The organism is Amycolatopsis roodepoortensis (genome assembly GCF_014873915.1).
GTDB lineage: Bacteria > Actinomycetota > Actinomycetes > Mycobacteriales > Pseudonocardiaceae > Amycolatopsis > Amycolatopsis roodepoortensis.
Window position 1 is genome coordinate 283,272 of record NZ_JADBEJ010000008.1, and the last position, 450,103, is coordinate 733,374.

442 protein-coding genes, 16 tRNA genes and 3 pseudogenes (2 of these 461 only partly in view) are annotated in these 450,103 nt (G+C 68.6%); 269 read left to right on the forward strand and 192 right to left on the reverse strand.

Features of this window, described 5'->3' with window-relative positions; translation table 11 throughout:
• From recF to H4W30_RS38945, 6 genes are all read left to right on the forward strand, one after another.
• Positions 1-704: the 3' portion of a DNA replication/repair protein RecF gene (gene recF, locus H4W30_RS38920; protein ID WP_192747306.1), read on the forward strand. The gene continues 451 nt to the left of window position 1, outside the view; only the last 704 of its 1,155 coding nucleotides appear in the window; its start codon lies beyond the left edge, outside the window; the stop codon is at positions 702-704.
• Between the two features lie 275 nt (positions 705-979).
• Complete coding sequence (locus H4W30_RS38925; RefSeq protein ID WP_192747980.1) at positions 980-1,471, forward strand: DciA family protein; 492 nt, start codon at positions 980-982, stop codon at positions 1,469-1,471.
• 205 nt (positions 1,472-1,676) lie between these two features.
• Positions 1,677-3,644 (forward strand): DNA topoisomerase (ATP-hydrolyzing) subunit B, encoded by a 1,968-nt coding sequence (gene gyrB / locus H4W30_RS38930; RefSeq protein WP_125686353.1) that lies wholly within the window; start codon positions 1,677-1,679, stop codon positions 3,642-3,644.
• 51 nt (positions 3,645-3,695) lie between these two features.
• Positions 3,696-6,221, forward strand: coding sequence for a DNA gyrase subunit A (gene gyrA, locus H4W30_RS38935; RefSeq protein WP_192747307.1), 2,526 nt, complete (start codon positions 3,696-3,698; stop codon positions 6,219-6,221).
• 36 nt (positions 6,222-6,257) lie between these two features.
• Entirely contained in the window at positions 6,258-6,944 is a 687-nt protein-coding gene (locus H4W30_RS38940) for a DUF3566 domain-containing protein (protein WP_125679336.1), read from the forward strand.
• A 47-nt stretch (positions 6,945-6,991) separates the two neighbouring features.
• Positions 6,992-7,065, forward strand: a tRNA-Ile gene (locus H4W30_RS38945).
• Between the two features lie 42 nt (positions 7,066-7,107).
• On the opposite strand, the gene H4W30_RS38950 is transcribed toward H4W30_RS38945, so the two are convergent.
• A complete protein-coding gene (locus H4W30_RS38950; protein WP_192747308.1) occupies positions 7,108-7,452 on the reverse strand; it encodes a hypothetical protein in 345 nt (114 codons plus the stop codon).
• 214 nt (positions 7,453-7,666) lie between these two features.
• Here H4W30_RS38950 and H4W30_RS38955 point away from each other — a divergent pair, with 214 nt between their 5' ends.
• From H4W30_RS38955 to H4W30_RS38980, 6 genes are all read left to right on the forward strand, one after another.
• Positions 7,667-7,855: a DLW-39 family protein gene (locus H4W30_RS38955; protein ID WP_034321928.1), complete on the forward strand. Its 189-nt coding sequence runs from the start codon at positions 7,667-7,669 to the stop codon at positions 7,853-7,855.
• A 37-nt stretch (positions 7,856-7,892) separates the two neighbouring features.
• Positions 7,893-7,965, forward strand: a tRNA-Ala gene (locus H4W30_RS38960).
• Between the two features lie 59 nt (positions 7,966-8,024).
• The gene (locus H4W30_RS38965; RefSeq protein ID WP_192747309.1) at positions 8,025-8,465 is read left to right on the forward strand and encodes a hypothetical protein; all 441 of its coding nucleotides are present in this window, start codon (positions 8,025-8,027) and stop codon (positions 8,463-8,465) included.
• Between the two features lie 66 nt (positions 8,466-8,531).
• The gene (locus H4W30_RS38970) at positions 8,532-8,933 is read left to right on the forward strand and encodes a hypothetical protein (protein ID WP_225950794.1); all 402 of its coding nucleotides are present in this window, start codon (positions 8,532-8,534) and stop codon (positions 8,931-8,933) included.
• Positions 8,934-8,937: 4 nt separating this feature from the next.
• Entirely contained in the window at positions 8,938-9,978 is a 1,041-nt protein-coding gene (locus H4W30_RS38975; RefSeq protein ID WP_192747310.1) for a hypothetical protein, read from the forward strand.
• Positions 9,979-9,987: 9 nt separating this feature from the next.
• On the forward strand, positions 9,988-10,503 hold the full coding sequence (locus H4W30_RS38980; protein WP_318780755.1) for a YbaB/EbfC family nucleoid-associated protein: 516 nt from the start codon (positions 9,988-9,990) through the stop codon (positions 10,501-10,503).
• Between the two features lie 73 nt (positions 10,504-10,576).
• On the opposite strand, the gene H4W30_RS38985 is transcribed toward H4W30_RS38980, so the two are convergent.
• From H4W30_RS38985 to H4W30_RS39000, 4 genes are all read right to left on the reverse strand, one after another.
• Positions 10,577-11,509: an alpha/beta hydrolase gene (locus H4W30_RS38985; protein ID WP_192747311.1), complete on the reverse strand. Its 933-nt coding sequence runs from the start codon at positions 11,507-11,509 to the stop codon at positions 10,577-10,579.
• A 64-nt stretch (positions 11,510-11,573) separates the two neighbouring features.
• Entirely contained in the window at positions 11,574-12,233 is a 660-nt protein-coding gene (locus H4W30_RS38990; RefSeq protein ID WP_192747312.1) for a response regulator, read from the reverse strand.
• The gene (locus tag H4W30_RS38995) at positions 12,224-13,288 is read right to left on the reverse strand and encodes a sensor histidine kinase (protein ID WP_192747313.1); all 1,065 of its coding nucleotides are present in this window, start codon (positions 13,286-13,288) and stop codon (positions 12,224-12,226) included. Before H4W30_RS38995 ends, H4W30_RS38990 begins: the two co-directional genes overlap by 10 nt.
• A gap of 60 nt (positions 13,289-13,348) precedes the next feature.
• Complete coding sequence (locus H4W30_RS39000) at positions 13,349-14,191, reverse strand: ADP-ribosylglycohydrolase family protein (RefSeq protein ID WP_192747314.1); 843 nt, start codon at positions 14,189-14,191, stop codon at positions 13,349-13,351.
• A 44-nt stretch (positions 14,192-14,235) separates the two neighbouring features.
• Here H4W30_RS39000 and H4W30_RS39005 point away from each other — a divergent pair, with 44 nt between their 5' ends.
• Positions 14,236-15,423 carry a DNA glycosylase AlkZ-like family protein gene (locus H4W30_RS39005; protein WP_192747315.1) on the forward strand — a complete coding sequence of 396 codons (1,188 nt, stop codon included), beginning with the start codon at positions 14,236-14,238 and terminating at the stop codon, positions 15,421-15,423.
• Here the strand turns inward: H4W30_RS39005 and H4W30_RS39010 are convergent.
• From H4W30_RS39010 to H4W30_RS39020, 3 genes are all read right to left on the reverse strand, one after another.
• Positions 15,404-16,681 (reverse strand): M14 family metallopeptidase, encoded by a 1,278-nt coding sequence (locus H4W30_RS39010; protein WP_192747316.1) that lies wholly within the window; start codon positions 16,679-16,681, stop codon positions 15,404-15,406. The genes H4W30_RS39005 and H4W30_RS39010 overlap by 20 nt on opposite strands.
• A gap of 95 nt (positions 16,682-16,776) precedes the next feature.
• Positions 16,777-17,418 carry a pyridoxine/pyridoxamine 5'-phosphate oxidase gene (locus H4W30_RS39015; protein ID WP_192747317.1) on the reverse strand — a complete coding sequence of 214 codons (642 nt, stop codon included), beginning with the start codon at positions 17,416-17,418 and terminating at the stop codon, positions 16,777-16,779.
• Positions 17,418-18,137, reverse strand: coding sequence for a hypothetical protein (locus H4W30_RS39020; RefSeq protein WP_126734775.1), 720 nt, complete (start codon positions 18,135-18,137; stop codon positions 17,418-17,420). The genes H4W30_RS39015 and H4W30_RS39020 overlap by 1 nt, the downstream gene beginning before the upstream one ends.
• Before the next feature lie 74 nt (positions 18,138-18,211).
• On the opposite strand from H4W30_RS39020, the gene H4W30_RS39025 reads away from it, so the two are divergent.
• The 4 genes from H4W30_RS39025 (at position 18,212) to H4W30_RS39040 (ending at position 20,120) form a co-directional block, all read left to right on the forward strand.
• The gene (locus tag H4W30_RS39025; protein WP_192747318.1) at positions 18,212-18,736 is read left to right on the forward strand and encodes a DUF2020 domain-containing protein; all 525 of its coding nucleotides are present in this window, start codon (positions 18,212-18,214) and stop codon (positions 18,734-18,736) included.
• Between the two features lie 168 nt (positions 18,737-18,904).
• Positions 18,905-19,357 carry a DUF6918 family protein gene (locus H4W30_RS39030; RefSeq protein ID WP_192747319.1) on the forward strand — a complete coding sequence of 151 codons (453 nt, stop codon included), beginning with the start codon at positions 18,905-18,907 and terminating at the stop codon, positions 19,355-19,357.
• Between the two features lie 167 nt (positions 19,358-19,524).
• Positions 19,525-19,914 (forward strand): nuclear transport factor 2 family protein, encoded by a 390-nt coding sequence (locus tag H4W30_RS39035; RefSeq protein ID WP_192747320.1) that lies wholly within the window; start codon positions 19,525-19,527, stop codon positions 19,912-19,914.
• Positions 19,911-20,120, forward strand: coding sequence for a heavy-metal-associated domain-containing protein (locus tag H4W30_RS39040; protein WP_192747321.1), 210 nt, complete (start codon positions 19,911-19,913; stop codon positions 20,118-20,120). The genes H4W30_RS39035 and H4W30_RS39040 overlap by 4 nt, the downstream gene beginning before the upstream one ends.
• Positions 20,121-20,188: 68 nt before the next feature.
• Here H4W30_RS39040 and H4W30_RS39045 read toward each other — a convergent pair whose 3' ends face one another.
• Positions 20,189-20,917 carry a hypothetical protein gene (locus H4W30_RS39045; RefSeq protein ID WP_192747322.1) on the reverse strand — a complete coding sequence of 243 codons (729 nt, stop codon included), beginning with the start codon at positions 20,915-20,917 and terminating at the stop codon, positions 20,189-20,191.
• Between the two features lie 89 nt (positions 20,918-21,006).
• Here H4W30_RS39045 and H4W30_RS39050 point away from each other — a divergent pair, with 89 nt between their 5' ends.
• From H4W30_RS39050 to H4W30_RS39060, 3 genes are all read left to right on the forward strand, one after another.
• On the forward strand, positions 21,007-21,567 hold the full coding sequence (locus H4W30_RS39050; protein ID WP_192747323.1) for a peptidylprolyl isomerase: 561 nt from the start codon (positions 21,007-21,009) through the stop codon (positions 21,565-21,567).
• 43 nt (positions 21,568-21,610) lie between these two features.
• The gene (locus H4W30_RS39055; protein ID WP_192747324.1) at positions 21,611-22,573 is read left to right on the forward strand and encodes a rhomboid family intramembrane serine protease; all 963 of its coding nucleotides are present in this window, start codon (positions 21,611-21,613) and stop codon (positions 22,571-22,573) included.
• A 101-nt stretch (positions 22,574-22,674) separates the two neighbouring features.
• Positions 22,675-23,163 (forward strand): hypothetical protein, encoded by a 489-nt coding sequence (locus H4W30_RS39060; RefSeq protein ID WP_192747325.1) that lies wholly within the window; start codon positions 22,675-22,677, stop codon positions 23,161-23,163.
• On the opposite strand, the gene H4W30_RS39065 is transcribed toward H4W30_RS39060, so the two are convergent.
• On the reverse strand, positions 23,148-23,525 hold the full coding sequence (locus H4W30_RS39065; protein ID WP_192747326.1) for a PH domain-containing protein: 378 nt from the start codon (positions 23,523-23,525) through the stop codon (positions 23,148-23,150). The genes H4W30_RS39060 and H4W30_RS39065 overlap by 16 nt on opposite strands.
• A 118-nt stretch (positions 23,526-23,643) precedes the next feature.
• The gene (gene crgA, locus H4W30_RS39070) at positions 23,644-23,910 is read right to left on the reverse strand and encodes a cell division protein CrgA (RefSeq protein WP_126734831.1); all 267 of its coding nucleotides are present in this window, start codon (positions 23,908-23,910) and stop codon (positions 23,644-23,646) included.
• A gap of 342 nt (positions 23,911-24,252) precedes the next feature.
• Here crgA and H4W30_RS39075 point away from each other — a divergent pair, with 342 nt between their 5' ends.
• From H4W30_RS39075 to H4W30_RS39085, 3 genes are read left to right on the forward strand one after another with little or no spacing between them, the layout of a single operon-like run.
• Positions 24,253-25,239, forward strand: a complete 987-nt coding sequence (locus tag H4W30_RS39075) for a class E sortase (RefSeq protein WP_378234491.1) — start codon at positions 24,253-24,255, stop codon at positions 25,237-25,239.
• Positions 25,239-25,394, forward strand: coding sequence for a hypothetical protein (locus tag H4W30_RS39080; protein ID WP_192747328.1), 156 nt, complete (start codon positions 25,239-25,241; stop codon positions 25,392-25,394). Before H4W30_RS39075 ends, H4W30_RS39080 begins: the two co-directional genes overlap by 1 nt.
• A 2-nt stretch (positions 25,395-25,396) precedes the next feature.
• Positions 25,397-26,374, forward strand: a complete 978-nt coding sequence (locus H4W30_RS39085) for an LLM class flavin-dependent oxidoreductase (RefSeq protein WP_192747329.1) — start codon at positions 25,397-25,399, stop codon at positions 26,372-26,374.
• Here the strand turns inward: H4W30_RS39085 and H4W30_RS39090 are convergent.
• The 3 genes from H4W30_RS39090 to H4W30_RS39100 all read right to left on the reverse strand — a co-directional run bounded on the left by H4W30_RS39090 (position 26,371) and on the right by H4W30_RS39100 (position 28,334).
• The gene (locus tag H4W30_RS39090) at positions 26,371-26,763 is read right to left on the reverse strand and encodes an SCO5389 family protein (protein WP_034321968.1); all 393 of its coding nucleotides are present in this window, start codon (positions 26,761-26,763) and stop codon (positions 26,371-26,373) included. The genes H4W30_RS39085 and H4W30_RS39090 overlap by 4 nt on opposite strands.
• Positions 26,764-26,873: 110 nt before the next feature.
• Positions 26,874-27,608, reverse strand: a complete 735-nt coding sequence (locus H4W30_RS39095) for an ABC transporter permease (protein WP_192747330.1) — start codon at positions 27,606-27,608, stop codon at positions 26,874-26,876.
• A 15-nt stretch (positions 27,609-27,623) separates the two neighbouring features.
• On the reverse strand, positions 27,624-28,334 hold the full coding sequence (locus tag H4W30_RS39100) for an ABC transporter ATP-binding protein (RefSeq protein ID WP_192747331.1): 711 nt from the start codon (positions 28,332-28,334) through the stop codon (positions 27,624-27,626).
• A 133-nt stretch (positions 28,335-28,467) separates the two neighbouring features.
• Between H4W30_RS39100 and H4W30_RS39105 the strand changes: the two genes are divergently transcribed.
• Together H4W30_RS39105 and H4W30_RS39110 are read left to right on the forward strand one after the other, a co-directional pair.
• Positions 28,468-30,243, forward strand: coding sequence for a sensor histidine kinase (locus H4W30_RS39105; RefSeq protein WP_192747332.1), 1,776 nt, complete (start codon positions 28,468-28,470; stop codon positions 30,241-30,243).
• Complete coding sequence (locus H4W30_RS39110; RefSeq protein WP_192747333.1) at positions 30,183-30,839, forward strand: response regulator transcription factor; 657 nt, start codon at positions 30,183-30,185, stop codon at positions 30,837-30,839. The genes H4W30_RS39105 and H4W30_RS39110 overlap by 61 nt, the downstream gene beginning before the upstream one ends.
• 52 nt (positions 30,840-30,891) lie before the next feature.
• Here the strand turns inward: H4W30_RS39110 and H4W30_RS39115 are convergent, their stop codons facing one another.
• Positions 30,892-32,211: an FAD-dependent oxidoreductase gene (locus tag H4W30_RS39115; RefSeq protein ID WP_192747983.1), complete on the reverse strand. Its 1,320-nt coding sequence runs from the start codon at positions 32,209-32,211 to the stop codon at positions 30,892-30,894.
• 111 nt (positions 32,212-32,322) lie between these two features.
• Here H4W30_RS39115 and H4W30_RS39120 point away from each other — a divergent pair, with 111 nt between their 5' ends.
• Genes H4W30_RS39120 through H4W30_RS39135 form a run of 4 tightly spaced genes read left to right on the forward strand, consistent with a single transcriptional unit; the run spans position 32,323 to position 34,935 of the window.
• Positions 32,323-32,967: an aminodeoxychorismate/anthranilate synthase component II gene (locus tag H4W30_RS39120; protein ID WP_192747334.1), complete on the forward strand. Its 645-nt coding sequence runs from the start codon at positions 32,323-32,325 to the stop codon at positions 32,965-32,967.
• Entirely contained in the window at positions 32,964-33,761 is a 798-nt protein-coding gene (locus H4W30_RS39125) for an ATP-binding cassette domain-containing protein (protein WP_192747335.1), read from the forward strand. Before H4W30_RS39120 ends, H4W30_RS39125 begins: the two co-directional genes overlap by 4 nt.
• Positions 33,749-34,393, forward strand: coding sequence for a hypothetical protein (locus tag H4W30_RS39130; protein ID WP_192747336.1), 645 nt, complete (start codon positions 33,749-33,751; stop codon positions 34,391-34,393). Before H4W30_RS39125 ends, H4W30_RS39130 begins: the two co-directional genes overlap by 13 nt.
• Positions 34,393-34,935: an AAA family ATPase gene (locus H4W30_RS39135; protein ID WP_192747337.1), complete on the forward strand. Its 543-nt coding sequence runs from the start codon at positions 34,393-34,395 to the stop codon at positions 34,933-34,935. Before H4W30_RS39130 ends, H4W30_RS39135 begins: the two co-directional genes overlap by 1 nt.
• A 142-nt stretch (positions 34,936-35,077) precedes the next feature.
• Here the strand turns inward: H4W30_RS39135 and pknB are convergent, their stop codons facing one another.
• From pknB to H4W30_RS39170, 7 genes are all read right to left on the reverse strand, one after another.
• A complete protein-coding gene (gene pknB, locus H4W30_RS39140; RefSeq protein WP_192747984.1) occupies positions 35,078-37,039 on the reverse strand; it encodes a Stk1 family PASTA domain-containing Ser/Thr kinase in 1,962 nt (653 codons plus the stop codon).
• Positions 37,036-38,343: a protein kinase domain-containing protein gene (locus H4W30_RS39145; RefSeq protein WP_192747338.1), complete on the reverse strand. Its 1,308-nt coding sequence runs from the start codon at positions 38,341-38,343 to the stop codon at positions 37,036-37,038. Before H4W30_RS39145 ends, pknB begins: the two co-directional genes overlap by 4 nt.
• A gap of 3 nt (positions 38,344-38,346) precedes the next feature.
• Complete coding sequence (locus H4W30_RS39150) at positions 38,347-39,810, reverse strand: peptidoglycan D,D-transpeptidase FtsI family protein (protein ID WP_126734795.1); 1,464 nt, start codon at positions 39,808-39,810, stop codon at positions 38,347-38,349.
• The gene (locus tag H4W30_RS39155) at positions 39,807-41,285 is read right to left on the reverse strand and encodes an FtsW/RodA/SpoVE family cell cycle protein (RefSeq protein WP_192747339.1); all 1,479 of its coding nucleotides are present in this window, start codon (positions 41,283-41,285) and stop codon (positions 39,807-39,809) included. Before H4W30_RS39155 ends, H4W30_RS39150 begins: the two co-directional genes overlap by 4 nt.
• Positions 41,285-42,673, reverse strand: a complete 1,389-nt coding sequence (locus H4W30_RS39160; protein WP_126734797.1) for a PP2C family protein-serine/threonine phosphatase — start codon at positions 42,671-42,673, stop codon at positions 41,285-41,287. Before H4W30_RS39160 ends, H4W30_RS39155 begins: the two co-directional genes overlap by 1 nt.
• Positions 42,670-43,140, reverse strand: a complete 471-nt coding sequence (locus H4W30_RS39165) for an FHA domain-containing protein FhaB/FipA (protein WP_192747340.1) — start codon at positions 43,138-43,140, stop codon at positions 42,670-42,672. Before H4W30_RS39165 ends, H4W30_RS39160 begins: the two co-directional genes overlap by 4 nt.
• A gap of 160 nt (positions 43,141-43,300) precedes the next feature.
• Complete coding sequence (locus H4W30_RS39170) at positions 43,301-44,551, reverse strand: DUF3662 and FHA domain-containing protein (RefSeq protein WP_192747341.1); 1,251 nt, start codon at positions 44,549-44,551, stop codon at positions 43,301-43,303.
• Between the two features lie 129 nt (positions 44,552-44,680).
• On the opposite strand from H4W30_RS39170, the gene H4W30_RS39175 reads away from it, so the two are divergent.
• The 4 genes from H4W30_RS39175 (at position 44,681) to H4W30_RS39190 (ending at position 48,645) form a co-directional block, all read left to right on the forward strand.
• A tRNA-Leu gene (locus H4W30_RS39175) sits at positions 44,681-44,763 on the forward strand.
• Between the two features lie 210 nt (positions 44,764-44,973).
• Complete coding sequence (locus H4W30_RS39180; RefSeq protein WP_225950795.1) at positions 44,974-45,570, forward strand: hypothetical protein; 597 nt, start codon at positions 44,974-44,976, stop codon at positions 45,568-45,570.
• A 14-nt stretch (positions 45,571-45,584) separates the two neighbouring features.
• Positions 45,585-46,610, forward strand: coding sequence for a helix-turn-helix domain-containing protein (locus H4W30_RS39185; RefSeq protein WP_318780783.1), 1,026 nt, complete (start codon positions 45,585-45,587; stop codon positions 46,608-46,610).
• A gap of 82 nt (positions 46,611-46,692) precedes the next feature.
• On the forward strand, positions 46,693-48,645 hold the full coding sequence (locus tag H4W30_RS39190) for an ATP-binding protein (protein ID WP_192747344.1): 1,953 nt from the start codon (positions 46,693-46,695) through the stop codon (positions 48,643-48,645).
• Here H4W30_RS39190 and H4W30_RS39195 read toward each other — a convergent pair.
• Positions 48,623-49,999 (reverse strand): hypothetical protein, encoded by a 1,377-nt coding sequence (locus H4W30_RS39195; protein ID WP_192747345.1) that lies wholly within the window; start codon positions 49,997-49,999, stop codon positions 48,623-48,625. The two genes, H4W30_RS39190 and H4W30_RS39195, sit on opposite strands and share 23 nt — an antisense overlap.
• A 395-nt stretch (positions 50,000-50,394) precedes the next feature.
• Entirely contained in the window at positions 50,395-50,769 is a 375-nt protein-coding gene (locus tag H4W30_RS39200; RefSeq protein ID WP_192747346.1) for an FKBP-type peptidyl-prolyl cis-trans isomerase, read from the reverse strand.
• 141 nt (positions 50,770-50,910) lie between these two features.
• Between H4W30_RS39200 and H4W30_RS39205 the strand changes: the two genes are divergently transcribed.
• The 5 genes from H4W30_RS39205 to H4W30_RS39225 all read left to right on the forward strand — a co-directional run bounded on the left by H4W30_RS39205 (position 50,911) and on the right by H4W30_RS39225 (position 57,265).
• Positions 50,911-54,144, forward strand: coding sequence for a penicillin acylase family protein (locus H4W30_RS39205; protein ID WP_192747347.1), 3,234 nt, complete (start codon positions 50,911-50,913; stop codon positions 54,142-54,144).
• A gap of 24 nt (positions 54,145-54,168) precedes the next feature.
• Positions 54,169-55,209 carry a trans-sulfuration enzyme family protein gene (locus H4W30_RS39210; RefSeq protein WP_192747348.1) on the forward strand — a complete coding sequence of 347 codons (1,041 nt, stop codon included), beginning with the start codon at positions 54,169-54,171 and terminating at the stop codon, positions 55,207-55,209.
• A gap of 9 nt (positions 55,210-55,218) precedes the next feature.
• Positions 55,219-55,551 (forward strand): hypothetical protein, encoded by a 333-nt coding sequence (locus tag H4W30_RS39215; RefSeq protein ID WP_126734803.1) that lies wholly within the window; start codon positions 55,219-55,221, stop codon positions 55,549-55,551.
• Between the two features lie 448 nt (positions 55,552-55,999).
• Positions 56,000-56,665, forward strand: coding sequence for a hypothetical protein (locus H4W30_RS39220; RefSeq protein WP_192747349.1), 666 nt, complete (start codon positions 56,000-56,002; stop codon positions 56,663-56,665).
• A gap of 3 nt (positions 56,666-56,668) precedes the next feature.
• Positions 56,669-57,265 (forward strand): class F sortase, encoded by a 597-nt coding sequence (locus tag H4W30_RS39225; protein ID WP_192747350.1) that lies wholly within the window; start codon positions 56,669-56,671, stop codon positions 57,263-57,265.
• A gap of 71 nt (positions 57,266-57,336) precedes the next feature.
• On the opposite strand, the gene H4W30_RS39230 is transcribed toward H4W30_RS39225, so the two are convergent.
• Both H4W30_RS39230 and H4W30_RS39235 read right to left on the reverse strand, forming a co-directional pair.
• The gene (locus H4W30_RS39230; protein WP_318780756.1) at positions 57,337-58,392 is read right to left on the reverse strand and encodes a patatin-like phospholipase family protein; all 1,056 of its coding nucleotides are present in this window, start codon (positions 58,390-58,392) and stop codon (positions 57,337-57,339) included.
• 21 nt (positions 58,393-58,413) lie between these two features.
• Positions 58,414-59,157: a FadR/GntR family transcriptional regulator gene (locus tag H4W30_RS39235; protein ID WP_192747351.1), complete on the reverse strand. Its 744-nt coding sequence runs from the start codon at positions 59,155-59,157 to the stop codon at positions 58,414-58,416.
• Between the two features lie 60 nt (positions 59,158-59,217).
• Here H4W30_RS39235 and H4W30_RS39240 point away from each other — a divergent pair, with 60 nt between their 5' ends.
• From H4W30_RS39240 to H4W30_RS39275, 8 genes are read left to right on the forward strand one after another with little or no spacing between them, the layout of a single operon-like run.
• Complete coding sequence (locus H4W30_RS39240) at positions 59,218-60,714, forward strand: ABC transporter substrate-binding protein (protein WP_192747352.1); 1,497 nt, start codon at positions 59,218-59,220, stop codon at positions 60,712-60,714.
• Positions 60,711-61,655 (forward strand): ABC transporter permease, encoded by a 945-nt coding sequence (locus H4W30_RS39245; protein WP_192747353.1) that lies wholly within the window; start codon positions 60,711-60,713, stop codon positions 61,653-61,655. Before H4W30_RS39240 ends, H4W30_RS39245 begins: the two co-directional genes overlap by 4 nt.
• Entirely contained in the window at positions 61,655-62,467 is an 813-nt protein-coding gene (locus H4W30_RS39250; RefSeq protein WP_192747354.1) for an ABC transporter permease, read from the forward strand. Before H4W30_RS39245 ends, H4W30_RS39250 begins: the two co-directional genes overlap by 1 nt.
• On the forward strand, positions 62,464-63,201 hold the full coding sequence (locus tag H4W30_RS39255; RefSeq protein ID WP_192747355.1) for an ABC transporter ATP-binding protein: 738 nt from the start codon (positions 62,464-62,466) through the stop codon (positions 63,199-63,201). The genes H4W30_RS39250 and H4W30_RS39255 overlap by 4 nt, the downstream gene beginning before the upstream one ends.
• Entirely contained in the window at positions 63,198-63,968 is a 771-nt protein-coding gene (locus H4W30_RS39260; RefSeq protein ID WP_192747356.1) for an ABC transporter ATP-binding protein, read from the forward strand. The genes H4W30_RS39255 and H4W30_RS39260 overlap by 4 nt, the downstream gene beginning before the upstream one ends.
• The gene (locus tag H4W30_RS39265) at positions 63,961-65,382 is read left to right on the forward strand and encodes an aldehyde dehydrogenase family protein (RefSeq protein WP_192747357.1); all 1,422 of its coding nucleotides are present in this window, start codon (positions 63,961-63,963) and stop codon (positions 65,380-65,382) included. Before H4W30_RS39260 ends, H4W30_RS39265 begins: the two co-directional genes overlap by 8 nt.
• Positions 65,379-66,137, forward strand: a complete 759-nt coding sequence (locus tag H4W30_RS39270; protein WP_192747358.1) for an SDR family NAD(P)-dependent oxidoreductase — start codon at positions 65,379-65,381, stop codon at positions 66,135-66,137. Before H4W30_RS39265 ends, H4W30_RS39270 begins: the two co-directional genes overlap by 4 nt.
• An 11-nt stretch (positions 66,138-66,148) precedes the next feature.
• Positions 66,149-67,528, forward strand: coding sequence for an amidase (locus H4W30_RS39275; RefSeq protein ID WP_192747359.1), 1,380 nt, complete (start codon positions 66,149-66,151; stop codon positions 67,526-67,528).
• Positions 67,529-67,594: 66 nt separating this feature from the next.
• Here H4W30_RS39275 and H4W30_RS39280 read toward each other — a convergent pair whose 3' ends face one another.
• The 4 genes from H4W30_RS39280 to H4W30_RS39295 form a co-directional block, all read right to left on the reverse strand.
• Positions 67,595-68,257, reverse strand: coding sequence for a DUF4276 family protein (locus tag H4W30_RS39280; protein WP_192747360.1), 663 nt, complete (start codon positions 68,255-68,257; stop codon positions 67,595-67,597).
• Positions 68,250-69,377, reverse strand: a complete 1,128-nt coding sequence (locus H4W30_RS39285) for an AAA family ATPase (protein ID WP_192747361.1) — start codon at positions 69,375-69,377, stop codon at positions 68,250-68,252. Before H4W30_RS39285 ends, H4W30_RS39280 begins: the two co-directional genes overlap by 8 nt.
• Before the next feature lie 74 nt (positions 69,378-69,451).
• Positions 69,452-70,306 carry an HpcH/HpaI aldolase/citrate lyase family protein gene (locus tag H4W30_RS39290; protein ID WP_192747362.1) on the reverse strand — a complete coding sequence of 285 codons (855 nt, stop codon included), beginning with the start codon at positions 70,304-70,306 and terminating at the stop codon, positions 69,452-69,454.
• Positions 70,306-71,373, reverse strand: coding sequence for an HpcH/HpaI aldolase/citrate lyase family protein (locus H4W30_RS39295; RefSeq protein ID WP_192747363.1), 1,068 nt, complete (start codon positions 71,371-71,373; stop codon positions 70,306-70,308). Before H4W30_RS39295 ends, H4W30_RS39290 begins: the two co-directional genes overlap by 1 nt.
• A gap of 118 nt (positions 71,374-71,491) precedes the next feature.
• Between H4W30_RS39295 and H4W30_RS39300 the strand changes: the two genes are divergently transcribed.
• From H4W30_RS39300 to H4W30_RS39320, 5 genes are all read left to right on the forward strand, one after another.
• Entirely contained in the window at positions 71,492-73,702 is a 2,211-nt protein-coding gene (locus H4W30_RS39300) for a serine/threonine-protein kinase (RefSeq protein ID WP_192747364.1), read from the forward strand.
• Entirely contained in the window at positions 73,693-75,960 is a 2,268-nt protein-coding gene (locus tag H4W30_RS39305) for a serine/threonine-protein kinase (RefSeq protein ID WP_192747365.1), read from the forward strand. The genes H4W30_RS39300 and H4W30_RS39305 overlap by 10 nt, the downstream gene beginning before the upstream one ends.
• Before the next feature lie 317 nt (positions 75,961-76,277).
• Positions 76,278-76,928: a hypothetical protein gene (locus H4W30_RS39310; RefSeq protein ID WP_192747366.1), complete on the forward strand. Its 651-nt coding sequence runs from the start codon at positions 76,278-76,280 to the stop codon at positions 76,926-76,928.
• 19 nt (positions 76,929-76,947) lie between these two features.
• Complete coding sequence (locus tag H4W30_RS39315; RefSeq protein ID WP_192747367.1) at positions 76,948-77,598, forward strand: NAD(P)H-binding protein; 651 nt, start codon at positions 76,948-76,950, stop codon at positions 77,596-77,598.
• 50 nt (positions 77,599-77,648) lie between these two features.
• Entirely contained in the window at positions 77,649-78,596 is a 948-nt protein-coding gene (locus tag H4W30_RS39320) for a ribose-phosphate diphosphokinase (RefSeq protein ID WP_192747368.1), read from the forward strand.
• On the opposite strand, the gene H4W30_RS39325 is transcribed toward H4W30_RS39320, so the two are convergent.
• On the reverse strand, positions 78,593-79,897 hold the full coding sequence (locus H4W30_RS39325; RefSeq protein ID WP_192747369.1) for a D-arabinono-1,4-lactone oxidase: 1,305 nt from the start codon (positions 79,895-79,897) through the stop codon (positions 78,593-78,595). The two genes, H4W30_RS39320 and H4W30_RS39325, sit on opposite strands and share 4 nt — an antisense overlap.
• Before the next feature lie 89 nt (positions 79,898-79,986).
• Here H4W30_RS39325 and H4W30_RS39330 point away from each other — a divergent pair, with 89 nt between their 5' ends.
• The gene (locus H4W30_RS39330; protein ID WP_192747370.1) at positions 79,987-81,171 is read left to right on the forward strand and encodes an amino acid deaminase/aldolase; all 1,185 of its coding nucleotides are present in this window, start codon (positions 79,987-79,989) and stop codon (positions 81,169-81,171) included.
• A 504-nt stretch (positions 81,172-81,675) separates the two neighbouring features.
• Here the strand turns inward: H4W30_RS39330 and H4W30_RS39335 are convergent.
• The gene (locus tag H4W30_RS39335) at positions 81,676-82,320 is read right to left on the reverse strand and encodes a TetR/AcrR family transcriptional regulator (RefSeq protein ID WP_063276750.1); all 645 of its coding nucleotides are present in this window, start codon (positions 82,318-82,320) and stop codon (positions 81,676-81,678) included.
• A gap of 126 nt (positions 82,321-82,446) precedes the next feature.
• On the opposite strand from H4W30_RS39335, the gene H4W30_RS39340 reads away from it, so the two are divergent.
• Positions 82,447-83,769: a GH1 family beta-glucosidase gene (locus tag H4W30_RS39340; RefSeq protein WP_192747371.1), complete on the forward strand. Its 1,323-nt coding sequence runs from the start codon at positions 82,447-82,449 to the stop codon at positions 83,767-83,769.
• On the forward strand, positions 83,762-85,018 hold the full coding sequence (locus H4W30_RS39345) for an MFS transporter (protein WP_192747372.1): 1,257 nt from the start codon (positions 83,762-83,764) through the stop codon (positions 85,016-85,018). The genes H4W30_RS39340 and H4W30_RS39345 overlap by 8 nt, the downstream gene beginning before the upstream one ends.
• A gap of 311 nt (positions 85,019-85,329) precedes the next feature.
• Here H4W30_RS39345 and H4W30_RS39350 read toward each other — a convergent pair whose 3' ends face one another.
• Positions 85,330-85,728, reverse strand: a complete 399-nt coding sequence (locus tag H4W30_RS39350) for a hypothetical protein (RefSeq protein WP_192747373.1) — start codon at positions 85,726-85,728, stop codon at positions 85,330-85,332.
• A gap of 13 nt (positions 85,729-85,741) precedes the next feature.
• Positions 85,742-86,116 carry a hypothetical protein gene (locus tag H4W30_RS39355; RefSeq protein ID WP_126732592.1) on the reverse strand — a complete coding sequence of 125 codons (375 nt, stop codon included), beginning with the start codon at positions 86,114-86,116 and terminating at the stop codon, positions 85,742-85,744.
• Positions 86,117-86,539: 423 nt separating this feature from the next.
• On the opposite strand from H4W30_RS39355, the gene H4W30_RS39360 reads away from it, so the two are divergent.
• Both H4W30_RS39360 and H4W30_RS39365 read left to right on the forward strand, forming a co-directional pair.
• The gene (locus tag H4W30_RS39360) at positions 86,540-87,847 is read left to right on the forward strand and encodes a helix-turn-helix domain-containing protein (protein WP_225950931.1); all 1,308 of its coding nucleotides are present in this window, start codon (positions 86,540-86,542) and stop codon (positions 87,845-87,847) included.
• Entirely contained in the window at positions 87,807-88,745 is a 939-nt protein-coding gene (locus H4W30_RS39365) for a phosphotransferase family protein (protein ID WP_378234474.1), read from the forward strand. The genes H4W30_RS39360 and H4W30_RS39365 overlap by 41 nt, the downstream gene beginning before the upstream one ends.
• A gap of 212 nt (positions 88,746-88,957) precedes the next feature.
• Here the strand turns inward: H4W30_RS39365 and H4W30_RS39370 are convergent, their stop codons facing one another.
• Positions 88,958-90,967 carry a tetratricopeptide repeat protein gene (locus H4W30_RS39370; protein ID WP_318780757.1) on the reverse strand — a complete coding sequence of 670 codons (2,010 nt, stop codon included), beginning with the start codon at positions 90,965-90,967 and terminating at the stop codon, positions 88,958-88,960.
• Positions 90,968-91,245: 278 nt separating this feature from the next.
• On the opposite strand from H4W30_RS39370, the gene H4W30_RS39375 reads away from it, so the two are divergent.
• Positions 91,246-91,812, forward strand: coding sequence for a dihydrofolate reductase family protein (locus H4W30_RS39375; protein ID WP_192747376.1), 567 nt, complete (start codon positions 91,246-91,248; stop codon positions 91,810-91,812).
• Between the two features lie 105 nt (positions 91,813-91,917).
• Here H4W30_RS39375 and H4W30_RS39380 read toward each other — a convergent pair whose 3' ends face one another.
• The 4 genes from H4W30_RS39380 to H4W30_RS39395 all read right to left on the reverse strand — a co-directional run bounded on the left by H4W30_RS39380 (position 91,918) and on the right by H4W30_RS39395 (position 94,831).
• Positions 91,918-92,949, reverse strand: a complete 1,032-nt coding sequence (locus tag H4W30_RS39380; protein ID WP_192747377.1) for a copper resistance D family protein — start codon at positions 92,947-92,949, stop codon at positions 91,918-91,920.
• Positions 92,946-93,509 (reverse strand): copper resistance CopC family protein, encoded by a 564-nt coding sequence (locus H4W30_RS39385; protein ID WP_192747378.1) that lies wholly within the window; start codon positions 93,507-93,509, stop codon positions 92,946-92,948. The genes H4W30_RS39380 and H4W30_RS39385 overlap by 4 nt, the downstream gene beginning before the upstream one ends.
• Positions 93,510-94,271, reverse strand: coding sequence for a YcnI family copper-binding membrane protein (locus H4W30_RS39390; RefSeq protein ID WP_192747379.1), 762 nt, complete (start codon positions 94,269-94,271; stop codon positions 93,510-93,512). It abuts the gene before it with no gap.
• 68 nt (positions 94,272-94,339) lie between these two features.
• Positions 94,340-94,831: a hypothetical protein gene (locus H4W30_RS39395; protein WP_192747380.1), complete on the reverse strand. Its 492-nt coding sequence runs from the start codon at positions 94,829-94,831 to the stop codon at positions 94,340-94,342.
• A gap of 291 nt (positions 94,832-95,122) precedes the next feature.
• Here H4W30_RS39395 and H4W30_RS39400 point away from each other — a divergent pair, with 291 nt between their 5' ends.
• Genes H4W30_RS39400 through H4W30_RS39415 form a run of 4 tightly spaced genes read left to right on the forward strand, consistent with a single transcriptional unit; the run spans position 95,123 to position 98,681 of the window.
• Positions 95,123-95,770 (forward strand): ABC transporter permease, encoded by a 648-nt coding sequence (locus tag H4W30_RS39400; RefSeq protein WP_192747987.1) that lies wholly within the window; start codon positions 95,123-95,125, stop codon positions 95,768-95,770.
• Positions 95,757-96,941, forward strand: a complete 1,185-nt coding sequence (locus H4W30_RS39405) for an ABC transporter ATP-binding protein (protein WP_192747381.1) — start codon at positions 95,757-95,759, stop codon at positions 96,939-96,941. The genes H4W30_RS39400 and H4W30_RS39405 overlap by 14 nt, the downstream gene beginning before the upstream one ends.
• Positions 96,938-97,717 (forward strand): ABC transporter permease, encoded by a 780-nt coding sequence (locus H4W30_RS39410; protein ID WP_192747382.1) that lies wholly within the window; start codon positions 96,938-96,940, stop codon positions 97,715-97,717. The genes H4W30_RS39405 and H4W30_RS39410 overlap by 4 nt, the downstream gene beginning before the upstream one ends.
• A gap of 1 nt (position 97,718) precedes the next feature.
• Positions 97,719-98,681, forward strand: a complete 963-nt coding sequence (locus tag H4W30_RS39415; RefSeq protein WP_192747383.1) for a glycine betaine ABC transporter substrate-binding protein — start codon at positions 97,719-97,721, stop codon at positions 98,679-98,681.
• A 53-nt stretch (positions 98,682-98,734) separates the two neighbouring features.
• On the opposite strand, the gene H4W30_RS39420 is transcribed toward H4W30_RS39415, so the two are convergent.
• A complete protein-coding gene (locus tag H4W30_RS39420; RefSeq protein WP_192747384.1) occupies positions 98,735-99,199 on the reverse strand; it encodes a DUF6474 family protein in 465 nt (154 codons plus the stop codon).
• A 90-nt stretch (positions 99,200-99,289) separates the two neighbouring features.
• Between H4W30_RS39420 and H4W30_RS39425 the strand changes: the two genes are divergently transcribed.
• The 3 genes from H4W30_RS39425 (at position 99,290) to H4W30_RS39435 (ending at position 102,420) form a co-directional block, all read left to right on the forward strand.
• Entirely contained in the window at positions 99,290-100,936 is a 1,647-nt protein-coding gene (locus tag H4W30_RS39425) for a TM0106 family RecB-like putative nuclease (RefSeq protein ID WP_318780758.1), read from the forward strand.
• An 81-nt stretch (positions 100,937-101,017) separates the two neighbouring features.
• Complete coding sequence (locus tag H4W30_RS39430) at positions 101,018-101,623, forward strand: PadR family transcriptional regulator (RefSeq protein WP_192747385.1); 606 nt, start codon at positions 101,018-101,020, stop codon at positions 101,621-101,623.
• 122 nt (positions 101,624-101,745) lie between these two features.
• A complete protein-coding gene (locus tag H4W30_RS39435; protein WP_192747386.1) occupies positions 101,746-102,420 on the forward strand; it encodes a class I SAM-dependent methyltransferase in 675 nt (224 codons plus the stop codon).
• Between the two features lie 58 nt (positions 102,421-102,478).
• On the opposite strand, the gene H4W30_RS39440 is transcribed toward H4W30_RS39435, so the two are convergent.
• Positions 102,479-103,237: an SDR family NAD(P)-dependent oxidoreductase gene (locus H4W30_RS39440; protein ID WP_126732550.1), complete on the reverse strand. Its 759-nt coding sequence runs from the start codon at positions 103,235-103,237 to the stop codon at positions 102,479-102,481.
• A gap of 158 nt (positions 103,238-103,395) precedes the next feature.
• On the opposite strand from H4W30_RS39440, the gene H4W30_RS39445 reads away from it, so the two are divergent.
• Positions 103,396-104,706 (forward strand): UDP-glucose dehydrogenase family protein, encoded by a 1,311-nt coding sequence (locus tag H4W30_RS39445; RefSeq protein WP_192747387.1) that lies wholly within the window; start codon positions 103,396-103,398, stop codon positions 104,704-104,706.
• 66 nt (positions 104,707-104,772) lie between these two features.
• Here the strand turns inward: H4W30_RS39445 and H4W30_RS39450 are convergent, their stop codons facing one another.
• Complete coding sequence (locus tag H4W30_RS39450; protein ID WP_126732548.1) at positions 104,773-105,351, reverse strand: TetR/AcrR family transcriptional regulator; 579 nt, start codon at positions 105,349-105,351, stop codon at positions 104,773-104,775.
• 114 nt (positions 105,352-105,465) lie between these two features.
• Between H4W30_RS39450 and H4W30_RS39455 the strand changes: the two genes are divergently transcribed.
• Genes H4W30_RS39455 through H4W30_RS39465 form a run of 3 tightly spaced genes read left to right on the forward strand, consistent with a single transcriptional unit; the run spans position 105,466 to position 108,875 of the window.
• On the forward strand, positions 105,466-106,659 hold the full coding sequence (locus H4W30_RS39455; protein WP_192747388.1) for an FAD-dependent monooxygenase: 1,194 nt from the start codon (positions 105,466-105,468) through the stop codon (positions 106,657-106,659).
• Between the two features lie 9 nt (positions 106,660-106,668).
• Positions 106,669-107,079, forward strand: coding sequence for a hypothetical protein (locus H4W30_RS39460; protein WP_192747389.1), 411 nt, complete (start codon positions 106,669-106,671; stop codon positions 107,077-107,079).
• Between the two features lie 32 nt (positions 107,080-107,111).
• Complete coding sequence (locus H4W30_RS39465) at positions 107,112-108,875, forward strand: gamma-glutamyltransferase family protein (protein WP_192747390.1); 1,764 nt, start codon at positions 107,112-107,114, stop codon at positions 108,873-108,875.
• 131 nt (positions 108,876-109,006) lie between these two features.
• On the opposite strand, the gene H4W30_RS39470 is transcribed toward H4W30_RS39465, so the two are convergent.
• Genes H4W30_RS39470 through H4W30_RS39480 form a run of 3 tightly spaced genes read right to left on the reverse strand, consistent with a single transcriptional unit; the run spans position 109,007 to position 111,874 of the window.
• On the reverse strand, positions 109,007-109,879 hold the full coding sequence (locus tag H4W30_RS39470; RefSeq protein WP_192747391.1) for a VOC family protein: 873 nt from the start codon (positions 109,877-109,879) through the stop codon (positions 109,007-109,009).
• A complete protein-coding gene (locus H4W30_RS39475; protein ID WP_192747392.1) occupies positions 109,872-110,390 on the reverse strand; it encodes an RNA polymerase sigma factor in 519 nt (172 codons plus the stop codon). Before H4W30_RS39475 ends, H4W30_RS39470 begins: the two co-directional genes overlap by 8 nt.
• A 53-nt stretch (positions 110,391-110,443) precedes the next feature.
• Positions 110,444-111,874: an MFS transporter gene (locus H4W30_RS39480; protein ID WP_192747393.1), complete on the reverse strand. Its 1,431-nt coding sequence runs from the start codon at positions 111,872-111,874 to the stop codon at positions 110,444-110,446.
• Positions 111,875-111,982: 108 nt separating this feature from the next.
• Here H4W30_RS39480 and H4W30_RS39485 point away from each other — a divergent pair, with 108 nt between their 5' ends.
• The 6 genes from H4W30_RS39485 to H4W30_RS39510 all read left to right on the forward strand — a co-directional run bounded on the left by H4W30_RS39485 (position 111,983) and on the right by H4W30_RS39510 (position 117,013).
• Positions 111,983-112,816 (forward strand): helix-turn-helix transcriptional regulator, encoded by an 834-nt coding sequence (locus H4W30_RS39485; protein ID WP_192747394.1) that lies wholly within the window; start codon positions 111,983-111,985, stop codon positions 112,814-112,816.
• 63 nt (positions 112,817-112,879) lie between these two features.
• Positions 112,880-113,728: a hypothetical protein gene (locus H4W30_RS39490; RefSeq protein ID WP_225950796.1), complete on the forward strand. Its 849-nt coding sequence runs from the start codon at positions 112,880-112,882 to the stop codon at positions 113,726-113,728.
• 58 nt (positions 113,729-113,786) lie between these two features.
• The gene (locus tag H4W30_RS39495) at positions 113,787-114,911 is read left to right on the forward strand and encodes a sensor histidine kinase (protein ID WP_192747395.1); all 1,125 of its coding nucleotides are present in this window, start codon (positions 113,787-113,789) and stop codon (positions 114,909-114,911) included.
• Positions 114,908-115,576 carry a response regulator gene (locus H4W30_RS39500; protein ID WP_192747396.1) on the forward strand — a complete coding sequence of 223 codons (669 nt, stop codon included), beginning with the start codon at positions 114,908-114,910 and terminating at the stop codon, positions 115,574-115,576. Before H4W30_RS39495 ends, H4W30_RS39500 begins: the two co-directional genes overlap by 4 nt.
• 526 nt (positions 115,577-116,102) lie before the next feature.
• The gene (locus H4W30_RS39505; protein ID WP_192747397.1) at positions 116,103-116,303 is read left to right on the forward strand and encodes a hypothetical protein; all 201 of its coding nucleotides are present in this window, start codon (positions 116,103-116,105) and stop codon (positions 116,301-116,303) included.
• The gene (locus H4W30_RS39510) at positions 116,303-117,013 is read left to right on the forward strand and encodes a Crp/Fnr family transcriptional regulator (RefSeq protein WP_192747398.1); all 711 of its coding nucleotides are present in this window, start codon (positions 116,303-116,305) and stop codon (positions 117,011-117,013) included. The genes H4W30_RS39505 and H4W30_RS39510 overlap by 1 nt, the downstream gene beginning before the upstream one ends.
• Before the next feature lie 280 nt (positions 117,014-117,293).
• On the opposite strand, the gene H4W30_RS39515 is transcribed toward H4W30_RS39510, so the two are convergent.
• Positions 117,294-118,499, reverse strand: a complete 1,206-nt coding sequence (locus H4W30_RS39515; protein ID WP_192747399.1) for a DUF1707 domain-containing protein — start codon at positions 118,497-118,499, stop codon at positions 117,294-117,296.
• 162 nt (positions 118,500-118,661) lie between these two features.
• Positions 118,662-119,960 (reverse strand): alginate O-acetyltransferase AlgX-related protein, encoded by a 1,299-nt coding sequence (locus H4W30_RS39520; RefSeq protein WP_318780759.1) that lies wholly within the window; start codon positions 119,958-119,960, stop codon positions 118,662-118,664.
• 79 nt (positions 119,961-120,039) lie between these two features.
• Here H4W30_RS39520 and H4W30_RS39525 point away from each other — a divergent pair, with 79 nt between their 5' ends.
• Positions 120,040-123,243 carry a glycosyltransferase gene (locus H4W30_RS39525; protein ID WP_192747401.1) on the forward strand — a complete coding sequence of 1,068 codons (3,204 nt, stop codon included), beginning with the start codon at positions 120,040-120,042 and terminating at the stop codon, positions 123,241-123,243.
• Here the strand turns inward: H4W30_RS39525 and H4W30_RS39530 are convergent, their stop codons facing one another.
• Positions 123,244-124,419: a hypothetical protein gene (locus H4W30_RS39530; protein WP_192747402.1), complete on the reverse strand. Its 1,176-nt coding sequence runs from the start codon at positions 124,417-124,419 to the stop codon at positions 123,244-123,246. It abuts the gene before it with no gap.
• 145 nt (positions 124,420-124,564) lie between these two features.
• On the opposite strand from H4W30_RS39530, the gene H4W30_RS39535 reads away from it, so the two are divergent.
• The 7 genes from H4W30_RS39535 (at position 124,565) to H4W30_RS39565 (ending at position 129,282) form a co-directional block, all read left to right on the forward strand.
• A complete protein-coding gene (locus H4W30_RS39535) occupies positions 124,565-125,071 on the forward strand; it encodes a hypothetical protein (RefSeq protein ID WP_126732531.1) in 507 nt (168 codons plus the stop codon).
• A 75-nt stretch (positions 125,072-125,146) separates the two neighbouring features.
• Positions 125,147-125,755, forward strand: a complete 609-nt coding sequence (locus H4W30_RS39540) for a class I SAM-dependent methyltransferase (RefSeq protein WP_192747403.1) — start codon at positions 125,147-125,149, stop codon at positions 125,753-125,755.
• 187 nt (positions 125,756-125,942) lie between these two features.
• Positions 125,943-126,491: a DUF2716 domain-containing protein gene (locus H4W30_RS39545; RefSeq protein ID WP_192747404.1), complete on the forward strand. Its 549-nt coding sequence runs from the start codon at positions 125,943-125,945 to the stop codon at positions 126,489-126,491.
• A gap of 10 nt (positions 126,492-126,501) precedes the next feature.
• Positions 126,502-126,903: an immunity 7 family protein gene (locus H4W30_RS39550; RefSeq protein ID WP_192747405.1), complete on the forward strand. Its 402-nt coding sequence runs from the start codon at positions 126,502-126,504 to the stop codon at positions 126,901-126,903.
• A gap of 25 nt (positions 126,904-126,928) precedes the next feature.
• Positions 126,929-128,263, forward strand: coding sequence for a polymorphic toxin-type HINT domain-containing protein (locus H4W30_RS44670; RefSeq protein ID WP_318780760.1), 1,335 nt, complete (start codon positions 126,929-126,931; stop codon positions 128,261-128,263).
• Positions 128,236-128,700: an Imm10 family immunity protein gene (locus H4W30_RS39560; RefSeq protein ID WP_225950797.1), complete on the forward strand. Its 465-nt coding sequence runs from the start codon at positions 128,236-128,238 to the stop codon at positions 128,698-128,700. The genes H4W30_RS44670 and H4W30_RS39560 overlap by 28 nt, the downstream gene beginning before the upstream one ends.
• A 288-nt stretch (positions 128,701-128,988) precedes the next feature.
• Positions 128,989-129,282, forward strand: a complete 294-nt coding sequence (locus H4W30_RS39565) for a YiaA/YiaB family inner membrane protein (protein WP_192747406.1) — start codon at positions 128,989-128,991, stop codon at positions 129,280-129,282.
• Here H4W30_RS39565 and H4W30_RS39570 read toward each other — a convergent pair.
• Positions 129,263-129,523, reverse strand: a complete 261-nt coding sequence (locus tag H4W30_RS39570) for a hypothetical protein (protein WP_192747407.1) — start codon at positions 129,521-129,523, stop codon at positions 129,263-129,265. The two genes, H4W30_RS39565 and H4W30_RS39570, sit on opposite strands and share 20 nt — an antisense overlap.
• A gap of 112 nt (positions 129,524-129,635) precedes the next feature.
• On the opposite strand from H4W30_RS39570, the gene H4W30_RS39575 reads away from it, so the two are divergent.
• A complete protein-coding gene (locus H4W30_RS39575) occupies positions 129,636-129,959 on the forward strand; it encodes a hypothetical protein (RefSeq protein WP_192747408.1) in 324 nt (107 codons plus the stop codon).
• A 248-nt stretch (positions 129,960-130,207) separates the two neighbouring features.
• On the opposite strand, the gene H4W30_RS39580 is transcribed toward H4W30_RS39575, so the two are convergent.
• A tRNA-Gly gene (locus H4W30_RS39580) sits at positions 130,208-130,280 on the reverse strand.
• 197 nt (positions 130,281-130,477) lie between these two features.
• Here H4W30_RS39580 and H4W30_RS39585 point away from each other — a divergent pair.
• The 3 genes from H4W30_RS39585 (at position 130,478) to H4W30_RS39595 (ending at position 133,467) form a co-directional block, all read left to right on the forward strand.
• Entirely contained in the window at positions 130,478-132,025 is a 1,548-nt protein-coding gene (locus tag H4W30_RS39585) for a sigma-70 family RNA polymerase sigma factor (protein WP_192747409.1), read from the forward strand.
• Positions 132,026-132,130: 105 nt separating this feature from the next.
• Positions 132,131-132,571 carry a DUF983 domain-containing protein gene (locus tag H4W30_RS39590; protein WP_126732525.1) on the forward strand — a complete coding sequence of 147 codons (441 nt, stop codon included), beginning with the start codon at positions 132,131-132,133 and terminating at the stop codon, positions 132,569-132,571.
• A gap of 32 nt (positions 132,572-132,603) precedes the next feature.
• Positions 132,604-133,467, forward strand: a complete 864-nt coding sequence (locus tag H4W30_RS39595) for an Fpg/Nei family DNA glycosylase (protein ID WP_192747410.1) — start codon at positions 132,604-132,606, stop codon at positions 133,465-133,467.
• Between the two features lie 13 nt (positions 133,468-133,480).
• Here H4W30_RS39595 and H4W30_RS39600 read toward each other — a convergent pair whose 3' ends face one another.
• Positions 133,481-134,596 (reverse strand): serine hydrolase domain-containing protein, encoded by a 1,116-nt coding sequence (locus tag H4W30_RS39600; RefSeq protein WP_192747411.1) that lies wholly within the window; start codon positions 134,594-134,596, stop codon positions 133,481-133,483.
• A gap of 169 nt (positions 134,597-134,765) precedes the next feature.
• Here H4W30_RS39600 and H4W30_RS39605 point away from each other — a divergent pair, with 169 nt between their 5' ends.
• The 11 genes from H4W30_RS39605 (at position 134,766) to H4W30_RS39655 (ending at position 145,870) form a co-directional block, all read left to right on the forward strand.
• Positions 134,766-136,061 (forward strand): histidine kinase, encoded by a 1,296-nt coding sequence (locus H4W30_RS39605; RefSeq protein WP_192747412.1) that lies wholly within the window; start codon positions 134,766-134,768, stop codon positions 136,059-136,061.
• A gap of 19 nt (positions 136,062-136,080) precedes the next feature.
• Positions 136,081-136,926: a S49 family peptidase gene (locus tag H4W30_RS39610; protein ID WP_192747413.1), complete on the forward strand. Its 846-nt coding sequence runs from the start codon at positions 136,081-136,083 to the stop codon at positions 136,924-136,926.
• A 174-nt stretch (positions 136,927-137,100) separates the two neighbouring features.
• Positions 137,101-138,492 (forward strand): glycoside hydrolase family 16 protein, encoded by a 1,392-nt coding sequence (locus tag H4W30_RS39615; protein WP_192747414.1) that lies wholly within the window; start codon positions 137,101-137,103, stop codon positions 138,490-138,492.
• A 145-nt stretch (positions 138,493-138,637) separates the two neighbouring features.
• Positions 138,638-139,474, forward strand: a complete 837-nt coding sequence (locus H4W30_RS39620) for a LytR/AlgR family response regulator transcription factor (protein WP_185927068.1) — start codon at positions 138,638-138,640, stop codon at positions 139,472-139,474.
• Positions 139,471-139,986 (forward strand): DUF485 domain-containing protein, encoded by a 516-nt coding sequence (locus H4W30_RS39625; RefSeq protein WP_192747415.1) that lies wholly within the window; start codon positions 139,471-139,473, stop codon positions 139,984-139,986. Before H4W30_RS39620 ends, H4W30_RS39625 begins: the two co-directional genes overlap by 4 nt.
• A 126-nt stretch (positions 139,987-140,112) precedes the next feature.
• Positions 140,113-141,930 (forward strand): sodium/solute symporter, encoded by a 1,818-nt coding sequence (locus H4W30_RS39630; RefSeq protein ID WP_225950798.1) that lies wholly within the window; start codon positions 140,113-140,115, stop codon positions 141,928-141,930.
• Between the two features lie 112 nt (positions 141,931-142,042).
• Positions 142,043-142,396: a DUF485 domain-containing protein gene (locus tag H4W30_RS39635; RefSeq protein WP_126732520.1), complete on the forward strand. Its 354-nt coding sequence runs from the start codon at positions 142,043-142,045 to the stop codon at positions 142,394-142,396.
• The gene (locus tag H4W30_RS39640) at positions 142,393-144,024 is read left to right on the forward strand and encodes a solute symporter family protein (RefSeq protein ID WP_192747416.1); all 1,632 of its coding nucleotides are present in this window, start codon (positions 142,393-142,395) and stop codon (positions 144,022-144,024) included. The genes H4W30_RS39635 and H4W30_RS39640 overlap by 4 nt, the downstream gene beginning before the upstream one ends.
• Before the next feature lie 47 nt (positions 144,025-144,071).
• The gene (locus tag H4W30_RS39645; protein ID WP_126732518.1) at positions 144,072-144,422 is read left to right on the forward strand and encodes a rhodanese-like domain-containing protein; all 351 of its coding nucleotides are present in this window, start codon (positions 144,072-144,074) and stop codon (positions 144,420-144,422) included.
• A 35-nt stretch (positions 144,423-144,457) separates the two neighbouring features.
• Positions 144,458-145,384 (forward strand): DUF4328 domain-containing protein, encoded by a 927-nt coding sequence (locus tag H4W30_RS39650; RefSeq protein ID WP_192747992.1) that lies wholly within the window; start codon positions 144,458-144,460, stop codon positions 145,382-145,384.
• A 177-nt stretch (positions 145,385-145,561) separates the two neighbouring features.
• Positions 145,562-145,870 carry an antibiotic biosynthesis monooxygenase family protein gene (locus H4W30_RS39655; RefSeq protein ID WP_192747417.1) on the forward strand — a complete coding sequence of 103 codons (309 nt, stop codon included), beginning with the start codon at positions 145,562-145,564 and terminating at the stop codon, positions 145,868-145,870.
• Here the strand turns inward: H4W30_RS39655 and H4W30_RS39660 are convergent.
• Positions 145,867-147,033, reverse strand: a complete 1,167-nt coding sequence (locus tag H4W30_RS39660) for a cytochrome P450 (protein ID WP_192747418.1) — start codon at positions 147,031-147,033, stop codon at positions 145,867-145,869. The genes H4W30_RS39655 and H4W30_RS39660 overlap by 4 nt on opposite strands.
• A gap of 49 nt (positions 147,034-147,082) precedes the next feature.
• Positions 147,083-147,295 (reverse strand): hypothetical protein, encoded by a 213-nt coding sequence (locus tag H4W30_RS39665; RefSeq protein WP_192747419.1) that lies wholly within the window; start codon positions 147,293-147,295, stop codon positions 147,083-147,085.
• Positions 147,296-147,585: 290 nt separating this feature from the next.
• Here H4W30_RS39665 and H4W30_RS39670 point away from each other — a divergent pair, with 290 nt between their 5' ends.
• From H4W30_RS39670 to H4W30_RS39685, 4 genes are all read left to right on the forward strand, one after another.
• Positions 147,586-148,467 (forward strand): DUF5926 family protein, encoded by an 882-nt coding sequence (locus tag H4W30_RS39670; RefSeq protein WP_126732512.1) that lies wholly within the window; start codon positions 147,586-147,588, stop codon positions 148,465-148,467.
• A 66-nt stretch (positions 148,468-148,533) separates the two neighbouring features.
• Positions 148,534-148,887, forward strand: coding sequence for a DUF952 domain-containing protein (locus H4W30_RS39675; RefSeq protein WP_192747420.1), 354 nt, complete (start codon positions 148,534-148,536; stop codon positions 148,885-148,887).
• A 184-nt stretch (positions 148,888-149,071) separates the two neighbouring features.
• On the forward strand, positions 149,072-149,584 hold the full coding sequence (locus H4W30_RS39680; RefSeq protein WP_192747993.1) for a SigE family RNA polymerase sigma factor: 513 nt from the start codon (positions 149,072-149,074) through the stop codon (positions 149,582-149,584).
• Entirely contained in the window at positions 149,581-150,423 is an 843-nt protein-coding gene (locus H4W30_RS39685; RefSeq protein WP_192747421.1) for a hypothetical protein, read from the forward strand. The genes H4W30_RS39680 and H4W30_RS39685 overlap by 4 nt, the downstream gene beginning before the upstream one ends.
• 75 nt (positions 150,424-150,498) lie before the next feature.
• Here H4W30_RS39685 and H4W30_RS39690 read toward each other — a convergent pair whose 3' ends face one another.
• From H4W30_RS39690 to H4W30_RS39700, 3 genes are all read right to left on the reverse strand, one after another.
• Positions 150,499-151,050 carry a ferritin gene (locus tag H4W30_RS39690; protein ID WP_034309611.1) on the reverse strand — a complete coding sequence of 184 codons (552 nt, stop codon included), beginning with the start codon at positions 151,048-151,050 and terminating at the stop codon, positions 150,499-150,501.
• A gap of 157 nt (positions 151,051-151,207) precedes the next feature.
• Positions 151,208-152,419: an arginine deiminase gene (locus H4W30_RS39695; RefSeq protein ID WP_192747422.1), complete on the reverse strand. Its 1,212-nt coding sequence runs from the start codon at positions 152,417-152,419 to the stop codon at positions 151,208-151,210.
• Positions 152,420-152,432: 13 nt separating this feature from the next.
• A complete protein-coding gene (locus H4W30_RS39700) occupies positions 152,433-153,230 on the reverse strand; it encodes a CPBP family intramembrane glutamic endopeptidase (protein WP_192747423.1) in 798 nt (265 codons plus the stop codon).
• Positions 153,231-153,253: 23 nt separating this feature from the next.
• Between H4W30_RS39700 and H4W30_RS39705 the strand changes: the two genes are divergently transcribed.
• Positions 153,254-153,715: a PPOX class F420-dependent oxidoreductase gene (locus H4W30_RS39705; protein ID WP_192747424.1), complete on the forward strand. Its 462-nt coding sequence runs from the start codon at positions 153,254-153,256 to the stop codon at positions 153,713-153,715.
• On the opposite strand, the gene H4W30_RS39710 is transcribed toward H4W30_RS39705, so the two are convergent.
• Positions 153,712-154,503, reverse strand: coding sequence for a DUF2470 domain-containing protein (locus H4W30_RS39710; RefSeq protein ID WP_192747425.1), 792 nt, complete (start codon positions 154,501-154,503; stop codon positions 153,712-153,714). The genes H4W30_RS39705 and H4W30_RS39710 overlap by 4 nt on opposite strands.
• A 94-nt stretch (positions 154,504-154,597) precedes the next feature.
• On the opposite strand from H4W30_RS39710, the gene H4W30_RS39715 reads away from it, so the two are divergent.
• A complete protein-coding gene (locus H4W30_RS39715; protein ID WP_192747426.1) occupies positions 154,598-155,605 on the forward strand; it encodes a hypothetical protein in 1,008 nt (335 codons plus the stop codon).
• Between the two features lie 3 nt (positions 155,606-155,608).
• On the opposite strand, the gene H4W30_RS39720 is transcribed toward H4W30_RS39715, so the two are convergent.
• The 3 genes from H4W30_RS39720 to H4W30_RS39730 all read right to left on the reverse strand — a co-directional run bounded on the left by H4W30_RS39720 (position 155,609) and on the right by H4W30_RS39730 (position 159,471).
• Positions 155,609-156,352, reverse strand: coding sequence for a hypothetical protein (locus tag H4W30_RS39720; protein ID WP_192747427.1), 744 nt, complete (start codon positions 156,350-156,352; stop codon positions 155,609-155,611).
• Between the two features lie 11 nt (positions 156,353-156,363).
• The gene (locus H4W30_RS39725) at positions 156,364-158,181 is read right to left on the reverse strand and encodes a substrate-binding and vWA domain-containing protein (protein ID WP_192747428.1); all 1,818 of its coding nucleotides are present in this window, start codon (positions 158,179-158,181) and stop codon (positions 156,364-156,366) included.
• 117 nt (positions 158,182-158,298) lie between these two features.
• Positions 158,299-159,471, reverse strand: coding sequence for a homogentisate 1,2-dioxygenase (locus H4W30_RS39730; RefSeq protein WP_192747429.1), 1,173 nt, complete (start codon positions 159,469-159,471; stop codon positions 158,299-158,301).
• A gap of 85 nt (positions 159,472-159,556) precedes the next feature.
• Here H4W30_RS39730 and H4W30_RS39735 point away from each other — a divergent pair, with 85 nt between their 5' ends.
• On the forward strand, positions 159,557-160,411 hold the full coding sequence (locus tag H4W30_RS39735) for a hypothetical protein (RefSeq protein ID WP_016330606.1): 855 nt from the start codon (positions 159,557-159,559) through the stop codon (positions 160,409-160,411).
• Positions 160,408-161,049: an IclR family transcriptional regulator gene (locus H4W30_RS39740; RefSeq protein WP_192747430.1), complete on the forward strand. Its 642-nt coding sequence runs from the start codon at positions 160,408-160,410 to the stop codon at positions 161,047-161,049. The genes H4W30_RS39735 and H4W30_RS39740 overlap by 4 nt, the downstream gene beginning before the upstream one ends.
• Before the next feature lie 4 nt (positions 161,050-161,053).
• On the opposite strand, the gene H4W30_RS39745 is transcribed toward H4W30_RS39740, so the two are convergent.
• Entirely contained in the window at positions 161,054-161,716 is a 663-nt protein-coding gene (locus H4W30_RS39745; RefSeq protein WP_192747431.1) for a DUF998 domain-containing protein, read from the reverse strand.
• A gap of 87 nt (positions 161,717-161,803) precedes the next feature.
• Entirely contained in the window at positions 161,804-162,391 is a 588-nt protein-coding gene (locus tag H4W30_RS39750; protein WP_192747994.1) for a TMEM165/GDT1 family protein, read from the reverse strand.
• 188 nt (positions 162,392-162,579) lie between these two features.
• Here H4W30_RS39750 and H4W30_RS39755 point away from each other — a divergent pair, with 188 nt between their 5' ends.
• The 9 genes from H4W30_RS39755 (at position 162,580) to H4W30_RS39795 (ending at position 175,010) form a co-directional block, all read left to right on the forward strand.
• A complete protein-coding gene (locus H4W30_RS39755) occupies positions 162,580-163,533 on the forward strand; it encodes a S41 family peptidase (RefSeq protein WP_192747432.1) in 954 nt (317 codons plus the stop codon).
• An 81-nt stretch (positions 163,534-163,614) separates the two neighbouring features.
• On the forward strand, positions 163,615-165,126 hold the full coding sequence (locus tag H4W30_RS39760; protein WP_192747433.1) for a cytochrome ubiquinol oxidase subunit I: 1,512 nt from the start codon (positions 163,615-163,617) through the stop codon (positions 165,124-165,126).
• Between the two features lie 336 nt (positions 165,127-165,462).
• Positions 165,463-166,470: a cytochrome d ubiquinol oxidase subunit II gene (gene cydB / locus H4W30_RS39765; protein WP_192747434.1), complete on the forward strand. Its 1,008-nt coding sequence runs from the start codon at positions 165,463-165,465 to the stop codon at positions 166,468-166,470.
• Positions 166,467-169,709 carry a thiol reductant ABC exporter subunit CydD gene (gene cydD, locus H4W30_RS39770; RefSeq protein WP_192747435.1) on the forward strand — a complete coding sequence of 1,081 codons (3,243 nt, stop codon included), beginning with the start codon at positions 166,467-166,469 and terminating at the stop codon, positions 169,707-169,709. The genes cydB and cydD overlap by 4 nt, the downstream gene beginning before the upstream one ends.
• Before the next feature lie 14 nt (positions 169,710-169,723).
• The gene (locus H4W30_RS39775; RefSeq protein WP_192747995.1) at positions 169,724-170,869 is read left to right on the forward strand and encodes a GAF domain-containing sensor histidine kinase; all 1,146 of its coding nucleotides are present in this window, start codon (positions 169,724-169,726) and stop codon (positions 170,867-170,869) included.
• 86 nt (positions 170,870-170,955) lie between these two features.
• Complete coding sequence (locus tag H4W30_RS39780; RefSeq protein WP_192747436.1) at positions 170,956-171,564, forward strand: excalibur calcium-binding domain-containing protein; 609 nt, start codon at positions 170,956-170,958, stop codon at positions 171,562-171,564.
• Positions 171,561-172,193 (forward strand): class F sortase, encoded by a 633-nt coding sequence (locus H4W30_RS39785; RefSeq protein WP_192747437.1) that lies wholly within the window; start codon positions 171,561-171,563, stop codon positions 172,191-172,193. The genes H4W30_RS39780 and H4W30_RS39785 overlap by 4 nt, the downstream gene beginning before the upstream one ends.
• Positions 172,194-172,202: 9 nt before the next feature.
• The gene (locus tag H4W30_RS39790; protein WP_192747438.1) at positions 172,203-172,829 is read left to right on the forward strand and encodes a histidine phosphatase family protein; all 627 of its coding nucleotides are present in this window, start codon (positions 172,203-172,205) and stop codon (positions 172,827-172,829) included.
• 63 nt (positions 172,830-172,892) lie between these two features.
• Positions 172,893-175,010: an ATP-binding protein gene (locus tag H4W30_RS39795; RefSeq protein WP_192747439.1), complete on the forward strand. Its 2,118-nt coding sequence runs from the start codon at positions 172,893-172,895 to the stop codon at positions 175,008-175,010.
• On the opposite strand, the gene H4W30_RS39800 is transcribed toward H4W30_RS39795, so the two are convergent.
• The 5 genes from H4W30_RS39800 to H4W30_RS39820 form a co-directional block, all read right to left on the reverse strand.
• The gene (locus H4W30_RS39800; protein WP_225950801.1) at positions 174,991-176,523 is read right to left on the reverse strand and encodes a hypothetical protein; all 1,533 of its coding nucleotides are present in this window, start codon (positions 176,521-176,523) and stop codon (positions 174,991-174,993) included. The genes H4W30_RS39795 and H4W30_RS39800 overlap by 20 nt on opposite strands.
• A 71-nt stretch (positions 176,524-176,594) precedes the next feature.
• Positions 176,595-177,221, reverse strand: a complete 627-nt coding sequence (locus H4W30_RS39805) for a response regulator (protein WP_016330621.1) — start codon at positions 177,219-177,221, stop codon at positions 176,595-176,597.
• Positions 177,222-177,230: 9 nt separating this feature from the next.
• Positions 177,231-178,373 carry a hypothetical protein gene (locus H4W30_RS39810; RefSeq protein WP_192747441.1) on the reverse strand — a complete coding sequence of 381 codons (1,143 nt, stop codon included), beginning with the start codon at positions 178,371-178,373 and terminating at the stop codon, positions 177,231-177,233.
• A gap of 9 nt (positions 178,374-178,382) precedes the next feature.
• On the reverse strand, positions 178,383-180,902 hold the full coding sequence (locus H4W30_RS39815) for a M14 family zinc carboxypeptidase (protein ID WP_192747442.1): 2,520 nt from the start codon (positions 180,900-180,902) through the stop codon (positions 178,383-178,385).
• Positions 180,903-180,970: 68 nt separating this feature from the next.
• Positions 180,971-181,288: a nucleotide pyrophosphohydrolase gene (locus H4W30_RS39820; protein WP_034309662.1), complete on the reverse strand. Its 318-nt coding sequence runs from the start codon at positions 181,286-181,288 to the stop codon at positions 180,971-180,973.
• Between the two features lie 121 nt (positions 181,289-181,409).
• Between H4W30_RS39820 and H4W30_RS39825 the strand changes: the two genes are divergently transcribed.
• From H4W30_RS39825 to H4W30_RS39845, 5 genes are all read left to right on the forward strand, one after another.
• Positions 181,410-182,300, forward strand: a complete 891-nt coding sequence (locus tag H4W30_RS39825; RefSeq protein ID WP_225950802.1) for a nitrate- and nitrite sensing domain-containing protein — start codon at positions 181,410-181,412, stop codon at positions 182,298-182,300.
• A complete protein-coding gene (locus tag H4W30_RS39830) occupies positions 182,297-183,604 on the forward strand; it encodes a hypothetical protein (protein ID WP_192747443.1) in 1,308 nt (435 codons plus the stop codon). The genes H4W30_RS39825 and H4W30_RS39830 overlap by 4 nt, the downstream gene beginning before the upstream one ends.
• Positions 183,605-183,780: 176 nt before the next feature.
• Positions 183,781-185,337 carry a DUF1841 family protein gene (locus H4W30_RS39835; RefSeq protein WP_192747444.1) on the forward strand — a complete coding sequence of 519 codons (1,557 nt, stop codon included), beginning with the start codon at positions 183,781-183,783 and terminating at the stop codon, positions 185,335-185,337.
• Between the two features lie 66 nt (positions 185,338-185,403).
• Positions 185,404-185,703, forward strand: a complete 300-nt coding sequence (locus tag H4W30_RS39840) for a type II toxin-antitoxin system Phd/YefM family antitoxin (protein WP_192747445.1) — start codon at positions 185,404-185,406, stop codon at positions 185,701-185,703.
• The gene (locus H4W30_RS39845; protein WP_192747446.1) at positions 185,700-186,116 is read left to right on the forward strand and encodes a type II toxin-antitoxin system VapC family toxin; all 417 of its coding nucleotides are present in this window, start codon (positions 185,700-185,702) and stop codon (positions 186,114-186,116) included. The genes H4W30_RS39840 and H4W30_RS39845 overlap by 4 nt, the downstream gene beginning before the upstream one ends.
• Before the next feature lie 95 nt (positions 186,117-186,211).
• Here the strand turns inward: H4W30_RS39845 and H4W30_RS39850 are convergent, their stop codons facing one another.
• The 3 genes from H4W30_RS39850 to H4W30_RS39860 all read right to left on the reverse strand — a co-directional run bounded on the left by H4W30_RS39850 (position 186,212) and on the right by H4W30_RS39860 (position 188,814).
• Positions 186,212-186,382 carry a hypothetical protein gene (locus H4W30_RS39850; protein WP_167551706.1) on the reverse strand — a complete coding sequence of 57 codons (171 nt, stop codon included), beginning with the start codon at positions 186,380-186,382 and terminating at the stop codon, positions 186,212-186,214.
• Between the two features lie 700 nt (positions 186,383-187,082).
• The gene (gene coaA, locus H4W30_RS39855; protein ID WP_126732485.1) at positions 187,083-188,015 is read right to left on the reverse strand and encodes a type I pantothenate kinase; all 933 of its coding nucleotides are present in this window, start codon (positions 188,013-188,015) and stop codon (positions 187,083-187,085) included.
• A 157-nt stretch (positions 188,016-188,172) separates the two neighbouring features.
• Positions 188,173-188,814, reverse strand: coding sequence for a macro domain-containing protein (locus H4W30_RS39860; protein ID WP_126732484.1), 642 nt, complete (start codon positions 188,812-188,814; stop codon positions 188,173-188,175).
• Between the two features lie 97 nt (positions 188,815-188,911).
• Between H4W30_RS39860 and pheA the strand changes: the two genes are divergently transcribed.
• The 3 genes from pheA (at position 188,912) to H4W30_RS39875 (ending at position 191,243) form a co-directional block, all read left to right on the forward strand.
• Entirely contained in the window at positions 188,912-189,820 is a 909-nt protein-coding gene (pheA, locus tag H4W30_RS39865) for a prephenate dehydratase (protein ID WP_192747447.1), read from the forward strand.
• A complete protein-coding gene (locus tag H4W30_RS39870; protein ID WP_192747448.1) occupies positions 189,817-190,437 on the forward strand; it encodes a histidine phosphatase family protein in 621 nt (206 codons plus the stop codon). The genes pheA and H4W30_RS39870 overlap by 4 nt, the downstream gene beginning before the upstream one ends.
• A gap of 155 nt (positions 190,438-190,592) precedes the next feature.
• Positions 190,593-191,243, forward strand: a complete 651-nt coding sequence (locus H4W30_RS39875; RefSeq protein ID WP_192747449.1) for a DUF4232 domain-containing protein — start codon at positions 190,593-190,595, stop codon at positions 191,241-191,243.
• Positions 191,244-191,255: 12 nt separating this feature from the next.
• Here H4W30_RS39875 and H4W30_RS39880 read toward each other — a convergent pair whose 3' ends face one another.
• The 4 genes from H4W30_RS39880 to H4W30_RS39895 form a co-directional block, all read right to left on the reverse strand.
• The gene (locus H4W30_RS39880) at positions 191,256-191,693 is read right to left on the reverse strand and encodes a hypothetical protein (RefSeq protein ID WP_192747450.1); all 438 of its coding nucleotides are present in this window, start codon (positions 191,691-191,693) and stop codon (positions 191,256-191,258) included.
• Positions 191,694-191,754: 61 nt separating this feature from the next.
• Positions 191,755-193,014: an MFS transporter gene (locus tag H4W30_RS39885; RefSeq protein ID WP_192747451.1), complete on the reverse strand. Its 1,260-nt coding sequence runs from the start codon at positions 193,012-193,014 to the stop codon at positions 191,755-191,757.
• Between the two features lie 212 nt (positions 193,015-193,226).
• Entirely contained in the window at positions 193,227-193,577 is a 351-nt protein-coding gene (locus H4W30_RS39890) for a metallopeptidase family protein (protein WP_034309691.1), read from the reverse strand.
• 4 nt (positions 193,578-193,581) lie between these two features.
• Positions 193,582-194,562, reverse strand: a complete 981-nt coding sequence (locus H4W30_RS39895) for a septum formation family protein (RefSeq protein ID WP_192747452.1) — start codon at positions 194,560-194,562, stop codon at positions 193,582-193,584.
• 95 nt (positions 194,563-194,657) lie between these two features.
• On the opposite strand from H4W30_RS39895, the gene H4W30_RS39900 reads away from it, so the two are divergent.
• From H4W30_RS39900 to H4W30_RS39915, 4 genes are read left to right on the forward strand one after another with little or no spacing between them, the layout of a single operon-like run.
• Positions 194,658-195,266 carry a hypothetical protein gene (locus H4W30_RS39900; RefSeq protein WP_225950803.1) on the forward strand — a complete coding sequence of 203 codons (609 nt, stop codon included), beginning with the start codon at positions 194,658-194,660 and terminating at the stop codon, positions 195,264-195,266.
• Complete coding sequence (locus H4W30_RS39905) at positions 195,267-196,433, forward strand: glutathionylspermidine synthase family protein (RefSeq protein ID WP_192747453.1); 1,167 nt, start codon at positions 195,267-195,269, stop codon at positions 196,431-196,433. It abuts the gene before it with no gap.
• 49 nt (positions 196,434-196,482) lie between these two features.
• The gene (locus H4W30_RS39910) at positions 196,483-196,935 is read left to right on the forward strand and encodes a DUF350 domain-containing protein (RefSeq protein ID WP_192747454.1); all 453 of its coding nucleotides are present in this window, start codon (positions 196,483-196,485) and stop codon (positions 196,933-196,935) included.
• Between the two features lie 55 nt (positions 196,936-196,990).
• Positions 196,991-197,896, forward strand: coding sequence for a haloalkane dehalogenase (locus tag H4W30_RS39915; protein ID WP_192747455.1), 906 nt, complete (start codon positions 196,991-196,993; stop codon positions 197,894-197,896).
• Between the two features lie 52 nt (positions 197,897-197,948).
• On the opposite strand, the gene H4W30_RS39920 is transcribed toward H4W30_RS39915, so the two are convergent.
• Positions 197,949-199,232: an aspartate aminotransferase family protein gene (locus H4W30_RS39920; RefSeq protein WP_192747456.1), complete on the reverse strand. Its 1,284-nt coding sequence runs from the start codon at positions 199,230-199,232 to the stop codon at positions 197,949-197,951.
• 133 nt (positions 199,233-199,365) lie between these two features.
• Between H4W30_RS39920 and serS the strand changes: the two genes are divergently transcribed.
• Both serS and H4W30_RS39930 read left to right on the forward strand, forming a co-directional pair.
• Positions 199,366-200,634: a serine--tRNA ligase gene (serS, locus tag H4W30_RS39925; protein WP_192747457.1), complete on the forward strand. Its 1,269-nt coding sequence runs from the start codon at positions 199,366-199,368 to the stop codon at positions 200,632-200,634.
• A 27-nt stretch (positions 200,635-200,661) separates the two neighbouring features.
• Entirely contained in the window at positions 200,662-201,654 is a 993-nt protein-coding gene (locus tag H4W30_RS39930) for a DUF3558 family protein (protein ID WP_192747458.1), read from the forward strand.
• Here the strand turns inward: H4W30_RS39930 and lhgO are convergent.
• Entirely contained in the window at positions 201,651-202,907 is a 1,257-nt protein-coding gene (gene lhgO, locus H4W30_RS39935; RefSeq protein WP_378234597.1) for an L-2-hydroxyglutarate oxidase, read from the reverse strand. The two genes, H4W30_RS39930 and lhgO, sit on opposite strands and share 4 nt — an antisense overlap.
• Before the next feature lie 8 nt (positions 202,908-202,915).
• Here lhgO and H4W30_RS39940 point away from each other — a divergent pair, with 8 nt between their 5' ends.
• Complete coding sequence (locus tag H4W30_RS39940) at positions 202,916-203,512, forward strand: TetR/AcrR family transcriptional regulator (RefSeq protein WP_192747460.1); 597 nt, start codon at positions 202,916-202,918, stop codon at positions 203,510-203,512.
• Positions 203,509-203,997 (forward strand): nuclear transport factor 2 family protein, encoded by a 489-nt coding sequence (locus H4W30_RS39945; RefSeq protein WP_192747461.1) that lies wholly within the window; start codon positions 203,509-203,511, stop codon positions 203,995-203,997. The genes H4W30_RS39940 and H4W30_RS39945 overlap by 4 nt, the downstream gene beginning before the upstream one ends.
• Before the next feature lie 62 nt (positions 203,998-204,059).
• On the opposite strand, the gene H4W30_RS39950 is transcribed toward H4W30_RS39945, so the two are convergent.
• Complete coding sequence (locus H4W30_RS39950; protein ID WP_192747462.1) at positions 204,060-205,610, reverse strand: MFS transporter; 1,551 nt, start codon at positions 205,608-205,610, stop codon at positions 204,060-204,062.
• On the reverse strand, positions 205,607-206,698 hold the full coding sequence (locus H4W30_RS39955; protein WP_192747463.1) for a C45 family peptidase: 1,092 nt from the start codon (positions 206,696-206,698) through the stop codon (positions 205,607-205,609). The genes H4W30_RS39950 and H4W30_RS39955 overlap by 4 nt, the downstream gene beginning before the upstream one ends.
• Positions 206,699-206,821: 123 nt before the next feature.
• On the opposite strand from H4W30_RS39955, the gene H4W30_RS39960 reads away from it, so the two are divergent.
• Positions 206,822-207,040, forward strand: a complete 219-nt coding sequence (locus H4W30_RS39960; RefSeq protein WP_192747464.1) for a hypothetical protein — start codon at positions 206,822-206,824, stop codon at positions 207,038-207,040.
• Positions 207,037-207,705: a hypothetical protein gene (locus H4W30_RS39965; protein ID WP_192747465.1), complete on the forward strand. Its 669-nt coding sequence runs from the start codon at positions 207,037-207,039 to the stop codon at positions 207,703-207,705. The genes H4W30_RS39960 and H4W30_RS39965 overlap by 4 nt, the downstream gene beginning before the upstream one ends.
• Here H4W30_RS39965 and H4W30_RS39970 read toward each other — a convergent pair.
• Positions 207,702-210,824, reverse strand: coding sequence for a BTAD domain-containing putative transcriptional regulator (locus H4W30_RS39970; protein ID WP_192747466.1), 3,123 nt, complete (start codon positions 210,822-210,824; stop codon positions 207,702-207,704). The two genes, H4W30_RS39965 and H4W30_RS39970, sit on opposite strands and share 4 nt — an antisense overlap.
• A gap of 158 nt (positions 210,825-210,982) precedes the next feature.
• Between H4W30_RS39970 and H4W30_RS39975 the strand changes: the two genes are divergently transcribed.
• From H4W30_RS39975 to H4W30_RS40010, 8 genes are all read left to right on the forward strand, one after another.
• Positions 210,983-212,113, forward strand: a complete 1,131-nt coding sequence (locus tag H4W30_RS39975) for a DegT/DnrJ/EryC1/StrS family aminotransferase (RefSeq protein WP_192747467.1) — start codon at positions 210,983-210,985, stop codon at positions 212,111-212,113.
• Positions 212,114-212,120: 7 nt separating this feature from the next.
• The gene (locus H4W30_RS39980; protein WP_192747468.1) at positions 212,121-213,050 is read left to right on the forward strand and encodes an NAD-dependent epimerase/dehydratase family protein; all 930 of its coding nucleotides are present in this window, start codon (positions 212,121-212,123) and stop codon (positions 213,048-213,050) included.
• 26 nt (positions 213,051-213,076) lie between these two features.
• Positions 213,077-214,273, forward strand: a complete 1,197-nt coding sequence (locus tag H4W30_RS39985) for a glycosyltransferase family 4 protein (protein WP_192747469.1) — start codon at positions 213,077-213,079, stop codon at positions 214,271-214,273.
• Positions 214,260-214,886 carry an acyltransferase gene (locus H4W30_RS39990; RefSeq protein WP_192747470.1) on the forward strand — a complete coding sequence of 209 codons (627 nt, stop codon included), beginning with the start codon at positions 214,260-214,262 and terminating at the stop codon, positions 214,884-214,886. Before H4W30_RS39985 ends, H4W30_RS39990 begins: the two co-directional genes overlap by 14 nt.
• A 165-nt stretch (positions 214,887-215,051) precedes the next feature.
• Positions 215,052-215,588: a Uma2 family endonuclease gene (locus tag H4W30_RS39995; RefSeq protein WP_192747471.1), complete on the forward strand. Its 537-nt coding sequence runs from the start codon at positions 215,052-215,054 to the stop codon at positions 215,586-215,588.
• Positions 215,589-215,794: 206 nt separating this feature from the next.
• Positions 215,795-216,367 (forward strand): copper resistance CopC family protein, encoded by a 573-nt coding sequence (locus H4W30_RS40000; protein ID WP_192747472.1) that lies wholly within the window; start codon positions 215,795-215,797, stop codon positions 216,365-216,367.
• Positions 216,368-216,429: 62 nt separating this feature from the next.
• A complete protein-coding gene (locus H4W30_RS40005) occupies positions 216,430-216,939 on the forward strand; it encodes a SigE family RNA polymerase sigma factor (protein ID WP_192747473.1) in 510 nt (169 codons plus the stop codon).
• Positions 216,936-217,697 carry a hypothetical protein gene (locus H4W30_RS40010; RefSeq protein ID WP_192747474.1) on the forward strand — a complete coding sequence of 254 codons (762 nt, stop codon included), beginning with the start codon at positions 216,936-216,938 and terminating at the stop codon, positions 217,695-217,697. Before H4W30_RS40005 ends, H4W30_RS40010 begins: the two co-directional genes overlap by 4 nt.
• Positions 217,698-217,713: 16 nt before the next feature.
• Here H4W30_RS40010 and H4W30_RS40015 read toward each other — a convergent pair whose 3' ends face one another.
• Both H4W30_RS40015 and H4W30_RS40020 read right to left on the reverse strand, forming a co-directional pair.
• Positions 217,714-218,673, reverse strand: a complete 960-nt coding sequence (locus H4W30_RS40015; protein ID WP_192747475.1) for a Gfo/Idh/MocA family protein — start codon at positions 218,671-218,673, stop codon at positions 217,714-217,716.
• Positions 218,670-219,776, reverse strand: coding sequence for a DegT/DnrJ/EryC1/StrS family aminotransferase (locus H4W30_RS40020; RefSeq protein ID WP_192747476.1), 1,107 nt, complete (start codon positions 219,774-219,776; stop codon positions 218,670-218,672). The genes H4W30_RS40015 and H4W30_RS40020 overlap by 4 nt, the downstream gene beginning before the upstream one ends.
• A 158-nt stretch (positions 219,777-219,934) precedes the next feature.
• On the opposite strand from H4W30_RS40020, the gene H4W30_RS40025 reads away from it, so the two are divergent.
• The 7 genes from H4W30_RS40025 to H4W30_RS40055 are packed head-to-tail and all read left to right on the forward strand — an operon-like array spanning position 219,935 to position 226,328.
• The gene (locus H4W30_RS40025) at positions 219,935-220,666 is read left to right on the forward strand and encodes a UDP-N-acetylglucosamine acyltransferase (RefSeq protein WP_192747477.1); all 732 of its coding nucleotides are present in this window, start codon (positions 219,935-219,937) and stop codon (positions 220,664-220,666) included.
• Between the two features lie 10 nt (positions 220,667-220,676).
• Positions 220,677-220,916 (forward strand): acyl carrier protein, encoded by a 240-nt coding sequence (locus H4W30_RS40030; protein WP_005149592.1) that lies wholly within the window; start codon positions 220,677-220,679, stop codon positions 220,914-220,916.
• Entirely contained in the window at positions 220,916-221,641 is a 726-nt protein-coding gene (locus tag H4W30_RS40035) for an SDR family NAD(P)-dependent oxidoreductase (protein WP_020632875.1), read from the forward strand. Before H4W30_RS40030 ends, H4W30_RS40035 begins: the two co-directional genes overlap by 1 nt.
• The gene (locus H4W30_RS40040; RefSeq protein ID WP_192747478.1) at positions 221,641-223,038 is read left to right on the forward strand and encodes an AMP-binding protein; all 1,398 of its coding nucleotides are present in this window, start codon (positions 221,641-221,643) and stop codon (positions 223,036-223,038) included. Before H4W30_RS40035 ends, H4W30_RS40040 begins: the two co-directional genes overlap by 1 nt.
• Positions 223,035-224,087, forward strand: a complete 1,053-nt coding sequence (locus tag H4W30_RS40045) for a LuxE/PaaK family acyltransferase (RefSeq protein WP_192747479.1) — start codon at positions 223,035-223,037, stop codon at positions 224,085-224,087. The genes H4W30_RS40040 and H4W30_RS40045 overlap by 4 nt, the downstream gene beginning before the upstream one ends.
• On the forward strand, positions 224,084-225,325 hold the full coding sequence (locus H4W30_RS40050) for an acyl-CoA reductase (RefSeq protein WP_192747480.1): 1,242 nt from the start codon (positions 224,084-224,086) through the stop codon (positions 225,323-225,325). The genes H4W30_RS40045 and H4W30_RS40050 overlap by 4 nt, the downstream gene beginning before the upstream one ends.
• A gap of 34 nt (positions 225,326-225,359) precedes the next feature.
• The gene (locus tag H4W30_RS40055) at positions 225,360-226,328 is read left to right on the forward strand and encodes a lysylphosphatidylglycerol synthase transmembrane domain-containing protein (RefSeq protein ID WP_192747481.1); all 969 of its coding nucleotides are present in this window, start codon (positions 225,360-225,362) and stop codon (positions 226,326-226,328) included.
• Between the two features lie 4 nt (positions 226,329-226,332).
• On the opposite strand, the gene H4W30_RS40060 is transcribed toward H4W30_RS40055, so the two are convergent.
• On the reverse strand, positions 226,333-228,276 hold the full coding sequence (locus H4W30_RS40060) for a DUF6541 family protein (RefSeq protein ID WP_192747482.1): 1,944 nt from the start codon (positions 228,274-228,276) through the stop codon (positions 226,333-226,335).
• A gap of 258 nt (positions 228,277-228,534) precedes the next feature.
• Between H4W30_RS40060 and H4W30_RS40065 the strand changes: the two genes are divergently transcribed.
• The 3 genes from H4W30_RS40065 to H4W30_RS40075 are packed head-to-tail and all read left to right on the forward strand — an operon-like array spanning position 228,535 to position 232,357.
• Positions 228,535-230,145, forward strand: a complete 1,611-nt coding sequence (locus H4W30_RS40065; RefSeq protein ID WP_192747483.1) for a hypothetical protein — start codon at positions 228,535-228,537, stop codon at positions 230,143-230,145.
• Entirely contained in the window at positions 230,142-231,569 is a 1,428-nt protein-coding gene (wsfD, locus tag H4W30_RS40070) for a glycan biosynthesis hexose transferase WsfD (protein ID WP_192747484.1), read from the forward strand. The genes H4W30_RS40065 and wsfD overlap by 4 nt, the downstream gene beginning before the upstream one ends.
• A 53-nt stretch (positions 231,570-231,622) precedes the next feature.
• Positions 231,623-232,357 (forward strand): lysophospholipid acyltransferase family protein, encoded by a 735-nt coding sequence (locus tag H4W30_RS40075; RefSeq protein WP_192747485.1) that lies wholly within the window; start codon positions 231,623-231,625, stop codon positions 232,355-232,357.
• 287 nt (positions 232,358-232,644) lie between these two features.
• Here H4W30_RS40075 and H4W30_RS40080 read toward each other — a convergent pair whose 3' ends face one another.
• The gene (locus H4W30_RS40080; RefSeq protein WP_192747998.1) at positions 232,645-233,445 is read right to left on the reverse strand and encodes an HAD family hydrolase; all 801 of its coding nucleotides are present in this window, start codon (positions 233,443-233,445) and stop codon (positions 232,645-232,647) included.
• Positions 233,446-233,527: 82 nt separating this feature from the next.
• Between H4W30_RS40080 and H4W30_RS40085 the strand changes: the two genes are divergently transcribed.
• Positions 233,528-234,421 carry an LLM class flavin-dependent oxidoreductase gene (locus H4W30_RS40085; RefSeq protein ID WP_192747486.1) on the forward strand — a complete coding sequence of 298 codons (894 nt, stop codon included), beginning with the start codon at positions 233,528-233,530 and terminating at the stop codon, positions 234,419-234,421.
• Between the two features lie 233 nt (positions 234,422-234,654).
• Here H4W30_RS40085 and H4W30_RS40090 read toward each other — a convergent pair whose 3' ends face one another.
• The gene (locus H4W30_RS40090; protein WP_192747487.1) at positions 234,655-236,664 is read right to left on the reverse strand and encodes a DUF6541 family protein; all 2,010 of its coding nucleotides are present in this window, start codon (positions 236,662-236,664) and stop codon (positions 234,655-234,657) included.
• Between the two features lie 81 nt (positions 236,665-236,745).
• Between H4W30_RS40090 and glf the strand changes: the two genes are divergently transcribed.
• The 5 genes from glf to H4W30_RS40115 all read left to right on the forward strand — a co-directional run bounded on the left by glf (position 236,746) and on the right by H4W30_RS40115 (position 241,435).
• On the forward strand, positions 236,746-237,972 hold the full coding sequence (glf, locus tag H4W30_RS40095; protein WP_192747488.1) for a UDP-galactopyranose mutase: 1,227 nt from the start codon (positions 236,746-236,748) through the stop codon (positions 237,970-237,972).
• Positions 237,965-238,480: a phosphatase PAP2 family protein gene (locus H4W30_RS40100; RefSeq protein WP_072029247.1), complete on the forward strand. Its 516-nt coding sequence runs from the start codon at positions 237,965-237,967 to the stop codon at positions 238,478-238,480. Before glf ends, H4W30_RS40100 begins: the two co-directional genes overlap by 8 nt.
• Positions 238,477-239,436, forward strand: coding sequence for a decaprenyl-phosphate phosphoribosyltransferase (locus tag H4W30_RS40105; RefSeq protein ID WP_192747489.1), 960 nt, complete (start codon positions 238,477-238,479; stop codon positions 239,434-239,436). Before H4W30_RS40100 ends, H4W30_RS40105 begins: the two co-directional genes overlap by 4 nt.
• Positions 239,437-239,534: 98 nt before the next feature.
• Positions 239,535-239,891: a hypothetical protein gene (locus H4W30_RS40110; RefSeq protein ID WP_192747490.1), complete on the forward strand. Its 357-nt coding sequence runs from the start codon at positions 239,535-239,537 to the stop codon at positions 239,889-239,891.
• Between the two features lie 38 nt (positions 239,892-239,929).
• Positions 239,930-241,435: a DUF2029 domain-containing protein gene (locus H4W30_RS40115; protein ID WP_192747491.1), complete on the forward strand. Its 1,506-nt coding sequence runs from the start codon at positions 239,930-239,932 to the stop codon at positions 241,433-241,435.
• Positions 241,436-241,618: 183 nt separating this feature from the next.
• On the opposite strand, the gene H4W30_RS40120 is transcribed toward H4W30_RS40115, so the two are convergent.
• From H4W30_RS40120 to H4W30_RS40145, 6 genes are all read right to left on the reverse strand, one after another.
• A complete protein-coding gene (locus H4W30_RS40120; RefSeq protein ID WP_192747492.1) occupies positions 241,619-242,212 on the reverse strand; it encodes a hypothetical protein in 594 nt (197 codons plus the stop codon).
• The gene (locus tag H4W30_RS40125; protein WP_192747493.1) at positions 242,212-242,898 is read right to left on the reverse strand and encodes a hypothetical protein; all 687 of its coding nucleotides are present in this window, start codon (positions 242,896-242,898) and stop codon (positions 242,212-242,214) included. Before H4W30_RS40125 ends, H4W30_RS40120 begins: the two co-directional genes overlap by 1 nt.
• Entirely contained in the window at positions 242,895-244,385 is a 1,491-nt protein-coding gene (locus H4W30_RS40130) for a WXG100 family type VII secretion target (RefSeq protein ID WP_192747494.1), read from the reverse strand. The genes H4W30_RS40125 and H4W30_RS40130 overlap by 4 nt, the downstream gene beginning before the upstream one ends.
• On the reverse strand, positions 244,382-244,867 hold the full coding sequence (locus tag H4W30_RS40135) for a YbaB/EbfC family nucleoid-associated protein (RefSeq protein ID WP_192747495.1): 486 nt from the start codon (positions 244,865-244,867) through the stop codon (positions 244,382-244,384). Before H4W30_RS40135 ends, H4W30_RS40130 begins: the two co-directional genes overlap by 4 nt.
• 71 nt (positions 244,868-244,938) lie before the next feature.
• Complete coding sequence (locus H4W30_RS40140; RefSeq protein ID WP_192747496.1) at positions 244,939-245,694, reverse strand: decaprenylphospho-beta-D-erythro-pentofuranosid-2-ulose 2-reductase; 756 nt, start codon at positions 245,692-245,694, stop codon at positions 244,939-244,941.
• A complete protein-coding gene (locus tag H4W30_RS40145) occupies positions 245,691-247,061 on the reverse strand; it encodes an FAD-binding oxidoreductase (protein ID WP_126732429.1) in 1,371 nt (456 codons plus the stop codon). The genes H4W30_RS40140 and H4W30_RS40145 overlap by 4 nt, the downstream gene beginning before the upstream one ends.
• Positions 247,062-247,162: 101 nt before the next feature.
• On the opposite strand from H4W30_RS40145, the gene H4W30_RS40150 reads away from it, so the two are divergent.
• From H4W30_RS40150 to H4W30_RS40160, 3 genes are all read left to right on the forward strand, one after another.
• Entirely contained in the window at positions 247,163-247,645 is a 483-nt protein-coding gene (locus tag H4W30_RS40150; protein WP_192747497.1) for a GtrA family protein, read from the forward strand.
• Positions 247,646-247,651: 6 nt separating this feature from the next.
• Positions 247,652-249,577, forward strand: coding sequence for a glycosyltransferase (locus H4W30_RS40155; protein ID WP_192747498.1), 1,926 nt, complete (start codon positions 247,652-247,654; stop codon positions 249,575-249,577).
• 263 nt (positions 249,578-249,840) lie between these two features.
• On the forward strand, positions 249,841-250,863 hold the full coding sequence (locus tag H4W30_RS40160; RefSeq protein WP_192747499.1) for an acyl-CoA dehydrogenase family protein: 1,023 nt from the start codon (positions 249,841-249,843) through the stop codon (positions 250,861-250,863).
• Here H4W30_RS40160 and H4W30_RS40165 read toward each other — a convergent pair.
• Entirely contained in the window at positions 250,860-251,102 is a 243-nt protein-coding gene (locus H4W30_RS40165) for a hypothetical protein (protein WP_192747500.1), read from the reverse strand. The genes H4W30_RS40160 and H4W30_RS40165 overlap by 4 nt on opposite strands.
• A 114-nt stretch (positions 251,103-251,216) precedes the next feature.
• Between H4W30_RS40165 and H4W30_RS40170 the strand changes: the two genes are divergently transcribed.
• From H4W30_RS40170 to H4W30_RS44025, 6 genes and pseudogenes are all read left to right on the forward strand, one after another.
• Positions 251,217-251,981 carry an ESX secretion-associated protein EspG gene (locus H4W30_RS40170; protein ID WP_192747501.1) on the forward strand — a complete coding sequence of 255 codons (765 nt, stop codon included), beginning with the start codon at positions 251,217-251,219 and terminating at the stop codon, positions 251,979-251,981.
• 145 nt (positions 251,982-252,126) lie between these two features.
• Positions 252,127-252,603, forward strand: coding sequence for a hypothetical protein (locus H4W30_RS40175; RefSeq protein WP_225950806.1), 477 nt, complete (start codon positions 252,127-252,129; stop codon positions 252,601-252,603).
• A gap of 6 nt (positions 252,604-252,609) precedes the next feature.
• The gene (locus tag H4W30_RS40180; RefSeq protein ID WP_192747503.1) at positions 252,610-253,158 is read left to right on the forward strand and encodes a DUF3558 family protein; all 549 of its coding nucleotides are present in this window, start codon (positions 252,610-252,612) and stop codon (positions 253,156-253,158) included.
• A 12-nt stretch (positions 253,159-253,170) separates the two neighbouring features.
• Positions 253,171-254,634: a hypothetical protein gene (locus H4W30_RS40185; protein WP_192747504.1), complete on the forward strand. Its 1,464-nt coding sequence runs from the start codon at positions 253,171-253,173 to the stop codon at positions 254,632-254,634.
• Positions 254,635-254,901: 267 nt separating this feature from the next.
• Positions 254,902-255,120: pseudogene (locus H4W30_RS44810) on the forward strand (SUKH-3 domain-containing protein); the annotation flags it as partial.
• 47 nt (positions 255,121-255,167) lie between these two features.
• Positions 255,168-255,338 carry an SUKH-3 domain-containing protein gene (locus H4W30_RS44025; protein WP_225951119.1) on the forward strand — a complete coding sequence of 57 codons (171 nt, stop codon included), beginning with the start codon at positions 255,168-255,170 and terminating at the stop codon, positions 255,336-255,338.
• 1,451 nt (positions 255,339-256,789) lie between these two features.
• On the opposite strand, the pseudogene H4W30_RS44030 reads toward H4W30_RS44025, so the two are convergent.
• Positions 256,790-256,906 (reverse strand): annotated as a pseudogene (locus H4W30_RS44030) (galactofuranosyl transferase); the annotation flags it as partial.
• An 81-nt stretch (positions 256,907-256,987) separates the two neighbouring features.
• On the opposite strand from H4W30_RS44030, the gene H4W30_RS40200 reads away from it, so the two are divergent.
• On the forward strand, positions 256,988-257,509 hold the full coding sequence (locus tag H4W30_RS40200; RefSeq protein ID WP_192747507.1) for a hypothetical protein: 522 nt from the start codon (positions 256,988-256,990) through the stop codon (positions 257,507-257,509).
• A gap of 443 nt (positions 257,510-257,952) precedes the next feature.
• On the opposite strand, the gene glfT1 is transcribed toward H4W30_RS40200, so the two are convergent.
• The 3 genes from glfT1 to wzm are packed head-to-tail and all read right to left on the reverse strand — an operon-like array spanning position 257,953 to position 260,639.
• Entirely contained in the window at positions 257,953-258,861 is a 909-nt protein-coding gene (glfT1, locus tag H4W30_RS40205) for a galactofuranosyltransferase GlfT1 (protein WP_192747508.1), read from the reverse strand.
• Complete coding sequence (gene wzt, locus H4W30_RS40210) at positions 258,858-259,682, reverse strand: galactan export ABC transporter ATP-binding subunit Wzt/RfbE (RefSeq protein WP_192747509.1); 825 nt, start codon at positions 259,680-259,682, stop codon at positions 258,858-258,860. The genes glfT1 and wzt overlap by 4 nt, the downstream gene beginning before the upstream one ends.
• A 3-nt stretch (positions 259,683-259,685) precedes the next feature.
• Entirely contained in the window at positions 259,686-260,639 is a 954-nt protein-coding gene (gene wzm / locus H4W30_RS40215) for a galactan export ABC transporter permease subunit Wzm/RfbD (RefSeq protein ID WP_192747510.1), read from the reverse strand.
• 144 nt (positions 260,640-260,783) lie between these two features.
• Between wzm and H4W30_RS40220 the strand changes: the two genes are divergently transcribed.
• From H4W30_RS40220 to pseI, 4 genes are read left to right on the forward strand one after another with little or no spacing between them, the layout of a single operon-like run.
• Positions 260,784-261,413: a hypothetical protein gene (locus H4W30_RS40220; protein ID WP_192747999.1), complete on the forward strand. Its 630-nt coding sequence runs from the start codon at positions 260,784-260,786 to the stop codon at positions 261,411-261,413.
• Positions 261,414-261,449: 36 nt separating this feature from the next.
• Positions 261,450-261,884 carry a hypothetical protein gene (locus H4W30_RS40225; protein ID WP_192747511.1) on the forward strand — a complete coding sequence of 145 codons (435 nt, stop codon included), beginning with the start codon at positions 261,450-261,452 and terminating at the stop codon, positions 261,882-261,884.
• Positions 261,881-262,399, forward strand: coding sequence for a GNAT family N-acetyltransferase (locus H4W30_RS40230; RefSeq protein ID WP_192747512.1), 519 nt, complete (start codon positions 261,881-261,883; stop codon positions 262,397-262,399). Before H4W30_RS40225 ends, H4W30_RS40230 begins: the two co-directional genes overlap by 4 nt.
• A gap of 10 nt (positions 262,400-262,409) precedes the next feature.
• On the forward strand, positions 262,410-263,465 hold the full coding sequence (gene pseI, locus H4W30_RS40235; RefSeq protein WP_192747513.1) for a pseudaminic acid synthase: 1,056 nt from the start codon (positions 262,410-262,412) through the stop codon (positions 263,463-263,465).
• Here pseI and H4W30_RS40240 read toward each other — a convergent pair.
• On the reverse strand, positions 263,462-264,595 hold the full coding sequence (locus tag H4W30_RS40240; RefSeq protein ID WP_192747514.1) for a DegT/DnrJ/EryC1/StrS family aminotransferase: 1,134 nt from the start codon (positions 264,593-264,595) through the stop codon (positions 263,462-263,464). The two genes, pseI and H4W30_RS40240, sit on opposite strands and share 4 nt — an antisense overlap.
• A complete protein-coding gene (gene pseB, locus H4W30_RS40245; RefSeq protein ID WP_192747515.1) occupies positions 264,588-265,571 on the reverse strand; it encodes a UDP-N-acetylglucosamine 4,6-dehydratase (inverting) in 984 nt (327 codons plus the stop codon). Before pseB ends, H4W30_RS40240 begins: the two co-directional genes overlap by 8 nt.
• Before the next feature lie 49 nt (positions 265,572-265,620).
• Here pseB and H4W30_RS40250 point away from each other — a divergent pair, with 49 nt between their 5' ends.
• The 5 genes from H4W30_RS40250 to H4W30_RS40270 are packed head-to-tail and all read left to right on the forward strand — an operon-like array spanning position 265,621 to position 269,074.
• Complete coding sequence (locus tag H4W30_RS40250; protein ID WP_192748000.1) at positions 265,621-266,367, forward strand: cytidylyltransferase domain-containing protein; 747 nt, start codon at positions 265,621-265,623, stop codon at positions 266,365-266,367.
• Complete coding sequence (locus tag H4W30_RS40255; protein ID WP_192747516.1) at positions 266,364-267,326, forward strand: spore coat protein; 963 nt, start codon at positions 266,364-266,366, stop codon at positions 267,324-267,326. The genes H4W30_RS40250 and H4W30_RS40255 overlap by 4 nt, the downstream gene beginning before the upstream one ends.
• On the forward strand, positions 267,319-267,576 hold the full coding sequence (locus H4W30_RS40260) for a hypothetical protein (protein WP_225950807.1): 258 nt from the start codon (positions 267,319-267,321) through the stop codon (positions 267,574-267,576). The genes H4W30_RS40255 and H4W30_RS40260 overlap by 8 nt, the downstream gene beginning before the upstream one ends.
• A gap of 45 nt (positions 267,577-267,621) precedes the next feature.
• Complete coding sequence (locus H4W30_RS40265) at positions 267,622-267,864, forward strand: hypothetical protein (RefSeq protein ID WP_192747518.1); 243 nt, start codon at positions 267,622-267,624, stop codon at positions 267,862-267,864.
• A 49-nt stretch (positions 267,865-267,913) separates the two neighbouring features.
• Positions 267,914-269,074, forward strand: a complete 1,161-nt coding sequence (locus H4W30_RS40270) for an epoxide hydrolase family protein (protein WP_192747519.1) — start codon at positions 267,914-267,916, stop codon at positions 269,072-269,074.
• A 7-nt stretch (positions 269,075-269,081) separates the two neighbouring features.
• Here H4W30_RS40270 and H4W30_RS40275 read toward each other — a convergent pair whose 3' ends face one another.
• Positions 269,082-269,690, reverse strand: coding sequence for a bacterial proteasome activator family protein (locus tag H4W30_RS40275; protein WP_192747520.1), 609 nt, complete (start codon positions 269,688-269,690; stop codon positions 269,082-269,084).
• 134 nt (positions 269,691-269,824) lie between these two features.
• Here H4W30_RS40275 and H4W30_RS40280 point away from each other — a divergent pair, with 134 nt between their 5' ends.
• Entirely contained in the window at positions 269,825-271,024 is a 1,200-nt protein-coding gene (locus H4W30_RS40280) for a cysteine desulfurase-like protein (protein WP_125679092.1), read from the forward strand.
• Here H4W30_RS40280 and H4W30_RS40285 read toward each other — a convergent pair.
• Entirely contained in the window at positions 271,021-271,998 is a 978-nt protein-coding gene (locus H4W30_RS40285; protein ID WP_192747521.1) for an NAD(P)H-quinone oxidoreductase, read from the reverse strand. The genes H4W30_RS40280 and H4W30_RS40285 overlap by 4 nt on opposite strands.
• A gap of 80 nt (positions 271,999-272,078) precedes the next feature.
• Between H4W30_RS40285 and H4W30_RS40290 the strand changes: the two genes are divergently transcribed.
• The 3 genes from H4W30_RS40290 to H4W30_RS40300 all read left to right on the forward strand — a co-directional run bounded on the left by H4W30_RS40290 (position 272,079) and on the right by H4W30_RS40300 (position 275,172).
• Entirely contained in the window at positions 272,079-273,620 is a 1,542-nt protein-coding gene (locus tag H4W30_RS40290; RefSeq protein ID WP_192747522.1) for a M28 family peptidase, read from the forward strand.
• Positions 273,621-273,704: 84 nt separating this feature from the next.
• Positions 273,705-274,526, forward strand: coding sequence for an AraC family transcriptional regulator (locus tag H4W30_RS40295; protein WP_192748001.1), 822 nt, complete (start codon positions 273,705-273,707; stop codon positions 274,524-274,526).
• Between the two features lie 64 nt (positions 274,527-274,590).
• Entirely contained in the window at positions 274,591-275,172 is a 582-nt protein-coding gene (locus tag H4W30_RS40300; RefSeq protein ID WP_192747523.1) for a dihydrofolate reductase family protein, read from the forward strand.
• Between the two features lie 4 nt (positions 275,173-275,176).
• Here the strand turns inward: H4W30_RS40300 and ypfJ are convergent, their stop codons facing one another.
• Complete coding sequence (ypfJ, locus tag H4W30_RS40305) at positions 275,177-276,088, reverse strand: KPN_02809 family neutral zinc metallopeptidase (RefSeq protein WP_192747524.1); 912 nt, start codon at positions 276,086-276,088, stop codon at positions 275,177-275,179.
• Between the two features lie 538 nt (positions 276,089-276,626).
• Between ypfJ and H4W30_RS40310 the strand changes: the two genes are divergently transcribed.
• Positions 276,627-277,130, forward strand: a complete 504-nt coding sequence (locus H4W30_RS40310; RefSeq protein ID WP_192747525.1) for a MarR family winged helix-turn-helix transcriptional regulator — start codon at positions 276,627-276,629, stop codon at positions 277,128-277,130.
• Here H4W30_RS40310 and H4W30_RS40315 read toward each other — a convergent pair.
• The 5 genes from H4W30_RS40315 to H4W30_RS40335 form a co-directional block, all read right to left on the reverse strand.
• Complete coding sequence (locus tag H4W30_RS40315) at positions 277,120-278,262, reverse strand: RNA polymerase sigma factor (RefSeq protein ID WP_225950970.1); 1,143 nt, start codon at positions 278,260-278,262, stop codon at positions 277,120-277,122. The genes H4W30_RS40310 and H4W30_RS40315 overlap by 11 nt on opposite strands.
• Before the next feature lie 8 nt (positions 278,263-278,270).
• On the reverse strand, positions 278,271-278,678 hold the full coding sequence (locus tag H4W30_RS40320; RefSeq protein ID WP_192747527.1) for a YciI family protein: 408 nt from the start codon (positions 278,676-278,678) through the stop codon (positions 278,271-278,273).
• Positions 278,679-278,733: 55 nt separating this feature from the next.
• A tRNA-Ser gene (locus H4W30_RS40325) sits at positions 278,734-278,822 on the reverse strand.
• A gap of 44 nt (positions 278,823-278,866) precedes the next feature.
• Entirely contained in the window at positions 278,867-279,211 is a 345-nt protein-coding gene (locus tag H4W30_RS40330) for a DUF4190 domain-containing protein (RefSeq protein WP_192747528.1), read from the reverse strand.
• Between the two features lie 23 nt (positions 279,212-279,234).
• The gene (locus H4W30_RS40335) at positions 279,235-279,522 is read right to left on the reverse strand and encodes a DUF2277 domain-containing protein (protein WP_034309927.1); all 288 of its coding nucleotides are present in this window, start codon (positions 279,520-279,522) and stop codon (positions 279,235-279,237) included.
• Positions 279,523-279,635: 113 nt separating this feature from the next.
• On the opposite strand from H4W30_RS40335, the gene H4W30_RS40340 reads away from it, so the two are divergent.
• Positions 279,636-280,580, forward strand: coding sequence for an Ldh family oxidoreductase (locus H4W30_RS40340; protein WP_318780761.1), 945 nt, complete (start codon positions 279,636-279,638; stop codon positions 280,578-280,580).
• On the opposite strand, the gene H4W30_RS40345 is transcribed toward H4W30_RS40340, so the two are convergent.
• Positions 280,577-280,795 (reverse strand): RNA-binding S4 domain-containing protein, encoded by a 219-nt coding sequence (locus H4W30_RS40345; protein ID WP_016330720.1) that lies wholly within the window; start codon positions 280,793-280,795, stop codon positions 280,577-280,579. The two genes, H4W30_RS40340 and H4W30_RS40345, sit on opposite strands and share 4 nt — an antisense overlap.
• Positions 280,796-280,802: 7 nt before the next feature.
• Complete coding sequence (locus H4W30_RS40350; protein WP_192747530.1) at positions 280,803-281,525, reverse strand: trypsin-like serine peptidase; 723 nt, start codon at positions 281,523-281,525, stop codon at positions 280,803-280,805.
• 145 nt (positions 281,526-281,670) lie between these two features.
• Here H4W30_RS40350 and H4W30_RS40355 point away from each other — a divergent pair, with 145 nt between their 5' ends.
• Positions 281,671-282,495 (forward strand): SDR family NAD(P)-dependent oxidoreductase, encoded by an 825-nt coding sequence (locus H4W30_RS40355; protein WP_192747531.1) that lies wholly within the window; start codon positions 281,671-281,673, stop codon positions 282,493-282,495.
• Positions 282,496-282,591: 96 nt separating this feature from the next.
• Positions 282,592-283,260 (forward strand): hypothetical protein, encoded by a 669-nt coding sequence (locus H4W30_RS40360; RefSeq protein ID WP_318780762.1) that lies wholly within the window; start codon positions 282,592-282,594, stop codon positions 283,258-283,260.
• Here H4W30_RS40360 and H4W30_RS40365 read toward each other — a convergent pair.
• Entirely contained in the window at positions 283,248-284,096 is an 849-nt protein-coding gene (locus tag H4W30_RS40365; RefSeq protein ID WP_225950808.1) for a LysR family transcriptional regulator, read from the reverse strand. The genes H4W30_RS40360 and H4W30_RS40365 overlap by 13 nt on opposite strands.
• A gap of 76 nt (positions 284,097-284,172) precedes the next feature.
• Here H4W30_RS40365 and H4W30_RS40370 point away from each other — a divergent pair, with 76 nt between their 5' ends.
• From H4W30_RS40370 to H4W30_RS40380, 3 genes are all read left to right on the forward strand, one after another.
• Positions 284,173-284,889: a CTP synthase C-terminal region-related (seleno)protein gene (locus H4W30_RS40370; RefSeq protein WP_192747534.1), complete on the forward strand. Its 717-nt coding sequence runs from the start codon at positions 284,173-284,175 to the stop codon at positions 284,887-284,889.
• Between the two features lie 72 nt (positions 284,890-284,961).
• Positions 284,962-286,224, forward strand: a complete 1,263-nt coding sequence (locus H4W30_RS40375) for an MFS transporter (RefSeq protein ID WP_192747535.1) — start codon at positions 284,962-284,964, stop codon at positions 286,222-286,224.
• A 253-nt stretch (positions 286,225-286,477) separates the two neighbouring features.
• Entirely contained in the window at positions 286,478-287,653 is a 1,176-nt protein-coding gene (locus H4W30_RS40380) for a GGDEF domain-containing protein (RefSeq protein WP_192747536.1), read from the forward strand.
• A gap of 378 nt (positions 287,654-288,031) precedes the next feature.
• On the opposite strand, the gene H4W30_RS40385 is transcribed toward H4W30_RS40380, so the two are convergent.
• The 7 genes from H4W30_RS40385 to H4W30_RS40415 form a co-directional block, all read right to left on the reverse strand.
• Entirely contained in the window at positions 288,032-292,984 is a 4,953-nt protein-coding gene (locus tag H4W30_RS40385; protein ID WP_192747537.1) for an RHS repeat-associated core domain-containing protein, read from the reverse strand.
• Between the two features lie 34 nt (positions 292,985-293,018).
• Positions 293,019-293,537 carry a YbaB/EbfC family nucleoid-associated protein gene (locus H4W30_RS40390; protein WP_192747538.1) on the reverse strand — a complete coding sequence of 173 codons (519 nt, stop codon included), beginning with the start codon at positions 293,535-293,537 and terminating at the stop codon, positions 293,019-293,021.
• Positions 293,534-293,863, reverse strand: a complete 330-nt coding sequence (locus tag H4W30_RS40395) for a type VII secretion target (protein ID WP_192747539.1) — start codon at positions 293,861-293,863, stop codon at positions 293,534-293,536. The genes H4W30_RS40390 and H4W30_RS40395 overlap by 4 nt, the downstream gene beginning before the upstream one ends.
• Positions 293,860-295,857, reverse strand: a complete 1,998-nt coding sequence (locus H4W30_RS40400) for a hypothetical protein (protein WP_192747540.1) — start codon at positions 295,855-295,857, stop codon at positions 293,860-293,862. The genes H4W30_RS40395 and H4W30_RS40400 overlap by 4 nt, the downstream gene beginning before the upstream one ends.
• Before the next feature lie 11 nt (positions 295,858-295,868).
• Positions 295,869-296,285 carry a hypothetical protein gene (locus H4W30_RS40405; protein ID WP_192747541.1) on the reverse strand — a complete coding sequence of 139 codons (417 nt, stop codon included), beginning with the start codon at positions 296,283-296,285 and terminating at the stop codon, positions 295,869-295,871.
• 30 nt (positions 296,286-296,315) lie between these two features.
• A complete protein-coding gene (locus H4W30_RS40410) occupies positions 296,316-297,167 on the reverse strand; it encodes an ESX secretion-associated protein EspG (RefSeq protein ID WP_192747542.1) in 852 nt (283 codons plus the stop codon).
• A gap of 530 nt (positions 297,168-297,697) precedes the next feature.
• Positions 297,698-300,625, reverse strand: coding sequence for a helix-turn-helix transcriptional regulator (locus H4W30_RS40415; RefSeq protein WP_192748002.1), 2,928 nt, complete (start codon positions 300,623-300,625; stop codon positions 297,698-297,700).
• A 473-nt stretch (positions 300,626-301,098) separates the two neighbouring features.
• Between H4W30_RS40415 and H4W30_RS40420 the strand changes: the two genes are divergently transcribed.
• Positions 301,099-302,193 carry a S1 family peptidase gene (locus tag H4W30_RS40420; RefSeq protein ID WP_192747543.1) on the forward strand — a complete coding sequence of 365 codons (1,095 nt, stop codon included), beginning with the start codon at positions 301,099-301,101 and terminating at the stop codon, positions 302,191-302,193.
• A gap of 101 nt (positions 302,194-302,294) precedes the next feature.
• Here the strand turns inward: H4W30_RS40420 and H4W30_RS40425 are convergent, their stop codons facing one another.
• Both H4W30_RS40425 and H4W30_RS40430 read right to left on the reverse strand, forming a co-directional pair.
• On the reverse strand, positions 302,295-302,699 hold the full coding sequence (locus tag H4W30_RS40425; protein ID WP_034319994.1) for an SsgA family sporulation/cell division regulator: 405 nt from the start codon (positions 302,697-302,699) through the stop codon (positions 302,295-302,297).
• Positions 302,700-302,904: 205 nt separating this feature from the next.
• Positions 302,905-303,378 carry an Lrp/AsnC family transcriptional regulator gene (locus tag H4W30_RS40430; protein ID WP_192747544.1) on the reverse strand — a complete coding sequence of 158 codons (474 nt, stop codon included), beginning with the start codon at positions 303,376-303,378 and terminating at the stop codon, positions 302,905-302,907.
• Between the two features lie 225 nt (positions 303,379-303,603).
• On the opposite strand from H4W30_RS40430, the gene H4W30_RS40435 reads away from it, so the two are divergent.
• The gene (locus tag H4W30_RS40435; RefSeq protein ID WP_192747545.1) at positions 303,604-304,602 is read left to right on the forward strand and encodes a beta-ketoacyl-ACP synthase III; all 999 of its coding nucleotides are present in this window, start codon (positions 303,604-303,606) and stop codon (positions 304,600-304,602) included.
• Here H4W30_RS40435 and H4W30_RS40440 read toward each other — a convergent pair.
• Positions 304,589-306,067 carry an adenylate/guanylate cyclase domain-containing protein gene (locus H4W30_RS40440; protein ID WP_225950978.1) on the reverse strand — a complete coding sequence of 493 codons (1,479 nt, stop codon included), beginning with the start codon at positions 306,065-306,067 and terminating at the stop codon, positions 304,589-304,591. The genes H4W30_RS40435 and H4W30_RS40440 overlap by 14 nt on opposite strands.
• Before the next feature lie 84 nt (positions 306,068-306,151).
• Here H4W30_RS40440 and H4W30_RS40445 point away from each other — a divergent pair, with 84 nt between their 5' ends.
• Positions 306,152-306,652 carry an FBP domain-containing protein gene (locus tag H4W30_RS40445; RefSeq protein ID WP_192747547.1) on the forward strand — a complete coding sequence of 167 codons (501 nt, stop codon included), beginning with the start codon at positions 306,152-306,154 and terminating at the stop codon, positions 306,650-306,652.
• A gap of 15 nt (positions 306,653-306,667) precedes the next feature.
• Here H4W30_RS40445 and H4W30_RS40450 read toward each other — a convergent pair whose 3' ends face one another.
• Both H4W30_RS40450 and H4W30_RS40455 read right to left on the reverse strand, forming a co-directional pair.
• A complete protein-coding gene (locus H4W30_RS40450; protein ID WP_192747548.1) occupies positions 306,668-307,483 on the reverse strand; it encodes a class I SAM-dependent methyltransferase in 816 nt (271 codons plus the stop codon).
• A gap of 77 nt (positions 307,484-307,560) precedes the next feature.
• The gene (locus H4W30_RS40455) at positions 307,561-308,253 is read right to left on the reverse strand and encodes a FadR/GntR family transcriptional regulator (RefSeq protein ID WP_192747549.1); all 693 of its coding nucleotides are present in this window, start codon (positions 308,251-308,253) and stop codon (positions 307,561-307,563) included.
• 74 nt (positions 308,254-308,327) lie between these two features.
• Here H4W30_RS40455 and H4W30_RS40460 point away from each other — a divergent pair, with 74 nt between their 5' ends.
• The 3 genes from H4W30_RS40460 (at position 308,328) to H4W30_RS40470 (ending at position 310,148) form a co-directional block, all read left to right on the forward strand.
• Positions 308,328-308,954: a GNAT family N-acetyltransferase gene (locus H4W30_RS40460; protein WP_192748003.1), complete on the forward strand. Its 627-nt coding sequence runs from the start codon at positions 308,328-308,330 to the stop codon at positions 308,952-308,954.
• Positions 308,955-309,305 (forward strand): VOC family protein, encoded by a 351-nt coding sequence (locus H4W30_RS40465; RefSeq protein WP_192747550.1) that lies wholly within the window; start codon positions 308,955-308,957, stop codon positions 309,303-309,305. It begins immediately after the preceding gene.
• 81 nt (positions 309,306-309,386) lie between these two features.
• Positions 309,387-310,148 (forward strand): sulfite exporter TauE/SafE family protein, encoded by a 762-nt coding sequence (locus H4W30_RS40470; protein WP_192747551.1) that lies wholly within the window; start codon positions 309,387-309,389, stop codon positions 310,146-310,148.
• 347 nt (positions 310,149-310,495) lie between these two features.
• On the opposite strand, the gene hisC is transcribed toward H4W30_RS40470, so the two are convergent.
• Entirely contained in the window at positions 310,496-311,551 is a 1,056-nt protein-coding gene (gene hisC / locus H4W30_RS40475; protein WP_192747552.1) for a histidinol-phosphate transaminase, read from the reverse strand.
• 97 nt (positions 311,552-311,648) lie between these two features.
• Between hisC and H4W30_RS40480 the strand changes: the two genes are divergently transcribed.
• The 8 genes from H4W30_RS40480 to H4W30_RS40515 all read left to right on the forward strand — a co-directional run bounded on the left by H4W30_RS40480 (position 311,649) and on the right by H4W30_RS40515 (position 318,657).
• Complete coding sequence (locus tag H4W30_RS40480; protein ID WP_192747553.1) at positions 311,649-312,281, forward strand: dienelactone hydrolase family protein; 633 nt, start codon at positions 311,649-311,651, stop codon at positions 312,279-312,281.
• Between the two features lie 49 nt (positions 312,282-312,330).
• Positions 312,331-312,810 (forward strand): hypothetical protein, encoded by a 480-nt coding sequence (locus H4W30_RS40485; RefSeq protein WP_225950811.1) that lies wholly within the window; start codon positions 312,331-312,333, stop codon positions 312,808-312,810.
• A 113-nt stretch (positions 312,811-312,923) separates the two neighbouring features.
• Positions 312,924-313,946, forward strand: a complete 1,023-nt coding sequence (locus H4W30_RS40490) for a PPE domain-containing protein (protein WP_378234593.1) — start codon at positions 312,924-312,926, stop codon at positions 313,944-313,946.
• Positions 313,946-314,707, forward strand: a complete 762-nt coding sequence (locus tag H4W30_RS40495) for an ESX secretion-associated protein EspG (RefSeq protein WP_192747555.1) — start codon at positions 313,946-313,948, stop codon at positions 314,705-314,707. Before H4W30_RS40490 ends, H4W30_RS40495 begins: the two co-directional genes overlap by 1 nt.
• 19 nt (positions 314,708-314,726) lie before the next feature.
• The gene (locus tag H4W30_RS40500; RefSeq protein WP_192747556.1) at positions 314,727-316,703 is read left to right on the forward strand and encodes an acetoacetate--CoA ligase; all 1,977 of its coding nucleotides are present in this window, start codon (positions 314,727-314,729) and stop codon (positions 316,701-316,703) included.
• Between the two features lie 33 nt (positions 316,704-316,736).
• Complete coding sequence (locus tag H4W30_RS40505; protein WP_192747557.1) at positions 316,737-318,386, forward strand: phosphatidylglycerol lysyltransferase domain-containing protein; 1,650 nt, start codon at positions 316,737-316,739, stop codon at positions 318,384-318,386.
• A 65-nt stretch (positions 318,387-318,451) separates the two neighbouring features.
• Positions 318,452-318,541 (forward strand) — tRNA-Ser (locus tag H4W30_RS40510).
• Positions 318,542-318,583: 42 nt separating this feature from the next.
• Positions 318,584-318,657, forward strand: a tRNA-Arg gene (locus H4W30_RS40515).
• A gap of 18 nt (positions 318,658-318,675) precedes the next feature.
• Here H4W30_RS40515 and H4W30_RS40520 read toward each other — a convergent pair.
• The 12 genes from H4W30_RS40520 to H4W30_RS40575 all read right to left on the reverse strand — a co-directional run bounded on the left by H4W30_RS40520 (position 318,676) and on the right by H4W30_RS40575 (position 329,073).
• Positions 318,676-318,858, reverse strand: a complete 183-nt coding sequence (locus H4W30_RS40520; protein WP_192747558.1) for a hypothetical protein — start codon at positions 318,856-318,858, stop codon at positions 318,676-318,678.
• 257 nt (positions 318,859-319,115) lie between these two features.
• Positions 319,116-319,187, reverse strand: a tRNA-Arg gene (locus tag H4W30_RS40525).
• Positions 319,188-319,190: 3 nt separating this feature from the next.
• Positions 319,191-319,279, reverse strand: a tRNA-Ser gene (locus H4W30_RS40530).
• A gap of 101 nt (positions 319,280-319,380) precedes the next feature.
• Positions 319,381-319,454: transfer RNA gene (locus tag H4W30_RS40535), tRNA-Arg, on the reverse strand.
• Between the two features lie 120 nt (positions 319,455-319,574).
• Positions 319,575-319,643: transfer RNA gene (locus tag H4W30_RS40540), tRNA-Trp, on the reverse strand.
• Positions 319,644-320,209: 566 nt separating this feature from the next.
• Positions 320,210-320,827 (reverse strand): hypothetical protein, encoded by a 618-nt coding sequence (locus tag H4W30_RS40545; RefSeq protein WP_225950813.1) that lies wholly within the window; start codon positions 320,825-320,827, stop codon positions 320,210-320,212.
• Positions 320,828-321,211: a very short patch repair endonuclease gene (locus H4W30_RS44035; RefSeq protein ID WP_225950814.1), complete on the reverse strand. Its 384-nt coding sequence runs from the start codon at positions 321,209-321,211 to the stop codon at positions 320,828-320,830. It lies immediately after the preceding gene.
• A 350-nt stretch (positions 321,212-321,561) separates the two neighbouring features.
• Positions 321,562-322,863, reverse strand: coding sequence for a DNA cytosine methyltransferase (locus H4W30_RS40555; RefSeq protein WP_192747560.1), 1,302 nt, complete (start codon positions 322,861-322,863; stop codon positions 321,562-321,564).
• 68 nt (positions 322,864-322,931) lie between these two features.
• The gene (locus H4W30_RS40560; protein WP_192747561.1) at positions 322,932-325,817 is read right to left on the reverse strand and encodes a Z1 domain-containing protein; all 2,886 of its coding nucleotides are present in this window, start codon (positions 325,815-325,817) and stop codon (positions 322,932-322,934) included.
• On the reverse strand, positions 325,814-326,812 hold the full coding sequence (locus H4W30_RS40565) for a PD-(D/E)XK motif protein (protein ID WP_192747562.1): 999 nt from the start codon (positions 326,810-326,812) through the stop codon (positions 325,814-325,816). Before H4W30_RS40565 ends, H4W30_RS40560 begins: the two co-directional genes overlap by 4 nt.
• Complete coding sequence (locus H4W30_RS40570) at positions 326,809-328,314, reverse strand: ATP-binding protein (protein ID WP_192747563.1); 1,506 nt, start codon at positions 328,312-328,314, stop codon at positions 326,809-326,811. Before H4W30_RS40570 ends, H4W30_RS40565 begins: the two co-directional genes overlap by 4 nt.
• A 120-nt stretch (positions 328,315-328,434) precedes the next feature.
• Positions 328,435-329,073, reverse strand: a complete 639-nt coding sequence (locus tag H4W30_RS40575) for a TetR/AcrR family transcriptional regulator (RefSeq protein ID WP_318780763.1) — start codon at positions 329,071-329,073, stop codon at positions 328,435-328,437.
• Between the two features lie 47 nt (positions 329,074-329,120).
• Between H4W30_RS40575 and H4W30_RS40580 the strand changes: the two genes are divergently transcribed.
• Both H4W30_RS40580 and H4W30_RS40585 read left to right on the forward strand, forming a co-directional pair.
• Positions 329,121-329,789: an SDR family oxidoreductase gene (locus H4W30_RS40580; protein WP_192747564.1), complete on the forward strand. Its 669-nt coding sequence runs from the start codon at positions 329,121-329,123 to the stop codon at positions 329,787-329,789.
• Between the two features lie 4 nt (positions 329,790-329,793).
• Positions 329,794-330,687 carry an SWIM zinc finger family protein gene (locus H4W30_RS40585; protein WP_192747565.1) on the forward strand — a complete coding sequence of 298 codons (894 nt, stop codon included), beginning with the start codon at positions 329,794-329,796 and terminating at the stop codon, positions 330,685-330,687.
• On the opposite strand, the gene H4W30_RS40590 is transcribed toward H4W30_RS40585, so the two are convergent.
• Entirely contained in the window at positions 330,684-331,676 is a 993-nt protein-coding gene (locus tag H4W30_RS40590) for an SEL1-like repeat protein (protein WP_126732369.1), read from the reverse strand. The genes H4W30_RS40585 and H4W30_RS40590 overlap by 4 nt on opposite strands.
• A gap of 180 nt (positions 331,677-331,856) precedes the next feature.
• Here H4W30_RS40590 and H4W30_RS40595 point away from each other — a divergent pair, with 180 nt between their 5' ends.
• The gene (locus H4W30_RS40595) at positions 331,857-332,504 is read left to right on the forward strand and encodes an HNH endonuclease family protein (protein ID WP_225950985.1); all 648 of its coding nucleotides are present in this window, start codon (positions 331,857-331,859) and stop codon (positions 332,502-332,504) included.
• Between the two features lie 28 nt (positions 332,505-332,532).
• Positions 332,533-333,189 carry an alpha/beta fold hydrolase gene (locus H4W30_RS40600; protein ID WP_192747567.1) on the forward strand — a complete coding sequence of 219 codons (657 nt, stop codon included), beginning with the start codon at positions 332,533-332,535 and terminating at the stop codon, positions 333,187-333,189.
• Here H4W30_RS40600 and H4W30_RS40605 read toward each other — a convergent pair.
• Positions 333,167-333,802 (reverse strand): nitroreductase family protein, encoded by a 636-nt coding sequence (locus H4W30_RS40605; RefSeq protein ID WP_192747568.1) that lies wholly within the window; start codon positions 333,800-333,802, stop codon positions 333,167-333,169. The two genes, H4W30_RS40600 and H4W30_RS40605, sit on opposite strands and share 23 nt — an antisense overlap.
• 230 nt (positions 333,803-334,032) lie before the next feature.
• Between H4W30_RS40605 and H4W30_RS40610 the strand changes: the two genes are divergently transcribed.
• Positions 334,033-334,509 carry a MarR family winged helix-turn-helix transcriptional regulator gene (locus tag H4W30_RS40610; RefSeq protein WP_192748006.1) on the forward strand — a complete coding sequence of 159 codons (477 nt, stop codon included), beginning with the start codon at positions 334,033-334,035 and terminating at the stop codon, positions 334,507-334,509.
• Here H4W30_RS40610 and H4W30_RS40615 read toward each other — a convergent pair.
• The 3 genes from H4W30_RS40615 to H4W30_RS40625 all read right to left on the reverse strand — a co-directional run bounded on the left by H4W30_RS40615 (position 334,478) and on the right by H4W30_RS40625 (position 336,166).
• Positions 334,478-334,903, reverse strand: a complete 426-nt coding sequence (locus H4W30_RS40615; RefSeq protein ID WP_192747569.1) for an ATP-binding protein — start codon at positions 334,901-334,903, stop codon at positions 334,478-334,480. The two genes, H4W30_RS40610 and H4W30_RS40615, sit on opposite strands and share 32 nt — an antisense overlap.
• A gap of 76 nt (positions 334,904-334,979) precedes the next feature.
• Positions 334,980-335,753, reverse strand: coding sequence for a SigB/SigF/SigG family RNA polymerase sigma factor (locus H4W30_RS40620; RefSeq protein WP_192747570.1), 774 nt, complete (start codon positions 335,751-335,753; stop codon positions 334,980-334,982).
• Entirely contained in the window at positions 335,750-336,166 is a 417-nt protein-coding gene (locus tag H4W30_RS40625; protein WP_016330768.1) for an ATP-binding protein, read from the reverse strand. The genes H4W30_RS40620 and H4W30_RS40625 overlap by 4 nt, the downstream gene beginning before the upstream one ends.
• Positions 336,167-336,302: 136 nt before the next feature.
• Here H4W30_RS40625 and H4W30_RS40630 point away from each other — a divergent pair, with 136 nt between their 5' ends.
• The 6 genes from H4W30_RS40630 (at position 336,303) to H4W30_RS40655 (ending at position 339,423) form a co-directional block, all read left to right on the forward strand.
• Complete coding sequence (locus H4W30_RS40630; protein WP_037315146.1) at positions 336,303-336,611, forward strand: WhiB family transcriptional regulator; 309 nt, start codon at positions 336,303-336,305, stop codon at positions 336,609-336,611.
• Positions 336,612-336,825: 214 nt separating this feature from the next.
• Entirely contained in the window at positions 336,826-337,179 is a 354-nt protein-coding gene (locus H4W30_RS40635; protein WP_126732363.1) for an STAS domain-containing protein, read from the forward strand.
• Positions 337,180-337,233: 54 nt separating this feature from the next.
• Positions 337,234-338,019, forward strand: coding sequence for a metal-dependent hydrolase (locus H4W30_RS40640; RefSeq protein ID WP_192747571.1), 786 nt, complete (start codon positions 337,234-337,236; stop codon positions 338,017-338,019).
• A gap of 63 nt (positions 338,020-338,082) precedes the next feature.
• Positions 338,083-338,640: a TetR/AcrR family transcriptional regulator gene (locus H4W30_RS40645; RefSeq protein WP_192747572.1), complete on the forward strand. Its 558-nt coding sequence runs from the start codon at positions 338,083-338,085 to the stop codon at positions 338,638-338,640.
• A gap of 53 nt (positions 338,641-338,693) precedes the next feature.
• Complete coding sequence (locus H4W30_RS40650) at positions 338,694-339,005, forward strand: hypothetical protein (protein ID WP_192747573.1); 312 nt, start codon at positions 338,694-338,696, stop codon at positions 339,003-339,005.
• Between the two features lie 37 nt (positions 339,006-339,042).
• Positions 339,043-339,423, forward strand: a complete 381-nt coding sequence (locus H4W30_RS40655; RefSeq protein WP_192747574.1) for a hypothetical protein — start codon at positions 339,043-339,045, stop codon at positions 339,421-339,423.
• 45 nt (positions 339,424-339,468) lie between these two features.
• Here the strand turns inward: H4W30_RS40655 and H4W30_RS40660 are convergent, their stop codons facing one another.
• Together H4W30_RS40660 and H4W30_RS40665 are read right to left on the reverse strand one after the other, a co-directional pair.
• Positions 339,469-341,103 carry an ABC transporter permease gene (locus H4W30_RS40660; RefSeq protein ID WP_192747575.1) on the reverse strand — a complete coding sequence of 545 codons (1,635 nt, stop codon included), beginning with the start codon at positions 341,101-341,103 and terminating at the stop codon, positions 339,469-339,471.
• Positions 341,100-341,996: an ABC transporter ATP-binding protein gene (locus tag H4W30_RS40665; protein WP_192747576.1), complete on the reverse strand. Its 897-nt coding sequence runs from the start codon at positions 341,994-341,996 to the stop codon at positions 341,100-341,102. The genes H4W30_RS40660 and H4W30_RS40665 overlap by 4 nt, the downstream gene beginning before the upstream one ends.
• A 94-nt stretch (positions 341,997-342,090) precedes the next feature.
• Here H4W30_RS40665 and H4W30_RS40670 point away from each other — a divergent pair, with 94 nt between their 5' ends.
• Positions 342,091-342,594 (forward strand): GbsR/MarR family transcriptional regulator, encoded by a 504-nt coding sequence (locus H4W30_RS40670; protein WP_192747577.1) that lies wholly within the window; start codon positions 342,091-342,093, stop codon positions 342,592-342,594.
• 402 nt (positions 342,595-342,996) lie between these two features.
• Here H4W30_RS40670 and H4W30_RS40675 read toward each other — a convergent pair whose 3' ends face one another.
• The gene (locus tag H4W30_RS40675) at positions 342,997-343,635 is read right to left on the reverse strand and encodes a TetR/AcrR family transcriptional regulator (RefSeq protein WP_192747578.1); all 639 of its coding nucleotides are present in this window, start codon (positions 343,633-343,635) and stop codon (positions 342,997-342,999) included.
• Between the two features lie 96 nt (positions 343,636-343,731).
• On the opposite strand from H4W30_RS40675, the gene H4W30_RS40680 reads away from it, so the two are divergent.
• From H4W30_RS40680 to H4W30_RS40705, 6 genes are all read left to right on the forward strand, one after another.
• Positions 343,732-344,364: an NAD(P)-dependent oxidoreductase gene (locus H4W30_RS40680; protein WP_192747579.1), complete on the forward strand. Its 633-nt coding sequence runs from the start codon at positions 343,732-343,734 to the stop codon at positions 344,362-344,364.
• An 87-nt stretch (positions 344,365-344,451) separates the two neighbouring features.
• The gene (locus H4W30_RS40685; protein ID WP_192747580.1) at positions 344,452-345,177 is read left to right on the forward strand and encodes an SGNH/GDSL hydrolase family protein; all 726 of its coding nucleotides are present in this window, start codon (positions 344,452-344,454) and stop codon (positions 345,175-345,177) included.
• 116 nt (positions 345,178-345,293) lie between these two features.
• Positions 345,294-345,461 (forward strand): hypothetical protein, encoded by a 168-nt coding sequence (locus tag H4W30_RS40690; RefSeq protein ID WP_167373514.1) that lies wholly within the window; start codon positions 345,294-345,296, stop codon positions 345,459-345,461.
• Between the two features lie 330 nt (positions 345,462-345,791).
• Positions 345,792-346,397: an RNA polymerase sigma factor gene (locus H4W30_RS40695; protein ID WP_007030724.1), complete on the forward strand. Its 606-nt coding sequence runs from the start codon at positions 345,792-345,794 to the stop codon at positions 346,395-346,397.
• Positions 346,394-346,873, forward strand: coding sequence for a hypothetical protein (locus tag H4W30_RS40700; protein WP_007030725.1), 480 nt, complete (start codon positions 346,394-346,396; stop codon positions 346,871-346,873). The genes H4W30_RS40695 and H4W30_RS40700 overlap by 4 nt, the downstream gene beginning before the upstream one ends.
• A 42-nt stretch (positions 346,874-346,915) precedes the next feature.
• A complete protein-coding gene (locus H4W30_RS40705) occupies positions 346,916-349,516 on the forward strand; it encodes a CHAT domain-containing protein (RefSeq protein WP_192747581.1) in 2,601 nt (866 codons plus the stop codon).
• Positions 349,517-349,673: 157 nt separating this feature from the next.
• On the opposite strand, the gene H4W30_RS40710 is transcribed toward H4W30_RS40705, so the two are convergent.
• Entirely contained in the window at positions 349,674-350,114 is a 441-nt protein-coding gene (locus H4W30_RS40710; protein WP_192747582.1) for an SRPBCC family protein, read from the reverse strand.
• A gap of 211 nt (positions 350,115-350,325) precedes the next feature.
• Here H4W30_RS40710 and H4W30_RS40715 point away from each other — a divergent pair, with 211 nt between their 5' ends.
• From H4W30_RS40715 to H4W30_RS40730, 4 genes are all read left to right on the forward strand, one after another.
• The gene (locus H4W30_RS40715) at positions 350,326-352,290 is read left to right on the forward strand and encodes an FUSC family protein (RefSeq protein WP_192747583.1); all 1,965 of its coding nucleotides are present in this window, start codon (positions 350,326-350,328) and stop codon (positions 352,288-352,290) included.
• Positions 352,291-352,366: 76 nt separating this feature from the next.
• Complete coding sequence (locus H4W30_RS40720; RefSeq protein WP_192747584.1) at positions 352,367-352,705, forward strand: hypothetical protein; 339 nt, start codon at positions 352,367-352,369, stop codon at positions 352,703-352,705.
• Between the two features lie 235 nt (positions 352,706-352,940).
• Positions 352,941-353,873 (forward strand): TauD/TfdA dioxygenase family protein, encoded by a 933-nt coding sequence (locus H4W30_RS40725; protein WP_192747585.1) that lies wholly within the window; start codon positions 352,941-352,943, stop codon positions 353,871-353,873.
• A 61-nt stretch (positions 353,874-353,934) separates the two neighbouring features.
• Complete coding sequence (locus tag H4W30_RS40730) at positions 353,935-354,174, forward strand: antitoxin (RefSeq protein ID WP_192747586.1); 240 nt, start codon at positions 353,935-353,937, stop codon at positions 354,172-354,174.
• Positions 354,175-354,243: 69 nt separating this feature from the next.
• On the opposite strand, the gene H4W30_RS40735 is transcribed toward H4W30_RS40730, so the two are convergent.
• The 5 genes from H4W30_RS40735 to H4W30_RS40755 form a co-directional block, all read right to left on the reverse strand.
• Positions 354,244-355,221 (reverse strand): prephenate dehydrogenase, encoded by a 978-nt coding sequence (locus H4W30_RS40735; protein WP_225950818.1) that lies wholly within the window; start codon positions 355,219-355,221, stop codon positions 354,244-354,246.
• A gap of 23 nt (positions 355,222-355,244) precedes the next feature.
• Complete coding sequence (locus H4W30_RS40740) at positions 355,245-357,263, reverse strand: NADPH-dependent 2,4-dienoyl-CoA reductase (protein ID WP_192747587.1); 2,019 nt, start codon at positions 357,261-357,263, stop codon at positions 355,245-355,247.
• 10 nt (positions 357,264-357,273) lie between these two features.
• Positions 357,274-357,810, reverse strand: a complete 537-nt coding sequence (locus tag H4W30_RS40745; RefSeq protein ID WP_192747588.1) for a PadR family transcriptional regulator — start codon at positions 357,808-357,810, stop codon at positions 357,274-357,276.
• A 111-nt stretch (positions 357,811-357,921) separates the two neighbouring features.
• Complete coding sequence (locus H4W30_RS40750) at positions 357,922-358,764, reverse strand: SAM-dependent methyltransferase (protein ID WP_192748008.1); 843 nt, start codon at positions 358,762-358,764, stop codon at positions 357,922-357,924.
• A 33-nt stretch (positions 358,765-358,797) separates the two neighbouring features.
• Positions 358,798-359,265, reverse strand: a complete 468-nt coding sequence (locus tag H4W30_RS40755; protein WP_125679026.1) for a MarR family winged helix-turn-helix transcriptional regulator — start codon at positions 359,263-359,265, stop codon at positions 358,798-358,800.
• A gap of 145 nt (positions 359,266-359,410) precedes the next feature.
• On the opposite strand from H4W30_RS40755, the gene H4W30_RS40760 reads away from it, so the two are divergent.
• Positions 359,411-360,358, forward strand: a complete 948-nt coding sequence (locus H4W30_RS40760; protein WP_192747589.1) for an alpha/beta hydrolase — start codon at positions 359,411-359,413, stop codon at positions 360,356-360,358.
• A gap of 119 nt (positions 360,359-360,477) precedes the next feature.
• Complete coding sequence (locus H4W30_RS40765) at positions 360,478-361,695, forward strand: alpha/beta hydrolase (protein WP_192747590.1); 1,218 nt, start codon at positions 360,478-360,480, stop codon at positions 361,693-361,695.
• On the opposite strand, the gene H4W30_RS40770 is transcribed toward H4W30_RS40765, so the two are convergent.
• Together H4W30_RS40770 and H4W30_RS40775 are read right to left on the reverse strand one after the other, a co-directional pair.
• A complete protein-coding gene (locus H4W30_RS40770; RefSeq protein WP_192747591.1) occupies positions 361,696-362,535 on the reverse strand; it encodes an oxygenase MpaB family protein in 840 nt (279 codons plus the stop codon). It lies immediately after the preceding gene.
• A 45-nt stretch (positions 362,536-362,580) separates the two neighbouring features.
• Positions 362,581-363,480, reverse strand: coding sequence for a serine hydrolase (locus tag H4W30_RS40775; RefSeq protein ID WP_192747592.1), 900 nt, complete (start codon positions 363,478-363,480; stop codon positions 362,581-362,583).
• A gap of 132 nt (positions 363,481-363,612) precedes the next feature.
• Here H4W30_RS40775 and H4W30_RS40780 point away from each other — a divergent pair, with 132 nt between their 5' ends.
• Positions 363,613-364,209, forward strand: coding sequence for a DUF4383 domain-containing protein (locus tag H4W30_RS40780; RefSeq protein WP_192747593.1), 597 nt, complete (start codon positions 363,613-363,615; stop codon positions 364,207-364,209).
• Between the two features lie 3 nt (positions 364,210-364,212).
• On the opposite strand, the gene H4W30_RS40785 is transcribed toward H4W30_RS40780, so the two are convergent.
• The 3 genes from H4W30_RS40785 to H4W30_RS40795 form a co-directional block, all read right to left on the reverse strand.
• Positions 364,213-365,196, reverse strand: coding sequence for a hypothetical protein (locus H4W30_RS40785; protein ID WP_192747594.1), 984 nt, complete (start codon positions 365,194-365,196; stop codon positions 364,213-364,215).
• 82 nt (positions 365,197-365,278) lie between these two features.
• Complete coding sequence (locus H4W30_RS40790) at positions 365,279-366,652, reverse strand: class-II fumarase/aspartase family protein (RefSeq protein WP_192747595.1); 1,374 nt, start codon at positions 366,650-366,652, stop codon at positions 365,279-365,281.
• Between the two features lie 24 nt (positions 366,653-366,676).
• Complete coding sequence (locus H4W30_RS40795) at positions 366,677-367,216, reverse strand: DinB family protein (RefSeq protein ID WP_192747596.1); 540 nt, start codon at positions 367,214-367,216, stop codon at positions 366,677-366,679.
• A 99-nt stretch (positions 367,217-367,315) separates the two neighbouring features.
• On the opposite strand from H4W30_RS40795, the gene H4W30_RS40800 reads away from it, so the two are divergent.
• Positions 367,316-367,388, forward strand: a tRNA-Lys gene (locus H4W30_RS40800).
• Between the two features lie 253 nt (positions 367,389-367,641).
• On the forward strand, positions 367,642-369,126 hold the full coding sequence (locus H4W30_RS40805; RefSeq protein ID WP_192747597.1) for a pentapeptide repeat-containing protein: 1,485 nt from the start codon (positions 367,642-367,644) through the stop codon (positions 369,124-369,126).
• 194 nt (positions 369,127-369,320) lie between these two features.
• Here H4W30_RS40805 and H4W30_RS40810 read toward each other — a convergent pair whose 3' ends face one another.
• The 3 genes from H4W30_RS40810 to H4W30_RS40820 form a co-directional block, all read right to left on the reverse strand.
• Entirely contained in the window at positions 369,321-370,091 is a 771-nt protein-coding gene (locus H4W30_RS40810) for an NYN domain-containing protein (RefSeq protein ID WP_192747598.1), read from the reverse strand.
• A 485-nt stretch (positions 370,092-370,576) separates the two neighbouring features.
• Positions 370,577-371,521, reverse strand: coding sequence for a hypothetical protein (locus H4W30_RS40815; RefSeq protein WP_192747599.1), 945 nt, complete (start codon positions 371,519-371,521; stop codon positions 370,577-370,579).
• 10 nt (positions 371,522-371,531) lie between these two features.
• Complete coding sequence (locus tag H4W30_RS40820; protein ID WP_192747600.1) at positions 371,532-371,864, reverse strand: hypothetical protein; 333 nt, start codon at positions 371,862-371,864, stop codon at positions 371,532-371,534.
• Positions 371,865-372,408: 544 nt separating this feature from the next.
• Here H4W30_RS40820 and H4W30_RS40825 point away from each other — a divergent pair.
• Positions 372,409-374,175, forward strand: coding sequence for a helicase C-terminal domain-containing protein (locus H4W30_RS40825; RefSeq protein ID WP_192747601.1), 1,767 nt, complete (start codon positions 372,409-372,411; stop codon positions 374,173-374,175).
• 381 nt (positions 374,176-374,556) lie between these two features.
• Positions 374,557-375,936 (forward strand): hypothetical protein, encoded by a 1,380-nt coding sequence (locus H4W30_RS40830; protein ID WP_192747602.1) that lies wholly within the window; start codon positions 374,557-374,559, stop codon positions 375,934-375,936.
• Positions 375,937-376,211: 275 nt separating this feature from the next.
• Here the strand turns inward: H4W30_RS40830 and H4W30_RS40835 are convergent, their stop codons facing one another.
• Entirely contained in the window at positions 376,212-376,631 is a 420-nt protein-coding gene (locus H4W30_RS40835; RefSeq protein ID WP_225950819.1) for a hypothetical protein, read from the reverse strand.
• 153 nt (positions 376,632-376,784) lie between these two features.
• Here H4W30_RS40835 and H4W30_RS40840 point away from each other — a divergent pair, with 153 nt between their 5' ends.
• Positions 376,785-377,087 (forward strand): hypothetical protein, encoded by a 303-nt coding sequence (locus H4W30_RS40840; RefSeq protein WP_192747603.1) that lies wholly within the window; start codon positions 376,785-376,787, stop codon positions 377,085-377,087.
• A 142-nt stretch (positions 377,088-377,229) separates the two neighbouring features.
• On the opposite strand, the gene H4W30_RS40845 is transcribed toward H4W30_RS40840, so the two are convergent.
• Positions 377,230-377,874 carry a hypothetical protein gene (locus H4W30_RS40845; RefSeq protein WP_192747604.1) on the reverse strand — a complete coding sequence of 215 codons (645 nt, stop codon included), beginning with the start codon at positions 377,872-377,874 and terminating at the stop codon, positions 377,230-377,232.
• 400 nt (positions 377,875-378,274) lie between these two features.
• On the opposite strand from H4W30_RS40845, the gene H4W30_RS40850 reads away from it, so the two are divergent.
• Positions 378,275-378,475, forward strand: a complete 201-nt coding sequence (locus H4W30_RS40850) for a hypothetical protein (protein WP_192747605.1) — start codon at positions 378,275-378,277, stop codon at positions 378,473-378,475.
• A gap of 277 nt (positions 378,476-378,752) precedes the next feature.
• Positions 378,753-379,169 (forward strand): hypothetical protein, encoded by a 417-nt coding sequence (locus H4W30_RS40855; protein WP_192747606.1) that lies wholly within the window; start codon positions 378,753-378,755, stop codon positions 379,167-379,169.
• Positions 379,170-379,881: 712 nt separating this feature from the next.
• On the opposite strand, the gene H4W30_RS40860 is transcribed toward H4W30_RS40855, so the two are convergent.
• From H4W30_RS40860 to H4W30_RS40880, 5 genes are all read right to left on the reverse strand, one after another.
• On the reverse strand, positions 379,882-380,271 hold the full coding sequence (locus tag H4W30_RS40860; RefSeq protein WP_192747607.1) for a hypothetical protein: 390 nt from the start codon (positions 380,269-380,271) through the stop codon (positions 379,882-379,884).
• Positions 380,268-381,428, reverse strand: coding sequence for a cytochrome P450 (locus H4W30_RS40865; protein WP_192747608.1), 1,161 nt, complete (start codon positions 381,426-381,428; stop codon positions 380,268-380,270). Before H4W30_RS40865 ends, H4W30_RS40860 begins: the two co-directional genes overlap by 4 nt.
• Before the next feature lie 2 nt (positions 381,429-381,430).
• The gene (locus H4W30_RS40870) at positions 381,431-382,180 is read right to left on the reverse strand and encodes an SDR family oxidoreductase (protein ID WP_192747609.1); all 750 of its coding nucleotides are present in this window, start codon (positions 382,178-382,180) and stop codon (positions 381,431-381,433) included.
• A 21-nt stretch (positions 382,181-382,201) separates the two neighbouring features.
• The gene (locus H4W30_RS40875; protein WP_192747610.1) at positions 382,202-382,693 is read right to left on the reverse strand and encodes a carboxymuconolactone decarboxylase family protein; all 492 of its coding nucleotides are present in this window, start codon (positions 382,691-382,693) and stop codon (positions 382,202-382,204) included.
• Between the two features lie 102 nt (positions 382,694-382,795).
• Positions 382,796-383,056, reverse strand: coding sequence for a hypothetical protein (locus tag H4W30_RS40880; protein ID WP_192747611.1), 261 nt, complete (start codon positions 383,054-383,056; stop codon positions 382,796-382,798).
• Positions 383,057-383,778: 722 nt separating this feature from the next.
• Here H4W30_RS40880 and H4W30_RS40885 point away from each other — a divergent pair.
• A complete protein-coding gene (locus H4W30_RS40885; RefSeq protein WP_192747612.1) occupies positions 383,779-384,105 on the forward strand; it encodes a MerR family transcriptional regulator in 327 nt (108 codons plus the stop codon).
• A gap of 120 nt (positions 384,106-384,225) precedes the next feature.
• Positions 384,226-384,792: a dihydrofolate reductase family protein gene (locus H4W30_RS40890; protein WP_192747613.1), complete on the forward strand. Its 567-nt coding sequence runs from the start codon at positions 384,226-384,228 to the stop codon at positions 384,790-384,792.
• On the opposite strand, the gene H4W30_RS40895 is transcribed toward H4W30_RS40890, so the two are convergent.
• The 4 genes from H4W30_RS40895 to H4W30_RS40910 all read right to left on the reverse strand — a co-directional run bounded on the left by H4W30_RS40895 (position 384,779) and on the right by H4W30_RS40910 (position 392,294).
• Entirely contained in the window at positions 384,779-385,612 is an 834-nt protein-coding gene (locus H4W30_RS40895) for an SCO6745 family protein (RefSeq protein ID WP_225950820.1), read from the reverse strand. The two genes, H4W30_RS40890 and H4W30_RS40895, sit on opposite strands and share 14 nt — an antisense overlap.
• A gap of 72 nt (positions 385,613-385,684) precedes the next feature.
• On the reverse strand, positions 385,685-386,413 hold the full coding sequence (locus H4W30_RS40900) for a dienelactone hydrolase family protein (RefSeq protein WP_192747614.1): 729 nt from the start codon (positions 386,411-386,413) through the stop codon (positions 385,685-385,687).
• Positions 386,414-386,582: 169 nt separating this feature from the next.
• The gene (locus tag H4W30_RS40905; protein ID WP_192747615.1) at positions 386,583-387,791 is read right to left on the reverse strand and encodes an amidohydrolase family protein; all 1,209 of its coding nucleotides are present in this window, start codon (positions 387,789-387,791) and stop codon (positions 386,583-386,585) included.
• A 60-nt stretch (positions 387,792-387,851) separates the two neighbouring features.
• On the reverse strand, positions 387,852-392,294 hold the full coding sequence (locus tag H4W30_RS40910) for a DUF6531 domain-containing protein (protein ID WP_192747616.1): 4,443 nt from the start codon (positions 392,292-392,294) through the stop codon (positions 387,852-387,854).
• A 213-nt stretch (positions 392,295-392,507) separates the two neighbouring features.
• Here H4W30_RS40910 and H4W30_RS40915 point away from each other — a divergent pair, with 213 nt between their 5' ends.
• From H4W30_RS40915 to H4W30_RS40925, 3 genes are all read left to right on the forward strand, one after another.
• Complete coding sequence (locus H4W30_RS40915) at positions 392,508-394,031, forward strand: nucleobase:cation symporter-2 family protein (RefSeq protein WP_192747617.1); 1,524 nt, start codon at positions 392,508-392,510, stop codon at positions 394,029-394,031.
• A 268-nt stretch (positions 394,032-394,299) separates the two neighbouring features.
• Positions 394,300-394,503 (forward strand): cold-shock protein, encoded by a 204-nt coding sequence (locus tag H4W30_RS40920; RefSeq protein WP_005149851.1) that lies wholly within the window; start codon positions 394,300-394,302, stop codon positions 394,501-394,503.
• Between the two features lie 102 nt (positions 394,504-394,605).
• Positions 394,606-395,250 (forward strand): GNAT family N-acetyltransferase, encoded by a 645-nt coding sequence (locus H4W30_RS40925; protein ID WP_192747618.1) that lies wholly within the window; start codon positions 394,606-394,608, stop codon positions 395,248-395,250.
• Here H4W30_RS40925 and H4W30_RS40930 read toward each other — a convergent pair.
• Complete coding sequence (locus H4W30_RS40930; protein ID WP_192747619.1) at positions 395,240-395,887, reverse strand: response regulator; 648 nt, start codon at positions 395,885-395,887, stop codon at positions 395,240-395,242. The genes H4W30_RS40925 and H4W30_RS40930 overlap by 11 nt on opposite strands.
• Complete coding sequence (locus H4W30_RS40935) at positions 395,884-397,086, reverse strand: sensor histidine kinase (protein ID WP_192747620.1); 1,203 nt, start codon at positions 397,084-397,086, stop codon at positions 395,884-395,886. Before H4W30_RS40935 ends, H4W30_RS40930 begins: the two co-directional genes overlap by 4 nt.
• A gap of 140 nt (positions 397,087-397,226) precedes the next feature.
• Between H4W30_RS40935 and H4W30_RS40940 the strand changes: the two genes are divergently transcribed.
• Positions 397,227-398,315: an alpha/beta hydrolase family protein gene (locus tag H4W30_RS40940; RefSeq protein ID WP_192747621.1), complete on the forward strand. Its 1,089-nt coding sequence runs from the start codon at positions 397,227-397,229 to the stop codon at positions 398,313-398,315.
• Here H4W30_RS40940 and H4W30_RS40945 read toward each other — a convergent pair.
• Entirely contained in the window at positions 398,312-399,268 is a 957-nt protein-coding gene (locus H4W30_RS40945; protein ID WP_192747622.1) for an SDR family NAD(P)-dependent oxidoreductase, read from the reverse strand. The two genes, H4W30_RS40940 and H4W30_RS40945, sit on opposite strands and share 4 nt — an antisense overlap.
• Positions 399,269-399,324: 56 nt before the next feature.
• Between H4W30_RS40945 and H4W30_RS40950 the strand changes: the two genes are divergently transcribed.
• The 3 genes from H4W30_RS40950 to H4W30_RS40960 all read left to right on the forward strand — a co-directional run bounded on the left by H4W30_RS40950 (position 399,325) and on the right by H4W30_RS40960 (position 401,224).
• A complete protein-coding gene (locus H4W30_RS40950; protein WP_126732320.1) occupies positions 399,325-399,717 on the forward strand; it encodes a MerR family transcriptional regulator in 393 nt (130 codons plus the stop codon).
• Between the two features lie 36 nt (positions 399,718-399,753).
• Positions 399,754-400,131, forward strand: coding sequence for a PPOX class F420-dependent oxidoreductase (locus H4W30_RS40955; RefSeq protein WP_192747623.1), 378 nt, complete (start codon positions 399,754-399,756; stop codon positions 400,129-400,131).
• Between the two features lie 106 nt (positions 400,132-400,237).
• On the forward strand, positions 400,238-401,224 hold the full coding sequence (locus H4W30_RS40960; protein ID WP_192747624.1) for an MCE family protein: 987 nt from the start codon (positions 400,238-400,240) through the stop codon (positions 401,222-401,224).
• Positions 401,225-401,335: 111 nt separating this feature from the next.
• On the opposite strand, the gene H4W30_RS40965 is transcribed toward H4W30_RS40960, so the two are convergent.
• Together H4W30_RS40965 and H4W30_RS40970 are read right to left on the reverse strand one after the other, a co-directional pair.
• Entirely contained in the window at positions 401,336-401,746 is a 411-nt protein-coding gene (locus H4W30_RS40965) for a hypothetical protein (protein WP_192747625.1), read from the reverse strand.
• A complete protein-coding gene (locus tag H4W30_RS40970) occupies positions 401,739-402,104 on the reverse strand; it encodes a hypothetical protein (protein ID WP_192747626.1) in 366 nt (121 codons plus the stop codon). Before H4W30_RS40970 ends, H4W30_RS40965 begins: the two co-directional genes overlap by 8 nt.
• Before the next feature lie 426 nt (positions 402,105-402,530).
• Between H4W30_RS40970 and lanKC the strand changes: the two genes are divergently transcribed.
• The 4 genes from lanKC to H4W30_RS40990 all read left to right on the forward strand — a co-directional run bounded on the left by lanKC (position 402,531) and on the right by H4W30_RS40990 (position 408,778).
• Positions 402,531-405,083: a class III lanthionine synthetase LanKC gene (gene lanKC, locus H4W30_RS40975; protein ID WP_192747627.1), complete on the forward strand. Its 2,553-nt coding sequence runs from the start codon at positions 402,531-402,533 to the stop codon at positions 405,081-405,083.
• Between the two features lie 39 nt (positions 405,084-405,122).
• Complete coding sequence (locus H4W30_RS40980; RefSeq protein WP_091598068.1) at positions 405,123-405,266, forward strand: SapB/AmfS family lanthipeptide; 144 nt, start codon at positions 405,123-405,125, stop codon at positions 405,264-405,266.
• Between the two features lie 111 nt (positions 405,267-405,377).
• A complete protein-coding gene (locus H4W30_RS40985; RefSeq protein WP_192747628.1) occupies positions 405,378-407,045 on the forward strand; it encodes an ABC transporter ATP-binding protein in 1,668 nt (555 codons plus the stop codon).
• Complete coding sequence (locus H4W30_RS40990) at positions 407,042-408,778, forward strand: ATP-binding cassette domain-containing protein (RefSeq protein WP_192747629.1); 1,737 nt, start codon at positions 407,042-407,044, stop codon at positions 408,776-408,778. Before H4W30_RS40985 ends, H4W30_RS40990 begins: the two co-directional genes overlap by 4 nt.
• Here H4W30_RS40990 and H4W30_RS40995 read toward each other — a convergent pair.
• Together H4W30_RS40995 and H4W30_RS41000 are read right to left on the reverse strand one after the other, a co-directional pair.
• Positions 408,734-409,153, reverse strand: coding sequence for an acyl-CoA thioesterase (locus tag H4W30_RS40995; protein WP_081975695.1), 420 nt, complete (start codon positions 409,151-409,153; stop codon positions 408,734-408,736). The genes H4W30_RS40990 and H4W30_RS40995 overlap by 45 nt on opposite strands.
• Positions 409,147-410,379, reverse strand: coding sequence for a hydroxyacid-oxoacid transhydrogenase (locus tag H4W30_RS41000; RefSeq protein WP_225950821.1), 1,233 nt, complete (start codon positions 410,377-410,379; stop codon positions 409,147-409,149). The genes H4W30_RS40995 and H4W30_RS41000 overlap by 7 nt, the downstream gene beginning before the upstream one ends.
• Positions 410,380-410,550: 171 nt before the next feature.
• Between H4W30_RS41000 and H4W30_RS41005 the strand changes: the two genes are divergently transcribed.
• The 4 genes from H4W30_RS41005 to H4W30_RS41020 all read left to right on the forward strand — a co-directional run bounded on the left by H4W30_RS41005 (position 410,551) and on the right by H4W30_RS41020 (position 414,161).
• Positions 410,551-412,212, forward strand: a complete 1,662-nt coding sequence (locus H4W30_RS41005; protein ID WP_267283988.1) for a thiamine pyrophosphate-binding protein — start codon at positions 410,551-410,553, stop codon at positions 412,210-412,212.
• 257 nt (positions 412,213-412,469) lie between these two features.
• A complete protein-coding gene (locus H4W30_RS41010; protein ID WP_192747631.1) occupies positions 412,470-412,640 on the forward strand; it encodes a hypothetical protein in 171 nt (56 codons plus the stop codon).
• Between the two features lie 248 nt (positions 412,641-412,888).
• A complete protein-coding gene (locus H4W30_RS41015; RefSeq protein ID WP_005163378.1) occupies positions 412,889-413,092 on the forward strand; it encodes a cold-shock protein in 204 nt (67 codons plus the stop codon).
• A 358-nt stretch (positions 413,093-413,450) separates the two neighbouring features.
• Positions 413,451-414,161: a hypothetical protein gene (locus H4W30_RS41020; protein WP_192747632.1), complete on the forward strand. Its 711-nt coding sequence runs from the start codon at positions 413,451-413,453 to the stop codon at positions 414,159-414,161.
• On the opposite strand, the gene H4W30_RS41025 is transcribed toward H4W30_RS41020, so the two are convergent.
• On the reverse strand, positions 414,131-414,793 hold the full coding sequence (locus H4W30_RS41025; protein WP_192747633.1) for a response regulator: 663 nt from the start codon (positions 414,791-414,793) through the stop codon (positions 414,131-414,133). The two genes, H4W30_RS41020 and H4W30_RS41025, sit on opposite strands and share 31 nt — an antisense overlap.
• Positions 414,790-416,049 carry a sensor histidine kinase gene (locus H4W30_RS44675; RefSeq protein WP_192747634.1) on the reverse strand — a complete coding sequence of 420 codons (1,260 nt, stop codon included), beginning with the start codon at positions 416,047-416,049 and terminating at the stop codon, positions 414,790-414,792. The genes H4W30_RS41025 and H4W30_RS44675 overlap by 4 nt, the downstream gene beginning before the upstream one ends.
• Before the next feature lie 132 nt (positions 416,050-416,181).
• Here H4W30_RS44675 and H4W30_RS41035 point away from each other — a divergent pair, with 132 nt between their 5' ends.
• From H4W30_RS41035 to H4W30_RS41065, 8 genes are all read left to right on the forward strand, one after another.
• A complete protein-coding gene (locus H4W30_RS41035; RefSeq protein WP_192747635.1) occupies positions 416,182-416,865 on the forward strand; it encodes a DUF998 domain-containing protein in 684 nt (227 codons plus the stop codon).
• On the forward strand, positions 416,816-417,688 hold the full coding sequence (locus H4W30_RS41040; protein WP_192747636.1) for an ATP-NAD kinase: 873 nt from the start codon (positions 416,816-416,818) through the stop codon (positions 417,686-417,688). The genes H4W30_RS41035 and H4W30_RS41040 overlap by 50 nt, the downstream gene beginning before the upstream one ends.
• Positions 417,689-417,760: 72 nt before the next feature.
• Complete coding sequence (locus H4W30_RS41045) at positions 417,761-419,020, forward strand: GAF domain-containing protein (protein ID WP_192747637.1); 1,260 nt, start codon at positions 417,761-417,763, stop codon at positions 419,018-419,020.
• Between the two features lie 67 nt (positions 419,021-419,087).
• The gene (locus H4W30_RS44420; RefSeq protein WP_255432088.1) at positions 419,088-419,210 is read left to right on the forward strand and encodes a hypothetical protein; all 123 of its coding nucleotides are present in this window, start codon (positions 419,088-419,090) and stop codon (positions 419,208-419,210) included.
• Between the two features lie 416 nt (positions 419,211-419,626).
• Complete coding sequence (locus H4W30_RS44045; protein ID WP_318780765.1) at positions 419,627-420,346, forward strand: sensor histidine kinase; 720 nt, start codon at positions 419,627-419,629, stop codon at positions 420,344-420,346.
• Positions 420,343-420,978 carry a response regulator gene (locus tag H4W30_RS41055; protein ID WP_192747638.1) on the forward strand — a complete coding sequence of 212 codons (636 nt, stop codon included), beginning with the start codon at positions 420,343-420,345 and terminating at the stop codon, positions 420,976-420,978. The genes H4W30_RS44045 and H4W30_RS41055 overlap by 4 nt, the downstream gene beginning before the upstream one ends.
• A gap of 106 nt (positions 420,979-421,084) precedes the next feature.
• Positions 421,085-422,479, forward strand: coding sequence for a hypothetical protein (locus H4W30_RS41060; RefSeq protein WP_192747639.1), 1,395 nt, complete (start codon positions 421,085-421,087; stop codon positions 422,477-422,479).
• A complete protein-coding gene (locus H4W30_RS41065) occupies positions 422,479-423,444 on the forward strand; it encodes a glutamate ABC transporter substrate-binding protein (RefSeq protein ID WP_192747640.1) in 966 nt (321 codons plus the stop codon). Before H4W30_RS41060 ends, H4W30_RS41065 begins: the two co-directional genes overlap by 1 nt.
• Before the next feature lie 43 nt (positions 423,445-423,487).
• On the opposite strand, the gene H4W30_RS41070 is transcribed toward H4W30_RS41065, so the two are convergent.
• The 4 genes from H4W30_RS41070 to H4W30_RS41085 all read right to left on the reverse strand — a co-directional run bounded on the left by H4W30_RS41070 (position 423,488) and on the right by H4W30_RS41085 (position 426,821).
• Positions 423,488-424,969, reverse strand: a complete 1,482-nt coding sequence (locus H4W30_RS41070) for a hypothetical protein (protein ID WP_192747641.1) — start codon at positions 424,967-424,969, stop codon at positions 423,488-423,490.
• A gap of 18 nt (positions 424,970-424,987) precedes the next feature.
• Positions 424,988-425,551: a DUF3558 family protein gene (locus tag H4W30_RS41075; protein ID WP_192747642.1), complete on the reverse strand. Its 564-nt coding sequence runs from the start codon at positions 425,549-425,551 to the stop codon at positions 424,988-424,990.
• The gene (locus tag H4W30_RS41080) at positions 425,552-425,974 is read right to left on the reverse strand and encodes a hypothetical protein (RefSeq protein ID WP_192747643.1); all 423 of its coding nucleotides are present in this window, start codon (positions 425,972-425,974) and stop codon (positions 425,552-425,554) included.
• 94 nt (positions 425,975-426,068) lie between these two features.
• Positions 426,069-426,821 carry an ESX secretion-associated protein EspG gene (locus H4W30_RS41085; protein ID WP_318780766.1) on the reverse strand — a complete coding sequence of 251 codons (753 nt, stop codon included), beginning with the start codon at positions 426,819-426,821 and terminating at the stop codon, positions 426,069-426,071.
• A 135-nt stretch (positions 426,822-426,956) separates the two neighbouring features.
• On the opposite strand from H4W30_RS41085, the gene H4W30_RS41090 reads away from it, so the two are divergent.
• Positions 426,957-429,632 (forward strand): serine/threonine-protein kinase, encoded by a 2,676-nt coding sequence (locus H4W30_RS41090; protein WP_192747644.1) that lies wholly within the window; start codon positions 426,957-426,959, stop codon positions 429,630-429,632.
• Position 429,633: 1 nt separating this feature from the next.
• Here the strand turns inward: H4W30_RS41090 and H4W30_RS41095 are convergent, their stop codons facing one another.
• The 6 genes from H4W30_RS41095 to H4W30_RS41120 all read right to left on the reverse strand — a co-directional run bounded on the left by H4W30_RS41095 (position 429,634) and on the right by H4W30_RS41120 (position 434,782).
• Positions 429,634-430,218, reverse strand: coding sequence for a PaaI family thioesterase (locus H4W30_RS41095; protein WP_192747645.1), 585 nt, complete (start codon positions 430,216-430,218; stop codon positions 429,634-429,636).
• A gap of 9 nt (positions 430,219-430,227) precedes the next feature.
• Positions 430,228-431,643: an MFS transporter gene (locus H4W30_RS41100; protein WP_192747646.1), complete on the reverse strand. Its 1,416-nt coding sequence runs from the start codon at positions 431,641-431,643 to the stop codon at positions 430,228-430,230.
• A 213-nt stretch (positions 431,644-431,856) separates the two neighbouring features.
• Complete coding sequence (locus tag H4W30_RS41105; RefSeq protein ID WP_225950822.1) at positions 431,857-432,315, reverse strand: hypothetical protein; 459 nt, start codon at positions 432,313-432,315, stop codon at positions 431,857-431,859.
• Positions 432,316-432,319: 4 nt separating this feature from the next.
• Positions 432,320-432,877, reverse strand: a complete 558-nt coding sequence (locus tag H4W30_RS41110; RefSeq protein ID WP_126732297.1) for a SigE family RNA polymerase sigma factor — start codon at positions 432,875-432,877, stop codon at positions 432,320-432,322.
• Positions 432,878-433,225 (reverse strand): hypothetical protein, encoded by a 348-nt coding sequence (locus tag H4W30_RS41115; RefSeq protein ID WP_192747648.1) that lies wholly within the window; start codon positions 433,223-433,225, stop codon positions 432,878-432,880.
• Between the two features lie 315 nt (positions 433,226-433,540).
• On the reverse strand, positions 433,541-434,782 hold the full coding sequence (locus H4W30_RS41120; RefSeq protein WP_192747649.1) for a L,D-transpeptidase: 1,242 nt from the start codon (positions 434,780-434,782) through the stop codon (positions 433,541-433,543).
• 421 nt (positions 434,783-435,203) lie between these two features.
• On the opposite strand from H4W30_RS41120, the gene H4W30_RS41125 reads away from it, so the two are divergent.
• Positions 435,204-435,407, forward strand: a complete 204-nt coding sequence (locus tag H4W30_RS41125; protein WP_003097368.1) for a cold-shock protein — start codon at positions 435,204-435,206, stop codon at positions 435,405-435,407.
• 118 nt (positions 435,408-435,525) lie between these two features.
• On the opposite strand, the gene H4W30_RS41130 is transcribed toward H4W30_RS41125, so the two are convergent.
• Entirely contained in the window at positions 435,526-435,945 is a 420-nt protein-coding gene (locus tag H4W30_RS41130) for a hypothetical protein (protein ID WP_126732294.1), read from the reverse strand.
• Positions 435,946-436,458: 513 nt separating this feature from the next.
• Between H4W30_RS41130 and H4W30_RS41135 the strand changes: the two genes are divergently transcribed.
• The 6 genes from H4W30_RS41135 (at position 436,459) to H4W30_RS41160 (ending at position 440,716) form a co-directional block, all read left to right on the forward strand.
• Positions 436,459-436,716: a hypothetical protein gene (locus tag H4W30_RS41135; RefSeq protein ID WP_020633070.1), complete on the forward strand. Its 258-nt coding sequence runs from the start codon at positions 436,459-436,461 to the stop codon at positions 436,714-436,716.
• A gap of 234 nt (positions 436,717-436,950) precedes the next feature.
• Positions 436,951-437,023, forward strand: a tRNA-Glu gene (locus tag H4W30_RS41140).
• Between the two features lie 28 nt (positions 437,024-437,051).
• Positions 437,052-437,125, forward strand: a tRNA-Asp gene (locus tag H4W30_RS41145).
• Positions 437,126-437,156: 31 nt separating this feature from the next.
• Positions 437,157-437,230 (forward strand) — tRNA-Phe (locus tag H4W30_RS41150).
• A 1,977-nt stretch (positions 437,231-439,207) separates the two neighbouring features.
• The gene (locus tag H4W30_RS41155) at positions 439,208-440,392 is read left to right on the forward strand and encodes a hypothetical protein (RefSeq protein WP_192747650.1); all 1,185 of its coding nucleotides are present in this window, start codon (positions 439,208-439,210) and stop codon (positions 440,390-440,392) included.
• Between the two features lie 211 nt (positions 440,393-440,603).
• Positions 440,604-440,716: transfer RNA gene (locus H4W30_RS41160), tRNA-OTHER, on the forward strand.
• Between the two features lie 130 nt (positions 440,717-440,846).
• Here H4W30_RS41160 and H4W30_RS44680 read toward each other — a convergent pair.
• Together H4W30_RS44680 and H4W30_RS41165 are read right to left on the reverse strand one after the other, a co-directional pair.
• Positions 440,847-440,984 (reverse strand): hypothetical protein, encoded by a 138-nt coding sequence (locus H4W30_RS44680; RefSeq protein ID WP_318780767.1) that lies wholly within the window; start codon positions 440,982-440,984, stop codon positions 440,847-440,849.
• Between the two features lie 64 nt (positions 440,985-441,048).
• A pseudogene (locus H4W30_RS41165) lies at positions 441,049-441,627 on the reverse strand (S1 family peptidase); the annotation flags it as partial.
• 157 nt (positions 441,628-441,784) lie between these two features.
• Between H4W30_RS41165 and H4W30_RS41170 the strand changes: the two are divergent.
• On the forward strand, positions 441,785-442,606 hold the full coding sequence (locus H4W30_RS41170; RefSeq protein ID WP_192747651.1) for an arylamine N-acetyltransferase family protein: 822 nt from the start codon (positions 441,785-441,787) through the stop codon (positions 442,604-442,606).
• A 4-nt stretch (positions 442,607-442,610) separates the two neighbouring features.
• On the opposite strand, the gene H4W30_RS41175 is transcribed toward H4W30_RS41170, so the two are convergent.
• Both H4W30_RS41175 and H4W30_RS41180 read right to left on the reverse strand, forming a co-directional pair.
• Entirely contained in the window at positions 442,611-442,910 is a 300-nt protein-coding gene (locus H4W30_RS41175) for a GNAT family N-acetyltransferase (RefSeq protein WP_192747652.1), read from the reverse strand.
• Positions 442,907-445,684 carry an EAL domain-containing protein gene (locus H4W30_RS41180; protein WP_192747653.1) on the reverse strand — a complete coding sequence of 926 codons (2,778 nt, stop codon included), beginning with the start codon at positions 445,682-445,684 and terminating at the stop codon, positions 442,907-442,909. Before H4W30_RS41180 ends, H4W30_RS41175 begins: the two co-directional genes overlap by 4 nt.
• Before the next feature lie 246 nt (positions 445,685-445,930).
• Between H4W30_RS41180 and H4W30_RS41185 the strand changes: the two genes are divergently transcribed.
• Positions 445,931-446,455 carry a serine/threonine protein kinase gene (locus tag H4W30_RS41185; protein ID WP_192747654.1) on the forward strand — a complete coding sequence of 175 codons (525 nt, stop codon included), beginning with the start codon at positions 445,931-445,933 and terminating at the stop codon, positions 446,453-446,455.
• Here H4W30_RS41185 and H4W30_RS41190 read toward each other — a convergent pair.
• A complete protein-coding gene (locus tag H4W30_RS41190; protein WP_192747655.1) occupies positions 446,452-447,801 on the reverse strand; it encodes a nucleobase:cation symporter-2 family protein in 1,350 nt (449 codons plus the stop codon). The genes H4W30_RS41185 and H4W30_RS41190 overlap by 4 nt on opposite strands.
• 88 nt (positions 447,802-447,889) lie before the next feature.
• Between H4W30_RS41190 and H4W30_RS41195 the strand changes: the two genes are divergently transcribed.
• Both H4W30_RS41195 and H4W30_RS41200 read left to right on the forward strand, forming a co-directional pair.
• The gene (locus tag H4W30_RS41195) at positions 447,890-449,104 is read left to right on the forward strand and encodes an NAD(P)/FAD-dependent oxidoreductase (RefSeq protein ID WP_192747656.1); all 1,215 of its coding nucleotides are present in this window, start codon (positions 447,890-447,892) and stop codon (positions 449,102-449,104) included.
• Between the two features lie 33 nt (positions 449,105-449,137).
• On the forward strand, positions 449,138-449,857 hold the full coding sequence (locus H4W30_RS41200) for a Clp protease N-terminal domain-containing protein (RefSeq protein ID WP_192747657.1): 720 nt from the start codon (positions 449,138-449,140) through the stop codon (positions 449,855-449,857).
• Between the two features lie 99 nt (positions 449,858-449,956).
• Here the strand turns inward: H4W30_RS41200 and gndA are convergent, their stop codons facing one another.
• Positions 449,957-450,103, reverse strand: partial view of an NADP-dependent phosphogluconate dehydrogenase gene (gndA, locus tag H4W30_RS41205; RefSeq protein WP_192747658.1) — the 3' end only. Its footprint extends 1,293 nt past the window's final position; 147 of the gene's 1,440 nt are visible here — the last part of the coding sequence; its start codon lies off the right edge, out of view; it ends in the stop codon at positions 449,957-449,959.

The window sequence follows — 450,103 nt, forward strand, 5'->3', positions numbered from 1 at the left end:
GCGCCGACTACGAGAAGGTGCTGAAGCAGCGGAACGCCCTGCTCAAGACGGCGGGCAAGCGGCGTACGGGACGCGAAGACCCGTACGCGTTATCGACGCTCGACGTGTGGGACGACCACCTGTCGGTGGCGGGCGCCGCGCTGCTGGCCGCCCGGCTCAACCTGATCGCGGATCTCGCGCCGTACGTGGCCGCCGCGTACATGGGGGTCGCGCCCGACTCCCGCCCGGCGAAGATCGCGTACAAGTCGAGCCTCGGCGAAGCGATGCCGGAGGGTTATGGGGATCCGGACGGCCCTCGCGCCGACCAGACTGTGCTCAAGGATGTGCTGGTCGAGGCACTGAAACGGTCGCGGAACCTGGAGCTCGAACGTGGCGTGAGCATGGTCGGCCCGCACCGGGACGAGCTGGATCTCATCCTCGGCGAAGCGCCGGCCAAGGGCTACGCGAGCCATGGGGAGTCCTGGTCGTTCGCCCTCGCGTTGCGTCTGGGAAGCTACGAGCTCCTGCGTGGCGAGGCCGGGGAACCGGTGCTTCTGCTGGATGATGTGTTCGCCGAGCTGGACCGGCGCCGCCGGGCCCGGCTGGCGGAGGTGGCGGCAGGCGCCGAGCAGGTGCTGGTGACCGCCGCCGTGGACGAGGACGTGCCCGCCGAACTGGCCGGACACCGGTTCCTCGTGGCGGATGGTGAGATCAACCGAGGGTGATCGGCGGGCAGCGGACACCCCGGGTGATCGGCGCCACAGCAGTTGCCCACCGATCTGGGGACAAACCTGTGGACAGTGTGGATAACACCAGGAAAGCGTTATCGCCCCGCGTGACCAAGGGGCCTGATGAGCGGCTTGACACCCCCCACTCGGGCGGTAACCCGGGTGAGGGAGCCCTGTTCGATACGCAGCGTGAACCCACCGCGGTATCGAACGGTGCAACCGATACCGAAAGCAAGGAACCGGCCACTGGGCGTGACCTCGCTCGGGCGGCGCTGGACGCCGCGAAGGCGAAAGCCAAGGCCCGTGGAGTTGAACCGGGCGTCCGCCGCGGCCGTATCACCGGAGGGGGAGCCGGTTCGGCCGGGCAAAGCCCGCGACGTCGTCGCTGGTCAGGGCCGGGTGCCGACGCCCGCGACCCGCAACCGCTCGGCAGGCTCGCCTCCCGGATCGCGGTCGACCGCGGCTGGAACACGCGGCTGGCCAACGGTCAGGTCTTCGGGAGCTGGACGCGGCTTGTGGGTGAAGAGGTCGCCGAACACGCCCAGCCGGTGGCCTTGAAGGACGGCGAGCTGACCGTGCGCGCGAGCTCGACGGCGTGGGCGACGCAGCTTCGCCTGCTCCAGGGGCAGCTGCTGGCGAAGATCGCGAAGGGTGTCGGGCACGGCGTAGTGAAGAAGATGCGGATCCAGGGGCCGACGGCGCCGAGCTGGCGGAAAGGGCCCCGGCACGTGCCGGGACGCGGCCCGCGTGACACGTACGGCTGATCCGAGTTGCGCTTCGGCGGGACTGTGCCACCAGCGCCCCGAGAACGCGCCCAGAGTGCTTCGGATGAGTCAAGACTCTTCTTCGAACGAATTAGCGCGCCTGTGAGCAAATCAGGGGTGTCCTTGCCGCATGTCTGCGAACGCGGCCAAGTACACTGGAGATGAGCGAGCGTCCGCTCGGGCGAGACGAGGAGAATCAACGCCTGTGACCGAGAACAAGAGCGAGTACAACGCGTCGTCGATCACGGTGCTCGAAGGCCTCGAAGCCGTCCGCAAGCGTCCCGGTATGTACATCGGTTCCACCGGTGAACGCGGCCTCCACCACCTCGTCCAGGAGGTGGTCGACAACTCCGTCGACGAGGCGATGGCCGGCTACGCGACCAAGGTCGAGGTTACCTTGCTGGCCGACGGCGGGGTGCGCGTCGTCGACGACGGCCGCGGCATCCCGGTCGACATCCACCCCAAGGAGCAGAAGCCGACCCTGGAGGTCGTGCTCACCGTGCTCCACGCGGGCGGCAAGTTCGACAGCGACTCCTACGCGGTCTCCGGTGGTCTGCACGGCGTCGGTGTCTCCGTGGTGAACGCGCTCTCGACCAAGCTGATCGCCGAAGTCAAACGCGGCGGGCACAGCTGGCGGCAGGTGTACACCGACCAGATCCCCGGCGAGCTGGAGGACCTCGGCCCCGCCGAGGACACCGGCACCACGATCACCTTCTGGGCCGACGGCGACATCTTCGAAACCACGACGTACAACTTCGAGACGATCTCCCGGCGTCTCCAGGAGATGGCCTTCCTCAACAAGGGCCTGACCCTTTCGCTGCGCGACGAGCGCGTCGCCGACGAAGAGACCGAAGCGGACGCTTCCGGCCAGGCGGCACGGGTCAAGGAGAAGACCTACTGCTACCCGGGCGGTCTCGAAGACTTCGTCAAGCACATCAACGGCAGCAAGGACCCGATCCACCAGTCCGTGATCTCCTTCGAGGCCAAGGGCACCGGCCTCGAGGTCGAGGTCGCCATGCAGTGGAACAACGGCTTCACGCCGTCGGTGTACACCTTCGCCAACACGATCAACACGCACGAGGGCGGCACGCACGAAGAGGGCTTCCGCGCCGCGCTCACCCGCGTCGTCAACGCGTACGCGCGCGAGAAGAAGCTGCTCAAGGAGAAGGACGCCAACCTCTCCGGTGACGACGTGCGCGAGGGCCTCGCCGCGATCGTCTCGATCAAGCTCTCCGAGCCGCAGTTCGAAGGCCAGACCAAGACCAAGCTGGGCAACAGCGAGGCCAAGACGTTCGTGCAGCAGACCTCGAACGAATGGCTGGCCGACTGGTTCGAGCGCAACCCCACCGAGGCGAAGACGATCATCAACAAGTCGATCTCCTCGGCGCAGGCGCGGATGGCCGCCCGCAAGGCGCGCGATCTGGTCCGCCGCAAGGGCGCGCTGGAGATCGGCGGGCTGCCCGGCAAGCTCAAGGACTGCCGCTCGACCAACCCGTCGGAATGCGAGCTCTACATCGTCGAGGGTGACTCGGCGGGCGGTTCGGCCAAGGAAGGCCGCGACTCGATGTACCAGGCGATCCTGCCGATTCGGGGCAAGATCATCAACGTCGAGAAGGCCCGGATCGACCGCGTCCTCAAGAACACCGAGGTCCAGTCGCTGATCACCGCGCTCGGCACCGGTATCCACGAAGAGTTCGACATCGAGAAGCTGCGCTACCACAAGATCGTGCTGATGGCCGACGCCGACGTGGACGGCCAGCACATCACCACGCTGCTGCTCACCTTCCTGTTCCGGTTCATGCCCCCGCTGATCGAGCACGGACACGTGTTCCTCTCGCGCCCGCCGCTGTACAAGATCAAGTGGCCGCGGCAGGACCCGGAATACGCGTACTCCGACAGGGAACGCGACGCCGTCATCCAGGCGGGTGTCGAGGCGGGCCGGAAGCTGCCGAAGGACGACGCGATCCAGCGCTACAAGGGTCTCGGCGAGATGAACGCCGAAGAGCTGTGGGAGACCACGATGGACCCGGCGAACCGGCTGCTCGGCCAGGTCACCCTGGACGACGCCGCGCAGGCCGACGACCTGTTCTCCGTCCTGATGGGCGAGGACGTCGAAGCGCGCCGCTCCTTCATCACGCGTAACGCCAAGGACGTGCGCTTCCTCGACGTCTAGCGACGTCCCGCTCTTTTGTCCCCTTAGGACTGCTCCCACGAGAAGGACCTCATGACGGAAACCTTGCCGCCGGCTCCGGACCACGACCGGATCGAGCCGGTCGACATCCAGCAGGAGATGCAGCGCTCCTACATCGACTACGCGATGAGCGTCATCGTGTCGCGGGCGCTGCCGGACGTGCGGGACGGCCTCAAGCCGGTGCACCGCCGCGTGCTGTACTCGATGTTCGACTCCGGCTTCCGCCCCGACCGCGGGTACAACAAGTGCTCCCGCGTCGTCGGCGACGTGATGGGCAACTACCACCCGCACGGTGACTCCGCGATCTACGACGCGCTCGTGCGGCTCGCGCAGCCGTGGTCGCTGCGGTACCCGCTGATCGACGGCCAGGGCAACTTCGGTTCGTCGGGCAACGACCCCGCCGCCGCCATGCGGTACACCGAGTCCCGGCTGGCGCATCTCGCGATGCACATGCTGCAGGACATCGAAGAAGAGACCGTCGACTTCTCCGACAACTACGACGGCCGCACCCAGGAGCCCGACGTCCTGCCGTCGCGGTTCCCGAACCTGCTGGTCAACGGCGGTTCCGGGATCGCGGTCGGGATGGCGACCAACATCCCGCCGCACAACCTGCGCGAGGTCGCCGACGGCGTCAAATGGGCGCTGGAGAACTTCGAGGCCAGCGACGACGAGCTGCTCGCCGCGCTGCTGGTCCGGATCAAGGGCCCGGACTTCCCGACCAAGGCGATGATCCTCGGCAACTCCGGGATCGAGGACGCGTACCGCACCGGCCGCGGCTCCGTGCGCATGCGCGCGGTCGTCGAGGTCGAAGAGGACGCCAAGGGCCGCACGATCCTGGTCGTGTCCGAGCTGCCGTACCAGGTCAACCCGGACAACCTGGTCGAGAACATCGCGAACCTGGTCCGCGACGGCAAGCTCACCGGCATCTCCGACATCGCCGACGAGTCCAACAGCCGCAGCGGGATGCGGATCGTCGTCACGATCAAACGCGACGCGGTCGCGAAGGTCGTGCTGAACAACCTGTTCAAGCACACCCAGCTGCAGCAGAACTTCGGTGTCAACATGCTGGCCCTTGTCGACGGCGTGCCCCGCACGCTGCGGCTGGACCAGATGATCCGGCACTACGTGAAGCATCAGATCGACGTCATCGTCCGCCGGACCCGCTTCCGGCTGCGCAAGGCCGAGGAACGCGCCCACATCCTGCGCGGTCTGGTCAAGGCGCTGGACATGCTCGACGAGGTCATCGCCCTCATCCGGCGCTCGCCCTCGGCCGAAGAGGCCCGGCCCGCCTTGATGAGCCTGCTGGACGTCGACGAGATCCAGGCCACCGCGATCCTCGACATGCAGCTCCGCCGCCTCGCGGCACTGGAGCGGCAGCGGATCATCGACACCCTCGCCGAGATCGAACTCGAGATCGCCGACCTCAAGGACATCCTCGAGAAGCCCGAGCGGCAGCGCGCGATCATCGCCGAGGAACTGCAGGAGATCGTCGACAAGTACGGCGACGACCGGCGCACCAAGATCATCCCGTTCGACGGCGAGGTCTCGGTCGAAGATCTCATCGCGGTCGAGGACGTCGTCGTCACGATCACCCGCACGGGTTACGCCAAGCGAACGAAAACCGATCTGTACCGCTCGCAGAAACGCGGCGGCAAGGGCGTCCAGGGCGCGACCCTCAAACAGGACGACATCGTCCAGCACTTCTTCGTCTGCTCGACGCACGACTGGATCCTGTTCTTCACGAACAAGGGCCGCGTGTACCGGGCCAAGGCCTACGACCTGCCCGAGGCCAACCGCAACGCGCGCGGCCAGCACGTCGCGAACCTGCTCGCCTTCCAGCCCGACGAGCAGATCGCCCAGGTCATCGAGATCCCGAACTACGAGGTCGCCCCGTACCTCGTGCTCGCGACCCGGCGCGGCCTGGTGAAGAAGACCAAGCTGACCGACTTCGACTCCAACCGCGCCGGCGGCCTCATCGCCGTCAACCTGCGCGAAGGCGACGAACTGGTCGGCGCGGTCCTCGCGGCCGCCGAGGACGACCTGCTCCTCGTCTCCGCCGAAGGCCAGTCGATCCGCTTCCACGCCACCGACGAGGCCCTGCGTCCCATGGGCCGCGCGACGTCCGGTGTGCTGGGCATGCGGTTCAACGACGGCGACGAACTGCTCGGCATCAACGTCGTCCAGCCGGACCGGTTCCTCCTCGTCGCCACCGCCGGCGGCTACGCCAAGCGCACGCCGACCGACGACTACCCGGTGCAAGGCCGCGGCGGCAAGGGTGTGCTCACCATTCAGTACGACCAGAAACGTGGCAGGCTGGTGGGCGCGGTCATCGTCGACGCCGAAGACGAGCTGTACGCGATCACCTCCAGCGGCGGGGTGATCCGGACTTCGGCCGGACAGGTGCGCAAGGCAGGCAGGCAGACGAAGGGAGTGCGGCTGATGAATCTCGACGAAGGAACAACTCTTCTCGCGGTCGCACGCAACGCGGACGAGCCCTCGGACGTCGCCACTGCAGGTAGTACTGAAGGAGAAGAAACCCCGGCGTCGGAGCAGGAGTAGACGACGCCCCACGTACTGGGTAAGGACTGACACCTCGTGACACCATCCGAGAAGCCCGAAGCAGGCGGCGCACAGGCGGGTTCGTCGAGCCCGCCCTGGCAGCGCGACAGCGGCGCCGGGGAACCCGAAGGCTCCAGCGAGCAGACGGTCTCGGTGTCTTCGGTCGCCACCGAAGACGTGGCCCACTCGGACCCGAAGCGGGACGCGACGACCGTGACCGACTATCACGGGGTCAGCGGCACAGCCGCGAAGAGGCTTTTCGGCGACAGCGGAGAGGGCGACCCCGCCCCCTCCGCCATCCCGTCGGCCTCCCGCACCCGTGCCGCGCCGACCGCCCTCCGCCGCCCCGGCCGCGGACCGCGTCGCGCCAGCCTGCAGATCAAACGCTTCGACCCCTGGTCGGTGCTGAAACTGTCCCTCGTCCTCGGCGTCGCGCTGTTCTTCGTGTGGCTCGTCGCCGTCGGCGTCCTCTACACCGTCCTCGACGGCATGGGCGTCTGGGACAAACTCAACGGGACCTACTCGTCGCTCGTCGGCGGCGAAGGGGCCGACGCGCCGGCCGACCCGTTGATCAGCGCCGGCCGCGTCTTCGGGATCGCGGCCATCCTCGGCGCCATCAACATCGTGCTGATCTCGGCGCTGGCCACCGTCAGCGCCTTCATCTACAACGTCTCCGCCGACCTCGCCGGAGGCCTGGAAGTGACCCTTTCCGAACGAGAGTGACCCGGTTGCAGGGCGCCGAAAGGCGTCCTGTAATCTTCTCCTCGTTCGGGCCCATAGCTCAGGCGGTTAGAGCGCTTCGCTGATAACGAAGAGGTCCCAGGTTCAAGTCCTGGTGGGCCCACTCCGAAAGCCGGTTCGCGATTCTCGCGGGTCGGCTTTTCTGCTACCCGGCTGCTTCTCGTTCGGCCAAGAACTCGTCGAGCAACTCGAAGAGCAGCTTGGAGACGCGTGCCTCCTGCTCGGGTGCGATATCCCAGCTGGTCCAGCCTTCCGGCAGCGCGAGGTGACGTACCTGCCCGGTCCAGCCGTGGTTGCAATCCTTCCCACGACGTGCGACCAACCAGTCCCTCCAGCCGTCGACCCCGGGGCCGCCGTGCCGAAGGGCGTGCTGGTCGTAGCCCGTCAGAAACGACTCCAAGTCGGAGAGAGATCTGAGGCCGAACATGAGCGGTCGTTCGGCGACGGAGGCGAAGTACTCGCGTTCGCTCCAGGTCTTCGGATCTCGCATGAGTACATCCTGGCGCCCAAGTGGCCGAGGTCATGCGTGCCACGGGAGTGTTCCGCGGCGTGGCCCGTGTTGACACCGGTGGGCCCTGCCGGTCTTCTCTTCCCGGCAGGGTCTTCTGTTCCACGTGGAACGTCGGGCAGCGGGCGTCCGGAGAACGGCGTGCAGTAGCATCGGTGGGTAAGCGGAGCAACTCGGCGGAAAGAGGGGGCTTCTGATGAAGAAGCTGTTGGCACTCGCGGTCATCGCGGGCGGCGTGCTGTTCGTGATCAAGCGCAACAAGGCAGCCAAGGCCGAGGCCGACCTCTGGCGTGAGGCCACCGCTCCCACCGAGCGCCCCCTGGGATCCGCTTCCACGAACGGAAGCGCCCCGGCCAAGGCCGCGGACGCGTCCCGCAACAACTGATTTCGGCGCGGGCGGTTATCATGATCGCCTGCGATCCGGGGCTGTAGCTCAATTGGTAGAGCACCGCCTTTGCAAGGCGGGGGTCAGGGGTTCGATTCCCCTCAGCTCCACAACTCGAAGGCCATCCGCACGGCGGGTGGCCTTTTTCGTTTCCGGGCAGAATGCGCGCATGGGTGTGCTCTTCGACTACTTCGCCGCGCCGGACGACGACGCCGCGGCCACCACGATCGACCTCGTCGGTGGCCCGGACGAGGCGTCCTTCCCGACCGTCGCGCTCAAAGGTGTGGACCCGTTCGTGCAATTGGGCACGCTGGAGTCCCTGCTCACCGGTGTCGACTACGAGACCGTCATCGGCCGCGCCATCGAACCTGTCGCCATGGCCGACGGTGGCGCGCGCCTGGTCGTCGCGCTGACCGGCGAGCTGACCGCCGCGTTGTCCGATGCCGACGAGGCGCGCCTGAACGAGGTGGCCGAGCCTTGGTCCCGAACGGAGGAGTTCGGTGGCCAGGCCGACCCCGCCGACCTGGCCACCATGCTGACCGGCCTCGCGGAGCTCGCCCGCACGGCCACGACCAGGGGGGATCGCCTCTACTGCTGGGTCTGCGTCTGAGTGGTGACGTTCGTCACCGTACGCGGATGACAAAGTCTCGCACCCAGCCAAGTCAACGCTGCTTACATGGGGTGGAATCCGGACAGCGAGGTGAACATGGTCAGTTTCGAAACCGACCTCGACGATCTCAGGTTGTCGAGCAAGGAACTGCAGAAGGCCGCGGACATAGTCACGACCGCCCATACCGGCGTGCGAGGGCAGGACGTGCCCGCTCCCGACCCGGTCACGGGAGCCCTTCTCCCCAGCCTTTTCGCGCCGGACACCGCGTTCGGGAAAAGCCTGGGCATGCGCGGGGTTTCGGCGGCGTACGAGGAACACCGCCAGGCCGTCGAGAAGATGCTCGCGAAACTGCACCGCAGCACGCAGGACGCTTCCCGGGCCTTGGAACGGGTCGCCGAACTGTACGAATCCGTGGACGAGGACAACAAGCAGCGAGTGAACCGCGCGGCATACGGGAACCAGGGGTAGCGGCGTGGACGGGTATTTCAACGCGCTGGACGCGGAAACCACCGCCGAAGGTGACGACAAGAACGCCGCGCTTCTCGAGGGGATCTCCCACGACCTCCAAGCGGGCGCCGAAAAGGCCTTCGCGGCGCTAGACCTCCTTTTCCTGGACTGGACGTTCGGCAGCGACATCGACATGACCGGCGGTCGCAAGGAACAGGTCCGCGACTTCTTCCTCGAATTCTCCGAGGCGGAGCTCGTCGGCGAGAACAGTCTGCAGACCATGATCGAGGCCTACGAAGGTCTCTGGAACGCTTTCCAGGACACGAAAGCGCCGCTCGACCGGTCTTTGGTCCTCCTGCTCAAGTGGCGTGGTGAAGGCGCCGAGACCGCCAAGAGCTACATCCAGGGTCTCGTGAACACCTACGCCCGGGTCGGCACCAAACTCACCGTGCTGGAAGCCGACATCGTGGCCGCGCGGGACGCCATCGCGACCGCGCGGGCGGACCTGAGCAATCTCGCCGCTTCGTTCCTGACCGCCGCGGAAAAGTACCGGGACGACAAGGAACGCCAGGACGAATCCGCCTTCCAGAAGGCGCTGGCCGCGACCTTCGCCGCCGCTGTCACCGCACTGCTCGTGGCGGCTGTGCCACCGGCGGGCGGTCTCACCGCGGCGGCGTTCTTCACCACCGCGAACGGGGTGCAGGTCGCCGGCGCCGCGGCCGGGGCCGGGCTCGCCACGGCGGCCACCGTGCAGGCCGACATCGTCGGGGACAGCCCCGAAATGATCTACAACAGCTTCCACGACGGTGTGGTCAACATCCGTGAAGCCATGTTCCGCGCGTCTGAATCCCTGATCTCGAAGATCCACACCGAGATCAACAACCTGCCGATCATCCCGGAGCCGCCGGACGTCAGCCCGGGTGAGACGTTCGACCCCGGCAACTTCGAAACGGAGAACACCGACAAGGGAACGGAAAAGCGGGTCCGGGACAAGAACGTCGACATCTCGAACGACGGCAAGTTCCAGGAACCGCCGATGGAACTTTCCCCGCTGCCGACCGAATGACGGAGGATCGTGGCTGACAAACCGGCGGCCAAGAAGCCACCAGCCGACCGGAAAGCGATGCTCGAGGCGCTGGCCGCCCTGTCGGTGGACGCGTCCTCGCCGGACGGTGCCGTTTCCGTTTCGGTCAACACCGACGGGGTGATGACGCGGCTCAGGGTGAGTGAAGCCGTTTCGCGGATGTCGCCCGCCGAGATCGCGGACACCGTCATGCGGACCTACCAGGAAGCGCAGCAAGGATCCGCGAAACGCAGTGCGGAACTGATGGCGCCGATCGGCAACGCCGGCTACATCACCGACAGGCTCCGCTGGCGGCTCGGCTTCACCCCTTCGCTCCAGCAGGAAGGGGAAACCGTCACGCCGTCGGCGGCGCCGGTGTCCCGCCGTCCGGCGGCGGGCGCCGACAACGTGGTGCTCAAGGACCGTTCGGAAGAACCCGCCGGGCCCGCCGAGGACGAGGCGCCCGAGCCGGCCGAATCCGACGATCAGTACTACGAGCAAGGCCTGCGATACCGGCCTTCCTGGTAGTACGGCCGGTGTTTCACGCCGGCCCGGCGACGGAGATCATCCGCCGCCGGGCCGGTGACGGCATCGTGCGCGTTCACCCTGTGTTTCGAGCCAGCCAGGTGAAGGTCCACCGGTAGAAGGCCTGCGCGGCGAGGCTGGTGTTGATCGAGTGACCGCTGCCCCGCACGATCTCGTCGGCGCCGCAGTCGCCGCTTCCGCAGACGAGGGTGTCGTGTTCGCCGAGTACGTACGCCGTCGGAACCTTCGGCGCCGATCGGTTCGCCGCGCCGGGTCCCACCGAGCGGAGTTCGGCCGACGCCAGCGTGTCCTTGAGGGCTTCTTCGACTGGAATGATCGCCGGATCGTACGTGCCCGGGTGGTGGAAGGTGCGTGCGCGAGTGCCGGGGACCGTCGTGAAATAGCCGCGGGCCCAAGGCTTTCCGGCGAATTTCGGGTCCAGTTCGGCCGGGTGGAACGGCGACGCGGCCTCGGCCCGTGCGCCCGGCCGGTCACGGGGGATACCGCTGACGATCACGGCGTCGACACCACCCCGCCCGGCGGCCCGTTCGGCGACGAGCCCACCCATCGAGTGTCCATTGAGGACGATCGTGCGGAATCGCGGGCGCAGCTGCCGGACGACCTGGTGGACGGCCTCGCCGCCGGCTTCGAAGTCGAGGGTTTCCGGATCCGGGCGGCTGCTGCGGCCGTATCCGAGCCGGTCGAGGTTGAGCGTCGCGTAGCCCGCGCGGGTCGCACTGTCCACATAGGAATAGCGACGTGGCTGGTAGGGCCAGTCCCAGTAGTCGCGGTCGTAGGTCCCGCCGTGCAGCAGGATCTGGAGCGGCGTGCGCGGGGTGAGTTTCCCCCGGACACAGAATTCGCCGGCGATCGTCTGGCGTTCGCCGTTCACCTGGACCGCGAAGCGTTGTTCGGCGCAGCGGGACGGTCTTTCCGCAGCGGTCGCCGTCGTGATCCCCGTCAGGGAAAGGAGCGTGGTGAGCAGAGCGGCTTTCGCGATGAATTTCATGGCGAAAGCGTCGCTCCCGGGCGGGGGTCGCGTCGTCGTGCCGGTGTGGGGATCGGCGGCTACGTCAGGCGCGCACCATCCCGCTCTGGTAGGCGAAGACCACCAGCTGGGCCCGGTCGCGGGCGTGGACCTTGGTCATCGCCCGGCTGACGTGGGTCCGCACGGTCGCCGCGCTGATCACGAACTCCCGCGCGATCTCCTCGTTCGACATCCCCTGTGCGACGCGAAGGACGACTTCGTGCTCTCGTTCGGTGAACGCCGAGCCGTCGGCGCGGGGCAGCGCCGGTGACGGCCGGGCGGTGAATTCCGCGATCAGGCGCCTGGTCACGCTCGGGGAGAGGAGCGCGTCTCCCGCCGCCACGACGCGGACCGCCTGGATCAGATCGGCGGGCCTGGTGTGCTTGAGCAGGAAACCACTCGCTCCGGCTCGCAGCGCGTCGAAGACGTATTCGTCGAGGTCGAACGTCGTCAGCATGAGGACGCGGACACCGGAAAGCCGTTCGTCCGCCATGATCCGGCGGGTGGCCTCCAGCCCGTCCGTCCCCGGCATCCGGATGTCCATCAGCACGACGTCGGGCACGGTCTCCGCGACGACGGCGACCGCGCTCTCACCGTCGTCCGCTTCCCCCACCACGGTGATCCCGGCTTCCGCCCGGAGCAGCGCCGCGAACCCGGAGCGCACGAGCAGCTGGTCGTCGGCGAGCACCACCCTGATCACGGCCATCGCGCGCTCACCCGGAACCTCCCGTCCTCACGGCCCGCGCTCAGTGTGCCGCCGGTCGCCCTGGCGCGTTCACCCATTCCGCTGATTCCGGCGCCGGGAACGTCCGGACCCGGCGCGCGGACGTCGTTGATCACGTCAAGCCGAACGCCGCTTTCGTCGGCTCGCACCGTCACTTCGGCGGGCGACCTGCCGTGTTTCGCGGCGTTCGTGAGGGATTCCTGGAGGATCCGGTACACCGCGCCGCCGATCGGCTGCCCGATCCCGGGAGCGTCGAGGTCCAGCGTGACGGCCAGGCCCGCCTGGTTCGCCGACACGACCAGCGCGGGAATGTCCGCCACCCCCGGCGCCGGCCGGAGCGGGGCCGAGTCCTCACGCAGCAACCGCACCATCGCGTTCAGCTCGTCCAGGATCGTGCCGCTGACCGTGCGGACGACACCGAGCGCTTCCTTCGCCACTTCGGGGTGATCGTCGATCACGTGCTCGGCCATCCCCGACTGGACGTTGATGACCGCCATCGCGTGGCCGACGCTGTCGTGCAGATCCTGGGCGATACGCAGCCGCTCGCCGAGGACGCGATCGCGTTCCGCCCGTTCGGCGGCCGCGGCCCGCTCGCGCCGTCCTCGGAGCGCGTCGGCCGCGAACACCGCGAAGCCCGCCCAGCCGACGAAGACCAGATCGAGGACGCCCGCCCCGCCGGTGGCCAAGTTCGCGCCGACGACTATCACCGCCATACCGCCCGCGACGGCGTACGCGAGCCACCGCGGACGAAGGGTTCCGAGCGCGAAAAGCGGCACGAGACCGGCGAACAACACCGGCCCGTCGGGATAGCCGAACCCCAGGTAGAGCATCAGCGCAAACGCTTCCGTCCCGGCTGCGGCCACCGGGAGCCGCCACGCGGCGGCGAGCGCGAGACAAGCGAGCACGACGACGGCGAAGCCGAACGCGTCGACCGGGCGTTCCCCGAGGCCGGGCTCCAGGTTCGCCGTGCCGACGACGAGCAGCGCGCTCACCGCGAGCCAAGCGGCGACGGCTCCGCCCCTGATCAGCCACTTCACCCGCTCAGTCTGCCGAAACCGGCCGACGCGCGCGTCCGCCTCGTGTGGAGCCCGCCTACGTCAGATGTGCAGCAGCCGCGCGTCGAGGCCGGCCAGATAGTCGCGGCCGAATTCGCCGTTCTCCAGGTCACGCCACAGCGCCGTCGGCAGATCCTGGGCGACCTCGGGCGAGCGTGACGCGGCGGCGAGCGCGATCGTCGCGACGGTGTCGACGTCGCCGGTGAGCGCGACGGCGGTGTGGAGCATCCGGGCCAGTCCTCCGCCGCCGGTCAACACGGTCAGCGCGGCACGCACGCTCATCCAGCCCTGCGGCCCGACCTTGCCCGACCACGGCAGCGCCCAGCCGCCGTGCCCGACGTCCTCCGGAAGGATCCCGTCGATCCACCTGGCTACCTCGGCGAGCGGACCCACCCGATGGTGGCAGTAGTGCACGGCCAGCGCGGCAGCCTGCGCCGCGGCGATCCCCGCGGGGGTGTCGTGGGTGATCCTGGCCTGCAGTTTCGCGTGGTAGAGGACGTCGTCGACGGTCGGCAGGAGCCCGATCGGCCCGGCGCGCATGGCCGCCCCGCTCTTGTCGCTCTGCGGCTGAAGCCGCCGTAGCAGCTCTTCGCCGTCGCGGACCTCGCTGAGCAGCTGATGGAAACGCGGCGCGTAGCCGTCGTGCGGATCGCGGTGGTACGCCCGCACGAACTGCTCGGCGAGCAGCAGCGGCGTCCATCGCCGTCCCGACACGAGGACTTCGGCGATCGCGATCGTCATCTGCGTGTCATCGGTGTAGCGACCCGCCTGGGCACCGGGCTGCGCCACGTAACCGGCCAGCTTGTTGTGCTCGGCCACGAAGCTCGGGTACGCGTGCTCGAAGGAGCCGCCGTACGCGTCGCCGATGGCCAGTTCGACCAGCATCCGGTCATCCTGCCAGGCCGAAGGGCGCCGCCTACCGTGGAGTCATGGCGACCGACAAGCTGCGCGCGTGGTGGGCACATCGGCAGGGGCTCGACGGAACGCTGCACGGATCGTCGGCGGCCGCGGTGCTGGAGCGGACCGGCTGGATGCGGTCGGTCGGCGGATCGGCGCCTTATCTCGGGCTGTTCGCCAGAGCCCGTCTCGATCGCGAGACGGTCGACGCGGACGTCGCGCGGCTCGCCATCCACGAACTGCCTTCGGCGCGCGGCTGCACTTACCTCCTGCCGTCGGCGGATTTCGAACTCGGCCTGACCGTCGGGGCCGCGGCGCCCGCCGGTGAACTCGCGGCCGCGGAGAAATACCTCGGCGTCACGCAGGCCGAGATCGAGCAACTGTGCATCGTCGTGGCAGATCTGCTCGACGGCGAACCGCTCGCTCCGACCGCGATCAAGGACGCCGCCGGATCGGCGGTGCGCAACCTCGGGGAAGCGGGCCGCAAACGCGGTACCACCACGACGTTGCCGCTCGCGCTCGGCCTGCTCCAAGCCCGCGGCGACATCCGACGGGTGCCGGTCAACGGACGGCTGGACCAGCAGCGCTACGGCTATGTCCGCTGGACGCCGTCCCCGCGCGGCGGACTGTCCGATATGGACACCGCGCGAACCGAACTCGCCAAGCGCTACTTCTCGTGGGCTGCTCCGGCGTCGCTCAAGCATTTCCGCTGGTTCTCCGGTTTCACCGCGGCCAGTGCGAAGAAGATCGCGGAACAGTTGACACTCGTCCCGCTCGACGGCACCGATCTCTTGATGCCCAAGGAGATCGCCGACGAGTTCGCCGCGTTCACCGTGCCGTCCCAGCCGTCGTACGCGCTGCTCGCCGGGATCGACGGCATCCACCTGCTGCACCGCGAGATGCGGCGGCTGCTCGCCGACGCCGACGTCGAACGGCCGGTACCCGGAGGCCGTGTGGGGGAGACGCTGGGCGGGCAAGCGGATCCGCCGAGTCACGTCATCGTGGACCGAGGCCGCATCGCCGGCCTTTGGGAGTTCGACACGGAGACGGGCAAGATCGTCCACAAGTTCTTCGGTGACGAGGACGCCGCGCTGCGCGAGACGATCGCGCGGACCGAGGAATTCGTCCGTGACCAACTGGGCGACGCCCGGAGTTTCAGCTTGGATTCGCCGAAGAGCCGGGCGTCGCGAGTGGCCGATCTCAGGCTTTCGCCTCGTTGATCAGGATGTCGACCGCCTTGTCGTTGCGGGCGGTCTGCTCCGGGATCACCGAAGCGGGCGGGTAGAAGCCGTCGATCCCGCCGTCCTTCGGATACATCTCGAAGGTGTAGCTGAGGATCTTGTGCTTGCCCCACAACCAGTCGTTGACGTCGCCGTCGGTGACGTACAGATCGCTGGACTGCTCCGGGGTGTAGCCGTTGGTGGCGGCCATCTGCTTGCCGACGTCGGCGAAGCGCTTCGCTTCCTCTTCACTCAGGCCGGTGTCGGTGTCGGCCTTCGTGTAGCCGTACGGCCAGAGCACCAGTTCCGAGAAGGTGTGGAAGTCGATGTGCGTCTTGATCTGCTGCGCGCCACCGACCACGCGGGAGTCGACGAAGTCCGCGACCGCCTTGGTCTCGGGCTCGGAGAACGCCGACGGGCCGTGGTAGTCCTCGGCGGACGGGCTGTTGCTCGAACCGCCGCAGCAGTTCCACTTGTAGTCCCAGTTGCGGTTCGGGTCGGTGCCGATCGCGCTGCTGCCCGGCACGGGCTTCCGCGTCTTGCGCCAGCCCTGGTACTCGCCGCCGGTGATGTCGTACTCGGAGCCGTCCGGGTTGACGTTGGGGATCACGTAGATCTCGTGCTCGTCGACCATCTTCTTGATGGCCGCGTCGGTCGCGTAGCCGCTGGTGAACCGCTGCACGATCCGCAGGCACATCTCGGTGGTGAGGTGTTCGCGTGCGTGCTGGTTGCAGGTGAACAAAACCTCGGGCTCGTTCTCGTCCGTGCCCGCGTTGTCGCTGATCTTCAGCAGGTTCAGCTCGCGGCCCTCATGGGACTTCCCGACGCTGGACAGCGTCGCGATGTCGCTGTGGTCCTTCGCGGCTTTCTGCAGCTCCGCGGTCGTTTCGGCGTAGGTGTGGTACGCCTCGTCGCCCGGCGGGAAGTCGCCGGCGACCGCCGCGGTGCCCGCACGGGCGCTCCGCTGTTTCAGCATGCTGTCGAAGTCGCCGAGCGACTTGAGGCCGAAGCCGTTGGCGCGCAGGGCCGCGGCCTGTCCCGGCGTGGCGACGACGGTGAGCGCGCCGCCGCGCGAGCCCGCGACGTCGACGCCGGTACGGGCGACCTCGGTGCGTTTGTCCGGCGTGGACGCGCCCTCCACCGAGTACAGCCCTCTCGCCGGGTCGCCGGTCTGGGCGCTCGCGACGGGCGTCGTGACGGCCAGCAGGGCGAGCCCTGTGGCGGCCAAGGCGCCCCCGATGCGACGGCGTGTGGACATTTCGCCTCCGAACGATCTGGGGACAAGGTGGGCGTTCACCGTCGCCGACGTGAATCATCCACGACAACCCGACGATCGTCGTTCCCAGTTACCGTTTACGGCCAGAGGCGTTCGGTGCGCCAGCTTCCGTTCTCGCGCCGGTAGCGGAGCCGCTTGTGCCGCCGGTCGTGGCTCGCCTGCCAGAACTCCACTTCGGACGGCGTCACCAGATAGCGGGTCCAGGTTTCCGGTGCCACGCCGGGATTCTCCTCGACCCATCGCTCCGCTTCCGCGGCCGCGCGGTCGAGATCGGCCGGGTCTTCGAGCACCTGGGACTGCCTGCCGATGAACGCCTCCACCTGGGAAGCCGGCGGCCGGGCGGTGAAATCGGCGGCGGACACCCCGGGATCGGCGGGCGAGACCGGGCCGCGCAGGCGCACCTGACGGCCTCGCCCCGGCCAGAAGAAGGTCAGCGCGGCGAACGGATTCTTCGCCAGCTGAACACCTTTCGGGCTCTCGGAACTCGTCGCGACCGCCCAGGTGTCCCCGTCGACGTCCTTGAGGATCACCACCCGTGCGTCCGGGATGCCCTCGGAGTCCACTGTGGACATAGTGACCGCGTGCGGCGCCAGGACGTGTTCGCCCGCTTCTTCGAGCCATTCCAGGAAAAGCTCACGCGGGGTCTCCGGTGCGGCCTCGGTGTCGAACTCCGGAAGCTCCTGGGGGAACGACGGCCAGCCGCGCAACGTGCGGTTCATCAGTACCCCGGCGGGCGCTGCGGCGGATAACCCGGCGCGGGCGGCGGATAGTGCGGCGGATGCTGACCCGGCGGCGGACCCTGCGCGGGCGGCGGCCCGACCGGGTACTGCGGCGGCGGTGGCTGCTGCGGCTGCCAGCCGGGAGGCGGCTGCTGACCGGGCGGCGGCTGAGGCGGACCGGGCGGCATGGGCGGCTGCTGGCCCTGCGACTGCGCCCACTGCACCTGCTGATAGACCTCGGCGGGCTGCGGGAAACAGAACGTCAGCTTCGCGTTCACCGAACCCTGCACCGCCGCGCCCCACAGCTTCCCGCCGACGAACGCGTACATCTGCGCCGCGGAAACGTCGACGGCCACCATGCGCGTCTCGCCGCCGAACTGGTTGCCGGACTTCGCCGACGCGGCCTGCGCGGCGTCCGGGTACACGCGGTCGCCGATCAGCCCGGCGATGACCACCGAAGCGGCCGTCCAGCCGACCGTGCCCATCACGTTCGCGCGCGCGTGCTGCGTCGCCAGCCTGGTGAAGTCGTACAACGCGGGCGCGGTGACCTCCGGGATCGCCGCGGCGACCACGCAGTAGTTCATCGTCGACATCATCACGGATTCGGTGAACAGGCCCACGACGGCCGCGCTCGGGCCGATCTGGACGGTGTTCAGCCTGCCCCCGCTGCGCTGGATACGCTCTGCCACCGCACCCAGGTACTGCTCCTTGCTGAGCACTGACCCTCCCGAAGACTTCCTCGCGCAGCGCCATCGTCGCACGAAAACGGCGATCTGCTTCACTGGACGCCACTATGCGACGTCTTCTGATCTTGCCGCTCGTCGTGCCGCTGCTGGCGGCCTGCGGGCCGACGGAACAGCCGCCGCCCGCGGCGAGTTCGCCGGCGCCGTCGAAGACCGCGGCGCCCAGCATCCCGCCGGCCCCGGAACCCACCGGCAAGGGCCCGTGCCCGTACCTCGGCAACGATTTCGTCTCGGACGCCAACGGGCAGAAGGTCTCCAAGGTCAAGACCTCGGCCGATCAGCCGCATCCGACGTGTTTCTTCTATGCGCTGAGCGGGAAACTGCAGCTCACCGTGCGCGTGTACGTCGGCGAACCCGCCGTGGCCAAGGCGCTGGTGGATCAGGCCGCGCCCATCGACACCTCGAACCCGGCCGACGAACCGGCTGGCTGGAAGGGCGGTTACCAGCCTTCCGGCGAAGGCGCCGTTTACGCCGTCGCGAAAGGTGGGAACGCGGTAGTCGTGACCACCAACCAGAAGCAGAGCATCAAAGCACGTACGGTGGCGAAGGAGGCTATCGGTGAGCTGAAGCTCTAGGTAGTGGTATCCACACGTCAGAGTGAAGTTGATCTTGTACTACCCTGTGCCGCACGCGCGAGGTTTCGCGGGACCAGCGCGGGCGCCAGATCCGGCGGAGGCCGCCTTGCGGTGTGGCTCGGCGGCACAAAAGATCATTTCTCCCCATAAGACAAAAGGACAGGTTTCGTGGCTGACACCCTCAAGGAAATCTTGCTCGACTCCAGCCGTCGCCCGGCGGTCGTGAGCGACTTCGAAGGTCTCGTCGACGCCGAGGTCTCGGACAAGGGCGGCGTTTCGGGTGCCGTCGTGAAGACCGGCTTCGCCGCCGTCAAGAAGATCAAGCCGGGCATCATCCCCGCCGCCGTCGACACCCTGCTCGACGACTTCACCGTGGCCCTCGAGCCGTTCTACGGCGACTACAAGGCCAAGGGCGGCAACGACTTCGGTGCCTACCTGGTCAGCCGCAGCGACGAGGCCTCGGACGCGCTCCTGTCGGTCACCGACTCGCGCGCCGAGAAGAGCAGCCGCGACAGCATCAAGAAGGTCTACTCGAAGCTGCGCCCGAACGGCAAGAAGAACGTCGAGGAGGCCCTTCCCCGCCTCGGCCAGCTGATCGACAAGCACGCCGCGACCGCGTGACCCGTTCAGCCACGCGCTGAGCCGAACACCCGAAGGGGCGCCGTCCGCTCTCGACATCACGTCGAGGGTGACGGCGCCCCTTCGTATTTCTTACGCCTTGTCAAACTTCGCGTCCAGCGGATATCTTACATCGTGTAAGAGATAGTTCATGCGGCTTGGGGAGCACCATGACGCCCTTCCACGGCACCGATCCGAAGAAGTTCATCGCGGATTTCCACGCGTCCTTCCACGACGAGCTCGTGAACAGCGACGAAGACGCGGGCGTGATCGTCGACCGCCATCACACGCCCGACATCGTGCAGATCGCCGACGGGCACCGGATGGACCGGGAGAAGCTCATCGCGCACACCCGCCCGGTCCGCAAGAACCGGCCCACGGGGCGGATGGAAGTGCACGAAGCAGTGGCTGACGGCGACCGGATCGCCGCGCGGAGCACCCTGTACGTGACGAACCGGGGCAAGGACCTCACGATGGAGGTCTATTTCTTCGGGGAGTTCACCCCGGACGGCCGGATGCGCCGGGGACACACGCTCACCCGCACCGTGCCGGCGAAATGAGCGCGCGCACCTACGCCGTGCGCGGAATGGCCTGCGGCCACTGCGCGGGTTTCGTCGCCGAGGAGATCGAGAGCATCGCGGGTGTCACCGCCGTGGCGGTGGACGTCGACGATGACACGGTCACCGTGTCCAGCGACCAGGACCTCGACATCGCCGACGTCCGCGCCGCCGTCGAAGAAGCGGGCTACGAACTCACCGGAACGTGAAAGGGCCGCCCAGGGCCGGACTGCGGTCCCGGGCGACCCGTTTCGCGATAGCAGATATGGGTGAAGCGTCAGTTCTTCTTGTCGGCGGAGGCGTTCGAAGCCTGGTGCCCGTTCTTCGGCGCCGCGGGCTTGGCCGCACCCGAACCCGCACCCGAACCACCGGCCGGGCCGGAAGCAGCGGGCTTCGCGGGAGCGGCAGGCTTCGCCGGAGCGGGTTTCGGAGCGGCCGCGGCCGGAGCCGCGGGCTTCGCCGGAGGAGCGGGCGGAGCCTTCGGCGGCGCGGGCGCGACCGGCGGCTCCTGCTTGGAACGCAGCGCGTAGGCGGCACCGGCACCGACGACGGCGATACCGATCACCCACGGCCAGCGGCGACGCTTGCGCGTCCCCTTGGCGGCGGACTTCGCCTCGACGAGCGCGGCCTTGAAGTCCTTCTTCGCCGCCTTGAAGTCCTTCTTGCCCCGGCGCTTGGACTCACCGGCGGACTTCGCGGCCAGGATGGCGGCCTTGCGGGCCTTGCGGCCCGGCTTCCGCATCTCGGAAATCCTCGCCAGCGCCTCCTTGCGAGCCGCCTTGGAGCTGCGCTTGAGCTCCTTGCGGGTCAGTTCCGTCTTCTTCGCGAGCTTCTTGCGCGCGCGACGGCTGGTCTTAGCGATCTCACCGGCGCTCTCGGAGAGCTTCTGCTCGGCTACCTCCACGGCGTGGGCGGTGGCTTCCTTACCCGCCTCGACGGCACGTTTGCGCAGGCCGAGCGCGCCGGCCTTCGCCGACTCGCTCACCGAATCTGCGGCCCGGGTCATGGCCTTCACCTCATCAATCGTTTTGATTCTGCTTCGTTGCTTGTAACCTATCGTGCCCCTTTTCCCCAGATCTTGCCGCAGATGGCACGATGAAGCTCGTGACTGAAAGCAAGGGATCCCTCGTTGGTGGCGCGCTGAAGGCCACTCTGCACACCAACCAGGGTGACATCAACCTGAACCTGTTCCCCGACCACGCGCCGAAGACGGTCGCGAACTTCGTCGGGCTCGCCGAGGGCAGCAAGGAGTACACCCAGCCCAACGCTCAGGGCACGAACTCGGGCCCGTTCTACAACGGGTCGATCTTCCACCGCGTCATCGACGGTTTCATGCTGCAGGGCGGCGACCCGACCGGCACCGGCCGCGGCGGCCCCGGCTACAAGTTCGGCGACGAGTTCCACCCGGAGCTCCAGTTCTCCAAGCCGTACCTGCTGGCCATGGCCAACGCCGGACCCGGCACCAACGGCTCGCAGTTCTTCATCACCGTCGCGCCGACGACGCACCTGAACTTCAAGCACACCATCTTCGGCGAGGTCGCGGACCAGGCTTCCCGCGACGTCGTCGACGCGATCGGCCGCACGGCGACCGGTCCGGCCGACCGTCCGCTGAACGACATCGTCATCGAGAAGGTCAGCATCAGCCGCGAGGGCTGATCAGAGAGCCTGTCACTGGGGATTTCGGTAGGTTGGTGGCATCGTGAGCCAACCACCGAATCCCCAGTACCAGCAGGCCGCCATGCCCGGCTGCTGGTGGCACCCGAACCGTCAGACCGGGCTGAGCTGTTCACGCTGCGGTCGTCCGGCCTGCCCGGATTGCCTGCGCGAAGCCGCCGTCGGCTTCCACTGCACGGACTGCATCCAGGCAGGACGGCAGCAGGACCGCGTCCAGCAGAAGCAGTACCGCGACGCCGGGTACGGCGCGCGCACGCTCGCGGGCGCACAGCCCGTTCAGACGGCTGTCGTGACGCCTGTCCTCCTGGCGCTCAACGTCATCATCTTCTTCGTGACGGTCGCGCAGGCCGGCAGTGTCACGAACAACAACTTCTCGGAGCTCTTCCAGCTCGGCCAGCTGTGGAATCCGGCGACCCTGGCCGCCGGTGAATGGTGGCGGGTATTCACCTCGGGCTTCCTCCAGTTCGGCCTGCTGCACATCGCGAGCAACGCGTTCTCGCTGTGGTTCGTCGGCCGCCCGCTGGAGACCGCGCTCGGCCGCGTGCCGTTCACGGTGCTCTACTTCGTCTCGATGCTCGGCGGTTCGGCCGCGAACCTGGTCTTCAGCGATCTCGACGCCGTCCCGGTGGTCGGCGCGTCCGGCGCCATCTTCGGGCTCATCGGCGCGTACACGGTCATCGTCATCAAGCTCAGGCTCAATCCGACCTGGCTGCTGGTGATCCTCGGCCTGAACGTCTTCATCACGTTCCAGGTGCCCGGTATCTCCATCCTCGGGCACGCCGGTGGTTTCGTCGCCGGGCTCCTGGTCACCTTCGCGCTGCTGTACGCCCCGGACAAGAACCGGCTGAAATGGCAGCTCGGCGGGATCGCGATCGTCGTGGTGGCGATGATCGGGCTCATCGCCTGGAAGGACGCGCAGACGATTTCCGCGTCCTGTGAGCTCACCACCAGCCGGGGGGCACCGACGTACATCTGTTACCCGGAGTAGCCCTCGGTTCCCCCGAGTGGGTCATCCGATTACCCGGTGGAGAAGCAACTTTTCCGGGTACCTTCGAGTTGATCATTCACATCATCAACTTGGGGGTTGAGATGAAGATCCGGAAAGCAGCAGCTCTCGCCGCCGTCGCCGCGCTGGCCACGGCTCTGGCACCTTCGGTCGCGCAGGCCGGGCAAGCCGCCGAGATCTGCCACACCTACACCAAACGCTATTTCCTCGGCTCCGGCAGCACGATCACCCTGCGTGTCGCCTACGTCGATTCGGCGTTGAAAATCTGCTTTGGCGACCCCGGCGTGACTTCGTCGGCGGCGACGCAGACCGTCGGCACGACGGGGCCGGGCGCGGCGACCGGCTGGGAGATCACCGCGGGTTCGGCCGTGGTCGAGGACCAGCGGCCCCGCCACGTCAAGGCGAAGTTCAGCGGGTCGCTGCGGAACTGCGTCGTCAAGATCAACCCGATCTGCTCGCCGGCCGCGCCGTACGAGATCTTCGGGGAGTACGCGCCGCCCGCGGTCGGCCCGGCCGTCCCGGGCTGGTCACACGGCCCGAACGGCGACGTCCACTACTACGACAACGCCTGACCCTTGAGGGCGGTGAGGACGTCCAGGACGTCCCTGGGGTCCTCACCGAGGTCGATCCGGCCGAACACCAGCAGGTGGTCGCCGGATTCGACCTCGAGGGTCAGGTTGTCCCGGCCGAGCCGTCGCGTCGTGCGCAACCGCAGCCGGGCTTCGGACCAGGAGTAGCGGTGCGCGCCGCCGACGGTCCTGGCCAGGATTCCGTCGGGTCCGGCGGCGAGCCGGGGACGGAGCAGAGTGCCGTGCAGCGCGAGAGCGCCCACGGACAGCATCGCCACCCCGGTCAGGACGGTGCCGCCGACGTCGCCGCCGAAGGCCAGCCACAGCACGCCTGCCAGCAACAACAGGGTGATCACCCAGGCCACTACCACAACGTTCTGCTGCGGCGCCCAAGAGGTGGGGTAGTTATCCACAGGGGTTATCCACACTGGGGATGAGTCACACCGGTGTAATTAGGCGTCAAGCCGCCAACCGGGGTAATGCTCACCGCCACCGCATCGTCATGAGCAACCCGGCGATCATCAGCGCGAAACCGATGGCGAAGTTCGTGTTGCCCAGATCCGCCATGAAGGGGATCTTGTCGCCCGCGATGTAGTTGACGACCAGCCACAACAGGCCGATCAACATGAGGCCGAACATCACGATCTTGTAGAACAGGTTCGACGGGCCCGCCGCCTTGACCTTCACCGGCGTGCGGCGGTCGGTCGGCGGGGTGTACGCCGTCTTCTTGCGGACCTTGGACTTCGGCATCGTGTTCCTCGCGTACTGTTCGGCTTCCCTGGTGGCGATGACCCGCTTTCGGGTGCGCAACCAGCGCCACGTGCACACGTTAACGTAAACGAGCGCCGCTGGGCACCGTCCGGGACCGGTCGATTTCCCGCACTGTGACACTGGTGTCACACACGGTTCGACATTGTGCTGGTTCGACACTGCGGCTTGGTTCGAGACTGAGGAGCTTGCGTGGCTGAGCGGGAAGAGCCGGGTGGGGACCGACGGCGCCACCCCGAACGACCCCCCGGCGGAGGCCGTCCGGCCCCCCGGCGTAGGCCGGAGGACGCGATTCCGCCCCGCCGTGCCCAGGGAGCGGCGCCGGTGCCTCGCCGGAGGCCGCCGGAGGGCAGGGCGTACGACGGACCGCCGCCGCCGCGCCGCCGGACGGACGCGCCGCCGCCTCGACGTCGTCCCGCGCCTCCGCCCGGGTCGACCGAGGAGACCGTCGTCTTCGAACCGGTCGGCGGCGGCACCGCGACCGAAGAACGTCCGCCGCGCGAACTGGGCAAGGGCGGCGCCGCCATCAGGACCGTCGGCGAGCTCCTCATCACCGCGGGCCTCGTGGTGCTGCTGTTCATGGTCTACGAGGTCTACGTGACCGACCTCTTCTCCGCGAACAAACAGTCCGAGGCCAGTTCGGAGCTGGACGGCGAGTGGGGCAAGGACCGGCAGCTGCATCCGGACCTGGTCGACGGGAAGGCGTTCGCCAGGATCCACATCCCGGTGTTCGGCGCCGACTTCAACTTCACCATCCAGGAAGGCACCACCGAGGCCGCGCTCGAAGTCGGTCCCGGCCACTACAAGGGCACGGCGCTGCCGGGCGAGCCGGGCAACTTCGCCATCGCCGGCCACCGGGTCGGCAAGGGTGCGCCGTTCAACGACCTGGACAACCTCAGCTCGTGCGACCAGATCATCATCGAGACGCAGACCGACTTCTACATCTACAAGGTGCTGCCGTACAAGGACGAGGTCGAAGGCTGGGCGGCGGGCAAGGGCGCGCAGCCGAAGTGCAAGAACGTCGGGACCCTGCGTGACCCGAACGCCGTCGACGGCGGCGCCTACGGCGAGACCAACGGCCGCCGCATCGTGTTCCCGACCAAGGGCGACACGGTGAACCCGGTGCCGTACAAGGACCCGGGGATCCTGCCGAAGGCCGACCAGGTCTCGCTGCTCACGCTGACGACGTGTCACCCGAAGTTCTCGGCGAAGGAACGGCTCATCATCCACGCGGTGCTGGCTCAGCAGGTGCCGAAGAACCAGGTCGGCACCTACGCCGAACTCCTGCCCAAGATCTCGGAGGCGCGCTGATGTACGGCTGGATCTGGCGCAAGCTGCCGGGGCCCTTCGCGGTGAAGCTCATGACGGCGGTCGTGCTGGCGCTCGGGGTCGTGGCGCTGCTGATGTTCGTCGTCTTCCCGTGGCTGGAACCGCGCCTGTGGTTCAACGAGGTTTCGGTCCAGTAGGTATGCGATTCGGAGTCTTTCTCGTCTCCGGCCGGTTTCCCGGCCAGGAGGACGCCGATGTCCTGCGCCGGTCGGTCGACGCCGCCATCGCCGCGGAACGGGCCGGGTTCGACGACGTGTGGTTCGCCGAGCACCACTTCATGCCGTACGGCGTCTGCCCGTCCGCGATCACCCTCGCCGCGCACGTGCTCGGCCGCACCGAGCGGATCGCCGTCGGCACCGCGGTGAGCGTGCTGTCGGTCGCGCATCCGGTGGCGCTCGCCGAACAGTGGTCGCTGCTCGACGCGGTTTCCGGCGGACGCCTGCGGATCGGCGTCGGCCGGGGCGGGCCGTGGCAGGACCTGGAGGTCTTCGGCACCGGCGCGGCCCGCTACGAAACCGGGTTCGAGGAGAGCCTCGACCTGCTGCTCACGGCGATGACGTCGAAGACCGTCTCGGCCAAGGGTGAGCATTTCGAGTTCCGCGAGGTGCCGATGGTGCCGCGGCCGGAGCGCGCGCCACGCATGGTCGTGGCCTGCGGCGATGCCGGCTCACGCGCGGTCCGGCTCGCCGCCGATCGCGGCCTGCCGATGCTGCTCGGGCTGCACACCGACGACGACGGCAAGATCGAAACCCTTGCCGCGTACGGGGATTCCGCCGCCGAACACGTCTCGACGGTGATGTGCCAGGTCGGGGACGACGCGCTGGACGTCGTGCGCTCCGCGTTGCCGGGTTCCCTGAAAGAGGGATTCGCCGGGCACGTGTACCTCGACGGCAAGCGGGGGCTGGACAAGGATCCGGTCTCCTACACCGACAAGCTGTGCGAGATGCACCCGATCGGCGGCGTGGAGTACTGCGTCGACCGGCTGGGAACGAGCATCCGGCGTACCGGGGTCTCCCACGTGATCATGATGGTGGAAGCGTCCGGTACGCCGGAGGGAACGCTCGAGAACATCGCGCGGATCGGGGAAGAAGTCCTCCCCGCGCTGCGAAGGGGCTAGCAGTCGCGCAGTTCCGGGCTCTGGTTCAGCAGCTGACCGCGCACCGAGATGAACGCGCGGTAGCGATCACTGTCCACTTGGGACGGTTTGAACGCGGCGACGCGGTGGCAGTTCTGGAACGCGAGCTTCACCCCGAAGTGCCGCTCCAGTCCGCCGCGGATGGAGTCCGAGGCCAGCGCCCGCAGCAACTGGCCGCGTTCGGCCTCGCTCGGCGGCGGCGTCTCGTTGTCGGCGAACCCGTCGGCCGCGCCTTCGGCCTCCGCGATGACACCGGTGATCACGGTCCAGGCGTAGGGCAGGGATTCCCGGACACAGGCGACGAATTCGGCGTCGGAGACCTCCCCGCGCTCGGCCTTCTCCAGCAGCGCGGGCGATACATCCAGAGACATCGGACCTCCGAGAGAGACACAGTGAACGTGGGCCGTCTTCCTGACTACTCACCCGCGGGCCAAGCCACAAGAGAAAACGATCATCATCACCACTTTGGCGGAAGCGGCCGTCACTCCCAGCGAAAGAGCTTCGCCGCCACGACACAACTGCCCACCGCGAAAGCCGCCAGAACGGCGAGTTGCAGCGGCTGCGCGCCGGTGCCGGTCCACGCGTCTTCGAGGGCCTTCACCCCTGGCGGGACGTACGCGCCGATGTCCCGGACGACCTCCGGCAGCAACGGGCGCGGCAGCCAGACGCCGCCGAGGAACATGATCGGGACGTAGGCGATCAACGCGATCCCGCCCGCGGCGCGGCTGGTCTTGGCGACCGCCGCGGCGATCAGGCCGAGGCCGAAGATCGCGGTCGTGCCGAGGACGAACGTCAGCAGGAAGCCGAGCGGGTGACGCGGGCTGGGGACGTCGAAGACCACGCCCGCCGTCACGAGGAGGATGCCGACGCCGCCGATCGTCACGGTGACGTTGATGATCAGCTGTGCCACCAGCAGCTGGGCCGGGTGCACCGGCGTGGTGGCGAAGCGGCGGAGGATGCCCTGTTCGCGGTACGACGCGATGATCCCGGGGATCGCCTGCAGGCCCATCATGGCCATGGTCAGCACGATCATCGACGGCACCCAGGCGTCGAGGAAGCGCATCCCGGTCGTCGTTCCGCTCTCCGCGCGAATGCCGGGAATCGCCCCGAGCACGGCCGTGATGGCCGTCGGCAGGAGCAGCCCGCCGAGGACGAAGCCGGGTGTGCGGAAAGCGAGTTTCGTTTCGGTGAGGGTGATCTTGGCGAGCGTGTTCATTTCCGTCTCCTCGGATCAGTCGCGGCCGGTCAGGGTCACGAAGGCTTCGTCCAAAGTGGATTTCCCGGCGCGGTCGCGGAGTTCGGCCGGGGTGCCGGTGGCGACCACGCGGCCGGCGTCGAAGATCGCGAGGCGGTCGCAGAGGCGTTCGGCCTCGTCCATGAAATGCGTGACGAGCAGGACGGTGACACCGGCGTCGCGCACGGTCTCGACGAGCTTCCAGGTGTCGCGGCGGGCGTGCGGGTCCAGTCCGGTGGTCAGCTCGTCGAGGACGGCGACCTCGGGGCGGCCGACCAACGCGAGCGCGATCGAGACGCGCTGCTTCTGGCCGCCGGAAAGCTTGCCGAAGTACTGGTCCCGCTGCCCGGTGAGGCCCAGCTTCGCGAGCAGGTCGCCGGTGTCGGCGGGATTCGCGTAGAAGGACGCGTAGAGGTCGAGCGCCTCGTGGACCTTGATCTTGTCCGGCAGGCGGCTCTCCTGGAGCTGCGAGCCGAGGCGCTGCCGCAGCGCGGTGTGGTCCTTGCCCGGGTCGAGACCGAGGACCGACATGGTGCCGGAGTCCGGAGTCCGCAGGCCCTGGAGGCATTCGACCGTGGTGGTCTTGCCCGCGCCGTTGGTCCCGAGGATCCCGAAGATCTCGCCCTGTTCCACGTGGAACGAAACGTCGTCGACCGCGACGCGCTCCCCGTACGTCTTGCGGAGGTTGCTGACTTCGATGAGTGGCATGCGAAAAACGTTATGGCGCAACGGACTTGGCCAGAATGGCGCTGAACCCACAACCGGGGTGGGGCTGGACCCACCCTGACCGGGGGCCTGCGGTCACTGTGCCGGGCCGGGCCGGTGGGGAAGACTTCGCCGCATGATCCGCACCTACCTCACCTCAGTGCGCCGGGGCTTCGCGCTCGCGGGCTTGGCGCTGGTGAGCTGGCTGGACCTGCTGCTCGAACTGGTGGGTTTCTGCCTGCTCTGTGTCGGCCTGGTCTTCGCCTACACGCTGGCACTCGAAGGGACGCGTCCGCGCGCCGCGCTCACGAGGCGGCTGGCCGGACGCTGGTGCGGTGTCGACGTCGAACCGCCTTACCGGCCGGCGCCGCCGGAACCGGAACGCGAGCGCGACGGCTGGTACCGCGACGGGAACAGCCTGTTCAAGCGGTCGTGGTTCATCAAGTGGACCAAACGGTTCGAGTGGATCTCCGACGATCCCGCGACCGGACGTGACCTCGGCTGGCAGCTGTGGAATCCGGTCGCGGGCCTGCTGCTGATGCCCGCGGTGCTGCTGTGCGGGCCGCGCGCACTCCGGCTGTACGGGAAGTGGACGCGCTGGTGGCTCGGACCCCGCCCGGCTCGCGCCGGGGACGGCCGGTTGAGGAGCGGGTCGAAGGCGCTGGGATTCCAGCTGGGCCTGTTCGCGCTTTCGGTCGCGCAACTGGGGATGGCGATCCCGACGCTGCTCAGCCTGATCTGGCCGTCTCCGCTGTTCCCGACGATGGTCGTCGCCGGTCGCACGGTGACCGACACCCTGCGCCGCGAGGCCAAGACCTGGACCGGGGTGCGGATCGACCGGCCGTATCTGCCGGAGCCGCCGTTCCCCGTCCCCCGGGCGGATGGGATGTACCAGTACGGACGGCAGCTGTACGACACACCGTGGTGGCCGGCGCGGCTGGCGCGTTTGCGCTGGGTCATACGAGACCGGGCGACGTGGCGCGACCTGGCAGCCGCGGTGGTCGACTCGGTGGTGTTACTGCTGATGGTGGTGCCGACCGCGGCACTCGTGTTCTCCGGCCTCTTGGCTGTGGTGGCGCTGTGGGTGTGGCGGCCTGTCGGGCAAGCGCTCGCGCTGACTCCCGTCGCGGTGGCTGCGATCATCGCCGGGCTACTCGCGGCGCCGTGGCTGGCCCGCTCGGGAGCGCGTTTCGCGAAGCTGCTTCTCGGGCCGACAGAGGCTTCGCGGCTGGCGCAGCGTGTCGAACGGCTGAAGCAGACACGGACCGACGCGTCGGTCGCGCAGGCCGCCGAGCTGCGGCGTATCGAGCGCGATCTGCATGACGGCGTCCAGTCGCGGCTCGTCGCGATGGGGATGAAGCTGGGCGCGGTCGAGGCTCTGATCGACAGCGACCCGGCCGCGGCGAAACGGCTGGCGGTCGAGCTGCGGCAGACGTCGTCCGAGACACTGACCGAGTTACGGCTGCTGGTGCGCGGGATTCACCCGCCGGTGTTGTCCGAGCGCGGGCTCGGTGACGCGGTGCGGGCGATGGCGCTGGACAGTCCGCTGCGGGCGTCGGTGAACGGGGTCCTGCCTCGGCTGGAGCAGCCCGCCGAGGCGTGCGCGTACTTCGCGGTCAGCGAGTTGCTGGGCAACGCCGCGAAGCACGGCGAGGCGCGGCGAGTGTCGATCGAACTGGGTTACGAGGACGGTCTGTTGCGGATCGAGGTGACCGACGACGGCAAGGGCGGCGCGAACGCGGCCCGGGGGAGCGGGATTCGCGGGATCGAACGCAGGCTGGGCGCCTTCGACGGTAGTTTTGCTCTGACCAGCCCGCCCGGCGGGCCGACGAAGGCGATCATGGAGATCCCGTGCCAGCTCGACCCCGATGCGTCGTCGCCGAGGACCAGTACCTCCTCCGAGACGGCTTGACGCATTTGCTGACCGCGCACGGTTTCGACGTCGTCGAGGCGGTGGGCACCGGGCCGGAGCTGGACCGGGCGCTGCGCACGCACCGGCCCGACGTTTCGGTCGTCGACGTCCGGATGCCGCCGACACTCACCGACGAAGGACTTCAGGTCGCGCTGGCCGTACGGCGAGACATCCCCGGGTTGCCGATTCTCGTTCTGTCACAACACGTCGAGCAGCTCTACGCGCGAGAACTGCTGGCCGACGGCGCCGGCGCGATCGGCTATCTGCTGAAGGACCGCGTGTTCAACGCGGACCAGTTCGTCGACGCGGTGCGACGGGTGGCCGGTGGCGGGACCGCGATGGATCCCGAAGTGATCGCGAAACTGGTGGCGGGCAACGCTTCCGACCCCCTTTCCGCGCTGACCTCGCGCGAACGCGAGGTGCTCGGGCTGATGGCAGAGGGCTGCTCCAACGCGGCCATCGCTTCGCGGCTGCACTTCAGCGAGGGCGCGGTGGGGAAGCACACCGCGAACATCTTCGCGAAGCTCGGCATCGTCGCTTCGGACGACACGAACCGCCGGGTCCTCGCGGTCCTGACTTACCTCGGCTCAGCGTGAAGGCCCCCTTCCCTCGACTCAGCCGAGGGAAGGGGGCCTTCACGCGCAGTTGTCAGGAGCGCGAGATGCGGGTCATCTCGTCGCGCTCGACGACCTTCACGCGTTCCCGGCCGTGCGGGACGCCGAGCGACTTCTCGTGGGCGTCGAGCTTGCCCCAGCCCTCCCAGGTGGTGAAGGGAACGCCGCGTTCGGTCAGGAAGCCGAGGATCGCGTCGGGGTCCTCGACGGCCGGAGCCGTGAGGTCGTCGGCGTCGGCCAGCAGGCTCGCGATGGTTTCGGCCGCGTCGCCCTTGGTGTGGCCGATGAGACCGACCGGGCCGCGTTTGATCCAGCCGGTCACGTAGACGCCCGGCACCTGCTCCTCGTCGATGTCCAGCACCCGGCCCGCCTGGTTCGGCACGGTGCCGGTGGTGTGGTCGAACGGGATCTCCGGCAGATGCGACGACAGGTAGCCCACCGCGCGGTAGACGGCCTGGACGTCCCAGTCGTGGAATTCGCCGGTGCCACGCACGTTGCCGTCACCGGTGAGTTCGGTGCGCTCGGTCCGCAGGCCGGTCACCTTGCCGTCTTCGCCGACGATCTCGCACGGCGAGTGCAGGAAGTGCAGGTGCAGCCGCTTCGGCCGGTCGCCCTGGTCGCGGATCGCCCACTCCTGCAGCGTCTTCACGACCATGTCGATCTGCTTCGACGCCCGCAGCGCGGCGATGCTGCCCTCGTCGAACTCGATGTCCTCGGGGTAGACGATGACCTCGACGTTCGGCGAGTGGTCCAGCTCGCGCAGCTCCAGGGGCGTGAACTTCGCCTGCGCCGGGCCGCGACGGCCGAACACGTGCACGTCGGTGACCGGGCTGGCCTTCAGCCCCTGGTAGACGTTGTCCGGGATGTCGGTGCTCAGCAGCTCGTCGGCGGTCTTCGCGAGGATCCGCGCCACGTCGAGCGCCACGTTCCCGACCCCGAGGACCGCGACCGAGGTCGCGTTCAGCGGCCAGGTGCGCGGCACGTCGGGGTGCCCGTCGTACCAGGAGACGAAGTCGGCGGCGCCGTAGCTGCCGTCGAGGTCGATCCCGGGGATGTCGAGCGCGCGGTCGGCCATGGCGCCGGTCGAGAAGATCACCGCGTCGTAGAACTGGCGCAGGTCGTCGAGCTTCAGGTCGGTCCCGTAGTCGACGTTGCCCAGCAGCCGGATGTTCGGCTTGTCGAGGACCTTGTGCAGGGCGGTGACGATGCCCTTGATCCGGGGGTGGTCGGGCGCGACGCCGTACCGGATCAGCCCGAACGGCGCCGGCATGCGCTCGAACAGGTCGATCGTCACGTCGGCGTCGGACTTGTCGAGGATGTCGGCGGCGTAGATGCCGGCCGGACCGGCACCCACGATGGCTACACGAAGAGAACGGCTCACTCCTACCACGGTAAGTTAGGTAGCCCTAACAATCATTGTGATCTGGCGTACGGTCCACCTGCTGGGAGCCGCTAAGCTGGCTTCATGCGCGTGCTCGTCGTCGACAACTACGACAGTTTTGTCTACAACCTGGTCCAGTACCTGGCCCAGCTCGGCGCCGGCTGCACCGTCTGGCGGAACGACGTGGTGGAGCTCGACAAGCTCGGCGAGTTCGACGCGGTGCTCGTCTCTCCCGGCCCCGGAACCCCGGAACGCGCTGGTCAGAGCATGGAGGTCATCCGTGAATGCGCCGAGAAGCGCATCCCGATGCTCGGCGTCTGCCTCGGCCACCAGGCCCTCGGCGTCGTCTTCGGCGCCACCGTCGACCGCGCCCCGGAACTGCTGCACGGCAAGACCAGTCAAGTCCACCATTCGGGCGACGGGGTGCTCGCCGGGCTCCCCTCGGAATTCACCGCCACGCGGTATCACTCGCTGACCGTTTTGCCCGAAACCATCGACGACGCCGTGTTCGAGATCACTGGGCGCACCGAGTCCGGTGTCGTGATGGGCATGCGTCACCGTGAGCTGCCGCTCGAAGGTGTCCAGTTCCACCCCGAATCCGTGCTCACCCAGGGTGGGCACCGGATGCTGGCGAACTGGATGGCTTCGGCCGGGCACCCGGTCCCCGACGCCAGGGTCAACGAGCTCGAACAGGAGACCCGCGCGCTGCAGAAGGCCGCTGCTGCGTGACCTCGCTGATCCGGCTCGAAGGAGTCGGTAAGCGCTACGGCCGCGGTGAACCCGTGCTCGCCGACGTCGACCTCGACATCCCGGCGGGTCGCGTGGTCGGTGTCCTGGGCTCGAACGGTTCGGGGAAGTCGACGCTGCTCAGGATCCTCGCGGCACTTTCCCGGGTGACTTCGGGAAACGTCGTGGGCAGTCCGCGGGTCGGCTACCTGCCGGACCGCTTCCCGGCGGGACAGCGGATGAGCGCGCGGGCGTACCTGCGGCATATGGCCCGCATCGACGGCCATGTCGACTTGTCGGCGATCGATCCGCTGCTGGACCGGCTGGCGCTGGTCGGCGGCCCGGACGCGCCCCTGCGGACCCTGTCGAAGGGCAACGCCCAGAAAGTCGGTCTCGCGCAGGCGGTCCTCGCCGAGCCGGAGCTGCTGATCCTCGACGAGCCCTGGTCCGGGCTCGACGTCGAGGCCCACACGGTGCTCGGTGAACTCGTCGCCGAGACCAAGGAACGGGGCGCGAGCGTGGTCTTCACCGACCACCGCGCGGCCGTCGTGCACGCCCATGCCGACGTCGTCTACCGGATGGACGACGGCCTGCTGACCCACGTCGAAGAAGGCGCGACGAGGATCGTCCTGCACGGGCCCGACGGCGACTGGTCCTCGGAACCGGGCGTCAGCCAAGCCGTGGCCGAAGGCGGGAAGGTCACCTTGACCGTCGAAGCCGGGCACACGGACGCGGTCCTGCTGCGCGCGCTCAACCGCGGCTTCTCGGTCCGGGAGGTGGCGCCGTGCTCGCCATGACCCGCTACTACCTCGCGCTGCTCGGGCATTCCCAGCGCTACCTTCCCGCGATCCTCGCCTACCTCGCGGTGAACACCGTGCTCTACACGGATCCGAAGTCGCCGCTACTGCCGCAGTACGGGATCAGCGCGGGTTCGCTCCTGGTGGTCTCGTGCTGGCTGACCATCGCGATGCTCGACGTCGAAGACCCGGTCCAGCGACTGGTGACCTTCAGCCACGCGCGACGCTGGCGATCGGTCCTCGGCGGTGCCACCCTGGCCGTGTTCGCCTGCGCCGCCGTGCTGACCGTCGTGACGCTGGCCTGGTCGGGCCTCCGGTCGGGCGGCTTCCCCATCGGCGCCCTCGCTCTCGGCGCCGCGGCACACACGCTGTGCGCGCTGTTCGGTATCGCGATCGGGCTGCCCTGTTCGCGGCTGCTGGTTCCGCGCATCGGTTGGTCGGTCTTGGCGGCGATCTTCGCGCTCGCGGCGGTCCTCTTGGTGAAATGGCTGCCGCTGGCCAACCCGTTGCTGCGCGCCCTGACCTCGCAAGAACCGCTGGCCGTCCCGTTCACGGTGGCCGCGGTGGCGTCGGTCGCCGTCCTGCTGCTGAGCGCGACGGCCGTCGGACATCTGTGGCGCCGCAACGCCTGATGCCGCGTCTCATCGTGCTCAACGGCCCGCCCGCCTGCGGGAAGTCGACGCTCGCCCGGCGGTACGCCGAAGATCATCTGTTGACGTTGAATCTCGACATCGACCGGATCCGAGGCCTGCTCGGCGCCTGGCGCGACGACCCCGCGAAAGCCGGAACGCTCGCCCGCCACCTCGCCGTGAGCGCCGCGCGGACCCATCTGCTCGCGGGCCACGACGTGATCGTCCCGCAGTTCCTCGGCCGCGCCGATTTCCTCGAACGGCTGGAAACGCTCGCCGGGGAGACGGCCGCAGGGTTTCACGAGATCGTCCTTCTCGACACCAAGGACAACGTGCTCCGGCGATTCGCCGAGCGCACCCGCGCCGCAGCCGAGCCCGAACACGTCGAGGCGCACGAGATGCTGGGCGGGCCCGGACAGCTCGCGGCGATGTACGACAGGCTCGTGGAACTCGTCGCGACGCGACCGAAGGCGGTCGTGGTGCACACCAGGGCCGGGCGGATTCAGGAGGCCTATCAAGGACTTCTGGACAGCTTGGCGCCCTGATGCGGCGATGGGAGCCTTCGACCACCTGCAACCGACCGCGCCACGCTTGTCTTATCTCTCAACAGGCCTCTTTTGACGAGATCAGCCGGCATGAGAAGGGCCCCGCACGGAACCGTGCGGGGCCCTCTTGCTCGACTATCGATCAGCCAGGCGGAAAGAGCCGCGAGCTCGACGTCGTCGTCGGCGTCTCATCGCCTTCGACGATGAACAGCGTGACCGGAGCGTTCTTCGCGATCTTCGCACCGGCCTGCGGGTTGGTCTTGCTGACCCTGCCCGCCTGATCCGGGTCACCGTTCTTGTCGGCCTGCGTGTCCAGCCGGCCGGACCAGCCCAGCTGCTGCAGCTGCCGCGTCGCCTCTTCCTCCGTCATGCCCTTCAGGTTCGGCATGTCGAAGGTCTCCTGGCTGCCGTTCGACACCGACAGCTTGACCACGCTGCCGACGGCCAGCTTGCCGCCGTTCGGGGTCTGCTCCAGCACCGTGCCCTTGGGCTGGTCGGAGTCCACGTTGGTGGTCTGCGGGGTGAACCCGGCCGCCTTCAACCCGGCTTCGGCCTCGGCCTGAGTCTTGCCCTTGTAGTTCGGGACCGTCTTCAGTTCCTTGGACTTGCCGACCGTGATGTCGACCTTCGAACCCTGGTCGACCTCGGCCTGCGAAGCCGGGTTCTGCGAGATGACCTTGCCGGCCTCGTTGGTGTCTTCGGTCTCTTCCTCGGTGGTCGCGCCGAGCTTCAGACCGGCCTCGGTCAGCGCGGCCGTGGCTTCGGCCACGCTCTTGCCCTTGAGGTCGGGGGTCTTGACCTTGCCCGGTTTCGCACCGACGGTCAGCGTGATCTTGTCCGTGGTCGGCGTCATCTGGCCCTCGGCGGGGTTGATCGCGATGACCTTGTCGATCTGGTTGTCGTCGCAGGCGGGCTGGCCGTTCACGGCCTCGCCGGTGCAAGTGACCTTCTTGGTGTCGAGCGAGTTGAAGCCGGCGCCGCGCAGCGTGTCCTTCGCCGAGACCTCGGACTGCCCGACCACCTTCGGGATCGCCTTGCTCTCCGCGCCGGTGCCCTGGAACGCGCCCATCAGCCACATGATCAGCAGCACCACGGCGGCCAGCGACACCACGAGACCGGCGATGAGCCAGGCACGCCGCTTCTTCTTCGCGGCCGGGTCCTCTTCGTCTTCCTCGTACTGGTCGTAGCGCGGCGGCACCCGGCGGTCGGAGTCCATGACCTGGGTGCGCTCGTCCTCCGACATCACCATCGGCGCGGCCGGACGCTGGCCGGACAGCGTGCGGACCAGGTCCGAACGCATCTCCGCCGACGACTGGTAGCGGTTCGCCGGGCCCTTCGCGAGCGCCTTGAGCACGACGGCGTCGAGCTCGGGCGCCACGGCGGGGTTCACCGACGACGGCGGGTTCGGGTCTTCCCGGACGTGCTGGTACGCCACCGCGACGGGCGAGTCGCCGGTGAAGGGCGGCTCGCCGGTGATGAGTTCGTACAGCACACAACCGGCGGCGTAGACGTCGGAACGCGCGTCGACGGACTCACCGCGCGCCTGCTCCGGCGAGAGGTACTGCGCCGTGCCGATCACCGCGGCGGTCTGCGTCATCGCGGACTGCCCGTCGTGCATGGCGCGCGCGATGCCGAAGTCCATCACCTTGACGGCGCCGTTCTTCGTGATCATCACGTTCGCCGGTTTGACGTCGCGGTGCACGATGCCGTGCCGGTGCGAGAAGTCCAGTGCCGCGCAGACGTCGGCCATGACCTCCATCGCCCGCTTCTGCGACATCGGCCCTTCGGTCTTCACGATGTCGCGCAGGGTCCGTCCTTCGACGTACTCCATGACGATGTAGGGCAGCGGGCCGAACTCGGTGTTCGTCTCGCCGGTGTCGTAGACGGCGACGATCGCCGGGTGGTTCAGTGCCGCCGCGTTCTGTGCCTCGCGACGGAAACGTTCTTGGAACTGGGGATCCCGCGCCAGGTCGGCACGCAGGATCTTGATCGCCACCTCCCGGCCCAGGCGCACGTCGTGGCCGTGGTGGACCTCCGACATGCCTCCGTAGCCGAGCGTTTCGCCCAGCTCGTAGCGGTTGCTGAGCAGTCTTGGTGTGCTCATCTCTGCGTGCCGTTCCATTCCGTCCAAGGTTTGCTGCTCATCATTCCCGGATTCGCCTGTCCGGCCGGCTCCTCGGTGCCGCCCTCCGTCGGCACCGCCGGGTAGGCGGATGTCGGCGGAGGACCTTCAGACTTCTTACCCGGAGCCGGCACCTGTTCACTCGTTTCCACGCCGCCCGACTGCGGTCCGTTGCCCGAACCGACCAGTCTCACGATGAGGAAGGCTCCTGCCACCAGTACTGCGATCAGGATCACCGCGAGCAGCACCCACCAGCCCCATTGTGGCCGTCTGCCCGGCAGGCGGCGGACCGCCATCGGCGGCGGGCCGCCGACCGGGTGCATCGCCGGATGCGACGCCGGCCCGACGGCCACCATCGGGTTCGGCGGCGAATGTGGGCCGGGCGGGACCTGCTGCGGCAGCACGGGCTGGCCTGCCGAATAGGCCACGTTGACCAGCCCCGACGGCGTCGGCAGCGGAAGCCCGGCGCGGACCGCGGCCACCGCGGCGGCGAACTCGCCACCGCTGTTGTACCGCTGTCGCGGATCCTTGATCAGGGTCGCCTCGATGACCGCGCGGGCGCCCGGCGGCACGTCCGGCGGCAGCGGCGGCGGGAGGTCGCGGATGTGCATCATCGCGACGGTCACCGCGTTCTCCGAAAGGAACGGCCGGTGCCCGGTGAGGCATTCGTAGCCGCAGACGGCCAGCGAGTAGACGTCGCTCGCCGGTTCGGCGTTGTGCCCGAGCGCCTGTTCGGGCGCGATGTAGTGGGCGGTGCCCATCACCATGCCGGATCTGGTCACGGGGGCGGCGTCGGCGGCTTTCGCGACACCGAAGTCGGTGATCTTCACCTGTCCGGCCGGGGTCACCATGATGTTGCCCGGTTTGACGTCCCGGTGCACGAGACCTGTTTCGTGCGCGGCCTGCAGCGCGTTACCGGCCTGCTCCAGGATGTCCAGGGTGCGCTCGGCGTTCAGCCGTCCTTCGCGGGTGATGATGGCGGCCAGCGGATCGCCCTCGACCAGCTCCATCACCAGATACGCGATCGACAGCTCGTCCGCGACCGTCTCGCCGTAGTCGTGCACCGCGGCGATGCCGGGGTGGTTCAGCGACGCCGTCATCCGCGCCTCGGTCCGGAACCGGTGCAGGAACTCCGCGTCGCCGGACAGCTCCGCCTTGAGGATCTTGACCGCGACCGTCCGGTCCAGCCGCGTGTCACTGGCCTGCCAGACCTCGCCCATCCCGCCGACGGCGATCCGGTTCGTCAGCTTGTACCGGTCGGCCAGCAGCTGACCCGAGGACAGCATCCGCTATCCACCCCCGAGCATGGCGTTGACGGCGGCGCGGCCGATCTCCGCGGCCACGGTGCCACCGGTCGCTTCGAGCCCGCGGTTACCCCCGGATTCGACGATCACCGCGACGGCGATCTTCGGGTCCATCGCCGGCGCGAACCCGGTGTACCAGGCGTGCGGCGGGGTGTTCTTCGGGTCGTTGCCGTGCTCGGCGGTGCCGGTCTTGGAGGCGATCTGGATGTCGCCGCGTTTGCCGGCGCCCTTCGTGTTCTCTTCCGACGCCAGCATCATGTCGCGCAGGACCGCGGCGTTCGCGCTGGACATCGCGGCGTCACCGGTCAGTTCGGTCGGGGTGTAGTCCTCGATGGTCGACAGGTTCGGCGCCAGCAGCGATTGCACGAGCTGCGGTTTCATCGCCATCCCGTTGTTCGCGATGGTCGCCGAAAGCAGGGCGTCCTGCAGGGGCGTCAGCCGCACGTCGCGCTGGCCGATGGCGCTCTGGTACAGCGCCGCTTTCGACTCCAGCGGGCCGAGGGAGGAGCCGGCGACCCGCATCGGCACGGTCAGGTCCTCGCCGACGCCGAAGTTCTTGGCCGTGGCGTTCAGCTTGTCCTTGCCGAGCTCGCCCGCGATCTCGGCGAAAGGCACGTTGCACGAGTACCGCAGCGCTTCCTTCAGCGTGCTGCCCTTGCAGGCCGCGCCGCCGTAGTTCTCCAGCGTCGTCTGCGTGCCGGGGAGCTTCACGTTGGGCGCGGTGTTGACCGGCATGTCCGCGGTCTTGCCGTCCTCGAGCGCGGCCGCGGTGACCAGCAGCTTGGCCGTCGAACCCGGCGGGTACGTCTCCGAGATCGCGCGGTTCAGCATCGGCTTCTTCGGATCGTCGCGCCACTGCGACCAGGCCGCGACCTGCTCCTTCGTGGTGTGCGAGGCCAGCTTGTTCGGGTCGAACGACGGCGTCGACACCATCGCGAGGATGCGTCCGGTCTTGGGCTCCAGCGCGACCACCGCGCCGGTGTAGCCCTTCTGCGTCATCAGGTCGTACGCGGCCTTCTGCACGGCCGGGTTGATCGTCAGCCGCACGTTCCCGCCGCGCGGGTCGCGGCCGGTGACCATGTCCGAAAGGCGCCGCACGAACAGCCGCGGGTCGGAGCCGTTGAGGACGTCGTCCTCGGACCGCTCCAGGCCACCGGAGCCGTAGTTGATCGAGTAGTAGCCGGTGACCGGCGCGTACATCGGGCCGTCGGCGTAGGTGCGGATGAACTTGTACTTGTCGTTCGACGGGTCGACCTTCGCGAGCGCGGCGCCGTCGGGCGTCACGATCAGGCCTCGCTGTCGGGAGTACTCGTCGTAGAGCACGCGCACGTTGCGCGAGTCGGTGCGGTAGTCGTCGGCCTTGACCACCTGGATGTAGGTGGCGTTGGCCATCAGGAGCACCACCATGACGAGCATGGCGACACCGACCTTGCGGAGCGGGGTGTTCACGAGGGGCTCCCCTCACCGGTCGCGGGCGGCCGCTGGACCATCACCGTGTGCGCTTCGGCGAGCGGCGCCTGCGGCTGCTGCGGCTTCGGCCGCACGGCGGGTTTGCGGGCGGCGTCGGAGATTCGGAGCAGGAGGGCCACCAGGATGTAGTTCGCGAGCAGTGAAGAACCACCGCGGGAGAGGAACGGGGCGGTGATCCCGGTGTTCGGGATCAGGTTCGTGACACCGCCGACGACCACGAAGATCTGCATGACCAGGGCGAACGACAGACCGCCGCCGAGGAGTTTGCCGAAGGTGTCGCGGACGGCGAGGGCGCTGCGCATGCCGCGCATCGCCAGGATCAGGTACAGCATCAGCATCGCCGTGAGCCCGATCAGGCCGAGTTCCTCGCCGATCGCGGTGGTGATGAAGTCCGTCTTGGCCTCGGGGACCATGTCCGGCCGTCCGGCGCCGAGGCCGGTCCCGCCGACCCCGCCGGTGCCGAGCCCGAACAGCCCCTGCGCGACCTGGTAGCCGCCGCCGGGGTCGTCGTAGGTGGCCAGCGGGTCGATCCAGTTCCGGACGCGCTGCTGGACGTGCGTGAACAGGTTGTAGGCGATGATCGCGCCGGCGGCGAAGAAGCCGACGCCCAGCACGACCCAGATGATCCGCTCGGTGGCGACGTACAACATCACCAGCGTGACCCCGAAGAACAGCAGCGACGTGCCGAGGTCCTTCTCGAACACCAGCACGCCGAGGCAGGCGGCCGCCGCGATGAGGATCGGGCCGAGGTCACGGGCGCGCGGCAGCTCGACGCCGACGATCCGCTTGCCCGCGACCATGAACAGGTCGCGTTTCGTCACCAGGAACGAGGCGAAGAAGATCATCAGCAGGATCTTCGCGAACTCACCGGGCTGGATCGAGAAGAACGGCAGCTTGATCCAGACCTTCGCGCCGTTGACCTCGGACAGGCTCGACGGCAGCACCGCGGGCAGCGCGAGCGCCACGATCCCGACCAGGCCGCAGGTGTAGCCGTAGCGGGTCAACGTGCGGTGATCGCTGATCACGACCAGCACCACCACGAACAGCACCAGCGAGATCGCCGTGAACAGCACCTGCTTGGTGACGTCCGGCGTGTACTCCCTGCCCTGCTGCAGCGCGCGTTCCGCGAGCGCCAGGTCGATCCGGTGGATCATCACCAGGCCGAGCCCGTTCAGCAGCGCGACGCACGGCAGGATCACCGGATCCGCGTACGGCGCCCAGCGGCGGACCGCCAGATGCGCCGCGGTCAGCACCGCGAGGTACGAAAGCCCCAGCCAGATGATCGAGCTGGTGAGCTCCTGCTCCTGGTTCGCCTCCACCAGCACGAGCGCGACGGTGACGATGAAGGTCGCGAACGCGAGGAGGACGAGTTCGGTGCCGCGCCGCTTGGGCAGCTCGCGCGGAGGGTTCGTGGCGTACTGGGCCGAAGCCGGATCGGCGAGCGGCGTGCTCATCAATTACCGCCCCCTGGTGCTGCCGGTGCCGGCGTCGAGCAGTCCCTCCCCGCAGGCTGATTCGCCGAACTCGGCGAGGCGGGGGTCGAAGGGGATGCCGACGACGCCGGGGGCGGCGACGACGCGGGAGGCGTGGAAGTCGAGCTGGCGGCCGGTTTGCAGTCGGCCAGCTGCTTGTGCGGCCGCAGGAAGTCGTCGATGTACTTGCGGGCGTCGTCGAGGTTGTCCTTCTTGACGCCGTTCTTCACCGCGATCCGCGCGTCCTCCTGCAGCGCGGGCACCAGGAGCTTGTCGGTGCACAGCCCGCCCGGCGGGCACGAGCCCTGCTCGTAGGCGTGCAGGTCGATGCCGAGGACGCTGCCGGGGACGCCGCGATAGATCACGACCTCCTCGCCGGGGCCCTCGCCGACGTAGTACTGGCTCAGCACGAAATACCGCGTGGCGATCGCCGCCGCGGCCAGCACGATCAGGACGACCACCGCTCCCGCCAGCCAGCGAAATCGCCTCCGGCGCTTGACCTTGGGGTCCTCCTGTTGGGGCTGGACCTCGGGCCGCGGCTGCGGCGCGGGCTGGGTCAGCGCGCGGGCGCGGGCGGCGGGGGAGTCGCCCTGGTGGAATTCGTCGCTGCCGTCCCCGGCGGCGCCGCCCACGATGGGCGCGTCCTCACCGAAGTCGACGTCGACGACGTCGGCGATGATCACCGTGACGTTGTCCGTGCCGCCGCCCTTGAGCGCCAGCTCGATCATCCGGTCGGCGCAGGCCTGCGGATCCGGGATCTGGATCGCCTCGGACAGCGTCTCGTCGCTGACCATGCCGGACAGCCCGTCCGAACAGATCAGGTACCGGTCGCCGGCGCGGGCCTCGCGCACGGTCAGGCTCGGCTCGACCTCGTGGCCGGTGAGCGCCTTCAGCAGCAGCGACCGCTGCGGGTGCACCGCGGCCTCTTCCGGCGTGATCCGGCCCTGTTCGAGAAGTTCGTTGACGAAGCTGTCGTCCCGCGTGATCTGCGAGAACTGACCGCCGCGCATCAGATACGCCCGCGAGTCGCCGACGTGCACGACACCCATCCGCGAACCGGCGAACAGCACGGCGGTCAGGGTCGTGCCCATCCCGTCGAGGTCCGGGTCCTGCTGGACCAGTTCGGCGATGGCCGCGTTGCCGTTCTGGACGGCCTCACGCAGCTGAGCGAGAAGGTCGTCGCTCGGATCGTCGTCGTCGAGTGGGGCGAGGGAGGCGATGACGACCTTGCTGGCCACCTCACCCGCGGCGTGGCCGCCCATGCCGTCGGCGAGGGCGAGCAGGCGGGGACCGGCGTACACGGAGTCCTGGTTGCTGGAACGCACCAGGCCCCGGTCGCTGCGAGCCGCGTAGCGGAGGACGAGAGTCATGGGCGAAGCTCGATCACCGTTTTGCCGATCCGGATGGGGACTCCGAGCGGGACCCGGAGGGGTGCCGTGACCTTAGCCCGGTCGAGGTACGTCCCGTTCGTCGAGCCCAGATCTTCCACGTACCAATCCTCCCCGCGCAGGGCGATCCGGGCGTGGCGGGTCGACGCGTAGTCGTCGTCCAGCACCAGGGTCGAGTCGTCGGCGCGGCCGATCAGGATCGGCCTGCCGTCCAAGGCGATCCTGGTTCCCGCCAGCGCACCATGGGTCACGAGCAGCTGCTGCGGCGACTTCCCGCCGCGCGGCTTCTTGGGTTCCTTCTTCTTCTTGCGACCGAACGTCGGCACGGCGACTCGCAGCCCGGAGGCCGCGTACAGATCCGACCGGACGACACGCAACGCGGCGAACACGAAGAGCCAGAGCAGCACGAGAAAGCCCACCCTGGTGAGTTGAACGACCAGCTCTGGCACTTGTTGTGTCCGCTCCCGTTTCTCCTGTACGCCGCGGAGAGCCCGTGCCGTCCGGGATGGTCGGCTCCGGACAGCGCTGCTCTCCGCGTACGACCCGAGGTGCCGATCCACCACAGGCCCCGCACCGCAATTCTGCGATACCCCCTCCGGACGCCGCCGGTCAGCCCTGCGTACGGAACACGAGAGACGAGTGGCCCACGCGGATCACGTCGCCGTCGGCCAGCTGCCAGGTCTGCACCGGGGTGCCGTTGACGGTCGTGCCGTTGGTCGAACCGATGTCCGCGAGCGTCGCGCTCTGGCCGTCCCAGGTGATCTCCAGATGACGGCGCGAGACGCCGGTGTCCGGGAGCCGGAAGTCGGCGTCCTGGCCGCGGCCGACGACGTTCCCGCCCTGCTTCAGCGAGTACGAACGGTTCGAGCCGTCGTCCAGCTGGAGGCTCGCGGTGAGCTGACGACCGGCCGCCGGCTGGCCGCCGTAGCCGCCGCCCTGCGCGTACGGGTCCGCGGCGGGCTGGCCGTACTGCTGCTGGCCACCGCCGTACTGGTCGTACCCGCCCTGCTGGGGCTGGCCGCCGTACTGGTCGTAGCCGGGCTGAGGCGCGGCTCCGCCGTAACCCTGGTCATACCCGGGCTGCTGCTGTGCGCCGCCGTACTGGTCGTAGCCGGGCTGCTGGGCGCCGCCATAGCCCTGGTCGTAGCCGCCCTGCTGCTGGCCGCCGTACTGGTCGTAGCCCGGCTGCTGCGCGCCGCCGTAACCCTGGTCGTAGCCACCTTGCTGCTGGCCGCCGTACTGGTCGTAGCCGGGCTGCTGGGCGCCGCCGTAACCCTGGTCGTAGCCGCCCTGCTGCTGGCCGCCGTAACCCTGGTCGTACCCGGGCTGCTGCTGGCCAGCCTGCTGTCCGTAGCCGTACTGGCCCTGCTGGCCGTACGGGTCACCCTGGTCGTATTGGCCGTAGCCGGGGGGCTGGCTCATTGCTGGGTCTCCTGCGTTGCTGGGTCGTGCCGACCGTGGCGAACCTTCGGCGCCGTGGGGCTTGACGTCGGGATCGACGGACGAACGGGTCTTGAACTGTCCAGTATGCAGCGCCTCGTTGCGCTCGAGCGAAACTACGACGTCACCATAGGTGTCCCATCCGTGCTCGGCGAGGTGTTCCTTGACCGCCTCCGCCAGCACCGTGGTGACCCGACGCTCGTCTCCGGCCATACGTTCGTGATCAGCCTGCCCCAACGACACGATGTAGTGGTTGGGAGCGAGCTGTCGACCACCGGCCAGCTCACGAACGTTCTCCTCGCTCTCGCGCTCAAGCGCCACCGCCACTTCCTGCGTGACGACGTTGCCACCGAACATGCGCGCGAAGGTATTGCCCACGAGGTTCTCGAGCCGTCTGTCAAAGCGTTCGACGCGGCCCACCGGGCAACCTCCTCACACGTGTGCTTCCCCGTCGATCCTATCCGGGTACGGCCAGTCGGACACGGCCCCCGGTGAAACCCGCGAAAACCGCCTGCTACGCTTTGCGAGCTGTCAGAGAACGAAGCACTCGGGCGAGTGGCGGAATGGCAGACGCGCACGGTTCAGGTCCGTGTGTCCGAAAGGACGTGAGGGTTCAACTCCCTCCTCGCCCACTTTTGTTCGAGGCCCCCTTCGCTCCGCGACGGGGGCCTCTTTCGTGAGGTCGTCGGTCGTCAGTACCCGGCGGCGAGCCCCCGGACCCCTACGGTGCGGTTGGTGGGTGGCCGGATCTCAAGCGTCCTCTCCACACTCTCTTTGAACACGTTTGTGCTGGTAGTTGCGTCTGCGCAGCCGGTATATTTTCTGGTATGTTTTCATACCCGATGGCCGAGGACGTGCTGCGTGACCTCGGTGACAAGGTCGTCGGTGCGCTGATCGGCGCCACGAGAGCCGCGAGGGCTGACTTGGCCGACTACCGTGACGCCTTTCCCGGCTGGGTCGCGGACAGCAGTGATCGCGGGCTTTCGAACTGGATCCACGATCGGCTGTGGGCGCACCTGCGCCGTGAACTCACCGACGTCGATTCGGTCGAGCTGCTGGATCAAGGAGTCACCCGTGAGATCACGGTCGGTCTGCGGTACCGCGCTCGTGTGAAGCGGCACACGGGCCGAGACCGTGTCAGGTCGTACGCGACGAAGTCGGCCCTGGCCTTCTGGGCGCAATCCGAGGCTCTGGAAGGATTGGATGAGGTTCGCCTGGGCTTCGGGTACCGCTGGGATCCCGAGGAGCGCGTGATCGGCAGCACGATCGTCTCCCTGCGCGACGGGCTGGACAAAGATGCGATCTGGGCCGTCGAGGTGGATGCTGGGGCGTCCGGGGCCGCCGGTACGCCGATCACCTGGACTCCCGTCGATCCGCCGCTGCCACAGATCGATCTGTACGAGGCCCTGGCCCGAGACGAGGAGGACGAGGCGACGTGAGTGGAATCGGCGATGTGCTCGAAACACTTCGCCGCGCCCGAGGATTGACGCAAGCGGATCTGTGCGCCGAGGCCGAGGTCACGCAGGCGGCGTTGTCCCGGTACGAGAACGATCAGCGCATGCCTGATGACGACGTGCTGGGCAGGCTCGCGCGGTCGTTGGGTGTATCGAAACGCTTTCTGACCCGGGACCACGCTGTCCGGGGGGCACTCGCCGTGGACGCGCACATGAGGCGCCAGCGAACGACCAAGGCGTCCGCGTGGCGGAAGCTCGAAGCACGATTGAACGCCTATCGGCTGCATGTCTCGGTGATGTTCGAGGACGTGTCGATGAGGGCGGAGCAGTCCGTACCCACGTTCGATCCCATCGATACGACTCCGGAGCAGGCGGCTCTGATGGTGCGCGCCCAATGGAGGCTGCCTGTCGGGCCGGTCCGGCACCTGGTCCGGTGGCTTGAGGCCGCCGGCTGCGTGATCCTGGAAGAAGACTTCGGCACCTCCCGTATCGATGGGCTTTCCCAGTGGATCGGCGATCACCCCGTGCTGCTGGTCAACTCGGCCGCTCCGGTCGATCGCAAACGACTGACCTTGGCTCACGAACTCGGTCATCTCGTTCTCCACAACGGAGTCGCGACCGAAGATCCCGAACGCGAAGCCAACGAGTTCGCGGCCGAGTTCCTGATGCCGGCGCATGTGATCAAGCCGGATCTTCGTCCCGTGACGCTCGGGCACTTGCGGGACCTGAAGCGAGTCTGGGGAGTCTCCATGCAAGCGCTCTTCGAGCGCGCGCACTCCCTCAAGCAGGTTTCGGCGGCAGATCGCACGAGCTTCTACAAGTCGATGAACGCTCGCGGATGGAAGACAACGGAGCCGGACGGCGATCTCTTGGCGCCGGAGATTCCGCAACTGATGACGGCCATCGGGGATACGTTGCGGGCCAAGGGCCTGTCCGACGGGGAGATCGCCGAGCTGGCGGGTTTCTCGGAGGACTCCCCGGACAACCCGTTCGCGCGACCGACACGACGGTTGCAAGCGGTCTGACTTCCGCTCGCGTGGGATGAATTCGCGTGGCGGGGCGGTCACTTCCGGTAAGGTCGGCGGCTCACCGTGGGGAGGGGTGAGCGTGAACGAGCCACATTTCGGTGGGCAAGGCCACAGCTCGGGGGATGTTCCACGCCAGGTCATGGTGGTGACCCCGCACTACACCAACTACAAGGATCAGCTCCGTCGGCTCGACGAGGTCTTCTGTCCGGAGAATCGAGCTGAGGGGCCGGTCCTCGCCTACGTGACCGGACCGCCCGGCAGTGGCCGTAGCACTCTCTGCCGCAAATGGGTGAACGACCAAGGGGAGGACACCTTCCCTGATGGCACCTTCTACGTCGCGCTCGCGCTGTCCGCCGAGCGGGCGCCGGACGCGCTCGAAGACCTGTTGCGCGCGGTCGGGTACCGGCCGGACGAAATCCCGTCCGGTCTGGAAGCCCGGTCGGCGATGTGGCGCAGCTGGAGTTACGGCAAGAAGATCGCGCTCATCATCGACAACGCCCTGCTGCCGGCCGAGATCGCGCCGCTGATCCCCGGTGTGGGGCCCGCCGCTGTTCTCGTCGTCGCTAGTGGCGAGACCCGCAGGCTCCGGACCGAGTACCCGGGCGAAAGTGTGCGGATCGACCCGCTGACCGGTGAAGCGCCGCGGCTGTTGCTCGGCCGGATGATCGGAATGGACCGGATCGAGGCCGAAGCAGCGCAGATCGACGAGCTGATCGGTCTCTGCGCCGGACTCGCGGGTGCGCTCACTGTGCTCGGAGGCATGCTCCAAGAGGAATCCGCGACACGGACGCTCAGTCGGATCAAGCGTAAGGGCGGTGTGCTCGACGCGCTCGGGATCACTCCGATCTTCGATGCCGCGTACGACCTGCTTTCTCCGCTCTGCCAGGCCTGTTACCAGGTGCTCGGGGTCCATCCTGGGGACGGCGCCGTCGCCGCGCGCACCGTCGCGGCCGTCCTCCTCAAGGACGAGTTCGACGTTTCGGACGCACTTCAGGAGCTGAAGAAGCGGCATCTCGTCCAGGAGGTGGCGGAAGACCGATACCTGATCGCGGGCAACATCGTCCGGGATCACGCCGCGACGAAGGCCGGCGACGAACTGCCCTTGCGGATCGTCTCCGCTTATCGCGGTGCGGGGCTCGCTGCCGAGGCCGCGTTGCCCAACCGTGGCTGGATGGCGGAGATATGGCCACAGCTCGCGGTCGAGCCATGGGACGACAAGGCCGCAAGGGAATGGCTGGACGTCGAGCGCGAGAACCTGGAAGCCGTGGTCGAACTGGCCTATCGGCTGGAAAAGCACCAGTGGGTCTGTCAGCTTTGCCTAGTGCTGTGGCCAGTGCATCTCAAGGGTGAGCACTCCGGTGAGATGGTCCGCGTGAACGATCGCGGGATCGAAGCCGCCCGCGCCTGGGGCAACGACCTCGCCGCCGCCGTGATGACGTTCCAGCTGGGCTTCGCCTATCGGCAGGCTCATCAAGCGGGCTTCGCGGCCATTCGGTTTCAGGAGTCGATCGACTTCGCGACCAAGGCCGGCTCGTCCAGCGCGCTGGCGACGGCCATCGAGTCACTGGGGTTGGCGAAACTCGACCTCGCGGAAGACGCGGAGGCCGAGGCGCTGTTCCGGCGGGCGCTCGAATTGGCGACGCAGCTGGGAGAGAAACGCCGGATCGCGCTCGCCCGTTTCCACCTGGCGAAGGTACGTCCGCCGTCGGAGGCGCTCGAACTGCTCGACGCCGCGGAGACGGTTTTGGGTGCCGAGCACCTCAACCAGGTCAAAATCGCCCTGTGGCGGGGCAAGAAGCTACTGGAGGGCGGGGCCGATGCGGACGCGGTGCTGACCGAGACGCTGGCTCTGGCGGCCGAACGGTCCTTCAACCGCGAACGGGCCGAAGCCAATGAGGCGTTGGGGGACTCGGCGTTCGCGACGGATCGCCTAGCCGACGCGCGTGCTTACTGGGAATCCGCGAAGGAGATCTACTACTTCTACGGCTTCACCCCGGACCGCGATCGGGTCAGCGCGAAGCTCGCACAGTGACCTTCGCCGAGTAAGTCGTCGAGCCACGACGCAAACGGAGTTCTGTCGGCGCGGCCCCGGCGTCGAGCAGGACATAGAGGACGGAGACGAACGCCGGGTCGGCGGTGTCGATTCCGAGCAGAAGACCGTCGCGGGTTTCGACCCGCCATTCGGTTTCGCTCGCCCGGATGGCTGCGGCCCGGCAGCCGGGTAGCGCTCGCAGTGTCGCGGCGGTCCAGGTGTCCGGGTCGTGGGCGATGTCGGGCCGCATCACGACTTCCGCCAGCCGCAGCAGCGCGATGTCCGGCTCGTCCGTGCCGACGACGAGATGGCTGTCCGCCCTGCCGAGCGTTCGTTTCGACCGCCCGTCGACCGGGAAACGCGACAAGGTGGCCGTCTCGTCGGCGGCGAACGACACTTCGGCCGCCCACGCCCTCGGATTCGGGGGAGCGAGGTCCGGGACTGGAAGGGCCTTCAGCGTCGGTGCGCTGGACGGCGGCGTCAGGCGGATCGCCGAGTACCAAAGGTCACGAAGCAGATCCGCGGCCTTACCGGGCACGGAGGTCGCGAGTTCGGTGATCTCCGCGTACTTCTCCGGTCGATGCGCGTCGATGACGTCGTCGAGCTGTGTTCGCGAATCCAGCCTCGGCGCCGTCCGCAGAAGGAGCGCGATCGGGGAATCGGGGTGGACGGTCTCTTCCGGAGCGGAACCCAGAATGATCGGCGTATCGAGGCAGGCGGAATAGAAGGTGACGGAACCATGGTCGCCGATCGTCAGATCGGCGGCGACGAGAGCCGGACGCCAGAGATCCTCGTCCTCGAGGATCAGGACACCTGCCCGTGCGCAGTCGTCGAGCCACATTTTCGTCTGCCATGGCGAATGGCCCCGGACGATATTGGGATGCAGGGCGACGGCAAGCCGGTACGAATCGTGCGCGAGCTCGTGAGCGAGTTTCAGAACCAAGGACGTGTTCGCGCCGAGCAGAGATGAAGCGCCCCATGTCGACGAAACGACCACTAACCGCTGGTGCTTTTCGAGCCCGAACGCCTGCCGGTAGGTCTCGCGAAGTGGTGTGCTCGCTCGCATTCTGTCGAAGCAAGGGTCGCCGGCGACGACAGCGCGTTCAGCGGCCTCGGGGCAGGCGGCGCGCAGTCGTTCCAGTTGTTCCTCGTGGGAAAGAACGATATGGGTGGCGACCACCTCGCCGTCGTGCATCAGCCAGGGGGCGGAAAGCCCGAATACGTTTCCGGTTTCCGGTTTCCGGTTTCCGGTTTCCGGTTTCCGGTTTCCGGTTTCCGGTTTCCAAGAATTTATTATAACCCATTCCGTGCGGAATGACGATGAGTGGTGCGTTGATTTCGTGCAGATCGCCACCGTAGCTCGCCGAAATCGCTGAGTCGAAACGGGTCCTGGTCGCGCGGTTCCATGGCAAGGTCGTCACGCCGCGCGCCGCCAGGTACTCGGCGGTGCCGTCGGTGAAGGCGCTGGAGCCCGGGCAGGTGAAGACGATCTGGACGCGCGGGTCGCCCGCGAAGAGTTCGAGGACGTCGAAAAGCCGGGTGGCGGCGGTGACGTTGTGCACGACAGCGAGGACTGTCCGTTCGGTGGCGACCGTCCTCCACTGTGGAGAGAGGGGGACAGTGGGCACGAAGGGTGATGCTACCCATTGGCGAACGTCGAGTTCAGAAGCTCGTGGTGCCGTGTAGGTCACCCCGGCTCCCCGGCGGAGCGGGCCCGCCGGGGCCGGGTCTCGATGGACGGAGTGCGGGTCAGTTCACGCCGACGAGGTCGACGACGAAGATCAGGGTCTCGTTCGGCTTGATGACGCCGCCCGCGCCGCGCTCGCCGTAAGCGAGGTGCGGCGGGATGACCAGCTTGCGACGGCCGCCGACCTTCATGCCGGCCACACCCTGGTCCCAGCCGGGGATGACCTGACCGGCGCCGAGGCCGAAGCGGAGCGGCTCACCGCGATCCCACGAGGCGTCGAACTGCTCGCCGGTCGAGTGCGAGACGCCGACGTAGTGCACCGTGACGGTGTTGCCGGACTTGGCCTCCTGGCCGTCGCCGACGGAGATGTCGGTCGTCTCCAGCTCGGTGGGCGCGGGCCCCTCGGGGCGGTCGATCTGGGGCTTCTCCAAAGACATGCCCACAAGCTACATCCGCTGGTCCCGGGTCCGCAGGTCGAGTGTTCCGCCGAACGGTGGCAAGAACGCGAATAGTCTTCACAAATTTGGATACCCGTGGGTAGTGTGCGCCTCGTCACTCTCCGACGACGGAGGTCTTTCATGCGACGAGGCATACGGGTCTTGACGACGCTGGCGGGGCTGACGCTGGTGGCGGGCACCGTCCCGGCACTCCAGGCGAACGCCGCGGAAGCACCACCCGGCTCGGTGGTGGCGGCCGCGCTCGACGACTACTGCGGCGGCCAGTGCGGTGACATCCTCCCGCCCGGCACCAAGGGGAACGCCACTCTCGCCGAGATCCTGGCGCACAAGGCGTTCGGCACCCGGCCCGCGCATTCGGCCGATCAGCTCGGCAAGTACGCCTCGCTCGCCGACGGCTACAAGACGCTGACCACGGACAAGATCAACCAGTTCTTCAACGACGCCTCGTTCGGGGTGCCGTCCGGGCAGGTCGAGAGCACGATCAAACCGCGTTCGGACGTGACGATCACCCGTGACAAGGCGATCGGCGTGCCCCGGATCGTCGGCACGACGCGGCCGGGCACGATGTACGGCGCCGGATACGCCGCCGCGCAGGACCGCCTGTGGCTGATGGACATCATGCGCCGCGTCGGCCGCGGCCAGCTGACCTCGTTCGCCGGTGGCGCCCAGGGCAACCGCGAACTCGAGCAGAGTTTCTTCGCCTCGGCGCCGTACACCGAACAGGAACTGCAGAAGCAGGTCGACAACGCCGCGGCCAGCGGTCCGCGCGGCGCGCAGGGCAAGGCCGACGCCGAGGCCTACGTCCAAGGTGTCAACAAGTACATCTCCGACGCGCACAGCGGCCGCTACTTCCCCGGCGAATACGTGCTCACCGGGCACGTCGACGCGATCACGAACGCCGGGACCATCGAGCCGTTCAAGCTCACCGACCTCGTCGTCCTCGCCGCCGTCGTCGGAGCGCAGTTCGGCGCAGGCGGTGGCGGCGAGGTGCAGAACGCCATCGCGAAGATGGCGATGCAGGAGAAGTACGGCCTCGAACAAGGCGACAAGGTCTGGCGGAGCCTCCGGTCCGAGGACGACCCCGAGACCGTCAAGACCCTCCACAATGGACAGACTTTCGACTACGGCAAGGCGCCGTCGAATCCGCAGGGCGCCGCGATGCCGGACAAGGGTTCGGTCACCGGGCAGCAGCTGGTCTTCGATCCGACCGGCTCCGCCGGGACGGCGACACCCGCCAAGGTCGACGTCCCCGCGCCCGAGGACCAGAAGGCCGTGCGCGGCATCTTCGACGACGGCGTCCTGCCGGGCAACCTGCTGTCGGAGAAGCACGGCATGTCCAACGCGCTGGTGGTCTCCGGCGCCAAGACCGCGAGCGGTCACCCGGTCGCCGTGTTCGGCCCGCAGGCCGGCTACTTCGCGCCGCAATTGCTGATGTTGCAGGAAATCCAGGGCCCCGGCATCAGCGCTCGCGGCGCCTCGTTCGCGGGGATCAGCATGTACGTGCTGCTCGGCCGCGGCAAGGACTACTCGTGGAGCGCGACGTCGGCGTCGCAGGACATCGTCGACACCTATGCCGTCGAACTGTGCGAGCAGAACGGTTCCGTACCGACCAAGAACTCCAACTTCTACCGGTTCCGCGGCCAGTGCCTGCCGTTCGAGATCGTCGAACGCAAGAACGCCTGGAAGCCCACCGTCGCCGACGGCACGGCGGCAGGTTCGTACACGCTGCGCAGCTTCCGCACCAAGTACGGACCGGTGACGAGCCGGGCGCTGGTCGGCGGCAAGCCGGTGGCGTACGCGTCGCTGCGGTCGACGTTCCTGCACGAGATCGACACGATCATCGGCTTCCAGAAGTTCAACGACCCGGACGCGATCAAATCCGCGCAGGACTTCCAGGCCGCGGCGGCCGACGTCAACCAGACCTACAACTGGTTCTACGCCGACTCCCTTGACGTCGCGTACTTCAACTCGGGCTCGAACCCGGTCCGCGATCCGAACGTCGACCCGGCCATGCCGGTGAAGGGCGACGCCGGATTCGACTGGCAGGGCTGGAACCCCGACGGCAACCTCGCGAACTACACGCCGTCGTCGCAGCATCCGCAGTCGGTCAACCAGGACTACTACATCAGCTGGAACAACGCGCAGGCCAACGGTTACGCGGCCAGCGGCGCGGACAAAAGCTCCGTGCATCGCGGCGATCTGATCGACGCGCGGGTCAAGAAGATGATCTCCAGCGGCACCAAGGTGACGCGGGTGAACCTCACGCAGGCCATGGAGGAGGCCGCGCTCGCCGACCTCCGCGCGGAGAAGGTGCTCCCGGAGCTGTTCAAGGTGATCGACAAGGCGCCGGTGACCGGTCCGGCCGCGGACGCGGTGGCGAAGCTGAAGACGTGGCTCGCCGCGGGCGGCCTGCGCTCGGAGACCTCGCCGGGGAGCAAGGCCTACGCCAACGCCGACGCGATCCGCATCATGGACGCCTGGTGGCCGCTGCTGGTGAACGCCCAGTTCAAACCGGGTATGGGCGATGCCTACGGTGCCATGGTCGGGGTGCTGAAGATCAACGAGTCGCCGTCGGGCTGGCAGAACGAGGTCCCCGGCAAGCACGTCGGACAGGGACACGCCGGTTCGTCGTACCAGTCCGGCTGGTGGGGCTATGTGCACAAGGACATCCGGTCGGTGCTCGGCCAGCCCGTCGCCGGTCCGCTCGCCGTGAAGTACTGCGGTGGCGGTGACGTCACTGCCTGCCGTCAGGTGCTGCTCGACTCGCTGACGCAGGCGGCCGCGCAGCCCGCGAACACCGTGTACCCCGGTGACGGCGACTGCGCCGCGGGCGACCAGTGGTGCGCCGACACGATCATCCACCGCGCGCTCGGCGGCATCACGCAGGACAAGATGAGCACCCAGAACCGGCCGACCTTCCAGCAGGTCGTGGAGTTCCCGGCGAAACGCGGTGACAACATCGCGAACCTCGCCACCGGCCGCTCGGTGAGCGCGACCAGCCACGAGACGGGCTGGTACAACTCGCCGCCGTCCAAGGCCATCGACGTCGACCTGTCGACACGCTGGGCGAGCGACTGGAGCGACAACCAGTCGATCACCGTCGACCTCGGCTCGGTGCAGCGCGTTTCCCGGGTCGTCCTGCACTGGGAGTCCGCGTACGGGAAGGCGTACAAGGTGCAGGTCTCGCCGGACGGGACGAACTGGCGGGAAGTGGCGTCCATAGTGGACGGAGACGGCGGGAAGGACAACGTCGCCTTCGAAACCGTGGACGCCCGTCATGTCCGGATGGCCGGAGTCCAGCGCGGCACGAAGTACGGCTACTCCCTCTACGAATTCGAGGTGTATGCCCACTAGCTGGGCACGGTTTACGGTGGCGGGGTGGACACGAACGACTGGTCACCCCGCACCCTCGCCGTCGCCGCCGGACGTCCGGAGGGCCCCGGCGAACCGCTGAACGTGCCGATCGTCGCGGCGAGCACCTTCGACGCCGGCGCCGACCGCGCGTATTCGCGGGAGGACGGCACCCCGACCTGGGAGGCACTCGAAGCCGCGATCGGCGCGCTGGAAGGCGGGCACGCCACCGCGTTCGCCTCGGGGATCGCGACGCTCAGCGCCGTCGTCGACACCCTGCCCGTCGGCGCGAAGGTCTGCGTCCCGACGTTCTCCTACGCGGGGTCGCGTGGCCTGCTCGCCCACGCGCAGCGCACCGGACGCCTGGTGGTGACCGAGATCGCGCCGGAGGACACGGCCGCTTGGGTCGCCGCCGCGGACGCCGACCTGCTCTGGCTCGAATCGCCGACCAACCCGACGCTCGACGTCATCGACATCGAGACGATCGCCGCCGCCGCGAACGGCCTGGTCGCTGTCGACAACACGTTCGCGACGCCGCTTGGGCAGCGGCCGCTGGACCTCGGCGCCGACATCGTCGTGCACAGCGCGACGAAACTCATCGGAGGGCACAGCGACCTGCTGCTCGGCCTGACCATCGCGGCCGACGAAGGCGTGGCGAAGAGCCTGCGCGACGCGCGCACCAGGCTTGGGTCCACGCCCGGAGCGCTCGAAGCGTGGCTGGCCCTGCGCGGGCTGCGGACGCTCCCGGTCCGCCTCGCCGAGCAGACGCGCACGGCCGCGCTGCTGGCCGCGCGGCTGGTCGACCACCCCGCCATCACGCGGGTGCGTTATCCCGGCTCCGGCACGATGATCGCGTTCGAACTCCCGGACGCCCAGACCGCGGACAAGGTCATCGGTTCGCTGCGGCTGATCCGCGCCGCCACCAGCCTCGGCGGGGTGGAGAGCCTGGTCGAGCGGCGGGCGTGGCTGGCAGGCGACGCCCACGTGCCCGCCGGGCTCGTCCGGTTCAGTGTCGGGCTCGAAGATCCGGAAGATCTCTGGACGGATCTGGCCTCGGCGCTCGGCTAGCTTGAGGACGTGGACGAGACGAAACCGCCCCGGCGGCTCGGTCAGTTGCTGTGGGGCCTGTTCTGGCTCCTGGTGCTCGGCTTCCTCGCGATCGTCGCGGCGGGCCTGCTGGCCGAGCTCGCGGCGTCGTCCTGCCCGGACGACGCGATCTGGGCCTGTACCGCCGAGAACCGGACCTTCGCCACCTTCCTGCCCGCGATCGGGTTCGGTCTCGGGCTCTTGCTGGCGCTGGTGGGCGGTGGCCGGGCGGTACGGAACCGGACGTCGCCGAAGCCCTGGCTATTCGTCGCCGGCCTCCTCGGCGCGGTCTCCCTCGCCGTGGCCCTGTTCCTGGTGTTCTGATCGTGATCTTCGGGTTGTCGGGCACCGGTGTCCGGTCGTAAATGGTCAGGGGTTCACCGAAACGTGGTCCGAAAGTGTGAACCGGTCGGTAGTGCGGGTGCGGAGAGTCTTCGTAAAAGGGAGATCTGGCCAGGGTGAGCGGCGAATCCGGTCGTTCGGCGGCCGGGGAAAAAATACTTCCGCAACGCAACCGTTCCGGCCCTCCGGGTGTTAACATTCGTTCGCCGCCGCGAGATTTTCCCTCTGTTGAGCGACTTTCGGGCCCATGTATCGGGCAAGGACAGTCCAGCGTTACCGGTTTTCCCGGTGGTTCTTGTCACGCCTTATCCGCTACGCCCCTCCGTACTTTTCCGGCAGGATCACGCTGTCACTCGAACGTGGGATTCCTTTCGGGTGGTGGCAGGGTGGGGGTCACCCTGTGTTGCGATTTTTCCACTGGGAGATCATTTTGAAGAAGACGTTGGGCCGCCTCGCGGGCGCGGTGCTGGCCGGCGCCGTCATCTCGCTGGCCGTGACGCCGGTCGCGATGGCGCAGACCGAGACGACCACCACGCCGCCGGCTCCGTCGAGCGAGACCGCGACCTCGACTCCGGCCCCGCCGTCCTACTCGGGCGGCAAGGCGACGACGGCCCCGCCGGACTCGAGCGCCCCGGCCTCGTCGTCCTCGTCGGAGCCGACGCCGACCAGCAGCGGCAAGCCGACTTCCGGCAAGCCGTCGCCGACCTCCACCTCGGAGAAGCCGACCACTTCCACCCCGCCGCTGCCGGAGCTGAACGTCGGCGCCGGATACGTCGAGGGCAAGGAAGGCGCGCTGGCCATCTTCTGCGGTTCGGAGCCCACCGACGTCACCGCGCCGGACTACATCATCACCGACTCGTTCCAGGACGGCGCCGACGCCTTCATCTGGGTCTACGCCATCGAGGCCAAGCCCGGCTTCAACGGCACCACGAGCACCTTCACCTGGACCTGCGACGGCAAGCCGGGCAAGGGTGACATCGAGATCGAGGAGATCGGCGGCGGCGCGACCGCACCGGGCGCCGACAAAAAGAAGAAGCAGGTCAAGCTGAAGCCCAAGGGCGGCATCGAGACCGGTTTCGGCGCCACCGCGGCCTGATCGATGAAGCTTCTGACGCAGGGCGGCCGCCTGGTCGCGGCCGCCCTTGTGCTTTCCCTCGCGCTGACGGGATGCGGCACCGACGAACCGGCCCCGCCCGCCGCGCAGCCGGCGGCGGAATCGGCACCGCCGGTGGTCAAACCGTTCAACGGGGCTCGCCCGACGAACGTGAAGATCCCCAAGATCGGCGCGGAATCGAGCCTGGTCACGGTCGCGATCGGCAAGGACGGCAAGATGTCCGTCCCGTCGGCGAAGAACCCGATGCAGGCCGCCTGGTACCGGTTTTCCCCGGTGCCCGGTGACGTCGGCCCGGCGATCCTGCTCGGTCACGTCGACGGCAACAAGCAGCCGGGCATCTTCTACAAGCTCAACGAGCTGAACCCCGGTGACGAGGTGGTCGTCGACCGCAGCGACGGCAAGAGCCTGAAGTTCGTGGTCGAGAAGAAGGACCAGGTGCCCAAGGACCAGTTCCCCGAGGAAGCGGTCTACGGCAACACGGACAAGCCGCAGCTGCGGCTGATCACCTGTGGCGGTGTCTTCGACCAGGAAGAGCACAGCTACAAGGACAACGTCATCGTCTACGCGAACCTGGTCGCCTGACGAGCGCTTTGAAAGGTCCTTTCCTCGCGGAATACGCGAGGAAAGGACCTTTTTCGCATCCGGGGATCCGCTCAACCCAGGCCGGCGGCCGGGAACGGGAACCCGGCGGGAGAGGCCACTTCGGTGTCGACCCACTTCCGCATCCCCGCGTCACAGGCCGCGTAGCCCCAGTTGATCAACCGCTCCTGCAGCACTTCCGGCAGTTTCGTCAGGCGCGTCGGCGTCTCCGCGAGCTTGTGCGTGAGATCCACCGGCGCCGTCAGCGAATCCTCGAGTTCGAAGTTCTCGAGATCGACGTAGGAACCCCAGTAGGCGCCGCTGAAATCCTTCTCCACATAGGACTTCAGCAGCGCACCCCGCCGCAGCTCGCGCACCTGGTTGTCGATCACGTCGAGCACGCGCAGCAGCTGCCGTCCCCAGTCGCGGGGAACCTTCCGCCTGACCTTCATCCGCTTGCCCGCGTCGCTGACCAGCACCGTCGCGTGCCCTTCGACCGGGTCCAGGCCGAGGTTGTCGTAGACGCCGGCGTCGCTGAGCACGATCTTGCGTTTCCGGTCGTCCGAATGCGGATCCTGGATCACCACGGGCGAAAGCATCGGCGGGAACGCCGAGGACGCGGCCACCGCGGTCGCGAGCGGGATGTTCCCGTGCGGCCCGTCCTGCCGGAAGAACCACCACAGCGCGCCGTCCTGGAGGTTCGTCGCGGTGAAGACGAACTGCGGGCCGCCGGGGTCGATGTCCTTGAGGCAGCAGTCGCCGAACAGGTGTTTCGCGTACACCCGCGCGAGTTCTTCACCGGCGCTCCGCCACGGGATCGCCATGGCCAGCAAGGTGACCGGGATGTCGAGCCGGGTGCGCGCCAGGTTCCTGATCGGCGCGACCACTTCGTCGTAGAAGTTGTCCGCGACACCGTTTCCGAACTTCAGGTCCGGCCAAGCGTGCGCGAGCACACCAGCGGCGATCGAGCCGCCCGAGACGCTGGACACCGTCGAGATCTTCGACAGCCAGCCGAGTTCGTTGAGCCGCCACAGCGCCCCGGTGTGGAACAACATCGCGCGGTAGCCGCCGCCGGACAGGGCGAGACCGACACCTTGGCGCGTCGTTGAAGGTTTCTTGATATCCCCCACCTGAGTGAGTGTAGGGGCGGGTCAAGCGAGCAGGGGCCGCAAGAGGCGACGTTGCTCTTCGGGGACGTACTCGGCGTAGTTGTCGTACAGCGCCTGCTTCGCGAGCTGTGAAGCGCGCTCGCCGTCAGAGTCCTGGATCGCGCCGAGTACCTCTTCGTGGTGTGCCAGCCAGTTGCGCATCAGCGCCGTCCGGTCGTCCGCGTGCTCCAGCTTGTCCTCGATGAGTTCCAGCACGACACCGCGGACGACCTCGCCGCTGATCACCAGCAGTGGATTCCCGGTCGCACGGGCGATGGCCTCGTGGAACGCGACGTCCGCGTGGGAGAACTCGGCGAAACCCTTCGAGACGCCCGCGCGCATCGCTTCCAGCGCCGTGTCGAGCTCGGCGAGATGAGCTTCGGTCCTGAGCTGCGCGGCGAGCAGATGTGCGGAACCGTCGAGGACCATGCGGAACTGCAACAGTTCGGAAAGGCCGATGTGGTCGGCGCGCGCGAGCCGGTGCATCGACCGGTGCAACGCGGCGGGGGAGGCGGCCAGCACCTCGGGCCCGCGCGGATCTCCCGGCCGTGAGCGGATCATTTCCGCTGCTTGCAGTACACGCAGCGCCTCGCGCACGGTCGAGCGGCCGACGTCGAACTGGACCATCAGCTCGCGTTCGCTCGGCAGCCGGTCGCCCGGTTTGATCCGGCCGCTGAACACGGCTTCCTCGATCTGTTCGACGACACGCTGGTATGCGCGGACAGGGGCGACCGGCTCGAATTCCATCTTGACCCTGCCGTCTCGTCTGGTTTACTGGTCAGACCAGTCTACCGGTCAGGGGGCAGGATGAAAGCCCGGATTCACGCGACAGTGGCAGCGTTGTCAGCGCTGCTGGTGGTGTCCGGCTGCTCCGCCGGGTCGAGTGCCACGGTCGCCAAGGATCCCGGCACGCTCGCCATCGGCTACACCGCCGAACCCGCGAACTTCGACTTCACCCGCACCGACGGCGCCGCCATCCCGCAGGCCTTGCTCTACAACGTCTACGAGGGCCTGGTGAAACTCGACGCGGACGCGAAGATCGTGCCGCTGCTCGCCGAATCGTGGACGATCTCGGAAGACCGCAAGACCTACGACTTCAAGCTCCGGAAGGACGCGAAGTTCAGCGACGGGGCGCCGTTCACCGCCGAGGACGTCAAGTTCTCGCTGATGCGCGTGAAGACGGACTGGACCGTGTCGATCAAGTCCACAATGGACGTCGTCGACCGGGTCGACGTCGTGGCGCCGGACCACGCGCGGGTCGTGCTCACGAAACCCAGCAACGGCTGGCTGTTCAGCCTCACCAGCCGGCTCGGCGCGATGTTCAGCCGCACCGGTGTCGCGGATCTGGCGAACAAACCGATCGGCACCGGGCCGTACACGGTTTCCTCGCGCCGGCGCGGCGACTCCATCGTGCTCAAGCAGAATCCCGCGTACTGGGGCCGGAAACCGGCCTACTCGACGGTGGTCCTCAAGTACATCAAGGATCCGACCGCGCTCAACAACGCCTTGCTCAGCAACGGGATCGACGTCATCTCCGCGATCACCGTGCCGGATTCGATCCCGCAGTTCCAGAGCGACGACCGGTTCACCGTCGTCGAAGGCACGACCAACAGCGAGGTCACGCTCGCGTTCAACAACGCGCGCCCACCGCTGAATGACGTCCGCGTGCGGCGGGCGCTGTCGTACGCCATCGACCGGAAGGCCTTGCTGGACACGGCTTGGGGCGGCCGCGGCACGCTCATCGGCAGTATGGTCCCCCCGACGGATCCCTGGTACGAGGACCTTTCGAACGCGTACCCGTTCGATCCCGCGAAGGCGAAAGCGCTGCTCGCCGAAGCGGGACAGCCCAATCCCTCGCTGCGGCTGAGGATTCCCAACCTGCCGTACGCCGTCTCGGCGGCGCAGGTGGTGGCGTCGCAGCTGGCGGACGTCGGGGTCACGGTGACGATCGAGCCGCTGGACTTCCCGGCGGTGTGGCTCAAGCAGGTCTTCACCGACCGCGATTACGACCTCTCGATCATCCAGCACGTCGAGGCGCGCGACATCGTCACGTTCGGCAGGCCGAAGTACTACTGGGGTTACGACAGCAAACCCGTCCAGCAGAACCTGGCGAAGGCCGACGCGGGCACGCCCCAGGAGCAGGTCGACGCGATGCGCCAGGTCGCGCGGCGGCTGTCCAAAGACGCGGCCGCGGACTGGCTGTTCCTGTTCCCCAACGTGATCGTGGCGAAGAACAAGGTGACCGGGTTCGTCCGCAACCAGGTCAGCGAGTCCTTCGATCTCACGGGATTGGCGCCGCGATGACGGTCAAGATCGTGCGCCGCGTGGCGATCCTGGTGGCCAGTGTGCTGGTCGCGTCCATCGTGGTGTTCCTGTTCATGGCCGTGCTGCCGGGTGATCCGGCGCAGGTCGCCCTCGGCGTCAACGCGACGCCGGAGCTGGTCGCGAAGACCCGCGCCGAGTTCGGTATCGACAGGCCGTTGGTGACGCAGTACTTCGACTGGATCGGCGGTGTCCTGCAAGGCGACTTCGGCCGCTCGTACGTCACGCGCGAGGAGATCGGGCCGGCGCTGACCGACCGCCTCGGCGTGACGTTGTGGCTGGTCGGCGCCGGGATGCTGGTGGCGCTGCTGATCGCGATCCCGGCCGGGACGTTCGCCGCGGTGCGGCATCGGAACGCCGACGGCACCGCGGTTTCGGGGTTGTCGCAAATCGGCGTCGCGATCCCCGCGTTCCTCGCCGGCATCATCCTGGTGCAGATCTTCGCGGTGCAGTTGCGCTGGCTGCCCTCCGGCGGCTGGACACCGCCCGTGCAGGATCCGGGCGAATTCCTTCGCGGTCTCGTCCTACCTGCCTTGTCGCTGGGGCTCGTGCAGGGCGCGGTGCTCACGCGCTACGTCCGGTCCGCGGTCCTCGACACGCTGGGCCAGGACTATCTGCGCACGGCGCGGTCCAAGGGGCTGCGGCCGTTCCAAGCGCTGTTCCGCCATGGTCTGCGCAACGCCGCCGTGCCGGTGGTGACGGTGCTCGGCCTGCAACTGTCGACCCTGCTGATCGGCGCCGTCGTCGTCGAGCGCGTGTTCGTCCTGCCGGGGCTGGGCAGCATGCTGCTCGACTCGGTGGCGTCGCGGGATCTGTTGTCCGTGCAGGGGATCGTGCTGGTCCTGGTGGTCGGTGTGCTGCTGGTGAACTTCGTGGTCGACGTCCTCTACACGGTGCTCGACCCGAGATTGCGGGGTTCCTGATGCGTAGCCGCAGTCTCGTCATCGGCGGCGTCCTGGTCGCGTTGATCGTCGTCGCCGCGCTGCTTTCGTTCGTGTGGACGCCGTTCGACCCGGTGAAGGTCGACGCCGCCCATCGCCTGCACGATTTCAGCGGAGCCAATCCGCTGGGCACGGACAGCTTCGGCCGCGACGTGCTGAGCCAGCTCATGGTCGGCGCGCGGACGACGCTGTACGTCGGTGTGGTCGCGGTCGGCATCGCCGCGTTGATCGGAACTCCGCTGGGCATCCTCGCGGGGATGTCGTCGCGGTGGCTCGGCGAGTTCGTCATGCGGGTCAACGATCTCGTGCTCGCGTTCCCCGCGTTGCTGCTGGCGATCATGTTCGGCGCGGTGTTCGGGGCGGACACGCTGACCGCCATGGTGGCGATCGGCATCGCCACCATCCCGTCGTTCGCGCGGATCGCGCGGTCGGGGACGCTGCAGGTGATGAGCAGCGAGTTCGTGCTGGCCGCGCGGTCGGCGGGCCGGTCGCGGCTGAACATCGCGGCGCGGCACGTGCTGCCGAACATCTCCGGGCTGCTGATCGTGCAGGCGTCGGTGTCGTTCGCGATCGCCGTGCTCGCGGAAGCGGCGTTGTCGTTCCTCGGGTTCGGCACGCGGCCGCCGACGCCGTCGTGGGGCCGGATGCTCCAGGAATCCCAGATGTTCCTGACCCTGCACCCGCGGCTCGCGCTCGTGCCCGGCGTCGCGATCGCCATCGCCGTCCTCGGCTTCAACCTGCTCGGTGACGGCCTCCGCGATCGTCTCGACCCCCGATTGGCGGCGCGGCTATGACACTCGAAGTCCAGGGGCTCGGCATCTCCGGGCTGGTCCGCGACGTCTCGTTCGGCATCGCGCGGGGCGAACGCGTCGGATTGATCGGCGAGTCGGGCTCCGGGAAGTCGTTGACAGCGCTGTCGATCATGGGGCTGCTGCCCGAAGAGCTCGCCGCGTCCGGGTCGGTGAAACTCGACGGTCGCGAGCTGCTGGGCGCGCCGGAGAAGGAACTGTCGCGGCTGCGCGGCAACGAGATGTCGATGGTGTTCCAGGAACCGATGACCGCGCTGAACCCGGCGATGCGGGTCGGCGCGCAGGTCGCCGAGCCGATGCGGATCCACCGAAACGGCCGGAAGGATCCCGAGGCCTTGCTGGCTTCCGTGGGGCTGCCCGGCGTCGCTCGCGCGTATCCGCATCAACTGTCCGGCGGGCAGCGGCAACGCGTCGTCCTCGCGATCGCGCTCGCCAACGACCCGAAGCTGCTGATCTGCGACGAGCCGACGACGGCGCTCGACGTCACCGTGCAGGCGCAGATCCTGGAACTGATCCTCGACGGCGTCCGGCAGCGGGAAAGCGCGCTGCTGTTCATCACGCACGATCTCGCCGTCGTGGCGTCGGTCTGTGAGCGGGTGCTGGTGATGCTGGACGGCGAGATCGTCGAAGCCGGCACCACCCGCGAGGTGCTCACCGAGCCGAAGCACGAGTACACGAAGAAGCTGTTGGCCGCTTCGGATCTGGAGGCGAGCCGATGATGATCTCCGTACGGGACCTGGAGCGCCGCTACACGCGCCGCGACGTCCATGCGCTGCGCGGCGTTTCGTTCGACGTCGAAGCCGGCCAGCGGTTCGGGATCGTCGGCGAGTCGGGTTCGGGAAAGTCCACTTTGGTCAGATTGCTGGCCGCGCTGGACAAGCCGACGGCGGGCAGCGTCTCGTTCCAGGGCAAACGGATCGACACGCTGCCGGAGCGCAAACTCGGCTTCCTGCGGTCGGAACTGCAGATCGTCTTCCAGGATCCGATGGGTTCGCTCGATCCGCGGATGCGGGTGCGCGACATCATCTCCGAACCGTTGGGCCGCCGGGATCCCTCGCGGATTTCCGAGCTGCTGAAGGCCGTCGGCCTGCCGGAAGACGCCGCGGGCCGCTATCCGCACCAGTTCTCCGGCGGGCAACGGCAGCGCATCTCGATCGCGCGGGCACTCGCGCCGAATCCGAGCGTCCTCATCGCGGACGAGCCGGTGAGCGCGCTCGACGTCTCGGTGCGGAAGCAGATCCTCGACCTGCTCGCGTCGCTGGTCGAGCTGTACTCGCTGACGCTGATCTTCGTCTCGCACGACCTCGGCGTGGTGCGGCACGTCTGCGACCGGGTCGCGGTGATGCGGCGCGGGGAGATCGTCGAGATCGGTGCCGTCGACCAGGTCTACGACGCGCCGGAACACGAGTACACCAGGGAACTGCTGGCGGCCGCGCCGAATCTGCGGGCCGAGCTGGCGCGGTTGCGGGGAGGGGACGATGGCTGAATACCCGGAGGGGCTGCCGATCGGTGACGGCTGGGTGTCCACTGTGGACACATTGCCGGTGGAGTTCCCTTATGACGGGAGTGAGATCGGCCGGGCGCCGGTCGGGACGCCGGAGCTGGCCACGCGCGCGATCGACGAGGCCGTCGCGGTGTTCAAGCAGGTCGCGGCGCTGCCGTCGCGTACCCGGCGATCGCTGCTGAACGACGTCGCCGCCGCTCTGGAAGCCCGGCGCTCCGACTTCGAGCAGCTTCTGGTGCTCGAAACCGGCAAGCCGCTCGTCGACTGCCGCGTCGAGGTCGCCCGCACGATCGTCACTTGGCAGGCCGCCGCGGAGGAGGTCTCACGGCTGCACGGCGAGACCGTCCCGCTCGATCTGCTGCCGTCCGGCGACGGGCTGGTCGGATTCTGGAAACGCAAGCCGATCGGTGTCGTCGTCGGCATCGCCGGATTCAACTATCCGCTGCTCCTGGCGTCGCACAAGATCGCGCCCGCCATCGCCGCGGGCTGCCCGGTGGTGGTGAAACCCGCGCCGCAGACGCCGCTGGCGACGTTGTGGCTCGTGCATCTGGTGCGCTCGCTGACCGACCTGCCCGCGATGGTCCAGCTGGTCACCGGCGACGCGGCCGTCGGCTCGGCACTGGTCACCGACCGGCGGGTGGGCGCGGTGTCGTTCACCGGGTCCGCGCTGGTCGGGCACCGGATCGCGCGCGACGCCGCACCCACGAAGACATTGCTGGAGCTGGGTTCCAACGCCGCCCTGGTGGTCGCGGAGGACGCGGATCTCGACGCGGCAGCGGACGCCGTGCTGCGCGGTGGGTTCTACGCGTCCGGGCAGGCCTGCATTTCGGTGCAGCGGGTGCTGGTCGTGGACGCGGTCGCCGAGGAATTCACCGAACGGGTGCTCGCGCGGCTCGGCGAGGTCGTCACCGGCGACCCCCGGGACGAGAAGACGCGGGTCTCGGCGCTGATCGACCCGGGGTCGACGAAGCGCGTCCAGGAGTGGGTCGACAAAGCGACTTCGGCCGGTGCGCGGCTGATCGGTGGCGGTGTCGACGGCACGGTGATCCGGCCGACGGTGCTGCTCGACGTGCCCGACGGCCTCGAATGCTGGGACGAGGAGATCTTCGGCCCGGTGGTCTGCGTCCGCACTGTGTCCTCTGTGGACGAAGCGTTCGACGCGGTCAACGCGTCGCGCTATGGGCTGCACGCCTCGGTGTTCAGCACGTCGCTGAAGACGGCGTTCCGCGCGCTCGACGAGCTCGAAGTCGGCGGTGTGGTGGTCAACGAGGTGCCCGGTTTCCGGTCCGACACCATGCCGTACGGCGGCGTGAAGGATTCCGGGATCGGGCGGGAAGGGCCGCGGTTCGCGGTCGAAGAACTGACCGTGACGAGAATGGCGGTGCTGCGCCCGTGAGCTATGAGAACCTGTTCCGGCTCGACGGAAAGCGAGCCGTCGTCCTCGGCGGTGGCAGCGGGATCGGCCGCGAGTCCGCGAAGGCGCTGGCCGCGCACGGCGCCGAGGTGATCGTCGCGGACCGCGATGTCGCCGCGGCCAAGGAAACCGGCGTGGGCGAGGCGTACGAGATCGACCTGCTCTCGGACGGTGCGGCCGCGCGGGCGGCGGCGGAGCTCGGCGAGATCGACATCGTGGTGCTGACCGCCGCGACGAACGTGCGCAAACGGCTGCTGGAATACACGCGTGAGGAATTCGACCGGGTGATCGCGCTGAACCTCGGCGCGACCTTCGAGGTCGTGCGCGCGTTCGGCGCCGGGATGGTCGAGCGTGGGCGGGGGAGCATCATCGGGTTCTCGTCGATCCGCGGCACCACCGTCGAGCCCGGCCAAGGGCCGTACGCGGCGACGAAAGCGGGGCTGGTGCAGCTGTTCCGCACGGCCGCGGCGGAGTTCGGCCCGGCCGGGGTGCGGGTCAACGCGATCGCGCCCGGCGTCGTCGAGACTCCGCTGACGGCGCAGATCAAGGCCAATCCGGGCTGGTACGACGCGTACGCGACCAAAGGCGCGCTCGGCCGATGGGCGCGTCCCGACGAACTCGCGGGCGCCGTCGTCTACCTGGCCTCGGACGCGTCGTCGTTCGTCACCGGCTCCGTGCTGGCGGTGGACGGCGGCTGGACCGCGGTCGACGGCCGCTTCGAACCGCCCGCGACGTAAGGAGGCCCGCTGTGCCGGAGTTGCCTGATCTGACCGCTGTCGAACTGGTCGCGCAGTACCGTGCAGGGACGCTGTCGCCGGTCGAGGTCACCGAAGCCGTCCTCGCGCGTATCGAGGCGCGCGAACCCGAGCTGCACGCGCTCTACGGGTACGACCCGAGCGGCGCACGCGAAGACGCGAAGGCGTCCGAAAGCCGTTGGCACGCGGGCGAACCGCTCGGCCCGATCGACGGCGTTCCGTTGACGCTCAAGGAGAACATCGCGACCCGGGGCACTCCGGTCCCGCTCGGCACGGCCGCCTCCTCGCTGGCACCCGCGCCCGAAGACGCCCCGGCGGGCGCTCGTGTGCGGGAGTCCGGCGGTGTCCTGCTGGGCAAGACGACCATGCCGGACTACGGGATGCTGACGTCCGGTCTGTCGAGTTTCCACACCGCGTCGCGGAATCCTTGGGACACCACGCGTACACCCGGCGGCTCCAGCGCCGGTGCCGGTTCGGCGGCCGCCGCCGGTTACGGCCCGCTGCACGTCGGCACCGACATCGGCGGCTCGATCCGGCTGCCCGCCGGCTGGTGCGGCCTGGTCGGGCTGAAGCCGAGTTTCGGCCGGGTGCCGGTGGATCCGCCGTTCCTGGGCCGCGTCGCCGGGCCGATGACGCGGACCGTGGCCGACACCGCGCTGCTGATGAGCGTGCTGTCCGGTGTGGACGGTCGCGACCACCTCTCGCTGCCGCCATCGTCTCTCGACTGGTCTTCGCTCTCGGCCGAGGTCAAGGGCCTGCGGATCGGACTCCACCTCGACCCGGGCGTGGGGCTGCCGGTACTGCCCGAGACGATCGCCGCCGTCACCGAGGCAGCGCGCGTCTTCGAGGCCGCGGGCGCCGTCGTCGAGTCGGTTTCACCGTTCCTGCGCCGGGAAATGCTCGACGGACTCGACACCTTCTGGCGCGTCCGTGCCTGGTCGGACATGTCGGCGCTGCCCGAGGACCGCCGCGCGAAGGTGCTGCCGTACATCGCCGACTGGGCCGCCGGCGGCGCCGACGTCAGCGGTGTCGACGCCTACCGGGGTTTCGCGCAGATCGACGCCATCGCCGTCGCGACCCTGCGCGCGACCGAACGCTTCGACGTCGTCCTGTCCCCGACCTGCCCGGTCTCGGCCCCGCCCGCCGAGTGGCCCTCGCCGACCAACGACCCGCGCCGCCCGTTCGAGCACATCGCGTTCACCGTGCCGTACAACATGTCCGGCCAGCCCGCGGTCTCCATCAACTGCGGCTACACCAGCGACGACCAGCCCATCGGCCTCCAGATCAGCGGGCGCCGCTTCGCCGACCTCGACGTCCTTCGCGCCGCTGCCGTCTACGAATCCCTTCGGCCCACTCCCCGCCCCTGGCCCTGACCCGCATTTCGTCCTCTGGATGCGGTCCTTGCGTGTGCAACTACCGCATCCAGAGTACGAAATGCGTCAGGCCCTGGCGTCGATCGCGGCCAGCCAAGCGGCGAAGTGTGGGCACTTGGTTTTCAGCCCCTCAATGCCCAGATCGGCGATCGCCAGCGGTCCTTCGAGCGTCTTGACGTAGCCGGGGCAGTATCTGGCCAGGCGTTTCGAAGGCGCGTTCTTCGGGTCGTCGTTGACCAGTTCCGGCCCGCCGGCTTCGGCACAGTCCTGTTCGATCCGCTCGGCGATCGTGGGGTCGTCGCGTAAGAGGGCGAGCTGGTCACCGGCTGCGAACACCCAGGACTCCAGTTCGTGCTGGACGAGGTGAGGCACGAAGCGGTGATCGCCCACTGCTGTCCGCATCGCCTCTTCGACGTGCTCGACCTTGCCGGTGGCGCCGCCTGCCGGACGGGTCGCCATACCCGGCGCGTCCGAAGGGAAGCCGTAGTAGTCGAACAGCGTCGTCAGCACGGCGAGACGTGGGCTGGCGAGCAGTTCCTTGATCTCCCGGTACAGCTTCGGCCACGACGTGACCCCGCCGCGGTAGGTCACCGACGAGGTCTGCGTGCGGACCGTCGAATAGGTGACGAACCAGCCGTGCCGCTGGAGATGGCCGGACAGCAGGTCCCGGACGACGGTCGCTTCCGTCTGGCCTTCCACCAGCAGATGAAGGCGCTTCGGTTCAGGCATCGAGAACGCTGCCCAACGATCCCGGCTGCCCGCCGATGATGTTCTTCTCCCAAAGCTCGCCGAGTGAGTATTCGTCGAGCCAGTTTTCCAGCGCGGCCTTGTTGGGCCGGGTGAAGACCGAATCGCCGTTCCGCTGCTCGACGACGATCAGGTCTTCGGCGGAGAACTGGTTCATCAAGGTCACCGACTGGGTCGCGATCAAGACCTGACTGCGTGTGGAAGCCACCCGGAGCATGTCCGCGAGCTGGACGATCGCGAACGGGTGCAGACCGAGCTCCGGTTCGTCGAGCACGACGAGCGCGGGAATTTCCGGCTGAAGCAACAACGTGACCAGGCAGACGAAACGCAGGGTTCCGTCGGACATCTGGTTCGCCGAAAACACGGTTTCGGAGTTCTGCCGCTGCCAGCGAAGCAAAACGCGGTCGGTGCTGTCCGGCTGGAGAACGAAGTCGCGGAAGAACGGGGCGACCAGCCGGATCGCGCCGACGATCCGGCGATAAGCGACCTTGTCCGCCCGGTCTTCGCTGTCCCGGAGCCGCAGCAGGACGGCGGCGATGTTGCCCGCGTCCGCGCGCAGAGCCAGGTTGTCCGCGGTCGGGGAAAGGCGCTTCACCGGAGCATCGACGCTCGTGTCATGGAAGTGATAGACGCGGCAGCCTTGAAGCAACTCGATGATGTGCGACGCCACCGAATTACTTCCGCGCTCTTCGACGACGTCGTTGAGGCGGCTTTCCCGGTGCCCTCGTCCGATGGATTTCGTCCAGGGCTGTTCATGGCCGGGACCGTGATACGAGATGACTTCTTCGTCGAAGATCAGTTCTTCGCCTGGCGCCGCCGCCAAATGGGCCTGGTAGCTGTTGGGTGGCGCCTCCAGTTTGAGGCTGATCCGCAGGGTGTCCGCGGCGTCGTTGATCAACGCCGACGCGCCGCCGTTGCGTCCCACGAACAGGTTCAGCAGGTCTTCGCTGATCCTGCCCAAGAGCTCGAAGGCGTGGACGAAGTTGCTCTTGCCCGCGCCGTTCGCGCCGATGAGCACGTTCATCGCGCCCAGTTCGACGCGCGCCGAACGGATCGAGGTGAACCCCTCGATCTCGATCGACGTCAGCCGCTGTCGGGTCATGGGCACAGCTTAGGCAATCGTCCGAAAAAGTTGACGTTGCACGCGCAAGCACCGCATTCAGAGGACGAAATGCGTCAGGAGCCGATCGCTTCGGCCAGCGCCAGGATCCGCCGCGCGTTCTCCACGTGCAGGTTCTCGATCATCCGCCCGTCCACGGTCACGACGCCCTGCCCGGCCGCCTTCGCCTCCTCGAACGCCGAGATGATCTTGCGCGAGCGCGTGATCTCCTCCTCGGACGGCGCGAAGATCCGGTTGCACGGCTCCAGTTGCGACGGGTGGATCAGCGTCTTGCCGTCGAAGCCGAACTGGCGTCCCTGCACGCATTCGGCCTCGAAGCCTTCGAGGTCCTTCACGTCGTTGTAGACGCCGTCGAGGATCGCCTTGCCGGTCGCCCGCGCGGCCAGCAGCGCGAGCGAAAGCCCGCCCAGCAGTGGCGCGCGGCCGGGGACGAACTCGGCGTGCAGCTCCTTCGCCAGGTCGTTCGTGCCCATGACCAGCACGGTCAGCCGTTCGGACGCCGACGCGATCTCCTCGGCGTGCAGCATCGCGACCGGCGTTTCCACCATCGCCCAGATCTTCGTGTGATCCGGTGCGCCGCCGAGCTCCAGCGCGCGCTCGATGTTGTGCACCTCGGCGGCGGAGTTCACCTTCGGCACCACGATCGCGTCCGGGCCCGCCTGCGCGGCGGCACGGAGGTCGGCGTCGTGCCATTCGGTGTCGAGGCCGTTGACGCGAATGGTCACTTCGCGTTTGCCGTACTCCTTCGACGACGCGGCCGCGCAAACGCGTTCACGTGCGGCTTCCTTCGCGTCGGGCGCGACGGCGTCTTCGAGGTCGAGGATCAGCCCGTCCGCGTCCAGCGTCTTGGCTTTTTCCAGCGCTCTTTCGTTCGCGCCGGGCATGTAGAGGACGGAACGTCGCGGGTTCATCAGGAAGCCTCCTTCGTGGCGGCGTCGTACGCGGCGGCGAGTTCAGGATCGTCGGCGGCGAGGGCGTCCGCGAGTTCGGCGACCACCCGGCACTGCTTCACCGAGGCGTCGTCCTGCATCTTCCCGTCGATCATCACCGCACCGGTGCCGTCACCCATCTCAGCGATCACGCGCCGTGCCCAGGCGACATCCTCCGGCGAGGGCGAGAACACCTTCTTGGCGATGTCGATCTGCACCGGGTGCAGGCTCCACGCGCCCACGCAGCCGAGCAGGAACGCGTTGCGGAACTGGTCCTCGCAGGCCACGAAGTCGCGGATGTCGCCGAACGGCCCGTAGTACGGCAGGATCCCGTTCGCCGCGCAGGCGTCCACCATCCGCGCGACGGTGTAGTGCCACAGATCCTGCTGGTACGTCGTGCGTCCCTCGTTCAGGTCTTCGCCGGTCGGGTCCGTGCGCACCAGGTAACCGGGGTGTCCGCCACCCACCCGGGTGGTCTTCATCCGGCGGCTGGCGGCCAGGTCGGCCGGGCCGAGCGAGATGCCCTGCATCCGGGGGCTCGCGCCCGCGATCTCCTCGACGTTCGCGACGCCGCTGGCGGTCTCCAGGATCGCGTGCACCAGCAGCGGCTTCGTGAGCCCGGCCCGCGCTTCGAGCTGGGCGAGTAGCCGGTCGACGTAGTGGATGTCCTGCGCGCCTTCGACCTTCGGCACCATGATCACGTCGAGTTTGTCGCCGATCTCGGTGACCAGCGTGATCAGGTCGTCGAGCACCCACGGCGAGTCGAGGCTGTTGACGCGGGTCCACAGCTGCGTCTTGCCGAAGTCGGTCGACTTCGCGATGGAGACGAGCCCGTTCCGCGCGGCCTCCTTGCGGTCGGCGCGCACGGCGTCTTCGAGGTTCCCGAGCAGGACGTCGACCTTCTTGGCGATGTCCGGGACCTTGGCGGCCATCTTCTCGTTGCTGGGATCGAAGAAGTGGATCATCCGCGAAGGAGGCACGGGGATCTGGCGGAGCGGTTCCGGCGCCCCCACCGCGAGCGGGGCGAAGAAATCCTTCGGCGAACGCATCGTTCCTCCATCGCAACGGGCTAAGTGACCGACGAGTAACCCTAAACCCGGAAGGCGGGGAACCGCTGCGGCGCAGCTCACCTCCAAGGGGACACGATCGGGAATCGCGGAGGATTCTGTGGACGACTGGGCCTTGCCGGGTTTCACCGAGATGGGGTCACTGGGCGAAGGTGGATTCGGCCGGGTCGTGCTGGCCCGCCACGACGAATCCGCGCAGGTCGTGGCCATCAAATACCTGTACGCGAGGTTCGCGGCAGACCCGCGGCGGCTGGCGGAATTCCGCCATGAGGCGCAGATCCTGAGCCGCGTTTCGGGGCCCCACATCGCCCGGCTGCACCAGTTCGTCGAGACCCCGCAAGGGGCCGCGATCATCATGGAAGCCGTTCACGGAATCTCCCTGAAAGAGATACTCGGCCGCCAGGAGAAGCTCGAACCCGAAGCCGCGCTGGCCATCCTCAAGGGCTCGCTGCTCGGACTCGCCGGCGCGCACGCCGCGGGCACCGTCCATCGCGACTACAAACCGGCGAACGTCCTGGTCACCCGGGAGGGGCAGAGCAAGCTCGTCGACTTCGGCATCGCCGTGCTCGCCGGGCAGACCGGGGTCGCCGCGGGCACGCCCGCCTACATGGCGCCCGAGCAGTGGGCGGGCGGCGTCGCCACACCCGCGACCGACGTCTACGCCGCGACCTGCGTGTTCTTCCAGTGCGTCGCCGGGCACCGGCCGTACGAGGCCGAGCAGGTCGAAGTGCTCCGCACGCTGCACGAATACGCCCCGATCCCGTTCGGCGAGGTGCCCGAACCGGTCCGCGACCTCATCGCGCGCGGCATGGCGAAGGACGTCGCCCAGCGGCCGTCGGGCGCGGCCGAGTTCGTCACCGAACTGGAGGCGTCCGCCAGGAAGGCGTACGGCGAGGACTGGGAGCGCAACGGCTGGCACTGGCTCGCCAAAGGCGCCGGGGTCCTGGTCGCCCTCTCCCCGCTGGCCCTGCTCGGCGCGGGAACCGCGGCCGCACCGGTCATCGCGGGCGGCGGGGTCGCGGCCACCGCCGGCGGCGGGATCGCGCTCGGCCTCAAGATCACCGCCGCGGTCGCCGCCGCCACCGCGGTCGCCGTCGGGACGGTCGTGGTGGTCGACACGAACAGTGAAGACGAAGCGCCGCCACGGACGGCGACCGTCGCCGCGATGAAGGTCGACCTCCTCACCCGCACCGAGAAGCTCGACGGCTTCGACTTCAACGGGAAGTACGTCCGCATCAGCGGGCTGAAGGACAAGGCGGTCGAGGAGCGGGTCAACAAGGCGCTGATGGCGCCGATCGACGGGTGGCTCACCAGCGTCTGGCCGCCGGGGAGCCCGCCGGAAAAGGAGCCGGACGGCGACATCCCGCATATGTCCACCACCGCCGAGGTCCTGCGCCAGGACGACAAGCTGATCTCGGTCGTCTACGAACGTTCGGTCGAGACTGTCCAGCTCGGGAACCGCGGCGCCTACGCCGTCCGGACCCTCGTGATCGACCTGTCCGACGGCGACGTGATCCCGACCGCGGGCCTGTTCGACAACGTCGACGGCAACGCCGAGCGGATGCGGATGGTGGAAGACCGGCTGTACGCCTCGGCCAAACCGGGCGAGTGCCTCGCCACGCCGCCGTCGGAACCGGAGCACCTTCCCGCGGGAGCGATGTCGGACCGGTACACCCAGGACGGGGCGATCGTGCAGGCGGCGCCCGCGGCGAACGGGATGGAGTTCCGCGTCGCCGCCTTCGCGCTCGGCTACCCGATGGTCTGCAATCCGACGACCGTCACCGTGCCCTACGAACGGCTGCGCGGCCTGCTGAGTCCCGCGGTCACGCATCTGCTCGGCGGCACGCAGGGACAAGGCACCAAGGTGCACGACGTCGGCGCTTTCACCATCACCACACCGGAAAACTGGCGACTGCTCTCCGGCGAACCCATCGAGCGCTACCTGGTGACCGCCGACCAGTGCACCCAGCCGTTCCGCTGCGCGGGCGTCGTCTTCAGCGACAACTCGCGGACCGACCCGGCCACGCCGCCGTATGAAGCGGGCAAGCCCTACAACCGCTCGACCGGCTCGCGTCCGTGCCACTCCATCGGCGCACCCGGCGAGACCCAGGGGACGCCCACCCTCCAGATGAAGGAACTTCGCCCGGTCGGGACGAAGCGGGCCGCCTACGAAGAGTGGCGGATCACGTGTTCCGGCAGCGGTACGGTCACCCAGCGGGTCTGGTTCCTGCCGAAAACGCAGCTCGTGATCGTCGACGAATGGAACACTCCAGGCCTCGACAAGATTCTGGAAGAGGCCCGATGGAACTGACCGACGAGTGGAGACTGCCCGGCTTCACCGAGCTGGAGCAGCTGGGCACCGGCACCTTCGGCCGAGTGGTGCTCGCCCGCCAGGACAACACCGGCCACGTCGTCGCGATCAAGTACCTCTTCTCCCGCTTCGCCGCGGACCCCGCGCATCTGGCCGCTTTCCGGCAGGAAGCGCTGGCGCTGCACCGGGTGTCGAGCCCGCACGTCGTGAAGCTGCACGAGTTCTTCGAGACGCCGCAGGGCGCGGCGATCGTCATGGAGGCGATCAACGGCGTCTCCCTGCGTTCGGTGCTCCAGGCCGAAGGCGCTCTCGAACCCGAGGCCGCCCTCGCGGTACTGAAGGGTTCGCTGCTCGGGCTGGCCGCGGCGCATTCCGCGAGCGTCGTCCATCGGGACTACAAACCGGCCAACGTCCTCGTCGCCGACACCGGCGAGAGCAAGCTGGTCGACTTCGGCACCGCCGTCCTGGCGGGGGAACGCGGCCCGTCCGTCGGCACGCCCGCGTACATGGCGCCCGAGCAGTGGTCGGGCGGACAGGCCACCCCCGCGACCGACGTCTACGCCGCGACCTGTGTGTTCTTCCAATGCGTCGCCGGGCACCGGCCCTATCAGGCCGACGACACCGAAGTGCTCCGCACGCTGCACGAACACGCGCCCATCCCGTTCGGCGAAGTCCCCCAGCCGGTGCACGAGATCGTCGCACTGGGGATGGCGAAGGATCCCTCGAAACGACCGGTCGACGCGCTCGTGTTCGTCAGCGAACTGGAACGCGTCGCCCGTGCGGGTTACGGCGACGAATGGGAACGCAAGGGCTGGTCACGGCTCGCGAAGGCGGCGGGCGTGCTCGCCGCGGCGACGCCGTTGGTCCTGCTCAGCGCCGGTACGGCGGCCGCGCCCGGGGTCGCCGCCGCCGGGACGGGCGCGGCGGCCGCGTCGACCGGCGGGATCGCGGCCAGCCTGAAGGTCGCCATCGGTGTCGTCGCGGCGACGGCCGCCGTGGTCGGCTCGGTGGTCGTCTTCTCCGACGCGAGCACGCCGCCGCCGTCACCGCCGACCACGCAGCAGGCCGTCGCGCTCAAGGTCGCCATGAAGACCCGGTCCGGGACCGTGCCCGGGACGACCCTCCCCTACAGCGGGGACCACCCCGAGGTGACCGGTTCGCCCGACCAAGCCTGGCTGAAGCGCGTCAACGACGCCCTGACGGCGCCGATCGACGAGTGGAACCGCAAAACCGGCCCGGGCGCCGCCAAGCTGGAGCCCGAACGCGGCCCGTACAAGCTCCTCACGAAGGCCGAAGTGCGCTCGCAGAACGAGCGGTACCTCTCGGTGCGCTACACGCACGACCTCGAGAACAAACCGCATTCGACCTGGGGAAACGGTCGCGCCGCGGTGACCATCGACCTGAAGGAGGGCAAGGCGCTCACGCCCGCCGAACTGTTCGCCCCCGGAAAGTTCACCGACGACGGACTGCGGACACTCGCCGAGCTGCTCTGGCCGGACAAACAGCAGTGCGGTGCGCTCAGCAGCACCTTTCCGTACCGGCCGCTCAAGACCGCCGACCTCGCCGAGGAGCCGAAGGTGTGGCTCGCGTTCGCCCCGTCGGCCGTCGAGGTCACCGTCGACCTCAACCTTCTCGGCTTCGCCACCGCTTGCGGAGTGCAGGACTACACGCTGCCGTTCGACAAGCTGACCGGCCTGCTGAACCCGGAGCTCGTCGAGGGCGTGACCGGTGGAAAACCGCTGAAGGGAACTTCGTCCGCCCCGTCGGCGCCGAGCGGTAGCGATGTGTCGGCGGGCGCACTCACCCTGCATCTGCCGCAGGACTGGTCCGTGGTGTCGCAGGGGCTGGAGAAGGTGCTCGTCGCTCCGGGCTGCCCGGATCCCAAGAAGTACTTCAACTGCAAGTACGTCCTCCTCACGGACAACAGCCTGCAATCCGCCGAGCAGCCGCCGTATCGGCCCGGTGAGTTCTATCGGCGAAGCGCGGGCGGCCGGGCCTGCAACGCCGCCGGACGAAAGGACCTCCGCCAAGAGGGTGACGCCGTCCGCACGGTTTCCACCACCGCACCGGTGAGCGGGACGACGGCGACCTACGAGGAGTGGACGATCCAGTGTGTTCCTCGTGGACAGACGGGCGGAAGCGGCGAGACACAGGTGACCCAGCGGATCTGGTTCGTTGCGGACAGGCAAATCGTGGTGATGGACGAATGGCGGACGCCGGGGGTCGAAGAACTCCTCCGCACCGCGACGATTTCGTGACCTGACCTGCGAAGGTCCAAAGTGGAATGAGTATTCGCTGGGCCGAATGGCCTAACGTCGTGGTTCGTCGTCCGTGACCGTTCGGAGACGCCGGGTGACACCACTCACCTCCGCCTCACTCGGTTGGCGGCACGTAGGACTGAAGTCCGATGACCGCCTACCGACCGGTCACCGATGACAAGGTGCCGCCGATCGCAGCCACTCCCGTTGTCCGGCGCCGTCGCCTCTCCGCCCTGTTAGACAGTTCATGTGCCGCTTCCACCGAGGTGGCACGGGATGAAGAGCCCTAGGGAAACCAGGTTCGAAGGAGGCGGAACGTGGCGGCTACACCGAACATGGAGAGCTCGACGGTCGCCGGTGGCGCGAAGCGCAGCCGGTCACTGCCGAGCCGGGTGGTGCCGCCGATCGAACTGCCCGCGAGCGTCGGGGAGCTTTCGCGCAAGGCGGCGGCCCTGCTCGGCTGGAACGGCATCGTGTTGCCGGAGACCACCGTGCTCGGCCGCAAGATCTGCGTGGTCGCCCGGCTCCGTACCGACGTGCACGCCGAGCGCATCGCGATGGGCATGGGTCCCGTCGTCGATCGCGCCACCGTCGACACCTGGACATGGCCAGAGCTGGCCGCGACCGCACCCGCGCCGGCCGCCGAGATCATCGGCGTCCTCGCGGTCGCCCGGCACTGGCGCACCGCGATGGCCTCCGCGGTTCCGTTCGCACGTTACGGCGAGGCCGCGATGGTTCTCCCATCGCCTGCCGTACTGACGGAAGACTACGTCGGCAACTGCCTGCCGCGTGCCCGCGCGTACGGGCTCGGCATCGTCACCGCCGACCCCAACGCCCTCGCCGACCTCGACCTCGAGGGCCACGGCGAGCGCATGATCCTCGACGAGGACCCGGTCTCGCGCCTGGTCAACGAGATCGTCTACGACCAGCTGCTCCGCGAAACCGAGCTCCCTGCCGAAGTGGACTGAACGCGCTACCGTCGGGCCCATGCGAGTAGTCATTGCGGGTGGACACGGACAGATCGCGCTGAAGCTGGAGAAACTCCTCTCCTCGCGCGGTGATCAGGCGGTCGGGATCGTGCGCAATCCCGATCACGTCGCCGATCTCGAAGCGGCCGGTGCCGAAGCCGTCGTGCTCGACCTGGAACAGTCCGATGTGGACGCCGTCGCCAAGGTGCTCGACGGCGCCGACGCCGCCGTCTTCGCGGCGGGCGCCGGGCCAGGCAGCGGCACCGCTCGCAAGGACACTGTGGACAGAGCGGCCGCGGAACTCTTCGCGGCCGCCTCCGAGCGGGCGGGCGTCCGCCGGCACATCCAGGTCGGCTCCATGGGCGCGGACAAATGGGAGACCGCGGACGTCCCGGACGATTTCCGGATCTACCTCAAGGCCAAGAAAGCGGCCGAAGACGATCTGCGCGCCCGCGATCTCGACTGGACGATCCTCCGGCCGGGACAGCTCACCAACGACGAGGGCACCGGCACGATCAGGATCGCCGAATCCACCGGACGCGGGCCCATTCCCCGGCAGGACGTCGCCGCGATCCTCGTCGCGCTGCTCGACACCCCGTCGACGGCGGGCCGCGTCCTCGAAGCGATCTCGGGTGATACTGCTATCTCTCAGGCCTTTTCCGCTCTGTGAAACCGTAGTGTGTGGCCGTAATCCGTCTTTTGAATGAACGGAGTAGGTCCTTGCGCGAGGACATCGCGGTCTTCAGCGGCAGCGCACATCCCGAGCTGGCCGAAGAGATCTGCGCCAATCTCGGCGTTCCACTGCATCCCGTGAAGGTGCAGCGGTTCGCCAACGACTGCCTCGAAGTCCAGCTCGAAGCCAACTGCCGCGAGCGGGACGTCTTCCTGATCCAGCCGCTGGTGCGGCCGGTGCAGGAACATCTCGTCGAGCTGCTGCTGATGCTGGACGCCGCGCGGGGCGCTTCGGCCAAGCGGATCACCGTCGTCATGCCGCACTACTCGTACGCTCGCTCGGACAAGAAGGACGCGCCGCGGATCTCGATCGGCGGCCGTCTCGTCGCCGATCTGATGGCGACCGCCGGAGCCGATCGGGTGCTCGCGATGACGCTGCATTCGCCGCAGGTGCACGGCTTCTTCAGCGTCCCGGTCGATCACCTGCACGCGTTGCAGGAACTGGCGAAGCACTTCCGCCAGTACGACCTCTCCGCGACCACCGTCGTTTCGCCGGATCTCGGCAACGCCAAGGAGGCCGCGCATTTCGCCCGGCTGCTCGGCGTCCAGGTCGCCGCCGGCGCGAAGCAGCGCTTCGCCGACGACAGGGTCGAGATCAGCTCGGTGATCGGTGAGATCACCGGCCGCGACGTGATCGTCCTCGACGACGAGATCGCCAAGGGCAGCACCGTGATCGAACTGCTCTCCAAGCTGCGCGAGCTGAAGCCGCGTTCGATCCGCGTCGCCTGCACGCACGGCCTCTTCTCCAGCGGCGCGCTGAAGCGGATCGGCGAGCAGGACGACGTGCTGGAAATCGTCTGCACGAACACGGTGCCGATCCCGCCGGAGGAGCAGAGCCCGAAGCTTCGGGTCCTTTCGATCGCGCCCGCGCTGGCGGAGGCGATACGCCGGATCCACAACGGCGAATCGGTCAGCGCGCTGTTCGAGACCGCCTAGACGGTGCCGAGGACCCGGTCGAGGTAGGTGTTCGTGAAGACCCCGGCCGGGTCCACCTCCTTGCGGACCCGCAGGAAGTCGTCGAAACGCGGGTACCGCGAGCGCAGCGTCGCGGCGTCGAGGTCGTGCATCTTGCCCCAGTGCGGGCGGCCGCCGACCTGGCCGACGATCGACGCGAACCCGGCGAAGTACTCGCGGTAGGGCATGCCGACGAACTGGTGGATCGCGATGTAGGCGGAGTCGCGGCCGTTCGCGGTCGAAAGCCAGATGTCGTCCGCGGCGGCGACGCGCACCTCGACCGGGAACGCGACCGGGTTCTCCAGTTTCGGGACGAACGCGCGGAGCTCGGAGAAGACGTCGTGCAGCGCTTCGCGGGGGATCGCGAACTCCGACTCGACGAACCGCACGCCGCGATGGGTCACGAAGACGCGGTGCGACGTGTCGCTGTACTCTCGGGCGGAGAGGATGTTCGAGGCGAACCGGCCGAGCGGCTGGACGAGCTTCGGCACCGCGCGGCCGAGACGGCACAGGCCGCCGAACGCGACGTTCTCCGTGACCTCGTAGTCGACGAATTCCTTCAGCCTGGTCAGCGGGCGGCGTTCACTGCCCGCTGGTAGCCGATTGTTGCGCTTGACCAGAGCGTTCTTGCCGTAGGGGAACCAGTAGAACTCGAAGTGGTCGTTCTCGTCGGCGAAGCGGTCGAAACCTTCGAGGACCTGTTCGAGTGGTTCCGGCCGCTCCTGGGCGAAGAGCAGGAACGAAGGTTCACACTGCAGGGTGACCGTGCTGATGACGCCGAGCGCGCCGAGCCCGACCCTCGCCGCCGCGAAGAGATCGGGGCGTTCGTCCGCCGAACAGGTGACCACGGTGCCGTCGGCGAGCACGAGTTCGAGCGCGGCGATCTGGGTGGCGATACCGCCGAGCCGGGCGCCGGTGCCGTGGGTGCCGGTGGAGATCGCGCCCGCGACGGTCTGCGCGTCGATGTCGCCGAGGTTGGTCATGGCGAGACCCAGCGCGTCGAGTTCGGCGTTGAGCTGCTTGAGAGTGGTGCCCGCACGGACCGTGACCAGGCCTTTCCCGACGTCGGCAGACGCGATGCCGGTCCAGCCGGTCAGGTCCATGGCGTCCGAGTTCGCGGCGGCGATCGCCGTGAAGGAGTGGCCGCTGCCGAGCGGGCGCAGGCGCCTTCCGTCCGCGGCGGACCGGATGATCGCCTCGGCGATCGCGGCCGTGTCCCGCGGCCGATGCACACGCAGCGGCGACGCCGTCGCGGTGCCGGCCCAGTTGCTCCACCGTGTCATGCGCCCACCTATTCCGAGAGGCTGTGAGTGCCGAAACAGTAAGTGAATAGTATTCGCGTTTCAAGCCCTTCTGTCGTACCTTAGTTCGGGTGACCAGTGCGACGGTGTACGACTTGGCGACGAAGGACCTGGATCCTCCGTTCGCGGTTGTCGACTTGGATGCGTTCGACGCGAACGGCGCCGACCTGCTGCGGCGGGCGAACGGCAAACCGATCCGCGTGGTCAGCAAGTCCGTCCGCTGCCGGTATCTGCTGATGAGGGTGCTCGCGCGGCCCGGTTTCGAAGGCCTCATGTGCTACTCGCTCGCCGAAGCCGTCTGGCATGTCGAGCAGGGGACTTCCGAGGACATCGTGGTGGCGTACCCGACCGCCGACCACGGCGCCCTGCGGCGGCTGGCGGCGAACGACCGGGCGCGGGCGGCGATCTCGATCATGGTCGACTCGCCCGAACATCTCGACCTGGTCGACGCGGCGCTGGGGCAGGGGCATCCGGACATCCGTGTCTGCCTGGAGCTCGACGCTTCCTGGCGGCCGCTGCCCGGGGTGCACGTCGGCACCCGGCGCTCGCCGGTGTTCAGCCCGCGCCAGGCCGCGGATCTGGCGCGGACCATCTTGTCCCGCAAGGGTTTCCGGCTCGTCGGGATGATGGCGTACGAAGGTCAGATCGCCGGGCTCGGCGACGCGGCGGGCGGCGGCGTCAAGAACTCGCTCATCGGGTGGATGCAGCGGAAGTCCATCGCGGAAATCGCGAAACGCCGCGCGGCCGCGGTCCGCGCGGTGCGGGCCCTGGCGGATCTGGAGTTCGTCAACGGGGGTGGCAGCGGCAGTGTCGAATCGACCGGCGCCGAAGCGGCCGTCACCGAGATCGCGGCCGGATCGGGCCTGATCGGGCCGACGCTCTTCGACGGCTACGCGCATTTCTCGCCGCGCCCGGCCGCGATGTTCGCGCTGCCCGTCGTCCGGCGCCCGGCGCCGAAGGTCGCGACGCTCTTCTCCGGCGGCTACATCGCTTCGGGCCCCGCCGAGTCTTCGCGGCTTCCGACGCCTTACCTGCCCGAAGGCCTTTCGCTGCTCGGATTCGAAGGCGCCGGCGAAGTCCAGACCCCCGTCTCCGGCGAAGCCGCCCGGCACCTGCGTCTGGGCGACCGCGTCTGGCTGCGCCACGCGAAGGCGGGCGAACTCGCCGAACGCTTCACGCACTACCACGTCGTCGTCGGCGACCGCGTCGACCGAACCGTCCCCACCTACCGAGGCGAATCCCAAAACTTCGGCTGATCCGCGCGACCCCACCCCCCACCCATCCCTGGGGGGCGCGCCCCGCACCAGCGTATCGGGAGGGGGTGTCGGGGGAGGCGGTTCCGAGGGGTGAGGGGCCGGGTTGTCCACAACTGTGGGTGGGTGTGGACAGCTTGTGTGGATAAGTCGGTATGGCCAGGTCAGGGTGGGTGGAAGCGTGGCTGTTGGTGGTTGTGTGACTGGTGGGGCGTCGGGTTCGGGCATCGGTGGACACGAATGGAGCAAGGGGGATCCGCCGGTGACGCGAAGGGCACCTTCGGGACGTTGAGCGTCTCGAAGGTGCCCTTCGCGACGTCCGGACAGCGGCGCCGGGAGTCCACAGTGGACTGAAGGAGAGTGATACCCGGGTGGGACGAGCTGAGCGTCCCCAATGTCGCATCAGGGACGCTCAGCGACTCGAATGCGACATTGGAACGTCGGCGAGTCCCGGGAAGTGCCCCAACGAGCGCGGCGAGAGCCCCAGCGAGCCCGCCGAAAAAACGGTCAGGCCTCGCCGAACTTGCTCGCCAGATACCCCTTCACCACGGACTTCGCCTCCGCCACGATCCGCTCGTCGCCTCGCGGGTCCCGCCGGAAGGCCAGCTTAAGCAGCGCGTCCGCGGTCTCGTTCGCGATCGTCAGCGCGAACCGGATGTCGTCCGGCGGCGACTGGATCCGCGCGGCGAGCACGTCGGTGAGCGCGTCGACGATGACGGCGTTGTTGTCGCGCGTCTCGTCGAGGAGCTGCCGGTCCACGACGTCACCGAAGTGGACCTTCGAGAAACCGGGTACCTCGCGGTGCATCGCGAGGTAGATGTCGAGGATCGAGTCCACGACGTCCCACCAGTGTTCGGGCGCGAGTTCGTTCAGCGTCTCCGATACCGAGGCGACGAACCGTTCGAGGTTCCGCTGCGTCAGCGCCTGCACCACGGCCCGCTTGTCGGGGAAGAACTGGTACAGCGAACCGACGGCCACGCCGGCGCGCTTCGCGATCAGCGTGGTCGTCAACGCGTCGTAACCGAGTTCGTCGATCAGCTGGGCGCTGGCGTCGAGCATCTGCTCCACCCGCTTGGCGCTGCGCTGCTGAACGGGCTGCCGCCGGAGCGGAGTCGTCTCCGCTTGCGGTTTCGCGGCCTGGATGTCGGACACTCGGGCTCCTCCTTCGCTGATCTGCGACTTTATCGTGCCGACAGGGTTCCCCCCGGTCGAGTGAAGGCATAGTATCTGAGAACTTTTCATGTTCGGCCGAGTCTGAAGAGGAAAGGTGCGTAGCCGGTGGAGAATCCGACCTTCCCGTCCGAATTCCTGTGGGGTGTTTCGACCTCCGCCTTCCAGATCGAGGGGGCGACCGGGGAAGGCGGCCGAGGACAGTCCATTTGGGACACTTTCACCGAAACGGAGGGAAAGATCGCGCGGGCTGAGCACGCCAAGGTAGCGGCCGATCACTTCCACCGCTACTCCGAGGACATCGCGCTGATGGCCGAACTCGGCGTCGGCGCCTACCGGATGTCCTTCGCCTGGCCCAGGATCCAGCCCGGCGGCGAAGGCAAGCCCAACGCCGAAGGCCTTGCCTTCTATGACAAGTTGCTCGACGAAGTCTGCGCCGCCGGTATCGCGCCTGCCGGAACGCTCTTCCACTGGGACCTCCCGCAAGCGCTCGAAGACAAGGGCGGCTGGCTTTCCCGTGATACCGCCGAACGCTTCGGCGAGTACGCCGCCATCGTGGGCGAACGGTTCTCCGATCGGGTGAAAATGTGGATCCCGCTCAACGAGCCCATGGTCATGTCGATCTTCGGCTACGCGATCGGCGAATACGCGCCCGGCAAAACGCTCCTGCTCGACGCCTTGCCCACCGCGCACTACCAGAATCTCGCCCACGGTCTCGCCGTCCAGGCCCTCCGCGCCGCCGGAGCCCGCAGCGTCGGCACGGCCAACAACCATTCCCCGATCTGGCCCGCCTCCGATTCGCCGGAGGACAAGGCCGCGGGCGAATGGATCGACGCCCTCATCAATCGCACCTACGCGGATCCGGTGCTACTCGGCCGATACCCCGAACAAGTCGTCGAGCATCTGCCCGCGGGCTTCGCCGACGATCTGCCCACCATCGCGCAGCCACTCGACTTCTACGGGGTGAACTACTACGAGCCGCAGGGCGTCGCCGCGCCCGGCGAAGGCAATCCGCTTCCCTTCGAGCTTCGCGCGATCGAGGGATATCCCATGACCACCAACGATTCGCCGATCGTCCCGCACGGGCTGCGCGAGCTGCTCGTCGGTTTCCACGAGCGCTACCGCGAGCATCTGCCACCGGTCTACATCACCGAAAACGGGTGCAGTTTCGACGACGTCGTCGCCGAAGACGGGCACGTCCACGACCAGGAGCGCATCGACTTCCTCCACAGTCACCTCGTCGCGGTGCGCGAGGCGATGGACGCCGGCGTCGACATCCGCGGGTACTTCGTCTGGTCGCTGATGGACAACTTCGAATGGTCGAAGGGTTACCAGCCGCGGTTCGGCCTGGTGCACATCGACTACGAGACGCTGAAGCGCACGCCGAAGGATTCCTTCGGCTGGTACCGGGACCGGATCCGTCATGAGTGAGGTCCGGGAGCTGCCCGAGGCGCTCGCCGAGCCGGTCGCCAGGGTCCGCGCGGGCTGGATGAGCCTGCTGTTCTTCGCGAACATCGCGCTCTGGCTCGGGGTCTACGCGCCCATCCAGGTCCTCCTGCCTAAACAGGCCGAACTACTGGACGCTGCCAACAAGGAAGCGGTGTTCAGCCTGGTCACCGGGATCGGCGCGGTCGTCGCGCTGATCGCCAACCCGGCCGTCGGCCTCCTGTCGGACCGCACCTGTTCCGCCCGCGGCCGCCGTCATCCGTGGACGGCGGCCGGGGCGGCGGTCGCCGCGGCCGGGCTGCTCGTCCTCGCGTTCGCGCCGAACGTCGCGCTCATGGTGCTCGGCTGGTGCCTCGTCCAGGCGGGGCTGAACGGGATGCTCGCGATGCTGGTCTCGGCCATCGCGGACCGCGTGCCCGTGCCTCAGCGCGCGCAGGTCGGCGGGCTGGTCGGCATCGCCCAGATGCTCGGGACCGTGCTCGGCGCGGTGGTGGTCGTGGTGCTGCTCGACCTCGCCGGTCTTCCGCTGGGCTACGCGGCGTGCGCGGCCATCGTGCTGGCGGGCGCGGCGGCGTTCGTCCTGCGCACGCCGGACGCGCGGCTGCCGGTCGCGTACCGGCCGTCCGCCCGGACCCGGGACGTGCTCGCGAATCTGTGGATCTCCCCGCGCAGGCATCCGGACTTCGCCTGGGCGTGGGGCTGTCACTTCATGATCGGGCTCGGCAACGCCTTCGGGACGCTCTACCTGCTGTTCTTCCTGAAGGACGCGGTGCACCACGAAGATCCGGACACCGGCCTGCTGATCATGATGGGGCTGTACGGCGCCGCACTCGTCGTCGGCGCGCTCATCGCCGGGCATTTCTCCGACAAATCGGGACGGCGCAAGCCGTACGTCCTCGCCGCGTCGGCGGTGATGGCCGTCGCCGCGGGGCTGCTGGTCGTCTGGCAGAACTGGACGGCCGCACTAGCGGCGTCGCCGTTGCTGGGTGTCGGTTTCGGCGCGTACATGGCCGTCGCGCTGGCGATGCTCACCCAGGTGCTGCCCGCCGCGCAGGACCGGGCGAAGGACCTCGGGGTCATCAACATCGCGAACTCGCTGCCGCAGGTGGTGGCGCCGATGCTGACCGCGCCGATTTTGGCCTACCTGGGCGGATATCCGAGCCTCTTCGCGGCTTCGGCGCTGTCCACCGTCATCGCCGCGGTGCTGGTCACGCGGGTGAAGGGCGTCCGCTAGAACGTTGGAGACCGCGGACCGGTGCCGGTCGGGGGAGGGGAGTGCAACGGCACCGGCCCGCGGGGTTCGGGGGATGGCAGCGCGCTCCGGGGCAGGTATCGCGCTGCGTTTGTGATCATCAACCTAGCGACCGATTACTGCCTTCGCTAGGTGTTCTGCCGATAATTTTCGATTAATCGCGGTGGGGACCGGAGTGATTACCGAGAGCGGCTCAACGCGTTCGGGGGTACGCGCGAACCGCCGCCGGCGAAGGCGAGATCGTGGCGTGGTTGCCGAGGGGGCGCTCGGACCGCCGTTCACTCGCCGGTCTTTCAAGCTGTGATGGGACGACGCGGGTTGATCAGCGCGTGCCTGCCGGTGGTTTCGGCCGGGCTCACGCGGCTCTGCCCCGGAACGCGGCGCCGGCGGTCCTGGGAGGCCGCGGTCTGCTGGGGCGCGAGGCCGCCGGCGACCAGGTGCTCGTGCGCGACCTGCCATACCGAGCAGGGGGCCTTGCACTTGTGCCAGCGGGTCGAGCAGGTGGGGCAGTCCCCGCGCTCGTCGGGCTCGTGCGCCAGGAGCATCGCGCGCCAGCCTTCGGTCAGGCGGGGGAGCTCCGAGCGGGCGACCGAGACGAGCGACTGGGCGTCCGCCCGGTTCGCGAGATCGGAGAGCATGTCGAGGCGTTCCCAAACCGCGTTGCGGAGGACTTGCCCTAGGACCTGATCCACGGAGAACTCACCGTTACCTTTCCGCCATCTTGGCGGCTTCGTTGAGCGCTGCCCTGAGCTGGCCGAGCTGGCCGGACGTCAGGCGCGCGGTCTCTCCCGGCGGCGAGACGAGAACCACCTGGTTGTCTTCGACGAACACGGTGACGGCGCGTTCACGGCTGATGAGATCGCCGCACTGCACGCGCCAGACCAGCTGTCCGCCTTCGTAACGGCGCACACTCGCGGTACGAGGGTCGACCGGGGCGGAAGGGGAGACCGGACGGCCGGCGCCGGGGGCGACGGCGACCGTCTGCTGACCGGCGGGGCCGGCCGCACGCAGGTGGCGCGTGGCCATACCGGGCCGTCCCGCGGTGATGGAGCCTGTTGCGATCGAGTCCACGAACTCCACTGGCTCTTCTCCGCTCTCTCGTTCCACGTCGTCTTCGTTTCCGCGTGTCCGCACCTTTAGGGGGTTCGGAGACTTGGTAGCTCTCTGTGATCGCTGCCGGTGGCCGGTCGGTCACGGAGATCTGACAACTACAGTGATGTGAAACCGAGTGCGATAGAAGGTCGAACCGCCGTCATAGCGGTGACCGGACGGGGTTTCACGGTAAGCGGTCAAACGACTTCTGCCGGGCCGATCACGACGGGCGATCCGGTGTTTCGCACGGTTGAATAGGTGTGCCTACGCTGTTTCTCGACCCCAACGGAACTGTGAGGGGGCGCAATGGACGCCAGTATCGGTGGCGGCGCTGTCGCCGGCTCGGACGCTGCAAGCGGTTCGGGTCGCCAGAGTCACCCCGTGCCACCGGATGCCTGGGAGCAGCCGGAGATGCGAGCCGCACTGGCCACACGGGAGATCTCGTCGGTGTACCGGCTGTTGCGCAAGCACGGTGTTTCGCAGCGTCAGATCGCCGCGATGACCGGCCAGTCGCAGTCCGAGGTGTCCGAGATCCTCAAGGGTCGCCAGGTGATGGCGTACGACGTGCTCACCCGCATCGCTGACGGCCTTGGTGTCCCCCGTGGATACATGGGTCTCGCCTATGACGAGGCGACAGCGATAAAGGTCGTCGGTGCTGCCGACGGCCAGCAGGCGGAGGAGGACGAGTCCGTGAAGCGACGGAGGTTCCTCGCGCACGCCGCCCAGGTCACGATGGGCGCGGCGGTGTTCGGTCCGGAATCGGGTACGTGGTCGGCGGGGCCCGCGAAGACGCCCGCCCCCGGGCGGATCGGCATGACCGACGTCCGCCAGGTGGAAGCCGCGACCAGAGCGCTCCGGTCCCTCGACTACCAGTACGGCGGCGGTTTCTGCCGCGACGCCGTGGTCGCCCAGCTGTCCTGGGGACAGCAGATGCTCGAGTCCAGCGGCACCGAGATGGTCAAGAGCAGGCTGTACGTCGCGCTCGCCGACCTGCACAGTCTCGCGGGCTGGACCTCCTTCGACACCGGCCTCATGGATTCCGCCCGCGGCCACTTCGCGAACGCGCTGGACCTGGCCAAACAGGGCGACAGCCACCCGCTGGTCGCCAACGTCCTCTACCGGATGGGCCGGGTCTACCTGCACAACGACGCCCCCAACGACGCGCTGAAACTGTTCCAGCTCGGCCAGATCGCCGCCCAGGAATCGGGCTCCGAGCTGGCGGTCGCCGTGCTCTGCGCCAACGAGGCCTGGGCCTACGCGATGATGGGCAACGAGGAGCAGGCCACGAAGCTGCTCGGCCGGAGCAAGGACGAGTTCGCCCGCGCCGATCTGGCCGAGGCCGAGTCCTGGGTCAAGTTCTTCACCGAGACCGACGTCTACGCCATGATCGGCACGGTCCACACCGTGCTCGCCGAGAAGAACGCCGAGCACACCAAGTACGCCATCCCGGCGCTCACCAAGGCCGTCGAGTCCTACACCGACGACATGGCCCGCAGCAAGACGTTCATGCTCAGCGCCCTGGCCACGAATCACCTGCTCGAGGGCGATCTCGACCACGGCGCGAAGGTGGGCTCGAAGGCCATCGACTGTGCCGAGGGCATCAAGTCGGAGCGGGTGAAGGACCGGATGCGGCCGCTGCAGGTCGAGGCGGAACGCCGCCGGAACAACGCCGACGCCCGTGACCTCGCCGACCGCCTCAACTCGTTCTACGCCGCCTGAGCCGACCGGCCCGGGCGGCCGGTTCACGCCCGCCATCCTGCGCGACGCCCTCGGGCGGACGTGCGATCTGCTGGGCGTGGACCCCGAAGGCGCCCGCCTGCTGAGGTTCACCAACAACGCCGTCTACGAGCTGACGAGCGCGCCGTTCGTCGTCCGGATCGTCGGTTCGACCCGGCTGCGGCATCGCGTCGGCACGGTCGTGCGGGTCGCGCGGCATTTCGAACGGCACGACGTGCCGGCCATCCGCCTCGTTCCGGGCCTCGACCAGCCGCTGCCGGTCGGCGAACATCTCGTGACGGTCTGGTGGAAGGTGCCGGGGACCGGCCGGAAGGCGAAGGCCGCCGATCTCGCCGAGCTGCTGCGCCGGGTCCACGCGCTCGAACCGCCGGAAGGGCTCGCCGAATGGGCGCCGTTCGCCGCGGTCCGCGCCCGCGTTTCGGACGCGGAGGAGCTGGCCGACGGTGACCGGCGGTTCCTGCTCGAACGCTGCGCCGAGCTCGAAGCCGAGCTGGCGACCCTCGACTTCCCCCTGCCCCGCGGCCTCGTCCACGGTGACGCGCACACCGGGAATGTGATCCCGGGGCCGGACGGACCGGTGCTGTGCGATTTCGATTCGTCCTGTGTCGGGCCGCCGGAATGGGATCTGACACCGCTCGCCGTCGGCCGGGAACGGTTCGGTGATCCACCCGCCCGCTATCGCGTGTTCGCGCGGCGATACGGATTCGACGTGACCACCTGGTCCGGGTTCGCGGTACTGCGTGCCATCCGTGAACTGAAGCTCACGACGAGTGTTCTCCCGATTCTCCGCAGTCATCCCAGCGTGCGGGATGAACTGCGGAAACGGTTGAACGATCTTCGGAACGGCCGGACCGGGGCGCGCTGGAACCGGTATCGGTGAGTCACCCGGGAAAGGTATCTGCACGTGCATTCGCCGACGCCGAATGACCGTTCGTCGCTTGTCCGAATTCGCCGATCAATCGGTGACGAATTCGCCCGGGCTAATCACTTCTCCCGGCCCAATGCTCCCCCGAATGTGCAACTTGCAACTACGCTGCGTCATTCGATTCGGCGGGTTCACCCGGTCGCCGGGTACCGATCGGTGGCGTCGGGTCAGAGCTGCTCCAGTCGCGTGCGCAGAGCGTCAGCCTCCGGGCGGCCGAGGCCGACGAGGATGGGCAACGCCCGGTCGTAGAACCGCCTGGCCTCGCCGGTGTTCCCCTCCGCCTCGGCGATCTCGCCGAAGGCGGACAGCGCCCTGGCGACCTCGAACCGCGACCCGCTGGCCTCCATGGTGGCGAGCGACGCCTCGAGTTCGGTCCGCGCGGCCGCGAGATCCCCGGCCGCGGTGAGGGCACGGCCGAGGTCGGTCCGGGCTCGGGCCACGTTGTACGGATCGGCGGCCAGTACCTCGCGGGCGCGGGTGAGGTGCTCGATCGCGGGATCCGGCCGCCCGGCCTTGAGCTGGGTCGAGCCGAGGTTGATCAGCGCGAGCCCGATGTCGTGCGTCCGGTTCCGGCTTTCGCTCAGCCGGTGATCCTCGGTGAACCACTTCACCGCGTCTTCGAGCCTGCCCTGCGCCAGCGCGACCAGGCCGAGCCCCTCCACCGAACGGATCTCGACGACCTCGTCCCCGGCCTTCCGCGCGGCTTCGCGGCCGGCCTCGTAATGCACGACGGCCTCGTCGTACCGGCCGCTGCCGCGGCAGGCGGCGCCACTGCGGTTGTGCATCAGGGCCTCGGCGGAGGCGTTGCCCCACGCCCGCGCGCACCGCACGCCGGCCTGGCTCACCTTCAGGAAGTCCGGATAGTGCTTGCGCAGCAGGAAGAGCGGCCACATCGCGGCGGCGAGCTGCCAGCCGAGTTCCGGCAGCTGCCACGTTTCGGCGGTCTCGACGGCGGCGATCAGGTTCTCGCGTTCCCGTTCGAGCCAGGCGAGTTCTTCTTCGGGGGACTCGAACGACACCGGCGTCGGCGGCCGGTACTCGTACCGGTACGGGATCGGGTCCTGGTCGGGGACCGTCATGACGGTGGTCTTCGACGCCGCGAAGAGGTACCACTCGAGCATGCGGCGCATCGCGATGTCGCGGTCGTACTCGTTGCCCGCAGTCTTCTCCTTGGCGTGCAGCCGCGCGAGGTCGTGGAAGGTGTACCGGTCGTCGCCGCGGTCGATCAGCAGGCCGACGTCGACGAGCTGGTCCAGCAGGTCTTCGGCGACCTCCTCGCGGACGGCGATCGACGCGGCGGCCACGCCGACGCCGAAGTCGGGGCCGGGATGCAGGCCGAGCGCCGCGTACAGCGCGGCCGCGTCCGAGGGGAGTTCGTCGTAGGAGAGGTTGAAGCTGGCTTCCACCGATTGCGCTTCTTTCGTCGACAGCGTGGCCAGTCGACGATATTCCTTCCCCAGCTCGGTGGCGATCTTCTCCAGCGACATCTTCGGCCGCCCCGCGAGCTTGGCGCTGACCGTGGTGAGGGCGATCGGCAGGCCGCCGCACAGCTCGGCGATGGCCCGCGCATGGGCGGCTTCGGCACCGACCCGCTCCTCGCCGACGGCGCGTCCCAGCAGTTCGGCGCTGTGCGTGGAACCGAAGGGGGCCAGCTCGACCAGCCGCGCGCGATGTTCGGTCTGGAGCCTGCCCAGCCGGCGCCTCGACGTCACGATCACGAGGCTTTCGCCGCCGGTGGGCAGCAGCGGAAGCACCTGTTCGGTCGAACCGGCGTTGTCGAGCAGCACGAGCAACGGTCGCTCGGCGGTCGTCGTGCGGTAGAGGGCGGTGAGCTCCTCGACGTCCGCGGGCAGCCCTTCCGGCGGAACACCCAAGGCCCGGAGGAACCGGCCGAGCGCTTCGCTCGCGGAGAGCGGGCCGTTGGTGCTGAAGCCGCCGAGATCCGCCCAGAGGTGCCCGGCCGGGAACCGGTCGCCGAGGTGCCGGGCCCACGCGGTGGCCAGCGCCGTCTTCCCGATCCCGCCCTGACCGCTGATCAGGTGCACCGCCGGTCCGCCGGTGCCGTCCTGGGACAGGAGCTTTTCGAGCAGCGCGAGCTCGGCCGTGCGGTTGGTGAAATGCGCTGGGGCGGGCGGGAGCTCTCGCGGCCCCGAACTCACCTGCCTGGTGAGCTTCACCGCCGATCGCTGGCGCGGTACCTGTGGCGTGCTGACTTCACTTTCACCCGGCAACGGGCCGCCCATCTACCTTCCCCTCTTCGGGTTGACCCCAGCGAACGCGTAGAGCATCCCGGTGCGGGTCCGGACAGGACAGCGAAACCGGGCAAATGCGGCCGGATGGAGCAAGGTGTGTAACAGCTCCGGAAAAAGATCGCGCCACGATGTCGAGACGGGCCGGGCGGCTTCGTCCCCGGGGCGATCGCGGCCGAAGTGCCGCTCGAACCGGAGGGACGGACATGCGCAAGCTCATCGTTCAGCAGTGGGTCACCGTCGACAACATCGCCGCGGAGGAGGACGGCGGCCTGAGCTTCGTGTCGGGTGAGCCCTTCTCCGACAAGACCGAACCGGCGTTCAAGGCGAGCGTGATGGGGCTCGTCGACTCGGTCGACACGATGATTCTGGGCGCGAACACCTATGCCATGTCCAAGGACTACTGGCCCCACGCCGAAGAGCAGGGCGAATACGGCGAGAAGCTCAACAACCTCACCAAGTTCGTCGCGTCGTCCAAACTGGAGGACGCCCCGTGGGGCGGTTTTCCCGCCGCGACCGTGACGCGCGACCCGGCCGCCACCGTCCGCGAGCTCAAGGAACAGGACGGCAAGGACATCTGGCTCTGGGGGAGCTTGACCCTCATGCGGTCGCTGCTGGACGCGGGCCTCGTCGACGAGATCCGGATGATGGTCTGCCCGGTGACCCGCGGCAAGGGGACGCGCGTCTTCGAGGACCGGCGGAGCCTGAAGCCGATCGAGGCCACCGCGTTCGAGAACGGTGTCGTGATCCTGCGCTACGCGGTGGAGAACTAGGGGACGGGGCACGCGCTCCGGTGATCATGTCGCGAAAGCCACTTTCGGGACACCAGACGTCCCGAAAGTGGCTTTCGCGACACGCCACCTCTCAGGTGACTACGCCTAGGTCGTCGGCACGACCGGGGCTCGCGTGAGGACGACGGCGAAGCCGAACGCGAGCCCCATCACGGTCAGTTCCAGCGTCGCCCACGCCGCCAGCGCCGTGCGGTTGTGCCGGATGATCCGCGGCATCAGCTTCCAGCGCGTGTACGCGCCGAGACCCGCGATAACGCCGGTGCACAACAGCTTCAGCAGCACCAGCTGCCCATACGGCGTGGTGAAGACGCCTTCCCAGAAACCGAGCGACGGGTTGAGCGAGATCTCGATGAGCCCGTTGAACAGCCCGGTCGCCGCGCCGAGGATCAGGCACAGCGTCGCCAGCTTGGAGAACCGCGGCAGCGCGTGCGCCAGCAGCGTCCGGTTCCCGACGAGCAGCACCGCCATCGCGCCGAGCCCGCCGGTCCAGGCGACGGCGCTCATCACGTGCAGTTCCATCGAGATCATCGTGTAGTCGTGGTAGTTCCAGTTCGACGCGTGCCCGGTGACCGGCAGCGGCAGCAGCGCGAACAGGCCCAGCCCGACGCGGACCTCGGCGGGCACCTTCTCGCCGTGTTTCAGCGCGAGGACGCCGAGCCCCGCGTGCAGCAGGGCCAGCACCGCGACGATCAGGAGCGCCTTCCCGGCGCCGACGTCGGCGATGTAGCTGCCGACGTCCGACATCGACAGCGTGCTGGAACCCGGGCGGTATTCGGCGGTCTGCAGGATCAGCGCGACGAGCGCGGTGGTCGCCCAGACCAGCGCGGCCGCGACGCCCGCCGGCCGCGCGATCCGCATGATCGGCTCGGAGAGCTTCGGCCGGTCGTAGCCGACCAGCACCGAAAGCAGCGCCAGCCCGATCGTGGCGACCGCCGAGATGTCCAGCAGCACCCGCACGATCGGGATCGAGACCGAGACCACCTCGCTGACCTGCGCGACCCCGGGGACCGGGGCGGTGGCCGTCAGCGCGACACCGATCAGGGCGCCGACGATGCCCGCCGTCACCACGCAGAACAGGACGGCGACGCGGGCTCGCGAGGTGGTCTCGGCCTGGGTCATGAGCCGCTCTTCTCCTTGTCACCCGCGCCGGTGCGCAGCGCCACGGTCAGTCCGACGGCGAGCAGCACGACGGCGCCCGCGATCCACACCCAGATCGGCACGCCGGACGAGCCTTCGCCGCCGGTCGCCGGGGTGGTCTCGGCCTGGCCGGCATTGCTGCGCGCGGCGTCGGCGCTCGCCGGGGTTCCGGTGCCCGCGGCGGTGAGCGTGAAGGGCACCTCACCGGTGACGGCGTGCCCGTCCGCGGACAGGATCCGGTAGCCGATCTTGTACTCGCCCGCCGGGCCGAGCGGCCGCAGCGGCACGGTGACGACGCTGTCGCGGACCTCGACCTGGCCTTCGGCCCACTGGCCGCCGCTCGGTCCGATGACCGCGATCTGGTTGACGTTCGCGTTCTGGACGTACTGGTCGAACGTGAGCGTGATCTTCGCGGGCCCGGCGGCGATCGAAGCGCCCTTCGCCGGGTCCGAGGAGATCAGGACGTTGTGCGCCAGCGCCGGGGTGGCGGTGGCGAGCCACGCCACCCCGGTGATCGCCAGCGCGACGATCGCTTTACGCATTTACTTGGTTCCCTCGGTGTTGCTGGCGGTGGCTCGGCGGGCGCGCAGGGTGGCACCGGCGCCGACGCCGAGGCCGAGCGCACCGACGACCAGTCCCGCGCCGCCGAGCCAGCGGGCGGTGTTGTCGGACGACGAGGACGCGTGGGCCTCCTCGGAAGCCGCCTTCGTGTCGGTGCCGTGGCCGCCGCCGTGCCCGTCGGCGCTCTTCTCGGCGAGCTTCACCGTCGGCGCGGGGTGCTCGGGTTCCTCACCGGAGGCCGGGGTCGGCTGGTTCCACTCGACGACCTTGCCGTTCTCGTAGGTCTGGGTGGCGGGGAACTCGATCGTGTCGACGTTGGTCGGGAACTTGCCCGCGCTGATCTGGAACTCCTGGAACTCGGTGGACCCGGCGGCGATCTTGTTGCCGGGCTCGGCGGTCCAGGAGACCTTGGTGACGGCCTCGGTGATCTGCGTCCCGGATTCGGTGGTCACCGGTGCGGGCAGCTTGGACTTGACGACCTCGGCCTTCCAGCCGGGAAGCGGCTTGGCGCGCACGGAGCTGAGCGCGTACTCGGGCTTGAGAGTGATCTCGACCTTGGTGGTGCCGGCGTCCTTCTCTTCGTTGGGGACGCGGAAGAAGATCGAGCCGTAGCCGCCCTTCGACGGCTGGGGGCCGTAGACGTTGGCGGTGACGTGGGCCGAGGCGATCCCGGCCGAGAGCAGGCCGGTGATCCCGACGGTGGCGGCCAGGAAACCGGCGCGCTTGAAGACGTGCTTGGACACGAAGAACTCCTGAACGTGAATGAGACGGCGGGTTCGGGGACCTCGCCGGTTGGGGGATGAGCTGGGGTTCAGGAGAACAGCGGCGGGCCGCGCCTGCCGTGGACCCGGCGGAGGTCCACGCCGACGAGGTGACCGGGCCCGGCCGGACGGGCGAGCACCGGGGCCGCCACCGCGACGGGCACCGGAAGCGCGTTGAGGATGAAGGGGACCAGCGCGCGCAGGCAGGCGAGGACGCCGAGCAGCAGTCCGTCGGCCTTGGCCAGCAGCAACGCGGTGATCAGCGTGGCGACGACGTGCGCGACGGTCATCGCGAGGCCGCCCGAAACGGGGGCCGGTTCGTCGTGCACGAGTTCGTGCGTGCTCAGCGAACTGAGCACGAGGTGCATCACGACCTGGCCGGCGCCGAGGTCGACGATGGTGGCCAGCGGACCGCGGGCCTTCGCGGCGAGCGCGGCGGCGTTCCAGCCGATCAGCACGGTGAGCAACAACGTCATCGCCGTATCGGGGAGATCGCCGTCCCCGATCATGTGAGCGGTCACGGCCAGCGCCGCGGAGCTCACTCCGAGCAAGCCACCACGCACAGCGCGTAACGCGCTTCGGTGATGGCTGCCTTTACTCACGGGTGAAGGGTATTCGACGCACGTCCGGGTGGTCGATGTCCTCCCGGCTGGTGAGCAGGGGGAAAGACGGCGTGTGCGTTTGCCCGATCAGGCCGGATCGGGCAGGTTGGCGGGATAAAAGGCGGTAAACAGGGGTTTGACCGCGCGGCTTTTGGGTAGTCAGGCTCCCGATACAGCTACTCCGAATGGGTGAGGAGTCTCACCCAGAGGCGGCGGGAGAACCAGCACGCGATGAATCTCTTCGAGTACATCTCGGATCGGTGGGACAGACTCGCCCTCCAAGGGCTCCTCCATGTCAGCGCGGTCGTGCAGTGCACGATCCTGGCCGCCGTCCTCGGCGTGGTGATCGGCGTCGCCGTCTACCGCAGCCCGATCGGGTCGGCCGTGGCCACGGCACTGGCGAGCACGATCCTCACCGTCCCCTCCTTCGCCCTCCTGGGCCTGCTCATCCCGGTGTTCGGCCTCGGCGCGAACACCACCGTCATCGCGCTCGTGCTCTACGCGCTGCTGCCGATCGTGCGGAACACGATCGTCGGGCTGAGCGGAGTGGATCCGGCGGTCAGCGACGCGGCGCGCGGGATCGGCATGAGCCGGTTCGGCGTGCTGACCAGGGTGGAGCTGCGGCTCGCCTGGCCCGCGATCCTCGCCGGGATGCGGGTCGCGACGCAGATGCTCATGGGCATCGCGGTCATCGCGGCCTACGCGAAGGGCCCGGGCCTCGGCTCGGAGGTCTTCTCCGGCCTCACCAACGCGGGGAGCACGAACTCCCTCAACCAGGCATTGACCGGGACGCTCGGCGTGGTCGTCCTCGCACTGGTCCTCGACGCCGTTTACGTCCTGATCAACCGTTTGACCGTCTCTAGGGGTGTCCGTGCCTGAGTCTCCTGAAACCGTATCCGGCGTCGAGATCGAGCTGGAGAACGTCACGAAGCGCTACCCCGGCACCCGTGAGCCCGCGGTCGACGACTTCTCGATGGTGGTGCCCGCGGGCAAGATCGTGGTCTTCGTCGGCCCGTCCGGCTGCGGCAAGACCACGACCATGCGCATGATCAACCGGCTGATCGAGCCGACGTCGGGTCGCATCACCATCGGCGGCGACGACGCGCTCAAGCTCGACGTCGACACCCTGCGCCGTCGCATCGGCTACGCGATCCAGCAGGCCGGGTTGTTCCCGCATTTCACCGTCGCGCAGAACATCGCCGTGGTGCCGGGGCTGCTCGGCTGGGACAAGAAGAAGGTCAACGACCGGGTCGAGGAGATGATGGACCTGGTCGGGCTGGACCCGGCCGATTTCCGCGACCGGTTCCCGCGTCAGCTGTCCGGTGGCCAGCAGCAGCGCGTCGGCGTCGCACGGGCCCTCGCGGCGGACCCGCCGGTCCTGCTGATGGACGAGCCGTTCGGCGCGGTCGACCCGATCACCCGCGGCAACCTGCAGGACGAGCTGCTGCGGCTGCAGACCGAACTCAAGAAGACGATCGTCTTCGTCACCCACGACTTCGACGAAGCCGTGAAGCTCGGCGACAAGATCGCGGTGCTCGGCAACCAGTCGAAGATCCTCCAGTACGACACCCCGGACGCGATCCTCGCGAACCCGGCCGACGACACCGTCGCCGGTTTCGTCGGCGCCGGCGCCTCGCTGAAGCAGCTGACACTCCTGCGGGTCCGCGACGTCGAGCTGAAGCAGGACGCGCTGACGGCGACGGTGAGCGAATCGCCGTCCTCGGTGCGCGAGAAGCTGACCCAGCAGCGCAAGCATTTCGTGCTGGTGCTCGACCAGCGCCGCCGTCCGATGCGGTGGGTGCACGTCCGCGAGCTGACCGCGGCGTCGTCGCTGGCCACCGCGGGCAAACCGCTGCGCGACTCGGTCAGTCTCCAGTCGACCCTGCAGGACGCGCTCGAAGCCATGCTCGCCGAGGGCGGCAGTGTCCCGGTGACCGGCGCGCGCGGCGAGTACGCCGGGACGATCGAGCTCGACACCGTCATCTCGACGATCCAGCAGCTGCGCGAGGAGCACTCCGACGACAGCCCGGCGGAAGGTGTGACCGCATGACGGCCGCCGTCGATACCGGTTTCTCCACCGAGTCCTCGTCGAGAGGCGCCGAACGGGTCCGGCTGTTCGCCCAGCCCGCCGCGGTGCTGCTGATCGTCGCCGGGGTGCTGATCTGGGTGTTCTCCAGTGATCTCACCGCGACGGAGAAGGAAACCCTCAACGCCGCCGGGCTGCTGGCCGCGCTGCGCGACCATCTGGCGATGACCATCGTGGTCACCGCGATCGTGGTCGCCGTGGCGGTACCGCTCGGCGTGCTCGTCACGCGGCCGTGGGCGAAATGGGCGGCGCCGGTCTTCCTGGCGGTCGCGAACATCGGCCAGGCCGCGCCCGCGCTCGGGGTGCTGGTGCTGTGGTTCATCGTCACCGGCGCCACCGGCGGGCTGTGGGTCGCGGCGCTGCCGCTGGCGTTCTACTCGCTGCTTCCGGTGCTGCGGAACACGATGGTCGGCCTGCAGCAGGTCGAGCCCTCGCTGATCGACGCCGGCCGCGGGATCGGCATGTCGGCGTCGGGCGTGCTGTGGCGGGTCGAGTTCCCGCTGGCCATCCCGCTGATCCTGGCCGGGCTGCGGACGTCGCTGGTGCTGGCCGTCGGTACGGCGACCTTCGGCATGTTCGTGAACGCCGGCGGTTTCGGCCTGCTCATCGACACCGGCTACAAGCTCAACCTGACGAAGGTGCTGATCACCGGCTCGGTGCTCGCCGTCGCACTGGCGCTGCTGGTGGACTGGCTCGGCGCGGTGGCGGAACAGTTCTTCGGACCGAAGGGACTGCGCTGACATGCGACGTCTGAAAGCACTGTTCGGCGCGGTCGTGTTGTGCGGCACGCTTTCCGCGTGCGGGCTGGAGGTCAACACCGCGCTGCCGTACAAGATCGAACCCGGTTCGATCCAGCCCATCGAATCGCTCAAGGGCGTCAAGGTGACGGTGGGGTCGAAGGACTTCACCGAGAACATCATCCTGGGCTACATGGCCGAGATGGCGCTTTCCGCGGCGGGCGCGGACGTCGTCGACCTGACCGACATCAAGGGCTCGAACTCGTCGCGGCAGGCGCTGCTCGCCGGCCAGACCGACGTCACGTGGGAGTACACCGGCACCGGCTGGATCAACTACCAGGGCAACGAACTCCCCGTCCCCGGCGGGGAACAGGCCCAGTACGAAGCCACGAAGGCGGCGGACGAGGCGAAGTTCGGCGTCACGTGGCTGAACTACTCGCCGCTCAACGACCAGTACGCCTTCGCGGTCACCGAGGCCTACGGCGCGGCGAACAACCTGAAGACGACGTCGGACCTCGCTGAGTTCCTGAAGCGGAAGCCGGACCAGAACGTGTTCTGCCTGGAGACCGAATTCACCAGCCGCCAGGACGGTTTCCCCGCCGCCGTGCGCGCGTACGGGTTCCAGAACCCGGTGATCAAGAACTTCGGCATCGGCACGATCTACTCGGCCGTGGCGAGCGGGACCTGCCCGATCGGCGAGATCTTCACGACCGACGGCCGGATCGCCGGGCTCAACCTCCGCGTCCTCGAAGACGACAAGAAGGCGTTCCCGCAGTACAACGCCGTGCCGACGTTGCGGACGGAATTTCTGAACCAGCACCCGGAACTGCGGGGACCACTCGAAACCGTCGCCGCCGCCCTCGACAACAAGCAGATGATCGAGCTGTGCAAGCAGGTCGACGTCGACGGTCGTGACCAGGGCGAAGTCGCCTACGAGTGGATGAAGAAGAAGGGTTTCATCAAGTAAGGCCTCGTGAGTGGCTAGGACGGTTAGAACCGTCCTAGCCACTCACGAGCAGGTCAGATTCCCAGCCGGTGCAGCAGCTTCCCCTCCAGCTGGTCCAGCTCCCCGGCGACGGCCCGGTGCGCCGCCTTCCGCCGCGCGGCCGGCATCCGCTCCGAAGCGCGGACGGTCGCCGAGAGCTGCTCCAGCGTCCCCTGCGTGTCCTTCGCGAAGGCCGCGTCGGCGTCGGTCGCCTTCGCGGACCTCTTCAGTTCCGCGAGCCCCTGCGTCAGCCCCGCGATCCGCGCGTGCAGCGCGGCACCGCGTCCGCTGTACTCGCCGAGCTGGTCGACGGCGACGCCGAGCTTCCGCGCCTGATAACGGTCGTAGACCTCCCGCGCGGCACCCGCCGCTCGAACGGCGTACGGCGCGATCACCGGCAGTACGGCCGGTCCGAGCACTTTGGCCACCGCGACGGCGTTCTTCGCCTTCTTCGGGGTAAACCTGCCTTCGCCCTCGACGGCTTTGGCCTTGCGCGCCATGGCACCTCCCACGCTGTGTCACTGACGAACTTACTGGTCCCCGATGTGGCGGGCATGTCGGCTTGCCGGACGCCTTCTAGAGTGTTGTCTGTGAGTAACGAGGTGCTACTGGACGCGGGAGCGGTGAGCCGCTGCCGGCGTCGCGTGCACCTGGAACACGATCCGGCGATGAGCGAGGTGCCGCTCGCCCCGCCCGACCCCGCCGCGCAGCAGCGGATCGCCGACGCTTCAGCGCATCGCGAGGCGATCGCGCAACGCCTCATGGAGGCGACAGGGCCCGACGCGACCTGGGTCAAGATCCCGCGAGACCTCCCTGCCGCCGAGCGCGTGCAGCTCACCGAAGAGGCCTTCGCCGCCGAAGCGCGCTACATCTGGGGTGCGCTGCTCCCGGTGGATCGCGCCGGTCACCGGCGTGGCGGCTCCGAACTCCTGGTCCACACCGGCGACGGATACGTGCCGGTGCTGGTCGTGCGGCACCGCATCACCGACCGCGGTGCGGGCGCGCCGACCACGGTGATGACCGATCTCGACCCGGCGAACCGCATGCCCGACCCGGCGCGGAAGGTCCGCTCGCAGCCGCGGGACCAGATGCGGCTCGCGCACCTCTACCGGATGCTCGAAGCGCTCGGGAAGCACGAAGGTCACCGTGCCGTCGGCGGCGTCATCGGGCTCGACGCGGACGTCGTCGTCTGGCACGACCTGTCCGCGGCCACCTGGCCGGGTGGCCGGAGCGCGCTGACGGAGTACCAGAGCCGCTTCGCCGACAGGCTCGCCATCGCGACCGCCGCCGCCGAAGGCGAGGAGCCGCTCGCCGAGCCGTCCCGCGTCCTCGAATGCCGTCGTTGCCCGTGGTGGCCGACGTGCGAGGTCGTGCTCACCGAAACCCGCGACGTCAGCCTGGTCGTCCGCGGCGAGGACGCGATGGAGCTGCGCCGGGCTGGAGTGTCCACTGTGGACAAGCTGGCCGCGCTCGATCCGGCCGATGAACCGCCGCCGATGAACTGGACCGGCGGCACGTTCGCCGACGCGATCATCCTCGCGCGCGCCTGGCTCGCCGATCTCACGATGGTGCGCAAAGTCGACCGCGTCGAGGTCCCGCGCGGCGACGTCGAGATCGACGTCGACATGGAGAGCTTCGGCGATTCCGGCGCGTACCTGTGGGGTTCGCTGCTGACGGGCGCGGACATCGGGATGGAGCAGGGCTACCGCGCGTTCGCGACCTGGGAGCCGCTGCCGACCGCGGACGAGGCCCGGTCGTTCGCCGAGTTCTGGGCCTGGTTCACCGAAGTCCGCGAGCGCACGCTCGCCGCGGGCCTGACCTTCCGCGCCTACTGTTACAACGCGCTCGCCGAGAACCGCTGGCTCTTCGGCTCCGCCGACCGGTTCAGCGAGTATCCCGGCGTCCCGAAGAAGGCCGAGATCGCGTCCTTTGTGGACTCCGAGGAGTGGATCGATCTCTTCCGCAGTGTCACCGACCAGTTCCTCTGCTCGCAGGGCAAGGGGCTCAAGGTGATCGCGCCGGTCGCCGGATTCGCCTGGCGCGACCCGGAAGCGGGCGGTGAGGCGTCGATGAGGTGGTACCGCGACGCCGTCGGCATGGACGGCGGAATCCCGGACGCCGCCCAGCGGGAGCGCCTGCTGCGGTACAACGAGGACGACGTTCTCGCGACGTACGCGCTGCGGAACTGGATGACCGACCACGCGCAGACGTCCGTGCCGTACATGAACGACCTCTGATCACCCTGCTGCGGGGAACCTTGCGATCATCAGCGTCCGTCCGGATACTCGTAGACGAGTACTCGTCAACGAGGAGGCGTCGTGAAACGGCGGAAGGTCGGGAATCTGCTGGCGCTGGCGATCCTGTCCACGCTGAACGAGCGGCCGATGCATCCGTACGAAATGGCCTCGATCCTGAAGAGCCGCGGCAAGGACCGCGACATGGGGATCAAATGGGGCTCGTTCTACACGGTCGTCGCCAACCTGCGGAAACACGGTTTCATCGAGGCCGTCGAGAGCGGTCGCGACGGTGCCCGCCCCGAGCGCACGGTGTACCGGATCACCGACGCCGGCCGTGACGAAATGCTCGACTGGCTGCGTGAGCTGCTGGCCGAACTGGCGCCAGAGGAGCCGAAGTTCGTCGCCGGGCTGTCCGTGCTGGGCTGGCTCGGGCCGGACGAGGTGACCGCCCTGTTCCGCACGCGGCTGGTGGCGCTGGACGAGGACATCGCCTCGACCCGGGCCGAACTGGCGCGGCTCCTGGAGGAGATCCCGCGGCTGGTGCTGCTCGAACTCGAATACCACCTGGCGATCCGAGTGGCGGAGGCCGAATGGGTCCGCTCGATCCTCGGAGAACTGACTTCCGGCTCGATGCCCGGCCTCGCCGAATGGCGGGCCCTGTTGGCCGAAAGGGGGACCACCGGCTAGCCGAAAGAACCCCGGCGAGGTGTTGCAGCACCCCGCCGGGGCGACGATCCCGCAACCGGAACCCGGCCACGAGACGGCAGCTTGAGGATAACCGGGCTCCGGGAAACCGACCTGGAGTGACCATGACGAACATCAAGGACAGGAAGCGGTTCAAGCTCATCCCGGAGATGGGCGGCGCGCTGGCGCGGAACTACGCCCGGCAACGCGGCACCCGGCCGCAGATCGATCTCTGGCGGAAGCAGGCCCGCGAACTCACGGCCGGCCTGCCGGAAGGCGCGAAGATCCTCGAGGTCGCGTTCGGCCCGGGCTACTTCGCCGTCGAGCTGGCGCGGCTCGGGTTCTCCGTCACCGGATTGGACGTCGCGCCGACGTTCGTCGAGATCGCGAGCGAGTACGCGCGGGCTCAAGGCGTCGAGGTCTCGTTCCGCGAAGGTGATGTGGCGGCGATGCCGTTCGACGACGAGACGTTCGACTTCGTCGTCTGCCAGGCCGCGTTCAAGAATTTCGTGTGGCCGGTGAAATCGCTCGACGAGATGCACCGCGTGCTGCGTCCTGGCGGCACGGCCGTAGTGCAGGACATGAACCGGGACGCGACCGACGGCGACATCGTGCGTGAGGTCGCGAGCATGAAGCTCGGCAAGCTGGCCGCGCTGGCGACCCGGCAGACGCTCTGCCAGCTGCGGCGGCGTGCCTACACGCCCGTCGGCTTCAGCGGGCTGGTCGCCGAAACCGCGTTCCGGACGTGCGAGATCTCCACCTCGGGCATCGGACTGGACGTCCGCCTCACCCGCTCCTGAAAGGCGATGAACGGGCCGTTCCCCCGGGAACGGCCCGTTCCTCTCACGCGGGGGAGGCTCAGCGAGGAGCCATGCGCAGCGAGCCGTCCATCCGGATGACCTCGCCGTTCAGGTAGTCGTGGTCGATCAGCGACAGCGCGAGCTGCGCGTACTCGTCCGGCCGCGCGAGCCGCTTCGGGAACGGCACGCCCTCGGCCAGCGAAGCGCGGAACTCCTCGCTCACCGTCGCCAGCATCGGGGTGTCGACGATGCCCGGCGCGATGGTCAGCACGCGGATGCCGTGCGACGCGAGGTCGCGCGCGGCGGGCAGGGTCATCCCGACGATGCCGCCCTTGGACGACGAGTACGCGACCTGCCCGATCTGGCCGTCGAAGGCGGCGACCGACGCGGTGTTGATGATGACGCCGCGCGCGTTGTCGGCCAGCGGCTCGGTCTTGGCGATGGCCTCGGCGGCCAGCGTCAGCACGTTGAAGGAACCGATCAGGTTGATCTGGACGACCTTCGCGTACAGGGCGAGGTCGTGCGGGCCCTTCTTCGAAAGGATCCGCGCGGACGGCCCGATCCCGGCGCAGTTCACCACGGTCCGCAGCGGCACGCCGGATTCGGCGGCGGTCGCGACCGCGGCCCGCACCTGCTCCGGGTCGGTGACATCGGCCTCGACGTAGGTGACGTTCTCGATCTGCTCGGCGTTCGCGATGGCACCGGCGAGGTCCAGCGCGAAGACCCGCGCGCCCTTCGCGGCGAGCGCCTTCGCGGTCGCGCCGCCGAGCCCGGACGCGCCACCCGTGACCAGCGCCGCGGTATCGGTGATCTGCATGTTCTCCCTTTCGTCGACAACCGTTCATAGGTTAACGCTCGTTCGCATCGGGCCCGGGTGGGATGGCTCACTCGGGTGCGCAGCATGTCGTGAGGAGTATTCGGACCTGAAGCATTCCGTTCGTTTGGAGGTCAACTCCGGCTGTCACCTTCAGCAGCATGAGCGCTGCTCGGATCGTGGTGGTGGGGACCGGTTACGTCGGATTGACCACGGGAGCCTGCTTGGCCGGCCTGGGGCATCGAGTCACTTGCGTCGATGTCGACCAGGCGAAGGTCGCAAGGCTCTCCGCCGGACGGGTGGACATCCTGGAGCCGGGATTGTCCGAGCTGGTGTCGAGGGGGCTGACCAGCGGAAGACTCGAATTCGTGGTCGGCGCGCGCGACGCCGTCCGGGACGCGGAGGCCGTTTTCCTTTGTGTGCCAACGCCGATGGGCGCGGGCGGCTCGGCGGACCTGCGGGCCGTCGAGGCCGTGACCACCGAGATCGGCGACGTCATCCCGCCGGGCTGCGCGCTGGTCACCAAATCGACCGTCCCGGTGGGGACGTCGAAGCGCATCCAGGCGATGCTCGGCCGCACGGACGTGCCGGTGGTCTCGAACCCCGAGTTCCTGCGTGAGGGCACCGCGGTGGAGGACTTCCTCGGCCCCGACCGGATCGTCGTCGGCTCGGACGACGTCGCGGCCGCCCGCTGGGTCGGCGATCTCTACGCCGACCTCGCCGCGCCGGTCGTCGTCGCCGACGCGGCCAGCGCGGAACTGGTGAAGTACGCGGCGAACTGCTTCCTCGCGATGAAACTGTCCTATGTGAACTCGATCGCCGAACTGTGCGAACGCCTCGGCGCGGACATCGACCTGGTCACCGAGGGGATGGGCTACGACCGGCGCATCGGCCGCTCGTTCCTCAAACCCGGCCCCGGCTGGGGCGGCTCGTGCCTGCCGAAGGACACCAGCGCGCTGGTCCGCGTCGCCGAGTCGGTGCAGTACGACTTCACGCTGCTCACCTCGGCGATCGAGGAGAACATCGCGCAGCGGGACCGGATCGTCGCGAAGATCGCCGGCGCGGTCGGCGGCACGCTGGCCGGTTCGCGGATCGGCATCCTCGGGCTGGCGTTCAAGGCCGGGACGAACGACCTGCGCGACTCGCCCGCCCTCGCGGTCGCTTCCGTGCTGGGCGCGCTCGGCGCGGAACTGACCGCCTACGACCCCGCCGTCGGCGGCCACATCGACGGCATGACCGTGGTCGACGACCCGTACCAGGTCGCGAAGGCGGCCGACGCCGTCGTCGTGCTGACGGAATGGGACGAGTTCAAGCGGCTCGACTGGACGTACATGGCCGAGCAGATGGACGGCGATTCGGTCGTCGACACGCGCAATCTCCTGGAGCCGCAACGGATCCTGGACGCCGGCCTGTCGTGGCAGGGCGTCGGGCGGCCGCGGGCGGCGCTGCGGCGGAAGGTCGCCGTCTCCTGACCCACCTGCCTCCCGCGGGTGTGATGAAAGGGCCGTTCCTTGCGAATTTCGCGAGGAACGGCCCTTTCACGACACCAGGGAGACGAGCTTCATCAACCCTTCCACGACCTCTTCGGCCGTCGGGCCGTTCTCCGGGTCGAGCATGTGCTGCAGCATCACGCCCGAGTTCAGGGCCGTGGCCACCGCGCCGATCCGCCGCTCGTCCGCCTCGGTGAGGGTCTCCTCGTCGATGCCGAGGATGCCCGCCGCCATCCCCCGGCGGCCTTCGCGCTGTGCGGCGGCGAGTTGTTTCCGCAGCTCAGGGTGATGTTCGGACTGCACGAACGCCTCGATCGAGGCGATCCACAGCTGCCGGTTGCGCCCGTAGGAATCGATCATCGCGCGCCAGGACGCCGCGTACTGCTCCGAGGGCGACGCGTCGGGGTCGACGGCGCTCATCATCTCGGCCTGGATCTCCCGGCCCCAGTCGTCCATCGCCTGCGAGAACGCCGTCAGCAGGAGGGCTTCGCGCGATCCGAAGTGGTAGCCGATCGCCGCGTGGCTGACCCCGGCCGCCGTCGCGATGTCCCGCACCGTCGTGCGTGACCAGCCTTTTTCCTTCAAGCACTGGATGGCGCCCGCCATCAGGTCCTCGCGATTGCCCATGCCCCGGGATCCTAGTCCACACGGTTTATCCACTTGGTTTAACCAAATGGATTGACCAAGCGTGCAAATCTGCCGTACGGTCGCTTCCATCACCACGAACCCCAGGGAGCAGCCATGACGACCACCGTTCTGATCTCCGGCGCCGGCATCGCGGGCCCGGCCCTCGCGTTCTGGCTGCGGAAGCGCGGTTTCGCGCCGACCGTCGTCGAACGCGCCCCGGCCCTGCGCGAAGGCGGCAGCGCGGTCGACTTCCGCGGCGAGCAGATGGCCCTGCTGGAGCGCATGGGAATCCTCGAAGACATCCGCGCGAAGGAGACCGCGATGGGCGCGCAGGTCATCGTCGACGTCCGAGGCAAGAAGGTCGCTCAGATGCCTTCGGTCTTCTTCAGCGGCGAAGTCGAGATCGAGCGCGGAGACCTGACCCGCATCCTTTACGACCACACGAAAGACGACGTCGAGTACGTCTTCGGTGACTGGATCACCGGGCTGGACGAGGTCGCGGGCGGCGTCGATGTCGGCTTCGCCCACGGCGAGTCACGCAGATTCGACCTGGTCGTCGGCGCGGACGGGCTGCACTCGGGCGTGCGGCGGCTGACGTTCGGCGAAGAGGAGCGATTCCGCACCGACCTCGGCTTCCACGCCGCGGGCTTCACCGTGCCGAACCACCTCGGGCTGGATCATCTCGGCCAGATCTGCAGCGTCCCCGGGCGCACGGTCATGGTCGCCAGCGGTCGCGACACGTCGGCCCTCAACGTCAGTCTCGTCTTCGCGTCGGAGGCGCTGGAGGTGCGTCGCCGCGATGGCGACGAACAGAAGAAGATCCTTGTCGAGCGCTACGCCGACTTCGGCTGGGAAGCGCCGAAGCTGCTGGAAGGACTCGGCGACGTCGATGCGCTGTACTTCGATTCGCTCAGCCAGATCCACCTCGACAAGTGGTCACGGGGCCGGATCGTGCTGCTCGGCGACGCGGCCTGGTGTGCGGGTCCGGGCGGTTCGGGCACCGGGCTCGCGATGATGGGCGCGTACGTCCTGGCGGGCGAACTCGCGGCCGCGCAGGGTGACCACGAAGTCGCTTTCGCGCGCTACGAAGAGAAGCTGCGCGGTCCGGTGAAGATCTCGCAGAAGCAGGCGGCCGGGATCGGCACGTTCCTCGCGCCGAAGACCCGGTTCATGGTCGGCTACCGGAACTTCCTGTACCGGGTGCTGGGTTCGCGGCCGATGACGAAGGTGTTCACGTGGATCACCTCGCGGGCGGCGAACGCGGCGACGCTGGAAAACTATGACGCTCCGGTGGCCGCGCGGGGATAGTTTCGGTGGGTGATGGAATTTCGGAAGGCCTGTCATGAGGCGGCCCGGTCGACCGGGGGCCGGGCGCTCGAATTCCAGCGTGCGGTCTACCCGCTCAATTTCGACCAGGCGCTCGTCGCCTATGAGGATCGCACCATCGTGGTGCTACGGCAGGAGTGGAACCTTCTCGCCGCCGCGGAACACGAGCCGACCGGAAACGAGCACTTCCCCAGCTTCGTGCCGTATGGCCGGCCGTCCTTCGTCGACGAACCGGAGTTGCTGATGATCGTCTCGCAAATCCTTCCCGGCACGAAGGTGTTCAGCCGGACCGATCTCGCGAGGCCTCTCGTCCTGGAGGAGTGGCCCTACATGTCCCACTACGACGTGAAGCACTGGAAGCCCGGGAACCTCGGTGAAGCACTCTTCAACTACTGGGACTGAAAAAGTAGTTAGCAAAGCGTAGTATCACCGTCGTGTTCACGACCAGGCCGGAACTGGCCGGCACCCACGGCATGGTGGCATCGACGCACTGGCTGGCCTCGGCCACCGGTATGGCGGTGCTCGAAAACGGCGGCAACGCCTTCGACGCGGCGGTGGCGGCCGGGTTCGTCCTGCAGGTCGCCGAGCCGCATCTGTGCGGGCCGGCGGGGCAGGTCCCCGGCATCTTCGTCACGGCCGCGGACCGGACTCCGCGAGCTCTCGCAGGTCAGGGGGTTTCGCCCGCGGCCGCGACGCCGGAGTACTTCGCGGATCTCGGGCTCGACCTGATCCCCGGCAGCGGCCTGCTCCCGGCGACCGTCCCGGGCGCGTGGGACGGCTGGCTGCTGCTCCTGCGGGATCACGGCACGAAGTCGTTGCGTGACGTGCTCGGTTATGCGATCTCCTACGCGCGTAACGGCATTCCGCTGGTCAGCCGGGTCGGTGACACTATCCGCGCGGTGCAGAAGCTCTTCGTCGAGCATTGGCCGACGTCCGCGGCGCTATGGTTGCCCGACGGCACGCCCGCCGAAGGGCTGCACCGCAACCCGGCCCTTGCGGACACCTGGGAGCGGCTGCTCGCCGAAGCCGAGTCGGTCACTGGCCGAGAGGCGCAGATCGACGCCGGACGCCGCGCGTGGTCGCAAGGTTTCGTCGCCGAGGCGATCGATGCTTTCAGCCGTAAGGCTTTCCGTGACGATTCCGGGCGCGATCACGCCGGTCTCCTGACCGGCGAGGACATCGCGGGCTGGGAAGCGACGTACGAGGACGCGCTACAGGTCGACTTCGGCGACTGGGGCCTGGTGAAGATGGGCGCCTGGACGCAAGGCCCGGCGTTGCTGCAGCAGGCGCGGTTGCTGGACGGCCTACGCGACGAATTGTCCTATGTGGACGGAATCCCGACGGAACGCACCGTGCACTTGGCCGTCGAGGCGGCGAAGCTGGCGTTCGCGGATCGTGAGGCTTGGTACGGGGACTCGCCCGACGTGCCGATCGAGCTGCTGCTCTCTCGTGAGTACGCGGACGCCCGCCGCGCGTTGATCACCGAAGAAGCATCCGCCGAACTCCGGCCAGGAGGCCCCTCGCCGCGGCTGCCCGCGATCCTCGAAAAGCTGCGAGGACTGGAATCCGGCTCCGGTGCGACGGGGGAGCCCACGGTCGGGCCGCTGGGCGAGACCCGCGGCGACACCGTGCACATCGACGTCGTCGACGCGGCCGGGAACATGATCTCGGTGACGCCGTCGGGTGGCTGGCTGCAATCGAGCCCGACGATCCCGGAACTCGGTTTCTGCCTCGACTCGCGTGGACAGATGTTCTGGCTGGAACAGGGTTTGCCGAACTCGCTGGCGCCTCGGAAACGGCCGCGGATCACGCTTTCGCCGTCGATGGGCCTGCGCGACGGCGAGCCGGTGCTCGCGTTCGGGACGCCCGGCGGCGACCAGCAGGACCAGTGGCAGCTGTGTTTCTGGCTGGCGCACACGCTCGGCGGGCTGAACCTGCAGGAATCGATCGACTCGCCCGCGTGGCATACGACCGCGTTCCCGAGTTCGTTCTATCCGCGTTCGTGGACGCCGCGGGAGCTGGTGGTCGAATCGCGGCTAGGTCAGTCCACAAAGGACGCTCTCGCCGCGCGCGGGCACGCCGTCGTCGACGCCGGACCCTGGGCGCTCGGGCGGCTCTCGGCCGTGTCGCGGTCCGGCGGTGTCCTGCGCGCCGCCGCGAACGCGCGCGGAATGCAGGGCTACGCCGCCGGCCGCTGACGACACCGACGTTGTCCACAATGCCGCCCACCTGTGGACAACTCGGCTCACGCCCGCCTCCCCGCCCCCATCGGCGATAGACTGGCTTCGGGGTCGCCCCCCTGGGACGGGTGGGGGGTTTGGGTAGTGACTCAAGAGCGCGGCTGTTCCCAGAGCCAGAATTCGATGCCCTGGTTGTCCACGCAGTCGGCGCTCAGGCCGTAGGGCTGCTGTTCGGTTTCGCCGACCTGGCCGCCTTGGGCGCGGACGCGGTCGAGGGCGGCGGCGAGATCGTCGACGGCGTACATGGGTTTCCAGCCCACCTGCCGCCCCGGGCCGCCCCAGAGTCCACCCTGCAGTCCGGAACCTTCGACGCCCCAGCCACCTTCGACCGTCCCGGGCGAGAACTGCCAGCCCAGAACGGCGCCGTAGAACGCCTTCGCGCGTTCGTCATCGGGGACCTGGAAAGTGAAGTAACCCGCTTCGCCGTGCCGGATCGGCGTAGCGGCCGAAGCGGGCCGAGGCGCCGCCTGCGCGAGAAGCCACCGCTGGCCGTACGGGTCCTTGATCTCCCCGCTCAACCCGTGGCCTTCGTCCGCGACGGGACGCCGCAGCTCCGCGCCCAGCTCCACGGCCCGCGCGGCCGACGCGTGCACGTCCGCGACCTCGACCCGGATCAGCGGACCACCGGCGGGCGCCACGACGATGCCCAGCTCGGGGAATTCCTCCGCGAACATCAGCACGCTGTCCCCGATGGCCAGTTCCGCGTGCCCGACCCGGCCGTCCTCCATCACGATCGGATCGGACCGCCGCCGCGCCCCGAACACCTCGACATAGAAATCGAGTGCGGCGCGGGCATCCGTCACCACGAGGTACGGCGTCAACGAGCGGACTTCGGCATCGACTGTCATATCGGCTCCGTTCAGGACGGCGCGACGAAGGTTGTCGCGCAGTTCGGCGGCGAAGAGCGGATCAGGCTCCACCGGCTGCGAGGGCGCGCGAAGCGCGTCGAACGGATCAGGCATCGCGACCCTCCTTCTCCTGATAAGCACGCCGGAACGCGGCACGGGCCCGCACGAGCAACGCCTCCGTGGCGTGCACCGTGCGGTCGAGATGGCCGGCGACCTCCGGTACCGGGAGGCCGTCGACGTAGCGAAGCGTCAACGCGGCCTGGTGATGCGCCCCGAGCGACGCGAGTACCTCGCGTGCCAGAAGCGCGTCCAGCCGTTCGTCCCACGGATCGGTGTACTCCTCCTCGTGGACGAGCCGCAGCCCGCGTTCCTCACGTGCTTTGCGCCGCCAGTGATCGGCGAGCTTGTGCCGGGCGACGCCGATCAGCCACCCGGTGCTCACTGGAGGTGCGAATTCCTTGCGACAGGCCCTCACCGCGCCGAGGAACGTCTCGGACGTCAGCTCCTCGGCGAGGGTGCGATCACCGCACCGGGACAGCAGGTACCCGTAGACCTCCGGCAACGCCGTCTCGTAGAGCGAAAGCAGCGCGAAGGCCGGGTCCCGATGCACCCGTGGTTCCGTCACATCCCCATCGTCGCTCGGGGAGCCTCGACTCCGACGGGTGAAATCGGACTTTCTCAGCCTCGCGGATCCGGCAGCCGCCGCGCGACCGTGATCACACCGACCGTCAGCACCGCCTGAATGCCGATGACCAGCACGAACGCGCCCTTCATCCCGAGCGGTCCGGCGGCGGCCGAGGCGAACAACGTGCCAAGGGTCGCCACGCCCAGCGCCATCGCGGCCTGCTGCGACGTCGTCAGCATCCCGCTGCCGACCCCGGCGATCTCCGGCGGAACCTTCGACAGGACGATCCGGAAGACCGTCGTCATCGCCAGCCCCTGGCCGAGACCGCACAGCAGCATCCCCGGCACGAAATCGAGCACTCCCAGCTCCGGCCAGTCCAGCAGCACGGTGCCGATCAGCGTCAGCAGCCCGAGCAGCTGCACCGAAAGACCGGCGGCCACCACCCGCTGCCCGAACCGGGTCACCAAGCGGCTGCTGACCAGGCACATCGCGAAGAACGCCAGCGAAAGCGGAGCCGTCACCAGACCCGCTCCCAGCGGACCGAGATGCAGGCCGTCCTGCAGCGTCACGGCGAACACGAACATGAACGCGCTGAACCCGACGAAGAACGGCACCCCGACGAGCAGCCCTTGTCGCACGCTCGGCATCCGCAGCATCGAAGGCGGTAGCAGCGGCACATCACCCCGGCGTTCCATCCGCCGCTCGACGTGGACGAATCCGGCCGCGGCGAACGGGAAGACGACGAGCAGCGCGATCGTCCACAGTGGCCAGCCCAGCACCGGCCCTTCCGCCAGCGGGAGCAACAGCGACACCAACGCGATCGCCAAGAGGACCGTGCCGGGACGGTCGACGCCGAGCGGGTTCCGCGAGCGGCTCTCCGGGATCAGCCGCCGCGCGACCAGCAGGCCGGCGATCCCGACGGGCACGTTGACCAGGAAGATCGGCCGCCATCCGGTACCCCAGAGATCCGCGGCCACCAGCGCGCCGCCGAGGAACTGGCCGAGCACCATCGAAAGCCCCGCGGTCGCGCCGTACAGGCCCAGAGCTTTGGACCGGCGCTCGCCCGTCGTGGTCGCCTGGATGATCGACAGCACCTGCGGCAGCATCAGCGCGGCGGCCGCCCCCTGCGCGGCCCGCGCCAGCACCAAGGTCAACGCCGTCGGCGCGATCCCGCAGAGCAGGGAGGTGAAGGTGAACGACGCCAGCCCCATCAGGAACAGCTTCCGGCGGCCGAAGGCGTCACCGAGCCTGCCGCCGACGACGAGCAGGACGGCGTACGCGATCCCGTAGGCCGCGACCACCAGTTCCAAGGTGGCGGACGAGGTGCGGAGATCCGACCCGATCGCGGGCAGGGCGATGTTGACGATGAAGAAGTCGACGAGCGGAAGTGCCGCCCCCAGCAGCACGGTGACCAGGCCCGCCGAGGTCAGGGCCGGGACGGCGGCGACGCGGGCAGGCGTCACCGGAACTTGCGTGGAAGTCATGAGTACCACGATCAGCCGATCCCGACCCTGGTACCAGGAGTGTGTTTATCCTGGTACCGCCACTACCTGGTAACCGGCTTCGAGCTTTGCGAACCTGATGAGGTGACCATGACCGTCGATTCGCGAGTGGCCGAGGTGCGGCGGCACGAACTGGCCGCCTTCCTGCGCAGCCGCCGTGAGCGCATCACCCCGGACCAGGTCGGCCTCCCGATCGGCGGCAGGCGCCGCACGCCGGGGCTGCGCCGCGAGGAGGTCGCGCAGCTGGCCGGGGTCGGGGTCACCTGGTACACGTGGCTCGAACAAGGACGCGACATCAACGCGTCCGAGCAGGTGTTGGACGCGATCTCCCGCACCCTGCGACTCGACCCGCACGAGCACACGCACCTGTTCACCCTCGCCGGCGCGCCGGAGCCGCCGCTGGAGAAGGACTGCAAGCTTCTCAGCCAGAACGTCCACCGGATGATGGACAAACTCGAGCCGTTCCCGGTCTGCGTGCGCAACGCGCGATGCGACATCCTCGCCTACAACCGGGCCTACGACTGGCTGATGGGTGGCCTCGACGACATCCCGTTCGAGGACCGCAACACCCTGATCCAGTGCCTGACCAATCCCGAGTGGCGCCGCAGGCTCCCGGACTGGGAGCTCAACGTGCCTCGCGCCGTCGCCGGATTCCGCGCGGCGATGGCCGAGCACATCGCCGAGCCCGCGTGGAAGAACCTGGTCAAACGGCTGAGGCAGGAGTCCGAGCTCTTCGAGCGGATGTGGAAGGAGCACGACGTCACCAGCGAGCGGATCGTGCTCAAGCGGTACCTGCACCCGGACGTCGGCCTGCTGCGGTTCGAATTCTCGTACCTGTACCTCGGGCGGCGTTCCGAGATCTCCCTGGCGACGCTGACCCCGGCGGACGAGGAAACCGCGGCGAAACTGCCCAGCTCCTTCTGAAGAGGGAGGCGGACCAGGCTCGCGAGGGAGTCTTTCCGTGGCGCGAACGCCGACGCTGGGTGCATGACCGTAGCGATGGCTCCACCCAAGATCTCCAGCGCTCGCCTGATCGTCTGCTACGCGGCGATCCTCGGCACGCTCCCGTACCTGACCCTCAAGGCGTCCTGGGTCACCGGCGGCGGCCTCGGCCTGCGTGATCCGTCCTTTGTGGACTCCGAGCTGATGATGTTCGCGAACCTGGCCACCGGCGGGATGGACGTCGTCGCGGTGCTCCTCGCACTGACGTTCACCTACTCCTGGGGCCGCCGGATCCCCGCGCCGCTGGTCCTGTTCCCGATCTGGATCGGCACCGGGCTGCTCGCGCCGATCGTGCTGGACCTCCCGGTGATCGTCGCCGACCTGTCCACGGCGCAACTGGCCGAAATGCCGCTGGAGAACTGGGTCTGGGCCGTCGTCTACGGCGGATTCGCCTGGCAGGGCATCATGCTGCTGACCGCGTTCGTGCTCTACGCCCGTGATCGCTGGTGGTTCGTCGTCACCGGCACCGTGAAGCCGGGCTCGATCGGTGCGGCGGGTCTGCTCGGCATGGTCGCCGCGCTCGTCACGGCGATCGGCCACTCGATCTGGGCCTTCGGGACCGGCGGTATCGCGGCCCGCGGCCAGGACGTCGTGATCGCGGCGCTCGCCGTCCTCGCCGCTCTCGCGCTGGCGAACGTTTCGCGCGGACGGTTCTGGCCGCGGCTGGTGCTGGTGTGGACCGGCGCCGGGGCGATGGCTGGCACCGGGGCGTGGGGTTTGTTCAGCCAGCTCGCCATGGGATCCACCGGGCGCGCGGTGGTGCTTGCCATCCAGGTGACCGGTGGGGTGCTGATGATGATCTCGGTCCTGCGGCGGCTACCGCAGGCGGCGTAGCCGGGAAGCCGCTTTTCAACGGACGCGATCCACCCCAGCCCCGGGTAGTTTTCGGACCGTGCTGCTGAAAGAACGGTTTCCGTGGAGCCACTGGGTGGGCCGCGTGCTGCGCGTGGTGCTGCCGCTGGGATTCGTCCTCGGTGCCACGAGCGGCGCCTCGCGCTGGCAGTCGGACGCGCCGCCGCTGACCACGTCCGCGGTGCTGTGGCTGGTCGCCATCGCGGTGCCGCTGCTGATCGTCCACCGCTTCCCGATGGCGATCTTCCTGCTCACCTCCGCGCTGACGCTCGGCTACTACACGTCCGGCAACCCGGGCGGCCCGGCGATCGTGCTGCCGACCATCGCGCTGTTCCTGCTCACCAAGATTCGCGGGCCCGTCGTCGCCGGCGGCACCGGCGGGGCGCTCCTGGCGGCGGCGGGGATCGCGTTGTTCGTCCGGCACGGGCTCGCCGGTTTCGATCTGCGGACCGGGCTCGGCCTGGTCTGGGTGATCGCGGTCGTCGGGGTCGGGACGGCGGTGCGCAACGGGCTGGCGGCCGCGCGGGCCCGCCGCGAGCAGGCCGACGAGCACCGGCACCGGATGGCCGAGCAGGAGCGGCTCACCATCGCGCGCGAGGTGCACGATGTCGTCGCGCACAGCCTCGCGATGATCAACGTCCAGGCCGGGGTCGCCGCGCACGTCGCCGACCGGCGTCCTGAGCAGGCGAAAGAGGCGCTGCTGAACATCAAGGAGGCGAGCGCTTCGGCGCTGAAGGACCTTCGCGCGACGTTGGCCGTACTGCGTTCCGGGGAGGACAAGGCGCCCGCGCCGAGCCTGGCCCAGGTGGACGAGCTGTTCGAACACGCCCGCGCCGCCGGGCTGGAGGTCCGTGTCGACGGCGAGCCAGGGGAGCTGCCCGCGCCCGTCGACGGCGCCGCGTACCGGATCCTGCAGGAGTCGCTGACGAACGTGGTCCGCCACGCGGATCAGGCGCGCGGTGTCGACGTCAGGTTCGAGCGGAAAACCGGTGCGCTGACGCTGCTCGTCCGCGACGATGGCCGTGGCGCCGTCGATCCCGCGCCCGGTCACGGCCTGCGAGGGATGTCCGAACGGGCGGCCGCGCTGGGCGGCGCGCTCACGACGTCCGTGGTGAACGGCGGCTTCCAGGTCCGCGCGGACCTGCCCATCAAGGGGGAAGAATGACGATCCGGGTGGTTCTCGCGGACGATCAGGTGCTGGTCCGCGCCGGTTTCCGGGTATTGCTGGAGACCGAGGACGGGTTCGAGGTCTGCGCCGAAGCGGGTGACGGCGAGCAGGCCGTCGCGGCCGCCGTCGAACACCGGCCGGACATCGTCGTGATGGACGTCCGCATGCCCGGCGTCGACGGGCTCGAAGCGACGCGGCGGATCACCGCGAATCCCGAGCTGGCCGGGGTGAAGGTCCTGGTCCTGACCACTTTCGACGTCGACGAGTACGTCTACGAGGCGCTGCGCGCCGGAGCGAGCGGATTCCTGCTGAAGGACACCGATCCGGTGGAACTGCTGCGGGCGCTGAAGGTGGTCGCCGCGGGCGAGGCCCTCCTGGCGCCGACCGTGACCCGGCGGCTGATCGCGGAGTTCGTCGACCGGCCGGAGAACCGCCGCATCGACGTGAGCGCCGTCCGCGAGATCACCGACCGCGAACGCGAGGTCCTCGGCCTGGTCGCCGGCGGGATGTCGAACGACGAGATCGCCGCGCAGCTGGTGATCTCGACGGCCACCGCGCGCACGCACGTCAGCCGCATCATGACCAAGATCGGGGCGCGTGACCGGGCGCAGCTGGTGGTGCTCGCCTACGAATCGGGTCTGGTCAGCCCTCGCCGGGGTTGAGGTTCCCCCAAAAAGCTGAGATTGCCGAAAAAACTCAGCCGATCACCGTGGGTCGTCAAGGTGGCCGCAACGCTGACGTTCCGTTAATCGACAGCCTGATCGTCGTGTCGGCAGCGCTCCTGCAGGACGTGCATCTGCACGTGCACTTCGATTGGCGAGGCCATATTTCCGTCTCCACCAGGCCTCCGGCGAACCGGAGGGGCGATTCCGGTGGATGGTCCGAAAACAAGACGAAGGTACGGCTAATGCTGATTTCCGGGCGAACGCAGAAGTAAAGCGCGAGATCTGCTCTCCTCTCCGGATACGGTGCGTGATTTTTTGTTCGTTCAGCGGACGGAACGGCGATCACTTTCCGTCGCGAAATCGCTCCCTGGTCGGGTTCCCGCGCCCTTGAGTTCCTTTCTCGCAAGCGCGCTGAGCATTAGTCTTCGGCTCAACGGCAAGGGGGATGTCACCTACCCGACGTGATTCTCACCCGGCCGGGCAGGAACTGGATTCACCTTTCTTCTCTCACTGGGAGTCACCATTGACGACACAGACATCTGATCCGCTTCTGGTGATCACCGCGGGCGTCGTCGTCCTGGCCTACATCGTTTTCGCCGCGATCCTCATCCGGCTTCTCCTCGCCGGAAGGGTCGCCCAGCCCGCGAAGGTCATCGGGTCGGTCGCGGCGCTCGTGGCCGGGCTCCCGGCGATCCTCTACGCGTTCGCGGCGGTGGTGGGCTGATGGACGTGGATTTCACCGAACGGCAGTGGCATCGGCTGCTCGTCCTCGGCAGGCACGTGGACCACGCGGTGGGGACGACGCTGCTCCGCCAGGGCGACCCGGCCCCGCCGGTGCTGATCCCGCGGTCCGGTTTCGTGAAGGCGTTGCGCGCCGCCCAGGGCGACACGACGCCGATGATCGTGGACCTGCTCGGCGCCGGTGACGTGCTCGGCGTCGAGGACTGCCTGGCCGGACGGCCGAGCAGGCTCTCGTACATCGCCACGAAGCCGGCTCGGGTGCTGGAGGTCCCGCAGCACGCCTTTCGCGGCTTTCTCGACGATGACGACCAGGCGATGGCCCTGATCGCGGTGGCGCTGGCCTCCCGGCTGCGGCAGCGGAACGTCGCGCTGGGTTTCGCGACGGCCAAGGTGCGGAGCCGGTTGACCGCGTTCCTGACCAGATTGCAGGCGCTCTACGGGGTTCCCGGCGAGGGCGGCGTCGTGATCGACGTGGGACTGAACCACACGGACATCGCCTCCGCGATCGGCGCTTCGCCCGCGTCGGTCAACGCCGAGATGGCGAAGCTGAAGAACGACGGATATCTGAGCACCGGCTACAAGACGATCCACGTGAAGAAGCCGTTGCGTGAGGACGGCCCGCCGCTCACCCCGGTCCCGTCCGCGCGGCGGCGGATTCCGCAGCTGCGGATACCGCGGATCGCGATGGGGTGAACGGGGCCTTCATCGTGGGAAGGCCCCGTTCATCTCCTGCATGCGCCGCGGGGTGCGCAAAATCGGGTCAGCCGCGCTTCAGTTGAAGCGCCAGCCGTACGGCGAACACGACGGCCAACACGGCGACCAGGGCTACTTCCCAGGCCATGACGGCTCCTCCTCGTCCGGCATCCGAACGTTCCGATGCTCTGCCCATAAGGCGCGTCACCGGGGGAGGACGTTCACCGACACGGCCTAACTCACTCGGATGGATTAGCCGTCCGCCTACCGGACGTCCCGGTCAGTTGTTGCGTTCGGTCGGCGGTGCCTTCTGAACCTGCGAGTTGAGCAGCGACTCGAACGCCTGCTCGGCCTGCGCTTCGGGTCCGAAGGCCTCGACAACGATCACCCGGTTGTAAAGGATGTACACGGCGCGATAGACGGTCGAGTCGGTGGACTTCCCGACGAAGACCGGCACCCCGCGCATCGCGAGGTCGCGCTGGGCGGTGAGACCGCCCTCCAGCTGCGCGTTCCCGTACTCCTGGGCGACCTTCGAGCTGCCCTGCGCGTCCGGGAAGTCGAGGGCGATCAGGCTGAGCGTGATCTCGCCGTCGGTGTTGGTCTTGAGCAGGGCTTCGGTCATTTTGGCGCGCTCGATCTGCGCGATCATCGGCTCCGGCAGGAACTTGGCCGACTTCAGCTTCGCGATGTCGAAGGTGCCGCCACCGGCGCGAGGCGAGCCGGCGAGGTCGGTCAGCGCCGCGGCGTTGGCCGATGGCTCGGGCTTGGCCGCCGGGGGTTCGGGGAGCGGCGTCGTGGTCGGCGCGGGCGGCGGCTGCTGCTGGCCCGAGGTCGGCTGGGCGGTGGGGTTGTCCTCGATGGTGTTCGAGAACAGGGCCCACGCGCCGACGCCGACACCGGCCAGCACCACGACGGCGATCGCGGCGATGACGATCTTGCGCTTGGCGCCGGACGAGGACTTGATCTGGAACGACTCCGGCCCCTGGCTGACCCAGCTCGTGTCGTTGCCGGACGGCGCCAGCGGCGGGAACTCCGAGCCGCCCCACGGCGGGCTCTGGTCCTGCGGGGTGTTCCAGCCCTGCTGCGGCTGCTGCGGCTGGGCGAACCCCCCGCTCGGCGAGTGCTCACCGGGGCGCTGCGTGTACGGCTGCTGGAACCCCCCTGCGGGCGAACCGGGGTGCTGCTGCGGCGGCTGTTGCTGGGGCTGCCATGGCTGGACGACCTGGGTGCGTTCGGCGCCGCCGGTGTCGGACGGCGACACGATCTGGGTCGCGTCGGCCGAGGGCTGCGAGGGCTGTCCCGGCGGCGCGACCGGCTGGATGATCTGCGTCTCGGCGGGGTTCGATCCCGGCACCTGCGGCTGCGGGTGCTCCAAGGACACGGCCTGCGAGAGCACCTGGTCACGCCGAGTGCGGTAATCGTCGGCCGTGAGCCTGCCGGCCGCGAGTTCCTCGTCGAGCCTGCGGAGCTCTTCCTGCCAGGTCACCCCGTTACCCCCTTTGGATCAGTCGTCCCCGAGCGACGAAGGATCTTTGTCGTCGCGGCCTACATGACCGCACCGGGCACATTGTGCACGGGGGTCGTGCGGGCGTCGCGGCCCACCACCGAGTCGTAACATTCGGGCGACCGATCCCGCCCACCGCCCGGCTCACCTCGGGGTTTGCGCGAGGACCCTGGCGAGCCGGTCGATGGCGTCATCGCGGAAGAGCACCGACGATCCGCCGACGACATTGCGCTCCACGAACTCGAACACGACGACGTCGCGGTCTTCGAACAGATTCTTCAGCGTCCCGTCGTCTCCCGCGGCCACCGTGTCGGTGTGGACGATCGTCAGATCCCTGCAGGTGGCGGCGAGGAACGGGCTGGCGAACTGGGTGAACGAGTCGGCGACCACCGCCATGTTCGGCGTGAGGGTGCCGCGGGCGTCGTCGGGCTGGGTCAGCCGCAGCGGGGTCTTGAAGTCGCTGGCGAGGTACCGCGTCCGATCGGCACCGCCGTCCGGGGCCAGCGCGTAGGTCCGCAGGCTGCGGTCCACCGGCCGCCCCAGCAGCCGCTCGAGGTCGGCAGGCCACGGCCTCGTACCGCTCTCCTTCGTCTGCCAGGTCGCGGTGACCCCGGGCGTGATCGCCTGCGCGATCGCGTACGTCATGGTGAGCCCGGCTTCGAACGTCCAGTGGGTGTCGTTCGGGACGTACACCGACCGGCCGAGGCGCCGCTCGGTGTCGGCGAGCGAGCCACGCAGGTCGATCGCCCTGGTCGCGGCGGGGACCTTGCCCCAGAATTCGGCCGTCCGAGGTGGCGCGCAGTCGTGACCGGCGTACTGGTCCGGCAGCTGCGCCGGCTTCATGGTGGACTTGTCGGGCGCGAAGACGAGCTCGAACCGGCGTCCCGACGCTTCGACCGCCTGACGTAACCGGTTCAACATCATGATCACCCGGTCGAGGTCCATCACCGGTTCGCAACGGGTGTGCATGTCCTCCCCGAAGTACAACCAGCCGTCCTTGCCGACGATGACCGGGGGGTAGGCCTGCGGACCCTTCGGCACACGACCCTTGCTCGGGATCCCCGCCGTGCTGTCCTGCGCACCGGCCGCGGCGCCGGGCGGGTCACCGAAGACGCCGGTGCTGACGCCGTCCGCCGCGTTCACCGCGGCTTGGCGCAACGGGAGGTGGTCGGTCGCCCAGCCGGACAGCCCGGTGAAGAAGCTCCAGCCGTCACCGAAACCGGGGAATTCGCGCAACGGACGGTTTTCGAACGGCTCGGTCCGGACGCCGACGGCCAGCAGGAGCACCGGGACGAAGAAGAACACGAGCCCGCAGGTCAGCGCCGTTCGCTGCCGCCTGCTGTGCCGTGGCCGGTAAAGGCTGTGCTCGTTCGGCAACCACGATTCCGGTGTCTGGAGCAGCTCTGCCGGTCCGGACGAAGTCGGTGGGGGGTTGACGAACACAACCGCGATCGTAGCGGGGCGTGCTCGCCGACGGAGGCGAATGTGAAGACCCGCTTCCTCGGCGGATAGTCTCCTCGTCATGGGCAAGGGGACTCCTGGCGAGCGGTTGATCGAGTGGACCGGCGAGCGGTGCGTGCCGTGGGCCGACGACATCCAGGTGATCTACGAGCACTATCACCGCTACGCGTTCGCCACCCGGTTCGCCGCCGGGAAACGGGTGCTCGACCTCGCCAGCGGCGAGGGCTACGGCAGCGCTCTGCTCGCCGGGTCCGCGGCCGAGGTGGTCGGGCTGGAGATCGACCCGGTCACCGTGGACCACGCCCGCGCCCGCTATCCGGAGGTCACCTTCGAGGTCGGTTCGATCACCGACCCGGAGGCGCTCGCGGGTACGGAGCCGTTCGAGCTGATCACCTGTTTCGAGGCGATCGAGCACGTCGAGGCGCAGGAACAGATGATGGCCCTCGTCCGTGCGCGGCTCGCGCCGGGCGGGATCTTCCTGTGCAGCACCCCGGACATCGCCGTCTACACCGGCGACCACGGCAACCAGAACCCGTTCCACGTCCACGAGCTGACCGAGTCGGCGTTCCGGACGCTGATGGAGAAGAGCTTCGAGCACGTCACCTTGCTGCGGCAGAACGTCGCGGTCGGTTCGCTGATCCACGACGGCGGAACCTCGGCGGCCGAGCTGTTCCGGCTCGAGCCGGGCGACGGCGAAGAGTGGCGGGTCGCCGACGGTGCGCCGCATACGTACTTCGTCGCGGTCGCGTCCTCGGCGCCGATCACCCTGCCGAACGCTTCCATGCTGGTGGACCCGCGGCTGACACTGGTCGCCAAGGCCAACGCCGCCGCGGATGCGCACGCGGCCGAGGCGGAGCGGGCGCGTGTCGCGCTGGGCCGTGCCGAGGACGAGCTGCTTCGGGCGGGTGAACAGGCCACCCGGCAGGCGGCCGAAATCGCCGAGGTCACGGCCGCCGAACGGCGCGCGGTGGAGGAACGCGACCAGGCCGCCGCCCGTGCCGAGAGCGCCCGCGCCGGACATCGCCGGGCCGCGAACGAACTCGGCCTGTTGCAGCGGAAGGCGGCCAACGACCGCGACCGGCTGCAGTGGCTCGGCCGGAACAACGTCCAGCTCAGCGAGACGGTCGGTCGCCTGGCCGCGGAGAACTCCCAGCTGCGCGCCGAGCAGTCCGCGCTCGTCCAGCGCGTGCTCGGCACCTACCGCGGCGCGATCGAGAAGTTCGCTCCCCGGGGCACCCGCCTGCGTGACTTGTACGAGACGGCGCTCGGCCGTCCCACGGGAGCGGCCCCGGCCGTGTCGGCCGTACCCGGCCCGGTCGCGGTCACCACCAGCGACGAGCCGATCGTCAGCGTCGTCATCCCGGTCTACGGCAACTGGTCCTACACGCGTGCCTGCCTCGACTCGATCCAGCGTCACCTGCCCGTCACCCCGTTCGAGGTCATCGTGGTCGACGACGCGTCGCGCGACGACTCCGCGGACCGGGTCGCCCAGTGCGCCGGGATCCGGCTGGTGCGGGCGCCGCGGAACCTCGGCTTCGTCGGCGCGTGCAATCTCGGCGCCGAACACGCGCGCGGTGACTTCGTCATGTTCCTCAACAACGACACCGAAGTCCGGCCCGGCTGGCTGGACGAACTGGTCGACGTCGTCGAGACGCGGCCGGACGTCGGGCTCGTCGGCTCGAAGCTGGTCTATCCGGACGGCAGGCTGCAGGAATGCGGCGGGATCATCTGGGCCGACGGCTCCGGCTGGAACTACGGCAGGCTGCAGAACCCGGACCTGCCCTGGTTCCAGGCAGTGCGCGACGTCGACTACTGCTCCGGAGCCGCGGTGCTGGTCCGCCGTCAGCTCTTCGAGCGGATCGGCGGATTCGACGAGCGGTTCTCGCCCGCCTACTACGAGGACACCGACCTCGCGTTCGCCGTGCGGGCGGCCGGTTTCCGGACGATGGTGCAGCCGGCGTCCGTGGTCGTCCACCACGAGGGCATCTCGAACGGAACCGACCTCGCCTCCGGGGTCAAGCGGCACCAGGAACTGAACCGCAGCGTGTTCGTGGACAAGTGGAGCGTCCAGCTGCGCGACCACCTCCCGTCGGCCAGTGCGCGCGCGGTCTGGGCGGCACGGCAGCGCACCGAGGACGGCCATCGCGGTGGCACCGTGCTCGTGGTCGACCACCAGGTCCCCACCCCGGACAAGGACTCCGGGTCGGTGCGGATGGCCAGGATCCTCGAGCTGCTCGTCGGGCTCGGGCATCGCGTCGTCTTCATGCCGTTCAACGACGCGTTGCCGGAGCCGTACGCGAACCAGCTGTACCGCATGGGCGTCACCGTGATCACCGGCCTGGACGAGAAGCAGGAGTTCCTGCGCGACGCCGGTCCCGACCTGCGGCTGACCGTGCTGTCGCGGCCGCATGTCGCCTGGCAGCTGATCGAGCAGGTCCGCCAGCACGCGCCGAACTGCCTCATCGCCTACGACACCGTCGATCTGCACTTCGTCCGGCTCACCCGGCAGGCCGATCTGGCCGCGCAACTCGGCGACACGAGCGAAGAGGTGACCTTGCGCCGCCGGGCGGAAGTGCTGCGCGAGTCGGAACTGAGCCTGACCAAGATCACCGACGTCACTTTCGTCGTGTCCGACGTCGAACGTGAGCTCCTGGGGGAACTGGTCCCGTCGGCCAGGGTCGAGGTGCTGTCGAACGTGCACTACGCCGACGGTGCCGCGTCCGTTCCCGACGGCCGCGACGGAATCGTCTTCGTCGGCAGCTTCGATCACGTGCCGAATCAGGACGCCGCGCACTGGCTCGCCACCGAGATCATGCCGCTCGTGCGCGAGCGCAGGCCCGACGCGGTCGCGCAGATCGTCGGCAGCAACCCGCCGCCCTCGGTGCTCGAGCTCGAACGCGACGGCGTCGTCGTGCGCGGCTGGGTGCCGGACCTCGACGAGGTCTACCAGACCGCCCGGGCGGTCGTCGCGCCGCTGCGGTTCGGGGCGGGCGTGAAGGGGAAGCTCGGCGAGAGCCTCGGCTACGGCGTGCCCGTCGTCGCGACCTCACTCGCCGCCGAGGGTATGCACCTCACGCATGGTCAGGACGTCCTGATCGGGGAGACGGCCGAGGAACTCGCCGACCGGATCGTCACCCTGCTCGAGGACGACAAGCTGTGGGTTCGGCTGTCGGAGGAGGGCAAGACCGTGGTGGAGCGCCGGTTCGGTGCGGAACTGGCCCGGCGGACCCTCGCCGACGTCCTCGCACTGGGCGCACAGGCCTGATCAGCTCGGCGGCAGCGCTTCCTTGAAGGTGGCGCGTGTCTTGTCGAGGCTGGTGCGGAGCTTGTTCTTGTCCAGCTCGAACGGCTGCGACGCCAGCAGCCCGACGGCGACGTTGCCCGAGGTGTACCACGTGGCGTCCATGCGGCGTGCCCCATCGCGTCCGGTGACGACCTCGGGATCGCCGGCCCGCGGGGCGAAGCCGCCCGCCTGGAAAGCCTGCATCATGTAGGTGACGACGGCCTTCGCGTCTTCGGCCGATCGCGTGGGGACGGCATACGTGAGATAGCCGGTGTCGCCGTCGCTGGATCCACGGACGACCACGCTGGTGACACCATGCTGGGCGAAGACCTGCGCGGACTCCTTCTGGAGGAGCTTCAGCTCGACCCCTTTGTCGAGCGAGACCGTGGAGTTCTCGGGGAGCGGCGAGCCCGGCAACGCCGGAACGCGGTCCTCAAGCGCGGGCTCCGGAGTGGGCTGGGCGGCGCCCGGCCCGCCGAGGGCGTCGGGTGCCTGCGCGATGGCGGGTGGCGACTGCTGATCGCCGCCCTTCGGCGCCCCGAGCCACACGGTGCCGCCGATGATCAGCCCCAGCACGACCAGCACGCCGGCGGCGATGAACAGCCAGGTCGGTTTCTTCTTGCCGACGACGGCGTAGTCCTCCAAGGCCGGAGCGCGGTGCCGGGGAACGGCGTTGTCGGGGGCCAGCGACGGCAGGTTGCGGGGCAGCTGCCGGGTACCCGGATCGCGCCGGGGCTGGGGCGGCTCGGCGCGCAGGTACACCGTCGGGTTGATGTCGGCGGGCGACGGCGCGGTGGTCTTGTGGTCGGGGAGGAAGGGCAGGGAGCGTCTGCCCTTCGGGCTGTCATGCGGCTCGGCGGCCGGCTGTTCGGGTTCGCGGGGCCGGGTGTCGAAGGCCTGGGTCTGCTGCTCCGGCAGGGCGGCCGGCGGCGGCACCGGCGGGAGCGTGACGGTGGGAAGCTCGGCCGGTCTGGCGGCCGGGTTGGTGCTGTGCCACGGCCCGGCCGGATGGCGCAACGGCGAGGCGACCGGCGACGGCATCGCGCCCCCCGACGCCTCCGCGAGGAGCTCGTCGCGCCTCTTGCGGTGTTCGGTGTGCCCGATACGGCCTGAGGCCAGCTCGACATCCAGCTGCCGAAGCTCGTCCTGCCAGCTCATTTAGCCCCCTGCCGCCGGGTGTGGGCAGCCAGTGTCGCATGACCCGGACGGGTGGTTGATATTGGTCTTTCCCATTCTTGCGTCCGTTTCGGCGCAGGTCCAGCACCGTCCGGAGCGGTACGGTGGCGGACGTGGGAAGTGCCGGGTGACGGAAATCGACGCGTGTCGCGGCGCGCTGCGCGAGCTGGCCATCGGCAGGCTCGCCGGACGCGACGTCCGCACCTCCCATCTGGTGGAGGCCGGACTGGACGCGATCGTCGCCGGACTCGACACCCCGTCCCTCGCCCTGCTCGCCGGGCTCGAATCCTCCGCCGAAGCCGCCGTCGACAAGGCGTTCGGCCAAGTCGTCGACGAACTCGGGCTCGAACTGCCCGCCGATCCGACGGCCGCCCGCTGGCTGCTGATCCACGGCTGGCTCACCGCGATGGTCGAAGGCCGTCTCTCGCCCGCGGCCGGCGGCGCGCTGGTCAGCGAGGTGGGCGAGTTGCTCGGGTCGCCGCCGTCGTTGCGCGGAATCGCGCGGTGGTCGGCGATGCTCGACGGCTGGATCCCGACCGACCTCACCCCGAGGGACGTCTGCGAGGTGCCGATCCTCGAGGAATCGGCCGAGCTGCTCGAAGGACCTTGGCCTCCTTCGCCGCGTCACCCGTAAAGCCCCGTTTTCTGTCGTACATGTGTTCTAAAATGGTCGTTGTACAGCAGGAACAGCGGCGAAAGGCAGACACGGATGGCCTACATCACCCTGCCCACGTTCGTGGGGTACAGCACGAGCTCGGGTCCTTCGCGTTCCTCGTTCGTCCGGCGCTGGCGCCGTCAGTACGAGGACCCGGCCCGGGGCGGGTTCAACTTCTACCTCCGCGCCGCGAACGCGATCCGTGCCGGGCGGATCTCCGGCCGGGATCGCGAGGTGCTGCGGGCACTGGTCGAGAACGCGGACGAGCGCACGCGGCCGCACTACACCGAGATCGCCAACGGCTGGCTGCGCTACGTCGGGCGGCGTGACCTGCGGCTGGCGGAGGTCGGCCGGTCGCGATGGCGGCTCGGCTCGCTCGAGGTGGGCATCAATCCTCATCTCGGCCTGCGCAAGGGCGACGGCCCCGTGTACGTGACCTGGCTCTACTTCAAGGAGGAGCCGTTGAGCCGGGACGCCGCGCAGATGGTGCTGTGGCTGCTCGAACAGACGATGGACGAGCTGCGGCCGGGCGGGCGGCCGCTGGTGATCGACGTCCGGCGCTCGAAGGAGTTCGCGTTGTCGCCGCGCGATCGCGACAAGGTGCGGCCGTGGGTGCGGAGTGAGGCTTCGGCCTTCATGAGTCTTTGGGAGGCGGCCGCGTGATCGGACGACGGCGAGCCCGCGTTCGGTGGGCTCGCCGTTCACGCACCGTCATTCTCACGGTTCCGGCGGCGACGCAAGACACCTGATCAGGTGACAGTTTCGCGGACTATGCCCACGAGCTGGACAACTTGGGCCCTGAACACGAAGCTTTCCCAGTCTTAACCGGCCGAACCACCGAGGGTCGCTCGTGAACAACGCTTGGGAAGCCATCTCCAGGGTCGCAGATGAGCCCGCCTGGTACTGGGTCTACGACAAGCTCGCGTTCTGGCCGAGCACCTACGCGCACGCCTGGCCCGGCTTCCGTGAACCCGCCCCGTCCGTCGCCTGGGATCTCGCCCCTGGCGGCCTCGACCGTTCGTCACCGGAATTCCGGCTCGGCCCGTACGCCGTCGAGCAGAACGACGTCGCCCGCGTCGCGCTCGCGGCGCTGAAGGACTGCGTCGCCGAGGACGAGTGGGTCTGGGTGCTGCACTGGCAACACCAGTCGTACCGCTTCTACCCGCATCGGCACGCCGCGCTCGACCCGTGGCCGGTCCCGGTGTTCCCGCGCACGGACTACCACATGTTCCTGGCGAACGACTTCCGCTTCGGCACGCTCGGGCACCCCTGGGAACGGACGTTGTGCGTGTACGGCGAGAAGCTCGTGCCCGCCTTCGAGAAGCACGGCGGGCAGATTTTCAAGAACGAGCTGCGGCGGGACGGGGCGCCGGCCGTGATGGCGGGCGGACCTGCCTAAACTCAGGCAGGTGTTCGAATACCACGGGTGGGTGACCATCCAAGCGAGCCCTTCCGGTGACGACGACGCGGCGCTGCTCGAGCGCATCGTCGAGCGGGTGCATCGCGCCGTCCGGGACTTCGGCGACGCCGACCTGCTCGACCTCCGCTGGGCCGCCGGGGTACCGGTGCTGCACCTGGGCGGCATGGACAAACACGGCACGGCGATCGCGCCCGAGCTGGTGGACCTGTTCACCCGCGTCGGCGACCTCGCGCCCGGTTCCTACGGTCTTCTGCACGTCTGGGACGACCAGGATCCCGACCACGACAACGAGTTCAGGGTGTACCGGATGGCCCGCGGCCTGGTCACCGAACGCGGCGACGAGCACCTGTCGCCGGTCGCGCCGACCGTGCTGGACGGCTACGAGATCTGAGCTGTCTGGCCAGCGCTTTTCGTGAGTGATCGAATTAGGCTGTTCGGCTGCTATCCCTGCCCGTCCGAATAGGACGGAGTTCATCCGGGGCAAGAAGTACGCGGCCGCGCAGCAGGAGAAGGTCAAACGGGGCTACAACGAGAATTCCTACAAGGAAGCGCAAGCCGTTGTGAAGAAGTCCAAATGGGACGTCTTCATAGACGCGGCCGGTGAGCTGATCAAGAGCCTCATCGGCTGGGACGACATCATGGGCTGCATCGAGGGCTCGGTCGGCTCGTGCATCAGCACCCTGCTCAACTTCATCCCCTGGGGCAAGATCCTGAAGGTCGGCGAGATCGTCGCGAGCTTCTGGAAGGGCGCGCGGGCTCTGGCGACCTTCGGTCGTGAGGTGGAGAAGGCCCAGAAGGTCATCGCGGACACCGAGCGCATCCTCGCCGACGCCGAGATGGCGGCGAACGCGGTGCAAGTGGTGGTCGCCGTGAGCGAAGGCGATGGCGTCGTCGGTGCCGCGGCCGCGGCCATGGGCGGTGCCGCCGCGGCGAGTGACTCGGGCTGCAACAGCTTCGTCCCTGGCACACAGGTCTTGATGTCGGACGGCACGACGAAGCCGATCGAGCAGGTGAAGCTCAACGATCAGGTGCAGGCCACCGACCCGGAGACCGGTGAAACCACGGCTCGGAAGGTCGTCTCCACGATCGTCGGCGAGGGGCAGAAGTATCTGGTCGAGATCAGCGTCGCCGGCGGAGCACCGATCGTGGCCACGGACGGACACCCGTTCTGGGCACCCGACCTGCGGAAGTGGGTCCCTGCCGAGCAGTTGACGGTCGGAAGCTGGCTGCAAACCAGCTCCGGCACTTGGGCGCAGGTCACCGCAGTACGTTCCTTTGCTGTCGTTGCCAGCGTTCACAACCTCACCGTCGACGACCTTCACACGTACTCTGTGCTCGCGGGGGCCATTGCGGTCCTGGTTCACAACGCGGGCGGGCACGCATGCGATATCACTGTGTCGTCGCCAAGTGGAGGCAAGAGCGATATATCGCTGAAGAGCGGTAGTATGACGCCTGAAGAGGCTTCGCTCGGGTATCCCAACAACTCGGCATTTACGCACACGGAGCATCGATTCTCACGCATGGCTGGTGCTTCGACGGGGTCGAAGGTCTCACTGCCTAATGACCCATTCGCCGGCAAGTTCCCGTTGAGCGCTGGTGATCAGGTTACGATGCAGGGCCAACTCCCTCCCTGCTCGCGATGCAAGGGTGCGATGAACCGTATGGTCAGCGAGTTGGGAGTGTCGGTAACCTACGAATGGTCCGGCGCCAAGGGTAGTGGATCATGGACAGCTGGAAGGAGGAAGCGTTAACGATGAGATTGACCGCCGCAGAGGTTGGGTTCTTCGAAGATTACGAGGACGAAGAGGCCCTTGAAGTGGGCATCGCAGGGGTGGACGAGTCCGGTGCTTCGAGATCATTCTCATTTCAGCGATCAACATACGAGCCAGATGAGCAGGAAATTCAGTCCGGAATGGATTCCTACAACGTTTCCACCGAGCGAGGCATGACCGTATACGGCTGCCTGCGAAGTGTGCGACTCTCTGGAACGGTTCTCGCGCTGGAATTCGCCGCTGAGGATGCAGAGATTCTTGAGATATCGACGCCTGTTGAAGTGAACCTGAGCGAAGCACAGGTGGACGAGAGAATTCTGTCTCGGAAGCTTCGTGAGATTCTGAACTGGGGCTCGCCTGAGAAGCGGCCGGATTTGGTTGGCCTGGACGTCCAGGAGCCACCCACCGGCGCGTAGGTAGCGTTTCTTGAGGCTCCGCCAGGTTTTTCACCCATGATGGATTTTGGTATTGGCTTTCGCGATGGTGCGGAGGCCGGTCCCACGATAGGTGACCGGTCCGCCGTGGTGCCGGACTGGGAGTGGGTGGACAGGGCACAGTGGGAGTGCCCACATGGCAGTGATTCGATTGCCCGCGGCCTCGAGGTCTGGCATGTCACTGCCGGCTGACCTGGTGGTCTAAATCGCAATCGTTCTTGAGTAGCCGTACTCAAGACACCGGGGGCCGTCAGCGCGACCGTGGTACGCATGACGAAAACTTCCGCAGGGCCGCCCACCACCGTCGCGTTCTTCGTCCAGGCCGCCCTCTCGTTCGGCCTGGCGCTGCTCGCGGTCGTCATCGGCATCTGGTACCTGCCGGTCGACGGCTGGGTCCGCGGCTTCCTCGCCCTCGGCATGCTCTTCCTGACCACTTCGGCGTTCACGCTCGCCAAGTGCATCCGTGACCGGCAGGACGAGAACACCGTCGTCAGCAGAGTCGACCAGGCCCGCGTCGACAAGCTCCTGTCCGAGCACGACCCCTTCAAAACACCCGCGCTCTAGTCTTTCCGGCGTCCTTCATCGTGGTGATGCGGTGATAGATGCCGTCGCGATAAGCGAGGACGACCGCGTCCTTGACCTCGGGGGCTGCGACGGCCTGCCAGCCGGAGCGGCCGGTGCCCTTCAGGAACTGTGAGATGTCGTCGCGGGGGAGGCCGACCGTGCCGCCGCCCACGACCTTGCCCGCGCCGTCCGTGATCAGGATGCATTGGCCTGCTGTCCGCCGCTGAGCAGCATGCTCCACAAGGCGGCGAACATACCTGCCGCGAGGACGTCGCTGAGGAAGCCGATCGGGGCTGGGTTCTGGCGAACAGTTTCGCGTCAAGCCAGAAGATAAGGCCGACCAGCACGATCGGGTGTTCGTGGTAGAGCTGGAACAGCTGGGCGACGTCGAGGTCGCCATTGTCGTCGGCGATCAGGCCGAGGACGACCGAGAAGTCCGCGTGTTGATCTTCGGCGCCCGGATGAACTCGGTGATCGAGAGCAGGGATCGGCGCGGCGGTCACTGCCCAAAGGACTCAGAAGGGACCTTTTCGCGCAGAGTTCGCTTCGCCTGCGTGCCGGGCCCGGCACTCTTTCGCTCGGCTTCCATGGTCGAGACGGGTGCCGCTCTCGTCAGTGGTTCCCCACCTCGAAGATCCGGTCCACAAAGTACCGAACGCCCAGGTGGCGGCCTCTGAGCCCGCCGACGTATGCACAAATCCGAATTACTACGGTCGTGTGAACTCGCTCACCGAACCTGTAGCACTTAGTAACCACCAGAACGAGCGAAACAAGACGCTAAGAAGGGGAGAAGATCGACGTGCCCCATACTCACCCGGGAAGGTGAGGTGAACGAACCGTGGAGGTCCGGGGGCTCGGGCCCCCGGGAATCATGGCGAGCAAGCCTCGGTCCAGGCGTTCCCTGGACACACTGCGCCCGCTTGAGAGCGGATGACGGGATTCGAACCCGCGACCCTCACCTTGGCAAGGTGATGCGCTACCAGCTGCGCTACATCCGCATGTGTTGCTCTGCTCCGGTACTCGTTTGAAGCAGTGGGACAACCATACACCGACCCTCTGTAGCGGTTTCGACCCACCCCTCCAGGTGCTTCGGCGTCACACCTGGCGTACAAGGGGTGACGACGGCTGCATACCTCCGTATGGTGTCCCCATTCGACCGAATGGTGAGTCCTTCGGGGAGGAGGTGCCTGGCCGGATGACCGAGCAGGGCACGGTGCCGCTTCAGGCGGCCTCGGAATCCGACGAGCAGGCATTGCTCCAGCGTCTCCGTGATGGGGAGGACGCCGCCTTCGGGGAGCTTTTCGAACTTCACGCCGCCGCCGTGCGCCGGCTGGCCCGCAGCCTGGCCGCCGACCGGTCGGAGGCGGAGGACATCACGGCCGAGACCTTCTTCCGGGTGCTTCAGGCGTTGCGCCGGGGCGCGGGACCGCGGGACTACGTCCGGGCGTATCTGCTGACGGTGGCTCGCCGGGTCTCGTGGGAGTGGCACGGCGCGCGCCGTGACGTGCCGGTGAGCGACGACGAGTTGACCTTCCGGGCCGGGGCCGGCGCGGACACGCATGCCCGCACGGCCGAACATTCGCTGATCACGACGGCGTTCACGAGTCTGCCGGAGCGGTGGCGTTCGGTGTTGTGGCAGACCGAGGTCGAAGGCGAGCAGCCGGCGATGGTCGCGCCGCATTTCGGGTTGAGCGCGAACGCGACGGCGGCGCTGGCCCGTCGCGCGCGGCAGGGGCTGCGGGCGGCATACCTCCAGGCGCATCTGTCGGTGAACCGCGGGCCGGATTCGTGCCGGGCCGTGGTGGAGAAGCTGGGCGGGTTCACCGCGGGCAGCGTCACCGGGGCCGAGGCCCGCCGGATCAAGACCCACCTGATCGGGTGCCAGTCCTGCCGGGCGACGCACGACGAGCTGCGTGACGTCTGTTCTTCGCTGCGGGCGCACGCCGGTGTCGTCGCCTTGCTGGTGCCGGCGGCCGCCGGCGCGCACGCGAGCGGGGCGCTGTCCGGGCTCGCCGCGTCGGTCAAGGGACTTCTGCTGGGCTCGAAGGTGAAGGTGGGCCTGGCGGTGGCGTCGACGGCCGCCGCGGGCGCGGTCGGGATCGTCGCCGGTCCGGCCGTGTTCGGCACCGACGTGACGCACACCGTCGGCCTGTCCGGGGGTGGCCAGCCGGAGCTGGCGCTGCTGCCGGCGCAGGTCGCGCCGCCCACCGACGGTAAGCCGGTGGAGCTCCCGCCGCAGCGGATCGCCGAGGACCGGATGCACGGCAAGGGCGACCGGCCCGCCGTGACCGGGCAGGGCACGGGCGCGGAACTCGGGGTCTCCGACCTGCCGAGCCTGCCGGGGGTGGGCACGCCGGGGAAGAACGTGGGCGCCGGTGACGGCGGCGCCGAGAACGTCGAGCAGCCTCCGGCCGAGCAGAACCCGACGCAGGAGGAGACCGCGCCGCGGAACGAGGTCCCGGAACCGGGCACCGGCTCGAACCAGACCACCTCGAAACGAGACGACATCCCGCCGGCGGAGTCGCTGGGCCCGACGTCCACGACGACGCCTCGTGACGAGACGGATCCGTCGAACACACCGGAGTCGACGACCGACCCGGAAGGGTCCACTTCGCCGGAGACCGGCACCCCCGAGAGCGAGACCGGGACCCCGTCCGGCGAGCCGTCGAAAGACGAGCCGAGCCCGGTCGAGCCGACTTCCCACTATCCGGAACCGGGTGTCGACTACCCGACGTGCCCATAACGCCCGAGCGGGCATATCGCCTTCGAACTCTCGCGAATCCGGCTCCCGTCACGGTACGGTGGAGCTCGCTCACGACGAGCGAGCGGCCGCGCGGGAGGCGACTGAATGAACCGGCTGGTGCACGGCGAGGACGGCCGTGACTGGGTGGTCCGAGCCCAGATGGAATGGCGTGCTCCCGCGACAGCGGACGATTTCGAGCACGATGTGGCGGGCAGCTACGGCCCGGGTATCGCGATGATCGCCGTGACGGCGCTGCTCGCGATCGTGCTCATCATGTGGACCCCCGCCGACGTGAGAATCCCGTCCTGGGTTCCGCTGGCGCTCCTGCTGGTCGCGTTGTTCTTCCCGTTGCGGTGGATCCTGCGCCGCCCGTGGACCGTCGTCGCCGAGACCGAGGGCGACCTGGCGGGCGACCGGCCCTCGGAGCGCTGGGTGGGCACCATCCGCGGCATGTTCACCGTGCGCGGCGAGGTCTCGAAGATCTCCAAGACCATCCAGAAGCACTCGCTGCCGGATTTCGACGGCCCGTTGCACCCGGTGGAGTAGTCGCGGCGGCCTGAACGCGCGAGACTGGGGCCATGCCCGAGTTACCCGAGGTCGAAGCGCTCGCTCACCACCTGCGTGAACACGCGGTGGGCAAGACGGTCTTCCGTGTCGACGTGGCGTCCCTCAGCGTGCTGAAGACGGCGACACCGCCATGGACGGAGCTGCACGGCCGCGAGGTCACCGGTGCCGGGCGCTTCGGCAAGCATCTCGATCTCGTCGTCGGTGAGCTCCACCTGGTCGTCCACCTGGCGCGGGCGGGCTGGCTGCGCTGGTCCGACGCGTTGGCGCCGGCACCGCTCAAACCGGGCAAGGGGCCGATCTCGCTGCGCGTCCACCTCGACGCGGCCGCCGGGCCCGGCTTCGATCTCACCGAAGCCGGGACGAAGAAGGGGCTGGCGGTCTGGATCGTGCGTGATCCGGAGAAGGAGGTCGCCAGTATCGCGCGCCTCGGGCCGGACGCGCTTTCGCTGGACCGCACGGGTCTCGAGAAGTTGTTCGCCGGGCGCACCGAACGGCTGAAGACGGCGCTCACCGATCAGTCGCTGATCGCGGGGATCGGCAACGCCTACTCCGACGAGATCATGCACATGGCGAAGCTTTCTCCTTACGCCACAACCGGAAAGCTGTCCGAAGGGGCGCTCGACGGGCTCTACGAAGCCATCAGCGCCGTGCTGACCAGTGCCGTCACGCGGTCGGTCGGCCAGTCGGCGGCCCGGCTCAAGGGCGAGAAGCGGTCCGGGCTGCGGGTGCACGCGCGCACCGGGCTGCCGTGCCCGGTCTGCGGCGACACGATCCGCGAGATCTCGTTCGCGGACAAGTCCTTCCAGTACTGCCCGACCTGCCAGACCGGTGGGAAGCCGTTGGCCGACCGGAGAATGTCGCGACTGCTCAAGTGACCCGCCAATCCGGTCAGCACAGGGCGGCCATCACCGCGGGCATCGGCGGCTTCGGCACCCGCTGCCCGCCGTGCACGTCCGCGGCGAGGTCGTACACGTTCAGCGCGAGCACGATCTGCTTCGAGCCGTCCGCATTGCTCATCGAGACGCTGAAGAACCCCGGCCCGGCACCGGTGTTGCCCCAGAACGTCTTCACGCCGTCGCCGCATTTCACGTCGAGCGTCTCGATCCCGGCCCCGTAGGCGCCGCCATCCTCGTTCGGCACGAGCCGTTTGAGCTCCGCCTGTTGCTCGGGCGGCAGGAGCCGTCCTGCCAGCAACGCGCGGTGGAACGTCGCGAGGTCGTCGACGGTCGACACCATCGCGCCCGCGGTCCAGTCGTACGAGGGACTGAACACCGTCATGTCCTCGCCGCGCATGTCGTAGCCGTGCAGATGCGGACCGCGCAGGAACGGCGACCACAGCGGGAAGTACGTCCGCCCGAGGCCGAGCGGATCGAGGATCCGCCGCTGGATCTCCTCGCGGACGTCGTTACGGGTGACCTTCTCGATCACCTTGCCCAGCAACAGATATCCGGTGTTCGAGTACTTCACGCCGGTGCCCGGCGCGAACGAGGGCCGGTCGATCAGCGACCGCCGGATCACCTCCGACGGCGTGATGATGTGCGCCCGGTTCCCCTCGACGAGGTACGGGTCGAAGAAGTGCTTGTCCAGGGGGTCGTGCACGCCGGAAGTGTGGTTCAGCAGCATGCGCAGCGTGATCTTCTCGGGCTCGTAGCCCGGCCCGCGTACGACACCGGGCAGCCTGTGCTCCACCGGATCGTCGAGCGAAAGCGCGCCTTCGCCCGCCAGTTGCAGCACCACCGTGGCGACGAACGCCTTGGTGTTGCTGGCGATCCGGAACCGGTGGTGCGGCCCCGCGGGTTCGCGCGTGGCCTGGTTCGCGTATCCGGCGCCGAAGCGCGAGACCGCCTCACCGGTCCGGACCTGGACGACCGCTCCCGGGAATCCCCCTTCGCCGACCAGATCGCCGACCGCCGCGCGCACCGGATCCCCGGCCGCGACCGACGTCCCGCTCGCCAGCAGTACCCCCGCCAGCACCCCCGCCGCGAGTTTCCCCGATCCGCGCATTGTGTTCCTCCCCCGGAAGCGATTGCCTGCGCACAGTCTTCTCCGTGCGACGGGGAGTGACCATGGGGACAACGCCCGGGTCTTGGGTAGGGTCGGCCCCACCCTCAGTTGTCACAACTCAACGGAAAGTGGGGAGCAGACCTTGCACCCGGTTGGTCGAGCGCAGAGCATGGACGCCGTGTCCGGGCTCGAAATCGCGCAGATCATCCCCTGGGGTGTGGCGCTGTTGCTCGCGATCCTCGTCGTCGTCCTCCTGATCAAGCTGAGGCGTCCCGCGAGCATCGTCGAGAACGCGGTGCTGCAGGCCGTCCACCGGATGTCGAAGGCGACACCGGATCTCCGCGAGGGCCTCGACGAGCAGGTCGCCGACAAGATCACCAGCCAGCTGCTGGAGATGCTCGACTGCGTCGCCGTCGGCATCACCGACAGCGAAGGCACGCTGCTGTCCTGGGACGGCGAGGCCAACGACCACTACGTCGACCTCGTCGACGCCATCGGCAACGCGATCCGCAAGCACCGGCGCGAGGTCGTCGCGCACGACAAGATGCCGTGCAACCACCGCGGCACCTGCCGGATGCGGACGGCGGTGATCGTGCCGCTGATCGTCGAGGGCGAGACCGAGGCCGCGCTGCTGGTCGTCGGGCGCACGCGCGGGCGGCTGGTGCAGATGGCCGACGCGGTCGCGCAGTTCGTCTGCACGCAGTTCGAGCTGGCGCGCCTGGACGAATCGAAGAACCAGCTGCAGCAGGCGGAGATCAAGGCGCTGCGCGCGCAGATCTCGCCGCACTTCGTCTACAACGCGCTGAACACCATCTCGTCGCTGATCCGGACGGACCCGGAGGAAGCGCGAGAGCTGCTTCAGGACTTCGCGGACTTCACGCGCTACTCGTTCCGGACGTCGGGCATGTTCACCTCGCTCGCCGAGGAACTGCGGAACATCGACCGGTACCTGACCATCGAGAACGCCCGTTTCGGCGGACGGCTCGAAGTGCGGATGAAGATCGCGCCCGAGGTGCTTTCGGTGGTCGTCCCGTTCCTGATCATCCAGCCGCTGGTGGAGAACGCCGTCAAACACGGGCTCGCGTCGAAGCCCTCGGGCGGTTGTGTCACGGTGATCGCCGAGGACTACGGCGCCGAAGCGCTGATCAGCGTCGAAGACGACGGCATCGGCATGGAGCCCGCCAAGCTCGCGGATCTTCGCAGCCAGCACCGCACGGGCGCGCACGTCGGGCTCGGCAACATCAACCAGCGGATGCAGCAGGTGTTCGGCCGCGACTACGCGCTCATGGTCGAGACGGCGCCCGGCGCCGGGATGAAGGTGACCCTGCGGGTGCCGAAGTTCATGCCCGGCGTGCGGCCGAATCTGCCGGACTTCTCCGCCGACAGCGCGAGCGTCCCGCCTCAGGGCGGCCCGAACGAGTCCAGCGGGGTGAGCGGTTCGCGCAGCGGCGTGCTGCCGTCGTGAACGTCGGTAACCTGGCGGTATGAGCGTTGCGGACAAGCTGACCTCCCGTCTCCCGATGATCGGCGATCGGGGTGAACGCAAGGACGTCGTCGCCGTGGTGAAGCTGCACGGGGTGATCACGCCGACCCCGTCGCCGCTGGCCAGGGGGACGATCAACCTCGCCGCCGTCGAATCGGCGCTGACGCGCGCGTTCGGGCACGAGCGGCTGAAGGCCGTCGCGCTGCAGATCAACTCGCCGGGTGGCGCGCCGACGCAGTCGGGCCTGGTCGCCGAGCGGATCCGTCAGCTCGCCGACGAGAAGAACGTGCCGGTACTGGCCTTCGCCGAGGACGTCGCCGCGTCCGGCGGGTACTGGCTGGCCTGCGCCGCCGACGAGATCTACGCGCACCGGACGTCGATGGTCGGCTCCATCGGCGTGATCAGCGGCGGCTTCGGGTTCACCGGCCTGCTGGAGCGGTTCGGCATCGAGCGGCGGCTGCACACCGCGGGGGCGAACAAGTCCCGGCTCGACCCGTTCAGCCCGGAGAAGCCGGAAGACGTCGAGTGGCTGAAGAAGATGCACGGCCAGCTCCACGAACTGTTCGTCGACTGGGTCACCGAACGCCGGGGAGACCGGCTGTCCGGCTCCGAGGACCTGTTCACCGGGGACGTCTGGCTGGGCGCCCGCGCGGTCGAGCTCGGTCTCGTCGACGGCGTGGGCAGCCTCCGCCAGGTGATCACCGAGCGGTACCCGGACGCCGAGATCGCGATCGCCGAACCGAAGAAGCCGCTGCTGGCGCGGCTCGGCATCGGCGCCCCCGCCGCGGCGAGCGCGCTGCTGGACGCCGTCCAGACCAAGGCCGCCTGGAGCCGCTTCGGCCTCTGATCTGCGTGCGATGAACGGCCCGGTCCTCGTGGATCGGGCCGTTCTTCGCGTTCGGGCCAGGTCGGATTCACCCGAACGGTGGTAGGCGGAAGTGGTTCAGACCAGGTCTCATATCGGACATACCGCTTTGTTGTGAACGGCAACAAACCTCGACAGCGTTGACGAGGAGGTCCGATGTCCGTTAATCGTTCCCGTTGGAAGATCGCGCTCGCCGCCACCGCCGGCGCGGCTCTGATCACCGTCCCCCTCACCCTGCCCGCTTCCGCCGCCGTCCCGCCCCCGCCGTCCGGCTGGACCACCGTGTTCACCGACGACTTCACCGGCGCCGCGGGCTCGCTCCCGTCGAGCGCGAACTGGATCATCGACACCGGCCACGGCTACCCCGGCGGCCCGGGCAACTGGGGCACCGGCGAGATCCAGAACTACACGGCGAACCCGGCGAACCTCGCCCAGGACGGCTCCGGGAACCTCCGGATCACGCCCCTGCGTGACGGCGCGGGCAACTGGACCTCGGCGCGGATCGAGACGCAGCGCACGAACTTCAAACCACCGGCCGGTGGCGCGCTGCGGATCGAAGGCCGCATCCAGATGCCGAACGTCACCGGCGCCGCGGCGCTCGGCTACTGGCCCGCGTTCTGGGCGCTGGGCTCGCCGTATCGCGGCAACTACTGGAACTGGCCCGCCGTCGGCGAGTTCGACATCATGGAGAACGTCAACGGGATCAACACGGTCTGGGGCGTGCTGCACTGCGGCGTCAACCCCGGCGGCCCGTGCAACGAGACCACCGGACTGGTCGGCAGCCGCACCTGCCCCGGCGCCAGCTGCCAGAGCGCCTTCCACACCTACACCTTCGAATGGGACACGAGCGTCAGCCCCAACGTGTTCCGGTGGTTCGTGGACGGGCAGCAATTCCATTCGGTCAGCCAGAACCAGGTCGACGCCACGACGTGGGCCAACATGACGAACCACGCGGGCTACTTCGTCCTGCTGAACGTCGCCATCGGCGGCGCGTTCCCGAACAACAACTCCGGCACCACGACGCCGGGACCGGGGATCGTGCCCGGACACCCGATGCTCGTCGACTACGTCACCGTCCTGACCCGCGGCGGCGGCACGACCCCCACCACGCCCACGACCACGAACAACCCCGGCGGTGGTAGCGCGTACAGCACGATCCAGGCGGAGTCGTACAGCCAGTCGGCCGGGATCGCCAAACAGGCCACGTCCGATTCCGGCGGCGGGCAGAACATCGGCCCCGCGGGCAACGGTGACTGGGCGTTGTATCCGGGCATCGACTTCGGGACACAGACCGGCAGGCAGTTCCAGGCGCGCGTCGCGTCCGGAGCGGCGGGCGGCGTGAGCGGACTCGTCGAAGTCCGGCTCGGCAGCCGGTCCAACCCGCCCGTCGGCAGCTTCGCCGTCGCGAACACCGGCGGCTGGCAGAGCTGGCGGACCATCCCGGCGAATATCAGCGGCGTCACCGGGAAACACGACGTCTACCTGACCTTCACGAGCGGACAGCCCGCCGATTTCGTGAGCGTCAACTGGTTCACCTTCACGCCGTGAAGGGATAGGTGTGGCACGGCGAGGCGGTTCGTGTCACCGGAAAAGATGACGGCACCGGTCACCCCAGGCGCGGGGGTGGGCGGTGCCGTCCTTTTCGTTCGACTTTCGTGAAGCGGGCTGGACAAGGAACCCGGCAATGGGCAGGATGCGTCTCACTGTGAGTGCTCACGATGACACCCGGAAGCTCATCGTCCTGGCGGTGGACGATGAGCCCAAAGGGCTAGACGAACTCGTCCACTGTCTCCGCAACAGCCCGCACGTCGCCCTGGTCTACCCGGCGATCGACGCTTCGGAGGCGCTGCGCCTGCTGTCCGCGGACGATCCGAGGCTGGCCGACCGCAAGTCCCGCGGCCTGCCGATCGTGGACGCGGTGTTCGCCGACATCGACATGCCCGGCCTGTCCGGGATGGAGATGTCGCGGGTGTTCGCCGCGCTGCGCCCGTCGCCGGCGCTGGTCTTCGTGACCGGGCACGCGGAAGAGGCCGTCAACGCCTTCGACCTCGGCGCGCTCGACTACGTGCTCAAGCCGTACCAGCAGGATCGCCTCGACCGGGCCATCACGCGCGTGATGGACAAGCTCGCCGCCAACGCCGCGCCGAAGTTCGGCGCGGAAGGCGGGCTGGGACAGGTCAAGAACGACGACGAGGTCATCCCCGTCGAGCTCGCGGGCACCACGAAGCTCATCCCGCGGTCTTCGGTCCGCTGGGTCGAGGCGCAGGGCGACTACGCCCGGCTGTTCACCACCGACGGCAGCCACCTGGTCCGCATCCCGCTCGCCCAGCTGGAAGAACGCTGGGAGAAGGCGGGTTTCGTCCGTATCCACCGGTCGTTCCTGGTCTCCCTGCCGCTGATCACCGAACTGCGCATGGGGCAGGGCGGCTATCAGGTCGTGATCGGTAACGAGGAGAAGGTGCTGCCGGTGAGCCGCCGCCACACGCGCGCCCTCAAGGACAGGCTGGTCGGCGCCAACCGGTCGACGTGACCGACGACTACTACCGCCGCGTCAACGGCGTCCGCGAACCGGACCCGACACTCGGCAAGAGCAGGAAACCGGTGGCGCCCGAGGGCGCCGCCGTCGAACCCGTTCCCGGCGCTCCGTCCGGCCCGAAGCACGAGGCCAAACCCGAACATCACGCGAAACCCAAGCGGCAGCGGGTGATCCTCGCCGATCCGCGGCAGGCCACCAGCACCCTGCGGGCCAGGGTCGAACTCGAAGAACAGACCAGCTGGGGAAAGCTCCTGGTCCGGGATCTGGTGAAGATCCAGCTGCGGACGGCTTCCTGGCTCGCGCTGCTGGTGATGGTCACCCTGTGTTCGCTTCCGGTGCTGTTCTATCTGATCCCGTCCTTCGGCCGGGTGACCGTCGTGGGTATCCCCGTGCCCTGGCTGATCCTCGGGGTGGCGCCTTTCCCGTTCCTGTTCGGCATCGGCCTCTGGTACAACCGGCTCGCCGAACGACACGAACGCGACTTCGTCGACATGATCGAGAACTGATTGCGGAGCTGCACATGCGAGGATCCTTGGCGTGATCAGAGGTGAGGTCGACTCAGCCACGCGGTCTCGAAGCGCGCCAGCGCTGAGAGACTTCACAGTGACGCGTTTCCGTCAGCGCGCGATCAAATGACACTGCCCTTGGCCGGCATCGTGCTGGTGGCGGTCCTGACCTTCTACCTCGGACATCGCTCCTCGAGGTCGGCCGTCAGCACGCACGATTTCCTCGTCGCCCGGCGCACCGTGCGGTCCCGCCGCAACGCAGCCGCGATCTCCGGTGAGTACCTGTCCGCCGCGTCGTTCATGGGCGTCGCCGGCATCGTGCTCAAGGACGGCGCCGACGCGCTGTGGTTCCCGATCGGCTTCACCGCCGGCTATCTCGCGCTGATGCTGTTCGTCGCCGCGCCGCTGCGGCGGTCCGGCGCGTACACGCTGCCGGACTTCGTCGAGATGCGGCTGGGTTCGACGATGCTGCGCCGGTTCTCGACGGCGTTCGTGGTGTTCATCGGGATCCTCTACATGGTCCCGCAGCTGCAGGGCGCCGGGCTGACCCTCTCGACGATCTTGCCGGTGCCGGTGTGGGCCGGAGCCCTCCTGGTCACCTTCGTGGTCGGGTTCAACGTGATCGCGGGCGGGATGCGCGCCATCACCGTCGTCCAGGCCTTCCAGTACTGGCTGAAACTGTTCGCCATCGCGGTGCCGACCTTCGTCCTGTGCATCGTGTTCCTCGGTTCCGGCGGGCCGGGCAGCGCGCGTCCGCTGGGGCAGCCCGCCCCGCCGACGTTCCCCGAGAACACCACGGTGTCGGTGCAGGCCGACGTCACGCTGAAGGTCACCTCGGTGACCGTGCTCGAGGCGTACGGAGAGGTGGAAGGCGCGCGCGCCAACGGTTTCGCGGTGTGGACGCCGGAGGCCGGGCACAAGGTCGCCAAGGGCACGACGCTGAAGTTCACCGCGGGCACGCCGGTGCCGGTGGTCAGCGACGCGCCCACGTCCAACGGCGACTGGCTCCGGCCGGGGTCGGGCGGTCTCACCGATCTGCTGCAGGTCTATTCGCTGATCCTGGCGACCTTCCTCGGCACCATGGGGCTTCCGCACGTCCTGGTCCGCTTCTACACCAACCCCGACGGGAAGGCCGCGCGCCGCACGACGGTGCACGTCCTGCTGCTGCTCGGGCTGTTCTACCTGTTCCCGACGCTGCTGGGCGCGCTCTCGCGGATGTACGTGCCGGAGCTGCTGGTTACCGGTAAGACCGACGCCGCCGTGCTGCTGCTGCCGTCCGCTGTTCTCCCCGGCCTCGGCGGGCAGATCCTGGGCGCGGTGACGGCGGCCGGAGCCTTCGCCGCGTTCCTGTCGAGTTCGTCCGGGCTGCTGGTGAGTGTCGCCGGGGTCGTGTCCACCGACGTCCTGCCCGGCCGCGTCCGCGATTTCCGGGTGGCGACGGCGATCGTGGCGATCATCCCGTTCGCGCTGGCGGTCCTGCTGCCGTCGGAGGACCTCTCGCTTTCGGTCGGGATGTCGTTCGCGCTGGCCGCGTCGACGTTCAGCCCGCTGCTGCTGCTCGGCGTCTGGTGGCGCAAGCTCAGCTGGCCCGGCGCGCTGGCCGGGATGCTCGTCGGCGGCGGGCTGGTGCTGACCGCGCTGGTGGTCAACATCGTCAGCAAGTACAGCGGCGGCTGGGCGCCGTGGTTCTCGAACCAGCCCGCGCTGATCACCGTGCCGGCCGCCTTCCTGACCACCTACGTGGTGAGCCGCGCGACCGGATACGGGCGGCCGGACGACGTCCACGGCGTGATGCTGCGGCTGCACGCGCCCGACCCGCTCGGGTTCATGCGTGATCGCGCGGTCGCCCGGTTCGGGCAGGCCGAAGACGACACAGCGGACACGGCGAAGCCACAGAAGACCGAGAAGGCACGGACCACCGGTAAAGGCCGCCACCGGAAGTAAATCACTCTTTCGAGTCGCGAGCGTCTACTCAGAGTCGTACCGTTCACTCAAATGGATTGCTCCTCTTCGGCCCTGAGAGGGGCATGATCTTTCGTGACAACGAAGTCATCGAATGGTCGCGGTAGACGGGAGGTCCGACGTGAGCGATACCGATCCGGAATCCGACTGGGAAAAGGTGCAGGCGAGTCCGGACTTCGCCGAGTTGCGCCGGAGGCTGCGGGTATTCGTTTTCCCGGTCTCGGCGCTGTTCCTTCTCTGGTATCTGCTGTACGTGCTCCTCGCCGACTACGCGACCGAGTTCATGAGCACCAAGCTCTTCGGCAACATCACCGTCGGTCTGGTCTTCGGCCTGCTGCAGTTCGTGTCCACCTTCGTGATCACCGGCCTCTACGTCCGGTACGCGAACCGGAAACTCGATCCGCTCGCCGACAAGATCCGGCATGAGGTCGAAGGGACCGAGCGGTGAATACGCTGGCAGCGGGCGTACAGGGCAGCAATCCGGCGCTCAACATCACCATTTTCGCGATCTTCGTGGCGATCACGCTCGTGATCGTTTTCCGCGCGAGCCGGAATACGAAGACCGCGTCCGACTACTACGCCGCCGGCCGCGCGTTCACCGGCCCGCAGAACGGCATCGCGATCTCGGGCGACTACCTTTCCGCGGCGTCGTTCCTCGGCATCGCCGGTGCGATCGCGATCAACGGCTACGACGGTTTCCTGTACTCGATCGGGTTCCTCGTCGCGTGGCTGGTGGCGTTGCTGCTGGTCGCGGAACTGCTGCGCAACACCGGCAAGTTCACCATGGGCGACGTGCTGGCCTTCCGGATGAAGCAGCGCCCGGTCCGCGCGGCGGCCGCGGTCTCCACGCTCGCCGTCTCGTTCTTCTACCTGCTCGCCCAGATGGCGGGGGCGGGCGGCCTGGTGAACCTGCTGCTCGGTATCGAGGGGAACCTCGGCCAGGACCTGGTGATCGCCGTCGTCGGCGTGATCATGATCCTGTACGTGCTGATCGGCGGGATGAAGGGCACCACCTGGGTCCAGATCATCAAGGCCGTCCTGCTCATCGCGGGCACGTTCGCGATGACGCTTTGGGTGCTCGGTAAGTACGGCTTCAACCTGTCCAGCCTGTTCCAGGCCGCCGTCGACAAGGGCGGGCAGACCGGGGAAGCGCTGCTCGGGCCGGGCAAGCAGTACGGCAAGACCGGAACGACGAAACTCGACTTCCTGTCGCTGGGCATCGCGCTGGTGCTCGGCACCGCGGGCCTGCCGCACGTGCTCATGCGCTTCTACACGGTGCCGACCGCGAAGGACGCGCGCCGTTCGGTGGTCTGGGCGATCGCGCTGATCGGCATCTTCTACCTGTTCACGCTGGTGCTCGGCTACGGCGCGGGCGCGCTCGTCGGCCCGGACGTGATCGCGAAGGCGCCGGGGACGACCAACTCGGCGGCCCCGCTGCTGGCACTCGAACTGGGCGGCCCGATCCTGCTCGGGTTCATCGCGGCCGTGGCGTTCGCGACGATCCTCGCCGTGGTCGCCGGCCTGACGATCACCGCGTCGGCGTCGTTCGCGCACGACGTCTACGCGAGCGTGATCAAGAAGGGCAAGACCGCTCCGGACAGCGAGGTCCGCGTCGCGCGGATCACCGCGCTGGTGATCGGGGCGGTCGCGATCGTCGGCGGGATCCTCGCGAAGAACCAGAACGTGGCGTTCCTCGTGGCGCTCGCGTTCGCGGTGGCGGCGTCGGCGAACCTGCCGACCATCCTGTACTCGCTGTTCTGGAAGCGGTTCAACACCCAGGGCGCGCTGTGGAGCATCTACGGCGGGCTCAGCGTGTGCGTCATCCTGATCGTCTTCTCGCCCGCGGTCTCGGGCAAACCCGTCGACCCGAAGACCGGGAAGAGCGCCTCGATGATCCAGGGCGTCGACTTCCACTGGTTCCCGCTGGACAACCCGGGCATCGTGTCGATCCCGGTCGCCTTCTTCCTCGGCTGGCTCGGGACCGTGCTGTCCAAGGAGCACAACCAGAAGAAGTACGCCGAGATGGAGGTCCGCTCGCTCACCGGCGCCGGGGCGGAAAAGGCCGTCCAGCATTGAGTCGCTCTTCACGCGCGCGCAACGGGACGGGATGCGAGGATGGAACGGTGGTGAGCCCTGCTGACATCCCGACCGTCGCCGTCCGTGATCTGCCGAAGGACGGCGTCGTGCTGCTCGACGTCCGTGAGGACGACGAGTGGGCCGCCGGGCACGCCCCCGGTGCCAAGCACATCCCGATGGGTGAACTGCCCGCGCGCGTCGGCGAACTCGACGAGCTGCCGGACGACCAGCCGATCCACGTGATCTGCCGCAGCGGCGGCCGGTCCGCGCGCGCCGCCGCGTGGCTCAACGCGAGCGGCTGGGACGCGGTGAACGTCGCCGGCGGGATGGGCTCCTGGAAGCAGGAGGGGCGCCCGATGGTCGGCGACCATCCCGGCGTCGAACCCGAAGTGCTGTAACCGTGCAGCCAGGCCACTACCCGCCGAGAGCACCGATACCGCCGGTGCGTCCCGCGCCGATGCGGCAGCCGGTGCGGCATCGCGTCCGCTGGGTCGCTTCGCCGCCGCCCGGCGCCTTGCCGTCGCGTCGCAAACCCGTGGCCGAGCGCTATTCCGGTCCGCCGTCCTATCCGGTCCCGCCGCGATGGGGCTTCCCGAACCTGGTCTGGCGACGGCCGACCGCGGTCCCCGGGACGGCGTCGGGCGAGGTCACCGCGGCGGAACGGCTCCGGGTGATCACGCGAAGTCTCCTGCCGGTGCTGTGGACCTTCGCCGCTCTCGCCGTCGTGGCCTCGGCCGCGGAAATCTGGCGCTACGTCCTGCTCGTGCAGAGCCGGAACTCGGCGTTGTCGACGTCGGTCGTCTCGGTCTCCGACAGCTTCGTGATCACCGCGGGCCTGCTCACGACGATCCTTTCGCTGCTGCCGTCGGGGCTCACCGTGTGGTGGCTACTCGTGGCGAGGCACGCCGCCGCGGACGCCCGCGGCGAGGTGCCGCCGAGGCGGCTGTGGCACGTGCTGGTGTTCGTGCTGGTGCCGGTGGTGAACCTGATCATGGTGCTGCCGGTCGTCGCCGAACTCGAACACGCCGTCCTGCGCCGCACCCGCGAAACCCGGCCGAAGCCGTCGCGGCTCGTGCTGATCTGGTGGGGCGTCTGGATGCTGAACTGGGTGCTGCTCGGGCTCGTCATCGTCTGGCGGTTCCGCGACGGCGTCCAGGCCCTGGCCGACGGGGTGGTCCTGGTCGCGCTGACCGACCTGGCCGCGGCCGGGCTGGCGGTGGTGACGGCGCTGCTCGTGAAGCGCATGTCCGGCCTGCTCGCTCCTGTGGCGGAGAAGCGCCTTCGGCTGCTTCGCGTGCTGAAGGTGGATGGGGCGCCGGATCCTGAGCGGCGGGAGCGCCCTGCCTCTTCGGTGCGCTGACGCAACTCGTGTCGTCCGTTCAATCACGCGTGTCGTCCGCCGGTTCACACGTGTCGCCGAAGCTGCACGCTGACCTGCGAAAAGAGAGCAAGGGACCTTTGCTACCACCCGGACCCCTGGGGGGGTGAGCCAGGTCACCATTGACCTCCAGCTCGCTGGAGGTTCGAGACTGTGCTCATGAGCGACGACGGCGTCACCTTCATCAACGTCTTCGAGATCCCCGCGGACCGCGTGGACGAGTTCGTCGAGACGTGGCGAGAGCGCGCGAAGCTGATGCGGGACGCGCCCGGCTTCCGCGACGCCAAGCTCCACCGGGCCCTGCTGCCGGATTCGCGCTTCCAGCTGGTCAACGTCACGCACTACGACAGCAAGGAAGCCTGGGAAGCGGCGGGCAGGAACCAGGTCTTCCAGGCGTCGACCGAACGCGCCGCGGAGGTCGCGACGCCCAACGCCGCGCTCTACGAAGTCGTCGTCGAGTACCCCTAGGCGGTGACCCGGAGCGAGCGCAGTCCCCGGATCACGAATTCGGGCCGCCGCTCCGGGGTTTCGGCGAGTTCCAGTCCCGGCAGCTTCGCGGCGAGGGAGCTCAGCGCGGCCGCGATCTCCACGCGCGCGAGCGGGGCGCCGACGCAGTAGTGGATGCCCATGCCGAAGCCGAGGTGAGCGTTCGGCGTGCGGCCGATGTCGAGGGTGTCGGGCCGGTCGAAGACCTTCGGATCCCGTGCGGCGGCGCCGAGGAGCGCGCCGATCTTCTCGCCCTCGGCCACCCGGAATCCGGCGATCTCGACGTCGGCGGTCGCCGTCCGCTCGAACAGCTGGAGCGGCGCGTCGAAGCGGATCAGCTCTTCGACGCACGGGTCCAGCAGCTCCGGCGAGGCCACCAGCCGCTCCCACTGGTCGCGGTGGGTCAGCAGCGCGTTGACGCCGTTCCCGATGACGTTCACCGTCGCCTCGTGCCCGGCCATCAGGAGCAGGACGGCGGTCGCGACCAGTTCGTCCTCGGTGAGCTCACTACGTAGAAGATCGCTGACGATGTCGTCACCGGGGGAGTCCGCGCGCTGCTTCGCGACACCGCGCAGGTACTCGACGAACTCCGCGGACGCGGCTTCGGCGGCGTCGCGCTTCTCTTCGGCGAGCCCGTACTCGTACATCTTCACGATGTGGTTCGAGAGGGTCACCATGCGCGGGCCGTCCTCGACCGGGACGCCCAGCAGTTCCGCGATGACCGCGACCGGCAGCGGCTGCGCGAGATGCGTCAGCAGGTCGGCCGAGCCGGTTTCGGCGATCTCGGCGGCGAGGCGGTCGACCATGCCGTCGGCGAGTTCGGCGACCATCGGCCGCAGCCGCTGGACGTGCCCGCGCCCGAACGCGCCAGCGATCACCCGCCGCAGCCGCGTGTGGGCTGGCGGCTCGTTCTCCAGCAGCGAGTTGCGGTGCAGCAGGTTGAACGACGCGAACCGCTCCACCGGCAGCGCGTCCTGCCAGATCCGGCCGAGCCCGCGATGCCGCAGGACGGCGGCCGACGCCGCGTGCGAAACCGCCACGGCGATGCCGAGGCCGTCGTGCCGGTGGACTTCGCCGCGCTCGCGGAGATCGGCGAAATACGGGTACGGATTCGCGAGGAAGGCCGGGTCGGCGAGGTCGAACACGTGCCGACTGTAACCCGCGCCGGGGTGGCCGCCCCGGCGCGGCACGGAGCTACAGATGCAGCCAAAGCCCCAGGTGCAGGTGCAGGCCGTGGTGGTGATGCCCGTGGTGATGGCCGACGCACAGCAGCAGGCAATGCCGGGCCTGCTCCGCTCTGCCGGACTCCGGCGCGGCCGAAGCCGTGCCCGCCGCGGGGCCGGCCAGCATCAGACCGAGGGCCACGGGAACCGCGGCCAAGGCGGCCCGGCGCTTCGAGGTGCTCATCTGTGTTCCCTTCTCCGCACTGCGGCGCCGGGATGGCGCCGTGATCGAGTATTCGGTGCGGGGTGGGCAAAAGGGCAGGCTGATCACCCGTCATTCGATCGTCCGGATGATGACAACCGTTTTCAGTCACGTTTCCGTGGTACCCGGATGGCCGCTGAAACCCGCCGATCCGGTCGATCCGGTGGTCGGCCGGGTGCCGTCCGCGCCGTCTTCGTCACCAACCCCGGGGGCCTTACGAGACGCCTGCCTTCCCGCGATAGCGTTCCGAACCGAGCTTTGAGGAGGCTGACGTGGGCAAGGGTTCGCGCAAGAAGGGTCCCAAGACGACCTCGGACCGCAAGCCGAAGGTGCGCGACGTCTTCGTCGGCCAGCCCTTCGAGGGGCTCGCGGCGGAGACCGAGCTGATCGCGCTGCGCGAGTTCGTCCCGTCGGCGACGGCGGCGCTCACGCTGGGCTCCGGCGAGAAGGTCACCCTCGGCACGGTGCTGCCGATGGCGGCGGCCGCGTTCGTCCGGTCCGACGGCGAGCGTTACGTCGGCATGCAGGTGCAGACCCGGTCTTCGGACATCAGCCGCGACCTCGGCCGCGCGCTGCGGTGGGTGCTGGACGCCAAGGAGGGTGACGTGCTGTCCGTGCCGGACACCACGACGCCGCCCACCGCCGACGAGAAGGCCCGCCTCCAGGACCTGCTCGACGTGAACGCCGAACTCGACGTCACGCTCTACAACGACTTCGCCTGGTGGCTGCCCGAGGACGCCGACGCGAGCGGCGACGTCGCGCTGTCCCTCGAGCGCGCGAACGCGGCGATCATGCCGACCGAACGCCTCGGCGCGGGCGCGTACTGGGTGCTCGCCGGCGAGAAGGCGCACCTGCGCTGGGTCCGCCCGGAGCCGGAGAACCTGCTGCTGCAAGCGCTTGCGCGGCTGTCCGCGGCCGGTGAGCTGGGCCTCGGCGAAGGCTCCCGCTACGCCGGTTCGTTCCGCGCGCACGGGCTACTCGTCCCGGTGTGGGATCTCGACCCCGAGGCCCACGCCCGCGAGTGGGCCGACGCGAAGGAGCAGCTCGGCGTCCGGCTCGACGCCGCGCTGAAGTCGCTCGACACCGAGCCGCTCAACGCCGCCGAGCGCCGCTCGCGCGACGGCCTGATCGGCCGCCAGCTCACCATCCGCTGACTCGCGTGAAGGCCCCCTTCCCTCGGCTCAGCCGAGGGAAGGGGGCCTTCACGCGACAATGGGCGCGTGATCCTCCACATCTGCCCCAAGGGTGACTGGGCCGAGGTGCCCGAAGGTGGCGTCTACACCGCCGCGTCCCTCGGCTCCGACGGCTTCATCCACTGCTCGGACCCGGGGACGGCGCATATCCCGGCCAACGCCGTGTTCCCCGGCCGCACCGATCTGCTGCTGCTGGAAATCGACCCGGCGCTCGTCGGCGCGCCCGTCGTCTGGGAGGACGGCGACCCGCCGCATCCGGCCGGTCTCCAGTTCCCCCACGTGTACGGGCCGATACCCCGTAACGCCGTGGTGGCCGTCCACGAATTCCCTGTTCAGGGGGACGGTACGTTCAGAATTCCCGGCTCCGTGTCGAGGCGCTGAGCAAGCGTCCCTCGAATTGGTTCGCGGCAAGAGACAACCTGTGGGGGCGGTCATGCGTTTCGGGAGAGGTGAGCCAGGTGAACCTGGCCGGATGACCCCGGGAGGAGGCGATACGGTGACCGCTGCCGCGACGGTCGTGCCGGGGACGGACGTCTGGGGGACCGGCGAGAGCCGGAGGAGTGACGTGCCGGGTGAACTCACCGACTTCGGGGACTTCGTGAAGGCCGGCCTCCCGGGCCTGCTGAGGTACGGCCACGCCCTCACCGGAAACCCGCACGACGCCGCCGACCTCGTCCAGACCGTGCTGGAGAAGATCGGTTCCCGCTGGTCGTACGTCCAGCACAAGACCGGCGACCCGATGGCCTACATCCGCCGTTCGATTTCCAACGCGCATATCAGCCGCTGGCGCCGGACCAAACGCGAGAGCCTGGTCCCCGATCCGCCGGACACCCAGCCGTACAGCCCGGCCGACCCGTTCGAGCACGAGCCGTTGTGGCAGGCGTTACGCGCGCTGCCGCCGAGGCAACGCGCGGTGATGGTCCTGCGTTACTACGAAGGCCTGTCCGAAGCCGAGATCGCGGATTCGCTCGGGGTCAGCCAGGGCACCGTCAAAAGCCAGGCGAGCAAGGCGATCGCGTCGCTGCGCACGAAGCTCGCCCTGATCGAGCCCAAGGACGAAGGGAGGGAAGCGGGATGAACATGTCCGAAGAGGACGTGCAGCGGAAGCTGCGTGACCTGTTCTCTGATGAGCGGCTGGGCGTGGGACCCACGCTGAATCCCGAGACGATCGTCGCGGGCGCCCGCCGTCGCCGACGCCGCCGTCAGCTGATGCAGACCACCAGCGGGATGGCCGCCGCGGTGGTCCTGCTCGGCGGAGGGCTCACGGTCTTCACGATCCACGACAGGGACAACGGCGCGGCCTTCCCCGGGGGCGACCAGCTCACCATCGGGGCGGCCTCGTCGAGCCTGGCGCAGCCCGCGCCGGGGAGCTCGGCGCCGCCGGTCTCGTCCCAGGCCGCCCCGCCGAACCCCACGTCCGGGCAACCGCAGTCGACATCCCACGACGAGCCCGCCCCGCCCCCGAAGAGCACCGCGTCCACGAAGCCGCCGGCACCGCGCAAGGTGACCACCGGCGCGCTGCTGACCCCGGCCGGGTTCGGCAAGCTCCGGCTCGGGATGAGCGAGGAGGAGGCGGAGGCCGCCGTCGGCCCGCTGCGCGCGAAGGACTACCGGGCATCCTGCGTTTACGGCTACGTGGAGGGAACCGCCGTTCCGGGACCGGCTTCGGTGTCGCTGACCGACGCCGAAGGGATCACCGTGATCAACCCGGCCGGGACCGTGCACACCCCGGAGGGGATCGGGGTCGGTTCGACCGAGTCGGACATCCTCGCCGCGTACCCCGGCAGCACGAAGAACGGCAGCGCCTACTTCGCGCCCGCCGGCGCGGGGAGCGCGTACCGGATCTCACTCGCCGACGACGGTTCGGCCATCGGCATCCTGCTGACCCGCGTCGACCAGAGCTGTCAGTTCAGCTGACGGGAACGAGAAAACCCGGGCTTCTCCAAGGGGGAGAGCCCGGGTTTTCCCGTGGTGGGAGCGTTGGTCAGTGCGTCAGAGCGCGCCGCCGGCGACCGGGGGCATCCCCGAGTCGGCGCCGCCGTCCCCGACGGATTCGCGGTGCAGGTGGTTCTCCACCTCGAACAGGTTGCCGTTCGCGCGTTTGACGATGTTGAGCAGCGTGGACATCTGGGAGATCTCCTCGACCTGCTCCTTGAGGAACCACTGCGTGAACTGCTCGCCGATGTAGTCCTCTTCGGCGCGGGCGGCCTTGGCCAGCTGCTGGATGTCGGTCGCGACGTCCTTCTCCTGCTGCAGCGCGAGCTCGATCAGCTCGGTGACGTCGGAGAAGTCGTTGCGCACGTCGCCGGTGCCGGGGATCTCCACGTGGTGGTCGGTGTCCAGCATGTACTGGACCAGCGCCATCGCGTGGTTCCGCTCCTCGACGGACTGCTTGTAGAAATGCTTCGCGAGCTGCGGCAGGTCCTCGGCGTCGAACCAGACCGCCAGCGCGATGTACTGCTGGGAGGCGTTGAACTCGTTGTGGATCTGCGCCTGCAGCAGTTCGTAGAACTTCGAGCGCGGTTGCTTCTTGAGGAGGGCCATGTGTTCGACGATACGCCAACTCCTTATTCGATTTCCACTTTTGCCTGGTGATCTGCCCCCTATTAGGTTAGTATTACCGATAATAGGTTCACCTCAATTAAGTAAGCCTTCCCTAATCAATCGAAATTGATTAGGGAAGGCTTACTTTATTTCCGGATCAGATGCTTTCGCGCCGGATGGGGCACGACATGCAACGCGGCCCGCCGCGGCCGGAGCCCAGCTCGGAGCCGGTGATGGCCAGTACTTCGATACCGGCTTCGGCCAGGCGCGCGTTGGTTTCCACATTACGTTCGTACCCGACGACCACGCCGGGCGCGAGCGCGAGAGTGTTGTTCCCGTCGTCCCATTGCTCGCGTTCCGCGGTGACCGGATCGAGTCCGGTGTCGATGACCCGGAGCCGGTCGATTCCCATTGCCTCGGCGGCCGCGGTGAGGAATGGGGCCGGGCCTTCCACCTTCACCGAACCGTCGTCGGTCGGCCGCATCGTGAACGCGGTCAGTGAATCGCGGGAAAGCGGATACATGACGACGGCGTCGGCGTCGACCATCGTGCAGACGGTGTCCAGATGCATGGTCGCGCGGGTCTGCTGGATGGGCACGGCGAGCACGGTGTGCGCGATCCCGTCGGCGAACACCGACCGCGCCAGCGACTCCGCGCCCGCCGCGGTCGTCCGCTCGCCGACGCCGATGGCCAGGACGCCCGGCGAGAGCAGCATGACGTCGCCGCCCTCGATCGGCGCCGAATGCGCGCCGTACGCGCGGGCCGCGTGGCGGAACCACGGATGGTAGGCGTAGATGAGGTCCAGCACCGCGGTTTCGCGGACCCGGGCGGGCATGGTCAGCGAGGAGACCGCGACGCGGTCGCCGATCCAGGCCGACGAGTCACGGGTGAACAGCAGGTTCGGCAGCGGATCGACGGCGAAGTCGTTCGGATGGTTCATCAGCCGGACCAGCGAGGCGCCCTCGGCGGCGGGCAGTTCCTCGAAGGTCATTCCCGCCATCAGGACCTCGGCCAGCGTCGCCGGTGCGACGCTCGACAGATGGGAGCGGAGCGAATCGGCGAGGTCGGGCCCGAGCCGCCGCTCGTCGACGGCCGCGTGCACGCCCGCCGCGTGGGCGCGGGTGTCCGCGAGCGCCGTGCGCAGCGCGTCGGCCAGCAGCAGCACCTCGACGCCTCGGCCGCGCAGCACCTCGGCGAACGCGTCGTGCTCCTCCTGCGCGCGGTCCACCCAGGGGATGGAATCGAACAGGAGCTGGTCGTTGTTGCGAGGCGTGAGCCTTTTGAGCTCGTTGCCGGGCCTGTGCAGCAGCACCGCACGCAGGGGGCCGACTTCGCTGTCAACTCGGGGTGGAGTCGTCTCGTCAATCACGGCTTCACACTAGCTAGGGAAGCCAGGAAACTCGCCCTTTGAGCAGCGCGTATCCGACGAAGGAAACGAAATCCAGCGCGGTGTGCGCGGCGATCAGCGGCCACAGCCGGTTCGTCTTCTGCCACAGCCTGCCGAACACCAGGCCCATCACCACATTGCCGACGAAACCACCGAAACCCTGATACAGGTGATACGACCCGCGAAGCACCGAAGACGCGACCAGCGCGGTGTTCTCCCGCCAGCCGAGTTGTCGCAGCCGGGTCAGCAGGTATGCGACGACGAGCACCTCTTCGGCGAACGCGTTCCCGAAGGCCGACAACGTCAGCGTGATCGGGCGCCACCACGTCTCGCCCAAAGTGGACGGTTGCACCGACAGGCTGAACCCGAGGCCGTAGGACAGGAAGTACAGCCCCAGCCCCGGAATCCCGATCACCGCGGCGAGCAGCAGCCCGTGGACGACGTCGCGGCCCGGGCGCTGCCTGTCGAGGCCGATCTGGGCGAGCTTCATCCCGCCGCGCCACAACAGGTACAGCCCGAGCGCGCCCCAGCCGACCAGCTGACCGGCGCTCAGGAGCTGCTTGAGCAGGTCGACCAGGCTCAGCGTCGCCTGTGGGACGTTCAGCTGGGCCTGTTGCTGCGCCAGCGGCACCGGCTGCAGCAGCGAGTCCACAAGGGACAGCAGGCTGCGCAGCCCGGACAGGCCGAGGGTGATGCCGAAGACGACGACCAGTTCGATGACGATCGCGCGGCGGCGCGCCGGATCTTCCACGAATTCCGGCAGCGCCGGGCGTTCGGGACGCAGCCAGCTCATCGTCCGCACGCTACCGTCGGGTCATGCCAAGGAGCATCGCGACCAACGAAACCGTCGACCGCGCCGCGCTCGTCGACTTCCTGTCCACCCGCCACCGCGCCATCCTGATGACCACCAAGGCCGACGGCGGCCCGCAGCTCTCCCCGGTGACCTGCGGTGTCGACGGCGAGGGCCGGCTGGTCATCTCCACATACCCGAAACGCGCGAAGGTCGTCAACATCCGGCGAGAGCCGAAGGTGTCCGCCTGCGTCCTCTCCGACGAGTGGAACGACCGGTGGGTCCAGCTGAACGGCACCGCCGAGGTGCTCGACCTGCCCGACTCGGTCGAGCCGCTGGTCGACTACTTCCGCGCGATCTCCGGCGAGCACCCCGACTGGGACGAGTACCGCGAAGCGATGGTCAAACAGGGTAAGAGCATCATCCGCGTCACCATCGAGTCTTGGGGCCCGGTCGCCAAGGGCGGTTTCCCGGCGGAACTCGCCTAACCCTGCGGGAAGTACGGGCAGCCAACGAGACGGCGGATCTCGCCGCTCAGCTGCTGCGGCCCCTCGACCGGACGCGAGAACGCGAGCCGGACGTCGTGGTCGCCGGAGTCGGCCTCGACCCGCAGCCGCAGCCCGTAGCGGTCCAGCCCGAGCGGCCGGATCCAGCCGCCGCGCAGTTCGGCGGGCACGTGTTTGGCGAGCTGCTGGACGACGTCGGCGTGGTCGGTCTCCAGATGCCGCAGCCACGCGGCCTCGTAGTCGTGGAACGGATCCGGCGGCGCGGCGCTGAACATATGCGGCCGGAGCGAATGCGTGCCCTCGGCGTCGGCGAGTACCAGCGACGCCGGGGTCAGCCGCAGCAGCGTCACACCGTGCCCGACGTCCAGCAGCCGCTCGTCCGGCCGGGTCTCGGCGATGGAGACCGCCCGGGCCCGCGCCGAAACCTCCGACAGCGGGCGGAGCCAGCCCGTGATCCACAGCAGCCCGCGGATGGGCTCCCGCAGGTCGACCGGCGCCTGATCGGTCAGTTCGACCATCACCGCGAGCTCGCCGCGCTGGGCCTCGTGCGCGCGTTTCACCAGGTGGTGCTCGTCCGGCAGCAGGATGCTGACGCTGCCGCTCGTGTGCACGTGGTGCAGCACGGGGACGACCCGGCCGCACTGTCCTGGCTGATCACGCTGCTCCGCGGTCGGCATCAGCGTCGCCGGCCCGTTGCGGGTGGCGATCGTCTTCGCGCGTTCGGCGGGGTTCGGCGCCGGCGGGCGGCGGATGGACGTCGGTGTGGTCACGGCTCACCTCCTAGTTAGGTGAGCCTAACCTGATCTGGCCGCCGAGCGGAAGTAGTCTGGATCACGTCTCGCCGTGTCCGTATAGGTTGACCAGGTGGAAGCCCACGGAATCCGGGTGCTCGAACCACCCGAAGGGATTCCGGCGACGAACATGCCGGTCCTGACACCCCTTCTCGATCGCAACACCGTCACCGCCGGGACGATGGCCGTCGCGACCGGACTGCTCGTGGCGCTGGGCGTCGTGCTCGCGGTCTTCGGTGGGCACGGGATCGCCGTGCCCTCGGCCCTTCTGGTCTTCATGACACCGTCTTCGCTCTACTTCGGCTACTCCGCCGTTGCCGGATCCTCCTCGATGCGGAAGCTCACCGGCAAACCGTTCCGCCTGGTGAACGGGCTGGACGGCGCCGTCGTCGCGGGTGCACGGGTGAGTGTTCCCCTGGACGGGCGGTGGCTCGTCGTGCGGCTCCCGACCCCGCTCCGGACGCAACTCGCGGCGCAGCGACGGCTCTGGGTGCTCGGCCCGTTCGTCATGCTGCCCGGTGTCGTCGTCCCGCGCCGTGGCGCGTTCCGCGGCGCTCCGGTGAAGGGCTCGGTCCCGTTGGCCTTCGAGCCGGTGTCACCCGGCCGGATGCTCGCGACGCAGCGGCGATTGCTTTCGGCGTACTACTTCATCAGTGTCGTGATGCTGCTCGTCATGAGCGCGTTCGCCTTCTGGACGTCGGCGGACTATCCGAAGCGGGACAGCGTCGTGGTGCGGTATTCGGGTTACTTCGGCTACGGCTGCGCGGCGGGCGCGCTCGGCCTCGCCGTCGTCGCGCTGGTGCTGCTCAGGAAGCTGCCCGAGCCGCGATGGACCGAACTCGCCGTCGTGTCCGGGCCGGCGTCGATCAGCTTCTTCGGCATGGTCACCGTCAAGGGCCGGACCGTCCTCCCCGACGGCCGCGAGGTCACCGTCACCGCCGGTGGTTCGGATCCGTCGCTGGCCGCGAACATCGCCGCGACCGGGCGGTTGTGGGTGCTCGGCGTGCCCGTCGCCGGGAAGACGGCGAAGGCCGGAGTGCCCGGTCACGCCGTTTTCGGGCCGGCCCGATTCGGCCGGTGAACGTCAGCCGAGGGACCGCCGCGTCGCTTCCTCGGTCTCCACGACCCCTCGCCGGATCCCTTCCAGCTGCTCGCTCAGTTCACCGATCGTGGTGGTGTCGAGCAGCGAATCGCCGGTGGCGGCCGACAATTCGGCCGCCCTGGCGACCAGCCCGTCGAGGCCTAGCGCGCCGGATCGCAGCTGTGCCAGCAGTTTCCGCTGCGCGCTCGACAGCCGCGCGTGCACGTCCTCCTGTGCCTGCACGGCTTCGAGCGACTGGATCAGGTCACCGCGGATGTCGTCGTCGTCGGCGGCCTTGAGATCCTTTCGCAGCCGGGCTTTCTCGGCGGACACCGCGCCGAGATCCACTCGCGCCAACGCCTTTCCGGTGGCGGACGCCCGGGCGGCCAGCCGCCGCAGGGTGTCGACGGTCTCCCGCACCACCGGTTCCATATCGGCCACCCGGTCGGCGAGCGGTCCGGTGTCGAGCGAAGCGGAAATCGACCCGAAACCGTCGGCCGCGGCTTCCGCGCGCCGCAGCCAATCCGCCTCCGGCGAACCGGGTTCGACGTCGGGGAGTGGTCGATCTTCGGGTTCTGGCAAGGGTTTCGGCCGCGTGGCGGCGGCGACGCCTGCCCGGGCCGCCAGCACGGTCACACCGACGCCGAGCGCGGCGAGCACCGGCAGCTGCACCGCCCAGGCCGCACCCGTCGACGTCGCCGCGAGGAGAAGTCCCCACGGTTCGGCTAGTTCACGGACGAAGCGCATATCCGAGGATCTCAGAAATTCGAGATCACGGCGGTGAAGACCTGGTCGATCGAGTCCGGTTTGGACGAGTCGTACCCGACCCCCTGGGTGGTCTCGGCGATCTCCTTGAGGATGTCCAAATCCGCGTCGGAGCCGTACGCGATGGTGAACAGCCGCACCGCTTCGCCGCCGCCTTCGGCCTTCAGTCGTCCGACGAGGTTCGGCAGATCGATTCCGCCGGGATCCTCGTTCCGGCCGTCGGTGAGCACGACGACGGCGTTGATCGCGTCCGGATCCAGCCGCTGTTTCATGAATTCGTAGGCGGCGAGCGACGAGTCGTAGAGCCCCGTCCCGTTCTGGGGGGTCAACCCGTTCAGCCGCGACGCCAGCTCCTGCCTGCCCTGCTCACCGCCGATCGGCGACACCGGCCGCAGCTCGACGTAGTCCTTGTCGCCGTCGAGTTTCGTCGAGAACATCCACAGCCCGACCTTGTCCGCGTCGCTGAACTGCGGCAACGACGCCACGGCCGCCTGTTTCGCGAGATCCATCTTGTTCTTCCCGGTCCCGCCGACGCCGTCGCCCATCGACCCGGAGACGTCGACGACCAGCAGCACGTTCGCCTTCTTCCGCAGGTCCTTCCACGACTTCAGCACCTCGGTCAGCACCGGCGGGCTCGGCGGGCGGATGAGGTTCAGCTTCGAATCCGGCTCGGCGCCGTTCTCCTTCGTGGTCTGCGAGCCGGGTTTCCCGTCGAACGTGCGGAAACCGATGTCGCTGAACTTCTGCTGCGCTTCGGCGCCGCGCAGATGCGCGAGGAAATCCGCCGCGACCTGCTTGCGGATGTCGTCGGCCCAGTTCAGCACGGTGAACGGGTGGTCGGAGTTGAGCGTGCCGTCGCTCGGGTAGATCCCGACGAGCGGCACCTTCGGCGGCGCGTGCTGGCCGCGTTTCGCCGGGTCGTTGGTGGGATTGCCCTGGTTGTAGCCGACGAGCGAGTTCTCCTCGACCGTCACCGCCGAGATGTACGACATCGCGGCGCCACGGTCGTCGGCCTTCTGCAGGTTCGTCAGGAACGTCAGCGTGTTGTCGCCGTAGTGGACGATGGCCTGCTCGACGTTCCGCACGAACGTCTGGGCCTCCGGCTTCGCGAGCGCGTTCGCGGTGAGGTCCGAAGAGGTTCCCGTCGCCGCGTAGTAGGCGCCGATGGTGGCGTTGAGGCCGGAGGTCGAGATGTTCGGATTCGTCTTCCCCAGCCGGAACTTCCCCCACTCCGGATGGCCGTATTTCGCCCAGCCCTGCGGATCGGTGGCGAGCGCGGCGAGGTCCTTCCAGCCGATGCCCTTGCCCGGCCAGCCGAGCGCTTCGGCCATCGGTTTCGGCATCGCGACGACCAGCGGTGCGTTCGCGACCGATTCCGGGTCACCCTCGGGTACCAGCGCGGGATGGTCGGAGCCGGTGAGGTTCTGGCGCAACAGGTTCACCCAGCCCGACGCGGCGGGCGTCCAGACGTCCGGGCGCGGGCCGTCCACCGCCTCGTTCCAGCCGCGGGACAGGGCCTGCATCGCGGTACCGGACGATTTCGACTGCACGAGCACGTCCACGCAGCGTCCGGCCACCGTGCGGCCGCTGTAGCCCTTGGCGATTTCGGCGACCACGCCCGCCTTCTCCGGCGAAGACGACACCTGCAGCTTGACCGCGTCGCCCGTCGTGCACTTCGCTTCCGCGGCTTCCTCGCCGGAATCGCTCGTGATCGCGCGCAGACCGATGATCAACCCGATCGCGACCACCGCGGCGGCCACGAACGCCAGGACCTTCCGGCCGCCGCGGGACTGCCCTGGATTCACGACCATGGAGAACCTCCCGGTGAGAAACACCGATTATCCGGAGGTTTCGCCTTGCCGGGCTTGACGTTGCCGAACCGTTGCGGCCATGGCGGTACTTATCCCGCCATGGCCGCGACGGGGAAATCAGGCGCCGGGGCCCCGGCCGGACCAGGTCCAGGCGTAGCCGTGGTCCTCCGACGCGTCCGCCGCCTCACCGAGGTCCAGCGGCGCGAAGGTGTCCACCATAACCGCGGTCTCGTCGAAGAACTGCGCCCCGATCGACGCCTCCGCCGCCCCGGGCTGCGGCCCGTGCGTGAAACCGGACGGGTGCAGCGAAAGCGAGCCGACCTCGATCCCGGAACCCTTGCGTGCCTCGTAGTTCCCGCGGACGTAGAACATCAGCTCGTCGGAGTCGACGTTCGCGTGGTTGTAAGGCACCGGGATCGACTCGGGGTGGTAGTCGACCTTGCGCGGGCAGAACGAGCAGACCACGAAGTTCGGGCCCTCGAACGTCTGGTGCACGGGCGGCGGCTGGTGCACGCGGCCGGTGATCGGCTCGAAGTCGTCGATGTTGAACACCCACGGGTACAGGCAGCCGTCCCAGCCGACGACGTCGAACGGGTGGGTCGCGTAGGTGTAGCGCGTCAGCCCGGCGCGGTGCCGCACGAGGACCTCGACGTCGGTGCCGTCGACGACCAGCGGCTCCGACGGGCCGCGGATGTCGCGTTCGCAGTACGGCGAGTGCTCCAGGAACTGGCCCTTCGCCGACAGGTACCGCTTCGGCGGGCCGATGTGGCCGCGCGCCTCGATGGTCAGCAGCTTGACCCCGTCGGCGTGCGGGAGCACGCGATAGGTGCACGACGTCGGGATGACGAGGTAGTCGCCGTCACCGACTTCCAGGGTGCCGTAGATCGTCTCGACGGTCGCGCCACCGCCCTGGACGTAGAACAGTTCGTCGCCCGCGGCGTTGCGGTAAAGCGGCGACGGCTTGGTCGCGTGGACGAAACCGATGGTGACGTCGGCGTTGCCGAACAGCCGACGCCGGTCGGTCACCGCGTCGGCGTCGCCGAACTTGAGGTCGTGGGTCTTGAAGGCGCGGGGCTTGAGCGGGTGGTTCGGGGTGATGGGACCGCGCTCGTCCTCGATCGCGACCGCGTCGACGATCGCGGTGGGCAGCCCGCGGTGATACAGCAGCGCCGAGTCCGCCGAGAAGCCCTCGACACCCATCAGTTCCTCGGCGTACAGGCCCCCGTCGGGCTTGCGGAACGCCGTGTGGCGCTTGTGCGGGATCTCGCCTACCTGCCGGTAGTAAGGCATCGGAATCTCCCCGGAACGTGTCCGTTGTGCGAACGATTTTGTCCTGATGTCGTACGCTACTAGCGTGTCAGTCGTGTCAAGCGCTGTGGAACTCACGCCACCCGGCCCCCGAGGAATCCCTCCCCTGTTCGCGCGGCTCGTCGACGACTCGGCGTTGTTCCCGCCCGGTGAGGCGTCCATGCCCGAAGCGCTGCGAGCGCACTTCGCGTCGAGGGCCGGTGAGCACTCCGGCGTCCTCGGTGTGTTCCTGTGCCAGGCGTCGCGGCTGCCCGAGCTCATCACGGAGCTCATCAAGATCAAACCCAAGGAACCGCTGCCGCTGTCGCTCATCATCGACACCGGCCTCGGCGGCGTCCCGAAGGCGATTTCGATCGTCGAGTCGCGCAGCGAGATCCTCAGCCTGCGCATGGTGGAGATGCCGGCGCCGTCGGACGTCGACGAGGTCTGGCTGGAGCGCGTCTCCGAATTCGTGCCCGAGGACGTCATCCGCGTGGTCGAGCCGCGGCGCGGCGTCGGCTGGCTGGACGGCGTCCGCAAGGTGATCGAGCACGGCAGCTGGCCGAAGATCCGCTGCGGCGGCAAGGCGGGCGAGAACTTCCCCAGCGTCGACGAGGTCGCCGACTTCCTCGCGGTGGTCAGCGGCTCGACCGGGGCCTCGTTCAAGGCGACGAACAGCCTGCACCGCGCCGTCCGGCACACCGAGGAGTCGAGCGGTTTCACCCACCACGGGTTCCTGAACCTGATCGTGGCGTCCGCGCGCTGCCTTTCGGGTGGCGACGTGCGCGCCGCCCTCGAATCGACCGACGGCGCCGCGCTGGCCGCCGAGGCCAAGGGGATGTCGGACGAGGCGGCGAAGGCCGTTCGCGGGCTCTTCGCCTCGTACGCGGCGGCTTCGTTCGACGAGCCGGTCGCCGACCTCGGGGAACTCGGGTTGTTGTGACTCGCGAAGGGTCGCTGACTCTGGACCGCGGGCTCGCACTGCTCCAAGCGGTCGCGGACGCCGGCGGAGAGGCGGCGACGATCTCCGAGCTCGCCGTCGCCATCGGCGCGAGCCGGGCCGCCGTCTACCGGCTGCTCGTCCCGCTGTCCGAACGCGGCCTGGTGTGGCGCGACGGCAACAAGGTGCGGCTGGGGGTCGGCCTGCTCCGGCTCGCCGGGCAGGTGCTCCCGCAGCTCCGCGAGGCCGCGAGGCCGGTGCTGCGCGAGCTCGCGGAGAAGGTCGGCGCGACGGCGCACCTGTCGGTCGCTCAGGGGGACCAGGCGCAGGCCGTCGCGGTCGTCGAACCGTCCTGGACGAGCTTCCACGTCGCCTACCGCGTCGGGACCCGGCATCCGCTGTCCGCCGGTGCCGCGGGCAAGGCGATCACGCTGCGTCCCGGCGGCGGCGAAGGCTGGGTCACCTCGTCGGGTGAGCTGGAGGCGGGGGCGTCCGGGGTCGCCGCGCCCGTGCGCGGGGTGCCCGGCCTGAAGGCCAGCGTCGGCGTCGTGTCCCTCGAACCGCTGGACGCGTCCGTGGCCGGCCCGGCGGTCGTGGCGGCCGCCGTCCGGCTGGCCGAGGTGCTGAAACAGCCCGAGTAGGCCGTCAGCGGTGGCTGAGCAGCGGGCGGACCATGGTCGCCAGCAGCGTGAGGTCGACCGCGAACAGCAGCCGCTCGAACAGGCCGAGCGTGACCTCTTGATGCGACGGGCCGGTGAGCATCGTCCAGACGAACCCGCCGAGCACGATCACCACCGCGGCGAAGCTGGCCACCGCGAGCCGCCGGATCGTCGTGCGGCGCGGCTCCCACGGGCATCGCGCCCGGCTGCGGCGGGTCAGCACCCAGTCGGCGGCGGGAAGCGCCAGGAAGGCCGCCAGCGCCGCGTAGTTGTGGATCTGCCCGGCCAGTGAGCGGGCCTGGCCCTCGGGGTCGACGGGAACGAGCGCGAGGACGAACAGCCCGGCACACCACACGCCGAGTAGAGCGAGAACGGACTCGTAGCCCTTGCGGTGCGCTTTCGCGATCCCGCCGAGGAGCGCGAGCGAGCCGAAGCCCAGCGCCAGGCACATCGCGCCGAACAGTGGTGCCGCCGTCGAACCGGGCGAGAGGTAGCCGTAGACGTACTCGGACAGCGTCTGCCAGATCGGGCTGACCTGGCTGGACAGCCTCAGGTGCAGATCGATCGAGATGGCGACCGCGACGGCCATGCCGAAGACCGCGAGCCTGCCGTGCACAGGGGAGACGGCAAGTGTCTTCGGCGAGGTCACGACCGGTTTCTCCAGGCAAGTCGGGGCGGGTGTTCACCTTTTCGTTCCCGAAAGGTTACCCGGCGAACCTGTGAAGAACCCGTGCGGTCAGAACACCAGCTGGGCCAGCGCGAACAGCGAGAACCCGGCGAAGACGAAACCCGCCACGCGCTGGATGAGCTTGGGGCGGATCCGGCTGCGGACCTTCGCGCCGATGAAGACGGCGAGCCCGGCGACGGCGACAAGCGCGACGAAGGAGCCGAGGGCGACCGCGAACGGGTTGCCGAAGCGGGCCGTGAGACTGGCCGTCGCGAGCTGGGAGGCGTCACCCCATTCGGCGGCGAACAGCACTCCGAACGACGTCAGCGCGGAGCGGAAGAAGGTCGCGGGGCTCGGCCCGGAACGCGACGCGTCCTCGCCGCCGTCCTTGCCGGGGCTGAACCCTTCGCGAAGAAGCATGAACGCGCCGATACCGAACATCGCGGCGACGATCACCGTCACCAGTGTCTCCGGCAGCAAAGTGAGCACACTGCCGAAGGTGGCGGCGATCGCGGATTGCACGGCGAATGCGGCGGTGACCCCGGCGAATACCGGCCATGCGCGGAAACGGGTGGTGAGAACGAGGGTGGCGACGAGGGTCTTGTCCGGTAGCTCCACGGCCAGTACCAGGCCAAACGCGCTGATCAGCGCCAACATCGAGCTCGACATGACGGTGCTTCACCCCTTTCACTGCAACGATAAAGGGGCGATTCAGAGAAAGGCAAGCTGATGGCTTTTCCGAATCGCACGGCATGTGCGGGCGAATTGTTTTTCGCGGCGGGGCGGAATTGGGATTTCGGTAAACCGAATTCTTTTTTCCGGCTCCGCTGGTAGCGTCCGGGCGCATGGACGAGAGAGCGCGGATCGAGGACGTGTGCCAGCGGCTGAAGGAGCACTACGTGTTCCCCGACGTCGCCGAGAAGCTGACCGTGTTCCTGCGGGCGCGGCTGCGTGACGGCGCGTACGCGGGGCTCGACGATCAGGCGTTCGCCGTCGCGGTCACCGCGGATCTGCAATCGGTCAACGGGGACAAACACCTGCGGCTACGGCATCACGTCGACCCGTTGCCCGAGGTGGAGGGGGAGTCGTTCGATCCCGAGCAGTATCGGCGCGAGGCGGAGCTGAACGGTCATGGCATCGCGTCGGCGCGGCGGCTGGCGGGCAACGTCGGCTACCTGGAGACCAAGCTGCTCTACGGGCCGGACATCGCCGGCGAGGCGCTGGCCGCGGCGATGACGCTGCTCGCGACCACCGACGCGCTGATCATCGATGTCCGCGAGAACCGGGGCGGGGATCCGATGGCGGTCGCGCTGATCATCAGCTACCTGGTCGGCGAGCCGACGCATTTCAACAGTATCTATCTGCGTGACGGCGACGTGACGAACCAGTTCTGGACAATGCCGTACGTACCGGGCCGGAAGTTCGGCGCGGACAAGCCGGTGTGGGTGCTGACCGGGCCGACGACGTTCTCCGGTGCCGAGGATCTGAGCTACTCGTTGCAGCAACTGGGGCGGGCGAAGACGGTCGGCGCGGTCACCGGCGGCGGGGCCAACCCGCGGAGACAGTACAAAGTGGACACCCACCTGGATGTCACCGTCCCGGGTGGACGGGCCGTGAACCCGGTCACGGGGACCAACTGGGAAGGCGTCGGCGTCCAGCCCGACATCGCCGCCGACGTCGAGGCCGCTTTCGACACGGCGTACGCGTTGGCGCTGGAACACGTGCTGACACTGGGGGATTCGGACGTGCGGCGGCAGATCGCCGACGAGGCGCGACTCACACTCGCCGGCCTCGGCTGACCTGGGCGCGGGACCTACGTCCCGGCGAGATCGGGACCACTTGGACTGGCGGGCTCAACGGGCGTTGAGCAGGCTTGAGGTGTGGAAGTTCTCGATCTCGCTCGGTGGCAGTTCGGCATCACCACCGTCTATCACTTCCTGATGGTCCCGCTGACCATCGGGCTTTCGGTCCTGGTCGCCGGGATGCAGACGGCGTGGGTCCGGACGGGTGATCAGCGGTACCTGAAGATGACCAAGTTCTGGGGGAAACTCCTGCTGGTCAACTTCGCGATGGGCGTGGTCACCGGCATCGTGCAGGAGTTCCAGTTCGGGATGAACTGGAGCGCGTACTCGCGGTTCGTGGGTGACGTTTTCGGCGCGCCGCTGGCGATGGAGGGACTCGTCGCGTTCTTCGTCGAGTCGACCTTCCTGGGGCTGTGGATCTTCGGCTGGGACAAGCTGCCGAAGAAGGTCCACCTGGCGTGCGCGTGGGCGTACTCCCTGGCGACGGTGGCGTCCGCGTACTTCATCCTGGCGGCGAACTCGTGGATGCAGCATCCGGTCGGGGTCGAATTCGTCGACGGGAAGCCGACGATGAACTCGATCTGGGCGGTGCTGACGAACAACACCGCGCTGGCCGCGATCCCGCACACGCTCGCGGGCGCCTTCTCGGTGGCGGCGGCGTTCCTGGTCGGTGTCGCCGGCTGGCAGCTGTGGCGCAAGCGTTCGGAGGACGACGAGCACCGCGCGGTGTGGCGTTCGTCGTTGCGTCTCGGCGGCTGGACCGGTGTGGTGGCGTTCGCGGTGCTGGCGATCACCGGCGACTTCCAGGGCAAGCTGATGTTCGAGCAGCAGCCGATGAAGATGGCGTCGGCGGAAGCGTTGTGCCACACGGAGAAACCGGCGAGCTTCTCGATCATCGCGATCGGCGACGTGCGGAACGCGAACTGCGAGGACGTCAAGACGTTCAACGTGCCCGCCCTGCTCTCGTTCTTGGCGCACAACGACTTCTCGACCGAGGTCAAGGGCGTGGAGAACCTGATCACCGAATACCAGGCGAAGTACGGCACGAACTATCCGGACGACCCGCAGCTCGGTTCGCTGGCGGGCAAGCCGATCGACTACGTGCCCAACCTACCGGTGACCTACTGGGGTTTCCGCGCGATGATCGGCTTCGGCGCGATCTCGGCCGGGATCGGTTTGCTCGCGCTGTGGCTGACCCGGCGTGGGCGGATCCCCGGGCAGCGATGGTTCCCGTGGATGGTGCTCGGCGGGATCGCGACGCCGTTCATCGGCAACAGCGCCGGCTGGATCTTCACCGAGATGGGCCGTCAGCCGTTCGTGGTGGTGCCGAACCCGACCGGTGTCGACGGGGTGTGGATGTTCACCGCGCAGGCGGTCTCGAAGTTGTCCACAGGCGAGGTCTGGACGTCGCTGATCGCCCTGACGACCGTCTACGCGGTGCTCGGCGTGGTCGAGGTCTACCTGATGCGGAAGTACGTCCGGGGCGGCGTGGACGCCGTCATGCCACCCAAGAAACCGGCCTCGACCAGCAAGAACGACGACTCGAAAGGCGGTGACGGCGATGACGACGCGCTGGCCTTCGCCTACTGATCGCCTCTTGACGTCACCTACCCAGCCCCCCGCCCTTCCCGGGGGACGGCCCCGCACCCAGCGTATCGGGGGTATCGCTCAGGCGGGTTACCCACAGCCGATCTGTGGACAACTCGAGCGGTTGTGGATAACTCAGGGCGACCGGGGCTGGAAGGGCGGCTTCCGGGCGGCCAGGACGGGTTGCGAAAGCCACTTTCGCAACGCTCAAGGTTGCGAAAGTGGCTTTCGCAACCCTCGGGTCGGCTACGTGACGGGCGAGGCGACCGGACAGCGGGCCGAAGGCGTCCTTCAGCCCCGGAAGCACCGGAGGCCCAAGCCCAGGAAAGTGAGCATCCGATGACCCTCGAAACGATCTGGTTCTGCGTCATCGCCCTGTTCTGGCTCGGCTACCTCTTCCTCGAAGGCTTCGACTTCGGCGTCGGCATGCTCATGCCGGTCCTCGCGAAGGACAACACCGAGCGCCGCGTCATGGTCAACACGATCGGCCCGGTCTGGGACGGCAACGAGGTCTGGCTGATCGTCGCCGGCGGCGCGATGTTCGCCGCGTTCCCCGGCTGGTACGCGTCGCTCTTCTCGGCCGCGTACCTCCCGCTCCTGGTGGTCCTGCTCGCCCTCATCGGCCGCGGCGTCGCGTTCGAATACCGCGGCAAGGTCGACTCCGATCGCTGGCGCCGCAACTGGGACCGGGTCATCGGCATCGGTTCGTGGGTCCCGCCGTTCGGCGTCGGCCTGCTCCTCGCGACCACCGTCCTCGGCCTCCCGCTCGACGCCGACGGCAACCGCGTCGGCGGCCCGTTCGCCGCCCTCAGCCTCGAAACGCTGCTCGGCGCGATCGCGGTCGTCGGGTTCTCGCTGGTCCACGGCGCCGCCTTCCTCGCGCTCAAGACCGAAGGCGACCTCCGCCACCGGGCACGGAACCTGGCCACCCGCCTGCTCCCGGTCGCGCTCCTGCCGTTGCTCGCGTTCCTGATCGTCGTGCAGTTGCGCTCGGGTGACCTGTGGACGCTGTTCCTCATCGGTCTCGCCGTCGTCGCCGCGGTCGTCGCGTGGTTCAAGATCCGCATGGGCCGCGAAGGACAGGCGTTCGCCGCGCTCGGCGGGGTCATCGCGGCTTCCGCCGTCGCGATCTTCGTCGCCCTGTACCCGAACGTCCTGCCGTCCACATTGGACGCCGCGAACACGTTGACGATCGCGGGCGAGGCGTCGAGCCCGTACACGTTGACCGTGATGACCTGGGTCGCGCTGTTCGGCGCTCCCGCCGTCCTGATCTACCAAGGCTGGACGTACTGGGTGTTCCGCAAGCGCATCGGCACCCGGCACATCCCACCGGTGCACGCACCATGACCGAACTTCCCGGCCGCGACACCCTTTCCGCCACGGAGTCCACAATGGACCCAGCGCGACCGGGGAAGGGTCCGCTCGGCGCGCTGGCTCCACTTTCGAGTGCGGCGCGCCGGGCGTTGATCCTCAGCGGAATCCTGTCCTTCGTCAACGCGATCCTGCTGGTGGGGCAGGCTTTCCTGCTCGCCGACGTCCTCTCCGCGGTCGTCCGCGGAACACCGGGGGACCGCACCGCCCAGCTGGCCGTGCTGCTCGCGCTCGTCGCAGGGCGCGCGTTGACCGGCTGGGCGGTGCGGATCGTTTCCGTTCGCGCGGCCGCCCGCGCGAAGGAGGAGCTGCGCGCCAAAGCTCTCGACCACGCGTTGAAACTCGGTCCGGAATGGATCGCGCGCCGAGGTCACGGCGAGCTGACGTCGTTGACCACCAAGGGACTCGACGCGCTCGACGCCTACTTCACCCAGTACCTCCCGGCGCTGGTGACCGCCGCGATCGTGCCGCTCGCCGCGGGCGTCGCGATCCTGTTCGCCGACTGGCCGTCGGCCGTGCTCGTCGTGATCACCGTGCCGCTGGTGCCGCTGTTCGCGATCCTGATCGGCAAGCACACCGCCGAGCGCGTCGCCGAAGCCGCCGACGCCGAGCAACGCCTGTCGGGGCACTTGCTCGAACTCGTCCGCGCCCTGCCGATCCTCAGCGCTTTCCGCCGCGCCGGGGCGCAGGCCGAGACGGTCCGGAAGATCTCCGAACGTCATCGCCGCACGACACTCAAGACGTTGAAGGTCGCGTTCGCGTCGGCGTTCGCGCTGGAACTGATCGCGACGCTTTCGGTCGCGCTGGTCGCGGTCGTCATCGGTGTCCGCCTGGTCTCCGGCGATCTGCCACTGGCCATCGGGCTCGGCGTGCTGATCCTCGTGCCCGAGTGCTATCAGCCGCTGCGCGCGGTCGGTGCCGCGTTCCACGCCAGCGAAGACGGCGTCGAGGCCGTCCGCCGCGTCGCGGACGTGCTCGCGGAACCCTTGCCGCCCCACGGTTCCGGGTCACCCGCCAAGGGCGAGATCGACGTCCGCGGACTGCGCGTCGTCAGGCGCGGCGGATTCGCGCCCGACGGGGAGACGTTCAGCGTCCGGCCCGGCGAGATCACCTGGCTGCGCGCGCCCAGCGGCGGTGGCAAATCGACGACGCTCGCCACGCTGCTCGGTTTCGTGCAAGCGCACGACGGGACGATCACCGTCGGCGGCACCGACCTCGCCGACGCCGACGTGGAGCGGTGGCGCGAGAACGTCGCCTGGGTGCCGCAGTCGCCGGTGTTCGGCGGGGGCACGGTCCGCGAGGAGGCCGGCGGCGAAGACTTCCTCGCCGAACTCGACCTCGCCGGGCTCGCCGAGCGGTCGGTTTCCAAGCTGTCACAGGGGCAACGGCAGCGTGTCGCGGTGGCGCGGGCGCTGACGCGGGCCCGGTCGGGCGCGTGGCTGCTCCTGCTCGACGAACCCACCGCCCACCTCGACGAGGCCAACGCCGCACTCGTCATGACCGCGGTCCGCAAAGCCGTCGACGAGGGGGCCGCCGCGATCATCGCCGCGCACGAGCGCACGTCCGGTGTCGACATATCGACCAACGCGATCCCCGAAGCCGGAGTCGTGGAAGAAGCGCGGGTAGTCAAACCGCTGCCCTGGCGCGACCTGCTGCACCCCAGGTTCTTCGGTGGGGCGTTGCTCGGCGCCGCCGCGTTGCTCGCCGGGGTCGCGCTGACCGCGCTTTCGGGCTGGCTGATCGCCAAAGCGTCGCAACAGCCGCCGATCCTGACGCTGACGGTGCTGATCGTCGGCGTGCGGACGTTCGGCCTCGCCCGCGCGGGGCTCCGCTACCTCGAACGGCTGGTCACGCACGACGCCGCGTTCCGGATCGCCGGAAGCCTGCGCGTCCGGCTGTGGGAGTCGCTGGTGCGGCTCGGCCCGGCACGCGCTCTTCGGGCCGGTGAGGAGCAGCGACGGCTCGTCGGCGACACCGACACCGTGCGCGACCTGCTCCCGCGCGTGATCACGCCGCTGATCGTGGTCGCGCTGGTGGCCGTCGGCGCCGTCGCGGTCCAGGTCACCGTGCTGCCCGAAGCCGGGCTCGCGCTGGCCGCGGCGGTGCTGGTCAGCGCGTTCGCGCCGCTGCTCGCGCTCCGGGCGGAACGCCGCGCGACCAGTGCGCTGGCCGCCGGACGGCGTTCGGTTTCGGCGCAGGTGCTGAGCCTGTTCGAAGCCGCCGCCGAACTGATCGCGTACGGGGTCGACAAAGAGCGACGTCGCCGAATCGCCACGACCGACGCGGCGCTGACCGCCGAAGCCCGGCGACAGGCCTTCGGCGCCGGAGCGGCCGACGCCCTGATCATCCTGGCGACAGGGGGCGCCACCGTCGTGAGCACCGGGTTCGCCGTGAGCGCCGTCGCCGCCGGCGCGCTGAACCCGGTCCTCGCGCCCGTGGTCGCCTTGGTGCCGCTCGCGCTGGCGGAGGTCCTCTCCCTTCTTCCGCCCGCCGCGCAGCACTGGGACACCCTGCGCCAGGCCCGTCTGCGCCTCGCCGCGTGCGATGAACGGGCCTTTCCCTGCGAGGAAAGCGTCGTTCCTGGCACCGGCGGGGTGCGGATCCGCAACGCCGACCTCGGCTGGCCCGGCACGGAGCGCCCGGTCCTCACCGGGGTCGACCTGGACATCGCGCCCGGCACGCACGTCGCCGTCGTCGGCCCGAGCGGCGCCGGGAAATCGACGCTCGTCGCGGCCCTGCTCGGTTTCCTCAAGCCGAGCAAGGGCGACGTCGCCGTTCCCGACAACGTCGCCTGGGCGCCGCAGGAACCGATGCTCGTCTCGACCACGGTCGCCGAGAACCTGCGCCTTGCCCAGCCGACGGCGTCCGAGGCCGACCTGCGGAAAGCCTTGTACCAGGCGGTTCTCGAGGACGTCGAGCTCACGACGATGCTCGACAGCGCCGGCGCCGGGCTTTCGGGCGGGCAGGCGCAGCGGGTCGCGCTGGCGCGGGCCGTGCTCGGTGCCGCGCGGGCCGATCTGGTGCTGCTCGACGAGCCCACCGCCCACCTCGACGAGCCCACCGCGCGCACCGTCCGCGAACGGCTCGGCGAGGCGCTCGCCGGAAAGACCGTCGTCCACGTCACGCACAACGCCGCCGAAGCAGACGGCGCGGACGTGATCCTGGAGGTGCGGGAGGGCCGCGTCACAGCGCGCGCGATGGCCGGAGCCGACTAATGTCGACAGCGCTCATGGATCCCACGCTTGCCGCGCGCGCACTGTCCGCCGCCACCGAGATCACCGGCACCGCCCTGTCGGGTGAAGACCCGGGCGACGTGCTGGAGACCGTGGTCGCCCGCGCCGTCGAACTGGCCGAGGCAGACCTCGGTCTCGTCATGGTGCGCGCCGACGACGGCCAGGTGGTCGCCGAGGCCGCGCACGGGGACACCACCCAGGGCCTCCGGGGGCTGGCCTTTTCCGCCGATTCCGCCGCCGGCCAGGTCGCCAGGGGCGGGAAACCGGTGGTCAGCGAGGATTTCACCGTCGATCCCCGCACGGCGCCGTTCGTACCGCCGGAGCTTCAGGGCTTCGGGCCGTTCGCCGCGTCGGCGTTCGGCGCGGGCGGGCGCGTCCTCGGCGCGCTCACCGTGTACCGCCGCCACGGCGGGGAACCGTTCTCCGCCAGCACGGTCGAGGTGCTCACGGCGTTCGCCGCGCAGGCGGGTGTGGTGCTGGCGCTGGCGGAAGGCGCCAACGCCCGGCATCGCGTCACCCTCTACCAAGAGCGGGAACGCATCGCGCGCGAGCTGCACGACGTCATCGTGCAGCGCCTCTACGGCGCCGGGATGCAGCTCGACCGCGTCCGCAAGAACATGCGGAAACGGTTCGCGCAGGCCGACGGCGCGCGGCTGTCCGAGGCGATCGACCAGCTCGACCAGACCATCGAAGAGATCCGCGGTACCGTGCGCGCCCTGCGCAGCCCGGAACCCGCGAACCAGACGGCCACCGCCACCGACCTCGCCGAGTCCGCACGGGGCGAGGTGCGCATCGCGGGAGAGCTTCTCGGCTACCCGCCGACCCTCGAACTTTCGGGGGAACTGGCCGACATCCCCGCCGAGCAGGCGGATCACATCCGCGCCGCCCTGCGCGAAGCACTGTCCAATGTGGTCAGACACTCCGGGGCGAGCGAGACCCGCGTGACGCTCAGCCGTGACGCGGAAGGCGTCAAGCTCCGCGTGCGGGACAACGGATCCGGTGTTCCGCAGGGAGTGGCCAAACGCGGCCTCCGTCATCTCGCCGAACGCGCGACGACGTCCGGTGGGCGCTTTTCGATCAATTCTTCCCCGAGTCTCGGGACTTTGGTCGCTTTCGACGTTCCGCTCGATCAAAACGTGTGAAATTAACGGTAACAGCTGGAGCCGGTGCGCGACTTCAAGAGCATCGAACGCGCTCGGAGCGCGAATTCCCAGTGAAAGGACTTCCCATGTCCTCGGTTCGTCGCGCCCTCGGCACGGCCGTCATCCTCGCCGGATTCTCCTTGTTCGGTCCCGCTTCCGTGGCGTTCGCGCTGGCGGAGGCGCCCGCGATCGCCGATCTCGACTGTGGTGACTTCCAGTACCAGGAAGACGCTCAGGCCGAACTCGCGAAAGATCGATCCGATCCGCATCGCCTGGATGACGACAACGACGGAATCGCCTGCGAAACACTTCCCAAGCGCGGAACGGTGCCGACGAAAACGACCACGCCCACCCCGCCGCCGAGCACCACGAAAACTACGGCGCCGCGATCCACCGACAAGGATTGCGCCGATTTCCCGTCGCAGGCCGCCGCGCAGGCCGAGCTCAAGAAGAACCCGCGAGACCCGCACAAACTCGACGCTGACCACGACGGCTACGCCTGCGAATCCCGGTTCGGCGAACCGGCGAAATCGGGCCAGGTCAAGGTCAAACCCGTCGGCGGCGTCGCGACCGGCGGCGGCGAGGCCAACGGTGGTCCTATGGAGGTCGCCGCGGTCGCGCTGACCGGCGCCGCACTGCTGACCGCGACGGCGGCGGGCGCGTCCCTGGTGCTCCGGCGGCGTGCCGAACGATGACCGGGGCGTTCTGGCGCCGGTGGCCGTTTCCGCTGGTCATCGGCGCCCTCATCGGGGTGGTGTGCGCGGTCGCGCTGACCGCGTGCGCCGTTCCGCCGCCGGGCAAGGTCGCTTCGCCGGCGCCGCCCACCACCATCTCCACGGCGGCGCCTTCTCCTACGACGGTCTCTCCGCTCGCGCCCGCCCGGCCCGCCAAGCTCGAAATCCCGGCGATCGGGGTCCGCACCGGCGAGATCATCGACCTCGGCCTGGCCGGCGACGGCACCCTGGAGGTGCCGCACGACGCGATCACCACCGGCTGGTTCACCGGTGGCCCGGCGCCCGGCGAGATCGGGCCCGCGGTCCTCGCCGGGCACGTCGACTACAAGAAGGTCCCCGGTGTCTTCGTCCGGCTCAAGGAACTGAAGGCCGGCGACCAAGCCCTCGTCCACCGCGCGGACGGGATCACCGCGGTGTTCACCGTGTACGCCGTCGAACGGCATGCGAAGGCGTCCTTCCCCACGGAGAAGGTCTACGGCGACACGACCGGACCCGAACTGCGCCTGATCACCTGCGGCGGTGATTTCGACTCCTCGACCGGCAACTACCTCGACAACGTCATCGCCTACGCGAAACTGACGCGCGCTTAGATTCGGAGAATGCGCACCGTCTACGTCGTCACGCATCCGGAGGCCACCCACCACGTCGATCGCCTGGTGGGCGGATGGTTCGACTCCGAACTCACCCCCGCCGGTGAACGCGCGGCCGTCGCCGTCGCCGAATCGCTGCGGGCGAAGGTGCCGGACGAGGTGGAGCTCTACTCCTCGGATCTGCGCCGCACCGCGCGGACCGCGGAACTGATCGGCGAACGGCTCGGCGTGGTCCCGATCCTGGACCGGCGGCTGCGCGAGAAGTCGTACGGGGAAGCCGGTGGCAAACCGCAGGCGTGGCTCGACAGCAGGTTCGTCCCGCCGCCCGCGTCCGGCGAGCGGCTGGGGCACGACGAGGGAATCCCCGGCGCCGAAACCAAAGGCGCGATGGCGGCGAGGGTGTACGCGGCCATGGAGTCGATCCTGGAAAGCCGTTGCGAGCACCAGATCGTCGTCACGCACGGCGGTGCGCTCACCTTCGTGATCGCCGCGTGGATCCGGATGCCGCTCGAATCGGCCGGGTACGTCGACTTCCGCGGTTCACCCGGCAGTGTCACGGTGCTGCGAGAGGACGACTACTTCCACAACCGGCAGGTCGTGATCGGTCATCTCCCGACCGGCGAGGCCGATCGTTGATAGCCTCGGTACGAGCCGTGACGAGGGGAACACGCCGTGTGGGAAGCCGTTCTGGGTGAGGCCGTGAAAGCGCTGGCGGTCGGTGCCGCCGGCGGGGTGAAGGACCTGGTGGCCAAACGGCTCGCCCGTCGCCGCACCGCACAGGACGTCGAGGCGCTGCTCGCGGATCCCGGCAGCGCCGAGCGGGCGGTCCGGGAACTGGGCGAAACCGATCCCGAATTCGCCGAGCGATTGCAGGAGATCCTCGCGGGAGACGGTACCGGCGTCCGCGATGTGCCGGGCTCGCCCGCGCATTTCGTCGACCGGGACAGGGAACGACAGAGCGCTTCGGGGCCCGGGGTCCACGTCATCACCGGTCCGCGCGGGGCCGGGAAGAGCGCGCTCGTGTACCGGCTCGCGGACGACCTCCGCGACCGCTACCCCGATCAGGTTTACGTCGACCTCGCGGACTATCGCGACGGCACCGTGCTGCGCCGCTCGGAGGTGGCGACCAGGGTCCTGCGCGCGCTCGGGGTCGAGACGAATCTGGTGACCACGAACCCCGCCGAGCTGTGGGCCCAGTACCGGTCGGTCACCGCCCGGCGCCGGTTCCTCCTGGCACTGGACAACGCCGAGGTGGCCACGGACTTCCGCGAGCTGATCCCGTCGTCGCCGTCGAGTCTCGTGCTGGTGACCGCCATCCGCCAGGACGACGACCTGCTGGCGGGCAACGTCGCTCCGCCGATCGAACTGGACTCCCTCGAACGGGACTTCGCGCTCGAACTCCTCGGCAAGGCGTCGGATCCGGCGGCCGTCGAGGCGGAACGCGACGCCGCCGCCGAACTCGCCGCGCTGTGCGACCACATGCCGTTCGCCCTGGTGCAGGCCGGCGTCCGGATCCGCAAACGACTGCGGCGCGGCCCCGGCGCGGTCGCCTCGGTACTGGCCGATTTCCGGCGGACCGGGGTGCTCGGCGGTGTCGACGTCATCGCGATGGCGTTCGAGCAATCGTTCGCCGAGCTGTCCGCCGACGCCGCGGAGCTCTGCGAACTGCTGGCGTCCCATCCCGGGCCCGATTTCACGACGGCGTCGGCGACCGCGGTCTTCGGCAAGCCCGCCGGAGACGCGCTCGACGAACTCACCGACGCGGGGTTCCTGGCGCCGACCGGCACTCCCCGGCAGCGGCTGTTCAACCTGATCCGGGAGGGGGCGCGCCGGCGCGGGACCCGGGACGTCGCGATCGATCGGGCGTTGCTCTTCTTCCGCGACCAGGCCGTCGCCGCGGACCACCGCACCAGCCCGGACCGCCTGCGTTGCTACGAGCCGGTTTCCGTGCCCGCCCCGGATTTCGAGGGTAAGGCGCCGCTCGACTGGGTCGAGGACGCCCGGGAAACCTATGGCGCGCTGGCGTTCCAGGCCTACGAGCGGGAACGGGACGTCGAACTCGGACAAATCTGCGGCGCGCTGGAAGTGCTCATGCTCAACCGCGGGCACCATCGGCTTTTCGCCCACATCAACCACTTCGGTCTCCTCGCGGCGAGGCGGCATGGAGAACCGGCCCTGACCACGAGGATCCTCAGTCAGCAAGGCCGTACCTACTTCCTGCTGCACGATTTCGACCGCGCCCAGCCACTGCTGGAAGAGGCGCTCGAAACGGTCCGGACCCTGGACAACCCCGCACTGGAATCTTCCGTGCAGGAGTTCTGCGGCCGGTTCCACGAAGAGAAAGGGCTTCTCCCGGCCGCCGCGGACTTCCTCTGGCGAGCCGTGACACTGGACCGGGCGATGGCCGAAGCGGGCCGCCGGTCGCTCGGCATCCACACCCGCATGCTGGCGAACGTGCTGCTGAAGGCCGGCGCGTACGAGCACGTCTGGGCGTTGCTCGCCGAATCCGCACAGCAGTTCCCCGCGTCGGACAGCCGGAACCTCGGCCGGGTGTCGATGGTGCGTGCCAAATACCTCCGGACGGTCGGCCACCACGACGACGCCGAACGCGAACTGCTCGAAGCGTGGCGGCTGGTGTCCGGCGCGACGCAGTACACGGCCGAGTTCGAGGAGGAGTTCGGCAGGCTGTTCGCGGCGCGCGGCGACCACGGCCGGGCGCACACGCACTTCCAGCGTGCCTGGCAGACGTACTTCGACGCGGGGCATCCGCGAGAGGCCGAGTTCCGTTCGGTCCTGGCTAACACCGGGCGACGGTGACGGGCCGCCCGCCGACCGTGTGCGTCCCTTCGACGTCCGCGTGCGAGACGAGCAGAAGGTAGAGGTGACTCGCCAGGAGGGTCGGGTCGATTTCCGCCGACAGCAGGAAATCGCCGCGGTCCCGGACCCGAGCGAGACAGCCACCGGGGGCGGGAGCGGCGACGAGCTGGGCGAGCGGCCAGTGGGTGAGCAGTTCGTCGAACCGGCCCGGATCCTCGGCGAACACGACGGCCGCACCGTCCAGTTCGCGCAGGGTCGCTTGATCCGCGTGGGCGAGAACATGCCGGTGGCGCAGGCTTTCCGGCCGGGTGGCGGCGGGAAACCGGACCAGTTTCCCGGTTTCGTCCCATCCGGCGGCGAGCGCGGCCACCGGATGGGTCACCGGCGCCGGATCCGGCACGGGCGGGAAGGTGGGCCGGGGATCCGGCCGCTTCAGGTCCAGAAGGTCGTAGAGCACATCGCCCAGCCGCGGACCGCTAGCGGCGTCCTCGACGGCCTGGTCGACGATCGGCCGGTAGCGCTCCGGAACATGGTTCTCGATGGCCGCGTCGATCTGCTCGCGAAGCCCCTCGCTCGTCACTTCGGCCGCGAGCCGGGTCAGTAGCGCGAGCGGCGAGTCGTCCACCGTCGTGGTGGCGGCGGACGCGGTGAGAAGCACCGGTTTGCCCGCCGCGGCGGCGTACAGCGCGGCGGATCCCTGATCGGAGATCACGAGGTCTGCGGCCAGCAACGCGGCCTGCCAGCCGTGGTCCGGGGGAACGAGGGTGAGCCCCGCGGCGAGTTCCGGCCGTAGCCACGACTCCAGCTGCCACGGGCTGTGCGCCGCCCACACGCCGGGATGCAGGGTGAGGACGATCTGGTAGTCGTCGAGCGGCAGTTCGGTCAGCAGCCGGTGGGGCAGCTGCGGATGCGTGGCGTAGAGCGAATGCCTGCCCCAGGTCGACGCGATCGCGACGACCTTCCGGTTCCCGGCGCCGAGCGCCGCGCGATACGCCGCCACCCGGTGCCTGCTCGCCCTCATCCGGTCGTGACAGGGATCGCCGACGACGACCGCCCGGTCCAGCGCCTCCGGGCAGGCCGACTTCAGCTGTTCCCGTTGCACGGAATGCGAAAGCGCGATCGCCGCCGGGATCACCCGGTCGTGGTGCACGAGCCGGTCCGGATCCATCCCCGACGTGACCCGTCCGCCCGGGTAGTACTTCTGGTAACCGATTCCGTGCGGCACCAGCAGGATCGGCCCGTTCAGCTCGTGCAGGGCGTCGTTCTCGCTCGCCGCGAGGATGAGGTCGAAGGTGTTCTTCGCGGCCTGCTCCCACGGCGTGACGGCGACGCGCAGGGCGCGCAACGCGTCACTCACGCCGGCCGAAAGGATGCCCGGCCGCGCCTCGTCGAAGGTGAAGGTGGTCTGGATCCGGAGGTCGGCACTCGTCAGGGTCAGGATGTCCTGAAGCCGGTTCAACGTCGTCAAGGTCCGGACGACCACGAGGAGCTGGCGTTCGGGAGCGTTGGTCAACCAGGAACGGAACCCCGGCTCGACCGGAACCTTCGGCCAAAACGACGGGGGGGGGGTACGTTTTTCGCGCACTACCTGTCCCGGCGCGCGATCCACGCCGCGGCCTGCGTGCGGCGCTGCATGCCCAGCTTCGCGAGGACCGACGTCACGTAGTTCTTCACCGTCTTCTCGGCGAGGAACAGGCGTTCCGCGATCTCCCGGTTGGACATGCCCTGTCCGATCAGGTCCAGCACCTCACGCTCGCGTTCGGTGAGGGAACCGAGCTCGTCCTCGGGCGGATGCCGCAGCTTGTCGAGCACCCGGGCCGTCGACAGCGGGTCGAGCAGCGACCGGCCCGCCGCGACCTCGCGGACCGCGTTGACGACGTCCTGGCCGCGGACCTGTTTCAGCAGGTACCCGGCCGCGCCGGCCATGATCGCGCCGACCATGGCCTCCTCGTCGTCGAACGCGGTCAGCATCAGGCACTGCGGCGGGTTCGGCTTCGACCGCAGCTCGCGGCAGAGCGCGATGCCGTCGCCGTCGCCGAGCCGCACGTCGACCACCGCGACGTCCGGCTCGACGTGCATCGCCACGGCCAGGGCCTCGTCGACCCCGCTCGCTTCGGCGACCACCTCGATGTCGGGCTCGTCGGTGAGGAGGTCACGCAGACCGCGCCGCACCACCTCGTGGTCGTCGATGAGCAGCACCTGGATCGGCATACCCCCACGTTACTTCGTCGCGACGGCGACCACCCCGTCCACCAGCGCCGACGGCAGCCCGGCCCGCTCGCCCAGCCAGCGCGCCCACGTCGGCAGCAGCGCCTGCGCGGCGGGCCGGACGGGGTCGTCCGCCCAGTCGCCGATCAGCGCGGTGATATGACCGAGCCGGTCCGGCGACACCGCGAACCAGGTGGCCGGGACGACGCCCTCCATCCACTCGGCGGCCAGCTCTTCGACCACCAGATCGTCGGGCTCGTTGCCGAAGGTCTCGAGGTGCCAGGCGTTGAAGGGGACGGTCATCACCGTCGGGTCGATGTCCGAGTAATAGGAGCGGCTCGGCGGCAACCGCAGGCCGCGGTTCTTCAGCGCGGTATCGAGGGTCAGGTACCGCCGCTCGGCGCGGTACCAATTGTCCAGGACGGTGCGCGATTCGTCGCCGAGGATGTCCAGCGAGCGGTTGACGAGACCTTCCAGACGGCCCGGGTCCGTGACCGGCCTGGGCACCGCCGTCCCGCCGAAACGCTTCCGCCATGCTTCGGCCGCCTGGTCGAGCGAGTCGTGGACGCCGGCACCGACGAGGCGGGGAATCCACGACGTGTCGATTTCGAACTCGTACACCGTTGTGGCCGCGTCACCGGGGTAGGAGAACGTCGCGAACACGCCGAGGCGCGTTCCGTAGACATCCTGGAGTTCCCAGACGTCGCCGGTCGCCTTGATCTTCGCGGCCAGCTGGGGCCATTCGGGCAGGACTTCGGACCGCAATGCCTTCCGCAGCCTGCTCACGCTCGCGCGCACGAACGACTCGAAGCCCGGTGGGGAGATCGCGCTCATCCCCTGCAGCAGCAACCAAAGCTCCTGGCGCGGCTCCGCGTTCGCCGCCGCGAGCACGACGGCTTCGAAGAACAGATCGAAGTCCAGGCCGTCGTTCTCGCCTTGAATCGCCCGGTGCAGCTCGGCTCCGAGCAGCGAGGCCGTCGCCTCCTCGAGTTCGCGAGGGCTTTGCGCCTTCAGGAGAACGCCCGCCTCGTCGAGGACGTTCTCGATCGCCCCCGGCATCCAATCCGGCAGGGCCGCAGGCTCCATGGCCTGCGGCCTCTGCGCCCTTGCCGGCTTCTTGTTCTTCTTCGGCTTCCGGCCACGGGATACGGGCATACCCCCACGTTACTTCGCGGCGGCCCAGTAAATCGCCCTGGCCACCTGCGAGTACAAGCCCTTCGGGTGATCGCGGAACAGCGGTTCGGTGCCGAACAGCACCGCCCGTCCGCCGAGCCCCGAGGTCCCGGACACGACCGCGGCCTGTCCCGCCGCCTGCAGCGGCCCGCCGGTCCCGTCGTCCCGCGTCCGCCAATGCCCCGCGACCAGCGGATTCCCGCTCGCGTAGCGCTGCTCGACACTGACCGAGGAGCCCAGATCGGTGAACCAGAACGGCCCGTAGACGAATGAGTCCGGCAGCGCGCCGCCGCCCACCGGCCCGGTCCCGTTGACGACCGAAACGACACCGTTCCCGTCTTCCCAGCCCGCCACCGGACGTGCTTCGAGAAGTCCCACGTCCGTGTTGAACCGCGCGCCCGTGGCACCTCGGGTGACCACGCCGCCGCGGGCGAGGAAGGCGCGCAAAGCGTCCTTCGCGGCCGGGTTGAGATCGGTGTACCGCAGTCCCGATGAGACGAACAGCAGGTCCACCCGGGACCAGTCGAAGCCGGCGTTGAGCACGGCCGCCGACACCGGCCGCACGTCGAAGCCCATGTCCCGCAGGGCCTTCAGCTCGTCCGGACCGACGGCGGCCGCGATGGTCTTGCGCGTCAACGGCGTCGCCGGCCCGCTTGCTTCGGTGAACCGGACGCCGTAGCGGTCCGCCACCTCCGCGGCGGCCTGACGGGCCGACGCGGGGACGACGACCGTGCCGTCGTCGGTGCGGCCGAGGGCGAGGCCGCGGTTCAGCAGGTCGTTGGCGGCGCTGACGTCCTTGCCGTCGACGAGCTTCAGCGCGAGGTCCCGGCCGGGCGCGGCGTCGACGCCACCGGTCGGAGACGCGGCGACGACGTCGTGCGCCCGGATGTCGAGGCGGCCCTGCTTGACGATGTCGACCGACGCGCCCCACAGCAGGCGGTGGCTCCAGCCGGAGATGTCGTACATGACCGGCACCTTCGCCGAGATGTCGCTACCCTGCTCCAGCATCACGTTCGCCAGCCCGCGTTTCGGCTGGTGCATGTCGACCACGTACGAACCGGCCGGATAGCGGCGTCCGGCCAGCGAGAACGCGCGATCCGCCTGCCGCACGCGGACGTCGTTGGCCACCAGGTGGTCGACGAGACGCGAAGCGGCGACGGCGGAACGCTGGTCCGCGCCGGCGGGGATGACGTACGCGCGCGGGAACTCGGTGCGGTAGCGGTCTTCCGGCCCGAAACCGGGCACGAACCCGTCGGGGATCTCGCGTTGCGCCTCACCGGCCGTGCCGCGGCGGAACATCTCGATCTGGTTCGCGATGAGCTCGCCGCGGTTGCGGTCGACGTAGTTCAGCGTGCTGCCGATGGTGGCCTCGACGACCTCGGTGTTGATCACCGCGCGCCGCTGGAGTTCGGCCACCGGCTGCGTCTCGTAGTCCGCGTTGTTGACCCGCATCGGGATCTCGATCGTGAAGGACACCGCGCCGTGGTACATCGCGTACTGGGCGGTGTAGATCGGCGCCCAGCCGTCCCAGCTGCCGGGTTCGTAGTCGCGGAACGGGATCTCCGGCTTCGCCGTCTCCGGCCGACCGAGCGCCTGGACCGCCTTCTCCATGCCGAGCCCGTTGGCGTACCCGTGCTTGATGTAGAGGTCGAAGTCGTAGTTCTGGCCGTGCGGCGGCGTGGTCGGCTCGATGAGCGTGTTCGCGACGTACCCGTGTTCGTCCAGCATCATCAGCGGCTGCTTGCCGATGGCGATCCCGCGCATGGCCCGCACCTCCGGTTGCGACGCGGTGACGAAGTCGCGGTTGGGGTCGAAACCCTGCGACGTCTGCCGCGTGCCGGCGACGCGACCGTCCGGATTGGCCGTGACGTTGAAGTAGAACCGGTTCCGCTTCAGGAGTTCGGCGGTCTTGCGGTCGTTCGACGTCGCCAGCTTCTCGATGACGCGGAGCGCGCCGTCGGTGCCTTCCCATTCGTTGCCGTGGATGTTGTTGTTGATCCACACCGGCGCCTTGTAGCCGTGGCGCAGGAACGGATCGCGCGCGGCGCGGGCCGGGTCGTTCTCGATCAGCGACCGCCAAGCGTCCTGCCGCCGCGTCTCGGACGGGCTCTCCGGCGCGGTGATCGTCACCAGGTAGAGGTCCCGGCCGAGGCCGGACTGCCCGGCGATCTCGACCGAGATCCGGTCACTGCGCGCCTGCAACGCGTTCAGCTTCGGCGCGATCGCGTGATACGGAGCGAGCCCTAGCTTGATCGACTTGTCGGTCGTGTTCTCCGGGTACACGCGCAGCTTGGTCTTGCGCGGGTAACCGGAATGGTCGCCCGCGACGTTCTCGCCCGCCGCGGCCCGCGCGACGCTCATCGGCTGATCGGTCGCGGCGATCTCGTTGCGTTCCGGCCCGTTGCCGGGGTCCCGGTGCGTCGTCGGTGGCGGCGCCGCATAGGCCGGCGCGGCGACCGCGCTCAGTGACAGCACGAGGGCGAGGAACACGGTGCGAGCCGAACGCGACAAGGGCCACCTCCAGGGACGTCGGCACAGTGTTTCCGCCGAACGTACGCCCCACAAGACCCGAAAGGCGGCTAACCGGGCGCCGGGAAGCGGATTTCGTTCCGGTCGATCTTGGCGTTGGCCGCCTCGATCAGGTCCACGCCGAGACTGTTCGCGAGCTGGAGAAGGTACAGCGTGACGTCGGCGATCTCGTCGACCACGTTGTGTGCCAGCTCAGGGTCGGCGCGCCACTCCGCGGACTCCTCCGGCGTCAGCCACTGGAACAGCGAAGTCAGCTCTCCGACTTCGCCGGACAGCGCCATGACCAGGTTCTTCGGTGTGTGGAACGGTTCCCAGTCCCGTGCGGCGGCGAAGTCGCGGAGGCGCTGGTTGAGGTCGTCGAGTGTCACGTGCCGTGCCTACCAGATCGTCACGGTGCGCTAACGGCCGTATGGCGGACGGACGTTGACGTGCAATTTGCAAATTGCATAACGTCGCTCGGCGTCGGGAGACAGATCCGGAAGGAAAGCCTTGACGTACCAGCGAAGCCTTCGCTCTCGCGTGCTCTCCATCGCGTTCGTGCCGAGCGCGGCCTTGGTGCTCGTCGCGTTGTTCATCGGCGGATTCCTCGTGCAGCAGGCCATCGAGGACCGCGACGACGCGGAGAACGGGGCGGTCACGCTCGCCGAGGCGAGCCGCGGGATCGCATCGCTGCAGCGGGAGCGGGCAGCCGCGTTGAAGGCGCCTGGCAGTCGCTCCGCCACCTACACCGCGTACGCCGATCGCATCGACACCTCGCTTTCCTCCCTGCGCGAGATCGCGCGGGCGGCCCCCGACGCCGAGGTCGGCTACCAGCAGACGATCGCCGTCGAACTGCTCACCGCCGTCGAAGGCATGGACCGCAGCGATTCCCTCGCGGTCGCCGGGATCGACGACGCGGGGCGGCACGACTACGCCGCCGCCGTGGGCGCCTACCGGTCCAGGCTCGACGCGATCGCCGGAAAGCTGACGGAAAGTAGCCGCCGGACCTATCGGGAGCTCGTCGGGAGCGAGGACTGGGGCCGGTTCGCCGCGGTCGAAACCGCGTTGAGCGCGGCCACACCGCCGCCCGTCGGCCAGGAGTCCTGGCGCGTCGCGGCCGGCGTCGTCGGCCGGACCCTCGGTGACCTCTCCGCGCGCCAGATCGAGTACTCGGCGCAGCTCGCGGTCGACAGTGGGCGCCGGGTGCTGAGCGGAGCCCTCGCCGCCGCCGCGGCGATTTCGCTGCTCGCGGGGGTGGTGATGGCGATCGTCATGCAGCTCGCCCGTCGGCTGCCGACCCCGATCCCGACCTGGTCACACCTGGTGAGCGATTACGCCGAAAAGAGCACGCTGTTGGCCCACACGAGTCGGCGAAGCGGTCGGGCAGACTTGTCCGGGTGAGTTCCCCGACGGATCTGCGCCCCTACCTGCGTACCTTGGACGCGGAAACGCTGGCGGACCTGCTGCACGCCCAGGCCGAGCGTGACCCTGTGTTACGGCAGGCACTGGAGAGCCGCTTCGCCACCCAGGGGAGTGACGTCGCCGAGGCGCACCGTCTCCTCGACACCGCCGTGCTGGCGGGCAACGTCGAGTACGCCGCGAAGGTCGGTTCGGTCCTCGACACGCTTCAGCGGCTTCTCGACGCCGGCAGCCGGGCCGACCTCGCCCCGCTAGCCCGCCGGACCGTGGACGACATCAGCGAAATGCTGGAGCAGATCGACGACGCCTCGGGCGAGGTCGCGGACCGGCTGGACCGGGCGGTCGAGCTGTACGCGCGGGCCTGCGTGGCGCATCCGCCGGACCCCGAAAGCCTGGCCGCCTGGATCCTCGAAGTGGAGTTCGACGGCCCCGGCTGGCCGGTCATCGAGTTGGCCGACTTCGCCTCCGCCTTGGGAGACAAGGGAATCGCGCGGATCAAGTCCACAGTGGACAGCGTGCTGGCCGAGTATCCGTCCGGTGCGAAACGCGAGACCGCCGAGCGGCTGCGCGAGGAGCTGGCGGAGGTGTCCGGCGACGTCGACGCGCTCGTCGCGATCCTCGCCGCCAAGCCGCCGCGGGTGGACGTCAGCCTCAAGATCGTGCGCGTGCTGCGCGCGGCGGGGCGGCACAGCGAGGCCATCGCGCACGCGGCGCGGGCGCTGACGCACGACAAGAAGGAAGAAGCGCCTTCGACGGAGAAAGATCCTTTGTCGCGCAAGGATTTCGATGAGCACCCCACGGCCGCGACCTACCTCGCGCTGCGCGAGGAGTCACTGGAAACCGGGTGCTGGGTCGCGCAGCGGAAGACCGCGCTCGCCCGATTGCGTGAACTCGCCGCCGGGAGCACGGACGCCGCCGACGAACTCGTCCGCGCGTTGCTCGGCGAGGACCGCGCCGACGAGGCATGGCGTGCCGCGGTGCGATTCGAGGCCTCTTTGCCGGTGCGGGTCGAACTCGCCGATTCCCGTTCCGTCGCCCATCCCGCCGAAACCATTCCCGTATACCGGGACCATGTCGAAGAATTGATCACGCGGAAGGATCCGAACGCCTACCGCGAGGCGGCCCGGCAACTGCGCAAACTGCGCACGGCGCACAAAAAGGCCGGTACGGCTGAAGAATTCAGCTCGTACCTCGGCACATTGGTGGAAATACACAAACGCAAGACGCGGCTGATCGCCGAGGTCAAAGCGGCGAGAATCGCGATTCCCAAACCGGTCAGGGCGTAACCGCGCCCGCCGCCTCTCGTTATTCGAAGCGAACCGAGGAAAACCGGCGAAGAGGGTGAAGTCGCGGTGGTCGGTGAACCGGTGTCCCCCCGCGTCCTCCCCGCGACCGGACCCCGTGTTCCGCGCCCAGGGCCACCGCGACGAGCCCGGCCGGGTCCGCGTGAAAACATGTCGCCATGAGTCCGGTCAGCCGTGCCCGCAAGAAGGCAGCCCAGCCCTCCACTCCGAGTGTGACGGGTCTCTTCAAGGACGTCCTCCGGGACTTCTCGACCCTCGGTGCCGAGCCCGAGGTGCTCGACGTCGAGCTGCTGACCTCCGAAGTGCTCGGCCAGTGGTGGGAGATCGAGCTCGAGGAGGACGAAACGCCGCTGGGCCTGGAGCTCATCGCGTTCGCCGAGCGGAAGATCACTCCGGCCGCGGCCGCCCTCCTCGCCGGGCTGCGGGTCTTCGCCGAGACCGAGGAGGAGCGCGAGGCGGCCGCTTCGGCGCTGAACACCGTGCTGGGCCGTGGCATCCCGGAACCGGAATGGGCGGCGGACCTGGCCGCGGTGACCGTCGGGGAGTGCTGGCGGACCGGTGACGTCTTCGGCGACGAGTCCTCCCTTCTGTGCGTCTTCACCCGCGGCGGAGCCGAACACGGCTTGCTCGCGCTGGTCGACTTCACCGAGGGCGGCCGGATCCGCGACGTCGTCGTGGTCGACAAGCCGCAGGACGTGCTGGCCGAGATGCGGCAGCAGGCCGCCGACGACCCGGAGCTGGTCACGCTGGAGCGGGTGCTGCCCGAGCGCGCCCACCAGCTGCTCGCCGACGGGCTGGCCGCGACGGACGTCGTCGAGGAGCCCGACGTCAGTGAGGACTACGCACGGTTCCACGCGCTCGCGCTGGCCTGGATCCGGGCGCTTCCCGCTCCCGAGCCGTCGCCCGAGATCACCGAATGGCCCGAGCAGGTCCGCGAAGAGGTCGTGGCCGACTTCATCGGCTCCGGGCTCGTGGAGGACACGGAGGCGACGCGGTTCTACGCGCGCTTACTCGTCGACTACGGCTGTGAGACCGAGCCGGGAAGCCCGCTGCGGGTCGGCCCCGAGAAGCTCGCCCGGTTCCTCGAATCGCTGCTGGACGGGGAATTCGAGATCGACGAGGCCTACGAGGACGCGCTGGAGCCGGCCCTGCTCGGCTGGGTCACCTGGGCCGCCGACCGCGCCGGGCTCCCCGAGGCCGCGCGTGTCGCGCTGCTGGAGAGCGCGACCGAGTTCCTGGAGGAATTCGCGCAGGACGAGGACTCCGCGCTCGACGTCTACTTCGACGGCTCCGAGGGGATCGAGGACCCGGCGGAACTCGCGGAAGCCCTGGCGCGCCGGATGTTCGCCGTCCCGACGGTCTACGCGGAGATCGGGGACGAGGAGCTGGAGCTCGAACCCGCCGACCCCGAACAGCGCCGTCTCCTGGTGATCGGCGAGCACCCCGAGTACCACGAGGCGCTGGCCGAGGAGACCTTCGACGGCGAACCGCGGATGCGGCTCGCGCTCAAGACCACGATCGTCGACCAGCTCTGGGCCGACGAGCCCGCCGAGGTCTGGCAGGCCGTGCGGCGGCTGAGCGAGACCGGGCAGGAGCGCGAGGAGATCTTCGACCGCCTCATCGACGCGCTGTCCGCCCAGCTCACCGAATCGGGCGAGCACGAGATGGACTACGACGTCGACGACTACCGGAAGGCGCTCGACGAGCTCGCCTGAACCCCGTTTTCCCCGGTCACACCTCCCTCCCTTGCCAACCCACCTCATTCTGTCTAGTCTGTCTAGATGGAAGCAGCAACCTGGCAAGTACAGGACGCCAAGCAGCGGCTGAGCGAGCTGCTGCGCCGCGCCGCGTCCGATGGGCCGCAGTTCGTCACGAAACATGGGGAGGAGGTGGCCGTGGTGCTGGACATCGTGGATTACCGCAGGTTGACCGGAAGCGGTGAAGCCGTCGATTTCAAGCTCGTGCTCTCCGGAGAGCACCACCACCCGGAATACGGGGAGGCGCTGGCCGACGTGCTGGAGGAGATCGCCGCCGAACGCGCGGAAGACCTGCCGAGAGATGTCGTGGAGGTGAGCGGGTGAGCTTTCTGCTGGACACGAACATCGTGTCCGAGGCTCGGCGCCGCACGCAGAACCCGGGCTTCGCCCGGTGGTGGGGTGGAGTGTCGTCGAGCAGGCTCTATCTGAGCGCGCTGACGGTGGGGGAGATCGAGAGGGGGATAACGAAGCTCAGGAATCGAGGCGAGCGGGACAGGGAGCGCGCGGAAGCGCTGACCGAGTGGCTGTCCGGGCTCACCGCGCAGTTCTCGGAACGGATCCTTCCGGTGACCGCCGAGATCGCCGCCGAATGGGGAAGGCAGTACGCGCCGCGGAAAGTGCCGTCCATCGACGGGCTGATCGCCGCGACCGCCCGGGTCCACGACCTGACCCTGGTCACCAGGAACCTCGCCGACATGGCCGGGCTCGGTGCGCAGGTGCACGATCCGTTCGACTGAAGGAAGCTCCGAGAGGATCAAGACGTCCGGACGCCTTGATCGGCCGGAGTACAGCTTGCCGAAGTTCAGTCTGTCGAAGTTCGGTCCGCCGCGGCTCAGCCCAGCGGTGCCGCGGGAGTGCCCTTGCTCTCCGTGACTTGCGGCTTCTTCCGGCGGCGGTCTCCACGGGCGTCGTCGAAGTCGACGACGAAGGCGCCGGCGGCCATGGCCACCAGGAGTGCGAGTCCGAGAATCGAGCCGACCCAGGTCAGGATGATCGAGAACATCGTGAGCCTCCTCCCTGCTCAAGGTCTTTTTCGAGACCTCGTGAACCCCTGAGACAAGGGTCGCCTCGGGGGCCTGTAGCCGGTATCGGCCAACCGGTTACACGTACTGAGCGTGGATCGGCCGATCGGCCGAGGAATGCCACCGCCCGACAGCGGTGCGCGACCAGCGGACGCCACCGGCTCTCCGATGGTGCGAAGGCTGGTCTTTGTGAGGGAACGGCCGGAAGTCGCCCGGGTGATCGGGCTCCGGCGAAGTGATCTTGGAACTTGTCGTGAACGCTCGCCGTGAGTAGAGAATTCATGCTTGCCCGGTAACGCCGTGTCGCGGTCTCGTCGACGTGCCTCGCGAGTCACGCCCCCGATCACGCGAGTCACGCCTCCAATCACGCGAGTTACGCCCCGGAGCACGCGAGTTGCGCCTTCAATCACGCGTGTTGCGCCTCTGATCACGTGAGTTACGGCCCCGATCGCGCGTGTTGCGCCTCTGATCACGTGAGTTACGGCCCCGATCACGCGTGTTGCGCCTCTGATCACGCGAGTCACGGCCCCGATCACGCGAGGTCGGGCTTCGGCCACGTGAGTTCCGCCGCAGATCACGTGAGTTCCGCCCTAGATCACGTGAGTTGCGGCTCCGATCACGCGTGTTGCGCCCCCGCGCACGCGAGTCACGGCTCCGATCACCCGAGTTCCGCCTACGGCCTCAGAGCTTGCGCAGCCGGACCCGGTTGATCGCGTGGTCGGCGTCCTTGCGGAGGACGAGGGTCGCCCGGGGCCGCGTCGGCTTGATGTTCTCCATCAGGTTCGGCTCGTTGATCGTGCGCCACAGGTGGCGTGCCTCGGCGCGGGCCTCGTCGTCCGGGAGGCCGGCGAAGTGGTGGAAGTGCGACGCGGGGTCCGCGAAAGCGGTGTGCCGCAGCTTGAGGAAGCGCTCGATGTACCAGCGTTCGATGTCGGTCGTCGGCGCGTCCACGTAGATCGAGAAGTCGAACAGATCGGAGACGGTGAGCCGGGGGCCGGGCTGAAGGACGTTCAACCCTTCGAGGATCAGGATGTCCGGCCGCTGAACGACCTGTTCCTCGTCCGGAAGGATGTCGTAGGCGAGGTGCGAGTACACCGGAGCGCTGACCCGTTCCGCCCCGGACTTCACGTCGGTGACGAACCGCAGCAGCGCCCGCCGGTCGTAGCTCTCCGGGAAACCCTTGCGGTGCATGATCCCGCGCCGCACCAGTTCCGCACGCGGGTAGAGGAACCCGTCGGTGGTGACCAGGTCGACCCTGGGGTGATCCGGCCAGCGGGCGAGCAGGGTCCGCAGGATGCGCGCGGTGGTCGACTTGCCGACGGCGACGCTTCCGGCGATCCCGATGATGTACGGCACCTTGGTGCCCCGACTGTCTTCACCGAGAAAGGTGGTGGTGGCTTCGTACAACCGTTGCCGGGCGGCGACCTGGAGATTGATCAGCCGGGAGAGCGGCAGGTAGACCTCGGCGACCTCGGCAAGGTCGACCTGTTCGCCGAGACCGCGCAGCCGCAGCAGTTCCGCGGCGGTCAGCGGCAGAGGAGTCGACCTGCGCAACTCGCGCCACTGCTCACGGTGCAGCTCGACGTAGGGACTGAGCTCACGGACCCGCGGCATCGCACACTCCTCGCCCGTCGCCTGCGCTGGCGCCGTACAAAACCGTGTTGACGAGTTCTCGGCGGGTGAACGTGCCTCGAACCGGATGAAGCCGCTTTAACGGTAGGGCTTACGGCTCGTGAACGCGCTGCGATGTGATGTACCCCGCTTCAGGGCGTTACCGTCCGTTACGGGTACGGCCCGGCGTGAAGACCTCGTTCCACGCCGCGGCGACCTGCCGTGCGCACGACGCGGGCGCGACGCCGCCGAAGCCGGTACCGAGGCCGGGCATCGCGATCGTGTGGACGAGATCACGGATCCGGCCCTGGTCGAGCCTGCCGTCGCGCCATTGCCGGAACACCGCCCGGGCGGCCAGGTACGGATGCACGGTGTCGCGCGGGAGGCGTTCGCCGGGTTCCCGCATCGTCGGCGCGCTGATCAGCCAGGCGGGCTCGGCCTCGCCGGTGGGCACGACCACCGCTTCGCCGATCGGGAGCTCCCCGCCGTGGTAGGCGAGCACCGCGCTGCGCACGTTCTGCTCGACTTCGGGATAGGCGCGGGCATAGACGGCGTCGATGCCGCCGCGCATCCAGCCGTAGGAGTTCGCGGGGCTGACGACGGCCTGCGCGACGACGTCGAGCACGGATCCGCGGTGCACGAAGACCCGGCCGTCGACCGTGTCCGCGACGGTCGTCCAGGCTTGTGCGAGCAGGTCATCGACGGCGCACAACACCAGCTCCGGAGTGGGGCGGTCCGACAGGGGAGGAAAGGAGGAGCCGGCGTCCTCGTGGCCGGTGCGCGTGCCCGGTTCGGCGGTCACGCCCTAAGCATGACAAAAAAAGCCACCCGGCGTAACCGGTGCGCGTACCGGCTGTCCGAGTGAAAGTCGCCACCCGCGCCGTGCGTAATCTGGCGGGGTGTCACGGATCGCTTACTTCGGCCCTCAGGGAACCTTCACCGAACAGGCCGCGCGCCGGCTCGCCCCCGGGGAGGAGCTGATCCCGGCGGAGACCATCCCGGCGGCGCTGGCCGCGGTGCGCTCGGGCGCGGCCGACGCCGCGTGCGTCCCGATCGAGAACTCCGTGGAGGGCGCGGTCACCGCCACCCTCGACAGCCTGAGCGAAGCCGAGCCGCTCGTCGCCGTGGCGGAGGTACTGCTGCCGGTCCACTTCAGCGTGCTGACCCGGCCGGGCACCACCGAGATCCGCACCGTCGCCAGCCATCCGCACGCGCTCGCCCAGGTCCGCCACTGGGTCGAGGCGAACCTGCCGGGGGCGCATCCGGTCGCGACGTCGTCCACGGCGGCGGCCGCGGTCGCGGTGGACGCGGGCGAGTTCGACGCCGCCGTCACCGCGCCGGTCGCCGTCGAGCACTACCCGCTGGAGGTGCGGGCCACCGAGGTCGCCGACGTCCGCGACGCCAAGACCCGGTTCCTGCTGGTCCGCGCGCCCGGTGAGCTGCCGCAGCCGACGGGGGCGGACCGCACGTCGATCGTCGCCGCCGCGACGAACCGGACCGGTGCCCTGGCCGAACTGCTCACCGAACTGGCGGTCCGCGGCATCAACCTGACCAAGCTGGACGCCCGCCCGACCAGGAACAACTTCGGCGAGTACCGCTTCTTCATCGACTTCGAGGGGCATGTGGCCGAGCCCCGGATCGGCGACGCGCTGGCCGCGTTGCGCCGCCGGTGCCGGAACGTCCGGTTCCTCGGCTCCCACCCGCGCGCGGACAACGGAACGACCGAGATCGAACCGGGCGCCGCCAACGAGGATTTCACCGACGCGATCGGCTGGGTCGAGTCGGTACGGAAGGGAGCACAGGCGTGAAACTTCTCCTCGTCCGCCACGGCCAGACCGAAGGCAACGTGCGCGGCGCGCTCGACACCGCGCTGCCGGGGCCGCCGCTCACCGAGCTGGGCCGCGAGCAGGCCCAGAGCCTCGTGACGCGGCTGGACGGCGAGCCGATCGTCGCGGTCTACGCCTCGCAGGCGGTCCGCGCCCAGCAGACCGCCGCGCCGCTGGCGGCCGAACGGGGCTTGGACGTCCAGGTCCTCGACGGCGTGCACGAGGTCGCGGCGGGCGACCTCGAAGGCAAGACGGACAAGGACTCGATCACGACCTACATGAGCGTCGTGCGCCGGTGGACGCTCGGCGAGCTCGACCCGCCGATCCCCGGCGGCGAGACCGGTGCGCAGGTCCGCGCCCGGATGCTCGACGCGGTCGCCCGCCTCCGCGCCAAGCATGAGCAGGCCGACCCCGACGGCACGGTGGTGCTGGTGAGCCATGGCGGCGCGATCCGCCTCGGCGGCGAATGGCTCGCCGGGAACGTGACCGCCGAGGTCGCCAACCAGGGGCTCATTCCCAACACCGGGATCGTCGAACTCGTCGCGGCCCCCGCCGGCTGGACCTGTCTCACCTGGGCGGACGCCCCCGTCGACGCCTGACCAGGAACGTTTGCCTCCGCGCCCGCCGGGGAATACCCCCCACAAGATCGATTAACACCTTGTGGGGAATTAACCGATGGAGCGCAACCCCCACGGCGGACAACACGTCTACTGAACGGTGGGTCACCCGGCATTGTCCGGTTACAGGGAGGCGAATGACCATGATTCGTTCGAAACTGATCTCCATCGGCGGTCTCGTCGCGGGTACCGCCGGGCTTCTGCTGCTCAGCGCCTGCGGTGCGGAACCCGCGCCCGTCGCGCAGAACACGTCCGCGTCGCCGTCGAGTTCGGCGCCGGACACCTCCGCCGCGCCCAGCGCGAGCTCGTCGAGCCCGGCGCCCGCCCCGCAGCCCGCGCAAACGCCCGCACCGGCGCCCAAGAACGACGGACTGTGCAAGGCGGGCGACGTCAAACTGTCCATCAAGGACGGTGACGCCGCCGCGGGCACGGTGTACCGCAAGCTCGTCATCACCAACTCGAGCGGGCACCCGTGCACCATCCAGGGTTTCCCCGGCGTCTCCTACGTAACCGGCGCCGACGGTCACCAGGTCGGTGAGGCCGCGTATCGCGACGGCGCCAAGGGAGCCCCCGTCCAGCTTGCCAACGGGGAAAGCGCGGTCGCCGACGTCGGTTTCGTGAACGTCCGCAACTACGACGAGGCGGCCTGCAAGCCCACCGAGACCCGGGGGCTGCGGGTGTACCTGCCGCAGGAGACGGCCTCGAACTTCGTGCCGGTGCAGGGACTCGGCTGCGCGGGGAAGATCCCGGGCAATCAGCTGACCGTCCAGACCGTCCACAAGGGCTAGAGCCACAAGGAACTAGAGCTGGGTGCAGAGCTGTTCGGCCTGCGCCAGGTGCCGCTGGCCCGAGATCTGGTTGAAGTGCAGGCTGAACACCATCCGGCTGACCCCGTCGATGTGCTCGGCCAGCGGCCGGTAGGTGTCGTTGGCGGCGGCCGCCGCGGCGGAGAGTTCGCGTGCGGCCGTCATCCGGTGCAGGACCTCGGGGGCGAGGACGGCCACGGTCCGTTCGCCGGGTGCCGAATCGGTGGTGTCCGGGATCGTGCCGACCCTGGCCAGCGCCGAACAAGCGTGTTGCGCGTCTTCGAGCGCCCCCGCGTTGACTCCCGAGAGCGCCCACAGCATGCCGATCACGCCACCGCCGATCACGAAACCGGCGAAGGCGGTGAGTACCTGCGGACGTCTCGAAGGTTCTGTCGTCCCCACGCCGGCCTCCGGCACCAGTGTCTGCTGCATCGCGGACCTCCCCGTCACCAGTGGCGGTGATGGGCTATTTCAGCACCAAAGACCTTTGTTTTCACCGGTCTTGGTGGAGAACCCGCTCCTCCGTGGCCGATTCGTCATCGAAGGCTCCTTGCCGTAACGAGACGAACGCGAAACCGGCTACTCCGAACAGCAGAAGCCCGGACGTGAGGAAGGTCCGGGCCGGGGAACCGAGGGCATGGGTGAGGACGCCGCCGAGCAGCGCGCCGATCGGGATCGCTCCCCACACGACGGTGCGCCATACGCCGAGGACCCGGCCGAGCAGCTCGCCGGGGACGAGTGTGTGCCGCGCCGTGCCGAGCACGATGTTCACCGCGACCACGGCGGCCGCGAACAGGCCGAACAGTGCCGCTCCCGCCACCGGCGAACCCGTCAGGCCCATGCCGGTGAACGCCGCGCCGCAGCAGGCCGTGCCCCCGACGAGTACCGCGCGACGGCTGGTCGCCTTCACCAGCCGCGGGGCGGCGGCCGCGCCGAGCAGGCCACCGATGCCGCCGACGAACGCGAAGAGCCCGAAGGCCGCTTCGCTGAGGCGCAGGTACTCGATCGCGTAGAGCACCAGCTGCGCCTGCGCGAGTTCGCTGACCAGGCTGATCAGTCCGGCGACGACGACCAGTCGCAGCACCAGCCGGCTGTGCTTCAGCCAGCGGAAACCCTCCGCCAGTCCGGCGCGGAGGTTGGTGGGCGCGTCGCCGGTGGCTCTCGGCCGGTAGCTCCCGGCGAGGCCGATCAACACGGCGGCCGCGATCGCGAAGCCCACCGAGTTGAGCAGGAAGGGGAACGTCGCGAAGAGCGCGAAGGTGGCGCTGCCGACCGGCCCGCCCAGGAAGGTCTGCCCCACGATCTCGCAGGCCTGGAGCTTGCTGTTCGCGCTGTCGAGCGAACCTTCGCCGACGACCGCCGGGATGAGCACGTTCGCGGCACTGTCGGCGACCACCTCGGCGAAGCCGATGAGCAGGGCGGCGGCGTAGACCAGCCAGATCGTCACCCCGCCCGCGGCGACCAGGGCGGCCGTCCCGCCGACGACCACCGCGCGGACGCCGTTCGCGAGGATCATCGCCCGCCGCCGGTCGACGCGGTCCAGCAGCGCGCCCGCCGGGAGCGCGAACAGCAGCCACGGCAGGAACTGGGTCGCCGAAAGGCCGGCGATGAGCAGCGGGTCCCGGGTCAGGGTGACCGCGAGCAGCGGGAACGCGACCTTGCCGATCCCGTCGCCGAGGTTCGACGCCGCGCTGGAGGCGAGCAGCCAGCGCAACCGCCGGTCACCCCTCCCGCGTGCCGCCGATCCGGCCATGTCCGCCTCCCGGGCATTCGCCGGCGCCGGCCGACGACAAGGTGTCGAAAGTTTAGCTGGGGCTGTCGCCCAAAGTGGCTGGTTTGTTACACCGAGTTAAGATTCCGGAGAACCCATGGTGCTCCACGCACAAAAATCACCGACCATCCCGCCTACGGCGCGGAATCCGTCGCGGGGGAGCAAGGGACCTTTGCTACCACCCCGGCGGCGGCTCAGCCCCACCCGAGTTCGTGCAGGCGCGCGTCGTCGATGCCGAAATGATGGCCGACCTCGTGGATGACCGTGATCAGCACCTCCTCGACGACGTCCTCCTCGGTGTCGCACATCTCCAGCAGCGGGCGCCGGTAGATCGAGATCCGGTCCGGCAGTACCCCGCCGTACTCGTGCGTCCGCTCGGTCAGCGCGACCCCGTGGTACAGGCCGAGGATCGTGGGCGACTCCTCGTTGAACTCCTCAACGAGTACCACGACGTTGTCCATGGCGTCCGCGAATTCGGGCGGCAGCTCGTCCAGCGCCTCCGAAACCAGCTCCTCGAACCGCTGCTGCGTCATCTCGACGGGCACGCGATCACCCTCCGGTCTTCGGCGGGGAGGACGACGACGGCGGCGGGCTCTCGCCGGTGCCGACCTTGACGCTCCCGGTGACCGGCGCCAGCCCCTTGTTGTCCGGCAGGACCGCCGCCACCTTGCAGTTCACCAGCGTCGACCCGGCGTCCCAGCTCTCCTGCTCGCGGACGTCCCAGCTGATGATGAGCTTCTTCGCCGCCAGGTCCGCGTTGCCGCTGTACTCCTGCGCGGCCGTCGAGCACTCGGTGTCCAGCCAGGTGTTCTGCTGCTCCTGCGACGGGTAGCCGTCCTTGAACTTCGTCTTGAGGTCGAGCGTCGCGAAGATCTCGTACGAATGCGCCTGCGCGCAGTCGATGGGGTCGCCGAAGCTGTTGTTGAGCAGCGCGAGGCAGGTGCCCGGCTCCCAGACGGCGGACTGGTCCTGCTCCTTCGCCGGCCCCTTGGTCGGCTGGAGCTTGCCGCCCTGGCCCGCCCACTGCAGACCGCACCGCAGCTGACGGTCGCCGTCCGCCCACTGCGCGGGGGTCGGCCGGAGCAGGTTCATGCTCAGCTTGCCGTACGGATCCAGCGTGCGGCCGAGGTACGGCTTGACGTCGATCGTGCACTGCGACCTGGAGATCTCCTGCCACTGCTCCAGGTTCGGGCTCGGCGCCCCCGGCGGGTACTGCGCGCCGATGTCGACGATGCTGGTGACCTCGAACAGATGGGACTCGGCGCACGGCACGCGCCGCGCGTCGGTGGCGTCCGGATTGTTCCAGGTCAGACAGGTGCCAGGAGGAGACTGGAACGCCTCGGCCGCGGCGGGCGACAGTTTGGGGGCGCCGCCGCCCGCACCGCCCTCCGGGCCCACGTTCCACGAAAACGCCACACTCAGCGAAAGCGCGATGATCGCGCCCGCGAACACACCGGCCATGAGGAGCCGGGTGCGCAGGGTGCTCAGCGCGTTTCGCGGATCACGGAACCGCTCGGCCTGTTGAGACATCCACTCCATGATGCCCGCGCCGCACGTAAGGTGCGCGTACCGGGTGGTTAGTGTGGAGACACGGGTTCGGGCCGGCGGGCGATTACGGAGCTTCGATGACGCAGGATGACAACCAGGGGGCACAGGTGCCTCAGGAGCCGCCCAAGCGCGGCTCCATGCGCTTCCAGGACGGCAGCACGCAGGCGCGGCAGCCGTCGTTGGCCGAGCAGCGGGCGCGACAGCAGGCACTGGCGGAGCAGGAGCGCCAGGAGGCGCTGGCCGCCGAAGCCGCTCGCGCCGCCGAGAAGAAGTCTTCGACCAAGAAGAAGATCCTGATCGGAACCGGTGTGACGGTCGGTCTGGTCGGTCTGGTCGCGACGTTCTACACGGTCGCGAAGCCGGAGAACGTCACGGCCGTCTGCACCACCAGGGACACCGAGATCGTCGACAACGACCAGAACTGCGACGAGAACTACGTGCGGTCGCACGGCGGTTACGTCAGCGGCGGGTTCTTCTTCCTCCCCATCGGCGGTATCGGTGGGCCGATGCAGAGCTACCGCTACAACTACGGCGGCTCCGGCGCGATCGGGCAGCGCGTGTCGGGTGGCTCGTACACCGCGCCGTCGAACGCGAACATCAGCACGAAATCGGGCAAGTCGGTCCAGCGTGGCGGGTTCGGCATCAGCGGCAAGAGCGGCGGCAGCGGCAAGAGCGGGGGCTCGTAGGTGTACCGGGATTCCAAGCCGCCCCGGCGGGACTGGCAGCACATCGTCGAAGAGCAGGGCCTGGTCTTCGGCACGCCCGCCCGCGACGGCTCCGGCAAGTCCCGGCCGTACTGGGACGAGTCGGTCCACTACGTCTTCGACATGGACGAGATCCTGTCCGTCGAGGCGGACGTGGAGCTGCTGCACTCGATGTGCCTCGAAGCCGTCGACAACGTGATCACCACCGAGCAGTACCACCGCTTCGGCATCCCCGAGTGGGTCTGGCCGCATATCGCCGAGTCGTGGAAGCGGCAGGATCCGCACGTCTACGGCCGGTTCGACCTGCGCTACGACGGCAAGAGCCCGGCGAAGCTGCTCGAGTACAACGCCGACACCCCGACCTCGCTGCTCGAGGCCGCGGTGCTGCAGTGGCACTGGAAGACCGCGGTCTTCCCCGAAGACGACCAGTGGAACTCGATCCACGAGAAGCTGGTCGAGCGCTGGGGCGAGCTCGCCGACAAGCTGCCGTCGAACGAACTGCATTTCACCTGGTCGTCGGCCGATCCGTCCGGTGAGGACCACGTGACGACGGCGTACCTGCAGGAGACCGCCGCCGAGGCCGGGCTCGACACCGTCGGCCTGTCGATCGAGGAGATCGGCTGGGACCCGGTGCTCAAACGGTTCGTCGACCTCGAAGAGGCACAGATGGCGACCGTGGTGAAGCTCTACCCGTGGGAATGGGTGGTCGACGAGGAGTTCGGCCGCTTCGCCGTCGAGACCATGCCGCGCACGCTGTGGGTCGAGCCGCTGTGGAAGATGATCCTCTCCAACAAGACGCTGCTCGCGATCCTGTGGGAGAACTACCCGGGGCATCCGAACCTGCTGCCCGCCTTCGCCGACGACCCCGGTCTGCTGACCGAGTACGTCCGCAAGCCGAAACTCGGCCGCGAGGGCGCGAACGTGCAGATCGTCGCCACCGGGTACGAGACGCAGACCGACGGCGTCTACGGCGCGGAAGGGTTCGTCTACCAGGCGTTCGATCCGCTCCCCGAGTTCCAGGGCTACCGGCCCGCGCTCGGCGCGTGGATCGTCGGGGACCAGGCCGCCGGCCTCGGGATCCGCGAGACCGCGGGACTCGTCACCGACGACGGTGCGGCGTTCGTCCCGCACCGCATCGTCGAGTCGTGATAGAAGCAACCGCACAAACCTGACATTCCTGACTTCCTGGAGAACCCCTGTGACCACCACCCTTGCGCTGTCCGACACGTTCGGCTCCGACCTCGTGCGAGGGATCGGCGCGATCCTGCTGTACGGCGTCGTCGGCCTGCTGATGATGTTCGCCGGGTTCTGGGCGATCGACTGGACCACCCCCGGCAAGCTGTCCCAGCTGGTGACCCGCGGCCTGCCGAACGCGGTCATCGTCACCGCTTCGGGCCTGCTGTCGATGGCGTTCATCATCGTCGTGGCCATCGCGAACTCCGCCAGCGACCTGACCGAGGGCCTCATCACCTCGCTGGTCTACGGCGTGCTCGGCATCATCGTGCAGGTGCTCGCCGTCCGGCTGCTGGAGTGGGCGACCCGGATCGACATCCGCTCGACCATCGAGAGCGAGAAGTTCGCGCCCGCCAGCGTCGTGGTGGCCTCCGCGCACCTGGCCCTCGGCCTGATCGTGGCCGTCGCCATCTCGTGACTTCTTAACCTGCTGAAACCGGCATCGGCGCACGATTCCCACTAACGTGGGGGTCGTGCGCCTTTTGAGGACACCGGACGACCGGTTCTCGGACCTGCCCGATTTCGACTTCGAACCGCGCTACGCGGAACTCGTCGACCTTCACGGCGGCGTGATCAGAGTGGGCTACGTGGAGGCCGGACCCGAGGACGGGCCGCCCGTCCTCCTGCTGCACGGCGAGCCCACCTGGTCCTACCTCTATCGCAAGGTCATCCCGGTGCTCGCCGACGCCGGGCTGCGCGCCATCGCGCCCGACCTGGTCGGCTTCGGCCGATCCGACAAACCCGGCGACATGGTCGACCACACCTACCAGCGGCACGTCGAGTGGATGCGCGCGTTCGCCTTCGACGTCCTCGACCTGACCGACGTCACCCTGGTCGGCCAGGACTGGGGCGGCCTGATCGGCCTGCGGCTGGTCGCCGAGAACCCCGATCGGTTCGCCAGGGTCGTCGCGGCCAACACCGGCCTCCCCACCGGCGACACCGACATGCCCGAGCTGTGGCACAAGTTCCGCGACACCGTCGAGAACGCCCAGGTGCTCGACGTCGGGCGGTTCGTCCAGTCGGGCTGCCAGACCAAGCTGTCCGAGGAGGTCCGCGCCGCCTATGACGCGCCCTTCCCGAACGAGATGTACAAGGCCGCGCCGCGCGCGATGCCTTCGCTGGTGCCGATCACCCCGGACGATCCGGCCTCGGCCGCCAACCGGGCGGCGCTGAAGGTGCTTTCGGAACTGAACAAGCCGTTCCTGGTCTCGTTCTCCGACGGCGATCCGATCACCGCGCCGTGGGGCCTCGAACTGCGGGGCTCGATGCGTGGCGCCCGCGAACTCGAGCATCCGACGATCACCGGCGCCGGTCACTTCCTGCAGGAGGACGCGGGCGGACGGCTGGGCGAGGTCATCGCGCGCTTCGTCCATTCCTGATCCTCGTGAGTGGCAAGGACGGTTCCAACCGTCCTTGCCACTCACGAGGGCGTCAGGAGATGGCGGCCAGGGCGTCCACGATGATCCCGAGACCCTCCGCGGCCTCTTCGGCGGTGAGCGTCATCGGCGGCGCGATCCGCAGGACGTTGCCGTGCAGGCCGCCCTTGCCGATCAGCAGCCCGCGCGACTTGGTCTCCTCCATCATCCGCGCCGCGGCGCCCGGGTTCGGTGTCATCCCGCCCGGCTCGACCAGTTCGACGCCGATCATCAGGCCCTTGCCGCGCACGTCCCCGATCAGCGGGTTCCCCGCCGCGCGCAGGCCGTCGAGCAGTTCGTTGCCGCGGGCGAGCGCGTTGGCCTGCAGGTCGTGGTCGGCGATGTGGTCGAGCACGGCGGCCGCGCCCGCCATCGCGACCGGGTTGCCGCCGAAGGTCGAGATCGAGTTCGCGGTGAGGCAGTCGACCAGGTCGCCGCGCGCCACGAGACCGCCGATCGCGAGACCGTTGCCGAGCCCCTTCGCGAAGGTCATCGCGTCGGGCACGACGTCGTGCGCCTGGATCCCCCAGTAGTGTTCCCCGGTCCGTCCCCAGCCGGTCTGGACCTCGTCGGAGATGAACAGGATCCCGTACTGGTCGAGGACCTCCTTCATCGCCTTGAACAGGCCGTCCGGCGGTGAGCTGAAGCCGCCGACGCCCTGGATCGGCTCCGCGATCATGCAGGCGACGTCGCCCGAAGTGCCCGTCTCCAGGACGTCGACCAGGTCCGCGACGCACGCGTCGATGTACTCGGTGTCCGAAAGCGCCCGGAACGGGCTGCGGTACCGGTAGCCGCCGTGCACGTAGCTCACCTTCACCGGGCTGAGCGACGACGCCGACCAGCCGCGGTTGCCGGTGATGCCGACCGTCGCGAACGACCGCCCGTGGTACGAGTTCCGCATCGCCAGCACCTGGTTGCTGCGCCGGTACTGGGTGGCGAGCATCAGCGCGGTGTCGTTGGCCTCGGTCCCGGAGTTGGTGAAGAACACCTTCGCGTCGGGGATGCCGGAGAGCTTCGCGATGCGCTCGGCCAGTTCGACCTGCGAGCGGATCAGGTACAGCGTCGACGTGTGCAGGATGCCGGTGTCGAGCTGCTTGCGCACGGCGTCGCTGATCGCCGAGACGTCGTAGCCCATCGAGTTCGTCAGGATGCCCGCGAAGAAGTCCAGGTAGGTGCGCCCGGTCGAGTCGATGACCCGGCGGTCCTGCGCGTGCACGATCTCGATCGGCTCGTCGTAGTAGAGCGCCAGCCACGACGGCAGTACCGCCTTGTGCCGCGCCAGCAGGTCCGCATCGGTCATCGGGTTTCTCCGTCCGCAGCAGGGAGATCTCAGTATGGGGACGGCCCGAAACGGGCGGCAACGATCAGACTGTCGGGTTATCCGCGCGGACCCGCACATTTTGTGCGGTCGGCACGGACTACTCTCAGCACTCGTGATTGACCCCAGGACTCTGCGCGATGACCCGGACGTCGTGCGCGCTTCGCAGCGCGCCCGTGGCGAGGACGAAGGAGTGGTCGACAAGCTGCTCTCCCTCGACTCCCGTCGCCGGTCCTCCATCGCCGCCGCCGACAAGCTGCGCGCCGAGCAGAAGTCGCTGGGCAAGCTCATCCCCAAGGCACAGGGTGACGAGCGGGCCGAGCTGCTCGCCAAGGCGAAGGACCTCGCCGCCCAGGTCAAGACGGCCGAGGTCGAGCAGACCGAGGCGTCGGAGGAGTTCGAGCAGCTGCACCGCCTGGTGCCGAACCTCGTCCACCCCGACGCGCCCGAGGGCGGCGAGGACGACTACGTCGTGCTCAAGCACGTCGGCGAGCCGAAGAAGTTCGACTTCGAGCCGAAGGACCACCTCGAACTCTGCGAGAGTCTCGGCGCGCTCGACATGGAGCGCGGCGCGAAGGTCTCGGGCTCGCGGTTCTACTTCCTCACCGGTATCGGCGCCCAGCTCCAGCTCGGCCTGCTGAACATGGCGGTCGCGCAGGCGACCGCGAACGGGTTCACCCCGATGATCACCCCGACCCTGGTGCGGCCGGAGATCATGGCGGGCACCGGTTTCCTCGGCGCGCACTCGTCGGAGGTCTACCGGCTGCGCGACGACGACCTGTACCTCGTCGGCACCTCCGAGGTCCCGCTCGCCGGCTACCACGCCGACGAGATCCTCGATCTCGCCAACGGCCCGAAGCGGTACGCGGGCTGGTCGTCCTGCTACCGCCGCGAGGCCGGTTCGTACGGCAAGGACACCCGCGGCATCATCCGCGTCCACCAGTTCGACAAGGTCGAGATGTTCGTCTACACGCGTCCCGAGGACGCCGAAGCCGAGCACGCGCGCCTGCTGGACTGGGAAGAGCAGATGCTCGCCAAGATCGAGGTCCCGTACCGGGTGATCGACACCGCCACCGGCGACCTCGGCACCTCGGCGTACCGGAAGTTCGACTGCGAGGCGTGGGTGCCGTCGCAGGGGACCTACCGCGAGCTGACCTCGACGTCGAACTGCACGACCTTCCAGGCCCGCCGCCTCGGCATCCGCTACCGCGACGACGACGGCCGCCCGCAGACCGTCGCCACGCTGAACGGCACGCTCGCCACCACGAGGTGGATCGTCGCGATCCTGGAGAACCACCAGCTCGAAGACGGTTCCGTCCGGGTGCCGGAGGCGCTTCGCCCCTTCCTCGGCGGAACCGAGGTGCTCACGCCGGCATCCAAGTAGCCGTCGGCGGTGAGGGGAAGAGGACGCATGCGGTTTCGGAATTCGCTCGCGATCGGGCTGGCGGTGCTGACGCTCGGCGGCTGCACGTCGGTCGTCGGCGGTACGGCGTCGCCGGTGCCGGGGCAGGGGCCGGTCATCACGAAGGCCGAGCCGTGCAAGCTGCTCTCGCAGGAGCAGGCGGAAGCCATCGGGGTCACCTTCCCCGGCAAGGAGCGTCCGGCGGACAAGGCCCGGAAGATCCCCGGGACCTGCCGGTATCCGGAGCTGGAGGACGCGCCCGACGGGGTCACGCTGGAGGTGTCGCAGAGCTTCGACCTCTCGCTGGTCGACTACGTCAGCGGCGCGCTTCCTGGCGAGAAGTTCGGCATCGGCGGGTTCACCTGGACCCGGTACGCGTCGATCTTCGGCCCGAGCCACTGCTCGCTGATGACCGAACTCGACCCGAAGACCTTCGTCGAGATCACCAGCGAGGCCCCCGGCGAAGACGTCACCAAGGCCTGCGACCTGGCGAAGGCCGCGGCTCCCGCGGTCGCGTCCCACCTGCCGGGCGGACAGCCGAGCCCGCCGCTCACCGCGCCTCCGGGCCAGAAGCCGATCGAGCCCTCCGGGCCGCTCTTGACCGTCGATCCGTGCTCGCTGCTCAAGCCGGAGCAGGTGACGCCGTTCAACCTCCAGCCCGCGCGGCCGATGAACGGTTCGTCGAGGGATCCGAAGAACGGCTGCCAGTGGGACGACAACGACGGCGACAAGGGCAAGAAGGCGCTCGACCTGTGGATCTACACGGCGACGAAACTCGAGGACGTTCCCGGTCTCGACGGCACCCCGGTCGAGCAGATGGTGGCGGGCAAGAAGTGGTTCGTCTACTCGAGCCCGGACAGCCCGATCTGCGTCGCGATGCTGCCGGTCACGGAGACGTCCTCGGTCAAGGTCGACACCGGTGACCTCAGCGACAACGCCAAGGCCTGCGAAATCCCGCAAGCCGTGATGCCGCTGGTGACCGGGAACATGCCCGCCTTTTAGCCGGTCAATTCGTCGGCGATGTGCTTCGCGATCTCCAGCGAGCTGGTCGCCGCCGGTGAGGGCGCGTTGAGGACGTGCACCTGGTTCCGCGCGGTCTCGATCAGGAAGTCGTCGACGAGCGCGCCGTCCGGGCGCAGCGCCTGCGCGCGGACGCCGGAGCCGTGCCGCACGATGTCGTCCTCGGTGACGGCGGGGACGAGCCGCGCGAGGCTTTCGGCGAAGCGGCGGCGCGAGAACGAGCGGCGGACCTCGTCGAGCCCGGTCGGGTACGCGTACTTGCGCGCGAGCCGCCAGACGCCGGGGAAGCGGGCGACCTCGGCGAGGTCCTTCGCCGAGATGTCGCGCCAGGTGTAGCCCTCGCGGCGAAGCGCGAGCACGGCGTTGGGGCCGGCGTGCACGCTGCCGTCGAGCATGCGGGTCAGGTGCACGCCGAGGAACGGCAGCGACGCGTCCGGGACCGGGTAGATCAGGCCGCGCACGAGATGGCGGCGTTCCGGCTTCAGCTCGTAGTACTCGCCGCGGAACGGCACGATCCGCGCGCTCGGGGTGAGCCCGGCGAGCCGCGCGACGCGGTCGGCGTGCAGGCCGGCGCAGTTGACGAGGGCGTCCGCGTGGATCACTTCGCCACCGGTCGCCACCTCGACGCCGCCCGTGCGGCCGGGCCGGATCCCCAGCGCGGGCGTGCCGAGGCGCAGGTCGGCGTCGGCTTCGTCGAGCAGCCGCACCAAGGCGGTGCAGACGCCCGCGAAGTCGATGATGCCGGTGGACTCCACGCGCAGCGCGGCGACGCACGAGACCTCGGGTTCGTACTCGCGGGCCTCGCACGGCGTGATCAGCTTCGCCGGGACGCCGTTCGCCTCGGCGCGTTCGGCGAGCACCTTCAAGGCCGGAAGCTCCGCGTCGGAGGTGGCGACGACGAGTTTGCCGCAGACCTCGACCGGCACCCCGTACTGCCGGGCGAAGTCCACAATGGACCGGTTGCCCGCGGTCGCCATCCTGGCCTTGAACGAACCCGGCTTGTAGTAGAGCCCCGCGTGCACGACGTTCGAGTTGTGCCCGGTCTGGTGGGCCGCCCAGTGGTCCTCCTTCTCGAGCACCGTGACGTCCAGGCCCCGTTTGGTCAGCTCCCAGGCGGTGGCGAGACCGACGATCCCGCCTCCGATGACTACGACTGTGCGCACGATCGACCAGGTTACCCGGAGCGCTACCTGACAGCTGTCAGGTTCGGTGGTAGCGTACCTGACCGATGTCAGGTAAGCGCTTGAGCAGGGAAGAACGCCGGGAGCGGATCCTCGCCGCGGCGGCGCGGGTGTTCGCCGCGTCCGGCTACGACGCGGCCGGGATGCGCGAGGTCGCGACGGCCGCCGGGATCAGTACGCCGGTGCTCTACGACCACTTTTCGTCCAAGGCCGCGCTGTACGCCGGGCTCCTGGAGTCCGAAGTGGACAGTCTGCTGGCCGGCTGGGCGGAGCTGCCGCCTTCGGGCACCGCCGAGGGGCTGCTGCGCGCCAGGGTGGCGGCGATCTTCGCCTGGATGGAGACGAACGAACGCGGCTGGCGGATGATCTTCGCCGAGACGCCGTCCGACGAAGCGGTCGCCGAGGTGCACCGGCGCGGGCAGGCCAGGTCGACCGCCCGGCTGACCGAGGTGTTCGGCCAGGTACCCGGGCTGGCGCTGACCGCGGACCTGCCGCGCGACCGCGCGAACGAAGCGATCGCCGAAGCGGCGAAGAGCGCACTGAACGCCATCGCCACCTGGTGGTGGGACAACCGCGACATCCCGCGGGAGCAGGTCGTCGCGCTCACGACGGATCTGTTGTGGCGCGGGCTGGGGAACCTGATCCAGGAGGACACATGAGCATCGAAACCGCCGAGCGGTACCGCCGCGCCCTCGAGACCCGTGACGTGGACCTCGCGCTGAGCATCTTCGCTCCGGACGCCGTCGTGCACTCGCCGTTGACGAGCCGGGTGCGGTTCAGCGGGCACGCGGAACTCAGGCCGTTGCTGGAGGTCGCGTACTCGCATCTGCGCGACATCCGGTTCCACACCGACACCGGCGACGAGACGACGCGGGTCGTCGTCTACACCGCGCGCATCGGCGGGGAGGAGATCGAGGAGGCGGCGGTGCTGAAACTCGGCGAAGACGGGCTCATCGCCGAAGTGACGCTGTTCGTGCGGCCGCTGCCGGGGCTCGTCGCGCTGATGGACGCCTTCGGCCCGGACATCGCCCGCCGCAACGGCCGCACCTTCGCGGCCCGGCTGCTCAAGGTGGCCGCGAAACCCTTGCTGGCCATGGTGCGGTCCGGCGACAAACGCGCGGTCCCGCTCGCCGGCCCGCGCTGACGATCGCGCGTGAAGGCCCCCTTCCCTCGGCTCAGCCGAGGGAAGGGGGCCTTCACGCGCGATCAGGACACAGCCACAGGAGCCGGGGCTGGAGCCGGTTCGTCCTCAGGGTCTTCGAGGACCTTCGGCACCCCGCGCAACGTGAACAGCGCGCTCACCGCCAGCACCGCCATCAGCGCCGCCGAGCACAGCATCGTCACCTGCAACCCGTCGACGAACGCCGACTTCGCACTCGCCAGGACCAGCGCACCCTGTTCCGGCGGGAGCTGCGCCGCGACCTGGACGGCGCCGCCGAGGGTGTCCGAAATCGCCGCCGATGTTTCGGGCGGCACGCCCGCCGGGAGGACGAGCTCGTTCCGGTACAGCGCGCCGAGCACACTGCCGAGGACCGCGATCCCCAGCGCCCCACCGAGTTCGGTCGCCGTCTCGGAGATCGCCGACGCGGCGCCCGCCCTGGCCTTCGGCACGACGCCGAGCACCGTGTCCGTCGCGACGGAGAGGATCAGCGACAGCCCGACCCCGAAGACGATCATCGCGGCGAGCAGGTCGGTGTAGACGATCGTCACGCCGACCGCCGAGTACAACGCGAACCCGACCGCCGACAGGGCACAGCCCAGTCCGATGGTGACCGCGCGCCCGAAGGCCTTGATCGCCAGCGGCGCGAGCACGCCGCCGAGGATCGCGCCGCCCATCCCGGGCAGCCCGGCGAGCCCGGACTTCAGCGGTGACCAGCCCGCCACCAGCTGCAGGTACTGCGCGAACATCAGCGAGACCGCGAGCTGCGCGAACATCGCCAGGATCGTGGTGCCGACGGTCGCCGAGAACGCCCGCTGGGCGAACAGCTTCAGGTCCATCAACGGTTCGGCCAGCCGCGGTTGCCGCAGCACGAACGCCAGCAGGCAGCCGATGCCGAGCACGGCGGCGACCGCGACGTCCCAGTGGCCCCAGCCCTTGTACGCGATTTCCTTGATCGTGTAGACGATCCCGACCATGCCGACGAGCGAGAGCAGCACACTGGGCACATCGATGCGATGGGACACCGGGTTCTTCGACTCGGGCAGGATCAGCGCGCCCGCGATCACCATGACCACGACCACCGGCACGTTGACCAGGAACACCGAGCCCCACCAGAAGTGGTCGAGCAGGAAACCGCCGACGAGCGGCCCCATCCCGAAACCGAGGATCGTCAGCCCGCTCGAAACCCCGATCACGGCCGCGCGTTCCTTGCCGGTGAACACGTTCCGCACGATCGACAGCGTCGACGGCATCAGCGTCGCGGCGGCGATCCCGAGCAGCGCACGGGCGGCGATCAGGAGTTCCGCCGTCGGCGCGTACGCCGTGATCACCGAGGCGACACCGAACAGCGACGCCCCGATCAGCAGCAGCTTCTTCCGCCCGATCCGGTCGCCGATGTTCCCCATCGTGATCAGCAGCCCGGCGAGGGCGAAACCGTACGCGTCGGCGATCCACAGCAGTTCCGTCGTCGACGGGTGCATCTCTTCCGAAAGCGACGGCAGCACCAGGTGCAGCACGGTCAGGTCGATCGCGATCAGCAGCTGCGCCAGCACGCAGACCGCGACGGTGCCGATCTTGCGGCCCTTGCCGATGGTCACCGCGAAACCCCGAACGTGAGCTCCGGCGTGTGCCGCGCGGTGCCGTTCTCGCCGTCACCCAGGTAGAACCGGGTGCTCAGGGTGCGGGCCGACGGGTCGAGGACGCTGCGCCACAACGTCCGCCACGGCGCGCCGGGCTCGACCGCGAAGGCCACCGTGTCGAGCGCGTCCCGCGTTCCGGAGTCCGCTTCCTTGGTGATGGTGCGAAGCCGCTCGTAGGTGCGCATGGTCTCGGGGTTGTCTTCGGGCAGCGCGTCGAGATCCGGATGACGGTGCAGCAGGTGGTTCGTGACGCACAGCGGCCCGTCGGCAACCTCGACGAAGTACTCGACGTCGTGCGCTCCGCGTTCGTAGACGAAGCCGCGGCCGGAGGTGTCGGCGACGATGTAGTGGCAGGGCGCGCCGTGCGCGTACTGCTTGGCGAGCATCAGCGCTTCCTTCGCCTCTTCGACGGTTTCGCAGGTGTCCAGCAGATACCGGTACACCTGCAGCACCGAGAGGCCGGCCTGCGGACCGTGGTCCAGCGGCATGGCCGTCTCGACCTCGGCCATCAGCAGGGTGACGACGAGCCCGGCCTCGTTGACGCCCTCCGTTCCACCGTCCATTGTGGACATGGTGAGCGAGGTCGAAGCGATGCCGTCGTCGGGGATCGTCGTCAGGACGTACGGCCGTGACGCCATCGGCACGGTCCCGTCGTCGACCGGCTCCTCACCGGCCAGCACCGCCCCCAGCTGAGTCCAGCTCATGGTGAAGAAGTCGTAGTTGCGGCCGAGCTCGCTCCCCGTCCAGAGCGCCGAACAACCCGATCCAGGGGGCAAGGCGCTCGCGTCGTCGAAGGAGACCGCCGCGTCGGCGGCGAACCCGTGCGCCTCGGCGAACCCGGCCGTGCGCGCCGCGTACTGAGGCCAGTTCCGGGCGAACCAGGTACGCCGCGCCTTGGCCACGATCGGATCGAGCGTCGGCGGCGACCATTCCGAGCGCGCCTTCACCTCGGCGCCGAGGGCATGACCGATTTCGGCCTGGGAGCCGCGCAACGTCAAATGCCGCACGGCGAGGAAGTCTTCGGGAGATCCCGCTACGTAAGTCATGGCACGGAGGGTGTCCGCCGCCGCTGACCGTCCACGCACCGAACGCTGTCAGTGCATGTCATCGGAATGTCATGTGCCCCGAGCGAAAGTGGTCCCACCAGGCAACGACAAGCGAGGGAAACCATGCTCAGCAACAAGGTGTACATCATCGGCGGGGCCGTCCTCAGCGTCCTCTTCGTCGCGCTCGCGATGGTCGAGTTCTCCACCGGCTACCCGGACGACGGCCTGCAGGACCTGCTCTACGCCGCCGTGAGCGCCGGCGCCGGCGTGCTGCTGTACGTCCTCGACCGCCGTCAGCGCGAGCGCCGCTCGGCTGCCGAAGCGCAGCGTGACGCCCGATGAGGAACATCGACGGCGGCTTCCTCGCCGCACCCGACCAGGCCTCCCTCCAACGCCGCGAGCAGGACGTGCGCAAGGGCAAGCTCGCGCTGATGCTGGCCGTCGTCGGCGGATTCGTCGCGCTCGTCGCCGGCTACAACGTCGTCGCCGACTTCTCCCCGGTTTCGCTGGTGGTGACGATGCTCGGGCTGGCCGCCGCGATCGGTGGCGGGCTGCTCACCAAACATTTGATGCGCGCCGTGCGGTTCCGGGTGCACAAACCGAACGCGGGCCTGGTCGGCGCCGCGAAGCTGACCGGGATGGTGGTGGTCGTCCTCGGCTTCATCGCGCTGGTCGGCTCGCTGGAAGGGCCCGGCGTGCTGCGGATCATCGCGATCGCCGTCGGCTGCGCGGCCATCGGCTACGTGAAATCGCTGCACGACCAGCAGTGGGTGCTCTTCGAACTGGACGCGGTGGGCATCCGGATCGAGCGGACGGTCGTGCCGTGGCGTGACGTCACCCGCCTCACCATCGACCCGGTCGGCCCGGGGATGACCCGCCTGGGCGCGGTCCCGGTCAACGCGGCACCGCTGTACGTCGCGGTCCAGGACAGCGAACTCGACCAGCGGCTCCTCGCCGAGGCCGTCGGCCGCTTCGCGCCGCAGGGCACGCAGCTGACCCGCGCCTAGAGATTCCCGGTCAGCTGGGCGGCACCCCGCAGGCCGAGCCCGCGGCGGTAGGCCCGGTCGAAGTCGTCACCGAGCCGCTCGCGCACGGTCGTCCTGAGCAGGGCGGCGTCCAGATCGACGGCGAACGGGGTGCCCCGGATGGTCACCGCCGCGCCGATCAGGACCGCCGCCCGCTCGGCGTCGCCCCGCACCAGCGCGACCCCGGCGAGACCCTCGACGGCGCAGGCCATGGTGGTGCTGTCGTGCCAGCGGTCCGCCGACACCAGCGCCAGCCGGTGCAGCTCCTCGGCCCCGTCGGCGTCACCCTCGGCGGCCAGGACCCAGCCGAGGGAGATCTTCGCGCCGGCGCGCACTCCTTCGGCCGCGAACGAACCACCGGAACACTCCGCGAGCGCGCGTTCGCTCAGCGCACGGGCCGCCGCCAGATCGCCCTCGTGCCGGGCGAGGAACGACAGACCGACGTACCCGGCCGCTCGGCTCTCGGGCATCCCGGCGCGGCGCGCGATCTCGATGGCGAGTTCGAAATCCGCCCGCGCGCCCGCCGCGTCGCCGTGGAGCAGCTTGCTGCCGCCGCGACGGCACAGCAGGTCCGCGTTGTCGTCGGACGCGCCGAGTTCCCGCATCAGCCGCAGGGCCTCGTTCATCGTTTCCAGCGCTTCGGCCTGCCGGTTCGTCCAGATCAGGATCTGGGAGAGATGGTCGAGGGCCATCGAAAGGCCCCAGCGTTCGCCGATCGAGCGGAACGCCTGCGCCCCTTCGAGCAGGAACTCTTCCGCTGTGTCGAGTTCGCCCTGCATCAGCGCGCGGAGGCCGTAACCGGTCGGCGCGAGGGCGAGGCTCCAGGCATCGCTGTTCGCCAGCAGCACCCGGCTGCGTCTGATCAGCGCGTCGTCGTCACCGGGCGGGCCGGACACGACGCCCATCAACAGCAGCAGTGCCGGGTTCCGGGGCGCCTTGGCGATATTCAGCATGAGGCCGTCCACCAATGGCAAATGCCGGTCGAGCGCCTCGTGGCCCCGCAGTCCCGCGGCGGCGGTGAGCACGCAGAGCTGGTACTCCTCTTCGAGACCGTCCGGTGCCCGTTCTCCGAGCCGTTTGACCACTTCCAAACACAGCGTCGAACCCTCGAAGCGGCGACCGCGCATCCACCAGTACAGCACCAGCGCAGCAGAAAGCCGGAGCGCGATCCGTACGTCGGATTCGGCGGCCCAGCGCAACGCGGCCAGGAGATCGTCGTAGGCGGCGTCGAGCCGGGCGAGCCAGATCAGCTGGTCGCCCGTGCGCAGCAACGGATCCGCTTCCTCGGCGAGGGCGAGGAAATGCTCGGCGTGTGCGCGCCGCAAGCGCTCGGTTTCACCCGCCTCGACGAGTTTTTCGGTGAAGAAGGCCCGGATGGTTTCGAGCATCCGATACCGGTCCCCGGTGCGTTCGACCAGCGATCTGTCCACAAGGGACGGAAGCAGTTCCGCGATGTCCGGCACGGCGCAGACCGCTTCGGCGTCGTCCAGGGTCGTGCCGCCCGCGAAGACGGTCAGCCGCCTGGCGAGCAGGCGTTCGTCCTCGTCGAGCAGATCCCAGCTCCACTCGACGACGGCGCGCAGCGTGCGATGACGGCTTTCGGCGACCCGGCTGCCCCGCGAGAGCAACCCGAACCGGTCGTCCAGCCGGGACGCGATCTCGCCGACCGGCAGGGTCCGCACGCGCGCGGCGGCGAGCTCGATGGCCAGCGGCAGCCCGTCGAGCGCGGCGCAGACCCGCTGGACGTCGCCCGCGGTCTCGTCGTCGACCACGAAACCCGGATCGCCCGCCCGCGCGCGGTCGGCGAACAGGCGGACCGCGGCGAACTCCAGCGACCGGGCGGGCGGCGTGCCCGGCGGCGGCACGGCGAGCCGAGGCACGGGGGAGACGACCTCACCGGTGATGCCCAGCGGTTCGCGGCTGGTGGCGAGCACCCGCAGCGCGGGAGCCGCGCCGAGCAGCCGGGCGGCCAGTTTCGCGGCGGCCTCGATCAGATGCTCGCAGTTGTCGAGCACCAGCAGGACGGCCCGTTCGGCCAGCGCGTCGATCAGCCGCTCCACCGGCGCGTTCTCCACCGGCGCGGTGACCGTCCCGAGCGGGACCGACCGCAGGCCGAGCGCGGTCAGCGCGGCGTGGGCGATATCGGAGTCCTCGGTGTACGGAGCGAGCTCGACGAAGACGGCGGGGAGGTCCACGGCTGCCGCGGTCTCGATGGCCAGCCGCGTCTTGCCCGCCCCGCCAGGTCCGGTCAGCGTCACCAGCCGCGAACTCTCCAGCCTGTCGAGCACGTGCCGGAGATCGCCTTCGCGGCCGATGAAGCTGGTGAGTTGCGCGGGAAGCGCCGTGGTCGTGCCCTTGGCAGGCGGTGTCTCACCGCGAAGCACGGCCAGATGCGCGGCGGCGAGATCCGGCCCGGGATCCGCGCCGAGTTCGTCGGCGAGGACGCGGCGGGCGTCCTCGAACGCGGTGAGCGCCTCGGCCTGCCGCCCGGCGGCGTGCAGCGCGCGGATCAGCAGCGCGCGGGACTTTTCCCGCAGCGGCTGCTCGTCGATGACCTCGCGAAGCTCGCCGAGGACGTCTTCGTGCTTTCCCAGCTTGAGCTCTGCCTCGACGCGGTCCTCGATCGCCGACGTCTTCAGCTCATTCAGCCTGGTGACCTGCGGATCGCGGAACGGCGCGTCGGTGATGTCCGCGAAGGCCGGGCCACGCCAGAGCCCGAGAGCATCGCGAAGCAGCTCGGACGCCTTCGCGGCATCTCCCGCCGCGAGAGTGCGCCGTCCCTCTGCTGCGAGCCGCTCGAACCGGTGCACGTCGACGTCGTCGGGGTCCACGGCGAGCCGGTAGCCCGCCGGGCTGAACTCGACGGGCGCGAGCTCTTTCAGCGCGCCCCGCAGCCGCGAGACCTGCGATTGCAGCGCGTTCGCCACACCTTCGGGTGGTTGTTCGCCGTAGAGACCGTCGATGAGGCGCTCCGCCGGGACGATCCGGCCCGCCTCCAGCGCGAGCAACGCGAACAGCGTCCGGACCCTGGGCCCGCCGATCGGAACGGTGGTGCCGTCGTCGCGGCGTACCTCCGTCGCCCCCAGAACGCCGAATCGCATGGGCTAAAGATTAGGGATGGAAGCGCAGCTTCTCCATTGAGGGCGGTGGCGGGGGAATGGATGGATAGGGCGTCGTTGACCTGGGCGGATCCAGCCCGCCCGAACTACGCCGATCGGCGTCTATACACTTCGCCGGGTCCCCACGCAATGGGAGAGGTATGTCTACGCAGGAACCCGTGGTCCTCGGTCAGCCGACCGTCGGCGAAGAAGAACTCGCCGCCGTGGCGGAGGTGTTCCGGTCCGGCTGGCTGGCCGGTGCCGGCCCCGCGTGCCGCCGTTTCGAGGAACGCTTCGCGAAGACCGTCGGCACCGCGCACGCCCTGACCACCAGCAACTGTGGCTCGGCACTCTTCCTCGGGCTGCGTGTGCTCGGTGTGAAGCCGGGCGACGAGGTCATCGTCGGCGACTACACGTTCCCCGCCACCGGCCACGCCGTGCTCCAGGCCGGCGCGACCCCGGTGTTCGCGGACATCCGCCCCGACGTGTGGAGCGCCGACCCGGCGTCCATCGAAGCCCTGATCACCCCGCGCACGGTCGGCATCCTCGCCGTCGACGTCGCCGGGCAGCCCGGTGACTTCGACGAGTACCGCGCGATCGCCGACAAGCACGGCCTGTGGCTGTTCGAGGACGCCGCCTGCGCCGCGGGCGCGACGTACAAGACCCGCCCGGCAGGCAGCCTCGCCGACCTGGCCGCGTTCTCCTTCCACGGCCGCAAGGGAATCACCGCGGGCGAAGGCGGCGCGCTGGTCTCGGACCGCGAAGACCTCATCGCGCACGCGCGCAAGCTGCACACCTACGGCATCGAGCCCGCCATCACCCGGGAGGGTTCCGGTGCGCTGCCGATCCCGGAGTTCCACGAGCTGGGCTACAACTTCCGGCTCTCGGACGTGCAGGCCGCGATCATGAACGTGCAGCTGGACCGCCTCCCGGATCTGCTCTCGGCCCGCCGTTCGGTGGCCAAGCGCTACCACGAGGCGTTCGAGAATCTGCCCGGTCTCGACGTCCCGGTGGAACTGCCGGACCGCGAGCACCCGTGGCAGGCCTACATCCTCACCGTGGCCCCGGAGATCGACCGCGACGCGCTCGCGCTGCGGATCCGCGAGCAGGGCGTGCAGTGCAACTTCGGCACGTACGCCTCGCACCTCCAGCCCATCTACGGCAAGAAGCAGACCTTGCCGGTTTCGGCGGACCTCTTCGCCCGTCATCTCGCCATCCCGATGCACGCCAACCTCACCGATGCCCAGGTCGACCGGGTCATCGGGACCGTCAGCGCCGCACTGCCGAGCTAGGAGAGAAATGCCCGACAAGAAGGTCCTCTTCACCGGGGGCGGCGGTTTCATCGCCGCGCACGTCATCCCGATGCTGATCGAGGGCGGCTACACCGTCCGCGTCTTCGACAACATGACCCGCGGCGACCGCGCCCGGATCAACGAGTTCGTCGCCACCGGCAAGGTCGAACTGGTCGAGAAGGACGTCCGGTACGGCGGCGCCGTGCGCGAGGCCATGCGCGGCTGCACGCACGTCATCCACTTCGCCACCGTGTCGATCAACAAGTCGGTCGCGGACCCGCACGAGTCCATCGACATCAACATGGTCGGCAACCACAACGTCTTCGCCGCCGCGGCGGACGAGGGTGTCGAGCGGCTGGTGTTCGCCTCGACCGCGTCCGTCTACGGCGACCCGAAGCGGCTGCCGATGCACGAGGACGACGAGCTCAAGCCGCTCACGCCGTACTGCATCTCGAAGCGCGCGGGCGAGGACATGCTCGGCTTCTACGAGCGCACCAAGGGCCTGTCCTGGAACGCGCTGCGCTTCTTCAACGTGTACGGCCCCGGCCAGAAGATCGAGGCCTACTACACGTCGGTGATCAACCACTTCATCCAGCGCCTGCGCGCCGGCCAGCCGCCGATCATCGACGGCCGCGGCGACCAGTCGATGGACTTCGTGCACGTCACGGACCTGGCCCGCGCCGTCGTCGCGGCGCTGGAGTCGGAGAAGGCGAACCTGCCGATCAACATCGGCACCGGGATCGACACCTCCATCGCGACGCTGGCGAAGATCCTCATCGACGCCGTCGGCGTCAACGTCGAGCCGCTGTTCAACGAGCGCGACGTGCTGGTCTCGCGCCGCGCCGCCGACATCACCCGTGCCCGCGAGGTCCTCGGCTGGGAGCCGAAGATCTCCGTGGAAGAGGGCATGTACGAACTGGTGAAGGCCTCGGAGTGAGTGCCGGGCCGGGGGAGAGCCGCCCCATGCGTATCGCGGTCGTGAACAACTTCTTCCCGCCGCGGGTGGGTGGAAGCGCGCACATGGCGGCGTCCCTGGCTGAGCAGTACGCGGCGCGCGGGCACGAGGTGCTCGCGATCACCGCCGCGTACGCCGACGCCCCGGCCGACGAGACGAAGGACGGCTACCGCGTCGTCCGCCTGCCCGCGGTGAAGATGCCGCAGCTGGGCCTGTCGATCGACTTCGACATGAGCTTCGCCTCGCTGCGGCCGGGGAACTGGCGGCGGCTGTGGAAACTGCTGGACGAGTTCAAGCCGGACGCCGTCCACCTGCACGGGCAGTTCTTCGACCTGTCGTGGCTGGCCGGGCTGTACGCGCGGCGGCACAAGCTGCCGATGCTGCTGACCATCCACACGCTGCTGATCAGCGACAACAAGCTGTACGGCGGGGTCTTCCGGTTCCTGGACAAGGTGCTGGTGAACCCGATCCTGCGCTACCTCAAGCCGCGCTACGTCATCCTCGACAAACTCGGGGTCGACTACTGCGTCGAGCGCTACGGCACGAGCGACGCGAACTCGGACTACTTCCCGATCGCCGTCGACACGGGGAACTTCGAGAAGCCGCTGACCCTCGACGTCCGGGCGGAGCACGGACTCGGCGACGGTCCGGTGATCGTCTCGCTCGGCCACGTGATCCCCCTGCGCAACCGGCTCCCGCTGGTCGAGGCGCTGCCGTCCATTTTGGACAAGCACCCCGGGGTGAAGGTGGTCGTCGTCGGCCGCGTCTACCACGACGTCTTCCTGAAGCGGGCGGAAGAATTGGGCGTCGCGGACGCCATCATCGTGACCGGCGCCGTGCCGAAGGCCGACGTCCCCGCGTACTTCGCCGCCGCCGACATCGTCACGCACGACCTCAACGGCGGCTGTGGCACCGCGTCGCTGGAGGCGATGCTCTCGGGCACCGCGACCATCGCGTCGGTCACGGAGGACAACTACCCGGGCATCGAACTGCGCAACGGCGAGAACATCCTGCTGGTGCGGCCGGACGACAGCGAGGCGGTGGCGAACACCGTCATCGAACTGCTCGACGACCCCGAGAAGCGGGCTTTGGTGGCACAGCGGGAAAGCGCGATGGTGCGGGCCAACTTCGGCCTCGACGTCGTCGCCGAGGAACACCTGCGTACCTTCGAGAAACTGGTGACCGAGGCCGATGTTCTTCGATGACGAGCGCAGCAACCGCCTGCGCCCGCAGATCCTGACCGAACTCGTCTCGCAGTACATGAACGACGCCGAGCGTGCGAAGTTCTACGGGCTGCCGGAGTCGACGAGGGTCCGCGAACGGGTCAAGATCATCAGCCCGGAGAACCTGAAGATCGGCGAACACTGCTGGATCGGCGAAGGCGCCGCGCTCGACGCGAGTGGCGGGCTGGAGATCGGCGAGCACACCAGCATCGGGCTCAACACGCTGATCTTCACGCATTCCAGCTGGCTCGCGAACATGACGCTGCAGAACCACTCCGGCAGCGACCTCATCGAGCGCAAACCCGTGAAAATCGGCAAAGGTTGCTTCATCGGCGGCCTCGTGGTGATCATGGCAGGCGTCACGATCGGCGATTTCGCCACCGTGCAGCCGAATTCCGTGGTCGCCAAGGACGTCCCGCCGCGCACACTGGTCGCGGGCAACCCCGCGCGCGTGTTCCAGAAGTACGACGACGAGTACATCCAGTCCGAAGTGGAGCGGGTGCGCGCCGAGAACGCGCGGCGGCGGGAGCTGGCGGAGGAGCGCGGGGACGCTCCGGGGGCTTGGGGCGCTCCGGCAGGCGACTTCACGGAGTAGTCCGGCGCGCGCTCCGGCGACCACGTCGCGAAAGCCACTTTCGCGACGTCTGATGTCCCGAAAGTGGCTTTCGCGACACGCCGCTGCGAGTCCGCAAGAGTGCGGCCGCCCATCACTGGGCCGAGTGGTGAATTCTCACTCGAGTCCGCACTACGCTCGGCACCGATGACTCAGGTGACCCTCGACGAGTGGGCGGCCATGCCCCGGAATCGCGCCGAAGTGGCCGGTGGCGTCCTGGTCGCGGCGCCATTCCTGGACACCCGGCACCAACTGGCGGTCACGCGGCTCGCGTACTGGCTGGACGAGCGCCTTCCGGATCTGGTCGCCCTCGCCGGAGTCGAACTGCTGCTCGCCGAAGAACCGTTGAGTATTCGAGTGCCGGACGTCCTCGTCACGAGCTCGACCGAGCTGAACGTCCGCAGGTCGTCGCCGGAGGACGTGCGGCTTGTCATCGAGGTGCTGTCCGAGGGCACCGTCCGCACCGACCGCGTCACCAAGTTCTCGGAATACGCCGAAGTCGGTATCGAGCACTACTGGATCGTCGACCTCGAAGAACCGGCGAGTATGACCACCTACCGCCTGATCGACGGCGAGTACGAGAACTTCGGCGAGCACACCGGCAAGGTGAGCCTCGACTTCGACGGCACTCCGCTCGAACTTGACCTCGACGCGCTGACCACCCGCCACGCGCAGCGCCCTTGAATGGCTCGTGAGTGGTAAGGACGGCTAGAACCACGTTCGCACCGCAGGCGCCAGCGGTCGTGGGTATGTCGTGAAGGGCACCTTAGAGACGATCAACGTCTCAAAGGTGCCCTTGACGACATAAGGGCTCGACAGCCGGAACCAACGCCCGTCCCACGCCCGGCTACTAGGCTCGACGGGGAGTCCCCGGGTGAGAAGGGTGTCAGATGAGGTTCAAACGGTTCGGCGCGTCGCTGCTGGTCACCGGGTTGGCCCTGCTGGGCGCCGCGTCCCCGGCACTGGCCCACTCGGAGCTGAAGAGCAGTGACCCGGCGAGGGGCGCTTCGCTGGCGACGCCGCCGACGCAGATCAAGCTGACCTTCTCGGGCCCGGTCACCCTGGCCGACGACAACCCGATCCAGATCACCGGCCCCGAGAACGCGTCGTGGACGGTCGGCCGGGCGGAGGTCGCCGGATCGGTCGTCACGGCGCCGGTCAAGGCCGTCGGGCCCGCGGGGGAGTACACCCTCCGCTACAAGGTGACCTTCGAGGACACGCACGCCGCGAGCGGCTCGGTGAAGTTCAACCTCAGCGCACCCGCACCCGCGGCCTCCCCGAGCCCGTCGAGCAGCCAAGCCCCGGCTCCGGCGAGCAGCAGCGGCGCGGCGACCCCGGCACCGCAGGCCGCCGTGACCACTCCCGAGGACCTGGTGCCGACCTGGGTGTGGATCGTTCTCGCGATCGCGGCGGTCGCGGCCGGTGTCGTCGTCGCGCTCCGGTTCACTCGCCGGAAGAACTGAGAACGACAGCGGCCGAGGCAACCTTTCAGGTGGTCAACCGTCGAACGGAGATGAGGACCAGGGTGGCTCGCGGCGATGACGAGTTCGTCGAGTTCGTGCGGAACTCGGCGACTCGTCTCCAGCATGCGGCCTACCTGCTCACCAGCGACCGTCATCAGGCCGAGGACGCCACCCAGACGGCGCTCGCCAAGACGTACGCGGCCTGGTCGCGCGTACGCCGCAAGGACGCGTACGCCTACGCGCGGCAGGTCCTGGTCAACCACGTCATCGACGGCTGGCGGCGGCCGATCCGCGAGAACGCCACGGAGGACATCCCCGAGCAGCCGAGCGGCATGGACGTCGCCGGTGCCGTCGTCGAGCGGAAATGGCTGCTTGACGCGTTACGTTCGCTCACAGACCGGGAAAGGGCCGTCGTGGTGCTCAGGCACTTCTTCGATTTGAAGGAATCCGACGTGGCCGGCGAACTGGGTGTCTCCATCGGCACCGTGAAGAGCACCAATTCCCGCGCCCTGAGCAAGCTGCGGATCACCGCGGAGGACGGCACGGAACTGATCGGAGGGCTGGGCCGATGACCGACCTCGAAACGCTGCGTTCGGCCTTGCGGGAACCGCCCGCCGAAGGGTTCGCCGAGCCCGACCTCGACGCGATCATGACCAAGGGCAGGCGTATCCGCCGTCGTCGCCGTCTCGCGACCGGCGGGGGCGGGATCGCGGCCGCCGTGGTGACGGTGCTGGTCATCGTCGGCGCGGTCGCGCTCAAGGAACCGGCTCAGCGCCCGCTTCCGCCCGCCGCGAGCGCGCCTGCCGTGAGCGCGCCGGTCGCGAGCTCGCCCGTTCCGCCGCAGCCCGCCCCGGCGAGCCCGACGATCACCGCGGCTCCGGCGGACCGGCCTTTCGGTGAGCCGATCCCGCTCGGGGTCAAGGGCGAAGGCGGCCGCGAACTCGTGCTCTACGCCTTCGCGATCGAAGAGCCGCAGATGCCGGATGTCAGCTTCGGTCTCCAGGTCGCGTACCGAAGCCAGTCGGGTGAGTACGACGCGCTCCTGGCCAGCAACGAGTTCAAGGGATCCGATCGGTCGTTCGGCTTCCACGCGGTGGACGGCGGCGACGTGATCCGGGGGACGTTCGTACCCGTGTTCGGCTACTTCGCCGGGCCGGCGGCACGGATCACCAGCACCGTCCGCGGGAAGCCGGTCGAGGCCAAGGCGATTCCCTGGAGCGAGGATCCCTCGGTCGTCATCTTCTGGTTCGACGGCGCCCAGGTGGAGTCGGCCGGAGTACTGACCCCCCTCGTCGCGTACGACGCGAAGGGCCAGCGCCTCACCAAATAACGCGAAATGCGAGAGATCAGGCCGCGGCCTGCGTCAGCACCTGGTCGACGACGGCGTGCGACGGCAGGATCAGGTCCCGCTCGGTGCCGGCGTCGATCTTGCCTTCGAGCAGGTCGACGAAGCGGTCCAGCTGCGTCGCGAGCGGCTCGCGCGCGGTCACCAGCTCCGGGATTTCGATGACGGTCTGCTGGCGGTAGCCGAGGCCGTCCTCGGTGACCGAGTCATGCGACACGTGCCGGTAGATGGTGACGTCGCGGCGGAGCAGGTCGATCTCGATCATGCGGTCCAGTTCGGACACCCAGAGCGAGCGGACCTTGCGCTGGCCGAGGCGCGACGCGGAAACCGTGGCGAGCCCGGATTCGAACGACAGCACCGTCTCGATGGTGTCCTCGGCGCCTTCGACCGAGCTCGGGTGGAAGTAGCCCGCGCCGGAGGCGACCCGCTGCGGGGTCGCGCCGCCGAAGAACTGGATCGCCAGGTCGACGTCGTGCACCAGCAGGTCCCACGCGACACCGGTCTTGATCCGCGGCGCGTACGGGCCGTGGCGGCGGGCCATCAGGTGGATCGGCTCGTTGACCAGCGCCCGCGCGGTCATCACGGCCGGGTTGTAGCGCTCCAGGAGCCCGCACATCAGCGGGACGTCCTTCTTCGCCGACAGCCCCACGATCTCCTGGGAGAACGCGAAGCTGTTGCACACCGGCTTCTCGACCAGCATCGGCTTGCCCTGGCCCAGGATCTCCTGCGCCAGCTCGTAATGCGCCTCGGTGGCCGAGGCGAGCACGACGGCGTCCACATCGGACAGAGAGCCGATTTCGGGCGTCCACTGGGTTTCGTACCGATCGGCGACCTTGCGGCCCGCCTCTTCGCGCGGGTCGATCACGCGGACGAGGTCCACACGCTCGTTCGCGGCGAGGACACGGGCGTGCAGCGAACCCATGTTCCCGGTGCCGATGAGGGCGATCTTGTGGGTGCTCATGCGCCGAGTACCTCGCGAACCGTTTCGATGATGGTGTCCAGGTCGGACTCGGAAAGGTGCGGGTGCACCGGCAGGGAAAGCGCCTGCGCGGCGACGGAAGCGGCCACCGGGAAGTCCTCGACCTTCGCGTCGGGGATCAGCGGGTTGTTCCGGTAGCAGTCGTAGTCGAAGACGATCTTCGGGTAGTAGATCCCGTTGCCGATGCCGCGTTCGGTGAGCGCGGCGGCGAGTTCGTCACGCGAGAGGAAGGCGTGCGGGCCGACCAGCACGGTGTACTGGTGCCACACGTGCTCGCGGCCCGGCAGGACCTGGGGGAGGTCGAGGCCGGGGGTGCCGGCGAGGCCTTCGGTGAGGCGCTTCGCGTTGGCCTGGCGGGCGGCGGTGAGCTGGTCCAGCTTCTCCAACTGCGGGATGCCGACGGCGGCGTGCAGGTCGGTCATCCGGTAGTTGTGCCCGGCGACCTCGTACTGGTACCGGGCGCGCATGCCCTGGTTGCGCAGCACCCGCAGGCTGTCGGCCAGCTTGTCGTCGTCCGTGGTGATTACGCCGCCCTCGGCGGTGGTCACGTTCTTGGTGGCGTACAAGGAGAAGCAGCCGATCCCGAACGAGCCCGACGGCTTGCCCTGGAACGACGCGCCGACGGCCTGCGCCGAGTCCTCGATGACCTTGAGACCGTGCTCGGCGGCCAGCGGCGCGAGCTTGCCCATGTCCGCGGTCTGCCCGTAGAGGTGCACCGGCATGAGGACCTTGGTGCGGTCGGTGATCGCGGCGGCCACGGCGTCCGGGTCGATCGCGAAGTCGTCGCGCCGGATGTCGGCGAAGCGGACGGTCGCGCCGGCTTCCAGGATCGCGTTCAGCGTCGCCACGAAGGTGAACGGCGAGGTGACGACCTCGTCGCCCGGCTTGAGGTCGAGCGCCTGGATGGCGGCGACCAGCGCGGTGGTGCCGTTGTTGACGGCGATCGCGTGCTTCGTGCCGGAAACGCTCGCGAACGCGTCCTCGAAGCGCTTGACCATCGGTCCCTGTGCGATGGCGCCGGATCGCAGCACCTCGACGACGAGGTCCTCCGCGTCGCGGACGTCGACCACGGTAATGGGGATCATCTGCAAGTCTCTCTCGACTGGGCGTTCTGGTGCGTCCGGTACAGTGAGCCGCCGGTTCTGCGTCCGGCCGCCCTCTCTGGCGCGGGCCACACGTTACCGGGACCGCCGAAGCGCCCATTACCCCAGGCTGCCTCCCAGCCACAACGAACGGATCTCACGTGGTGAACCGCATCCACCCGACAGCAGTCATCGGCGAGGGTGTCGAGCTCGGTGAAGACAACGTCATCGGACCGTTCACCGTCATCGTGGGCCCCACGCGGATCGGCGACGGCAACTGGATCGGCCCGCACGTGACCATCGGAACCCCGGGCGAGGACCGCGGCCGCGAGCACCCGGCCGCCTGGGAGGCCGCGCCGACCGGTGATCCCGATCACGACGGCCACGGCGTCGTCATCGGCAGCCGGAACCGGATCCGCGAGTACGTCAGCGTCCACCAGGGCACCTGGCGCACCACCACCATCGGCGACGGCGGCTACTTCCTCCGCAGCTCCCACATCGCCCACGACTGCGTCGTCGAGGACGCCGTCACGGTCGCTTCGAACGTCATCACCGGCGGCCACTGCCACATCTGGTCCGGGGCGAACCTGGGCATGGGCGCGATCCTGCACCAGCGGGTCGTCATCGGCCCCGGCGCGATGGTCGGGATGAGCTCCGCGGTCCGCAAGGAGGTGGGCGCGTTCACCATCGCCGTCGGCAACCCCGCGCGGGTGACGGGCGTCAACACCGTGGGGCTGTCCCGCCGCGGCCTGGACGAGGCCGCCATCGAGGCGCTGGGACCGTGGCTGAAGGGTAAGGCCGGTCTCCCTGAGGACGGGCTGGCCGACCGGCTGCCCGGCGACCTCTCTACCTTGGTGAAGGCGTGGGACGCCCGTCCACGCGACGATCATTAGGAGTTCAACGATGGCGGAAGTCGCCGGCAAGCTGCGTGAGGTCTTCGTCGAGGCGCTGGACCTCGACGGCGAGGTCGATGTCGAGAACCTGAAGTACCGCGACATCGAGGCCTGGGACTCGGTCGGTCACATGGCGCTGGTCGCGGCCATCGAGGACGAGTTCGACGTGGAGTTCGACACCGATCAGGTGATCGACATGTCCAGCTTCAAGGTCGCCGTCGACATGGTGACCGACCTCCAGTCCAAGTGATGCTGGACGGGAAGGTCGCCCTGGTCACCGGCGGGACCCGGGGGATCGGGCTGGCCACCGCGCGGGCGCTCGCCGAGGCGGGCGCCACCGTGGTGCTGACCGGCCGCGACGAGGCGAAGGCCAAGGAAGCGGCGGCCGCGGCGGGGGCCGCGAGCGGGCTCGCCCTGGACGTCACCGACGCCAAGGCCGTGTCGACGCTGGTCCGCGGGGTGGCCAAGGAGCACGGCAAGCTCGACATCGTGGTCGCCAACGCCGGGATCATGGAGGACGCGCTCCTCGGCATGATCCGCGAGGAACTGGTCGACACCACGCTGAGCACGAACGTCGCCGGCACGCTGCACACCGTCCAGGCCGCGGCGCGGGCGATGATGCGGAAGAAGACCGGCGCCATCGTGGTGCTGGCCTCGATCGTCGGCGAGCACGGAAGTGCTGGTCAGACGGTGTACGCGGCCTCGAAGGCGGCGGTGGCGAACATCGCGCGTTCGGCCGCGAAGGAGCTCGGCCGCTCCGGGATCCGGGTCAACGCGGTGGCGCCCGGCGTCATCGACACCGACCTGACCTCGGGCCTGACCGAGGACGCCAAGGCCGAGAACATCGGCAAGACCCCGCTCGGGCGGCTCGGCACGCCCGAAGACGTGGCGAACGCGATCCGGTTCCTCGTCAGTGACGACGCTTCGTTCATCACCGGGCAGGTGCTGGGCATCGACGGAGGCTTGGTTCTCTAATGACCCTTCTGGGTGTGGGTGCGCGACTGATCGACGTCACGAGCGGCAGGACGCTCGAGGGCGAGGAACTCGACACCGAGGTCACCCGCGTGGGTGCCGCGTTGTCGCTGCTGCCGCCGGGCGCGCTGTTCGCGCGGATGTCGGTGGACCTCTCCAGCGTCCTGAACTACCTCGGCGCGTTCGAGGCGGGCCGCGCGATCGCGTTGATCGACCCGGCGCTGGACGCCGACGTCCTGGCGGGGCTCATCGAGCGGTTCCGCCCGGCCGCCGTGCTGTCCGCGCCGGACGCGCCCGCCCCCGAGGGCTACGGCGTTTCCGACGGACACTGGGTCCGGAAGTCCGCCGAAGGTGTCGAGCCGCATCCGCATCTCGCGATCCTGCTGCCGACCAGCGGTTCCACCGGCAACCCGAAGCTGGTCCGGCTTTCGCGGGGCGCGGTGTTCGCCAACGCCGACGCGATCGCCGAGGTGCTCGGCATCGACCGTCACGAGGTCGCGCCGACCAGTCTCCCGCTGCACTACAGCTACGGCCTGTCCGTGCTGAACTCGCACCTCGTCCGCGGCGCGACCGTGGTCATCGAGCCCTCGGGCGTGCTGGGGCGTGGGTTCTGGGACGCGGTCAACGAGCACAAGGTCACCTCGCTCGCGGGCGTCCCGTACCACTACGAGATGCTGCGCCGCCTGAAGTTCGACCCGGCGAAGTACCCGACGCTGCGCACGCTCACCCAGGCGGGCGGGAAGCTCCGCGACGACCTGGTCGCCCAGTTCAACGACAAGATCCGCGAGGTCGGCGGGCGGATGTTCGTCATGTACGGGCAGACCGAGGCCGCCCCGCGGATGACCACCGTCCCGGCCGAACGACTCGCCGAGAAGCTCGGTTCGGCCGGGCCCGCGCTGCCCGGCGGCTCCTTCGCGATCCGGCGGGAGGACGGTTCCGAGACCACGCATCCGAAGATCGTCGGCGAGGTCGTCTACCGCGGGCCCAACGTGATGATGGGCTACGCCGAGGACGAAGCGGGGCTGGCCGCGGGCGACGAATACGGCGGCGTACTCGCCACCGGCGACCTGGGTTACCTCGACGAAGACGGGTTCCTCTACATCACCGGACGCCTCAAGCGGATCGGCAAGGTCTTCGGCAACCGCGTCAGCCTGGATGATCTCGAGCACGCCGTGCGTTCGGCATCGGTGGGGATCGACGTCGTGGCCGCCGTCCCGGCCGGGGACAAGGTCGTCCTGTTCGCCGAAGGCGCCGACAAGGACATCTGCAAGGACGCCGCGAAGGCGCTGTCCGAGCGGCTGCACCTGCACACGAGCGGGTTCGACGTCCGCCCCATCGACACCGTGCCGCTGCTGGCCAGCGGCAAGATCGACTACCGGTCGCTGGAGGCCCAGGTATGAGTGTGTTCACGCTTTCGCAGGCGGAGCGCGAGAAGCACCTGCTTCCGCAGCTCGCCGAACTGACCGCGCACCACCGCGAGAACTCCGAGGGCTATGAGCGCATCCTCTCGTCGCTCGGCATCGCGCGGGACGCGGAGTTCGCGTCCATCGCGGAGCTGCCGTGGCTGCCGGTGCGGATGTTCAAGACGCACGACCTGCGCAGCATCCCCGAGTCCGAGATCTTCAAGACGCTGACGTCGTCGGGCACCACCGGCGCGGGCGCGTCGCGGATCTACCTGGACAAGGCCGCGGCCGGCGCGCAGACCAAACAGCTCGGCGCCACGCTGCAGGAGGTCCTCGGCGGCGAACGGCTGCCGATGCTGATGGTCGACACCATCGGCATCATCAAGAACCGCCGCTCGTTCTCCGCGCGCGGCGCGGGCGTGCTGGGCATGGCGAACTTCGGCCGCAAGCACACCTACGTCCTCGACGAGAACGACCAGCCGGACGTCGAGGCGGTCAAGACGTTCCTGGCGACGTACGGCGACAAGCCGTTCCTGATCTTCGGCTTCACCTTCATGGTGTGGCAGTACCTCTACGAAGTCGCCCGCGAGCACAAGCTGGACCTCTCCAACGGGATCCTGATCCACTCCGGCGGCTGGAAGAAGCTGATCGACCGCGCCGTGGACAACGCCGAGTTCCGCCGTCGCTTCAAAGAGGACACCGGGCTCACCCGCATCCACAACTACTACGGGATGATCGAGCAGATCGGCACCGTGTTCCTCGAAGGACCGTCCGGGAACTCGCTGTACTGCCCCGATTTCGCCGACGTCGTGATCCGGAACCCGGAGACCTGGGAAGAGCAGCCGGTCGGTGAACCCGGCGTGATCGAGGTCGTCAGCACGCTGCCGCACTCGTACCCCGGCCACGTCCTGCTCACCGAGGATCTCGGTGTCTACAACGGAATCGACGACGGTGACTGGCCGGGCAAGCACTTCTCGGTCATGGGCAGGCTGCCCAAGGCCGAGGCCCGCGGCTGCTCGGACACCTTCCAGGGAGCGGCGGCATGAGCCTGAACCAGCGTTTTCCGCTCGGCGACACGATCGAGGTCGACAAGCTCGTCGAGGAGCTGCGGGCCGAGCCCGTCGGTGGACGGCTTCGTGTGGGCGACCCGCGCGTCGTCGAGTTCCTGACGAAGTTCGCGCGCAAGCTGCTCGCCCCCGCGACGGCCCGGCGATTCCCGGAGCTGGCGTCGCTCGGTTTCTTCCTGCGCAAGGGAGAGATCGCCAAGGCACTGTCCACTTTGGAGACTTCCGGCGACGCGCTGCGCTTCCCGCGCGGACTCGTCTTCCACGTGCCGCCTGCCAACGTCGACACGATCTTCGTGTACTCGTGGGCGCTTTCGGCGCTGGCCGGTAACCACAACGTCGTCCGCGTCTCCTCGCGTTCGGCGGGCGCGGCGGAAACGGTGCTGGAGGCGCTGAACGCCGCACTGTCCGAAGTGGACGCCGACACCGCGGCCGCGATCACCGCGACGCAGCGCATGGTCACCTACGACCGCAGCGACGCGATCAGCGGCGCGCTCTCGGTCGCCGCGGATCTGCGCGTGATCTGGGGCGGCGACGCCTCGGTCGCCGCGTTGCGCAAGTACCCGCTCGCCCCGCACGCGCGCGACCTGACCTTCCCGGACCGGTCGTCGTTCGCGGTCGCGTCGGTGCGCGGCTGGCAGAACGCCTCCGAGGCCGAGCGCCGCGGCGCGGCCGAGGGCTTCTACAACGACTCGTACTGGTTCGACCAGGCCGCTTGCTCGTCGCCGCGCGCGGTGTTCTGGGTCGGCGAAGAAGACGGCGCCCGCGAAGCCGGACAGGAGTTCCGGAAGCTGCTCGCCGAGGTGCTGGTGACGAAACAGCACGTCACCGAGCCCGCCATGGCCGTGCAGAAGCGGGTTTCGGCGTACGGCGCGGCCGTCGACGGGCTCGTGAACGGCATCGAGTTCCAGGGCAACGGCATCGCGACCCTCGAACTGGCCGACCCCGCGATCCTCCCGCGCGAATGGCTCGGCGCGGGCACTTTCGCCAACGCGCGCGTCGACACGCTTTCCGACCTCGTCCCGATCGTGCTCCGCAAAGATCAAACCGTCGGTCAATTCGGCTTCACCAAAGAAGAATTGACGGAATTCGTGACGGAATTGGCGGGTCGCGGCGTCGACCGTGTCGTTCCGTTCGGGTCGGCCCTGACGTTCTCCGCGATTTGGGACGGTTACGATCTGCTGACCGAGTTCAGCCGCTTGGTGACCGTACAGGCCTGACCTGCGGTGACGAGGTAGCAGCAGAGGAGGTTCAGTGACGACCGTCGAAACGCCCGAAGAGGACACTTCGGTTTCCGTAAAGCAACCGAAATCCACGAAGGCGAAGATCCTCGACGTCGTCCGCTGGGTCGCCATCCTGCTGGTCGTCGGTTTCGCGGCGAAGACCCTGGTCGCCAATTGGGGTGAATTCTGGCGGACCCTGTCCGAGGTCGCGTGGGAATCCTCCACGTTGAGCCTGCTCGCGCTCATCGCCGCGATCATGGTGTCGACCTACGGCTGGCAGGTCATGGTCGACGACCTCGGCAAGCCGATCGGCTACGCCCGCGGCGCGCAGATCTGCCTCGTCGGCTCGCTCGGCAAGTACGTGCCGGGTTCGGTGTGGGCATATCTGCTGCAGATGGAGCTTGGCCGCAAGGCCGGGCTCGCCAGGGCCCGGATCTTCACCGGCTCGCTGATCCAGCTCGGTGTCGGCGTGGTGTCCGCGCTGGTCGTCTCGTTGCTCGCGGCCCCCGCGGTGTTCAGCAACAGCCCGCGGGCGCTGTGGCTGTTCGTGCTGATCCCGGTCGGCCTGGCGATGCTGCACCCCCGCGTGCTCACCTGGGGCACGTCGCTGGTGCTGCGAATCCTGCGCCGCCCGCCGCTGGACCACCGGCTGAGCTGGTCGGTCGTCGGGAAGGTCTTCGGCTCGTCGACCGCCGCGTGGGCGCTTCAGGGCGTGCACCTGTGGCTGCTGGCGAACTCCGTCGGCGCGCCCGGGTTCAGCGGATTCGTGCTGTGCGTCGGCGCGATGGCCGTCGCGATGACCGTCGGGACGTTCGCGTTCATCCTGCCCAGCGGCGTCGGCGTCCGCGAGGTCGCGCAGGTCGCCGTGCTGACCGCCTCGGGTCTCACCGTCGTCCAGGCGACGGCGTTCGCCATCGCCTCACGGGTGATGTTCACCGTCGCGGACCTGATCACCGCCGGTGGCGCCGCCCTCTCGGCCCGCCTCGTCACCCGCAATTAGTCGACTAATTGCGAGGGGTCAGCCGGTAGATGACGGCATCGGCGTTGCGGTACACCTCGGTCACGAAGTTCAGCCCCTCCAGATCGCGAAGCCCGGGCTGGCGCTGGGCACCCGTCGGGTAGCCGTACTGCCCGAGGATCACCCACCGCACGTTCAGCCGCGCCACCGCCGCCCGCACCTCGGGGTTCGACGGGTACTCGCGGAAGTGCCACTCCAGCAGCCCCACGTCCGGCGGCGGCAGCGTCTCGTCGAAATGCCCTGAAGTCGTGCGGACGCCGGAGAGCGCGTAGGTCCACACCGTCCCGTCCAGCCGGTCGTTGAGCACGCGCTCGCCGGGTTTCACGAACTCGGCGAGCTTCTCCATCGCGACGACCTCGTCCGGGCTCACCGGCAGCTTGTGCGGGTTCACGCCGGGCGTGTTCGCGTAGCCGGGCGCGACCTTCTCCGCGTTGGATCGTGCGTAGAAGCCGTCGCTCAGGAAGGCGAACGCGCCGAACACCACCACCGCGACGGCGAACGCGGGCACCTTCCGGTGCGTCACGCTGTCCCGGAGCCACGCCTGCGTCTCGGCGAGGCCGTGCGCGGCGATGATCGCCAGCGGGATCGCCGCCATCGACATGAACCGGTACGGGTCGTTCCACCACGGCCGGGACAGCGCGAGCACGAGCGGCTGCTCGGACGACGTCACCGCGATGTAGGCGAATCCGGTGATCAACGCCGTCACGCCGATCCAGCGCAGCCCGCCCAGCCGCGAGAAGAAGATGAAGCCCAGCAGCAGCGCGGCCGAAAGCCAGACCTGTGGATACGGCTGGTGGTGCTGGAATCCCAGCAGCGCGCCGAGGGCAGTCGTCGCCCGCCATTCGACCGGCCAGCTGCGGTAGGGCACCTCGCCGTTCGCGAGCCCGATCGCGCCGAACAGCTGCAACCACGCCACGACGATCGCGATGACCGCGACGATCGCCAGCGCACGCAGGTCCCGGCCGATCCGCCGCCACCGTTCGCCCGGCGCGACCCAGCGCTGCAACAGGAGCGGCCCGGCGAACAGGATCGAGCCGAACAACGCGGACGAGTGCACGCAAAGCAGCCCGAGAGCGGCGGCCAGCAGCACGAAACCGGTGTCGGGCGCGGGCCGGTCGAGGTAGCGCTTCACCGCGACGGCGGCAAGCGGGGTCAGCGCGAGGCCGAGCAGGAACGGGAGCAAAGGTCCCCTGCTCATCGATTCGTACAGGCCCATCACCGGCGCGATGGAGACGAGGGCGACGGCGCCCGCGAACACCGCCCGCCCCCGGAACACGCGCACCATCGTGACCAGCGACAACGCCAGCAACGCGGGCAGCAGCGCGGTGTTCACGTCCAGCGTCAGCGGGATGGTCGCCGGGCTGAGCAGGTACACCACGGACGCGAGCAGGTGGTACGCGTTGGGATAGAACACCGGCGCCGCGCCGCCGTACCAGTTGACCTCGCCGGTGCCGAACAGGCCGCCGTCCCCGGTTTCGGCGATCTGCCGGACACCGTTGGCGTGATAGACGGCGTCGAACCCCTGCGGGATGGCGTCCAGCCTGCCCATCCCGCGCACCACCGCGTACATCCCGACGGCGGCCGCGAGCAGCAGGCACGCCCCGACGGCGAGATGCCCGGAGCGTCCCCACAGCGGCTCCTCGGGCGCGGGCGGCCATCGGCGCAGGGTGAGCCGCCGCAGACCGAACGCCACTCCGGCGAACAAGGCCGTCGCCACCGCGTAAGTCACGGGGTTGAACGGGAGCCCGAGAGCGGCCGCCCACGGCCCGGCGAGGCCGCCGATGGCGTAACTCAGCAACGGCGTCATCCCCGCGAGCACCCAGCCACGCAGGCCGGCTGCGAGCCCGGTGAGCAGACCGGGGAGACCGATGATGAGCAGCGCGACGCACAGCGTGACGACGTCGGCCGCCAGGGAGGTTTGGGTGGGCACGGCTACCTCGGGTGGGGAATCCGCACGGAACCCCCGAGGTGCGGAACGGAATGGGAATCCAGATTAACCGCCGGGGACCGTTACCCGAAGGAGTCACATCCCGCCAGGCAAAAGGGCGGAACGTTGCCTACTTTGTGCACACTTGCTGGCCCATTCGTGTCAATTGACTCCGCCGAAAGAAACGCACCGGCGCGGTGATCGATACTTGACCGTAGTCTTCGAACAGGGAGTGGTTCGGCCCGGGAGGGTGGGGATCAGGTGGTGATCGCGCTTGTCGTCGCCTGGTTCCTGGTCGCGATCTTCGTACTGGTGGCCTGGCCGAAGATCGGCGCCGACAAGGCCTGGCGCGCCTGCGCACTGCTGCTGACCCTCGTTTTCTCGCTGGTGCACCAGCTGATGTTTTCGACCATCGCGGAGGACGCGTACATCACTTTCCGTTACGCCCAGAACATCGCCGACGGCAACGGTCCGGTGTTCAACCCCGGCGAGCGGATCGAGGGTTACGCGAATTTTCTCTGGATGATCGTGATCGCGTTGCCGAAGGCCGCTTTCGGGGCCGACATCGAGACGTCCGCGATCGTGCTCGGCGTCCTCGCCACGCTCGGCGCGGTCCTGCTCGCCCACGTGACGGTGAACCGCGTGGTCGCGCGGGCCGCCGGTGAGGCGCGCCCGGCCTATGGCGTGGCCGCCGCGGTGTTGGTCGCGGGCGCGGGCGGGCTCGCCGCGTACGGCGGATCCGGCACCGAGACGCCGTTGTTCGTGCTGCTCGTGTTCGGTGTCTTCGCAGCACTCGCGGCCCGTCGGCCGGTGGTCGCGGGGGTGCTCGTCGCCTTCGCGACGATGACGCGCCCGGCGGGGTTCCTGCTCGCGGTGCTGGTCGGGATCTGGCTGGTCGTCGCGGCCCTGCGCGGCCGCTACACCTGGTGGTCACCGGTGGGCTGGCTGCTCGGCGGGCTCGTCTTCGCGGCGCCGTGGACGGCCTGGCGGGTGACCTACTACGACCACGTCCTGCCGACGTCGGTCGTCATCCCCTTCGACCTCGAGCTGCCCGCCCGGATCGACGCCGGGTGGCGGTATCTGTCGGGTTTCTCGCTGGTCCACCAGGGATTCCTGCTGCTCGGCCTGATCTCGGTGGTGGCCCTGCTGCTGCGCCGCACCGGCCGGACGCCGCACGAAGCCGAAGCCAGGTCGCTGGCCTGGCTGATGCTGGCCACCGCCGTCGCGCTCACCGGTTTCGTGGTCTTCTTCGGCGGCGACGCCGGGCCCGCCTGGCGGCTGCTGGCGCCGATCCCACCGCTGCTGTCGGTGGCGGCCGTGTCGGTCTATGGCGTGCTCGTCGCGGCCGCGAAGCCGAGCCCCCGGCCGCGTCCGCCGGTCCAGCGGCTGATGCCCGCCGCCGCGGTGGCGTTGTCCGGGCTCGCGGTGCTGGTGTCGGTGTTCAGCCCGGAAATGCTGGCCCGCGTGCGCGCCTGGCACGACCACGGCGTTCAGATGGAGGAGATCGGCCGCTGGCTCGACGCCTACCTGCCGCCCGGTTCGGTCGTGAGCACCTCCGCTCCCGGCGTGCTGTCGTATCACGCCGGGACGCAGCTGCAGATCGTCGGCGTCCGGGGCCAGACCGAGGAAACGGGCGAGGCCGTCGTCTCCCGGCGGCATCCGACGATCGCCGTCGTCACCGACAGCGGCTACTCGGCGAAGCAGACCTGCGTGATCGATCCGGCCTACGCGGCCAGGTACCGCGTGGCGACCTTCGCGCGTGAAGGAACCTCGTCGTGGATCACCGTGTTCCCGCGGGCGGACGTCGAGCGGGCGGTCACCTCGGCCCTCGACCGCTCGCCGGATTTCCGCCACGTACCGTGCCCTTCGTGAGTGTCGTTTCCCCCAGCAGACCGGCAGCGCGTGAGACGACCTCGCGCCTGTTCGGGCTCGGTGTGTTCGCCGCCGCGCTCACCGTGCTCCTGGTTCGTTTCCTCGTGCCGCGGCCGATCGCGATGTCCGACAACGGCGACGGTTTCCGCGTGCTGTGCGGCGCGGGCATCCCGTGGAAGGGCAAGCCGGAGGGATTCGTCCACCTCGCCTACACCGTCCCGGCAGGCGAATGCGACGCCACCTATCTCCTGACCCAGAGCTGGTTCGCGCGGATCGCGCGGTCGATCGGCGGGATGCTCGGCCTCGAATCGACGCTCAGCCTGGTCGTCCTTGGCATGCTCACCAGCGTCCTCGCCGCCGCGGCGGTCGCGCTGATCGTCGTCGGGCTGCCGTACTCGCGCCGCGTCCGCGGTTTCGCGGCCGTGGGGCTGCTGCTGGTCGTCGCGGACTCCGCGTTCTTCGGCTACTTCGCCTCCGTGCTCGGCGAAGGTGCCGCCTTCCTCGGTCTTCTGCTCGCCATCGGCGGCTTGCTGCTCGCCGCGCGGCCTGGTTGGTGGCGCTACGCGGGCCTTGCCGTGTTGCTCTTCGGCGGTCTGATCGCGGTCAACGCCAAGGTCCAGACGCTGATGATCCTGCCGTTGCTCGCGCTCGCCGCGCTGCTCGTCCGGCCGGACGGCGTCCGCGGCCTGAAGCGCTGGCTGCCCGTGGTGTTCGTCGTCGGCGCGCTCGCCGGTGGCACGGCCTACGCGCAGCAGACCGTCGAACCTGCGAAGCTGCCCGATGGCTCGCTCGCCGCGCGGCCGGGTGACGATTCGCGTGAGATCAACATGTTCAACACGATCTTCCTGACCATTGTGGACGGTCGGCACGACACCGCGGCCGACCTCGCCGCGCTGGGCCTGCCCGCCTCGTTCGGCCAGTACGCGGGCAACGGCTGGTGGCATCCGAAGCCCGCGACGCAGGACCCCGAGTACCCGAAGTACCGCGAACAGATCAGCAGGCGCAACGTCGTCGAGTACTTCGCGACGCACCCGTGGCGCACCGTCGAGATCCTGGACCGCGCGGCGGGCGATCTGCTCACCGCGCGGCCGCCCTACCTTGGCAGCTTCGACCGGTCGGCGGGTTTCGCCCCGGAAACGCAGGAATACCGCGTCCCGATCGTTTCGACCGCGACGAAACTGCTGGCACCGCTGGGTTTCTTCGCGTTGCTGCCGATATGGGCCCTGATCGCCTGGCGAGGCTGGAAGACGCGGCGCGCCGCGCTGGGTGTCGCGCTGGGCTTCCTGCTCGCCGTCGCCGCCGGGCAGTTCGTGCTGGCCGCGCTGGGCGACGGCCTGGAGAACGTCAAGCACCAGGTGATCGCGCTGTACTGCACGGTGCTCGGCGTCGCACTCGCGCTGGTGACCTTCGCGCGCCCGGAGTGATGTGACCTACGCGACCGTAGGTTGGTCACCCTACGGTCGCGTAACCTGAACGAATGGCTGAGCTCGTTTACCCGCCCGTCATCATGGCGGCGAAGTTGATGTTCCGGGTGCTGGACAACCGCATCCGGGTGGAGGGGACCGAGCACATCCCGTCGACGGGCGGGGCGGTCATCGCCTGCAACCACGTGAGCTACCTCGACTTCATCTTCTGCGGCCTCGGCGCGCAGCCGGCGAAACGCCTGGTCAGGTTCATGGCGAAGAAGGAGATCTTCTCCAACCGCATCGCCGGGCCGCTCATGCGCGGCATGCACCACATCTCCGTCGATCGCGGCGCCGGTCTCGCGTCGTACCGCGAAGCCGTCGAGCGCCTGAAGGCCGGGGAGGTCGTCGGCGTGTTCCCCGAAGCGACGATCAGCCGGTCGTTCACCGTGAAGGACATCAAGTCCGGCGCGGTCCGGATGGCTGCCGAGGCGGGGGTCCCGGTCGTGCCGATGGCGCTGTGGGGCACGCAGCGGCTGTGGACCAAGGGCCGCCCGAAGGACCTCACCAAACGCCACGTCCCGATCTCGATCCTGGTCGGCGAGCCGATGCACCCGAAGGCCGACGAAGACGCCGAAATCCTCTCGAAGGACCTTCGCGTGCGCATGTCCGCGCTCGTGGACCGTGTCCAGGCCGGCTACCCGGAGAAGCCGTCGTCCGACGACGAGCGCTGGTGGCTGCCCGCGCACCTCGGCGGCACCGCGCCGACGCCGGAAGAGGCCGCGAAGCTGGACCGCGAAGGCCGCTAGCAGGTCTTAGACGCGCCCCCGAGGTTGCGAAAGCCACTTTCGCAACACCTCCGGTTGGCCGCACCGAGGTCAGGACGCGAGGTCGCTAGATCGCCACCTGCCCCGCTGCGCCGTGTCGCGAAAGCCACTTTCGCGACGCTGGATGTCTCGAAAGTGGCTTTCGCGACACGCGACAGTCCGCCGGCCACCCGGACCGCAGGCCCTAGACGCGCCCCCGAGGTTGCGAAAGCCACTTTCACAACGTTGGAGGTTGCGAAAGTGGCTTTCGCAACACCTCCGGCTGGCCGCTAGAACCAGCGCTCCAGCACCTGCGCCACGCCGTCCTCGGAATTCGGCGCGGTCACCTCGTCGGCGACGTCGAGGGCGTACCGGTGCCCGTTGGCCATCGCGACGCCGTGCCCGGCCCAGCCGAGCATCTCGACGTCGTTCGGCATGTCCCCGAACGCGATCACCCGCTCGGCCGGGACGTCCAGCCGCTCGGCGACCTCGGCCAGCCCGGTCGCCTTCGTGATGCCGTGCGCGGCGACCTCGATCAGGCCGGTGTTGGTCGAATACGTGATGTCCACCGAGCCGTCGAGCACCTCACGCGCCGCTCGCGCCATCTCGTCGGAGCTCATCCCGCGCCTGCTGATCAGCAGTTTGATCGCCGGATGCCCGAGCACCTCGGCCCGCGGCGCCTCCGTGCCCTCGTGGTTGCCCCAGGGGTTGTGATAGTCCGGCTCGATCACGAAGTTGCGCATCTCCGGGTCGAGCGCGGACCCGCCGACCCGCTCCGCGGCGAACCGGCAGCCGGGCAGAGCGTGATCAAGAGCACTCACCGTGTCGTGCAGCAGCTGGGGTTCGAGCAACCCGTGGACCGCCACGATCCGGTCCGTCCCGATCTCGTACAGCACCGCGCCGTTCGCGCACACCGCGTACCCGGTCAGGCCGAGCGGGTTCGCGATCGGCGCGATCCAGCGCGGCGGACGGCCGCTGGCCAGCACGAACGGCACTCCGGCGTCGGCGACACGCCGGACGACGTCGATCGTGCGTTCGGACAGGACCTCCAGCGGGCCGAGCAGCGTTCCGTCGACGTCGGAGGCGATCAAGAGGGGTTTTTCCACCCGCACATCATCCCCGAAGATCCGCCCATCGGGCGAAGTGTCGGTCTGGACCAGTACCTTCCCCGGTGTGCGCGTAGGCATCGTGATCCTTCCGGAAGATCGTTGGTGGGCGGCCGAGCCGAAATGGCGGGCCGCCGAGGAATACGGCTTCGACCACGCTTGGACGTACGACCACCTCGGCTGGCGGACCCTCGTCGACGGCCCGTGGTTCAGTGCGATGCCGACGTTGACGGCGGCCGCGATGGTGACGTCGCGGATCAGGCTGGGCACCTTCGTCGCCTCGCCGGTCGCGCGGCATCCCGTGCCGTTCACCCGCGAGCTGACCACCCTCGACGACATCTCCGACGGCCGCTTCATCCTCGGCGTGGGCGCCGGCGTCACGAACACCAGCTACGACGCCGTCGTCCTCGACGGTCCCGAGCTGTCGGTCAAACAGCGCACGGACCGTTTCGCCGAGTTCGTCGAAGCGCTCGACGGGCTGCTGATGACCGACGGCTTCGACTTCGAGGGCGAGTACTACCGGGCCAAGGGCGCGCGGAACCAGCCGGGCTGCGTGCAGCGGCCGCGCTTGCCGTTCCTGGTGGCCGCGAACGGCCCGCGCACGATGACGCTCGCCGCGCGGTTCGGCGCTGGCTGGGCCACCACGGGCGGCAAAGCGGACACCCAGGACGAGTGGTGGAAGGGCGTCGCGGAGCTCGTGAAGACCTTCGAAGAGCGGCTCGACGTCGTGGGCAGGGACAAGGCGAGCGTGCAGCGGTTCCTGAGCCTCGACTCGGCGCCGGTCTTCTCGCTCTCCAGCGCGGGCGCGTTCGCCGACGCCGCCGGGCGGGCAGGGGAGCTCGGCTTCACCGACATCGTCACGCACTGGCCGCGGTCCGGGGACTACTACGTCGGCCGCGAGTCGACCCTCGAAGAGGTCGCGAGCGACGTACTCCCGGTACTCCAGGGAAGAAGTTCTTAGGCCGATCGGGTGACGTTGGCGGGCCGGGTAAACCGGTTCCGCCTAGCGGTCGTCTGAAGGACAAGTACAGCGAGTGGGTGTGGCCGACGACGGCTGCCCCTCATGGGTCACCCCGGGGGTGAATGGGGGACTGAGGCTCGCGTGGTCGCGGCAGGGGCAGTCCGCGACCACGCGAGCCTTTCCCTCGTGAGTGGTAAGGACGGTTAGAACCGTCCTTACCACTCACGAGGCCGTCAGCGCGTCAGCGTGTAGATCGAGGCACCCGCGTTGCTGAAGTCCTTCCGCAGGAAGTCCAGCCCGTCCAGGTCCCGCAGGCCCGGCGCCGGCGGTTCGCCGATCTTGATCGGCGTGCTCCCGATCAGCACGTGCTTGATGTTCAGCCGCCGCACCGCGGCCCGCACCTCGGGGTCGGTGTCGTACTCCCGGAAATGCAGCGCCAGGTACTTGGCGTCCGGCGGCGGCACGCCCGGGTCGTAGTGCCCGGCGACCGGGTGGATGCCGGTGATCGCGTACAGCCAGGCCGTCCCGTCGAAGCGCTCGTTGAGCACCTTCTCGTCCGGCCCGATGTTCATCTTGGTCAGCTCGTTCATCGCGGCCAGTTCGTCGGCGCTGACCGGCGGCGTGACCTCGCCCTCGGGCCCGTTGTAGTACAGGAACGACACCGCGTGCGCGTTCGACTCCGTGTAGAAACCCTTGGTCAGCACGGCCGACGCGGCCACGACGAACACGGCGGTCGCCAGCCCCAGCCGGGCGGGCAGCGCGGGGCGGCTCTTCACCCAGGAGCGCCCGCTCGCCCACTTCGCGAACCAGCGCTGCAGCTCCGCCATCCCGTGCCCGGCCAGCAGGCACAGCGGGATCGCGGCGAGCGCCATCAGGCGGTACCGGTCGTTCCACCACGGCCGCGACAGCGAGATCACCCACGGTTCGGCGCCGAACGAGGCGACCAGCACGAACAGCGCCGAGAAGCCGATCGCCGAGAGCCCCAGCCAGCGCATCCGGCCGAGCCGGAACAGGCTCAGCACACCGATCACCAGCAGCACCGTCAGCCACACCTGCGGGGCGCTCAGCACCTGCCGGAACGTCACGAGCAGGCCCAGCGACTTCACCACCGGCAGGTCGGAGCCCCACGCGTAATAAGGGTATGAACCCGAAGTGAATTTCAGGGCGCCGAGGATGTGCGGCGCCGCGAGCAGCCCGCTGCCCACCATCACCGGCACCATCTTGACGACGTCGCCGCCGATCACCCGCCAGCCGCCACGGCCTTCGGGCACCCCGTCGAGCGGCTTGTGCCGCAGCGCGCGGTACCAGCGCTGCACCACCAGCGGGAACGCGAACAGCAGCGCGCCGAACAGTGCCGACGAGTGCGCGGCAAGCAGGCCGACCGCGGTCAGTGCGAGCACGTAGCCGGTGTCGAGGCCGGGCCGCGCGAGGAAGCGGGCCAGCGCGACGACGGCCAGCGGCGTCAGCACGATCCCCAGCGCGAACGGCAGGAGCCCGCTGGACACCGACTCGTACGCGCCGGTGGTGGCCGCGGCGGCCACGAGGGCCGTGCAGCCCGCGAACACCGCCCGCCCGCCGAGCTGGCGGATCAGGGCGACCATCGACAGTGCGAACACGCCGGCGACCGGCATGGTGATGGCGTTCAGCGTGACCGGGATCGTCGTGCCCGAGATCGAGTACACGAGCGAGCCGACCAGGTGATACGCGTTCGGGTAGAACGAGCCGTCCGGGTACCAGTTGATGGTGCCCATACCGGTCAGCGAGCCGTCGCCGGTCTCGGCGATGTAGCGGATGCCGTTCGCGTGGAAGACGGTGTCCCAGCGCTGGAACACCGCCGTCGTCCCGCCGCGGGCCGAGAGCACGACGAGGATCGAGATCCCCACGGCCAGCGCGACGCAGGCGGCGACGGCGTAGTGCGCGCGCGGGTGCCACTTCGTCGGCGGCTCCTCGGCGCCCGGCTTGATCCAGCCGCGTGCCTGCCCCAGCCTCCGCAGGCCGAAACCGATCCCGGCGAGCACGACCGTGACGGCCGCCACGGTCAGCGGGTTGTACGACACACCCGCGAGTGCCAGCCACGGACCGGCCAGTCCGGTTACCGTGTAGGACAGCAGTGGGGCCAGGCCCGCCAGGGCCCAGCCGCGCAGGCCCGCGGCCCGGCCGACGAGCCCGCCGGGGATCGCCAGGACGGCCAGGTAGGTCAGGGTCGCACCGAAGTAGGACCAGAAGGTGTCCGGAGTAGGCACTGCTTCCTAAGTGTGTGTGTCGAAGGTGAAAACCGATGCTCGCTGCAGGGCTCGGAGTCGACGTGCGTACCCTCGACGCCCGTGAGCGCGCACACGAACCCCGACAAGATTACTGAAGCCGATTACACCGGCTACGACCTCATCGTGGTCGGCTCCGGATTCTTCGGGCTGACCGTCGCCGAGCGGGCCGCGGCCGAGCTCGGCAAGAAGGTCCTCGTGCTGGAGCGGCGGCACCACATCGGTGGTAACGCCTACTCCGAGGCCGAGCCGGAGACCGGGATCGAGGTGCACCGTTACGGTGCGCACCTGTTCCACACCTCCAACAAGCGTGTGTGGGAGTACGTCAACCGCTTCACCGAGTTCACGAACTACCAGCACCGCGTGTTCGGCAAGTACCAGGGTCAGGTGTACCCGCTGCCGATGAACCTGGCGCTGATCAACCAGTTCTTCGGCAAGTCGCACACGCCGGACGAGGCCCGCGAGCTGATCGCCAAGCAGGCGTCGGAGTTCGAGACCGCGAACGCGCAGAACCTCGAAGAGAAGGCGATCTCGCTGATCGGCCGTCCGCTCTACGAGGCGTTCATCCGCGGCTACACGGCCAAGCAGTGGGAGAACGACCCGAAGAACCTGGGCGCCGACATCATCACCCGGCTCCCGGTCCGCTACACCTTCGACAACCGGTACTTCAACGACACCTACGAGGGCCTGCCGGTCGACGGCTACACCGCGTGGCTCGAGAAGATGGCCGAGCACGAGAACATCGAGGTGCGGTTGAACGTCGACTACTTCGACGTCCGCGAGCACATCCCCGCCGGCACCCCGACCGTCTACACCGGGCCGCTGGACCGCTACTTCGACTACTCCGCGGGCCGGTTCACCTGGCGCACGGTGGACTTCGAATCCGAGGTCGTCGAGACCGGCGACTTCCAGGGCGCCTCGGTCGTCAACTACAACGACGAAGAAGTGCCCTACACCCGGATCATCGAGTTCCGGCACTTCCACCCGGAGCGCAAGCACTACCCGAACGACAAGACGGTCGTGTTCCGCGAGTACTCCCGGTTCGCCGGCGAGGCCGACGAGCCGTACTACCCGATCAACACCCCGGAGAACCGCGAGAAGCTCGAGGCCTACCGCGAGCTGGCGAAGGCCGAGGCCAAGAACAAGAACGTGCTGTTCGGCGGCCGTCTCGGTACCTACAAGTACCTCGACATGCACATGGCCATCGGCTCGGCGCTGTCCGTCTTCGACAACAAGATCGCGCCGCACCTGACCGATGGCGCGCCTCTCGACGGGTCCCTCGATGCTTGAGAAGGGCGTTCCCACCGGTGAGGTGGCTGTTCTCGCGAAGGCTCAGGGCGTCCTGAAGAGCGACGTCACGGTGAAGGCGGCTCGGGGTCTTTCGCACTTCGGCGAGCACAGCGCGGGATGGTTCGCGCTGGGTCTCGTCGGGGCGGCGGTCGACAAGAAGCGCCGCAAGGACTGGCTGGTCGCGGCGGCCGGGGTCGTCGGCGCGCACGCCGCGTCGATCGCGGTGAAACGCGTGGTCAGGCGGCCGCGACCGGACCACCCGAGCGTCGAGGTCCTGGTCTCCACGCCGAGCAAGCTGAGCTTCCCGTCCTCGCACGCGACATCGACTACGGCGGCGGCGGTGCTCTACTCCGGATTGACCGGGCGTAACCTGGTCCCGGCCCTGGTACCGCCGATGCTGGCCTCCCGGCTCGTGCTCGGCGTCCACTACCCGACCGACGTTCTGGCCGGAGCGGCCCTTGGGGGCGTAGTCGGCGGCTTGATACGTAGGAAGCTGAAGCGACGATGAGTGAAACGACCGAGAAGGCCGATTCCAAGCCTGACGACGTAGAACCCGTGGCCGAGGCCGCCGAACCGAAGAAGGTCGCCGGCGGTCTCGTCGGTGGCATCATCAAGACGGCACGCCCGCGTCAGTGGGTGAAGAACGTGCTGGTGTTCGCCGCACCGTTCTTCGCCTTTTCGAAGTCGACGGACCGGACCGGCCTGCTGATCGCCGCGCTGATCGCCTTCGCGGCGTTCTCGCTGGTGGCCTCCTCGGTCTATCTCATCAACGACGCGATCGACGTCGAGGCCGACCGGGCGCATCCGACCAAGCGGAACCGGCCCATCGCGGCCGGGATCGTGCCGGTGCCGGTGGCGTTCGTCGCGGCCGCCGTGTTCTTCGCGGCGGGCCTCGGCATCTCGTTCTTCGCCAGCTGGCAGCTCGCGGTCGTGCTGGCGGTCTACGAGGCCGTCCAGCTCGGCTATTGCTTCGGGCTCAAGCACCAGCCGGTGGTCGATCTGGCCATCGTCGGCTCGGGCTTCCTGATGCGGTCGATCGCGGGCGGTGTCGCCGCGGGTATCGCGCTTTCGCAGTGGTTCCTGCTGGTCACCGCGTTCGGCTCGCTGTTCATGGTGGCGGGCAAGCGCTACGCCGAGATCATGCTCTTCGAGCGCACGGGCGCGAAGATCCGGTCTTCGCTCAAGAAGTACTCGGCGAGCTACCTGCGGTTCGTCTGGGCGACGTCCGCGGCGATCCTGATCATGTCGTACTGCCTGTGGGCGTTCGAGATCCGCCAGGTCGAGCACAACTCGGTGTGGGCGGTCGTCTCGATGGTCCCGTTCGTGGTGGCCGTCCTGCGGTACGCCGTCGACGTCGACGGCGGCAACGCGGGCGAGCCGGAGGAGATCGCGCTCAAGGACCGCGTGCTCCAGGTGCTCGGCGCGAGCTGGGTCGTCACGTTGTTCCTGTCGTTCTATCTCTGATTCGACAGCTCACGCACAGCGCATCCATAGGAAGCGCACGCATCCTCGGTGATGGGGGCGGGCAAGCAGCCCGCCCCCATCACCTTGAGGAGCGAAAGATGAGCGACCCGCAGCGGCCGTCCGAAGACGAGGACAAGACGGTCGAGCAGCCTTCAGTGGCGGACGAAACCGCGAAGCAGCCCGCCGCGCCTCCGCCGGCGCCGCAGGCCCCGCCGAAGAAGGGCGGATTCCGCCGGTTCGCCGGGCACCGCGCGACGCAGCTGGTCGCGGTCGGCGCCCTCGGCTTCGTCCTCGGCGGCGGCATCATCGGCACCGCCGTCGGCCTGGCCTCCCGCGACGGTGACCGGCCCGGTTTCTCCCGCGACCATCGTGGTCACGGCGGTCCCGGCATGCACCGTGACTTCCGTGACGGCCCCGGCGACCGCGGCTGGCGTGACGAGTCCCACGGCAGGTAGATAACGGAATCATCACGCCGCCGTGTACGGTGTTCGTGATGCGAAGCGCCTCCGCCGATCTGCCCCAGGCTCCCGGTGCGCTGCCGGGAGCCGCCGTCCTTACCCGCCCCTGGGTGCTCCCAGCCGGGGCGGCGGTCGCTTCGGCCGTGGTGTTCGTGCTGGTCAGCGGGCATTTGATCGACGACACGTACATCACGCTCTCGTACGCGAAGAACCTCGCCTTCCACGGCCACTGGGGCCTGATCGAAGAGGGCACCGCCAACACCGCGACGTCGCCGCTGAACGTCCTCGTGCTGGCGCTCGTCACCTTCATCGTGCGGGACGCCGTGTTCGCCGCGGGGATCGTCTTCGTCGCGAGCCAGGTGGCGCTCGTCCTCGGCCTGCGCCGCATCGGCGCCGCGACCGGTCTTCCCGGCTGGTTCGCCCCGCTGGCGCTGGGCATGCTGCTGGTGAATCCGCTGCTGCTGTCGTCGGTCGGGCTGGAAGTCGCCCTCGGCGCGACCGCCGTCGTCTGGTCGATGGTGTTCCTGCACGAACGCCGTCCCGCCGCCGCGGGCGCGGTGATCGGCCTGATCGCGTTGATCCGGATCGATCTGCTGCTGATCGCGTTCGTCCTGTTCCTCGGGCGCCGCGAATTCTGGGCGGGTATCTGGCGGACGGCGTTCGCCGCGCTCGCGGTGACGCTGCCGTGGTACCTGTTCAGCTGGCTGGTGCTGGGTTCGGCGGTGCCGGACACCCTGGTCATCAAGATCATGCAGCGCTCGTGGGGACCGTTCAGTTTCACCAACGGCCCGCTGTTGTACCTGCACAACTTCCCGGTGGCGGCGACGCTTTCCTTCCTGCCGCTCGTGATCGGCGGGCTCGCCGGTCTACTGTGGACATTCCACTTCCGGCGCGGTTCGGAGCGGGCGAAGCGGCTGCTGCCGTTCGGCACGCTCGCGATCGCCGGTGCGGCGCACTATCTGGCCTATTGCTGGCTGAACGTCCCGCCGTACCACTGGTATTACGCGCCGAGCATCATCGGCGCGACGATCTTCCTCGCCGCCGCGGCCTGCGCGGTACCCGGCCGGGCGCGGCTCGGCGCGGGGATCCTCGCGGGTGCGTTCGTCCTCGTGAGCGCCGTCGTCTACGCGGCTCCTGAACTGCCGCGCCGGTTCGCGCCCATCACCAGCAATCACGCCGCGTCCGACGAATACCGCGCGATCGGCGCGCAACTGGGCGAACTGACCAAGGGGCGCAAGGTGGAGAGCGCGGGCGAGGTCGGCGCGCTCGCGTACTCCTGCGATTGCGACATCGTCGACCAGTTCTCCGACCGCGGCTCCGTCGACCCGGCGATAGTCGAGACGAAGAACCGCAGCAGCGATCTGGGCAAGGCGCTGCTGGCGGCGAACTTCCGGTTCTTCGACCACAGCGTCCCGCCCGCGACCCCGGATCTCGTGCTGGCCACCACCCGGAAGGCGCCGCCGCCGAACGCGCTGGCGACCTGGACGATCAACTCGCCCTGGATGGGCACCCAGAGCCTGTACCTCCTCCCGGCCCGGTGACCTGGCGTGTCGTCCGTCTGATCACACGTGTCGTCCGTTCAATCACGCGTGTCGTCCCTCCAGTCACGTGAACCACCCTCTGCCGCCGAGGATCAGGCGGACGACACGCGTGCTGGGATGGACGACACGTGTGATCAGACGGACGACACGTGTGATTGAGTGGACGACACGGCGCGTGAGGGGTCAGCGGCGGGAACGGGCGCGGTCGGCCTTCGTGACGGCCAGCATGTCCCGTTGGCAGACCACGGACCCGTCGGCGAAGATGAACTGAAGCACCGGCCGCGGCGGGAAACTCCGCCCCACGTAGAGCGCGGACACCGAACGCACCACTCCCGACGGCATCTCCTCGAAGGTCCGGAACGGCTGGGCGGGATCCTCTCCCTCCAGCATCTTCGCCGGGTACACGACGGCCAGCCGCCGGTCGGACAGCGTCAGCCGCGCCTCGCCCTTACCGCCGGCGAGATGGTCCGCGAGCCGCGCGGCGGTCTGATCCGCGGTCCGCGCGACGGCCCAGTAGGCGATCGTCGGGTCGTCGGTCCAGTCGCCTTCGAGCACGTCGGACGCGGGTAGCGGCCACCGCGTTTTCCCGGTCACCGCAGGGGTTTCCCGCGACGGCTCATACGGCAGCGAGAGCTTGCCGTCCAGCAGCAGGCCGGTGTACCCGTGTGCGGGCGGGCAGCCGATGACCAGCCGCTCGCCGGGCGCGAGCCAGAACTGGTGCAGTTCCCGTTCGACGATCTCGTCGACGGACTTCGCCATCGGAAGCGTGTTCTCCATCAGCTCACCGTCACCGAGTACAGCCAGGCGAACTGCCCGGGATCCTCGCAGCCGAACAGGAAATCCATCCCCGAGCCGTCCACAAAGGACGCTCGAAGACACGGGTGCTTCTTCTTGCCGTGTTCGGCCACCGCGAAACCGGCGATCGCCTCGCGCGGGATCTCGGCACACGGCACCATCTCGTGCCGCGCGATCGGGACGCCCTCGGCGTTCTCGCCGTAGGTCTTCGTGGTCATGATCGAGGCGATGTCCTTGCCGAACCCGATCGCCTTCGACATGAACGACTTCTTCGAGGGCGTTTCCGGGGCGACGAACTTCTCCAGCACCAGCAGCCGCGCGCTGGTCAGCGCCCAAAGCCGCGAGAGCGAGCCGCTGGTGGGCAGCTCCCGCACCGCCGCGTGCGCGAGGCCGCCCTGTTCGCCGAGCACGACCACCTGCGGCGACGGCGGGTTCGAGCGGCCGCTGTCGTCGCCCCCGCCCAGTGCCGCGCCGACCACGTCGCCCGCGAAGTTCGCCGCGCCGGAGCCGATCTTGCCCAGCACGCTCTTCTTCGGCACCCCCCACGGGTCGAGGCCGCGCACGTCGTAGTTCAGCGTCCGGCCGTACGCGGCCCACAGCAACCGTTCGCCCGGGTGCAGCGAAGGCAGGGCCTGCGACGCGGCCCCGAGCGGGTAGCCGAGATTCATTCTTCGATCGTGAACCCTCTGTCGGTCGCCGCGCGGCGCTCTTCCTCGGACGACGAGTCCTGCGACTCGTGGTAGCCCGCCTTGACGCCCTGCTCGACGCCCAGTTCGGCCAGATTACCGGCACTGCCGCGGAAAGCGGCCTTGCCGACGCTGGTCGTGCCGGTCATGCCCATCGCGCGCAGCCCGGCCTCGGTGAGGTTCGTGGTCAGCGCGTCCGAGCCCTCGCCGCCGACGCCGTACCGGTCCGCGAACCGGTTGGCCGTCTTGGAGGCCCCGGTCGCCGGGTTGGCCTTGGTGACGATCTTGGCGATGGGGTTCTTGTCGATCTGGTCGGCGATCCGCTTCTGCACCCAGTTGCCGTCGCGCAGCCCTTCGGTGCGCTCGACGACCTTCTTCAGCGGCCCGTTGCGAAGCGCCTTCAGGATGTCTTCGAGCTTGTCGATCAACGGCTTGAGCTTGCCGAGCAGCTGCTTGACCTTCATCCCGAGCCGTCCGCCGGTCACCGCGACCTGGCCCGCCGTCGCCGCACCCGCCGCGCCGACCGAGGCGCCCGCCGTGATCCACGAGGCGGCCAGCGCGGCCAGCCACTCGATGATCAGGCCCATCACCAGTTCCTGGATGATGTCGATGACGATCTCGACGAAGGCGTCGAACAGGTCGGCCGCGATCTCCAGGATCTGCTGCAGCCCGCGGACGTCGTTCGCGAACGCCTTGGCGCCGCCCGAGAACTCGGTCATCTGGCCGCGGAACGCGTCGCCCGCCTGGCCTTTCCACGCTTCCGTGGTGCCTTCGGCGCGCTTCTGCTCGTGCTCGGCGACGCCGTCGAGCCATTTCGCCGTCTGCTCCCAGCCCTTGGCAGTGCTGCGCATCTGCTCGGGGTCACCGATCGCGGGCTCCAGCACCAGCTCGACCAGCGGGCTGATCACGATCCCGATCAGGAACCCCAGCCCGTTGTCCACAAAGGACTGCCCGGGGCTGGTCACGAGCTGGAGCTGTTCCATCCGCGCGTGCACGGCCGCGATCGCGACGTCCGGCGGGCTGCTCGCCCTGGCGACCTCCGAGGACGTGCTGATCCACGAGCTGCCATAGCCGCCGTTCTGCTCCAGGAATCCCTTGCGGCCGGAGTCGCCGGCGCTGTTGAGGTCGCTCAGGCTGCCGGGGCCGCTGCCGCCGTCGTCCAGCCCCGCGCCGAGGCCGGTGATGACCTCGGCGGTGCCCTGGTTGTGGTCGAGATAGGTCTTCGCCGCGGTGGTGGTCTTGTCGGCGATCTGGTCCATGAAGGACTTCGCCTGCTCGGCGAGGCCCTGGCATTCCTGCAGCCCCTCGAAGTACTTGAAGGCCATCAGTTCGCCGAGCGGGCCGAAGCAGTCGTCCGAGACCCTCGCCTGCTCCAGCAGGCTCGCGAGGCTGCCGAAGTTCCCCGAGGCCTCTTTGGACCCCGTCGCGTGCGCGGTGAGCGCTTCCGTCTGTACGCCGAAGCCGGTCAAAACGAGTCCCTCCGCAGGATCGGGCCACCGAAGTCGTCATCGTCCGCGGGAGCGGGGCGCGCCGGGCGCTGGGTGCGGACGGGCTGCTGCGCGGCCGGTCCGGCGAGGGATTCCGCGGGCGGGGGAGTGCTCGGCCCGAGCGGTTCGACGTGGGCGTTGAACGCCTCTTTGAACTGGTCCGCGCGATCGCCGAGGATCGGCTGGACGGTCTGCTGCATCGCGGCCGCGGCCTGCTGGGTCGCTTCTCTGACCGCGGTGAGGATCTCCTGCTGCAGCGCGGTGTGCGTGCGGTTCATCGCCTTGGGGGACAGCTGGAGTCCCAGCAGGGCGCCGGACGGGGCGACGGTCACCGTCACCGAGCCGTCGGCGTTGCGCGCGGATCCGCGCAGCCCGGCGATCTTGTCCTTCAGTTCCGCTGCTTTGGCGGCCTGCTCCTGAAACGACCGGATGGCCGCGTCGAGCCTGGCTTCCTGGTCAGCCATCGATTCCTCTCAACCCGGGGACGGAGGACGTCCGTGCCCGGGTGAGACGAATGGCGTAACGCGCTCGTTCCCTAGATCGGCAGTTTCCGGAAGATCGGCCGGGGGATGTGCCGCAGGGCGGACATGACCAGGCGGAACGGCGCGGGCGACCACACCAGTTCCTTGCCGGCGCGCGAGGCGGCGACCGCGGTCTCGGCGACCTGCTCGACGTCGACCGTCAGCGGGGCGTCCTTGAGGCCCTCGGTCATCTTGGTCCGGACCTGGCCGGAGCGGACGACGGTGATCCGCACGCCGAACTCGGCCAGCGCCTCGCCGAGGCCAAGATAGAAGCCGTCGAAACCGGCCTTGGAGGAGCCGTAGACGAAGTTCGACCGGCGGACCCGCTCACCGGCGACCGACGACAGCGCGATGACCTTGCCGTGGCCCTGCTTCTTGAGCTTGTTCGACAGCGCGACCCCGACGGACACCGCGGACGTGTAGTTCACGGTCGCCGCCTCGACGGCCTTCGCGTGGTCCTGCCACAGCTCTTCCTGGTCACCGAGCAGGCCGAACGCCACGACGGTGACGTCGATGTCGCCACCTTCGAAGGCCTTGTCCAGCACGGCGGGGTGGGTGTCCAGGGCCTTGGCGTCGAAGTCCACAGTGGACACTTCGGCGCCCTTGTCCTTCAGGCGCTGCGCGGCCGCGTCGAGCCGGGGCGACTGCCGTCCGGCCAGCACGACCCGAAGCGGCTTCTCGGCCAGGTACTTCTCCGCGATCGCGAGCGCGATGTCGGAGGTGCCGCCGAGCAGCAGCAGGGACTGGGGGTTGCCCACAGCGTCGATCACAGTTCCAACCTTCGGGACATGTCAGAGGCGAAAACGCCTTCGGGGTCAACGGAGGCGCGGACCTTGCGCCATTCTTCGAGCCGCGGGTACATCTTCGCGAAGTTCTCCGCGGAGGTGCGCGAGTCCTTCGCCGTGTACAGACGGCCGCCGAGCGCGAGGACGTCCTCGTCGAGTTCCTGGCAGAACCGGCTCAGCCCGTCCTTGATCGGGAAGTCGAGGCAGACCATCCAGCCGGGGTGCGGGAACGACAGCGGCGCCGCGTTGCCCTCGCCCATCTGCTTGAACACGTTGAGGAACGACACGTGCCCGGAGTCGGCGACCTTCTGGATGATCCGGCGCAGCGGCTCGTGCGCGTTCAACGGCGTGCTGAACTGGTACTGCAGGAAACCCTTGGAGCCGTAAGCGCGGTTCCACTCGCCGAACAGGTCGAGCGGGTGATAGAAGGCGGTCAGGCTCTGGATCTGGTCGCGCGCGTTCTTCGCGGTCTTGCGGTAGTACAGCTCGCCGATCGCGGTGAACGACAGCTTGTTCGCCAGCCCGTTCGGGAACACGTCCGGCAGGGTGGCCAGCGTGCCCGGGTTGAACTTGAGCGGGTCGGCCCGCAGCTTGGGCGGCAGTTCGTCCAGCTTCGCGAGCGAGCCGCGCTGGAAGGCGGCGCGGCCGAGCTTCGCGCCCCGGGAGATCGAGTCGAACCAGCCGGACGAGTACGTGTAGTTGGCCTCGGAGCCGTCGGTGACCAGCGCCAGCGTCTCGTCGAGGTTCGCCGTGCGCTGGATGTCGGCCTTGAAGTAGGCCGTCTCGGTCTTCGTCATCCGGATCTTGGCGCGGACGATGATGCCCGTCAGGCCGATACCGGCCACGGTCGCCCAGAACAGCTCCGCGTCGGGGCCCTCCGGCGTGAGCGTGCGCACCTGGCCGTCGGCGGTGATCAGGTCCATCGACACCACGTGGTTGCCGAAGCTGCCCGCCGAGTGGTGGTTCTTGCCGTGGATGTCGTTGGCGATCGCGCCGCCGATGGTGACCTGGCGCGTACCCGGCAGCACCGGCACCCACAGGCCGTACGGGAGGCCCTCGCGCATCAGCTTGTCGAGGCTGACGCCGGCGTCGAGGTCGACGATGCCGGAATCCGGGTCGATCGAGTGGATGCGGTCGAGCGCGGTCATGTCGACGACCAGGCCGCCCGCGTTCTGCGCCGGGTCGCCGTACGAGCGGCCGAGACCACGCGCGATGACCCCGCGTTCCCCGGCCCGCGTCACCGCGCGGGCGATGGCTTCCACGTCGGGGGTGCTCAGGACGTCCGCGATACTCGGCGACGTCCTTGCCCAGCCCATGAGCGACTGCCGCTGTGTCTTGGGTGCTTGGGTCACGCCGACCAGGGTAACCACGCCGAACAATGCCCGGAACGTGACCCTGAAGTGCTCGCTTCTACACTTTGCGCACCAGCCCCAGCAGTTTATGAGGTAGAGCAGTGGTGGCGACCGACCCGAAAGCCGGCGTGACGGCAGCAGCGCCGTCCTCTCCTGGGCTGCTCGGGCAGCTCATCCGCTTCGGCCTCATCGGCGGCTTCTGCGCCCTGGTCGATTTCGGTGTCTACCAGGGGCTTCGCGCCCTCGGAATGGATGCGACGCCGTGGGTGGACATCGCCCGCGCGCTCAGCTTCATCGTGGGCACCACGACCGCCTTCTTCCTGAACCGCAAGTTCACCTTCGCCGGTGGACGCCAGGAGGGCGCGCGTCAGATCGGTAGCTTCGTGCTCCTGTACGCGGTGACGTTCCTCGTCGCCGTCGGCGTCAACCGCACGATGCTGCACGTCCTGCCGGAGTCGGCCTGGAAGGCCACTTTCGGTTGGGTCGTTTCGCAGGCAACCGCGACCATGATCAATTTCGTCATGCTCAAGTGGGTCGTCTTCCGTGAGCCCCGCGCCATCGCCACCAGCAAAGAGGAGAACTGAGGATTCATGCCCGGTAAAGCCGCCGTCACCGGAGAGGCCCCGAGCGCCATGGTGAGCACTGTCGACGACACCCGCTTCGCGGAACGCACCCCGCAGGGCCGTCTCACCGCGCAGCGCGGGCTCTATGCCGGCCCGGCCCCCATCGTCAGCAAAGACCTCTACGCCGAGCTCCAATGGGGTAGTGCCGTGCGCGAGCGTGCGGGCATCACCATCGAGCCGGCGTCGAAGGTGTCCGGCAACACCTATTTCGGCCGTTTCCCCGCCAGCTACTGGCAGCGCTGGACCGACGTGACCGAGGTCCAGGTCGAGGCCGTCGTCTCCGGTGACGGCCAGCTGTCCGTCGGTGCCTCCGACATCGAGGGCGACCCCCGCGTGGTCGCCGCCGAGATCGTCTCGGGCGCGAAGCAGCAGAAGGTGACGCTCACCGCGAAGCTCGACAAGTTCTACGACGGCGGCGCGCTCTGGCTCGACCTCGAGACCGAGGGCGGCCAGTCGCTGAGTGTCGAGAAGGTCCGCTGGACGGTCGAAGCGCCGGAGAAGATCCGCCCGACCGCGGTGACCATCTGCACGATGAACCGCGCCGACGACTGCCTGTCGAACCTGCAGGCGCTCGCCGCCGACGTCTCCTCGCTGGAGACGCTCGACGCGATCTACGTCGCCGACCAGGGCACCGACCTCGTCGAGTCGCGTGACGGCTTCGAGCAGGTCGCGAAGGACCTCGGCGAGAAGCTGCACTACATCAAGCAGCCGAACCTCGGCGGCGCCGGCGGGTTCACCCGCGGCCTCTACGAGGTCGCCGGGCACACCGAGACCGAGCACGCGAACGTCCTGTTCATGGACGACGACGTGCTGCTGGAGCCGGATCTGGTGATCCGGATGACCGCCTTCTCCAACCGCACGGTCAACCCGGTCATCGTCGGCGGGCAGATGCTGAACCTGCTGCACCCGAACCAGCTGCACGTCGGCGCCGAATACGCCCGGCTGAACACGCTGGAGCCCGGCCAGCCGGTGACGCACTCGCTCTCGACCGCCGACCTGCTCGGCGTCGACGAGGAGACCCTCAAGCCGAACCGCCAGGAACGCCGCCTCGACGCCGGGTACAACGGCTGGTGGTCGTGCCTGATCCCGTACGAGGTCGTCAAGGCCACGGGCTACCCGCTGCCGTTCTTCTTCCAGTGGGACGACGCGGAGTACAGCTACCGCGCGCGCGGAGCCGGCTTCCCGACCGTCACCCTTCCGGGCGCCGGCGTCTGGCACGCCGACTTCCACTGGAAGGACTGGGACGAGTGGCACCGCTACTTCAACCTGCGGAACTCGATCATCACCGCCGCGCTGCACTCGCCGTTCAACCTGAACCTGCTCTCGCGCGTGCTCATCGCGCAGCTGGTCCGGTACCTGCTCGGCATGCAGTACGGCCTGTCCGCCACGCTGATCAAGGCCGTCGAGGACTTCCTCGAGGGGCCGGAGGTCCTGCGTGACGGCGGCGTCGCCGCGATGAAGGAGATCCGCCGGATCCGCGACGAGTACCCCGAGACCAAGCGCCACAAGGCCACCGACGTCCCGGGTATCGCGTCGAACGACATCGGCATCATCAACAGCGCGCCGCGGCCCAGCATGCAGCGCCTGGTGCTGATCAAGCGGATCCTCGACCGGGTGCTCGGCCGCAGCCGTCACTCGCTCGGCGCGATCCCGATCGACGAGGCCCACTGGTGGCACGTCGCGACCTTCGACACGGCCGTCGTCACCGACGCTTCGCAGGAAGGCGTGCGGGTCCGCTCGTACGACCGCGCGAAGATGTTCGACCTGGCGCGCCGGGGCGCGAAGGTGATCCAGCGGCTCCGTAAGGAAGGCGCGGCGGTGCAGGAGCAGTACAAGCGCGCCATGCCCGAGCTGACCTCGCGGGACAACTGGAAGCGCCTCTACAAGCTGTAGGCGCTACCTGACGTGAGCTGAAAGGGCCCTTCACCGCATGCGACGCGGTGAAGGGCCTTTTCGCTTCGGTCGGCTCTGGTCACCTGCCGTCGGCGGGTTGCGAAAGCCACTTTCGCAACCTTCAACGTTGCGAAAGTGGCTTTCGCAACCCCCTCGCCCGCCGCGCCTGCCGTCCCGAAAGGGGAGCAAGGGACCTTTAGTACCGCTAGCTTTCCTAGCGGCGCTAGACCCACAACAGGTCAAGTAAGGGTAGCCTTACCCGTATGACGGATCTGGTCGCCCGAGCCCACGCCCTCGCCGATGATCTCCTCTTCCCCGCAGCCACCGAAGTCGACCTCAAGGGCGAGATCCCTTCAAGTCACTTCGACGCTCTCGCCGCCGAAGGCCTCTACGGCCTGGCGGCGCCCACAGAAGCCGGCGGTCCGGGTGCGGGCCTCCCGGAGATCGTCCAGATCCTCGAGACGCTGGCGGGCGGCTGCCTCACCACGACGTTCACCTGGCTCCAGCACCACGGCCTGGTCGCGGCCCTGACCGCCGCCGGCGCGGCCGACAACGCCGAACTGCGCGATCGCTACCTCCCGTCGCTGATCAGCGGGGAGCTCAAGGCCGGCGCCGCGTTCGCCGCGGTGATCCCGACCCCGCCCAAACTGCGGGCGGAACGCGTCGACGGCGGCTACCTCCTCGACGGCGAAGCGCCCTTCGTCAGCGGCTGGGGCATCATCGACGTGCTCCAGCTCAGTGCTCGCGACGGCGACACCGTCGTCGGCGCGATCATCGATCCGGTCGCGGGGGAGCAGCTGGAGGTCCAGCCGCTCGACCTCGTCGCGGCGCAGGGCACGTCCACCGTGCACCTCGGCTTCACCCGCTACTTCCTCCCCGACGACCGCGTCTACGCGAAGACCCCGCACGCGGACTTCGTCGCGGGCAACACCTTCGCCTCCCGCCTCAACGGCTGCGCGCCCCTCGGCCTCGCCGCCCGCGCCGCACGACTCATCGAAGACCTCGGGAAGGCCGACGTCGCCGCCGGGATCCGGGCCGAGATCGACGCCGTCCGCGGCAGGCTCGACGCGGCGCTCGCCGATCCGCCGTCGCTGCCCGCGGCGAGGGCGGCGGGCGCGGAGCTCGCGTTCCGGGCCGCGGGCGCGCTGGTCGCGGCCAACGGCAGCACGTCGGTACTCGTCGGACGGCACCCCCAGCGGCTCGTCCGGGAAGCCACCTTCCTGCTGGTCGCCGCCAGCCGACCGGAGATCAAATCGGGCCTGCTGGAGCTCTTCTCCCGGGACTAGTGCAGCCCGAACACCCTCGTCTTGCGGTTCAGGTCGTCGATGTAGGCGGCGGCGACGTGGGAGAAGTTGATCGCGACCTCGGAGTCGTCCCTCGTCTTGACCGTCTGCACCGCGCCGGTGCGGACGAAATGCGAGAGATCCTTGGTCAGCCGTTCGGTTTCCTCCGCCGTGAGCGCGAAGAGCAGCGGCTCGCCGCCGGCGGCGAGATGGAGGACGAGCGCGGGTTTCTGGTCTGCCATGAATCCATGGCACCAGCCGTGATCACGGCCGGGCAAGCGGGTTCGCTGCGGGCGTATCGGGTGTGTGGACTACGTTCATCCCGACGGACAAGACACCCGCGGGGGGAAATGGCGATGCCGCATTCGTTCTCGTTGTCGCTGGCGGCGGTGGACATCCTGCTCGAACACGGCCGGTTCGGTCCGGCGCCGGTCCCGTTCGAGGTCCCGCACATCGGCACGACGACCGATCAGCGCGCGATGGTGCGCGAGGCCGTCTTCCGCGACCTCGAAGGCCGCGGCATGATGCGCGGCGGCAGGCTCGACGCCGACGTCGAACTCGCGCTCGCCACGTTCGCCAACCCGCAGCTCGCGGTCTGGACGGTCGCGCAGCTGGACAAGGACAAGCAGCTGTTCGCGCGGGCGGCGACGAACGGGCAGTTCGCGGTCCTCGCGCGCCAGGACGAGAACCTGCTCGTGTTCGAGGAGACCAGGCCGACCGCGATCGTCGCGTCGATCGTCGACCTCCTGCCGCTCACCCCGTCGGGCCCCGGCCAGTCGGTCACCATCGCGAAGCCGGCGAGCGCGCCGAAACGCCACCGGAACGATGACGTGTACGACCCCTTCGCCCAGGTCAGCGGGCCCCGGTCCCACGGGTCGAACCCGCAGCAGCGGCAGGTGGAGCGGATCTTCGAGAAGCCGATGAAGCGCGTGGGCCAGTTCAGCGTGTTCATCCGCGGCGGCCAGGTCTTCCCGCCGCTGGCGTGGTTCGACACCGAGGCGGGCCGGTTCATGATGACTTCGCGCCAGGCGTCCGACGGGCAAAGCTGGCTGACCTACGCGCCCGCCGACAACGCGAGGATCGCCCAGCAGCTGTATGCCCAGCTCGAAGGCCAGTTCTGAACCTACGGGAACCGGCGTGACGCCCGTTTCGTCACAGTTCCGGTGAGATCTCCGGTGATCCGGGAATCACCGTTGCGCTGAGTGCCCGGCTAGTAGACTTCCGGGCGGAACGCACGGGCGAGCAGACGATGCAGTGGGGCGGGCGATGGCTTTCGAAGCGGACGGCGGACAGGCGGCACCGGACTTCTCGATCGGCTCCGCCATGGGGGCGGCGGCCAAGTACGTGGAGGCGGGCGGCCTGAACCAGGCCGCGATCGCCAAGGTGAGCGCCGAGACCCAGAAGCTGGTCTCGGCCGCCAAGAGCGGCGGCTTCAAGATCACCGCCGAAGGCGTCAAGCCGATGCGTGAAGCGCTCGCGAACATGTCGGAAGAGCTCAAGGCGCTGAAGACCAAGACCATGGCGCTGAACGAGGCCCCGCAGCTCGGCGGTCACCCGTACGGCAAGGCTGTCGCCGCCCACGACCACAAGGGCGCGGCCCAGTCCGCGAACTCCGCGAACGCGATCATCGGGCAGTTCGAGCAGGTGGTCAAGGACGCCGACGAGGCGCTGGCCAGGGCCGCCGGACTGTACAAGGACGTCGAAGACCGCGCGATCGACGCCACCAAGAAGATTCAGGCCTGAGGGACGATGAAGAAACTCTGCGTGCTGCCGCTCGCCGCGGCCGCCCTGGTACTGGCCGCGTGCTCCAGCGAAAAGCCGGGCAGCGCCAGTCCCGCGCCATCGGCTCCTCCGGCGCAGTCGAGCGCTTCCAGCGCCGCGCCCACCTCCGGCGGGGACACCGCGTCGATCGACCCGTGTTCGCTCGTCACCGCGGCGGACCTGGCGTCCTACGGGACTTTCAAGCCGCCGACGAACGAATCCGCGGGCGGGGCCCGGCTCTGCACGCTGAACAAGGAGGCCGCGACGGTCTCGGAGACCCTCTCGATCGGTGTCGGCGTCCGTGACGCACAGGGTCTCGACTCGGTGAGCGACTCCGGCAACGGCAAGACCACCGGCAACGTCAACGGACGCAAGGCTGTCCTCGCGCCCCGGCCGCCGGGCGGGTGCCTGATGGCGCTCGAACTCGGCCCGTCCGCGCGGGTCGATCTCCTCGTCGCGGCCGACGACGCCCAGAAGGCGTGCGGGATCGCCGAGAAGGTCGCCGACATCGTCGAACCGAAGCTTCCGAAGGGCTAAGGGGGAACCAGGATGACCACCAAGACACCGAACCTGACCGAGAAGCAGGTCTCCGACCTTTCGCCGGCGGCTCGCGACGCGTACTTCCAGCAGAAGGCGCAGGAGGGCGTCGACCCCAGTGACGGCTGGCTGTTCGGCGCGGTCAACCGGTTCATCGCCTCCGGGAAGGCCAATCAGCAGTCGCAGGAGGTCGGCGACAAGAACGTCGACCAGCTGACCAGGAACGGCGACGTCCAGTACGTCGAGGGCCTGGAGCCGTCGAACGCGGACTACCAGGGCTACGACCACGAGCGGCTCGAACAGTTCGTCAACACGGACCTGAACGTCGAGCAGGTCACCCAGGTCTCCACGGCGTACCACGACCTGTCCAAGGCCTTCGAAACCTTCTCGAAGACCATGGACCAGGCCGTCACTGCGTCGCAGGGCACCTGGGAAGGCGACGCGGCGGGCAACGCGCAGGGCTACTTCAAGAGCCTCAGCAAATGGTCCGAGACCAACTCCCAGAACGCGAAGCTCGCTTCCGAGACGATCTACGACCAGGGCAACGCGGCTTCCACCGTGAAGAACACGATGCCCAAACCGATCCCCTTCAGCTGGAAGGACGAGGTCGGGGGGTGGATGACGTCGAACCCGTTCAACCTCGGCGAGAACATCGACAAGTCCATCCAGAAGCAGAAGGACAGCCAGGAGGCGCACACCGAGGCGGCCTCGGCCATGCACAGCTACGACAAGGCGCTGTACGACGCCGCGTCGAAGCAGCCGGCCTTCGCCGAGCCGCCGAAGTTCGGTGCGGGTGGTGGCGGCGACGACCCCGGCAAGCCCGGTATCTATCAGATTCCGCCCGGCTCGAACACGCCCGGCCCCAACAACCCCGGCAACACCTACATCCCGCCCGGCGGCCGCAGCGGAGGTAACGGCGGTGGTGGAGGCGGCGGTGGCGGTCTCGGCTCGACCAACCTCCCCGGCCCCGGCAGCAGCACGGGATCCGGCAGCCTCCCGTCGGGGACGACGCCGTCCGGCTTCCAGAACACGCCGGCGCCGATCACCGGTCCCGGCCCGAACAACAACACCTCGATGCCGATCAGCCCCATGCCGATGGCGCCGCCGATGATGGGCGGCGGATTCGGCGACGCGGAGCACAACAGCCGCAGCGCTCGTGGTGGCGGCGGAAGCGGGTTCGGTCCCGGTGGCGGAGCCGGGGGCTCCACGCCCGGTTCGGGCTCCGCGTCCGGCGCGGCCCGCCCCGGTGGTATCGGTGCCGCCGAAGCGGCGGCAGGCCGCGGTATGGGCGGTCTCGGCGGTGGCGCCGCCGGTCGCGGCGGGCCGGGTATGGGCGGCGGCATGGGCGGCCGCGGTCAGCACGCGGACGGAGACGAGGACACCGAGCACCAGCGTCCGACGTACCTCGTCGAGGGCGACCCGGACGAGGTCTTCGGGACCGACATGCGCACCGCTCCGCCGGTCATCGGCGAGTAGCTCTTCCGGCGAATGGCCTCCTTGCCCACGGGCGAGGAGGCCATTCGTGTTTCGGGAAAAAGTGACTGGTTCGACGCGACGGACCCGGCCACGGGTAAGACCGCGGTCAAGGAGGTCACCGCCGGCCGGGCGCACCGAGCCGACGGGAAAGCTGTACGAGATTTCGTCGAACGGCCGATGGCAAGGGTAAGGCAGGCATCGGCTGTCCGGGCTGTAGGCCGTTCGTTGAAGAGTTCCGGCTGACCGAGCGAAGAGACCGAGGAAGTGATGAGCGCAGGTACCTGGCCCGACCATGTCGTGGCGCTGCTTCATGCGGCCGGCTGGGAGCATGGCCGAGCGGTTCCGGTAGAGGATTGGCGTTCGATGCTCGCCGAACGAGGATTCGTCATGCATCGTGCCGCGGAAGAATTTCTCGCCGAGTTCGGTGGGGTCTCTGTGGATGTCGGCATTCCCGGAATGGAGTCGTCGAACTACAGTTTTGTAATCAACCCGACGCTTGGCTTGACCTCTCACGGGTTCTCGAGAAGTTCTCCTTGGAGACTGGTGGCGACGGCTTCGTGCCCATCGGTGCCGTCGATGACGGCCATGCGAATCTGCTTATCGACAAGACTGGCTGGGTTTACCTGTTCTTCGGTGGTGGTGTGCGAGTCGGCCGGGGTCGTGACGCTGTGGTGCGCCTGGTCGAAGGCGATTTCACTGGTTGAGTTTGTCGGCTGTCGCGCGGTCCACCCGGGGAGGCGCTCGGCGCGTGGCGCAACCTGGAGGGTCACCTAGCGCGGGAGCCACGGCGCAGCGCCGCCAGTCCTTCCGCACCGACGTACACCGGCGGTAAGGCACCTTCCTGAATGGCATGAAAGCCCGGCGCGACCGAACCCGCGGTCACGGTCTTCATGCCGCTGACCGGCAGAAGCCCGCTGCTTGCCGCCCACTACGATGCCAAATGCGGCCCACCACCGGGATTGCGCGCTGGTTGCCTACGCGACGGATCGAGAGATGACTTCCGAACAAACCGAGCTGATCTCCCGTACTCGCGGTACGGCATTGACCCAGCGACTGTGCGTATACGGCACCCTTGCCATGGTCACGCTGCTCAACGTGATCTCCCACGCGAACCTGCAGCCCAACGCCCACGAAAAGGCCTGGGGCGACGCGATCAACTACTTCCGGATGTCGGAGCAGACCGGCGCCGCGGTGGACAATCCGTTCGCGCTGCGCATGCTGAGCCCCTGGCTCGTGCACCGCGCGAACCTCCTGACCGGTATCTCGCTCGACCGCTTGTGGCTGGCGTTGACCGTCGTGGCCGTGCTGGCCGCGGCCATCGTGTTCTTCGAGTTCCTCCGCTCGCATCTGAAGCTGCAGCTGTTCACCTCGGCACTGACGGCGGTCGCCCTGGCGTGCACCTTTTGGTACGCGCCGTACGCCTTCACGAATCCGTATCTGGTCGACCCGCTGAACAACCTGCTGTATGTCGTCGCCTTGTGGCTCGCGTTCGAACGAAAGCTGATCGCCTTCACCGCCGTGATCGTGGTGGGCGCGATCAACAAGGAAACCACGCTGCTGCTCGCGCCGCTTTACCCGCTACTGGCCTGGACACGTGGACGCAAGCTCCGTGACCGCGACGTGCTGGGCGGCGTGCTCGCCGTCGTCGTCGCCGCCGGGCTTTACATCGCCTTCCGGCTCTGGGCCCAGAACCTCATCGGCGGGGAATACGGCTTCGGAGCGGGCCAGGGCAACAAGAGTCTGTTCGACAACATCGCGTTCGCGTTGTCGGCCAACAAGGGCAGCGATCAGCTGGTGCTGTTCACGACGTTCCACTTCCTGTGGCTCGTCTTCGCCTTCGGCCTTTACCGGCAATACCGGCGGTACGGCCTGGGTAGCGACCTGCTCGTCGCGAGCATTTGGCTCTTCGGCTGCTGCGTGGCAGGCCGGCTCGTCGCGACCGACACCGGCCGGGTCTTCGTGATGATGGCGCCGCTGGTTCTCGGTGTCGTCGCCGTGGTGCTGGACGGGCAGCGTGGTGAACGCCGACGGCTGTGGGTCGGGCTGCTTCTGTTCCTGTACATCGCGCTGAGCCTGGGATGGGTGTCTGCGCCGACGAGTTTCCTTGTCGACGCGGCGGCCGCCCTGATCTTCGTGCTGTTGATGTACTACCCGGTCAGTAGCGGTAGAACTTTTCGTGGCGTCCCTGGCGTACGAGTTTCAGCCACTGCAGAAAAGCCTTCGGGTCCCGTTTCACACCGATGAAGTACAGCCCGAACCGCACCACCTCGAGCGGCGCCGATCCTGCGGGCAATTTCGGCATCTATTAGGAGATTCAGGCCTCGGTCGGCCGACATGTGGAGAGGCGAGCGATATGAGCGATCTGGACCAGCTTGTTTCACTTTGTCCCCCTCCCGCCGTGGTCGATCGGGCAGGCACTGGCCGGGGCGTCGGGTCGGCGATTCCAGCCGGTCATCTCGACTTGTTGAACGCTTACGGAACGGGATGCTTCGATGAATTCCTGTGGATATACGGGGTGGGGGTGGAAAATAAGTACCTTGATATTCATTCATGCACCCATGAGATGAGGAAGATTCTTCGGCAAAAAACTGCCGATGAGATCCGTGAAGTCCTACGCTCGTATGGTGTCGATTCCAGTGAGTTGATTCAATGGGGTGGGACCGATAACGCGGACTCTCTCATGTGGATCCCTGTCGGCGATCCGGCTGGTTGGCCGACTCTCATCATAGAGTCCGGTCAGTTGGATTTCACGGTCTCGCCGAGGAGCTCCACTGGTGTTCTGCTCGATCTGCTGACCGGAGCCCTGCGTACCAAGGTATTCCCGTTCGATTTTCCAAGTGAGAACCCAAGCTTCTCTACTGATTTCATACCCTGAGGCAGAAAAAGATATCGCAGCGAAAAATTCAGACGCTGGGCCGGGACCGCCATCCTGGCCGCCACCGTCGCCGTGAGTATTCCGGTTCTGCTCGCCGCACAGGCCGCCGAACGTGCTCGGTGGCTCCGACGGCCGGGTCTCCTACTTCACCCAGAGCGGCGAGCTGCATCGCCATCGGTGGACGAACACCGGCTGGGAGAACGGCGGTATTTCGCAGCGAATCGGCACCACCTGGCACGGGTGGGGCGAGCACGCGGCCCGCAACAGGATGGCTGTCGTCGCCGTGGTGCTGGACGGGCAGCGTGGTGAACGCCGACGGCTGTGGGTCGGGCTGCTTCTGTTCCTGTACATCGCGCTGAGCCTGGGATGGGTGTCTGCGCCGACGAGTTTCCTCGTCGACGCGGCGGCCGCCCTGATCTTCGTGCTGTTGATGTACTACCCGGTCAGTAGCGGTAGAACTTTTCGTGGCGTCCCTGGCGCACGAGTTTCAGCCACTGCAGAAAAGCCTTCGGGTCCCGCTTCACACCGATGAAGTAGAGACCGAAGCGCACCACTTCGAGCGCGCCGATCTTGCGCATGCCCGGCTGGGACAGCAGGTATCCGCGGTTGCGGTAGGTGTAGTAGCGCTTGACCTCGTTCTCCGGGTCCTGCGCGTGGAACCGGCCGCCCAGCATCGGCTTGAACTCGTCCGAGCCGTCCGGGTGCAGGTACGCGGTCTTGAGCGAGGTGCCGAACGGCAGGCCGGAACGCACCAGGCGCCGGTGCAGTTCGACCTCGTCGCCGCGGAAGAACAGCCGCAGATCCGGCACGCCGACGACGTCCAAAGTGGACGCGCGGAACAACGCGCCGTTCATCAGCGAGGCGATGCCGGGCAGGAAGTCGGTGCCCAGTTCCGAGGACGAACGCTTCCAGGTCAGCCCGCGTCGCAACGGGAACGCGAGCTTGTCCGGCGCGTCGATGTTGGACACCACCGGGGAGATCTCGGCCAGACCCCGCTTCTCGGCCTCGTCCAGCAGGATCGCGAGGACGTTCTCGTCGGCCGGGCGGCCGTCGTCGTCGGCCAGCCAGACCCAGTCCGCGCCCAGCGAGAGCGCGTGCAGCATGCCGAGCGCGAACCCGCCCGCGCCACCGAGGTTGCGGTGCGAGGGCAGGTACGTGAACGGGAGCGGGTAGTTCTCGACGACGTCCCGTGCCGACTTGTCCGGCCCGTTGTCGACCACGACGAGGTGGTCGACCGGCCGCGTCTGGGCGGCGATCACCTTGAGCGAGTCCGCGAGCAGTTCCCGCCGATGGCGCGTGACGACGACGCCGACGACGGCGCCTTCGGGCAACTGCCTGGTCTCGCTGGTCATCCCTGGCCGCCGTTCGTCGTCGCCACCGCGTCGGGCTCGAGGCCGAACCGCTCCAGCGTTTCCTTGCTCATGTTCTCGAACGGGTCGCGCCCCTTGTAGCCGGTGAGCACGTCGCGCAGCGAACCGCGCTGCTTGACGTGCCCCTCGTCCATCCAGATGGCGGTGTCGCACAGTTCGAAGAGGAACTCGTCCGAGTGGCTGGCGAACACCAGGATGCCGGAGCGCTTCACGAGGTCCTTGAGCCGGTCCTTCGCCTTGTCGAGGAACGCCGCGTCGACCGCGCCGATGCCCTCGTCGAGGATGAGGATCTCCGGGTCGATCGAGGTGACCACGCCCAGCGCCAGGCGCACCCGCATACCCGTCGAATACGTCCGCAATGGCATCTGCAGGTAGTCACCGAGTTCGGTGAACTCCGCGATGTCATCGACGCGGGCTTCCATCTGCTTCGCGGTCATCCCGAGGAACAGGCCGCGGACGATGATGTTCTCCAGCCCGGAGATCTCCGGGTCCATGCCGATGCCGAGGTCGAAGACCGGCGCGATCTTGCCGGTGATCTTCGCCGAACCACGGGTGGGCTCGTAGATGCCGGAAAGCAGCCGCAGCAGCGTCGACTTCCCGGCGCCGTTGTGGCCGACCAAGCCGACGCGGTCGCCTTGTTTCAGCGAGAGCGTCACGTCGTGGAGGGCTTCGATGATCGGCACCTTGGTCTCGGTGCCGATCTTGCCGCCGACCTTGCCCAGCACCTTCTTCTTCATGGAGCGGGTCTTCGCGTCGAAAATGGGGAAGTCGACGTAGGCGTTGTGCACATCAATGCTGACCATCTGTCACACCCAATAAGAGACGCGGGAACGGTAATTGCGCATCGCGACCAGCGCGAGACCCCAGCCGACGACGGTGATGCCTGCCACCACGTACCAGCTGTTGATGCTGACTTCCTGTCCGATCAGTGGCGCGCGCACGATCTGGATGAAGTGGAACAGCGGATTGCCGTGCACGAACGGCAGGGCCCAGGAGGTGGAGACCCGCGCGCCGCCCGACATCAGCTGGTCGATCGGCCAGACGATCGGCGTCATGTAGAAGAGCAGCTGGATGAGCGAATTGATCACCTGCGGGATGTCGCGGTAGCGGGTCGAGATGATGCCCAGCAGCAGCGTGACCCAGCCGGCGTTCAACGCCAGCATGAAGAAGCCGGGGATCGCGCTGAGCGAATACCAGCCGATGCCGGGGTGGCAGATGCCGGAGGAACCCGGACTGCAGCCGCCGTTGCTCAAGGTGTACTCGTGGTTGAGCGAGGTGAAGAAGATCGCGATGACGATCACGTAGACGATCAGGTTGTGCGCCAGCATCAGGGTCTGCCGCCAGACCGTCCGCAGCACGTAGACCGAGAGCGGCGCCGGGAGCTGTTTGATCAGCCCCTCGTTGGAGATGAAGGCCTCCATACCCTCGGACAGACAGCCGCTGATGAAGCCCCAGATGATGAAGCCGGTGCTGATGTAGGGCAGGAACGTCGCAATCGACATGCCGAACAGCTGCGAGTACAGGAGCCCGAGGCCCAGCGCGATGACACCCTGGCTGATCGTGATCCAGAACGGGCCGATCACCGAGCGGCGATAGCGCTGCTTGATGTCCTGCCAGCCGAGGTGTCCCCACAGCTCTTTGGCGGCGAAACCGGTCTTGATGTCGGCGAACGCGCGCGAAAAGGTCTTGCTGTCCGAAATCGGCGGAACCGAGGTCGGCGCAGCACCGTCGGCGGCGTGAACCGTGCTGGTGGCATGCACGGGAACGAGGGTACCGATGGGGCCGATGATGCTTGGGCCGCCCCGCCCGACCACGGAAAGCTACCGTCGGATTCGCAGCCGAACGCGGTGCGTGTGCTGGTACTTTCTGCCCTCATGACTGCTGAACTCGGCGAGGCGAGCTTGATGGTCAATCTGCTCGCCGCATACGCCGACCGGCCGGAGCCTCGTTCGGTGGCCGTGGTCGGCAATCAGCCGCTTCCGCCGGACCCCCGGCGGGCGAAGGCCATCGACGCCTGCGACCTCGTGATCCGCGTCAACGGCTTCGTCGTCGACGAGCCGGGTGGCCCGGAGACCGTCGGCAGCCGGGTGCACGTCGTCGTGTTCAACCGTGCCGTCCGCGCCACCAAGCACGTCTTCCGTGACTACCGCAAGCGGCTCTACCTGCTGGTCGAGCCGGGGCGGATGCATTGGGAGCCCGAAGACATCCCAGGCTGGTGGCCCGGGGATCTCGGTTACGTGCCGGTGCCGAACCGCGAAGTCGTTCTGCCGCTCTCGGACGCGCTCGGCCTGCCGAGCCGCGAACAGGGCCTGTGGTCGACCACCGGGACACTGGCCGCCTGGATCGCGCGTACGTCGTTCCCGCACGCCAACCTGATCCTCTCCGGGTTCTCGTTCATCGACGACCCGAACCAGACGCACTGGGAGCACGCCGCGGGCGATTCCTGCATCGTCGGTCCCGAACACCAGATCGCCGCCGAGGGCAGGCTGCTGGATTCGTGGACGAAGACCGGCGAAACCGAACTCCTGCGCTGAAGTCCCAGCCGCCCCACCCCGAGAAGGAACCACCCCATGGCAGTGCAGAAACTCCGCAACGGCGTGATCGCCCGGATCGCCCGGCTCATCGACTTCCGGATCGACGAGCGGCTCCGCGACCTCAACGGGCGCGTCATCGAGCTCGAGTACGCCACTGCGGACCACCGCCGACGGCTCGACGGCGCCGAGAGCGGCATCGAGCACGTCCGCGGCGACCTGCGCTGGACCCGCGCCGAGTTGGACCGCTTGATCCCGAGTGTCGCGGCCCAGGAGGCCCAGCTGGAGGACCTGCGCGAGTCGCTGTCGCTGTCCGTGCACGCCGACAAGCCCGAGCTGGCCGAGGCGCGCAGCCTGATCCAGGAGATCCAGCGCCAGCACGCCCAGATCCGCGTCCGGCTCGCCGGGATCGCCCGGTACGAGGACCGGCTGCGCCGGATCGAGGACACCATCACCGCCCCCGCAGGCGAATGACGGGTCTGCTGGTCGAAGCCGGAGAGGACGACCTCGACCGGATCCGGCGGTGGCGCAACCACCCGTCGGTCCGGAAGGTCAGCTTCACCACGCACGAGATCGGTGTCGAAGAACACCGTGACTGGTTCGAAGCCGTCCGTGCGGATCCGAGCCGTCGTGTTCTCGTCTACCGGCACGACGACGTGCCCGCCGGTGTCGTGTTGTTCAGTGACATCGATACCGAGGCCGGAAGCGCGGAATGGCACTTCTACCTGGACGTCGAGGGCCTCGGCCGGGAACTCCTCCCCGCTTGGCTGAAGCTGGAGGGCGCCGCCGTCGACTACGGTTTCGACGTGCTCGGCCTGAACCTGCTCGGCGGTGCGACGCTCGCGGACAACCGGCAGGTGCTGCAGCTCCACAAGCGATTCGGCTTCATCGAAACACGCAGGTATGTTCGAGAGGTCGACGGTGAGCCGCGCGAGGTCGTCTGGACCGAACTGCGTGCCGCCGACCGCCGGACCAGGAAGAAGAGGTAGCCCCACCCCGATGACCGCCACCGAGGTGCGTATCGGCGCACATGTCCTCTCGACGGCGCGTCCGCCGTTCGTGATCGCCGAAATGTCCGGTAACCACAACGGTGACCTCGGCCGGGCGCTGGAGATCGTCGACGCGATCGCCGAAACCGGCGCGCAGGCGGTCAAGCTGCAGACCTACCGGCCGGACACGATCACCATCGACGTGGACACGCCGGACTTCCGGATCGGCGACTCGCATTCGCTGTGGGGTGGCGAGAACCTCTACAAGCTCTACGAACGCGCCCACACGCCGTGGGAATGGCACGAGCCGCTGTTCGAGCGCGCCCGCGCCCGAGGTCTCGAGATCTTCTCCAGCCCGTTCGACCCCACCGCGGTCGACCTGCTCGAATCACTGGACGCGCCCGCGTACAAGATCGCGTCCTCGGAGATCGTCGACCTGCCGCTGATCGAACTGTGCGCGAAGACCGGTAAACCGCTGATCATCTCGACCGGGATGGCCAGCATCGCCGAGATCGACGCGGCGGTGCGGACCGCGCGGGAGGCGGGCAACGACAAGCTGGTCGTGCTCGGCTGCACCGCCAGCTACCCGGCGTCGCCCGCCGAGAGCAACCTGCGTGGCCTGCCCGTACTGGCGGGCGTGACCGGCACGCTCGTCGGCCTGTCCGACCACACACCCGGCATCGGTGCCCCGCTGGCCGCCGTCGCGCTCGGTGCCGTCGCGATCGAGAAGCACGTGACGCTGGCGAGGAACGACGGCGGCGTCGACTCGGAGTTTTCACTGGAGCCCGCCGAGCTGGCCGCGTTGGTCACCGAGTCGCACCGTGCCTGGGAGGCGCTGGGCTCGGCGGTGGTCGGGCCGCGCGAGAGCGAGAAGGAAGGCCTGCGCTTCCGGCGTTCCCTCTATGTCGTCGAGGACGTGCGGGCAGGGGACACGGTCACGCGGGAGAACGTCCGCTCGATCCGGCCCGCCGGTGGACTGGCGCCCGCCGAGATCGTGAACGTGCTCGGCCGCACCTTCTCCTGCGATGTTCCGAAGGGCACCGCGCTCACCTGGGGACTGATCTAGCGGAAGAAGGCGTGGACCTCGTCGATGACGCGATCCACGTCGGCGTCGGTCAGCGCCGGGAACAGCGGCAGCGAAATCTCCTGGCTGTAGTACAGCTCCGCGTTGGGGCACATCCCGCGCTGGTACCCCAGGTCCTCGAACACCGGGTGCCAGTACGCGGGGATGTAGTTGACCTGCACTCCGATTCCCTTGGCACGCAAGTGATCGAACAGTGCGCGGCGGCGTCCTTCGAGGACTCGCAGCGGGTACAGATGCCACACCGGATCCGCACCTTCGCGCACGGCAGGCGTCAGCACTCCGTCCAATGCGGACAGCGCGGCGGTGTACCGCGCGTGGATCTCCGCGCGCCGCTTCTTGAACTCGGCGAGCCTGCGCAGCTGGCTGCTTCCCAAGGCGCACAACACATCCGGCAAGCGATAGTTGAGGCCGAACTCGTGCACCTCCTGATGCCACGGGCCCTCGTCCGGAAAGCGCTGCGCCGCCTTGTCCCGCACCAGCCCGTGGTTGCGGAAACCGCGAGCCCGGGTCAGCAACTCGTCCGAAGCGGCGACCACCGCGCCGCCCTCGGCCGTGGTGAGGTTCTTGGTGGGGAAGAAGGAGAAAGTGGTGAGGTCGGCGAGCGAACCGACCGGCCTGCCCTGCCAGCTGCCGCCCACCGAATGCGCGGCGTCCTCCAGCAACAGCGCGCCGTTGTCGTGCGCGATCCGGCCGAGTTCGTCCAGTTCCGCCGGATGGCCGGCGTAGTCCACGGCGGCGACGACCTTGGTCCGTGAGGTGACGGCCGCCGAAGCCGCCGCCGGGTCGAGGTTGCCGGTGTCCGCTTCGACGTCGGCGAACACGACCTTGCCGCCCAGCAGCGCGGCCGTCGCGGCGGTGGCGACGAACGTCATCGGCGAGGTGACGACCTCGTCGCCGGGCCTGATCTCGGCCGCCGCGTACGCGACGTGCAGCGCGGCCGTGCCCGAGGTGACGGCCACCGCGGGCGTGCCACCGGTGTGCTCGGCGAGGTCTTCCTCGAAGCGGGTGACGGCGGGGCCGGTGGTCAGCCAGTCGCCGCGCAGCACCTCGGTGACGGCGGCGACGTCCTCGTCGGAAACGGACTGACGGCCGTAGGGAAGGAACTCAGCCATACTGCTCGACCAGGTCGCGCAGCTCGTCCGCGTCGAGCCACAGGTCGTTGGTGTCCGAGCGGTACGCGAAGTTCTCCGGCACGGCCTGGCCGTCCAAAGGCGGCTCGTAACCCCAGCCCGCGATGTGCGGCTGGACGACGTAGCGGTCGCTCAGCCGCACCGTCCGGCGGGCGTCGTCGGGGGCGATCATCTCTTCGTGCAGCTTCTCGCCGGGACGGATGCCGACCTCGTGCATCGGTGAGCCGGGCGCGATGGCCTGCGCGAGTTCGACCAGCCGCATGCTCGGGATACGCGGCACGTAGAGCTCGCCGCCGTTCATCTGGTCGAAGGAGTCGACCACGAACTGCACGGCCTGCGGGAGCGTGATCCAGAAGCGGGTCATCTCCTTGTGCGTGATCGGCAGCGACTCGCCCTTGGCCGCGAGCGCGCGGAAGAACGGGATCACGCTGCCGCGCGAGCCCATCACGTTGCCGTAGCGGACCACGGAGAACCTGGTCGGATGGGTCGCGGCGTAATGGTTCGCGCTGATGAACATCCGGTCGGCACACAGCTTCGTGGCGCCGTAGAGGTTGATCGGGCTGGACGCCTTGTCCGTCGACAGCGCGACGACCTTCTTCACCCCCGTGTCGATCGCGGCTTCGATGACGTTCTGCGAGCCGACGACGTTGGTCTGCACGAATTCGAAAGGGTTGTACTCACCCGTGTCGACCTGCTTGAGCGCGGCGGCGTGCACCACGTAGTCGACGCCGTGCATCGCGCGCTCGAGGCGGCGGCGGTCCCGGATGTCGCCGATGAACCAGCGCAGCCGCGGGTCGTTGCCGAACTGCTGCCGGGCCTCGTACTGCTTGAGCTCGTCGCGGGAGAGCACGACCAGCCGTCGCGGGTTCAGCTCGGCCAGGGCGTAGGTGATGAACGCCTTGCCGAACGAACCGGTCCCGCCGGTGAGCAGGATGCTGGAGCCATCCAGCTCGGACATCGTCGACCTCCGCGTTTCGGTGCTGCTGCCGCAGGCCATCATGTCACCCATGGATCCAGCCCCCGGGGCCCACGTGGTCAACGCCGTCATCCAGGCGCGAGCGTCGTCCACCCGGCTACCTGGCAAAGTGCTCCGTCCGCTGGCGGGCCGGAGTGTGCTCGGCTGGGTCGTCCGCGCCGCCGCGGCCTCGCCGGGAATCGACCATGTGGTCGTCGCGACCTCGACGGAGGCGGACGACGACGCGGTGGCCGAAGAGGCCGCCCGGCACGGCGCATTCGTCGCCAGAGGGCCGCTCGACGACGTCCTCGCGCGGTTCGCGGTCGCTGTCGAGTCGTATCCGGCCGACGCCGTGGTGCGGCTCACCGCCGACTGCCCGCTGCTGGACCCGGAGCTGATCGGGCAGCTCGTCACGTTGTGGCGGGCGCGGCCGTCGCTGGACTACCTGAGCACCACCCTCGTGCGCACGCTGCCCCGAGGTTTCGACGCGGAACTCGTGCGTGCGGAGGTGCTGGCCGAGCAGGTCGAGACCGCCCGCGGTGCCGATCGGGAACACGTCACCTCGGGTATCTACTCGCGTCCGGAGACGTACTCGTGTTCCGGTGTCGTGGTGAGCCCGGCCGCCGACGACCTGCGCGTGACCTTGGACACCGTTGAGGACTGGGCGGTCATCGACGGCGTCGTGGCGGAGCTCGGGGACCGCGTCGGTGACTGGCGCGAAGTCGTCGCGGTGCTGCGGTCCCGGCCCGATCTCGCGCGGTTCAACGAACACGTCGAGCAGAAGAAGGTGGCCGGGTGACGAAGCTGGTGTTGCGGGCCGACGCCTCCGGGACGATCGGTGCTGGCCACGTCTCCCGCATGGTCGCCTATGCCGAACGCGCCGTCGCGCGGGGCTGGGAGGTCGTGTTCGCGGGCGTCGTGGACAACGCCGAATGGCTGGCCGCCCGGTTCGGTGAACTGTCGGTTCCGGTGGTGCCGTCCGTGCCCTTCGACGGCTTCGACGCCGTGGTCGTCGATCACTACGGCCTCGGCGAGTTGCGCGAAGAGGTCAACTCCGCGGGCGCGCTGCTGGTGTCCATCGAGGACGACGTGTTCGGCAGGCGCGCGGCGGACCTCGTCGTCGACTGTGGTTTCGCTCCCGCGCCGCGGCCCGATGACGGATCCGGCGCGTTGCTCCGGGGCGTGGCCTTCGCGCCGGTGCGAGACGTCGTCCGCGCCGCGCGGGAGAAGCGCCGCGGGCACGAAGCCCCCGAGCGGCCCCATGTGACCGTCGTGCTCGGCGGGGGGACCGAATGGGCGGGCACGGTCAGCGTGCTTCTCCACGCCTTGCGCGATACCGAACTGCCCTTCGCCGCCGATGTTCTCGTTCGCGGCGAACCGGTGGTACCGAAGACCTGGCCCGGGCAGGAGTTCCGCGTTCAACCGCCCGGACCCGGGTTGCTCGACCTGCTGGCGGAGACGGACGTGGCGGTGAGCGCGGCCGGCGTCACGCTGCTGGAGCTGTGCTGCCTCGGCGTACCGACCGGTGTCGTGCAGCTCGTCGACAACCAGGAGACGGGCTACCGGGGTGCGCTGGACCTCGGGCTCGCAGCTGGACTGGGAAGCGCGGCGGCGCTGGACGACGATGCCGTGGAGACCTTGCGGACCCTGCTGCTGGACGGGGAGACGCGGCGGCGGTTCTCGGAGACGGCCGCGTCCGTCGTGGACGGCCATGGGGTGGACCGCGTGCTGGACCGGCTGGACGACGGCGTTGGCTGAAGACAGGGAAGTCAGTGGGGACTTCCGGGCGAGGCTCCTGAGGGCTGTCGCCACGGAGCTGACCATCTTCGAGATCCGCCCTCTGCTCGCCGCCGAAATCGAGCGGGGTGTCCTGCGGGAGAAGCTGTATCAGGAACTGCTCGACACGATCTTGCTTCTCCGTGCGCAGGGACGAGAAGCAGAGGAAGATCGGGTCGCGGATGTCGCGGATCTGATGTCGGACTGGGTTCCGCCGGAATATCGTTTGTAGTGACAGGGACACTGGAACGAGGGTTTTCCGATTCCAGGGGGCGACGTGGCTGTGAGCAGTGACTTCCGCGTAAGACTGCTCGACATCGTCACGAACAGGCTTTATGGCAAGGCCAGGCCGCTGCTCATCGAGGAACTCGAGCGCGGAACCTCTCGTGACGACCTGTTCGAAGAGCTCATGGACCTCATGCTGTTCCTCCGCGCGGAGGACCGAGAGGCCGACGAGGACGAAGTCGCCGACATCGCGGAGCTGATGACGTCGTGGGCCTTGCCGGAGTTCCGAGTCTGATCGGAATCGAGGACCGTACCTGTCCTCGATCCTCCCTACCGTCGGCCCCATGACCGAAGAGATCAAGCCGTTCACGATCGCCGTCCCCCAGCGCGACCTCGACGACCTCGCCGCCCGCCTGGCGAACACCCGCTGGCCGGACGAGATCGACGGCGTCGGCTGGGGGCTCGGGACGCCGCTCGGATACCTCCAGGAGCTGGCCGAGTACTGGCGGCTTCGCTACGACTGGCGCGCCCACGAGGAGCGGCTCAACGGGTTCCCGGGTTTCCTGACGAACATCGACGGCGCGAACGTCCACTTCCTGCACGCGCGGTCACCGGAGCCGGACGCGATCCCGCTGGTGCTCACGCACGGCTGGCCGGGGTCCATTGTGGAATTCCTGGACGTCGTGGGCCCGCTCTCCGACCCGCGTGCGTACGGCGGCGACCCCGCGGACGCGTTCCACGTCGTCGTGCCGTCGTTGCCGGGGTTCGGCTTCTCGGGGCCGACGACCGACGCGGACTGGGGCACGGGTCGCATCGCCGACGCCTGGACGGTGCTGATGTCGCGGCTCGGGTACGAGCGGTTCGGGCTGCACGGCGGCGACTGGGGCGCGATCGTGTCGCGCGACGTGGGCGTCCGGTCACCGGAGCGGGTGATCGGCGCGCACCTGACGATGCTGCCGCACGCGGTGCCGGAATCCGAAGCCGACCTCGAAGGGCTCACCGGTGAGGAACTAGCGCGCGGAGAGGCGGCGCTGGCACGCGGGCGGGAGTTCCAGACCGGCGAACTCGGCTACGCGATGATCCAGGCGACCAAACCGCAAACGCTTGCCTACGGGCTCACCGACTCACCGGCCGGACAACTGGGCTGGCTGATGGAGAAGTTCAAGTCCTATTCGGACTCGCGGGACGTCCCGGAAGACGCGATCGATCGCGACGACCTGCTCACCAGCGTGATGCTCTACTGGCTCACCGGCACGGCGAACTCGTCTTCGCGGATCTACGCCGCGCTGGGCCCGGCTTGGGGCGAGGGGCCTGCGAAGTCCACAGTGCCCACCGGGGTTGCCGTGTTCCCGAAGGACACGGGCCTGCCGATCCGGCACCTCGCCGAGCGCACCGACAACATCGTGCACTGGTCCACTCCGGACCGCGGGGGTCACTTCCCGGGGCTGGAGGTGCCGGACCTGCTCATCGACGACCTGCGGACGTTCTTCCGCCGGTTCCGCTGACCTCTTGTCAGAGGTACTGGCCGGGGCCGTGCGACTCGCCGCCGGCCCCGTGCCCGCCCAAAGCGGCGCCGCCCGCGGACGGACCGGCCGGGAGCCCGCGCCGCATCTGCTCCAGCTGCACCCGGGCGGCCATCTGCTGCGCGAACAGCGCGGTCTGGATGCCGCTGAACAGCCCTTCCAGCCAGCCGACCAGCTGCGCCTGCGCGATCCGCAGCTCGGCATCGGACGGCGTCGAGTCCTCGGTGAACGGCCGCACGAGCCGCTCCAGCTCGTCCTGCAGCTCGGGCGCGAGCGCCTGCTCCAGCTCGCGGATGGAGGTCTGGTGGATCTCGCGCACGCGGGTGCGGCTGGCGTCGTCCAGCGGCGCGGCGCGGACCTCCTCCAGCAGCTGTTTGATCATCGTGCCGATGCGCATCACCTTGGCGGGTTCCTCGACGAGGTCGCCGAGGGACTCCTCCTGCCCCTCCGCGCCGGAGTCGGATCCGGGGGAGGCGACGCGTGCGGTACCGACCGGGACGCCGTCGGGACCGACGACCACCACATGGTGTGGGGAGTCTCCGCCGCCGTCACCGGGGGTGGTCGATTCGCGGGAAACTGGGTCGGTCATGTGCTCCATCCTGGCCTACGTCGGGCGCCGAGCGCAGTGTGGTTTTCGCCGCCGTCTCCGAGCGTAGCGGGAATCGTCGCACCCCGTGTTCGGGCAGCCAACCCCGGGTAAAGCGCCAAACCGCACGTCCGTACGGTGTCCCCATGGCGTTCGACGTCGCTCGTATCCGTGGGCTCTTTCCCGCGCTGGGTGACGGCTGGATTCACTTCGACGGCGCCGCCGGAATGCTCGTACCTGAACAGGTCGCTTCGGCCGTATCCACGGCCATGCGCGCTCCGGTGTCCGGGCCGGGTGGAGCGTTTCCGGCCTCCCAGCGTGCGGAAAGCATCGTCACGGCCGCTCGCCGGGCGGTCGCCGACCTGGTCGGCGCCGACCCGGCCGGGGTCGTGCTCGGCCCCAACGCGCCCGATCTCATCCGCCGTCTCGTCGACGCGATGGCCGACCGCTGGACGATCGGCGACGAGGTCGTCGTCTCCCGGCTCGACGAGGAGGCCAACCTCGCGCCGTGGCGCCGCGCGGCGAAACGCGTCGGCGCGGTGGTGCGCTGGGGCGAGATCGACATCGAGACCTGCGAGCTGCCCGCCTGGCAGTACGAGAACCTCGTCTCCGCGCGCACCAAGGCCGTCGCGGTGACGCTGGCGTCCGGTTCGGTCGGCACCCGGCCCGACGTCCCGACGGTGATCGAGTTCGCCAAACGGGTCGGCGCGCTGGTGGTCGTCGACGCGACGTACGCGGCGCCGTTCGTCCCGCTGGACCTCAACGCGCTCGGCGCCGACGTGATGGTGGTTTCGGCGCAGGCCTGGGGTGGCCCGTCGGTGGGCGCGCTGGTGTTCCGCGATCCCGAGCTGCTCGAACGCCTGCCGTCGGTCTCGCTCGATCCGGCCGCGCGCGGTCCGGCCCGGATGGAGCTGGGGCCGCACGCGTACCCGTTGCTGGCCGGTCTCGTCGCGTCGATCGACTACCTGGCCGGGCTGGACGATGCCGCGATGGGTTCGCGGCGCGAGAAGCTGGTGACGTCGCTGGGTTCGGCGAAGTCGTACCACGCGGGACTTCTGGCGCAGCTGTCCACGGAGCTGCGTTCGCTGCGGCACGTCATGGTCATCGGCGACGCCATGCGCCGGATCCCCGCGCTCGCGTTCGCCGTCGCGGGCAAGAAGGCGCCCGAGGTCGCCGAATACTTGGCGTCCCAAGGGCTCTGCGCCTTCGCCGACGACGGAACGAGCGGTGTCTTCGGGTCGCTCGGCGCCGCCGAAGTCGGCGGCGCCGTCCGCATCGGGCTCGCGCACTACTCGAACGTCTTCGAGGTCAATCAGCTCGTCCGGGTACTCGAAGAGATCCGCTAACTCTTCGCTGCGAGAAGAACTTTGCCGAAAACCGTGCCTTCTTCGAGCGCGCGGTGCGCCGAAGCGGCTTCGGCCATCGGGACGACCTGTCCGACGATCGGCTTCACCGAACCCTGCTCCACCAACGGCCACAGCCGCTCGCGGACGTCGGCGACGATCGCCGCCTTCTGCTCCAGCGGCCGCGACCGCAGCCCGGCGGCGTACACGCTCACGCGTTTGCCCAGCAGCTTGCCGATGTTCAGCTCGCCCTTGACTCCGCCCTGCATGCCGATGATCACCAGCCTGCCGTCGGCTTTCAGGGCGTCGATGTTGCGGTCGAGGTACTTGGCGCCCATGTTGTCGAGGATGACGTCCGCGCCGCCGGTCTCGGCGCGCAGGATCTCGACGAAGTCCTGCTCCTTGTAGTTGATCGCGATGTCGGCGCCGAGCTGGCGGCAGCTCTCCAGCCGTTCTTCCGAACCCGCCGTCACCGCGACGGTCGCGCCGAGCGCCTTCGCGACCTGGATCGCGTGCGTGCCGATGCCGCCCGCGCCGCCGTGGACGAGCAGGACCTCGCCCTCGGAAAGGCCGGCGTGCATCACCACGTTCGCCCAGACGGTGCACGCGACTTCGGGCAGTCCGGCGGCCGCGAGCAATTCGACTTCGGCGGGAAGCGGAAGCAGTTGTCCTGCCGGGACAGCGACCTTTTCCCCATAGCCGCCACCGGCGAGCAAAGCACAAACCTCGTCGCCGATTCGCCACCCTTCGACGCCTTCGCCGATTTCGGCGATCGTGCCCGAACATTCGAGTCCGATGATTTCGCTCGCACCCGGCGGAGGCGGGTAATTCCCCTGGCGTTGCAGCAGGTCAGCACGGTTGACGGCACTCGCGGCGACTTCGATGACGACTTCGCCTTCACCGGCGACGGGATCGGGGACCTCCGTCCATTCGAGAACATCGGGATCGCCGGGCTCACGGATGGTGATCGCGTACATACGAACGACCCTATCCCGGTGTCATAAAGTCCGCCGAACGTCGGTTGACCTGTGGCGTGAACCACACAAGGGTGTCGCCCATGTCATATTCGCGAAGAAGCATTGTTCCCTCGATCGTGGTGGCGGCCACCGCCGCGCTCACGGTCGGAATGGCACCGGCTGCGACGGCCACCACGGGGATCGACGGTCCCGCGCTGGCGAAGCAGCTCGTCAACAAGGTGAACGTGAACAACGTCAACCGGCACCTGATCGCGTTCCAGCGGATCTCGGACGCGACCGGTGGCCGCCGCGCCGCCAGCACCGAGGGCCACAAGCGATCCGCGGAGTACATCGCCACGAAGCTGGAGCAGGCGGGCTTCGCGGTCACACGGCAGGAATTCCCCTTCACCTACGCGGAGACCCTCGCGGAGAGCCTGACGGTCGCGGGCGCCGACGTCCCGATCATCATCATGTCCTACAGCCCGTCGACGCCCGCCGGTGGAATCACCGCGCCGCTCGCGGTGGTCCCGGTCGACGCCACCAGCGGCTGCGAAGCGGCCGACTACGCCGGCGGGGTCGCCGGGAAGATCGCGCTGATCCAGCGCGGCGGCTGCTCCTTCGCGCAGAAGCAGGCGACGGCCGCCGAGGCCGGTGCCATCGGCGCGATCGTCTACAACAACGTCCCCGGCCCGGTCAACGGCACCCTGGGCGACCCGTCCGCGGCCAAGATCCCGACCGGCGGCATCACTCAGGCCGACGGCCAGGCCCTCGCCGGCAAGGCAGGCGCCTCGGTCACCCTCGACCTCCGCGCCTTCCAGGAGGCGCGGACCAGCTACAACGTCGTCGCCGAGACCAAGACCGGCCGCAAGGACAACGTCGTGATGCTCGGCGCCCACCTCGACAGCGTCACCGAGGGTCCCGGGATCAACGACAACGGCACCGGTTCCGCCGCGCTGCTGGAGACCGCGCTGCAGCTGGGCAGCAAGCCCAAGGCCAACAACGCCGTCCGCTTCGGCTGGTGGAGCGCCGAGGAGTTCGGGCTCGTCGGCTCGACCCACTACGTCAACTCGCTGAGCTTCGAGCAGCAGCTCGACATCGCGCTCTACTACAACTACGACATGATCGGCTCGCCGAACGCGGCGTACTTCGCCTACGACGGTGACAACTCCGACGGTGTCGGCGAGGGCGCGGGCCCGTACGGCTCGGGTCAGCTCGAAAAGACCTTGGTCGACTACCTGCAGCTCGGCAAGGGCGTCCCGGTCGAGGGCACGGACTTCACCGGCCGCTCGGACTACCAGGGCTTCATCCGCGCCGGCATCCCGGCCGGTGGCCTGTTCACCGGCGCCGAAGGTGTGAAGACCGCCGCACAGGCCGCGAAGTGGGGCGGTAGCGCCGACGTTCCTTACGACAAGTGCTACCACCAGGCCTGCGACAACCTCGGCAACGTCGACCGCGTCGCGCTCGACCGCAACTCCGACGCCGTCGCCTGGGCGCTGGGCGTGTACGCGACCAGCACCGAGAACATCAACGGTGTCTCGGGTGCCAAGGCCACGAAGGCGCAGGAACTTCGCGCGGCCGAGCGGTCGCAGCAGCGGAGCCTGACGGCTTCCGTCCACGCTGACGACCACCACGTCGCTTCCTGATCCGAAGTACTCGAAGCCCCTTCCTCGCGTCTGGCGTGAGGAAGGGGCTTCGGCGATGCTGGGGGCGTGGAGTACGTCTCCAGAGTGCCGCGACCGCCGCTGGACGGGCTGATCGACGACCTCTACTACCTGCGGGGCGCGCCGCCGTACGCCCGGCTGACGCTGCCGCCGATGCCCGGGGCGTTCCTCATCGTCAACCTCGGGCCGCCGTTCCGGATCCGCGCCGGTGCCGAAATCGAAGCGGCCGAGTACGCCGACGGCTGCGTGGTCACCACGCCCACCCGCGCGCTGGAGTTCGGCTATCCGCCCGGGACACGGTCGGTGGGCGTGCACTTCAAACCGTGGGGCCCGGCGCAGTTCCTGCCGATGCCCGCGGCCGAGCTGTGCGATCGCCCGGTGACCCTGGAGCAGGTTTGGGGCAGGCCCGCCGTCGCCGAGCTGCGAGACCGGCTGGCCACGGCGGACGGACCGCAGGAGATGCTGACGCTACTCGAAGAGGAGCTGATGCGACGGCTGCGCGAGACCGCCGGACTGGGACTGGTCCGCCATACGAGTGGCGTTCTCGCGGCGACCGGCGGTGCGGTGGCGATCGGCGGCCTGAGCGTCGCGGCCGGGGTCAGCAGCACTCATCTGGCACAACGGTTCAAGCAGCTCGTCGGCGTCACGCCGAAGCGGCTGGCCCGCACCTACCGCCTCACCGCCACCGTGTTCGCGATCGACCCCGCCGGGCCGGTCGACTGGGGCGCCCTCGCCGGCGGGGCGGGCTATTTCGACCAGGCGCACTTCGGCCACGAGTTCCGGGAGTTCACCGGGCTCACGCCGACCCGGTACCTCGAAGTCCGGCGGCGGTTCCTGCGCGAACATCCCGGCCACGCGCTGGACGGCTGGCCGCTGCCCGCCGATTGATTTCTTACAAGAGCGACGGCGCCCGGCCCGCTAGTTTCGGGACACCCCAAGCAGAGGAGGGCCCGTGGGCAAGGTGGTCATGTACGGCACGGTGTCGGTGGACGGCTTCATCGCGGACGACGGCGACCAGCCCGGACCGCTGTTCGACTGGCTGACCGGCGGTGACGTCCCGTTGGACGAAAGCGGTGCGCTGAAGGTCTCGCAGACGTCGTACGACTACACCCGGCCGTACTGGGACGAGATCGGCGTGACGATCGCCGGGCGCCACGTCTTCGACCTGACGGACGGCTGGGACGGGAAGCCGCCGAGCGGCATCGACCACGTGGTCGTCGTGACGCACCGCCCGGCACCCGAGGGCTGGGACCCCGAGGCGCCGTTCCACTTCGTCGATGGCGTCGAGGCGGCCGTGGCCAAGGCGCGGGAACTCGCGGGTGACCGCGTGGTGGAGGTCGCCGCCGGTGACGTCGGTGGCCAGGCGCTCGCCGCGGGCCTGGTCGACGAGGTGCGCATGGACGTCGCACCCGTGGTGCTCGGGTCCGGCAAACGCTACTTCGGGTCGGTCGAGGCACAGCACCTGCTGGAGGATCCCGACGTGGTGCTCCAGGGCGACCGGGTACTTCACCTGCGCTATCGGGTGCGCCGGTGAAGCCTCAGCCCAGGCTCCTGGCCGCGAAGGTGTCGCACCGCGCGGGCTCGCCGGTCTCGAAGCCGGTGGTGAACCACTTCTTCCGCTGAGCCGACGTGCCGTGGCTGAACTTCGACTCGTCGACCCGGCCGCCGCCGAGCTTCGACTGGATGTAGTCGTCACCGATCCGCGAAGCCGTGTCCAGCGCGGAGTCGATGTCCGCCTGGGTGACGTCGGTGATCAGCGGCCGCCCGGATTCGGTCGGGGTGGTCGTGGCGTGGTTCGCCCAGACGCCGGCGTAGCAGTCGGCCTGCAGTTCGAGCCGCACGGAACCGGACGTCGGCCCGCTCCCGGTGCCCTTTTTGGACACTCCGGTGAGGTTCTGCACGTGGTGCCCGTATTCGTGGGCCAGCACGTACGCCTCCGCGAAGGGCCCGCCCTGCGCGCCGAACCGGCTGCGGAGTTCGTTGAAGAAGTTGAGATCGATGTAGACCTCGGAGTCGCCGGGGCAGTAGAACGGCCCGACGTCCGAAGTCGCGCTACCGCAGGCGGTGTTCACGCCGCCGTTGAAGAAGTTGGTGACGGCCTTGCGGTAGGTCGAGCCGGACCGCTGGAACTCCTGTCCCCAGTAGTCCTGGATCGAGTTGATGAAGCCGACGATCGCGCAGTCGTGGTTCCGGTTCGCGTCGGCGCCGGTCTTGCACTCCTGCGCCAGGGACGTGTTGTCCATCTGCTGGCCGGTGCCGACGCCGCCGAGGCTGCCCGAAGACGGGTTCAGGCTCACGCCGCCGAACTGGGAGATGAGGAAGTAGATGACGAGGCCGACCACGCCGAGCCCGCCGCCGCCGAGTGCCACCCGGCCGCCGATACCGCCACCACCGCCACGCAGGTCCTCGACCTCGGAGGTGTCCAGGCCCGCGCCTTCGTCGAATCGCACGGGGGAAAGCGTAGCCGGAAGATCCCGGATATGCCTGGGTGCGGCCACCCGGAGGCGCCGCACCCAGAACTACCGAGGTTGTCTTGTTCCGATCGCCGGTTGGCCGCGATCACCGGGCCGGCGCCGGGCACTGCCGAGGCGGTCGAAGAGGCCGCGAACCCGAAACAGGCCGGAGTGACGCCGAATGCGCGAGAATTGTCGAGCGCATCTTGAGATGCCCGCGCTCATCGCTGTTCGCAGTCGCGACCGACCCGGTCCTTTCCGTTCCGGTCGCGGGGACACAGCAGGCGGTCAACCGCGAGAATCACCCGCCATACCATCACCTGACCCTTCCCGGCTGGGGAGCAGGTCCGGCGACCTTCGAGGAGATCGCCGCTACTTGCCCGACCATCCGCTGACAAGCAGAATGCGCCTTTTCTCGCCGAGTCTCAACCTTTTCGTAACCCTCCTTCGGGCGAATGTCCCGCCGGGTTTTTCACGGGCCGAAAAGTGACCGGTGGGTATGCGCCTTGTGCGATCAACGCTCTACGCTGCGTGGATGGCGGTGGAGCAGAAGGAAGTGCGCTGGCTGTCCGAGTCCGAGATGGTCGCCTGGCGCTCGTACATCGTCGCCACCATGCGGCTGCGGCAGCGCCTGCATCGCGAACTCTCCGAGCGCCACGACGTCACCCTCGCCGACTACGAGGTCCTGGTCTGCCTTTCGCTCCAGCCCGACCGGCGGATGCGGATGACGGAGCTGGCGAGCATGCTCGGCTCGACCAAGAGCAGGCTTTCGCACCAGATGGTCCGGCTGGAGGCCGACGGGCTCATCCGCCGCACACGCGACCCGGCGGACAAACGCGGTGTCGTCGCGGAGATGACGGAAAGCGGCGCGAAGCTGCTGGAGGGCGCCGCGCCGACGCATGTCGAGGGGGTCCGCGAGCATCTGATCGACCTGCTGAGCCCCGAAGAGCAGCGGGTGCTGGGGCAGGCTTTCGGCCGCGTGCTGGATCACCTGTCGGAGATCGACGGCCTTCCGCGCCTGCCGCCGATCACTTCTTGAGGGCGTTGAGCCGCGCGGCCTGACGGGTCAGATGCGCGCGCTCGGCCAGGTTGGCCGCCTTGTCGGCGGCCTCGCCGTACAGCCGCGCCGCCGTCGCCAGGTCGCCGTCGCGTTCGTGGAGGTACGCCGCCACCGCCGCGTATCGCGGTAGCGAGTCGTCCAGTTCCGCGAGCGCGGCCAGCCCCGCGCGCGGTCCGTCCGCCTCGCCGACGGCCACCGCGCGGTTGAGCCGGACGACCGGGCTGCCGGTCAGCCGCGCGAGTTCGTCGTACCACTCGACGATCTGCACCCAGTCGGTCTCTTCGGCGGTGGGCGCGTCGGCGTGGAGCGCCGCGATGGCGGCCTGCGCCTGGAACTCGCCCAGCCGGTCACGCGCCAGCGCCGCCTGAAGGATCTCGACGCCCTCGGCGATCAGGCGCGTGTCCCACTCGCCGCGGTCCTGCTCGGCGAGCGGGATCAGCTCGCCGCCGGGCGCCGTCCGCGCGGCGCGGCGGGCGTGGTGGAGCAGCATGAGGGCGAGCAGTCCCGCGACCTCGGGATGGTCGATCGAGGCCGAGAGGCGGCGGGTGAGCCGGATGGCTTCGGCGGCGAGGTCGACGTCGCCGGAGTAGCCCTCGTTGAACACCAGGTAGAGCACGCGGAGCACGGTGGCGACGTCACCCGCCTGGTCGAACCGCACCCCGGAGACGGTGCGCTTGGCCCGGCTGATGCGCTGCGCCATGGTCGCTTCGGGGACCAGGTACGCCTCGGCGATCTGGCGGGTGGTGAGCCCGCCGACGGCGCGAAGGGTGAGCGCGACCGCCGAAGACGGCGTCAGCGACGGGTGGGCGCACAGGAAATAAAGCTGCAGCGTGTCGTCGGCCTCGGGGACGGGCCCGGGGGCGGGCTCCTCGTCGACGAGGTCTTCGCGACGGCGACGGGCGGCGTCCGACCGGGCCATGTCGAGGAACTTGCGCCACGCGACGGTGACGAGCCAGCCTTTCGGGTCCTTCGGCCGGTCGCCGGGCCAGACGCGGACGGCTTCGATCAGCGCTTCCTGCACGGCGTCCTCGGCCGTCGCGAAGTCGGCGCCGCGGCGGCAAAGGATTCCGAGGACGTTCGGCGTGAGGCTCCGGAGCAGGGCCTCGTCCAGCTCGGCGCTCACTCCGTGGTGAGGAGTTGCTCGCTCAGGACCGGGCGCAGTTCGAGCCACTCGTGGATCGGTTTCCCGCCCGCTCCCGGGGCGGCCGACAGCTCGGCCGCGAGTTCGAGCGCCCGCTCGTAGCTGTCGACGTCGATCACCATGAAGCCGGCGATGAGGTCCTTGGTCTCGGCGAAGGGGCCGTCGGTGACCGGCGGCTTGCCCTCGCCGTCGTAGCGGACGAAGGTGCCTTCGGGGGCGAGAGCCTGCTCCTGGACGAACTCGCCGGTCTCCACGAGCCGGGCGGCGAAGTCCTTCATGTAGTGCATGTGGGCGGTGATCTCGTCCGGGGCCCAGTGGTCCATCGGCACGTCGTTGACCGCCGCCGGAGCGCCGCGGTAGTGCTTGAGCAGCAGGTACTTGGGCATGCCGGAAGGGTAGTGGAAACGGCGGCGCCCCCGGGGACGCCGCCGTTTTCAAGACTGGCGGTAGCGGTGGGATTCGAACCCACGGAGGACAGAGCCCTCGCATGTTTTCAAGACATGTTCCTTCGGCCGCTCGGACACGCTACCGCTGTCGAGGGTATCCGACGGGTTCTGGTTGGGATGCTTCGGATCTAGTCGAAGTCCCAGTCGGTCAGGATGCCCACGAAGATGAAGGCGGCCAGGAGCAGCACGATGATGGCGACGCCGATGTAGCCGATGATGATCGCCGCGAGCGCCATCCCCTGACCGCCGGCTTCCCCGCGTTTGGCCTTGGAATGCGCGATATGCCCCATGATGACGCCCGCGATCGACGGCAGCCCGCTGCACGCGACGAGGCTGGCGATCGACACGACGAGCGCCGCGATCGCCAGACCTTGTTCCTGCGGCGGCTGCGGCGGGCCGTATCCATAGCCCGGTTGCTGGTACGGCTGACCGTAGGGCTGCTGGTGACCGTAGGGGTCTTGCGGGTATGTCACCCGCTCACCGTAACCGCCGGGGTTCAGGAAGCCTGGCTCTTCGCGGCCTTTGCCGCGATTCGCGCCTGGACTTCGGGGCGGCGCAACGGCGGCACCGTCGCCGGCGGCTGACGGCGTGCGGGCAGCTCGGTCAGCAGCCGCCGGGTGATCTCGGTGATCTCGGCGACGGCGGCCTCGAAGGGCTCGCGGGTGGCGTCGGAAAGGCTCTGCACCCCGGACACCTTGCGGACGTACTGGCGGGCGGCGGCCTCGATCTCGTCCGGCGTCGCCGCCGGCTCAAGCCCTCGAAGCGTCGTGATGTTCCGGCACATGACTCGATGGTAAGTCCGTCCACCGACATTTCCGAGTGAGCGGATCACACAGTCGGTTAAAAGCTGCCTTGGTTCGTTGACGCCGAAAAACGCGGTTGGGCACCCTCGGCGGAGTGCCCCTCAGACCCCGCTCTCTTCGCCGTGCGCCCGTCGAGCCGATCCCCGAACCGGCCGAACCCTCCCCGATTCCGGAACAGGTCTGGCAGCGCGTCCCGATCGACGCCCTGATCGACCTGGTCACCGAGGTCTTCACCGCACACGATCTGCCGTGGTCGCGCGCCAGGATGGCCGCCGAGGCGTTGTGCCACGGCGATCTCACCGGAACACCGGAGTCCGGTGTCGCCGAGCTGACGAGGCTGCATCTGCCGATGCTGGCCGACGGGACGGTGCGGCCGAGGGCCGAACCGCTGATGATCGCCGACCGCGGCGCCGCGGCACTGATCGACTACCGCCGCGCGCCCGGCCTGTGGGCCGTCGGTGACGCGATGGACCGGGCGGTTTCGCGGGCCGGCCGGTACGGCGTCGGGCTCATGTCGGTCCGCGGCGTCGGCCCGTTCGGGCGCGCCGGGCATCACGCGGCGAGGGCGTTGCCGCACACCATGATCGGGCTCGTCATGGCGGCGGGTGGTGAGCTCGGGAAGGCCGCGAATCCGCTCGGCATGGCCGCTCCGGCCGGGGCGTATCCCGAATTCGTCCTCGACCTGGAGACACTGGCGGATGTCGATAGCGCGGCCGTCGCCGGTTTCGCGCTGCTGGTGGAGATCTTCGCCGGGGTGCTGTCGGGGGTCGGCGACCACGATCACGACACGGGCCTGATGGTGATGGCGATCGCGCCGACGACGCTCCGCAGCGCCGACGGGTTCTACAAGGCCGCCAGCGCGTTGTTCGGCAGCCTGCTCGGCTGGGAGGGCGGCACCCCGGTCCGCTATCCGGGCTGGCGCGAGGCGCAGTACCTCGAACAGTGCCAGGCGCTGGGGGTCCCGCTGAACGAGCCGGTGCACCGCGAGCTCGAAGCGCTCGCGCGGGCGTTGCGCCTGGCGCCGTTGCAGGGCCGCTAGCCCAGGACGACGCGGCCGCCTTCGCCGCCGACCTCCACGACGTCGCCGTTCGTCAGCTGACGGCCGCGCCGGACCTCCACCTCGCCGTTGACCGTGACCTCTTCGGCGTCGAGGAGGTCTTTGGCGTGCGAACCGTCTTCGGCGAGGTTCGCCAGCTTGAGGAACTGGCCGAGCCGGATCGGCTCTCCGGTGATCGGGACGTCGTGGATGCTCATGGGGAGATCATCCCCGTGCGTCCATCTTGCGGTACAGGGTGGCGACGTCGGTGTCGAAGTAGCTGCTGTAGGACGTGTCCGGATCGTCCCCGCCGTACAGGTAGCCGCCGATCACGCCGACGACCGTGCCGAGTTCGGTCTCGGGGTCGGCACCGATCACCCACGGGCCGCCGCTGGTGCCGGTCGTGAAACCGGGGCAAGCGACGCGCATCTGGTAGGTGTCGGCCTGTGCGCTGGAGCCGTGGCAGACGACCGGCGCCTCCCGTTCGTCGGGATAACCGGTCAGGGTGATCGCATGGGCGAACCCGCCGCCGGTCAGCAACGTGTTGGCGCCGGTGACGCTTTCGAGGGTCTTCGTGCTCCCGGTCTGATGGGCGGTCGCGAAGCCGACGTCGAGGTCCGGGTCGGAGGACTCGGCCCACCCGTCCGGAACCCGCGGATCCGTGACGTCCCAATAGCCATACGGCGCGACACCGTCGTGATAGCCGGGCGCGAACGAGATCCCCGTCGCGTAATCGCCGCCTTCGCCGTCGTGGAGGCAATGTGCCGCGGTGAGCAGGAGGTCGCCGGGGCCGCTGTGGACGACGCTGGCCGTGCAGAAATGCGTCCCGTCGAGGAAGAGCGCGCCGATCGCCGGGTTGATGCGCGGCCCGGCCTGGGCGCCGGGATCCGGCACCGCGGAGCAACCGGACAGAACGGCACAGAGCACGAGCAACAGGGCGCGGCGCATCGCCTTCCTTTCGCTCGTCCACGGCTGCCGGGTTCCAGGTCACCATAAGTGGTTCGCGAACACAGCCGGAATCGATCAACGCACAGCGAGCTCACAGCCGTAGTATGTGTTACCTCCGGTAACAGTCGAGCGGGTTGGAGCGGGTATGAAGTCGTTCACGGACAAGGTCGTGGTGATCACGGGCGCGGGCTCGGGGATCGGCAAGGCGCTCGCGATCGAACTGGCGGGGCGGGGCGCCCGGCTGGCGCTTTCCGATGTCGACGCCGTCCGTGCGGCGGGCACCGTGGCGGAGTGCGAGAAGGCGGGCGCGACCGCGAAGGCGTACGCGCTCGACGTCGCCGACCGTGACGCCGTCCTCGCGCACGCCGAGGAGGTCGCCGTGGATTTCGGCGGCGCCAACATCGTGGTGAACAACGCCGGGGTCGCGCTCGGGGCCACGGTCGAGGAAATGACCTGGGACGACTACGACTGGCTGATGGGGATCAATCTAGGCGGCGTGGTCAACGGCACGAAAGCCTTTCTGCCGCAGGTGATCGCTTCGGGCGACGGGCATGTCGTCAACCTTTCGAGCGTGTTCGGCTTCATCGGCGTGCCCACGCAGAGCGCCTACAACGCGGCGAAATTCGCGGTGCGGGGGTTCACCGAGGCGCTGCGGCAGGAAATGCTGATCGCCAGGCATCCGGTCAAGGTCAGCTGCGTGCATCCCGGTGGCATCAAGACGAATATCGCGCGTGACGCGCGGGGCGGCGTCGAGCGGGACATCGACAAAGCCGCCGAGGGATTCGAAAAGATCGCCAGGACGACGCCGGAGAAGGCCGCGCAGACCATCGTGCGCGGTATCGAACGGGGGACGGCGCGCATCCTGATCGGTCCGGACGCGTATGCCATCGACGCGATTCCCCGCGTGCTCGGCTCCTTTTACCAGCGGCCGCTCGCCCTGTTGGGGCGCATGGGAATGAAACGGCTCTGAACGGAGTAACCCTCCGTGCTCCGGACGGCTCGGGATAACTCGATCGGGGTGCGTTACTTACGGCGGCGTCGGAAATGCACCACAATGCTCAAGTTCGTGATTCCGCTTCCGGAGGTCCCCATGCCGCGCGCCGCCCAGCGCCGTCCGTCGACCGACGCCTTCTCCGCGCCCGTCGAGACCGTCGAACTCCTGGACCGGACGGGGATCATCGCGGCCAGCCTGCCGAAGCGCCGGCGCAGCCCGGAGAACGAGATCGAGCCCGAGCCGATGCCGGTGCGGCCCCCGGTGTGCGAACCGGTCGTGGACAAGGATCTGCGGCCCAAGGCCGTCGTCATCCATCGCCGCGCCCGGTCGTGGCTGGCCGGTGGGGCGGGGGTGGCGCTGCTCGCGATCGGCTGGTTCGCCGGCACCTTCACCGTCGAGCCGGCAGGCGACACCGCCCTGCCCGAGCAGCCGCTGCCCGCCGTGGCGACCCAGCCCGCGCCGCCCGCCGCGCAGCCCGTGCAGCCCGCGCCGCAGGCCGCTCCGGTGACCGTCTACGTCCCGGTCACCGTGAAACAGCAGGCGCCCGCGACGAAGAAGAAGCCCGCCAAGGAGCAGGTCGTCGCCCTGCCGCCCGCCGAGACGAAACCGCCGGAGCAGCCGCGTTCCGACCTCGGATCGCGGGACAAGGCGGCGGAGGACCTCCGGAGCATGATGGATCCCGTCGTCGCGAGCTCGCTGGCGATGGAGATGGCGCAGGGGATGATGAGTTACGGCCGCTGACCCGTCAGCGCGGCGGCCAGCGCGGCGCCCTCGCCGGGGTCGCCGTGCACGAGTTCGGTGCGGTGCACCACGCGCGGCGAGGACAGGGACAGCGTGCTCACGCCGGTGAGCACGTCCGCCGGGAGCAGCGCCAGCCCCTGACCGGCGGCGACCAGGCCGAGCAGGCCGCGGACGTCGGTCCCGGTGTACCGCAGCCGGCCGCGGAACCCGCCGGTCGAGGCGGATTTCCTCAACCGCGCCAAGGGGATCGCGGTGTCCGGCGCGTCGATCCAGCCCGCGTCGGCGAGTTCGGCCAGCCGGACGGCCCGGCCCGCCATCGGATGGCCCGCGGGGACCGCGACCGCGAGCGGACGTTCGCCGACGACGGTGGTGGTGAGCGGGCCGGTGTCCGGTAGCGGGAGCGGATCGCTCGGCGCGGTCATCCCGTCGACGAGACCGAGGTCGAGTTCGCCCGCCGCGAGCTCCGTCAGGACGTCTTCCCGGCCGAGGACGCGTACTTCGGTGCCACGCCGCACGGTGGCGGCGACGTCGGCGGTGAGCGAAAGCGGGGTCAGCCCGAGGGCGACCCGGCCGGTGGGCGCCGCGGTGAGCCTGGCGAGATCCGCGCGGGCGGCGTCGAGCCGGGTCAGCAGCGGGCCGGCGTGTTCGAGCAGCCGTTCCCCGGCCCGGGTCGGCGCGACGGGCCGCCGGGTCAGCAGCGTGGTGCCGAGATCCTGTTCGAGCGCGGCGATGTGCTGGGAGATCGCGGACTGCGTGTAGCCGAGGTCCCGGGCGGCCCGCGAGAACGAACCGCCGCGCGCCACGGCCACGAAGGTGCGGAGCAGATGGGTCTCCATGGTCATCAGTATCGCTTATCGACCCAGCACGGATCATCGTTGGCGCTGAACTCGGTTCGCGGGTCAGGATGGCCGCATGACAGAGAAAGCCCGGATCGCCCTGGTCGGCGACCGTTCGGACGGCGTTCGCTCCCACGTCCGGATCCCGACGCTCTTCGCCCGTCTCGCCGAACGTGACGGTCTCGAACTCGACGCCTATTGGCTCCCGACGGACGCCGTCGGCGACATCACCGGTTTCGACGGTGTCTGGCTGGTGCCCGGCAGCCCCTACCGGTCCGAAGCGGGCGCGGTGGAGACCGTGCGCGCCGTCCGCGAGAACGGCGTCCCGTTCCTCGGCACCTGCGCCGGTTTCCAGCACGCGCTGCTGGAATACGCGCGGAACGTCTGCGGTCTCGACGGGATCGGGCACGCGGAGAACGCGCCGGAATCGCCCGAGCGGCTGATCGTCCCGCTGGCTTGTTCGCTCGTCGGGCACGAGGGCGCCGTCCACGTCACGCCCGGCACCCGTGCGGCACGGATCCTCGGGACGGACCGTTCCGTCGAGCGGTACCACTGTTCGTACGGCCTCGACGCCCGTCACCTGGACACCTTGGCGGCGAACGGGGTGGTCTTCAGTGGATTCGACGACGACGGCGACGCACGGATCGCGGAACTGCCGGGGCATCCGTTCTTCGTGGCGTCGCTGTTCCAGCCGGAACTCGCCGGCGACGGAACCCGGCCGCATCCGCTCATCGAGGCCTTCGCCCGCGCCGCCGTGGAACACGCGAAACTGTCTGTCCATAGTGGACTTTGACGGCCGTCGTGGTCCGGATGGACGCTGACACTGCGGAAGTGATCGACTACCGTGAGCCAAGGGGAGGGGCTCATGGAAAAGGGGGATTCCGCTCGGGGCACCGCGTTCAAGGCCGCTTTCGCGGTCGGCGAGTTCCGTGCGCTGTGGGCGGCCGAGGCGCTTTCGCAGGCCGGTGACCAGCTGGCCAGGGTCGCGTTGTCGGTGCTGGTCTGGGAAAGAACGGCGTCGGCTGGGCTGACCGGGCTCACCTACGGCCTGACGTACCTGCCGACGCTGATCGGGGGCACCCTGTTCGCCGGCCTGGCGGACCGGTATCCGCGCCGGACGGTGATGATCGCCTGCGATCTGCTGCGCGCGGCGATCGCGGCGCTGATGGCTGTACCGGGAATGCCGCTCTCGGTGCTTGCGGGGCTGTTGGTGATCCTGACGATGGCGGGCGGCCCCTTCCGGGCGGCGCAGCTCGCGCTGCTCCCGGACGTCCTCGAAGGCGACCGGTACGTCGCCGGGTTGGCGGTCCGCACGATCACCATCCAAACGGCACAGCTCGCCGGATTCGGTGGTGGCGGGCTGGTGATCGGGTTCGTGACGCCCTACTGGGGCCTGGTGATCGACGCGGTGACCTTTGTGGTCTCGGCGCTGCTGGTGTCCACCGGGGTTCGCCGCCGGAGGCCCGTCGCCGCGGAATCTTCGGTGAAAAGCCGCGTGGCACGGGCTTTCAGCGGTGAAGGCGCCAGAGAACTGTGGCAGGGTAAGGGAATCCGGGTCCTTTTCGGGCTGAAGATGCTCGCCGGGTTCGCCATCGCGCCCGAAGGGCTCGCGGCGCCGCTCGCCGTCGGTCTCGGGGCGGGGACTTTCGCGGTCGGGCTTATTCTCGCGGCGGATCCGGTGGGTGCGGTAATCGGATCGTGGATCTTCACGAAATGGGTTCCGGCGCGACGGAAAACGCGAATGGTCGGCATTCTCGCCATCGCATCCGTCGTTCCTTTGGTCTTTCTCTTCTTTCGCCCACCGCTGCCGGTCTGCCTGGTGTTGATCGGATTCAGCGGGGCCTTCGCGGCGCCGTACCACCTGCAGGCCGTCGCGTTGATGGCCCGTGCGGTCCCCGACGGCGTCCGGGCGCAGGTGATGGGCCTGACCTCGACGAGTTTGGTGACCGTACAAGGAATCGGGATCATGCTCGCGGGCGGTCTGGCCCAGCTGACCGGCCCGTTCGTGGCCGTCGGGGTGGCCGCGACGGTGGCCGTGGCCTCGGCGGGACCGATGGCGATGGCCTGGAAACGCGCCATCGCCACCGGCCCCGACGTATGGCTCCCGGCCGGGAGCCGGACCGGCTGAATCGACTGGATCAGTCCTCGCGACCGTTCATGATGATCCTCCCTCCCACTGCTCCATCTGTGTGTTCCGGAATTGACTCGAGCCACCCTCAGTACTACCTCGGATACATTGAAATGTGCACGGAAGGGGGCCGGTGACGATGATTATGGGGGATACGGAACTCGCCGGAGAAGGGGCCGGTACACGTCTGAGAACCTGGGTCCGAAACTGGGACTTATGGTCCGGACCACGCGGTGTTCCCGCGGTTTTCCTTGTGGTGGAAGGACTTGCGGCGGCGGTCGCGGTGGTCGCCCTGCTCCGATCGAACTACGACACTACGGAATTCGTCCGATTTGGATCACTGCTCGGCCTCGCCGTCCTGCAGGCCGAGCTTTCGCGTTCGGTGGAACGGTTACGGCGCGCACTGTGCGACCGGCCGCATATCAACATGACTTCGGTGTGGACGTTCGCGGGGGTGCTCGTCCTGCCGCAGGGGCTCGCGCTGGCCCTCGGGCTGCTCATCTACCTGCATCTTTGGCTCCGGGTGTGGCGGGGGATGAGCCACCGCCCGGCGTATCGCGTGGTGTACTGCGCGGCGGCGATCGTGATCTCCTGCCTGGCTTCGGGAGCGATCGTCTCCGGGTGGCACGGCCTGCCCGTCGGGTTCACCGGCTCGCTGAAGATCGTCGAGGCGGCGGCCGTGTTCACCGTGGTCAACGCGTTCGTCGTGGCGCTCTCGGTGTATCTGCACACGGGGGCCAGGGCGCCGCGCGCGCTGTTCGGCACCGGTGACGACAACCTGCTCGAGATCACCACGCTGGTGCTCGGGACCTCGACCGCGCTGGGCATCGTGCACGCGCCCGCGCTCGTGCCGTTCGTCCTGCTGCCGGTGCTGGTGCTGCACCGCAGTGTGCTGGTGCGGCAGCTGGAGATCGCGGCGAACATCGACGGGAAGACCGGCGTCCTGAACGCGCACGCGTGGCACGCGCTGAGCGAGCGGGAGCTCACGTCGGCGGCCAGGGCGAACCGCAAACTCGGTGTGCTGATGCTCGATCTCGACCATTTCAAGCAGGTCAACGACGTCTACGGGCATCTCGCCGGCGACGTCGTGCTCAAGGCCGTCGCGAAGACGATCTCAGAGCACGTACGCGACTACGACTCCGTCGGCCGCTTCGGTGGTGAGGAGTTCGTCGTGCTGCTTCCCGGTGCGACGGAGACCGACGTGCTCCCCGTGGCCGAGCGCGTGCGGCGGGCGGTGATGGCGCTCGAAGTCGAGGTCGCGACCGCTTCGGGAACGGGCGTCGTGCGGGGGCTCTCGGTGTCGATCGGCGCCGCGGTCTACCCGTCCGGCGGCACCGTGCTGGAACGGCTGCTGCACGTCGCCGACTCCGCGCTTTACCAGGCGAAGAACAGCGGGCGGAACCGCGTCGTCTCCCTCGCCGCGGCCTGACGACCCGCATTTCGTCCTCTGGATGAGAGGTGAGTCAAAGGTGTCGTGATCCGGGGCGGGTCGGTGGTGGGGTGAAGGGAGCCTTCACCCCGGCCACTCACTCGCGCCGACCACCTCACCGCAGGCGCCCGTGTCGCGAAAGCCACTTTCGGGACGCCTGATGTCCCGAAAGTGGCTTTCGCGACGTGTTCGACAGGCCTTCACGGACCGGCAGGGTGCGGTGACCTCGCACGAAGCGCCCAAATCGGGCATCGGGCGCGCCTCTGGTGTCCCTTGTGGACAGTGCGGTCGCGATCAGCCCGACTGGCCGCTCCCCGGCAGGCAAGACCCAACATTCGGCTTACCCCTCTAATACCGCGGTCCAGAGGACGAAACGCGTCAGTCGACGTCCATCGCGTTCGGGTCCTTCTTGCCGTAATCCAGGTCGCCCCAGCCGCCCTCGCCGGTCTGGTACTTCGCCCGGTCGGCCGCGCTCGGCTCCGGGTAGTTGTCGTGGATCCGATCGACTTCCTGCTCGTAGGTCTCGCGGTTCTGCCGCTTCATCTCCTCGGGCCAGTCACCGTCCCGGATGGTGTCCCGGGTCATGTGCAGTTCCTTGACGTCGTGGCTGGACAGCGGCGGTGTGGTCGCGGTCGTACCGGGGCCGGTCGAGTAGGTGAGGCCCTTGCCGCTGGCGTGCGCGTCGTCGATCATCTTGTGGTACGAGTCGTCCGCGATCCTGCCGTCGAGGGTGCCGTCGGTGTTCTTGAACCCGTCCCGGAACGCGTAGTCGAGCTGGTTGAGCTGGATCGCGGTGTTCGCGTCGCCGCCTTCCAGCGCGTTGCGTTCGGAATCGCGGTATTCCTGGCTGTTCTTGAACCCGCTCGGGTTCGCCGAACCTTCCGTCAGGTCCTGGTCGCCCTTGGTGCCGGTACCGATATGCGACTTGTGCGCGGGTTTGGCCTCCTGATACGCCCAAGCGTGGTTTTCGAGGTCCTTCTGGTCGTAGCTCGAACCGCGCGCGCCGCCACTGCCGCGGCCGATCGCCTCGTAGGGGATCGGGTGCTCGGACTCGTGGGACTTCCCGGAGACCTTGTCCCGGCCGTCGGCCTTGAGTTCGTTGTCGTACTTCGCCGTGAGCCGGTTCTGTTCGCGGGTCTTCGCGCCGTGCGTGCCGTCGAGGTAGCTCTGCGGCGGGCGCCGCGGCTTCTTCGGCCCAGGCGCCGGTTTCGGTTTGGTGACCCGATTGCCCGGCGACCTCGTCTTGCCGCCGCCCCCGCGGGTCCCCTTGCCGCAGGTGCCCGTCTTCGGCCTCGTCGGCGCCAGGCCGAGGGGGTCGATCAGGTCCGTCGGGTTGCCGACGTAGGCCAGCGAGTCCGACGCCGGTTCGAGGCCGAGCGGGTCGTGCGAGAGGTACCGCCCGGTGGCCGGGTCGTAGTAGCGCTTGAAGTTGTAGTGCAGCCCGGTTTCCGGGTCGTGGTACTGGCCGGGGAAGCGCAGCGGCGTGTACGCCCGCCCCGGCGGCGAAAGCACCTTGCCCCACAACGAGGTGTGCAGATGCCAGGCGACCTCGCCCGACTCGTCGAGCAGTTCGCTCGGTGACCCGACGAGATCGGTGACGATGGCGTGGAACCGGGCGTCCTGTCCGGGGATCCGTTCGATCTGCGTGATCGGCCGTTCCGTACCCGGCTCCAGGTCCCAGACGACGGCGGTGCCGCCGCGGATCTCCTCGGCGAGGTTCGAGCCGTCCCAGACGAAGTCGATCTGTTCGAGGATCCGGCCGTGGACGTCGAGGTGCTGCTTGGCGATCCGCCGTCCGAGCGCGTCGTAGTGGTAGAGCCAGCGTTCCCCGTCCGGGGTGACGACGCCGGTCAGCCGATCGTCGGAGTTCCACTGGTAGGTCCAGGCTCGGCCGGGTTCGCTGCGCGCGATCGTGCGGCCTTCGGTGTCGTGCAGGTACGACGTCGATCCGGCGCCGGTCATCAGGGTGCCCTGGTAGCGCCGCGGACCGACGGCCGGATCGGCGCCCGGCCAGCCCGCCTGCGTGATCGCGCCCGCGAGGTTGTAGCCGTAGCCCTCCCGCCAGCCCTGCCCCTGGACGTCGACCACGCGGCCCGCCCGGTCGACCCGCAGCGACCGCGGCCCGGACAGCGAATCCGAGATCGACGAGACGAGCCCGTCCCGCAGGTAGCCGTACTCGCGGTGCTGCACGACACCCCGGCCGGTGGACACGGTCTGGGAGGTCAGCCGGTCGGCGGCGTCCCAGCCCTGGCGCAGCTCGATCGGCGTGCCCTCAAGCCGGCGCGACACCTCCCGGCCTGCCGGGTCGTACTCGAAACGCAGGGTGCGCCCGGCCGTTCGCAGCGCGACGGGGCGGCTCGCCGCGTCGTAGGCGAAGAACGACTCGGCGCCCGACGGTGTGCGCCGCGCGACGCGACGGCCGATGGCGTCGTATTCCGACAGGACGGCACGGCCGTTGAGCGCTTCCGAGACGATCCGGCCCAGCGCGTCGTAGGCGATGGTGACTTCGGAATGCGCGTTGCGCGCCGAGGTCATCCGGTCGGCGCCGTCGTAGGTGAACGTCGCGACGTCGTCGCCCGCCCGGCGGCTGACGACGCGGCCGAGCGCGTCGCGGTCGATGGCGACCGTCTGGCCGAGACTGTTGGTGCGCGACACCAGTTGCCCCGCGGCGTCGTAGCCGTAGCGGGTGGTGCGGCCGTTGAAATCGGTCTCCCCGACCAGGTTCCCGGCCGGGTCGTAGTCGTAGCGCCAGACGAGACCGTGTTCGTTGGTGACCGAAACCAGCCGCAGCTCGGTGTCGTACACATAGGACAGTCGATCGCCGTCCGGGCCGATTTCGGCGGTGGGCAGGTCGAACTGCGAGTACTCGGTGCGCACCGCGTGCCCGCGGGCGTCCACGGCTTCGTCCGCCGACCCCGCCGTGGTGCGATTCCAGCGCCACACCGAACCGTCGGGGTCGATCTGCTCGGCGATCTCGCCGAAGCCGTCCCACTTCGTCCGGGTGACACCGCCGAGCGGGTCGGTGACCGAGGTGATCTGCCCGAACTCGTCGTAGGTGTACCGCGTGACCGCGCCGAGCGGGTCGGTGACGGCGACCGGCAGGCCCGCCGCGTTCGACTCGATCAGGGTGACGCCGCCGAGGGTGTCGGTCACGACCGCGACGTTGCCCGCGTCGTCGTAGCCGTAGGTGGTGGTGGCGCCGGTCGGATCCGTGGCACGTACGAGCTTCCCTCGCTCGTCGTACTCGCGGCGCCAGACGGCGCCGTCCGGCCCGGTCCGGCTGGTCCAGCGGCCCGGCGCGGCGTACTCGGCGAGCGCGCGGCCGCCGTCGGGCTGCAGCACGGTGACGACGTTCCCCTCGTCGTCCATTTCCCACCGCGTGGTGCGGCCCAGTGCGTCGGTGCGGCTGAGCAGCTTGCCGAAGCGGTCGATCTCGTACCGCGTGGTGTTGCCCAGCGGATCGGTCTCCGCGACGATCCGGTGCAGTTCGTCGAGCTGATACCGGGTGACGTGCCCGAGCGAGTTCTTGACCGAAGTGACCAGGTTTTCCCGGTCGTACTCGATGTCGACGTCGAGGAAGCCGCCGGTGCCCTGTGCCCGCACGACGCGGCCTTCGGAGTCGAAGCCGTATCCGTACCAGCGCCCGTTGACGTCCTCCCAGCGCACGATCCGGCCTTCGGCGTCATAGGTGAACCGCAGGGGCTGCCCGGCGACGTCGGTGATTTCGACCAGACGGCGCCGCTCGTCGTACCGGTAGCTCCGCAGCGCGGTTTCCGCTCCAGGAAGTCGAAGGGCGGTGATGAGCCCGCCCTTCGACTCGACGAGCAGGCGGTAGCCCGCGGAATGCTCCAGCTCCCGGGGGACGCCGTTGTCGTCGTAGTGCACGGAGATCCGGTGCCCGCCGTCCACGATCGCGCGCAGGGGAAGGGTGTCTCCGGGTCCGGAGAAGAGCAGCATCCCGTCCGGAGTGGTCACCGCGTAGCCGTCGTCCACTTTGGACAGCGGGAGCCGCTGTCCGAATTCCGGGAGAACCGGGCCGGAAATCGGGACGGGATAAGAAAGTAGCGTCCCGTCGGCGAGCGCGAGGTGCAGGCCGTCGTCCTCGACCTCGATCCGCTGGTCCACAGTGGACGCCCACGAAGCGCCGAAGAACCGGCCGAGGCGGTACGACGAGAGGTGCGTCCGCGAAACGGTCAGCGGGAGGACGCCGGCGAACACGACGTCGTCCTGCGTCAGCATCATCGAGCCGGTCGCGACGTCGATCGGGTCGCCGCAGCCGCCGCGGTCCTTGGGCGGGACGCGGTCCCCCGGGGTGGTTTCGTTGTCCTTGATCCGGTTGTTCGCCTCGGGTTTCGGGGCGCCGCGGTCCTTCGGCGGCGGAGGCGGCGAGCCGGACGGCGTGGTCGGCCCGTCCGTCGTCTCGTTCTTCGGCGGAGGCGGCGGATCCGATTTCACCGGCGGCGGATCGCTCTTGCCGGGCCCCGCACCTGACGGCGACGTACCCCCGCCGTCGGGGCTGCTCTTGGGTGTCGTGCCCTCGTCCAGCTTGTTCGGCTTCGGCGCGGGCGCGCCCTTGCCCGGCTGGAGCTTCTTCAGTGCCTTCGCCGCGCTGTCGAACAGGTCGTCCGCTCGCTTCAGCAGCGGCATCAGCGCCTGGAGCGCCTTGACGGTCTTCTTCGTCAGGTTCGCGATCTTGCTCGCGGTCTTCGCCACGGCGTTGACCACCTGCGGGACCACCCAGGTCAGCCCGATCCCGAGGGTGAACAGCACCTGGAGCGCCCAGCTGATCAGATGCCCGATCAGCTCGGCGATGATGTCGCGCACCAGCGCGCGGATGGCGGCGACGACCTCGCCCGCCGTCTTCACTCCGCTGGAGGCGCCCTCGCAACCGGCCTTCGCCGACTCCAGCAGCGTGACCGTGTCCTTGGCCTGCGCGCGATAAGCGTCGGCCGAGGTTCCCGTCCAGCTCTGCAGATCGGCGGAGACCATCCCGGCGAGATCCGCGCCGACGTCGCCGAGTTCGGTCGCGATGTTCATCCAGGTCTCGGCGTTCGCGGCGATCTCGTCGGCGTTGCCGGTGAGCGCGTCGAGCGCCTCCTTCAGCGGGCCGACGTGTTCCATCAGCCAGCCGACGCCGTTCGCGAGGATCGCGCCGAAGGGATCCATCGCCATCGACAGCGCGTCGAGCGCGGTCCCGACCGCGCCCAGCGCCACCGAGGCCCAGTCGCCGCTCTCGATGGCTGACTTCAGTTCGAACGCCGACTCGAGCAGTGACGAGCCGGTGTACGCCTTCGTCGAGTCCTTTACCTCGGCGACAAGCGGGTTACCCACGGCGACCTTTCCGGTGTTTCAGGGGACGGGGAAGTCACCAGGGCGAGTTTTCCTCGTCGTCCGGCGCTTCGTGACGCTTCTCGCGAGGCGCGGGCGGCGTGTCGGCGGACGTCGCCGGGGGAGGGGGAGCGGGCGGGTCCGAAGACTCTTCCTCTTCCATCTCGGGGAAGCGGCTGCGCAGGGTGCCGATCATCAGCGCCCTCGTCTCCTGGTCCTCGTCGCCGAGCGATTCCTGCATGACCTCGGCGACCTGGTTCGCGATCCCGGACTGGGCCTGGTGCATGGTCTGGAGGATCTGCCGCGACAGCTCCTCCAGCGGATACGTCCTGGCCTTGTTCCCGAACTCGATGTCCGTCACGCCACCGTCCGCCCCGACGGTGACCTTGACGGCGCCGTCGGAGCTGGACGCGGTCAGCCGCAGCTGCTCCGTCCGCTCCTGCGCGGCCGCGTAACGCTGGGCCTTCTCTTCCAGCCCCGCGGCCCATCGGTCCATTTTGCGCTGGGCCTCGTCGGGGTCCAGCATGAGCTCGCCGAGCTCGTTCCCGCCGGTCACTGCTTTCCTCCGATGTCCAAGGCCTTGAAGTCCGCCTTGAACGGTTCCGCGTTGGTCTTGTCACCGTCTACATAGGACTTGGCCGCGGTGCGGACGTTGTCCGCCGTGGCCTGGATGCCTTCCGCGGCGGCCTTGATCGTCTCCGCCGCGCGTTCGCCCGCCGGGTTGACGATCGGCGGCAGGAACGCGCACAGCAGGCCGTACGCGTCCGCCGACATCGCCGAACCGGTCGCGCCGTGCGCGGTGTTCAGCCGGTCGACGAGCCCTTCGAGATGGCTCGCGTGCGCGGTCAGGTCGTCCGGGTCGACCTCGAACGAAGCCGTCACTTCCAGTCCTTGTTCTTCCAGTCGCCGATCACCGGCGGCGCCACGACCTCGTCGGCGGCGAAGAAGGACGGGTCGTCGGACTCGAGGTAGTCGGCGACCTTGTGCTCCTTGTCCTCCTGGCCCTGCCCCTTGCCCGCGGCGGGGGCCATGCCGCCCATCGGGGCCATGCCACCGGGCGTACCCGGCTTGCCGCCGGAGCCCGCCGCACGGGCCGCGGCCCCGTCGGCGTCCATCGCGCCCGCGCCGAAGGCGCCGCCCATACCTAGCGAGCCCGTCGCCCGTCCGGCGCCGCCGACACCCGCGCCACCGGCGCCGGTACCGCCGCCGCCACCACCGAAGCCGCTGGTACCGCCGGTGCCACCACCGCCGGGGATGTTCGGCATCCCGAGTTTGGGCGCGTTGTACGGCGTGCCCTTGTAGGAGTTGCCGTCCGGGAACGAGGGGCCGGTGAGCCGCTCGCCGATCCCGCCGGGACGGGTCACCGGCGGGATGTTCGGCATGACCGGCCTCGGGCCGCCGCTGTTGGGCCCGTTCGGACCGGGGATGTTCGGCATGACCGGCCTCGGCCCGCCGCTGTTGGGACCGTTCGGGATGGGGATGTTCGGCGGCGTGAACGGAAGACCGCCGCCGGGCCGGGGACCGCCGCTCTCCGGAATGGGGATGTTCGGCGGGCTGAACGACGGCGGCGTGACGGACGGCGGGGTGTAGCCCGTGGTGCGCGTGCTGTCGTCGATCTTGGGCAGGTTCGGGAGGTTGGGGCCCGCCGACGCCGCCGGCTTGTAGGTCTCGCCGCCCGTCGGCCCGTTCGGGACACCGATGTTGGGCATGACCGGGCTGGAGCCGGGACCACCACTACCCGGCCCGCCACCACCGGGAAAGCCGCCGGGTCCGCCGGGTCCGCCGCCCGGTCCGCCGGTCGGCGAGTTGAACGGCGACACGCCGCCGGGGCCACCGGTCACGCCCTGCGGCGTGCCGTCCATCGAAGCGACGAGGCCGTCCGGGCGCGTCCGGTCCGAGACCGCGGTGAAGGGGGTGCCCTCGGCGCCTTCGGGCGACATCCGGTCGCGAAGCGTGCCGGCGGGCGAACCCGCGCCGCCGCCCGCGGGGCTGCCCTGGAGCTGCCGGGTCGCGGTCGCCAGCTTCGGCGGGGCGGGGAACGCCGGGGTGGCGATCGCCGAGCCGACCGTGGTGTCGAACTCGGTCATCACCTTCGCGGCCTGGTCTCGCGCGTCCTGCTGCTTTTTGAAGGTGGAGAGATCCTTCCCGAGCTGTGCCATGTACACGTGCGGGTCGGTGATCTTCTGCAGGTTGGCGTTGGCCTCCTGCACGCTGAACGCCACCGGCGGGTTCGCCGCCATCAGCTTCTGCGTCTCGTTGAGGGTCTGCGAGTGGATCTGCTGCTGCCGCCCGGCCAGCGTCGCGCCGTTCGCGGTCGAGCCGAGCCATTTGCCGACACCGGCGAGGTGCTCGCGGGCCGCGTCGCCGCCCTCTCCCTCCCAGTTGGCCGTGCTCGCGCTGATCGCCTTCGCCAGGTTTCGCTGATGTGAGGCCAGGTCGTTGCCCGCCCGGATCCATTCCTCGGAGGTCTCGCCCACCGCGGCCGGATCCGCGTTGTCCGCGATCGCGGTCTGCATCTGCTCGTGGGTGGCGTTCGCCCAGACCGTGGACGGCGGCTCGCCGGGCTTGCGGATGTCCAGGTTCTTGTCGAGACCTTCGCGGGCCTTCTCCAGCTGCGCCTCGTACATCTTCTGCGTGAACTGGTCCTTCACGAGGACGAGCGGCGTCTGGCCCCAGCCGAGGATGTTGAAGAGGGCGTCCGTGCCGGCCGAGGCCCCGGCCCGGATCTCGTCGCCGGAGGCGGCCTCGTCCGCCAGCGGCCCGACGTAGTAGTCCGACGACGAGTCGGCCGTCGGGTCGTAGTGCGGGTCGAGCTTGTCGTAATCGGGCGAGTTCGGGTCGGAGACCTTCGCCGTCTTCTCCTCGGATTCGGTCACGGGTCTCTCCTTCAGATCTCGGTGTCGATCTGCTTCAAGGTGCGCTGGTTCTGGGCGTCGCGTTCCCGGTAGTTCCGCTGGGCGAGTTCGATCGCCTCGATGTAGGTCGGGAACTCGGCACGAGCGGCCTGGAGCTGGGTGAGCAGGCCCTGCGCGTCCGTCGCGGTGCCGTGCATGTGCTCGGACACCCAACGGGCGGTCGCGGTGGAGCTCATCGGCGGCGACTTCTGCAGTTTGGTCAGCGCGCTCCAGCGCTCCTCAAGACTGTCGATCACACCCTGGAGTGAACGGATCATCTCCTGGCCGGTGGTCTCGTCGACGGCGAAATGGCCCTGCTTCGCCATGGCCTTCAGTTCCGTGCCCGCGAGCGCGACCTTCATGGGGGCCCACGCCGTCGTCGGCTGCAGTGCTTGTGCTTCCTCGGTCAACGGAGGGTCCTCTCGCCGGATTCAGGAAGGTCAGTAGATGTCCGCGATGGCGTCCCGGATCGCGTTCGCCACGCCCGACTGGCTCGCCGGGTCGTAGTGACCGATCACGGCGCCGGAGGCTTCGTCGGTCTCGGTCCGGATCAGGTACCGGCCGTCTTCGGTGTCGAGCCAGCTCAACGGTGTCGACCGGAGCCGTTCGCCGCGGCGGCCGATCCCGCTCACGATGATGTACCCGCCGCCGAGGCGGGTCCCGGACAGCACCTTCTCCAGGACCTCGACGTCGCTCTCGTCGTTGCGCGGCGCCGGGGCCTCCGGCCGGGCGCGGACGACGCCGGTGAACTGGAGGTTGCCGAACGCGTCGGTCTCCTCCTCGTCGAACTCGGCTTCGGCCTGGCGGCGCGCGGCCATCGCGGAGACGGCGCGCTCCTCCTTCTGGACGAGGGTGCGGCGGCCGGTCGACGCGGGGCGCATCCGCGGCAGCACTCCGGAGAGGACCTCGACCAGCTCTTCGTCGGAGAAGAGCGCGAACTGCAGGAGGTCTTCACCATGGGCCTGCGTGATGCCGAGCGCCTGCCTGCCGTCGGTGAGCGCGAGGACGGCGATGTCCTGGCCGATACCGTCGATACCGTTGATCGAAACGGTGATCCGGTGGTTCCCGAGCAGCGCGAACGCGGTGCGGACGGCCTGGTTCAGCTCGCCGTCGATCGACAGGCGGCGCCGTTCGAGGTCGGTGTAGACCTTCCGGACGATCGCGGCGTACCGCTCCGGGTCGATCGAAGTGTTCTGGACGCGCAAGGGAAACAAGCGGGCATCGACGCCAAGCGCCCGCCCGACCACTGTCGCCTCGACCGTCCCCAGCGCGAAATCGGCTCGCTCAGCCATGCTTCTGCGCTACTCCCTCACGGGGTCGGGCCCCGACTTTGTTAATGGCCAAAACAAACTAGCACAGCGCATGACACTACGGAACCACACGAACACGGCTGGACCCGATGGAATGGATCACCATGCCCGATCGGGCACTTTTCTTGCCCCTAAAGGAATAGCGGGCACGGTGAACGGCCTGCTCGGGCGGGTGCGGGCCCGCCCCGGTCGGGGTGTCGCGAAAGCCACTTTCGCGACGTCTGATGTCCCGAAAGTGGCTTTCGCGACACTCCCGGAACCTCTTCACGACGCCAACGACTGTCTACAAGGGACATTCCGGGCAGGAACGAGTCCGTGAAGGCCTCCTTCACCACCTCGGTGGCCGCCACGTGCGCCCCACCTGCACCAAAGGCACAACGGCCGCGCGTGAAGGGCCCCTTCCCTCGGCTCAGCCGAAGAAACTCGGCCTTCACGCCCTGCCCACTACATGAAGGTCCCCTTCCTTGCGCCTAGGTACATGAAGGGGGCCTTCATGTACCTCAGGCGGAGAGCTACCGGCCTGCCGAAGCGGGCGCGTAGGTGGTCATCCGGCGGGCCACGTCCGTCCGCGACCGGGCCCCGAGTTTCCGCAGCACCTTGGCCACATGCTGCTCGACCGTACGCGGGGAGAGGAACAATCCGTCCGCTATCTCCCGGTTCGTCCGTCCGTCGGAAAGCATTCGCGCGACCTCGAGCTCCCGGGGCGAAAGCTCCTGGCCGTAGCCGCGCCGCCCGCGCTGCGAGGGGGCCCACGCGCCGTGTTCCCGCAGCTGGTGACGGCAGCGGCCCGCGTCCCTGGTCGCGCCGAGCCGCTCGTAGGCCTCCGCGGCCGCGGTGAGCTCCTCGATCGCCTTGCGGTCGCCCGCGGTGTGACGGCCGGCGTTGAGCCGGGCCAGCGCCGCCCGCTCCCGGGCGCCGATCGCCTGATACGGCATCGGCAGCGCCTCGTAACCCGCCGCCGCCTCGTCGAAAACCGTTGCCGCGGCGGGATGTTTGCCGCGCGCGTCGAGCAGGATCGCCCGGCCGGCGAGCAGCGCGACCCGGGAGACCGGCGAGTCCTTGCCGTCGATCCCGCGGGCGAATTCCTCGACCACGGCGTCCGCCTCCGACCAGCGTCCGGCCCGCGTGTAGGCCTCGGCCGCGGCGGGGACCAGCGCCGCCGCCCACACCCAGACGCCCTTGCGCCGGGCCGCCGCGACGGCGTTGTCGGCCGCCGCGCACGCGCCGTCGACGTCGTCCGTCGCCAGGAGCACCCGGATCAGGACCCCCGCGGCCGAAAGGACGACCGGGATGGGCCCGTGCTCCGGGGCGTGGACGCTCGCCGCGGTCAGATGTCGTTGCGCGGCGGCGAATTCCCCGCGAACGGCAGACAAACCTCCGAGGACGAGCGAGCACTCCATGACGATCGGGCCGAGGTCGGGGTAGGCGTCGCGCAGCTGTTCGGTGGCCTCCGCGAGGCCGGACCAGTCGCCGCGCACCCAGTCGAGCCGGACCCGGGTGCCCTGCGCGAGCCCGGCGGCGTAGAGCGCCCCGGCGTCGGTCGCGCGGCGGATCCCCTCCGTGACCAGCTTTTCCGCCCTGGTCAGATGGCCCGCCCAGGACTGCGCGTCGGCGAGGTTGCACCACAGCCGCGCCAGCTGGACCCGCTCGGCGACGCTGGCCGCCTGGTCCGGCAGCGCGGTGAACTCGGCCCAGGCCGATCCGTCGCCGATATGCGCCTGGGTGGAGATCCGATCGCCGAGCAGCGCGAGCCGCAGTTCCGGGTCTTCGATCCGGCCGAAGACCTCGCGGGCCCGCTGCATCCAGACCTCGTGCCACGACAACGGGGTCAGCCCGTCGATCGGCTGGGCGAGCAGGTTGATCCCGCGCGCGGCCAGTTCCGGCTCGTCGACCAGTTCGGTGATCGCCTTCTCCACCTCGACCCGCCCGCGGCCGAGGCGCCCGATCGTGCGGACCAGCAGCATCCCGAGGCTGAGCCGGATCGTCCCGCGCACGCTCGGGCGCAGGTCGGTGAGGTCTTCGAGGATCCGCTCCAGCGTCTCGATGACGTCCGGGCGGAACCCGCGCAGCGCGACTTGGCTGAGCTTCGTGGCCAGCCGGGCGATGTCGTCCTCGCCGAGCCCCGCGTCGGCGAGCACGGACTGCAGCAGGTCGATGGCCCGTGACGTGTCCCCGTGGGCGATGGCCTCGTCGGCGGCGGCTTCGGCGTAGTGGCGCCACTGTTCCGTCCGCCCCGCCGCGCGCGAGTGGTTCGCCAGCAGGGTCAGCGGCGGGACCGGCTGATCGGCGAGCACCTGGATGGCGCGCGAATGCAGCAGGCCGCGCTCCGGTCCGCTCACCGTGTCGTAGACGGCCTTGCGGGCCAACGGATGCCGGAAGCCGTAGCGGTCGCCGCCGAGTTCGCCGAGGACCCCACCATCCAAAGTGGACAAAAGAGCGGCGCGGAGGGCGTCGCCGTCGAGTCCGGCGAGTTCGCCGATCACCGCGGGCTCGGACGGGACGGCGAGCACCGCCGCCGCGCGGGCCAGCCGGACGGCGGGCCCGGGGAGCGCGTCGAGCCGTTCGGTGATGGCTTCGCGCAGGGAGATCGGGACTTCGAGGCTCTCCAGCAACCGGTCGCTCAGCACTTCGCCGATCGGCAGGCGGCCGGCCGCGTCCCGCAGCGCCCGCAGGGTCTCCTCGACCACGAACGGGATGCCGGCGGTGCTCTCGTGGAGCTTCGCGGTGAACGGCGCGGAAACCCGCGGCAGGTCCAGCAGTTCCTCGGCAAGCTTCCCGACGGCCTCGACGTCCAGCGGGCCCAGCGTCACGCGGGCGGTCTGAACGTTCGGCGGGGTGCGGAACGGTATCCCCACGCCGCCGTGTCCCGACGGCGAGCCGGTCCGGTACGCCGCGACGACGGCCAGTTCGGCGGGCATGGCCGCGGCGAGGAAGCGCATGAGGTCACGGGTGCCCTCGTCGGCCCACTGGAGGTCGTCGATCAGGACGAGCGCGGGCCCGCAGGCGATCAGGAGTTCGCGGACGGCGCGGAACTGGCGGTGCCGTTCGGCGCACGGGTCGGCGAGTGGTTCCGGTTGGGGCGGAAGGCTTTCCGCCAGTTCGGGCAGCAAGGGTCTCAGCACCCCGGCGACCGGGCTGAGCGGACCGAGCGGCCGGTCGCCCGCCGAACGCAGTGCTTCGAGCACCGGACCGAACGGGAACGGCTCGCGCATCGGCTGGCAGGCACCCTTGAGCACCCGGCCCGGCGCGAACTCACGGCGTCCGGCCAGCTCTTCGAGCAGCCTGCTGCGGCCCATCCCGGGTTCGCCTTCGATCAGCACGGCGGCGGGACGGCGCAGCAGGATCTTCACGATCGCCGAGACCTCGGCGTCGCGGCCCACGAGCGCCGTCGATCCGGCGCGGACCGAAACCGAGGTCGGGCGAGGGGTGGCAAGCCACATCATGCGCTCCTCGGTGGGGAGTTCCCGCTGAGCCCGACACGATCTTGTGCGTTGTCCTGCGGAGCCTAAGCACTGCCTACTCGGTCGTAAACCACCCAACCCGGACACCATGGGCACCCCCCGAGGCCGTTCGCGGACGCAGCGTCACCGGTTGGCTGACGGATCGTCGGTTGGAAAATCACCAGACACCCGAAACGTCGGCGACCAACCCGATTCAGCGAGTCATCCCACGTTCAGGGGGTGGCCATGACTACGCAAGGTATTTGCCTCGAAACCCTACTTACGGACGGCCCCGTCCGGGTGCCTGCTCTAGGTGGCCGCCCCTGGAGCAGGGGATTCGCGTCCCGAAGAATGGGTATACCTATCCGGCGCCGACCCGGATTGCGCCCTTCGTCCGAGTCCAGAACTCTCACCCGTCAGGGGAGGGCTATCGCATGGCGAACCGGAGCCGTGCGTGATGACGAGGGAGAAGCATGAAGATCACGAAGCTCCTCGGTGTGGCCGCCACGGCAGCACTGGCCACCGGCGCGCTCGTCACGGGTACCCCCGCGGCAGCGACCTCGAACACTCTGCTCAACGCCGAGATGGTTCCCGCCCTGCAACGGGACCTCGGCCTGACCGCCGACCAGGCGCTCGCCCGGATCCAGAGCGAGACGGCCGCCGGCGCGCTCGAACAGTCACTCGCCTCGGCGCTCGCCGGCAGCTTCGGCGGCGCCAGCTACAACGAGGCCACCGGCAAGCTCCGCGTCGGCGTCACGGACGCGGCGAAGCTGGGGCAGGTCCTCGCCAGCGGCGCGGAAGCGGAACTCGTCCGGTTCTCGGCCGCCCAGCTCGATTCCACTGTGGACAAACTGAACGCGGGTGAGCGCGCGGCGGACGGCGCGATCACCGGCTGGGGTGTCGACACCAAGACCAACCGCGTGACGGTGAACGTCCTGCCGGGCAAGAGCGGCGTCGTCGACTCGTACCTGGAGAAGACCAAGGTGGACAAGGCCGCCGTCGCGGTGGTCGAGACCACTTCGGTGCCGACGCTGAAGTACGACGTCCGCGGTGGCGACGCCTACTACATCAACAGCTCTTCGCGGTGCTCGATCGGCTTCTCGGTCAACGGCGGATTCCTCACCGCCGGCCACTGCGGCCCCGGCACGGTGACCGGCTACAACCGGGTCGCGATGGGCTCGTTCGCCCGCGCCAGCTTCCCCGGGAACGACTACGGCCACGTCCGGGTCAACAGCAACTGGGTGCCGCGCGGGGTCATCAACAACGGCACTCGCGTGAGCGGCTCGGCCGAGGCGGCCACCGGCGCGTCGGTCTGCAAGTCGGGTTCGACCACCGGCTGGACCTGCGGCACCGTCGGCGCCAAGAACCAGACCGTCCGCTACGCCGAGGGCACGGTCTACGGCATGACCGCCACCAACGTCCGCTCGCAGGCTGGCGACTCCGGCGGTTCGTTCATCGCGGGCAACCAGGCCCAGGGCATGTTGTCCGGCGGCAACAGCTCGGTGACGTACTTCTTCCCGGTGCGGCCGGCGTTGTCCGCGACCGGGACTTCCCTGGTCCTCGGCTGACCTCAGCCCCGGTCAGCGGGAGACCGTGAAAAGGACGAAGGGCGGACCGAGTGCCTCCAGCGCACTCGGGCCGCCCTTCGTCTTCTTGCCGCGGGAAGGTCTCAGACGTTGCTGATCTCCTCGATCAGCGCCTCGACGTCGAAGTGCTCGCTCTCGGAGCCGAGCGGGACGAGCTCGTACGTGGACTCGAGGAACGTCTCGACGTCCTCGCGTTCGAGCTCGAACGACGCGTAACCGTCGGGTGACTCGATTTCGAGCGTCAGCAGCGCCTCGTCCTCCGAGAGGTCGGGGCGGACGCGGACGTCGCCGAGCCCGGCGGGATCGGTGAGGCCGGTGACGAGCAGCTCACGCGCGAAGGTCCACTCGACCCACCGGCCGCGCTCCGTCCGGAACGACACGGTGACCGCGAACGGCTCGCCGGCGTGGAAGGACAGGCGGGAAAGGACGGGCGTGCTGCTGTTGTTCAGCAGAACGAACTGGCTCTGGTGAATTGCGTCGGTGTGCACGGCCACTCCTCTGGTGCTCGTGGTTCGCGCGGCGCGAACTTTTCGTCTCGGGGAGGAGATGGCCGGACGTACGCCGGATGACGCGACTGCGACGACGTTCACGCTATCGGCTGCATCTGTCCATAGTGGTGTAACGCCGGGCACAGACCCCTTGCGTCCGGGCGGATACCCCTGGTGACGAGGTCGCGTAGTCCTTTTTGGACCCTCAGGGCTCCAGCGGCAGCGACAGTCCGGTCTTGACCCGGTCCATCGCCACCGACGTCGTGAAGTGCCGCACGTTCGGGTTGTCGAAGAACATCCGCCGCGTGAACGTCTCGAAATCCGCCATGTCCCGGCAGGTCACCACGAGCACGAAGTCCGCGTTGCCGGTGACGTAGTAACACTGCTGGACGTTGTCGTCCGCGAGCACCTGGCGCCGGAACCCGTCGAGGACCGCGAGGTTCTCGCGTTCCATCTCGACCATCACCACGAACGTCATCGACAGCCCGAGCGCCCGCGGCGACAGCACCGCCACCTCGCGTTCGATCACCCCGGTCTCCCGCAGCCGCTTGATCCGCCGCTGCACGGCGGCCGCCGACAGGCCCACCTTCGCGCCGATGTGCTCGGCGATCGTGCGGGCGTCGGACTGGAGGCAGGCGAGGATGGCGACGTCCATGCGGTCGAGGTCGGGTGTGTGCACCAGGTCAGGCTAGCCGGACGGCTCTCCCGGGCGCCTGTTCTCCGCACGCGCCTCGACGCGGTGTGCGTCACCCGTTCGGGTGCTCGGCCCGTGTGCCGGGTCACTCCCGGAAAAAAGATGAGAATTCTTTGAATTGTGACCCGGAACACAACTGACGGGTCTACTGAATGGTAGCGCTTACAAGTGAATGGCAGACCTCTCATTTCCCCGCGAAAGGATTCCTTGGTGCCCTCATCTCAGGCCGCCGTTCTCGCCGGTCTCGGCTCATGGCTGCCTCCGCGCGTGGTGGGCAACGAGGAGATCGCCCAGCGGCTGGACACCTCCGATGAGTGGATCCGCTCGCGGACCGGCATCGCCGAACGCCGGGTGGTCGACCCCGGAACGTCCACTGTGGACCTCGCGGTCGAGGCGGGCCGCCGGGCGCTGGTGTCCGCTGGGGAGACCACGGCGGACGCCGTCGTCCTCGCGACCTCCACGGCCGACCAGCTGTGCCCGGCCAGCGCGCCGCAGGTCGCGACCGAGCTCGGGCTGAACGGGGTCGCCGCGTTCGACGTCAACGCCGTGTGCAGCGGGTTCGTCTACGGTCTCGCCACCGGCGCCGGGCTGATCGCCGCCGGGATCGCGCGACGGGTGCTGGTGATCGGCGCGGACGTCTTCACCTCCCTCGTCGACCCCGAGGACCGCGGCACGGTGCCGATCTTCGGCGACGGCGCGGGCGCAGTGCTGCTGCGCGCGGGCGACCCGGACGAGCTCGGCGCGCTGGGCCCGTTCGACCTGCACAGCGAAGGAGCGCTCGCGGAACTGCTCTGGGTCGAGGCCGGCGGCGCGAAGAACCGCAGGTCGGACGATCCGCGCGACCACTATCTGGTGATGCAGGGCCAGACCGTCTTCCGGCACGCCTGTGCCCGCATGGCCGAATCGGCGCGCGCGGTACTGGACTCCGCGGGCTGGGCGGTCGGCGACATCGACCGGTTCATCGGGCACCAGGCGAACATCCGCATCCTGCAGACCTGCGCGAAGCAGCTCGGGCTCGCGGAGGACGTGATGTACTCGAACATCGAGAAGGTGGGCAACACGAGCGCCGCGTCGATCCCGATCGCGCTGGCCGACGCGGCCAAGGACGGCGCGCTCCAGCCGGGGCACCGCGTCGTGATGGGGGCCTTCGGCGCCGGGCTGACCTGGGGTTCGACACTCCTGCGCTGGCCGGACGTCATTCCGGGCTGAGCGCCGCCCAGGCGTGCGTCGGCTCCTGGCGGCCGCGCAGCTCGAGCTCCGCGTACGGCTTCCAGTGCGCGCGCTCGCTCTCCAGCGCGGCCTTGATCACCGCTTCGCTCGCCAGGATCCGGCCGTCGGCGGATTTCGCGTCCTCGGTCAGGCGCGCGGCCTCGTTCACCGCGTCGCCGATGACGGTGTACTCGAACCGGCTGCTGGTCCCCAGCTGACCGGCGAAGACCCGCCCGCTCGCGACGCCGATGCCTAGGTCCAGCTCACCGGTCTCCTGAACCGCGTCCCGGATGGCCCGCGCGGCCGCGAGCGCCGCCGTCGGCGCGTCCGCGAGCCTGGTCGGGGCGCCGAAGACGCAGAGCGCGGCGTCACCCTGGAACTTGTTGACCAGCCCGCCGCGTGCCCCGACCGCGTGCACCACGCTGGTGAAGAACCGGTTGAGCATCTTCACGAGGTCTTCGGGCGGGGTGCGGCTCGCCAGTGCCGTCGAATCGACGACGTCGACGAACAGCGCAGTCACCTCGCGCACGTCGCCGGACAAGGAGGCGCCGTACTCGAGCGCGTGCCGCGCGACCTCGTCACCGACGTGCCTGCCGAAGAGATCCCGCATGCGTTCCTGCTCGCGGAGCCCGGCGGCCAGGTCGTTGACCGACGTCTGGAGCAGGCCGATCTCGCTGGAGTCGTCGACCTCGACCACGATCTCCTTGTTGCCGCGCGCGATCTCGTCGAGGGCGACCCGCAGCCGGTGCAGCGGCGTCGCGACGGCCTTCGCGAGCAGGCCCGTCCCGATCGCGCCGACGGCCAGCCCGATCACCGAAATCATGATCAGGCTCGCGACGTGGTCGCCCTGGCCGAGGTCCGGCGGCGTGGCCACCAGCAGGACGCCGAGGAACGGGACGCCGCTCGCCAGCGACCAGGTGACGACCACCCTGGTCAGCACGGTGACCTTGAGCGTCCCCTTCGGCGGGGTCACCTTGAGCGCGATCGTCATCACCGGCCGCGCGACCCATTCGGCGGCGAGGTAGGTGAGTCCGACCGTGGTCAGCCCGCCGAGCCCGATCACCAGCGCCATCCCGAACGCGTCCATCCAGGACCCGAGCACCCGCGCGAGCGCGCCGAGCACGATCGTGCCGATCAGCCAGAGTGTCCCGCTGACGATCGCCATGTCGATCGGGAGCCGGAGCGCCCGCTCGGCCTCGGCCTTCGTCGGCGGGCGGCCGAACACGAACCAGACCGCCGTGCGCCGCTGGAGCCAAGCCGTCCACAAGGTGCCGACGACCAGTGCCAGCGCGACGATGCCGGCCGCGGTGACGCTGAGGATCCAGCCGCGATCGCCGACCTCGCTCGGCAGGCCCTGCAGGAGCAGCAGCAACGCGACCACTCCGGCACCGCACACACTGGATCCGACGCCGAGCGCGGCGAAGCCGAGACTGGTCCGGAGCACCAGCCGGAACCGGCTCGACATCGTCATCCCGCGCACCCGGTGATCGTATGACCTCCGGCGGAAAACGGTTCGCCCGTTCTCGGGTGCGGTGGTTACCGTGCGGGTATGGAACCGCTGGGCCAGGACGACATCAGGGCGTCCTTCGTGAACTGCACCCGAGGCGAGGCCAAGGGGGTCACGCTGCCCGCCCGGCCCGAAGAGATCCCTTGGGAGAACAGGGAATTCCTCGGCTGGCGCGATCCGAAGGCCGCCTCACGGGCGTATCTCGTGCTGCCGTACCGCGGGGAAACCGTCGGGCTTTCCCTCCGTGCCGCTCCCCGGCCGAAGGGCCGTGTCCTGCTGAGCAACATGTGCGGCCTGTGCACGACGACACATCCGCTGTCCGACATCGCGCTGTTCTCCGGCCGCCGCGCCGGGAAATCCGGGCGGGAAGGCAACACGCTCGGCATCTACGCGTGCGCGAATCTGGCGTGCAGCCAGTACATCCGCGGCGAGCTGAAGTCGGACGTGCCGCAGCCGTTCGAATCCTTGACGCTGGAGGAACGCGTCTTCCGGCTGGAGGACAAGCTGCACCGGTTCGTCGACCGGGTGCTGGAGTCCCGCTGACGAGCCGAACCGCCCTCAGAACCGCATCCGCAGGATCCGCCCCATCTTCTTGAACGCCGGGAACAGGCCCGCGAACCACAGCTGCGCCCGCATCGACGGCGAGATCCGCGCCTTCACTTCAGGCGTCGCGTAATCCGTCGAGTCGAGCTTCGAGACCAGCGTCAAACCGAGCCGTTCCAGTTCGGAGATCTCGTCGATACCCCAGTACAGCGTCGCCTTGGCCTTGCGGACCACCGGGTTCAGCTTCTGCAGCTTGATCCCCAGCGTGCTGAAGATGTCGAAGACCATTTCGCCGCCCTGCGGGAAATGCGCGATCAGCCGTCGCAGCAGTTCCTCGCCTTCGGACGGCCGCAGGTACATCGTCAGCCCCTCCGCGATCACCAGGCCGGGTTTGTCCGACGGGATCTCGTCGAGCCAGCCGAAATCTGTCACGGACGAGCCGATGGCCCGGTATCCGTCCCGTTCGGGATAGATCCGGGCGCGCAGGTCGACGACGTCGGGGTAGTCGACGTCGAACCACCGCACCGTGGGCGGCGGGTCGACGCGATACACGCGGCTGTCCATCCCGCAGCCGAGCTGGACGACGGTCGCGTCCGGGTGCTCCCGGAGGAACGACGAGGCCCATTCGTCCATCGGCTTGGCCCGCATCGCGACCGTCAGCCCCATGTCGGCGTTCACGCCGAGCGACGCGAAGTCGTAGTCGATCTGCTTGACGGCCTCGTCGGCGGCCTTGTCGCCGAGGATCGGCCGATCACTGCGGGCGTCGAGTGCCCGGCCGTACAGCGTGGCGAGCATGGTCGCCTTTTCTTCGGTGAACCGGACCTTCTCCACCGCACACCCCCGTCAGAAGTTTCACAAACTTCTGAAAACAATACTCGCGCGAGGGCGGTCGCGCCATCGAGGAAGCGTCAATCCCGCGTCGTGTAGTCGTGGACGTAGGTCTTGGCGTCGAGCAGATGCCGCAGGGTGATCTCCCGCGCGGCCGCCGCGTCCGAACCGCGGATCGCCTCGAGGATCGCGCGATGCTCGTCGACGGCCTTCCGGATCTGCCCCGGAAGCCGCAGCGCCGCCCGCCGCTCCTCGCCGACCAGCGACAGCACCGAACGCAGCAGATCGGTGACGTCGTCGTTGCCCGCGTTCTCCGCGATCACCCGGTGGAATTCGGCGTCGGCCGCGATCACGCGCAGCATGTCGCCGTCGGCCGCGGCCCGGTCCATCTCCTCGACGGTGGCCGCCAGCCGTTCGAGCACCCGTGGCGTGTGGTCGAGCGCGAGCCGCTCGGCCAGCGTCGGCTCGACGGTGGTCCGCAGGTCGAACAGCTTCTCGACCAGTTGCTCGTGCTCGGAGAACCAGCCGCGCAGGGGCTGCTCGTCGAGGTTCTCGCGGACGTAGGTGCCCGAGCCCGGCCGCACCTGCACGTAACCGATGGAATCCAGCACCCGCAACGCCTGCCGCAGCGAACCGCGGCTGATGCCGAGCTGCTCGCAGAGCGCCCGTTCGGCGGGCAGTCTCGATCCGGCGGGGAGCCTGCCCGAGTCGATCATCGTGCGCAGATGATCGACCGTCGCACTCCACACCTGTTCGCGCTCGCCGCCCGCCACGGTGTCATCCTCGCAGGTTCGGCGGAACGCCCGGAATTGTCGGTGCGGGGTGTCATCATCCGGGGATGACTGGGGTGGCAGGACTGATCAAGGCCTGGGTGCACGGCTGGGCGCTTTCGCGCGGCGTCGGGCTCCCGGTCGCCGAGCCGGACGGCTACCGGCTCGACGTCGGGCGCCCGGGGCATCGCGTGCGATATGTGCTGGCGGACGCCGGATCGGCCGCCCGCCGGGCACGTTCGCTGCACGAGCCCGGAACGTGGTTGAAGGTGAGCGGATCGCGGGACGAGGTGGCGAAGACGGTGCCGCCGGAGTGGGAGGTCGGCCCGCCGGAGTACCTGATGAGCGCCCCGATAGCGCTGCGGCCCGTGATGGCCGCGCCCGAGCCGTACCGCGCGGAGCTGGTCGGCGACGGTGTCGTCACCGACGTGGTGGTGCGCGCGCCGGACGGTTCACGCGCGGCCACCGGCCGGGTCGCGATCGCCGGCGGCACGGCGGTGATCGACCAGGTGGTGACGGAGCCCGAGCACCAGCGGCGAGGGCTGGGCAGATTCGTCATGCGCAGGCTCGACGAGGTGGCGGTCGCCGCCGGGGCGGAGCGAGCGGTCCTGGTCGCGACGGAGGAGGGCCGCGCGTTGTACCTGGCGCTCGGCTGGACGGTCGCCGCGGAGATCACCGCGGCCCATCTCCCGGAGGAGAACTGAATGGCGGCGGTGTTCAAGGACATCTGTCTCGACGCGAACGACCACCAGGCCCTCGCCGACTGGTGGTGCGCCGCGATGGGCTACGTCCGCCGCCACCGCGACGAGCGGCCGGTGGAGTGGCCGGTGGCGATCGAGGATCCGGCCGGTCGCGGCCCGCTGATCTGGATCAACCCGGTGCCCGAAGCGAAGACCGTGAAGAACCGCATGCACATCGACGTCTTCGGCTCCACGACCGAGCTGGTCGCCGCCGGGGCGAGGCTCGTGCGGGCCAAGGGCGGGGGCGTCGAGTGGGACGTCCTCGAGGACCCCGAAGGCAACGAGTTCTGCGTCTTCCCGTCGAACGAGACATAACGGGCTCGTTGAATGTTCGACTAGACACATCCGGAGCGCGAAAGGAGGTAACGGTGCTTAGGGTGCGGACGTGAGCGCTTTATGACGTGGTGGCACGCTGTCGTGATCTTCGTCGCGGGGCTCTGGGCGGGCACCATCAACACGGTCGTCGGTTCGGGCACGCTGGTGACCTTCCCGGTTCTCGTCGCCCTCGGCTACTCGCCGCTGACGGCGACGACGTCCAACGCGATCGGCCTCGCTCCCGGCACGGTCAGCGGGGCGATCGGCTACCGGGAGGAGCTCAGGGGCTATTGGCCCCAGGTCGCCAAACTCGCGGTGGCGTCGTTCTTCGGCGCGATCTGCGGGACGATCCTGCTGCTCTCGCTGCCGAAGGACGCTTTCGAGACCGTCGTACCCGCGCTGGTCGGCCTCGCGGTGGTGCTCGTGATCGTCCAGCCGCGAGTGTCCGCCTGGGTCGCGAAGCGCCGCGAGGAGAACGGGACGGTCCACAAGATCGGGCCGCTCCTGCTGTTCCTGATCTTCCTGATCGGCATCTACGGCGGATACTTCACGGCCGCGCAGGGCGTGATGATGATGGCCGTGATGGGGATGCTGATGTCGGAGTCGCTGCAACGGCTCAACGGCGTCAAGAACGCCCTTTCGGCGGTCGTGAACATCGTCGCGGGCGCGATCTACGCCTTCATCGCGCCGGTCAGCTGGCCCGTGGTCGCGCTGCTCGCCGTCGGGTCGACGATCGGCGGCCAGATCGGCGCGAAGATCGGCCGCAGGCTCTCGCCGAAGGTGCTGCGCGGCGTCATCGTCGTGATCGGTCTTGCCGCGATGGTGCAGCTGCTCCTCAAGTAGGGAACGGCCCGCACTTAGCCGACCAAACGCGGGCCTCCCTCGTCGCCTGGGCGCCGTGGTCATGTCGCGAAGGTGACTTTCGGGGCGTCAGGCGTCGCGAAGGTGCCCTTCGGGACAGTGCCCTCGCTTGCCCGCGAGGGGATGGCCCGCATTTAGCCGACTAAACGCGGGCTTCCCTCGTCGCAGGGGGCCCGTGTGCGTGTCGCGAAAGCCACTTTCGGGACGTCAGGTGTCGCGAAAGTGGCTTTCGCGACGGCACAGCACCCTTGCCGTGCCCCTCGAAAGGACAGCCCGCACTTAGCCGACCAAACGCGGGTCGACGAAGCGCGGGCCGCCCGAAAGCGTGCTCAGCGCGGGAAATCCCCGGCCGCTTCGAGGAAGAGGTCGTTCTCCTCAGGCGTCCCGATGGTCACTCGCGCGCCTTCGCCCGCGAAGGGACGCACGATCAGCTTGCGCTCCAGCGCGTGCTCCGCGAACTCGGTCGTCCGCTCGCCCAGCGGCAGCCAGACGAAGTTCGCCTGCGTCTCCGGCACCTCGTAACCCTTGGCCACCAAGGCATCCCGGACGCGGGTGCGCTCCGAGACGATCTCCTTGCAGCGTTCCAGCAGCTCGTCGGCCGCGTCGAGCGAGGCGATGGCCGCCGCCTGGGCGATCATGTTCACCGAGAACGCGACGTAGACCTGCTTCAGCGCGACGGTGATCGCTTCCGGCGCCACCGCGTAACCCACGCGAAGACCGGCGAGGCCGTAAGCTTTCGAGAAAGTCCGCAGTACCGCGACGTTGTCCCTGCCGCGCGCGAGTTCGACGCCGTCCGGCACCTCGGCGTCGGTCACGAACTCCTTGTACGCCTCGTCGAGCACGACGAGCACGCCCGAGGGCACGGCGTCGAGGAAGCGCTCCAGTTCCGCCCGCCGCACGACCGTCCCGGTCGGGTTGTTGGGGTTGCACACGAAGACCAGCCGCGTCTTGGGCGTGATCGCGGCCAGCATCGCGTCCAGGTCCAGCCCGTGCCCGGCGGTCAGCGGCACCTTCACGCTGACGGCGTTCGCCACCTGCGTGACGATCGGGTACGCCTCGAACGAACGCCACGGGAAGACGACCTCGTCGCCCGGGCCGCACAGGGCCTGGATCATCTGCTGGCAAAGGGAAACCGAACCGCAGCCGACGGCGATCCGCTCGACCGGCTCGTTCAGTTCGCGGGCCAGCCGCTCGACGAGCCCGGAAGCGGTGATGTCCGGGTACCGGTTGATGCCCTGCGCCGTCTCGGCTATGGCCTGCGCCACACTCGGCAGCGGCCCACCGGGGACCTCGTTGCTCGCCAGCTTGATCGCGCCCTGGATTGTCCGGCCAGGGACGTACTTCGGCAACGATTCGAGATCCGCACGCGGCGAAACAGGTGACATCTTCGGCGCTCCTACGTCTGGGGGACGGCTCCGACACCGTATCCTCCCGCGCGAGCGCAAGCTCCGAATATTTACCTAAGAGTGGTCTGATGGAGGAATGACCCTGACGACCACCGTGGAACACCAGCACGCCGACGGCCACACGCTGCGCCTGACCTTCGCCGAACCGGATGGTGTCGTCCGCGGCGGGCTCGTGGTGCTGCACGAGGAGGCCGAAGAGGTCGAAGAGGGTCTGGGCCTGCTCCTGGCCGGTCTCGCCGGCGAAGGCTGGCTCACCGTCACCCCGCATCTCGACCGCGACGACCTCACGCAGCAGGACCTGCTCGAAGCCACCGACGCGACGCTCTCGTGGCTCGCCGAGCGCGGCGTCCAGGCGGATCTCGTCGGTGTCGTCGGTTTCGACCTCGGCGGGACGGCCGCGCTGGTCGTGGCGTCGAACCGCAAGCTGGGCGCGGCGGTCAGCGTCGGCGGGCAGGGCGTCACCGGGCTGCCGGTCCTGGTCGAGATCGCCGGACGGCTCACCAGCCCCTGGCTCGGCATGTACGGCGACGCCGGCGACGAGGCCGGAGGCGCGGAGGTCGAGCAGCTTCGCGACGCGGCGGCGACGGCGAACGTCGCGACGAACGTCGTCCACTACCCGGGCGCCAACCACCGTTTCGACGCCGACCCGGACGCGGCCGCGGAGGCATGGCAGCGCACGCTGAATTGGTTCGACGCCCACCTGCGCTGACCCTGTTCGCGCTAGCATTCCCCTCAAGATGTGACAGGGGAGGGGTCCGATGGCACAGTCACCCAAGCTACCCGCGACGCCACAGGCCGCGTTCGGAGCTTCGGCTCCGGCCTTGGCGCCGGTGGCGGGTCAGATCAGGGACTCCAAGACCGATGCCAGGAAGGGGACCGTCAAGGTCTCCGAGGACGCAGCCAAGAAGCTCGTCGACGCGCTGCTGAAAGCACGCCACGAGCTCAACGCGCTGATCAAGGACTCGACGGAGTTCAACGCGCCGTTGAAGCTGGGCGCCAACTTCGTCGGGCACACGATGAGCGAACGCTTCCAGGGCGCCGCGAACAAGGGGACCGAAGCGGCCGTGCCCGTTCTCAAGGACTTCGCCGTGGTGCTCAAGGATTTCCAGCTCACCGTGATGGCGGCGCGGAAGATGTACGTCGCCGCGGACGAGGAAGGCCAGGAGCAGCTCGAACGGGTCGCCCGCCGGTTCGACATGGAGGACATCGTCGACCACGAGCGGAAGGACGAGCACTGATGCGCATCCTGCCCATGCCGTGGCCGCCGCGGGAGCCCGAACCGCAACCGGGCCCCGAACACCTCAACGCCGACATCGACTGGATGAGCTACTCGCATCGAGAGCTCTACCAGATGATCCACGACGAGCTGGACCTCGCGAGCGCGGAGGCCGTCGCCGCGCAGTGGACGAAGATCAGCGCGTTCCTGGACCGGGTCGCTTCCGAACTCAGGGCGGCGCTCGTCGCCACCGCCGACGGCTGGACGGGCGAGGGCGCGGACAGGGCCCGTGACGCCGCGATCAAGCTCGTCGACTGGGCGGGAGAGACGGGCTGGCGCGCGGAGAACGTCGCGAACTGCGTACGCCGCCAGGCGGACATCGCCGACACCGCGCGGCGCACGATGCCCGAGCCGCCGGGATACCTGCCGCGGCCCAAGCTGCCGGAGGTGCCGAAACGTCGTCCGATCCCGGTGGCGGATCAGGATTCGACACAGGCCATGTCGGCCTCGCCGCCGTCGGGAGGCGGTTTCGCCGAGGCGGGGCGGATCGTCGCCGAACCCACCGACGAGAGTTCGCAAGATCTGCACCGGCAGGCGGCCGACGTGATGACGCGGATGCAGCGGAGTTCCGGCGAGGTCTACGAGAACGTTCCGACCTTCACCTCGTACGGCAAGCAGCCGAGGATCCTCGAAACACCCGAGGAGCCGAAGCCGGAACCCGACCCGAAGCCCGACCCGAAGCCGGAGACACCGCCGGACGACTCCACGAGCAGCAGCGGCGTAGACGACGCCGCTCCGATCCAGGTGCGGGAACCGGTCGTCGAGTCGCCGCGCCAGCCCGGCGGGAGCAGCGGTGCCGTCGCACCGCCGCCCGGCGTCGCCGGCACGGCCCAGGACCTGGGGCAGGGCAATCGGTCGGGGGGCGGCGGGTTCGGCCCATCGGGGCAGCAGCCAGGTCAGGTCGCCGGGACCAGGGCCGCGGCCGCGGGGATCGGCGGCGTCGGCGGGATGCCGATGGGGATGATGCCGCCGCAAGGGCAGCAGGACAACGAAAGCCGCAAGCCCCCGGGCTATCTCGTCGAGGATTCCGACGTCTGGGGGCTCGGCGGGCACGTGACCCCGCCGGTCATCGGCGAAGACCCGAGGACCGACCGCTGATGGACTGGATCCGGCTGCACGTCGGCGAGCTGTTCCTCCTCTGGTCGGCGCACGGACGCGACGAACTGCCCGCGGTGCTGGAGGTCCCGCACGTCGGGCGGACGCCGGAGTTCCGGGCGGAACTGGTGGCCACGGCGAGCGCGACGCTGTCCGAGCGCGGCCTCGGCACGGTCGACTCGCCCGCGCCCGAGCTGGTGCGGCTGCTGCACACCGTCGCGAACAGCGAACTCACGCTGGACCTGCGGCTCGACGGCGAACCGGCGTACCGGGCCGTCGGCTGCGTGTCCGATCGCGGCGCGGTCGCGATCGGGGTTTCGGGCACCGACGTCGAGCTGTCCGCGCTGCGGGAGCCGCTCGTCGCCGCGACCCTGCTGCAGGCGCTGCCGCCGTGCGAGCAGGGGCGGGGCCTTTCGGTCAACCTGCGGGTCGACGACTACACGGCCGCTTGCGAGGCGGGGGAGCGCGGCGGGCAGCCGGCGTTCTCCGACGTCCTGCGCGACGCCGGGCTGCGGGAACCCGAGGTCATCGTGCTGGTCCGGATCGCGACGCAGCGGATCGGCGGCGGGCGGCTCGGCGCGGCTAGGAAGTCGTGGGAGGGCCGCTGGGTACGCGGCGAAGGGACGCTGACCTGGGTGGACACCCCCGAGGGCCGCTACGGGCTTCGCCGCGACCGAGGGTGGCTGACCGTCACCCCGCTCGACGCGTCGCGGCTGAAGGCGATGGCGTACGAGCTGTTCACGGGGGCTCGCCAGTTCGGTTAACGAGGGTTAACATCGCGGGGTGACGCACACCGCCGACGCCCCAGAAGTGCTCTGGCGCCCTGAGCCGAGCCGCCTGTCCGACACCAAGATCGACGCGTTCCGCCAGTGGCTGCGCACCGAACGCGGCGTGGAGGTCGACGACTACAACGCGCTGTGGGAGTTCTCCGTGCGGCGCGGGCCGGAGTTCTGGTCCGCCGTCGCCGGCTTCCTGGGCGTGCGCTGGCACGACCAGCCCGGTGAGGTGCTCACCGGCGAGATGCCGAACGCCCAGTGGTTCGCGGGCGGCACGCTGAACTACGCCGAGCACTCGCTCATGCCCGGTGTCGCGGGCGCCGCGAAGGCCGACGACGAGGTCGCCGTGATCTTCCACCGCGAAGACGGCCTCTCGTCGCAGCTGACGTACGGCGCCCTGCGATCCGCTGTCGCCTCCGCGCGAGAAGGGCTGCGGAAGCTGGGAGTGTCCAAAGGGGACAGGGTCGTCGCGCTGGCGCCGAACTGCCCGCAGACGCTGATCGCCTTCCTCGCCACCGCGAGCCTCGGCGCGATCTGGTCGTCGTGCTCGCCGGACTTCGGCGTCCGCGCGATCACCGACCGCTTCGCGCAGATCGAGCCGAAGGTGCTGATCGCGGTCAACGGCTACGTCTACAATGGACGGTGGTTCGACAGCAGGTCGACGGTGAACTCCCTGCGGGACGAGATCCCCACGCTCGAAGCGACCGTGCTCGTCGACTACGCCGGCGGCCGCCTCGACGGCACGCTCGACTGGGACAAGCTGCTCGCCGACAACGAAGGCGCGGAGCTGGCGTTCGAGCCGGTCGACTTCGCCCACCCGCTGTGGGTGCTGTACTCCTCGGGGACCACCGGCCTGCCGAAGGGCATCGTCCACGGGCACGGCGGCATCACCCTCGAACACCTCAAAGCCCTCGCGCTGCAAAGCGATCTCGGCCCCGGCGATCGGTTCTTCTGGTTCACCACCACCGGCTGGATGATGTGGAACTTCCTCATCTCCGGCCTGCTGACCGGCACCACGATCGTGCTCTTCGACGGCAGCCCCGGCCATCCGGACCTGAACGTGTTGTGGCACTTGGCCGAGCAGCACCGTGTCACCTATTTCGGCACGTCGGCGCCGTACATTCAGAGCTGTCTGAAGGCCGGCATCAAACCGGCTGAGCGGTACGACCTCACCGCGTTGCGCGCCTTGGGATCCACCGGCGCGCCGCTGAGCGTCGAGGGCTTCCGGTGGATCGTCGACGAGGTCGGCAAACGCGTCCAGATCTGCTCGGTGTCCGGCGGCACGGACCTGTGCGCGGCGTTCGTCGCGTCGGCCCCGGACGTCCCGGTGTGGCTGGGCGAGCTCTCGGTCCGCGCGCTCGGCGCCGCCGTCGCCGCGTTCGACGAGGCCGGGAAACCCGTGGTGGAGACGGTCGGCGAACTGGTGATCACCGAGCCGATGCCGTCGATGCCGGTGTTCTTCTGGAACGACCCGGACGGCTCGCGGCTGCGCGAGGCGTACTTCGAGATGTACCCCGGGATCTGGCGGCACGGCGACTGGATCCGGATCACCGGACGCGGCTCCGCCGTCATCTACGGGCGCAGCGACTCGACACTCAATCGTGGCGGCGTCCGGATGGGCACGGCGGAGTTCTACCGCGTCGTGGAATCGTTCGACCAGGTCGCGGACTCGCTGGTGATCGACACGTCGGCGGCGGGCAACGAGGATGGGCAGCTGTTGTGCTTCCTCGTGCTGGCCGAGGGCGCGTCGCTCGACGAGGTCGAGCCCGCCCTGCGCAAGGAACTGCGCGGGGCCCTCTCGCCGCGGCACGTGCCCGACCGGTTCGTCCAGGTGAGTGAGGTGCCCCGGACGCTCAACGGGAAGAAATGCGAGGTTCCGGTCAAGAAGATCCTTTCGGGTGTTTCCCCTGATCGCGCCGTGAGCCGGGACGCCCTGCTGAATCCCGACGCCCTTGTACCGTTCGTGGAGCTGGCGAGGAGCTGAACGTAGGGGCGGGACTTGGCGGGCGCTTGGCGGGTGGCTGGGGCCACCTCGGTGGCGGTGATCACCTGGGTGACGCGGCTGGCCGGACTGCTGGCCGTGGTCTCGGTGCTGGTCCCGGCCGGGCGGCGCGCCCTGCGCGGACGCGTCGCCGAATGGCTGGAACTGCCGCACGAGGCCACGGTCGGCGCGGCGACGGTCGTGCTGGTGACCGGGGTGCTGCTGATGCTGCTCGCCACCGGTCTCAAGCGGCGCAAGCGGCGGGCCTGGCAGCTGGCGGTCGCCACCGCCGCGCTGCTGACCGTGTCGCACCTCGGGCTGCGGCACGCCCTCGGAGCGGGTCTTGTGTCGCTTGCACTGCTGATCGCCCTGATCGCGACGCGCCGCCACTTCATCGCGCTGCCCGATCCGGTCACCGGCCGGTGGCGCGCGGTCCGGGTCTTCCTGCAGCTGGCGCTGGCCGGGGTCGCGATCAACTTCGTGCTGCTGTCGGTCGCGCTCGGTTCTTCGAGTGTCGGCGACCGCCTGGTGCAGTCGACGCTGGCCCTGGTCGGCGTGAGCGGCCCGGTGACGTTCCCCGCGCTGTGGCTGGAGGACCTGTCGGCCGCCGTCGGCCTGCTGTTCGGGATCGCCGCGGTGCTGCTGGCGGCGTACTTCCTGCTCCGCTCGGCCGAACCCGCGCCGGAGCTGACCGACGACGAGATCGAGCGGCTCAGGGGCCTGCTGGGGGAACGGGACTCGCTGGGGTACTTCGCCCTGCGCCGGGACAAGTTCGTGGTCTTCTCGAAGTCGGGGAAGGCCGCGGTGACCTATCGGGTGATCGCCGGGGTCGCGCTGTGCTCGGCGGACCCGCTCGGTGACCCGGAAGCGTGGCCTGGCGCGATCGAGGAGTACCTGGACGTCTGCCGGCGGTACGCCTGGACCCCGGCGGCCATGGGCTGCTCGGAACCGGGTGCGACCGTCTGGGCACGCTTCGGGCTCGAAGTGCTGGAGATCGGCGACGAGGCCGTCGTCGACACCGACACCTTCACCCTCGAAGGCCGCGTCATGCGCGGAGTCCGCCAAGCCGTCTCACGCACGAAGCGCGCCGGCTACACCGCGCGCATCCGGAAAGCCGAAGACCTGTCGCCTGGGGAGCTCGACGAACTCCGGGCCCTCGCGGCCACCTGGCGCGGCACGGATACGGAACGCGGCTTCTCGATGGCACTCGGCCGCATGGGCGACCCAGGCTCGATCCTGGTGACCGCCGAACACGACGGGCGGGTGCGCGGCGTCCTCCAGTTCGTGCCCTGGGGCGAGAAGGGCCTCTCCCTGGACGTCATGCGCCGTGACCGGACCGCCGACAACGGCGTCAACGAACTGATGATCTCCGAGCTGCTCCTGACGACCCCCGCCGAGCACGTCTCCCTGAACTTCGCCGCCTTCCGCGCGGTGTTGGAGCAAGGCCAGCGCATCGGCGCCGGCCCCGTCGCCCGCCTGTCCGCCCGGACACTGCGATTCTTCTCACGCTGGATCCAGATCGAGACCCTGTACCGCTTCAACGCGAAGTTCCAGCCCCGCTGGGTCCCGCGCTACCTGACCTACCCTGCAGCCCGCGACCTCCCCCGAGTCGGCGTCGCCGTCTTCGAAGCCGAAGGACTCGGCGGGCGCCCATATCGCCTGCTCAGAGCCCTGCAACGCGTCTAAGGGGGGTGCCTTCCGAGGGGGTCCGCGGGGTGTGTAACCTATTTGAGCAGTGGTCGTTGGGCCTGGGAGGCTTCGCCTAGTCTGGTCTATGGCGCCGCACTGCTAATGCGGTTGGGGGTAACCCCCCCTCCCGGGTTCAAATCCCGGAGCCTCCGCTGGTGCCTGTTCCGGCAGGTGCTAGATTGATAACTGAACAAGCGCCCGTAGCTCAGCTGGATAGAGCATCTGACTACGGATCAGAAGGTCAGGGGTTCGAATCCCTTCGGGCGCACGTCTGGTTGAGACAGCACTAAGGCCCTCCCGTTCGCGGGAGGGCCTTTTTGTCTGTCCTTTGTGGACTCAGCGCCGCCTGCAGCGAAGTGATCGCGAGCATCAACACGGCGACGATGAGAACCAGCCGGAGTGTGCTCGTCGTGCGCGTCTCGTCGGGGATCATCTGCGTGAACCAGTCGCTTCGGCGCAGGATCGCCATGAGCGCTCCCGCACCGGCGCGCTCAGTTCGCGTCGAAGTCACGGTGCTCGCAGCAGAACCCTTAACGCGTAAGCGATCTGCGTCCGGCGGCCGCTGCCGTATCCGCGAGGGGAAGGACCCTTGCCGCCCAGTCGGTCAGCCGACGCGAGGTCCTCGATCGCGGTACCACTTCAAGCCAAGGTGTGGGGCTGGTGTTCGGAGCCTCAGCGCTGGACGTCATGGGGATTCTGAGCTCCGGAACCCGGGTTCAGTCGCTGTGCCCTCGGCAGGAGTCGAACCTGCGTTCCCGGCTTCGGACGCCGGCGTCGTATCCGTTGGACCACGAGGGCTTGCGGAGGATGCAGGATTCGAACCTGCGCGACGTTCTCACGCCGACCACCGTTTTCGGGACGGTTGCCTTACCGGGCTCGGCCAATCCTCCTTGGTGCTGCTCGTCGGACGCGGTGACTGAGCCCGAATCAGGCGGGTCGCCAGTGCCCCACATCCGTCGACCGGCGTATCCCCCTCGGATACGCCGACCAGTACCCCTGCCAGGACTCGAACCTGGGACCTCCGCATTCGTAGTGCGGCGCTCTGTCCACCTGAGCTACAGGGGTGAAGTGGAGGCGAGTGCACGCCTCCACCGGCGCTCGTCCTGGCCGCCTCGGGGCGACGGGGACGAGCTTTGGAAAAAGTCTTCAGTTCTCAAGGTTCGCGCTGAAATGGCCAGCGTCGAGCACCGGCGGGAGGAGTCGAACCCCCTGGACACGGTTTTGGAGACCGTTCCGCTTCCCAAGCTCGCCGATAGGGAATTGCTTTCGCGCAGCAAAAAGAGAGAAGCCGCCCGGATCGGTTTCCCGATGGGCGGCTCCCTGGCATCAAACGCGCTATGGCGTCATGATGGGGAGCCCTTGTCGACCAGAATTCGCTGGTCGTAGCGTCGTGAACGTCGCCAGGAGCAAGGCGACGAACACACGGCGATGGACGCGGCGGCCGAATGCCGACGCTGCGCCTTTCGCTCGTGGCTGTTCATCATGGCTGCTCCTGGGATTGGTCGAGTGCTCTAACTATGACGCATGGCTCGCTGCCGCGCAATCATGTTTTGACACGCCACATGAACAGTGACCTAGGGTGGGACACCGATAGCCATCGGCTCGCGGGCCGCGACTTGCCCAGCCGGATCAGTCGGTTGACCGGCCTGTCAGATCATTGAATGTCCGGTTCGTACCTGCCTGGCGCCGCAGTACCCGAATGGATATGGCCTCAAGCGGGTGGCCGCCGCACTCGACTTCGGTTGACCGCGACAGTCATCGTTTTGTCCGGCGACCTCGAATTAGCCGGCTCCGCTTGTCAGAAGTGACTATGATGGCCGCTACGGCTTCACTTCCAAATGGCGATGTACGTATGTCATATCAAGAGAGCAATGTGAGGCTATCTTCTCATGAAAAACCTTCTGATCCTCATCGATGGGCTTTCCGGCCCTCAGGAAAACCACTATGAGGGGGCGGGTGTGCGTGGTTACCGCGTTGTTCACGGCGGCCCATAGAAGAATGCTGAAGCTGCGAGGTTTACCCCAGCAAACGTATCGCTCCTCGGATCCGTCGGTGAATACGCAGTGCATCGGTTTCTCGCGTATGCTGCCAGGAACCATTCTCCATCGAGCTCCGAGTATTGGCGGCACAAACTCGGTGGGTGGCGTTAGCCGCTTCTGCGTGTATTTCGCGAACGGGCCAAAATCCTCGACCGCCCGCGCGTACTCCTTGAGCGGCGTGTCCTTGAGCCAGACCCGCATCCCGTCGGCGGTGTAATAGTCCGCTAGTACGTCACCGATCTTCGCGTCCGCTACCCAGCGTGCGTAGTGCGCTGACTTGTCTCGGTCTGAGAGGTCCTCCCAGTCGACTTCCTCCACTTGTCGGTAGATTTCCTGAATGACGGAGTCGCGGACTTCCTTGGGGACGGGGATGTCGGGCTTAGGCAATGAAAACTCCAATTAGCGATGGTTGCTGGATTCAGCTAACGCCATGAAAACCTCATCTGCGGCCTGCGCCGCATCCTCATGCTCCCAGAAGCGGAGGACGGTCCACCCGTTTTCCTCAAGAATACTGCTTGTTTCGGCGTCTCGTCGCTTGTTGTCGGCGATCTTCTTCTTCCAAAATTGCGAGTTCGTCTTGGCCTGGCGATGGTGGTCAGGACACCCATGCCAATAGCAACCATCTACGAAGATCGCGACTTTCGCCTTAGGGAAAACGATGTCGGCTGTACGTCGCAGGCCGGGAAGTGGGCGTGCCGACACACGATAACGCAGACCGCGTGCGTGTAGCCGGGTGCGCAACCGGCGCTCCGGACGGGTGTCGCGCCCGCGGTTGCCCTGCATGGAAGTCCGAACAGAAGGAGACGAAGCCCACGAACCAGGAGGTGGGTGTTCATCGTGGGCCAAACCTTGAGATCTCGCGAGTTCCCATCCTTGGGCGAGGTTCTCCGGCCTGGTCGCGTGCCTGACTGGTCCGAGGGATCTGGTCGAGTAACGACCTTCCGATCGCCAACGCAGATACGCGCGGACAGTGTTCTGATTCGCTTTCAACACCACGGACGCGCGGACGGTATGGGTAGCGGTTATGAACACCGCACGTCGGTGGGGACCTCCAGCCGCCTTGTCCTGTTCGGCCTCGACAAGTGCCTGTGATCGTCCAGGCTTCGGCTTCCATGCCCGCGCGGGTGCGGTGGTCACGTTCGATTCTCAACCTCGTCCAAGACCTTCGCGACGGCCTTGGCGAAAACCTCCCCTAGGAGGACGGGGACCGCGTTGCCGAGTTGCCGCATCTGTTCACCCCGCGGGCCGCTCAGTCGCCACTCATCAGGAAAAGTCATGACCCTGGCCGTCTCCCGCACCGTCATATACCTGTGCCGGTAGCGTTGTCCCGATGGAGACTTGAGCCCGCTGACGCGAGAGTCGGTGAGCATGACGGATTCCCCGCCTGGGACCCCATGTACGCCCGCCTTGACGGTCTTCGCCGGTCGGTCGAGCACGTTGGGGGTGTGGCCCGGGTAGATCCGTGCGTCCGGCCAGCCGATGTGATCCAAGGGCATGTCGTCGTATTGGACTCGATCGAGTTTGTCCCACTTGATCTGGGGTAGGGGTTCTCGTTCGCCGTCGAAACCCGCGATCGCGTCGCGTAGGGTGCGCCACGGCTTGAGCTTGTCGTTTGTGATCGATAGCTCGCTCTGAACGCCTTTGCTGACGTGGTCGCGGACGTGTTTGGGTACCTTGGCATGGCGTTCCCAGTACGTACCGGTGCTCAGGGAATGGAGGAGGGCTTCCTCGGAGTGTGTCTTCTTAACGGCATCGTGCAAGATCGTTTCGTCGATGTCCAGATCGCCTCGGAAAGCGATGATTATGACTCGATTACGGATCTGTGGAACACCGTAGTCGGCTGCATTGACTTCGAACTTGAAAACGCGATATCGTTCAAGGGAGTCGGTGGTTCCCTGCTGCGCCTTTGTGCGAAGAAGAGCGTCATGTTGGAGCCATGTGGCTGCCGGATCACGCTCCTCGAACGGAAACTCCAACTCGCGTAAAATGTAATCGAAATACGGCTTGAACGAAGGTCTGAGTAGGCCCCGGACGTTCTCGCAAATAACGGCCTTCGGCTGAATCTCGCGAATGGCGCGGAACATCTCCGGGAACATGTTGCGTTTGTCTTCATCGCCTTTGGCGACCCCGCCGAGACTGAATGGCTGGCAAGGTGGCCCACCGGCGAGGAGATCAACTTCGCCCTGTAGGTATCCCATTTTGAGGTCTCGGACATCGCCGCGGACCAGGGGCCAGGGTTCGCCCGCCTCCGGGATCCTCTCGTCTTCTCCTCGCGGGACGGCCCCGTTGGCTTCGAGTGTGTCGCACGCGTGCTTGACGTACTCGTTCAGCAAGAGCGGCCGGAAACCCGCGCGGTGGACGGCCATGGCCAGACCTCCGCCGCCTGCGAACAGCTCGACAGACGTACGTCCTGTCGGTTCTTGGTCATCGGCCATGGCGTGGGATTCTACCGTGTCCACCTTTGTGGCTCGCGTAGGCACGCGGTACTTTCTCGCCTGGTGGATCAGGGTTTCGATGGCTCGTCGACCAGCGCGTAGTAGGGTTTCTCCGGGATTTGGACCTTGTAGACGAGCGGCTTGCGATCATCGGGTACCGCGGCGTCCGGAAGTTGGAGCATGAGCGCCATCACAACGCCGATCGGGTACCCGTCATCGTCGACCTCGACGTCTGGTCGGTCCTTGTCCATCACCGGGTACAAGATGGCGCAGCCCGACGTCGGGGTCTTGTCGGCGAGGTCATCGAGAGCCTTGCGATGTGCGCTCTCGGAGTTCCCTCGTATGCGGTTCTCTTTCTCGACTTTGCGGCCGTGGACCGTGAACTCGCCGACTCCCTCGATGCTGATCCGCCTTCCTGTTTTTTGTTGAGGCAGAACGATATGCCACTGGTCGACGATGTCCTCCGGCAAGCTCGCGATCCACGCGAGGTCGGCGGTGAAAGTGTCGTCCTTGGCCCATTTCAGTTCGCTGAGGACGTCGATCATCTCTTTGTGCGTGACCGTTCCAGTGAGCGCTTCGAAGGTGCGACCGGCCTTTAAAGAAGTGTGGTGCTTGGCCGCCTTGAGTAGCGGGCGGCAGGCATCGATATTGTGGCTTAGTGCGGACTGGTCGTCCAGGTTCGGGTAGCCGGAACTGGGTTCCTTTGTCCGGGTCCTACGCTCGACCAGCCTCGCGTTGTACATCTTGTTCGGTGCGGTTGGCCGAAGTCCGCCGTGCCTCATCACTTGCGGTTGGATGTCCTTCGGCGTGATCAGGGGGCGACCATCGACCATGGTCGCGTACTGGCGGAGTTCGCGACGGAACTCCTCCTCGTCCCTACAAGCCGCCTCGAACGCGTCGCGGACCTTGCGGGTGACGAAGAGTCGGACCAGGTCGCGGTACCCTGGGCGGAATCCGAACCATCGGCCCATCTGCATCAGTGCTTCGGAGTGCCCGACGTTGCGGGAATAGTAGGTCACCGTCAGTCCTTCGACCGTGAACCCCCGCGCCAGGGAGTTCCCACCCACGAGAATCCGCCACACCGGCCGCTTGTCGAAGTCGAGGTTCTCCTGCTCGATGTCTTTGTCACTGTTGATGACCAGGACCGGATTACCGTTCGGGGCGATCTGACGTGCGGCTACACCCAGGTGGGGAACGAGGTCGTCGAACGACGCCGGCATCGCGTGGCCGAGATCGAGTGCGGCGGTGACCGGCGCGAAGTCGTCGAGGAAAAGTTGCCGAAGCCTTTCCGAGGCACCGCCACTCAGATAGCCACTGACGTTCCACAAGTCTTGGATGGACTCGGACCTTGTCTTGTGCGCGGCTTTGCGCATCGCCTCGTGTACAAGCATCGTGTGGTGCTTGAACGGCTTCGCTCCATGCGCTTCGCGGTATAGCTTGATGGCCCCCGCGAGCACAAACGAATCCAGGGCGTCTTGGAGGTCGTCCTCCTCCGCTTCGTCGTCCTCGTCCGCTTGCTTGCCGACGAGCCTGACGTGTGCCTTCTCCTTGGAGTTGGCGAATGTCTTCTCGGAGTCCGGGATCGCGAGATCGAGATCGTGGAAATCATCGGCGCCCATATATCCCTCTGGGCGTTCCAAAGAGATCAGATAGTCCTTGGGGAAAATGTCTTCATCGTCCGAGGGGTCCACGAAGACATTCGCGAACGGCGTGGCCGTGTACCCGACATACTGCGCTCGTGGCAGGATGTGCAGCAGGTTGGACAGATGTTGGTTGATAGCGGTGCGCTTCTTCTGCTCTTCCTTCCACTTCCTGGGATCTGTGGTGTTGACTGATGCCTGGTCGGATTCATCGTCGATGATCAATGTGGGGATGTCGTCGAGCTTGTCCGCATTGTTCTTGAGGTCCTTGACCAGGTTGTTCAACACCGACGTGTTCTTTTTGACGATAATCAATCTGGCGTCACTGGTGAACAGGTTGTCGGGATGCCATAGCTGCTTGGTTCGGTCCCGGCGCTCGAATTCCAGCGCGGGTAGGCCTTGCTGGAGACGACGGTAGTCGCGGCGCTGGGTGGTCATACGGTGGATGTCGGGTTTGCCGACCTCCGATGGTCGAACTCCGTGACGGACGAACCTGTCGTTGTTCCAGTCGTCGTCATCATCGAGGTAGTCGATGATCTGTGCGGCACCCGGGTCTGATTCGTCGACACCACGCAGGATGTTCTCGCGGCCGACTAGTTCCATGTCGAGGCGTCGTTGGGTCTGTTCGCGTAGCAGGTTGGTCGTGCCGGTCATGACGATGATCAGTCGATAGCCGGCGTCGATGGCCTTCGCGATCACTCCTGTGAAGTTGGCGGTCTTCCCACTCTGCACATACCCGACGACCAGTCCTTTGGTCTGGCCGGCCTTCGCGCGCGATGGGTTGACGAGCCGCTCCACGATGTGTGTGGTCGCCGTGTCCAAGGTGGTGATCGCCTGAGCGCCCCAGTTGCGCCTTGTGCGCAAGTACTCGATGTAGTGACCCCAGTAGAAGTCCCTATCGCGCTGAACCTCCATGGTGTACCAGGGTTCCCAAGGGCCGGCGATGACCGTGGTCCCGTCGCCTTTGGCGAGTGGGAAGTGCACCGAGAACGCGCTAGCTGTCTCCGCCTCGATTTTCAATAGCTCGATTATGAGCTCGCGGCGTTCCGCTGAGTTGGCGCGAGTCCCGGCGGTCCACGGGTTTCCCTCGACTGGAGCGTTTCCCCACCTTCCCATGTTGAGGGTCAGGGCGACTCTGAGCCGGTCGTCTTGATCCGATGCCTCGAGATGTTCGCGAAGTCGTGCTTCGGAGACGTCGGGTTCGGGAACGATGTCCTCGGCCTCGACCTGGGCACGTCGGAGTAGGCCTTTGGGAGCGCTACCCTCCATCGCCCTCAGTGCGTTGGCGTAGGCCTCGACAAGTGGATTGGTCATGTTCGTCCTTCGAACCCGATGGCCGTTTTGATGATCTCAGGGATGTCCGTCGCGGTGGCGAGATCGGTCAGGTCTACCCGATAGCGGACTTCGGGAATCGCCACTAGCTGGATCCCGCTGCTCCGCAGCCCACTCTCGGTGAGCCGAGGGAAGGTCTCGTTCACTGGGTAGGCCTGACTCGGCGAACGCCGGGTCCATCGGGTTTTGAGTCGTTCCCGATGATCGTCATGCCAGCCAGCGTCCGCTAGTCGGCTTTCGAAGCCACTTCGGGCAGGTCCTGATCCGATCTCGGATCGGATCGTATCGACGAGGTCCGACAAAGTGCGACCACGACCAGCGCCCGCGGTGGTCAGCTGGTGCGAAACCAGCCATAACGGCCGCTTCCCCGTCGGTTCCAGTTGGGTCAACGACTCGATCCAATGTCGTCGCCGCTCGCCGATGGTCGTCTTGACCTCGACGTCCTGCGAGGGGAGCCCGAAGTCGTGCTCCTCAGTACCTCCTCGCCAGGCCTCGACCGCTTTCGTGGTCCCAACCGAGCCTATGAGGCCACCTACGACGACGAGTTCTCCGAATAGACCCACCTCGCGTTCGCGCGACAATGAGTCGGGAGCCAGCAGGAGCGTGGACATCTTGTCGAGCGTGGCCCACAACGCCTCGCTCGGTGAAAGCCCGCTGAGCTGGATACGGTCCGCCATGGAGCACAGCACTGGGTAGGCGTCGCGGAACAGAGCGGGGCTGGTGATCGCCACCTCGAAGAACGGCGTACCGTCGTGCACCACTACTCGGGTGAGGATGTTGTGGAGTCCCGTATCGGGAGCTTCCACGTCGTAGTCGACCCGCACTCGTAGGCCGATCTCGGGCTTCGACGGGACGATGAAGATGAAGGCGTCGGGCGCGCCTTTGACCGGCAGGTCGTACGGTGCTCGGCTGGCGAGATAGCGGTCGAATGTTTCGGCCGACGCGTGCCGCTTGTCGGAGGTCTTACTCGTCGTCATTGACGCTCCGCCTGGACGGCGGTGGTCAGAATGGTCTGCCAAAGGTCGAGGTTGTCTTTGTCCCGCGGTCCGAGATAGTCGCCTTCGAATACGTTGCCGATCAAGAGGTATAGGAGCGACTTCACCAGTGGTAGATCGTTGAGGCCTCCATGCTTGTCGCCTAGCAGCATCTTCCGGTAGCGCTTGTTGAGCCACAAGGTGTGGTCATCCCGGTCGATGCGGAAGAACGAGTCGTCAGGGAAGACGGCCCACCTGATATCGATCGGCTTCTCGCCGGCGACTGGGGGGATTTCCTTCTCGATCGTGGCACGGACGCGGGGCGGCAGCCCGGACCCTGGGTGGATCATGGATGTTCGTTTGGGATTCCGTTTATTCGCGGTCTTGAAGATGTCTTCGGCGATTTCGAGGTATTGGTTCAGGCTGGTCCCGTCGGATGCCCGCGCCATGGAAGCCAACCGTGCGAACTCGGAGCCGACCAGGACCCGCGACTTTTCGGGGTTGAACTGGAACAGGCTGATCGAGTCGTCGTCGATCTCGACCTCGACGCGGGCGAATGAAAGCCGTTTGTGGGGCACGTGTACGCCGACCCAGCCTCCTGCTTGCAGGAGCCGTTCCCGCCGGTAGAAGTACAAACCCTGATGATCAGCCGGGTTGCCTGTCAGCATGAACTGCGCACTGCTCGACCGTCCAGGCCAGAGGTGGCAGCGGAACCGTAGGCGGAGTCCGTCCACCTCCGCGGTCAGCGTCTTGGGGAAGTCCGGGCGTGCGGACCTCGAATATCCGAATGGGTCGAGTGGTGTGACCGGGATGGGCGGTCCCACGAACGCCCCGTCGACGTCTCGGACCTCGAAGTCGATACTGATCTTGTTGCTTTCCAAGAACCTGTGGAACACCATGCCGAGGTGCTGGCAGGCGGCGGTGATCATGTGGTTGAGGATCTTCTCCACGTGCCTGGGATCATGCGTGGCGGCGAACGGGACGACGTCGTCCCATCGGATCACGGTGCCGGCTCCGGCGAGGGGGATACGCCAGCCTCTGTTGAACTCCGTCTCGGCGAATCGTCCCGGGACCACGTCGCATTCGAAGCCGCGCTGGGGGCCGTCATCCAGTCTCCAGCGGCGCCCGACGACCTCGTCGCCGGCGGCCTTCGACATCACGGTGAGACTTCTGGCCTGACTGAACGACGCGGCTTTCAAACCAAGGCCGAAATGCCCGAGATCGCTCCCTTGGTACTCGCGTCGACGGCCGACGGTCATCGCCGTGTCGATCGTCTCCGGCGTCATCCCGCGGCCGTTGTCAACGATGTAGAGGGAACGTGGGCGTCCGCCTGTCTTGACGATTTGGACAAGTACGTGGGTCGCGCCCGCGTCGATGGAGTTATCGACCAGGTCGGCCAACGCCGTCTCCATCGAATGGTTTCGCCCGATAGCGTCCAAGGTGCTCGGATCCGGCGGGAGTTCGATGCTCCCGGCGGTCGGTACGTCTTGACTCCACTCGGACATAACCAGCTCCCCACCCCGATCGTTTCGGCGACTCGATCCGAGGGGTCGCCGCCGTGCATGGCCGGTAGTGAGCAGGCCACGCTATTGGATATACCGAAGCAAGCCGCGCGTTACAGTACGTTACCAAACGGAGCTCTTCGTGTGAGACGGGTTGGGGCGTGCGGGGCTGTCCACTGTGAGAGTGGATGACTCGCGGGTTTTCCCGAAAACGCTGGTCAGAGCCTCCCTGATCAACCCCGCCAGATCCGCCGCCCCGTCCGTCTCAGCCCATCGCACCAGCGCGACGTGAGCAGCGCCAAGGCACGCCATAGCCGTAGCCCGCACCTGAAACTCCTCGTCCGACGAAGGCGAACAACCGAGAGCGGCCACGATCGCATCCGCCGTCGCGTACTGGCTGTCCAGATGCCGCGCCCGCAGCGCCGGCACCGAGATCATCAGCCGTAGCCGCGCCAGCAGGAACGCCTTCTCCGACGAAGACCCGTGAGCGGCCGTCTCCGAGAGCGCGCGCCCGATCCGCACAGGCAGCGGGCCGGGAGGCTGATCAAGCACGGCGGAAGCCGTCACGGGGTCGTACTCGTCGTAGAGGACCAGGTCCTCCTTCGTCGGGAAGTGCCGGTAGACCGTCATCGCCGAGACGCCGGCGGCCGCGGCGACGTCGGCGACGGTGGTCGCGTCGTAGCCGACGTCGGTGAAGAGGCGGATGGCGTGCGTCTGCACCTGAAGCCGGGTTTCGGCGCGCTGGCGGTCTCGGAGGCTCACGTGGTAGACACTATCAAAGTGTTAGTCACTAACATCTGGGGTGAACGATGAAGACGGCATTGGTGACCGGGGCGTCGCGGGGGATCGGGGCGGCGATCGCGCGGCGGCTCGAAGAAGACGGCGTCAAAGTCCGGAGGCATGACAGCGGCCAGGCCGACTTGTCGACGATGGAAGGTGTCGACAAGGCCCTTGAGGGCATCGACAGTCTGGACATCCTGGTCAACAACGCCGCCGCCCAGCCGGCGGGCCCGATCGAGACGGACACGCCCGAAAGCTTCGATCGCCTGATGGCGGTGAACGTGAAGGCGCCGTACTTCCTCATCCAGCGGGCACCGCTGAACGACGGCGGCCGCATCGTCAACGTCTCGTCGGTCGCGACCCGGATGGCCAACCCGGCGCAGACCTCCTTCGCGATGACCAAGGGCGCGCTCGAGACGATGAGCCGCACCCTCGCCCACCAGCTCGGACCCCGCGGCATCACGGTCAACGTCGTCGCGCCGGGCGCCACCAGGACCGCGAACAACGGCGCGATCTTCACGCCGGAGCTGGAGACAGCTATCAAAACCCTCACCGCGCACCGGAGGCTCGGTACCGCGGAGGACGTGGCGGACGTCGTCGCCTTCCTCGCTTCCGACGACGCCCGGTGGGTGACCGGGCAGGTCATCGAGGCGAGCGGCGGGTTGTTCCTCGGGCCGCCGGGCCAAGGCGCAGAATAGGCCGGTGACGTGGTTCAGCGAGGACGAACTCCGCAGGCAGGCCGGTGACGTCTCGTTCGCGCGTGGCGCCAAGTACCTGGAGTCGGTCGAGACGCTGGACGACGTCGCCGGCGGGGTCACGGCGGTGGTCAGCGGCACCGACCGGTACACGGTCCGGTTGCGCAACGTCGACGGCGAGCTGGTCGGCGAGTGCTCCTGCCCGCACGCGGCGGACGGCTTCTTCTGCAAGCACTGCGTGGCCGTCGGACTCTTGGTCCTGGAGGGCGTGGCGGACGGCGGCGCGGCCGACATCCGCGGATACGTCGAGACCCTGGACCGCGCCGAGCTGGTCGAGCTGCTCGTCGCGCACGCGAACGAGGACCCGGCCCTGTTCCGCAAACTCTCGCTCAAGGCGGGCCGTGGCGACCTCGACGCGTTGCGGCGGCACGTCGAGGGAACGTTGCGGTTGCGCGGTTTCGTCGGCTTCCAGGGCACGGTCGCGTACACCGAGAAGGTGCGCGAGGTGCTCGCCACCGCCAGGGAACTCATGGACGGGCCGCTGCTGTGCCGCATCATCGAGCTGGTGGTGGAGGCGCTGGACTTCGTCGAGGACTCCTTCGGCGCGCTCGGCTCCGAGGTGACGGGCGCGCTCGCGCTGTACGCGGAGGCCTGCGCGGACTCGCCGCCGGAGCCCAAGGAGCTCGCGGAATGGTTGCTGCGGCTGGACCTCGACGGGTCGGGCCGGGTCGACGTGAACATCGCGGACTTCACCGCGGGCCTCGGTTTCGAGGGGCTCGCGGTGTTCCGCGCCGGCGTCGAGGAGCGGTGGCGGTTCGACGACGGCGAGGACCCGTACCGCAGCCGCAAACTCCAGCGGCTGCGTGAGGGGTTCGCGGCGATGCGGAACTGGAAGGCCTAGTACCGCTGGCGGTTGCGGTACAGCTCCTCCAGATCCTTCAGCCCCGCCTGGTCTCCGGTGTCGGCGGCCGCGCGGAACCAGTGCTCGGCCTCCTGGAAGTTCCCGTGGTCGGCGGCGAGCCTGCCGAGGTTGGTGTACGCGGGAACACTGCCGAGTTCCGCGGCCTTCCGGTACCAGGCGGTGGCCTCGCCGGGATCGTTCCGGTCGTTGGCCAGCACACCCAGGTTCGTCATCGCGGCCGCGTCGCCCCGCTTGGCGGCCTTGAGATACCAGCGTTCGGCGGCGTCGAGTTCACCGCGACGGTGCAGCACCAGGCCGAGGCGGACGGCGGCGTCGGGGGCACCGGCGGCCGCGGCCGCGTGATAGCAGCTTTCGGCGCGCGTGAGGTCGCCCCGTTGCTGGGCCTGGTGGCCCAGTTTGATCAACGACGTCGCGTCGGCCTCTTCGCTCGCCTTGCGCCACCAGGGATCCGCCTCGGACGTCCGGCCGGTGTCGCAGAGCACGGCGCCGAGCGTGATCATCCCCTCGACGTTGCCGGCCTCCGCGGCCTCGCCAGCCCAGTACTCGGCCTCTTCGAGCTCGCCGCGCCGGTGCAGCGCCCGCGCCAGTTCCGCCATCGCTTCGACCCGGCCCTCGGCGGCCGCCCGCCGCCACCAGTCCTGGGCGGCGTCGGAATCCCCTCGTTTCGCGCAGAGATTTCCCAGAAGCGACATGGCATGCGAATCACCGGCGGTCGCGGCTTCGCGGTACCAGCGTTCGGCCTGTTCGGGCACGCCGCGCTCGGTCAGGAGATGCGCCAGGTTGCCCATCGCGACCCTGTCCCCGCCCTCGGCGGCCTTCCGGAACCACGCCTCCGCCTCGTCGAGATCCCCGCGCTCCAACGCGGTGGATCCCATACGTGCCATGGCGATCACGTGCCCGCGCTCCGCGGCCTTCCGGTTCAGATAGTCGTCGACCCGGGTGTTCCACTTACGTTTTCCGTCGCCCACAAGCCCGCTCCTTCCGGCAGCGTCGCTGGGGTAGTCGCTGCTCAGGGCCCCGATGTGACAACAACTACCGGGTGTCATCGCCGTGTCGCACCCGGTTTCCCCGCACCACGCGGTGATACTTGGCGCTCCCCCCAACCCCCTGTCGAGAGGAACCGCGCGGTGGCAACGCGTACCAGCCAGATGACCACGGCTCAGCGGCTGCTCCTGCTGATCACCCTCGCCGCCGTCGTGCTCGCGGTCTTCTGGTTCGTGAGCGGCAAGGGCGACGCGCTGCAGCCGAAGCCCACCAACCCCGCGAGCGCCGCCGACGCGCGCAAGCAGCTGGACGAGCTCACCGTCGCGCCGCGCGGTTCGATGGACGGCTACGACCGCAAGAAGTACCCGCACTGGGACAACCAGGGGAACAACTGCAACACCCGCGAGTTCGTGCTCAAGCGTGACGGCAAGGACGTGAAGGCCGGTTCCGACTGCGCCCCGACCTCCGGCAGCTGGACGAGCATCTACGACGGCGAGACCTGGACGAAGCCGACCGACATCGACATCGACCACATGGTCCCGCTCGCGCAGAGCTGGGTCAGCGGCGCGAAGTCGTGGACCGACGAGAAGCGGCGCCAGTTCGCGAACGACCTGACCAGGCCGCAGCTGTTCGCCGTCACCGACAACGTCAACCAGGAGAAGAGCGACAAGGCGCCGGACCAGTGGAAGCCGCCGCTCGTCTCGTTCTGGTGCACCTACGCCACCGACTGGATCACCGTGAAGCACTACTACGGCCTCACGATCACCACCGCCGAGAAGAGCGCGCTCAGCGACATGCTCGGTCGTTGCTGATCCGCCCGGCTTCGGGTTGGCTGTGGCCATGACGACCTTCGTACTGATCCATGGCGGTGGCGGCAGCGCCTGGGACTTCCACCTCCTCGAGGCGGAGCTGACCGGCCGCGGACACGACGTCGTCGCGGTGAACCTGCCGATCGACGACGAGAAGGCCGGCTTCCCGGAGCACGTCGACGCCGTCATGAACGCGGTCGGCGACCGTGAAGACCTGGTGGTGCTCGGCCATTCCTACGGCGGCTTCACCGCGCCGATCGCCGCCGGGAAGCTTTCCGCGCGGCTGCTCGTGATGCTGACCCCGATGATCCCGAAACCGGGCGAGACGCCGGGGGATTGGTGGGGCAACACGGGTTTCGAGGACGCGGAGGGCCTCACCGACGAGGAGAAGTTCTTCAACGGCGTCCCCGCGGACATCGTCGCGGAGGCGGGCTCGCACGGCCGCAACCAGGTCAGCACCGAATGGGGACAGCCGTGGCCGCTGGACGAGTGGCCGGACGTCCCGACGAAGGTGCTCATCGGGCGCGATGACCGCTTCTTCACGCCCGAGTTCCAGCGCCGGGTCGTCCAGGACAGGCTCGGCTTCGCCCCCGACGAGATCGACGGCCCGCACTCCGTGCCGTTGAGCCACCCCAAGGAACTGGCGGACCGGCTGGAGTCCTACCTCACCAGCGATCCAGCCGCATGACCTCTTCGAGCGGCTGACGCGCGGCGGGCTTGAATGTGTCGCCGGTGTAGAACGCCGTCGGGATCAGCGCGGCCTGGTGCACGTTCTCCGGCAGCCCGAGGATCTCGGCGGCCTCCTTCTCGTACGCGAGGTGCAGCGTCGTCCACGCGGTGCCGAGCGTGACGGCCCGCGCCGCGAGCATGTAGCTCCACACCGCGGGCAGCAGGTTCCCCCACAGGGCGGCCTGGTTGCCGGCGGGCAGCTCCGCGCTGTCCGTCTCCAGGCACGGGACGACGTGTACGGGAACCTCGCCCATCTTGTCGGCCAGGTACTCGACACTGGAGCCGACGCGCTTCTGCACCTTCGACCGTTCGGGGTCGTCCGCGAACAGTTTCCCGGCCGCCCGCGGGGAATCGAGATACTCGCGGCACGCCCGCTGGTACAGCTTCCCGAGCTCGGCGCGCTGCCCGGGATCGGTGATCACGAGCCAGTGCCAGCGCTGGGTGTTGGATCCGCTCGGCGCCTGCAGCGCCACCTGCAGGGCGTGTTTGACCAGTTCGAGAGGCACCGGCCGGGTCAGGTCCAGTCGTTTTCGGACGGTCCGGGTGGTCGTCAGCAGCTCTTCGGGCGTCATCCGGCGATTATGTCGTTATTTGCCTGTCGGTGAACCCGCGACCGCGATCGACGTCGGCAGGGTGCTCGCCAGTCGAGCACGCGCGGTGACCGAGCAGGGCACCCTGCCACCGCAATAGCGGGGCCTTCGGCCGGGCGGGTTCACCCCTTTGTCACTTTTCCGGGGCCGCCCCCGCTCCGCCGACATGTCGTTATGATCCGCTGGTGGGGAGGCCGCCGCGCGAACGAGGGATGGGCACTTTGCTCAGGCACGTCCTCGAAGTGACCGAGGCGGACGTCGCCGCGTTCTTCGAGGACATCGGCCTGGGCGACTACCGACCGCGGTTCACGCCGTTCGTCCGCGCGATCGTCGCGCACGGCCCGCTACCCATCCGCGACCTCGCCGCCGAAGTCGGCGTGACCCATTCCGCCGCCAGCCAGACGATCGCGCAGATGGCGCGTCAGGATCTCGTCTCGCTCCGGCCCGGGGCGGACGCCCGCCAGCGGATCGTTTCGCTGACCGAAAAGACGCAGCGCCTGATGCCGACGCTCGAAGCCGAGTGGGAGGCGACCAGCGCCGCTGCCGCACAGCTGGAAGCCGAACTGCCGTATCCGCTCAGGGAGGTGCTGGCCGCCGCCGTCGAAGCCCTGGAGCGGAAACCGCTCCGGGAACGCATCGCCGAAACGGACGCCGCGCTCAAGCTGAAGCGTCGGCCCGGTCGAGACTGAACACGGCCCAGACGTACTTCCCGCCGGAGCAGAGCTCGTGGCCCCAGTCGTCGGACAACGCGTGCACCAGTTGGAGACCGCGGCTGCGCGCCGCCATCGGCGACGGCTCCTTCAGCTTCGGCCGGTTCGTCCCGGAATCGAAGACCCGCAGCGTGAGCCTTCCGTCGGAGTACTCGACCTCGAGCCTGTCCGGCTTCTCGCCGTGCTCGAAGGCGTTCGTGACCAGCTCGGAGGTCGCCAGGAGGACGTCATCGACCGCCGGGCCTTCGAGGCCGAAGCCCGCCAAAGTCGCTCGTACCGCCTGCCGCGCGACGGCCGGCGCCGTCACATCGACCGGCAGAGGGAGGGAGACCACCGGCAACGAGCCCTCCGATCGCGTCTTGGACATCGTCATGGTTCCGCACCTCCCCTCACGAGAGACTCCCAGATCGCTGTTCGCCTCCCTGATACCCACAAGGGCCGTGGTCGAATCAGGTCCCGTCCGTGAGTTCGGTCTCGGTCAGTCCTTCCCGCATCTTCTTGAGCGTGGCGGCCAGCAATCTCGACACCTGCATCTGGGAAACGCCGACACGGCGCGCGATGTCCGATTGGCTCATCCCGGACCCGAACCGCAGCGCGACGATCTTGCGCTCCCGCTCGGGCAGCCGTTCCAGCATCGGCCGCAGCGCCTCGCGCAGCTCCGCCTGGCTCAGATTGGCGTCGGCCTCGCCGAAACGGGTGTGCGCGGAGTTCTCCAGGAGGTTGTCCAGCGAAGCGCCGTACCGGCCCTGTCCGGCACGGAGACCCTCGTAGACCTCGTCGATCGGGACACCGAGGTGCTCGGCGATCTCGCTGGGCTTCGGCGCGCGGGAGAGCCGGACCGTCAGCTCCTCGCGCACGGCGGAGATGTTCGCGTTCAGTTCCTTGAGCCGCCGCGGCACCCGCACCGACCAGCTGTTGTCCCGGAAGTGGTGCCGCAGTTCGCCGGAGATGGTAGGGACCGCGAAGGCCAGGAAGTCGCTGCCCTGGCCGGGGTCGAACCGGTCGACGGCGTGGATCAGCCCGATCGTGGCGATCTGGACCAGATCCTCCATCGACTCGTCGCGGTTGCGGAACTTGCGCGCCAGGTTGCGCGCGAGTTCGAGATGGGCGCGCACCAGTTCGTCCCGCAGCGTCTCGCGCTCGGGGGAGTCCTGTGGCAACGCGCACATGCGCTCGAACAGGGCCGGAACGTCCGCGCCGTCTTGCCCGACGGGTTCGGTCACGGCCGGGCCGCCTCGCTTTCCCGGATGAGCTCCACCCTGGACAGGTAGCCGCCGTCGGCCGGGGTGACACTCCGCCGCGCGGACGTCGCCAGCGCGGTCAGCAGTTGCCAGGACAGACCGGTCTCGTCGTCGGGTTCCGGAGAGTCCGAAAGCACCGAGACGGTCACCTCGATCCGCCCGTCCTTCCACGAGAAGACGCAGGTCAGGTGCCCGTCGGCGGCCGAGGGGAGCAGCATGGAGCAGGCCTCGTCCACCGCCATCCGGAGATCCTCGACCGCGTCCAGGTCGAAGTCCTGGCGCATCGCGATATCCGCGACGATCGTCCGGAGAGTCGGTACCACGTGCGGTACCGCGGCCGTGCGTACCTCGATGAGTTGAGCGCCCTCGCCGCCGGGCGGGGTGTTGTCCACCACGTGTGTTCCTCTCTCCAGCTGCGCTGCCGATCGATCAGATGCCCTGGGTGTGAGCAAACCAAACCCACGTTTGAGCCGCGCAGGGGGCGGGCATGTAACCGGCGACAAACGATCTCCTGGGAAGGCGGGGACCGACATGGCTGACGTGAGCCGGCTGCCGAACGTGGTGGCGGAAGAGTGGGACTGGCAGCTCCGTGGGTCGTGCCGAGGCGCCGACAGCAGCTTGTTCTTCCACACGGACAACGAGCGCGGTTCGGCTCGTGAGCGGCGCGAATCGCGGGCCAAGGCCATCTGCCAGACCTGCCCCGTGCTGGCTCAGTGCCGTAAGCACGCGCTCGCCGTGCAGGAGCCGTACGGCATCTGGGGTGGGCTGGGCGAGATCGAGCGCCGCGAGTTGTTCCTCCGCGAGCGCCGCGCCGGGCGCAAGGCCTTGACCGCGCATTGAGCGCCTCCCGGGCGCCGGTCGGCGACGCGCGCGACGGCGATCGTGGCGCCCCGTCCGTACTGGGTTAGGGTTGGGACTGTCGTTGCGGGGACAGCCACGCCTACCCGCCGAAGAAGAGCGTGCGTCCGTGTCCGGACTGGGCGCGGCCGTCGCTTGAGACCACAGGCGCGTTCCGGCGCTGAGCGTCGGTTCTCACCTGATGAGGAGAATGTGCATGCCCGCAGCGGACCAGAACACCACGCCGCCCGGTTTCAGCATCACGCTGGACGCCGACGCCTCTGAACCGCGTGTGGTGGTCACCGGTGAGCTCGACCTGCTGACGAGCCCGCAGCTTCAGGAGACCCTCGGGGCCCTGATCACGGACAAACCGTCCGGTCGCGTGGTCGCCGACCTGACCGGTGTGACGTTCTTCGACTCCTCGGCGCTGAACGTGGTGCTCCAGGCACAGCGTCAGGCCGCCGAAAAGGAGGTCGAGCTCGAACTGGTGCCCAGCCCGCAGGTGAGTCGAGTGATCGAGCTCACCGGCGTCGCCGAGCACCTCAGCGTGTCGGAGGAGCCCCCCGCCTGATCCCCCGATACGGTCGTGGGCTCGTGATCCGCGACACCTGGGGGCAGCACGATGATGGGGCGCACGCATGCCCTGACCGGATGGTGCGCGGGGCTCGCGCTCGCACCCGCCGTCGGGGCGGGCACGGTGCATCAAGCGGTCGTGTTCGCCGCGACCACGGCCGGCTTCGCGCTCCTGCCCGACCTCGACCACCCGGGCGCCCGCGCGTCGAAACTGCTCGGCTGGTTCACCGGCGCGATCTCCTGGCTGCTCCGCCGGGTTTCGGCGGCGCTGTACGCGCTGACCAAGGGACCCCGGGACGAGAAGGTCACCGGTAAGCACCGCCATCTCTCGCACACCGTGCTGTTCGCCGTCGGTCTCGGTTTCCTGACGTCCTGGGGCACCACCGAGGGCGGCCCGTGGGCGGTGTTCGGTGTCGTCGTCCTCGGCCTGCTGCTCGCCGAAGGCGCGCTCGGCGACTGGCTCCTGCCGGTCAGCGGCGCCGCGGTCGCCTGGTGGGTGTGGACCGCCCCGCCGAACAAGGCGGCGCAACTCGCGGAGATCTCCGGCTGGCTCGGCGTCGCCGTCGCAGCCGGGTGTTTCGTGCACTGCCTCGGCGACGCGCTGACCGAGTCCGGCTGCCCGTTCCTGTTCCCGATCCCGATCGCGGGCGAGACCTGGTACGAGATCCGGCCGCCGAAGGCACTGCGGTTCCGCACCGGCAAGAACGTGGAGAACCGGCTGATCTTCCCGGTGTTCGCGGTCGCCGCGGTGGTGCTGATCCCGGGTGTCTGGGATTACCTGTTCACCACCGTCCAGGGCTTTTTCCCGCCGGAGGGCACGCAGACCGCGGTGCAGTGAGGAATGCCCTCGTCGGCGGCGGCGTTGAATCGGAACGCCGGACCCGGTTCGAGGAGGGGAACAGTGGACAAGCCCGTGCTGCGCGCCGACGCGCGCCGCAACCGAGCGAAGGTGCTCGCGGCCGCCGAAGAGGCCTTCGCCGTCGACGGCCTCGCCGTCCCCCTCGACGAGATCGCCCGTATCGCCGGTGTCGGCGCGGGTACGGTCTACCGGCATTTCCCCAGCAAGGAAGCGCTCTTCCAGGCCGTCGTGGTGGACCGGCTCGAACAGTTCGCGGGGGAAGCACGCGAACTGCTGACCGCCGAAGACCCCGGTGAAGCGTTCTTCGGCTTCTTCAAACGCGTCGTCCAGCAGGCGTCGCGCAACCGGGCCCTCTGCGACGCGCTCGCCGAGACGACCGGGCTGGGTTTCAAGGCGAGCGCGGGCAACGACTTCCGTGCCGCGTCGCAGGCGCTGCTGACCAGGGCACAGGCCGCGGGCGCCGTGCGCGAGGACATCGACGGCGACGACCTGCGCGCCCTGATCGCCGGATGCCTGGCCGCGGAACGGTATTCACTCGAAGAACGTCATCTCGTGCGGATCGTTGTCGACGGATTGCGCACGCAACGTAACGAAACGTAAGATCGTCACGAGTGGTCCTCGTACCTGCGCTTCGCATGGTGAGGGGGTGCCGGATGTCGAGCCAGGGTTCCGTCACGGTCGCGGCCATCGCCGGCCTCGCGACCGGGCTGCTCGTCGCCGCCCTCCTGGTGGCAGGCCGCGAGCCGCAGCGCCGCGTCTACGAAGTCGGCACGACCCCATCCCCGGTCACGACGTCCCGTTCGGTCGGGCCGGTCACGGTGACCGTGCCGGGCAGCGCGCCGGAACCGCTCGTCGTCACCCGCACCCGGACGCCGGCGCCGCGCACGGTGACCAAGACCGTGACGCCTTCACCCACCTCGACGGAGCTGCCGCCGTCGACGACCACCGGGTTCCGCAGCGACTGAGGCAACCCGGGCGGCCCTTCGTGCCGTCTGTCCAGGTATGCGAAGAGCGCCCGTTTGCCTGCTCCTGCTCGCGACCTTGGCCGCTTGCCATCCCGGTGAGACGGCCTGTGCGGCCATCGGCCTGTCGGAGGGAATTTCCCTCGACGTCCCACCAGGCGTCACCCGTGTGTCGCTGGAGTTGTGCTGGGCCGGTGCCTGCGTGACCGAGTCCGCGCCCGGCGGCAAGCGCGTCTTCATCCCGACCCGGGGCCTGCCGACCACGCCGGTGCGGACCACGGTGACCCTCGACGACGGCCGGCCCCACACCCTCGACGTGACACCGGCGATCGCCTATCCGGTGAGCGAAGCGTGCGGAGGCGGCGTGCCGGTCGTGAAGCTGGTCGCGACGTCCGACGGCGAAGTGCGGCAAGCACCGTGAAGGCCGCCCACCCCGTCGGACGGCCTTCACGGTTTTCCCCTGTGGCTAGCCGACGTCGCGACGCCGCCAGCCCATGAGCCCGGCCACGAGCGCGACCACGGCGACCCCGGTCAGCCAGACCAGCGGTGTCGCGGTGAACTCCGCGGCGGGCAGTTTCGGAACGTGCGAGAACGGTGAGGCGTCGACGACCGCCTGCGGCAGGTTCAGCACCGGGCCGAACAGGCTGAGCAGCAACGCCAGCCCGGCGATGGCCCAAGCCGCCGTCGAGAACTTCGGCGCCAGGCCGAAAAGCGTCACGGCGAGGCCGGTGATCACCCACACCGCCGGAAGCTGTGCCAGCGAAGCGAGCACCATGTCCCCGATCGCGTCGGAGACACTGCCGGCCCGCATCCCGTTCGACAGTCCTAAAAGGACACCGCTGAGCACCATCATCAGCGCCGTGCCGCCGAAGGTGAACACGAGGTGGCTCCCCAGCAATCGCAGCCTGCCCACGCTCGTCGCGAGCAGCGGCTCGACCCGCACGGCGGTCTCCTCGGCGCGGAGCCGCAACGCGGACTGCACGCCGTAGAGCGCGATGACCATGGCGAACAGGCCCGCCATCGCGGCCATGAACGCGTCGACCAGCGCGTCCGTGCCGCCCAGCCGGGTGAAGATCTCCTTCGCCTGCTGGCTTTCCCCGACGACGTCGCCGATACCGCTCGCCACCGAGCCGAACACCGCGGCGCAGACCGCCGTGCCGATCAGCCAGCCGATCAACGGACCCCGGTGCAGCCGCCACGCCAGCGCGAACGGGCTGCGCAGCGACGCCGCGGCCTCGGCGGGGCCGGGGCGAGGCGGGATGATGCCGGTGCCGACGTCGCGCCGCGGGAGCAGCGCGTACCCGGCTGCGCCGACCACCACGGTCGCGGCCAGCGGCAGCAGGAAGACCCACCAGCGCTCGTCGGCGAACGGCCGGATCTGCTGCGCCCACCCGATCGGGGAAAGCCACGAGACCCAGGTCGCGTCCGAGGTCGAGTCGCCGACGGCGCGAAGCAGGAACGCGACCCCGACCGCGGTGGCGCCGATCCCGTTGGCCGTCCTCGAATACTCGGCGACCTGGACGGCCACCGCCGCGATCGCCGTGAAGACCAGCCCGGTCACGGCGGTGGCGGCGCCGAGCGCGAGCGAGCCGGCGGCGGGCAGCTTGGCGCCGATCATCAGCCCGGTCTCGACGAGTCCGATGAGGACACTCGCGCCGGCGGACACCAGCACGCCCGCGGTCAGCAGGGCGTACCGGCCGACCACCGCGGAGGCCAGCAGTTCCGCGCGGCCGGTGTCCTCCTCGGCGCGGGTGTGCCGGGTGACGGTGAAGACCGCCATCAGCCCGGCGATCAGCGCGAGGAACCCGCCGAGCCGCCACGCGGTGAACCCGCCCGCGGTCGAAAGATCGAAGGCGGGGCCGTAGATCAGCGAAAGCGACGGGTTCGCGCCCATGCTCGCGGTGAGCCCGGCCCGTTCGGCCGCCGTCGGGTACAGCGTTTCGAACGTCCCCGACGACGTCGAAGGCATGATCCCGAGCAGGACGATCCAGATCGGCAGGACGATCCGGTCCCGCCGCAGCGCCAACCTGGTCAGGTGCCAGGTGCCGACCAGTCCGTGCGCCGGTCCGGCGACCAGGGGACGGTCCAGCGTCGCGGTCATTTCGCGCTCGCTTCGGTGGTGTAGTGACGGAGGAAGAGCTCTTCGAGCGTCGGCGGCTGGCTGGTCAGGCTGCGGACGCCGACCTGGGTGAGCTGGCGCAGCGCGTCGTCGAGGGAGCGGGTTTCGACGTCGAAGCGGACCCGGTTGCCCTCGACCTTGAGGTCGTGGATGTTCTCCAGCCTGGTCAGCCCGTTCGGCGGGCCGGCGAGTTCGGCGGAGATCGACGTCCTGGTCAGGTGCCGGAGCTCGGCCAGCGTGCCGGTCTCGACGGTGTGCCCGTTCCGGATGATGCTGACCTTGTCGCAGAGCGCCTCGACCTCGGCGAGGATGTGGCTCGACAGCAGCACCGTGCGGCCCTGCTCGCGTTCCTCCTGGATCGCGTACTGGAAGGTGGCCTCCATCAGCGGGTCGAGGCCCGACGTCGGCTCGTCCAGGATCAGCAGGTCGACGTGCGAGGCCAGCGCGGCCACGATCGCGACCTTCTGCCGGTTGCCCTTGGAGTAGGTGCGCCCCTTCTTCCTGGGGTCGAGGTCGAACCGCTCGATCAGGTCCTTGCGGCGGCGCTGATCGAGCCCGCCCCGCAGGCGCCCCAGCAGATCGATCACCTCGCCGCCGGACAGGTTGGGCCAGAGGTTCACGTCCCCGGGGACGTAGGCGAGGCGCCGGTGCAGGCGCGCCGCGTCCTTCCAGGGGTCGCCGCCGAGCAGGCGGACGTCCCCCGAGTCCGCGTGGAGCAGGCCGAGCAGGACCCGGACGGTGGTCGACTTCCCCGCGCCGTTCGGGCCGAGGAAACCGTGCACCTCCCCGGCGGGTACCTGCAGGTCGAGGCCGTCCAAAGCCTTGGTCCGGCCGAAGGATTTGTGGAGGCCGGAGATGGAGATGGCGTTTTCCATGCGTCTGAAGGTACAGTGATTTCACGAAGTTGTGAAGTTAAGAAAACATATGGATGGTGTGATCACTCTGGGGGATGTACGAGAGGATGTGCCCATGACGACGACGCCTGAGAGTGCTTCGAGCACCCAGAGAGACGAGGACGCCGTCCGCCGTTACGTGGAGCACCTTGGCCTCACGCTCTCCCAGATCGGGATGCAGCGGATGCCCGCCAGGGTGTTCGCCGCGCTGATGACCACCGACGCCGGCCGTCTCACCGCGGCCGAGCTGGCCGACCAGCTCTCGGTGAGCCCCGCCGCGATCTCGGGGGCCGTGCGGTACCTGGAGCAGATCGGGCTGGTCGCGAAGGAACGCGAACCCGGCTCACGCCGCGACCACTACCGGCTCTTCGACGACCTCTGGTACGCCACCTTCATGAAGCGCGACCGCATGATCACCATGTGGCGGGACGCGGCCGACGAGGGCGTTTCGGCGCTGGGCGAGGACACCCCGGCGGGTGAACGGGTCGCCGAGATGCGGGACTTCCTGAGCTTCATGATCAAGGAGCTCAACGACATGTACGCGAAGTGGCACGAGATGCGGGCCGAAAAGGGCAAGTAGGTCATCGGGTCTCGTGAGTGTTCAGGACGGTTAGAACCGTCATTGCCACTCACGAGACCAGGCCCCTCGGGGGCGTGGTTTCTGCCGGGTGCCGGGCTTGGCCGGGTTGCGAAAGCCACTTTCGCAACCTTCAACGTTGCGAAAGTGGCTTTCGCAACGTCGGGCCTGGCACCGCCCTGGTGATCATGTCCCGAAAGCCACTTTCGAGACGTCTGGTGTCCCGAAAGTGGCTTTCGCGACATCGGCTCCAGACCCCCACGCCCTCACAGGTCGGGAAGCCGATAGGTACTTAAGGGGCCCTGGGTGAGACCCATCATTGCCACTCACGAGACCCGAGCGGGATCGCGCGTCGGCCAGCGGTATGTGCCCACGGCGAGATGGGCGCAACCCCGGCCGAGCAGCCTAGCGGCGACCTCGTGAGTGTTCAGGACGGTTAGAACCGTCATTGCCACTCACGACCAGCGCGGCCACCAGCGTGCCCGCCAGCCTTTCCGCCCACCGGTCCAGCTCCTCCGCGGACGGCTCGCGGTCCTCGAAGGACGCCAGGAACGCGTACTGGAAACAGGCTCCGAGCAACAGTGACGCCGCCGCGTCCAGATCCGCGTCCTCGCGGACCCTGCCGAGCCGGACCTCTTCACCCAGGTACGCCGAGAGACGCACCAGCGGCACGTCCGGCCCGCCCGCCCTGTTCGTGACCCGTTCCCGATGGGTCGCGAGCAGCTCCCGCGAGGAGAACAGCGACACCGAGATGGGGAAGCTCTCCAGGTAGAACGCCAGCGTGATCCGCGCCAGCCGGGCGAGATTCTCCACGAGCGGCGCGTCCGCCGCGGACCGCATCAGCTCGTCCAAGGTCGTCCCGAGCGCGGGGAGCCGCTCGGTGAGCACGCTCATGAAGATCTCGGTCTTGTCCTTGAAGTGCTTGTACAGCAACGCCTCGGAGTAGCCCGCCGCCCGCGCGATGGCCTTCGTCGTGGCATGCGCGTAGCCCTGCTCGCGCATCACCTTCGCCGCCGCGGCGACGATCTCCTCGCGGCTTCCCATGTTCGCTCCTGAGGGCTTCTCAGCGTTCGCTCGACAAGTGGTGGGTGAACACTCACCATAGTGGGTGAGTGTTCACTAACCCAGGAAGGCGTGACCATGAAGCTCACTGTTCTCGGTGCCACGGGCGGGGTCGGCTCCGAAGTCGTCAAGCAGGCGCTGGCCGCGGGTCACCACGTCACGGCGGTCGTGCGCGACCCGTCCCGCCTGCACGCCGAAGGTGAACTGCTGGAGGTCGTCGTCGCCGAGCTGTCCGAGCACGGCGCCCTGACCGAGGCGGTGTCCGGGCGTGACGCGGTGATCTCCGCCCTCGGCTCCCGCGACCGCAACCCGACGACCGTCGTCACCGACGGGGCGCACGCCGCGGTCGCCGCGCTCGGATCAGCGGGCACGCGGAGGCTGCTGCTGGTGAGCGCCAGCGGGCCGTTCGTCGACGGTGACGGCTTCTTCACCAGGAACATCGTCAAGCCGATCCTGGGCAGGGTCCTCCGGCACGCCTTCGCGGACATGGTCGCCGCCGAGCGGATCGTGCGCGCGAGCGACCTCGACTGGACGATCGTGCGCCCGCCGCGCCTGCTGAACGGGCCGCACACCGGCGTGATCGCCGCCCGCACCGACGGCAACGTCCGCGGGAGCTACAGCATCAACCGCGCCGACGTCGCCGACTACCTGCTCCGCGCGGCCGCCGACGACTCGCTCGTCCGCCAGACGGTCTCGATCGCCAAGGGCTGACCTGCCCCGCATTTCGTCCTCTGAATGCGGTTGTTGCGTGCGCAACGATCGCGTTCAGAGGACGAAACGCGGAAGTAGAGTCGCGGGGTGATCAGCCGTGCGGTGGTGCTCGCCCCGATCCTGCTCGCGCAAGCCGTCCGGGTGCGCCGCACGACGCCCAGGTTGCCCGGTGCCGCTGGGCCGGTCACGGGCCTGGTGGCGGGCGAAGGCGAGCCGGTGCGGCTCGCGGTGCTCGGCGAGTCCACTGTGGACGGCGTCGGCGCGGCCACCCACGCCGAGGCGCTGACCGGGCGGCTCGCGGACGAACTCGCGCGGGACGGCGGCGCGGTCGCCTGGCAGGCCATCGGCAAGACCGGCGCCAACGCCCGCGTGGCGCGCGAGGAACTGCTGCCGCTGCTCGAACCCGCCGACCTCGTGGTGATCGCGCTCGGTGTCAACGACACGATCGAACTGCATTCGGCCGCCCGCTACCGGCGTGACCTGCTCGACCTCGTCGTCGGGGTGCGGCGCCGGGTCGGCCCGGTCCCGGTGGTGCTCGCGGGCGTGCCGCCGATGGGCCGGTTCCCCTCGCTGCCGCGTCCGCTGCGGGACGTCCTCGGCGCGCGGTCGGCCGTCCTCGACGCCGCGGCCGCGCGGCTGGCGCTGTTGCCCGGCGTCGTCCACGTCCCGATGCCCGCCGCGATGCTGGACCCGGCGACCTTCGCCGAGGACCGTTTCCACCCCGGCCCCGAGGGCTACCGGCGCTGGGCCGAACAGCTCGCGGACGTGAGCCGGCGGCTACTCAGCGGCACCATTTCGCGGCAAAAGCGCTGATCAGGTCACCCTCCTGCCACAGATCGAGAAATTTCCGCGAAAAAGCTGGCTCTGCGTGTATCTGGTGGCAGCCTCGTTGCGTCCTATGGAGCAGTCGAGGAAATGAGGGACACCCGATGACGACCGAGACCAACACCGCACCCGTCGACGACGAGGCCACGGCCACCGAGGACCTCGAAGAGACCACGAAGCCGAAGCCGATCACGGCGCCGGTCCCGCCCCGTCCCGGCACCAGCCCGGACGGCAACTGGGACCCGAACGGCACCAAACCGCCGGTGAACTGAACCAACACAGACAGGTGATGTCCGGAGGCCGAGGGGGCCTCCGGACATTGCCTCCGGGTGCTCCTTCGGGGGAGGGGGACGCCCGGACGCGGGCCCGTTGGGGAGCGGGCCCGGGGGGAGGGAAAAAGGACCGGCCGGTGCGCAGTCCACACCTACTCGCGCCGGCCGGTGCCTTTGTCCTTCACCCCAGACCGAGGGGGACGACCGAAATTCGACAAAAAAGTTAGTGACTTGATGTATCCCAGAGCCTCTTGCACGCTCCTTCTCCCCGAAGGGCCCGCGATACTGCCAGCGCCGACACGAAGACACGTCCGAAGTGGGGCAGATACGGTGACCGACGTGCAAACGACCGAGGTAGACCCGCCATGGGAAGGACTGACCGGTGCCGACCTGCATGCCGCCTGCATGCGCGCGGCGCGGGCCGGTGACCGCCAGGCGATGGACAGACTTGTGCACGAGCTGACCCCGCTCGTGTGGCACGTCGCGCGCGCGAACGGGCTCGACCGCCTGACCGCCGAGGACGTGGTCCAGACGGTGTGGCTCGCCCTCTTCAGCCAGCTCGAAAAACTTCGGGACCCCAAAGCGCTCGCCGCCTGGTTGATCACCACCACCAGACGCGAAGCTCAGCATCCTTTCGGCCGCCGCGCCCAGCCTGTCCCGCTGACCGACGAGCTGGCCGAAAGCATGGAGAGCACCCACCCGGCCCCCGAAGAGGAAGCCGTCCGCGCCGACCGGGATCGCCGGGTCTGGCGCGCCTTCCTCCGCCTGCCGCACCGCTGTCAGCAGCTCCTTCGGCTGACCGTGCTCGCCGGGCGGGCCGAATACCAACTGGTCGCCGAAGCACTCCGTATGCCACGCGGAAGTGTCGGCCCGACCAGGGGCCGTTGCCTCGAATCGATGCGCGACCTGCTGGCCCACGAAGGGGGAAGCCGATGAACGACCTCGGGACGCCGGGGGAGATGACCTCCCCGGGCGATGAGGCCTTGCTCGCCGATATCGGGCGCTTCATGGACGAACTGGACCCGCCACCGGGAGACCTGGTGCAGCGGGTTCAATTCGCGCTCGCGCTCGAAAACCTCGACGTCGAGGTCGCCCGATGGGAACGGATGGACGCCACCGCGGGCGTCCGTGGCAGCGACACCGGCACGATCACCTTCACCGTCAGCGACCTGACCGTGATGATCAACCTCACCAAGATCGGCAAGAAGCACCGGATCGACGGCTGGCTCGTGCCCGCCGGCGAGTACGGAGTGGAGGTTCGCGTCGCCGAGCACGGCACGAGTTCCACCACCGCCGACGAGGGAGGCCGGTTCGTGCTGGACAACGTCCCTCAGGGCACCACCCAGATCGTGATCCACCTCGGCGACGTGACCTGTCGCCGGACGGTCGTGACACCGACAGTGGTGCTGTAACCGGACGGCTGTTCCGTTATGCGGCGCGGGTGTGCTCCCATAGTGCGTGTGCCCGTGCAGCTTCCTGTCGTCGATCCCGTAGCCGAGGCGGCGGCCGATCTGCACCGTCAGGCGAGGGCCGCGGCCTCCGATCACGGTCCGGGCGCCGCCATCAGGTTGCTGCAGCGTGGCTTGGCGCGCCTCGGGCCGGTCGACTCCGGCAGCGTCGAACGGCTGGCCATCCGCGTCCGGATCCTCATCAGCCTGGCGGCCGCGGAGGCGGAGGTCGCGTCCCAGCAGGACGGATTCGCCCGGCTCTCCGAGGCGGAACAGGTCCGGCTCCAGTTGCCGGAAGGCGACATCCGACGCGAGCTGAGCTTCACCGTCGTGCTCCAGCGAGCCGTGGTGCTGATGAGGTCCGGGCACCTGGACGAATCGCTCGCGCTGTACAACGCCGCGATGCCGAACCTCGTCGCGGAAGCGGCGAAGCACAGCCTTCTGCTCACCCGGAACCTGGTGAATCGGGCTTGGCTGCATCTCCAGATGAGCAATCCGGAGGCGGCGCACGCCGATCTCGTCGCCGCGCTCGACATCGCGGTCGAACACGGGCACCGGATGCTCGAAGGGAAGATCCGCCACAACCTGGGTGACCACGCCCAGTTGCTCGGCGACATCCCCGAGGCGCTCCGGCACTACGAGCAGGCGGCCTCGATCTTCGTCACCGACGGGCCCGGCTCGCTGCCACTCGTCCGGCTCGACCAGGCGAAGGCCCTGCTCACCGCCGGGCTCGCCGAAGAGGCGGCGCGACATCTCGACGAGGCGATCCCCGAACTCCGGGCCAACGGCGCGCACCATCTCGTCGCTGAAGCGGAGGTCGCGCGGGCCGGCGCCGCCATCCTGGAGGGTGACCACGTCCTCGCGAAGAAGCTCGCGACGTCCGCACGGCGGAGCTTCCTGCGGCGCGGCAACGGCCGGTGGGCGGAGATCGCCGAGTTGACCCGCCTGCGCGCGGACGCGGTGAAGGTCCTGGCGGACCGGGAGAAGAAGCCGTCCGCGAAACTGCCGGAGCGGCTGGCCGGTCTCGCCATCCGGCTGGCCGGACTCGGGCTGCGTGACGAAGCGGGCGCGGCGAGGATGTTCGCGGTGCGGCTGCTCATCCGTCGCGGGGAGACGGTCGCCGCGCAGGAACTCCTGGCGCAGGTACCGAAACCGCGACAGACCACGCCGATCGACCACCGGATGCAGCTGCGGTTGTGCCGGGCCGAACTCGCGGTGGCGTCGCATCGGCCGCGTTCGGCGCTCGCGCAGGCACGGGCCGGGCTGGCGGAACTCGGGCAGATCCGCGACCGCATGGGCGGGCTCGACCTCGTCTGCGGGACCGCGGCGCACGGTGAGGAACTGGGCAAACTCGCGCTCACGCTGGTGCTCAAGAAGGCGAGGCGCAGCGGCGCCGGCGCGAAGAGCCTGTTCGCGTGGCTGGAACGCACGCGCGCGCAGGTGTACCGCTACGAACCGCTCCCGCTGATCGAGGACCCCGCGCTCGCCCGGCACATCAACGAGATGCGTCACGTGCAGGGAACGATCCAGGCACGGCGGCTCTCCGGTGAACCGGTCGGGAAGCTCGAGGAGCGCTACGACCGGCTGCAGCGGGAGGCGACGCGGCTCGGGTGGTACACCAGCCAATGGGGTCGTCCGCGCCCGGTCTCGACACCCGAAGAGGTGGTGGAGCGACTCGGCGATCGCGTGCTGGTCAGCCTGATGGGGTATCGCGACACCTTGTACGCGGTGGTCGTCGACCGCGGCCGGTTCCGGCTGTTGAAGCTGGGGCCGCTCGCGGAGATCGTCGAGACCGCGCGGCAGTTGCACGCGGATCTCGACGCGCTGGCCCCGGACAACCTGCCCGCGCCGCTCGTCGAGGTCGTCACCGGTTCCGCGCGGCGCCGGGCGGACAAACTGGACAAGCTGATCTCGGCGTCGCTGGCGAAGACGCTGGAGAACCGCGAGCTGATCATCGTGCCGATCGGCTCGCTGTACGCGTTGCCGTGGGGTGCTTTGCCGTCACTGCACGGACATCCGGTGTCGATCGCGCCGTCGGCGACCGCCTGGGTGAGCGCGTCCGGGCGGCGGAGCTCCGGTCCGGTCCTGCTCGCCGGCGGCCCGGGGGTGCCGGGTTCGGTCGGTGAAGTGCGGAACCTGCGGACCGTGTACCCGCAGGCCCGGCTCGTCGACGGGAAGGACGCGACCAGCGACACCGTACTGTCCGCTTTGGACGGTTCCGGGATGGCGCATCTGGTCGCGCACGGGGCGCACGAACCGGCGAATGCGTTGTTCTCACGGCTGGAACTGGTCGACGGCCCGTTGTACGCGCACGAAACCGCCCGGCTCGCGAAGCCGCCGGAACGGGTGGTGCTGGCCGCGTGCGAACTCGCGATGAGTCACATCCGGCCCGGCGAGGAGGCGCTCGGTTTCGCCGGGACGCTGCTCGCCAGTGGTTCGCGGACGGTCATCGGCGCGATCGCGCGGGTCGGCGACAAGGCCGCCGCCGCCGCGATGTCCGACCTGCACCGGCGGCTGGCTTCGGGGACCGCGCCCGCTCTGGCCCTCGCGGAAGCGACCGCCGCCGATCCGCTGCGGCGCCCGTTCCTGTGCCTGGGCGCGGGCTGACTTCCGCCGCTTGCGCTGTGGCGTCCTTCAGTTCCCCACAGGAGTTGTCCACAACCACCGCCCCCTGTGGACAACTCCGCCGAGCAGCCCTTCCCCGCGCCCATCGCCGGTAGACTGGACTCGGGGTCGCCCCCCTTGGGAAGGGCGGGGGGTGGGGTCAGGCGCGTTCCGCGTGTTTCACCAGGCGGGTGGCCAGGATCGAGATCACGGCGCGCAGGGCCGTGCGGACGGCGGCGCCGGTGCCGGGCAGCGGTTCGGTGAACCGGCCGGTCCAGCGCAGATCCGTGCCGCCCGAAGCGTTCGGCGTGAACGAGACTTCGGCGCGATAGTCCTTGAGCGGTGCCAGGCCCGCGAAGCCGTAGACGTGCTTTCGGTCCTGTTCGTACTCCAGCGTCTCTTCGTGGAGATACACCGGCCACAGCCCGACGGCCCGGACGGCGCCCACCTCGCCCGCGTCCGGCTTCCGCACCCAGCGCGAGTGGAACACCACCGGCTTCGCCCATTCCGACCACCGGGAACCGTCGGCCTCCAGCGCGAACAGGGAAGCGGGCGAGGCGCTGCTCGTCCGGTTGACCTCGAAGGAGTACGTCTTGCCCATGCGGCGACGATAACCGCTTCGGCCGCCCATGCCGAGGGTGTCGACCAGGCGGACGCGAGGCGACGAGTGCCGTCGGGCGTGTCGCGAAAGCCACTTTCGCGACCTCTGATGTCCCGAAAGTGGCTTTCGGGACACGCCAGCCCGAGGGGCAGCCTCCGCAGGGGAAGCGGCTCTGCCCTTGATTCGCCCGCCGATGAGTGAAGATAGGGGCGTGAGCACGACGCGCCGCGAGATCGCCGCACCACATTGGCTGGTGCAGCTGCTCCGCAGCACACCGGTTCCCATTCCCTGGAACATGGTCGCCCGCGCCGTCCTCGCCCTCGCCGTCCCGCTGGCCGTCGGCTACGCGCTCGGCGACATCGGAGTCGGAGCGCTGATCTCCACCGGCGCCCTGCCCACCGTCCTTTCCGAATCCGCCGGTCCGTACCGCTATCGCGCCCGGCGGCTCGGCGGCGCCACGGCGGCCGCGGGTCTCGGTTACTTCGCCGGGCTGATCACCGGCGGCATCCCGGCCGCGTCCATCCCGGTCGTCGTCGGGGTCGCGGCGGTGTCCGCGCTGATCAGCGCGGCGGGCAGCAACGCGTCGGTCGCCGGGCTCCAGATGTTCGTCTTCTGCGTCCTCGGCACCGGCCAGCACGTCACCGGCCTCCGCGTCGAAGTCCTCCTCGGCCTTTTCTGCGTCGGCGCCGCCTGGAGCCTGCTCGTCGCGCTCGCCACCTGGACCTTCCGCGCCACCAGCCCCGAACGCGGCGCCGTCGCGCACGTCTACGTCGAACTGGCCGCGATGCTCTCCGCGGCCGACGAGGCCACCTCCCGCGTCGCGCGCCACCAGCTCACGACCGCGATGAACACCGCGTACGACCGGCTGCTCACCGCGCGCTCCTGGCTGTCGGGCCGCGACGCCACGTACCGCCAGCTGCTCAACCTGCTTTCGGCCAGCACCCCCGCCGTCGAGGCATCGGTCGCGATGGTCAACGCCGGCCGCCACGCCCCGGACGACGTGATCGACCACTTCGTCGCGACGTCGGCGGCCGTACTCGCGAACCAGGACCTGCCCGAGCCGCCCGAAGCGCCCGAAGACGCCGACCCGGTCCTCGCCGCGCTTTACGCCGGGCTCGCCCGGATCGGCAAGGGCGACAACCGGAAACGGCGCGAGATCCAGCCGTGGCACAAACGCCTTCGCGGCTGGGCGGGCTCGCTCGTGTCCGGTCCGCTCACCTGGTTCGCCGCGCTCCGCCTCACGTTGTGCGTGGCGATCGCCGAAGTGGTCGCGCTGCTCGTGCCGTTCGAACGGTCCTACTGGATCACGCTCACCGTCGGCATCGTCCTCAAACCCGACTTCGGCTCGGTGTTCGGCCGCGCCGTGCTGCGCGGCATCGGCACGGTGATCGGGGTGGGCATCGGCGCGGCCGTCCTCGCCGCGGGCGGCGAAGGCTGGCTGCTGGTCCTCCTGATCGCCGTGTTCGCCGGCGGCGTCGCGGTCGGCAAGGTCCGCAACTACGGCATCCTCAGCGCCTTCGTGACCCCGCTGATCATCCTGCAGATGGACCTCGCCAGCACCGGAAGCTGGGACATCGTGCTCGCGCGGCTCGTCGACACCGTGCTCGGTTGCGCGATCGTCCTGCTCTTCGGCTACCTGCTCTGGCCGGGCAGCCGACGGCCGCAGGTCGGCGGACGGCTCGCCGACAGCCTCGACAGCCTGGTGAAGTACGTCGACAAGGGACTCGTGCTCGCGCCATCGGGTGAAGCGCGCTTGGAACGTTCTCGTGCCCGTCGCCGCGCCTACCGCGCGCTGGCCGACCTGCGGACCGCGTTCCAGCAGGTCGTCGTCGAACCCTCCGCCGCCGGACGGCAGGCCGTCGCCTGGTGGCCGGTGATCGCCGGGCTCGAACGCGTCGCCGACGCCGTCACCGAGGTCGGCGTCACCCTCGGCCGCGGTGCCCCCGCCCCGGCCGACGCCGACATCGCCCTCCTGACGGCCGCCCTCACCGAACTCGCGGCCGCCGTCCGCGAAGAACGGGACCCGGCGGAGATGCCGATGCCCGACAACGAGCAGCTGTCCGGCGTCGTCGACCAGATCGGCGCCGCCTTCGACGCCGTGCGCGGCCCCGACCTCGTCGAACGCGCACCGCTGCGGCTGGTCCGGCGGTTCCTGCCGTACCACCGCCGCGCCTGAGGCCTCATCCCACCCGGATGGGGGATGGTGAGGATCGTCTCGAACTAATGTTCGAGTTTTCACGCATAATCGACGCATGCTCGACACTGGTGACACGCTGCCGCCGGGGCCGCGTCACCTGCACATGGTGCGGCCCAACCAGCCCGTTTGGGTCGATCTCAAGCTGGTGTATCCCGTCGGCGCGGTGAAGACCCGCCTGCCCGACGGCCTGGATCTGACCGGCGTCGTCCCCGGCCTGCTGGGGATGTGGCGGGCGACGACGACGGGACACTGGGTCGGCTGGGTCACCTTCCAGCTCGGTCCGGTCGGCCGGGGCGGCACGACGCATTCGCAGTGGGTGCTGGCCGAGGCGCTGCGCCCGCGCGAGGAGCGGAACACGTGGTCGGGAAGCTTCCCTTCCGAACGGAGGCGCTGATCGTCCCGCCTCATGGACGCTGTTGACCGCACGCCAAATCGCGCCCACCATGGGGTCGTGTCCGTCACTTGGGAGTCCGCGCCGCACCGTTCACCGGGTGAAGGCGTCGCCGCATTGCTCCTGCGCCGTGGACGTTTGGGTTCTCCGCCCGCGTAGCCGTGTTTCCCGCGAAGGCCACCTGTGAAAGGTGGCCGGTTTCGTCCTTCCCGGAATTCGGAAACCCCTGGAGACCAGCATGTCCGTAGAGCTGCCCGACCGTGTCCGCCTCCGCCCCGCGATCGTCCCCGACGGCGGGATCCTCGAAGGGCCGCGACTGCTGCGGCGCCTGCCGGAGGGTGTCGAAGAACGCCCGTACGAGCTTTTCGCGCTGCGCCCGCTGGGACGGCTGATCGGTGCCGAGATCGGCGGCGTCGACCTCACCCGCCCGCTGACGCCCGCGCTCCACGCCGAACTGAACCGCGCGCTGCTGGAGTGGAAGGTGCTGTTCTTCCGCGACCAGGACATCACTTCGGCGCACCAGCGCGCGTTCGCCGCCAACTGGGGTGAACTGGAGACGAACCCGTTCATCCCGAAGGGGGAGACCGAGGACACCACCCGGTTCACCCGCTCGGCGAGCATGCCCGCGTTCGAGAACATCTGGCACGTGGACGTCACGTTCCGGCCAGAGCCCGCGCTCGGCTCGGTGCTGCGGCTGATCGAGGTCCCGCCGGTCGGCGGCGACACGATGTGGGCAGACATGGCCGCCGCCTACGACAACCTGCCGGAGGACGTCCGCGAGCGGATCGACGGGTTGACCGCGGTGCACGACTTCATCCCCGGCTTCGACCGCTTCTCCGAGCCGGAACTGCTGCTGCGCCATCAGGACGCGTTCCCGCCGGTCGAGCATCCGGTCGTCCGCACGCATCCGGAGACCGGGCGCCGCACCCTCTTCGTGAACCAGGCGTTCACGACGCATATCGTCGGCATGGACCGCGACGAGAGCGACCGGCTCCTGCGGTACCTGTTCAGCCGGGCGCATATCCCGGAGTTCCAGGTGCGCTTCCGCTGGCGGCCGGGTTCGGTGGCGTTCTGGGACAACCGCGCCACCCAGCACTACGCCGTCAACGACTACCACCCGCACGCGCGGGTGGCCGAACGCGTCGCCATCGTGGGCGACCGGCCGTTCTGAGCGTCCCCACGACGGGTGATCGCCGGGGCGGGCCGGCCGGTTCCTGTGTGACGATGTGGCCATGGGCATCAACTTCGACGAATTGAAGAACAAGGCCACCGACGCTCTCCGCGAGCACAACGACAAGATCGAGGGCGGCCTGGACAAGGCGGCGGACTTCGCGAAGTCGAAGTTCTCCGGTCACGACTCGCAGATCGACTCCGGGGTCGAGAAGGCGAAGGGCTTCATCAACAAGTTCGACGACACCCCCGACACCCCGCCCCAGAACCAGCAGCCCCAGAACCCGCCGCCGGGTCAGTAACCGCCCGCATTTCGTCCTCTGGACGCGGTACTTGCGCACGCAAGGACCGCATCCAGAGGACGAAACGCGTCAGGAGACCTCGCCGATCGCGGTGTCGCCGTCGATCGCCGTGATCCGGCCGCCGCGCTCGCCGAGCGCGATCAGGCCGTCGCGCGCGTCCGGCGCGCTCAGGCTGACCCGGACCCCCGCGCGTTCCGCGTCCTTGGCGGCCGCGAACGCTTGCGCCCCTTCGTGACCCGCGTTGACCGTCACCGCGAGACCACCCGTCGACGCCAGCGAGCCCCGCGCCGCGCCCAGCCGTCCGAGCGCCTCGTCGACGATCGGCAGCAGCGCGTCCCGGTTGCCCTCGGTCATCGCCCGCACCAGCGCCGGGCTCGACCCGGCCACCCGCGTGCCGTCCGTGTAGGACCCGGCGGCCAGCGCCATCGCCAGCGGCCCGCCCTGCGCGCCGATCGTGGCCAGGATGGCCGCGAAGATATGCGGCAGGTGCGAGATCCGCGCGACCGTCTCGTCGTGCGAGTCCGCCGGCAGCGGCACGACATGCGCGCCGACGTCCAGCACCAGCTGGGCGACCTCCGCCCAAGCGGTCAGATCGGTGTCGTGCTCGACACCCAGCACCCAAGCGGCGCCGCCGAACAGCGCCGGGTTGCTCGCCTTCCAGCCGGAGTTCGCCGTCCCGGCCATCGGATGCCCGCCGACGAACTTCGCGTACGGCGCGCGACGGCGGACCGAGTCGAGCACCGGCCCCTTCACGCTGGTCACGTCGGTGAGCACGCAGTGCCCGGCGACCCGCGAAACGGTGCGGAGCACCTCCTCGACCGCGGGCAGCGGCACCGCGAGCACGATCATCGCGTCCCGCTCCGCCGCCTTGCCCAGCGCGGCTTCGACCTGCGTCGTCACGTCGAAACCCGCTCTGCTGGCGGCGTCCGCGTCAGCTTCGGAGGTCGTCGCCCCGAACGTGGTGCGGCCGATCGAATGCGCCGCGCGCAGCAGCGAACCACCGATCAACCCGAGCCCGATCACGCATACGTCCCGCACAAGGCTCATCCTGCCATCTACGAGGCCACTCGTCAGAGAACGGCGGCCAGGCGGGTTCCCTGATCGATGGCCCGTTTGGCGTCCAGTTCGGCCGCGACGTCGGCGCCGCCGATCAGGTGCACCGGCAGTCCGGCCGCGCGCAGGTCGTCGACGAGGTCGCGCACCGGCTCCTGTCCCGCGCAGACGACGACGTTGTCCACATCGAGCACACGCGGCTTGTCACCGACGGTGATGTGCAGGCCGTCGTCGTCGATCCGGTCGTAGGTGACCCCGGTGAGCTGCTCGACGCGCTTGGCCTTCAGCGCGGCCCGGTGCACCCAGCCGCTGGTCTTGCCCAGCCCCGCGCCGATCCCGGACTTCTTGCGCTGCAGCAGGAACACCTGCCGCGGTGACGGCTCGACCTTCCGCTCGGTCAGCCCGCCGGCCGCCCGCTCGGGATCGGTGACACCCCATTCGGCCATCCACGCGTCCAGATCGAGCGCGGGAGAGGAGGCGTGCGTCAGGAACTCGCTGACGTCCACGCCGATCCCGCCCGCGCCGATCACGGCGACCTTGCCGCCCACCGGTTTCCCGTGCCGGACGACGTCCACATAGGACAGAACCTTGGGATGGTCGATCCCGGGGAGCGACGGCACCCGCGGCGTCACGCCGGTGGCCAGCACGACCTCGTCGAACCCGGCGTCGACCAGGTCGGCGGCGGCCACGCGCGTGCCGAGGCGCACCTTGACGCCGGTGACCTCCAGCCGCCGCGTGTAGTAGCGGATGGTCTCGGCGAACTCCTCCTTGCCCGGGATCTTCCGCGCGATCCCGAACTGGCCGCCGATCTCGTCGTCGGCTTCGAACAGTTCGACCGCGTGCCCGCGTTCGGCGAGGCCGGTCGCGGCCGCGAGCCCGGCGGGACCGGCGCCGACGACGGCGACGCGTTTGGTCTTGCGGGTGGGCGAAAGCGTCAGCGTGGTCTCGTGGCCGGCGCGCGGATTCACCATGCAGGACACCAGTTTCCGCTTGAACGCGTGGTCGAGACAGGCCTGGTTGCAGGCGATGCAGGTGTTGATCTCGTCCTCGCGCCCGCTCTCGGCCTTGCGGATCCATTCCGGGTCGGCGAGGAACGGGCGCGCCATCGACACCAGGTCCGCGTCACCGCTCGCCAGCGCCTCCTCGGCGACCTCGGGCATGTTGATCCGGTTCGACGTGACCACCGGGATCCCGACGTGCGGTTTGAGCTTGCCGGTCACCCAGGTGAACGCCGCGCGCGGCACGGACGTCACGATCGTCGGCACCCGCGCCTCGTGCCAGCCGATGCCGGTGTTGATGATCGTCGCGCCCGCCTCTTCGACCTCCTTGGCCAGCGCGACGACGTCTTCCCAGCTTTGCCCGCCCTCGACGAGGTCCAACATGGACAGTCGATAGACGATGATGAAGTCCTCGCCGACCGCTTCCCGCGTGCGGCGCACGATCTCGACGGCGATCCGCCGCCGGTTTTCCGCGCTGCCGCCCCATTTGTCGGTGCGCTTGTTCGTCCGTTCGGCGAGGAACTGGTTGATGAAGTAGCCCTCCGAACCCATGATCTCGACGCCGTCGTAACCCGCTTCCTTGGCCAGGAAGGCACAATCGGCGAACGCGCGGATCTGGCGCAGCACGCCGTACCCGGAAAGGGCCCGTGGTTTGAAGGGGTTGATCGGTGCCTTGATCCCCGACGCGGACACGCTCAGCGGATGATAGGAGTACCGGCCCGCGTGCAGGATCTGCAGCGCGATCTTGCCGCCCGCCTCATGCACCGGATCGGTGAGTTGCCTGTGCGCCTTGGCTTCCGCGCGTGTCGAGAGTTTCGAGGCCAGCGGCAGGAGCCAGCCGGTCCGGTTCGGGGCGAAGCCGCCGGTGACGATCAGCCCGACGCCACCGCGGGCGCGTTCGGCGTAGTACTCGGCCAGTTGCGGGAAATGCGCTTCCTTGTCTTCGAGGCCGGTGTGCATCGAACCCATGATCACCCTGTTGCGCAGGGTGGTGAAGCCGAGATCGAGAGGGGACAGCAGGTTCGGGTACGGGCTCATCGCTAGGTCCTTACGCATCGTGGTGGAATGCCTGGAGGACTTCCTCGAGCCACTCGACGTGGCCCTGTTCGGTTCGGATTCCTCCGCGCAGCACGAGGAACTGGTGCAACGACTGTCCACTGAGGACGCTGGGGTCGGGGAAGTCGCGCTTCTCGATCAGCAGGTACGCGTCGAGCTGTGCCGCGTGCGCGTCGCGATGCCGGGTGACCTCGGCGGCGACGGCGGCCGGATCGCCGAGGGTGGCGCCGCGGATCTTCACGGCCAGCTCCCTGGCGGTGGCCGACGGGTCGGGTTCGGCGAGCCAGCGGACGAGTTCGGCCCGCCCCGCGTCGCCGACGGTGTAGACCTTCTTGTCGGGTTTCCCGGACTGCGCGACGTGGTCGACGGCGACCCAGCCCGCGTCCTCCATTCGCTTGAGGACGCGGTAAATCTGCTGGTGGGTGGCGTTCCACCACAGCCCGATGGACTTCTCGAAGCGGCGCGTCAGCTCGTAGCCCGAGCCGGACCGCTCGGACAGTGAGACCAGGATCGCGTGCTCCAGTGCCATGCACCTAGTTTCATATGCACCTAGTTGCACGGCAAGGCGACGCGCGTCACAAGCGCGTGAAGGCCCCCTTCCCTCGGCTGAGCCGAGGGAAGGGGGCCTTCACGGGAAAAGCTACGGCTTGCGGGCGATACCCCCGATGACGCGGGATTCCGAAGGCGCCGCGGCGAAGATCGTCTTCTCGTCCGGATGCCACGCCGGCGCGTAGACCAGGCCCGGCTCCAGCAGCGGCCAGCCGCCGAAGAACCGCCGGAACTCGTCCATCGTGCGCAGGAAACCGGGGTTCGTCGTGGTCTCGTAGTAGTCGAGGATGTCCAGAAGCGCCTGCTTCTCGTCCTCGTTGGCCGGGTTCTCGTTGGTCATCTGCGAAAGCACCAGCAGCGAACCAGGGGCGAGCCGGTCGCGGTAGAAGTCCAGCAGCCCGTCGGGGTCCTGCTCGTCCTTGATGAAGTGCATGACCGCGTTGACCACCAGCGCGACCGGCTCCCGGACGTCGATGATGCCGGAGTCCATCACCCGGTCCCACAGGTCCTGGGGGTCGAACAGGTCCGCGGCGATCGCGTGGTGGCGATCCGGGTCGGCGGTGTCGGCGAGCAGCAGCGTCGAATGCGCGAGCGCGATCGGCTCGTTGTCGATGTAGAGGACGTGCGTGTCCTCCTGCGGCCGCGCCTCGTCGGCGACCTCGTGCACGTTGCCGGCGGTCGGCAGGCCGGAACCGATGTCGACGAACTGCTTGATGCCCAGTTCCGCGCAGTGCCGCACGGCCCGGCCGAGGAACTGCCTGCTGGTCTTGCAGTAGTCGCCCATGAGCGGCAGGCGCTCGCGCACCTTCTCGGCGAATTCGCGATCGATGGCGTAGTGGGTGTCGCCGCCGATGAAGTAGTCGTAGACGCGGGCCGCGGACGGCCGGTCCAAGCTGTTCTCGACGGCCTTGAGCGCCGCGTCGTGATCGATCATCATTATCCCTTTGTCCGCGCCGGAAATCCCATGCTAACCGGCCGGGACGTAGGCCTCGCGGTAGGCGTTCACGGATTCGGTCAAGCGATCGAGCTCCGCGCGGGTGCGGGCGAGCCCGGCCGCGTCGAGGCCCATCGCGTCGCCGATGATCTTCGGGATCCCGCTCGCGCGCTCCCGGAGCCGGGCGCCGTCCCCGGTCAGGCTGATCCGGACGGACCGCTCGTCGTCGGCTTGGCGGACACGCTCGACCAGCCCGGACTTCTCCAGCCGCTTGAGCAGCGGCGACAGCGTGCCGGAGTCGAGGTTCAGCACGGTGCCGAGCTCCTTGACCAGCCGCTCGTCCTCTTCCCAGAGCGCGAGCATCACCAGGTACTGCGGATAGGTCAGGCCCAGATCGTCGAGTACCACGCGATAAAGCGCGGTCACGGCCCGCGATGCCGCGTAGAGCCCGAAGCACAGCTGATCGTCCAGGCACAGCGATCCGGTGTTGTCCGTGGGCATCGGTCCTCCTCGTCCCCCATGGTGCGTCGATCATGCCGCAGATCGCCAGTCGAGTGAGCCAAATCTCCTTGAGTGCATTTTAGTTGTGCACAATTGAGTTGCGAGCTACCTTGGTCGCATCGACTTCGGAACCCAGGAGGCAGAAATGACCGCCAACCCGCACAACCTGGCCCTCGAACCGGCCGCGCAGGCCTTCGTCGAGGCCACCGCCACCCCGCCGTTCCTCTTCCAGCTGCCGCCGGAGGAAGGACGCAAGGCCGTCGACGAGGTCCAGGGCGGCGACGTCGAACTGCCCGCCGCGGACGTCGAGACCACGCACGTCGACGGCGTCGAGGTCCGCATCGTCCGGCCGCAGGGGGTGACCGGGCCGCTGCCCGTGATCGTCTACATCCACGGCGCCGGCTGGGTCTTCGGGAACTTCCACACCCACGAGCGCCTGGTCCGCGAGCTCGCGGTCGGCGCGGGCGCGGCCGTCGTCTTCCCCGAATACGACCGCTCGCCCGAGGCGCGCTACCCGGTCGCCATCGAGCAGAACTACGCCGTGGCGAAGTGGGTCGCCGAGCACGGCGCCGAACACGGTCTCGACGGCACGAAGATCGCGATCGCCGGAGACTCCGTCGGCGGGAACATGACCGCCGCGCTCACCCTGCTCGCGAAGCAGCGCGGCGACGTCACCTTCCGGCAGCAGGTGCTCTTCTATCCGGTCACCGACGCGAACTTCGACACCGAGTCCTACGGCCGGTTCGCGGAGGGCTACTTCCTCGCCCTCGACGGCATGAAGTGGTTCTGGGACCAGTACACGACCGATCCGGCGCAGCGCGCGGAAATCACCGCGTCGCCGCTGCGCGCGAGCCTCGACGAGCTGGCGGGCCTGCCGCCCGCGCTGGTGATCACCGCCGAGGCCGACGTCCTGCGCGACGAAGGCGAGGCGTACGCCGCCAAGCTGCGTCAGGCCGGGGTTCCGGTGACCGCCGTGCGGTACCAGGGCATCGTGCACGACTTCGTCATGCTCAACACGTTGCGCGGAACGTACGCCGCGGAAGCCGCGATCTCGCAGGCGATCGGCGTGCTGCGCAAGGCGCTCGAAGGCTGAGGTCCGTCCGGGGTGACCCGTGTCACCCCGGACAACACTTTCCGGTGGCCGCACGTCTCTTGATCCGGATGTGGGAAGTGCGGCGCGGGGGCGTGCCGCCGCCGGGAGGGACGATCGCCATGGGACTGGGCCTGAGCGCCATCCGGCTGGATTCGACCCTGAACCTCGTCATCGTCGTGGTGCTGGCCCTGCTCGCGATCATCGCCGTGCCGTTCTTCTGGGAACGCTGGCGCCGCAAGCTTCTCGGCCGCAGCGGCACGATCCTCGTCGCGGTGGTGCTGATCGTGATCAGCACCGGAATGGGCGGGAACATCATCGGCGGTTTCTTCCCGACGGTCGGCGCCCTGTTCGGCACCGGCGTGTACTCGGGGCAGGGCGTCGACGCCGTCGGCGGCCAGAACGGCGCGGACCTGGACAAACTGGGCGCCGGCGGGGCGACGCGTGCCAAGGAGGGCAAGGGTTCCGTCGTGTACATGACGGTGACCGGCAAGCGCACCGGCCTGACGCGTGACGTCTCGGTGTATTTCCCGCCCCAGTACTACGGTTCCGCGTACCAGGGCTTCAAGTTCCCTGTCATCGAATGGATCCCGAACTATCCGTCCGGGCCCGAAGTGGTCACCGGTCCGTACGGCCTGCCCGCGCAACTCGACGCGGCCATCGCGAAGAACGTGCTCCCACCGTCGCTGGTGATCATCCCGGATCCGACCGGGAAGCCGAAGATCGGCCACGACACCCAGTGTGTCGACGAGGTCGGCGGGTCGGCCAACGACACCTACCTGACCGCCGACATCCGCGACTGGGCGATCGAGAAACTCGGCGCCAATCCGCAGCGGAAGGCGTGGACGATGGCGGGCTGGTCCTCGGGCGGGTACTGCGCGATGAACCTCGTGACCCGGCATCCGCAGTGGTACGGCCAGGCGGCGAGTGTCAGCGGCTACGCGGAGGCTTCGGTGGACGCGGAGACGGAGAACCTGTTCAAGGGCAGGCAGGACATCATCGACGCCAACAAGGTCACGCTGAACCTGCAGAAGCATCCCTCGCCGGTGGACATCCTGGCGATCGCGGGGGACAAGGAAGGTTTCGAGAGTTCCTCGCTCGATCAGCTCCAGGCGGCCGTCCGCGCGCCGGCGACGCTCTCGTCGTGGCGGATCCCGGACGCCGGCCACAACATGAACACCTTCAAGACGCAGATCCCCGACGTGCTGGCGTGGATCGGCGCGCGGACCTTGCCGCCGTCCGCGCCGCAGGACAAGAAGATCGTCACCAACGGCGGGGTCAAACCGTGGCCGCTGCCGAACACCGGTGCCAAGGGCGCGCTGGTCGACGTCGTCGAGTAGCTATCCGCGCTTGGCGCGGTAAGCCTTGGGGTACAACCGAAGCCGGTCGGGAACACGCTTCCCGGCCGCCCTCGTGACCGCGCCGAGACGCCGGAGCCGCCGCTCGCCCGCGTCTGTCCACTTGAGACTCAAGCGGTCGCGCAGCGCCGCGGGGAGCAAGCCGATCGCGCACAGGGTCAGCACGTTCCCGCCCGCCGGCCGGACGGGACGCCACAAGGCCTCCGGCAGGAACCACCACGGCGGTGGTGGCGTGTCCCGCATGGTGATCGAGTGGAGCAGTTCCCGGACGGTGTGGTTGTCCTCGAGCCGGTTCGCGACGACGTCGTCGAAGTAGGCCTCGAATCCTTCGAGATCCTCGGGCATGTGGTGCTCGCGAAGGCCGAGCAGCAGGCCGAGCCGTCGCCATTCCGCGTAGAAGCGACGCTTTTCGGCGTGGGACAAGGGATGTATGAACACTTCCTGCATGCGGACCGTTGTCCAGAACGTCGATCCGTGCACCCACCAGTAGGCCTCGGGGTTCAGCGCGTGATAGCGCTCGCCGTGGTGGTCGACGCCCTTGATCGCCTTGTGCAGCTCACGGAGCCGCTCGGCCTCGGCGACCGCTTCCCGGCCGCCGAAAACCTGGCACAGCAAGGAATCGATGGTCCGGTCGAGTCGGCCCCACGGGTCTTCGGTGTAGTTCGAATGGTCGTGGACACCGGCGCCGACCACCGGATGCGCCACCTGCAGCAGCAACGCCGTCCCCGCGCCGAGCAGCAGTCTCCGGTCGCCGACCACTCGCCAGGCGACGGAATCCGGGCCGAGCGCGGTCACGGCGGGCAGGCGGGCTTCGGTGCTCATGACGACCTCCCGGGAGAGCGGCGTGCGGCCACTGTCCCATCTTGTTTACAGGCCGTCAATAGCTGGGAGAAGGCCTCTCACCACCTCGGACACCTGTTTGCCGGCGCCGGTGTAGGTGGTCGACACTGGTTGGGAGGTCAGGACGACGACGATGTGGCGGTCGTCTTCGCCGACGGTGCCGGAGCTGTGCAGGATCCGGGAGCCGCGGCAGCAGGCCCAACCCTGCTTGATCGACCAGCGAAGGGAACCGACGGCGTCGGGGATGCCGAAGTACTGCCGGACACCGTCGGATCCGTTCTCCGTCGCGCCGCTCAACGCCCGCATGATCGTCGTCCGTGTCCCCGCACCCGCCCTGTCCAGCAGATAGCGGTAGATCTTCGCGACGTCCGCGGCGGTGGTCCGGGTGTCACCCCAGCGGCCCGGGTCTTCAGGCGGCCGTGTCCCGCCGAGGCCGATCTTGCCTGCCCATCGGGTGACGATGGCCGGTCCGCCGAGGGCCGTCCACAGTCTGCTGGCGATGTCGTCGTCGCTGACCGACAGCATCCGCTGCACGGTGCTCGCCGGCGTGCCCGCTTGAAGCGCTTCCAGTGCGATGAGGAGTTTCACCAGCGAAGCCGAGGTGTAAGCGCGTTCCGACTTGAGAGAGACCGTGGTCTTCTTGGCGACGCGGTCGTAGACGACCACGCTCACCTGCCCGCCGGGGACGAGATCCGCGAGCGCCTCGGTGTCCACGGACTTCGGTGGTGGGCCCGGTGCCGCCGAGGAGGAGGGCGGGGGCGAGGGTTCGACCGGGTCCGGTTCGGCTTCGACGGAAATCACCGTGTCGGTCGAGGCGGCGGCCGCGACCGCCGCCGGGCCGGGCCGCGATCGCGGAATCAGCGCCATCGCGAGGATGGCTCCCAGGCACAACCCCACCAGGAGAAAGACTCCGCTCACCTTGCCCACACGACCTGTTGACCGGATCACCCGATCGTGTTCACGGCTAGGCCGTTCGGCCGCTTCGGTTTGCCCGCGAGGGCCCCTGGGTATCCGGCTGCCAAGCCTGAATTCAGGTCGCCAACTCTGGGAGGCGGAGCAATGGCACGTGCACAACGCGCTCGTATCCGGACCGCGGGCGTCCAGCCCGCGCAGGTTCTCGCCGGGCTGTCGAGCCTGGCCTTCCTGGTGTTCGGGATAGTGGGCTTCACCAGGACCGGGTTCGCCGATTTCGCCGGGCGCAGCGACGCGACGGTGCTCGGATTCTCGGTGAACCCCCTCTACAACCTCGGGTTCGTCCTGCTGGGCGCGATCGGTCTGCTGCTGACCTTCGGCTCGGGGCGGTCCCGGGTCTTCGGTCTCCTGACGTTCGTCGCCTTCGGGGCGCTGTTCGTCTGGGGTCTGATGATCGCCGGCACCGTTTCGACGAATCCGGTGTCAGAGGCGGGCAACCCGTTCAACCTCAACTCGACCGACAACTGGCTGCACCTCGGCCTCGCCGCCCTCGGGCTGCTGATCGCGTTCCTGCCCGCGCGGCACAAGGTGCTGCTGCCGGAGGACGAAGACGAGACCGTGGTGACGGACCGGGCCGACAGCGCCACCGTCGTCGAGCCCCTTCCGGACGGCTCGCGACGGGCGAAGCATGAGAAAGGCCCGACCGTCGCTCGTGACGAGCGACCGCCGGGCCTGGCCCACTAGGTCTCAGTAGCCGTAGTCCTGGGCGGGAGCGCCTTCCTCCTTTTTGGGGGCAGCGTTCCCGCTCTGGGCTGCCTTGTTCTTCACCGGCGCGGTGCTCTTGCAGCCCGCGGGCTCGATGACGAACCAGGTGCCGCCCACGCCGTGCCCGTTCGCCTCGCCGGCGTTCGCGTCCTTGGCGTAGCGGTAGACGGCCCAGCCGCCGACGGTGACCTGCGTGGTGCCGTCCGCGCGCTTCACCTTGCCGAGCAGCTTGGGGTCGATTCCTTCGAGCTGGACGTCGCCATCGGCGAGCACCGGCGGCCAGGTCTTCGCGCAGTCACCGTTGCAGGTCGGCTGCTTGTTCTTCTTGTCCTTGGTGAACATGTAGAGGGTGAAGCCCTCCTGGTCCACAATGGCCGGTCCGATGCCGTCGACGTTGGTCGCGACCAGCTTCGCCGCGCCGTCCTTCTGTTCGGCCGGAGCCTCCTCCTTCGCGGCCTGGCCCGCCTTGCCGCCCTTGGCGTTCGCGGCGTACCAAGTGCTGCCGACGCCCTGCCCCTTGGTCTCGCCCGCCTTGGCGTCCTTGGCGTAGCGGTAAAGCGCCCATCCGCCGACGGTGACCTGCTTGCGACCGTCGGCGCGGGTCACTTCGCCGACCAGCGCCTGATCCACACCTTCGATCTGGACCTCGCCCTCGGCGAGCACGGGCGGCCAGGTCTTCGCACAGTCACCGTCGCAATTGGACTTCGGCGGCTTCGCACTGTCCTTGTCGAAGCGGTACAACGTGAACCCGTCCTTGTCGACGAGCACCTGGCCGAGGTCGCCGGCGTCGGCCACGGCCACCTTGGTCTCGCCCTTGGCCGCGGGGGCGTTTCCTCCCGCCCCGGCCACCGCGGCGGCGGGAGCGACGGCGGGCGCCGCCGTCTCGGTGCCGCCCGAGCAGGCCGACAACGCCACCAGGCCCACGGCCGCGGACGCCGCTGCGACGACGAAACGCTTGCGAAGCATGGGATTTCTCCTTGTTCGTAGGGGTTCCGCGGCTTGGCGCGGTGAGCTTGTACCCCCTACACGGAGCCGGCGCGGGACCGGTTCAAGGAGTTTTCGGATTTTCTTCGCGGGCGTCCAGCGCGGCGTCGACGAGCGCCCCGGCCGACCCGGTGTAGTTCGCCGGATCCAGCAGCTCGGCGAGGGAATCCGCGGGGAGGACTCCGGTTATCTCCGGCAGACCGGAAAGAACCTCGCCGAGCGGCTTGTCCTGCTCCAGCGCGAGCTTGGACGCGCGTCCCAGCGCCTCCTTGGCTCGCGCCTTGCCGAGCAGCGGGGCGAGGACGGTCGACAGGCGCTCGGAGACGATCTGGCCGTGCGTGAGGCCGAGGTTCTCGCGCATGCGCTCGTCGTGCACCACCAGGCCGCGGGCGAGCTCGGCCGCCGTATGCGCGGCGCCGCCGGTCAGGCGCAGGCATTCGCGCAGCAGCTGCCACTCGGCGTGCCACGCGCCCGCGGACCGTTCGTCCTCGGAGAGCGCGGCCTGGGTGACGCCCGTGGCCAGCACCGGGACCTGGAGCGCGGCCGACCGGATCAGCGTCGCGAGCACCGGATTGCGCTTGTGCGGCATCGCCGAAGAACCGCCACGGCCCTCACCCGCCGGCTCGGTGACCTCCCCGACCTCGGTGCGCGTCAGGAACTGGACGTCGACCGCGATCTTCCCGAGCGCGGCGGCCGTGAACGCGAGGGCGGCCGCGAGGTCGGCCGTCGGGGTGCGGAGGGTGTGCCAGGGGAGCGTGGTCTCGGCGAGCCCGGTCTCCTCGGCGAAGGCCGTCTGGAGCCGCTGCGGATAGCCGTCGGGCAAGTCGGCGAGGCGCGCGTACTCGGCGTACGCGGCCCTCGTTCCCGCCGCGCCACCGAGCGAGACCGGGAGAACGACACGGTTCAGCCTGTCGAGCGCGTCGAGCGTCAGCTGACGCCAGCCCGCCGCCTTGAGCCCGAACGTGGTCGGGACCGCGTGAGCGGTGAGGGTGCGCCCGGCCATGAGCGTGTCGCGATGCGCGCGGGCAAGGCTCGCCAGCGCGTCCGCCGTCGCCTCGAGGTCCGCGACGAGGAGCGTCCGCGTCCGCGCGGCGACCAGCATCATCGCGGTGTCGAAGATGTCCTGGCTGGTGGAACCGCGATGGACGTACTCCGTCCCGGCGGCCTCGGTCAGCTCCTTGATCAGCCCCACGACCGGGTTCGCCGTCTCACGAGCCGCCCTCGCCAACGCGACCACGTCGATCTCGGCCGACGCGGCGGCCTCGGTGATCGCCTCCGCGGCGGCCCGCGGGATCAGCCCGGTGGCGGCCTGGGCCCTGGCGAGCGCCGCCTCCGTGTCCAACAGGGCCCGCACCCAGGCGAGATCACCCGTCGCCGCCTCGGCGGGCGTGCCGGCGCGGACCGGGGACAGGAGGCCGGAATCGGGATCGGCGTTCATCGGCCCAGCATCGCACTTCAGGTTTCAGTGGCCTGTCCTCCCGTCGATGCGCTCGCGCAGCAGGTCGGCGTGCCCGGCGTGGCGCGCGTACTCGGCGATGTGATGCGTCAGCAGCCACCGCAACGAGAACGGCTCCCCGTCACGGCGGCTCTTGCCCGTGTCGTCGAGTGACGCGGCCGCCACGATCTCGCGCGACCGCGCACACTCCTCGTGCCACGCGGCCCACGCGACCTCGACGTCACCGCCGAGGTCCTCGAAGTCCTGCTCGGGCCACTCGTCGGAGTAATAGAGCAGCGGTACGTCCTCACCCGCGAACTGCAGGCGGAACCACCAGCGCTCGACGCCCGTGAGGTGCCTGAGCAGCCCGTGCAGCGACATGCTCGACGGCTCCACCGACCGCAGCGCCATCTGCTCCGGCGTCAGCCCCTGGCACTTGAGCTCGAAGGTGCGGCGATGCCAGTCGAGGGTGGACGTCAGGATCTCGCGCTCACTCGCCACGCGCGGAGGCTCCGGACGGTCGCCTTCCCAGTTCGGCGCGTAGTTCTCGTCAGGGATCGTGTCCATGCCCCCGACCTTGGCAGAGACCCCCGACAATTCGGTCGCGCTCCGGCGGCCGCCCCGCCATCCTGGTGGTCGACGGCGGTCTACTAGACTCGGCCGCACGGGCCGTTAGCTCAATTGGTAGAGCTGCGGACTTTTAATCCGTAGGTTCTGGGTTCGAGCCCCAGGCGGCCCACAACATCAACATCCCCGCTGACCTGCGGGGATGTTGTCATTTCGGGCTCGTGTTTGCCTTGGTGTCGACCACGATTGGGCTCCGTTTGGTCTCCGTTTGCTCTGGTGTGCCGAATCGTGTCCAGCCAGCTGTAACAGGCTCACGACACGCGCTGGTGCTCTCCTCGCCGTGTGGAGTGGTTCGGCGTGCCGGGCACTGCAGTGCTCCTACCGATTCCTGCAATGTCGCGCGGGTCTCCGCGATGATGAAGGTCATGACCGACGATGCGCGGCCGGCGGCCACGAGCACCCCCTCCACGCCAACGGCCGGAGGACGGCCGGTGCTGCGGCCGATTCCAGGCTGGGTGATCGCCGCAGGGATTCCGGTGATGTTGCTGGTCGCGGTAGGTGCGGTGTGGCTGTTACTCGGTATCGGAGTGGATAGTGCGAAGCTCGAGGTGATCCGCACTGGCGGCGCTCTCGGAGTTGGCCTGGGTGGGGTGCTGGTGCTGTGGCTCGGCATCCGACGCCAGCGCTCGACTGAGCTCGACTTGCTGGCCAAGTACGAGGCGCATGAGCTGGCCGAGCGCACTGCCGCGAACACGCTCGCCCACCAGCAACAAACGGCGGCGGATGCTCGTTACGACGCGGCTGAGCGGCGGATTACCGAGTTGTACACGAAGGCGGCCGATCAACTCGGCTCAGACAAGGCGGCGGTCCGGCTGGCTGGCCTGTACGCGCTGGAACGCCTTGCCCAGAACACTCCCGAGCAGCGTGAGGTGATCGGGAATCTCCTGTGTGCCTACCTGCGCATGCCGTTCCAACCTGCGGACGACGCCCTGCCAGCGGAGACCGATCAGGAAACCCGTGACCGCAACGACGTCCGCACCCAGGAACAGGAAACCCGGCAAACCGCGCTGGACATCCTCACCCGTCATGGCCCGTCGTCTGGACGAGCCCACTGGCCCGAACTCACGATCCGCCTACAGCGGGCTCACCTGGGCGGGATGGACCTCCGCACAGCTGCCTTACGCGGTGCGGACTTGAGCGGGGCAAACTTGAGCGGCGCGGACCTGAGTGGCGCAAACCTGCGCGAGGTCGGCTTGGAGGAGGCGGACTTGGGGCGGGCGAAGCTGCGCTGGGCGGCCTTGGGCGAGGCGGATCTGCGCGGGGCGTACTTGGGTCAGGCGGACCTGTACGGGGCGACGCTGAGCCACGCACTCCTGCGCCAGGCAGATTTGCGCGGTGCAGACCTGAGCGAGGCGAAGCTGCTCGGGACGGACCTGCGCGAGCTGGACCTGCGTGAGACATTGCTGCGTGAGACGAAATTGGCCGGTGCGGACCTGCGCGGGCTGAACCTACGCGGGATGGACCTGACCGGTGCGGACCTGAGCGAGCTGGACTTGCGTGAGACAGAGCTGGCTGGGGCGAAACTCGCCAGCGCGAAGCTCGCTGGTGCGGACCTGCGCGGGCTGAACCTGAGCGAGTTGGACCTGCGCGAGGTGAACCTGCGCGGTGCGGATCTGAGCGGTGCGGACTTGCGCGAAACGGACTTGCGCGGTGCGGACCTGAGCGGGGCAGCCTTGCGTGAGCTGGACTTGCGTGAGACGGACCTGCGCGAGGCGAAACTTGTGGGTGCGGATCTGAGCGGCTCGGACCTACGTGGACGAGACTTGAGTGGGGCGGACCTGAGCGGGGCGAAGTTGGCCAGGGCTAACTTGCGTGGCGCGAAATTGGACGTGGGACAAGCCGACTCCTGAGAGGGCGCGTGAGTACACACCAGAGTGAGCGGAAGATGTGTTCGCTACCGGCCTAGCGTCGGAGAACGTCGTCTTTGTCCGGAAGGTCGATGTCTCGGCCCGGTACGAGGAACGCGATGAGGTCTGTGTCCGCGTTCCGACTTTCGTCCAGGTGTCGGATAGGGCCCGACGACGCACCGTTCGGGACGTGGGGGTTACTCGGTGGGGCGGCGTCGTTTGTCGCGGATGTAGATGACTGCCGGCTTGCCGTCGCCGGGGGTGCGCCGGTCGTGTTCGAACAGGGTGGTGGCGGTGATCAGGCCGCTGAGCTTGGGGTAGCCGTAGTTGCGTGGGTCGAAGTCCGGGCGTTGTTTGGTGATGATGCTGCCCACGGCGGCGAGTGCGGCCCAGCCGTCGTCGTCGGAGGCTGCCTCGACGGCGTTGCGCAGCTGGTTCACCAGTGCTGGGTCGGCCTTCAGCTGTGCCACTGCCGTAGCGGGTTTGGGCTTGGGGTCCGCCTCCGCCGGCGCGGCGGGATTGTGAGGGTGGGTGAGGTTCTCGGTGTAGATGAACTTGTCGCAGGCCGCGACGAAGGGCTGGGGTGTTTTGCGTTCGCCGAAGCCGTAGACGGTGAGGCCGGATTCGCGTAGTCGTGCGGCGAGTCTGGTGAAGTCGCTGTCGCTGGAGACGATGCAGAATCCGTCGAAGCGCCCGGAGTACAGGAGGTCCATCGCGTCGATGACCATCGCCGCGTCGGTGGCGTTCTTGCCGGTGGTGTAGGCAAATTGCTGGATGGGCTGGATGGACTGGGCCAGCAGGTGGTCTTTCCAGCCTTTGAGGTTGGTGCCGGTCCAGTCGCCGTAGGCGCGTTTGACGTGCGCGGTGCCGTACTTGGCGACCTCGGCCAGTAGTCCTTCAGTGATCGACGGTCGTGCGTTGTCTGCGTCGATTAGTACCGCGAGTCTGATGGTGTTCTCGCTGGCCATGGATCAAGCCCTTCGGTAAGTCGTCTGACCCTGGCGTCAGCCGACGTTTGGTCGATCATCCCGCAGCAACGCACTTCACCAGCGTCGTACCTCGTCTGCGACGTCGCCTCTGCCGACTTCCGCTGCGTTGATGATCATGACTCGACGACGCAGGAATTCGGCACTGCGCCGGTTACCGGATCGGGAGCACTGGTCGCTCGCCCGCGGACCGGCAAGACGGATCAGTCCCAAGATTCCCACCGTTCCGGAGTTGCGTCGTCGGGGCCCGGCGGCGGGTTACATCGCGGTGAGTGCGGTCTTCTGCGAGGTGCGGGAAGGCCACGGAACGCGGTAACGCCCGCCGAGCCATCGGCGACCTAGGTAGCGGCCCGGCAGCCCCTCCCCCCTCACTGCCGGGTCTTTTGCTGCGCTCGCGTGCCGACCTGCAGCTGCCGCCACTATCGCAAGTGTGCGACGAGGTAAGCGCTAGAGCGGGGCTCCGATCCTTAGAAGTCGGCGTCGCCGAGTGGGAAGTGCTTTTTGTCCCATTGTCGGCGTAGCGAGATCAGGGCGGCTCGATTTAGGACCGTGATCTCGGGCTTGTTCTCGTGTGTCGTTCGGGTGATGAGTCCTTGTAGCTCCAGGTAGAGGAGTGACGTGCGGAGCCGGTGGGTGACATAGCGGCCATTGTGTTTCGTTGCTGCGACTTTTGCGGCGGGTGAGTGCAGCAGGTCCGGGGCTCGCTGATGCCAGAGTTCGACAAGTCGGGTGCGGTCGCAGGTCGGCTGGGCGTGGTCGGTGATCTCGAGGAGGAGGTCGGCGACGTCCACGGTCTCGCCGGAGACGGGTGTGCCTTGGAACTCTATGAGTCCCTTCTTGATATGGCGAGCGGCACCGCGGCGGCCTCGTTCGGCGGCGACCGCGTCAGCGAGCCGGTAGCTCGCGTTGGCTGAGTTGGGCCAAGGGAGGAGCTGTAACCGGGCCCAGAGTGCGGTGTCGGCGAGTGATTCCTCGCCGGCATGGGCCTGGCGGTGGTCGTCAACAGCGAACGCCAGCGCCAGTAGCGAGCGCTGTAAGGACTCCACGACGCTGTCGCGATGGACCTGGCGGAGGCGGTCGGAGGCCAGGGCGAGGTATTGGTGCAGGACGATATTGAAGAGGCTGGCTCGTTCACGCCAGGCGATGAACTCGCGATACTGGCTGGCGTGCTCGACAGCGGTCATAAGCCCGGCGTCGTGTTGTTTCTCGGCGAGCTTGATCTGGTCGCGGTGGCATGTGGCCGTGTGACTCGTTCGGGCTTCGATGATTTTCAGTACGCGGTAGGTCTGAGAGATGCGGTCGTCGGCGAGCAGGGCTTCCCACCTGCCGCGGTGCGATGGGTTGAGGGCTTCGCGGATGTAGTTCTCGGCGTCTTCGTCGTCTGTCGGGTCGTACGGGAGCGAGTTCGGCACGGTTGGTCCCTCACGGCGTGGTCGGTTCACTGTGGCAATCGGCGCAGAGCTGCGCGTTCGGCGGCAGCGGAGCGTCGACGAGGCCGATGCGTGCGCATCGGGTCAGGACCGCGGTGTACTCCCCGAACTTGGTCGGTATCGGCTTCTCGTCGACCTGATGCACGACGTACGGGGCAGTGACGCCGACACATGTTTGGCCTGGAGTAGCAGCCGCGACCAGCTGTCCGGCGTCCGGCTCGTGCGGCAAGTCGAGGTCGAAGGGCGGCCAGAACAGCGCGTCTACGCCGAGCTGCGGCTCTGAATCGCGGGTGGGCGTGTGCAACGGGTGCACGGCCGTCAACACCACTGTTCCCGCTCGTACGGGGTGTCGGCCCGCTGCCGCAGTAGCGGACACCGATGAGGTTCGGATTCTGCTGCCAGGGCGACGGATCTGGACTCCGTCCGCGACCAGAAAGGCGCGCACGGCCCGGACGGACAAGTGGTAGGCAGCCGCGAGGTCGCGCAAGGTAGCGCCAGCCTGATAACGGACGCTCAGGCCCAATGGCGGACGTGAGTCTCGGCGACGTCGTGACGAGGCGGCGCGCGCACTCCGGTGACCCATCACCGTCCCTGTTCGTCCGGTGGTGTTCTGGTTGAGGCGTACATCAACGTCGGTGTCCTGGAAGGCGGGGTGTGCCGCCCCCTCACGAGAGGAGGCGGCGCCCCGAGATCGGTGGCTAGGTAGCGGTGCCGGTACGGGCGACGTGATAGATCCAGAAGCGAAGAAACCGGCCGGCAGGCGTAGGAAGCTGTTTCCTTCGGACCAGCGCGAACACGTCATCGCCACTGGGTGGCGCCTGGTCGAGGAAGGTCAGACAGTTCTGGTCTTCTGTCCTCAGCGGAACTTCGTGGAGCCCTACGCCCGCAAGATCGTCGATCTTTACAAACGAGGCCTGGTGGTATCAGTGCTGCCATCGGGCGTCGATCTGAGCGACGCGCTGGCCGTGGGGACTGAGTGGTTCGGCGCCGACCATCCCATCCTGCAGTGCCTTCAGCTCGGCGTAGCCATCCATCACGGAGCACTGCCTGGTCCTTTCCGGCGAGAGATCGAGCGGCTCCTGCAACAAGGGATACTGAAGGTGACGATCGCCTCACCGACCCTCGCCCAGGGCTTGAACCTGTCAGCTTCTGCGGTGCTTTTCCACGGGCTACGCCGCGGCAGGGACCTGCTCTCCGGCTCTGAGTTCGCCAACGTCATTGGCCGTGCCGGTCGAGCCTTCGTTGACACAGAGGGTCTTGTCCTCTACCCGACATTCGACAAAATCCCGACGCGGAGCCGCGACTGGCGCAGCCTGACACAAGAGGACAGTGGTAAGACTCTGCGGTCCGGGTTGATCGAAATCGGTGTCGCTCTTCTGCAAAGGATGATCGACTCGCAGGGACACGCTTCCGTCGACTCCTTACTGACCTATCTCACCGGCGGGCTGGACTGGTCGCTCCCTGTCGTAGCTCAAGAGCCCAGTGAGCGGGGTGCCGCGGCAGCCGAAAGCTGGCGGTCAAACCTCGCATTGCTTGACATCGGAATCCTGAGCATCGTCGGGGACGGCGACCAAGCCATCGCCGGTGACGCCGCCACCCAGATCATCGCCGATGCGCTCCGCGACTCGTTGTGGGAACGTCAACTCAGACGCCAAGAAGACCTGGAACCGGCCTTGCGCGAGCTCGTTTACAGCCGGACGCGGCACCTATGGCGGGCGTCCACTCCCTCTCAGCGTCGCGGCTGGTACCTGGCTGGATTGGGCGCCGTCGCTGGCTCCGAGCTTTCCAGGGTATCCGGAGAGATCGTCGCCCAAGCAGTCGAGGCTGAGACAGCCCTTCTCGAAGACGATCACGAGCTGGCTGCCAGCATGCTCGTGGCAATCGCGGAGACCGTGTTCGACATGCAGGTCTTCCAGCCTGAAACGAGGCTGGTCAACTGGCGCGACGTACTGAAGGACTGGATACAAGGATCGGCACTAGGCGCCATCCCCGGCGAGCGTGTCGAGGTAGCCCGGTTCATTGAGGCCGACGTCGTGTACCGCCTGGTCTGGGGGATGGAAGCCGCCAGGCTCTACGAAACCGCTCAGAACAACATCGACACAGAACTCCTGTCAGGCTCGGCGGTGGCCGCAATCGAGACAGGAACCTGCAGCCAGCAAGCCTCGATCCTCATACGCTCCGGCTTCGACCACCGCCTCGCCGCCATCACAGCCGTCACAGAAACTGACGCCACCTTCGACTCAGCCGCCAGCATGCGCCAGTGGATCGCCGACCTCGATCCCATCCTGGCACTTGATCAAGACTGGCCTACACCCGAATCACGCTCTGCGTGGGAAGCATTTACTAACCCCTTACGGACACGTCGTTCGCGTCGGTGGCGTCGTGAGGATGAGGATGTGCAGAATGTTACTTGGTACGGCACGACGCCGGATCCCGGCACTTGGCTCCGTGTGACGGATGCCGCTCCAGGCAAGATCAGAATTTGGTCCACAGGCTTCGACGCGCTCGGCGAGGCAACCGTTCTCCTCGATCAAGGGCGACTAGGCATCTTGCGCGCGCGTCGTCACGATGTTGGTTCCGGGATTCGACTTATCTACCGTGGCCCAGGCGACCTGTTGCCGAGCAGCAACGCTTAGACAACGCGGCCCGTCTGCGACCTCTGTCTGTTGCCTCAGGACGCGGGCAACGATCATGCGCGGTGGGGCTGGCTACGGTGCTGGCCAATACTCAGCTTATCCTCACGTCCTCTCGCCTGCAGCGGGTTTGTGGTCTACGAAGCCGTGGCGGTTGGCGAGGTCAATCTAGGATGCCGGTATGATCGCGTCCGGCCGCTAGGCGCGGGCCACTCTCCGAGTGCTTCAGTGTTGCCCACTCAACACCTGCACGACCGAGGACAAGAGGCTGTGACAGCCTCGCGCCTCCCATGACATTCGACCCCGAATCGCAGGGGAGTGGGCGCCTGCCGGGAGAGCACGACCATGACCACGCGGTCACGTAGGCGTCACATCCGCGCCCAGATGGAGCAGACGGGCGAGTCCTACACGAAAACCTTGAGGAAGCTCCCCGCCCAGGCGAGCACGTCTGAAGAGCACCATGCGGTGGCGGAGTTGACAGATCCGAACGTTCTATGCGGCGTCCGGCTGACTCTCACACGCGCCGGAGCTTCGGCGAAGGACTCCGTCGAGGGTGTCGTGATCTCCAGCGTCCAGAGCGGCACTGGCGATTTCCGTTGGCGCGTAGCGCTGCTGTCTCCCTTCGAGGGAACGCAGTCAGGTGGCGTCATCGAAATCGCTGATGACAATACCTGGAATCTGGCGCCGTCGCTTGCCGACGTCGCCGCAGCAGCGGCGCGTCACGACGGCCGTTGCCCGGACGGCCGGCCGTGGTATCAGCCCGATCAAGTACCTGGTGATGTTCTCGCCACAGGTCCGGAGTTGCATCGGATGTTGCTGAAGCCACGCCTAGGGCAGCCGCCGATCGCGACGAAGAAGCTGCACAGGCAACCCGACAAGCTGCTCTATGCCATCGCCGACGCCGAACCGAAACAAGCCCGCACGACTGCCGAGGAACGGCGGTGGCGACGTGAGCGGACCTGTGCAAATTGCGGCACCACGTCCACGTTGACGTTCAGTCCCGCCGAGGACGGCAAGCGCTATTGCGAGGAACATCGGGCGGACGCCAACCGACGCACGGAGCAGCAACGAGCTGAGGACACGCGCGTACGAGCGTCGTTGAAGGCGCGCGAGATCGTGGACGATCCCGACACTGTGCTGGTTGCCATGACGTGGGATCGAGAACTACAGGGTTACCCGTTCCGGATGGAAACCTTCGGTGGCGAGTTGGTCCTTGAGCGGGTCCTGCCCTATATCGCCGGTGCTGCGCTGCTAAGCACCACTGTCGACGACCTGCCGAGTTGGGTCAGCGACTCGCAGAATCTCGCGTGCGTGGGCAAACGGCTGATCGAGGCGCCCGAGGCGGACCCTATGGGCGCCTTCCGTAAGTTGCTGCGTGCCGGTGGCCAGGTGTTCGCGGACGGCGATCTGACTCCCCGCGATGCGGACAACCTCGTCGGCCTCTACCGGGCCTTCATCGGTCCTCCCGATGCCTCGGCTGGTCATGACATGCCGACCGTGAACTGGAAGAAGTCGACGCGAACAGCCGTGGACGTGATCGATGGCGTGCGCGACGTGCTCCGTGAGATGGCTGCCGTCCCGCTAACCGACGATGAGATCAAACGGGCGAAGCGACCGAACAGAGTTCGTCGATCGAAGCGCTATCGGTTTTACGAGTCTCGGCGGTCGATTTTGGCGATACGGCAGGACGACAGGAGACTCGCTGCACGTATCTACAACGACGCGACTGGACACGGTGCTGAACAGGCAAAACTGGGCGGCTGAGGAAGGCTCCTGACGGCCGTGGCGTGAGGTGTTAGCCGCTGGCGGAGGTTTTGTAGTCGGAAGACGGCAGGACCTCCGCGCGCAGCTCCTGCCACCGGTGTCGCGTGCACGTGAGGGCCAGCGTCCAGGCCCGGAGTGGCGATGGCGCTATCGGCAGTCACGGCTCGTTGAGGAGGCGCTACGGTGCTGAGTGTTGGGTGAGGTGAAGGAACGCGACGGAGGTCAGCCTCACTCGGTGGCGTCGCGTTCCGCATGCGGTCGGCCGTAACTGGCGTTCAGATGAGTTTGGTGCGCAGCGCCAGCTGGTCGTTGTCGCGGTCGCGTCGTAGCCGGCCTCGCCGGTCGGCGGCCAGGTCGGATGGCTTGATCACCACGAGGCGCAGCCCGTGAGCGGGGATCAGTTGGTCTCGACGCTGGTCGTACAAGGCGCGTTGTTGGCCGCGGTGGACACCGCTGACGGTGAGCCGGTCGGGTTTGTCGAAGTGCGGGACGGGCTGGTTGTGCTGGATCTCCCGGTATTCGACCACGAGCTGATGATCGGGCCAGTAGCTGTCGACGGGCAGCCGGACTGTGCGCCCGTTTCTGCCGGGATCCCCGCGCAGCCAGTCGAACCGGGCTTGGCGCTGGCCGCGCTCGCCCAGGATCTCGTCGCACAAGTCCAGCACGTAAGCTTCGTCGCTGTCGACACGCCTCATCGTGGCTATCGTGCCAGGTGACGGCGACCCGACGGTTGTCGACGCGTATCGCCATCGTCGCCGGCACGTCCAATTCGACGACGAGCTTGACACATCGACGCGAACGCCCGACATGGGAACGGTCATGGTCATCGCCGTCCCTCTTAGCCTCTCGTGCTGGCGGGCGAGGTCGTCGGCCGCCTGGCGAAGGAAATGCAGATTCTTGGTGATCTCGCTGATCCCGCGCTGGTCGGCACCCCTGAATCATCGGGTGCCGACCAGCCGGGTGTTTCATGTCCTGGTGGGAACCGGCCCGTTCGGGGCCGTCACTCCATCACTGGCCTTCAGCAAGAAGAGATCAATGAAAAGCGCGCCGATAAATGCGACGGCACTCACCACAAGCAGGACAATCCATACAGTTTTCCTGGTACGTCGATAGCCGAGAGCCGAGAATGCCCCAGAGGCCACAGCGAATAACGGAGCCACCAATGGAAAAGCGAAAACCAATACAACTGAGACTGTTGCCCCAAGAACTCCGCTCATGATGGCTGATGGAGATCCGAAGCTGCTGCTACGGGTGTCCCTGCTGGCGGTAGTCATGGCTCAAGTGTGGCACAAATCAGTCGCCGATGTTGCACGAGTTCGAAGGCAACCAATGCACACCGTCCGCGTTCACGCGGCCCTGCAGGCAGGTTGTGGGGTGCGCGATATCCCAGGGGCCCGCGCCGAGAACGAAGTAGTACTGAGCAACGCCGCGTCCCTCCCAGCCGGGGTTCGCAGTCCAGCTGATGGGGTCCTTGTCGATACGCCAGCCGGGTGTGCTGGTCTCACCGCCGACATTGTCGACCCACACGTGATAGACACGGCCGTTGCTCACGCAGATCGCGGTGTGCTGCCAGTAGCTGTACAGCGTGTTCCCGGTCAACCCCTTGCCTGCGCCGCGGAAGCTGACATACCAGCATCCGTCCGCCTCCAGCGCTTCTTTCAGGGAGTTCACCCTTTTGCCCTCATTGCCGGCCAGTCCCGTGCCCACCACCTCGGTCTCCACTTTCGCCACCGCTGTCGCCGCGGTGAACGCCTCTCGCTCGGCAGGCGGCAGGGCGGTGTAGGCGGCCTTCGGGTCAGGCGAGGAGAAGACCCTCTCCGCGACCTTGATCCCATCGATCGGAGTCTGGCCCTCGGCGATCGCACTTGTCGATCCCGACAACACCATGGCTGCCGCGAGTGCTGCGAGAACACCAAATCTCTTTGTTTTCTTGAGCAAAAATACATCCCCTCATAATGGGCGCTCATGTCGCCCGTACGGCGCGCCGAAGCGAATGCTTCAAATGGCGCGAGGCGAACATTACAACACAGCCCCGAGATGGGGCGACAAACTATTGGCAAATTAGGCCACGCGCAGTTGCTCTCTACGCCGAATGGAGTCGATCACCTGCTTGGCAATTTTCATTGCACGGCAACGTATACAGGCCATTCGACTCGCGTAAACGACTCCTTTTTCGCCGATGCGCGCGTTTTCCACTGTCGCGCAGCGAACGGGCCGCGAAAAGCGTACTGAACGATCAAAACAGGGATGTCGGCCCGGCCTTGGAAGCCGGGCAGTCCGCCGGTCTGCGGTCACGTCGGCATCCTCTCGCGCGTCCTCGCGCCGCAGCGCCGACACGGTGTATTGGACGCTGCCGACGGCCGTGCTGAAAGGATCGCTGTCCCGTGTGCGCGCCACGCTGGCGACACTGGTCGCCGAACTGAGGGCGAGCACCCCGCACGGGCAAGCCCTTCCTGATAAGGCCGCTGCCGACGGTGCCGTTCAGCTCATCGTCACAGGAGACCGCAACACGGTCACCTTCGCCACGCAGCAGACTTAGGGCGGCGGCTCGAACAACGTCTTCATAGGGGCAGGTGAGCCCGACGCACCGAAACGCGGATGGCAACGGTGGAAGAAACCCGGAACCGTCATCGTGGGTCTGGCCACGATCGGCGGCACCGTGGTCTGCGTTCTGACCTGGCTTGATTGGACACCGTGGTAAGAGCCGCGAATCGCGCTGTTCACGCGGAACCCGGCCCCTCCGGGCTGTGAAGCGTTCCGAGTGCGGGCTCTGGCGATGTGGCGGAGCGCTTCGTTCTCGAGTCTAAGGTTTGTCCATGGCTACGGCTAACAAAGACCAGCAGGTCAAACATGTTGTCGAGGGTGTGGCGCTCGGTGTGCTCGCAGCCGGGGTCGGGGCGTTGACCAGCACGAAGATGGCCTTGGAGCTGAGCTTCAACCAGGCATGGCGACGCTGGTCACCTGCGGCGAACTTCCCGAGCTTGCGCGGCCCGGATCCGGGCAACCTCTTCTGGGGAGGCCTTCACCGGTCTGCGGGGCGTAAGTGGGCATTCGCCGCGTGGGAGAACGACCGCCGCTGGGTCCGGCCGTACCTGCGCGATGGATGGTCGCTCGACGAACTCGACGAGTGTCTGGAGAACTTCGCCGACGAACGCGCCTCAGTCAACGACTGGCGCGAGTTCGGGCGCCTGTACGTGGAGCGGTTCGAGCCCGACGAGAAGATCTCCGCCTGAAGCCTCGCATCATCGGAAGGCGATCCGACGCGGGGGCCGTCGCCGGAATTCCGGCAGCCGGTTTCTCAGCCGTTTCGCAGCGGCGTGCGGCGGGTGCTAGTCGGCACAGTGTGCGGTGAAGGCGGTCCAGAGGGTTTCGGCGGAGTGGCGTCCTTCAGCTGTCGGGACTGCACGTATCCACAACGATGCGGCCGCGCCCAAGGCAGAACAGGCCAAATCAGCCGACTGTTGGGCGCTCCTGACGATCGTGGCATGGCTTGTCGCGCTGCTGGCGGAGGTCCTGCAAACGGAAGGCGGCAGGTGCCTGGAGTCGCGCGGCGTATGCGGGATCGCTGCAAGCTCACTTGGCTTCGGCCGGGTTGCTGCCAGGGGCAGGGCCGGGCGTGTCGACTCAGCCAAGGGGACGCGCTGGACCGGACCGCTCGCCTCCGAGACTGGAATCGCCAAGCCCGTCGTTGGGCCCACGTCGTCTCCGATTGGGCTCCGTTGCCGACGTAGAGCCCGACACGGGGCGGCACATGATGGCACTCGTCCCCGGAAAAACTGGCGTTGAGCTGCACAAACTGGCAGAATTTGGTACTGAACGCCACTAGGCAACATGGCTGAGCTGGGGACTTTTAATCCGTAGGTTCTGGGTTCGAGCCCCAGGCGGCCCACTCTTTCGCCTGGTCCACACATAGTGGGCCACCCAGGGCAAGTTCAGCTCCCCGGTTTATCCCCGGTTCACGGCAGCACGGTCGGCCGCGTGAGGCGTCCAAACCTGCGCCACCAGCACGGTGCTCACCCCGAACAACGCCACCCCCAGCGGCACATGGACGGCGAGGTCGCCGCTGCCACCGACCACGAACTGGACGCCGATCAGCACCAGAAGCACCGCGCTGATGGCCGTGTACCGCGCCGACCCGTTGCCCACCCGCCAGACCAGGAGCGCGGCGACGAGCTGCACGACCATCGCGACCGTGACGAAGGGGCCCGTGGCGTGGTGCACCGAGCTGCCGCCTTCGCCGGAAAGAAGCAGGCCGGCGGTGATCCCCTGCACCAGCAGCGTGGCCGCCAGGAACACCGTGCTCGCCTTCAGCAGGCCGAAGAACCGCCCGGTCACCACGTCACCCGCAACGCGCGCACGCCGTAGACGAGGCTGAAGACCCGGAAGTCCAGCGGTTCTGCCGGGTCGGCCAAGGCGAGGCCGGGGAAGCGCCGGAGCAACGCGGGGAGTGCGATGCGCAGCTCCATCCTCGCCAGTGGCGCCCCGAGACAGTGGTGCGGACCATGCCCGAAGGCGACGTGGCCGGTGGTTCCGCGCGTGATGTCGAACGTCTCCGGATCGTCGATCAGGGCGGGGTCGCGGTTGGCGGCCGGAATCGAGCAGATCACGAGCGAGCCCGCGGGGATGCGGTGCCCGCCGATCTCCGCGTCCGCCGTGGTCGTCCGCGGCGGCAGCGACTGGACGACGGACAACCAGCGCAACAGTTCCTCGACGGCGGGCTCGATCAGCCCGGGATCCTCGCGGAGCATCGCCAGCTGGTCCTGGTGCCACAGCAGGGCCAGTGTGCCGAGGCCGAGCATGTTCGCGGTCGTCTCGTGCCCGGCGAGCAGCAGAAGGCTCGCGACGCCGGTCAACTCGTCGGAAGTGAGATCGTCGCCGTGTTCCCGCACGAGCATGCCCAGCATGTCCTCGCCCGGATCCGCCAGGGCGCGGGCCACCAGGCCCGCCATGTAGTCGTGGTCCTCCCGTTGCGCCGCGACCCGCTGGTCCATCGGCAACGAGGAGTCGAGAATCCGCACGGCACGCGCGTGGAACTCGCCGCGGTCGGCGTACGGGACACCCAGCAACTCGCAGATCACCAGCGACGGCACCGGCAAAGCGAAGTGCGTCACCAGATCGGCCGGCCTGCCGGCTCGCTCCAGATCGTCCAGGGCCGCTTGGACGATCTCGGTGATCCGCGGCTCGAGCCTGTTCATCCGCCGGACGGTGAATTCGGGCGTGAGCAGCCGTCGCAAACGCGTGTGGTCGGGTGGGTCGAGCCTGATCAGCTGCCCCGCGGTGGGGCCGTCCCCCGGGATCGGCGTCAGTGCGCTGCTGAACCGGGCCGGATCCGCCAGCACTTCGCGGACGTCTTCCTTGCGGCTGACCAGATACGCGGGCAGGCCGAACGGCGTCTCGACTCGCACGACGCCCTCGCCGTCACGTGCCTTCGCCAACTCCGCGACCGGGTTGAGACCGTTCCTGCGCATATGAAGCGGCATCGCCTCGGTCATTTTCAGCCTTCCTGGGCGTCGAGCCACTCGACGAACGTGGGGCCCGTGAGCTTGGCGTGCGGGCTCGGCAGGAAAGCGCCGGCGGCCGCGATTTCGGCGTCGGGCATGCCGGAGCCGTCGACGCCGACGACCTCGATGCCTCGGCGGGCAGCGAGGAGACGGGCCGCGTCCGCCATGATTTCCTTGCGGGGCCCCGCGATTTCGGGGATCGGCGGTCCCGGGTCCTGGTGGGCGACGGCGAGGTCGACCAGTTCCTCCGCGACGGTGCGGCAGGCAACGAGCTGCGTGGGCAGGGCGGGCAGGTGAACGACGTCGCTTTGCTGCCAATCCAGGAGCTGGCCGACGAACTCGTGGAACTGTGCGGCCCGCAGGAGACGAACGGGAAGAGGGCCCGCCAGGAGGAGTTCCTCGTGCACCTTCTTGGCGGCGAGGAAACCGGCGGTGGCCTTGTCGGCGCCGATGATCGACGCCGCGGTGATCCGGGCGACGCCCGCCTGACGGCTGGCTTCGTGCAGATTGCGGGCCGATACACGGAAGAATTCCGTCGCCGCCTCCTGTTCGGAGCCGTGCCACGAGGCGACGTCGATGATGCCTTCGGCGCCGGCGAGTGCTTGGGCGAGTCCTTCACCGGTGACGACGTCCACGCCGGTGGCCCGGGACATCGGCACGACGTGGTGACCTCGTTCGGTGAGGACGTCGACGACGTGCCGTCCCAGCCTGCCGGTCGCTCCGGCCACTGCGAACTTGCTCATGGTTCGAACCTTTCGGGAAAGTCAGTCGGTGTAGTTCTGGCCGGGCGGCATTCCGGGAATCGGCTTGGCGATGAGCGCGGCGGGGGCGAAGAAGCCGATATGCGCGATCGCCATGACGAGCGTCCAGAGCGCTTTGGCGTCGTAGCAAACGGATGCCTTGGCGTACAACGAATCGGGGACCCGCTCGCCGGACGGATTCGGGGTGAGGACGGCCTCGACGAGTTCCAGCGCGATCCGTTCCGGGTCGGTGAAGCAGGTGGCGTCCTGCCACGTCGCCACCGCGGTGATGCGTTCCTCGGGCTCCCCGGCCTGCCGGAGAGTGCCGGTTTCGCGGATCGTGAAGTACGTGCTGCCGAGCAGCTGCCCGGCGCGCAGCTGCAGCAGCGCGATGGTCGTCGGGGGAATCGCGCCGTTCTTGAGGACCTTGTGCAGACCGCCCGCGACTTCGGCCATCTCGGGGACGAACGGAATCGGGTTGGGCATGCGTGATCGCGGGCCCGTCGTCGTCGCCATGGGTGGGCTTCCTTTCTCTTGGCGTCGTGCCCAAGAGATCCCGGCGACCCGATTCCCGTGACAGAGCGGCCTTGTGACACAGGCCACTGGGCTGCGCCGTGTTCAGGCGCCCAGGCGGTTGTAGATCCGGCTGGCCAGGGAGGCGGCCAGCTGGTTCAACGCGCTCCAGGGCTCGCTGAGCGCGAACCGGCCGAGCAGCTCGGCCACCGCGTAGGCCTCGGCTTCCGAGAGCAACGTCGCGCGCTCGTCTCCCATCCCCTGCTCGGCCAGGCGGGCGAGAGCTTCGGCGTACTCGTCCAGGTCACGCACCTCTGCCAGGCCGTACCGCTCGTCGAGCGAATCTCCCGCGAGGTCGTCACTCATGGCCCTGGGTGCTCCTTCTGCTGTCGTCCAACCGGCGCGCTACAGAAAATCTATGGTGGCTGAGGTAGACATTCAACGGCGGGTGTGTGTAATCTTCTCCTTGTACCGAGAAAGACAACGTCAAGCAGGCGCGGGAGATGACGTAACTACCCGCGAGATGTGAGATGAGCCGGTCAGGCGGACGCTTGGCCGGGAGCAAGATCTCAGGGCCGGGTTGTGAAGAAGGTTCGACCAGGTGGTACCGGCCCTGGCGGAAGTGCAGGAAGCGGGCGGAGCACGTGCGCCCGTGAAGAACACGTAGTTGTAGTCAGTGAATGCAGTTGCAGGACCGGTCAGGTGGCCGGAGCCGATCAGTGAACGGGGCTCCGGGCAGTGACCAGCGGCGTCAGCGTGCTGGGACCGATCAGTGGAAGGGTTCCCGCCGGTGTCGTCCGTAGCAGGTGAAGTAGCAGTACCCAGTAAGTGGAAAACACAGGAAAGAAGGGAACGGCAACATCATTGGATCGCCCGCAGCGGCAAGGTAGCGCCGCGCGGGTGCCGTAGTTCCATCGAGTTCGGAGGTGGTTCGCGGTCACGAATGAGCGATCCCCGCAAGGTCCGGCTTCCCAGCGGACGCGGGTGCACAAGGCCGGCGGTCACGTCGGTTGACAATGGTGAAACCCAACCCTGAGGACCCCGGGTGCCGTGCTGGCACCCGGGGTCCTTTGTGATGTGGAGGTGGAATGATCCCTGACCAAAACGGATCGGCCGACGGGGCCGACAAATTCGACGACGAGCACTACCCCGCGTACACGATGGGCCGGGCCGCCGACATGCTCGGCGCCACCCAAGGCTTCCTGCGCAGCCTCGACGAGGCCGGGCTGATCACCCCGCAGCGTTCCGCCGGCGGCCACCGCCGCTACTCCCGGCACCAGCTCCGCCTGGCCGCCCGGGTGCGGGAACTGGTCGATCAGGGCACCGCCGTCGAGGCCGCCTGCCGCATCGTCACCCTCGAAGACCAGCTCCACGAAGCCCAGCGCCTCAACGCCGAACTCCGCGCCGACGGCTGAAATCCCCGCCCTGTGAACGCCCTTGTCCGGATCGGGCAAGGGCGTTCGTGCGTGGATGTCGAGACGGCCGAGCCCGCTCCGACCCCCTTCCGGAAACACCGGAGCGAAGGAGGTCTCGCGATGAGCAAGGTGGTGCTGGATGTGTCGATGTCGCTGGACGGCTTCACCGCCGGGCCGGACGTCCGGGCCGAAGAGCCCATGGGCGACGGCGGCGAGCGGCTGCACGAATGGATGGCCGGGACGGGCCCCGACGCCCGCGTTTTCGAGGAGGTGAACGCGATGGTCGGGGCGACCGTCATCGGCAGACGCACTTTCGATCTCGGTCTGCGGCCGTGGGGCGGGACGCCGTGGCCCGGTGTCCCGAGTTTCGTGGTCACCCATCGGACCAGGGAAGACCTCCTCGGCGACAACGGCGGCACGTTCGCCTTCGACGGGTTGGAGCCCGCGGTCCGCCGTGCCAAGGACGCCGCGGGGGACAAGGACGTACTCGTGATGGGCGCCGACGTCGCCGGACAGCTGCTGGCCGCGGGCCTGCTCGACGAGGTCTACCTTCACCTCGCCCCCGTGGTGCTGGGCCGGGGGACCTCCGTGTTCTCCGGACATGTGGGCGAGCTCGTCCCCCAGGGCGAACCTGTCGCGGGCGTCGCCACCCACCGGCGTTATCGCGTCGTGGCTACCACGGGATGACGGCTCGGATGGCGGCCGAGATCGGTTCGAGGTCGGCGGCAAGGTTCTCGAGTTCGCTGGGGCTCAGGGCGTTGTAAGGCGCCTCCGCGAGCCGGTCGGTCATCGCCTCGACGCGCTCCTTCGTGGCCCGGCCCGAGTCGGTGAGCCGGTCGTCGGTGCCGATGAGGCCGCGATCGCGCATCCCGTCCACGACCGCGGCCAGCTGTGCGGCGGGGAGATGCCAGACCCGGCCGAACTCGTTCGCGGGGATGCCGACGGACAGGGCGTGGAGCACGTGGCACTCGGTCCCGCCGATACCTTCGGTCAGCAAAGCGGCGGTGTGGCCGTCGCCGCGGTGCTCACGCAACAGGGTGGCCGCGTGCCACAGCCGCGCCACGGGCTCCTGTGGTACCGGGAGCGTCCGGACGGCGGCGAAAAGGGCCCGTCCCTCGACGGGCGCGCTGGTCGCCGCTTTCAGCAGGAGTTCGCCGGCGCGCGTGACGCCGGGGTCGTCGGCGAGGTCACCGAGGATCCGCCGCATCCCCGCGACGCAGCCCCGTTCGCGGGCGGCCAGCGCCGCCTCGGGCGTGGTCAGCTCCCAGACCTTCGGGAGATGCCGGGCCACTTCGCCCGGGGCGAAGTTGTAGAAGATCGCGTGGATCACCTCGGCGGGCACCGACCGGCCGAACGGCGCGGCCCGCCCGGCGAAGTAGGCGTCCCACGGGTTGCGGAGGCCGAGCGCCATCAGGGCCTCGTCGGACTCGTCGGCGAAGTAGGGGATCAGGCCGATGGGCTCGACCAGGTCGTACATGCGGCGGGCGACGGATTCCGGGTGCGACATTCTCATCTCCTGGGGGGTCGTGGCGACCGTTCGACTACCCCACGAACGGCGCACCCGGAAATCGACATCGGGTTATTTCAGATGCCGGGCGATGAACCGGCCCGCCGAGTCTCCCTCGAAGTGCGGGACGCCGGTGTGCCCGCCCATGTTGGCGTGCAACGTCTTGTCCCGCGACCCGAAGGCGTCGAACAGATCGAGCGCCTGCTGCCGATCATTCCCCTCGTCGTCCCATTGCAGCAGGACCAGCAACGGGATGGTGACCTGCCGAGCCTCTTCGAGGATGCTGCGCGGCACGTAGCTCCCGGCGAACAGGACGGCGGCCGCGATACGTGGCTCGACCAGCGCCAGCCGGGTGGCGATGGCGATCACCCCGCCCGAGAACCCGACCGGGCCGCCGATTCCGGGCAGCGCGAGCAGGGCGTCCAGCGTGACCCGCCATTCCGGGACCGCCGTTTCGACCAGCGGGAGGACGAGCCGGTCGACGATGTCTTCGGTGACCGGCTCGCCGGCCTTCAGCACGCGCTGCAGGTCAGTGCGGGCTTCGTCGACCGCGGGGAACGGCGGCCGGTCACCGGCTCCGGGGAGTTCGATGGTGGCCGCGGCGTAGCCCGCCGCCGTGCAGGCCAGGGCCCTGGCCACGAGCCGCGGGTGCATCCTGCCGAGTCCGCCGGGGTGCCCCATCAGGATCAGCGGAGCCGGTGCGGCCGCGGGCTCGGGCGTCCACAGGATTCCGGGGATGTCGCCGAGGGTGAATTCGCGCTCGAGGGCGTCTTCGAGGCGTCGTTCGGAAGTGAAGTGCATGGTCGTGCCTTTCGGGAGTGCTCGTGAAACGGCGCTCCCGGACGACCTATCGCCCGACCGTGACCCCTGAGGGGAGCACCCATGTCGAAATGTCCACGGGTACCACCTCCTCGTTCGCTCGCACGGCCTCCGGCAAGTTAGCAGCGGCCGCGATCGCGCGCCAACGGTTTTACCCGAGTACCGAAAGCCCGTCCGCCACGACGACGCCGTCGTGCAGGACCGTGCGGTCCTTGCCGCGGTCCATCACCGCGCTCGTCGGGGTCTCGCCGTCGACCAGGACCAGGTCGGCGCGGTCGCCGACGGCCACCCCCGGCCGGTCTTCGATACCCGCCAGCCGCGGGACGTCGTGGCTCATGATCGACGCGCCGCCCATCGTCGCCACGGCCAGCGCCATCTCGATCAGGTCGTCGCGGCGGAAGCCGTTGGTGAAGGCCAGCTGCCAGGTGCGGTCGAGCAGGTCGCAGTTGCCGTACGGGCTCCAGTAGTCCCGCTGGCCGTCCTCGCCGAGGCCGACGCGCACGCCCGCGGTCGTGAGGTCCGCGAGCGACAGCTGTCCGTCGGTGGACGGCGCGACGGTCGCCATCGCGATGTCCAGCTCGGCGAACGTGTCGATCAGGCGACGGCTCACCGATTCCGAGATCGAACCCAGTTCGTACGCGTGCGACATGGTCACCTTGCCGCGCATGTCCAGCGCGCGGACCCGCTCGATCACCAGGTCGGTCGAGAACACGCCGAGGTGGCCGGGTTCGTGCAGGTGGATGTCGACCTCGACGCCGTACTTCTCGGCGAGCCCGAACACGACGTCGAGATGTCCCTTGGGGTCCTTGTCCAGCGAACACGGGTCGATCCCGCCGACGACCGTGGCACCCGAGCGCAGCGACGCCTCCAGCACGTCCACGGTGCCGGGCTCGCGCAGGATCCCGGCCTGCGGGAAAGCCATGATCTCGACGTCCGCGTGCTTGGCGAAGCGCTCCTTCGCGGCGAGGACGGCGTCGAGCTTTTCGAGCTTGCAGTCGACGTCCACCTGCGCGTACGTGCGCACGCGGGTGGTGCCGTTCGCGATCATGCGCTCCAGCGTCCCGGCGACGCGTTCGGGCAGCGGGACCTCGGCGTTCCGCCAGTTCTCGCGGTCGTTCAGCATCATCGCCCAGACCCCCGGCGCGCCGGTGTGCGGCCGGAACGGCAGCCCGATCCGCGTCGAGTCCAGGTGGACGTGCACGTCGCTGAACGACGGGAACAGCAGCCGCCCGCGCCCCTCGACCGTGTCCGGGGACGGCGTGGCGGCGGGATCGTGCGGCCGCACCGCGGTGATCCGGCCGTCGGCCACCTCGACGTCGCTGCGCTGTCCGCCCCAGGGGCGGACGTCACGGATCAACACGGGGACACCTTTCTCGCCGGACTCTCTTTGGTATACCAAATCCCGTGAGCGGCGGCAACGTCACTTGGTGTGCCGGTACGGGCGCGTGTGCCCGGTCTCCGCGTTGTGCTTGGTGATGTGGTCGATCCCCATCGCTTCGAGCCTCGGGTACTCGGTCACGTCGAACACGTTGTCCTCGCGGCGATGCGGGTAGACGTCGTGTCCCTTGCCCGGCCAGTAGGGGAAGACCACGTGCGTGTCCTTGTTGGAGTTCTTGGCGAACGTTTCGGAGACGTAGTCCCACTTCTCCTGGACGAGCGGTTTCCTCGGGTCGTTGGGATCGTTGATCCACCCGGGCATCTTGATGTTGTTGTCCTTGAGGGTTCCCTCGAGGGTGTTGCCGCCGTTCTGCTTCGCGATCTTGGTGGCCTTCTCCTCGACCGAGCCGAGGTACTCGTCCTCTTCGCCGCGTTTGCGCTTCTTGGTACCGCCGGACCAGAAGAAGTGCTTGTCCGCCTTCAGGATCTGGTCGAGCTTCGGCTTGAACTTCTCGAACTCCTCCTTCGACATCTTGTCGACGTCGATGGGAGGCTTCCGCGGGCTCCTTCGCAGCGGCTGGGGTTGCCCGCTGGGGCCGACCGGCTGAGGTCGCTGCTGGCTGCCCGGACCGCTCCGCCCGCAGGGCGGGACGAGGCCGAGCGGGTCCCCGATGAGCAGCGGCTGGTCGACGTAGCCGACGGGGTTCGGCGCGGCGGCGAGGCCGAGCGGGTCCTGGCTGAGGTAGCGCGACGTCCTGGGGTCGTAGTACCGGAAGACGTTGTAGTGCAGCCCGGTTTCCTCGTCGCGGTGCTGGCCGGGGAACGCCAGCGGCATCGACGCGGCGTCGGCGCCGGGCAGCGGCACACCCCAGAAACTGCTGCGGTCCTGCCAGACCAGCGTGCCGTGTTCGTCGAGCAGTTCGGTCGGCGTTCCCGCGGGCGACGTGATCACGGCGCGGAACACGGCGTCCTCGAGGGCGCCCGTGCGCTCGATCTGCACGACGGGGCGGTCGTCGTCGTAGCGTTCCCAGGTCAGGAGCCGGTAGGACTCGTCGGCGGGGTCGTAATCCATCCGCTCGACCACGGTCATCCCGCTCCACAGGAAGCGGACGTCGTGCGTGAGCTCGGCCGCGCCGTCCTGGTCGATCAGCCAGCGGCGTTTGGCGAATCGCCGCCCGAGCGGGTCGTAGTGATAGGTCCAGAACGCGCCGTCGGGGGTGCGAACGGAGCGCAGCCGGTCGAGGTGGTCCCACTCGTAGACGCAGGACTGGTCGGCGACGACCCGGCCCCGCTCGTCGCCGCTGTAGACGTCCTCGCCGATGACGATGGTCCCCGCGGCGTCGTGGGTGAACCGTTCGACCCCGGCGGGTCCGCGTGCCTCGCTGACCCGGCCCGCGGTGTCGAAGGTGAGCCGCCAGGGCCGGATCGCGTCGTCGACGGCGGCGAGCCTGCCGTCCGGCCGGTAGCCGTAGACGCGTTGCCCGACGCCCGAGATGTGCTCTTCGGCGAGCCGGTCTTCCGCGTCGAACCGCCGCCGGAGCACCACGGTGCCGTCGACAGCGCGCGTGATCTCCCGTCCGGCGTCGTCGTAACCGAACTCGACTTCGTGGCCGGCGATCCGCAGCGACCGCGGCAGCCCCTCACCGGTGAACCGCCACTCACTGTCCACACCGGACGATGTGCGGCGGACGAGCACGTCGCCGTCGTGGCGCCAGCACACCCCGAGCCCGTTGATCGTGTCGACGACGACCCGGTCCCCGTCGTCGTGGACCATCTCGACCCGCGATTCGGTGTTCTCGGCGACGGTCATCCGGCCGAGCGCGTCGTACTCGTACCGCGTGACGTCGTCCGGAGTGCGCCTGGCCACGACGTTGCCCCCGACGTCGTAGTCGTACTCGGTCGCGTCACCCGTACTGCTGGTCATGCGCAGCAGTTGCCCCGCCGCGTCGTAGGCGTAGCCGATCCGGCGACCCTCGTAGTCGATCTCCTCGACGAGCCTGCCCGCGGCGTCGCGGACATAGCGCCAGGTGTGGCCGTTCGGGTTGGTCACCGAGGTGAGCCGCAGCTCGCCGTCGTAGGTGAACAGCGTGCGCGCGCCCGCGGCGTCGGTCTCTTCCAGGACGAGGCCGAACGGGCCGTACTTGCGGCGCCGCGCGGCACCCGCCGCGTCGCGGTGCTCGACGACGTGACCTTCGGCGTCGTGCACCCACGTCTCGCGGCCGCCGTCGGGGCCGAGCCGCCAGGCACGGCGTCCATCGGCCGTCCAGCCGAGTCTCGCCGCGCCGCCGGAGGCCGTGTACGTGAGGCGGGGGCGGCCGAACAGGTCGCGGTCGCCGGGACGGTCCGTCACCGGCGCGTCGGTCAGCGGATCGGGCGCGTCCGGGATCTCGACCGGCATCCCGGTGCCGACCAGCGTGGTGGCCGGGTCGAACGCGGGGACCGTCCGCCGGACGTCTCCCGCCGACAGCCGGATCTCGCCGTCGGCGTGCGTCACCAGCACCGTCGAGCCGCCGGGCCGGTGGACGGCGACCACTTCGCCGTCTTCGTCGTACTCGTAGCCGGTCTCCCGGCCGAGTTCGTCCACTGTGGACAGGAGCTCGTCGCGCCGGTTCCACGCGTACCGCTGGGAGTTGCCGAGCGGGTCGACGCGTTCGACCAGTTGCCGGGCGTCGTTGAGGCGATACGTCCACGTGTGGCCCGTGGCGTCGGTGTGCCGCGTCGTGCCGGGTTCGTAGGCGAACGTCGCGTTGTAGTAGCCGCTAGCCCCGACGGCGCGGACACAGCGGCCGGCGTCGTCGTAGACGTAGCGGTACCAAGTGCCCGTGCGGTCCTTCCAGCCGACGAGCCGGTGACTGAAGTCGTAGTCGAGGGTCATGGGGCGGCCGGCGTAGTCCGCGACGGTGCTCAGCTGGCCGAGCCGGTTGTACGAGAAGCGCACGAGCGGCGGTTGTCCTGGCGCGCCTAGCGCGACGATCCGCCCGTTCGCGGTGCCGATCGCGAGTTCGACGCCGTCGTCACGGCGGAGCCGCGCGGGCGTTCCGTCGGGCGCGTAGGCGAATTCGGTGCGGGCGCCGTTCTGTTCGATGGCCGTGAGCGGAAGGACCCGGCCCGCGCCGGCGAAGAGCAGTTCGCGATCGCCCATCGACAGCCGGTAGCCGTCCGCCGCGCGGCGCAGCCGGTGCCTCGGGCCCTGCATCGGCAGGACGGGGACAGTCGCCGGGACCGGATAGGTCAGCACCATGCCGTCTTCGGCGTAGAACAGGACGCGGTCGCTCGCGACCACCAACCGCTGGTCCATTGTGGACGTCCAAGATGGACCGAACCAGCGGCCGGCGGTGTAGGACGACAGATGCGTCCGGGAGAGTTCGAGTTCGGCCACGTCGCCGGGCAGCGTCACGTCGACCTGCTTCATGACGACCTCGCCCGTCGCGACGTCGACGGGGTCACCGCAGTAGTTCTTGGAATCCGACGACGTCGAGCGGTCGCCGTTGCCGTCCTTCTTGGTGGTGTCGGTGCTGCCGCCCCGGTCGCGCGTGCCACCGCCGCCGCCAGTGCCGCTGGTGTTCGTCTGGTCGTTGTCGCTCTTGGTGTTGGTGCTCTTGTCGTTGGCGGGGCCGTCGTTGCCGCCGCCCGGTTTGCCGTTGCCGTCGGCGCTGGAGCTGCTGGTGCCCTCGTCGATCCCGCGGTCGTTGCCGCCCTTGGGCTTGGGCGGCGGCGGCGCGTCCACCTTGCCGCTTTGCAGCTTGCGCAGGGCCTTGGCGGCGTCGTCGAAGAGCGTGTCGGCCTTCTTGAGCAGCGGCATCAGGCCCTTGAGCGCCTTGACGAGCTTGGTGGTGAGGTCGGCGATCTTCGCGGCGGTCTTGGCGACCGCGGTCACCACCTGCGGTACCACCCAGGTCAGGCCGATGCCGAGGGTGAAAAGTACCTGCAGCGCCCAGCTGATCAGGTGACCGACGAGTTCGGCGATGATGTCGCGGACCAGGGTGCGGACGGCGGCGACGACCTCGCCCGCGGTCTTGACCCCGCTGGACGCGCCCTCGCAGCCCTTCTGCGCGGCGGTGAGCACGGTGACCGTGTCCTGTGACCGTTCGCGGTAGCGGTCCGCGGCGTCGCCCGCCCACGTCTGCAGGTCGGCCTTGACCAGGTCGGTCAGATCCGTGCCGATGGCACCGAGTTCCTTCGCGATGTTGGACCAGGTCTCGGCCTGCGCCTTGATCTGATCGGCGTCGCCGGTCAGGGCGTCGAGCGCGTCGGAGAGCGGGCCGACGTGTTCGAGCAGCCAGCCGACACCCGCGGCGAGGATCGAACCGAAGGGGTCCATGGCCATCGACAGCGCGTCGAGAGCCGTCCCGACGGCACCCATCGCGACCGCGGCCCAGTCGCCCTTCTCGATGCCTTCCTTGAGGTCGATCGCGGATTCCAGCAACGGGACACCGGAGTGCGCCTTGGTGGAGTCCTGGCGCTCAGCGACCAGCGGATTCGCCATGTATGCCGTCTTTCCTGCCTCGGGATCCTCACCGACTGGGCAACCGATTTCTACCATCGCCGAGCCGCGGTCCCCCTGCGCGGAAAGGATCTTTGCCCACCCGCCGTGAGGACGACCCGTACGGGCAGGGTCTTGCAAGTTCTGCTATGTGGAAGTTAACCTCCGCAGATTGAAATTGCCCGGCATCGCTCGCTTCTATCGAGAGGCGGATCCATGGTGAAGAGGACGCGGGCCGAAGCGGCCGCGAGCGGCAGGCCCGAGGACGAACGGCTCGGGATCGGCAAGAGTTTCACTTACGGCGTCCAGCACGTCCTGACGATGTACGGCGGGATCATCGCGCCGCCGCTGATCATCGGCGGTGCCGCGGGCGTCTCGACGGCCGAGATCGGGTTGCTCGTCGCGTCGTGCCTGTTCATCGGCGGTCTGGCGACGATCCTGCAGTCGTTCGGCATCCCCTTCTTCGGCTCCCGGTTACCGCTGGTCCAGGGCACCTCCTTCGCGGGGGTGGCGACGATGACCGCGATCGTGGCCGACGGCGGCCTGCCGGCCGTGTTCGGCTCGGTGATCGCGTCCGCGGTGCTCGGCCTGCTCATCACGCCGGTGTTCTCCCGGCTGGTGAAGTACTTCCCGCCGGTGGTCACCGGGACGGTGATCACGGTGATCGGGCTCAGCCTGATGCCGGTCGCGGCCCAGTGGGCGATGGGCAACAACGCCAAGTCGCCGGAGTTCGGCTCGGTCTCCAACATCGGCCTGGCCGCGATGACGCTGGCGATCGTGCTGCTGCTCAGCAAGGTCGCCGTCCCGGCCATCTCGCGGCTTTCGATCCTCCTGTCGATCGTGGTCGGCACCGTACTGGCCGCCGTGCTGGGCAAGGCCGACTTCTCGCAGGTCTGGGACGGTCCGATCTTCGCGGTACCGACCCCGTTCGGCTTCGGCGCGCCGACCTTCGACGTCGCCGCGATCGTGTCGATGTTCATCGTCGTGCTGGTGACCCTCACCGAGACCACCGCCGACATGCTCGCGGTGGGGGAGATCGTCGGGACGAAGGTCGGCAAACGCCGGATCGGCGACGGGCTGCGCGCCGACATGGCGTCGTCGGCGGTCGCGCCGGTCTTCAACGGGTTCATGCAGAGCGCGTTCGCCCAGAACGTCGGGCTGGTCGCGATCACCGGGGTCCGGAGCCGGTTCGTGGTGACCGCCGGCGGAGTGATTCTGCTGGTACTGGGCATGCTCCCGGTGCTCGGCCGCGTCGTCGCCGCGATCCCGTACCCGGTGCTGGGCGGCGCCGGGCTCGTGCTGTTCGGCACGGTCGCGGCGTCCGGTATCAAGACGCTGTCCAAAGTGGACTACAACGGGAACATGAACCTGGTGATCGTCGCCGCGTCGGTCGGGCTGGGGATGGTCCCGATCGCGGCGCCGGAGTTCTACCACCACTTCCCGGCGTGGGTCGGCACGATCTTCCACTCGGGGATCAGCTCGGCCGCGCTCATGGCCGTCGTGCTGAACCTGCTGTTCAACCACCTGAAACCGGCCAAGGCGGGCAGCGACCCGTCGGTGTTCGCGACCGCGACCAGGGTGATCGACTACTCCGACCTCAGGGCCTTCTCGCGGCTCAAGGACGGCGACAGGATCGTCGACGGCAAGATCGTGGACGCCGAGGGCAAGCCGGTCCAGGTGTGTGACGAAGAGGGCAAGCCGGTGCCTTACCGGATCGGGTCCGAGCCGGAGGGGCACTGACGCGGCGGGGCGCCGCGTCGATCACTCGGTCGGATGAAAGCTCAGCGGGTCCCGGCGGCGTCCGCCAGGCTCGCCACGGGGGCGTCCAGGACGCCGGAAATCGGCGGTCCACCCCCTCCGGGTGACCCGCCGAGGGTGACCTTGACCTGGCGATCTGTACGAATTTGAGACGGCGACGTGTGTTACCGGGCAAGACCTGCGAGAATGGTCCACGAGATCGGGGCATCGAATGAGCTCAGACTCGCTATGAAGAGCAGGTAGAAAAAGTATGGCTCAGGGCAGCGTTAAGTGGTTCAACGGCGAAAAGGGCTTCGGCTTCATCGCTCAGGACGACGGCGGACCGGACGTTTTCGTGCACTACTCGGAGATCCAGGGCAGCGGCTTCAAGTCCCTGGACGAAGGGCAGCGCGTCGAGTTCGAGATCGGCCAAGGTCAGAAGGGCCCGCAGGCCCAGCGCGTCGTCGCCATCTGACTTTCTTCACGCCGAAGGCCTCCATCCGTACCGGGTGGGGGCCTTCGGGCGTTTCGGGACCCGATATCGTCGTTGCATGCTTGTGATCGTTCGTGAGCACCCGTGCGGCCGGACGCGGTGAGCCGCTCCGCCCTGGAGCCCGAGCAGGTCGGGCGGAAGGTGCGGTTGCGCGAGGTCGGGCTGGGGGACCGCCGGGTCCTGATGGGCTTCGACCGTGACATGGCCCGCGAGGCGACGCCGCTGATCGGCGGCGGGCACCGCCACTGGGCCTCACACCGCTCGGGGTCCTCCGGCGACGACATCCACTTCGGCATCGAGACGGTCCGCGGCCGGATGCTGGTGGGTTCGGTCTGCACCATCGGCGCCGACCCGGTGACCGGCCGGTTCGGCTACGGCATCGGGATCGCCCCGCGCCACCAGCGCTGCGGATACGCCACGGACGCCATCACCGTCCTCCTGGCCCACATGTTCGGGCAGCGCGGCTTCCGCAAATGCGAGGTCACCGTGTACGGCGGCAATGTGGCGTCCCTGTCGCTGCACGGCGGTCTCGGTTTCCGCGAGGAAGGCAGGCTGCGGGACACCGAGGTGGTGCGCGGCGAGATCAAGTACCTCGTGCGGATGGGCATCACCGCCGAAGAATTCGCCGCTCGCCCCGTGGACAGCCTCGCCGACCTCGGCAGGCGTGGCCAGCACCGGCGGCCCCGGCGCGGCAAGCACTGGCGCACGCCCGCCGCGATCAGCGGTTGATCATCCCGGATTCGTAGGCGAAGACGACGGCCTGGACGCGGTCGCGGAGGCCGAGTTTCGTGAGGATGCGGCCGACGTGGGTCTTCACCGTCCCCGGCGAGAGGAACAGCAGTTCGGCGATCTCGGCGTTGGACAGGCCGCGCGCCAGCTGCTGGAGCACCTCTTGTTCGCGGCCGGTGAGCAGGGCGAGCCGGTCGTCCGCCGGCGGCACGGGCAGGCCGGTGACGACCCGGTCGAGCAGCCGCCGGGTGACGGTGGGCGCGAGGGTCGCCTCGCCCGCGGCGACCACCCGGACACCGGCGAGCAGATCCGGCGCCAGCGCGTCCTTGAGCAGGAAGCCGCTGGCCCCCGCCTGGAGCGCGGCGTAGACGTATTCGTCGAGGTCGAACGTGGTCAGCACCAGGACGCGGGCACGATGCGCCGCAGCGATCGCCGCGGTGGCCTCGACGCCGTCCATCTCGGGCATCCGGATGTCCATGAGCACGACGTCGGGATCGAGGTCCGCCACCAGCGCGACGGCCTCCGCGCCGTCGCCCGCCTCGCCGACGACCTCGATGTCGTCCGCGTTGTCCAGGATCATCCGCAGTCCGGTGCGCACGAGCGCCTGGTCGTCGGCGATGACCACCCGGATCGTCATGACGGCAGGGTCGCGCGGACGGCGAAGCCGCGCTCCGGCCGCGGTCCCGCGTCGAAGGTGCCGCCCAGTACGTTCACCCGTTCCCGCATCCCTTCGAGGCCGTGCCCGGTGCCGGACGCCGGTTCCGCCGCGACACCGTCGTCGGTCACCTCGATCTCCAGCGTTCCGGGGCCATAGCGCATCACGATAGTCACCGACGCGGCCGGACCGGCGTGTTTCAGCACGTTCGTCAGCGCCTCCTGCACGATCCGGTAGGCCGCCAGGTCCACTGTGGACGGAAGGGGCCGGGGTTCCCCTTCGACGCGGAACTCGACCGGCGTGCCCGCCGACCGGATGTCGGCGGCCAGCCGAGGCAGGCGCTCCGCGCCGGGCCGGGGTTCCCACTCCGGCTCGTCCTGGCCGAGCGCGCCGAGCAGCCGCCGGATCTCGCTCAACGCGGTGCGCCCGGTGTCGACGATGGCGTCCAGCGCCTCCCGCGACCGTTCGGGTCGCCGGTCCAGCTCCGCTTGGGCACCTTGGGCCTGCAGGACCACCACGGAAAGCGCGTGCGCGACGACGTCGTGCAGTTCGCGGCTGATGCGGCCGCGTTCGGCGGCCACGGCCAGCGCGGCCTGGGTGTCGCGTTCGCGTTCGAGGTCGGCGGCCCGCTGCTCCAGCACCGACAGGCGGATCCGGCGCTGCCGCGTGTTCAGCCCGGCGAGCCACGCCACGCCGAGCGACAGGCCGATGGCCGGAAAACCGCCCCAGTCCTGCACCTGGTGGTCGTCGGCGTCGGTGGCGACCGGGGCCAGCCGATCGATGACGATGATCCGCGGCGGCATCGGGACGGGGGTCCGCGTGTTCGCTTCCGAGGCGTAGAACGACCACGCCCCGGCGACGAGCAACCCCGCGGCCAGCAAACCGGCGGAACGCCGTCGCGACCCCCAGGCCGCGACGGAGAAGAGACCGATCAGCGCCACGACGTCGACCGGTTTGAGGTCGTTGCCCATGGCCAGATGCAGGAGCGAGGCCGTGCCCCCGGCCGCGAAGGTGATCGTGGGATTCCGGTGCCGGACGAGCAGGGAAGCCAAGGCCACCAAGGAGACCAGCCACCACTCGAAGCCCTCCGGATCGTCCGCCGAGACCACAGTGGACAGTCCGATGAGGATGGTCAGGCCGCGGTCGACGGCTCTCGGGTGATTCCTGAGGAAGGCCAGCACCAGCCGAGCGTAATCGGAGGAACAGGCGGCGCGAATCCCTCTCGCGGCAGACCCCGGGATACGACCTGCGGCAGACGCGCGAATACGGCGGCGGGCTCCAGCCTGGTCGCAGGAAGATCCTCGACAGAAACGGAAACCTCATGAGAAGGCTTCTCGTCGCGCTGGCCGCCCTCGCCGGCATGGTGTCCCTGGCGAGCCCCGCCACCGCGGCCCCACGCTTGACGCTGCCGCCGCCGACCGGCTCGTATCCCGTCGGCTCCACCGACCTCCACCTCGTCGACCGCTCGCGCCAGGACCCTTGGGTGCCGTCCGGGCCGCGCGAGCTGATGGTGTCGATGTTCTATCCCGCGCTGGCACCGATCGGCCCGAAACGGCCTTACCTCACCTTGGCCGAGGCCAAGGCGTTCCTGACCGAATCGGGCCTCCCCGACATCGACCCCGCACTGGTCGCCGGGACCCGCACCAGCGCCAGGGTCGACGCCCCGCCCCGGCCGGGGAAGCGCGCGCTCGTCGTCCTGTCGCCGGGATTCGGCAAACCGCGCACGACGCTCACCGGGCTCGCGGAAGAGCTGGCGAGCAAGGGGTTCGTCGTCGCGCTGATCGGCCACAACTACGAGTCCCACGGCACCGCCTTCCCCGACGGGCGCGTCACCGAATGCGCCGCGTGCGGGTCCGAATCGACACTGCTCCCGCCGATCCGCTCCGCGGACGCCTCGTTCGTCCTCGACACGCTGACCAGGCCTTCGTCGCGCTGGTCCCACCTGATCGACCGGGCGCGCATCGGGATGGCGGGGCATTCCATCGGCGGATACAGCACGCCGACCGCGATGATCGACGACTCGCGGATCCGCGCGGGCGCCGACCTGGACGGCAGGCTGTGGTCGCCGATCCCCGCGTCCGGGATCGACCGGCCGTTCCTGCTGCTCGGCCGCGAAAGCGAGTACACCCCGGCCGGCCCGGACACGACGTGGGCGGGGAGCTGGCCGAACCTCACCGGCTGGAAGCGCTGGATCAGCGTCGCGGCGGCCGGGCACGCGTCCTTCACCGACGTCGGTGTCCTCGGTGAACAGCTCGGGCTCGGCAAGCCCGAGCTGCTCGGCGGCGAGCGCGGAATGGCGCTGACCAGGGCGTACGTGTCCGCGTTCTTCGACAAGAACCTGCGCGGCGGGCATCAGCCGCTGCTGGACGGGCCGGTGCCGGGCAACCCCGAGATCAAGTTCTGGAACTAGGCGAGGACGGTCCCGGTGAGGTCGCCGGAGAGCTTCCAGAGCCGCGCGGCCTCGCCGGGATCGATCGCGTACGGGCGTACGCCGACCCACTCGCCCTCGTCGGGGGCGAGCTCGGCGACGTCGCAGTCCTCGCAGTAGAGCCCGCCCATCCCGTCGAGCATCGGTGACGTCGCCGCCCAGACCTGGGTGGCCGCGCCCTGCTCCGGCGTTTTGAAGTCCGGGTCGGCCTGATTCCCGTGCTCGTCGATCCAGCCGCGTTCGACCATCTCCTCCGGCCGCAGATGCCGCTGCAGGGGAGTGAGAATCGCGCCCGGATGCAGGCTGAACGCGCGGATCCCGTGTTCGGCGCCGAGGGTGTCCAGCCACACCGCGAACAGCGCGTTGGCCGTCTTGGCCTGGCCGTACGCGAGCCAGCGGTCGTAGCCGCGTTCGAACTGGACGTCGTCCCAGCGCATCGGCGAGGAATGATGACCGGAGGAGGACACCGAGACGACGCGGGCACCGCCTGCCGCCTTCAGCGCGGGCCAGAGCCTGCTCACCAGGGCGTGGTGGCCGAGGTGGCAGATCGCGAAATGCGATTCCCAGCCGGGTCCGACCCGCCGCTCCGGCGCGGCCATGATCCCGGCGTTCGCGATCAGCAGGTCGACCGGCCGGCCGGTGGCGAGGAACCGGCGAGCGAAGGCCTCGACGCTCGCCAGATCGGCGAGGTCGAGCTCGTCGACCTCGGTGCCGGAGATCCCGGCGAGCGCCGCCTCGGCGTCGGCCGGGCGGCGAGCGGGGACGACCACGTGCGCGCCCGCGTTTGCCAGTGCGCGCGTGGTTTCCAGGCCCAGCCCCGAATAGCCGCCGGTGACGAGGGCGAGCTTGCCGGAGAGGTCGATTCCGTCCAGTACTTCGGCGGCGGTGCTGCGCGCGCCGAAACCGGAGCCGATCTTGTGTTGTGCGTTGGTCATGGGGCGGACGCTAGGAGCTAGAGGGCGCTCTAGGTCAACAGGCTATCGTCGCTGTGGTGACGGAACTCGCGATCGGCCAGGTCACCGCCCGGACGGGCCTCAGCGTGCACGCGCTTCGCTTCTACGAGAAGGAAGGGCTGCTCGCGGCGCCGGTGAAACGGGACGCGGGCGGCCGCCGCGTGTACACCGAGCAGGACGTCGATTGGCTGGTGAACTGCACGAAGTTCCGGGCGTCCGGGATGCCGCTCGCCACCATCCGCGAATTCGCCGGACTCGTCCGGCAGGGGCCGGGAAACGAGGAAAAGCGGCTGGAGCTGCTGCGGGAACACCAGAAGACCGTGCGGAACCGGATCGCCGAACTGGCCGATTGCCTGGAGCTGATCAGCCGGAAGGTCGAGATCTACGAGGAGCATGTCGCGCGGGGGACGGCGGACGGGCTCTGGCGCTAGCCGTCACGTTTCGCGCGGCGATCTCGTCACAGGGACATGACCACGAAACTCGCCAGGTTCACGGACCAGAAGACGGTTCTGCTGAAGACTTTCAAGCGGGACGGGACGCCCATCGGGACACCGGTCAACATCGCCGTCGAAGGGGATCACGCGTACATCCGTACGTATGACGCGGCGTGGAAGGCCAAGCGCTTGCGGAACGATCCGCGGATCGAGATCGCCCCGTCGACGTTTCGCGGCACTCCGACCGGGGAGCCGGTGCGCGGACGTGCCCGTCTGCTCGAAGGTGAAGAGGCCCGGCACGCGGCCGCCCTCCTGGCCGGGAAGCATCGGCTCCTGCACGGCTTCTTCGTCCCGCTCGTACACCGGCTGAAGAAGTACAAGACGCTCCATTACGAGGTCCGGCTCGATTAGAGTCCACAATGGACAGACATTGCCACCCGATCGGTGCAACGTTTCGCCTGGCGATGGGCGTGAGCGGCCCTTAAGCTTTGCCGCTTGTGACCTGCGAGGTGAGACGATGAGGTCCTTCGGTGCGGTGGATCCGATCAAGCTCGCGCTCGCCGGGCTCACCACGATGGCCCTCGGGATGGCGGCGGCGCTCAACGCCGACGCGTTGCCGGTCATCGGTGGCGGCACCACCTATTCCGCCGAATTCTCCGACGCGGGCGGGCTGCGGGCGGACAACGACGTCCGGATCGCCGGGGTGAAGGTCGGCAAGGTGTCCGAGATCGACCTCGAAGGTGACCGCGTGCTCGTGTCGTTCCGGGTGAAGGACGCCTGGGTCGGTGACGCCACGAGCGCGTCCATTCGGATCAAGAACGTGCTGGGGCAGAAGTACTTGGCGCTCGATCCGCACGGCGAAGCGGTCCTCGATCCCGGAGATCCCATTCCGCTGCGGCGGACCACCGCGCCGTATGACGTTCTTGAAGCGTTTCGGGATTTGTCGAAAACCGTCGACGCCATCGATGTCGGCCAGCTCGCGAAAAGCTTCGACACAATTTCGGCGACCTTCGCCGATACGCCCGCCGACGTCCGCTCGGCGCTGGACGGGATCTCGAAACTGTCCGGCACCATCGCCTCCCGCGACCGGCAGCTCCGGACGCTGCTCGCGAACACCCGGCAGGTGTCGCAGACCCTCGTCGACCGCGACACCGAGGTCCAGCGGCTGATCCAGGACGGCAACGCGCTGCTGCGCGCGATCTCCACCCGGCAGCAGGCCATCAAGGATCTGCTCGACGGATCGAAACGGCTCGCGACCGCGCTCGACGGCATCATCGCCGACAACGACGGCCAGCTCGGGCCGGTCCTCGAACAACTCGACCGGCTGACGTCGATGCTCCAGCGCAACCAGGATTCGCTGGCGAAGGGGATCGCCGCGTTCGCCCCGGCGATCCGGGTGCTCACCAACGTCGCGGGCAACGGACGCTGGATCGACGGCTACCTGTGCGGTCTGGTGCTGCCCACCTTCGGGCCGCTCAACGAAAAGGGCTGCTTCGACTCGTGATGGAAGGCGTATCTCGCGTGATTGGAGCCGTAACTCGCGTGATCAGAGGCGGAACACACGAGTTACGCCTTCAATCACGCGAGATACGCCTCTGATCACGCGAGTTGCGTGTCAGGGCTTCGTCCGCCGCAACCAGTACAACCCGATCACCGGAAGCACCAACGGGATGAAGAGGTATCCCTGGCCGTAGACCGACCACACGGTGGCGTGCGGGAAGGCCTCGCGGTCGAAGAGGCTGAAGGTGCCGATGGTCAGCACGCCGACCAGTTCGACGGCGCAGGCGACCAGTGCGATCCGCCACCAGCCCGCGCCGCGGCGGGCCAGCGCGACGGTGGCCAGGAGATAGACGAGGGCCGCGAACGCGGAGAGGGCGTAGGCCAGCGGCGCTTCGTGGAACTTGGTGCTGATCTGCACGGCGGCGCGTGAGGTCGCCGCCAGCGCGAAGATCGCGTACACGGCGACCAGGATCCGTCCCGGCCCGGAAGCCTTGTCCACCGTCTTCTCCTCGGTTTTCTCACGCACTGGCGCCCGCCCAGACCTCGTGCAGCCGCAGCACCATCACCGGGATCGCGAGACAGGCGATGCCGAGGATCACGGTGCTCGACCGGGTGCGCTCGGCCAGCGCCCAGACCGTCCCGAGCGGGAGTACGACGAGGCAGCCGATCAGGTAGGCGAGATAGGTGGCCATGCTGCCGGGGTTGCCGCCGCCGATCAGCAGCACGACCCCGATCACGAGCTGGGCCACCAGCAGGACCTCGACCACGGCGAGGCCGGCGAGCAGCGCGTTGTCCGGCAGTTTCTTACGCGCGGCCTGGACGAAACTCCACGCCGCGACCAGCGTCGCGCAGATCGCGACGGTCACCGCGAAGCCTGTGATCACGTCGGCCTCCTTACCTGCTCCACCGGCGACAACGTACCTCCGGGCGGATCACCGCCGGCGGGCGACCGGCAGGGTGCGTGGCGGGCGCCACGCACCGGCGCACTGGTCCAGACCTCGGGTGAATAGATCACGAAGCGCGTTCGGTTGGCGCTCTGTCAATTCGGTCGCGCGTTTTTGTGTTGGCCACCTGGACCAGGGATTACCTCGCCGGTTCGTTCCTGTTACACACCGACCGGGTGGTTGAAATACGAGTTGATCTCACGCTGGGTACCCCTACCATTCGGTAGATTTCGAATTCACGTCCCTGAACAGCCCATCCGAACCCCCGATATGGCGGATTGGCCGTTCGGGGTCCGGCGGGTGGAATATTCTCCATCGCGATGGTGCACATGGCCCATCCGATTGGTGCCAAGGAGGGGGCGCTCGATGGACGTCCGGTACGAAGCGTATTGCTTCGCCGATCCACTGTTCTTCGATGAGCAGCGGGAAACCGGGGACGCCGCCGACGATTTCGCCTCCCTGCTGCCGGCACCCGAGGCGGGCTGGCGCACCGGAGTGCGCGGAGTGTGGCGGCTGTTGCATCCGGTTGCTCGAAACCTTCCCTTGCAGGGCTGGAAAATCCACGTTTCCGCAGGTTTGGGCAACGCCGAGCGGGTGCTCGTGAAGGTGCACGAGCATTGTGTCGAGCACGACGTGTCCTACAAGCATCTCCGGTCGCGGAGCACCCTGCTGGCAAGGAATTCGAAATACGCTCCGCGTGACGGAAGCGGTAAGTTACTGACTCTTTATCCGGCTGACAACAACGAGCTCGAGCGCGTTCTCGCCGAGTTGTCGGCGAAGCTCGACGGTGAGCCGGGGGCTTACATTCTCAGTGATCTTCGGTATGGTGCCGGGCCGCTCTACGTCCGCTACGGCGGATTCGCCGAGCAATGGGTCGAACTCGACGGCAAGCGGGTCCTCGCGGTGCGCAAGCCGGACGGGACGCTGGTCCCGGACAAACGCGAGCCGACCTTCTCCGTCCCCGACTGGGTGACGATTCCGGAGTTCCTCGCGCCTCATCTCGCGGCTCGCAAGAGCGGCGGCGCGGATCAGTTCCCCTATCAGGTGAAGAGCTCGCTGCACTTCTCCAACGGCGGCGGCGTGTACCTCGCCGACCGGAAGACCGACGGCGAACGGGTGGTCCTCAAGGAGGCGCGGCCGTTCGCCGGCCTGGACCGCGACGAGGTCGACGCCGTCGAACGTCTCCGCCGCGAGCACGAGGTGCTGGAGCGGTTGAAGGGCATCGACGGCATCCCCGCCACCTACGACCGCTTCACCGTCTGGGAGCACCACTTCCTGGCGATGGAGTTCATGCCCGGCGTCTCGCTCGGCAACTGGCTCGCCCGCAATTACCCGCTCACCAGGCGCGACACCACCGAGGCCGACATCGCCGCGTACACCGAACGCGCGCTGGCGCTGGTCCGGCGGGTGGAGGCGATGGTCGGTGAGGTGCACGGCCGCGGGATCGTCTTCGGCGACCTGCACTCGCTGAACATCCTGGTCGACGAAGACACCGAAGACACCGACACGGTCTCGCTGATCGACTTCGAGATGGCGGCCGACGTCGAAAGCGGCAAACGGCCCGCCCTCGGCGCGCCCGGCTTCCGCGCCCCGCGGGACCGGAACGGCTTCGAGGTCGACCAGTACGCGCTCGCCGTCCTGAAACTGTGGATCTTCCTGCCGCTCACCACGCTCCTCGAACTCGCCCCGGCGAAGCTGCGCGGGCTCGCGGACTTCGTCCAGCAGCGCTTCGACGTCCCGGAGGGTTACGCCGACTCGATCGTCGCCGAGCTCGCGCCCAGGGACGTGCCGCCGCTGACGAGCGCGACCGAGCTGGACCAGGACAAGCCGGACTGGGCGCTGGTGCGCAAGCAGATCACCGAGGCGATCCTCGCCAGCGCGACCCCCGAGCGCACCGACCGGCTCTTCCCCGGCGACATCGAGCAGTTCCGCGTCGGCGGAGCGTGCTTCGGCTACGGCGCGGCCGGCGTCCTCTACGCACTGAAAGCGACCAGCGGCGAGCGTCACCGGGAGCACGAGCGCTGGCTGCTGGACTCGATCCGCCGCGAACCCCCGGGACGTCCGGGTTTCTACGACGGCTCGTACGGGATCGCGTACGTCCTCGAAGAACTCGGATACCGGGACGAGGCCACCAAGCTGCTGTCGGCGTCGGCGACGCTGGTCGAGCAGACCACCGACCACGGCCTGGAAGGCGGCCTGTCCGGGATCGGGCTCACCCAGCTGCACTTCGCGGTGTCCCGCAAGGACAACGAGTTCGGCAGGCAGGCGCTCGCCACCGCCGTCCGGCTCGCCGAAGCGCTCGAAACCGCCGCCCCTCCCGGAGACTTCGGCAGGGCCGGGCTGCTCAACGGCTGGTCCGGCCCGGCGCTGCTGTTCGTGCGGCTGTTCGAGCGCACCCGCGAAGAGGGCTGGTTGTCCTTCGCGGACCAGGCGCTGGAGCGGGACATCGAGGAGTGCGTCGAGTCCGACGACGGCTCGCTGCAGGTCCGCGACGGCGAGACCCGGACGTTGCCCTACGTGGGTGTCGGCAGCGCCGGGATCCTCATGGTCGCCGAGGAGCTGGCGAAGCACCGTCCCGACGCGAAGGCGCTGAAGAGCCTTCCCGGCCTGCGTGAAGCGTGCCGCGGCGAGTTCGTCATCCACCCTGGTCTGCTGTTCGGCCGAGGGGGGCTGATGACCGCGCTGGCCATGGGCGCCGAACCGGACCAGCGGGTCCGCGACGCCATCGACCTGCATCTTTCCCGGCTCGCCTGGTACGCGGTGCCGTACAAGGGCGGCCTGGCGTTCCCCGGCAACCAGCTGCTGCGGCTGTCGATGGACGTCGTCACCGGCGGCGCGGGCGTCCTGCTCGCACTGGCCACCACCCTGGACGGGAAGGCCGCGCTGCCCTTCCTGTCCTCCCGAACTGCTGTCCAGTGAGGGCAGCGGACCAAGAGATAACTAGTGAAAGGGAACACCATGGAACTGGTTCTCGACCTGCAGGCTCTGGAAACCCCCGAGGTCCTCGAAGGCGGCGGCGGTGGCAGCCACGGCGGCGCGAGCAACCTCAGCCTGCTGGCCTCCTGCGCCAACAGCACCGTCAGCCTGCTGACCTGCCACTGAGTCACGGCTGAACACTGAGGGCGCGGGAGCGGCACAGGCCAAGTGCGCCGCTCCCGCGCCTTTATTTTGCCTTCCGGTTCATCTCGTTGGGATCACGTTGTAAGGAGTGGGATGGCGGGTTCCGCCGATCGTCTGCTGGTCACGGTGACCTTGCTCGATCGTCCCCGCCTGATCGGGCTGATCCTCAGCGCGCTCGCCGGGACGGCGGCGGGACTGCTGCTGCCCGGCGCGCTCGCCGCCGCGGTGGACGCCGTGGTGGCCGGGCGGCCCAGCCTTCCCGAGGTCTCCTGGCTGATCGTCCTCGGTGTCACCGAAATCGCCGTCGGCCTGATCGGCGGCATCCTCACCGCGCGGATGACCGCGTCCGCGACCGCCTGGCTGCGCCGGAAACTCGCCGATCGCTATCTCGCGCTCGGCACCCGATCGACCTTCGCCGACGGCGACGCGATCAGCAGGCTCACCGGTGACTGCACCGGCGCGGGAATGGTCGCCTCGGTCGTCGTCCAGCTCGGCTCGACCACCCTGATCTCCGGCGGCGCGGTCGTCCTGCTCGCCGTGATGGACTGGCGGCTCGCGCTCGTCTTCCTCGGCAGCATCCCGTTCGGCCTGATGCTCGCGCGAACCCATCTGAGGAACACCGCGGACGACGTCCTCACCTATCAAGAGGTGTCCGGCGAACTCGCGGCGAGGATGGTCGACGCCGTCGCCGGGCTCCGCACGATCGCCGCGTCGGGCACCGCCGACCGCGAGGCCGAACGGGTGCTGCGGCCCCTGCCGAAACTGAGCCTCGCCGGCCGCGGGATGTGGCGGACGCAGGCCAGGATGGTGTGGCGCTCCGGGCTGCTGCTGCCCGCGGTCGAACTCGCGGTGCTCGCCGCCGCCGGTTTCGGGGTGCTGGACGGCAGGCTGACCGTCGGCCAGGTCCTCGCGGCGCTCGGCTACGTCGCGCTCGGCATGGGCTTGATCACCCAGATTCCTTTGCTCACCACACTTTCCCGCGCGCGGTCGTGCGCGCGGCGGATCAACGAGGTGCTGGACTCGCCGGTCCCGGAACCGGGCGACCTCGGCGTGGTTCCCGGGCGGGGCACGCTCGAACTGCGCGGTGTCACCGTCGAAGGCGCGTTGGCCGACGTCGACCTGCTCGTGCCGGGCGGCCGGTTCACCGCGGTCGTCGGGCGTTCCGGTGCGGGGAAGTCCGCGCTGGTCAACGTCCTCGGCGGACTGCTGACCCCGGACGAAGGAGCGGCGTTGCTCGACGGCCGCCCGGTGGAGCGGCTGCGGCCGAACGAGCTCCGCGCGGTCGTCGGGTTCGCCTTCGAACGGCCCGCGCTGCTCGGGGCGACGATCGGTGACGCCGTCGGCTACGGCTCGTGGGCAGGCGAGGCCGCCGTGCGCGCGGCCTGCCGGTCCGCCCAGGTCGACGACCTGATCGTCCGGTTGCCGGACGGCTACCGGACGCCGCTTTCGGAGACACCGCTGTCCGGCGGGGAGGCGCAGCGGATCGGGCTGGCGCGCGCGATCGCGCACGCGCCGCGGGTGCTCATCCTCGACGACGCCACCGCCAGCCTCGACACGGTCACCGAAGCCGCGGTCGAAGAGGCGATCGAACGCACGCTCCCCGGCCGGACCCGGGTGGTGGTGACGCATCGCGCGGCCACCGCGTCGCGGGCGGATGCGGTGGTGTGGCTGGAAGACGGCCGGGTCCGGGCGGTCGGCGCGCATGACGAGCTGTGGCGGGATCCGGCCTATCGAGCCGTTTTCACCGAGGGTGCGCAATGAGTGTCTGGGGGCTCTACCGCTCGGCGCTGGCCGGGCAGTGGCGCGGCGGGCTGGTCCTGCTGGCCTGCTCCGTACTGGAAAGCGCGCCCGCGTTCTTGTCCGGTCGCCTGGTCGAGCTCGCGGTCGACGAGGGGTTTGCCGCGGATCGGCCAGGCACCGGACTGCGTTGGCTCGCGATCTTCGGGCTGGTCGCCGTGATCGGCGCGTTCGGTTCACGGCTGGTGTGGCATCAGCTCGGCAAGGTCGTCGAGCCGCTGCGCGACGCGCTGGTGACGGCCGTCGTCCGCGGGGTCCTGCACGATCCGGCGCCGCCGCGGAACCAGCCGGACGCCAGCGGCGTCGCCCGCATCACCCAGCACGTCGAAGTCGTCCGCGACGCCACGGCCGGGCTGCTGGTGCAGGCGCGCGGGATGATCGTGACGACGGTGGCGGCGCTGGCCGGGTTGTTCACCGTCGCCGGTTCGCTGGCGCTGATCGTCGCGATCCCGGTGGTGGTCGCGGTCGCGGTGTTCGCCTGTCTGCTCCCGTCACTCGCTCGCCGCCAGCGCGCGCTGGCGCTCGCCGACGAGCGGACCGCCGAGGTGGCGGGCGCGTCGCTGTCCGGGATGCGCGACGTCGTCGCCTGCGGCGCGGAACCGCTGGCCGCGCTGGAGCTCTACGACGCCATCGACACGCAGGCCGCGGCGGCCGTGCGGGTGGCGCGGTCCGGGGCGGCACGGACGGTGGTGATCGCGACCGGCGGGTTCGTGCCGCTGCTCCTGGCATTGCTGGTGGCACCGGGCATGGTCCGGGACGGGGTGCTCACCGCCGGCGCCGCGCTCGGCGCGCTGGTCTACCTCGCGACGACGATGCAGCCTGCGTTGCGTGGACTGGCCGCGACCGCGAGCACCGTGGTGCTGCGGCTGATCGTCGCGCTGCGGCGGCTCGCGGAGACCGCCGAAGCCGAGCCCGAGCCCGATGGCACGGCCGAACCCGACGGGACCGCGATCTACGTGCGCGACCTGACCTTCAGCTGGGGCGCGGCGGCGCAGCCGGTGGTGCGCGGGCTCGACCTGCACCTGCGGCCCGGCGAGCGGCTCGCGGTCGTGGGGCCGAGCGGTATCGGTAAATCGACCTTGGCCGGGCTCCTGACCGGAATGCTCGAACCGCAGGGTGGCCGGGTGCTGCTCGGTGGCGTGCCGGTCCGGGAGGTGCCGTCGGCGCTGCGGCACCGGATGATCGCGCTGATCCCGCAGGAGGCCTACGTCTTCGCGGGGTCGGTGCGGGACAACGTCGGCCTGTTCGCGCAGACCGCGATGGACCGCGAACTCCTGGCGGCGGTGGCGGCCGTCGGCGCGGAACCGCTGGTCACGCGGCTGGGCGGGCTCGACGGCGAGATCGGGCACGGCACGCTGTCCGCCGGCGAGGCGCAGCTGATCGCGCTCGCGCGCGTCTACGCGAGCGAAGCGGGCGTCGTCATCCTCGACGAGGCGACGTCGCACCTCGACCCGCCCGCCGAAGCCCGCGCGGAGCGGGCGTTCGCCGAGCGGGGCGGGGTGCTGGTGGTGATCGCGCACCGGCTGTCGTCGGCGTTGCGCGCGGACCGGGTCCTGGTGATGGACGGCAAGGAGACCGCCCTCGGCACCCACCTCGAACTCATGGACCGGTCCACGCGCTACGCCCAGCTCATGCACGCGTGGTCGCCGCGCTTACCCCAGCCCAGTGCGCAGTTCTTCCAGCGCGCTCCGGAGTAGACCTTCGACGGGGACCGGCCGCCGGGATTCGCGATCGACGAAGACGTGCACGAAGTGACCTTCCGCGATCACCGTCTCCTTCGAGTACATCCCGACCTCGTAGCGGACACTGGACCGGCCGAGGTGGCCGACCCGCAGGCCGACCTCGAGCTCTCCCGGGAACGACACCGAAGCGTGGTACTTGCACTGCGATTCCACGCACAGCCCGATGACTTCACCGGTTTCGATGTCCAGGCCGCCGCGTTCGATCAGCCACGTGTTGATCACGGTGTCCATCACCGAATAGTGGACGACGTTGTTGACGTGCCCGTAGACGTCGTTGTCCTTCCACCGCAACGGAACCGTCTGCCAGTGCGGGTACTCGGCGTTCACCACAGCGTCACCGATTCCCGCAGGATGACGGCGAGATCGGCTTCGGACGCCTCGCGCGGCGCCGTCGCCAGCAGCCGTTGTTGTTTCACCGTGCCGGAAACCAGTGAGTCCACATCGGACTCGGTGTACCCGACGGCGCCGATCCCGTTGGGGATCCCGATCTCCCGCATGATCTGCCCGAGTACCGCGGGCAGGTGTTCCCGCAGATCGCCCGGCCATTCGTAGTCCGGCGCGAGCAGCCGGGCCACCCGGATGTGCCGGTCCGGCGCGGCGTCGAAGGTGAACCGGAACGCGGCCGGCGCCGTCAGCGAGACGGCCATCCCGTGCGGCACCATCGCTTCGTCGCCCGGATACCCGGACGGATGGAAGTCCCGGACCTGCCCGGCGATCGGATACGCGTTGGCGTGCGGGATGTGCACGCCGGCGTTGCCGAAGCCGAGCCCGGCGAACGTCGCGGCGAGCGCCATCGCCTCGCGTGCCTTCATGTCGGAGCCGTCCCGCACGGCCGCGGGCAGCGCCCACGACAGCAGCCGCAGCGACTGCTCGGCGAACATGTCGGCCAGCGGATTCGAGCCACAGTAAGGGACCCGGTCCTCCGGGCGCTTCCGGTCGAACTCGGTGTACGGCTTGGCCGTGTAGCTCTCTGCGGCGTGGCAAAGGATGTCCATCCCGCTCGCGGCGGTGACCTCCGGCGGCTGCGAGACCGTCAGCCGCGGGTCGACCACGGCGAGGCTCGGCCGCATCCGGAGATGACTGATGCCGCTCTTCACGCGCAGTGACAACACGTCCAGCACGCAGACCGTGGTGCTCTCCGAACCCGTCCCGGTCGTGGTCGGCACCGCGACCAGCGGTTTCAGCGGCGCGCTCGGCGCGCGGCCGCCGCCGACCGGCGCGTTGACGTAGTCCATCAGGTCGCCGTCGTTGCTGGTCAACAGATTCACCGCCTTGGCGGTGTCGATGGCCGACCCGCCACCCACGGCGACGAAGGCGTCCCACTCGCCCTGCCCGCGGGCGAAGTCGACGGCCTTCCGCATGCTGACGTCGGTCGGCTCGACGTGCACGCCGTCGAAGACGACGGCTTCGATGCCATAGGTCTCGATACCTTCGGCGATCCGTTGTGGCCAGCCCGTCGCGGCGACGCCCGCGTCGGTCAGGACGAGCACGCGGCGCGCGCCGTACTGGGTGAGGTCGTAGCCGATCTCGTCGCTCGACCCGGTGCCGTACTTCAAGGCCGGCGCCCCGTAAGTGAAAACAGTTTCACGTCCGGCGGTGGCTGAGGTCACGTTTTCGTGCTCCCTTGCTCGAACACGTTCCGAATTTCGGACATTCCGCCGCTCCGGGGTTGCCGGAATCGGAAGATCGCTTGACGGCACCGATCACCGCCCGCCTAAGCTCTTCTCATTAGATACCAACCGGGAGCGTCCGTCGCCCAGACGGCCGTGCGGATCCTGACCGAGGCGCAGATCCACCGCGTGTACGCGGTGGTGGGTGAGTCCTTCCTGGATCTGCTCGACGCGCTGCAACGCGAACGCTCGATCACCTTCGTCTCGGCGAGGCACGACTCCGGCGCCGCCTTCATGGCCGAGGCCGAAGGCAAGCTGACCGAGCACCCCGCGGTGCTGCTGGCCGGCCGCGGCCCGAGCGCGGCGAACCTGGCGATCGGCGTCTCCACGGCGTACCAGGACGAGAGCCCGATGGTCGTCCTCCTGGAGAACCCGCCGCAGGATCCGGGGCCCACGAGCGAGCTGCCCACCGCCGACCTCACCGCGATGTTCGAGCCGATCTCGAAGTGGACCGGCCGCGCGGAATCGCCGGACGAGGTCCCCGGCCTGCTGGTCGAGGCGCTGACCCGCTGCCGGGAAGGGCGGCCGGGGCCCACCGTCGTCGCCGTCCCCGCCGATTTCTGGGGGGTCCCGTTCGATTCGGCGAAACCGGTCGCCTCCGTGCGGCCGCCCGCCACCGGCGCGCTCGGCCGGACCGCCGAGGCGGTCGCGCAGCTGGTCGACGAGGCCCGCTACCCGGTGGTGATCGTTGGCGGCCGGGCCCGCGCCGCGCGGGACGAGCTGATCGCCGTCGCCGACGAGCTCGCGTTGCCGGTGTACAACGCGTTCCGCCGCCAGGACGCCTTTCCCGAGAACCACGCGCGCTACGCCGGCCACCTCGGCATCGGCATCCCCGCGCGGCAGCTCGACGCGCTGGAGCGCGCGGACCTCGTGCTCGCGCTGGGCACCCAGCTCGACGAGGTCACCACCCAGTCCTTCCGCTACCCGACGCCGTCGCAGACGCTGGTGCTGGTCGGCACGGGGATCGAGCCCGCCCGCCGCGGCGGCCTGACCTTCCGGGTCGACTCCGAGGTCGAGCCCTTCCTGCGTGAACTGCGCAATGTCGCCTCGCCACGGCAGCGGCGCGCGTCGGCCGCGAACGCCGCCGTGCACACCTTCATGACCCCGCCCGACACGAGCGGCGCCACGCGCGTCCACCCGGCCGACGTCATCCGGGCGGTGCGCAAACTCGCGCCCGAGGACGCGATCGTGACCAGCGACGCGGGCAACTTCGCCCAGTTCATGCACCGCTACTGGTGTTTCACCGCGCCGCGCAGCCAGCTCGGCCCGAGCAACGCGGCCATGGGGTACGCGGTCCCCGCGGCGGTCGCGGCGAAACTCGCCGAACCACGCCGGACGGTGATCGCGATGGCGGGCGACGGCGGCGCGCTCATGACCGGCCAGGAGATCGAGACCGCCGTCCGCTACCGCGTCCCGGTGACTGTCCTGGTGTTCCAGAACGGAGTGCACGGCCCGCTCGCCGTGCACCAGGCGCGCAAGCACGGACGGCTTTCGGGCGTCACCGTCCCCATCACCGACTTCGCGTCGTGGGCTCGCGGGCTCGGGGCCGCCGGGTACACCGTGGACGACCGGGAAGAGCTGGAGCCGATCATCGCGAGCGCGCTGGTGCGGCAACGGCCGTGCGTGATCGACATCAGGACGGATCCGGACGTGGTGACCCCGGACATCCGGCTGACGAGCCTGCTGGGCGCCGCGAGGCCGCAGCAAGGCGGCCAGTAGGGGCCGCCGCGCCGGAGCACCGGGCGGTACTTTTTCTCAGGGGATACACAGAAACCCTTGTGGGGCCGCCTTCACCTGCTCCAAAGGGTGGGAAACCGGTGACGACTCGGCCGACTTTCGGTCGCGGAGACCGGATTTTGTCGGTCGGCCGTGGCACAATCGCCGCAACACCGAGGGTCCGATATGGACCGGAGCGATCACCGGTGAAGTTGTTGGCACGCAGTACTTAGAGCGTTGTGTTGACACTGGGAGAAAACATGGCTGACGAAACGAAGCCACAGGACAAGTCCGTTTCCGGCGTGGTGCCGGTGCTGTTCAGCGCGGACGCCGAGACCCACGACATCGCCGTCGTGGCCACGAACCGGGAGGCGTTGCGCCGTTCGCCGTTCGGCACCGAGGTGCCCCTGCGCGCCGCCAGCGGCGAATAGGCCGGTCGGCGGAGGCCTCGCCGGGAGAGGTACAGTGCGGCTGCGCACACCAGGGTGAAGACGCTTGTCGGCCTGCGTGAGGTGTGCTTTACTGATTCAGGTCTCGTTTTTTGTGTTCGTGTTGGTTCACGCTCGCAGAACTCAGCGGGCGTAGTGTCTCCTCGTGTTTCCGGGGAAGCAAACCGTCTGGTCAAGACCCGGGCTGCCGACGTGGCTTCCTGTTTGTTTGTGTTGCATATGGAGATTTTATGACTCAGGGCACTGTGAAGTGGTTCAACTCCGAGAAGGGGTTCGGCTTCATCACTCCCGACAACGGCGGCGGCGACGTCTTCGTGCACTACAGCGAGATCAAGGGCAACGGCTTCCGTACCCTCGAGGAGAACGCCCGCGTGGAGTTCGAGATCGGGCAGGGCGCGAAGGGTCCGCAGGCCACCTCGGTCACCGTGATCTGATCCAAGCTTTCCAAGCAGGGCCGTCATCCCTTCGGGGAGGCGGCCCTGCTGCTTTTCCGGGCTCGTGACGGGTCTGGCCAAGGGGGTCTTGGGTACCTACCCGGCCATGGCCGACGTTGCGAAGCCACTTTCGCAACCTTCAACGTTGCGAAAGTGGCTTTCGCAACGTCCGGCGGGACACGCGTGTCGTCCATCCAGTCACGCGTAACCGCGCCAGCGCGCGAGACGTGGGCACCCAGCACGACCACTCACGGTTGGCCCTAACCGTCCGCGTGAGCCCCGAACCTGACGAAAGTCGAGGCTCCCGCCTGACCTTCGCCCGCTGCCCCGCGCCGTCCCCATCGGCGACGCTTCCACCATGAACGGGAAAACCGGCCGATGGATCGGCGGAGTGGCACTGATACTCGCCCCGCTCGTGTGGTGCGCGGGCCTGTTGCTGCGACACCTGGTGCTCAAGGACTTCACACCGGAGCAGGTCGCGTGGTTCGACCAGTACCCCTTCGCCGCGCCCGGACAGCTGGCCGCGTACGCCGCCAACCCGGGCTTCGTGACGGCCGCGTACTCGCTCTTCCTGCTCGGAGCGGTCCTCCTGCTGCCGGCTTTCCTGACGCTGGCGAAAATCGTCGCGGCGAAGGCGCCGGCGTTGGCCGCGTGGGGATTCCTGCTGCTCGCGTTCGGCTTGTTCGCACGGGTCTACTTCGCCGGTGTCGAGCTGACGGCCTTCGAGCTCGTCGACAAGCTCGGTCTGGACCACGCGACGAAGCTGGTGATGGACGACTACGTCGACCTGTCCTACGGGTTGTGGCGGATCCCGGTCACCGCGTCGGTCGGCCAATACGCCGGCGGGCTGCTGCTGGCCATCGGGGCGTTCCGCGCAGGCACCTTTGGCATCGTGCGGGCGCTGCTGTTCCTCTGGCCGTGCACGCTCTGGATGGGGGTGCTGAAGGAAAGCGAGCTCCTGAGCGTCTTCACCGCGGTGGCCCTCGGCCTGGCGCTCGTCCCGCTCGGTGTCCGCGTGCTGACGAGGCCCGCCGACCGTCAGGTGGGGGAGACGAGCCCCGCTTCGTAGGCGAGCACGATCGCCTGTGCCCGGTCCCGTAACCCGAGTTTCGCCAGTATCCGGCCGACATACGTCTTGATCGTCTGTGCCGAGAGCACCAGATCCGCGGCGATCTCCGGATTGGACCGTCCTTTCGCGATCAACCGCAACACTTCCCGTTCGCGTTCGGTGAGCACGTCGAACCTCGCCGGGGACGGCCGCGGAGCCGGTGCGCTCGCCACGAAGTTCGCGATGAGCCGCTTCGTGACCGCGGGGGAGAGCAGCGCGTCCCCGGCGGCGACCACTTCGATGGCGTTGATCAGTTCGGCCGACGGCGCGTCCTTCAACAGGAACCCGCTCGCGCCCGCCCGCAGCGCCTCGTAGACGTAATCGTCCAGATGGAACGTCGTCAGGACGAGCACTTTCGGCTTCTCGCCGTCACCTTCGAGCAGCCGCCTGGTCGCTTCGAGACCGTCCATCACCGGCATCCGGATGTCCATCAGGACGACGTCCGGTGGCGTGGCCAGCGCGGCGATGTTCGCGAGCGCCGCGATCCCGTCGCCTGCCTGGCCCACCACGTCCAGACCCGGTTGCGCGTTCAGGAGGCCGGCGAAGCTCTCCCGCACCAAGGCCTGGTCGTCGACGATGAAAACGGTCGTCACGCGTCGTCCACCCCCGGGAGATCCAGCTTGACGGCCACGCGGAAACCGCCGTCGGCCCGCGGTCCCGCCTCGTGGGAGCCGCCGATCAGGGTAACGCGTTCGGCGATCCCGGCGAGGCCCGTGCCGTCACCTGCCGAAGGTGCGGCAGGCCTCGTGGGCGGACCGTTCTCGACGAGGATTTCGAGCCCATCGGGACCTCGCCGCACCTCGACCTCCACTTCCGCCCCCGGGCTGTGCCGTGCCGCGTTGCTCAGCGCCTCCTGGAGAATCCGGTACGCGGCGAGCTCGATCAGCGCGGGAACGTCGTCGCAGGCGGAGATCTTCGCGCGGATCCCGATCCCGGAGGCCCGGCAGCCGTCGATCAGCGACGGCACCTCCGCGAGCCCTGGCTGTGGTTCGTGCTCTGGCTCGGCCTCGGTGTCACGCAGTACGCCGACCAGCCGCCGGGCCTCGTCGAGCGCTTCCCGCGCCGCGACCCCGATGGCGCGGAACTCCTCCTCCGCGGCCTCGGACACGTCCGGGACGCGGTAGCGCGCGCTGTCGGTCCGCAGCGCGATCAGGGAGAGGTGATGGCCGATGATGTCGTGCAGTTCCCTGGCGATCAACGCGCGTTCCTGCAACGAAGCCCGTTTCGCCCGCTCCTCGACCGTCGTGCGCTCGGCCGCGTCGACCTGCTCCAGCGCCCGGCGGCGTTGCTGCATCCCGTATCCCGCCGCGATGGTCGCGGCCACCACGATCAACGACCACACCAAGGTCTTCGTGCCCGCGCGCGGTAGCTGCGCGACGCCGACCCCGACGGCCAGCGTCACGGCGATGATCGAGATCCCCCTGCCCTGCCCGGGTTTCGTGCGGGCGAGCGTCATCGCGAGCACCGGGAGATACGGCAGGACGTGGACCTGCAACGGCCAGTCCGACAGGGTCGGGCCGAACAGCGTGGGCCTGGCGGGGAAGAGGACCGCGATGATCGCGCAGACCATCCCCGCCGCCGCCACCCGGACGGCGGTCAACGGCCGCTTGACGACCAGCAACGGCGGCACGACCTGCAGGATCAGCAGGAAGAAGACCAGCGGCAGGCTGTTACCGCCGAGGTATCGCGCCCAAGTGCCGTAGGTCAGGCCCACCAGCACTGCGAGCGCGGATCCGGCGAGGAGCGTCTTCACCCAGACCGGTCCGCGCCACCAGGCCGACGGCGGTTCCAGATCGGCGTCGCGTCCGGTGAGGAGCGCCCACCCCAGGGAACCGCCGTACGAATCCATGGCTCGACGCTAACGACGCCGCGGACCGGGCACATCCCCTCGTGGGGGACACCGGGAGTCCCCTACGAGGTGACGCGGACTGCTCGCCCGGGCGGGATGTGCCGGACGGTGCCCCGCGGTCAGGCTCGGTCCATGAACGACATCAGAGGGTTGATCAGGCTGTCCGCGTTCGCGTGGCTGGCGGCGGGGCTGGTCATCGCGGTCTACGTCGAGATCGTCAACGCCGGTGCGGTCGATCCGCTCGCCACCACCTTCAGCGAGTACGTCCACGTCGGTCAGGGCACGCGGCTCGTCGGGGTCGCCATGCTGGCCGTCGGCTTCGGCGCGCTGACCATCGCGGGCGGTGTCCGCCTGTCCGGCGCGGTGTGGGCGGCCAGGCTCGTCGCCTTGTCCGGCGTCGCGCTCTGCGTACTCGCGGTGTTCCCGCAGGAGCCGATGGACCAGCCGCTGACCTGGCACGGCGCGATCCACCGGCACGCCGCGCTCGTCGCTTTCGCCGCGTTACCGCTGGCAGGGCTGGTCCTCGGGACGCCCCGTCGGCTGTCCTACGCCGCGTTGGCCGCCCTGGTGGTCTTCGTCGCGACGTTCCTGGTCGACGCCCGCGCGGTGAGCGGATTGGCCGAACGGATCCTGCTGATCCTCGAACTCGCGCTGCTGGTCGCCCTCACCCGCCGTGGTGGCTTTGCGATGCAACCTCGTGCAACTCTTTCTTTCGCGGCCCGGACGTCGTTTCCTTGTAGTGACTTGGCGCGGCAGCGGAGGACATGTGGGCGAAGCGGTTGCGGGGATCGTGGCGAACCCCGCTTCGGAGCGTGACATCCAGAGCCTGCGTTCGGCACTGAGGGTGGCCGGCGTCGGCCGCGTGATGGTGTGGACCGACGCGGGCAAGATCATCGGCACCGTCCGCCGGATGGTGGACGCGGGCGCGAGCGTGATCATCTGCCTCGGCAACGCGACCATGATGCGCGCGGCCGCGGCCGCCTGCGGTGACGTGCCGCTGCTGATGCTGCCTGCCGGAGGCGCCGACGAGTCCGCCGTCGCCGGACTCGCCGCCGGGCTGGTGGCCACCCATCAGGTGGACACGGACCTGGTCACGAACCGCGCGACCGTGCTCGAGGTCGTCACGAAGGCCCGCCGCGAGATCGCGCTGACCGACGTCAGCGTGTGCTCGGAGAGCCGGTGGGATCCCGCGTCGCTGACCGAGCTGTACTGCACGTTCGCCGTCCCGGACGGGGTCGGGCTGTCGAGTATTCCCGGGCGGCTGTGCCCCAGCCCGAAGTCCACTGTGGACGGTGTCGCGGTCTCGCTCGGGCCGGTCGACGAGACGCCGTACGTCGTACAGGCGCCGATCGCGCCCGGCGAGGTCCGGGCGGTGGGTGTCCGCGGCTGGAGCGTGCTGCACGCGGGCGTCCGTGTCGACCTCGCCGCCGCCGGCGGCTCCATCGCGCTCGACGGCCAACCGCATTTCGTGCTCAAGCCGGGAGAGAGCGCTTTCGTGGAGTTGAAGCCCGACGGCCCGTGGTGCGTCGACGTCCGCGCCGTGATGGCCGAGGCCACCCGGACCGGGCTGCTGCTTGGCCGGAAGCCTGCCGAGGTCCTGCCGAGGCCCCGCCTCGCGGACGCACGCTTCCCCGGGTAAGCCGCGCCCAGGTCACAGAGACCTTCCGCTCCCCGGGACGTCCGGGCACACTGGCCTGAACAGAGCAAAGGAGTGGGCCAGGTGCAGCTGGAGGCGGCGCTGCCGGTCGGCGCGGACCCGCGGCGGCACGCACGCGCCCTCGCCGAGGTGCGCGAGGCGGCGCTCGCCGGGACCACGCTTCCGAGTGCTCCGCGAGCGGTCATCGGCGCGTCCTGGCAGCGGATGCGGCGTCTCGGCCTCGACCCGGATCGCGGCTCGCCGTCGTCCGCGCTCACCCCGGACCAGCTGGAAACCCGCCGCCGCGGAAGCGGTCTCGCGGCCGTCCTGCCCGTTCTGCGCGGCGGCCTGATCAGCCTCGCCGAGCAGGCCGCGCACATCATGGCCGTCGTCGACGCCGACGGCCGTGTCCTCTGGCGCGACGGCAGCACCGCGGTCCGCCGCCGCGCCGACGGGCTCGGGTTCATCGAAGGGGTCGACTGGCACGAGCGCGCGGCGGGCACCAACGCCATCGGCACCGCACTGGTCGCGAGGCATCCGGTCCAGGTCTACTCGGCCGAGCACTACGTCAGCAACCAGCACGACTGGACCTGCGCCGCGGCGCCGCTGCACGATCCGAGGGACGGCAGGCTGCTCGGCGTCATCGACCTCTCCGGACCGGCCTCCACTGTGCACCCGACGACCCTCGCGCTGGTCGATACGGTCGCGAAGCTCGCCGAAGCGAATCTGCGGACCACCCATCTCTCCGAGCTCGAACGGTTGCGCGGTCTGGCCACACCGCTGCTCGCCAAGGTGAAGGGCCGGGCGGTCATCGCCGACCCGCACGGCTGGATCGCGGCCTCGGCCGGTCTCGTCCCGGTCGGCCGGATCGCGCTGCCGAACGACGCCGCTCCCGGCCGCACCTGGCTGCCGGCCTATGGCGAATGCCTGCTGGAGCCGCTGCCCGGCGGCTGGCTCGTCCGGTTCACCGAGGGGGAGGACGCGCCGCCGACGCGGGTCGTGCTCGATCTGAGGTCTTCGCGGGAAAGCACGCTGCGCGTCTCGGGCGCGGCGGGCACCTGGTCGCACCGGCTGAGCCCACGGCACGCGGAGATGCTGTACGTCCTCGCGCGGCATCGCGAAGGCAGGTCGGCGTCGGAACTGTCACGCGACCTCTTCGGCGACGCCGGCCGCACCGTCACCGTCCGCGCGGAGATGTCCAGGATGAGGCGGCATTTCGGCGGGTTCCTGCTGGCCAGGCCGTACCGGTTCGGCGACGACGTCGAGGTCGTGGTCGAACGGCCGTCCGACGGTGAGGTGCTCCCGCATTCGGTCGCGCCCGCCGTCCGCGACTGAATCTCCACCCCCGCCTCGACCCGGCGGGGGTCCCGGTCCACCCCGCCGCGTGCCTAACGTCCGTGACATGGGAAAGATGAACGTGAAAGGCCTGGTGGCGCTGGTCGTGGTGGGGGTCGTCGTCCTGCTCGGGTTCCTGGCCTACCGGCTGATCCTGGTGGAGATGATCACGCGGTTGAGCGAGCACTGAGGGAGCCATGGGGAAGCGGAGCAAGCCGCTGCTGCCCGACACGATCGCGCCCAGCTGGCTGGTGGTCCAGCTGCTCGGCACGGCCGCGATCGTGGTGGTGTTGCTGACCGCTCGCGAGTCCAGTGCGTGGATCTGGACGGCGTACGGCGTCAGCGCGGTCTGCTGGCTGGGGTTCGTGGTGGTCTCTCCGCGGTTTCCCCGGGTGGCGACCGTCCTGCTCGCGGTGGCGAGTGTCGCGCCGTCGATCACCCTCGGCTGGGCGGAGGACTCCTCCGCCATCGTGCTGGCGGTGGTCACGGTCAGCCGGTTCGCCTCCCTGACCGAGCCGTCGGTGGCCGCCATCATGGGGGTGGTGGGGCTCGACGCGGGCCTCGCGGCGGTCACCGGCCTGGTCGCGGGGCGCGTCCGGACCGCTGGTGTTCGGCAACGTCGGCGTGCTGCTCGTGCTGATGCTGCTGGGCTTGAACCGGCGGCAGTACGAGGTGCAGGCGGCGCAGGCGGCCGCGCTCCTGGAGCAGACCAAGCTGGCGCAGAAGGAACACGCGCGGGCCGCCGCGCTCGACGAGCGCACACGGATCGCCAGGGAGATCCACGATGTGCTCGCGCATTCGCTGGGGGCACTGGGAGTCCACCTCGAGATCGCCGAGGTCCTGCTGGCCGAGAAGTCCGATGTGGACGGTGCGCTCGGCAGGGTCCGGCTGTCCCGGCGGCTGGCCGCGGACGGGCTCGCCGAGGCGCGCGACGCGGTCGCCGCCCTGCGCAGCGATGTCCCGTCGCTGGCCGAAGCCTTGCGACAGCTGGCGAACACCCACCACGGCGGAGCGTCATTCGAAGTCGAGGGGGAGCAGCGTCCGCTGCCGTCCGCCGAGGTGGTCTCGCTGGTGGGTGTAGCGCGGGAAGCCTTGACCAACGCGGCGAAGCATGCCGCCGGGCGGCCGGTGTCGCTCCGGCTCTTCTTCACCCGGACGGAGGTTCGCTTGCGAGTGTGGAACGAACTCGGTGAAACCGCTCGATCGAAGGACGTCGGGGGATTCGGCCTCACCGGGATGAGGGAGCGGCTCGCACTCGCCGGTGGCACGCTGACCGCAGGGCCGGACGACGGGCGCTGGACGGTGGAGGCGGTGGTGCGGGCGTGATCCGGGTGGTCGTGGTCGATGACCAGCAGGTCATGCGCGAGGGGCTCGTCGCGTTGCTCGGGCTGATCGACGGGGTCGAGGTCGCCGGCTCCGCGGGCGACGGGCGGCAGGCGCTCGACCTGCTCCGCCACACCGCGGCCGACGTCGTGCTGATGGACCTGCGCATGCCCGTACTGGACGGAGTGGCCGCGACCAGACTGCTCAAACGTGATCACCCGGAGGTCGCGGTCGTCGTCCTCACGACGTACGCGGACGACGCTTCGATCGCCGACGCGGTGCGTGCCGGAGCCCGCGGTTACCTGACGAAGGATGCCGGGCGCGCCGAGATCGGGGCGGCCGTCCGCTCCGCCGCGAACGGGCAGGCGATCTTCGCCGCCGAAGTCTCCGACAGGCTCGTCGCCGCGCTCGAATCGAGAACCACCAGGGCCAAGACCGAGCTCCCGGACGGGCTCACCGCGCGCGAAGCCGAAGTGCTCGGCCTCATCGCGCGCGGGCTGTCCAATCCGGAAATCGCCGCCGAACTGTTCATCGGCGAAGCCACCGTGAAAAGCCACATCAACCATGCCTTCGCGAAGATCGGTGTGCGCAATCGTGCGGAGGCCGTGCGGTACGGCCTGGAAAAAGGCCTCTGACGCCGCCGGGAGATCACGTGCCGATGACACACACCGGTGTCACTGGCTGCGCCGATCCCGACTCGGATACCTTCTTTGCGGGTAGAGCCAATGGGGAGGATCGGCGATGACGAGCACAGTGACCCGGCCGGGGCCGCCGGGGAGCCCCGAGCCACCCCCTGCGCCGGGAGGTCGCGGAGGGATCGCCGGGCTGCTCGAACTGCCGGGCAACGGGATCCGCGCGATCGTCCGGTCCGCGGCGACCACACCGGGCAGGCTGTCGGTGATCGCGATCGGGCTCGTCCTGCTGTCGCTGGTCGCGGGCGTGTTCGGCACGCTGGCCGCGCAGGACAAGAAGGACACGATCAACGGCCTGATCGACCACCGCGAACCGCTCGCCGCCGCCGCGCAGCAGGTCTACCGCGCGCTTTCGGACGCCGACGCGACAGCGGCCAGCTCGTTCCTCTCCATCGGCACCGAGCCGCTCCCGATGCGCCAGCGGTACGAACGCGACATCGCGGAGGCCGGGGCGGCGCTGGCGAAGGCGGCATCGGACTCGTCCGGTGTCGGCGAGGCCGCCGAGCAGATCAACATCCTCAGCCGCGAGCTCCCCGTCTACACAGGACTGATCGAGACCGCGCGCACCTACAACCGGCAGGGTTTCCCCGTCGGTGCCTCGTATCTCCGTGAGGCGTCGGAGCTGATGCGGTCGAAAATCCTTCCCGCCGCACAGGAGCTCTACCGGACCGACACCGACCGGCTCGCCGCCGAACAGGACGACGCGACCGGATTCCCTTGGCTGGCAACGGCTTTGGTGCTCGCCCTGCTCGCCGCGCTGATCGTCACCCAGGTACACCTGACCCGGAAGACCAACCGGCTGCTGAACGTCGGGCTGGTCGTCGCGACCGTGTCGGTGGTGGTGGCCCTGCTGTGGGGCGCGGCCGCGCTGATCGTGCAGAGCTCCCTCGTCGGCAGTGGTGAGGACGACGGCTCGCACCAGGTGGACGTCCTCGTCCGCGCTCGGATCGCGGCCCTGCAGGCCCGGGCCAACGAAACACTCACCCTCGTCGCCCGGGGTGACGGCGCGGCGTACGAAAAGGACTTCACCGATCTCGCCGGGCAGCTCGGCGGGACGGACGGCCAAGGCGGCCTGCTGGGTGAGGCCCGTGGTCTCGCGGCGGGCGGCGCGGCGGCGGACAAGGTGGACGCGGCCATCCAAGCGGCGTCGGCCTGGTTCAAGGCACACGGTCAGGTGCGGAAGCAGGACGACGACGGCTCCTACCAGGACGCCGTCGACACCGCCATCCGTGACGACCTGAAGGACGGCGCCGCCGCGGCGTTCCTGCGGCTCGACGAGAACCTGGTGGCCGCGATCAACGTGGGACGACAGGAATTCCTCGACGACACCCGCGGCGCCGACCGTGCGCTGACCCTGCTCGCGCCGGGTATCGCGGTACTGGCGCTGATCGCGGCGGCAGGGGCCGCGTTGGGAATCCGTGAACGGCTGAGGGAGTACCGGTGATGCGGAACGGTCTGCGAACGGCCGTGCTCGGCGCGGTCTTGGTGCTGGCGACGGCTTGTGGCAGCGCGGGGGCGCCGGTCGACCCGGCGCCCGTCGGCGAGGTCGCGCCGCCGCTGCCCGCGAACGTCGGCGGCGCCGACAACGCCGGTGGTGGCGGAACGACCGACACGAGCTGCAACCCGCTGGCCAGCCTGCGGCCGACCAGCGGCACGTCGATCACCAGCGGCTCGACGATGGCGAAGATCAAGGAGAAGGGCAAACTCGTCGCGGGCGTCGACCAGACGACGTTCCTGTTCGGTTTCCGGAATCCGACCTCGGGCCAGCTCGAAGGCTTCGACATCGACATGGTCAACGAGATCGCGAAGGCGATCTTCGGCAGCGCGGAAGGGCGCGTGCAGTTCCGCGCGATCCCGTCGAAGCTGCGGGAAGACGTGCTCGAGAAGAAGCAGGTCGACATCGTGGTGCGGACCTACAGCATCACCTGCAGCCGGCTGAAGAAGGTCAACTTCTCCACCGCGTATTACCAAGCGGGGCAACGGATCCTGGTCGAATCCGGCTCGAAGGTCGCGAACCTGTCGGACCTCGGCGGGCGGCGCGTGTGCGCGACCAAGACGTCGACCTCGCTGACGAAGATCGCCGCGGATCCGTCGAAACCGGTGCCGGTCTCGGTGGACAACTGGTCGGACTGCCTGGTGATGCTGCAGCAGAAGCAGGTCGAAGCCGTGTCGACGGACGACGTCATCCTCGCCGGGATGCTCGCGCAGGACCCGACGCTGAAGATCGTGGGAAGCCGGTTCACCGAGGAGAACTACGGCATCGGTATCCCCAAGGAGAACGAGGACATGGTGCGGTTCGTGAACGCCGTGCTGGAGAACGTGCGCGGCGGTGCGTGGCAGACGAGCTACGCGAAATGGATCGGGAGCAAACTCGAGGGCGGGACACCGCCTCCGGCCCAGTACAAGTGATAACGGGCCGTTCGGGATTCGCTCCCGAACGGCCCGCTTCGGCTCAGGGGGACTTCTCGCCGATCACCGGCGGCACCGGCTTCATGTCGCCTTCGTGGCCGCCGAACAACACGTCGGCGTCTTCCTCCTGCAGGTAGTTCGGGGCCTTCTTTTCCTTGTCCTCTTCCTTCTGGCCGCGGCCACCGGGAGCGCCACCGGCCCCCATCGCGCCAGGTCCTCCGGTCTTACCCGCGGCGGCCGCGCCACCCCGGGTGATCCGCTCCTCCGGCAGCTTGCCCGACCCGGACCCGCCGCCCTTGCCCGCGAGCTTCTCGGCTTCACCGGCCGAAACCTTGCCGCCCGCCAGCCGCTCGGCGACGTTGCCCGAGCCGCCGTTGCGCCCGAACCCGCCACCTCCACCACCACTGGTCAACCGGCTCGCCGCGCTACCGCCCGGCCCGCTCGTCGTCCGGCCCGGCTTGCCGCGATACTGCTCGCTGCCCAACCGGCCGAGACCGCTGGGACCAGGCGTGTTGAGCGCCGCCAACCCCGGCGTCGGCCCAGGCCGGAACGTCGACGGCTGCCCGCCGACCGGCTGGCCCGGCGCCGGCACCCCGGTATGCCCGCCACCCGTGGTGATCCCGGGCGCCGGCGCGTTCGGACCACCCGTTCCGGGCATCCCCGGCCCAGGCCCGCTGTTGGGACCCGGCCCGCCGCTGAAACCCCGGGCTTCCGTACCCCCGGAGAACCCGGACGCCGTCGTCGACTCGCCCATTTCCGGCGGCGGCGCGAAGGTGGGCTGCTTGGAGTTGACGTCGAAGAGCGACTGGTCGTAGGTGTGCATCACCTGCGCGGCCTGCTGATGCGCCTGGAACGACTGCTCCTGCTTGGCTGAAATGTTGCCGACCGTGTCCACCGCGCCCGCGATATTCCCCGTCGCGAACTGGGCGAGGGCGTTCTTGTACTCGGCGTTGCGATCGAAGGGGACCTCTTCGGGCATGGAGTTCTTCGCGGTGGTGGCCGCGGCGGCGGACTGGGAGAACCGGTTGGACGCGAGATACGCGCCGTCGCCGGCGGTGTCGGCCCATTTGCTGAGGTTCTTGAAGAACCCGTGTGCCGCCTCGGCTGAGGTCCCCTGCCAATGGGCGCCCTCTTTACTGGCGGCGGCGCTCAGTGCGCTGCTGAAGGTGTTCAGCGCATCGCCCTGCTTGTTCCAGATCTCGCCCTTTTGGTCGATCTTCTCAGCGGACAGATTGTTGGTGACCATACCGATCAGATCACCGTGCGAGTTGCCCTCGTAGCGCTGGTCGGATGGCCCGAGCCCGCCACGGAACTGCTGGCCCTGGGCGAGAGCTGCGGCCTGATCACTCGAATACTGGCCGGCCTTCGCCTCCGCTGTCAGCCGCGCGGTCAGGGAGTTGCCGCCTGGCCCCTGGTTGACCTCGTCGTAAGTCTCCGCGTAGCGCTTGCCTTCATACGTCCGGCGCGCTTTGCCGTCGAGGTTCAGCACTGAATCGACGTTGTCCTGACCGGCGTTGTCCGCCATGTCCCCTCCCTGATCTGATCAGCCGCTTTGGGGAAGCTTCGGTGCGATTTGTTCAGCGATGGACTTCGCATCTGTGCAAGCTTGTTCCGTCGTGCCGCTGTTCGAAAGCCCGAGATTCACCGTCGCCCTGGCCTTCTCGGAGACGGAGATCCCGATCAGACAGGCGCCCTTGCCCGCGCTTCCGGGCAACTCGACCGCCTTGCGCCCACCGACATTGATCTGATTTACCTCGCCGGTGTCGGTCTTCAGATCCGCGATGCCCGCGTTGGGCACGAGATAGACCGCTACGGTTCCGTATCGGGGTTTGCTCGAGCCGCAACCGTTGTCACTCTCATAAGTCTCGACGACCGGAGGCTCGAAACCGAGTGAAGAAGCGACCGGCTCCAGGAGATCGCAGGCCTTCAAGTCGCCAAAGGCATCTTGTGGGGAGGTGCTGGCGTTCTGACCGGACGTGGATGGTGCTGGTGCGGACGGGGTAGGATTTCCGGGCTTTTCGGTCGTGCACCCCGCGAGGGCGAGCGGTAGAGCTATGAGCGCGATCGGAAGAGAACGCTGCAGGAATTTGGCCCCGTACTGGCTCATCTAGTGGATTTCCTTGCCGATGTTGGACAGATCCTTGCTGGCCGCGTGGTCACTGGCTTGATACTTGCTGATCGCCGTGTCGATCGCCGCCTGCGCGCGTTCGACAACAGCCTGGAGGGTTTCGAGTTGGGTTTTCGCGGATTGATCGTCACCTGCCGCGACCATCGTCATGTGTCGCCCGATTTGCTCCGTATAAGGGCTCGTTCCGAGCTCTGGAGAATTCGCCAAGCTGTCGAAGTGGATCTTGTTGCCAGTCCAACTGTCCAGGTAATCCTGCAGGGCTGTTTTGTACGCCTCGCCCATTTCGGGACTGACCGCGAACCGCCCTTCCTTCGCCGCCGTCACCATCCGATCGGCCTGCGCCGAGAAGTCGCCCAGGATGTTCGAGAAGTTGTCCGGCGGTCCGCCGGCGCCGTCAGTCATGGTTTCTCCCCTGCACCAAGTCCCGGTTACTCGTTGCGCTCGTCAGATCACGATATCAGCGGAAACGGCCTCGAAGCCCGCCTTCCGGCGAGGATCACGCGCTGCCGACGCGGGCGGCTTCGACCAGGTCGTGGACCCATCGTGCCAGGTGAGAGCCACTCGTCGGGGTGAACGTGCGGCGGACTTCGCCGTCGGGGAAGCGGTCGGTGGTGAGCATGAAGCGGCCCTGGAGGCTGTCGAACCACTGGACGCTCTTCTGCTGCGGTTTGCCCCGGTCGTCGCGCAGGGTGACGCTGACCGTGCCCAGTCGCGCGAGCGGGTGTTCGAAGAAGTGGGCGGCGGCGCCCAGGCGCAGGTTGTCCGGGTCTTCGTCGAACGGGTCGTCCGGTCGTTTGGACGGGGGGAGTGTGCTGGACGTCGTCACCCGCGCGGGGAACGGCTGCAGTGACGGCAGATAACCGAGCAGGGTCGCGACCACCTGTTCGGGGTAGACCGGCTCGAAGAGGATGTCGAATCCACGTTGCTGGCTCACGACGCCCAGCCGGCTGTTCCAAGCGCCCCGGTAGAGGTACTCGGCGTCCTGCTCGACCTCGTGCGCCTCCATGGTGACGACGAAGTCCCCGGTGGCCCAGAGCCGGAGGGCCTGTTCGTAGTCGCGCAGCAGCTCGCGATCGCGCGCGAAGCCTCGATCGGCCAGTCCGGCCCAGATCTCTTCGCAGTGCCGCTCGCGTTCGGAGAGGGTGGTTCCGACGGTCGGGATCTCGAAGGGCAGCACGAATCTGCCGAGCCCGAGATCTTCGAGTACGACGTCGAGCTGGGCCATCGACATCGAAAATGACGCAGGCACCGGTCCCTCCCCCTCATCACCTGCTGAATCGGTTCTCCACCGCACCGTAGCGGGTTCGACCCGGCGCGGACACGACCTGCCTGCTCACCACTAGGATCAGGGACGACGCCGTCGCGGGGATTTCGGGAGGTACCAGTGTCGGAAGAGCCGCGCCGTCCTCGGCACGCAGCGCCGGACGACGCCACGCCGGACCGTGAGGCGGAATCCGCCTCCTGGACGCCGCCGGCACCGGTCCGCTGGGAAACGCCTGAACCGTCCATTTCCGGCAGGCTCGATCTGTCCGAGCCCTCGCGGCCCAAGCAGGAGCCGCAGCCGGAGAAGGACGCCGAGCGCACGGCCATCAACGCGCCCGTCCAGCGTCCGCGGACTCCGCCGCGCGGCCAGCAGCGGCCGATCCCCGGCGCCGAGGACCCGACGCGCCCGCCGGGCGACATGGCCCCGGTGAGCCCGAAGACGCAGGTCGTCCGCCCCGACTGGCAGGCCCCCGCCGACGCGCCGCAGCCGACCAGCGTCCTCGCCTCACCGGCGCCGGAGACGCAGAGCATCATGCCGCCGACGCCGCGCGTCGACAGCGGACCAGGGCCGCTCCCGGACCCTGGCACGGAAAGCGTCCTCCCTGAACGCTCCAGCGAGAGCCGCGGAACCGGGACAGGTACCGGATCGGGCAGCCGAGGCACGGGGACCGGCACCGGAACCGGCTCGTTCCCCGGCACCGCGCGCCGGACGTCGTCCCGCACGTCGCGCCGTGGCCGTCTCGGCGCCGGGCTCGTCGACGTGCCGCAGGTGCCGTACCGCGACCCGGCGTCAGCGGTCCTCGAGAACCCGATGGTGTCGGAGGAGAAGCGGTTCTGCGGTAGTTGCAGCGCCAAGGTCGGCCGCGGCAAGGACGGCAAGCCAGGTCCGCCCGAGGGCAACTGCGAGAAGTGCGGGAACCCGTTCTCCTTCGTCCCGAAGCTGCGGCCGAACGAGATCGTCGGCGGCCAGTACGAGGTCCTCGGCGCGCTCGCGTACGGCGGCCTCGGCTGGATCTATCTCGCGCAGGACCACAACGTCAGCGACCGCTGGGTCGTCCTCAAGGGCCTGATCGACACGGGTGACGCCACCGCGATGGCGGCCGCCGCCAACGAGCAGCGGTTCCTCGCCGAGGTCGAGCATCCCAACATCGTCAAGATCCACAACTTCGTGCAGCATCCGGACGGCGACACCGGCAACTCGGTCGGCTACATCGTCATGGAGTACGTCGGCGGCCAGTCGCTGCGCCAGCTCGCGCTCGCGCACCACCGCGAGACGAAGCGCCCGGAGCCGCTGCCGATCGGCCAGGTGATCGCCTACGGGCTCGAGATCCTGCCCGCCATGGGCTACCTGCACGGCCAGAACCTGCTGTACTGCGACCTCAAACCCGACAACGTCATCCAGACGCACGAACAGCTCAAGCTGATCGACCTCGGCGCGGTCCGCCGCATCGACGACTACGAGAGCCCGCTGTTCTTCACCACCGGCTACAGCGCGCCCGAGTTGGCGACACACGGCGCTTCGGTGGCGTCGGATCTCTACACGGTCGGCCGCACGCTCGCCGTCCTCAGCTTCGAATTCTCCGGCTACACCACCAAGTACAAGACGACCCTGCCCGGCCCGGACGTAGTCCCGTTGTTCGCGCTCTTCGGTTCGTACTACCGGTTCCTGAAGCGCGCGACGCATACGGACCCGGATCGCCGGTTCATCGCCGCCGAGGAGATGGCCGACCAGCTGACCGGTGTGCTCCGCGAGATCATGGCGCTGGGTACCGGGAAGCCGCGTCCCGGCGCTTCGACCGTGTTCGGTCCGGAGACCCGCACGTTCGGCGTGGACATGGTCGTCCCGGAGCACGGCGGGAGCGTGCCGCTGCCGGATGCCGGCGAGGTGGTCGCGGGTCTGCCGATCCCGCAGGTCGACACGGACGACCCGGCGGCGGGCGTGCTCGCGTCGACGGTCGCGCTCGATCCCAAGGGCGCGATCGAGTCGCTGGCCGGGGCGCCGCGCGAGTCGATCGAGGTCCGGCTGCGTATCGTCCGAGCCCGGATCGAGCTCGGTGAGCTGGTCGAAGCCCAGCGGCAGCTGCAGGCCGCGCAGTACCTCGCGATCAAGGCCGGTTTCCCGCACGACTGGCGGATCGACTGGTACCGCGGGCTGATCGAGCTCGCGGGCGGCCGGTCCCGGGTCGCGCACGTCGCGTTCGGAGCGGTGTACGACGACCTGCCCGGCGAGATCGCGCCGAAGCTGGCCTTGGCCGTCAGCGCGGAGGGGGTCGGAGACTACTTCGGCGCCGCGCGCTACTACGAGCTGGTGTGGCGAACGGACCGGTCGTACGTCAGTGCCGCCTTCGGTCTCGCTCGTGTGTATCTCGCTCAGGGTGCCAGGGCGAGCGCCATCGAGGTGCTCGAAGCCGTCCCCGCGTCGTCGTCGCATCACGTTGCCGCGCAGGTGGCCGCGATCAAGATCAAGACCAGGATCAACGGCGGCGGCAAGGACCCGGTGATGGTGTCCGAGCGGGACCTAGTCGACGCCTCGACCAGGCTGGAGCGGCTGCAGCTCGACGCCGAGCGTCGCACGCGTTTGTCGGCGGAGGTCCTCGAAGCGGCGTACGGCTGGCTCAACTCGCAGAACCGGCCGACGCCGGGGGCGAAGGTGCTGGGCTGTGCCCTGGAGGAACGAGACCTGCGGTTCGGGCTCGAGCGCTGCTATCGGACGTTGGCCCGGTTGGCCGGATCGGTCGACCAGCGCGTCGAACTGGTCGACAAGGCGAACGCGATCCGGCCGAGAACCCTGACCTAGCTCAGGGGTTGATGTCCCATTCGCGTTCGCGCTTGGCCTTCTCGTGCGCGGCGGCGAGCTTCTGCAGCGCCTCGGGATCCCCGTGGGTGCTGAAGTGCTCGAATTCGACCCGAACGAACAGCGCACGCGCGCGCACCGCGACCGGGCCGTCTTCGGCGTCGAGCCGTCCGTCGGCGCTCACGTAGATCTTCCGGCCGGCGACGCCGTCCAGTTTCGTGGCGATGTACAGGGTCGAGCCGACGGGAACCGGGCGGAGGAAATCCGTCTCCAGCTTCCCGGTGACGGCGGGGCGGCGCAGCAGGTTGCCGACGGTCGCGCCCAGCGCCTCGTCGAAGGCGCAGGCCAGCAGGCCGCCATGGGCGAGGCCGGGCGCACCCTGGTGGGCGGAGGTGACGGTGAACTTGGAGTACACCGTCGTCCCTTCGCCCACCGTCGACTGCAGGTGGAGCCCGGCCTCGATCTCGTCGCCGCACCCGAAACACTCACCGAAGTGGATGCCGAGGTGACTGCCCGGCTGCGGGGCTTTCGGGTGGACGGTCGCCGGTTCGACTTCGACCGGCGGCCACGGCTGCGAGATACGGCTCATGGAAAGACGTTAACTCGCCGGTAGCTCCGAGGCGCCGCCGGGAGTGGCCGGTTCCGGCTTCCGGCGCCGGATGATCCGCGAACTCACGATGCGCCGCAGCGACACCCCCGCCGTTTCCGGCAGCAGCAGGATCGGGATGGCCGCGATGGCCGCCGCGCCCATCAGGTAGTACGCGGGCCACAGGTTGTCGCCGGTGGACTTCACCAGGCTGCCGATGATGTACGACGCCGTGCCACCGAACGCGGCGGTGGAAACGCTGTACCCGATGGAGAAACCGCCGTAGCGCTCCTGCGTCGGGAACATCGCCGGCAGCGTCGCCGCCAGCACGGCCAGGATCAGCACCAACGGCACCGCGATCATCAGCACGCCGAGGGCGAGCTGCCAGCCGTTCTGGTCGTCCGCGGCCGCGCCCATCAGCGAGAACGCGGGGATCGGAAGCACCAGGAAGCTCGCACAACTCGCGATCAGGATGGGTTTTCGCCCGATCTTGTCGGACAGGATGCCGATCGGCACGATCAAGATCAGCATCAGCGCGATGGTCGCCAGGATGATCAGCAGCGGCGCGTGCCCGCTGAACCCGACCACGTCCTTGAGGTAGGTCTCCAGGTAGGTGATCACGATGTAGTCGGCGACGTTCAGCATCACCACGATGCCGATCAGGTGCAGGATCGACGTCCAGTGCTTCTTGAGCAGCGCCTTCAGCGGCGACTTCTCGACCTGGTTCTTCTTCTCGATCTCCTGGAACAGCGGAGTGTCCTCCAGCTTGTTCCGCAGGTAGAGACCGATGATGCCGAGCGGCCCCGCGATCAGGAACGGCAGGCGCCAGCCCCATTCGCGCATGGCCTCGTCGCCGAGGGCGACGGTGAAGATCGTGACGAAGCCGGCGCCCATCGCGAACCCGACGAGCGTGCCGAACTCCAGCCAGCTGCCCCAGAAACCCCGGCGCCGGGCGGGCGCGTACTCCGCGATGAACGTCGCCGCGCCGCCGTACTCACCGCCCGCCGAGAAGCCTTGGATGGTGCGCAACAGGATCAGCAGGACCGCGGCGGCCGGGCCGATCGTCGCGTAGGACGGCAACAGGCCGATGATGAACGTCGACCCGGACATCAGGATGATCGTCAGCGCGAGCACCTTCTGGCGCCCGATCTTGTCCCCCAGCGGACCGAACACGAAGCTGCCGAACGGCCGCACGATGAAGGTGATCGCGAGGACCGCGAAGGTCGCCAGCGCACCTTCGGAAGTGCTCGAAGCGTTGAAGAAGACCTGCCCCAGGATGGCGGGCATGAAGCCGAAAACACCGAAGTCGTACCACTCGATGCAGTTACCCATCGCCGCTCCGGCGACGGCCTTTCTGATCTGCTCAGGTGGGGCCTCCGCCGGTTCCCCTTTTTCCTGATGTGACGCGCTCAGCGCCTCTTCGGCCATGGGTTTGACCTCCCGACCCACCCGTTTACTTACCCATCGTCGAGGGTTTGTTCCCTCGACCGTAGGTGTTCAAACGTCCGGGTTCAGCGCTTTGGATCGGTCGGTCGAACGCCGTTCCCCCGAATCGGTGACGAAGCACCAGGTAAACCTGATGTCGGAGAATTTCCGATTACTTTGGGTCACACTTCGGGAATCGGACGTTCCGGGCGAAGATCAGTGGGTCGTGACCGCCGTCGGCGGCTCGCTCGGCTGCTTCGTCGGTGAAGGAGCGCGAGGAGGAACGGCCGTCGTCGTACGCCCGGGCTGAACGGTCTTCGGTGTCGAGCGCGCCTGATCGGTCTTCGGGGCCGTCGCCGGTGGGGGCGGCTTCCCGGGGGAGACTTCGGGACGGGGAGTCGTCTCGGCAGGCGCCGGCGAGACCGGTGCCGGGGCGATGGTCGAAAGGCCTGGCACCGCGGGCTGCACCGGCGCGGAACCCTCACCGCCGCGACCACCCACGGCGATCGCGCCGAACACGATCACCGCGACCGTCGCCACCGAACTCCCCGCCACCGCCAGCCGCTTGCGGCGACGCCGGATCCGGCCACCCCGCTCGATGATGTCCGCCGCCCGGATACCCAGCGGGGGACCGCTCGCCCCGTGCGACAGCACGCCCTTGATGTCCTCGTCCATCTCCTCACCTCCCATCGTCGTGCGCTCCGCTCAAGGCCAGTTCGCTGAAATGCGGTCCGAGCCGCTTGCGCAGGGTCGCCAGACCCCGCGCGGCCTGGCTCTTCACGTTCCCGGTGCTGCAGCCCAGTGCCGCGGCCGTCTCTTCGACGCCGAGATCTTCGAAGTAGCGCAGCACCAGCACGGCCCGCTGCTTCGGGGCGATGCCGGACAGAGCGTGCCTGACCAGCATCTCCTGTTCCGTGCCGCCCGCCTCACCCGGGACGTCGGGAAGGGCGTCGGTGAGCTTTTCCCGTTTGCGCCAGACGCGCCGATGCTCGGAGAGGAAGGTCCGCAGCACGATCTTGCGCGCGTAGCCGTCGAGCGCGTCGTGCCGGGAGAGCCTCGGCCAAGCCAGGTACAGCTTCAGCAGCGCGGCCTGGGTGATGTCCTCGGCCTGGTGCCAGTCGCCGCACAGGAGGTACGCGGTGGCACGCAGGCTGTGCGCGCGCTCGTCGAAGTACCGGGCGAACTCGCCGTCCCACGGCGAGCCCGTCCCGGTCTTCGACGAGCGGCTCGGCGACACCTAGTTACCGGCTCCTTCGACGATGGCGGGGAGGTGCAGATCCCCGGTCGGCCCGGCGGGAACGGCCTTGGGCACGCGGTGCTCGCCCGGCTTCACGACGGCGGCGGTGGTCTTCGGCGGGACCGGCGCCGGCGGGGCGGTGGTGGCGCGGGTCGGTTCGCCCGGTGCCGCGGTGGGCGCCTTGGTCGGCGGCTGGGGCGCCTGAGTGGCCGTCGGCGACGGCGCGCTCTGATCGGCCGACGCCAGCGACGTGGTCGCGAAGGCGGCGCCGCCCGCCAGCAGCAGCGCGCCGAGGGAAAGAGCGATACGAGTACGCAAGAGTGTCTCCTCGATCCGGGCGCCGCTCATTGGCCGCGGCGCCTTACGTCGTTAGACATGCGTCCCGCTCACCGTGGGGTTGCATCGAGTTTTCGAAAATCTCCCGAGACGTCTCCCCAAGGGCGCCCCGCGCCCGACGGAGACTTCACCCGTGCGCCCTCTTTCGGGCCGAAGGCCCACTGGAACGTTTTGCGGGGCGCCTTCCAGGACCACCGGAGGACGATCGCGGTACCGCGCCCCGCGGAACTTTCCAGTCAGCGCACGGCGACCAAACAGCGCACGGCGACCAACACGAACGGCCGGAGACCGCGAAGGTCTCCGGCCGCCCGGTTCCATGGAAGTACTTCAGCTCGCGAGCGCGGAGAGCTTGGTCCACTCTTCCCAGGAGTAGGTCCAGTCGCTGTAGTCGCGCGCCCGGTTGATCTTCACCGTGCTGCCCTCGATCTCGACGGGGTCACCGACCAGGGCGCCGTCCATGTACGCCTTGGCGTTCGCCGGCGCCAGGTTCACACAGCCGTGCGAGATGTTCTTCTTGCCCTGCGCCCAGATCGAGGGCGCGTAGCCGTGGATGAACTCGCCGTTGGTCGAGAAGCGCACCGCGGACGGGACGACGATGTTCTCGTAGTTGTAGCGCTCGTTGGTCATCGAGTACGTGTCGTGCTTGGACATCACCACGTGCGTGCCGCTCGGCGTGACGCGGCCCGGGTCCGCGTCGAGGCCGTAGCTGGCCGGGTAGTCCGCGATCTGCTGCCCGTCACGGATCACCACGAGCCGGTGGGTCTGGGTGTTCCCCTTGACGATCTGCGAGCGGCCGATCGTGAAGCTCGCCGAGCGGTCTTCCTTGCCGTACACGCCTTCGCCGATCTTGACGCCGTAGATCTTGGCGTTGAACTTCACCGTGGTGCCGGGCTGCCAGTAGGCCTTCGGCCGCCAGTGCACCGAAGTGTCGTCGTGGACCCACGCCCAGGACCCCTCGGTCTTCGGCGTGGTCTCGACCGACAGCGCCTTCTCGACCGACGCCTTGTCGGTGACCTTGCTCGGGAACGTCAGCGTGATCGGCATGGCGACGCCGTACGTCTGCCCGTCGAAGACGTTGATGTTCGCGCCCACCTGCTTGCGCGGCTTGACGGTGGTGAAGGTCCCGCCGATCTCGACGGGTTTGCCGTCGGTGCCCGTGGCCTTGCCGGACCACGTGTAGGCCTTGCCGTAGCCGAGCTGTTCGGTGGTGACCCAGCTCTTCTTGTCCTCGGACGGCTGGCCGGCGACCTGCTTGCCGTCCGGATTGGTCAGCACGACCTGGTCGAGCGTGCCGTCGGCGACGCTGACCTTGATGGGCTGCCCCGGCGCGACGTCCTGCGCGCCCGCCGCGGGCTCGTACGTCAGTTTGGCCGGCGCGGGCGCCTGCCCGCCGGTGTCACTGCTGACCGGCCCGCCGCCGTCCGGCCCGCTGGCCGAGACGGTCGGCTCGCTGCTGCACGCCCCCAGCGTCAGAACGGCCACCAACCCCAGTGCCGCGAACGCCGCCCGGCGGCGCGCGGTTTCCGAAAACCTCAAAGCTTCCCCTTTGCTCCCCTGTACACCGACCATGACGTCCGGACGGCCCCTTAAGTTGATCCCACGGAGAGTGATGCGAGTCACAATCGAGTGGGCCTTGGTTCACGATCGGGGCATGACCGACTTCGGTCCGTGTCCGGCGATGACCTGAGGTCGGCGTGCGGCGACAGGGTAGCGACGGGGTCCGACAGAACCCGGATCGGCGTACGACGTTCCGGTGACCTTGGTACTTGGGGGTGCCCAGAGTCCGATCACGGGCTTCAAATATGGCCAGATCCCGGTACTCTGCCATCAGGCCGTCGTTTTGCGTGTTCGTGGCTTCACACTCGCGGAACTTCTGACGCGAGCCATGAGCCGGTGACGCGCTCTTCGCTCGACTCGTTGGAACCGCCCGGGACGGTCTGGGTGTCGCTTCGGAGGCACTCGAAGCGGATGTGCAACGAGGAGTACAGCGGTGGCGCAAGGCACTGTGAAGTGGTTCAACGCGGAGAAGGGCTTCGGCTTCATCGCGCAGGATGGCGGCGAGGGCGACGTCTTCGTTCACTACTCGGAGATCGAGGGTCGCGGGTTCCGCACGCTCGAGGAGAACCAGCGAGTGGAGTTCGAGGTCGGTCAGGGCCAGAAGGGCCCGCAGGCCCAGAAGGTCCGCGCGATCTGAGTCCGCCCTTCAGGCGTTGCTCAGACTGATCAGAAAAGCCCCCGGCGATCTCGCCGGGGGCTTTTCTCTTGCCGTGAAAACTTCTTCTGTTGTGCTGTTCCGTTCCGGGTGACGGGGATCAGCGGGGAACGGGCTGCTCCCACGCGTTGGCGTCGAAGTGGAATTCGTCGGTGTGGGCTTCTTCGTGGCGGCGCTGCTGGGCCGAGTTGGCCTGCGACTCCCACGAGAGGCGCTCGAGGATCCATTCCTGCGCCAGCGCCTGCGGCGACAGGTTGCGCTCGGCGGCGGCGTCCTTGAGCTGTTCGCAGGCGATGAGGTTCATCCGCAGCTGGAACACCTGCGCTTCGCCGAAGCGCTTGCCGGTGCCGGTGCTCTCCGGGTCGTTCTCGGGGGCGAGGGCACGAAGGTAGCTGGTGAGCTCCGTGTCTTCGACGACCGCTTCGGCCTCCTTGGAGGCGGAGTTGCGGTGACGACCGGGGTTGACCGGCTTCAGGTTCGTGCGGCTGCCGCTACGACGGCTCAGGGAAGGAAGGGGCACCGGGCCACGATAACGGTTCGGTCTCGGCAAACCAACCACAGTGAGCCACGACACACCGATTTCTTTGTCTCGAATGGCCCAGCCCCTGACGGGAAAACCTTTTCCCGTGATCACAACCCGCGACCGGAACGAATTCGATCAAGGGACCGGTCCGGGCCGCCAACCGCCGCCTCAAGGAACCTGGGGTCTGGGGGTGGCCCCCAGAAAACGGAGCGACCCCCGCGCCAGGGGGAGGAACGCGGGGGTCGGAGGGGATCTCCACAGGCGCTGACCGGGGGTGTGTCAGCAAATCGATTGTTGCACGGTTTGCTGAGAAGGGCGAGTGGGCGCGGGCAGAATTCCGGTCAGGGCGCCACCTCTGGTTCGCCTGTGGTTCATGTGGCGCGGGCGTACGCGTGATCGCTCTGCGTTGTGCGGAGCGTGGCGACAGGTTCACTCTCCGGGGGGCTGTGTGTCGCGGCCGGCTCTGGTTAGCCTCGCGGCCAAGCTGTTCGTTGGCCGTCTGGAGGAACCATGGGTGGGTCTGTGGAAGTTCGACAGTTCCTCCTTCGGTACGAAGGTGCCGATGGGGGAAGCTCGACGACGTTGGCCGGTGGTCTGCCGGCGCAGCGCACGGGTCAGGGGGACGCGCAGCGTGTCTCCGACGACCAGGTGCGCCGTGCCCGGCTGGCGGTGGCCAACGGGGCGTTGGGTGTCGATGACTGTGTCCAGCTGCTGGACATGCTGGGGTTGACGCTGGACGAGGACGGGCAGGCGCCCGTTCAGCGCTGAGTTCGTTCACGGAGCCCGGTCGCGCGGGGTGTGCCGCGCGGCCGGGCTCCGTTTCAGGCCCGGGCGGCCGCTCGGGCCTGATATCCTGAAGTCACCGCGTTCTCGCAGGTCCCAGCCCTGTGAACAACTAGGGGACCCCCTGTGCGAAGCCGAAAACGGGTGTGTCCTATAGTTATGTTCGCTCCCGGGGACACCGGAGAGCGCGGGTCGGTCGGTTCGCCGAAACCGAACCGGGCTCCCATCGTCCAGCGGCCTAGGACTCCGCCCTTTCAAGGCGGCAACGCGGGTTCGAATCCCGTTGGGAGTACGCAGTACAGTTACAAAGCAGTATGCAAGGCCCTGTGGCGCAGTTGGTTAGCGCGTCGCCCTGTCACGGCGAAGGTCGCGGGTTCGAGTCCCGTCAGGGTCGCAAGATCGTTCGGCTCCTCGCCGGCGTTCCCGGCCAGGTAGCTCAGTTGGTACGAGCGTCCGCCTGAAAAGCGGAAGGTCGCCGGTTCGACCCCGGCCCTGGCCACCGCTCAACGAACCGCCTCGATGCACATCGAGGCGGTTTTTTCATTTCCAGGGTCGATCTTGCGTCTGTCCACTCTTGACCGTGGTTGCCTCGCCTCGCCTTGGCCACCGCTTGTCGCACGCGGGTGCACGACGTCCTTCATGCCCCGTTGGTCTGATGAGATGAGCTGGCGGGCTTCCTGGCGTGCCGCTACCTGCCACTCCGAGGCTTCTCGGTACGGCTGCCTGAGGTGGGTCGGGCTGCGAAGCTGGCTTGGCTGGTGTGCATTCCGTTGCCTTTCCCTCGCCCCTGCCAGCCTAGCCCCGTCCTGACGGTGTCAAGAGTGAGCGAAGCTCATCGCGTAGCGACGCCATTGACGCTCTTGATGGTGGCTGGACGGGGTTAAACGATCGCCTGCGACGGGACCCGGCCCACCAGGCAAGCCGCTGGACCGACTCGACGCGTGGGCGCGGGTGATGGGGCTGCCGTAGGGCAACGGAGATCACGGCTGGTGGCGGCGCGCGCACGGTCTCGCGCGTTGCGGCGGGCTCGCCCGGCGGGCGGCCGGAGCGGGGCAGGAGGCCGATCCCGCCACGCGTGGAGTCCGCCGTACGCAGGTGACATTTGCGTGCCGCCGCTGGCGGCGCCTTGATCCCATAGAGCCAAGTTCGGCAGGTGCAGATGTTACGTCTGCGCTCTTCCCGACGACTCCTTGCCTAAGCACTAGATCAACTATGGGCAGGTGGCGACATGTCTGAGTTGGAAGAGCCAGGCTACTCGGCAAAATCGGGTCTGAATATTCGTTGGAGTAGCCTCACTCTAAGCCTTGCGATTTTTGCTAGCGCATGCCTGGGCACTCTTGTGGTTGTTGCGAGTGTGCAGAAGGCGGATGCGCTATCAACCGTTGCGCTAGCTCTTGCGGTTCTAGCTTTTGCTGCCCAACTAATCGTTTCGATGCTTCAGTCGAGTGCCGGAGCCCAGCAGTTGGTGCAGACAGAGCGTGTGAACTCGTCGACGCAGGCGGCGCTTGCAGACATCAGGGCCACTAGCAATTCGGTATTGTCGAACCAGCGAGACCTGTTTGGCGAGGTGCTACGGGCGGCACTGAAGGAAAAGGTTCCATCTGTTGCGCGCGAGGTAGCGGAGGATAGTGCCGAAGACCCGACTAATGAGGGGCTTATATCTGAAGAGTTAGAGGAAAAGCTAACGAGAGCAATTGACAGAACCTTTTCGCAGATTTCGCGCCGGAATCAGTCCGTGGAGCCACATGAACCACGCAAGCGTTCAGCGCACCCGATGTACGGCATACTCCGCACTTACCCAGGCGAGGTGGAGGGCCGTATGGCTGTCGAGCTGCTGAGGCGCCTTACGCAACTGGAAGCTATGCGCGTAGGTGACTTCGCGCGAAGGTTTCATGACCTTGCGCGACAGGGATTAGCCCCGCGAACCTCGTTGATTAGGTCGGCGGATCAACCGTTACCTGGCAGTCTCCTGAGTCTCGCGGAAAAGGGGGTAGTGGTTGTATCTGAGGGGAGTCACCTTGCCGATAGTGTGCGATATAATATTCGGTTCACTGACTTGGGTAACGATATTGCTAGATTTGTAACTGCGGTCGGACCGCCTCCAGAATGGCTAACAGGCCTTCTTATGGAGAACGGTGAAAGCGGAAAGTAGGCCGAATTGACCGGCCGGTTTGCTGGGCGCGTCTCCGCAAGTTGAATTTGGGACTGACGGTTCACAAGTCGGGATGTGGAGTTTAGGTAATTTTATTCGCTTCGTAAATTGACCTATTCTGTTCCTGGCTAGTGCGCGGGTGCGCCATGTTAGCGGTTACGCGCGTGGAAGCGACCTATGCCAGCGGCACGCAATATAGGCAGGGGGAGATTAATGATGGCGGTTCAGGAGCTAATGTGTGTCCACACTAGTCGAAGGGCGCCAGGCGGAGGCTGGTTCACGCATGACTCGCGGGAACGATCTGCGAAAGCGTAGTATGACAAAATGAAGGACGCTCTCCTGAGAGTGCCAAGGTGGGCACTTGTTCTAGTCGCCTGCTTGTCGGCTGGTGCGCTCTTTGTGATTACTGCAGTAAGCAAATCACTGTCGGGTACTGCACTTGTTTTGTTACTTGTGGCAGGTATTGTATTTGCGGCGACCGCAATTGTAATTCCCCAAATTCAACAATGGCAAACCTCGCAAGCTGCTCGCCTGAAGGTTTCCTTGAGTTTGCTAGTTCCAGATGTGGGTATTACTCGTTTTATCGACTCGGATGAGGTGATCGAGTCCTTGGTTCGCAAGGAAAAGTTAAAATTGTTGGATGCGGCGCGAAAGGTGATCGACGGCGAATCCTTTAAGCGGGCGCGTCCTACAAAGGTTCGAAAGTTGAGCGACTATGACACAAAAAGCGGAGGCCCTACAGTTGCGGAAATTCAACGGATTCAAGACAAGCGCGCCGCTGGGGAAGACCTGACAGTCGACGAAGTTGGCAAGTTAGCTGAGGTGGACGAGGTGCTTTCCTCTTTTCGAGAAGCTCTCTCGTCAATGGCGTGGCCCGCAAAAGTGGTGGCGGAAAATAGAACAATCTCGGATTTTGCTGCAGAGGTGGAAGAATACGGGTCGAAGTTTGATGAGTATGTTAATGAGCACTTAGTCTGGGCGTTCGTTTCCAGCTCGGAGGGAAGTGTTCATTTTACTCTTTCGAACGAGACGGACAAGGTCTTTGAAAATGTGGCGGTGACTCTCAAGATTCGTGGTGTGGATACTGTTGCGGTAGAGTCAGAATTTCGGCAACCTACCGCAACTCCGCCTCAGTCGCCGCGTTCCTATGGTCCGCGTCGGGAGAGCAATCTTCCGGTGCTCCGTGATCCTGGAGATTATTCATGGCTCGTGGGTGCCGGTGAACGTAGGCAAATTACGATACCCGCCTCGGGGGTTCTCATAGAAAATGGTGAGACGTGTGAGGTGGAATTCACGAATGTTACTCTCAGGCCGCGTGGTGCGGTCGACCTTGAAACCTTGGTCTTTTTTGTAAACGACCCTGTCCTGAGTGAGATCGACATTCAATGGACTGCAACTGCGACTAACGTGGACGGGCAGGTAACCGGCGGCCTGCAGGTTGAGCTTTCTGGCCGGTCCTTGCCGGTGCGAGGATACCTTGATGTGCTTATGGGTGACGAAAAGGGCTGAGTGAGTGTCGGTGTCGTACCTTCCTGAGTTGTCGCAAGCACGAAACTCGCGTTGAGTCCCGAGCGGTGTCCGCCACTAGCAGGTCGTTTGCTCTTGTGGTTGGACGCTGAACCGGACCGAACAGCTTGTAACTTGAGGTCAAGTTCGCTAGCGCGCTACCTGCTGGAGGTGCCCAAAGTGGGTTCCAGTCATGTGAGGTCACAGGGGTTCAGGCCAGGTCGCCACACGTCTGTGACCTGGGCAGTTGCTGACGACGAACCCACCCGAACGCACTCCCCGAGACCGGAAAGCGGAAGGTCGCCGGTTCGACCCCGGCCCTGGCCACCGCTCAACGAACCGCCTCGATGCACATCGAGGCGGTTTTTCATGCCTGGGGCCGATTCCACGCCAGTGCGCGGTGGCGGCCGATGTCGCAGGTGCATCGGGCGCCACCGCGCGGGGCGGGATCTGGCGTCTACTGACCGGTCTGCTGCTTGATCCAGTCGCCGAACGCGGTCACGTCGGTGTAGATGCCCGGCATCTCCGGGCAGCTGGCGGTCTGGCCGCGGCTCGTGGCGCCGACCAGCGTCCACTTGTCGCCCGACTTCACCACGGCGGGGGCCGCCCGAGTCGCCGTAGCAGGCGCTCGCCTTGCCGCCCTGGTTGTCCATGCACAGCTCGGTCTGTGCGTCGTAGGCCCCGGAGCCGGAACAGCCGGAGTCTTCGGCGACCTTGGTGTCGAGCTGCTGGAGAACCACCGGTGCTTCACCGCAGCCGCGCGTCGGACAGGTCAGCCCCCAGCCGATCTCCCGCACGTCGGTGCCCGCCGCCGGCGACTGGCCGATCTCGATCGGCGCCGCCTCCGCGGGCTTGCTCAGGTGCACCAGGGCGATGTCGTACGGGCCGGAGCCGTCGTACTTCTCGTGGACCACGAACTTGTCGACCTCGGCGACCTCGCCGCCCTTGGTGTGGTCGGTGGTGTTGAGGCGGTACTGCCAGTTCGACGGCTGCTCGCCCTCGACGCAGTGCGCGGCGGTCACCAGCCACTCCGGCGTGATCAGCGACGCGCCGCAGTTGTGGTCGCCGCTCTTGGTCTGCATGGACGCCATGAAGCTGTAGGTCTCGGTCGCGTCCACACCACCCACGATCAGCGGCTGAACGCCCGAGGGCGGTTCGGCGGCGGAAGCCGGCATCGCCAACCCGAGTACGGCGGCCGCTCCGGTCAGCAGACCGGCGACGAGGGAACGAGTCCTCATCTGCTTTCTCCTTCCACACCGGTGTGTTTCACCGGCTCACTCCGGAAGGGTGGCCAATCGTCACTCGTCCGTGGAAGTGACGAAAGTCGGTGGCCGTTGCCAGTTACCAGTTGGCGGACCTTGACTTCGAGTTAGGTGGAGGTGTCAATCTCGCGGCATGACAATCGCACCTGAGCAGGTCGACGAATGGACCGTCGGCACCCTCGACCTCGACGAGTACCTCGGCCGGATCGGCCAGGATCGCGCGAAGCCTTCCGCCGCCGCGTTGCGTGAGCTGGCGAAGGCGCACATCCTCGCCGTCCCGTTCGAGAACGTCGACGTCGTTTTGGGGCAGCACAAGGGAATCGCGCTCGAAGACGTGATCGGCAAACTCGTCCGCCGCCGGCGTGGCGGCTACTGTTACGAGCACGGAAGCCTTTTCGCGGCGGCCGCCGAGCAGCTCGGCTACCCCGTTCGCCGCCTGGTCGCGCGGGTGCAGCCGCAGAAGAACGGGCCGTACACGCATATGACGCTCGTGGTCGAGGCCGACGGCGTCCCGCATCTGGTCGACGTCGGATTCGGCGCCGGCATGCTCGTGCCGATGCCGCTGGTCGACGGCGCCGTCGTGGATCAAGCGGGCTGGCCGCACCGGCTCGTCGCCGACGGTGACTGGTGGCGGCTGCAGAAACAGGAGGGCGACGACTGGACCGACCTGCACGCCTTCACACTCACGCCGATGCACCGGATCGACTACGAGGTCTACCACCACTACACGTCGACGCATCCGCGGTCGCCGTTCACCGGGCAGCTGGTGGTCATGCGGCTGGAGGAAGGACTCAGCCGCAAACTGGTCGGCGAGGAGTTCATCGTCGAACGCCCGGACGGGACCAAGGAGACCACCACGATCCCGCCCGGGCGACTCGACGCGACACTGCGCGAGCTGGACGTCGTCCTCACCGAGGACGAGCTCGCGAAACTACTGACGGTCTATCCGGGCTGAGGGCTCAGAGTTCGAATTCGGCGCGCTTGTCCTCGGGGACGAGATCCTCGTACTCACGGTGCTTCGCGATGAACGAGCGTACGTACGGGCAGTAGGGCAGGACGGACCTGCCCTGCGCCCGGACGTCGTCGAGCGCCGCGGTCACGAGCTTGCCCGCCAGGCCCTGTCCCGCGAAATCGTCCGAGATCTCGGTGTGCAGGAACAGGATCGCGTCCGGACGGGTGCGGGTGTCCAGGAACCCGGCGGTCTTCCCGTCCACCACGATGTCGTAGCGGTCTTTTCCGGCTTTGATCTCGACACTCATCCCACGGCTCCGAAAAGTTCGTCCGGCGGCGCGGGGCGACCGAGATGGAAGCCCTGCGCCTGGTCACAACGCAGCTCGCGCAGGATCGCGAGCTGCTGTTCGTCTTCGACGCCTTCGGCGACGACGATCAGGTCGACCGCGTGCGCCATCGCGATGATGCTTTTGACGATCGCCGCCGCGTCGCGCGATTCCGCGATGCCGGTGACGAAGGTGCGGTCGATCTTGAGCGTATCCAAGGGAAGCCGTTGCAGCTGGGCGAGCGACGAGTAGCCGGTGCCGAAGTCGTCGATCGCCAGTGAGACACCGAGATCGCGCAACGACGTCAGGACTTCGGCGGCCGCGGCCTGGTCCCGCATCAGCGCGCTCTCGGTGACCTCCAGGGTCAGCGCGTGCGGCGGGAGCCCGGTGGTCTTCAGCGCGTCCTGCACTCCGGCGACCAGATGCGGGTCGTCCAGCTGCCGGGCCGAGAGGTTGACCTTGAGGTTGAGGTCGATGCCGGTTTGTTCGCGCCGCCTGGCGATCTCGCGGGTGGTGGTGCGCAGAACGTACTTGCCGATCAGGTTGATCAGGTCGCTTTCCTCGGCCAGCGGGATGAACTCGGCGGGCGAGATCGTGCCGTGCGCCGGATGTTTCCAGCGCAGCAACGCTTCCACGGCGACCATCTCGCCGGATTCGATGTCCACGACCGGCTGGTACGCCGTCCAGAGCTCCTCGTTCTGCAACGCGTCGCGCAGGTCCTGTTCCATCCGGAGCCGCCGCTGCATCCGCTCGCGCAGCTCGACGTCGAAGAACTCGTAGCGCGCCCGGCCGAGCGTTTTCGCTTGGTACATTGCGACATCCGCGTCGCGCAACAGGTCTTCGGCGGTCCGGGTGTCGTCGTTGGCCGCGGTGACGATACCGATGCTGGCGTCGATGTGCAGCTGCCTGCCGTTGACGGTGATCGGTTCGGTCAGCGCTTCGCGCAGATGCTCGGCCAGTGCCTTGATCTCGTGCGGCTCGGTGATTTCCGCGGTCACGACGACGAATTCGTCGCCGCCCAGCCTGCCGACGAGATCGTTCTCGCCGATCCCACGGCGCAGCCGTTCGGCCGCGATGCGGAGCACCTTGTCACCGACCGAATGCCCGAGGGAATCGTTGATCACCTTGAACTTGTCGAGATCGATGAACAGCAGCGTGGTCAGCTCGGCGCGGCCCGCGCCGGAGAGCGCCTCGGCGAGGCTGTCCAGCACGAGCGTCCGGTTCGCGAGTTCGGTGAGCGGGTCGTGCGTGGCCTCGTGGGCGAGCCGTTCGCCGATGGCGCGGCGTTCGGTGATGTCGGTGAACGAAGCGACCACCGCCAGGGCCGACGGGTCCTCCGGGGTCAGCAATCGCGAGGTCAGCGAGATCCAGACGTCGTCGCCGGCGGGCCTACGCAGCCGCAGGACGAGACCGGTCAGCGTGGCCCCGGTGCGCCGGGTGATCACCGACGGCATCCGGGCAGGCGGAATCCGGCCCTGTTCGTCGTACAGCTCCAGCGTCACGCACGGGACGCCGATGAGGTCGTCGTGGCCGACACCGATGATCCGGCACGCCGCGGGGTTGGCCGATTCGATGAGGCCGCCGGGGCCGATCACGACCACGCCTTCGTCGAGCGACGCGACCACCGTGCTGTAGTGCTGTTCGGCGCGCCGCCGGGCCGTTTCGTCGGCGCAGACCAGGACGAAGCCGTCGTTCATCTCCGCGGCCGAGACGCGGATGGCCAGGGTCGAACCGTTGCGATGGCGGTGGGTCGTCTGCATGACGCCGCCCCGGCGCAGCACCGTCTCCGGATCGAGCGCGGCGCCGACGAGGTCGCTGACCGTGCGGCCGATCGCCTCGCCCGCCGTCCAGCCGTAGACGTTCTCGGCGGCGGGGTTCCAGCTGGTCACCACGCCGGTGCCGCTGGTCGCGATGATCGCGTCGCTGACGTGGCTGATCAGCGCGGCCTGGTAGCGCAGGGTCGCTTCGGCGGCCTTCTGCGCGCTGATGTCGCGCATGATGACCTGGAACGCGGGCCTTCCTTCCCAGGTCGTGCGCACCGAAATGCTCTGTACCAGGTACTTCGTGCCGTCGAGGCGGAGCATGACGGTGTCGGCGGGGTCGGTCGACGCGCCTTGGCGGTGGAGCGACGCGATCCTGTCCAGCAGGGCCGGGAGCGATTCGTCGGCGACGAAATCCATGATCGGCCGCCCGATCAGCTCAGCCGTCGAAGACGCTCCGAGCGCGGTGACGGCCGCACGGTTGACGTAGGTGACAACGCCGGCTTCGTGGACACAGACCGCGTCGGGACTGAGTTCCACCAAAAGCCGGTAACGGTCAGTGAGATCTTCGAGGGCCTGCCGGTTCTCGCGGACGTCGGTCACGTCGGTGGCGATGCCGAGCAGGCCCGTCGAGCCGTTGTCGTCGCCGATGGTGCGGGCGCGCAGCCGGATCCAGCGGACCTCGCCCGCCGGGTTCCGGAACGACTGCTCGAGTTCGAACTCGCGCCACGGCGGGGAAGTGCGGGTGCCGGAGGTCAGCGGGGCCACCAGATCGGCGAGCCTCGACTCGATCTCGCCTTCGGTGAGGACGCCTCCACCCAGCAGGTTCTCCAGTCCCGGCAGCCAGGACAGGGTCTCGTGCTCGAAGTCGTACGACCAGATGGCGGCGTGGTCGCCCGCGAGGCCGAGATCGCCGACCGGCCCGTTCCCGAACGGGGCGTCCGCCGGACGACCGGGATTACCGGCTCCGGGCACGGCGAGGGCGTCAGCCTCCATGATCCGTCCGAACCCCCTCTTCCGGTGCTGGCACCGTCGATTACACCACCCGCCGGGGGCGCTGTATACGCGAACCGAAGGTCGGTCACCGCCGATATACGCGGGAGCAGATGAATACACGCTGTGTGACTGGCCTACGCTAGCGTGTTCCATCGGGTGAATAATTTTTGGTTAACTTCACCCATTCGGCGGTGAGTTGCGGTAAAGCTACTCTTCGCTCGTTCCCGGTGCGAAAGGTTTCAGCTGGTGGATGACGACGACGTTTCGGTCGCCGACCTGCTTATTCGCGAGGGCTGGGACGACCACGAGGAGTCACGGGCAAAGTCACGCTGGAGAGTTATCGCGGTGGTGATCGCCGTGGTCGTCGCCTGCGGTGCGGCCGCTGTCCTCGTCGGATTCGATTCGGAACCCGAACCGAATGCGGCGCCGAACCAGATGAGCGTCATCGAGATGCCGAAGCGGCCCTCGGAGAACGGCGGAGCGGGCGCGACGTCAGCGGTCCCGTCCACCGAGACGGTCGAAACCGGCGAAGGGGAGCCTTCGTCGCGACCCAGCCGGACGACGTCCAGCCGCCGCACGTCGAGTTCGGCCGTGCAGACGTCCGACTCCCCGGACCCCACGACCGCGCCGACGTCGTCGAACGCCCCTGCCGACCCGCCGCGGACGACCGGGTCGACCGTCGTTCCGCAGCCACCCAACCCGACTCCGCCGCCGCCCTCGACGACGCCGACCGAAGAGTGCAAGCTGTGGCCGAAGTGGCTCTTCTGCTAGGGCGCCTGCAGTAGATCCGGGTCCCGGCGTTTGCCGAGGTGGTTGAACAGCAGGTTGAGGGTGAAGGCGACGATCGCGGCGACCGTGATCGGGCTGCCGCAGATGGTCTGCAGCCACGCCGGGAAATGCTGGAAGAAGATCGAATTCCCGAACTGGTTCGTGGCGAACGCGGGCAACAATCCGACCCCCACCGACACCGCGACGATGAAGGTGTTGTGGTTGCCGGAGAACTCCACCTTCTTCAGGTTCTGCACGCCGACCGCGGCGACCATCGCGAACATGACCACCGCGACCGCGCCGATCACCGGCTCGGGTACGGCCGCGACGAACGCGCCGACCTTCGGCACCAGGCCCATCAGCACGAGCAGGCCGCCCGCCATCGCGACCACCCATCGGCTGCGCACCCCGGTCATCTGCACGAGGCCGACGTTCTGGGCGAAAGCCGTGTCCGGGAACGAGTTCATCGCGCCGCCGAGGATGGCCGAAAGGCCGTCGGTGGCGAGGCCGCGCGCGAGGTCGGAGTCCGTCGCCGGCCGTCCGGTGATCTCGCCGACGGCGACCAGGTCCGCGGTGGATTCGGTGTAGGTCACCAGCATCACGACGCACATCGAAAGCACGGCCGCGACCGGGAAGGTCGGCGGTCCGAAGTGGAACGGTGACGCGAGGCCGAACCAGCCGGCGTCGGCGATGCCCTTGAAGCTCACCAAGCCCATCGGGATGGCCGCGATCAGGCCGATCAGCAGCGCCAGCAACGGCCCGATCTGGCTCGCGAACCCGCGCAGGACCCGCGTGAACAGCACGATCACCGCGATCACGCCGAACGCGAGCGCGATGTTGGCCGGCCTCGCGTAATCCGGTGCTCCGGTGTCGTGGCCGGCGATGAGGCCGACGCCCGGGCCGATGAGCGAAATACCGATGACCATGAGCAGCGTGCCCGAAACCAGCGGCGGGAAGAACCGGATCATCTTCGCGAACGGTTTCGCGATGAGCAGTCCGAAAACACCCGACGCGATCATCGCGCCGTAGACGGCCTGCATGCTGTACTGGGACGCGATCATGATCATCGGGTTGACCACGGTGAACGTCGCGCCGGCCACCACCGGCAGCCGGATGCCGAAGATCTTCCCGATCCCGACCGCCTGTATCAGCGTCGCGATCCCCGCGACCAGCAGATCCGCGTTGACCAGCAACGCGATCGTCGCCGCGTCCAGGTTCAGCGCGCTGCCCACGACGAGCGGAACGGCCACCGAGCCCGCGTACATGATCGTCATGTGCTGCAGGCCGAGCAAGGTCAGCTTCGGCAGCGGCGGGCGGGCGTCGACCGGGTGGACCTCGGGCCTGCTCATGGAACCGACCGTAGCGCGTCCTCGCGTGACGATCATGTCGCGCGAGGGCGGTGTTGAATGGACATCGGGCACAACGGAAGGAGCGCCGATGGAGACCGTCCTCGTCGTAGGGGCCGGGCAGAGCGGGTTCGGAGTGGCGACCTCGCTGCGGGACAAGGGGTTCGACGGCCGGGTGGTGCTGATCGGTGACGAACCCGGCCTGCCGTATCAGCGGCCTCCGCTTTCGAAGGGCTACCTCGCCGGGACCGCGGGCGACGCCCAGTTGCGTTTGCGGCCCGAGGACTTCTTCGCGGAGAAGGACATCGAGCTGGTCCCCGGCCGTGTCGCGACGGTGGATCGCGACGCCTCGCAGGTCGTGCTCGACGACGGGAGCGCTCACGAGTACGACCATCTCGTCCTCGCGACGGGCGCGGACAACCGTGTCCTGCCGGTTCCCGGCTCCACTTTGGACGGTGTGTTCACCCTGCGCACCAAGGACGACGCCGACGTGTTGCGTGCCGCGCTGGAAAGCGCGGCGAACGTGGTGGTGGTCGGGGGCGGGTTCATCGGGCTCGAATTCGCCGCGCACGCCGGACGGCCCGTGACGATCGTGGAGGCGCAGGACCGGCTGATGGCCCGTGTCGCGACTCCCGAGGTCTCGGCGTACTTCGCGGCTCTGCACGAAGGGGCCGGGCACACGATCCTGCTCGGCACCGGCGTCGCCGCGTTGCACGGTGACGGCCGGGTGTCCGAGGTGGAACTGAGCGACGGCAGCCGGCTGCTCGCCGACCTGGTGCTGGTCGGGGTCGGAGTGGTGCCGCGGACACGGCTCGCCGAAGAGGCCGGGCTCGCCGTGGCGAACGGTGTCGTCGTCGACGAGCATCTGCGCACGAGCGATCCGAAGATCTCGGCGGTGGGGGACTGCGCGAACTTCCCGTGTGTCCAGGCGGGTACGGCGACCCGGCTGGAGTCGGTGCAGAACGCCGTCGACCAGGCGCGGGCCGTCGCGGCCGTCATCGTCGGCGAACCCGCGCCCTACGAGAGCCTGCCGTGGTTCTGGACCGACCAGCTCGGCGCGAAACTGCAGATCGCCGGGCTGCTGACCGGGGCGGACAAGACCGTCGTGACCGGGGACCGGGAGGGCGGGAAGTTCTCGGTGCTGTCGTTCCGCGACGGCGTGCTCGTCGGAGTGGAGTCGGTGAACCGGCCGCCGGACCACATCGCCGCGCGCCGCCTGTTCGCCGCGGACCCGGAGCCGCGGTTCGAGACGCTGGAGGCCAACGGCTTCGATCTCAAGGCGACCTTGGCGTCAACCCGAGGTTGACGATCGGGATGCCGTCAACCTAAAGTTGACGGCATGACGAACCCAGTCCGTCTCGACGACCTCATCTCCCATATCAAGCAGCAACATCCCGACGGTGACGTGCTCGGCCAGCTGTCCGACGCGGTCTTCCTCGGCGAGCACCTCGGCGAAGTGGCCGACCATCTGATCGGTCACTTCGTCGACCAGGCGCGGCGGTCCGGCGCGTCCTGGACCGAAATCGGCAAGAACATGGGGGTGTCCAAGCAGGCCGCCCAGAAGCGCTTTGTCGACTCCAGTGGCTCTTCGCTCGAAGATCTGGTGAAGGTGTTCAGCCGCTACACCGATCGCGCGCGACATGTCGTCGTCGCGTCACGGGACGCGGCGGTCACGGCGAAGAGCCCGCAGATCGAGCCCGTGCACCTGGTCCTCGGCCTGCTCTCGGAACCGGCCGCGCTCGCCGCCGGGGCGATCGTGGCGCAGCAGGTGACCCTCGAAGCCGTCCGCGAGGCCGCGGAGGCGAGGCTGCCGGAACCCGCCGGCGAACCGGTGGAGGCGGCGAAGATGGCGTTCGGCGCGCAGGCCAAGAAGGCGCTGGAACTGACCATGCGGGAGTCGCTGCGGCTCGGGCACAACTACATCGGCACCGAGCACCTCCTGCTGGCCCTGTTCGAGCTCGGCGACGACCTCCTGACCGGGCTCGGGCTCACGAAGGAGAAGACCGAAAAGCTGATCCTGCAGGCGCTGACGGAGATCGTCGCGGCGCGCGGGACATGATGCGGGTCGCGCTCACCGTCCTCGTGTTCGTCGCCCTCGTCCTGTTGGCCGCGTGATGGCCCCCTGTAGCGGGGGCCATCACGGGACCTGTCAGCCCTGTCAGGCGGAGGACTCGGGACGGCCGTCGGCCGCCCAAGCGGTGTGGAACGAACCCTCGCGGTCGACGCGGCGGTACGTGTGGGCACCGAAGTAGTCCCGCTGCCCCTGCACCAGCGCGGCGGGGAGCCGCTCCGCGCGCAGACCGTC

Excerpts from the sequence above, each read along its gene's own strand:
- H4W30_RS39005 (WP_192747315.1), top strand. The coding sequence starts at position 14,236 with ATGGCGACCGACAAGCTGCGCGCGTGGTGGGCACATCGGCAGGGGCTC.
- H4W30_RS40440 (WP_225950978.1), bottom strand. The coding sequence starts at position 306,067 with ATGTCGAGCCGGTTCCGGCTGGTGCTCCGGACCAGTCTCGGCTTCGCC.
- H4W30_RS39255 (WP_192747355.1), top strand. The coding sequence starts at position 62,464 with ATGACACTCGAAGTCCAGGGGCTCGGCATCTCCGGGCTGGTCCGCGAC.
- H4W30_RS40680 (WP_192747579.1), top strand. The coding sequence starts at position 343,732 with ATGAAGCTCACTGTTCTCGGTGCCACGGGCGGGGTCGGCTCCGAAGTC.
- H4W30_RS40760 (WP_192747589.1), top strand. The coding sequence starts at position 359,411 with ATGACCGCCAACCCGCACAACCTGGCCCTCGAACCGGCCGCGCAGGCC.
- H4W30_RS40560 (WP_192747561.1), bottom strand. The coding sequence starts at position 325,817 with ATGACCAATCCACTTGTCGAGGCCTACGCCAACGCACTGAGGGCGATG.
- H4W30_RS40865 (WP_192747608.1), bottom strand. The coding sequence starts at position 381,428 with ATGACCGAGGCGATGCCGCTTCATATGCGCAGGAACGGTCTCAACCCG.
- H4W30_RS39780 (WP_192747436.1), top strand. The coding sequence starts at position 170,956 with ATGTCCTCGGTTCGTCGCGCCCTCGGCACGGCCGTCATCCTCGCCGGA.
- gyrA (WP_192747307.1), top strand. The coding sequence starts at position 3,696 with ATGACGGAAACCTTGCCGCCGGCTCCGGACCACGACCGGATCGAGCCG.
- H4W30_RS39840 (WP_192747445.1), top strand. The coding sequence starts at position 185,404 with ATGGAAGCAGCAACCTGGCAAGTACAGGACGCCAAGCAGCGGCTGAGC.
- H4W30_RS40700 (WP_007030725.1), top strand. The coding sequence starts at position 346,394 with ATGAACGACCTCGGGACGCCGGGGGAGATGACCTCCCCGGGCGATGAG.
- H4W30_RS40250 (WP_192748000.1), top strand. The coding sequence starts at position 265,621 with ATGGATCCAGCCCCCGGGGCCCACGTGGTCAACGCCGTCATCCAGGCG.
- H4W30_RS40445 (WP_192747547.1), top strand. The coding sequence starts at position 306,152 with ATGGAACCGCTGGGCCAGGACGACATCAGGGCGTCCTTCGTGAACTGC.
- H4W30_RS39790 (WP_192747438.1), top strand. The coding sequence starts at position 172,203 with ATGCGCACCGTCTACGTCGTCACGCATCCGGAGGCCACCCACCACGTC.
- H4W30_RS39250 (WP_192747354.1), top strand. The coding sequence starts at position 61,655 with ATGCGTAGCCGCAGTCTCGTCATCGGCGGCGTCCTGGTCGCGTTGATC.
- H4W30_RS39525 (WP_192747401.1), top strand. The coding sequence starts at position 120,040 with ATGGGCAAGGGGACTCCTGGCGAGCGGTTGATCGAGTGGACCGGCGAG.
- H4W30_RS41015 (WP_005163378.1), top strand. The coding sequence starts at position 412,889 with ATGACTCAGGGCACTGTGAAGTGGTTCAACTCCGAGAAGGGGTTCGGC.
- H4W30_RS39120 (WP_192747334.1), top strand. The coding sequence starts at position 32,323 with ATGCGCGTGCTCGTCGTCGACAACTACGACAGTTTTGTCTACAACCTG.
- H4W30_RS40035 (WP_020632875.1), top strand. The coding sequence starts at position 220,916 with ATGCTGGACGGGAAGGTCGCCCTGGTCACCGGCGGGACCCGGGGGATC.
- H4W30_RS39610 (WP_192747413.1), top strand. The coding sequence starts at position 136,081 with ATGAGCGTTGCGGACAAGCTGACCTCCCGTCTCCCGATGATCGGCGAT.
- H4W30_RS40465 (WP_192747550.1), top strand. The coding sequence starts at position 308,955 with ATGGCGGCGGTGTTCAAGGACATCTGTCTCGACGCGAACGACCACCAG.
- H4W30_RS40230 (WP_192747512.1), top strand. The coding sequence starts at position 261,881 with ATGACGGGTCTGCTGGTCGAAGCCGGAGAGGACGACCTCGACCGGATC.
- H4W30_RS39180 (WP_225950795.1), top strand. The coding sequence starts at position 44,974 with ATGGCCGAGGACGTGCTGCGTGACCTCGGTGACAAGGTCGTCGGTGCG.
- H4W30_RS39325 (WP_192747369.1), bottom strand. The coding sequence starts at position 79,897 with ATGACACGGTGGAGCAACTGGGCCGGCACCGCGACGGCGTCGCCGCTG.
- H4W30_RS39665 (WP_192747419.1), bottom strand. The coding sequence starts at position 147,295 with ATGAGCACCTCGAAGCGCCGGGCCGCCTTGGCCGCGGTTCCCGTGGCC.
- H4W30_RS39595 (WP_192747410.1), top strand. The coding sequence starts at position 132,604 with ATGCCCGAGTTACCCGAGGTCGAAGCGCTCGCTCACCACCTGCGTGAA.
- H4W30_RS38950 (WP_192747308.1), bottom strand. The coding sequence starts at position 7,452 with ATGCGAGATCCGAAGACCTGGAGCGAACGCGAGTACTTCGCCTCCGTC.
- H4W30_RS40930 (WP_192747619.1), bottom strand. The coding sequence starts at position 395,887 with ATGACGATCCGGGTGGTCATCGCCGACGACCAGGCGCTCGTGCGCACC.
- H4W30_RS40365 (WP_225950808.1), bottom strand. The coding sequence starts at position 284,096 with ATGGAGACCCATCTGCTCCGCACCTTCGTGGCCGTGGCGCGCGGCGGT.
- H4W30_RS39755 (WP_192747432.1), top strand. The coding sequence starts at position 162,580 with ATGGACGAGAGAGCGCGGATCGAGGACGTGTGCCAGCGGCTGAAGGAG.
- H4W30_RS40615 (WP_192747569.1), bottom strand. The coding sequence starts at position 334,903 with ATGACGATGTCCAAGACGCGATCGGAGGGCTCGTTGCCGGTGGTCTCC.
- H4W30_RS39490 (WP_225950796.1), top strand. The coding sequence starts at position 112,880 with ATGACCGTAGCGATGGCTCCACCCAAGATCTCCAGCGCTCGCCTGATC.
- H4W30_RS40410 (WP_192747542.1), bottom strand. The coding sequence starts at position 297,167 with ATGGCTGAGCGAGCCGATTTCGCGCTGGGGACGGTCGAGGCGACAGTG.
- H4W30_RS39035 (WP_192747320.1), top strand. The coding sequence starts at position 19,525 with ATGACGCCCTTCCACGGCACCGATCCGAAGAAGTTCATCGCGGATTTC.
- H4W30_RS39160 (WP_126734797.1), bottom strand. The coding sequence starts at position 42,673 with ATGACTCTCGTCCTCCGCTACGCGGCTCGCAGCGACCGGGGCCTGGTG.
- H4W30_RS40765 (WP_192747590.1), top strand. The coding sequence starts at position 360,478 with ATGGGACTGGGCCTGAGCGCCATCCGGCTGGATTCGACCCTGAACCTC.
- H4W30_RS40805 (WP_192747597.1), top strand. The coding sequence starts at position 367,642 with ATGACCGACGATGCGCGGCCGGCGGCCACGAGCACCCCCTCCACGCCA.
- H4W30_RS40270 (WP_192747519.1), top strand. The coding sequence starts at position 267,914 with ATGACCGAAGAGATCAAGCCGTTCACGATCGCCGTCCCCCAGCGCGAC.
- H4W30_RS39440 (WP_126732550.1), bottom strand. The coding sequence starts at position 103,237 with ATGCAGATCACCGATACCGCGGCGCTGGTCACGGGTGGCGCGTCCGGG.
- H4W30_RS44420 (WP_255432088.1), top strand. The coding sequence starts at position 419,088 with ATGGGAAAGATGAACGTGAAAGGCCTGGTGGCGCTGGTCGTGGTGGGG.
- H4W30_RS40640 (WP_192747571.1), top strand. The coding sequence starts at position 337,234 with ATGGGGCGCACGCATGCCCTGACCGGATGGTGCGCGGGGCTCGCGCTC.
- H4W30_RS40910 (WP_192747616.1), bottom strand. The coding sequence starts at position 392,294 with ATGGCGAATCCGCTGGTCGCTGAGCGCCAGGACTCCACCAAGGCGCAC.
- H4W30_RS38955 (WP_034321928.1), top strand. The coding sequence starts at position 7,667 with ATGAAGAAGCTGTTGGCACTCGCGGTCATCGCGGGCGGCGTGCTGTTC.
- H4W30_RS40370 (WP_192747534.1), top strand. The coding sequence starts at position 284,173 with ATGACAGAGAAAGCCCGGATCGCCCTGGTCGGCGACCGTTCGGACGGC.
- lanKC (WP_192747627.1), top strand. The coding sequence starts at position 402,531 with ATGGACGTCCGGTACGAAGCGTATTGCTTCGCCGATCCACTGTTCTTC.
- H4W30_RS40520 (WP_192747558.1), bottom strand. The coding sequence starts at position 318,858 with ATGGCGATCCTGCGCCGAAGCGACTGGTTCACGCAGATGATCCCCGAC.
- glfT1 (WP_192747508.1), bottom strand. The coding sequence starts at position 258,861 with ATGACCAGCGAGACCAGGCAGTTGCCCGAAGGCGCCGTCGTCGGCGTC.
- H4W30_RS40735 (WP_225950818.1), bottom strand. The coding sequence starts at position 355,221 with ATGAGCCTTGTGCGGGACGTATGCGTGATCGGGCTCGGGTTGATCGGT.
- H4W30_RS40050 (WP_192747480.1), top strand. The coding sequence starts at position 224,084 with ATGAGCCTGAACCAGCGTTTTCCGCTCGGCGACACGATCGAGGTCGAC.
- H4W30_RS40040 (WP_192747478.1), top strand. The coding sequence starts at position 221,641 with ATGACCCTTCTGGGTGTGGGTGCGCGACTGATCGACGTCACGAGCGGC.
- H4W30_RS40225 (WP_192747511.1), top strand. The coding sequence starts at position 261,450 with ATGGCAGTGCAGAAACTCCGCAACGGCGTGATCGCCCGGATCGCCCGG.
- H4W30_RS38970 (WP_225950794.1), top strand. The coding sequence starts at position 8,532 with ATGGGGTGGAATCCGGACAGCGAGGTGAACATGGTCAGTTTCGAAACC.
- H4W30_RS40895 (WP_225950820.1), bottom strand. The coding sequence starts at position 385,612 with ATGTCGCACCCGGAATCCGTCGCCCGCCGCATGTACGACCTGGTCGAG.
- H4W30_RS40335 (WP_034309927.1), bottom strand. The coding sequence starts at position 279,522 with ATGTGCCGGAACATCACGACGCTTCGAGGGCTTGAGCCGGCGGCGACG.
- H4W30_RS38985 (WP_192747311.1), bottom strand. The coding sequence starts at position 11,509 with ATGAAATTCATCGCGAAAGCCGCTCTGCTCACCACGCTCCTTTCCCTG.
- H4W30_RS39295 (WP_192747363.1), bottom strand. The coding sequence starts at position 71,373 with ATGCGTTCGCCGAAGGATTTCTTCGCCCCGCTCGCGGTGGGGGCGCCG.
- H4W30_RS40835 (WP_225950819.1), bottom strand. The coding sequence starts at position 376,631 with ATGAGGCGTGTCGACAGCGACGAAGCTTACGTGCTGGACTTGTGCGAC.
- H4W30_RS40555 (WP_192747560.1), bottom strand. The coding sequence starts at position 322,863 with ATGGCCGATGACCAAGAACCGACAGGACGTACGTCTGTCGAGCTGTTC.
- H4W30_RS40655 (WP_192747574.1), top strand. The coding sequence starts at position 339,043 with ATGCGAAGAGCGCCCGTTTGCCTGCTCCTGCTCGCGACCTTGGCCGCT.
- H4W30_RS40015 (WP_192747475.1), bottom strand. The coding sequence starts at position 218,673 with ATGAGCACCCACAAGATCGCCCTCATCGGCACCGGGAACATGGGTTCG.
- H4W30_RS39135 (WP_192747337.1), top strand. The coding sequence starts at position 34,393 with ATGCCGCGTCTCATCGTGCTCAACGGCCCGCCCGCCTGCGGGAAGTCG.
- H4W30_RS39655 (WP_192747417.1), top strand. The coding sequence starts at position 145,562 with ATGAGCGACGACGGCGTCACCTTCATCAACGTCTTCGAGATCCCCGCG.
- H4W30_RS40355 (WP_192747531.1), top strand. The coding sequence starts at position 281,671 with ATGAAGTCGTTCACGGACAAGGTCGTGGTGATCACGGGCGCGGGCTCG.
- H4W30_RS40880 (WP_192747611.1), bottom strand. The coding sequence starts at position 383,056 with ATGAGTGACGACCTCGCGGGAGATTCGCTCGACGAGCGGTACGGCCTG.
- H4W30_RS41135 (WP_020633070.1), top strand. The coding sequence starts at position 436,459 with ATGGGTGGGTCTGTGGAAGTTCGACAGTTCCTCCTTCGGTACGAAGGT.
- H4W30_RS41200 (WP_192747657.1), top strand. The coding sequence starts at position 449,138 with ATGACGAACCCAGTCCGTCTCGACGACCTCATCTCCCATATCAAGCAG.
- H4W30_RS40275 (WP_192747520.1), bottom strand. The coding sequence starts at position 269,690 with ATGGAGCACATGACCGACCCAGTTTCCCGCGAATCGACCACCCCCGGT.
- H4W30_RS39435 (WP_192747386.1), top strand. The coding sequence starts at position 101,746 with ATGACGAACATCAAGGACAGGAAGCGGTTCAAGCTCATCCCGGAGATG.
- H4W30_RS41155 (WP_192747650.1), top strand. The coding sequence starts at position 439,208 with ATGAAGGACGCTCTCCTGAGAGTGCCAAGGTGGGCACTTGTTCTAGTC.
- H4W30_RS40610 (WP_192748006.1), top strand. The coding sequence starts at position 334,033 with ATGGGCACTTTGCTCAGGCACGTCCTCGAAGTGACCGAGGCGGACGTC.
- H4W30_RS40885 (WP_192747612.1), top strand. The coding sequence starts at position 383,779 with ATGATCCCTGACCAAAACGGATCGGCCGACGGGGCCGACAAATTCGAC.
- H4W30_RS41180 (WP_192747653.1), bottom strand. The coding sequence starts at position 445,684 with ATGGAGGCTGACGCCCTCGCCGTGCCCGGAGCCGGTAATCCCGGTCGT.
- H4W30_RS40240 (WP_192747514.1), bottom strand. The coding sequence starts at position 264,595 with ATGGCTGAGTTCCTTCCCTACGGCCGTCAGTCCGTTTCCGACGAGGAC.
- H4W30_RS39565 (WP_192747406.1), top strand. The coding sequence starts at position 128,989 with ATGACGAAAACTTCCGCAGGGCCGCCCACCACCGTCGCGTTCTTCGTC.
- H4W30_RS40870 (WP_192747609.1), bottom strand. The coding sequence starts at position 382,180 with ATGAGCAAGTTCGCAGTGGCCGGAGCGACCGGCAGGCTGGGACGGCAC.
- H4W30_RS41020 (WP_192747632.1), top strand. The coding sequence starts at position 413,451 with ATGAACGGGAAAACCGGCCGATGGATCGGCGGAGTGGCACTGATACTC.
- H4W30_RS39850 (WP_167551706.1), bottom strand. The coding sequence starts at position 186,382 with ATGTTCTCGATCATCCTGACCTGGGTCGGCTCGATTCTCGGACTCGCA.
- H4W30_RS40345 (WP_016330720.1), bottom strand. The coding sequence starts at position 280,795 with ATGAGCATCCACGACGTCCCGATCACCGGAGAGCCGATCCGGCTCGGC.
- H4W30_RS38965 (WP_192747309.1), top strand. The coding sequence starts at position 8,025 with ATGGGTGTGCTCTTCGACTACTTCGCCGCGCCGGACGACGACGCCGCG.
- crgA (WP_126734831.1), bottom strand. The coding sequence starts at position 23,910 with ATGCCGAAGTCCAAGGTCCGCAAGAAGACGGCGTACACCCCGCCGACC.
- H4W30_RS39380 (WP_192747377.1), bottom strand. The coding sequence starts at position 92,949 with ATGACCCAGGCCGAGACCACCTCGCGAGCCCGCGTCGCCGTCCTGTTC.
- H4W30_RS39920 (WP_192747456.1), bottom strand. The coding sequence starts at position 199,232 with ATGACCGATGCGGACCTGCTGGCGCGGCACAAGGCGGTACTGCCGTCG.
- H4W30_RS40110 (WP_192747490.1), top strand. The coding sequence starts at position 239,535 with ATGAGCGACCCGCAGCGGCCGTCCGAAGACGAGGACAAGACGGTCGAG.
- H4W30_RS39090 (WP_034321968.1), bottom strand. The coding sequence starts at position 26,763 with ATGTCTCTGGATGTATCGCCCGCGCTGCTGGAGAAGGCCGAGCGCGGG.
- H4W30_RS39785 (WP_192747437.1), top strand. The coding sequence starts at position 171,561 with ATGACCGGGGCGTTCTGGCGCCGGTGGCCGTTTCCGCTGGTCATCGGC.
- H4W30_RS41070 (WP_192747641.1), bottom strand. The coding sequence starts at position 424,969 with ATGGCGGACAACGCCGGTCAGGACAACGTCGATTCAGTGCTGAACCTC.
- H4W30_RS39895 (WP_192747452.1), bottom strand. The coding sequence starts at position 194,562 with ATGTCTCAACAGGCCGAGCGGTTCCGTGATCCGCGAAACGCGCTGAGC.
- H4W30_RS39415 (WP_192747383.1), top strand. The coding sequence starts at position 97,719 with ATGCGACGTCTGAAAGCACTGTTCGGCGCGGTCGTGTTGTGCGGCACG.
- H4W30_RS40790 (WP_192747595.1), bottom strand. The coding sequence starts at position 366,652 with ATGAACGCCGATCCCGATTCCGGCCTCCTGTCCCCGGTCCGCGCCGGC.
- H4W30_RS40690 (WP_167373514.1), top strand. The coding sequence starts at position 345,294 with ATGACGACCGAGACCAACACCGCACCCGTCGACGACGAGGCCACGGCC.
- H4W30_RS40100 (WP_072029247.1), top strand. The coding sequence starts at position 237,965 with ATGCTTGAGAAGGGCGTTCCCACCGGTGAGGTGGCTGTTCTCGCGAAG.
- H4W30_RS41175 (WP_192747652.1), bottom strand. The coding sequence starts at position 442,910 with ATGAGTGTCGAGATCAAAGCCGGAAAAGACCGCTACGACATCGTGGTG.
- H4W30_RS40750 (WP_192748008.1), bottom strand. The coding sequence starts at position 358,764 with ATGATCGATCACGACGCGGCGCTCAAGGCCGTCGAGAACAGCTTGGAC.
- H4W30_RS39205 (WP_192747347.1), top strand. The coding sequence starts at position 50,911 with ATGCGACGAGGCATACGGGTCTTGACGACGCTGGCGGGGCTGACGCTG.
- H4W30_RS39040 (WP_192747321.1), top strand. The coding sequence starts at position 19,911 with ATGAGCGCGCGCACCTACGCCGTGCGCGGAATGGCCTGCGGCCACTGC.
- H4W30_RS39500 (WP_192747396.1), top strand. The coding sequence starts at position 114,908 with ATGACGATCCGGGTGGTTCTCGCGGACGATCAGGTGCTGGTCCGCGCC.
- H4W30_RS41080 (WP_192747643.1), bottom strand. The coding sequence starts at position 425,974 with ATGACTGACGGCGCCGGCGGACCGCCGGACAACTTCTCGAACATCCTG.
- H4W30_RS39100 (WP_192747331.1), bottom strand. The coding sequence starts at position 28,334 with ATGCCACTCATCGAAGTCAGCAACCTCCGCAAGACGTACGGGGAGCGC.
- H4W30_RS40670 (WP_192747577.1), top strand. The coding sequence starts at position 342,091 with ATGACGACGACGCCTGAGAGTGCTTCGAGCACCCAGAGAGACGAGGAC.
- H4W30_RS39450 (WP_126732548.1), bottom strand. The coding sequence starts at position 105,351 with ATGGGCAATCGCGAGGACCTGATGGCGGGCGCCATCCAGTGCTTGAAG.
- H4W30_RS40375 (WP_192747535.1), top strand. The coding sequence starts at position 284,962 with ATGGAAAAGGGGGATTCCGCTCGGGGCACCGCGTTCAAGGCCGCTTTC.
- H4W30_RS40180 (WP_192747503.1), top strand. The coding sequence starts at position 252,610 with ATGAAGAAACTCTGCGTGCTGCCGCTCGCCGCGGCCGCCCTGGTACTG.
- H4W30_RS39385 (WP_192747378.1), bottom strand. The coding sequence starts at position 93,509 with ATGCGTAAAGCGATCGTCGCGCTGGCGATCACCGGGGTGGCGTGGCTC.
- H4W30_RS40490 (WP_378234593.1), top strand. The coding sequence starts at position 312,924 with ATGATCCACGACGAGCTGGACCTCGCGAGCGCGGAGGCCGTCGCCGCG.
- H4W30_RS39810 (WP_192747441.1), bottom strand. The coding sequence starts at position 178,373 with ATGCCCGTATCCCGTGGCCGGAAGCCGAAGAAGAACAAGAAGCCGGCA.
- H4W30_RS40915 (WP_192747617.1), top strand. The coding sequence starts at position 392,508 with ATGGTGAAGAGGACGCGGGCCGAAGCGGCCGCGAGCGGCAGGCCCGAG.
- H4W30_RS39485 (WP_192747394.1), top strand. The coding sequence starts at position 111,983 with ATGACCGTCGATTCGCGAGTGGCCGAGGTGCGGCGGCACGAACTGGCC.
- H4W30_RS39930 (WP_192747458.1), top strand. The coding sequence starts at position 200,662 with ATGCGGTTTCGGAATTCGCTCGCGATCGGGCTGGCGGTGCTGACGCTC.
- H4W30_RS39775 (WP_192747995.1), top strand. The coding sequence starts at position 169,724 with ATGGATCCCACGCTTGCCGCGCGCGCACTGTCCGCCGCCACCGAGATC.
- H4W30_RS41120 (WP_192747649.1), bottom strand. The coding sequence starts at position 434,782 with ATGGTCGGTGTACAGGGGAGCAAAGGGGAAGCTTTGAGGTTTTCGGAA.
- H4W30_RS39720 (WP_192747427.1), bottom strand. The coding sequence starts at position 156,352 with ATGCGCTTCGTCCGTGAACTAGCCGAACCGTGGGGACTTCTCCTCGCG.
- H4W30_RS38990 (WP_192747312.1), bottom strand. The coding sequence starts at position 12,233 with ATGGCCGTGATCAGGGTGGTGCTCGCCGACGACCAGCTGCTCGTGCGC.
- H4W30_RS39265 (WP_192747357.1), top strand. The coding sequence starts at position 63,961 with ATGGCTGAATACCCGGAGGGGCTGCCGATCGGTGACGGCTGGGTGTCC.
- H4W30_RS39885 (WP_192747451.1), bottom strand. The coding sequence starts at position 193,014 with ATGGCCGGATCGGCGGCACGCGGGAGGGGTGACCGGCGGTTGCGCTGG.
- H4W30_RS40030 (WP_005149592.1), top strand. The coding sequence starts at position 220,677 with ATGGCGGAAGTCGCCGGCAAGCTGCGTGAGGTCTTCGTCGAGGCGCTG.
- H4W30_RS39360 (WP_225950931.1), top strand. The coding sequence starts at position 86,540 with ATGCGAGCCGCACTGGCCACACGGGAGATCTCGTCGGTGTACCGGCTG.
- H4W30_RS40855 (WP_192747606.1), top strand. The coding sequence starts at position 378,753 with ATGGCTACGGCTAACAAAGACCAGCAGGTCAAACATGTTGTCGAGGGT.
- H4W30_RS39945 (WP_192747461.1), top strand. The coding sequence starts at position 203,509 with ATGAGCATCGAAACCGCCGAGCGGTACCGCCGCGCCCTCGAGACCCGT.
- H4W30_RS40135 (WP_192747495.1), bottom strand. The coding sequence starts at position 244,867 with ATGGCTGACCAGGAAGCCAGGCTCGACGCGGCCATCCGGTCGTTTCAG.
- H4W30_RS39235 (WP_192747351.1), bottom strand. The coding sequence starts at position 59,157 with ATGGAATTCGAGCCGGTCGCCCCTGTCCGCGCATACCAGCGTGTCGTC.
- H4W30_RS40000 (WP_192747472.1), top strand. The coding sequence starts at position 215,795 with ATGAGGTTCAAACGGTTCGGCGCGTCGCTGCTGGTCACCGGGTTGGCC.
- H4W30_RS39590 (WP_126732525.1), top strand. The coding sequence starts at position 132,131 with ATGAACCGGCTGGTGCACGGCGAGGACGGCCGTGACTGGGTGGTCCGA.
- H4W30_RS39835 (WP_192747444.1), top strand. The coding sequence starts at position 183,781 with ATGAGTCCGGTCAGCCGTGCCCGCAAGAAGGCAGCCCAGCCCTCCACT.
- H4W30_RS39750 (WP_192747994.1), bottom strand. The coding sequence starts at position 162,391 with ATGTTGGCGCTGATCAGCGCGTTTGGCCTGGTACTGGCCGTGGAGCTA.
- H4W30_RS39455 (WP_192747388.1), top strand. The coding sequence starts at position 105,466 with ATGACGACCACCGTTCTGATCTCCGGCGCCGGCATCGCGGGCCCGGCC.
- H4W30_RS40810 (WP_192747598.1), bottom strand. The coding sequence starts at position 370,091 with ATGGCCAGCGAGAACACCATCAGACTCGCGGTACTAATCGACGCAGAC.
- H4W30_RS40485 (WP_225950811.1), top strand. The coding sequence starts at position 312,331 with ATGGCACAGTCACCCAAGCTACCCGCGACGCCACAGGCCGCGTTCGGA.
- H4W30_RS41105 (WP_225950822.1), bottom strand. The coding sequence starts at position 432,315 with ATGGACGAGGACATCAAGGGCGTGCTGTCGCACGGGGCGAGCGGTCCC.
- H4W30_RS39585 (WP_192747409.1), top strand. The coding sequence starts at position 130,478 with ATGACCGAGCAGGGCACGGTGCCGCTTCAGGCGGCCTCGGAATCCGAC.
- H4W30_RS39530 (WP_192747402.1), bottom strand. The coding sequence starts at position 124,419 with ATGAGCTGGCAGGACGAGCTTCGGCAGCTGGATGTCGAGCTGGCCTCA.
- H4W30_RS40290 (WP_192747522.1), top strand. The coding sequence starts at position 272,079 with ATGTCATATTCGCGAAGAAGCATTGTTCCCTCGATCGTGGTGGCGGCC.
- H4W30_RS39010 (WP_192747316.1), bottom strand. The coding sequence starts at position 16,681 with ATGTCCACACGCCGTCGCATCGGGGGCGCCTTGGCCGCCACAGGGCTC.
- H4W30_RS40710 (WP_192747582.1), bottom strand. The coding sequence starts at position 350,114 with ATGGGCAAGACGTACTCCTTCGAGGTCAACCGGACGAGCAGCGCCTCG.
- H4W30_RS40980 (WP_091598068.1), top strand. The coding sequence starts at position 405,123 with ATGGAACTGGTTCTCGACCTGCAGGCTCTGGAAACCCCCGAGGTCCTC.
- H4W30_RS44675 (WP_192747634.1), bottom strand. The coding sequence starts at position 416,049 with ATGGATTCGTACGGCGGTTCCCTGGGGTGGGCGCTCCTCACCGGACGC.
- H4W30_RS40160 (WP_192747499.1), top strand. The coding sequence starts at position 249,841 with ATGACGGATCTGGTCGCCCGAGCCCACGCCCTCGCCGATGATCTCCTC.
- H4W30_RS40795 (WP_192747596.1), bottom strand. The coding sequence starts at position 367,216 with ATGGACACGATCCCTGACGAGAACTACGCGCCGAACTGGGAAGGCGAC.
- H4W30_RS40900 (WP_192747614.1), bottom strand. The coding sequence starts at position 386,413 with ATGCACTTCACTTCCGAACGACGCCTCGAAGACGCCCTCGAGCGCGAA.
- H4W30_RS41170 (WP_192747651.1), top strand. The coding sequence starts at position 441,785 with ATGACAATCGCACCTGAGCAGGTCGACGAATGGACCGTCGGCACCCTC.
- pseB (WP_192747515.1), bottom strand. The coding sequence starts at position 265,571 with ATGTCCGAGCTGGATGGCTCCAGCATCCTGCTCACCGGCGGGACCGGT.
- H4W30_RS39600 (WP_192747411.1), bottom strand. The coding sequence starts at position 134,596 with ATGCGCGGATCGGGGAAACTCGCGGCGGGGGTGCTGGCGGGGGTACTG.
- H4W30_RS39060 (WP_192747325.1), top strand. The coding sequence starts at position 22,675 with ATGAAGATCCGGAAAGCAGCAGCTCTCGCCGCCGTCGCCGCGCTGGCC.
- H4W30_RS39700 (WP_192747423.1), bottom strand. The coding sequence starts at position 153,230 with ATGAGCTGGCTGCGTCCCGAACGCCCGGCGCTGCCGGAATTCGTGGAA.
- H4W30_RS39730 (WP_192747429.1), bottom strand. The coding sequence starts at position 159,471 with ATGCCTTACTACCGGCAGGTAGGCGAGATCCCGCACAAGCGCCACACG.
- H4W30_RS39420 (WP_192747384.1), bottom strand. The coding sequence starts at position 99,199 with ATGGCGCGCAAGGCCAAAGCCGTCGAGGGCGAAGGCAGGTTTACCCCG.
- H4W30_RS40660 (WP_192747575.1), bottom strand. The coding sequence starts at position 341,103 with ATGACCGCGACGCTGGACCGTCCCCTGGTCGCCGGACCGGCGCACGGA.
- H4W30_RS41115 (WP_192747648.1), bottom strand. The coding sequence starts at position 433,225 with ATGAGCGGCGCCCGGATCGAGGAGACACTCTTGCGTACTCGTATCGCT.
- H4W30_RS39145 (WP_192747338.1), bottom strand. The coding sequence starts at position 38,343 with ATGCTGTCCTCGGGTCAGCTGCTGGCCGACCGGTACAAGCTGACGAAC.
- H4W30_RS39290 (WP_192747362.1), bottom strand. The coding sequence starts at position 70,306 with ATGAACCCGCGACGTTCCGTCCTCTACATGCCCGGCGCGAACGAAAGA.
- H4W30_RS39985 (WP_192747469.1), top strand. The coding sequence starts at position 213,077 with ATGCGTATCGCGGTCGTGAACAACTTCTTCCCGCCGCGGGTGGGTGGA.
- H4W30_RS39685 (WP_192747421.1), top strand. The coding sequence starts at position 149,581 with ATGAACATGTCCGAAGAGGACGTGCAGCGGAAGCTGCGTGACCTGTTC.
- H4W30_RS40495 (WP_192747555.1), top strand. The coding sequence starts at position 313,946 with ATGGACTGGATCCGGCTGCACGTCGGCGAGCTGTTCCTCCTCTGGTCG.
- H4W30_RS39480 (WP_192747393.1), bottom strand. The coding sequence starts at position 111,874 with ATGACTTCCACGCAAGTTCCGGTGACGCCTGCCCGCGTCGCCGCCGTC.
- H4W30_RS39085 (WP_192747329.1), top strand. The coding sequence starts at position 25,397 with ATGCGATTCGGAGTCTTTCTCGTCTCCGGCCGGTTTCCCGGCCAGGAG.
- wzt (WP_192747509.1), bottom strand. The coding sequence starts at position 259,682 with ATGGTCAGCATTGATGTGCACAACGCCTACGTCGACTTCCCCATTTTC.
- H4W30_RS39285 (WP_192747361.1), bottom strand. The coding sequence starts at position 69,377 with ATGACCCGACAGCGGCTGACGTCGATCGAGATCGAGGGGTTCACCTCG.
- H4W30_RS40780 (WP_192747593.1), top strand. The coding sequence starts at position 363,613 with ATGGCACGTGCACAACGCGCTCGTATCCGGACCGCGGGCGTCCAGCCC.
- H4W30_RS39225 (WP_192747350.1), top strand. The coding sequence starts at position 56,669 with ATGAAGCTTCTGACGCAGGGCGGCCGCCTGGTCGCGGCCGCCCTTGTG.
- H4W30_RS39400 (WP_192747987.1), top strand. The coding sequence starts at position 95,123 with ATGAATCTCTTCGAGTACATCTCGGATCGGTGGGACAGACTCGCCCTC.
- H4W30_RS41035 (WP_192747635.1), top strand. The coding sequence starts at position 416,182 with ATGAACGACATCAGAGGGTTGATCAGGCTGTCCGCGTTCGCGTGGCTG.
- H4W30_RS40420 (WP_192747543.1), top strand. The coding sequence starts at position 301,099 with ATGAAGATCACGAAGCTCCTCGGTGTGGCCGCCACGGCAGCACTGGCC.
- H4W30_RS39635 (WP_126732520.1), top strand. The coding sequence starts at position 142,043 with ATGGTCGCGGTAGACGGGAGGTCCGACGTGAGCGATACCGATCCGGAA.
- H4W30_RS39470 (WP_192747391.1), bottom strand. The coding sequence starts at position 109,879 with ATGCCTGATCCGTTCGACGCGCTTCGCGCGCCCTCGCAGCCGGTGGAG.
- H4W30_RS40350 (WP_192747530.1), bottom strand. The coding sequence starts at position 281,525 with ATGCGCCGCGCCCTGTTGCTCGTGCTCTGTGCCGTTCTGTCCGGTTGC.
- H4W30_RS40125 (WP_192747493.1), bottom strand. The coding sequence starts at position 242,898 with ATGAATCTCGGCTACCCGCTCGGGGCCGCGTCGCAGGCCCTGCCTTCG.
- H4W30_RS40875 (WP_192747610.1), bottom strand. The coding sequence starts at position 382,693 with ATGGCGACGACGACGGGCCCGCGATCACGCATGCCCAACCCGATTCCG.
- H4W30_RS40175 (WP_225950806.1), top strand. The coding sequence starts at position 252,127 with ATGGCTTTCGAAGCGGACGGCGGACAGGCGGCACCGGACTTCTCGATC.
- H4W30_RS39260 (WP_192747356.1), top strand. The coding sequence starts at position 63,198 with ATGATGATCTCCGTACGGGACCTGGAGCGCCGCTACACGCGCCGCGAC.
- H4W30_RS40220 (WP_192747999.1), top strand. The coding sequence starts at position 260,784 with ATGGTCAATCTGCTCGCCGCATACGCCGACCGGCCGGAGCCTCGTTCG.
- H4W30_RS40745 (WP_192747588.1), bottom strand. The coding sequence starts at position 357,810 with ATGGCACTGGAGCACGCGATCCTGGTCTCACTGTCCGAGCGGTCCGGC.
- H4W30_RS40480 (WP_192747553.1), top strand. The coding sequence starts at position 311,649 with ATGACCCTGACGACCACCGTGGAACACCAGCACGCCGACGGCCACACG.
- H4W30_RS40020 (WP_192747476.1), bottom strand. The coding sequence starts at position 219,776 with ATGATCCCCATTACCGTGGTCGACGTCCGCGACGCGGAGGACCTCGTC.
- cydD (WP_192747435.1), top strand. The coding sequence starts at position 166,467 with ATGACCGAACTTCCCGGCCGCGACACCCTTTCCGCCACGGAGTCCACA.
- H4W30_RS40730 (WP_192747586.1), top strand. The coding sequence starts at position 353,935 with ATGGGCATCAACTTCGACGAATTGAAGAACAAGGCCACCGACGCTCTC.
- H4W30_RS39955 (WP_192747463.1), bottom strand. The coding sequence starts at position 206,698 with ATGACTTACGTAGCGGGATCTCCCGAAGACTTCCTCGCCGTGCGGCAT.
- H4W30_RS40120 (WP_192747492.1), bottom strand. The coding sequence starts at position 242,212 with ATGGAGAACACGCTTCCGATGGCGAAGTCCGTCGACGAGATCGTCGAA.
- pseI (WP_192747513.1), top strand. The coding sequence starts at position 262,410 with ATGACCGCCACCGAGGTGCGTATCGGCGCACATGTCCTCTCGACGGCG.
- H4W30_RS40985 (WP_192747628.1), top strand. The coding sequence starts at position 405,378 with ATGGCGGGTTCCGCCGATCGTCTGCTGGTCACGGTGACCTTGCTCGAT.
- H4W30_RS41060 (WP_192747639.1), top strand. The coding sequence starts at position 421,085 with ATGACGAGCACAGTGACCCGGCCGGGGCCGCCGGGGAGCCCCGAGCCA.
- H4W30_RS40940 (WP_192747621.1), top strand. The coding sequence starts at position 397,227 with ATGAGAAGGCTTCTCGTCGCGCTGGCCGCCCTCGCCGGCATGGTGTCC.
- H4W30_RS40635 (WP_126732363.1), top strand. The coding sequence starts at position 336,826 with ATGCCCGCAGCGGACCAGAACACCACGCCGCCCGGTTTCAGCATCACG.
- H4W30_RS40720 (WP_192747584.1), top strand. The coding sequence starts at position 352,367 with ATGCTCGACACTGGTGACACGCTGCCGCCGGGGCCGCGTCACCTGCAC.
- H4W30_RS39970 (WP_192747466.1), bottom strand. The coding sequence starts at position 210,824 with ATGCGATTCGGCGTTCTGGGGGCGACGGAGGTACGCCGCGACGACGGC.
- H4W30_RS41010 (WP_192747631.1), top strand. The coding sequence starts at position 412,470 with ATGGCTGACGAAACGAAGCCACAGGACAAGTCCGTTTCCGGCGTGGTG.
- H4W30_RS39050 (WP_192747323.1), top strand. The coding sequence starts at position 21,007 with ATGAAGCTCGTGACTGAAAGCAAGGGATCCCTCGTTGGTGGCGCGCTG.
- H4W30_RS41065 (WP_192747640.1), top strand. The coding sequence starts at position 422,479 with ATGCGGAACGGTCTGCGAACGGCCGTGCTCGGCGCGGTCTTGGTGCTG.
- H4W30_RS40185 (WP_192747504.1), top strand. The coding sequence starts at position 253,171 with ATGACCACCAAGACACCGAACCTGACCGAGAAGCAGGTCTCCGACCTT.
- H4W30_RS39080 (WP_192747328.1), top strand. The coding sequence starts at position 25,239 with ATGTACGGCTGGATCTGGCGCAAGCTGCCGGGGCCCTTCGCGGTGAAG.
- H4W30_RS39025 (WP_192747318.1), top strand. The coding sequence starts at position 18,212 with ATGCGACGTCTTCTGATCTTGCCGCTCGTCGTGCCGCTGCTGGCGGCC.
- H4W30_RS40955 (WP_192747623.1), top strand. The coding sequence starts at position 399,754 with ATGACCACGAAACTCGCCAGGTTCACGGACCAGAAGACGGTTCTGCTG.
- H4W30_RS44035 (WP_225950814.1), bottom strand. The coding sequence starts at position 321,211 with ATGCAGGGCAACCGCGGGCGCGACACCCGTCCGGAGCGCCGGTTGCGC.
- H4W30_RS39510 (WP_192747398.1), top strand. The coding sequence starts at position 116,303 with ATGGACGTGGATTTCACCGAACGGCAGTGGCATCGGCTGCTCGTCCTC.
- H4W30_RS39605 (WP_192747412.1), top strand. The coding sequence starts at position 134,766 with ATGGACGCCGTGTCCGGGCTCGAAATCGCGCAGATCATCCCCTGGGGT.
- H4W30_RS39305 (WP_192747365.1), top strand. The coding sequence starts at position 73,693 with ATGGAACTGACCGACGAGTGGAGACTGCCCGGCTTCACCGAGCTGGAG.
- H4W30_RS40580 (WP_192747564.1), top strand. The coding sequence starts at position 329,121 with ATGAAGACGGCATTGGTGACCGGGGCGTCGCGGGGGATCGGGGCGGCG.
- H4W30_RS40310 (WP_192747525.1), top strand. The coding sequence starts at position 276,627 with ATGGCGGTGGAGCAGAAGGAAGTGCGCTGGCTGTCCGAGTCCGAGATG.
- H4W30_RS39900 (WP_225950803.1), top strand. The coding sequence starts at position 194,658 with ATGACGCAGGATGACAACCAGGGGGCACAGGTGCCTCAGGAGCCGCCC.
- H4W30_RS40415 (WP_192748002.1), bottom strand. The coding sequence starts at position 300,625 with ATGTGGCTTGCCACCCCTCGCCCGACCTCGGTTTCGGTCCGCGCCGGA.
- H4W30_RS40565 (WP_192747562.1), bottom strand. The coding sequence starts at position 326,812 with ATGACGACGAGTAAGACCTCCGACAAGCGGCACGCGTCGGCCGAAACA.
- H4W30_RS40920 (WP_005149851.1), top strand. The coding sequence starts at position 394,300 with ATGGCTCAGGGCAGCGTTAAGTGGTTCAACGGCGAAAAGGGCTTCGGC.
- H4W30_RS39615 (WP_192747414.1), top strand. The coding sequence starts at position 137,101 with ATGTCCGTTAATCGTTCCCGTTGGAAGATCGCGCTCGCCGCCACCGCC.
- H4W30_RS40010 (WP_192747474.1), top strand. The coding sequence starts at position 216,936 with ATGACCGACCTCGAAACGCTGCGTTCGGCCTTGCGGGAACCGCCCGCC.
- pknB (WP_192747984.1), bottom strand. The coding sequence starts at position 37,039 with ATGAGCACACCAAGACTGCTCAGCAACCGCTACGAGCTGGGCGAAACG.
- H4W30_RS39095 (WP_192747330.1), bottom strand. The coding sequence starts at position 27,608 with ATGAACACGCTCGCCAAGATCACCCTCACCGAAACGAAACTCGCTTTC.
- H4W30_RS40165 (WP_192747500.1), bottom strand. The coding sequence starts at position 251,102 with ATGGCAGACCAGAAACCCGCGCTCGTCCTCCATCTCGCCGCCGGCGGC.
- H4W30_RS39965 (WP_192747465.1), top strand. The coding sequence starts at position 207,037 with ATGAGGAACATCGACGGCGGCTTCCTCGCCGCACCCGACCAGGCCTCC.
- H4W30_RS40960 (WP_192747624.1), top strand. The coding sequence starts at position 400,238 with ATGAGGTCCTTCGGTGCGGTGGATCCGATCAAGCTCGCGCTCGCCGGG.
- H4W30_RS40285 (WP_192747521.1), bottom strand. The coding sequence starts at position 271,998 with ATGTACGCGATCACCATCCGTGAGCCCGGCGATCCCGATGTTCTCGAA.
- H4W30_RS40740 (WP_192747587.1), bottom strand. The coding sequence starts at position 357,263 with ATGAGCCCGTACCCGAACCTGCTGTCCCCTCTCGATCTCGGCTTCACC.
- H4W30_RS40755 (WP_125679026.1), bottom strand. The coding sequence starts at position 359,265 with ATGCCCACGGACAACACCGGATCGCTGTGCCTGGACGATCAGCTGTGC.
- H4W30_RS40945 (WP_192747622.1), bottom strand. The coding sequence starts at position 399,268 with ATGACCAACGCACAACACAAGATCGGCTCCGGTTTCGGCGCGCGCAGC.
- H4W30_RS39995 (WP_192747471.1), top strand. The coding sequence starts at position 215,052 with ATGACTCAGGTGACCCTCGACGAGTGGGCGGCCATGCCCCGGAATCGC.
- H4W30_RS39445 (WP_192747387.1), top strand. The coding sequence starts at position 103,396 with ATGAGCGCTGCTCGGATCGTGGTGGTGGGGACCGGTTACGTCGGATTG.
- H4W30_RS39705 (WP_192747424.1), top strand. The coding sequence starts at position 153,254 with ATGCCAAGGAGCATCGCGACCAACGAAACCGTCGACCGCGCCGCGCTC.
- H4W30_RS39690 (WP_034309611.1), bottom strand. The coding sequence starts at position 151,050 with ATGGCCCTCCTCAAGAAGCAACCGCGCTCGAAGTTCTACGAACTGCTG.
- H4W30_RS39725 (WP_192747428.1), bottom strand. The coding sequence starts at position 158,181 with ATGGTCGTGAATCCAGGGCAGTCCCGCGGCGGCCGGAAGGTCCTGGCG.
- H4W30_RS41190 (WP_192747655.1), bottom strand. The coding sequence starts at position 447,801 with ATGAGCAGGCCCGAGGTCCACCCGGTCGACGCCCGCCCGCCGCTGCCG.
- H4W30_RS40990 (WP_192747629.1), top strand. The coding sequence starts at position 407,042 with ATGAGTGTCTGGGGGCTCTACCGCTCGGCGCTGGCCGGGCAGTGGCGC.
- H4W30_RS41095 (WP_192747645.1), bottom strand. The coding sequence starts at position 430,218 with ATGAGCCGTATCTCGCAGCCGTGGCCGCCGGTCGAAGTCGAACCGGCG.
- H4W30_RS40170 (WP_192747501.1), top strand. The coding sequence starts at position 251,217 with ATGCCGCATTCGTTCTCGTTGTCGCTGGCGGCGGTGGACATCCTGCTC.
- H4W30_RS39880 (WP_192747450.1), bottom strand. The coding sequence starts at position 191,693 with ATGCAGCAGACACTGGTGCCGGAGGCCGGCGTGGGGACGACAGAACCT.
- H4W30_RS40280 (WP_125679092.1), top strand. The coding sequence starts at position 269,825 with ATGGCGTTCGACGTCGCTCGTATCCGTGGGCTCTTTCCCGCGCTGGGT.
- H4W30_RS39015 (WP_192747317.1), bottom strand. The coding sequence starts at position 17,418 with ATGAACCGCACGTTGCGCGGCTGGCCGTCGTTCCCCCAGGAGCTTCCG.
- H4W30_RS40770 (WP_192747591.1), bottom strand. The coding sequence starts at position 362,535 with ATGAGCACCGAAGCCCGCCTGCCCGCCGTGACCGCGCTCGGCCCGGAT.
- H4W30_RS40075 (WP_192747485.1), top strand. The coding sequence starts at position 231,623 with ATGGCTGAGCTCGTTTACCCGCCCGTCATCATGGCGGCGAAGTTGATG.
- H4W30_RS39045 (WP_192747322.1), bottom strand. The coding sequence starts at position 20,917 with ATGACCCGGGCCGCAGATTCGGTGAGCGAGTCGGCGAAGGCCGGCGCG.
- H4W30_RS40470 (WP_192747551.1), top strand. The coding sequence starts at position 309,387 with ATGACGTGGTGGCACGCTGTCGTGATCTTCGTCGCGGGGCTCTGGGCG.
- H4W30_RS39315 (WP_192747367.1), top strand. The coding sequence starts at position 76,948 with ATGCGAGTAGTCATTGCGGGTGGACACGGACAGATCGCGCTGAAGCTG.
- H4W30_RS39200 (WP_192747346.1), bottom strand. The coding sequence starts at position 50,769 with ATGTCTTTGGAGAAGCCCCAGATCGACCGCCCCGAGGGGCCCGCGCCC.
- H4W30_RS40155 (WP_192747498.1), top strand. The coding sequence starts at position 247,652 with ATGCCCGGTAAAGCCGCCGTCACCGGAGAGGCCCCGAGCGCCATGGTG.
- H4W30_RS40630 (WP_037315146.1), top strand. The coding sequence starts at position 336,303 with ATGGCTGACGTGAGCCGGCTGCCGAACGTGGTGGCGGAAGAGTGGGAC.
- H4W30_RS40675 (WP_192747578.1), bottom strand. The coding sequence starts at position 343,635 with ATGGGAAGCCGCGAGGAGATCGTCGCCGCGGCGGCGAAGGTGATGCGC.
- H4W30_RS40725 (WP_192747585.1), top strand. The coding sequence starts at position 352,941 with ATGTCCGTAGAGCTGCCCGACCGTGTCCGCCTCCGCCCCGCGATCGTC.
- H4W30_RS39980 (WP_192747468.1), top strand. The coding sequence starts at position 212,121 with ATGCCCGACAAGAAGGTCCTCTTCACCGGGGGCGGCGGTTTCATCGCC.
- H4W30_RS40600 (WP_192747567.1), top strand. The coding sequence starts at position 332,533 with ATGACGACCTTCGTACTGATCCATGGCGGTGGCGGCAGCGCCTGGGAC.
- H4W30_RS40320 (WP_192747527.1), bottom strand. The coding sequence starts at position 278,678 with ATGCCCAAGTACCTGCTGCTCAAGCACTACCGCGGCGCTCCGGCGGCG.
- H4W30_RS39245 (WP_192747353.1), top strand. The coding sequence starts at position 60,711 with ATGACGGTCAAGATCGTGCGCCGCGTGGCGATCCTGGTGGCCAGTGTG.
- H4W30_RS39620 (WP_185927068.1), top strand. The coding sequence starts at position 138,638 with ATGCGTCTCACTGTGAGTGCTCACGATGACACCCGGAAGCTCATCGTC.
- H4W30_RS39375 (WP_192747376.1), top strand. The coding sequence starts at position 91,246 with ATGCGCAAGCTCATCGTTCAGCAGTGGGTCACCGTCGACAACATCGCC.
- H4W30_RS39155 (WP_192747339.1), bottom strand. The coding sequence starts at position 41,285 with ATGAGCACGCCGCTCGCCGATCCGGCTTCGGCCCAGTACGCCACGAAC.
- H4W30_RS39630 (WP_225950798.1), top strand. The coding sequence starts at position 140,113 with ATGACACTGCCCTTGGCCGGCATCGTGCTGGTGGCGGTCCTGACCTTC.
- H4W30_RS39540 (WP_192747403.1), top strand. The coding sequence starts at position 125,147 with ATGGCCTACATCACCCTGCCCACGTTCGTGGGGTACAGCACGAGCTCG.
- H4W30_RS39990 (WP_192747470.1), top strand. The coding sequence starts at position 214,260 with ATGTTCTTCGATGACGAGCGCAGCAACCGCCTGCGCCCGCAGATCCTG.
- H4W30_RS39000 (WP_192747314.1), bottom strand. The coding sequence starts at position 14,191 with ATGCTGGTCGAACTGGCCATCGGCGACGCGTACGGCGGCTCCTTCGAG.
- H4W30_RS39345 (WP_192747372.1), top strand. The coding sequence starts at position 83,762 with ATGAGTGAGGTCCGGGAGCTGCCCGAGGCGCTCGCCGAGCCGGTCGCC.
- H4W30_RS40200 (WP_192747507.1), top strand. The coding sequence starts at position 256,988 with ATGAGCGATCTGGACCAGCTTGTTTCACTTTGTCCCCCTCCCGCCGTG.
- H4W30_RS40665 (WP_192747576.1), bottom strand. The coding sequence starts at position 341,996 with ATGGAAAACGCCATCTCCATCTCCGGCCTCCACAAATCCTTCGGCCGG.
- H4W30_RS40785 (WP_192747594.1), bottom strand. The coding sequence starts at position 365,196 with ATGCTTCGCAAGCGTTTCGTCGTCGCAGCGGCGTCCGCGGCCGTGGGC.
- H4W30_RS39105 (WP_192747332.1), top strand. The coding sequence starts at position 28,468 with ATGATCCGCACCTACCTCACCTCAGTGCGCCGGGGCTTCGCGCTCGCG.
- H4W30_RS40890 (WP_192747613.1), top strand. The coding sequence starts at position 384,226 with ATGAGCAAGGTGGTGCTGGATGTGTCGATGTCGCTGGACGGCTTCACC.
- hisC (WP_192747552.1), bottom strand. The coding sequence starts at position 311,551 with ATGTCACCTGTTTCGCCGCGTGCGGATCTCGAATCGTTGCCGAAGTAC.
- H4W30_RS41075 (WP_192747642.1), bottom strand. The coding sequence starts at position 425,551 with ATGAGCCAGTACGGGGCCAAATTCCTGCAGCGTTCTCTTCCGATCGCG.
- H4W30_RS40115 (WP_192747491.1), top strand. The coding sequence starts at position 239,930 with ATGCGAAGCGCCTCCGCCGATCTGCCCCAGGCTCCCGGTGCGCTGCCG.
- H4W30_RS39960 (WP_192747464.1), top strand. The coding sequence starts at position 206,822 with ATGCTCAGCAACAAGGTGTACATCATCGGCGGGGCCGTCCTCAGCGTC.
- H4W30_RS40605 (WP_192747568.1), bottom strand. The coding sequence starts at position 333,802 with ATGACGCCCGAAGAGCTGCTGACGACCACCCGGACCGTCCGAAAACGA.
- H4W30_RS40595 (WP_225950985.1), top strand. The coding sequence starts at position 331,857 with ATGACCACGGCTCAGCGGCTGCTCCTGCTGATCACCCTCGCCGCCGTC.
- H4W30_RS40105 (WP_192747489.1), top strand. The coding sequence starts at position 238,477 with ATGAGTGAAACGACCGAGAAGGCCGATTCCAAGCCTGACGACGTAGAA.
- H4W30_RS39875 (WP_192747449.1), top strand. The coding sequence starts at position 190,593 with ATGACCATGATTCGTTCGAAACTGATCTCCATCGGCGGTCTCGTCGCG.
- coaA (WP_126732485.1), bottom strand. The coding sequence starts at position 188,015 with ATGCCGCGGGTCCGTGAGCTCAGTCCCTACGTCGAGCTGCACCGTGAG.
- H4W30_RS39975 (WP_192747467.1), top strand. The coding sequence starts at position 210,983 with ATGTCTACGCAGGAACCCGTGGTCCTCGGTCAGCCGACCGTCGGCGAA.
- H4W30_RS39410 (WP_192747382.1), top strand. The coding sequence starts at position 96,938 with ATGACGGCCGCCGTCGATACCGGTTTCTCCACCGAGTCCTCGTCGAGA.
- H4W30_RS39805 (WP_016330621.1), bottom strand. The coding sequence starts at position 177,221 with ATGCCGATCCAGGTGCTGCTCATCGACGACCACGAGGTGGTGCGGCGC.
- H4W30_RS41100 (WP_192747646.1), bottom strand. The coding sequence starts at position 431,643 with ATGGCCGAAGAGGCGCTGAGCGCGTCACATCAGGAAAAAGGGGAACCG.
- H4W30_RS39240 (WP_192747352.1), top strand. The coding sequence starts at position 59,218 with ATGAAAGCCCGGATTCACGCGACAGTGGCAGCGTTGTCAGCGCTGCTG.
- cydB (WP_192747434.1), top strand. The coding sequence starts at position 165,463 with ATGACCCTCGAAACGATCTGGTTCTGCGTCATCGCCCTGTTCTGGCTC.
- H4W30_RS40570 (WP_192747563.1), bottom strand. The coding sequence starts at position 328,314 with ATGTCCGAGTGGAGTCAAGACGTACCGACCGCCGGGAGCATCGAACTC.
- H4W30_RS40830 (WP_192747602.1), top strand. The coding sequence starts at position 374,557 with ATGGAGCAGACGGGCGAGTCCTACACGAAAACCTTGAGGAAGCTCCCC.
- H4W30_RS40045 (WP_192747479.1), top strand. The coding sequence starts at position 223,035 with ATGAGTGTGTTCACGCTTTCGCAGGCGGAGCGCGAGAAGCACCTGCTT.
- H4W30_RS39280 (WP_192747360.1), bottom strand. The coding sequence starts at position 68,257 with ATGCCTGAACCGAAGCGCCTTCATCTGCTGGTGGAAGGCCAGACGGAA.
- H4W30_RS41195 (WP_192747656.1), top strand. The coding sequence starts at position 447,890 with ATGGAGACCGTCCTCGTCGTAGGGGCCGGGCAGAGCGGGTTCGGAGTG.
- H4W30_RS40650 (WP_192747573.1), top strand. The coding sequence starts at position 338,694 with ATGTCGAGCCAGGGTTCCGTCACGGTCGCGGCCATCGCCGGCCTCGCG.
- H4W30_RS39560 (WP_225950797.1), top strand. The coding sequence starts at position 128,236 with ATGGACAGCTGGAAGGAGGAAGCGTTAACGATGAGATTGACCGCCGCA.